Annotated in this window: 269 protein-coding genes and 134 pseudogenes (2 of these 403 only partly in view); 206 read left to right on the top strand and 197 right to left on the bottom strand. The window is 59.3% G+C overall.

Features of this window, described 5'->3' with window-relative positions; genetic code table 11:
* Positions 1-1,027 (bottom strand): annotated as a pseudogene (locus tag G5S42_RS39920) (IS110 family RNA-guided transposase); it reaches 181 nt to the left of the window's first position.
* 227 nt (positions 1,028-1,254) lie between these two features.
* Here G5S42_RS39920 and G5S42_RS39925 point away from each other — a divergent pair.
* Positions 1,255-1,704, top strand: a pseudogene (locus G5S42_RS39925) (IS5 family transposase); the annotation flags it as partial.
* A gap of 520 nt (positions 1,705-2,224) precedes the next feature.
* Here G5S42_RS39925 and G5S42_RS39930 read toward each other — a convergent pair.
* Positions 2,225-3,556, bottom strand: a complete 1,332-nt coding sequence (locus tag G5S42_RS39930) for an MATE family efflux transporter (RefSeq protein ID WP_176112219.1) — start codon at positions 3,554-3,556, stop codon at positions 2,225-2,227.
* A 35-nt stretch (positions 3,557-3,591) separates the two neighbouring features.
* Positions 3,592-10,104, bottom strand: coding sequence for a non-ribosomal peptide synthetase (locus G5S42_RS39935; protein ID WP_176112220.1), 6,513 nt, complete (start codon positions 10,102-10,104; stop codon positions 3,592-3,594).
* Between the two features lie 324 nt (positions 10,105-10,428).
* On the opposite strand from G5S42_RS39935, the gene G5S42_RS43900 reads away from it, so the two are divergent.
* On the top strand, positions 10,429-10,740 hold the full coding sequence (locus G5S42_RS43900) for a hypothetical protein (protein WP_217710328.1): 312 nt from the start codon (positions 10,429-10,431) through the stop codon (positions 10,738-10,740).
* 121 nt (positions 10,741-10,861) lie between these two features.
* Here G5S42_RS43900 and G5S42_RS39940 read toward each other — a convergent pair whose 3' ends face one another.
* Positions 10,862-11,209 carry a hypothetical protein gene (locus tag G5S42_RS39940; RefSeq protein WP_176112221.1) on the bottom strand — a complete coding sequence of 116 codons (348 nt, stop codon included), beginning with the start codon at positions 11,207-11,209 and terminating at the stop codon, positions 10,862-10,864.
* Positions 11,210-11,877: 668 nt separating this feature from the next.
* A pseudogene (locus tag G5S42_RS39945) lies at positions 11,878-12,198 on the bottom strand (transposase); the annotation flags it as partial.
* Positions 12,199-12,276: 78 nt separating this feature from the next.
* On the opposite strand from G5S42_RS39945, the pseudogene G5S42_RS39950 reads away from it, so the two are divergent.
* Both G5S42_RS39950 and G5S42_RS39955 read left to right on the top strand, forming a co-directional pair.
* Positions 12,277-13,622: pseudogene (locus G5S42_RS39950) on the top strand (IS1182 family transposase); the annotation flags it as partial.
* Positions 13,623-13,656: 34 nt separating this feature from the next.
* A pseudogene (locus G5S42_RS39955) lies at positions 13,657-14,838 on the top strand (IS3 family transposase).
* A gap of 208 nt (positions 14,839-15,046) precedes the next feature.
* On the opposite strand, the gene G5S42_RS39960 reads toward G5S42_RS39955, so the two are convergent.
* Positions 15,047-15,859, bottom strand: coding sequence for an IS5 family transposase (locus G5S42_RS39960; protein WP_176107577.1), 813 nt, complete (start codon positions 15,857-15,859; stop codon positions 15,047-15,049).
* 245 nt (positions 15,860-16,104) lie between these two features.
* Between G5S42_RS39960 and G5S42_RS39965 the strand changes: the two genes are divergently transcribed.
* On the top strand, positions 16,105-16,398 hold the full coding sequence (locus G5S42_RS39965; RefSeq protein ID WP_176112222.1) for a hypothetical protein: 294 nt from the start codon (positions 16,105-16,107) through the stop codon (positions 16,396-16,398).
* A gap of 437 nt (positions 16,399-16,835) precedes the next feature.
* Here the strand turns inward: G5S42_RS39965 and phaP are convergent, their stop codons facing one another.
* The 7 genes and pseudogenes from phaP to G5S42_RS40000 form a co-directional block, all read right to left on the bottom strand.
* Positions 16,836-17,369 (bottom strand): TIGR01841 family phasin, encoded by a 534-nt coding sequence (gene phaP, locus G5S42_RS39970; protein ID WP_176112223.1) that lies wholly within the window; start codon positions 17,367-17,369, stop codon positions 16,836-16,838.
* 346 nt (positions 17,370-17,715) lie between these two features.
* Complete coding sequence (locus tag G5S42_RS39975; protein ID WP_176112224.1) at positions 17,716-18,702, bottom strand: aromatic/alkene monooxygenase hydroxylase subunit beta; 987 nt, start codon at positions 18,700-18,702, stop codon at positions 17,716-17,718.
* Between the two features lie 415 nt (positions 18,703-19,117).
* A pseudogene (locus G5S42_RS45925) lies at positions 19,118-19,341 on the bottom strand (transposase); the annotation flags it as partial.
* Positions 19,342-19,420: 79 nt separating this feature from the next.
* The gene (locus tag G5S42_RS39985) at positions 19,421-19,735 is read right to left on the bottom strand and encodes an MmoB/DmpM family protein (RefSeq protein WP_013094443.1); all 315 of its coding nucleotides are present in this window, start codon (positions 19,733-19,735) and stop codon (positions 19,421-19,423) included.
* 19 nt (positions 19,736-19,754) lie between these two features.
* The gene (locus G5S42_RS39990; RefSeq protein ID WP_176112225.1) at positions 19,755-20,090 is read right to left on the bottom strand and encodes a monooxygenase system ferredoxin subunit; all 336 of its coding nucleotides are present in this window, start codon (positions 20,088-20,090) and stop codon (positions 19,755-19,757) included.
* A 7-nt stretch (positions 20,091-20,097) separates the two neighbouring features.
* Entirely contained in the window at positions 20,098-20,358 is a 261-nt protein-coding gene (locus G5S42_RS39995) for a toluene-4-monooxygenase system B family protein (RefSeq protein ID WP_176112499.1), read from the bottom strand.
* A 23-nt stretch (positions 20,359-20,381) separates the two neighbouring features.
* A complete protein-coding gene (locus G5S42_RS40000) occupies positions 20,382-21,887 on the bottom strand; it encodes a ferritin family protein (protein WP_176112226.1) in 1,506 nt (501 codons plus the stop codon).
* Between the two features lie 647 nt (positions 21,888-22,534).
* On the opposite strand from G5S42_RS40000, the pseudogene G5S42_RS40005 reads away from it, so the two are divergent.
* The 23 genes and pseudogenes from G5S42_RS40005 (at position 22,535) to G5S42_RS40115 (ending at position 43,177) form a co-directional block, all read left to right on the top strand.
* Positions 22,535-23,457 (top strand): annotated as a pseudogene (locus G5S42_RS40005) (IS5 family transposase).
* Between the two features lie 543 nt (positions 23,458-24,000).
* Complete coding sequence (locus tag G5S42_RS40010) at positions 24,001-25,086, top strand: hydrogenase small subunit (protein WP_176112500.1); 1,086 nt, start codon at positions 24,001-24,003, stop codon at positions 25,084-25,086.
* A 59-nt stretch (positions 25,087-25,145) separates the two neighbouring features.
* Positions 25,146-27,002 (top strand): nickel-dependent hydrogenase large subunit, encoded by a 1,857-nt coding sequence (locus tag G5S42_RS40015; protein WP_176112227.1) that lies wholly within the window; start codon positions 25,146-25,148, stop codon positions 27,000-27,002.
* A gap of 57 nt (positions 27,003-27,059) precedes the next feature.
* A complete protein-coding gene (gene cybH, locus G5S42_RS40020; protein WP_217710330.1) occupies positions 27,060-27,770 on the top strand; it encodes a Ni/Fe-hydrogenase, b-type cytochrome subunit in 711 nt (236 codons plus the stop codon).
* 7 nt (positions 27,771-27,777) lie between these two features.
* Positions 27,778-28,440 (top strand): HyaD/HybD family hydrogenase maturation endopeptidase, encoded by a 663-nt coding sequence (locus G5S42_RS40025; protein ID WP_176112229.1) that lies wholly within the window; start codon positions 27,778-27,780, stop codon positions 28,438-28,440.
* Positions 28,431-28,784, top strand: a complete 354-nt coding sequence (locus tag G5S42_RS40030) for a HypC/HybG/HupF family hydrogenase formation chaperone (protein WP_312883713.1) — start codon at positions 28,431-28,433, stop codon at positions 28,782-28,784. The genes G5S42_RS40025 and G5S42_RS40030 overlap by 10 nt, the downstream gene beginning before the upstream one ends.
* Positions 28,781-29,203 (top strand): thioredoxin domain-containing protein, encoded by a 423-nt coding sequence (locus tag G5S42_RS40035; RefSeq protein ID WP_176112230.1) that lies wholly within the window; start codon positions 28,781-28,783, stop codon positions 29,201-29,203. The genes G5S42_RS40030 and G5S42_RS40035 overlap by 4 nt, the downstream gene beginning before the upstream one ends.
* Positions 29,204-29,316: 113 nt before the next feature.
* A complete protein-coding gene (locus tag G5S42_RS40040; protein ID WP_312883714.1) occupies positions 29,317-30,066 on the top strand; it encodes a hydrogenase expression/formation protein in 750 nt (249 codons plus the stop codon).
* A 2-nt stretch (positions 30,067-30,068) separates the two neighbouring features.
* On the top strand, positions 30,069-30,776 hold the full coding sequence (gene hybE, locus G5S42_RS40045) for a [NiFe]-hydrogenase assembly chaperone HybE (protein ID WP_176112232.1): 708 nt from the start codon (positions 30,069-30,071) through the stop codon (positions 30,774-30,776).
* Positions 30,773-31,840 (top strand): nickel-dependent hydrogenase large subunit, encoded by a 1,068-nt coding sequence (locus G5S42_RS40050; protein ID WP_176112233.1) that lies wholly within the window; start codon positions 30,773-30,775, stop codon positions 31,838-31,840. The genes hybE and G5S42_RS40050 overlap by 4 nt, the downstream gene beginning before the upstream one ends.
* Positions 31,841-31,893: 53 nt before the next feature.
* On the top strand, positions 31,894-32,241 hold the full coding sequence (locus G5S42_RS40055; protein WP_176112234.1) for a hydrogenase maturation nickel metallochaperone HypA/HybF: 348 nt from the start codon (positions 31,894-31,896) through the stop codon (positions 32,239-32,241).
* A 31-nt stretch (positions 32,242-32,272) separates the two neighbouring features.
* A complete protein-coding gene (hypB, locus tag G5S42_RS40060; protein WP_176112235.1) occupies positions 32,273-33,253 on the top strand; it encodes a hydrogenase nickel incorporation protein HypB in 981 nt (326 codons plus the stop codon).
* On the top strand, positions 33,250-34,425 hold the full coding sequence (locus G5S42_RS40065) for a Kae1-like domain-containing protein (protein ID WP_176112236.1): 1,176 nt from the start codon (positions 33,250-33,252) through the stop codon (positions 34,423-34,425). The genes hypB and G5S42_RS40065 overlap by 4 nt, the downstream gene beginning before the upstream one ends.
* Positions 34,416-34,673 carry a HypC/HybG/HupF family hydrogenase formation chaperone gene (locus tag G5S42_RS40070; protein ID WP_176112237.1) on the top strand — a complete coding sequence of 86 codons (258 nt, stop codon included), beginning with the start codon at positions 34,416-34,418 and terminating at the stop codon, positions 34,671-34,673. Before G5S42_RS40065 ends, G5S42_RS40070 begins: the two co-directional genes overlap by 10 nt.
* A complete protein-coding gene (gene hypD, locus G5S42_RS40075) occupies positions 34,670-35,806 on the top strand; it encodes a hydrogenase formation protein HypD (RefSeq protein WP_176112238.1) in 1,137 nt (378 codons plus the stop codon). The genes G5S42_RS40070 and hypD overlap by 4 nt, the downstream gene beginning before the upstream one ends.
* Positions 35,803-36,879, top strand: coding sequence for a hydrogenase expression/formation protein HypE (gene hypE / locus G5S42_RS40080; RefSeq protein WP_176112239.1), 1,077 nt, complete (start codon positions 35,803-35,805; stop codon positions 36,877-36,879). Before hypD ends, hypE begins: the two co-directional genes overlap by 4 nt.
* Positions 36,880-37,757: 878 nt before the next feature.
* Entirely contained in the window at positions 37,758-38,603 is an 846-nt protein-coding gene (locus G5S42_RS40085; protein WP_176112240.1) for a sterol desaturase family protein, read from the top strand.
* Between the two features lie 477 nt (positions 38,604-39,080).
* Complete coding sequence (locus tag G5S42_RS40090; protein ID WP_176112241.1) at positions 39,081-39,284, top strand: hypothetical protein; 204 nt, start codon at positions 39,081-39,083, stop codon at positions 39,282-39,284.
* 42 nt (positions 39,285-39,326) lie between these two features.
* Positions 39,327-40,112 (top strand): annotated as a pseudogene (locus G5S42_RS40095) (IS5 family transposase); the annotation flags it as partial.
* A gap of 85 nt (positions 40,113-40,197) precedes the next feature.
* Complete coding sequence (gene tnpA / locus G5S42_RS46085) at positions 40,198-40,629, top strand: IS66-like element accessory protein TnpA (RefSeq protein ID WP_217709861.1); 432 nt, start codon at positions 40,198-40,200, stop codon at positions 40,627-40,629.
* Positions 40,626-40,973: an IS66 family insertion sequence element accessory protein TnpB gene (gene tnpB, locus G5S42_RS40105; RefSeq protein ID WP_074295443.1), complete on the top strand. Its 348-nt coding sequence runs from the start codon at positions 40,626-40,628 to the stop codon at positions 40,971-40,973. The genes tnpA (G5S42_RS46085) and tnpB (G5S42_RS40105) overlap by 4 nt, the downstream gene beginning before the upstream one ends.
* A gap of 51 nt (positions 40,974-41,024) precedes the next feature.
* On the top strand, positions 41,025-42,569 hold the full coding sequence (gene tnpC, locus G5S42_RS40110) for an IS66 family transposase (RefSeq protein ID WP_176112242.1): 1,545 nt from the start codon (positions 41,025-41,027) through the stop codon (positions 42,567-42,569).
* 11 nt (positions 42,570-42,580) lie between these two features.
* On the top strand, positions 42,581-43,177 hold the full coding sequence (locus tag G5S42_RS40115) for a plasmid pRiA4b ORF-3 family protein (RefSeq protein WP_018435911.1): 597 nt from the start codon (positions 42,581-42,583) through the stop codon (positions 43,175-43,177).
* Positions 43,178-43,769: 592 nt separating this feature from the next.
* On the opposite strand, the gene G5S42_RS40120 is transcribed toward G5S42_RS40115, so the two are convergent.
* From G5S42_RS40120 to G5S42_RS40140, 5 genes and pseudogenes are all read right to left on the bottom strand, one after another.
* The gene (locus G5S42_RS40120; protein ID WP_176112243.1) at positions 43,770-44,735 is read right to left on the bottom strand and encodes a M64 family metallopeptidase; all 966 of its coding nucleotides are present in this window, start codon (positions 44,733-44,735) and stop codon (positions 43,770-43,772) included.
* Positions 44,732-45,430: a hypothetical protein gene (locus tag G5S42_RS44780; protein WP_246392492.1), complete on the bottom strand. Its 699-nt coding sequence runs from the start codon at positions 45,428-45,430 to the stop codon at positions 44,732-44,734. The genes G5S42_RS40120 and G5S42_RS44780 overlap by 4 nt, the downstream gene beginning before the upstream one ends.
* Positions 45,431-46,251: 821 nt before the next feature.
* Entirely contained in the window at positions 46,252-47,055 is an 804-nt protein-coding gene (locus G5S42_RS40130) for a GH12 family glycosyl hydrolase domain-containing protein (protein ID WP_176112503.1), read from the bottom strand.
* 390 nt (positions 47,056-47,445) lie between these two features.
* Positions 47,446-48,300, bottom strand: coding sequence for a sterol desaturase family protein (locus G5S42_RS40135; protein ID WP_176112244.1), 855 nt, complete (start codon positions 48,298-48,300; stop codon positions 47,446-47,448).
* An 819-nt stretch (positions 48,301-49,119) separates the two neighbouring features.
* Positions 49,120-49,784: pseudogene (locus G5S42_RS40140) on the bottom strand (transposase); the annotation flags it as partial.
* Positions 49,785-49,852: 68 nt separating this feature from the next.
* Here G5S42_RS40140 and tnpA (G5S42_RS40145) point away from each other — a divergent pair.
* From tnpA (G5S42_RS40145) to G5S42_RS40175, 7 genes and pseudogenes are all read left to right on the top strand, one after another.
* Positions 49,853-50,245: an IS66-like element accessory protein TnpA gene (gene tnpA / locus G5S42_RS40145; protein ID WP_312883715.1), complete on the top strand. Its 393-nt coding sequence runs from the start codon at positions 49,853-49,855 to the stop codon at positions 50,243-50,245.
* Positions 50,242-50,580, top strand: coding sequence for an IS66 family insertion sequence element accessory protein TnpB (gene tnpB / locus G5S42_RS40150; RefSeq protein ID WP_176112245.1), 339 nt, complete (start codon positions 50,242-50,244; stop codon positions 50,578-50,580). Before tnpA (G5S42_RS40145) ends, tnpB (G5S42_RS40150) begins: the two co-directional genes overlap by 4 nt.
* 63 nt (positions 50,581-50,643) lie before the next feature.
* A pseudogene (gene tnpC / locus G5S42_RS40155) lies at positions 50,644-51,992 on the top strand (IS66 family transposase); the annotation flags it as partial.
* A gap of 154 nt (positions 51,993-52,146) precedes the next feature.
* Positions 52,147-53,538, top strand: a complete 1,392-nt coding sequence (locus G5S42_RS40160) for a site-specific integrase (RefSeq protein ID WP_246392496.1) — start codon at positions 52,147-52,149, stop codon at positions 53,536-53,538.
* Between the two features lie 68 nt (positions 53,539-53,606).
* Entirely contained in the window at positions 53,607-54,419 is an 813-nt protein-coding gene (locus G5S42_RS40165; RefSeq protein WP_246392498.1) for a tyrosine-type recombinase/integrase, read from the top strand.
* Positions 54,319-55,314, top strand: coding sequence for a tyrosine-type recombinase/integrase (locus G5S42_RS40170; RefSeq protein WP_176112246.1), 996 nt, complete (start codon positions 54,319-54,321; stop codon positions 55,312-55,314). Before G5S42_RS40165 ends, G5S42_RS40170 begins: the two co-directional genes overlap by 101 nt.
* Positions 55,315-55,402: 88 nt before the next feature.
* Positions 55,403-55,648, top strand: a pseudogene (locus G5S42_RS40175) (transposase domain-containing protein); the annotation flags it as partial.
* A gap of 15 nt (positions 55,649-55,663) precedes the next feature.
* Here G5S42_RS40175 and G5S42_RS40180 read toward each other — a convergent pair.
* The 3 genes and pseudogenes from G5S42_RS40180 to G5S42_RS40190 form a co-directional block, all read right to left on the bottom strand.
* Positions 55,664-56,203: pseudogene (locus G5S42_RS40180) on the bottom strand (IS110 family transposase); the annotation flags it as partial.
* 390 nt (positions 56,204-56,593) lie between these two features.
* On the bottom strand, positions 56,594-57,886 hold the full coding sequence (locus tag G5S42_RS40185) for a cytochrome P450 (protein WP_176112247.1): 1,293 nt from the start codon (positions 57,884-57,886) through the stop codon (positions 56,594-56,596).
* Between the two features lie 2,155 nt (positions 57,887-60,041).
* The gene (locus G5S42_RS40190; RefSeq protein ID WP_176112248.1) at positions 60,042-60,416 is read right to left on the bottom strand and encodes a DUF3564 family protein; all 375 of its coding nucleotides are present in this window, start codon (positions 60,414-60,416) and stop codon (positions 60,042-60,044) included.
* 356 nt (positions 60,417-60,772) lie between these two features.
* Between G5S42_RS40190 and G5S42_RS40195 the strand changes: the two genes are divergently transcribed.
* Positions 60,773-61,584, top strand: a protein-coding gene (locus G5S42_RS40195; protein WP_176105867.1) for an IS5 family transposase whose coding sequence is annotated in 2 segments (ribosomal slippage) — positions 60,773-61,121 and positions 61,121-61,584 — 813 coding nt in all. Because the reading frame shifts where the segments join, the coding sequence is not laid out codon by codon here.
* A gap of 102 nt (positions 61,585-61,686) precedes the next feature.
* Here G5S42_RS40195 and G5S42_RS40200 read toward each other — a convergent pair.
* Positions 61,687-62,703 carry a 1-aminocyclopropane-1-carboxylate deaminase gene (locus tag G5S42_RS40200; RefSeq protein ID WP_176112249.1) on the bottom strand — a complete coding sequence of 339 codons (1,017 nt, stop codon included), beginning with the start codon at positions 62,701-62,703 and terminating at the stop codon, positions 61,687-61,689.
* Between the two features lie 782 nt (positions 62,704-63,485).
* Here G5S42_RS40200 and G5S42_RS40205 point away from each other — a divergent pair.
* Positions 63,486-64,097: an H-NS family nucleoid-associated regulatory protein gene (locus G5S42_RS40205; protein ID WP_176112250.1), complete on the top strand. Its 612-nt coding sequence runs from the start codon at positions 63,486-63,488 to the stop codon at positions 64,095-64,097.
* 554 nt (positions 64,098-64,651) lie between these two features.
* On the opposite strand, the gene G5S42_RS40210 is transcribed toward G5S42_RS40205, so the two are convergent.
* The gene (locus G5S42_RS40210) at positions 64,652-65,749 is read right to left on the bottom strand and encodes an IS5 family transposase (protein WP_176112251.1); all 1,098 of its coding nucleotides are present in this window, start codon (positions 65,747-65,749) and stop codon (positions 64,652-64,654) included.
* Between the two features lie 242 nt (positions 65,750-65,991).
* On the opposite strand from G5S42_RS40210, the gene G5S42_RS40215 reads away from it, so the two are divergent.
* The 3 genes and pseudogenes from G5S42_RS40215 (at position 65,992) to G5S42_RS40225 (ending at position 69,437) form a co-directional block, all read left to right on the top strand.
* Positions 65,992-67,017: an IS110 family RNA-guided transposase gene (locus G5S42_RS40215; RefSeq protein WP_176112039.1), complete on the top strand. Its 1,026-nt coding sequence runs from the start codon at positions 65,992-65,994 to the stop codon at positions 67,015-67,017.
* Positions 67,018-68,049: 1,032 nt separating this feature from the next.
* The gene (locus G5S42_RS44795; protein ID WP_312883737.1) at positions 68,050-68,205 is read left to right on the top strand and encodes a cytochrome c peroxidase; all 156 of its coding nucleotides are present in this window, start codon (positions 68,050-68,052) and stop codon (positions 68,203-68,205) included.
* Between the two features lie 115 nt (positions 68,206-68,320).
* Positions 68,321-69,437: pseudogene (locus G5S42_RS40225) on the top strand (IS110 family RNA-guided transposase).
* 315 nt (positions 69,438-69,752) lie between these two features.
* Here the strand turns inward: G5S42_RS40225 and G5S42_RS40230 are convergent.
* From G5S42_RS40230 to G5S42_RS40255, 6 genes and pseudogenes are all read right to left on the bottom strand, one after another.
* Positions 69,753-70,595, bottom strand: coding sequence for an IS5 family transposase (locus G5S42_RS40230; protein ID WP_176112252.1), 843 nt, complete (start codon positions 70,593-70,595; stop codon positions 69,753-69,755).
* A 167-nt stretch (positions 70,596-70,762) separates the two neighbouring features.
* Positions 70,763-71,716, bottom strand: a pseudogene (locus tag G5S42_RS40235) (IS5 family transposase).
* Between the two features lie 409 nt (positions 71,717-72,125).
* Complete coding sequence (locus G5S42_RS40240; RefSeq protein ID WP_176112253.1) at positions 72,126-73,532, bottom strand: GGDEF domain-containing protein; 1,407 nt, start codon at positions 73,530-73,532, stop codon at positions 72,126-72,128.
* Between the two features lie 383 nt (positions 73,533-73,915).
* Positions 73,916-74,662, bottom strand: coding sequence for a beta-ketoacyl-ACP reductase (locus G5S42_RS40245; protein WP_176112506.1), 747 nt, complete (start codon positions 74,660-74,662; stop codon positions 73,916-73,918).
* Positions 74,663-76,583: 1,921 nt separating this feature from the next.
* Positions 76,584-77,537, bottom strand: coding sequence for an IS5 family transposase (locus G5S42_RS40250; protein ID WP_176112254.1), 954 nt, complete (start codon positions 77,535-77,537; stop codon positions 76,584-76,586).
* A 194-nt stretch (positions 77,538-77,731) separates the two neighbouring features.
* Complete coding sequence (locus G5S42_RS40255; protein ID WP_246392502.1) at positions 77,732-78,208, bottom strand: hypothetical protein; 477 nt, start codon at positions 78,206-78,208, stop codon at positions 77,732-77,734.
* A 1,298-nt stretch (positions 78,209-79,506) separates the two neighbouring features.
* Here G5S42_RS40255 and G5S42_RS45930 point away from each other — a divergent pair.
* From G5S42_RS45930 to G5S42_RS40275, 4 genes and pseudogenes are all read left to right on the top strand, one after another.
* Positions 79,507-79,614, top strand: a pseudogene (locus tag G5S42_RS45930) (hypothetical protein); the annotation flags it as partial.
* A 44-nt stretch (positions 79,615-79,658) separates the two neighbouring features.
* Positions 79,659-79,961 (top strand): annotated as a pseudogene (locus G5S42_RS40265) (IS3 family transposase); the annotation flags it as partial.
* Between the two features lie 946 nt (positions 79,962-80,907).
* A complete protein-coding gene (locus G5S42_RS40270; protein WP_217710333.1) occupies positions 80,908-81,762 on the top strand; it encodes a DUF2325 domain-containing protein in 855 nt (284 codons plus the stop codon).
* A gap of 727 nt (positions 81,763-82,489) precedes the next feature.
* Positions 82,490-83,354, top strand: a pseudogene (locus tag G5S42_RS40275) (IS256 family transposase); the annotation flags it as partial.
* Between the two features lie 119 nt (positions 83,355-83,473).
* On the opposite strand, the pseudogene G5S42_RS46090 reads toward G5S42_RS40275, so the two are convergent.
* Positions 83,474-83,880, bottom strand: a pseudogene (locus G5S42_RS46090) (transposase); the annotation flags it as partial.
* 21 nt (positions 83,881-83,901) lie between these two features.
* Positions 83,902-84,762 (bottom strand): annotated as a pseudogene (locus tag G5S42_RS40290) (IS91 family transposase).
* A gap of 223 nt (positions 84,763-84,985) precedes the next feature.
* Between G5S42_RS40290 and G5S42_RS40295 the strand changes: the two are divergent.
* Both G5S42_RS40295 and G5S42_RS40300 read left to right on the top strand, forming a co-directional pair.
* Positions 84,986-86,239: pseudogene (locus G5S42_RS40295) on the top strand (IS110 family RNA-guided transposase).
* 420 nt (positions 86,240-86,659) lie between these two features.
* On the top strand, positions 86,660-87,934 hold the full coding sequence (locus G5S42_RS40300) for an RNA-guided endonuclease InsQ/TnpB family protein (protein ID WP_176112258.1): 1,275 nt from the start codon (positions 86,660-86,662) through the stop codon (positions 87,932-87,934).
* 256 nt (positions 87,935-88,190) lie between these two features.
* Here G5S42_RS40300 and G5S42_RS40305 read toward each other — a convergent pair whose 3' ends face one another.
* On the bottom strand, positions 88,191-89,096 hold the full coding sequence (locus tag G5S42_RS40305) for a trypsin-like serine protease (protein ID WP_176112259.1): 906 nt from the start codon (positions 89,094-89,096) through the stop codon (positions 88,191-88,193).
* A gap of 352 nt (positions 89,097-89,448) precedes the next feature.
* On the opposite strand from G5S42_RS40305, the pseudogene G5S42_RS40310 reads away from it, so the two are divergent.
* Positions 89,449-89,763 (top strand): annotated as a pseudogene (locus G5S42_RS40310) (transposase); the annotation flags it as partial.
* A gap of 1,875 nt (positions 89,764-91,638) precedes the next feature.
* Positions 91,639-92,733 (top strand): porin, encoded by a 1,095-nt coding sequence (locus G5S42_RS40315; RefSeq protein ID WP_176112260.1) that lies wholly within the window; start codon positions 91,639-91,641, stop codon positions 92,731-92,733.
* A gap of 344 nt (positions 92,734-93,077) precedes the next feature.
* On the opposite strand, the gene G5S42_RS40320 is transcribed toward G5S42_RS40315, so the two are convergent.
* Positions 93,078-93,296 (bottom strand): hypothetical protein, encoded by a 219-nt coding sequence (locus G5S42_RS40320; RefSeq protein ID WP_176112261.1) that lies wholly within the window; start codon positions 93,294-93,296, stop codon positions 93,078-93,080.
* Positions 93,297-93,676: 380 nt separating this feature from the next.
* Here G5S42_RS40320 and rpoD (G5S42_RS40325) point away from each other — a divergent pair, with 380 nt between their 5' ends.
* A complete protein-coding gene (gene rpoD / locus G5S42_RS40325; RefSeq protein WP_176112262.1) occupies positions 93,677-95,671 on the top strand; it encodes an RNA polymerase sigma factor RpoD in 1,995 nt (664 codons plus the stop codon).
* A 159-nt stretch (positions 95,672-95,830) separates the two neighbouring features.
* Here the strand turns inward: rpoD (G5S42_RS40325) and G5S42_RS40330 are convergent, their stop codons facing one another.
* From G5S42_RS40330 to G5S42_RS44805, 4 genes and pseudogenes are all read right to left on the bottom strand, one after another.
* Positions 95,831-97,111 carry a hypothetical protein gene (locus G5S42_RS40330; protein ID WP_312883716.1) on the bottom strand — a complete coding sequence of 427 codons (1,281 nt, stop codon included), beginning with the start codon at positions 97,109-97,111 and terminating at the stop codon, positions 95,831-95,833.
* Between the two features lie 1,126 nt (positions 97,112-98,237).
* Complete coding sequence (locus G5S42_RS40335) at positions 98,238-101,381, bottom strand: acetoacetate--CoA ligase (RefSeq protein WP_176112264.1); 3,144 nt, start codon at positions 101,379-101,381, stop codon at positions 98,238-98,240.
* A 93-nt stretch (positions 101,382-101,474) separates the two neighbouring features.
* Positions 101,475-101,735, bottom strand: a complete 261-nt coding sequence (locus tag G5S42_RS40340) for a hypothetical protein (RefSeq protein WP_176112265.1) — start codon at positions 101,733-101,735, stop codon at positions 101,475-101,477.
* Positions 101,736-102,339: 604 nt separating this feature from the next.
* Positions 102,340-103,593: pseudogene (locus tag G5S42_RS44805) on the bottom strand (EAL domain-containing protein).
* Between the two features lie 220 nt (positions 103,594-103,813).
* Between G5S42_RS44805 and G5S42_RS40355 the strand changes: the two are divergent.
* On the top strand, positions 103,814-104,161 hold the full coding sequence (locus G5S42_RS40355; protein WP_176112268.1) for a hypothetical protein: 348 nt from the start codon (positions 103,814-103,816) through the stop codon (positions 104,159-104,161).
* A gap of 51 nt (positions 104,162-104,212) precedes the next feature.
* Here the strand turns inward: G5S42_RS40355 and G5S42_RS44810 are convergent.
* Both G5S42_RS44810 and G5S42_RS43905 read right to left on the bottom strand, forming a co-directional pair.
* A pseudogene (locus G5S42_RS44810) lies at positions 104,213-104,329 on the bottom strand (SET domain-containing protein-lysine N-methyltransferase); the annotation flags it as partial.
* 394 nt (positions 104,330-104,723) lie between these two features.
* Positions 104,724-104,873 carry a hypothetical protein gene (locus tag G5S42_RS43905; RefSeq protein WP_217710334.1) on the bottom strand — a complete coding sequence of 50 codons (150 nt, stop codon included), beginning with the start codon at positions 104,871-104,873 and terminating at the stop codon, positions 104,724-104,726.
* A 263-nt stretch (positions 104,874-105,136) separates the two neighbouring features.
* Here G5S42_RS43905 and G5S42_RS40365 point away from each other — a divergent pair.
* A pseudogene (locus G5S42_RS40365) lies at positions 105,137-106,157 on the top strand (IS110 family RNA-guided transposase).
* A gap of 284 nt (positions 106,158-106,441) precedes the next feature.
* Here the strand turns inward: G5S42_RS40365 and G5S42_RS40370 are convergent.
* A pseudogene (locus tag G5S42_RS40370) lies at positions 106,442-106,977 on the bottom strand (IS110 family RNA-guided transposase); the annotation flags it as partial.
* A gap of 70 nt (positions 106,978-107,047) precedes the next feature.
* On the opposite strand from G5S42_RS40370, the gene G5S42_RS40375 reads away from it, so the two are divergent.
* The 4 genes from G5S42_RS40375 (at position 107,048) to G5S42_RS40390 (ending at position 112,448) form a co-directional block, all read left to right on the top strand.
* A complete protein-coding gene (locus tag G5S42_RS40375; protein ID WP_176112155.1) occupies positions 107,048-108,073 on the top strand; it encodes an IS110 family RNA-guided transposase in 1,026 nt (341 codons plus the stop codon).
* Positions 108,074-108,437: 364 nt separating this feature from the next.
* On the top strand, positions 108,438-109,391 hold the full coding sequence (locus G5S42_RS40380) for an IS5 family transposase (protein WP_176112269.1): 954 nt from the start codon (positions 108,438-108,440) through the stop codon (positions 109,389-109,391).
* Positions 109,392-110,343: 952 nt separating this feature from the next.
* Positions 110,344-110,706, top strand: coding sequence for a DUF3892 domain-containing protein (locus tag G5S42_RS40385; protein ID WP_176112270.1), 363 nt, complete (start codon positions 110,344-110,346; stop codon positions 110,704-110,706).
* Between the two features lie 1,454 nt (positions 110,707-112,160).
* Complete coding sequence (locus G5S42_RS40390; protein WP_176112508.1) at positions 112,161-112,448, top strand: DUF3892 domain-containing protein; 288 nt, start codon at positions 112,161-112,163, stop codon at positions 112,446-112,448.
* Positions 112,449-112,789: 341 nt separating this feature from the next.
* Here the strand turns inward: G5S42_RS40390 and G5S42_RS40395 are convergent, their stop codons facing one another.
* The gene (locus G5S42_RS40395) at positions 112,790-113,050 is read right to left on the bottom strand and encodes a hypothetical protein (RefSeq protein WP_013094604.1); all 261 of its coding nucleotides are present in this window, start codon (positions 113,048-113,050) and stop codon (positions 112,790-112,792) included.
* A gap of 346 nt (positions 113,051-113,396) precedes the next feature.
* Entirely contained in the window at positions 113,397-114,494 is a 1,098-nt protein-coding gene (locus tag G5S42_RS40400; protein WP_176112271.1) for an IS5 family transposase, read from the bottom strand.
* Positions 114,495-114,677: 183 nt separating this feature from the next.
* On the opposite strand from G5S42_RS40400, the pseudogene G5S42_RS40405 reads away from it, so the two are divergent.
* Positions 114,678-115,999: pseudogene (locus G5S42_RS40405) on the top strand (IS5 family transposase).
* 565 nt (positions 116,000-116,564) lie between these two features.
* Here G5S42_RS40405 and G5S42_RS40410 read toward each other — a convergent pair.
* The 4 genes and pseudogenes from G5S42_RS40410 to G5S42_RS40420 form a co-directional block, all read right to left on the bottom strand.
* Positions 116,565-118,796 (bottom strand): S9 family peptidase, encoded by a 2,232-nt coding sequence (locus G5S42_RS40410; protein ID WP_246392504.1) that lies wholly within the window; start codon positions 118,794-118,796, stop codon positions 116,565-116,567.
* A gap of 352 nt (positions 118,797-119,148) precedes the next feature.
* On the bottom strand, positions 119,149-119,334 hold the full coding sequence (locus tag G5S42_RS44815; protein ID WP_312883717.1) for an integrase core domain-containing protein: 186 nt from the start codon (positions 119,332-119,334) through the stop codon (positions 119,149-119,151).
* 45 nt (positions 119,335-119,379) lie between these two features.
* A pseudogene (locus tag G5S42_RS44820) lies at positions 119,380-119,727 on the bottom strand (transposase); the annotation flags it as partial.
* A 335-nt stretch (positions 119,728-120,062) separates the two neighbouring features.
* Positions 120,063-120,377, bottom strand: a pseudogene (locus G5S42_RS40420) (IS21 family transposase); the annotation flags it as partial.
* On the opposite strand from G5S42_RS40420, the gene G5S42_RS40425 reads away from it, so the two are divergent.
* Positions 120,324-120,485 carry a hypothetical protein gene (locus tag G5S42_RS40425; protein ID WP_176112028.1) on the top strand — a complete coding sequence of 54 codons (162 nt, stop codon included), beginning with the start codon at positions 120,324-120,326 and terminating at the stop codon, positions 120,483-120,485. The pseudogene G5S42_RS40420 and the gene G5S42_RS40425 sit on opposite strands and share 54 nt — an antisense overlap.
* A gap of 646 nt (positions 120,486-121,131) precedes the next feature.
* The gene (locus tag G5S42_RS40430) at positions 121,132-121,491 is read left to right on the top strand and encodes a hypothetical protein (protein WP_176112272.1); all 360 of its coding nucleotides are present in this window, start codon (positions 121,132-121,134) and stop codon (positions 121,489-121,491) included.
* Positions 121,492-121,892: 401 nt separating this feature from the next.
* On the opposite strand, the pseudogene G5S42_RS40435 reads toward G5S42_RS40430, so the two are convergent.
* Positions 121,893-122,108, bottom strand: a pseudogene (locus tag G5S42_RS40435) (transposase); the annotation flags it as partial.
* A 329-nt stretch (positions 122,109-122,437) separates the two neighbouring features.
* Between G5S42_RS40435 and G5S42_RS40440 the strand changes: the two are divergent.
* The gene (locus tag G5S42_RS40440) at positions 122,438-122,683 is read left to right on the top strand and encodes a hypothetical protein (protein WP_176112273.1); all 246 of its coding nucleotides are present in this window, start codon (positions 122,438-122,440) and stop codon (positions 122,681-122,683) included.
* Positions 122,684-122,754: 71 nt separating this feature from the next.
* Here G5S42_RS40440 and G5S42_RS40445 read toward each other — a convergent pair.
* Positions 122,755-122,974, bottom strand: a pseudogene (locus tag G5S42_RS40445) (transposase domain-containing protein); the annotation flags it as partial.
* 344 nt (positions 122,975-123,318) lie between these two features.
* Here G5S42_RS40445 and G5S42_RS40450 point away from each other — a divergent pair.
* Positions 123,319-124,350, top strand: a complete 1,032-nt coding sequence (locus G5S42_RS40450) for a site-specific integrase (RefSeq protein WP_246392506.1) — start codon at positions 123,319-123,321, stop codon at positions 124,348-124,350.
* Between the two features lie 175 nt (positions 124,351-124,525).
* Positions 124,526-124,813, top strand: coding sequence for a hypothetical protein (locus G5S42_RS44825; protein ID WP_246392508.1), 288 nt, complete (start codon positions 124,526-124,528; stop codon positions 124,811-124,813).
* An 86-nt stretch (positions 124,814-124,899) separates the two neighbouring features.
* On the opposite strand, the gene G5S42_RS40460 is transcribed toward G5S42_RS44825, so the two are convergent.
* A complete protein-coding gene (locus G5S42_RS40460) occupies positions 124,900-125,853 on the bottom strand; it encodes an IS5 family transposase (RefSeq protein WP_176112274.1) in 954 nt (317 codons plus the stop codon).
* Positions 125,854-125,950: 97 nt separating this feature from the next.
* Between G5S42_RS40460 and G5S42_RS40465 the strand changes: the two genes are divergently transcribed.
* Positions 125,951-126,826, top strand: coding sequence for a SidA/IucD/PvdA family monooxygenase (locus tag G5S42_RS40465; protein ID WP_312883718.1), 876 nt, complete (start codon positions 125,951-125,953; stop codon positions 126,824-126,826).
* A 68-nt stretch (positions 126,827-126,894) separates the two neighbouring features.
* Here the strand turns inward: G5S42_RS40465 and istB are convergent, their stop codons facing one another.
* Positions 126,895-127,716: an IS21-like element helper ATPase IstB gene (gene istB / locus G5S42_RS40470; RefSeq protein ID WP_176112276.1), complete on the bottom strand. Its 822-nt coding sequence runs from the start codon at positions 127,714-127,716 to the stop codon at positions 126,895-126,897.
* Positions 127,713-129,212: an IS21 family transposase gene (gene istA, locus G5S42_RS40475; RefSeq protein WP_176112277.1), complete on the bottom strand. Its 1,500-nt coding sequence runs from the start codon at positions 129,210-129,212 to the stop codon at positions 127,713-127,715. Before istA (G5S42_RS40475) ends, istB begins: the two co-directional genes overlap by 4 nt.
* A gap of 237 nt (positions 129,213-129,449) precedes the next feature.
* Here istA (G5S42_RS40475) and G5S42_RS40480 point away from each other — a divergent pair, with 237 nt between their 5' ends.
* Together G5S42_RS40480 and G5S42_RS40485 are read left to right on the top strand one after the other, a co-directional pair.
* Positions 129,450-130,670, top strand: coding sequence for a PhzF family phenazine biosynthesis isomerase (locus tag G5S42_RS40480; RefSeq protein ID WP_176112278.1), 1,221 nt, complete (start codon positions 129,450-129,452; stop codon positions 130,668-130,670).
* Between the two features lie 104 nt (positions 130,671-130,774).
* Positions 130,775-131,128, top strand: a pseudogene (locus G5S42_RS40485) (IS110 family transposase); the annotation flags it as partial.
* Between the two features lie 55 nt (positions 131,129-131,183).
* On the opposite strand, the pseudogene G5S42_RS40490 reads toward G5S42_RS40485, so the two are convergent.
* Positions 131,184-131,511: pseudogene (locus G5S42_RS40490) on the bottom strand (DDE-type integrase/transposase/recombinase); the annotation flags it as partial.
* 10 nt (positions 131,512-131,521) lie between these two features.
* Between G5S42_RS40490 and G5S42_RS40495 the strand changes: the two are divergent.
* Positions 131,522-132,442 (top strand): annotated as a pseudogene (locus G5S42_RS40495) (IS5 family transposase); the annotation flags it as partial.
* Between the two features lie 2 nt (positions 132,443-132,444).
* Positions 132,445-132,862, top strand: a pseudogene (locus G5S42_RS40500) (IS5 family transposase); the annotation flags it as partial.
* An 11-nt stretch (positions 132,863-132,873) separates the two neighbouring features.
* On the opposite strand, the pseudogene G5S42_RS40505 reads toward G5S42_RS40500, so the two are convergent.
* The 5 genes and pseudogenes from G5S42_RS40505 to G5S42_RS40525 all read right to left on the bottom strand — a co-directional run.
* A pseudogene (locus G5S42_RS40505) lies at positions 132,874-133,185 on the bottom strand (family 1 encapsulin nanocompartment shell protein); the annotation flags it as partial.
* Positions 133,178-134,266 (bottom strand): Dyp-type peroxidase, encoded by a 1,089-nt coding sequence (locus G5S42_RS40510; protein ID WP_176112280.1) that lies wholly within the window; start codon positions 134,264-134,266, stop codon positions 133,178-133,180. The gene G5S42_RS40510 and the pseudogene G5S42_RS40505, both read right to left, overlap by 8 nt.
* A 1,119-nt stretch (positions 134,267-135,385) precedes the next feature.
* The gene (locus G5S42_RS40515) at positions 135,386-135,592 is read right to left on the bottom strand and encodes a transposase (protein ID WP_246392513.1); all 207 of its coding nucleotides are present in this window, start codon (positions 135,590-135,592) and stop codon (positions 135,386-135,388) included.
* A gap of 31 nt (positions 135,593-135,623) precedes the next feature.
* A pseudogene (locus G5S42_RS40520) lies at positions 135,624-136,010 on the bottom strand (transposase); the annotation flags it as partial.
* Positions 136,011-136,597: 587 nt separating this feature from the next.
* Positions 136,598-137,595: pseudogene (locus G5S42_RS40525) on the bottom strand (IS3 family transposase); the annotation flags it as partial.
* A gap of 1,510 nt (positions 137,596-139,105) precedes the next feature.
* Here G5S42_RS40525 and G5S42_RS44830 point away from each other — a divergent pair.
* Positions 139,106-140,086, top strand: coding sequence for an alpha/beta fold hydrolase (locus tag G5S42_RS44830; RefSeq protein ID WP_246392588.1), 981 nt, complete (start codon positions 139,106-139,108; stop codon positions 140,084-140,086).
* Positions 140,007-140,333 (top strand): alpha/beta hydrolase, encoded by a 327-nt coding sequence (locus tag G5S42_RS44835; RefSeq protein WP_246392519.1) that lies wholly within the window; start codon positions 140,007-140,009, stop codon positions 140,331-140,333. The genes G5S42_RS44830 and G5S42_RS44835 overlap by 80 nt, the downstream gene beginning before the upstream one ends.
* Before the next feature lie 871 nt (positions 140,334-141,204).
* Here G5S42_RS44835 and G5S42_RS40535 read toward each other — a convergent pair.
* Both G5S42_RS40535 and G5S42_RS40540 read right to left on the bottom strand, forming a co-directional pair.
* Positions 141,205-142,248, bottom strand: a pseudogene (locus G5S42_RS40535) (IS110 family RNA-guided transposase); the annotation flags it as partial.
* Positions 142,249-142,572: 324 nt separating this feature from the next.
* On the bottom strand, positions 142,573-143,865 hold the full coding sequence (locus tag G5S42_RS40540) for a cytochrome P450 (RefSeq protein ID WP_176112282.1): 1,293 nt from the start codon (positions 143,863-143,865) through the stop codon (positions 142,573-142,575).
* 909 nt (positions 143,866-144,774) lie between these two features.
* Here G5S42_RS40540 and G5S42_RS40545 point away from each other — a divergent pair.
* Positions 144,775-145,927 (top strand): annotated as a pseudogene (locus G5S42_RS40545) (IS110 family RNA-guided transposase).
* Positions 145,928-146,359: 432 nt separating this feature from the next.
* Here G5S42_RS40545 and G5S42_RS40550 read toward each other — a convergent pair.
* The 6 genes and pseudogenes from G5S42_RS40550 to G5S42_RS40575 form a co-directional block, all read right to left on the bottom strand.
* Positions 146,360-147,166 (bottom strand): IS5 family transposase, encoded by an 807-nt coding sequence (locus G5S42_RS40550; RefSeq protein ID WP_176112283.1) that lies wholly within the window; start codon positions 147,164-147,166, stop codon positions 146,360-146,362.
* A 370-nt stretch (positions 147,167-147,536) separates the two neighbouring features.
* Positions 147,537-148,562: an IS110 family RNA-guided transposase gene (locus G5S42_RS40555; protein WP_176112039.1), complete on the bottom strand. Its 1,026-nt coding sequence runs from the start codon at positions 148,560-148,562 to the stop codon at positions 147,537-147,539.
* A 1,432-nt stretch (positions 148,563-149,994) separates the two neighbouring features.
* The gene (locus G5S42_RS40560; RefSeq protein WP_176112284.1) at positions 149,995-150,957 is read right to left on the bottom strand and encodes a nucleotidyl transferase AbiEii/AbiGii toxin family protein; all 963 of its coding nucleotides are present in this window, start codon (positions 150,955-150,957) and stop codon (positions 149,995-149,997) included.
* Positions 150,954-151,691: a type IV toxin-antitoxin system AbiEi family antitoxin domain-containing protein gene (locus G5S42_RS40565; protein WP_176112285.1), complete on the bottom strand. Its 738-nt coding sequence runs from the start codon at positions 151,689-151,691 to the stop codon at positions 150,954-150,956. The genes G5S42_RS40560 and G5S42_RS40565 overlap by 4 nt, the downstream gene beginning before the upstream one ends.
* A gap of 289 nt (positions 151,692-151,980) precedes the next feature.
* Positions 151,981-152,466 carry a DEAD/DEAH box helicase gene (locus G5S42_RS40570; protein ID WP_312883719.1) on the bottom strand — a complete coding sequence of 162 codons (486 nt, stop codon included), beginning with the start codon at positions 152,464-152,466 and terminating at the stop codon, positions 151,981-151,983.
* A 67-nt stretch (positions 152,467-152,533) separates the two neighbouring features.
* Positions 152,534-153,268, bottom strand: a pseudogene (locus G5S42_RS40575) (IS6 family transposase).
* A gap of 419 nt (positions 153,269-153,687) precedes the next feature.
* Here G5S42_RS40575 and G5S42_RS40580 point away from each other — a divergent pair.
* From G5S42_RS40580 to G5S42_RS40610, 7 genes are all read left to right on the top strand, one after another.
* On the top strand, positions 153,688-154,110 hold the full coding sequence (locus tag G5S42_RS40580; RefSeq protein WP_176112286.1) for a hypothetical protein: 423 nt from the start codon (positions 153,688-153,690) through the stop codon (positions 154,108-154,110).
* Between the two features lie 263 nt (positions 154,111-154,373).
* The gene (locus G5S42_RS40585) at positions 154,374-155,657 is read left to right on the top strand and encodes a TULIP family P47-like protein (RefSeq protein WP_176112287.1); all 1,284 of its coding nucleotides are present in this window, start codon (positions 154,374-154,376) and stop codon (positions 155,655-155,657) included.
* A 90-nt stretch (positions 155,658-155,747) separates the two neighbouring features.
* Entirely contained in the window at positions 155,748-157,472 is a 1,725-nt protein-coding gene (locus G5S42_RS40590; protein WP_176112288.1) for a TULIP family P47-like protein, read from the top strand.
* 13 nt (positions 157,473-157,485) lie between these two features.
* The gene (locus tag G5S42_RS40595; RefSeq protein ID WP_176112289.1) at positions 157,486-159,075 is read left to right on the top strand and encodes a TULIP family P47-like protein; all 1,590 of its coding nucleotides are present in this window, start codon (positions 157,486-157,488) and stop codon (positions 159,073-159,075) included.
* A gap of 187 nt (positions 159,076-159,262) precedes the next feature.
* On the top strand, positions 159,263-159,493 hold the full coding sequence (locus G5S42_RS40600) for a hypothetical protein (protein ID WP_176112290.1): 231 nt from the start codon (positions 159,263-159,265) through the stop codon (positions 159,491-159,493).
* A complete protein-coding gene (locus tag G5S42_RS40605) occupies positions 159,484-159,882 on the top strand; it encodes a TULIP family P47-like protein (protein ID WP_176112291.1) in 399 nt (132 codons plus the stop codon). Before G5S42_RS40600 ends, G5S42_RS40605 begins: the two co-directional genes overlap by 10 nt.
* A complete protein-coding gene (locus tag G5S42_RS40610) occupies positions 159,879-161,342 on the top strand; it encodes a TULIP family P47-like protein (protein ID WP_176112292.1) in 1,464 nt (487 codons plus the stop codon). Before G5S42_RS40605 ends, G5S42_RS40610 begins: the two co-directional genes overlap by 4 nt.
* 216 nt (positions 161,343-161,558) lie before the next feature.
* Here the strand turns inward: G5S42_RS40610 and G5S42_RS40615 are convergent.
* A pseudogene (locus tag G5S42_RS40615) lies at positions 161,559-161,861 on the bottom strand (integrase core domain-containing protein); the annotation flags it as partial.
* Here G5S42_RS40615 and G5S42_RS40620 point away from each other — a divergent pair.
* From G5S42_RS40620 to G5S42_RS40630, 3 genes are all read left to right on the top strand, one after another.
* Positions 161,794-162,726 (top strand): aminotransferase class III-fold pyridoxal phosphate-dependent enzyme, encoded by a 933-nt coding sequence (locus G5S42_RS40620; protein WP_312883720.1) that lies wholly within the window; start codon positions 161,794-161,796, stop codon positions 162,724-162,726. The pseudogene G5S42_RS40615 and the gene G5S42_RS40620 overlap by 68 nt on opposite strands.
* 37 nt (positions 162,727-162,763) lie before the next feature.
* Complete coding sequence (locus tag G5S42_RS40625) at positions 162,764-163,432, top strand: HAD-IA family hydrolase (RefSeq protein WP_246392531.1); 669 nt, start codon at positions 162,764-162,766, stop codon at positions 163,430-163,432.
* Between the two features lie 171 nt (positions 163,433-163,603).
* Positions 163,604-164,911 carry a glycosyltransferase gene (locus tag G5S42_RS40630; protein WP_217710336.1) on the top strand — a complete coding sequence of 436 codons (1,308 nt, stop codon included), beginning with the start codon at positions 163,604-163,606 and terminating at the stop codon, positions 164,909-164,911.
* 544 nt (positions 164,912-165,455) lie between these two features.
* Here G5S42_RS40630 and G5S42_RS40635 read toward each other — a convergent pair.
* Positions 165,456-166,190: pseudogene (locus G5S42_RS40635) on the bottom strand (IS6 family transposase).
* A gap of 700 nt (positions 166,191-166,890) precedes the next feature.
* Here G5S42_RS40635 and G5S42_RS40640 point away from each other — a divergent pair.
* The 4 genes and pseudogenes from G5S42_RS40640 (at position 166,891) to G5S42_RS40655 (ending at position 172,656) form a co-directional block, all read left to right on the top strand.
* Entirely contained in the window at positions 166,891-167,928 is a 1,038-nt protein-coding gene (locus G5S42_RS40640) for an IS110 family RNA-guided transposase (protein ID WP_176112293.1), read from the top strand.
* A 346-nt stretch (positions 167,929-168,274) separates the two neighbouring features.
* A pseudogene (locus tag G5S42_RS40645) lies at positions 168,275-170,507 on the top strand (LamG-like jellyroll fold domain-containing protein).
* 41 nt (positions 170,508-170,548) lie between these two features.
* Positions 170,549-171,739: a glycosyl hydrolase family 28 protein gene (locus G5S42_RS40650; protein WP_246392532.1), complete on the top strand. Its 1,191-nt coding sequence runs from the start codon at positions 170,549-170,551 to the stop codon at positions 171,737-171,739.
* A gap of 125 nt (positions 171,740-171,864) precedes the next feature.
* On the top strand, positions 171,865-172,656 hold the full coding sequence (locus tag G5S42_RS40655) for a hypothetical protein (protein ID WP_246392533.1): 792 nt from the start codon (positions 171,865-171,867) through the stop codon (positions 172,654-172,656).
* Between the two features lie 276 nt (positions 172,657-172,932).
* Here the strand turns inward: G5S42_RS40655 and G5S42_RS40660 are convergent, their stop codons facing one another.
* Positions 172,933-173,106 carry a PDDEXK nuclease domain-containing protein gene (locus G5S42_RS40660; protein ID WP_311733567.1) on the bottom strand — a complete coding sequence of 58 codons (174 nt, stop codon included), beginning with the start codon at positions 173,104-173,106 and terminating at the stop codon, positions 172,933-172,935.
* A 1,052-nt stretch (positions 173,107-174,158) separates the two neighbouring features.
* On the opposite strand from G5S42_RS40660, the gene G5S42_RS40665 reads away from it, so the two are divergent.
* Positions 174,159-174,875, top strand: coding sequence for a hypothetical protein (locus G5S42_RS40665; RefSeq protein ID WP_176112294.1), 717 nt, complete (start codon positions 174,159-174,161; stop codon positions 174,873-174,875).
* A complete protein-coding gene (locus G5S42_RS40670; protein WP_312883721.1) occupies positions 174,845-176,524 on the top strand; it encodes a hypothetical protein in 1,680 nt (559 codons plus the stop codon). Before G5S42_RS40665 ends, G5S42_RS40670 begins: the two co-directional genes overlap by 31 nt.
* Before the next feature lie 51 nt (positions 176,525-176,575).
* Here G5S42_RS40670 and G5S42_RS40675 read toward each other — a convergent pair whose 3' ends face one another.
* From G5S42_RS40675 to G5S42_RS40690, 4 genes are read right to left on the bottom strand one after another with little or no spacing between them, the layout of a single operon-like run.
* A complete protein-coding gene (locus G5S42_RS40675; protein ID WP_026229093.1) occupies positions 176,576-177,658 on the bottom strand; it encodes an amino acid--[acyl-carrier-protein] ligase in 1,083 nt (360 codons plus the stop codon).
* A 1-nt stretch (position 177,659) separates the two neighbouring features.
* Entirely contained in the window at positions 177,660-178,850 is a 1,191-nt protein-coding gene (locus tag G5S42_RS40680) for an acyl-CoA dehydrogenase family protein (RefSeq protein WP_176112295.1), read from the bottom strand.
* On the bottom strand, positions 178,847-179,098 hold the full coding sequence (locus G5S42_RS40685) for an acyl carrier protein (protein ID WP_018437551.1): 252 nt from the start codon (positions 179,096-179,098) through the stop codon (positions 178,847-178,849). Before G5S42_RS40685 ends, G5S42_RS40680 begins: the two co-directional genes overlap by 4 nt.
* Before the next feature lie 52 nt (positions 179,099-179,150).
* Positions 179,151-180,980 carry a serine aminopeptidase domain-containing protein gene (locus tag G5S42_RS40690; protein ID WP_217710337.1) on the bottom strand — a complete coding sequence of 610 codons (1,830 nt, stop codon included), beginning with the start codon at positions 180,978-180,980 and terminating at the stop codon, positions 179,151-179,153.
* A 1,111-nt stretch (positions 180,981-182,091) separates the two neighbouring features.
* Between G5S42_RS40690 and G5S42_RS45940 the strand changes: the two are divergent.
* Positions 182,092-182,214: pseudogene (locus G5S42_RS45940) on the top strand (IS6 family transposase); the annotation flags it as partial.
* Between the two features lie 79 nt (positions 182,215-182,293).
* Here the strand turns inward: G5S42_RS45940 and G5S42_RS40700 are convergent.
* Positions 182,294-182,811, bottom strand: a pseudogene (locus G5S42_RS40700) (IS6 family transposase); the annotation flags it as partial.
* Between the two features lie 603 nt (positions 182,812-183,414).
* On the opposite strand from G5S42_RS40700, the pseudogene G5S42_RS40705 reads away from it, so the two are divergent.
* The 5 genes and pseudogenes from G5S42_RS40705 to G5S42_RS40725 all read left to right on the top strand — a co-directional run bounded on the left by G5S42_RS40705 (position 183,415) and on the right by G5S42_RS40725 (position 187,585).
* Positions 183,415-184,430, top strand: a pseudogene (locus tag G5S42_RS40705) (IS110 family RNA-guided transposase).
* 298 nt (positions 184,431-184,728) lie between these two features.
* Positions 184,729-185,746 (top strand): annotated as a pseudogene (locus G5S42_RS40710) (IS110 family RNA-guided transposase).
* A gap of 346 nt (positions 185,747-186,092) precedes the next feature.
* On the top strand, positions 186,093-186,428 hold the full coding sequence (locus tag G5S42_RS40715; RefSeq protein ID WP_026228899.1) for an FkbM family methyltransferase: 336 nt from the start codon (positions 186,093-186,095) through the stop codon (positions 186,426-186,428).
* A 188-nt stretch (positions 186,429-186,616) separates the two neighbouring features.
* Positions 186,617-186,790, top strand: coding sequence for a hypothetical protein (locus tag G5S42_RS40720; protein ID WP_176112298.1), 174 nt, complete (start codon positions 186,617-186,619; stop codon positions 186,788-186,790).
* A 414-nt stretch (positions 186,791-187,204) separates the two neighbouring features.
* Positions 187,205-187,585 (top strand): hypothetical protein, encoded by a 381-nt coding sequence (locus tag G5S42_RS40725; protein WP_176112299.1) that lies wholly within the window; start codon positions 187,205-187,207, stop codon positions 187,583-187,585.
* Between the two features lie 434 nt (positions 187,586-188,019).
* On the opposite strand, the gene treS is transcribed toward G5S42_RS40725, so the two are convergent.
* The 4 genes and pseudogenes from treS to G5S42_RS44845 form a co-directional block, all read right to left on the bottom strand.
* Entirely contained in the window at positions 188,020-190,083 is a 2,064-nt protein-coding gene (treS, locus tag G5S42_RS40730; RefSeq protein ID WP_018436526.1) for a maltose alpha-D-glucosyltransferase, read from the bottom strand.
* A 34-nt stretch (positions 190,084-190,117) separates the two neighbouring features.
* Positions 190,118-191,644: an aldehyde dehydrogenase family protein gene (locus G5S42_RS40735; protein WP_176112300.1), complete on the bottom strand. Its 1,527-nt coding sequence runs from the start codon at positions 191,642-191,644 to the stop codon at positions 190,118-190,120.
* 7 nt (positions 191,645-191,651) lie between these two features.
* Positions 191,652-192,044 carry a hypothetical protein gene (locus G5S42_RS40740; RefSeq protein ID WP_176112301.1) on the bottom strand — a complete coding sequence of 131 codons (393 nt, stop codon included), beginning with the start codon at positions 192,042-192,044 and terminating at the stop codon, positions 191,652-191,654.
* Between the two features lie 525 nt (positions 192,045-192,569).
* Positions 192,570-192,973 (bottom strand): annotated as a pseudogene (locus G5S42_RS44845) (transposase); the annotation flags it as partial.
* 231 nt (positions 192,974-193,204) lie between these two features.
* Between G5S42_RS44845 and G5S42_RS40745 the strand changes: the two are divergent.
* The 8 genes and pseudogenes from G5S42_RS40745 to G5S42_RS40770 form a co-directional block, all read left to right on the top strand.
* Positions 193,205-194,224 (top strand): annotated as a pseudogene (locus tag G5S42_RS40745) (IS110 family RNA-guided transposase).
* An 850-nt stretch (positions 194,225-195,074) separates the two neighbouring features.
* Positions 195,075-196,466, top strand: a complete 1,392-nt coding sequence (locus G5S42_RS40750) for a glycosyltransferase family protein (RefSeq protein WP_246392534.1) — start codon at positions 195,075-195,077, stop codon at positions 196,464-196,466.
* Positions 196,467-196,473: 7 nt separating this feature from the next.
* Complete coding sequence (locus G5S42_RS44850; protein ID WP_246392535.1) at positions 196,474-196,794, top strand: glycosyltransferase family 2 protein; 321 nt, start codon at positions 196,474-196,476, stop codon at positions 196,792-196,794.
* A gap of 76 nt (positions 196,795-196,870) precedes the next feature.
* Positions 196,871-197,968, top strand: coding sequence for an IS5 family transposase (locus G5S42_RS40755; RefSeq protein ID WP_176112271.1), 1,098 nt, complete (start codon positions 196,871-196,873; stop codon positions 197,966-197,968).
* Between the two features lie 354 nt (positions 197,969-198,322).
* Positions 198,323-199,093 carry a hypothetical protein gene (locus G5S42_RS40760; RefSeq protein ID WP_246392536.1) on the top strand — a complete coding sequence of 257 codons (771 nt, stop codon included), beginning with the start codon at positions 198,323-198,325 and terminating at the stop codon, positions 199,091-199,093.
* Positions 199,093-199,980, top strand: a complete 888-nt coding sequence (locus tag G5S42_RS40765; protein WP_246392537.1) for a radical SAM protein — start codon at positions 199,093-199,095, stop codon at positions 199,978-199,980. The genes G5S42_RS40760 and G5S42_RS40765 overlap by 1 nt, the downstream gene beginning before the upstream one ends.
* Before the next feature lie 145 nt (positions 199,981-200,125).
* Complete coding sequence (locus G5S42_RS44855) at positions 200,126-200,347, top strand: hypothetical protein (protein WP_246392538.1); 222 nt, start codon at positions 200,126-200,128, stop codon at positions 200,345-200,347.
* A gap of 74 nt (positions 200,348-200,421) precedes the next feature.
* A pseudogene (locus G5S42_RS40770) lies at positions 200,422-201,249 on the top strand (IS5 family transposase); the annotation flags it as partial.
* Positions 201,250-201,707: 458 nt separating this feature from the next.
* On the opposite strand, the gene G5S42_RS40775 reads toward G5S42_RS40770, so the two are convergent.
* Together G5S42_RS40775 and G5S42_RS40780 are read right to left on the bottom strand one after the other, a co-directional pair.
* On the bottom strand, positions 201,708-204,464 hold the full coding sequence (locus G5S42_RS40775) for a M16 family metallopeptidase (protein ID WP_176112302.1): 2,757 nt from the start codon (positions 204,462-204,464) through the stop codon (positions 201,708-201,710).
* A gap of 225 nt (positions 204,465-204,689) precedes the next feature.
* Positions 204,690-205,961: pseudogene (locus G5S42_RS40780) on the bottom strand (IS701 family transposase).
* A 500-nt stretch (positions 205,962-206,461) separates the two neighbouring features.
* On the opposite strand from G5S42_RS40780, the pseudogene G5S42_RS43910 reads away from it, so the two are divergent.
* The 3 pseudogenes from G5S42_RS43910 to istA (G5S42_RS40800) all read left to right on the top strand — a co-directional run.
* Positions 206,462-207,017: pseudogene (locus G5S42_RS43910) on the top strand (transposase); the annotation flags it as partial.
* Positions 207,015-207,565 (top strand): annotated as a pseudogene (locus G5S42_RS40795) (IS110 family RNA-guided transposase); the annotation flags it as partial. The pseudogenes G5S42_RS43910 and G5S42_RS40795, both read left to right, overlap by 3 nt.
* A 328-nt stretch (positions 207,566-207,893) precedes the next feature.
* Positions 207,894-209,083 (top strand): annotated as a pseudogene (istA, locus tag G5S42_RS40800) (IS21 family transposase); the annotation flags it as partial.
* On the opposite strand, the pseudogene G5S42_RS45945 reads toward istA (G5S42_RS40800), so the two are convergent.
* The 3 genes and pseudogenes from G5S42_RS45945 to G5S42_RS45950 form a co-directional block, all read right to left on the bottom strand.
* Positions 209,064-209,305: pseudogene (locus G5S42_RS45945) on the bottom strand (IS6 family transposase); the annotation flags it as partial. The pseudogenes istA (G5S42_RS40800) and G5S42_RS45945 overlap by 20 nt on opposite strands.
* 246 nt (positions 209,306-209,551) lie before the next feature.
* Positions 209,552-209,838: pseudogene (locus tag G5S42_RS40805) on the bottom strand (IS21 family transposase); the annotation flags it as partial.
* On the bottom strand, positions 209,742-209,957 hold the full coding sequence (locus G5S42_RS45950) for a hypothetical protein (protein WP_246392613.1): 216 nt from the start codon (positions 209,955-209,957) through the stop codon (positions 209,742-209,744). The gene G5S42_RS45950 and the pseudogene G5S42_RS40805, both read right to left, overlap by 97 nt.
* A 451-nt stretch (positions 209,958-210,408) precedes the next feature.
* Between G5S42_RS45950 and G5S42_RS40810 the strand changes: the two genes are divergently transcribed.
* From G5S42_RS40810 to G5S42_RS40825, 4 genes and pseudogenes are all read left to right on the top strand, one after another.
* Positions 210,409-210,996 (top strand): hypothetical protein, encoded by a 588-nt coding sequence (locus G5S42_RS40810; protein ID WP_176112304.1) that lies wholly within the window; start codon positions 210,409-210,411, stop codon positions 210,994-210,996.
* A gap of 108 nt (positions 210,997-211,104) precedes the next feature.
* A pseudogene (locus G5S42_RS40815) lies at positions 211,105-211,415 on the top strand (DDE-type integrase/transposase/recombinase); the annotation flags it as partial.
* A gap of 159 nt (positions 211,416-211,574) precedes the next feature.
* Positions 211,575-212,396 carry a DsbC family protein gene (locus tag G5S42_RS40820; protein ID WP_176112305.1) on the top strand — a complete coding sequence of 274 codons (822 nt, stop codon included), beginning with the start codon at positions 211,575-211,577 and terminating at the stop codon, positions 212,394-212,396.
* Positions 212,393-212,617, top strand: coding sequence for a hypothetical protein (locus tag G5S42_RS40825; protein ID WP_176112306.1), 225 nt, complete (start codon positions 212,393-212,395; stop codon positions 212,615-212,617). The genes G5S42_RS40820 and G5S42_RS40825 overlap by 4 nt, the downstream gene beginning before the upstream one ends.
* Positions 212,618-212,650: 33 nt before the next feature.
* Here G5S42_RS40825 and G5S42_RS40830 read toward each other — a convergent pair.
* From G5S42_RS40830 to G5S42_RS45955, 3 genes and pseudogenes are all read right to left on the bottom strand, one after another.
* Positions 212,651-213,114, bottom strand: a pseudogene (locus G5S42_RS40830) (IS6 family transposase); the annotation flags it as partial.
* Between the two features lie 158 nt (positions 213,115-213,272).
* Positions 213,273-214,439: a group II intron reverse transcriptase/maturase gene (ltrA, locus tag G5S42_RS40835; protein ID WP_246392539.1), complete on the bottom strand. Its 1,167-nt coding sequence runs from the start codon at positions 214,437-214,439 to the stop codon at positions 213,273-213,275.
* A gap of 509 nt (positions 214,440-214,948) precedes the next feature.
* Positions 214,949-215,221 (bottom strand): annotated as a pseudogene (locus G5S42_RS45955) (IS6 family transposase); the annotation flags it as partial.
* Between the two features lie 445 nt (positions 215,222-215,666).
* Between G5S42_RS45955 and G5S42_RS40845 the strand changes: the two are divergent.
* On the top strand, positions 215,667-216,212 hold the full coding sequence (locus G5S42_RS40845) for a hypothetical protein (protein ID WP_217710340.1): 546 nt from the start codon (positions 215,667-215,669) through the stop codon (positions 216,210-216,212).
* 53 nt (positions 216,213-216,265) lie between these two features.
* Here the strand turns inward: G5S42_RS40845 and G5S42_RS40850 are convergent.
* Together G5S42_RS40850 and G5S42_RS40855 are read right to left on the bottom strand one after the other, a co-directional pair.
* A pseudogene (locus G5S42_RS40850) lies at positions 216,266-216,768 on the bottom strand (IS5 family transposase); the annotation flags it as partial.
* Positions 216,769-216,962: 194 nt separating this feature from the next.
* Positions 216,963-218,190: pseudogene (locus G5S42_RS40855) on the bottom strand (IS3 family transposase).
* A 236-nt stretch (positions 218,191-218,426) separates the two neighbouring features.
* Between G5S42_RS40855 and G5S42_RS45960 the strand changes: the two are divergent.
* From G5S42_RS45960 to G5S42_RS40870, 4 genes and pseudogenes are all read left to right on the top strand, one after another.
* Positions 218,427-218,533: pseudogene (locus G5S42_RS45960) on the top strand (IS6 family transposase); the annotation flags it as partial.
* A gap of 615 nt (positions 218,534-219,148) precedes the next feature.
* A complete protein-coding gene (locus tag G5S42_RS40860; protein WP_176112307.1) occupies positions 219,149-219,859 on the top strand; it encodes a hypothetical protein in 711 nt (236 codons plus the stop codon).
* Between the two features lie 555 nt (positions 219,860-220,414).
* A pseudogene (locus tag G5S42_RS40865) lies at positions 220,415-220,657 on the top strand (IS30 family transposase); the annotation flags it as partial.
* A 66-nt stretch (positions 220,658-220,723) separates the two neighbouring features.
* The gene (locus G5S42_RS40870) at positions 220,724-221,533 is read left to right on the top strand and encodes an IS5 family transposase (protein WP_176112309.1); all 810 of its coding nucleotides are present in this window, start codon (positions 220,724-220,726) and stop codon (positions 221,531-221,533) included.
* Between the two features lie 282 nt (positions 221,534-221,815).
* On the opposite strand, the pseudogene G5S42_RS40875 reads toward G5S42_RS40870, so the two are convergent.
* The 4 genes and pseudogenes from G5S42_RS40875 to G5S42_RS40890 all read right to left on the bottom strand — a co-directional run.
* Positions 221,816-222,414, bottom strand: a pseudogene (locus G5S42_RS40875) (Tn3 family transposase).
* A 159-nt stretch (positions 222,415-222,573) separates the two neighbouring features.
* A pseudogene (locus G5S42_RS40880) lies at positions 222,574-223,020 on the bottom strand (IS6 family transposase); the annotation flags it as partial.
* A 983-nt stretch (positions 223,021-224,003) separates the two neighbouring features.
* The gene (gene ltrA, locus G5S42_RS40885; RefSeq protein ID WP_246392539.1) at positions 224,004-225,170 is read right to left on the bottom strand and encodes a group II intron reverse transcriptase/maturase; all 1,167 of its coding nucleotides are present in this window, start codon (positions 225,168-225,170) and stop codon (positions 224,004-224,006) included.
* Between the two features lie 530 nt (positions 225,171-225,700).
* Positions 225,701-225,985, bottom strand: a pseudogene (locus G5S42_RS40890) (IS6 family transposase); the annotation flags it as partial.
* A gap of 180 nt (positions 225,986-226,165) precedes the next feature.
* Between G5S42_RS40890 and G5S42_RS40895 the strand changes: the two are divergent.
* Complete coding sequence (locus G5S42_RS40895; protein ID WP_176112311.1) at positions 226,166-228,481, top strand: S9 family peptidase; 2,316 nt, start codon at positions 226,166-226,168, stop codon at positions 228,479-228,481.
* 566 nt (positions 228,482-229,047) lie between these two features.
* Here the strand turns inward: G5S42_RS40895 and G5S42_RS40900 are convergent.
* The 6 genes and pseudogenes from G5S42_RS40900 to G5S42_RS40925 all read right to left on the bottom strand — a co-directional run.
* Positions 229,048-229,746 (bottom strand): annotated as a pseudogene (locus G5S42_RS40900) (transposase); the annotation flags it as partial.
* Between the two features lie 71 nt (positions 229,747-229,817).
* The gene (tnpC, locus tag G5S42_RS40905) at positions 229,818-231,398 is read right to left on the bottom strand and encodes an IS66 family transposase (RefSeq protein WP_176112312.1); all 1,581 of its coding nucleotides are present in this window, start codon (positions 231,396-231,398) and stop codon (positions 229,818-229,820) included.
* 32 nt (positions 231,399-231,430) lie between these two features.
* A complete protein-coding gene (gene tnpB / locus G5S42_RS40910; protein ID WP_176112313.1) occupies positions 231,431-231,784 on the bottom strand; it encodes an IS66 family insertion sequence element accessory protein TnpB in 354 nt (117 codons plus the stop codon).
* Positions 231,760-232,254, bottom strand: coding sequence for a transposase (locus G5S42_RS40915; RefSeq protein WP_176112314.1), 495 nt, complete (start codon positions 232,252-232,254; stop codon positions 231,760-231,762). Before G5S42_RS40915 ends, tnpB (G5S42_RS40910) begins: the two co-directional genes overlap by 25 nt.
* 87 nt (positions 232,255-232,341) lie before the next feature.
* Positions 232,342-232,974: pseudogene (locus G5S42_RS40920) on the bottom strand (IS5 family transposase); the annotation flags it as partial.
* Positions 232,975-233,088: 114 nt separating this feature from the next.
* Positions 233,089-234,501: pseudogene (locus G5S42_RS40925) on the bottom strand (site-specific integrase); the annotation flags it as partial.
* Between the two features lie 174 nt (positions 234,502-234,675).
* Between G5S42_RS40925 and G5S42_RS45345 the strand changes: the two are divergent.
* Positions 234,676-237,633, top strand: a pseudogene (locus tag G5S42_RS45345) (Tn3 family transposase).
* A gap of 85 nt (positions 237,634-237,718) precedes the next feature.
* Here G5S42_RS45345 and G5S42_RS40935 read toward each other — a convergent pair.
* From G5S42_RS40935 to G5S42_RS40955, 5 genes and pseudogenes are all read right to left on the bottom strand, one after another.
* Positions 237,719-239,452 carry a carbamoyltransferase family protein gene (locus tag G5S42_RS40935; protein ID WP_176112315.1) on the bottom strand — a complete coding sequence of 578 codons (1,734 nt, stop codon included), beginning with the start codon at positions 239,450-239,452 and terminating at the stop codon, positions 237,719-237,721.
* Between the two features lie 81 nt (positions 239,453-239,533).
* Positions 239,534-239,821, bottom strand: coding sequence for a hypothetical protein (locus G5S42_RS40940; RefSeq protein ID WP_176112316.1), 288 nt, complete (start codon positions 239,819-239,821; stop codon positions 239,534-239,536).
* Between the two features lie 12 nt (positions 239,822-239,833).
* Positions 239,834-240,742, bottom strand: a pseudogene (locus G5S42_RS40945) (IS3 family transposase); the annotation flags it as partial.
* Between the two features lie 78 nt (positions 240,743-240,820).
* Complete coding sequence (gene ltrA, locus G5S42_RS40950; protein ID WP_176112317.1) at positions 240,821-242,071, bottom strand: group II intron reverse transcriptase/maturase; 1,251 nt, start codon at positions 242,069-242,071, stop codon at positions 240,821-240,823.
* 519 nt (positions 242,072-242,590) lie between these two features.
* A pseudogene (locus G5S42_RS40955) lies at positions 242,591-242,854 on the bottom strand (transposase); the annotation flags it as partial.
* A gap of 150 nt (positions 242,855-243,004) precedes the next feature.
* Here G5S42_RS40955 and G5S42_RS40960 point away from each other — a divergent pair.
* Positions 243,005-243,198 (top strand): annotated as a pseudogene (locus G5S42_RS40960) (IS110 family transposase); the annotation flags it as partial.
* Positions 243,199-243,213: 15 nt separating this feature from the next.
* Here G5S42_RS40960 and G5S42_RS40965 read toward each other — a convergent pair.
* Positions 243,214-243,360 (bottom strand): annotated as a pseudogene (locus tag G5S42_RS40965) (IS6 family transposase); the annotation flags it as partial.
* An 891-nt stretch (positions 243,361-244,251) separates the two neighbouring features.
* Here G5S42_RS40965 and G5S42_RS40970 point away from each other — a divergent pair.
* The 7 genes and pseudogenes from G5S42_RS40970 to G5S42_RS41000 form a co-directional block, all read left to right on the top strand.
* A pseudogene (locus G5S42_RS40970) lies at positions 244,252-244,435 on the top strand (DDE-type integrase/transposase/recombinase); the annotation flags it as partial.
* Positions 244,436-244,607: 172 nt separating this feature from the next.
* A complete protein-coding gene (locus tag G5S42_RS40975; protein WP_176112318.1) occupies positions 244,608-245,186 on the top strand; it encodes a hypothetical protein in 579 nt (192 codons plus the stop codon).
* Between the two features lie 132 nt (positions 245,187-245,318).
* Entirely contained in the window at positions 245,319-246,302 is a 984-nt protein-coding gene (locus tag G5S42_RS40980; RefSeq protein WP_176112319.1) for a hypothetical protein, read from the top strand.
* A gap of 520 nt (positions 246,303-246,822) precedes the next feature.
* On the top strand, positions 246,823-247,002 hold the full coding sequence (locus G5S42_RS40985) for a hypothetical protein (protein ID WP_176112320.1): 180 nt from the start codon (positions 246,823-246,825) through the stop codon (positions 247,000-247,002).
* 63 nt (positions 247,003-247,065) lie between these two features.
* A complete protein-coding gene (locus G5S42_RS40990) occupies positions 247,066-247,233 on the top strand; it encodes a hypothetical protein (protein WP_176112321.1) in 168 nt (55 codons plus the stop codon).
* 885 nt (positions 247,234-248,118) lie between these two features.
* On the top strand, positions 248,119-248,862 hold the full coding sequence (locus G5S42_RS40995) for a zinc metalloprotease (protein WP_176112322.1): 744 nt from the start codon (positions 248,119-248,121) through the stop codon (positions 248,860-248,862).
* 13 nt (positions 248,863-248,875) lie between these two features.
* Positions 248,876-249,469, top strand: a complete 594-nt coding sequence (locus tag G5S42_RS41000; protein WP_176112323.1) for a hypothetical protein — start codon at positions 248,876-248,878, stop codon at positions 249,467-249,469.
* A gap of 268 nt (positions 249,470-249,737) precedes the next feature.
* Here the strand turns inward: G5S42_RS41000 and G5S42_RS41005 are convergent.
* From G5S42_RS41005 to G5S42_RS44885, 4 genes and pseudogenes are all read right to left on the bottom strand, one after another.
* A pseudogene (locus G5S42_RS41005) lies at positions 249,738-249,905 on the bottom strand (transposase); the annotation flags it as partial.
* 7 nt (positions 249,906-249,912) lie between these two features.
* Positions 249,913-250,029, bottom strand: a pseudogene (locus G5S42_RS41010) (DNA-binding protein); the annotation flags it as partial.
* Positions 250,030-250,213: 184 nt separating this feature from the next.
* Positions 250,214-252,652 (bottom strand): TOTE conflict system archaeo-eukaryotic primase domain-containing protein, encoded by a 2,439-nt coding sequence (locus G5S42_RS41015; RefSeq protein WP_176112324.1) that lies wholly within the window; start codon positions 252,650-252,652, stop codon positions 250,214-250,216.
* 68 nt (positions 252,653-252,720) lie between these two features.
* A complete protein-coding gene (locus G5S42_RS44885) occupies positions 252,721-253,239 on the bottom strand; it encodes a hypothetical protein (RefSeq protein ID WP_246392540.1) in 519 nt (172 codons plus the stop codon).
* Between the two features lie 212 nt (positions 253,240-253,451).
* On the opposite strand from G5S42_RS44885, the gene G5S42_RS44890 reads away from it, so the two are divergent.
* Complete coding sequence (locus G5S42_RS44890; protein WP_246392541.1) at positions 253,452-253,595, top strand: tyrosine-type recombinase/integrase; 144 nt, start codon at positions 253,452-253,454, stop codon at positions 253,593-253,595.
* A 198-nt stretch (positions 253,596-253,793) separates the two neighbouring features.
* Here the strand turns inward: G5S42_RS44890 and tnpC (G5S42_RS41025) are convergent, their stop codons facing one another.
* Both tnpC (G5S42_RS41025) and G5S42_RS41030 read right to left on the bottom strand, forming a co-directional pair.
* Complete coding sequence (gene tnpC, locus G5S42_RS41025) at positions 253,794-254,165, bottom strand: Tn3 family transposase post-transcriptional regulator TnpC (RefSeq protein ID WP_176112325.1); 372 nt, start codon at positions 254,163-254,165, stop codon at positions 253,794-253,796.
* Positions 254,166-254,171: 6 nt separating this feature from the next.
* Positions 254,172-256,830, bottom strand: a pseudogene (locus tag G5S42_RS41030) (Tn3 family transposase); the annotation flags it as partial.
* 45 nt (positions 256,831-256,875) lie between these two features.
* On the opposite strand from G5S42_RS41030, the pseudogene G5S42_RS41035 reads away from it, so the two are divergent.
* Positions 256,876-257,959 (top strand): annotated as a pseudogene (locus G5S42_RS41035) (IS3 family transposase); the annotation flags it as partial.
* A gap of 117 nt (positions 257,960-258,076) precedes the next feature.
* On the opposite strand, the gene G5S42_RS41040 reads toward G5S42_RS41035, so the two are convergent.
* Both G5S42_RS41040 and G5S42_RS41045 read right to left on the bottom strand, forming a co-directional pair.
* The gene (locus G5S42_RS41040; protein WP_176112029.1) at positions 258,077-258,232 is read right to left on the bottom strand and encodes a hypothetical protein; all 156 of its coding nucleotides are present in this window, start codon (positions 258,230-258,232) and stop codon (positions 258,077-258,079) included.
* A 256-nt stretch (positions 258,233-258,488) separates the two neighbouring features.
* Positions 258,489-258,788, bottom strand: coding sequence for a hypothetical protein (locus G5S42_RS41045; RefSeq protein ID WP_176112326.1), 300 nt, complete (start codon positions 258,786-258,788; stop codon positions 258,489-258,491).
* Positions 258,789-259,204: 416 nt separating this feature from the next.
* On the opposite strand from G5S42_RS41045, the pseudogene G5S42_RS41050 reads away from it, so the two are divergent.
* Positions 259,205-259,630: pseudogene (locus G5S42_RS41050) on the top strand (Lrp/AsnC family transcriptional regulator); the annotation flags it as partial.
* Between the two features lie 5 nt (positions 259,631-259,635).
* Here the strand turns inward: G5S42_RS41050 and G5S42_RS41055 are convergent.
* Together G5S42_RS41055 and G5S42_RS41060 are read right to left on the bottom strand one after the other, a co-directional pair.
* Positions 259,636-260,770 (bottom strand): annotated as a pseudogene (locus tag G5S42_RS41055) (branched-chain amino acid ABC transporter substrate-binding protein).
* Positions 260,771-261,053: 283 nt separating this feature from the next.
* Positions 261,054-261,394, bottom strand: a pseudogene (locus G5S42_RS41060) (SDR family oxidoreductase); the annotation flags it as partial.
* Between the two features lie 911 nt (positions 261,395-262,305).
* On the opposite strand from G5S42_RS41060, the pseudogene G5S42_RS41065 reads away from it, so the two are divergent.
* The 3 genes and pseudogenes from G5S42_RS41065 (at position 262,306) to G5S42_RS41075 (ending at position 264,351) form a co-directional block, all read left to right on the top strand.
* Positions 262,306-263,637 (top strand): annotated as a pseudogene (locus G5S42_RS41065) (tetratricopeptide repeat protein).
* Between the two features lie 133 nt (positions 263,638-263,770).
* Positions 263,771-264,118 (top strand): hypothetical protein, encoded by a 348-nt coding sequence (locus tag G5S42_RS41070; RefSeq protein WP_176112327.1) that lies wholly within the window; start codon positions 263,771-263,773, stop codon positions 264,116-264,118.
* Complete coding sequence (locus tag G5S42_RS41075; protein WP_176112328.1) at positions 264,118-264,351, top strand: hypothetical protein; 234 nt, start codon at positions 264,118-264,120, stop codon at positions 264,349-264,351. The genes G5S42_RS41070 and G5S42_RS41075 overlap by 1 nt, the downstream gene beginning before the upstream one ends.
* Before the next feature lie 981 nt (positions 264,352-265,332).
* Here G5S42_RS41075 and G5S42_RS41080 read toward each other — a convergent pair.
* Positions 265,333-266,799, bottom strand: coding sequence for an extracellular catalytic domain type 1 short-chain-length polyhydroxyalkanoate depolymerase (locus tag G5S42_RS41080; RefSeq protein ID WP_217710342.1), 1,467 nt, complete (start codon positions 266,797-266,799; stop codon positions 265,333-265,335).
* A 459-nt stretch (positions 266,800-267,258) separates the two neighbouring features.
* Between G5S42_RS41080 and G5S42_RS41085 the strand changes: the two genes are divergently transcribed.
* Positions 267,259-268,707, top strand: a complete 1,449-nt coding sequence (locus tag G5S42_RS41085; RefSeq protein WP_176112329.1) for a sigma-54 interaction domain-containing protein — start codon at positions 267,259-267,261, stop codon at positions 268,705-268,707.
* Between the two features lie 674 nt (positions 268,708-269,381).
* On the opposite strand, the pseudogene G5S42_RS41090 reads toward G5S42_RS41085, so the two are convergent.
* The 3 genes and pseudogenes from G5S42_RS41090 to G5S42_RS44895 all read right to left on the bottom strand — a co-directional run bounded on the left by G5S42_RS41090 (position 269,382) and on the right by G5S42_RS44895 (position 271,320).
* Positions 269,382-270,407, bottom strand: a pseudogene (locus tag G5S42_RS41090) (IS110 family RNA-guided transposase).
* Positions 270,408-270,711: 304 nt separating this feature from the next.
* Positions 270,712-271,137, bottom strand: coding sequence for a DUF6398 domain-containing protein (locus G5S42_RS41095; protein ID WP_217710343.1), 426 nt, complete (start codon positions 271,135-271,137; stop codon positions 270,712-270,714).
* Between the two features lie 21 nt (positions 271,138-271,158).
* Positions 271,159-271,320 (bottom strand): hypothetical protein, encoded by a 162-nt coding sequence (locus G5S42_RS44895; protein ID WP_246392542.1) that lies wholly within the window; start codon positions 271,318-271,320, stop codon positions 271,159-271,161.
* Between G5S42_RS44895 and G5S42_RS44900 the strand changes: the two genes are divergently transcribed.
* Positions 271,319-271,507: a hypothetical protein gene (locus G5S42_RS44900; protein WP_246392543.1), complete on the top strand. Its 189-nt coding sequence runs from the start codon at positions 271,319-271,321 to the stop codon at positions 271,505-271,507. The two genes, G5S42_RS44895 and G5S42_RS44900, sit on opposite strands and share 2 nt — an antisense overlap.
* Here G5S42_RS44900 and G5S42_RS41105 read toward each other — a convergent pair.
* Positions 271,488-272,198: a YecA/YgfB family protein gene (locus G5S42_RS41105; RefSeq protein WP_176112330.1), complete on the bottom strand. Its 711-nt coding sequence runs from the start codon at positions 272,196-272,198 to the stop codon at positions 271,488-271,490. The genes G5S42_RS44900 and G5S42_RS41105 overlap by 20 nt on opposite strands.
* A 101-nt stretch (positions 272,199-272,299) precedes the next feature.
* Positions 272,300-275,289 (bottom strand): annotated as a pseudogene (locus tag G5S42_RS41110) (Tn3 family transposase).
* 503 nt (positions 275,290-275,792) lie between these two features.
* Here G5S42_RS41110 and G5S42_RS41115 point away from each other — a divergent pair.
* Complete coding sequence (locus tag G5S42_RS41115; protein ID WP_176112331.1) at positions 275,793-276,329, top strand: hypothetical protein; 537 nt, start codon at positions 275,793-275,795, stop codon at positions 276,327-276,329.
* A gap of 179 nt (positions 276,330-276,508) precedes the next feature.
* Positions 276,509-276,859, top strand: a complete 351-nt coding sequence (locus G5S42_RS41120; protein WP_176112332.1) for a VOC family protein — start codon at positions 276,509-276,511, stop codon at positions 276,857-276,859.
* Positions 276,860-277,137: 278 nt separating this feature from the next.
* Here G5S42_RS41120 and G5S42_RS41125 read toward each other — a convergent pair.
* Positions 277,138-277,998 (bottom strand): annotated as a pseudogene (locus tag G5S42_RS41125) (helix-turn-helix transcriptional regulator).
* A gap of 92 nt (positions 277,999-278,090) precedes the next feature.
* Between G5S42_RS41125 and G5S42_RS41130 the strand changes: the two are divergent.
* Complete coding sequence (locus G5S42_RS41130; protein ID WP_176112333.1) at positions 278,091-278,975, top strand: SDR family oxidoreductase; 885 nt, start codon at positions 278,091-278,093, stop codon at positions 278,973-278,975.
* Between the two features lie 326 nt (positions 278,976-279,301).
* On the opposite strand, the gene G5S42_RS41135 is transcribed toward G5S42_RS41130, so the two are convergent.
* Positions 279,302-279,718 carry a VOC family protein gene (locus G5S42_RS41135; RefSeq protein ID WP_176112334.1) on the bottom strand — a complete coding sequence of 139 codons (417 nt, stop codon included), beginning with the start codon at positions 279,716-279,718 and terminating at the stop codon, positions 279,302-279,304.
* A 558-nt stretch (positions 279,719-280,276) separates the two neighbouring features.
* Here G5S42_RS41135 and G5S42_RS41140 point away from each other — a divergent pair.
* Positions 280,277-280,903: pseudogene (locus G5S42_RS41140) on the top strand (ISNCY family transposase); the annotation flags it as partial.
* Positions 280,904-281,020: 117 nt separating this feature from the next.
* A pseudogene (locus G5S42_RS41145) lies at positions 281,021-282,723 on the top strand (site-specific integrase).
* A 30-nt stretch (positions 282,724-282,753) separates the two neighbouring features.
* On the opposite strand, the gene G5S42_RS41150 reads toward G5S42_RS41145, so the two are convergent.
* Complete coding sequence (locus G5S42_RS41150; RefSeq protein WP_488168791.1) at positions 282,754-283,437, bottom strand: DUF8534 domain-containing protein; 684 nt, start codon at positions 283,435-283,437, stop codon at positions 282,754-282,756.
* 241 nt (positions 283,438-283,678) lie between these two features.
* On the opposite strand from G5S42_RS41150, the gene G5S42_RS41155 reads away from it, so the two are divergent.
* Positions 283,679-284,167: a hypothetical protein gene (locus G5S42_RS41155; RefSeq protein ID WP_312883723.1), complete on the top strand. Its 489-nt coding sequence runs from the start codon at positions 283,679-283,681 to the stop codon at positions 284,165-284,167.
* Positions 284,168-284,298: 131 nt separating this feature from the next.
* A pseudogene (locus tag G5S42_RS41160) lies at positions 284,299-285,078 on the top strand (DDE-type integrase/transposase/recombinase); the annotation flags it as partial.
* A 946-nt stretch (positions 285,079-286,024) separates the two neighbouring features.
* Here G5S42_RS41160 and G5S42_RS43915 read toward each other — a convergent pair.
* From G5S42_RS43915 to G5S42_RS45965, 4 genes are all read right to left on the bottom strand, one after another.
* Positions 286,025-287,176: a recombinase family protein gene (locus G5S42_RS43915; RefSeq protein WP_217710344.1), complete on the bottom strand. Its 1,152-nt coding sequence runs from the start codon at positions 287,174-287,176 to the stop codon at positions 286,025-286,027.
* The gene (locus tag G5S42_RS43920; protein ID WP_217709843.1) at positions 287,173-287,316 is read right to left on the bottom strand and encodes a hypothetical protein; all 144 of its coding nucleotides are present in this window, start codon (positions 287,314-287,316) and stop codon (positions 287,173-287,175) included. The genes G5S42_RS43915 and G5S42_RS43920 overlap by 4 nt, the downstream gene beginning before the upstream one ends.
* Positions 287,317-287,459: 143 nt before the next feature.
* Positions 287,460-287,870 carry a helix-turn-helix domain-containing protein gene (locus G5S42_RS41175; protein WP_312883527.1) on the bottom strand — a complete coding sequence of 137 codons (411 nt, stop codon included), beginning with the start codon at positions 287,868-287,870 and terminating at the stop codon, positions 287,460-287,462.
* Between the two features lie 215 nt (positions 287,871-288,085).
* Positions 288,086-288,538, bottom strand: coding sequence for a DUF5372 family protein (locus tag G5S42_RS45965; RefSeq protein ID WP_176112335.1), 453 nt, complete (start codon positions 288,536-288,538; stop codon positions 288,086-288,088).
* Here G5S42_RS45965 and G5S42_RS41185 point away from each other — a divergent pair.
* From G5S42_RS41185 to G5S42_RS41195, 3 genes and pseudogenes are all read left to right on the top strand, one after another.
* A pseudogene (locus G5S42_RS41185) lies at positions 288,427-288,975 on the top strand (integrase core domain-containing protein); the annotation flags it as partial. The gene G5S42_RS45965 and the pseudogene G5S42_RS41185 sit on opposite strands and share 112 nt — an antisense overlap.
* Before the next feature lie 2 nt (positions 288,976-288,977).
* The gene (locus G5S42_RS41190) at positions 288,978-289,772 is read left to right on the top strand and encodes an ExeA family protein (protein ID WP_176112336.1); all 795 of its coding nucleotides are present in this window, start codon (positions 288,978-288,980) and stop codon (positions 289,770-289,772) included.
* Positions 289,773-289,819: 47 nt separating this feature from the next.
* Positions 289,820-290,005 carry a hypothetical protein gene (locus G5S42_RS41195; RefSeq protein ID WP_217710345.1) on the top strand — a complete coding sequence of 62 codons (186 nt, stop codon included), beginning with the start codon at positions 289,820-289,822 and terminating at the stop codon, positions 290,003-290,005.
* Positions 290,006-290,158: 153 nt separating this feature from the next.
* Here the strand turns inward: G5S42_RS41195 and G5S42_RS46095 are convergent.
* Positions 290,159-290,278: pseudogene (locus G5S42_RS46095) on the bottom strand (IS6 family transposase); the annotation flags it as partial.
* 448 nt (positions 290,279-290,726) lie between these two features.
* Here G5S42_RS46095 and G5S42_RS41200 point away from each other — a divergent pair.
* Both G5S42_RS41200 and G5S42_RS41205 read left to right on the top strand, forming a co-directional pair.
* Positions 290,727-291,077, top strand: a pseudogene (locus G5S42_RS41200) (integrase); the annotation flags it as partial.
* Complete coding sequence (locus G5S42_RS41205) at positions 291,023-291,838, top strand: class I SAM-dependent methyltransferase (RefSeq protein WP_176112338.1); 816 nt, start codon at positions 291,023-291,025, stop codon at positions 291,836-291,838. The pseudogene G5S42_RS41200 and the gene G5S42_RS41205, both read left to right, overlap by 55 nt.
* Before the next feature lie 274 nt (positions 291,839-292,112).
* On the opposite strand, the pseudogene G5S42_RS46100 reads toward G5S42_RS41205, so the two are convergent.
* Positions 292,113-292,313 (bottom strand): annotated as a pseudogene (locus tag G5S42_RS46100) (IS701 family transposase); the annotation flags it as partial.
* A 217-nt stretch (positions 292,314-292,530) separates the two neighbouring features.
* Here G5S42_RS46100 and G5S42_RS41210 point away from each other — a divergent pair.
* Entirely contained in the window at positions 292,531-293,484 is a 954-nt protein-coding gene (locus tag G5S42_RS41210; RefSeq protein WP_176112339.1) for an IS5 family transposase, read from the top strand.
* Positions 293,485-293,698: 214 nt separating this feature from the next.
* Here the strand turns inward: G5S42_RS41210 and G5S42_RS41215 are convergent, their stop codons facing one another.
* Together G5S42_RS41215 and panC are read right to left on the bottom strand one after the other, a co-directional pair.
* Positions 293,699-294,049, bottom strand: a complete 351-nt coding sequence (locus G5S42_RS41215) for an SDR family NAD(P)-dependent oxidoreductase (protein ID WP_176112340.1) — start codon at positions 294,047-294,049, stop codon at positions 293,699-293,701.
* A gap of 89 nt (positions 294,050-294,138) precedes the next feature.
* Positions 294,139-294,975 carry a pantoate--beta-alanine ligase gene (gene panC / locus G5S42_RS41220; protein WP_176112341.1) on the bottom strand — a complete coding sequence of 279 codons (837 nt, stop codon included), beginning with the start codon at positions 294,973-294,975 and terminating at the stop codon, positions 294,139-294,141.
* Positions 294,976-295,022: 47 nt separating this feature from the next.
* Between panC and G5S42_RS41225 the strand changes: the two genes are divergently transcribed.
* Positions 295,023-295,835 carry an IS5 family transposase gene (locus G5S42_RS41225; RefSeq protein ID WP_176112342.1) on the top strand — a complete coding sequence of 271 codons (813 nt, stop codon included), beginning with the start codon at positions 295,023-295,025 and terminating at the stop codon, positions 295,833-295,835.
* Between the two features lie 81 nt (positions 295,836-295,916).
* On the opposite strand, the gene G5S42_RS41230 is transcribed toward G5S42_RS41225, so the two are convergent.
* Together G5S42_RS41230 and G5S42_RS41235 are read right to left on the bottom strand one after the other, a co-directional pair.
* Complete coding sequence (locus tag G5S42_RS41230) at positions 295,917-296,348, bottom strand: 4Fe-4S dicluster domain-containing protein (RefSeq protein WP_368594046.1); 432 nt, start codon at positions 296,346-296,348, stop codon at positions 295,917-295,919.
* Positions 296,345-297,525 (bottom strand): IS3 family transposase gene (locus tag G5S42_RS41235; RefSeq protein WP_376777265.1). Its coding sequence is split into 2 segments (ribosomal slippage): positions 296,345-297,270 and positions 297,270-297,525, totalling 1,182 coding nucleotides; the frame shifts between segments, so codons are not numbered across the junction. The genes G5S42_RS41230 and G5S42_RS41235 overlap by 4 nt, the downstream gene beginning before the upstream one ends.
* Positions 297,526-298,773: 1,248 nt before the next feature.
* Between G5S42_RS41235 and G5S42_RS41245 the strand changes: the two genes are divergently transcribed.
* Complete coding sequence (locus G5S42_RS41245; RefSeq protein WP_176112516.1) at positions 298,774-299,874, top strand: IS110 family RNA-guided transposase; 1,101 nt, start codon at positions 298,774-298,776, stop codon at positions 299,872-299,874.
* Positions 299,875-299,904: 30 nt separating this feature from the next.
* Here the strand turns inward: G5S42_RS41245 and G5S42_RS45540 are convergent, their stop codons facing one another.
* The 3 genes and pseudogenes from G5S42_RS45540 to G5S42_RS41260 form a co-directional block, all read right to left on the bottom strand.
* On the bottom strand, positions 299,905-300,246 hold the full coding sequence (locus G5S42_RS45540) for a reverse transcriptase N-terminal domain-containing protein (protein ID WP_312883725.1): 342 nt from the start codon (positions 300,244-300,246) through the stop codon (positions 299,905-299,907).
* A 504-nt stretch (positions 300,247-300,750) separates the two neighbouring features.
* Positions 300,751-301,329: pseudogene (locus G5S42_RS41255) on the bottom strand (IS6 family transposase); the annotation flags it as partial.
* A 359-nt stretch (positions 301,330-301,688) separates the two neighbouring features.
* Complete coding sequence (locus tag G5S42_RS41260) at positions 301,689-301,952, bottom strand: transposase (RefSeq protein ID WP_176112344.1); 264 nt, start codon at positions 301,950-301,952, stop codon at positions 301,689-301,691.
* A 327-nt stretch (positions 301,953-302,279) separates the two neighbouring features.
* Between G5S42_RS41260 and G5S42_RS41265 the strand changes: the two genes are divergently transcribed.
* Both G5S42_RS41265 and G5S42_RS41270 read left to right on the top strand, forming a co-directional pair.
* Positions 302,280-302,573, top strand: a complete 294-nt coding sequence (locus G5S42_RS41265; protein ID WP_376777268.1) for a hypothetical protein — start codon at positions 302,280-302,282, stop codon at positions 302,571-302,573.
* Positions 302,570-302,782, top strand: a complete 213-nt coding sequence (locus G5S42_RS41270) for a hypothetical protein (protein ID WP_176112345.1) — start codon at positions 302,570-302,572, stop codon at positions 302,780-302,782. The genes G5S42_RS41265 and G5S42_RS41270 overlap by 4 nt, the downstream gene beginning before the upstream one ends.
* A gap of 110 nt (positions 302,783-302,892) precedes the next feature.
* Here the strand turns inward: G5S42_RS41270 and G5S42_RS41275 are convergent.
* A pseudogene (locus G5S42_RS41275) lies at positions 302,893-304,153 on the bottom strand (IS4 family transposase); the annotation flags it as partial.
* A gap of 374 nt (positions 304,154-304,527) precedes the next feature.
* Positions 304,528-305,889 (bottom strand): annotated as a pseudogene (locus G5S42_RS41280) (IS1182 family transposase); the annotation flags it as partial.
* Between the two features lie 201 nt (positions 305,890-306,090).
* Here G5S42_RS41280 and G5S42_RS46105 point away from each other — a divergent pair.
* From G5S42_RS46105 to G5S42_RS41320, 8 genes and pseudogenes are all read left to right on the top strand, one after another.
* A complete protein-coding gene (locus G5S42_RS46105) occupies positions 306,091-306,321 on the top strand; it encodes a hypothetical protein (protein ID WP_429481723.1) in 231 nt (76 codons plus the stop codon).
* A 371-nt stretch (positions 306,322-306,692) separates the two neighbouring features.
* A complete protein-coding gene (locus G5S42_RS41290; protein WP_246392548.1) occupies positions 306,693-307,634 on the top strand; it encodes an EamA family transporter in 942 nt (313 codons plus the stop codon).
* A 158-nt stretch (positions 307,635-307,792) separates the two neighbouring features.
* Complete coding sequence (locus G5S42_RS41295; protein ID WP_176112346.1) at positions 307,793-308,488, top strand: iron-containing redox enzyme family protein; 696 nt, start codon at positions 307,793-307,795, stop codon at positions 308,486-308,488.
* A gap of 10 nt (positions 308,489-308,498) precedes the next feature.
* On the top strand, positions 308,499-309,731 hold the full coding sequence (locus G5S42_RS41300) for an ATP-grasp domain-containing protein (protein ID WP_312883726.1): 1,233 nt from the start codon (positions 308,499-308,501) through the stop codon (positions 309,729-309,731).
* 220 nt (positions 309,732-309,951) lie between these two features.
* On the top strand, positions 309,952-311,064 hold the full coding sequence (locus tag G5S42_RS41305) for an ATP-grasp domain-containing protein (protein ID WP_312883727.1): 1,113 nt from the start codon (positions 309,952-309,954) through the stop codon (positions 311,062-311,064).
* Positions 311,065-312,689: 1,625 nt separating this feature from the next.
* Positions 312,690-318,140, top strand: coding sequence for an AAA family ATPase (locus tag G5S42_RS41310; RefSeq protein ID WP_176112348.1), 5,451 nt, complete (start codon positions 312,690-312,692; stop codon positions 318,138-318,140).
* A gap of 151 nt (positions 318,141-318,291) precedes the next feature.
* A pseudogene (locus G5S42_RS41315) lies at positions 318,292-318,724 on the top strand (DDE-type integrase/transposase/recombinase); the annotation flags it as partial.
* A gap of 30 nt (positions 318,725-318,754) precedes the next feature.
* Positions 318,755-318,881: pseudogene (locus G5S42_RS41320) on the top strand (IS3 family transposase); the annotation flags it as partial.
* A 676-nt stretch (positions 318,882-319,557) separates the two neighbouring features.
* On the opposite strand, the gene G5S42_RS41325 reads toward G5S42_RS41320, so the two are convergent.
* The gene (locus tag G5S42_RS41325; RefSeq protein ID WP_176112349.1) at positions 319,558-320,511 is read right to left on the bottom strand and encodes an IS5 family transposase; all 954 of its coding nucleotides are present in this window, start codon (positions 320,509-320,511) and stop codon (positions 319,558-319,560) included.
* A gap of 734 nt (positions 320,512-321,245) precedes the next feature.
* Here G5S42_RS41325 and G5S42_RS41330 point away from each other — a divergent pair.
* The 4 genes and pseudogenes from G5S42_RS41330 to G5S42_RS44915 form a co-directional block, all read left to right on the top strand.
* Positions 321,246-321,734 carry a DUF3757 domain-containing protein gene (locus tag G5S42_RS41330; protein ID WP_176112350.1) on the top strand — a complete coding sequence of 163 codons (489 nt, stop codon included), beginning with the start codon at positions 321,246-321,248 and terminating at the stop codon, positions 321,732-321,734.
* A 668-nt stretch (positions 321,735-322,402) separates the two neighbouring features.
* On the top strand, positions 322,403-322,972 hold the full coding sequence (locus G5S42_RS41335) for a chorismate mutase (RefSeq protein WP_176112520.1): 570 nt from the start codon (positions 322,403-322,405) through the stop codon (positions 322,970-322,972).
* A gap of 761 nt (positions 322,973-323,733) precedes the next feature.
* Positions 323,734-325,056: pseudogene (locus G5S42_RS41340) on the top strand (IS5 family transposase).
* Between the two features lie 227 nt (positions 325,057-325,283).
* Positions 325,284-325,401: pseudogene (locus tag G5S42_RS44915) on the top strand (transposase); the annotation flags it as partial.
* A gap of 119 nt (positions 325,402-325,520) precedes the next feature.
* On the opposite strand, the gene G5S42_RS41350 reads toward G5S42_RS44915, so the two are convergent.
* The gene (locus G5S42_RS41350) at positions 325,521-326,183 is read right to left on the bottom strand and encodes an HD-GYP domain-containing protein (protein ID WP_176112351.1); all 663 of its coding nucleotides are present in this window, start codon (positions 326,181-326,183) and stop codon (positions 325,521-325,523) included.
* A 605-nt stretch (positions 326,184-326,788) separates the two neighbouring features.
* On the opposite strand from G5S42_RS41350, the gene G5S42_RS41355 reads away from it, so the two are divergent.
* Positions 326,789-326,971, top strand: a complete 183-nt coding sequence (locus tag G5S42_RS41355) for a hypothetical protein (protein ID WP_176112352.1) — start codon at positions 326,789-326,791, stop codon at positions 326,969-326,971.
* Positions 326,972-327,791: 820 nt separating this feature from the next.
* On the opposite strand, the gene rpoD (G5S42_RS41360) is transcribed toward G5S42_RS41355, so the two are convergent.
* The gene (gene rpoD / locus G5S42_RS41360) at positions 327,792-329,792 is read right to left on the bottom strand and encodes an RNA polymerase sigma factor RpoD (RefSeq protein WP_176112353.1); all 2,001 of its coding nucleotides are present in this window, start codon (positions 329,790-329,792) and stop codon (positions 327,792-327,794) included.
* A 304-nt stretch (positions 329,793-330,096) separates the two neighbouring features.
* Between rpoD (G5S42_RS41360) and G5S42_RS41365 the strand changes: the two genes are divergently transcribed.
* Positions 330,097-330,285 carry a hypothetical protein gene (locus G5S42_RS41365; RefSeq protein WP_176112354.1) on the top strand — a complete coding sequence of 63 codons (189 nt, stop codon included), beginning with the start codon at positions 330,097-330,099 and terminating at the stop codon, positions 330,283-330,285.
* Between the two features lie 473 nt (positions 330,286-330,758).
* Complete coding sequence (locus G5S42_RS41370; protein ID WP_176112355.1) at positions 330,759-331,961, top strand: pectate lyase family protein; 1,203 nt, start codon at positions 330,759-330,761, stop codon at positions 331,959-331,961.
* 590 nt (positions 331,962-332,551) lie between these two features.
* Here the strand turns inward: G5S42_RS41370 and G5S42_RS41375 are convergent.
* From G5S42_RS41375 to tnpB (G5S42_RS41395), 5 genes and pseudogenes are all read right to left on the bottom strand, one after another.
* Positions 332,552-332,908 (bottom strand): annotated as a pseudogene (locus G5S42_RS41375) (transposase); the annotation flags it as partial.
* Between the two features lie 27 nt (positions 332,909-332,935).
* A complete protein-coding gene (locus G5S42_RS41380; protein WP_246392549.1) occupies positions 332,936-333,775 on the bottom strand; it encodes a group II intron maturase-specific domain-containing protein in 840 nt (279 codons plus the stop codon).
* Between the two features lie 19 nt (positions 333,776-333,794).
* Positions 333,795-334,391 (bottom strand): plasmid pRiA4b ORF-3 family protein, encoded by a 597-nt coding sequence (locus tag G5S42_RS41385; protein ID WP_018435911.1) that lies wholly within the window; start codon positions 334,389-334,391, stop codon positions 333,795-333,797.
* Positions 334,392-334,402: 11 nt separating this feature from the next.
* Complete coding sequence (gene tnpC / locus G5S42_RS41390; RefSeq protein ID WP_176112356.1) at positions 334,403-335,947, bottom strand: IS66 family transposase; 1,545 nt, start codon at positions 335,945-335,947, stop codon at positions 334,403-334,405.
* Positions 335,948-335,998: 51 nt separating this feature from the next.
* Positions 335,999-336,244, bottom strand: coding sequence for an IS66 family insertion sequence element accessory protein TnpB (tnpB, locus tag G5S42_RS41395; protein ID WP_176112357.1), 246 nt, complete (start codon positions 336,242-336,244; stop codon positions 335,999-336,001).
* 273 nt (positions 336,245-336,517) lie between these two features.
* Here tnpB (G5S42_RS41395) and G5S42_RS41400 point away from each other — a divergent pair, with 273 nt between their 5' ends.
* Positions 336,518-336,715 (top strand): hypothetical protein, encoded by a 198-nt coding sequence (locus G5S42_RS41400; RefSeq protein ID WP_176112358.1) that lies wholly within the window; start codon positions 336,518-336,520, stop codon positions 336,713-336,715.
* Positions 336,693-338,786, top strand: coding sequence for a recombinase family protein (locus G5S42_RS41405; RefSeq protein WP_176112359.1), 2,094 nt, complete (start codon positions 336,693-336,695; stop codon positions 338,784-338,786). Before G5S42_RS41400 ends, G5S42_RS41405 begins: the two co-directional genes overlap by 23 nt.
* A gap of 12 nt (positions 338,787-338,798) precedes the next feature.
* Here G5S42_RS41405 and tnpB (G5S42_RS45970) read toward each other — a convergent pair whose 3' ends face one another.
* The 3 genes and pseudogenes from tnpB (G5S42_RS45970) to G5S42_RS41420 all read right to left on the bottom strand — a co-directional run.
* Positions 338,799-338,966 (bottom strand): IS66 family insertion sequence element accessory protein TnpB, encoded by a 168-nt coding sequence (tnpB, locus tag G5S42_RS45970; protein ID WP_176112360.1) that lies wholly within the window; start codon positions 338,964-338,966, stop codon positions 338,799-338,801.
* Positions 338,963-339,394 carry an IS66-like element accessory protein TnpA gene (gene tnpA / locus G5S42_RS41415; protein ID WP_217709861.1) on the bottom strand — a complete coding sequence of 144 codons (432 nt, stop codon included), beginning with the start codon at positions 339,392-339,394 and terminating at the stop codon, positions 338,963-338,965. Before tnpA (G5S42_RS41415) ends, tnpB (G5S42_RS45970) begins: the two co-directional genes overlap by 4 nt.
* A gap of 91 nt (positions 339,395-339,485) precedes the next feature.
* Positions 339,486-340,202 (bottom strand): annotated as a pseudogene (locus G5S42_RS41420) (reverse transcriptase N-terminal domain-containing protein); the annotation flags it as partial.
* 438 nt (positions 340,203-340,640) lie between these two features.
* Here G5S42_RS41420 and G5S42_RS41425 point away from each other — a divergent pair.
* Positions 340,641-341,626 (top strand): IS630 family transposase gene (locus G5S42_RS41425; RefSeq protein ID WP_176112361.1). Its coding sequence is split into 2 segments (ribosomal slippage): positions 340,641-341,085 and positions 341,085-341,626, totalling 987 coding nucleotides; the frame shifts between segments, so codons are not numbered across the junction.
* A gap of 272 nt (positions 341,627-341,898) precedes the next feature.
* Here the strand turns inward: G5S42_RS41425 and G5S42_RS41430 are convergent.
* The 3 genes and pseudogenes from G5S42_RS41430 to G5S42_RS41440 form a co-directional block, all read right to left on the bottom strand.
* Positions 341,899-342,431 (bottom strand): annotated as a pseudogene (locus tag G5S42_RS41430) (IS5 family transposase); the annotation flags it as partial.
* On the bottom strand, positions 342,428-342,847 hold the full coding sequence (locus G5S42_RS41435; RefSeq protein ID WP_176112362.1) for a VOC family protein: 420 nt from the start codon (positions 342,845-342,847) through the stop codon (positions 342,428-342,430). The gene G5S42_RS41435 and the pseudogene G5S42_RS41430, both read right to left, overlap by 4 nt.
* Positions 342,848-343,129: 282 nt before the next feature.
* Positions 343,130-343,534: a VOC family protein gene (locus G5S42_RS41440; RefSeq protein WP_176112363.1), complete on the bottom strand. Its 405-nt coding sequence runs from the start codon at positions 343,532-343,534 to the stop codon at positions 343,130-343,132.
* A 226-nt stretch (positions 343,535-343,760) separates the two neighbouring features.
* Here G5S42_RS41440 and G5S42_RS41445 point away from each other — a divergent pair, with 226 nt between their 5' ends.
* Entirely contained in the window at positions 343,761-344,786 is a 1,026-nt protein-coding gene (locus G5S42_RS41445) for an IS110 family RNA-guided transposase (RefSeq protein WP_176112039.1), read from the top strand.
* A 334-nt stretch (positions 344,787-345,120) separates the two neighbouring features.
* Here the strand turns inward: G5S42_RS41445 and G5S42_RS41450 are convergent, their stop codons facing one another.
* The 5 genes and pseudogenes from G5S42_RS41450 to G5S42_RS41475 all read right to left on the bottom strand — a co-directional run bounded on the left by G5S42_RS41450 (position 345,121) and on the right by G5S42_RS41475 (position 349,856).
* Positions 345,121-345,933, bottom strand: coding sequence for an IS5 family transposase (locus G5S42_RS41450; RefSeq protein WP_176107577.1), 813 nt, complete (start codon positions 345,931-345,933; stop codon positions 345,121-345,123).
* 532 nt (positions 345,934-346,465) lie between these two features.
* Positions 346,466-347,374: pseudogene (locus G5S42_RS41460) on the bottom strand (IS630 family transposase); the annotation flags it as partial.
* 90 nt (positions 347,375-347,464) lie between these two features.
* Positions 347,465-348,355, bottom strand: a complete 891-nt coding sequence (locus G5S42_RS41465; RefSeq protein WP_176112365.1) for a LytR/AlgR family response regulator transcription factor — start codon at positions 348,353-348,355, stop codon at positions 347,465-347,467.
* Positions 348,352-349,491, bottom strand: coding sequence for a sensor histidine kinase (locus tag G5S42_RS41470; RefSeq protein WP_176112366.1), 1,140 nt, complete (start codon positions 349,489-349,491; stop codon positions 348,352-348,354). The genes G5S42_RS41465 and G5S42_RS41470 overlap by 4 nt, the downstream gene beginning before the upstream one ends.
* Positions 349,479-349,856, bottom strand: a complete 378-nt coding sequence (locus G5S42_RS41475) for a DUF2306 domain-containing protein (protein ID WP_176112367.1) — start codon at positions 349,854-349,856, stop codon at positions 349,479-349,481. Before G5S42_RS41475 ends, G5S42_RS41470 begins: the two co-directional genes overlap by 13 nt.
* 544 nt (positions 349,857-350,400) lie before the next feature.
* Between G5S42_RS41475 and G5S42_RS41480 the strand changes: the two genes are divergently transcribed.
* Positions 350,401-351,159: a transposase gene (locus tag G5S42_RS41480; RefSeq protein ID WP_176112368.1), complete on the top strand. Its 759-nt coding sequence runs from the start codon at positions 350,401-350,403 to the stop codon at positions 351,157-351,159.
* Between the two features lie 401 nt (positions 351,160-351,560).
* Here the strand turns inward: G5S42_RS41480 and G5S42_RS41485 are convergent.
* Positions 351,561-352,575, bottom strand: a pseudogene (locus tag G5S42_RS41485) (IS110 family RNA-guided transposase).
* Positions 352,576-353,028: 453 nt separating this feature from the next.
* Positions 353,029-353,268, bottom strand: a pseudogene (locus G5S42_RS41490) (transposase domain-containing protein); the annotation flags it as partial.
* Positions 353,269-353,392: 124 nt separating this feature from the next.
* Here G5S42_RS41490 and G5S42_RS41495 point away from each other — a divergent pair.
* The 6 genes and pseudogenes from G5S42_RS41495 to G5S42_RS41520 form a co-directional block, all read left to right on the top strand.
* On the top strand, positions 353,393-354,130 hold the full coding sequence (locus tag G5S42_RS41495; protein ID WP_246392552.1) for a site-specific integrase: 738 nt from the start codon (positions 353,393-353,395) through the stop codon (positions 354,128-354,130).
* Positions 354,127-355,149, top strand: coding sequence for an IS110 family RNA-guided transposase (locus G5S42_RS41500; RefSeq protein WP_176112369.1), 1,023 nt, complete (start codon positions 354,127-354,129; stop codon positions 355,147-355,149). The genes G5S42_RS41495 and G5S42_RS41500 overlap by 4 nt, the downstream gene beginning before the upstream one ends.
* Positions 355,150-355,464: 315 nt before the next feature.
* Complete coding sequence (locus G5S42_RS41505) at positions 355,465-356,046, top strand: site-specific integrase (protein ID WP_312883728.1); 582 nt, start codon at positions 355,465-355,467, stop codon at positions 356,044-356,046.
* Complete coding sequence (locus G5S42_RS41510) at positions 356,043-356,990, top strand: tyrosine-type recombinase/integrase (RefSeq protein WP_176112370.1); 948 nt, start codon at positions 356,043-356,045, stop codon at positions 356,988-356,990. Before G5S42_RS41505 ends, G5S42_RS41510 begins: the two co-directional genes overlap by 4 nt.
* Positions 356,987-357,982 carry a tyrosine-type recombinase/integrase gene (locus tag G5S42_RS41515; RefSeq protein WP_176112371.1) on the top strand — a complete coding sequence of 332 codons (996 nt, stop codon included), beginning with the start codon at positions 356,987-356,989 and terminating at the stop codon, positions 357,980-357,982. The genes G5S42_RS41510 and G5S42_RS41515 overlap by 4 nt, the downstream gene beginning before the upstream one ends.
* An 87-nt stretch (positions 357,983-358,069) precedes the next feature.
* Positions 358,070-358,312: pseudogene (locus tag G5S42_RS41520) on the top strand (transposase domain-containing protein); the annotation flags it as partial.
* Positions 358,313-358,756: 444 nt separating this feature from the next.
* On the opposite strand, the gene G5S42_RS41525 reads toward G5S42_RS41520, so the two are convergent.
* The 3 genes and pseudogenes from G5S42_RS41525 to G5S42_RS41535 all read right to left on the bottom strand — a co-directional run.
* Entirely contained in the window at positions 358,757-368,743 is a 9,987-nt protein-coding gene (locus G5S42_RS41525) for a non-ribosomal peptide synthetase (RefSeq protein WP_176112372.1), read from the bottom strand.
* Positions 368,744-369,655: 912 nt separating this feature from the next.
* Entirely contained in the window at positions 369,656-370,204 is a 549-nt protein-coding gene (locus tag G5S42_RS41530; protein ID WP_176112373.1) for a VOC family protein, read from the bottom strand.
* 665 nt (positions 370,205-370,869) lie between these two features.
* Positions 370,870-371,034 (bottom strand): annotated as a pseudogene (locus G5S42_RS41535) (IS6 family transposase); the annotation flags it as partial.
* On the opposite strand from G5S42_RS41535, the pseudogene G5S42_RS41540 reads away from it, so the two are divergent.
* The 3 genes and pseudogenes from G5S42_RS41540 to G5S42_RS41550 all read left to right on the top strand — a co-directional run.
* Positions 371,026-371,568 (top strand): annotated as a pseudogene (locus tag G5S42_RS41540) (IS6 family transposase); the annotation flags it as partial. The pseudogenes G5S42_RS41535 and G5S42_RS41540 sit on opposite strands and share 9 nt — an antisense overlap.
* Positions 371,569-371,869: 301 nt before the next feature.
* Complete coding sequence (locus tag G5S42_RS41545) at positions 371,870-372,562, top strand: IS6 family transposase (RefSeq protein WP_176112374.1); 693 nt, start codon at positions 371,870-371,872, stop codon at positions 372,560-372,562.
* Positions 372,563-372,945: 383 nt separating this feature from the next.
* A complete protein-coding gene (locus G5S42_RS41550; RefSeq protein WP_176112375.1) occupies positions 372,946-375,816 on the top strand; it encodes an insulinase family protein in 2,871 nt (956 codons plus the stop codon).
* A gap of 138 nt (positions 375,817-375,954) precedes the next feature.
* Here G5S42_RS41550 and G5S42_RS41555 read toward each other — a convergent pair whose 3' ends face one another.
* Positions 375,955-376,167: a hypothetical protein gene (locus G5S42_RS41555; protein ID WP_176112376.1), complete on the bottom strand. Its 213-nt coding sequence runs from the start codon at positions 376,165-376,167 to the stop codon at positions 375,955-375,957.
* 279 nt (positions 376,168-376,446) lie between these two features.
* Between G5S42_RS41555 and G5S42_RS41560 the strand changes: the two genes are divergently transcribed.
* The 4 genes from G5S42_RS41560 to G5S42_RS41580 all read left to right on the top strand — a co-directional run bounded on the left by G5S42_RS41560 (position 376,447) and on the right by G5S42_RS41580 (position 378,732).
* Positions 376,447-377,184, top strand: coding sequence for an IS6 family transposase (locus tag G5S42_RS41560; RefSeq protein WP_176112377.1), 738 nt, complete (start codon positions 376,447-376,449; stop codon positions 377,182-377,184).
* A 495-nt stretch (positions 377,185-377,679) separates the two neighbouring features.
* On the top strand, positions 377,680-377,979 hold the full coding sequence (locus tag G5S42_RS41570; RefSeq protein ID WP_176112379.1) for a DUF7673 family protein: 300 nt from the start codon (positions 377,680-377,682) through the stop codon (positions 377,977-377,979).
* 7 nt (positions 377,980-377,986) lie between these two features.
* Complete coding sequence (locus G5S42_RS41575) at positions 377,987-378,442, top strand: ParC-related protein (protein WP_176112380.1); 456 nt, start codon at positions 377,987-377,989, stop codon at positions 378,440-378,442.
* Complete coding sequence (locus G5S42_RS41580) at positions 378,439-378,732, top strand: type II toxin-antitoxin system RelE/ParE family toxin (protein WP_176112381.1); 294 nt, start codon at positions 378,439-378,441, stop codon at positions 378,730-378,732. The genes G5S42_RS41575 and G5S42_RS41580 overlap by 4 nt, the downstream gene beginning before the upstream one ends.
* 85 nt (positions 378,733-378,817) lie before the next feature.
* Here the strand turns inward: G5S42_RS41580 and G5S42_RS41585 are convergent.
* A pseudogene (locus G5S42_RS41585) lies at positions 378,818-379,501 on the bottom strand (IS6 family transposase); the annotation flags it as partial.
* An 80-nt stretch (positions 379,502-379,581) separates the two neighbouring features.
* Here G5S42_RS41585 and G5S42_RS41590 point away from each other — a divergent pair.
* The 3 genes and pseudogenes from G5S42_RS41590 to G5S42_RS41600 all read left to right on the top strand — a co-directional run bounded on the left by G5S42_RS41590 (position 379,582) and on the right by G5S42_RS41600 (position 382,598).
* A protein-coding gene (locus tag G5S42_RS41590) for an IS630 family transposase (RefSeq protein ID WP_176112382.1) occupies positions 379,582-380,567 on the top strand; the annotation gives its coding sequence in 2 pieces (ribosomal slippage) (positions 379,582-380,041 and positions 380,041-380,567; 987 coding nt in all).
* Positions 380,568-380,838: 271 nt separating this feature from the next.
* Positions 380,839-381,471: pseudogene (locus G5S42_RS41595) on the top strand (IS110 family transposase); the annotation flags it as partial.
* Positions 381,472-382,205: 734 nt separating this feature from the next.
* Positions 382,206-382,598 carry a bactofilin family protein gene (locus G5S42_RS41600; protein ID WP_176112383.1) on the top strand — a complete coding sequence of 131 codons (393 nt, stop codon included), beginning with the start codon at positions 382,206-382,208 and terminating at the stop codon, positions 382,596-382,598.
* 210 nt (positions 382,599-382,808) lie between these two features.
* Here G5S42_RS41600 and G5S42_RS41605 read toward each other — a convergent pair.
* From G5S42_RS41605 to G5S42_RS41630, 6 genes and pseudogenes are all read right to left on the bottom strand, one after another.
* Positions 382,809-384,124 (bottom strand): annotated as a pseudogene (locus G5S42_RS41605) (IS701 family transposase).
* Positions 384,125-384,458: 334 nt separating this feature from the next.
* Positions 384,459-385,163 carry an ABC transporter ATP-binding protein gene (locus G5S42_RS41610; protein ID WP_375792148.1) on the bottom strand — a complete coding sequence of 235 codons (705 nt, stop codon included), beginning with the start codon at positions 385,161-385,163 and terminating at the stop codon, positions 384,459-384,461.
* A gap of 17 nt (positions 385,164-385,180) precedes the next feature.
* A complete protein-coding gene (locus G5S42_RS41615; protein WP_027198609.1) occupies positions 385,181-385,972 on the bottom strand; it encodes an ABC transporter ATP-binding protein in 792 nt (263 codons plus the stop codon).
* A gap of 20 nt (positions 385,973-385,992) precedes the next feature.
* On the bottom strand, positions 385,993-387,162 hold the full coding sequence (locus G5S42_RS41620) for an ABC transporter permease subunit (RefSeq protein ID WP_176105254.1): 1,170 nt from the start codon (positions 387,160-387,162) through the stop codon (positions 385,993-385,995).
* A 26-nt stretch (positions 387,163-387,188) separates the two neighbouring features.
* The gene (locus G5S42_RS41625; RefSeq protein WP_176112384.1) at positions 387,189-388,139 is read right to left on the bottom strand and encodes a branched-chain amino acid ABC transporter permease; all 951 of its coding nucleotides are present in this window, start codon (positions 388,137-388,139) and stop codon (positions 387,189-387,191) included.
* 208 nt (positions 388,140-388,347) lie between these two features.
* Positions 388,348-388,680: a type 1 periplasmic-binding domain-containing protein gene (locus G5S42_RS41630; protein ID WP_176112385.1), complete on the bottom strand. Its 333-nt coding sequence runs from the start codon at positions 388,678-388,680 to the stop codon at positions 388,348-388,350.
* 1,262 nt (positions 388,681-389,942) lie between these two features.
* Here G5S42_RS41630 and G5S42_RS41635 point away from each other — a divergent pair.
* From G5S42_RS41635 to G5S42_RS41675, 9 genes and pseudogenes are all read left to right on the top strand, one after another.
* Positions 389,943-390,170, top strand: a pseudogene (locus tag G5S42_RS41635) (IS6 family transposase); the annotation flags it as partial.
* 155 nt (positions 390,171-390,325) lie between these two features.
* Positions 390,326-390,657, top strand: a pseudogene (locus G5S42_RS41640) (IS5/IS1182 family transposase); the annotation flags it as partial.
* Positions 390,658-390,964: 307 nt separating this feature from the next.
* Positions 390,965-391,421, top strand: a pseudogene (locus G5S42_RS41645) (transposase); the annotation flags it as partial.
* A gap of 152 nt (positions 391,422-391,573) precedes the next feature.
* Positions 391,574-392,701, top strand: a complete 1,128-nt coding sequence (locus tag G5S42_RS41650; protein ID WP_176112386.1) for a phosphoribosyltransferase domain-containing protein — start codon at positions 391,574-391,576, stop codon at positions 392,699-392,701.
* Entirely contained in the window at positions 392,691-393,449 is a 759-nt protein-coding gene (locus G5S42_RS41655) for an HAD family hydrolase (protein ID WP_176112387.1), read from the top strand. Before G5S42_RS41650 ends, G5S42_RS41655 begins: the two co-directional genes overlap by 11 nt.
* Positions 393,442-394,536, top strand: a complete 1,095-nt coding sequence (locus G5S42_RS41660; protein ID WP_176112388.1) for a cysteine protease StiP domain-containing protein — start codon at positions 393,442-393,444, stop codon at positions 394,534-394,536. The genes G5S42_RS41655 and G5S42_RS41660 overlap by 8 nt, the downstream gene beginning before the upstream one ends.
* An 8-nt stretch (positions 394,537-394,544) precedes the next feature.
* Positions 394,545-394,889 (top strand): HpcH/HpaI aldolase/citrate lyase family protein, encoded by a 345-nt coding sequence (locus G5S42_RS41665; RefSeq protein WP_312883738.1) that lies wholly within the window; start codon positions 394,545-394,547, stop codon positions 394,887-394,889.
* Between the two features lie 15 nt (positions 394,890-394,904).
* Positions 394,905-395,605 (top strand): IS6 family transposase gene (locus tag G5S42_RS41670; protein WP_176112389.1). Its coding sequence is split into 2 segments (ribosomal slippage): positions 394,905-394,980 and positions 394,980-395,605, totalling 702 coding nucleotides; the frame shifts between segments, so codons are not numbered across the junction.
* Between the two features lie 72 nt (positions 395,606-395,677).
* Entirely contained in the window at positions 395,678-396,490 is an 813-nt protein-coding gene (locus G5S42_RS41675; RefSeq protein ID WP_176112390.1) for an IS5 family transposase, read from the top strand.
* A 37-nt stretch (positions 396,491-396,527) separates the two neighbouring features.
* Here G5S42_RS41675 and G5S42_RS41680 read toward each other — a convergent pair.
* Positions 396,528-396,692: pseudogene (locus G5S42_RS41680) on the bottom strand (IS6 family transposase); the annotation flags it as partial.
* A 687-nt stretch (positions 396,693-397,379) separates the two neighbouring features.
* On the opposite strand from G5S42_RS41680, the gene gspD reads away from it, so the two are divergent.
* The 3 genes and pseudogenes from gspD to G5S42_RS41695 form a co-directional block, all read left to right on the top strand.
* Positions 397,380-399,608, top strand: coding sequence for a type II secretion system secretin GspD (gene gspD, locus G5S42_RS41685; RefSeq protein ID WP_176112391.1), 2,229 nt, complete (start codon positions 397,380-397,382; stop codon positions 399,606-399,608).
* A 15-nt stretch (positions 399,609-399,623) separates the two neighbouring features.
* Entirely contained in the window at positions 399,624-400,031 is a 408-nt protein-coding gene (locus tag G5S42_RS41690; protein WP_176112392.1) for a hypothetical protein, read from the top strand.
* A gap of 8 nt (positions 400,032-400,039) precedes the next feature.
* Positions 400,040-400,189: pseudogene (locus G5S42_RS41695) on the top strand (IS256 family transposase); the annotation flags it as partial.
* 201 nt (positions 400,190-400,390) lie between these two features.
* Here G5S42_RS41695 and G5S42_RS41700 read toward each other — a convergent pair.
* Positions 400,391-401,713 (bottom strand): annotated as a pseudogene (locus G5S42_RS41700) (IS5 family transposase).
* 122 nt (positions 401,714-401,835) lie between these two features.
* Between G5S42_RS41700 and G5S42_RS44920 the strand changes: the two are divergent.
* Positions 401,836-401,952, top strand: a pseudogene (locus G5S42_RS44920) (type II secretion system minor pseudopilin GspK); the annotation flags it as partial.
* A gap of 28 nt (positions 401,953-401,980) precedes the next feature.
* Positions 401,981-402,145 (top strand): annotated as a pseudogene (locus G5S42_RS41705) (type II secretion system protein GspL); the annotation flags it as partial.
* Between the two features lie 142 nt (positions 402,146-402,287).
* On the opposite strand, the gene G5S42_RS41710 reads toward G5S42_RS41705, so the two are convergent.
* The 4 genes and pseudogenes from G5S42_RS41710 to G5S42_RS41725 all read right to left on the bottom strand — a co-directional run bounded on the left by G5S42_RS41710 (position 402,288) and on the right by G5S42_RS41725 (position 406,070).
* Positions 402,288-402,719: a GIY-YIG nuclease family protein gene (locus G5S42_RS41710; protein ID WP_176112393.1), complete on the bottom strand. Its 432-nt coding sequence runs from the start codon at positions 402,717-402,719 to the stop codon at positions 402,288-402,290.
* A 486-nt stretch (positions 402,720-403,205) separates the two neighbouring features.
* A pseudogene (locus G5S42_RS45975) lies at positions 403,206-403,313 on the bottom strand (IS110 family transposase); the annotation flags it as partial.
* Between the two features lie 143 nt (positions 403,314-403,456).
* On the bottom strand, positions 403,457-405,265 hold the full coding sequence (locus tag G5S42_RS41720) for an ABC transporter ATP-binding protein (protein WP_246392603.1): 1,809 nt from the start codon (positions 405,263-405,265) through the stop codon (positions 403,457-403,459).
* A gap of 55 nt (positions 405,266-405,320) precedes the next feature.
* Positions 405,321-406,070, bottom strand: coding sequence for a hypothetical protein (locus G5S42_RS41725; protein ID WP_217710347.1), 750 nt, complete (start codon positions 406,068-406,070; stop codon positions 405,321-405,323).
* A 159-nt stretch (positions 406,071-406,229) separates the two neighbouring features.
* On the opposite strand from G5S42_RS41725, the gene G5S42_RS41730 reads away from it, so the two are divergent.
* On the top strand, positions 406,230-406,808 hold the full coding sequence (locus G5S42_RS41730) for a transposase (RefSeq protein ID WP_176112523.1): 579 nt from the start codon (positions 406,230-406,232) through the stop codon (positions 406,806-406,808).
* Between the two features lie 453 nt (positions 406,809-407,261).
* Here the strand turns inward: G5S42_RS41730 and G5S42_RS41735 are convergent, their stop codons facing one another.
* From G5S42_RS41735 to G5S42_RS43940, 4 genes and pseudogenes are all read right to left on the bottom strand, one after another.
* Positions 407,262-408,713, bottom strand: coding sequence for a hypothetical protein (locus tag G5S42_RS41735; protein ID WP_217710348.1), 1,452 nt, complete (start codon positions 408,711-408,713; stop codon positions 407,262-407,264).
* A 103-nt stretch (positions 408,714-408,816) separates the two neighbouring features.
* Positions 408,817-409,680: a thioesterase domain-containing protein gene (locus tag G5S42_RS45980; protein WP_376777311.1), complete on the bottom strand. Its 864-nt coding sequence runs from the start codon at positions 409,678-409,680 to the stop codon at positions 408,817-408,819.
* Positions 409,681-414,625, bottom strand: a pseudogene (locus tag G5S42_RS44930) (amino acid adenylation domain-containing protein); the annotation flags it as partial.
* Positions 414,626-414,811: 186 nt separating this feature from the next.
* Positions 414,812-415,513: pseudogene (locus G5S42_RS43940) on the bottom strand (condensation domain-containing protein); the annotation flags it as partial.
* Between G5S42_RS43940 and G5S42_RS45350 the strand changes: the two are divergent.
* Positions 415,512-415,634, top strand: coding sequence for a hypothetical protein (locus G5S42_RS45350; RefSeq protein ID WP_281375208.1), 123 nt, complete (start codon positions 415,512-415,514; stop codon positions 415,632-415,634). The pseudogene G5S42_RS43940 and the gene G5S42_RS45350 sit on opposite strands and share 2 nt — an antisense overlap.
* On the opposite strand, the pseudogene G5S42_RS44935 reads toward G5S42_RS45350, so the two are convergent.
* The 11 genes and pseudogenes from G5S42_RS44935 to G5S42_RS45990 all read right to left on the bottom strand — a co-directional run.
* Positions 415,617-416,078 (bottom strand): annotated as a pseudogene (locus tag G5S42_RS44935) (condensation domain-containing protein); the annotation flags it as partial. The gene G5S42_RS45350 and the pseudogene G5S42_RS44935 overlap by 18 nt on opposite strands.
* Positions 416,079-416,278: 200 nt before the next feature.
* Positions 416,279-417,661: pseudogene (locus G5S42_RS43945) on the bottom strand (non-ribosomal peptide synthetase); the annotation flags it as partial.
* Between the two features lie 133 nt (positions 417,662-417,794).
* Positions 417,795-432,503, bottom strand: a pseudogene (locus tag G5S42_RS45985) (amino acid adenylation domain-containing protein); the annotation flags it as partial.
* Positions 432,483-433,181 (bottom strand): annotated as a pseudogene (locus G5S42_RS46110) (acyl carrier protein); the annotation flags it as partial. The pseudogenes G5S42_RS46110 and G5S42_RS45985, both read right to left, overlap by 21 nt.
* A pseudogene (locus tag G5S42_RS45570) lies at positions 433,171-433,707 on the bottom strand (AMP-binding protein); the annotation flags it as partial. The pseudogenes G5S42_RS45570 and G5S42_RS46110, both read right to left, overlap by 11 nt.
* On the bottom strand, positions 433,658-434,137 hold the full coding sequence (locus tag G5S42_RS45575; protein WP_312883740.1) for an AMP-binding protein: 480 nt from the start codon (positions 434,135-434,137) through the stop codon (positions 433,658-433,660). The pseudogene G5S42_RS45570 and the gene G5S42_RS45575, both read right to left, overlap by 50 nt.
* Positions 434,100-435,803 (bottom strand): condensation domain-containing protein, encoded by a 1,704-nt coding sequence (locus G5S42_RS45580; RefSeq protein ID WP_176112401.1) that lies wholly within the window; start codon positions 435,801-435,803, stop codon positions 434,100-434,102. Before G5S42_RS45580 ends, G5S42_RS45575 begins: the two co-directional genes overlap by 38 nt.
* Positions 435,748-436,089 (bottom strand): AMP-binding enzyme, encoded by a 342-nt coding sequence (locus G5S42_RS46115; protein WP_446686559.1) that lies wholly within the window; start codon positions 436,087-436,089, stop codon positions 435,748-435,750. The genes G5S42_RS45580 and G5S42_RS46115 overlap by 56 nt, the downstream gene beginning before the upstream one ends.
* Positions 435,985-439,397 (bottom strand): annotated as a pseudogene (locus G5S42_RS46120) (AMP-binding protein); the annotation flags it as partial. The pseudogene G5S42_RS46120 and the gene G5S42_RS46115, both read right to left, overlap by 105 nt.
* Before the next feature lie 232 nt (positions 439,398-439,629).
* Positions 439,630-442,431 (bottom strand): annotated as a pseudogene (locus G5S42_RS45610) (AMP-binding protein); the annotation flags it as partial.
* 1,884 nt (positions 442,432-444,315) lie between these two features.
* Entirely contained in the window at positions 444,316-444,552 is a 237-nt protein-coding gene (locus tag G5S42_RS45990) for a transposase (RefSeq protein ID WP_376777284.1), read from the bottom strand.
* On the opposite strand from G5S42_RS45990, the gene G5S42_RS41785 reads away from it, so the two are divergent.
* Positions 444,508-445,326, top strand: coding sequence for a 4'-phosphopantetheinyl transferase family protein (locus G5S42_RS41785; protein WP_176112403.1), 819 nt, complete (start codon positions 444,508-444,510; stop codon positions 445,324-445,326). The genes G5S42_RS45990 and G5S42_RS41785 overlap by 45 nt on opposite strands.
* A gap of 613 nt (positions 445,327-445,939) precedes the next feature.
* Here the strand turns inward: G5S42_RS41785 and pycTIR are convergent.
* Positions 445,940-446,839, bottom strand: a pseudogene (gene pycTIR, locus G5S42_RS45615) (Pycsar phage resistance system effector protein PycTIR).
* 53 nt (positions 446,840-446,892) lie between these two features.
* Between pycTIR and G5S42_RS41795 the strand changes: the two are divergent.
* The gene (locus G5S42_RS41795) at positions 446,893-447,297 is read left to right on the top strand and encodes a hypothetical protein (protein ID WP_176112404.1); all 405 of its coding nucleotides are present in this window, start codon (positions 446,893-446,895) and stop codon (positions 447,295-447,297) included.
* 456 nt (positions 447,298-447,753) lie between these two features.
* Positions 447,754-448,596, top strand: a pseudogene (locus G5S42_RS41800) (IS5 family transposase); the annotation flags it as partial.
* 291 nt (positions 448,597-448,887) lie between these two features.
* Here G5S42_RS41800 and G5S42_RS41805 read toward each other — a convergent pair.
* From G5S42_RS41805 to G5S42_RS41815, 3 genes and pseudogenes are all read right to left on the bottom strand, one after another.
* Complete coding sequence (locus tag G5S42_RS41805) at positions 448,888-449,154, bottom strand: hypothetical protein (RefSeq protein ID WP_176112405.1); 267 nt, start codon at positions 449,152-449,154, stop codon at positions 448,888-448,890.
* A gap of 10 nt (positions 449,155-449,164) precedes the next feature.
* Positions 449,165-449,818: a ribosome-inactivating family protein gene (locus tag G5S42_RS41810; RefSeq protein WP_246392561.1), complete on the bottom strand. Its 654-nt coding sequence runs from the start codon at positions 449,816-449,818 to the stop codon at positions 449,165-449,167.
* Between the two features lie 1,062 nt (positions 449,819-450,880).
* Positions 450,881-452,157 (bottom strand): annotated as a pseudogene (locus G5S42_RS41815) (IS701 family transposase).
* Here G5S42_RS41815 and G5S42_RS41820 point away from each other — a divergent pair.
* A pseudogene (locus tag G5S42_RS41820) lies at positions 452,041-452,390 on the top strand (transposase); the annotation flags it as partial. The pseudogenes G5S42_RS41815 and G5S42_RS41820 sit on opposite strands and share 117 nt — an antisense overlap.
* 496 nt (positions 452,391-452,886) lie before the next feature.
* Here G5S42_RS41820 and G5S42_RS41825 read toward each other — a convergent pair.
* Together G5S42_RS41825 and G5S42_RS41830 are read right to left on the bottom strand one after the other, a co-directional pair.
* Positions 452,887-453,627, bottom strand: coding sequence for an SDR family NAD(P)-dependent oxidoreductase (locus G5S42_RS41825; RefSeq protein ID WP_176112406.1), 741 nt, complete (start codon positions 453,625-453,627; stop codon positions 452,887-452,889).
* Positions 453,628-454,851: 1,224 nt separating this feature from the next.
* Positions 454,852-456,032 (bottom strand): IS3 family transposase gene (locus G5S42_RS41830; protein WP_376777287.1). Its coding sequence is split into 2 segments (ribosomal slippage): positions 454,852-455,768 and positions 455,768-456,032, totalling 1,182 coding nucleotides; the frame shifts between segments, so codons are not numbered across the junction.
* Between the two features lie 743 nt (positions 456,033-456,775).
* Between G5S42_RS41830 and G5S42_RS41835 the strand changes: the two genes are divergently transcribed.
* The 3 genes from G5S42_RS41835 to G5S42_RS45620 all read left to right on the top strand — a co-directional run bounded on the left by G5S42_RS41835 (position 456,776) and on the right by G5S42_RS45620 (position 459,510).
* Positions 456,776-457,288, top strand: coding sequence for a hypothetical protein (locus G5S42_RS41835; protein WP_176112408.1), 513 nt, complete (start codon positions 456,776-456,778; stop codon positions 457,286-457,288).
* A 241-nt stretch (positions 457,289-457,529) separates the two neighbouring features.
* Positions 457,530-458,710, top strand: a protein-coding gene (locus G5S42_RS41840) for an IS3 family transposase (protein ID WP_376777289.1) whose coding sequence is annotated in 2 segments (ribosomal slippage) — positions 457,530-457,794 and positions 457,794-458,710 — 1,182 coding nt in all. Because the reading frame shifts where the segments join, the coding sequence is not laid out codon by codon here.
* A 335-nt stretch (positions 458,711-459,045) separates the two neighbouring features.
* Positions 459,046-459,510: a DUF2165 family protein gene (locus G5S42_RS45620; RefSeq protein ID WP_312883733.1), complete on the top strand. Its 465-nt coding sequence runs from the start codon at positions 459,046-459,048 to the stop codon at positions 459,508-459,510.
* A 51-nt stretch (positions 459,511-459,561) separates the two neighbouring features.
* Here the strand turns inward: G5S42_RS45620 and G5S42_RS41850 are convergent, their stop codons facing one another.
* Complete coding sequence (locus G5S42_RS41850) at positions 459,562-460,515, bottom strand: IS5 family transposase (RefSeq protein ID WP_176112274.1); 954 nt, start codon at positions 460,513-460,515, stop codon at positions 459,562-459,564.
* Between the two features lie 309 nt (positions 460,516-460,824).
* On the opposite strand from G5S42_RS41850, the gene G5S42_RS41855 reads away from it, so the two are divergent.
* Positions 460,825-461,373, top strand: partial view of an IS110 family RNA-guided transposase gene (locus G5S42_RS41855; RefSeq protein ID WP_176112039.1) — the 5' portion only. Its footprint extends 477 nt past the window's final position; 549 of the gene's 1,026 nt are visible here — the first part of the coding sequence; it begins with the start codon at positions 460,825-460,827; its stop codon lies off the right edge, out of view.

A 461,373-nucleotide genomic window follows, 5' to 3' on the forward strand; every position in this document is an offset into this window, starting at 1 on the left:
GAACAAGGCTCGCTTGAGTACCTTGTTGCCGCGCTTGGACGGATGCTCGCCACGGATAGATGAGCCTGAGCGCCGGGTAACTGGTGCGAGGCCAGCGTAGGCCGCCAGGTGACCTGCCGAAGCGAAGGCTTTGTGCGCGACCTCGGTGAGGAGTCTGGCGGCGGTCCTGACGCCGACTCCCCGGCATGCTGGTCAGGACCGGCCAAAGAGGGTGAGCAAGCCCAGCCGCTCTACTTCGGCGGCGATTTCGTCGCGCTGCTTGCGTAAGGCGGCGAGCTGCCGAGCCAGGCGCGGCATGGCGATGGTGGCGGCTTGCGTGCCGGGCACCGTCACGGCGCTGCTCGCCCAGCGCTTGAACGATTCCGGCTGCCAATCCCTTGCCCATGCGTGGCGCGAGCTTGGTCAGGCGGTTGGCAAGCGTCTTCTCGCTGGTTGCTGCAAGCGCGGCTGGAGACGGGTAGCGCTCGAGTAGATCGAGCACGGCGGGATGGTCGAGGCGCGGTCCGAGAACGCGCTCAAGTGCGGGATGGATCTGGGTGAGCAGGCCGCGAATGCGGTTACTGGTTTGGGTAATCTGAGCGGCGAGATCGTCGTCGAAGCCGCACAGCATGGTCAGCTCGGCGAGCGGTTCATCAGCCAACCGAAGCGAGCGCAGTGTATGCGGCATCGAACGGGCGGCCTCGGCGATGATTGCGGCGTCGCGGGCGTCGGTCTTGGCTTCACCAGCATGCAGGTCGGCAATGCGGCGCATCGCCAGTCCGGGCAGATAGGCAACCAGAACGCCTTCATCGCGTGCGACAGCCACCGGCAAGGCGCCGATGGTGGCGGGCTGGTCGACAACGAAAAGAAGGCGGCCATGGATCTTGAGTTCGGCGATGAGGGCGCGCAGTTTGGCCTCGTCGTTGGGGAGCGCCTTGTTGTACAGGCGCTTGCCATTCCGAGCTAGTGCTACGGCGTGATGCTGGCCTTTACCGACGTCGACACCGATGAAGACATCGACGGCGTCATGTTGTTGGAATTCTTGCATCGAAGTTTGTGCAGATTGAACGAGTTGGCCTGCGACAACGGTGGCAAGTCTCGGCATCCACGTTACGGACGGCCTTGGAATATCCCAGCCGAGCCCCTATTAGCGATCACCAGCCACCCACCAGGCCCGGTGACAACCCCCCCCGGATCATGACTGCGACTGGGGGCGGGAATCATGCCGGGCCTGGCTGGCCAAAGCCTCAATTATCGAGGCGGGAAGATAGTAACGGGGGCCAGGAAACCGGCCCCAACCCGACAGACCGGGGAAAGCTCGGGTCGAAACGGCACATCGTTGTGGACGCGCGCGGCATTCCACTGGCCATCACGGTCACGGGCGCCAACCGACACGACTCGATGGCATTCGAGCCCACGCTCGATGCCATTCCGGCAGTCTCGGGTCTGAATGGCCAGCCCCGCAAACGCCCGGGCAAGTTGCATGCGGACAAGGGCAATGACTTTGCCCGCTGTCGGCGTTACCTGAAGCAGCGCGGAATCACGGCCCGTATTGCCCGTCGCGGCGTGGAAAGCAAGGAGCGGCTCGGGCGGCATCGCTGGGTGGTCGAGCGCACGCATGTATGGTTTGCCGGTTTCGGCAAACTGCGCATTCGTTTCGAACGGCGTCTCGACATTCATAGTGCTTTGCTTTCCCTGGCTGCTGCCGTTATCTGCTCGCGCTTCGAGAGGGTAGCCGCGTTCCCTCTCAGAAACGCGGCCCCCGAAGAACCGTACGTGCGAGTTTCCCCGCATACGGCTCGCGCACGGCGTTAAGCATCGTGCTGATGCCGGCTGCGTCTGTGCATACGCAACCTTCGCTAGCGTCGCATCGTCGATTCGTCCCGAAACCGAGACAAGGGCGCTGAGCCGTAGACCAACCGGCCTCTCACAAGCTTCCCTTCGGTGAACCCCAGATGCGGACTCACGACAGCCGCACCACACGCACGTCAGCACCCTTCAGGTCGAGGCAAATCTTGAACCCCTATATTGCCCGTTACAGGCAACCCTTCGCTTCTTGCGCGTTCTCACTCCCGCTTTCCCAACAGTATTCCTCGCGGTTTACCTGCCGCCGTTTCCTTGACGCGAAACGATGGCGGGAAATCGGGGTTCCCGCGTTCCCATCTCCACCGACCCGAGCACTTCTGGGCCTGTCCGGTTAGCACCTGCCTCTTCCCCGATGGCGTTTTGACGACGTGCGCCCACATCAAAAAGGCGCAACCCGGGAGGCCTTGTCGATCTGTCGCATTTCACTGTATAGAATAACCATAGCGATAAGACCCGCTGCCATATCGGCAGCCGCTACGGAGAACAACAGGCCGTCTTGCCCATAAGCGTGCTGCAGCAAGGCCATCAGGGGCATCAGAAACAAGCCATGCCGCAGTACCGCTACAAGCGTTGCCCAGATTGCGTTGCCCTTGGCCTGCATGAAAAGCAGGCACACCTGTTGCATCCCTAACACCGGCAACGCACAATGGAATAGCAAGATCGCGCGGCTACCAATATCTATCATCGCCGACTCGTGCGCAAACCAGCCGATGATGGTTCTAGCTTGCCACGCGACCCAGCCGGCATAGACTCCGGCGAACGTTAGCGCGACGGCAACCATAGCCCGAACCGCTTGCGCCACCCGTGTCCAGTTACCTGCGCCGACATTAAACCCAACAACCGACTGCGCCCCGCTGCACAGTCCATACAGCGGAAGTGCTGCCAGCATCGCCAAGCGGCTGGCCAAACCTATCGCCGCCACCGATGCCTCACCGTAGCGAGCAGCGAACCCATTGAGCATGGACATGGCCGCTACCGCGAGCAGCGTATTGAGCGCTGGCGGAATGCCGATGCGGGCGATGCTCGCCAGCCGGCACCCGCAGCGTCCCACCGATGGCCACGATAAGACGATGGCTCCGTGCCTGCCCGCGAAATGTCGCCAATACAAGGTTAAGCCGCACAACTGGGCCAGAAATGTTGCGATGCCAGCCCCTTCGATGCCCAGCCCGAACCAGAAAATCATCACCGGGTCGAGTGCCGCGTTCATTGCGAAGGATGAAACTTGGGTCGTCATGCTGAGCACGGTATTGCCATCCGCTCTCACGATGAAACCACAGATCATATTGAATACCACTGCCACATAGCCCAACAGCAGCCAATGAAGATAAGCCACCGCCAGTGGCAAAATCGATGGTCCAGCGCCTAGCCATGTCAGCAAAGTTGGAGCCAACTGCCAGCCCGCGATAGCCGTTATGCCAGCAATTACCATCGCAGACCATAACGCGTGCGATGCATAATCGTTCGCAGAGTCATCGTCGGCACGTCCCAGGCTTCGAGCAATCAACGAGGCGGCCCCTGCACCGAAGATCTCGCCTATTGCCGTGATGCACATTGCAAATGGGAACGACAATGCCATCGCCGCGAGTGCTGCTGTTCCGAGCCGCCCCACGAAATAGGCGTTGAGCAACTGATAAGCGGCACTGACAGTGACGCCAATGACGGACGGAAGAGCCAGCCGCAGGATCAGTGGCAACAGTCGATCGTGGGCCATTGACTGCATCCGTGATGCCGCAACAGCTGGCGTGTTCATACTGTGGCCCCGTCCTTCACCCTTGTTGCGTCCACATCTTCCTGATTGTCCCTGAGCCATCCGGCATAAGCCGCGAGACAATGCAGCAACTGACGTCCCAGCATATTCGCCTCCTCTGCGGAAAAGTAAGGCAACGCACAATGCATCTGGATACGAAGTTTACCGTCCACACTATCGATATCTAACCACAACGTGTGATGACGGCTGGGCCCCATCTCATCACCCGTCCAGATCGTCGGTTGAGCAAGGCCGAGCAGCATGCGCGTACGAAGATTATCTAACACAGCGCGATAGTTGACGACAACACGCGGCCAGTCGAAATCCACCAGTGCCTTCGCCTGATCATCCGGCAGCAGATACGCAGCCGCCCGTAGCCCAATGCCATGGATCCGTGCCGAATTGCGCTGACGACGCACCGCTTTCAGACGTTCCGCCACACTGAGTCGCCCCTCACAAATGATGGCCAGCGGGACAAGTTCCGCGGTAAAGCCCATAACCGTCGACAGATCCTGACCGGGCAGGATAGGCGTGCGCAGCATGTCCATGCTGTCCAGAAACAGCCCTCGTCGCTGGTTGCCCCGTCCTGCCACCTCCGCCAAGGCGCACAGGATGACGTCGAACGCGTCAAAGCCGTGCCGGTCCGGATGCAGATCGAGCAGAATCTTTGTCGATTCCGCATCCAGATCCAGATAGCGAATCCCCTTGTGCGCGCACAAGGCCTCGAAAGCAGCATCACTGTGCATCTGCCCAGTGTGGAGCATCTCGAACAAGCGCCGGCTGGAATCAGCGCCACTATCGACTGGCTCAACCTCGAGGACTGTTGCACCATCCTCACGCAGCAGTTCCCATGGCCGGCTTCGCCAATAAGCAATGTTGCTGTCCAACGAACCGCTCACATGTTCGCGCAGCGCCTTCACCCATCGATTCAACTGCGCGCGGCCACTGAATGCGGGAGCCGGTGCTTGGCCATGCTCTATCGCCAGATAGTAGCGTTCTACTTCGTCCAGCAGCAGCCGGAACCCATAGCCGTCGACCAGGAAATGATGAATTATGATAAAAATCCAACCGTGCGGCCGCCCACCGACCTCCGCCTCGATCAATTGGAAACGCGACATCCAGGTACGACCATCGAACCGGAATGCATATTGCGCTTGCTCAGCGATACCAGAGACCTCTCGCGTGCAATCCCCGAGCTCTGAGTACGAGCCCAATGCAACTCGCTCCAGATGCAACGCTCCGACTCCGGTATGGAAGCGTAGATCAGCGTCATCTCGAGAGATCCTGGTGCGCAACAGTGGGTAGTCTTTCGCCAACCTAACGATAGCGGACTCCAATATCGCCGGATCCAAACGGCAGCTATCGTCCTGCCAGATCGCGCACATGTTGAAATGCTCGTCTAAACCCATGCGCCGATTCATGAAGCGTATCGTAGGCGTTACTTCCACTCCACCGTCGATTTCGCCATCGTGGTGCACCAGTTCGCCGGAGCGGCCATCGATCAGCCCAGCCAGTTCGCGTAACACTGGATAATCGTACAACTCGCTGACAGAAAAGCGGATGTCCATCCTGGCCGCCCGCGCCACACAGCGCACGCTCAGCATAGAGGTACCACCCAGTGAGAAGAAATGCGCGTCCGCACCAATCGTCGACATACCAAGCACTTCCTGCCAAACCGCGGCCAGTGCATGCTCGGTCGTGGTGACCAGCGGCGCGAATACGCCCACCGCGGTTTGCCGTGGAAACGGCAAGCGGGAACGGTCCAGTTTACCGCCCGGCAGCTTAGGCAAAGCCCGCAAGCGAACAAATGAACGGGGAATAGTATGGGGCAACAGCGAATGACGGAGCATTTGTCTGAACCCATCCTCTGTTGACGGCAGCTTCGCCTCCGTGCCCACCACGTAGGCAGTCAACAGCGGCTCGCCATCCGCAGCGCGGTGCAAATGCACCGCGGCCTCCTCGACCCCAGGACATTTTCCCAAGACGTGAGAAATCTCATCCAGTTCAACGCGCAAGCCATGGATCTTGATTTGGTTGTCACGCCTTCCGAGGAACTCCAGGCGGCCGTCGTCGCGGTGACGCCCCAAATCGCCAGTGCGATAAGCCACAGTTCCGAAAGGCTGTAGCTCTGGCACCGAATTAGCAACAAATCGCTCGGCTGTCAACTCCCTGCTGTCGTGATAGCCATTCGCCAGGCAGTCACCCGTCACCAGGATCTCCCCCACCGCACCTTGAACCACCGGCCGCAACTTGTCATCTACGACGGCTATGCCGACATTCGCCACCGGCTTACCGATCGGGACAGTCCGTTCATCAGCGCCCACTTCGCACACCTCTCCCCAAGCGGCGTTCGAGCTACACTCGGAGGAGCCGTAAAAGTTGAACAAACGGGCCTGTGGGAAAGCCTCGAGAAAGCGCCGAGCCAACTCCGGTGGCAACGCCTCAGCGCTTGAGGTGACCAGCCGCAAATCTGAAACCGACCGTCCGTCTCTCAATTGTGCCGTCAAAATGCCGGTGATCACCGGTGGAGAGCACAGCAGATGCGTTACCCGGTAACGATCTAGCTGCAATAGCAGCAGGGATGGATCTTGCAGTTCTTGCTGACTCAGCAGCAAACTAGGAACGCCTTGTAAGAGTGGCCCGAAGATTTCCCATTGACTGGCAACCAGCGCCGCCGACTTCTGCACTACGCAGGCATCGCCTGCCTGGAAGGGGAATTGCCCCCACATCCAGTGCAAACGATTTAGGCATGCTGTAGCGGGAACCACAACGCCCTTCGGTTTTCCCGTAGAACCAGATGTGTAGACGATCTGCAGCACTTCATGCGAACAAGATGGGGAAGGGGCGGCATCTGTTTCCTCATTGCCGCATGCAACTTCCTCCGACGGCAGTAAAACTAGCCCTCTGTCACGAAATGCTTCCCGCTGCAACGGCGTGGCAACGAAGGCCTTGGGAGCGACATCTTTAGCAATCTCAAGTATGCGACTTATCGGATAATTTGCCCCGATCACCGAGTAGGTTGCGTGCAGCTTGATCGCAGCTAGAATAACGATCAACGCGTTAATGCCGCGGTCAATGCCAAGCAGCACCCTGTCGCCGGCACCAACACCGGAGGCTGCGAGTCTGTTAGCAAAACGGTTGGCCGCAGTATCCAACTCCGCGTACGAAATGCGACCGCGCTCCCAGAAATAAGCAATATCCTCTGGCGACATTTTGGCACGCGCTTCGAACATTTCGCGTAGTGTACTAGCGCCTGTATAAGCCAGCCGTCCCCCGTTGTAACGCTTAAGAAAAGCCTTTTCAGCTGGGTGCCGCAGATCCAGCTCTGCAAGCGGCGCCGCCGGCGCCGCAATGATCACCTGAATAATTTGCTGCAGGTTGAGCAGCATTCTGGAAACGAGCTCGTCGGAGAATAGCTCAGTGCAATAGGACATCTGCAGATAGATGCCGTCCCCCTCTTCCTGACAGTAAAGAGTGAGATCGTACTTGGTATAACCGTTTTCCAATTCGCGTGCGACAATTGACACATCGTGCTGCCCCTCAGAAACCAGCTCGGCCTTTTCCGAATACATGTTGAACATCGCCTGGAATACGGGGGAAAAATTGCTTCCACGTACCACGTCAACTGTTTCCAACATCCGACTGAATGGATATGCCGCGTTGAAGGCAGCACCGATGACAGTTTGCTGCGTCGTGGCCAAATGTTCGATGAATGACTTATCAGGATCCATCTTCGCCCTTAGCGGCAACATGTTTAGGAAGAACCCCAGCAGGTGTTCCGTACCTGACTGTTCGCGCACTACATTCGGAGTGCCAACGATGATATCGTCCTGTCCGCTGTACTCTCTCAATAAAGCGTAAAAAGTCGTCAGTAACACGCTGAAAAGCGTGGTGCGATTGTCCGCAGCGAGTTCGCGAAGTCTGGACGCCGCGAGAGCCGGAATTTGTATGGCGTGTGACTTACCGGTGTAACGCATCCGCCTCGGACGAGGCTTATCGGAAGGCAGGGTCAGCACCGGCAACTCACCCGACAGCTGTTGTGCCCAGTACGAGCGCTGTCGCGCCCAGCAGTCCGATCGAAACTGCTCGGACTCCCATTTCGCGAAATCTGCGAACGAAATTTCGGCTTTGAGACCGTCCTCTGAACCGATTCCCGCCTGGTAAAATTCACGCAGTTTGCGCACCATTACCGAAAGCGACCACGCGTCCATAATGATTTCATGCGTGGTAAAGATGACAACATGCCGGTCGGAGCTCTCTCGTACTAGTAGTGCGCGATACAGTGTGCCTGCGGCGAGATCAAAGGCCGGTTGAAACTCGCTCGCCTTCAGTTCAGCCAACCTGGGGGCAGGATGGTCGCCGCAAAGGTCTATAAAGCGCAAACGACCCTTCGGCGGTGAATCGAAGGTCAAATATGGATTGCCGCTCTTTTCGACGAATCGGATGCGCAGTGTGTCGAAGTACTGCACCACCGCATCCCAAGCCCGACTAAAGCGATCTCGATCAAGCTCTCCGCAGCATTCGAGCGCCGTTTGCAAGGTATAGTTGGATGCTGTTGGATCAAGCTTCCACAAAAACCATAAGTGTTTTTGAATGTGGCTGGCCGGAGCCTCTCCGCCCTCATCACGGCGACTGACGACAATGGCGGGGAGCGACTCATGCCCATCCTCTTTCTCGGCCAGCAGTTCGGTCAACTCATCTATTGTGCAATGGTACAGGTCAACCACTGAAACTTCGCAGGCGAATTCGCTCCGAATACGGTTGATCGCAAGCATGGCGCGCAGCGAGTCACCGCCCATCAGCAAAAAGTTGTCGTTTCGCCCCAACCGGTCTAGATGCAGTATCTCGGCTAAGAGCCTGCACAACCGAACCTGAAGACCGTCAGCAGGCTCCAGATATTTCACATCGGACAAAGGACGCAAATTTTCTGGGGAAGGCAATTGCTTGTAATCAAGTTTGCCATTGGCGTTTAATGGTAATTTCGCCAGCTCGAAGAAAAGATCGGGCAGCATGTAGTCAGGCAACTGACACGACATGTGTTCGCGTAAAGCGCTCCGTGTAACCTCCTCTCGAAGCTTGACGAAAGCCACGAGGCGCGGAAGTCGTTCCGCTTCCCCTGGACTAGTCAGCGTTTCCCTTGCCGTCAGTTTCACCCGATTGTCAGCGGGATAATGCACCACTACGGCCGCGGCCTCGACGGCAGCATGTAACCCCAACAAACCTTCCACTTCGTTAAGCTCAATACGGTGGCCACGCAGCTTGACCTGGCGATCTGCTCTTCCGAGACACTCCAGCAAGCCATCCTCACGCAGCCTCACGAGATCACCAGTCTTGTATAATCGATCATATCCGCGCTTATCGCTGAAAGGGTTAGCCACAAAAGCCTGCTCGGTACGCGCGTCGTCGTTAATGTAACCACGTGCAACGCCAACGCCGGCTACACAAAGTTCGCCTACGTCACCTGACGCAACAAGCGTCAGCGCCGCAGCATCTGGCCTGACCACATAGATTTCCAGATTGTCTATCGGTTTCCCGATTGGCATAAATACCTGACCTTCCGCCGGAGAGTTAGAGATCAGTGCATGCGTGACACCGTCGGCACATTCAGTTGGTCCATAGTGGTTGAGGATGGGAATAGACGGGTACATCGCCAGCCAGCGTCGGCATACGTCGGGCGGCAATGCCTCTCCGACAGTGGAAATCCTGCGCAGCGCCGGCAGCGCGCGTGCATCGATCAATTCGACTTCGGCCACAAACGAGCGTAGTAGCGACGGCACAAATTGAATGACTGATACTTGGCATTTGCGCAACTCAAGCAGCAGCCTCGACGGATCGCATACGACGTCTCTATTAATGATCCGCGTGCACGCCCCCACTTGCAGCGCCGCCATAAACTGCCACAGAGAAATGTCAAAACAGTGCGATGCGGTCTGCGCCACTTGGTCAGTTTTACTGATATCCAGATCGTGTACTTTAGCGTGCAAGTGATTGATCAAGCTCCGCTGTTCAATCATTACGCCCTTTGGGTGACCGGTGGTACCCGAAGTAAAAATGACGTAGGCAAGATCACTACCTTTGCCTCTGGGCCCGGCAAAGGCTGCGCTCGATTCTTGCGCTTCGTCAATATCAAGAAGCACTAGTTCCGGTCTGGTTGTCTGCAAATATGCCGCCTGTTCGAAGGAGTTACGGGCGGTCAGCAGCAGGCAGCATTTACTCTTCTCCAGCATGTAATCCAAACGTTCCGCTGGATACTGGCGATCAAGCGGCATATAGGTACCGCGAATCTTAAAAACGGCAAGCATCGCAGCCAATAGATCAATTCCTCGCTCCATCAACACGCCGATGACGGGCGCCTCGCGGCCACAGCGCTCGGTCAGCGCCATTGCGATGCGGTTGGACTGCTCATCAAGCTCCCGATACGTTACCGACTCGCTACCATGCCTCGCTGCTATATGTTGCGGATAACGCCGTGCCGCATCACAGAAGTAGTCCACTGCCAATAGTGTTTTCATTTAAACCTCATTCACTCGCCTAAGTGCTTGAATTAACCGACCCTATACTAAAAACAGCTCTCTTGGCGGGCGACCGCGCAAGTATCCGTGGAATGATCGCCGAAAGGTTCATTGCGTTTGGGTTGGATAACAGGCTAACTCGCTATCTTAAGATATCGAAAATCACATCTTCTTCGCATTCTGTACATATTCAATATTTGGTATCTATTCACTTGAGCGTGTCACTTGCTCTGCTAAATTGAACCGCATTTTCATGCGGCCACCAATGCAACGGCCAAGAGCACTGGTTACCACCATTAGAATCCGTACCTATAGCCGCGAAAGATGCGGCTGGCGCAGGCACGTCACTACTCGCTTGCGTCGCGTAACGGCGCTATATCGCGCCAGCCCCGCAGTTCTTCCCGATCCTCTGAGAGCGAGTTCCTGGCACGCTTCCGAAACGGCCGCGCAGCGCTCACTGGCAAAAAAAAGCAGTATCGCGCTCGTGATGAAGGCTTTCGGATCATCGGAAACAAGCGAGCAATCGTGGGAGACCCGGTGCGTGATCTGTTCATCGTTAAAGTAACCGTCCTCAATCACAATGACGACCTGAGTTCGAGCAAGCGATGTCAGGTGAAGAAGGGAAATATGCAATAAGTCGTAGCAAGAAATTCACTTGATACAGGTTTTCGAACGGTATGCTGCAATATTAAAACCACGGTAAAGCGCCCGAAGAATTGAAGTATGCTTCGGCACTCGACGCTCCTGTAGCATAAGTTCAGAAGTATTCAACAGTCACATCATGGGTTAGGAGGTGCGACGAACTCTGCTGGTCGTCCTGACCGTCGCGTTGATGTCGGTCCTCCATGCTGCTCACTTCGCCGCACAGCTTCATTCTGTGCAGAGCGCTTGACATCTTTCTTTGTGAGATACATCGTTCGTCGGATTGCACAGCAACGCAGGAAAAAACTTCCTGCTCAGGGAACGGAATGGAACTGATGATCCAGAGCGCCGGTTCGTTAATAACGCGTAGCGCGGCACCTTGAGTGGACGCCGCAATAGAATGTCGACTATCATTTTTTGCAGATCTTGTCTGTGGTTCGTGCGGCTTTGGTGTGGTGTTCACGCTTCGTTACCTCCAGCTTCAATTTCCCCGCGACAGCAGATGCAATAGTTGAGCCAACGCCACGACACACCTGAGAGATATCTCCCAACACATTGCTGATCGGGATGACTGATGGGCACTTACCCTCCAAAACGCTTGCGGGAACTTCCGGCAAGTATCGTTTGTGGGATTTACTGTGTTGCATATCCGACAATGTTGGATGTGCAACACCACGGATTGCCGCGACGAGGGCCGACCAAAGCGGCGAATTTACTGACGAGTGCATCAAATAGTGCATAGTTGGCTACGCGGCATACCGAACGTGCTTTTCTTGAACAGTTTCCGGATCACGTGAGGCTCTCTTTTGCCGACGATGCAAATGAGCGTTAATGGAATGGCCGCCCCCCACCCAGCGGCATGGATGTGCCAAATCTGGGTCCACCCATCTTTGCAACCCTGATTTTCGATGGCGAGTTGGCTTGCCCAAATCTATTCGGCGTCGTTTTGGGGATCGCTCCCCGCGCCACGATGAGATTCGCGCCTGACGATCCTTAACAGTGGGTCGGCTTCGAAAGCCTGTTTGGCACGGAGGTTCTTCGTCAGGCAGGTATGCCGTTCACGTCATCAATTTTCAGTCGTCGCAAAACCAGTTGGGTGAGTGTGATCAATAAAGACGAGGCCGTGCTCGTTCAGGCCGGACGGGTGAAGCCGGCGTCGAATGTGGTTTGGCGCGCAACAACTGCCCTAGGCGGTTCGGGCCAGCTTGTTGGCCAGTGCACATGCCACCACGTTTGAATGCCGTTGCGCGAGCATTGCGCGAACTCAGTCCGCTAGGCGGCCGGTTCGTTTCTCCAGGCCTCGCATGTAAGCTCGGGCGGGCAGGACGCGCAGGCGCCTGACATTTTGTTGCCCCGCCGGCTGATCCTGAGAAAATTGGTCTTGCCGCCCGTACTGTATTGCCGCGGAACGAGCCCAACCGATGCCGCAAAATCGCGACTGCATCCGTACTGAGCCTGTGTGAAAACGCCATGGTCGCCTAAACTGGATTAACTCATTCCGCCTGGGTGACCAAATGAAGCGATTGATTCATAGAAGGTGAAGATCGCAAGCAGGTGACGCTGCTTCCGGAGTGCCTTGATGATTTTGTCGCCGAGGACAATCCGGTCAGGATCATAGAGGCGTTCGTTGAAGAGCTAGACCTTGAATCACTGGGCTTCGATGGCGCGATGCGGTCGACTACGGGTCGCCCGTCCTATCATCCGGCCATGCTGCTGAAGATCTATATCTACGGCTACCTGAACCGGGTCCAGTCGAGCCGCCGCCTGGAACGTGAATGCCAACGCAATGTTGAATTGATGTGGCTCACCGGTCGGTTGGCGCCGGACTTCAAGACCATAGCTGACTTCCGCCGTAACAACGGTATCGGCATCCGCAACGTATGTCGCCGCTTCGTCGTCTTATGCCGTGAACTGAAGCAGTTCTCGCAAGCGCTCGTTGCCATCGACGGTAGCAAGTTCAAGGCAGTCAACACTCGCGATCGCAACTTCACAGAGGGTAAGGTCGACAAGCGCCAGAAGCAGATCGAGGAGAGCATCCAGCGGTATCTGAACGCGCTGGAGACCGCTGATCGTACGCAACCTGCCGAGTTGGAAGCGAAGACGACCCGATTGCAGGACAAGATCGCATGCTTGCGCGAGCAGATGCGAAACCTCGATCAGATCAAGGAGCAGCTCAAGACGCAGCCTGATGGCCAGCTCTCGATGACCGATCCCGACGCACGTTCCGTGGCGACGAGCGGAAAAGGATCAGGTATGGTGGGCTACGACGTACAAGTAGCAGTTGACGCCAAACATCACCTCATCGTGGCTCACGAGGTCACAAACTCCGGCAGTGACCGGGCGCAGCTCAGTCCTATTGCGAAGGCTGCGCGCGATGCGATGGGCAAGACCAGACTGCGGGCAGTCGCCGATCGTGGCTACTATAGCGGGCCTCAGATCAGAGAGTGCGTGGAGGCCGGGATCGCGGTAATGCTGCCGAAACCACGACATCAAGTGCAAAATGCCATGGTCGATTTGATAGGGCCGACTTCATCTACATTGCGCGGGACGACGAATACCAGTGTCCAGCCGGTGAACGGGCAATCTACCGTTTCGCCCGGGAGGAACATGGTATGCAATTGCGCCGATACAGGTGCAGCGCCTGCCCTCAGTGCTCAATAAGATCGCAATGCACGCTAAGTCCGTATCGGCGAATCACCCGATGGGAGCACGAGTCGGTGTTGGAAGGCGTTCAACGTCACCTCGACAAAACGCCAGATGTAGTGACGATACGCAGACGCACCGTCGAACATGTCTTCGGGACGTTCAAGCACTGGATGCGTTACACGCACTTCCTGACACGCAGACTGAGCTTGCCTCTGAAAAACGTATCCCTTGCTGAGGTTTAAACTGCAGCAAGGAGAAACGAAGATGAGCCAATTGAAGCGTGCGCGGTACACCCTGGAATTCAAGCTGGAGGCGGTGCGGCTGGTGAAGGCCGGCCAGAGCCTGGCAGCGGTGTCGGCGATTCTGGGGGTGTCGAGCCAGACGATCTCGAACTGGGTGCAGGCGGACCGGTAAGGAACGCTGGTCGGCCCGGGTACGAAGCCGGTAACCGAGGAGCAGATGGAGCTGGCTCGACTGCGTGCGGAGAATGCGCGACTGAAGATGGAGCGCGACATTCTAAAAAAGGCGGCAGCGTACTTTGCGAAAGAATCGCCGTGAAGTACGCCTTTATCGAACGGGAGCACAAGCGCTGGCCGGCGTCGCTGCTGTGCGAGTTGCTGGAGGTCAGCCCGAGCGGGTATCACCAGCGGCGTCAGCGGGCTGCAGCGGGCCGGGAGAGGCACGGCCCGGTACGAATCAGCGACGATGCCGTGCTGGCCAACATCCGCGCGATCCATGCGCAGGTCAAGGGTGAGTACGGCTGGCCGCGCATGACGAAAGAACTGGTTGCACGTGGTGTGCGCGTGGGTAAGGAGCGGGTTCGCCATCTGATGGCGCGGCACGGCATTCGTGCTCGGCACAAGCGCAAGTTCATCGCGACGACGAATTCGAACCATAACCTGCCGGTCGCGCCGAACTTGCTGAAGCGTAACTTCACGACGAGTGCGCCGAATCAGGTCTGGACGAGCGACATCACGTACTGCGCGACTGCAGAAGGCTGGGTTTATCTGGCGGTCATCATCGACCTGTTCAGCCGGCAGGTGGTGGGCTGGTCGATGCAGCCTCACATGAAGGCCGAGCTGGTCACTGACGCGCTGCGCATGGCATGGTTCAGACGGCGTCCGCCGCCGGGCCTGATCATGCACAGCGACCGGGGCAGCCAGTATTGCAGCGGGCTGTTTCAGGACACGCTGAAAAGCATATGGCATGCGTTCGTCGATGAGCCGCCGTGGCGATTGCTGGGACAACGCGCCGACCGAAAGCTTGTGGGCTTCGCTGAAAGTCGGTCGCCTGCATGGTCGGCACTTCGCCACACGGCGCGCGGTGATGGACGAAAACGTTGATTGGCTGGGTTTCTACAATGCCCATCGGCTACACTCGACGCTCGATTACGTCAGCCCTATGACGTTCGAGAAGAACTGGCTCGCTGCCCACCGAGCCGCCTGAATTCCCTCGGCTATGGGATACGTCAAACAGGGGCAAGGTCAGACTGTCCAACGTGGGGACCGAGATGAGTCTGAACGTGCTTGCCTACAACCTCATGAGAGTGCTGAGAATCCTAGGATTCAAAGAGACAATGAAAGCGATGCGGCTGGTGGGTGCCTGAGTACCCATCGACCTTAAAAACAAGCTCACAATCGCTGACTAGAGCGTGTTAGGAACTTTGAAGTACTGACACGGCGTGGACAAGCATGAGCATTGCGAAGACGACGAAATGAAGCCCAGCGAGAGTTTCGGGGAGCCGTTCATAGTCACGTGCGAGACGCCGGAAACGGTTGAGCCAGCCAAAGCTGCGCTCGACCACCCACCGGCGGGGGAGCAGAACGAAACCCTTTTTCGTTTCTTCGAGTTTGATCACCTGAAGGTCAATGCCCTCGTCGAACGCAGCCTGCGCTGGCTCTTTGCCCGTGTATCCCTGATCGGCAAATGCCACCTTGACCGTTCGTCCCGTTACCTGCTGGACCTGCCGCGCAAGCTCCGCTACCTGTGCGCGCTCCTGTTCATTGGCTGGGGTCACGTGCACCGCCAGCAACTGTCCCAACGTGTCTACTGCAATATGTACCTTACTACCGCGCTTGCGCTTATAACCGTCATAACCCGCACGCGGGCCGCTCTCGCAGGTCGACTGTATCGTGCGGCCATCGAGGATGACCGCGCTGGGCTGTCCCCGACGGCCCTGTGCCACGCGTATCACCGAGCGCAGGTCACTCACCATGCTCTCAAAGCAGCCAGCCTGCAACCAGCGTTGAGTCTGCTGATACACCAACTCCCACGGCGGGAAATCATTGGGCAGCATCCTCCACGGCGCGCCGGCACGAGCCATCCAGCGCAATGCATCAAACATGTCGCGCAGTTCGTATTTGCGCTGGGGCGCGTCAACGTCCATCAGCGTCAGATACGGCGCCGCGAAACTCCATTCCTCATCCGACACATCAGTCGGATACCCTTTGCGGTCAGTTGTTTTCATCCCGCCAGGATACCAGGTCTCAATCGAAGTTCCTAACACGCTCTAAGCACCTTGAGCTTGAACAGGCGTCCCCTAGCTGCTTCACAGTGCGGCATTGTCTCGAGGCGCCAACGGTATCTCGCCCCCCGATTGACACATGTTAAGCGCGCTTTTGACGGATACGGCTATATTAAATGCACCGTCGTGGCAAACGTTCGCTCAAGACCCATAGGCGTCTCCCGCGTCTTCACATCTAAGAATCCGCCATGACAGTACAACCCATTACATCGCTCAATCTGTGCGCTGCAACTCTCACGCTCGCCCTGCAAATGCAGGCGAGCTACCACGAAACCCTGAAACGAAATTGCGATCTGGGGTTACAGCGTATTAGGCGCGACATTGCAGCAGTGCAAGCCATTTGCGATGTTGCTGTGGCTGCGCGTGACTGCACCGAACTAGCAGCGTCATATCTGATCATGTCACACGACTATGTAGCAACCACCAGGGATCTTTGGCAGCAAGGGCTGTGGAGTCTGGCCCCCGACACCAAAACGACCTGACTCGTCGGCGCGGACCATTCACGTCAGGGCGCTCTGTCGAGTGGCCGTGCATATAACGCATCCGGAGTGCTCACAATCATTCAGCAATTCAGTCTTCGCCCTTGAGCCGCCCTCTTTACGGTGCAAACTAGCCGTCGACGCGTCGCATGTGAAACGCACCGACCACGTCGCCACGAGTTGACTCATGAAGAGGAGGCGCGGCGCCCACTCCGTTGCGTGTGCGCAGCCGATAGTCCAAATTCGTGTGTAGTGATTGCGCGTTGCGGGCGTTTGCCGAACTTGACGCAGTAGATGTTCTGGCAAATGGCGCCGACATAACTCCGCACTGGATCCACACGAAGATGGCACGCGAGAATTAGGACAAGGAGGACAAGGTACTACGCACGAATCTCGACTCCTTGTCAATATAACCGAGCGTTCTTGCGGACGCAATCCCGTTAATTGCTAGTTTTATTTGTAGCTACAGGTTTGGTGCTCTTCGACGCCTCCGCGCCGACCTCAAGGTTACTTTTTGCGACTTCAACTTCTTGCCGACCAGTACTCCGTAGGCTTTCGCATAGAGAATCGGCAGCCGAAATCGCGGAATTCAAAGCGCTCGTGACTGGAACATTCTTGGCGACGTCCTCCACCATCGTCTGCACCTGACGGCGGCAGGCGCTACCTTGCACCTGCACAATTCGTGCGAACTCGGCCTGTGTTACCAACACGATGTCGACCGCCTGACGGCTATACGTCAGCACCCTCTCGGTCATCCGCTCAGCGAAGTTGTCTTGAAGCGCGAGCCAGTCCCGGTGCTCCTTCGACGATAGCGACTTTTGCACCAGTTCGAACATATCGACAAGCGTCGTGCAGGTCCATTGATTGTTCAATGCAGCCAGTTTCCCGACGCTCTCCACTGTCTTGTCGCCGAGATCAAAGAGGTAACCTAGCGTTACGTTTTGGATTGCGGCAATCTGTTCCCGGTTCAGCATGATGAAGCTCCAGTGTGCGCGATCCGGACACGAAGGCGGCGCCTCCACGATCTTGCGACAGAGATCGCATAGTGGGTCAAAAACGCGCGCCGGATGTGGTGCGCGTCAGAACGCTCCCGGTCCGGCAACCCGTTGCTCCGGCGAGATCGGCTCAGTTGCCTACAGAATATCAGGCTCTTCTCGATTGATTTTCATCTGCTTGAATGTGTCTTGACCGCCATCAAGGACTGAATCTGCGGTAGAGACTTCTCGGCGCCCACATTCGTCGGTACAGACGACGAAGCAATCGTCGATGGGGACAACTCAAGCACGTCGCTTTCGATGCTCCGCCGGCTCGTGCCGACACTCATATACCGACGGCGCGCCTGAACTCGCGCGTGGCGTCTTTCGCGCGCGCGCTGGCGTCCGGTGCGTCGGGGAGAGCAATGCACCACGCCGCGATAGCTTTGTCGGCGAGCGGCTCCCACTTGCTCACCCAAGCCGTCAGCACCGCGCGGTTCTTTTGCTCCTCGAGCGCCATGCGAACGAGTTCGGCGGCCCAACGCCGATGGCGCTGGGCGTCGATCAACTGCGCATCGGTGATGAGGCCGAGCAGCGTATCGCCGTTGTGCCGTGCAGCCACTCCGAGGCTTCGCAAAACGGTTTCTTCCACCGCCGGGCGCGCGACGAGGTTCAGCGCGGCGAAGCTCTCCGCCCAGTCCCATGCTGTGAGTGCGTGCTCGACGAGATTGCGCCAGCCCTGCCATGCCGGATCGTCCTCCCAGTAGTGCCGCTCATCAGTGCCGAAGCCGAGGTCGCCGAACGTCTGCGACAGCTCTTTGGTGCGATACGCCGTGTGAGTGAGCCAGCGCAGCGTGTCCGCTGTCTGGTAAGCGGCGCAGTTTGAGATCGTGGAAGCGGGCGCCATCTGGGTCAGATACGCCGAGCCCATTTGCAGTGCATGGAACAGGAAGCGGGCGGGCGTGTAGTGTCGCGCGAGCGTACCCGCCCAAGTGTGTGCGAGCATGCTGTCGTGACCGCGTGCGGAGAACTGGTCTAGCAGCCCGAAGACATACGTTTCCTGCCCGTCCTGGAGCATGTTGTAGGTGCGGTAGACGAGCTCGTCAGGATCGCGGAACGCATTCCAGTCGGGCCGAGTCAGCGGGGATGCATTGCGGTTTCGCTTGAACCATTGCGCCATTTCGAAGTTCGGATCGAGCTCGAACGGCGCATCGGGATTGTCGGTCGTGTAGTGCAGATTGGTCGTGACGATCTCGTACTCGCTTGGCTTGCGCCGCCGGGCCGCCAGATGGCTCCATGTTTTCAGTGGCTTGAGGACTTCTGGATGCGTCATGATTGTCTCCAGTTAAGAAAAGGTCTGCAGAGGTCGTTTTTGCAGCGGTGACTCCACACTCATCGCAGTCTGAACGGCCACGACATTCTTGTGTGGAGATTTCCCAGCAGAGTCACCCATCAGGTGCCGTGCCGCTGAAACACATGACCGCACCGGCCAGATCTTCAGCGTTTCGCAAAGCTCTGCGCAACATCCATAAATCGCTCAGAGCAGACCGCGTCGTCTGGACGGCATTTTTTCACCAAACCCATATATCGGGCCCTCGCATAGCCGAACTGTCGCTTGATGATGGGAAAGGGATGCTTAACCTTGGCACGGGTCTCTGCCTTGAGCCGGTCGATGTGATCGTGTATAGCGTCCAGATGATCGCTCCGGTCCAGTGCACGATGCCGCCGTCGAGACCCCGGGACTCGCGATACAGCGCCTCTTCCATTGCAGGGTCCGACAGAGCGAACCCGTGCTGCATAAACCGAATTTGCGGCATCGTCGCGATCGGGAAAGGTGGTCGTCCGTTTTTGCCTGGCGGATAAATGCGGCTCGATCAGCACAAATCAGCTCCGACCAAGGCACAACACGCCGCATCGCCTCGAGAAGATTCGGATTTCCACGTGGTTGAAAGATCCAGGGAACTGCGACAATACACTTCTACCCAATTAATTCGCGATGCTATCCAAGATAGCTGAACGGGCGTCAATGCCAGGACTTCGGCAGACCTTCCTTAAAGCGTCTTTTCGTAGTAGAAACGCACATACTCGTCGGTCGTCTCGATGCGGCCCGCGAACGAGCTGAGATTGACTTCGAGTTCGGACATCCTGAACGGCCGACCCAGCGCTTCCTCCAACGTCGCGCGGCATAGGATCAGTTCGCCGTCCGCGTCGATGCGCACATATGCGAGCTTGTCGTCCACGCGGATCACCTTGCCGGGGTTGTCCTCGTGCGCGGCTTCGATGACGCCGGCCGTGATGCTGCTCGCGCGAAGCACGGGACCCACGCGGTTGTTACGGTAAGCTTCAGCGGTCTTGTCAACGATCATGCTGTGTTCCCCTGCGGACTCAGGAATGGGCAAAGAGCGCATGAACGCCTTCTACGGCAATCAGAAGATCGTCGCCTTGGAGCTTCACGGCATATTCGGCGAGACGACAGTCACCCGGATTGATTCCTTTGCCCGTATTTGCGTCGAAGGTCCACTGATGAGCCCGGCACGTCAGCACGCGGCCATCGAATTTTCCTTCAACGAGCCGAATGTCGTGGTGCGGACAAATGCCCTGAAAGCCGCGCGGCTCGCCGCCTTCGGGACGTACCAACACGATCACGTGGCCATCCACTTCCACCTCGGTCATCTCCGCTTCCCACAGGTCATCGAGAGTGCAAACTTTCCGAAATTTCATGTCGCCCTCAATCATCGCAAAAGATGAATTCCAGCGTTTCCATCGGCTTGATGTCGGTCTCGGCGAGTTTCGCGTTGCGCGGATAGAACTGCTTGCTACCTTGGCGACGCACGCGGATCACCTTGTCGGGTTGAGGCGCTACTCGCCGGCCCACCGAATGTTGAGATGCTGCGGCGGCGATCTCGTCCATGGAATTGTCGGTATCCACGGTTACGAGTTGCAATACGAAGTCGTACTGAAAATTGGAAATCACAGGGACAAGAGCCATATCGCCCTCCATTGAATCGCCGCTCATGCAGCCTTTTCTTCGTAAAGCTTGTCGCAGTACGCCTTGACCCACGCGTAATGGTGCGCGTCATCGCCAATTTCGCCCGGTGCGAGTTCCATGTACTTCAACGCACCCCTCAGGTCGGGTGGCTGGATCTGCCCAGCCAGTAAGCGATCAACGAGCGCGAGGTGATTGCGGTAGCGAACGGGATCCTGCTGGAACACCCAGCGATCAATTTCCGAGTTGAAGTGATACGTGCGGCCGTTGTAGTCGAGCGGATAGTCCTTTACATTCCAGCCATTGCCAGGGATCGCGCAGATGGGCAACTGGCTCATGTTGCAGACGATCGGCAGCGTCTCGGGAACGGTGAGCTCAGGCTTGCCGGCAAGCAGGTTATCGATTATGACATCCCACACTTTGCCGAACGTGTCGTTCCAGCCGGGATATTTTTCTTCGAGCCAGTCTCGGCACTCAGGTGTAATGCCGGCAGCAGGATTCCACCACACGGTAGGCCGCCAGAACCAGATAGCCAATTGGTACGCATGGTGCTGGTAGTCGAACTCGCTAACGATCTGTTCCCAGTACCATGGCAGGTCGAGTCCCAGGTCGATCAGGGTGCGTTCGAACTGACCTACGATCCATTCCCGCATGAATTCCTTGAACGACTGCTTGCGATGCACGAGTGGCGTGGCGTAATCCATCGAGGAGCCCGTGAGCAGGCAGAACAGACGCCACGCGCGCGCGATGGCGACATCAACGAGCTTTTGAGCATGCTCTTTACGGCCGTTGGCGATCAGGATCTGCAACGCGGGACCCCCGATTTGCGCATGGCGCGACTCATCTGTCTGAATGCTGGAAATCAGGCTTGCAAAAGTGAAGTCGCCCGCTTCGGCGGCATTGGCCGCGAGGCCGAGAAACTGCATGTTGGTAAAACCCGTCTCGAACGCGAAGGTTAGCATGACTGCGATTTCGATCGCACTGCGCGACATGAACAGGTCATCGAACGCGCTGCGCGCGGCAATCGCACCCCACGCGTTGGTGTGATACGCCTTGTGGGCCCAATCGAACTGGCGATCCTTGGGACAGTAGTCGTGAGGGAAGTAAAGCTGCAACTGACCATGACGATTCTCGTCGAGCATGCCGAAGGTGGCCATATTGCGCATGCCGGGCGCACGGCCGAAACGTACCATTCGGGCCTCGGCGCTCATCGCCGCATATTCGCCGAGCGCAATTGCACCGTAGTGCGCCTTCAGAATGGAGAGCCACCCCGGATCGGCGTCCTCGAACATGCGGCTACGCTCAAGTGCCTCCTTGACTGAATATGCGCCAGCATCCTTCTCACGCTGGATGCGCACATACTCGGGATACGACGTCTTGTAGGGCTCGTCGTAGGTTTCCCAACTCGCCATGGAAATGCCTTGCGCCCCAGACATGAGATCGGGAAAGAGCTCCGACTCCGTCACATATCTTGGGGTCCAGTTGGTGGCACGTGCAATGTCATACCATGCGGCTCGTTCCAGTAACGCCATCGTGATGCCTCCTTTTGGAATGGGCGATGCGTCTTCCCGGCACGATGCGCATCCACCGGGCCCCTTGGGAACGCAAGATCAATGCCAATCCGCGGCGTTGCTTTCTTGGCGATCGAGGCGACAAATCTGAGAGCCGCGGCGGAGCGAAAGGGGAACCAAAATTGCGGAGGTATAGCGAGTAGGACATGTATCACCGCATGCACAGCATGGCCGCATCCACTGGGTGACGACAGCGTTTGGGCACCGTGGCGGCGCTATCAAGATGCGGGGGTGAATCTTACCGCAACGCAGCGCCCTACCGCTACACTGCATTGAGATGGTAAGCCGGCAGTTGTCGAGGTCCAGGACGATGAGTGACTTCCGCCGTAAAGGCCCATTGATCGTTTAGTCCAGCACGGCCCCACTCTGCACACAAGCGCACAACGAGCATCGAGTTGATAAGCGTCGGGCGAAGTTAAGCGGTCGTTGCGACATAACCGCCGCCTTAATTCTCCGTTGTCGCGGCAACCGCAGTGTTGCATCTCCGACGTTGTCGGACATGCAACATCTCCCAGCGCACGAATGATACTTCACGCAACGCTGATCAAGTCGGCCGCAGAGCTACTACGAGCGTTATAGATCGGGGTGGATCCGGAGGACAGAACAGGATGAAGCCGCCGCCGCTGTCGACGGCCGCTGAAGGTGCTGCTTTCGAGACACACCACAAACGGACGCGACGCGATGAGTTTCTCGTGATGAATGCAGTTTCGTCGTGTGGGCTGAACTTTGCGCGGTGGTCGAGCCGTATTATCCGAGGTGCGGCAATGGCCGCCCGCCTATTGACCAGAAGCGCATGCTGCGCCTTCATTTTATCCAGCACTGCTTCAACCTAGCCGATTTCGCTTGTGACGACGCTCTTTACGTTAGTGCTAGGCTGCGTCGCTTTGCGAGAGTCTGGATTGGAAGGCAGTACCGGACTGCCACCGCACTGCTGAAATTTCGTCGTCTTCTTGAAACCCTCAAGCTGGGTGAGAAATTGATTGCCGAAGTCGGCCACGTGGCGAGCGGCATGAAACTCCAGAGCGTCACGGTCGTGGATGCGACCATCATCGGTGCGCCAAAATTTGACGAAGAATGAACAGAATTCGCGCTCCCCCAAATGCACCAGGCGCGCAAGACTAGCAATGCTACTTCGGCGCGAAGCTATACATCGACGAGGATAGCGAGAGTGGCCTGGTGCACAGCGTAGTACCGGCCAACGTGCATGAAAAGCTTCCACTGCCGCAATTGCTACACGGCCAGGAGCGGAAGGTCTACGCTAACAGCGCTTACGCCAGCCAGAAGGCTAATCCACAGCAAAGCAGCACACCCACCGCGCGTGTGAAGTCAATACGGTGCAGCGCGGCGAGAACTGCCACAAGTCGAGGATCCGCGCACGCGTGGAGCATGTCTTCGCAGTGGCCAATCGATGTGGGGGTTCACGAAGGTGCCTACCAGGGTTAGCGCAGAGTACGAACCAGGCTTCATAGCTTTGGCGCGCGCCAATCTCTACCTGTCGGGCACGCGATTGATGGCACAAGTGCGTCCGTAGTGGACGAAAGGCGCCCCAAAAGCCGAGGTGTATCTGGAGTATGGTCGGCGTCACGACCTGAACAGCTCCACAATGCCGAGACGTCGCAAATTCGGCGACTTTTTCAGCCTAGCCTTAACGTGACAACGCCGACATATGTCGTCGAGAATTGGACAAACAAGACAGGCACTCGAAGAATTTATCGAGCTTTCTCGGCAATTTTTCCAGTTTTACGCCGTGCGAAAAGGTGGCGCATAGGTTGATTCGTGAACCTCCTCCCAGATATTTTGCTTCGTTCTCTGAAGATGCCGTACTGGCTGACCTCTGTCAGACGAACGGCCCGTCGCCACTATGAGAAGGTTTTGTCGGCGTAGCACGTAGTCCTTCCCGCTTCCGCCTCAATTATGGGAAGCGGCGCGGAACATTTTTTTCGTTAGGGACCCGCGACGCAAGGTCGGCACGAATCTTGTTATTTTCAAAACGCTTCACCGACAGTGAGACGCCCGAAGACGCGGTCGTATGCCAGCTTCGCGGGGCCGAACGCCATCAAGGGACCACAAAGTGATCGAAACGTTTTATGAAGTCATGCGACGCCAAGGGATCTCGCGCCGTAGCTTCCTCAAATTCTGCTCGCTGACGACAACGTCGCTCGGCCTCGGGCCTGCGTTCATGCCGAAGATTGTCCACGCAATGGAGACCAAACTGCGCACGCCGGTGCTCTGGCTACATGGACTCGAATGCACCTGCTGCTCAGAGTCGTTCATCCGCTCGGCGCACCCGCTGGCGAAGGACGTCGTGCTTTCAATGATCTCGCTCGACTACGACGACCTCTTGATGGCTGCCGCGGGACACCAGGCCGAGGCGATCCTCGAAAACGTGATGACAAAGTACCGTGGCAACTACATCCTCGCCGTCGAAGGCAATCCGCCGCTGAATCAAGACGGTATGAGCTGCATTATCGGCGGCAAGCCATTCGTCGATCAGTTGCGCCGTGTGTCGAAGGACGCGAAGGCTGTGATCTCGTGGGGGTCGTGTGCATCGTGGGGCTGCGTGCAGACGGCAAAGCCGAACCCGACGCAGGCGGTGCCAATCCACAAGGTGATCACCGACAAGGCGATCATCAAGGTGCCCGGCTGCCCCCCGATCGCCGAAGTGATGACGGGCGTCGTCACCTACATGCTCACGTTCGACCGGATACCGGAGTTGGATCGCCAAGGCCGTCCGAAAATGTTTTACAGCCAGCGCATTCACGACAAGTGCTACCGCCGTCCGCATTTCGACGCGGGCCAGTTCGTCGAGTCGTGGGACGACGAAGCGGCACGGCGCGGCTACTGCCTCTACAAGGTCGGCTGCAAGGGCCCGACGACCTACAACGCCTGCTCGACCGTGCGTTGGAACGGCGGCACAAGCTTCCCCATTCAGGCGGGCCACGGCTGCATCGGCTGCTCTGAGGAAGGATTCTGGGACAAGGGCTCCTTCTACGATCGGCTCACCCGGATCGATCAGTTCGGAGTCGAAGCGAACGCCGACAAGATCGGCGCTACCGCGGCCGTCGTGGTGGGCGCCGCCACTGCTGCGCATGCAGCCGCTTCGGCAATTCAGCACGCCAGGTCGAAGCAGGACTCTATGGACGACCGCGACGGCCAATAGCTACACCTCGCGTCGGGGTGCAGCCGACAAGCACAGGAAGCCGCAAAAGAAAAGCAACCATGACAGCCATTTCGAACCCAGGATTTCAGCTCGGTAGGAACGGACGCCGGATCGTCGTCGATCCAGTCACACGCATCGAAGGCCATATGCGCGTCGAGGTCAATGTTGATTCGAACAACGTGATCCGCAACGCCGTTTCCAGCGGCACCATGTGGCGTGGCCTTGAAGTCATTCTCAAGGGGCGCGACCCGCGCGACGCATGGGCGTTCGTCGAGCGTATCTGCGGCGTATGCACGGGATGTCACGCGCTCGCCTCCGTGCGCGCCGTCGAGGACGCGCTCGACATCCGCATTCCGCCCAACGCGCACCTGATCCGCGAGATCATGTCGAAGACATTGCAAGTGCACGATCACGTGGTGCACTTCTATCACCTGCACGCGCTCGACTGGGTCGACGTGTTGTCGGCGCTCAAGGCCGACCCCAAGTTAACGTCCGAGTTGCAACAGCGCATCTCGCCCGCGCATCCGATGTCATCACAGGGCTATTTCCGCAATGTGCAGACGCGTCTACGCAAGTTCATCGAAAGCGGCGAGCTCGGTCCGTTCATGAACGGCTACTGGGGCAACTCCGCGTACGCGCTGCCACCGGAAGCGAATCTGATGGCCGTGACGCACTACCTCGAAGCGCTCGACATGCAAAAGGAGTGGGTCAAGATCCACGCGATCTTCGGCGGCAAGAATCCGCACCCGAACTACCTCGTAGGGGGCGTGCCTTGCGCGATCAATATCGGCAGCGACCTAGCGGCCGGCGCACCCATCAACATCGAGCGCCTAAACTTCGTCAAGTCGCTCATCGACGATGCGATCACCTTCTGCCGCAACGTCTATGTGCCCGATCTGCTTGCAATCGGCACGATCTACAAAGCACGCGGCTGGTTGCATGGCGGCGGCCTAGCCGCAACCAACGTGATGGACTACGGCGCGTATCCGCTCGTCAACTACAACCCATCCACCAACCAGATGCCGGGCGGAGCCATCATCAACGGCGACTGGAACACGCTCCTGCCGGTTGATCCGCGCGACCCCGAGCAAGTGCAGGAATTTGTCGCCCACTCCTGGTATCAATACCCTGACAACTACCGCGGGCTGCATCCTTGGGACGGCATTACCGAACCGCACTACGAGCTCGGACCCAACACGAAGGGCACGCGCACCGCAATCGAGTCGATCGACGAGAGCGCAAAGTACTCGTGGATCAAGTCGCCGCGCTGGCGGGGGCACGCGATGGAAGTCGGACCGCTCGCGCGCTACATCCTCGGCTACGCACACGCGGAGCAGAGCAATCCGCATTGCGGCCGTATGAAGGAACAGATTGAGGCCTCCCTCCTTGCCGTGAACCAGGGCATGCCAAAGCTGCTCGGCTTGCCGGAAAGCTCGCTTGGCGTGAAGCAACTGCTGCCGACCACCATCGGCCGCACGCTCGCCCGCGCGCTTGAAGCGGAGTATTGCTCCGAGATGATGGCGGACGACTGGCAAAGCCTCTTACAAAACATCCGCAACGGCGATACCTCGACCGCGAACCTGGACAAGTGGGACCCTTCGACGTGGCCAGCCGAGGCGAAGGGCGTGGGCGCGGTCGCCGCGCCGCGCGGCGCGCTCGGCCACTGGATCAGGATCAGGGACGGTCGCATTGAGAACTACCAGTGCGTCGTTCCGAGCACGTGGAACGGCAGCCCGCGCGACGCGAAAGGGCAGATCGGCGCGTTCGAAGCGAGCCTCATGGACATGCCCGTGGCGAACGTCGAGCAGCCCGTCGAGATCCTGCGGTCGCTGCACTCGTTCGACCCTTGCATGGCTTGCTCGACGCACGTGATGAACGCGGACGGTGCGGAAATGACCGCCGTGACTGTGCGATAACCCCACCAGGCCGCCACAGCGCCTGCGCTCGCCGGCGCCGCGCGGCAGGAAAGGATGATGACGATGCAATCGTATTCTCGATGCGAAAAGGCGGCTGACTTTGTTTCGTCCACCGAGGCAATTTACGTGTACGAAGCGCCGGTACGCGTCTGGCACTGGATCAACGCAGTGTCGATCGTAGTGCTGGCGTTGACCGGCTATCTTATCGGCGCCCCGCTTCTCACACAGCCCGGCGAGGCGAGCGCGAATTTTCTGATGGGCTATATCCGCTTTGTGCATTTCACCGCGGCCTACCTGTTCGCAATCGGGCTTGCGGGCCGCGCGTATTGGGCGATTGTCGGCAATCGCCATGCGCGCGAAATGTTCTGGGTGCCGGTATTCTCGCGCGAGTACTGGATGGACATGCTCACCATGCTGCGTTACTACTCGTTCCTCGGGCCCACGCCGCGCCAGTTCAGCGGGCACAATCCGTTATCGCGATTTGCGATGTTTTTCGTGTTCTTGCTGATCTCACTCTTCATGATCGTGACCGGTTTCGCACTGTATGGCGAAGGCGCGCAGGCCGGCTCTTGGCAGCAGATTGCGTTTGGCCAGGTATCCACGCTGATCGGCCAGTCGCAGACCGTGCACACGTGGCATCGCCTCGGCATGTGGGCGATCATGATGTTCGTTATCGTGCATGTCTATATGGCGATCCGCGAAGACATCATGGCCCGCCAGAACATGGTCGGCACGATGATATCGGGCTACCGTACGTTCAGGAAGTGAGGTTGCAATGCTGACTTGCCCAAAAACCGGCGTGCCTGCCATCGTCGTACTCGGCATCGGCAACTTGCTGTGGGCCGACGAGGGTTTTGGCGTGCGCTGTATCGAGGCGCTTGAGCAGCACTTCGAGTTTGCCCAGCACGTCAGCCTCATAGACGGCGGCACGCAAGGGCTGTGTCTGGTCCAGTACGTCCAGGCGGCCGACAGTCTGCTCATTTTCGACGCGGTCGATTACGGTCTCGCGCCGGGCACGCTGAAGATCGTTGAGGATGACGACGTACCGGCGTTCCTCGGCGTGCGCAAGATGAGCCTGCACCAGACCGGCTTCCAGGAGGTACTAATGCTCGCGCGCCTGACAGGCCGGTATCCACGCCGCGTGCTGCTGATCGGCTGCCAGCCGGACGAAGTGGCCGATTTCGGTGGCAGCCTGCGACCCACCATTAAAGCATCGCTCGAGCGCGCGCTCGAACTTGGCCTCGAGCGCCTTGCCGCATGGGGCGGAGAGCCCACGCGGCGTCACACCCCGTTACATGCCGACGATGCGGTCACGCTGCCGCATCTCGCGCTTTCGCGCTACGAAGGCGAGCGGCCCAGCGAGGCCAATGCGTGCCGCACCGGCGACGAGCGCGTGCTGCTGCGCATGCGCCGCAAGGAGTCGCCGTCGTGTGCATAGGCGTGCCGATGCGGGTAGTCGAGGTGCAGGGCTTGCGGGCGCTGTGCCACGGACGCGGCGGCCACCGCCGGATCGACACTTCGCTAGTTGGTCCATGCAGCGCCGGTGAATGGCTGCTGGTTTTTCTCGACACGGCGCGCGAGAAGCTCGACGGGACACGCGCGGCAGAAATCGACGCGACGCTCTCGCTCGTGGAACTGGCGCTGAAGGGAGATGCCGCCATGGCCCGAGCGAGCCCGAATTTTGAATTGCCGTCCGCGCTCGGCGTGGACGATTTGACCCAGTTGACCTCCAGCGCGCAACCGGCGTATGGCCGTCACGGGTCCTCCGAGGAATCGCCATGACAAATACGAACGGTACCGCGCTTGACGCGACGTCCGTGGTGCAGCGGCTAACTGATGGCAGACACGCCGTGTCCGTGGACGAACGAAAGGTAGGCGATTGGGTTGTGGACGGCGGCGAATGCGTAGCGTTGCTCACGGCCGACGGGACGCGCTTTCCCGACTTCCTCGACGTGGCCGTGGTGCTGCCCGAGCTCGCGCGCCGCGTGTGGCGGTGGCCGTGGTCCACGTTGCTGTGGCTGCACGCCGGCGCTTATGTCACGAGGCTCTCCAGTATGACGGACTGGAATGACTACGTGGCAAACCTCGCACATGCGCTCGGGCAGCCGACTACGCGGACGCCATGGGTCGGCATTCCCGGCCGCACCGTCGGCGCTTCGCCCGGCTGTCACGAATTGTCGATCAATCTTTGGGGTCGTTGATCGTGTCCATGAGTCCATTTCCCATTCCCGTCGCGCCTTTCCGCCCGGGAAACCAAGCCGAGAGCGATGCGGTGCTCGACTATCTGCCGATGCCGCAAGGCATGCGCATCTATGTGGCGCCGACGCTGCCTGAGCGCTGCGATGCGCGGGCACTCGACGGCGCGCGCGGCGTGCTTCGCAACGTATTAGGCGTACTGGCGGCATACAAACCTGGTACGCCGTCCGAAGCCATCGATCTGACGCCGTACGATCGAGCAACGCTGCGCGTTCTCAACGACGTGCTGGGCGAGGGCGAGGTCAGCGCGCGCGTCGACGGCGCGCAGCGGAGCGGCGGGCTGATCCAGGAGACTGTGTTTGCCGGCCTGTGGCGCGTAGTCGAGCGGAATGGCGCGCGCCCGGTCGACCGGCTCGAGATCGGCGCGGCCCCCGCGATGCTTGCCCAGCCCAAGGACCCGGCGCAGCCGATGATGCCGTTGCCGGACATGCTGCCGCTCGACGTGATGAACGCGCCGTCGATCCTGAGCGAAGTACGCGATTCCGCCGCGCGCTGGCGCGCCGGGCATGCGCCCCACATCGTCAACCTAACGCTCCTGCCATTGTCGCCGGGGGATCAGCAACTGATCGACGCCGTGCTGGGCGAAGGCGCGGTGCAGATCTTGTCGCGCGGCTACGGAAATTGCCGGGTGGGCAGCACGGCGATCGCGAACTGCTGGCGTGTTGCATATTTCAACTCGCAGGACATGCTGATCCTGAACACGATCGAGATCACCGATCTGCCAGAGGTCGTGCGCGCCGCGCCGGAAGACCTCGCGGATTCGCGCGAGCGCTTGACCCAGTTGATCGACTGGATGGGTGAGGCGTGACGATGGACGAGCGAACGAAGCAATTCGAGGGCTGCCATCTCGGCGCCAGCAGCCCAATCGCGACGCACACGTGCCTCGAATGCAAGTTCTGCTGGTGGATCCACCATCCCGAACAAGGCGATCCGGTCTTGCAGATTCCTCCGCACGCGAGGTTCGCGGCGCTTCAGGCGCACTGGCGCTGCCGCGTTTATGGCCGCGCGCCGGATCAGGTCATTTTTCTTGTGGGACGCGGATTGACCGTGCGTGCAATCCAGCGAAAGGTCATACACGGCGATCCAAGGGTGGCTAGGCTTGTAGCGCACTTCGAAACGGCCGCAACCAGTGCGATGCCTGACATGCCGGTCGTGAAACTCGCCTTGCGTATCGAGGGGACCGGCTTTGACCCGGTGCCCGGCGAGACCGGGGCCCGATGCGGTTGGTTCGGGATGCCGATCACGCCATGGTCCATGAGGCCCCTCTCGTTACCCGGCGCGGTGCGGGACTCGGTGGAATGTCCGCGGCCGGCCGGTAAAGCGCACTTGCGCGTTGGCGACGTCGATTTCAAATGGCTCGGCGCGCACGCGCAAGACGTCGGAACCTATGCGTGCTGCTCGCTCTTTTTGCCGATGCTCGAATTCCCCAGACAGAAGAGCGCCACATCGGGCGGTGTCCCGCGCGTGTCGCGTCATGCGCTCCTGCGGCGGCCGGCCGCGTTCGGGAGCGCTCCATGACCGCGGCGATGCTGGCAGCATTGGCCGCACAGTACCGGGTGCGCCCCGGCCGGCACGACAGCATTGCGGGCGGGCGCCCACCACTGGCCGCCGCGCTGCTGCGCGGGCAACCGGTAGCAACCGCTGCGGCGCGGCTGTCGGCGCTGTTCTCGTTGTGCGGACTCGCACATAGGCTCTGCGCAGAACTTGCCGTCGGCGCAGCGGGCGCTTCAGTGGAGCACAAACGCGACGATGTGACCAACGCCGCTCATGCCGCAATGCTCATGCGTGAGACGCTTGCCGTGCATCTTCGCTGCATGTGGACCGACTGGCCGGTGCGGCTGGCCGCCGCCGCGCCGCATACGCTGCCCGACGTCGAGTCGGTTGACTCCTCCGACTGGCTGGAGCGGCACGTTCTGGGCATGCCTGCGCAAAAGTGGCTCGCGCACTGGACGGACGATCCGCGTGGCTGCTTAGCGGCGTGGTGCGCACGAGCCGCGACGTTCCCGGCCCGGTTGCTGGCAGCCTGCCGCGCGCACGCCGATACGATGCGCGCTACGCCGCGGCCGCTCATCATCGACGAAACGCGGTTAAGCGAACTGGCCGCGGCGATTGCCGAGAGTCCGGTGTTCGCGCACGCGCCCGTACAACGCGGCCTGCCCGCGGAGACCGGCGTGTGGACACGTAGCGACGATCCGCGCGCGTTGGAATACGACACGCCTTGGCTGCGGATTGGCGCGCGCGTCGCGGAGGTGGCGCGGCTGGCAGCGGGCGACGACGGGCCAAGTGCGCTTCGCTTTGGCGCGCGAACGTGCGCGCCCGGCGAGGCGCTCGGCTGGTGCGAGATGTCGCGCGGCGTGCTGCTCCATTGGGTGCGCCTCGCGCCAGGCGATGCGGCGCGCATCGAGGACTATCGCGTGGTCGCGCCGACTGAGTGGAATTTCCACGGCCAAGGCACGCTCGCGCAAGCCTTGTCGCGACTGGATCCGGCGTGCGGCGATGGAACGTTCGCCGCGCGCGTAGGCGCGTGGATGGGCGCGTTCGATCCCTGTGTCGCCTATGTGGTCGACACGGACGGCGCGTGAGCACAAGGATCGAGACAAGGCCCCGAATACTTGAGCTGAATGGAAGCCAAGGTATGCATGAAGTAAGTCTGGCCGGCGGCGTGCTTGCGTTGGTCGAAGCGGCAGCCGAGCGTGAGAACTTTGTCCGCGTGAAGGTGCTGAGGCTTGAAGTCGGACGCCTCGCTGGCGTCGATGTCGAGACGCTGCGCTTCGCCCTCGAAGCGATCGCGCCCGGCACCTGCCTTTGCGGCGCACGCGTCGAGATCGACGAACCTTCGGGAAGCGCGTGGTGCATGAACTGCAACGCGACCGTGGCGCTGGCCACGCGGGGCGCCCCCTGCGCGCACTGCGGCGGTTACTGGCTTCAGCCGAACGGCGGCACAGAGTTGCGCATCGTCGATCTGATCGTCGACGATGCCTGACAATCATCGGATTAGCGCAAGGAGAAGCAACATGTGCATAGGATGCGGGTGCACCACCACAGGCGATCGGCAAAACACCGCGCAGGGGCACGAGTGCGCGCATGCGCAGGGCCAGTCCGACACTCATTCCCACTCCCACCGGACGCCACCGGGCAAAGACCTGCACTACGGCCTCGGGCCCGCGGGCCTCACGGTGCCCGGCCTAGACCAGGGCCGCACCATCAAGCTCGAGCACGACGTGCTAGGCGAAAACAATCGCCATGCCGCCGTCAACCGGCGGCACTTCGCGCAGCATGGCGTGCGTGCGCTCAATCTAGTGTCGAGTCCGGGCTCGGGGAAAACGACCCTGCTGTGTGCGTCGATCGCCGCGCTGCGCGAGCGCATACCCAGCTTGCCCATCGGTGTGATTGAGGGCGACCAGCAGACGGCAAACGACGCCGAGCGCATCCGCGCGGCCGGTGCGCCCGCGATCCAGGTGAACACGGGAAAGGGCTGCCATCTCGACGCCGCGATGATCGACGCGGCCTTCGGACGGCTTCCGTTGCACGATCATCGCCTTTACCATGACCAAAAGCACGAGCGTGAATACGTACCGCTCACGCACGACGCCCCATGCAGCGTGCTCTTCATCGAGAACGTAGGCAATCTCGTCTGCCCCGCGCTGTGGGACCTCGGCGAGGAGGCGAAGGTCGTGATCGTCTCGGTAACGGAGGGCGAGGATAAGCCGCTCAAGTATCCCGACATGTTCGCCGCCGCGCGCCTCATGATCGTCAACAAGATCGACTTGCTGCCTTATGTACAGTTCGACGTCGAGCAGTGCATCGCGTATGCGCGCCGCGTGAATCCGTTCCTCGAAGTGATCTGGCTCTCGGCCACGACGGGCGAAGGCCTCGATGCGTGGCTCGACTGGATCACGAGTGCGCGCGACTCGATTGCCGAGCGCATTGGCGTGCTGGAGAGCAACCTTGCGGCGCAGCGTGCGCGAAAGCATCGCGCCGGAGGCGAGGCATGACGGCGCGTGTGCAGAACCTACCCCATACCCTCGGCGAACAGACGGTGCTCGCCACCGGCGCATGGCTGAAGAACGCTGCGTGCCTGTGCATCGGCGGCGACGTTCACTGGTCGATGCTACACGGCGATCTCGACGATCCGGAGCACTGTGTGGCGCTCGACACATCGGTGGCGGCGCTTGTTGAGAGCGCCGAGCGCGCGGGGCAGCCCGTGCGCATGATCGCGCACGATCTGCATCCCGACTTCTACAGCACGCGCGTCGCGCTCGAATTGGGTGAGCGGCTTGGCGTGCCGACCGTCGGCGTCCAGCATCATCACGCGCATATTGGCGCGGTTGCGGCCGAGCATGGGCTGCGCGAGCCCGTGATCGGCCTCGCGCTCGACGGCGTGGGCTTCGGCACGGACGGCGCCGCATGGGGCGGTGAGCTGCTGGAGGTGGCGCCCGCCTGCTGGCGGCGCCTCGGCAGTCTCACGCCACTCGCGCTACCCGGCGGCGACGTCGCGGCGCGCGAGCCTTGGCGAATGGCCGCCGCCGCCCTGCACGCGCTCGGGCGCAGCGGCGAAATCGGGCCGCGACTCTCGGCCGCCGTGGGGGCGACCGCGGCGCGCACGGTCGGCGTCATGCTCGCGCGCAGCCTCAATTGCCCGCCTAGCACCGGTGCGGGTCGCTGGTTCGATGCGGCGGCGGGACTGCTCGGCGTGTGCCTGCGCCAGCGCGCCGAATCCGAGGCGGCCATCGCGCTCGAAAGGCTCGCGAGCGGCTACCTCGTCGCGCACGAGGCCCCCGATGTGGCGGGCCTGTGGCGCATCGCGGACAACGGCGAGCTCGACCTTCGTCCGCTCCTCGTCAAGTTGCTCATGCTCGCGGACTCCGGCGAAGCCGCGTGCGGCGCGGCCGTCTTTCATGTTGCGCTAGCCAAGGCGCTCGCCCAATGGGCCGCGCTTGCCGCGCAGGGGCGCGCCGTTCTGTTTGGCGGCGGCTGCTTTGCTAACCGGCTGCTCACTGCGCATATACGGGAGTCGCTCGCCGCGCACGGCGTGCGCACCCTCATGCCCGACACGGTGCCCTGCGGCGACGCCGGGCTAGCGCTTGGCCAGGCTTGGGTTGCCGCATATGGTCCGCAGATGTTGTCCATGCCTACGACCGCAAGAGGAGTCAGTCCATGTGTCTAGCCATGCCGGCACAGCTCATCGACCGGTCCGACGCCGAAACGGGCGTCGTCGAGCTCGGGGGCGTTCGAAAGACGGTCTCACTCGCGCTCGTACCCGACGTGCGCCTAGGGGACTTCGTGATCGTGCATGTCGGCTTCGCGCTTGGCATGATCGATCCCGAAGAGGCCGAGCGCACGCTCGCGCTGTTCAGCGAGGTCGCTCGGTCGCTTGGCGACACACCCATCGTCCAGTCGGGAACGGCGCAATGAAGTACGTCGACGAATTCCGCGACGACGAACTCGCCGCGCGCATTGCTGGGCGCATTCAGGCGGAGACGCTGACCGAACGCCGCTATCACTTCATGGAGTTCTGCGGCGGTCACACGCACGCCATTTCCCGCTTCGGCGTGGCCGATCTTCTACCCGGTAACGTGTTGATGATCCACGGTCCCGGCTGCCCAGTTTGCGTGTTGCCGATCGGGCGCATCGATCTCGCGATTCGCCTCGCGCTCGAACACGACGTGATCCTCTGCACGTATGGCGACACGATACGCGTGCCTGCCTCGTGCGGTCTATCGCTCCAGCGGGCCAAGGCGCGCGGGGCGGACATCCGCCTTGTGTATTCTCCGCACGACGCGCTGCGCATCGCGCGCGAGCATCCGGAACGCGAGGTCGTCTTTTTTGCAATCGGCTTCGAGACCACTGCGCCGCCTACCGCGCTCGTCGTGAGTGAAGCCGCAGACTGCGGCGCGGAGAACTTTAGCGTGCTGTGCTGCCATGTACTCACGCCCGCGGCGATGACACATCTGCTCGCCGAGCCGTCCGCCGACGCGAACCCGGTGCTGCTCGACGGCTTTGTCGGTCCCGCGCACGTGAGTGTTGTGATCGGCTCGGCGTCTTACGAGGCGTTCGCGCAGAGGTATCGCAAGCCGGTCGTGATTGCCGGGTTCGAGCCGCTCGACGTGCTGCAGGCGATCCTCATGCTGGTGCGTCAAGTCAACGATGGTCGCGCGGAGGTCGAGAACGAGTTCACGCGCGCTGTCACACGCGCGGGCAACGCCGCCGCGCAGGCGCTCATACAGGAGGTGTTCGAAACGCGGGAGTCGTTCGAGTGGCGCGGCCTAGGCGAGGTCCCATTGAGCGGGCTGCGCATTCGCCCGAAGTACGCGCGCTACGACGCCGAGGTCCGCTATGAACTCGTCTACCGGCCGGTCGCCGATCACCTCAAATGCGAGTGCGGGGCGATCCTGCGAGGTCTAAAACACCCGCGCGACTGCACAATGTTCGGCACGGTCTGCACGCCCGAGAATCCCATGGGCTCGTGCATGGTGTCCAGCGAAGGCTCTTGCGCCGCGCACTATTCCTATGGTCGCTCGAAGGACATTCGAGTCGTCGAAGCATGAGCCCAGTCCACACATCCCCGGTGAAGCCCGCCTACGTGCGGCCCCTAGACTTTCGCGACGGCCGCATCGACATGGGCCACGGAGCGGGTGGCCGCGCATCGGCACAATTGACCCGCGAGCTGTTCGTCGCGAGCTTCGATAACGAATGGCTGCGCCAAGGCAACGACCAGGCCACCTTCGCGCATCTCGCGCCCGGGCCCGGCGAGCGCATCGTGATGACCACCGACGCGCACGTCGTCTCGCCGCTTTTCTTTCCCGGCGGCGACATCGGCAGCCTCGCCGTGCACGGCACCGTCAACGACATCGCGATGGCGGGCGCACGGCCTTCGTATCTCAGCGCGAGCTTCATCCTGGAGGAGGGCCTCCCGATGGCGGATCTGCTCCGCATCGTCGAGTCAATGGCTGCTGCGTCGCGCGCTTGCAGCGCTCCGATCGTGACGGGCGACACTAAGGTCGTCGAGCGCGGCAAGGGCGATGCCGTGTTCATCACCACGACCGGGATCGGCGTCGTGCCCTCGGGCATTCACATTGATGGCGCGCAGGCGCGGCCCGGCGACGTTGTGCTGCTCTCGGGCACTATCGGCGAGCACGGCGTGGCGATCATGTCGCAACGCGAGGGCCTGGGCTTCGACACGGAGATCCGCTCGGACAGCGCCGCACTACACACGCTCGTGGCGGACATGGTTGCCGTCGCGCCCGGTGTGCGCGTTCTGCGCGACCCGACTCGCGGCGGACTGGCCACGACCCTCAACGAGATCGCCAGCCAGTCGGGTGTCGGGATGCACATTCAGGAGCGCGCAATTCCCGTGCTGCCGCAAGTCGATGCGGCGTGTGAGCTGCTCGGCCTCGATCCGCTTTATGTCGCCAACGAAGGCAAGCTAGTTGCAATCTGCGCAAGCGCCGACGCGCCGCAACTGCTCGCCGCGATGCGCGCACATCCGTTGGGCGCGGCGGCGGTTTGCATTGGTGAGGTGGTCGAGGACGCCCACAGCTTCGTGCAGATCGAAACGAAATTCGGCGGACGGCGCATCGTCGACTGGCTTTCGGGCGAGCAACTGCCGCGGATCTGCTGATCCGTTTGCGGCGATAGGTATCGGGAGACTGAGAATGCTTTTTGATCGTCAGGTCGCTAGTCGCGTTGCCTTCGCGGGAGCTTTGAATGATCCATCCCCTTACCGCATCGATCAAGCAATGAGGTCTCCAGTCCCGCCCTCGCTGCAGCAGCCGTCGACCGCGCTCGTGGTCGAGCCTACGCTACATTCACCCTCTATTACGAGGAATGCTTTCCAATTCATTGTTGCCTGAGCGCTTTATCAGCAGCGGACTGTACCCGCCTCTCCTGGCCGGACAATCTCGCCTAACGTCAATGCCCCGCCCAACGGAAAGCTTCTTCATCGGCTCGACGAACGAACATTCACGCCGCCCGAGGGGACCCATCAGGACGCGAAGGCGGACTGTTCGAATACTTGGATGACCGCAGTCATCGCCATTCCTCAATTTGTTTTGTCTCCCGAAAGAAGTTTTCTCGGGATGGTTTCAAAGCTCAGCAGGCCACGGATGCGGTTGCATAACTCAGATCGGCGAGAACGAAAATTCGCACACGCGCGGCGTGACAAGTTGGCCGCTGGCAAAATCGCGCGAATGAATCTTATTGCACCTATGACGACAATATTTTCAGAAAATCCTTACCATCCAGCCCGTGTTGTCAACGAGTAGACTGTACCAACCGAACGCTGCGAGTCGTCACGGTTAATTTAGCTTGGGAGAGACACCTATCTGGGTTGTCGGATAGAGATGCACTATCTTCCCGAATGATTGACCTGATTTATCGTACCGTGCTGCCAATAGATAGCCTTTCGCCCTGTAACCGCCTAACGAAGCCGACACAGGGTTTATATCTTGCGTGCCGAGAAAAGGGCAGCGTATTTGGCCTGTTCGACGGAGCAAATCAATGCATGTTCTCGATGTCAATCAAATGACCGACTTTCTTTTGAATTCGTTTAAGTTGGTTTCGATCTTCGCGACCGTGTGCAGCGCGCTCGAGCTATTCTTTCCGGCTTATCGATACAGCTTCGCATCGTACCTTCGCGGCGCAAGGAACTGGACGATTCGGATTGGATGCGGCGCGCTAATCTGGCACTTGTACGCTGTGGGCTTGCAATGGTTAGGCGTCAAGCCGCTCCTGACGGTCAATCTTTCAACAGTGTTTCACTCTGACAACGCAGTTATCAAGACGGCTTTCGCCATCCTTTCAGGCGTTTTGGTCGCAATTGCCGGTGACTTCTTTTACTACTGGATGCACCGAGCACAGCACACCGTGCCATTCCTGTGGCGCTTGCACGCTACACATCACTCGATCCGCGAACTGACAGCGTGGAATTGCAATCATCACATTTCCGAGCCGGTTATCTATGCCTTGTTTGTAGCATTACCGCTCGCGCTGATCCACTTCGAGTCTGGCGTGGTGCCGGCTGCTGCCATGACACTCATTACCTTTCAGGCGCACCTCTCACACTCCAGCACGCGCATCAACCTTGGGCCTCTGCGATATATCATCGGAGACGGTCAGTTTCACCGAATTCATCACTCAACTCAGCCCCATCACCGGCACCGGAACTATGGGTTCTTTACGACCATCTGGGACACGACCTTCAGCACGGCATACTGGCCGAAACGGGACGAATGGCCTGAAGTGGGCCTTCGCAATCAGCCCGAGCCCCTCACCGTGCGCGACTACTTTATGTTTCCGTTTGATCGACGTCGCTGGTCTGCGGCTAAGATCGCAAACGATGTATAAGAATGTCGACATTAGAGATCGAGCGCAGTGGGAAGGTCATGCTGGAACTCGGTTTGACGAGGTCAGGAACCAGAAAAACACCAAATCATCTCGAAGAACAACCCAAATATCGGTGAAGCCGCTGAATCCGCTCGTGCCTACCTCACTTTACGTAGTCCCTATAAATATGTGCGGTAAAGACACGCTTCGGTTTCGATGAGTAGAAGAACCTCCGAACCTCATTGTCTGCGTGTACATCGTCTTCCGGACAAGCAGTTTCTGATGGATGATATCGGCATAGCCGGGAGCCTCATAGAGACGATGAATAACGACTGTGCAGCGTTCATGTGCAAGGCAGATGCAGCGACCATTGTTTGAAATCTGACCGTCGCACTTGAGTGTTGCTTCGATAAATACCCACGTAACGCACTAAAATTACAATTTATCAACCTTAGTGTGAGGTGGCGTTTGGACGTAAAAGGGAGCACGAATAGGTCGTTGCTCATTGCGATCTTTCTCATGTTTGAGCAACCAGCGAAGATAGAGCTCCATGTGGCTTTTCTATTCTGCCTTGAAAGCATCAATCTTTACGCAACCGCCACGAAGCGTTTAAGCGTCCGGTTACTGAACAGCAAGTCGAGATCCATCATCATCGATCTGGAGTCGCTTCTGCCGGGCGAAGAAGGTAAAGCCATCTCTTAGAGCGTGTTAGGAACTTCGATTGAGACCTGGTATCCTGGCGGGATGAAAACAACTGACCGCAAAGGGTATCCGACTGATGTGTCGGATGAGGAATGGAGTTTCGCGGCGCCGTATCTGACGCTGATGGACGTTGACGCGCCCCAGCGCAAATACGAACTGCGCGACATGTTTGATGCATTGCGCTGGATGGCTCGTGCCGGCGCGCCGTGGAGGATGCTGCCCAATGATTTCCCGCCGTGGGAGCTGGTGTATCAGCAGACTCAACGCTGGTTGCAGGCTGGCTGCTTTGAGAGCATGGTGAGTGACCTGCGCTCGGTGATACGCGTGGCACAGGGCCGTCGGGGACAGCCCAGCGCGGTCATCCTCGATGGCCGCACGATACAGTCGACCTGCGAGAGCGGCCCGCGTGCGGGTTATGACGGTTATAAGCGCAAGCGCGGTAGTAAGGTACATATTGCAGCAGACACGCTGGGACAGTTGCTGGCGGTGCACGTGACCCCAGCCAATGAACAGGAGCGCGCACAGGTAGCGGAGCTTGCGCGGCAGGTCCAGCAGGTAACGGGACGAACGGTCAAGGTGGCATTTGCCGATCAGGGATACACGGGCAAAGAGCCAGCGCAGGCTGCGTTCGACGAGGGCATTGACCTTCAGGTGATCAAACTCGAAGAAACGAAAAAGGGTTTCGTTCTGCTCCCCCGCCGGTGGGTGGTCGAGCGCAGCTTTGGCTGGCTCAACCGTTTCCGGCGTCTCGCACGTGACTATGAACGGCTCCCCGAAACTCTCGCTGGGCTTCATTTCGTCTTCGCAATGCTCATGCTTGTCCACGCCGTGTCAGTACTTCGTAAGCGTCATTCCGTGGCCGCATGGACAGAGCTGATGCCGGTGTCCAAAGTGATGCCCGTTACTTCAAGTGATGGGGACTACTTTGGACACACGGAATGCGCGATCATCGAACCGCAAGGGCCGACCGAATTACACACCAGAGTACCGACGGCAAGTTGCCGTCGCGGCGTGCGAGCCGGGTATTTCGGTGGCCAAGCTCGCGCAGGCGCACGGACTGAATCCGAATATGGTGTTCAAGTGGCGCCGGCAACTGCGGGCGGGCCTGTTTGAAGGGGTGGCGCCCAGCACAGCGGTGTTGCTGCCCGTAGCGTTACCCGATGCACCGACCGGCGAGACCGCAGAACCGGCGTCGCTCGCTCTAGAGCCTGTCGAGCCACATCGCGAGAGCGTACCGGCGGCGTCGGGCATCGAGATCGAACTGAACGGTGCCCGTGTACGCGTCACGGGCATGGTCGACCCCGTGCAGTTGCGCCTCGTGCTGCGCTGCCTGATGCCAGCATGATTGCGCCGCCAGGCGGTACCCGCGTATGGCTGGCAGCGGGCGTTACCGATATGCGCCGTGGCATGGATGGACTTGCCGCGCTGGTGCAGTCAGCACTCGGTCGTGATCCGTTCTCGGGGCACATCTTCCTGTTTCGCGGGCGTCGTGGTGACCTCATCAAGATTTTATGGTGGAGCGGCGACGGCATGAACCTGTACGCGAAACGACTCGAGCGTGGACGCTTCGTGTGGCCGCAGGCGGACTCGGGAACAGTCCATCTGTCAGCCGCCCAACTGTCGATGCTGCTCGAAGGGATTGACTGGCGGCATCCCGAGCGGACGTGGCAGCCGACGCACGCGGCATAAGGCAGGGTGCGGGAGCCCACAGGCGCGTGGCCTTCATTTACACTGTCATGCATGCCAGCCAGCCATCTGCCCGATGACATCGCCGCTCTGAAGCGCATCGTTGCCTCGCGCGACGAGACCATCGCGCAGTTGCTGGCCGAGATCTCGCGACTGAAGCGATGGCAGTATGGCCGCTCATCTGAGCGCATGACAGAACTGATGGACCAGCTGCAGCTCGCGCTCGGTGAGCTGCCTGTTCATGAACCAGATATGGCCGCACCGGCGAAGGCGCCTGATGCCGACGCGACTGCGGATACGTCGGCCACTACGAACCTTGTCCCACTGCGCCGCAAGTCACGGCACTTCCCTGCCCATCTTCCTCGCGAAACAGTTGTGCATGCGCCGTCAAACTGCGGATGCCCGGAATGCGGCAAACAGATGCGTGCGCTGGGCGAAGACGTCTCGGAGGTGCTCGACTATGTGCCCGGCTACTTCAAGGTACTGCGTCACGTACGTCCGAAGCTGAGCTGCCCGCGCTGTGCCGCAGTAGTACAGGAGCCGGCACCTTCGCGGCCGATAGCACGCTCGATGGCGGGTGCGGGGCTGCTCGCACAGGTCGTCGTCGCGAAGTACGCTGACCATATGCCGCTATATCGGCAGGCCGGCATCTATCGCCGTGCGGGCATCGAACTGGACCGGGCAACACTGGCTTCGTGGGTGCGTGAAGCGGCTGCCCTGCTGCAACCCCTGTCCGACGCACTCGGTGGTTACGTGCGCGCCGCAGACAAGATCCATACCGACGACACGCCCGTGCCGGTGCTGGAGCCGGGGCGTGGCAAGACACGCACGGCGCGCCTGTGGACCTATGTGCGCGATGACCGCCCGGCAGGAAGCCACGCGCCACCAGCCGTCTGGTACAGGTACTCACCCGACCGCAAAGGTGAGCGACCTCGGGAACATCTGGCGGGCTACACGGGAATCCTGCAGGCAGATGCCTTCAGCGGGTACGACGCGCTGTATCGTGACGGCACGGTCATCGAGGCCGGGTGCTGGGCGCATGCGCGGCGCAAGTTCTATGACCTGTACAAGCTGGACAGCTCACCAATTGCCGAGGAAGCACTGCGCCGAATTGGGGCGCTGTATGCCGTTGAACGCGAGGTTCGAGGCCAGACGCCGGACGTGCGCCTGTCTGCGCGTCAGCTGCGCTCGGCCCCATTGCTCGCTGATCTGAAGGCCTGGTACGAACACACGCTGTCACAGGTATCGGCGAAGTCGGGGCTGGCGAAGGCGATTAAGTACTCGCTGGGGCACTGGCATGCGCTCACACGCTATTGCGAAGACGGGCGCGTCGAGGTGGACAACAATACGGCGGAGCGCGCGATCAGGCCGCTGGTTCTCGGCAGGCGCAACTATCTGTTCGCTGGCTCCGACGGCGGTGGCCAAAGCGCGGCGGTGATCTATAGCCTGATCGGTACGGCACGCCTGAACGGCATCGAGCCGTTTGCCTACCTGCGCACGGTGTTTGAGCGCATCGCCGATCATCCCATCAACCGCATCGACGAGTTGCTGCCGTGGCGCCTGAAGCCGGCTGCATACATCGAGCAGCAAGCCGCCTGACAATCAATCCGATGGTCCAACCCCGCAAACCTGCCGTGCGCCTGGTCAAGGCGCCAGTGCCCGACTACGTACTGCGCGTTGAGCTGAAGTACATCAAGCCGGCGATCTGGCGACGAATCATCGTTCCCGGCTCGATCCGGCTGGGCAAGCTGCATGTCGTGCTGCAACTAGCCATGGGCTGGGAGGGCGGGCACCTGCACGAGTTCGTCTTCGGCGAAACCAACTATGGTGAACCTGATGACTTCGGATTCCAGAGCGATCCACCGATGCTCAATGAAGCACGGGTCACGCTGGCGAAGGCGCTGGGCGGGCTGAAGTCATTCACCTACATCTACGACTACGGTGACAACTGGCAGCATCGGATCAAGGTCGAGAAGGCGCTGATGCCTGATCCAGACATGCGCCGGCCGCTGTGCCTGGACGGGCAGAATGCGTGTCCACCGGAAGATGTCGGTGGAGTGCCAGGATATGCCGACTTCCTCGAAGCGATCACCGATCCGACGCACGAGGAGCACGACCACTTCCTCGAGTGGTGTGGCGGCAACTTCGATCCCGCCGCCTTCGATCTCGTGCTCACGAATCAGCGGCTCTCAGAGGTCAAGTTCTGATCGTCAAGACGGCCTCAGATTGACGCTTACAGTACTTCAAAGTTCCTAACACGCTCTAATCCGTCAAGGCGGCTTGGCTAGCCGCTTACGAATGCTCGCATCCGACCTGGTGATTCCCTGATGGCATCGGATCGACGGACGACCAGCGCCTTATGCACGTAACCATTGCTGGCGAAGTGGCGGTCCAGACTGGGTGAATTTTAGCTCGATCAACAATAGGCGAAGATGCCGCTCTATTGGCCACCGACGTGCCCGATGGCGTAGTATTTGTAGCGACGATGCTTATCGACTGTCCGGGGCCTGTCGAGGTTGCCTGCGCGACCGAGTCGAGGCCATAGCGTGGGATTGCTGCCAAAGCTGGCGTCACTCGCATGAGTGACGCCGATTCCTCTGATGGTCAGCATTGCCGGCCGCGCTCCAACCGGTGTTGGGGCTGACGTTCATGATCGACGGCAGTCTCGCTATGATGTAGCTGAACTAGGCCGCAATCGCGCCCGCTTTGCTGCCTGCGCCCGAAAGGCTAAGCGTGCTGATCCGCGGGCCGGACTCGATAACGAAGTTCGCTACTACCGACGCCGCACGCGGACCGCAGTCAGGCCGATGAATCCGCTGTGGTTCCATCAACGTTCGCGCCACCGGGGTTGCCAGAAGTTGGGGTGAAGTGGCTCGTGACAGGCGGCAGCGGCAGGAATGGCTTAAGCGTGTTCCTGATGACTTCTAGGCAGACCGCGCAGAACGGTTTCCCGAGCGTACGCATTTGGCAGTTGTATTGTGGACGATACAATCCGCAATGGAAATACCCTGCGCCTGTGAATGCACCAACCGTAGCGGCCGGGGCAGGCGATGCTTGGGTATCGCATTGCGTACAATTAGCGTTGACGGTGGTCGGTAGCGCAGTGGCCGCAGCGATCAGTGCCCCCCATTTGATCGTCGCGCGGTCGGTGTTGGCGGTTATGTTGGGTTGTGCCGGCTCGGTTCCCGTATAGGTGTCGTGGCCAGTTTCACCGCTTGAACAACCGGCGTACGTCGAATATTCGTCGGCGAGGCCGAATGCCGTGTGCCCCATTTCGTGGATACCAATTTGCTCTGCGCCGTCTGCTTTCGAAAACACCGCGACCGGCCCGCCGGAACCGCCGTAGATGATGCTGTTGACGATCACTACCGTCATGTTCGTCTGTGGCACCTGCGTGCGCGCGACGTTCAACGCTGTAGCGGCGTCGACGCTGAGCAGCCGCCGTATTTGCCCACCTTCGCAAAACGTCGCGTCGAAATAGGTGCGCGCCGTCGCGCCGGTACCGTTGCACACGCCCGCGGGGTCGTCAGCGCCGCTGTCGGTCGAGGAAACCTCGACGCGGTGTACGTTGACGGCCGACCACATCTCGTTGAACGGCGCGGTACCGGCGACAGCGTTTGCGAAGTTCCGCGCGTCGGTCGCATAGGTCGCCAGTTCGGCCCTCTGGTAGCCGTCGCCAAGGATCACAAGATTCCAACGCGATACATCAGGACCGTGGTCGATGATCTTGCTGACGCCGATGACGGCGCCATCTGCGGTAGTCATTTCAGGATGTCATCCAAACTGAATCGGGCGATTTCGCGCGCCGCACCCGTGCCAACCCGCGGGCCACCGCTGCGCGCTCGTTCGGCGCGGATCGTGCCGAATGGTGCGACTGGCGGGTGCTCTGTCGCCAACAGAACCAGTGTCGCCGCTTCCCAATAGGCCGGCACGAGAATTTCGAAAACGCCGCGCCGCAGAGCTGTAACGTGCGTTGGGGTCGCGCCGGGCGCATGCGCTTCGCGATACCGCGGCATTGGATCATGCTGGATCCGGCGGTATAACGGCCGGCCGTGGGGGTCGCGCAATTCGAACCAGAACCCCGCCTTGCCTTCGGAGCTGCACAGCTCATGCGAGGGTGGCAGGGTCATTTCGACCAGATGCTTTGAGGCGAGCGATAGCGCGTCGCCGTCGTAGGCAAAGATCAGGCGCAGGATGCGGCGGTACGGTGGACTAGGCATCGGCGAACATCGCGATCCGGCAGTGGTGCCACTATTTTCGAGAATGCGTCGAGCTGATCGACCAGCTCGGACGTTGCGGTTGTGCCCGGCGACCTCAATCTGCTGCTGCTCGCTTGCGCCGGCGGGTCGACTGTACACCAAGGCCGACGTCCTCAGACGTCCATCGCTCCAATATTCCCACCCGTAGCTTGGCCGCATGTACTGCTCACCGATGACTGCCGCTGGCAGCGGTAGCATCATTTGGTTCTCGCATCTTGTTGCATAACGGGGATGTCGACAGCGAAGCCTCGTCGGGCTCATTGCGGCCAGCAAAACTAAGCCACCGTTTGGCCATAACTACCTTCAGTAACGCGTGTCTGCATCCTTTACATCCACTATTCCAACGGAAAATAGCTGACTGGTCGCCGGTGCAGGAACAGCAATCGCAAGGTCGTTGTTCAGCTCAATGGCAATAGAGTGTGTGACCTTTCGTGCATGTCGCCAAAAGGCCAACATGAGAACGATCCAGTTCGTCTGCGCATCCCTCTGCTATCGGGGAGATGATAACGGCATTCGTACGCGCGATATCACTCGATATTGTTTAAGTGCGCATAAGGAAAGTTGATGGAACCTTTGCGAGTATCGGCGTTTTTATTGCTGCAAGTATTGATTTCTGATCAATGTCAATCTGATTCAAATTCCTAAATGACACCGTCAAGCACATTCGACTGATAGTAGAACGTACTGCGCGCCAGCTCCGCCGCCTTGAGCAGCGCGGGTAGCCGGTGATGCTGCCGCAGTTGCAGCACTATTTGCGTTTTTCTCTTGCGCCGCCTGCCTCTTCGCCTGAAGAGGGGGCGAGATTGTTTTTTAGGTACACCACGCCCGCGCGCAGATGCTCCTTTTCCCTGAGCAACCGATCACGGGTACGCTCATGCGGCGCATTTTCTTCGGCTGGTCTTTCGTGATCTGGGCGGAGCATTTAAGGGGCCCACTCGTGGACGGGAGGCGACAGTTCTTTCTTCCTAATGTAGTCTGGACAGACATCCTGGACGTCTCCCTGCCCAACGCGATGAAAGGGATCACTCGGCAGTCACCGTGAACTTCTTGGAGGCAAAGCTCAGGTTGCCACGCGAAGAGGTGATTTCGAACCCGTACTGCAGGTCACCGATTTCAAGATCATCATCAAAATAGTTGAGCGAGCGCAGAAATTTCATAAACGCCAGCACATCGATCGCGGCGTTGTCAGTCGTCGTCGTGCGGACGAACGTGTAGACGATGTTGCTGCGGTTGGTGCCCACGTATACGTTCCAACTTCCGTTGGACAGCGATACATTTCGATAAAGTGGAATTGCGCATCCGGCTTGCGTCCAGTTGTAGGAGATTGGCTTGACATTCCCGCAACCTTCCGCAGTTCCGGTGTAGTTCAGCCATATCATGATTTCATGCGCCTTACCACCGGCCCAGATATCAAACGTTGATTCCCAAGCCCCGCCAGAAGGCGTAGTAGCCGAGACGATGGCGGAAAGCGAGTTCAGTGAGCCGATGGTCTTGTTGACTTGGTATCCGATGTGCGGATAGGACTTGATGCCACTGGTGTTGGGTTGATCTGAAGTAACGCCCCAGTCGGGCTCGCTGTCACCCCCGAGCTTGCTGTTAGCCCATATTGTCTGGGGACCCGCGGTGACATTACTGCAGGGTGACCACACGTCGTTGTTGATCGTGTACCTACCGTAGATCCGAGAAGCGAAGAGGTTTTCCGCAGAGCAGGATGAGGTTTCGGGGGAAGTAGCAGACCACGTCTGGGCCTGCGCACTGGCAGTCCAAAGCATCAGCGCGGCGGTGGCAGTGGCAGCACGGGTCGCGCGGATCAAGATTCGAGGCATGGTCTTCTGATCTCCTGTCAGGTGGTAGGGTTGGTCGGCATCGGTGAAGGTCAGCGGCTTAGGCAACCTCCGATCGAGAGAGAAGCCGTGCGTGGGGCGACGTACTCTTAGACTGGGGCGGGTTCATCTCGTCTGTGGGTGCTCATGTCAGGTGTCTCCATAGCACTGCCGAGAGAGCGCATGTACACCGAACGTCCTTGAACACGAGCATAAAATCTTGCGCCGTTAGGCCGCACGAGACGGCCAAGTGATACCGATCTCAGCGTTACCGCTATAGTTCGACGACCCGCGATTCGCCTTGACTGTCGATGGTTTCAGGCGACGTTGTATTGGCAAATGTTTTGTCTACCAGTGCCGCTCAATTCAAGCGAATGCCCCGCCCAATCCTCGTCAACTCTCCTGCGTTATGCTGCCAGAGTTGGCTTTGGACCAGCGAGTTTGTTCAAACGGAAACATAAAGTAGTCGCGCACGGTGAGGGGCTCGGGCTGATTGCGAAGGCCCACTTCAGGCCATTCGTCCCGTTTCGGCCAGTATGCCGTGCTGAAGATCGTGTCCCAGATGGTCGTAAAGAACCCATAGTTCCGGTGCCGGTGATGGGGCTGAGTTGAGTGATGAATTCGGTGAAACTGACCGTCTCCGATGATATATCGCAGAGGCCCAAGGTTGATGCGCGTGCTGGAGTGTGAGAGGTGCGCCTGAAAGGTAATGAGTGTCATGGCAGCAGCCGGCACCACGCCAGACTCGAAGTGGATCAGCGCGAGCGGTAATGCTACAAACAAGGCATAGATAACCGGCTCGGAAATGTGATGATTGCAATTCCACGCTGTCAGTTCGCGGATCGAGTGATGTGTAGCGTGCAAGCGCCACAGGAATGGCACGGCGTGCTGTGCTCGGTGCATCCAGTAGTAAAAGAAGTCACCGGCAATTGCGACCAAAACGCCTGAAAGGATGGCGAAAGCCGTCTTGATAACTGCGTTGTCAGAGTGAAACACTGTTGAAAGATTGACCGTCAGGAGCGGCTTGACGCCTAACCATTGCAAGCCCACAGCGTACAAGTGCCAGATTAGCGCGCCGCATCCAATCCGAATCGTCCAGTTCCTTGCGCCGCGAAGGTACGATGCAACGCTGTATCGATAAGCCGGAAAGGCGATCTCAAGAGATGCACATAACGTGGCAAAAATCGCAAGCAGTTTGAACGATTGGACGGCGAACTGGACCATCTGGTGGATATCGACAGCATTCATTGTTTGCTCCGATGAGCCGATCGAAGTCGGAGATCTCGGGTCGAAAAGCTGCTTGTCAAAATGGCCGGCTTCTTCATGGGTATCATGCAGTTACGTGACTTAAGAAGGACGCCAATGTAGTACCTCGGGTGCCAATCGATATCCGTGGCGATGGGCATTGCACCCCACAAGATCGTGCAAAGTGTCTATTGAGGGCGCCCTAACACGGTGACTGTGCCGCGGCAGCGTCATCACTATCCGCCATTTTGTGAAATCGCAAAAATCAATTGTTTGGATAAGACGCATTCGCGTCACAAATGACTTTCTCAATACAGACTCAAGAGGTGGTCGAAGGCATAGCATTCACTGCACTCAAAGTGCACTGCCGTCGCGACGTGACAGTAACCGAAGGCCGGTGCCGTCGGCACGGCGCCCTAAGATAAATGAAGCCACGACATGATGACGTGCGCCGTGTGGAGCGGCCAGCGCAACTATTGTCGTTGCCACTCCGGCTGCAAGCTCGATAAGACAACGAATGCGGGGGGGCATGCATCGGTGAAATGGGTCGCGCATGGCTATGCGAGACCGCAACTGAGATGCTTGTAGCGGCTGCGGATCGCTGCCAGAAGGGCTATCGAAGGTAGATTGAAAGTTCTAAAGTGATCATGGGGACGCCCACAATGCACGGGCATGCGAAGACCAAATCGGCGTTGACCTGCGGTCCACACACCTGGTACTGCTTTTTTTTCGGGCTCACCCTGAAACGTGAGCCCAATTCGAGAGTTCCTCGGCCGGTTCCGGCACGCCATCATATGGGGGTGGGTGCCCGTGTGTAATTCGTCAAGCCTTAGGGGCTGACTTGGGTTCGTAAAAGGTGCCATCGCGCAGCATGGCGAACAGGACATCACAGCGTCGCCGTGCCAGCGCGATGAGTGCCTGGTTATGTCGCTTGCCGTGCTGGACCTTCCGTGCGTAATACGCTCGCGAATCGGGGGGTCTCGCAAGGCCGCGAAGGCGATAGGAACAAGGCTCGCTTGAGTACCTTGTTGCCGCGCTTGGACGGATGCTCGCCACGGATAGATGAGCCTGAGCGCCGGGTAACTGGTGCGAGGCCAGCGTAGGCCGCCAGGTGACCTGCCGAAGCGAAGGCTTTGTGCGCGACCTCGGTGAGGAGTCTGGCGGCGGTCCTGACGCCGACTCCCCGGCATGCTGGTCAGGACCGGCCAAAGAGGGTGAGCAAGCCCAGCCGCTCTACTTCGGCGGCGATTTCGTCGCGCTGCTTGCGTAAGGCGGCGAGCTGCCGAGCCAGGCGCGGCATGGCGATGGTGGCGGCTTGCGTGCCGGGCACCGTCACGGCGCTGCTCGCCCAGCGCTTGAACGATTCCGGCTGCCAATCCCTTGCCCATGCGTGGCGCGAGCTTGGTCAGGCGGTTGGCAAGCGTCTTCTCGCTGGTTGCTGCAAGCGCGGCTGGAGACGGGTAGCGCTCGAGTAGATCGGTAAGCGCCCGGTTATCCCATCTTGAGTTGCGTTGAGAGTCTTGGGAGCATCGTGTCCACTTAAATAGGTGGACACGTGAACACTATTGACGAAGCAGCGGCAGCAGGCCGTCGTCGCCGCCGGCGCTACAGCGTCGAGTTCAAGGCTCAGGTTGTGGCAACTTGCCAGGGGCCCGGGGTGTCGCTCGCGGCGATCGCGTTGCACCACAAGCTGAACGCCAATCTGCTTCGACGTTGGGTCGAGCAGGCCGAAACGAACGATTGCGTGCTCGTGGCGCGTAGCGACCTGGCAGCGCCATTGGCAGCGGCGCCAGCACCGGAATTTGTACCAGTGCCACTTGAGACGCGAAACACGCGTACAACTGAGATTCGCGTCGAGGTTCGTCGCGCGGAGCAGTCGATCACGGTTAGCTGGCCAACCTCGGAGGCAGCGCAATGCGCCGCCTGGTTGCGCGAGTGGCTCGCATGATCCGCATTGACCAGGTGTGGCTGGCAGTTGACCCGCTGGACATGCGGGCCGGCTTCGATACGGCACTGGGTCGGGTGATAACCGTGTTCGGCGCCGCGCATCCGCACCATGCGTACCTGTTCGCCAACCGGCGGGCCAACCGTCTGAAGGTGCTGGTACACGATGGGATTGACATCTGGCTGGCAGCGCGACGGCTGAATCAGGGGCAGTTCACCTGGCCGCACGCTGGTAGCGAGCCAAAGCAACGCGCGCTCACACAGGAACAACTGGCCGCTCTGGTGGTGGGTTTGCCATGGCAGCGCATCGGCGCGGACGGTGTAATCCGTGTCGTTTGAAGATGCCAGGGACGTAAACGGTCGCGCTTTCGCGCTCTCCGGGGTTCTGGCAGACTCGTCTGCATGAACTTGCCAGCCGACCTCAACGCTCTTAGCCCGGAACAGCTGCGTGCGCTCGCCACACAACTGATTGCGCGCGTCGAGGACCGGGACAGGGAGATTGAGGAGAAGACCCGGGAGGTCGGCGAAGGATCGGGAGCTGCGCTACCGGCAGGCAGACCCGCATCGACCAGTTGACCCACGAGATATCGATTCTCAGGCGCCATCAGTTTGGTAGGCGCAGCGAGCAGCTCAGCAGCGATCAGATGAATCTGCTGGATGAGGCGATTGACGCGGATCTCGCCGCCATTGAAGTTGAACTCGAGCAACTTCAGCCGCAAGCCACAGCCGAGCCGCTACCCCAGCAACCGAAGCGTGCAGCGCTGCCGGCGCAATTGCCGCGCACAGAGATTCGCCACGAGCCGCAGAGCACCGTATGCCAGTGTGGCTGCGAGCGCACGCGCATCGGCGAGGACATCAGCGAGAAGCTCGACTACACACCGGGCGTGTTCACCGTGGAGCGGCATGTCCGTGGCAAGTGGGTGTGCAGAAACTGCGAAACACGGATTCAGGCCGCGGTGCCTGCGCACGTCATCGACAAGGGCATTCCGACTGCGGGACTGCTGGCCTCAGTGCTCGTTGCCAAATACGCTGACCACCTTCCCCTGTATCGTCAGGAGCAGATCTTTGCGCGGGCGGACGTCGCGATACCGCGCTCGACATTGGGCGCATGGGTCGGTACGTGCGGCGTGCAACTACAACCGCTGCTCGACGCGCTGCATGAGGAAATCCTGCAGCAGGGTGTGCTGCACGCGGATGAGACGCCGGTACAGATGCTCAGTCCCGGCAAAGGCAAGACACATCGCGCGTATCTATGGGCGTATACGCCGACGCACTACTGCGAGCTGCGCGCCGTGGTCTACGACTTCGCCGACAGCCGTGCAGGCGAACATGCCCGCGCGTTCCTCGCTGGCTGGCAGGGCAAACTGGTATGCGACGACTACAGTGGATACAAGGCTGGATTCCAGCAGGGCATCACTGAAATTGGATGTGCTGCGCACGCGAGACGCAAGTTCTTCGATCTGCACGCCAATCACAGCAGTCAGATCGCTGCGCAGGCGCTGCCGTTCTTCGCTGCGCTTTACGACATCGAGCGCGACGCTGCAGTGCTACAAGCCGAGGAACGCCACAAGCTTCGACAGAGTCGGGCCAAGCCGGTCTGCGACGCACTTCACGAATGGATGAAGGCGCAGCGCAAGCTGGTGTCGGAAGGTTCGGCGATTGCCAAAGCGCTGGATTACAGTCTTAAACGATGGGATGCGCTGACCCGCTATCTCGATGACGGTCACGTGCCTATACACAACAACTGGGTTCATGCCGCTAGCGGCATGAACCCAGTTATGCCGACTTCCCGATTATGCCGCGTCGTGCACCTGTATGACGGCGGGTATGGTCTTTCATGAATGCTGTGTCGGCATAAACGTATGATTTCTCAGGCTGGCTATCGCGCCGGCCAGGAGAGATCAGATGAATGCGAAACGCACAGTCAGTGAATCCGGCGGGCTGCCGGTCCATCACATCGATGCATTTCTTGATCGTCTGCGGACGGCACACTACTCCGAGGTATCGCTTCGCAAGAAACGAAGAGTCCTGTGTGCGTTCTCTGGGTGGATGGAGAACAGGGGCATCGACCTGATTGATCTTGATGAGTCTGTCACGGCTCGTTTTATGAAGCGCATGATCGGCGCATCACGAGACCGTGTCCAGCGTGCACGTCCCACATTACGGCAGTTTCTCGCCTATCTGCGCGCTGAAGCTATTGTGTGCCCGCCGACGTTGGGCCGCCAATCCGCGATCGCGCACATTTACGACCGATACGTGGACTATCTGAGGCAGGATCGTGGACTCGCGAGGAACTCTCTGCTCGTCTATGGCCCGTTCATTCGCGATTTTCTCGACAGCCACGCGGCCGGCGACGGAAGTTTATTGCCAGATGCATTTGACGCGGTAACGATCCGGAATCATCTTCTTGCCCGCAGCAAAGGCCGATCGGCAGAGTACACGCGGCTGATGGCAGTTGCGCTTCGCTCGTTCTGCCATTTCCTCTTTCTGCGCGGCGATACGGCACGAGACCTGTATGAGTCAGTGCCTTCGGTTCGTAAATGGCGACAGTCAACTGTGCCAACGTTCCTCACGCCTGAGCAGCAAGAAGCTCTCATTGCATCGGCAGACCAGTCGACCACGACTGGGCTTCGTGACTACGCAATCCTGCTGTTGTTGGCGCGGCTTGGCTTACGTGCCGGAGAAATCGTCGCAATCGAGCTCGACGACATTCACTGGCGTTCGGGGGAACTCGTCGTTCATGGAAAGGGGCAGATGGTCGAGCACGTCCCGCTGCCATCGGAGGTCGGAGAAGCAATCGCAACATATCTCCGCGATGGTCGCGAAGCGAGTGCATCGCGGCGCGTCTTCCTTCGCAGATTGGCACCTCGGGTTGGTTTGGCGGGGCCGGGGGCGATTGGCAAGATTGTTGGTCAGGCCTTCGCACGTGCCGGTTTCCGCCCCGCGTGCCGTGGCGCCGCACATCTGTTCCGTCACGGTCTGGCGACGACGATGATTCGTCATGGGGCCTCGATGGCAGAAATAGCCGAGGTCTTGCGACACCGCTCACCGGACAGTACCGCGATCTATGCAACGGTGGCGTTTGAGGACCTGCGCGAGGTCGCGCGCTCGTGGCCCACGGCTGGAGGTTCAATACGACTGCGATCCGCGATTCTCTCGCTCGGTACGTGGCGGTCCGCCGGGCTCTCGGGGCGTCATTCTACGAACCTGCATTGGCACTCGGCCATTTCGTTGATCTTCTCGAACATGAAGATGCTGAGTTCATTACTACCGATCTGGCTCTGCGCTGGGCAATGACGCCCACACTCGTCGAACGTGCCACCTGGGGGCGACGCCTCTCTCAAGTAAGAGGATTCGCCAGATGGATGAACCTCATTGACGGTCGAAACCAGATTCCCCCCGCGGGGCTCCTGAGTGCCCGCAGACGGCGCAATGCCCCGCATATTTACACTGAGCACGAAATTGATCTGCTTATGGCCCGAGCCGCTCAACTGCGATCCCGAACCGGCTTGCGAGCACTGACCTATTCGACGCTCATTGGGCTTCTTGTGGCGACGGGTCTCAGGCCAGGCGAAGCGTTTCGGCTCGACCGGTCCGACGTTGACCTCGTCAGCGGAATACTCTCCATCCGGGAATCGAAGTTCGGCAAATCGCGCTGTGTTCCTGTAGCAGAGTCGACCCGGTTGGCACTCGAACACTACGTCCAGAAACGCGATCAAATCTGTCCTTTACGGTTGAGCGAGGCGTTCCTGGTTAGTGAGCGCGGCAAGCGACTGAAGCCCGGCACTGCACGCAGCATGTTCGTCAGAATGTCGCGCGCTGTCGGTCTGCGACCGGCGACAGAGGATGGGCGCGATGGTTACGGTCCACGCCTCCAGGACTTCCGGCATAGCTTCGCGACTGGACGGCTGGTCGAGTGGTATCGTGCCGGTCTCGACGTAAGTAGGGAATTGCCGAAACTTACCGCCTACCTCGGGCATGTCAACGTCGGTCTTACGTACTGGTACATCGAAGCGGTTCCTGAATTGCTTGAACTTGCGGCAGCCTATCTCGACAAGAACTGTCCAGAGAACAGTCGTGAGCGCCGCCGATCTTCCATCACTCGTTCAGCGCTTCTTTACCCAGCGCCTGCTCGAGCAGCAAGGTCTAAGTTCGCATACGGTGGCAAGTTACCGTGATACGTTCCGGCTGCTGCTAGCGTTTGCCACGAACCATATCGGACGCGCGCCGTCAAAGCTGCGCATCGAGGACTTCGATGTGTCGTTGATCGAGGAATTCCTGCGGCACCTCGAACACAGCAGAGGGAATTCGGTGCGGACACGCAACACGCGGCTTGCTGCCGTGCATGCCTTCTTCCGGTTCGTCGCGGTCAGCGAGCCTGCGCTGTTTCTGCAGTGTCAGCGCGTTCTTGCAATTCCATCTAAACGCTGCGAGCACGGCCCTGTTGAGTTTCTGACAGAGAGCGAGGCCGCCGCTCTGGTAGGGGCGCCTGACGTACGAACGTGGACCGGCACCCGAGACCGAGCGCTGCTTCTTGTAGCGGTTCAAACGGGTCTGCGCAACAGCGAATTGACCACTCTCCGGCGCCAGGATGTGATGCTCGGTACAGGCGCCCACGTCCGTTGCCTCGGCAAAGGCAGAAAGACGAGATGCACTCCTCTGCGACCGGATGTTGTTGCAGTCCTGAAGGAATGGCTGCTCTATCAACCAGGCGAACCAGGTGATCCGGTCTTCCCCAGTTCGCGTGGTGGTCATCTCAGTGCCGACGCTCTTCAGCAACTCGTGTCGCGCAACGCCGAAATCGCGCGTCTCTCGTGCCCCTCGCTGAAGAAAAAATCGATAACGCCTCACACGCTTCGGCACACGGCCGCGATGAGCCTGATGCATCACGGCGTCGACCTGACTGTGATCGCGCTCTGGCTCGGTCACGAATCCTCGGAAACGACTCAGATCTACTTGCACGCCGACATGCAACTCAAGGAACGCGCGCTCGCGCACGCCACGGCGAGCGGTGTCGCGCTGACCCGCTACAAACCACCAGATCCGTTACTCGCCTTCCTGGAGGCTCTCTGATAATGCCGACACTCCAAGCGACAGGGAATAGAGATCCGCCCAACCGTTGTGCGCGTGGACTCATGACGCGGCATAATCGGGAAGTCGGCATAACTGGGTCGAAAACCAGATACGACCTTGGGCCATCGGCAGGTCGAACTGGCTGTTTGCCGGTTCGCTTCGAGCCGGGCAGCGAGCCGCGGCCATCATGAGTCTGCTACGTTCAGCGCAACTGAATGGGCACGAACCACATGCCTATCTGAAGGACGTCCTGACGCGACTGCCAACCCACAAGGCCAGCGATATCTCAACATTGCTGCCTCATCGCTGGCAGCCGACGGATCCTATCCGCTAGTTCAATTCGTCAAGACGGGTTTGCCGGCCGCTTACGTAGATCGAGCACGGCGGGATGCTCGAGGCGCGGTCCGAGAACGCGCTCAAGCGCGGGATGGATCTGGGTGAGCAGGCCGCGAATCCCGTTACTGGTTTGGGTAATTTGAGCGGCGAGATCGTCGTCGAAGCCGCACAGCATGGTCAGCTCGGCGAGCGGTTCATCAGCTAACCGAAGCGAGCGCAGCGTATGCGGCATCGAACCGGCGGCCTCGGCGATGATTGCGGCGTCGCGGGCGTCTGTCTTGGCCTCACCGGCGTGCAGGTCGGCAATGCGGCGCATCGCCAGTCCGGGCAGATCGGCAAGCAGAACGCCTTCATCGCGTGCGACGGCCAGCGGCAATGCGCCGATGGTGGCGGGCTGATCGACAACGAAGAGAAGACGGCCATGGGTCTTGAATTCGGCGATGAGGGCGCGCAGTTTGGCCTCGTCGTTGGAGAGCGCCTTGATCTACAGGCGCTTGCCATTCCGAGCTAGTGCCACGGCGTGATGCTGGCCTTTACCGACGTCGACACCGATGAAGACTCGACGACGTCATGTTGTTGGAATTCTTGCATCGAAGTTTGTGTAGATCGAACGAGTGGGCCTGCGACAACGGTGGCAAATCTCGGCATCCACGTTACGGACGGCCTTGGAATATCCCAGCTGAGTCCCTATTAGCGATCACCAGCCACCCACCAGGCCCGGTGACAACACCCCCCGGACCAGAAACTGCGACTGGGGGCGAGAATCATGCCGGGCCTGGCTGGCCAAAGCCTCAATTGTCGAGGCGGGAAGATAGTAACTGGGGGCTGCAACCGGGGAAATGTTTGGCAGTCACATGTTACATGTTACATGTGTGAGTTTGTAGACGAAAGCACGGTCCCGATCAAGGTCATTTTGTGGCGTGCAAATTTTACATAGATGCGATCATTGCAACACGCAACGTATTGCGAGGTGCTTTGGCCCACTTACGAAATTAGACGTCGTGAATTCGACATCTCCCACCGGTTCGACGAACTGCAACTTCGGGATCAGTTCCTCGAACAGGATGCGCATCTCCATGTTTGCGAGATGCTGACCAAGACATACGTGAGCACCTGCCCCAAACGCAATGTGCCGATTCGACCTTCGGTCGATATCGAATACGAAAGGGTCGGGGAAAACTTCCTCATCGCGATTGGCCGACCCGTAGCAGAGCATCAGCCAATCGCCCTTGCGGATAGTCCTGCCTCGCAAATTCGTGTCGGCTGCCGCCGTACGCATGAAATGACGCACTGGCGATGCGTAGCGGAGGCTCTCGTCGATGAATTGCGGAATGAGCGACGGGTCAGCCTTAAGCCGCGGCAGCAAATGGGGGAATTGACACAATGCCCACATCGCAACCGATATGGAAGACGAGACAGTGTCATGCCCGGCGGCGGCGATAATCACGTAGTAGCCGAGTCGGGTTGCCTCATCAATAGGCTGTCCATCGACAACCGCGTTGGCGAGCAAGGTGGCGATGTCGTTACGCGGTTTTTTCCGGCGATCTTCGGTCAGGCGATCAAAGTAACCCTTGAAGTCTGCTACAACTGACAGCAGCGCCTTGCCGATCGCACTTCCGGCGTCGCCCTGGCGACCGATCTCGCGCTTGTATTCGGCATCCTCGCTTCCAAACATCTCCTGTGTGAGTCTCAACATACGGGGAGATTCTTCCTGCGGAACTCCGAGAATATCCATGATCACGTTCAGCGGATAGTGCGAGGCGAAATCGTTCGCAAAGTCAATTACCGAGCCGCTCTTTTGCAGAACTTCCCCGATCATCAAATGTGCCAATGATCGGATGCGAGCCTCAAGCTTAACGACACTGTTCGGCATAAACCACGACTGTGTCAGTGCGCGCAAACTCTTGTGTTCGTCGCCGTCGACGTGGACGAGCGAACGGACGATGTTTGGACTACCGGTGGCCCCTATAACATGCGCGATAGATGCTTGCGGACGGCAGACGACGGAATAATCGCCGTTGCGAAACAGGGCATTGTTCCGGGAAATCATTGAGACGTCGGCGTGTTTTGTTACCACCCAGAATGGGTCATGCGCGTCCGCCATTGCTCGTCCAATTGGGTTGTTTGCACGCGCCCACGCGTATATCTCATGGAGCCCGTCGAGGTTTGTATACGACTGCGGATCAACCAGACGGTTTGCTACATCTCTCGGTAGGTCGTAATTTGTCATGCTCACGATCTTGCAGAAAAATTAACATGTGAAATCGAGGCAAGCAACGTGTATCGAAGTATCCACTCATGGCTGGGATTGGGGTCGACCGGCGTTTGCGGATCGCTCGCCAGTTGGTGCGCATCGAAGCCATCGCGTCGGCAAAAGAGGCGAACGGGCCGGGTGCATGCGTGCGCTCGTCGGATATTGTCCTTTCATACTATTCACGACTTTCGTCTTTCGCCTTAATGCATGTCAACCTTTCTTGATCACGTGACCATGCATTTGAGCCTCGAAGGTATCCCTTGTCAGACACAGCGCATGACAATGGCATTCGCGCACGAGGAGCAAGCTCCCCGCTTGTCGATGTCTTCGTGGCCAAGTGACAGAACCGGAAGGCAGTCGAACCGGCGCCCCTTTGCCCGGTGCGGTGCGGCGCCTCTCACGCTGCAATGATTCTCCAGCCCATTCTATTGAGGCCGTCGTTCATATCTATCAACTTTGACGCTATGACAAAAGTGGCTCATGACAGGAGGCAACTCTAAGTAAAAATCCTTTTCCGTATCCTTCAAACCGCCCGGATAACAGTCAGAGACGAAATCTTTCAAGGGCGTCAGCGCCGGTTGGCAATTTGCGCGGGGCGCCCTCACTGAATTCGTTCCATCGCGTAGCCTATGCTGCCAGCAATTGATGACCATGTTGGCTACTTACCTGATGTAAGAAAAGTCTGACCTTGATCAAGGGTTGCCGTGCGTTTGTCTCGTACACTTGGGTTGCAGCGGGTCGAACCGTCTCGCTCGACCTACTGTGGGGACTTTAGACGACCCGTCAGAGTATAGACGACTCCGATGGGTCACTTTTTTTTCTGTGTCCCGGCTGTCCTTGCCAGTCGCCCACCCGTTCGTTGGGCGGTCATTAGTTCCGAAATAGAACGCGCGGGGAACAATGACCCGATTCCCGACAGTGGTCAGGTAGCATATCCCCTGATATTCGTTCCAAGCAGCGATTCGGACCGTCTCTTTGACGGCTACCATTAGGCGGATTCCTCGCGGACTGGTGCAACACCCTTCGTCGCTGCTTTCTGCATGGCAAAGATTGGCGGCTGCTGGCCAAGGTGAAATGCCGCTAGCACATGGAAGCGGACCAGTGAAGGGCCAGATTTGAGATCTCCCGTAGCCCAATCACCGTGGGCAACGAGGTGTGCGAGGCGGGTTCCTGGCCGATATGAGTCATCCAATGAATTAAGGCATTGATGCGGTTAGGTCCCGCAGTTGGCGCAATATGATGCGCTTTGGGTAGCCGTTCGCGCGTCGGAGCCTGCCTGCGTCGAATAGAGTTCGACATGCGTAGGCTGGTCGGTCATTGAGGGCCAGCGGCATCAGTCGGACGATTGAGATAATCGAGCCTTTGTTTCTTCCCGAGCTACGACGCTACAGGATCAACGAACGCGGCCCATCCCACCGCATCTGCGTTGTCGAAAGCGCAACCACGAGGCGTGGAGCGACAAATTATCTCTGTCTGAGATTGATGCGCATCTTCTTCGCTGCACTATGATCCGCAATCTGTCTTGGCAAGCGTGAAACGCGTGGGGTCTCGCGTTATTCGCAACGTCGGTTGTAGGGGGCCGCGACCCTGACGTCCATTGCGCGCGGGCTGGCGACATATTGCTCGAGCGCCGAAGGTTGCCGCGGCGTGAGGATAGGCAATTGGATTGCAAGATGCCGATGCGAGACGGGCTATTCGACAACGCGCGAATTAGCGACAAAGCTCGGTGTATCAAGTTAGGGAAAGGGGCCCTGTCCTCCTGCGTGAGCAATTTGGCCGGGCGCAACGAGCAGCTCAACGGCGAAGGGGTAAGTCCGACAGACGGGGCTATCGACGCCGGCCGGTGCAGTTGCGGATGGGCGAATATTTGGAAAGACATCAACGAGAAGCTGGCGTACGCACCGGGAGTCGTCACGGTGCAGCGGCATGGGAAGTAAAAAAGATCTGTCGCAAATGCGAGACGTTCAACTGGTACGGCAAGCTGACGGGTGGTGATCGTTGCTCATGGAGCATCGATCGGTCAAGCCGCAAACTTAGGAGGGCTCAACCTCCATTCGAGATGTATGCCGATCACAGTGGTCAGATTCCTGAGCAGGTGCTGTCGTTCGATTGCTTCATTTGTTTAACGCAGATGGTGTCAGGAATCCTTGGCGGTGGTGAACAGTTCATGTTCAAGCTGTCCCCGTTGGTTATCTATACACTGAATATGCCAGTGGCCGTTTGATGGAGCCCAACGTCCTTCTGTATACCGCAGCGCATATCCGGAGTCGCCTTCGAAAAGTCTGTAACGACAGTCGAGATTCAATCCTTCGAGAACATACGCGAGTGTGTTTTCGCTGGGCCCGCACACTAACGTGTTGCCGCAATCCACATGCAACGAGCCCCATTCGGGTAAGTCCAGTCCGGAATGAGCCTCGCGCGACCATTGCCGCTTTTCTGTGTCGAGCCAGAGGATTGCGAATGCCATCGGACGGGTAGTATTAAACATGTCGAGCTGGACGGTAAGACGCATGAAAATTCTCCTAACACATATTCTCCACGCCTAGTTGACGTAGGAAACGGCGAACCTCGCCGCGGCTCACTCGCTGATTTCTCATCTCCCAGCGTATGCGCATCGTTCGTCGATGTGCTGCTATCAAAACGATCGCGACAAGGACCGTCACTCTGCCTGAGATATCTCACGGGGAAGAGCGCTGTTCCTGTACTAACTGTGTGTCGCGATTCATGAAGATCAGAGATGGGGAACTGACTACCAGTGGCGGCCTCGGGCCATGCATCCCCTAAGAAACCTTAACAAAATGAACAAAGGGGCTGTTTACTCTCGATGAATCCTGTTAACCTTTTCATTGTTTCGACGACGAAAAGGACATGGCTAAACCCATACTCGACGACGAACTTTGGGCACTCATTGAACCGTTACTGCCCCCTCCCAAACCAAGGCGAAGCCGTTATCCTGGGCGCAGGCCGCTCGATGATCGTGCGCTGCTCACTGGCATCCTATTCATCCTTCAGACAGGCCTGCGCTGGGACCTGCTGCCACGCGAGATGGGCTGCGGCAGCGGCATGAGTTGCTGGCGCCGTCTGCGGGACTGGCAGGCTGCTGGCGTCTGGGACCGACTGCATGAAGTCCTGCTCGCCAGGCTGCGCGCGGCTGACCAGATTGACTGGTCGCGTGTCGTCGTCGATTCCTCCTCGATCCGCGCCGTGGGCGCAGGTCAAAAACGGGACCGAATCCCACGGACCGCGCGCGACCCGGTTCAAAGCACCACCTCATCACCGAAGCGCAGGGCATCCCGCTCGCGGTAATTCTCACGGGCGCCAACCGTAACGATGTTACCCAGCTTCACCCACTGGTTGACGCCATCCCACCCATTGCTGGCAAGCGTGGCCGGCCGCTTTCGAAGCCCCGCATTGTTCAAGGCGATCGGGGCTACGATCACGACAAATACCGCCGTCCGCTACACGCAGCCGGCATCGCGACTGAAATCGCCCGACGCGGCGAGCCCCACGGCAGCGGACTGGGCAAAACACGCTGGGTGGTCGAGCGCACCATTTCGTGGCTTCATAACTTTCGACGACTGCGCATCCGCTTCGAACGTCTTGCATTCATCCATGAAGCCTTCATGAAAATTGCCTGCTGCATCATCTGCTGGCGAAAGCTGAAGAACTCATTTTGTTAACGCCTCTAACTCGACGTCGCAATGAACGCGGCAAGCATATCTGATGAAGTCGGGCCTGAACCCCGGACCGCCGACGCCCGTCGCCTAAGGCCCTTAAACCCGTCAACCGTCGCGGAAGATGAAGCTGTACGCGCTCAACGCCGGCACGCCGCCCAGGTGCGCATACAGCACGCGCGAGCCGGCCGGAAATTCGCCGTTACACACCTTGTCGATCATGCCGTGCATCGATTTTCCCTCGTACACCGGATCGGTCAGCATGCCTTCGAGCCGCGCGCACAAACGGATCGCCTCGAGCGTGCCGTCGTTGGGCAGACCGTATTCCGGACCGCCGTAGCGCTCGTCGAGCACGATGTCCTTCGCGGTGATGTCGCGGCCCAGCTCGACGCTCTCGGCGGTCCGCTTCGCGATGCGCGTGATCTGCTCGCGCGTCTGCGCCGGTTTCGCCGAGGCGTCGATGCCGATCACCCGATCGGCGCGGCCGTCGGCGGCGAAACCGACGACCATGCCCGCTTGGGTGCTGCCCGTCACCGAGCACACGACGATGTAGTCGAATTTGAAGCCCAGTTCGGCTTCCTGCTGGCGCACCTCTTCGGCGAAGCCGACGAAGCCGAGCCCGCCCAGCGGATGATCTGAGCAGCCGGCCGGAATCGCGTACGGCTTGCGGCCGGCAGCGCGCACGCTGTCGAGCGCGTCTTCCCAGCTCTTGCGAAAGCCGATGTCGAAGCCGTCCGGCACGAGCCGCACGTCGGCGCCCATCATGCGCGACATCAGGATGTTGCCGACACGGTCGTACACCGCATCTGGGTAGTTGACCCAGCTCTCCTGCACGAGCACGCACTTCAGGCCCAGATGCGCGGCAACCGCCGCGACCTGGCGCGTCTGGTTCGACTGGATGCCGCCGATCGACACGAGCGTGTCGCAGCCCTGCGCAAGCGCGTCGGGGATCAGATATTCGAGCTTGCGGGTCTTGTTGCCGCCGAACGCGAGGCCGCTGTTGCAGTCCTCGCGCTTGGCATAAAGCTTGACCTTGCCGCCGAGATGCTCGCTCAGACGGTTGAGCGGCTGGATCGGCGTCGGCCCGAAGGTGAGCGAGTAGCGGGGGAAACGTTGCAGGTTCATCGGGGCTCCGTGGCGAGTGATTTCCGTGAGTTCATGGTAAGAGGCCAGTTCAAAGATGTGACTCCTCTCCTTTGAAAATGTTCCAGCAGATGAGCGAGCAAGCAAAAACTGACGAATGCTTGCTTGATAATATGGCCGCGACGGTCGATGTCGATACGACGACGTCGGACGTTGCAGAGCCACGCGTGAGTCCGTGCTGCCAACCAGCGGAATTTGCTGAGACCGCTACCATCTTCGGTTCTTCGTTGTCCAATCACTGGCTTTATGCCGCGATCATGCAAGTGTTGGCGATTTGTCGGTGTGGTAGTCGCGATCGCCGCAAATGACCGCGGGCCTACGAAATGTTCTGCCGCACGCGATGCGTCGGTTTTGGCCCGGATTTTCGCTGCCTTCGTCCGCAGTCCCTGCATTTTCGTCGTCATGTGTTCTGTACGTTTCGAATCCAGCGAGGCGGGCACCAGAAATAGTGCTACAGCCTTTTGACAGGTTTTTCTTGCTATCGCTCTCGGCGTCGACGGGCATCTTACGTGTTAAGGCGACGATGGGGCGCGGATGACATGCGCATCGGGAGTTACACTGTTTCCCATTTCGAACGATTGATCGTTTCGCTATGTGCGAATTGTCGCCTTATCCACGGGCGCGGACCGAGAAGTCCGTGTTTTTGAATAGCCAGGGTATTCGTTTCAAGGTGTATTAACTCGGCAAGCCGCGCAATGCTGTTTGTGTTCGCTGGGCGATATGGCATAGTGCGGCTTACTCATCCTATCCAAAGGAAAACAAGCATGGCTACGCTGGAAGCCGTCCAGGCAAAAATCGCAAAGCTCCAAGCACGGGTGGCAGTGTTAGAGAAGAGATATTCGGCAACAGCGATCGGGAAAATCCTCCGTATGCTGGAACAGCACTCTCTATCTATTGCTGATATTGAGGCGTCTTTGGGCAGGCGACCCGGCCGCGGACCCGGCGCGACCGCACCGGCCAAGCGGGAGGCATCGGCAACGAAGTACGCCGACCCAAAGACGGGGGCGAACTGGTCCGGTCGTGGCCGGGCACCGGCTTGGATCGCTAAGATAAAAGACCGCACCAAGTTCCTGGTGACGAACACTACGACGAACTCAACAGCGACTGCTCAGAAAACGCTTAAGTCTGAGAAGAAAGTAAAGGAGCCGCAGCCTCACATCTATCAGAACCCTAGGACAGGAGCGACTTGGAGCGGGCGTGGTCGTACGCCGTCGTGGATCGCAGGTGCCAGAGACCGCACGAAGTTCCTGATCTCCGCGGCCGAGACACCCGAAAATTCTCGAAAGGTGGCAAAAGCAGTCCATTCCAGCAAGACAGCTGCTCCGAAGAAAGCCGCAGGCAGGAAGGCAGCAACAAAAAAGCCGGCGGAGCAATAAGGCGTCGGAATACCTCAGCACCGGTGCGGGAAGAGCACCTCGGAGACTGGTAGTGGCGCTTTGTCGGCTATCCTCTGGCGGAGGCGTGCATCGAATGGCTCGGCGAAGTCGACAGCTGCTGATGCAAACGTTGCGCCGCAAACGGCAGCAATCGTGAGTGCGCCTCTCAGATATATGTAGGAGACCCACGGGGCTGCGCGATATACCTCCGCAGCCCAGCGTTGTTCTTGCACTCGGCCGCAGTCCCTCCAATCGGGCGTCGTGCCAGTCTCCGACCCTATCCTTTGCAATTGCTCCGCGATGAGCGATTTGGCACATTCGCAATGGCGAATGCTGTCGTAGAACTGACCACCCGGTGGGTAGGGGTGGAAATGTGCTGGGCATCACTGATCAAAGGTCTAGCAGGATGCGGAAATACCCCCGCCCGGAATCGGCCTTCCACGATTTGAGCGCCCACCGTCTAAATCTTTCGCATTGTGCAATTTCAACGCGCATCAACCTTTTTAAAGCACTGTGAGGCCGGCTTCTGGCCTCATTGCCGCCTTTTCCAGCCACTATGGGCGGATTTGTGCCAGGGATCGCATGCGCACGAGGTTATAGGCCGTCATGTTCAACACGAACATCTGGTCCACCTTCTTCAAGCCGCGCACCATCACCTGGCGCATGCGCCCTACGGTCTTGGCCCAGCCGAAACCTTGTTCGATCAACTTCCGCTTTTGCTGCGAAATGGCGTAGCCCGCGCTCGAGGCAATCGTATCGGGCACTGCCGAACGTCGCCCCGAGGCGTTTTGCGCAACGTGCGGTGTGACCTTCATCTGTTGGCACGCCTCGATGAATTCCTGAGCGTTGTAACCCTTGTCTGCACCCAACGTAATTTCTACGTTCGGATCCTCTGCCGCTTGCCGCGCGTCGTGGATCATGATCTTGGCGGCTTCACGCTCTGCATGCCCGTCGGCGCGTGTCACGCGCGCATTGACCACCAGGCCGTGCCGGTTATCGGTCAGCGTATGGCCCCTGTACCGCAATTCGCTGGCCGTTTTGCCTTTGCGATAGAGCTGCGCATCTGGATCGGTCCTCGACTGATGTGTCTCGTTGCTGCGTTTCTCGCCCTTGAAGTCGCCCGCGCCGCTACCATCGTTGTCCTGATCGTCACCGTTCTTGCGTACGAAGCTCTTGTGTCCGGCCCACGCCTGGATCAACGTGCCGTCCACGCTGAAATGCTCCCCCGAGAGCAGGCACTTCTTCTCGGCGATGGCCACTACGGCGTTGAAGAATTCGATCACGGCATCGTGCTTGATCAGACGCTCCCGGTTCTTCGTGAAGACCGTGGGCACCCACACCTCGTCATCCATGGCCAGGCCGATGAACCAGCGAAACAGCAGGTTGTACTGCACCTGCTCCATGAGTTGGCGCTCCGAGCGGATGCTGTAAAGGAACTGGATCAGCATGGCTCGCAGCAACTTCTCTGGCGCGATGCTCGGCCGTCCACCCTTTATGTCAGCTTCGTACATCCCCGCGAACAGTCGATCCATCTTCGCCAGCGCTTCGTTCGCCATCACGCGGATCGAACGCAACGGATGCGACTTGGGCACGAAGTCGTCGAGCTTGCGTACGGAAAACAAACTCTCGGTGAACGTGTCGGCGCCGCGCATGATCTCCAGTGGGCAAGTGGTGGTTCATCTATCAACGCTTCACGAACTCTGCGCGATGACGTGTTTCAGCGGTACTTCAGCAACCTGCTAGTGATGCCGCGGAGTGAAGGACGTAATGGCAGTTGCTTTAGAGAATGAAAGGGACTTCCCCGTCCCGAGGCTGCGGCGGAAGCCGCGAGTCGGCATCAATGTGCCAGGATGAAGTTGCGAACGTTCATCGACACCAGCGAGAGGGGAAGTCCATGGCTATTATCACTGTCGGAATCGATCTTGCCAAGAATGTATTTGCCGTTCACGGTGTGGACGAGACCGGTAAGGCGATGCTGATCAAGCCGCGTGTTCCGCGCGATCAGCTGGCGACGTTGATCGCACAGTTGCCTGCGTGCCTCATTGGCATGGAAGCGTGCTCCGGCGCGCATCACTGGGCCCGCATGTTCCAGCGGCACGGCCATACGGTCAAGCTCATGGCGCCCAATCTTGTCGCGCCTTATCGCATGTCGGGCAAGCGCGGCAAGAACGACGCGGCGGATGCTGCTGCAATCTGCGAAGCGGTGACGCGCCCGAGCATGCGTTTTGTGCCGCTGAAGGACGAACATCAGCAGGCAACGCTTTGCCTGCATCGGACACGACAAGGTTTCGTCGAAGAGAGGACAGCGACCTACAACCGGTTGCGAGGCCTGCTCTGGGAATTCGGCGTGGTGCTGCCACAGAGCCCGGACAAATTGCGCAGGTACATCACGGAACATCTGGACACATTGCCTGGCTGGGCAAAGCGCAGTATCAGCGATCTGCTTGAGCATGCCGGCCATATCGAGGATCGCCTGCTCGAATACGACCGTGCGATCGCTGAGATCGCGCGTGAGGACGCGCGTAGCAAGAGGCTGATGCAGTTGCGCGGCATCGGCCCAACCACGGCAAGTGCGCTGCTCGCCAGTATTGGTGCCGGGCACGACTTCAGAAACGGCCGACAGGTGGCAGCCTGGATCGGACTTACGCCCGGTCAATATAGCAGCGGCGGTAAGGCGCGGCTGGGCAGCATTACGAAAGCAGGTGACGCCTATCTGCGCGGCCTGCTGGTCAACGGTGCCCGCGCTGTCATTGCTAACCTCGGCGAGAAACAGGATCGCTTCAGCCGATGGGCCCGAACCCTAGTCGAGCGCCGGGGCTACTGGCGGGCAGCCATCGCGATAGCCGCAAAGAACGCGAGATTGGCGTGGGCTGTGCTGAAATATGGTGATGACTTCAAGCTCGAACCAGTGGCAGACTGACTCCGATTCGAGGCTGTCGGCCAACCTGCAACGGGAAACGGGCGCAGACATCATGAGCACATAGAAACGATCACTTTGCACTGCCAGCGGTGATGTGAAGCGGGTTGGACCCGCGCGGAGCGTACCTGAATAACACGGCGGGGATATCCATTCCCGGCTAGAGAATGAGGCCTCTGCGCGCGTCTTTCATCAGGGTCCGGACCATTGGTCCAACATGACCGGTTGTAGAACCGCAGTCCTTCACCTTCTCACACGCACCAGCGCGGCATTGCAGCATGTATCAACAGCGAACCTCGATTGAGCTTGTGCTCAACGGGGAAGCCCTTGTAGCGTGTTATGCACTTTTGTTAAGGGCTGAAATTGGATGAGCATAGTACGGGGAATACGACGAAACGCAAGTCAGCGAGGGTCTCGGCCGATCGCCCGTAGTGTTTGGCCAGCCTGTGGAAGCCGGTGAGCCAGCCGAAGATGCGGTCGACTACCCCCGCGCGTGGCAACAAGACAAAGCCTGCTTCGCCTCCGGCAGCATGATGACCTGTAGCCCGATTCTTCGAGTGCAGTCTGCGCAGGTCCTTCGCCGATGTATCCTTGGTCGGGGCCATCTTGTCAGTTTGGCCCTGTGGCCTGCTGAAGGGCGATCGCGTTGGACGAGGCGGCGCTTGAGCGCTTTTTTCCGCCGCAGTCGTTGAGTCCACCGGATGCCCAATCGACCGCGCCGTGAGCTCGGTAGGAGAGGCGTGCGTCGTCTAGGAGCCCGTAGACTGTAGCTGGTTTGCATACAGTAGATGCGATGGGCAACGGACTGTCAGTCGCGCAGCGCCAGCCCCCCGGGGCGAGAAGCTGTTGATCGATTGCTCGGGCCAGAGGCTCGGCATCGTCGATCCACACCGGCGAGATCTGCGGACGGAGCTATTCGTCGCGACGCTCGCCGCATCAATCGACACTTATGCGAAATCACCTAGCCCAACCAGCTCAGAGCGTCACCGGGCGTATGCGACGTCCGGCGTCGCGCTGGGCTTTACAAACGAGCCGGTGCAACAGTTGCCTCGGTCCTTGTCGACAGCTGCGGGCGAGGCCGGGCGCGGAAAGCGGCTCTTTCACGATTTCCGATTATCGTCGGATCACACGATAGCCTGTGCCAGGTGCCACACGCTGCCAACCGGTGGAGTAGATGGAAAAAGGGCTTAGTCGGGCGTCGGCGCTCAGCGGGGGCGATTAGAGGGTGTTAGATCCTATGCAGCAGGAAGGCCGGCGAGCTGATCCGTAAAATCAGCTTGTCAACGCTTGCTCAAAGGAGAGCATCATGCACACACAACAGGTCTCCACACCGTGCGCCGAGGAAATTGTACTGGCGGTGTCGCTTGAGCTCGCAATGGCGAAGTGGAAAGTTGCGCTGCATGATGGCCGCCGCGATCGGCCAGCCGTGCATACGGTCACGCAGCCACAGGCCACATCACGTCTGCAGGCGGTGCTGTCCCTGATTGAACAGCACCGGCAGAAATGGGCGTTGCCGGCTGAACTACGGATTGTCGTAAGCTATGAGGCCGGCCAAGACGCGTTCTGGATCTATCGTGCCTTGCAAGCTCGCGGGATCGAATATTATGTCGTCGATCCCGCGAGCATCCCTGTTGAGCGCCAGAAGCGGCGCGCCAAGACGGACCGGCTGGATGTAATCAGGCTGGTCATCAACCTGCGTGCGTGGCTGCATGGTGAACGCGATCGCATGCGCGCGATCCGTGTGCCGTCACTGCAGGATGAGGCGTCGCGCCACGTGATACGCGATCGTGGGCAACTGCAGAAGGAAGTCCTGCAACACCGGGATCGCATGCGCAAGCTACTGGTCACGCTCGGTTGCTGGGGTGAAGTCGACAGCCGGAAGTTCGCCGCACGTCTGGCACGCGGTGACGTACGGCGCCACGACGGTATGCCACTGCCACTGGAACTGCAGCAACGGCTGCTGCGCGAATGCGAACGACTGGCGCTCGTCGAGCAGCAACTGGCGACACTGGAGAAGGAGCGGCTCGAGAGTCTCCCCGAGTCCGCGCGCGAGCGAATCGATCGCCTCACACGCCTGAGCGGCATTGGGGCCGTTGGTGGCTCGCGACTGGCACTGGAGCTGTTCTGGCGGCAGTTTAGCAACCGTCGCCAGGTCGGCGCTTGCGTGGGCCTCGCGCCTCAGCCTTACGACAGTGGTGAGAGCCAGGTCGACCAGGGCATCAGCAAGCAAGGCAATCGGCGAGTGCGGGCACTACTGATCGAGATGGCATGGTCGTGGATCCGTTACCAGCCAGACAGCGTCCTGACGCATTGGTTCTCGCAGCGAACAGCAGGCACGGGTCCCAATCGTCGCGGTCGCACGACGTCTCGCGATTGCACTATGGCGGTACTTAAAGGACGGCGTAGTTCCCGAAGGAGCATGATTGAAGCACCGTAGATCAGTAGCGCGAACGATAAATCTGTAACGCGGGAGCAAGCGAATACAGTCTGAAGTGAACATGCCCGTAAAAGTGTCGGGTTGCTCCACGCAACCGACTCGTTAGATGGGGCATGTTCCCGATGCTGAATACGGCGTAACGCGCATGCAGGATGAGGCTGGTATCAAGCCAGCGGATAGAAGGTGGTGAGACGTCAAGTCTCACGAGCGCAAGAACCGGCTTCAGACCATCGCGGCTGACTGGCAATACAAACCGTTCGTTCTGTGATGCAGCGGAAGGACTTACACATCAGTCGAGAAGTTAGCTCGATAAGGGCTTGACAAACGACTGCTCATAGAAGGCACTTTTGCTAAGGGTTGCAAAGTGAACGAGCATAAGCACGGAGAACACGACGAAGTGCAAGCCGGCCAGAGTTTCGGGCAATCGCTCGTAGTCTCTTGCCAGTCGGCGGAAGCGGTTGAGCCAGCCGAAGCTGCGCTCGACCACCCAGCGGCGCGGCAACAGCACGAACCCCTTTTTCGCCTCCGGCAGCTTGATGACCTGAAGTTCAATCCCCTCGTCAAGCGCCGCCTGTGCGGGCTCTTCGCCGGTATATCCCTGATCCGCGAACGCCACCTTGACCGTCTGGCCCGTGGCCTGCTGAACCTGACGCGCCAGTTCTCCAACCTGCGCGCGCTCCTGCTCGTTGGCCGGCGTCACATGCACCGCGAGAAGTTGTCCCAACGTGTCCACCGCCATATGTACCTTGCTGCCTTTCTTGCGCTTGTACCCGTCGTAGCCTGCGCGTGCGCCGCTTTCGCACGTCGACAGCAGCGTACGGCCATCGAGGATGACCGCGCTGGGTTGACCACGGCGATCCTGGGCGACCCGGATGATCGAGCGCAAATCGCTCACCATGGCCTCGAAGCAGCCCGCCTGAATCCAGCGTTGCGTCTGCTGGTAGATCAACTCCCATGGCGGAAAGTCATTGGGCAACAAACGCCATGGGGCACCCGCACGTACGATCCAGCGCAGCGCGTTGAACATCTCGCGCAGTTCGTAGCGGCGCTGCAGTGCGTCCTTGTTCATCAAGGTCAGATACGGAGCGGCGAAGTACCACTCTTCATCCGATACATCCGTTGGGTACGGCCTGCGTTTTTTCATTCCGCCAGGATACTAGGGAAGGTCTGCACAACTCGTTTTCAGAGAGTTGGCCGTTTGCCACTTGCGTCGTATCAGCCATGAGAGTCTGCTGGCAGGTTGGTCGCCTGGCTTTTTGAAGCGTGACGACCACTGTTTGCCGAGATTCGCGGCCTGAATCTGCGAGCGTTTCAAGCGTTCCACAAAGCCTTGCGTGCCATCCACAGGTTGCCCAGAGCAAATAGTGTCGTGATCTGGGCGGTGTTCTTCATCAACCCCCGGTACCGGGTCTTCGTATAGCCAAACTGCTGTTTGAGGACGCGGAACGGATGTTCAACCTTGGCGCGGATGCCGGCCTTCAGGCGTTCAATCTGATCGAATATCGCGTCCAGCCGATCGGTTAGGTCCAGTTGTCTGCGCCTGCCTGGTCGCATCGCGACATGCCAGCGAACCGCGCTTACCTGGCAGCGCTTTTCGATACCCTGATATCCGGCGTCAGCGTACACATCCATTTCCTGGCCGTGCAACAGCGCTTCGGCCGCATTGATGTCATGAACGTTGGCGGCTGTGCCGATGACCGTGTGGACCAGGCCCGACTCTGCGTCCACGCCGACGTGCGCTTTCATCCCGAAGTATCATTGATTTCCCTTCTTCGTCTGGTGCATTTCCGGGTCCCGTGTACCAGAGCCGTTCTTCGTCGAAGTGGGTGCGGAAATCAAGGTAGCGTCGACCGCCGACCCCACCTTCAGCATCAAGCCTTTCTCGCTCAGGATCTCATTGACCAGCGTTAGCATCTGCGCAGCCAGGCCGTGCGTTTCGAGAAGGTGACGGAACCGGAGAATCGTGCTCTCGTCCGGCAAACGCGTCATACCCTCGTCCAGCCCAGCAAATTCACGATACAGCGGCACGTCATAAAGCGCCTCTTCCATCGCCGGGTCTGACAGACCAAACCACTGCTGCATGAAGTAGATCTGCAGCATCGTCGCAATAGGAAACGGCGGCCTTCCAGTCTTACCCCTTGGATAGTGCGGTTCGATCAACGCAATCAACCTCGACCATGGCACAACGCGCCTCATCTCATCGAGAAATTCCCGCTTGCGCGTGCGTTTCGTTGAAAGATCCAGACCAAGACCAAGCTGTGTCATCGAGGTACCCCTTAAACCTGCCTTCTCCCAGGATAGTCCACCGAGACGTCAACGCCAGGACTTTTGCAGACCTTCCCTAGGTCTAGCTCAAAGTTCCTAACACCCTCTAGTGCCCCGACGGTGTTCAACGCGGCGCTCGACGACAAGCTGTTTTGAGATCGTCGAGCGGCCACGCTAGCTCCGTTCGACTTCCGACAGAAGCGACTGTGCGCCCCCGGGGTTGCGAAAACCTTGCATCCGACGTTGGCGGCTGTGCGTGGGCTGGTGACTGTTTTAGGCCCGGTTCTTTATCTCTGACGATCATGTGCACCAATTCAATGCCATTGAGCGGAATATGGGCACAACGAAGTATCCTTCAAGTGCGGCGTCAGTCGCGTTGCGCTTGCGTGCATCGGCGGGGTTCGGTCCGCTAAACAATCGCCACTCGGTTGCGACCTTGACTTTTCGCGTGGTAAAGCCGCTCGTCTGCTGACCGAAGTAGTGCGTCAATCGTGCGACCATCCCTGTCGAACTGCGAGATGCCGATACTGACAGTTATCGATACTTTGCGCCCAACTTCACCGGCGAAGGTTGTGCTGGCAGTTGCCGCGCGAATGCGCTCGCCGATTGCGAGTGCTGCATCCAGCGACGTGCGAGTCAGCAGCACCATGAACTCTTCGCCGCCCACGCGTGCTACGCCGTCGTAGGGCCGAATCGCGTCGCGGCATACTCGTACGAATCCCTGGAGCACTGTATCGCCGACCTGATGCCCGTAAGCGTCGTTGACCCATTTAAAATTGTCGAGATCGAGCGCGAGAAGTGAGAATGGAGTGCCGTCTCTCTGTGCGCGAACGACCTCCGTTTCTACACACGCAATGAAATGGCGCCGATTCGCAGCTCCGGTCAACGGATCGGTCGCCGCGAGGTGCGCCAGCTTTTCGTTCTCGCGGTGAACTTCTTTCAGAGCGTTTTTGGCGCGATCCATCTCTTGGGCGAGTCGCGCGTTCAACTCCTCGCGACTATGGATCGTCGCAAATGAACGTGTCGTCAAAAAGGCCTGCGCCACGCCATAGCTGAGAAGGAAGAAGCCGCTGGCGAAAATGACGTGAGCAAGCCACCACATGTGACTCCATGGGCTGCCCAGAAGAAAAGCCACCGACGACAGCGCGAACGACATGCTGGAGATGCCACAGACCAGCATTAGCGGGGACCTAGGCCGACGCAGCATCAGGATAACGACGCTGAGCGTCGAAAACCCGAGCGCCGCAGTCTCCATGACCCGCAGTAGGATAATGCCAGCAACTGTAGAATGGGCAAGAAGCGCAACCAGAACGTCCACTACGAGGAATATTGCGGCCCAGCTTAGCAAGTACTTGGCTCCTGCGCGGCGGTCAGCGGGATCAGACGGCCTGTGATACGACAGAAGCCCAATCAACAACAGAATCGACATCGTTAGACGCGACGCCGGACCATACAACAGGAATAGCCAAATGTTTTGATGAGCGGATCTGGTGAATGCGCCATGGAGCGCATAGATCAATAGAGATCCGAGGAAGCCCAGCGTCATCCATCGCAGCAACGGCTCGCCGGAGGACCGATAGCATTGCCACGACAAGTAGGTGACAAAAAGACCCTCAAACGTCGCCCCTGTGATCGCAATTTCATGAAACGGGTAGTTTTGGAACTTCAGACCCGGGTTTTGAAAGAAATGCAGGTAGCCAATCAGATAGGCGGGAACAAGAGCGAAGGCGACGAGAACCAACTGCGCGTAGCTCCTCGTGATAAACCGCACGAAGGAACGTTGCTTATCAGTCTGCACCGCAGTCGTCGCGCTCATGAATTCACTCCGGTGTGGTCCTTTCAGCCCGTCGTTGCCCACATCGATACAATTGCCTTGCCAGATACGGATTTTGACAGACGAGCCGAATCGATGCGCCATAAAGTTTGCAACCGTCTTTGTATGTTTCCCAATTTTCTATCAAAACGACGGGTTTAAATTCCTACGTTGAATGCGCCCCCGCATGCCGGATGGGGACTGTATAGTCGTCCTTTTTTGGATGGTGTCAGAAAACGCTCCAAAAATGCAAGAACAATAACGTGTACGACTCGTTTTTTGTTGGTGTGCCCGTTGGCGAGAAAACCGGCCTGCTGACGATAATGCCCCGCGCAGACTGCGCCAGACAAAACCGAAAGTTGTCTGATACGCCAGACTGTCGCTTTTCATCGCATGTGCATACCACCGTTGACGGAGAAATCGGTGCCCGTGACAAAGCCAGCTTCATCGGAACAGAGAAATGCCACCAAAGCCGCGACTTCGTCCGGTTGACCGAGTCTGCCGACCGGAATCTGAGGAAGAATTCGTGTTTCCATTACGTCCTTGGGGATCGCCGCAGTCATGGTCGTGGCGAGATAACCGGGCGACACCGTGTTGACGGTAACGCCGTATCGCGCCGTCTCCAGTGCGAGCGACATAGTGAAACCGTGAATGCCCGCTTTTGCTGCGGCGTAGTTGGTTTGCCCGAATGCACCGCGCGCGCCGTTCACGGAGCCGATATTCACGATCCGCCCGAATCCCTGCTTGACCATTCCACCGAGAAATGGCTTCGTCATGTTGAACATGGAATCGAGATTGGTGCGTAAGACCTTATCCCAATCTTCCTTGGTCATTCTTGCAAAGCTTGAATCGCGCGTAATGCCCGCGTTATTCACAAGAATGTCCACCATACCGAATTCGGTGAGCACGCGCTCTGCGCAATGCGCACACGAATCGAAGCTGGAGACGTCGACCTCGAACGCAACGAAACGGCGACCTACATCCAGTTCATGGACGAGCCACGTGGCAACGTGATCGTTGCGCTCCGAATGCGAGAGGGCGACCACCGTGCCTGCATCGTGGAGACGTCGGCTAATGGCGGCTCCGAGACCGCCCATGCCGCCAGTAACGAAAGCAACGCGTTTGGCTGACATGATGTTCCCCTTGTGAGCGAGGCCGTCGGCGGCCGGTGATTGAGTCGATTTACTGAATTGTCCGGAGATTTTCGGCTCCCGACACTCCCCTCGATGAACCATGCCGACCGCCGGTTTTATGCTACGGTACGGCAAGGCCGCGACATTGGCATGCTCTGATTGAAACGAACCTGCGCCGGCCATTGTGTAGGCTCGGGGGCCGATTGCGGCAGTCGCGAGGTAGCTGCGCACCATGGACTGGCATGAAGCCTCGATTTTGTTGCTATCGTGAGCGGCCGAGGCCGCACTACAAATCTCCTAAATCGAAGCGATGTCGCGCCGGACACTCTGCAGTCAACAAGGCTCGTTGCAGGACTTCGCAGAAGAACGCATGCGTTCGCAGCGCAAACGTAAATTTCGCGCCGTACGGATTGAATGGTGTCACGGATTTTCCTCTCATGACGGATTTCCTGACGCGATAAGGCGATCCGCAATTATCCGGTTGGAAGCAGCTGCAAACGCGCACGCCACGATTGCGTGTTCAATATAGGCGTTTCGGTCAACAGCGGGCTTAACATGGATCAATCATCGAAGAGATACCGTTGCCGCACTTGGCAGTGTAGTGTTCCGACCTTCCTCGCACGCTATTCGTCGGGTTCTCTCGGGGGTTCATCTGCCCAGCACGGCTGGTAAATAGGGAGGGGCGCGGCTAGGTTGTGTTATGCCCCTTTGTCAAAGCCTGCAATGTGGATGAGCACAAGCACGGAGAATCCGACGAAACGCAACCAGCGAGGGCCTCGCGCCATCGCTCGTAGCGTCTGCCGCTTCCTGCGGAAGCGGTTGAGCCAGCCAAAGCTGCGTTTGACCAGCGGCGCCAAAAATACACGGAGCGCCTTTTCGCCTCCGGCGGCTTGACGACTTAGTGGTCAATGCCTTCGTCGAGTGGAGAGTGCGCAGGTTCTTCGTCTGTGCACCTCCGGTCGTCGAAAGCCAGTCCGACCGGTGGCCTGCAGAACCCGATGCGCCAGCTTCCCGACCGGCGCGCGCTCCGCTAGTTCGCCAGCCTCACGTGCACGGCAAGCGACTGCCCACGGTATCAACCGCCGTGCGGTGCGCGTCGAGAATGACCGCGCTGTGTTGAAGGCGGTGTTCCTGCGCAACCCGGATGATCGAACGCAGGTCATTGACATAGCCCCGAAGCAGCTTGCCTGGATTCAGCGCCGCGCTGCGTCTGCTGGTAGACCACCTCCCTCAGCTATTGGGTAACAAACGCGACGCTCACCCGCTCTCATAATCCAGCGCAATGCGTTGAGCCCCTCGCGCAGGATGTAGCAGCGCCGTGGTGGGCCCTTACTCATCAAGGTCAGCGTACGGAGCGGCGACGTACCACTGTTCATCTGATACATCCGTTGGGGGCTGGGTTTCTTCTTCTTGCCATGGGTACCAAGCCTGGCGGAAAGGTCATAACGGATTGTAAAGAATATTGAGTTTGAGAGTGTCCCCTATTACTGATGAGGACTGCATGATAATCAACATGGCGGTCTACTCAAGTAGAAAGCTGCGCCGAACGTTGTGATCGCATCGCAAACGAGCTTTCAGGGCAACCTCATCAATGAGTTAATCTCGGGACCAAACAAGGGAGGTGTTAGCAATCGACGCACGTTTCCATGATTTATCGATCCACGAGGTTCTTGTAACAGTGCCTTCATGGTAGCTTGGGTGTGTATTTTGCCGAAGGCAGTCTAACGCGCCATGTCTGTAAGAAAGTTACTAACGATTGACGATATCTAGGGAAGGTCTGCACAACTCGTTTTCAGAGAGTTGGCCGTTTGCCACTTGCGTCGTATCAGCCATGAGAGTCTGCTGGCAGGTTGGTCGCCTGGCTTTTTGAAGCGTGACGACCACTGTTTGCCGAGATTCGCGGCCTGAATCTGCGAGCGTTTCAAGCGTTCCACAAAGCCTTGCGTGCCATCCACAGGTTGCCCAGAGCAAATAGTGTCGTGATCTGGGCGGTGTTCTTCATCAACCCCCGGTACCGGGTCTTCGTATAGCCAAACTGCTGTTTGAGGACGCGGAACGGATGTTCAACCTTGGCGCGGATGCCGGCCTTCAGGCGTTCAATCTGATCGAATATCGCGTCCAGCCGATCGGTTAGGTCCAGTTGTCTGCGCCTGCCTGGTCGCATCGCGACATGCCAGCGAACCGCGCTTACCTGGCAGCGCTTTTCGATACCCTGATATCCGGCGTCAGCGGACACATCCATTTCCTGGCCGTGCAACAGCGCTTCGGCCGCATTGATGTCATGAACGTTGGCGGCTGTGCCGATGACCGTGTGGACCAGGCCCGACTCTGCGTCCACGCCGACGTGCGCTTTCATCCCGAAGTACCATTGATTTCCCTTCTTCGTCTGGTGCATTTCCGGGTCCCGTGTACCAGAGCCGTTCTTCGTCGAAGTGGGTGCGGAAATCAAGGTAGCGTCGACCGCCGACCCCACCTTCAGCATCAAGCCTTTCTCGCTCAGGATCTCATTGACCAGCGTGAGCATCTGCGCAGCCAGGCCGTGCGTTTCGAGAAGGTGACGGAACCGGAGAATCGTGCTCTCGTCCGGCAAACGCGTCATACCCTCGTCCAGCCCAGCAAATTCACGATACAGCGGCACGTCATAAAGCGCCTCTTCCATCGCCGGGTCTGACAGACCAAACCACTGCTGCATGAAGTAGATCTGCAGCATCGTCGCAATAGGAAACGGCGGCCTTCCAGTCTTACCCCTTGGATAGTGCGGTTCGATCAACGCAATCAACCTCGACCATGGCACAACGCGCCTCATCTCATCGAGAAATTCCCGCTTGCGCGTGCGTTTCGTTGAAAGATCCAGACCAAGACCAAGCTGTGTCATCGAGGTACCCCTTAAACCTGCCTTCTCCCAGGATAGTCCACCGAGACGTCAACGCCAGGACTTTTGCAGACCTTCCCTAGGTATTTGTGCGCTCCCGCTCATCGCCAGCGGTGAAGTCTGGCTATCGCCAGTGTCATCCGCGTGGGTATTCGACTAATTCCGCGACTCATCATTTGCGATAGACGTGCGATTGATTACCGTACGGCCTGACGGCCACCCCCGCGGAGTGGGCGTAGATCACTGTCCGAACAAAGCTTGTCCAGGTAGTTACTCGCGCGCACTATGATCTCCATGCGGGTGACGCAGATCTGGCGGTCGTACTCGTTGATCACAGCAGTGAGGTCACCGATTAACTCTCGGGGAACGCTCCACCTTCCGCTGTTGTCGGCCTCGACGATGATATCTTCGAGGTCACGCTTAACGTTTTCAAGGAATTCGATGTCAAGCTTCCCATGTCCTGCCCGAGTGATAAAGCTCGTGATAATTGTGACCTGCAAGGCTACGTTGATCAGAGGATGGTCCCGCTCGCCATTGCGTAGACGCTCAAGTGCGATGCGTGCTCGCAGCACCAGATCAGACGCCTGTTTTCGTGGCATAGGGAGTAAGAGTGCTTTGCAATGCGCTGCAGCCGTTGGTGTCAGCAATGACTGGTGATTTTTGTTGTTGGGCATGTTTGGAAAATCCACAGATTCAATTCGAGACGAATGTTGGGATGAATCGCCGGTAATCAAGATTGATTGTCGGACTTGCCCCTGCGTCATTGTATTGCCTCGTGAAGTCCGCGCGCCCTGCAGCGTTAGCTCGCAGCAACATTCATGTGTGAGAGAGACGGGCTTTTTTGATACCAATGCGAACCGCGGAATGAATCAGGACTCGTACGGTGCTTACCTCTACCGGAAATAGAGTCGCTCGATAATCGCGAGCCATCCTCTTTCCCTTCCTTGACAATGTCGCCGGAATCGGGGTAGGCTTGGGCGTTCTCTCGTGCGATCGGCTAGGAGTTCATATTTTCGCAGATCGGCGCAACGGGCCGGGCCTGACGATCTGGTGGTGGCCTGTCGGCGGACGCGGTTAGACACGTGCTCGTCAGCAACATCACAAAATCCCTCGTTTCGGATGCAGCTGAGATTGACCTCTCGCGCACGGTGCCGACGGCGCCTGCCAAATGCGCGATTCTGCCTAAACGCGTGATCCTGCACTCATCGAAGCACATCGACTGAAGACGATGTGCGACAGATGGTGATTCCGCCAAATTCCTCCGGTTTGAGCGACAACGACAACGGTTTTTATGGTCCCCCCAATCGATCTTATATTTGTTTATGTCGGAGAGTTCTCAATGGATCAAACTTGGCTAAAAGGCAATAATTTTCGTCCCATCTCGGGGACTATTTATTGCGAAATGTCAAACTGACGAAGGATCCTGATCTTGACGCCCACGTCAATTTGACCTTCGAGAACTATAATTTCAACGCTGTGACGTGCACGGAACCATTCGGATCCTTGAGGATGCCGATCGGCTTTGGAAATCGCCCGATCCAGAGCCAATAGGTCGGCGATCTGGGTCTATTCCGACATGACTTGGCGCAGTGCATCCAGTCTTAAATGCTGGCTCGCAAATGGCGGAATGACTTATTCAAGCCTGAAATCTGCATGCCGCGAACTGGCTGGGATCATAGCGGAGTGGGAATACGAGGTTGGTCAGGCAGATTGCGAGGTGTTGGAAGTCTCGAAGGCGACTACAAGATCGATACGATTGGCGTCGGCAATCTCGATGAGCCTCCACAAACCTGATGGCCGTCCGTGTCTGCGACGACCCTTCGGGTGCCGGCGTGTCTGAGGACGCAAGGACTCTTTAAATAGGGATTGTCTTGTTCTCATCAGTAAAACCTAGTCATTACGTGGAAAGCATTGAAATTTTGACCGAGCGCAGAGCGCCGCAATCAGCGCGCGGCGCAGGAAAAAACGCCATGTGCGGGAAACGCTGGAGCTGGGAGCTTCGGTGTCGGCCGTGGTTCATCGGCACGGCGTCAACGCCAATCATTTGTTCGGCTGCCGAAAGCAATGCCAGGAAGGAAGTCTGGCGGCGGAGAGTGTGGGTGAAGCTTTGTGCCCGCATCAGAGTTGGCCGCCGTCGAGCAGCGCCTCGGCACAACACAGGCTACGCAGCCGTCGAATGGCTCTCGGTCAATGGCTTGGCCAATATCGACCACCGCACGCGCAGCCTCGCTCGCCAACTGGGTCTTGAGCCGTCGTCCACCCTTGTGAGGTCGCCGCAGAGCAAATGGCATGACCGAATCGTTCGTGAAGGTTATGAAGCACGACTACGTCGCTTCGTTGGACAAGCCTGACGCACAACCGGCGCTCTCGCGTCTGGCTATCGCGTTTGAACGCTACAAAGAGGCGCCGCACAAAGCCCTGAAATAGCCCTCGCGTCGCGAGTTCAGGCATGCTGCGGCCGTCATCAACCTAACGGTGCCCACGTATGCTGAATTACAGGAGCCACTCCAAGAATTACCCCCGGAGAAATTAGGCTCCGGGAGGGAGCAAGGCGAACGGTGAATGATAATCGACACGGTCTTGCGATGACCGCAAAACGCTGCCGGCGGAACAACCGAGTGAGATGTTGTGACAGTCCGGTGGCTAGTTGCTGCAACTACAGCGCGGCTGGCATCGTGGCCAGTGCCGCGCACAAGGCGTGGCACCGCGCGCGGGCGCGAACGACCGTGGTCGTGGTGGTTATGCCCTTAACGGCATCCAATTTGCTGACCCTACTGCGTCGTCAGTCAGCGAAACTACAAAGGCATTGAGCAAGTTTTGGCCGAAGCAACGCGATGCAAACTACTGATGCTTTGAGACTGATCAAACCGGCACGATAGGGCGTTCGCTATATTCAATTGCATTCGCGACGAGGCGTTCGCGCGTCCAGCGGTCGGTTCAATGTTCCGGATTCGCCTTCGTATGGCGGGTGCGCCGAATCGACGGAAAAAATAGCTGTATCGGACCGAGCGGCGATCCGAGAAGTGATGTGACCGAGCAGCACTGTGCAGTGCGCTGTGGACGAGTGATCGCGTTGTTGAAAACATAGCTGACAGAATGGTAAAGGCGAACCAACCTGGCTAAACCAGATGTGCATTTTCACACTCCGAATATCGGAAATCTGCCGGGGCACGCGTCAAAAGTGCGACATATTGCAGGAATTCACGCAAGCGTATCACCAGCGTGCGATGGGCTTTAGAGTCCATCGCACAGGTGTCGATCTCATAGCGGAGCGCTGGGTCGGTGCCAACACACGGCAAGATTCAATAGAAAGTGCTGCGCTAATGCAAGCCGCCTGTTATGCACCAATAGAATTTCGAGTGGGGTTCTCGCTTTGTCAAAAAAAAATGCCGACACCGCTGCCGATAATCCGCTGATCCCCGTCGCAATGGACCATCACGAAACAGCGATGCATATGAACCGGTCCGCATTCGCCTGTTTACAGGCAGCGCCGGATTCCGTTCGTGGACGAATTCCTACGGACACCGCACACCCGGTCGCTAGTTCAGAGCGCGATGCAGTAATAGAGAAACAACGGTTCGCTGCGTGCCGGAACGAGCAACTGGCGACTCAGGTGGAATTGCGTAGGGAAATCCTCATGCTGCGCGAAGCACTTGCTGAAAGTGACGATCTGAGCGCCCTTCATAAGATTTATCGAGAGAGCGCGGAGAAGCGCGCTGCGGCCGAACGTGAAAGCACACGTGCAATGCGAGTACAACTGAACAAAATGGATGTACTGAATAGAGCGTTGCAAGCGGAAGCAAGTGCGATGGAGCGGGTTTTGAATAATCCTTCATCCTACTTATCGGGTCGGGAGGTCCATCCGCTCGCGGCATTGCAGGGCAAGCGTGTTCTGTATGTCGGAGGGCAGCCCGGATCTCTTTCTGCGATCCAGTGGCTCGTGGAAGCCTCAGGTGGAACGATGGCGCGCGGCAGCGACACGGTGGACTGTGCCGGTTTGCTGGCCGCCGCGTTGCCGGATGTGGACATGCTCATGTTCCCTGCCGACTGTATAGACGACGATACGGTGAAGATGTTCGAGTGGATCTGTGAGCGCAATCGTATCGCGTGCTATCAACTTCGCACGGCAAGCTTGGCAAGTTTTGTGGAACTCATCGAGCGGCTCAGCGCGTTTGCGAAAACGGGTGCTGCTGTGCGCTCCGCGCGCTTTTGCCAGAGGCACGGCTAGGAAGCCCAATGGCAGGCTGCCGAGTTCAACATGCAGCGAAAGGAACGGCGCTGAGGACTGTACGTAAACTCCTGCTATGGGCCAGCCCTGTCTGGCAGGATCTTTTGCTACCCACACACTAAACGAAAATCGAAGGTCACTGCGCGATCACAAAAGGAGAATTGCTATCACGTGACATCGGCGGGCTGCATTATCCTCCGTCGCAACGCCACTTTGGACCGTATGGTGAATGCGATGTTCGTAGCGACCCAACGTACGATAGGAGTTTTGTTTTTGGCGGTTCACGTTTTTGGGGGCTCAGGAAAGACCAATCTCTCTATTCCCGAGAAGAGAGGATGGAAGTTGAGAACGTACACCACTTGGGAACGTCGACGTCCGGTGCAATGTGAAAGCTCTTACTTCAGTTCGATACCGGACAACTTTTGTTCAAAGACGACACGCATCGATCTCCGCGATCACCAGTTAAGAGGTCATCTTATGCAGACAGTGCTTATCGTATTGGCAATTGCTGTATTAGCGTGGGCGGCCGACCAGCACCGTTTTGTTAAGGGCTGGAAAGTGGACGAGCATAAGCACGGGAGAATACGGAGAAATGCTAACCAGCCAGGGTTGCAGGCAACCGCTGGTAGTCGCTTGCCAGACGACGGAAACGGTTGAGCCAGCCGAAGCGAGCCTGTCAGATTTTTAGTGTGCCGAGGTCATGAGACGATAACGGAAATTACGTCCTATGACCGAAGCAACTGTGACCAAGAAGAGCAAGAACCCGAAGGCGCCGAAGCTGTTCCCCGACGAGCTGATCGATCAACTGCTGGCGCAGATTAAGAACAAGGATGCCGAGTCGGTTCTCGGCGAATCGGGCACTGGCCGGGCAACTGAAGAAGCAACTGGCTGAGCGCATGCTGTCAGCGGAGCTCACGCATCACCTGGAGAACGAGGCTGAGCAAGGCAAGGCCGGCAACCACCGCAACGGCACGAGCCGCAAGACGGTCATCACGCCCAGCGGCGAACTGAATCTGGACATTCCGCGCGATCGGCAGGCGACGTTCGAGCCGCAGCTGGTGGACAAATATCAGCGCCGGCTGCCCGGCTTTGATGACCACGTCGTCAGCATGTACGCGCGCGGCATGAGCGTGCGTGAGATCTAGGGCCACTTGCTGGAGTTGTACGGGCTCGAAGTTTCGCCCGACCTTATTTCGACCGTCACCGACGAGGTGCTGGCCGAAGTCGAACAGTGGCAACAGCGTCCGCTCGAGGCGATGTACCCGATCGTGTATTTCGACGCACTTCGGCTGAAGATCCGCGACGAGGGGACGGTCAGGAACAAGGCGGTGTACCTCGCGCTGGGCATTCGGGCCGATGGCCGCAAGGAAGTGCTTGGTTTGTGGATCGAGCAAACCGAAGGCGCCAAGTTCTGGCTGAAGGTCTTCAACGAACTGAAGAACCGCGGCTTGCACGACATCCTGATCGCGGTGGTCGACGGTCTGCGCGGGTTTCCCGAAGCGATCGAGGCGGTCTATCCGGCCGCGCAGATCCAGACGTGCATCGTGCACCTGATCCGCAATTCGCTGAATGTGGCGAGCTGGAACACTAAACTCCTGACACCTGACACCTGACACCTGACACCTGACACCTGACACCTGACACCTGACACCTGACACCTGACACCTGACACCTGACACCTGACACCTGACACCTGACACCTGACACCTCCGCCGAAGCTGCGCTCGACCACCCAGCAGCGCGCAACAGCACAAAGCCCGTCTTGCCTCCGGCAGCTTGATGACTTAAGCTCAATGCCTTCGTCCAGTGCCGCTTGCGCGGGCTCTTCGCCAGTGTATCCGTGGTCGGCAAACGCCACCTTGAGCGTCTGGCACGTTGCCTGCTGAACCTGCCGCGCCAACTCTCTGACCTGCGCGCGCTCCTGTTCCTTGCCCAGCGTCACACGTACCGCGAGTAATCGCCTCGACCTGTCCACCGCCATATGCACGCGCTTGGTTGACCTCGACGGTCCTGAGCAACCTGGATGATGGTGGAACGCAGGTCGCTCAGCATGGCCCCGAAACAGCTTGCCTGAATCCAACGCTGCGTCTGCTGATTGACCAACTCCCACGGTGGAAAGCCGTCGTAATGCTTCAGCCTCTACTGCGACAGCGGCGGGCGTTTGATATACCGGCCAAGGTAGTTCACGTTGCGGATATGGCTGTCCGACGATGGCGCAAAATGGACGATCCATGGCTTGCCGTAGTGACTATCCAGCCAGCGGCTCCACGCCACTTTTGTCGGGCACTACGTTTTCAGTTCCTGCGGCAGAACCAGCGCACCGTACGACTGCCGCAACAGATCGACGATTGCGTAGCGCCACATCGGCATGACCCGTGCCTTCACAAAATACATCGACTTCCACTGCTCGCCGTCGGGCGTTAAGCCCCCGCAGGTCACGCTCAGATGGACATGCACGTTCCATTGCAGGTCGCGCCCGAACGTGTGCTGCGTCGTGAAGATGCCCGGCAGGATGCCTTTGCGGGCCGCCGTTTTTTTGATGATGCCCGCAGCCAGCTGGCTGGGCGCCTTCAACAGCGTGCGGTTCAGCCTGAATACCTCCCACAGCGCCGAGGGCATCGTCAGGGTGATGTGCTGCCAGCGCGTTTGTGGTAGCCTCGCCGATTGCGTGGCGGTCCATTGGTCCGTCGCCTTTTTGCCGCACGTGGGGCAGAACCGGCTCTTGCAGCTGAAGCACACCTTCTTGCGATGCGGGCAGGCTCCGTTCGAGCAGCAGTGGCTCGAGTAGCCCATTACTTTCAGTCCGCAAGCCAGCAGGCGCACCACGTTGTCCACCACCGGCGAGCGGATCTCATGCTCATGCTTTTTGAAATACCGCCGCCAAGCCTCGCCGGTCTGCAGCAGCTGTTTGATCGGACTGACGGATCTGATGATCAGTACCTCCCGTGCGCGACACCTCCGATATAGGTAGCCTGTCCTGCGTTCCGTGATACTGGTCACAGCTGGCAGGTAGCTGTCGGCGAAGGTGGGACACGCACCCCGTGGGCTACGAATAATATCTCGCAACGTTTCGCGACGTTTCTAGAGTCAGTTTCGAGTCCTCGGGTGCGCCTGCGTTCAAACGAATACTCAGGGTTTGCCGTTGCATCGGCTCGCTATATCGCCTTCGGCGGACGCAGGCATGGATGTTCCTTTGCGTAATCTACTACTGGCAGAGGTCCACATGTCACTTCTACAAGAGCAACCATTCACAGCCTATGTCGGAATCGACTGGGCCGACACGAAGCACGATATCTGCGTTCAGGCGGCAGGCGATTCTCGTCGCGAGTCGAGCTGCATTGCGCACCGGGTCGCGGCCATCGACGAGTGGGCACACGCTGCACCGGCGCTTCGGCGGACCAATTGCAGTGGCCCTTGAACTGGCCAAGGGGCCAATCGTCGCTGCGCTGCAGAAGTATGGTTTCCTCGTGCTGTTTCCGATCAATCCGGCAACCCTGGCGAAGTATCGTGAGGCATTCCAGCCCAGTGGCGTCAAGAATGATCCGAAAGATGCGGAACTCGCGCTTGACCTGCTGCTGCACCATCCGGAGCGGTTCGGCCCCTTGAGGCCGCAGAGCGTCGCGATGCGGACACTGGTGAGCCTGGTGGAACGGCGCCGGCAGCTGGTTGGCGACCAGACCCGGCTGACCAACCGGCTGTGCGACACGCTCAAGCAACATTACCCCCAGGCGCTCGAATGGTTCAGTGATCGTGGCACGGTGCTGTTCTGCGACTTTCTCGGCCGTTGGCCGACGCTGCGTTCGGTCAGGCAGGCCCGCACGGCGACCCTTGAAGCATTCTTCCATGCGCACCACTGTCGCAGTGCGAGGCGGATCAGCGCCCGTATCGCATCGATCCGCGAGGCGGCACCGCTGACTGAAGATCCGGCGATCATCGGTCCGTGCCGGCTGCACGTGCTGGCACTCGTTGCACAGCTACGCGCGGTGCTGGCTGCAATCGTGCAGTTCGAGCACGAGATCGCCGCGGTAGCGCCAACGCTGCCGGACTATATGCTGTTCAAGAACCTGCCGGGTGCCGGCGCGCACTCGCCCCCCGCCTGCTGGCTGCCTTCGGCGAGCAGCGGGAACGGTTCCGGAGTGCTGATGAACTGGAGAAGTATGTGGGTATTGCCCCAGTGACCGAGAGCAGCGGGAAACAGAGATGGGTCCGCTGGCGCCTGCAGTGTCCGAAATTCCTGCGCCAGACCTTCGTGGAATGGGCTGCCCAGACCATCCCGCGCTCATTCTGGGCGGGCGCCTACTACCGGCAGCAGCGCGCGAAGGGCAGCTCGCATCACATCGCCGTGAGGGCCCTCGCATTCAAGTGGATCCGCATTCTGTATCGCTGCTGGCAGACGCGCACGCCGTACCACGAGACCATATACCTCAACGTGCTCAGGAAACGCGGGTCACGCCTTCTGGGCAAGCTGGACGCTTAGGTTAAGACCGTGGCCTGCTCATCTATCTGATTAGGGCAAGCCGCGCAGTGGCGCGTCAGGCCGAAGGCGAAGATCGCGGGGAGCCGGTGGGCAACGAGGGAACCGCCGTCAGGCGGCTGTCCACAGCCTCGTGCTGTGGGCAGCGTCGTTGTCCACGGGCGGACGCGGGATGATCGTCATAGCGACGTGTAGACATTGAACAAAAACCTTGACCGCCCTTCTCAGGGCATGACTCTACCATCCCCCGCTCGCGGCCAACGGCGGGCTTGCCTGCGGCGTTGGCCTTCGCATACCGACGGTTCCAGTCGCCGCGCAGCGACTTACCAAAAGCGCGGAAAGCCCCGTCGTTCACGGCGGGGATGGAAAGCGCGGACGCCGCAGGCGTCCTTGACAACGTCAGCATGCTGATATCCTGTGCATATGCAACGACTTCAAGCCTTCAAATTCGAACTGATGCCGACCGGTGAACAGGTGCGCAAGATGTGCCAGTTCGCGGGCGCGTGCCGGTTCGTCTTCAACAGGGCGCTGGCGTTGCAGGTTGAGCGCTACAAAGGCGGCGAGAAGAAGCTCGGATACGCCGGGCTGTGCAAACAGCTCACCGAATGGCGCAACAGCACAGATACGCCGTGGCTGGCCGACCTGCATTCGCAAGTCGGCCAGCAGGCGCTCAAGGATCTGGAGCGCGCCTACACCAACTTCTTCGATGGTCGCGCCAGTTTTCCGCGCTTCAGGCGCAAGGGAGAACGCGATAGCTTCCGGTTTCCGCAGCGTGTCGAGGTCGATTGTGCGAACGGCCGCGTCAGGCTTCCGAAACTCGGCTGGCTGCGCTATCGCAATAGCCGTGCGGTGCCTGGCGAGGTCCGCAGCGCAACCGTGTCGCTGCACGCCGGCAAGTGGTACGTCTCTATCCTCACGACGCGTGAAGTCGAGGCGTCTGTGCCTCACGGTCCGGCCGTCGGGATTGATGTCGGCATCACGCGCTTCGCCACGCTGAGCGACAGCACGTTCATCGCACCGCTCAACAGTTTCAGAAAGCACGAACAGCGTCTCGCAAAGTACCAGCGCCGCATGGGGCGCAAGGTCAAGGGTTCGGCGAACTGGAAGAAAGCGAAGGCCCGTATCCAGCGCATCCACGCGCGTATCGCCAATGTCCGTTCGGACTTCCTGCACAAGGCCTCGGCCACGATCAGCAAAAACCACGCGATGATCGCCGTCGAAGACCTGAAAGTGCGCAACATGTCGAAGTCCGCGTCGGGAACGCTTGAAGCACCGGGACGCAACGTGCGTGCAAAGTCGGGACTCAACAAGGCGATTCTCGATCAGGGTTGGGGAGAGTTTCGTCGGCAACTGGAGTACAAGACGGCGTGGTGCGGCGGATTCTTTGTTGTGGTACACCCGCGCAACACGAGCAGAACCTGCCCGTGCTGCGGCCACGTCTCGGCTGAGAACCGCACGTCTCAGGCGAAGTTTCTGTGCGCCGCGTGCGGATACGAAAATCATGCCGACGTGGTCGGTGCAATCAACATTCTTTCCCGCGGATCGGCTGCATTGCGGGACGAAGGGCAGGACACGGGCGACGCTTCGCCCGGGTGCGCATGCACAGCCCGGATCGCCTGTGGAGAGCCGGTGCAGTCGGGCCGCTCTGTGAAGCAGGAACCCGCCGAAGTGACTATGCATACAGTTTCTCATGCGTAGCGCCGTAGGAATCCTCCCCCTTCCCGCGAAAGCGGCGACCGAAGGTCGAGGGGGAGGAGGATGTCGACTTGTTCTGTAAGGGACTGCCGGGCTTTTCAGGAGCGACTCAACCACATGGCAAAGCGCCGCACGGAGGCGGCGCTTTGCTGACTGAAAAGCTACTTCCACTACCCACACGGAATGCTGACGACACAGTCCGACGTCATGAACGCCGACCCGCTCGCCTTCATCCGGCAGTGGGTCGCGACGGGGCACCTCACTCGTCGTCGGTCGGCGCCAGTTCCCAACCGGCGTTTTCACCGTTGCGGGATAGCGGATTGTCCTCGCCGACATCGGTGGGTAGGTCGGCCGGGGCGAGACTGTAGCTGTAAAGCTCGTACAGCACCTGTTGCATTGGCGTGTAGTAGACGATGGAGCGGCCGACAGGCTCGCCGGAGGAGATGATCCCGATCAGTTGCCGTTCGTACGTGACGACCGGTCCGCCGGAGTCGCCGTTTTCAATGCTCTCGAGCTCGGACGAGTGCGCGGCATTGATGTGCTCATAATTCGGTGTATAAACTCCCGCCTCGACAGACATGCCTCGCCACACGCAGCGGACGCCGGTGCGCCAACCGCTTGTGCAGAACTGTTCATACGGCGCGTCCGCCCACCCGGTAACAGCAAGGCGCGCTTCCTGCCCGGCGCGCGGCATGAAGACCTGGTTATTCGCAAGGGGCGTATAAGTCTGGATCGGACTGCAGAAGGCTGCGCTGTGGTGAGAGGAGGCGCATTGCAAGGACATCGGATTCGGCTTGGGCGATACCCGCACAAGCTCGATGTCCGAGGCAGCCGACTGCCACACGACGTTGCCGATGGCAACGGTACCCACCTGGATGGTCGCGTACATCGGCGCGCAGTGCTTGGCAAGCACGAGCCATCGTGTGGCACGTTGGTAAGGCGTCAGTCTGTGGAGGATGCTCTTGGGCACCAACACCGCCCCTACGCTGCATGATCCAGAGGGAACGCTGACCTTCGAGCCAGAGATGACCGGCAGGACGGCGCGGTCGGGATTGCGAGGCTGCACGACGTCCGGGGTTTGCGCTGTGGCGACCGAGGATGCGAGGTTGGTGGCGATGGCCATTGCGAGGGGTGCCACACGCTTTTTCAGTGGTAGGGTTTTCATCAGGGATCGAGTCCTCTCAGGGATGTCGGGATCGGGGAAAGTGGCGGTTCGCGAGGCCCATTTCAGGCCTCCGGCTCGCCTTCGTCGGCACCATGTCGGCCGGGGCCGCGTCCGGGCCCATCTCGCGGGCTTGGGTTCAGCAGGTTCGTCTGCACGTCTCGCTCCTCAGGGGCATGGATTTTTTGCCACCTTTATCGGCGTTGTTGCATTTAGTCCCCACGCAGCGGCTTACCTTGACGACGAAGGTAGGCACAGCGCTCCAGCACCCGTTCGGGGGAAACGTACCTTTGGTGCAAAAAATGGCGGTTGCGTCCGAAAAGATTCAAAAAATCAAAGGTCCTGAGGCCCGGCGCTGTTATGCGTCTACGCGCTGGGCGACGAACTGAAACGGCTGTGCTTCTGCCGCAAACCCGCCTCGGCACAAAAGGCCTACGAGCAGTGGTTCAAGCAAGCCCGGCAAAGCGGGATTGCCGCTCTGACATTGTTCGCCCAGCGTCTGCAAGGCTATTAGCCGGGCTTGGCGGCCCGTTGCCGGCGTCCGTTCAATACCAGCGTCGTCGAGGACATCAACAACACCATCAAGGTCATTAAACGTCGCGCTTACGGGTACCGCGACGAGAAATATCTCTTCCTCAAAATCCGCGCTGCGTTCCCCGGTAATCCTCGAGGAACCAGAAACTTGCCAGTAAGTCCCTGCAATTCCTACACCCCGATTTCCACCGGAAGCCTGAATGTTCAACATTCCGCGAATTGTTATGAGCCAACTTGATAGAAGCACTGCGTAGATGCGCGGGTCGTGCAGAACACGTCCGCCGAGGACTGCTTGCTCCAGCCTCAGTAATCTCGCTAAGATAAACATCGACTTGGTGAGTCAGTTTGGCCAGCGCACCTTCGCCTCGGACATCGGCCAATGTCACATTTCACCTCGCGCCGCTGATGAATGTGGGATTTCATTTTGTCATTGCCTAGTTTCTCGTAGGCATTATGCGAAGCTCAATGACCAGTCGCTTTGCTCCGCCGCGTGACTCCCATGCCCATCTTCCCCGCCGGGCCCGCAGTAGTAGGTAGAAGTATCGAAAGGGTCCGCAGGACTTGGAATTGAGTACATTTGGATCGGAACCTCGGTAGCCTGCGCCGCCACCCCCATTAGAGCAACGGACAGCAGGCCACCACATAGCACTCGCTTCATATTTTTCATAGACACTCCATATCGGAACACGTTAATACACCGTAATTTATTTGCCCTCGCCGCACTGGCCGCCGCAGGTTACGTATCGTACGAAATTCTCTACGCAATCACTAGAAGGAATGGGTATCAAATATATTGATGCCGATGCTGCTCATCATGGAGGTCGGTGCTGAGGGGTCGCGGCGGGAGCTTGTCGTTCGAGGCATGAGGAAAACCAAAGGTATCCGTACGTCCCCTATCCACGTCTTTGCAGTCTTGGCGGTCCTTTTTCATGATCTTCGAGGTTCCTTTGCCTGCACTAATGCTGGCTTAGGCCTCCTGCCGCTCCCAGTATCCGGCTGTCTGAATTGCTCAGGCACCTCTTCGCGATGCTTCCGGGGTGGCGGAACACGGCCCCTACTACAGGGCTCCCGCATACCATTCATAACGCTTGTGAAGTCGGGGGACTTGAGATTCCCATCAAAGATTTTCCTGTGGGCATAAATTGTCTTTATTTGATATCGCCCCTGCTATTGAGGTATAACGTACGACAGCGGTTTATTGGGGATCAGAAAATGCAGCCTATTCAAAAAATAGGACATTGTTATCACCTAAGCAGTGGTCACTTTCCGCAGAAAAACGTAGCATTGAATGTCTTACTGCGCGTTTTTGTGATGTATATCGACATGGCATTTTGCAACATAGAGGAATGCAGGCAATGACGAAGAGCCGGCCAGTTGCTGTCCAGCATTAACCGTGAAAAAGGGAGTTTCCACACGATCTCACCCCTCAACTGCCGATCGAGTAGCCTGCGTTGCAAAGGTAGGGATATTCGAGTGGAATAGTGGTTCTCAACTGCTGCCGCGGCACATCACAGCGGCTCATCGGCCGTTCCGTTGGAGCGCAGGGAATCCTCGCTAGTCAGTGCCTGATTGTCATATCCAGCGGCAGGCCCTACGATCAACGAAACTTGGGATCCCGCGATTCTTCTGTTGTTCCGTCGACAGTGTGCATCGCCGTTAGTGACCAAATGATAACTACATTTTTCCATCGAACGAAAAGGGAGGCAGCGCGGTCGCGCCACTGTGTCTGTCCTGGCATTCTCCTGCCTGTGGCAGGAGTCAGATCTCTTTTCGTTCCTGTATCGGACAAACCGGGGTGCGAAACCCCATGGAGCCGCACATGAACGTCACAGTCACCTCCTGGCGCCAGCCTTTGCGGCTGGCAACATCATCCGGATCCCGCCGTCAATCGATCTGCCGATCTGACTAGCTTCGATCCGTCGGCATTTTACCGGCAATCTCGCGTGGCACCCGTGTGCCTTCGCATTGGTGCGTTCGGCATTTTCCGCCCCAATACCCCTTCTTTTTGATCATGAACCAACTTCACTACTGCTCGGTGGCCGGCGCATTGCTAGCGCCCCTCAGTTCTACCTGCTCAGCCCAAAGCGTCACGTTATACGGTGCACTCGATGCGGGCCTCGCCTACGTCAGCAACGTGGATGGACATGCGCAATATCGCGCGACGTCGGGATTGATAGATGGCAGTTTCTGGGGCTTGCAAGGTACCGAAGATCTGGGCGGCGGAGCCCGAGCACTTTTTCGCATGGAGCGTGGCTACTCGGTGACCTCGGGCGAAGGATTCAACGATCGTCCGATGTACGTGGGACTTCAATCCGAGACCCTCGGTACGCTGACCCTCGGCCACCAATACGACCTGATTCACGACTATTTCGCGCCGTTCACGCTGACAGGGGGAACCGGCGGTACCGCGTTCGCGCATCCGTTTGACAACGACAATGCCAACAACTCCTACCTCGCCGCGAACTCCGTCAAATATGCAAGCGCCTCTCTGAACGGGTTCAGCTTCGGCGGCATGTATGCATTCTCCAACACTGCAGGCCGGTTCGCGCAGAACCGCGCATACAGCATTGCTGCGAACTACGGCAATGGCCCATTCAATGCCGGTGTCGCATGGATGCACAACAACGGACGCGGCCTCAACGAGGTCGGTGCCTACTCGCCATCGGCATTGCCCGGCAGCGGTCAGGCAGTGATCGACGCCAGTGTGCAAAAGCAGGATGCGGTCGCCGCCGGCGCGAGTTATGCGCTCGGCGATGTGACTCTGGCAGGGGCGTGGTCGCGTTCGATCTACACAGGCGTTGCCGATGCGGACAGCGGCAGCGTTTTGCCGTCGATCGGGTTCAGTAACTACGAGATCAGCGCGGTCTGGCAAGCTTCGCCCGCCCTCTCGCTAGCGGGTATGTACGTGTTCTCCGACGCTTCTTCGGCGCATTGGCACCAGGGCGCGCTGCAGGCCGTCTATCAGCTGTCGAAGCGTACGGACGTGTACGCGGAGACGATCTATCAGCACGCGTCATCGGGCGCGCCTGCCGTGATCAACATCAACGATCCGTCAAGCAGTCAAAACCAGTTGCTCGTTGGCACGGGCATCCGGCACCGCTTCTAGGGCTGGATGATGTCGGCTTACGACGCCGCGAAGCGCGCAGCACACGACGCTACTCCGCAACCAGTTGTTCGTTTTGAGCTGAACCGGTCGCTTGCCGGATAGAACGGACGCTGCATATGCGGTCAACGACTCGGCGCGCCGCGCTGAATTCGCCCGTCAAGGCATCGACTTCCGTGTTGAACGGCCGGCCGCTGCCGATATCGAAGCGCGGCGCAAACGCCGCTGCGGTGTTCCCCCTTTTGCTGGCCGCTCTCGTCAAATGAATTGAAAAAATTGCGACTGACACGCAGTTGTCTCTAAATCTTTGGGCGTTGTCGCCGGTTTTGCATAGCCGGGGTGGCCGGTTACTGCTCGATGAACATGCGCCACTCCGGGAACTGCTCGAAAAAGCTCTCGCCCACATAGACATGATAGACAACGGGCGAATTCGTGCTCGACAAGGTAGGGGGCGTACTGAAGGTGGAAAGCCCTGGGTCAATGCCGCTGGTGCTCGCCCATGCAGTCAAATCGTCCAGCAGGTTGCCCGCTTCGTCGCGCGATACTCGCAATTTGATCGGCTTCATCGCCAGTTCCGCAGATGCTCAAGATCGTCGGATGGATATCATAATCGAAGCGCCGGGTAAGTCATACGCGGGGCAACCGGGAGATGCCCGTGGTGCTCGATCGCGCGCTTTCCGGCATTCGCCTACCTCAGGCAGGTCCGCCGGCTCCTCATTTGATCGCGGTCCGTGTCAGCCGAACAATTCGCGGGATTGGTGCAGTGCAGCAAATGGTGTTACATTGCTAGCCTTTCCTCCTCGCGCGCCACGTTTTGCGCTTCCCTATCGCACGCTGGTTCTGCGGGCCGTGTTCATTGCCCGTTGCGATCCTTCATCTCGTGCCTGCCCCGCAGCCGGCAACCGCTGGTTTCGCGATCGCCGGGCAAACCCATTCAGGAGAATGTATGGCAAAGGTTGATCCGTGCAATTCAGGTCCAGATACAGCTGCATCAGCGCCGAAAGCGTCGGCCCGGCGCGCATCGAAGAGCAAGGCAACCGCAGGCCTGCTGCCGGTGGATACAGTGTCGCCGGACGAAGAGCAGCAGCGTCAGATGCGCGCACTCATTCAGCTCGGCAAGAAGCGCGGCTACCTGACTCATGCCGAAATCAACGATCACCTGCCGGACAACTTCGCGCAGACCGCTGCCATTGAAACCATTGTCAGCACCTTCAATGACATGGGCGTCGCGGTCTACGAACAGGCGCCTTCAGCGGAGGTGCTGCTTATGAACGATGCGGCGCCGGCAACCATGTTGGATGACCAGGCCGACGAGGAGGCGGAAGTGGCGCTTTCCACCGTCGATTCGGAATTCGGGCGTACGACCGATCCCTTCCGCATGTATATGCGTGAAATGGGCGCGACCGGATTGTTGACTCGCGCGGGTGAGATCGAGATTGCGAAGCGAATCGAAGGCGGCCTCCAGGAAATGATCCGGACGATTGCTGCGTGCCCGGTTACCGTCTCCGCGATCCTTCTGAGCGCGAAGCAGATTGAAGCCGGTGAACTGCGCATCGACGAACTGGTTGACGGTATCAATGAGGAAACCGAATCGGTCGAACAGTCGTCGACGGATTTCGCTGAAGCGCCGCACACCGAGCAGGCCACAGCTGACGATGACGACGACGACGGCGATGAGCACAGCGAGATTGAAGACCGGGACACGGCGAGGGCGAACGAAGCGCGCCTGAAACAGCTCACGAGCGACAGCCTCGTTATTTTTGCCCGGGTGCGCGAGCTGTTCGAGCAGATTTCTGGTTCCCATGCTGTGCAGGGTATGGGGCGGGTAGCTGGCGCGGACCTGCGTGAAGCGATCCAGCGCGAGTTGGCACCCATTCGCTTCACGGCGCGGACCATCGATCGGCTATGTAACGATGTGCAACAACAGGTCGCACAGGTGCGCGCAGTCGAGCGCCATATTCTGCAAATTGCTGTTGACCGATGCGGCATGCCGCGCGAGAAGTTCGTCAAGTCGTTTCCGGGACGCGAAACTGATCTCGCGTGGACTGAAAGGACGGCGGCGGCGTCGCGCGAGTACGGCGCCGCCCTCGAACGTAGTCTGCCGGCGATTCAGGCTGAACAGCGGAAGCTTCTCGATATCGAAACGAAGGTCGGACTGCCGTTGCAGCAGCTGAAGAAAATCAACCGGCAGATGATGGCGGCGGAGTCGAAGATGCGGCAGGCAAAGCGCGAGATGATCGAGGCCAACCTGCGCCTCGTGATCTCCATTGCGAAAAAATATGTGAACCGCGGCATGCACCTCCTGGATCTCATCCAGGAAGGAAATATCGGCCTGATGAAAGCCGTCGACAAATTCGAATACCGACGCGGCTGGAAATTTTCAACTTATGCGACCTGGTGGGTGCGGCAGGCAGTCACGCGTTCGCTTGCGGATCAGGCTCGCACGATCCGGATTCCTGTTCACATGATGGAGTCGATCAACAAGCTGAACCGGATTTCCCGCGAGATCCTGCAACAAACCGGACGCGAGGCTCATCCTGCGGTGTTGGCGCAGCGCATGGAATTACCGGAAGAGAAGGTTCGCGCCATGTTGAAGATTGGAAGGCAGCCCTTATCGCTTGAGACGCCAGTGGGTGACGATGCTGATGCGACACTTGGCGATATGATCGAAGATCCGACGGCGACGTCGCCCGCCGATGCGGCCGTGCAGGCGAATCTGCGCGCCGCGATCAATACGGCGCTCGACGCATTGTCGCCGCGTGAAGCGAAGGTCTTGCGGATGCGTTTCGGGATCGATACCGCATTTGACTGTACGCTTGAGGAACTGGGCAAACAGTTTGACTTGACACGCGAACGGATCCGGCAGATCGAAAGCAAGGCGATGCGAAAACTGACGCATCCGAACCGCACCGCCAAGCTACGACCATTTCTCGACCATTAAGGCGCTGACGCGTGTATTGGAGGCTTGTGCCGTTTCGAAGGGGGGGCGTGAGCAGTCAGTTGTCGACCGGATAGTTGCGGTCCGATACCTCTGGGTCAGGGCGGGCCCGATGCGCGTCGGGCTCCGCGGGACAGTGTGTCATCGTCCGCTAGCGCCGACTCACAACAGGACTGCCTGCTGCAAAAGTTCCAGAGCCTCCAATTCGTCCAGCCGTCCTGTGCGCGCCTTTCCTGCCAACGTCTTGATCAATGCTTCCGCGATTGGCGCGATGCCGTGGAGATTTTCCAGACTGGTGACCGAAGCGGGGAGTGGGACGAGGTTTTGCTGGGAGATTGCGGCGGGCTCAAGTGCCTCAGGGGTTGCCGATATGACTGTAGGCAGCTCGCCGTCATTTCCTTCAGAAGAGCGACCGGCGGCCTCGGCATGCGCATTGCTTATATGATCAGGCGGGCCGACGACCATTGCCGTATTCTCATCTGCGACGTCCGCTGAAGCTGGCGAGACATTTTCCGGCTCGACCGGGACGCCCGTCCGCGCGCGCCGCGTGTGCGCCTTTGGATATGCGGGTTTGCCTGGCGCACCTTTCTTCGTCGCCGGCTCGACCGACTCCTGTTGTGCAACGGATCCCCGACTACGCGAAGCAGGGGTCAGCAAACGTAACACCGACTCGGGAATTTCCATTTCCGAGCGCGGTGTGTCCAGCCAGCCAGTCGGCAAACCAAGACGCTCCGTGAAACGGTTCGCCTCGGCATCGTCCATGCGCTTCTTGCCATATAGCCGATGGACGGTATTGGACTTAGTCATCGACATGACGACACCAAGGCGCGCCTTGGAGCCGTTGCGACCCGTGAGGACGTGGAGGTTCTGCCGTCGAATGTTTTCAAGCGTGGCGCTGTCGTCTAACGCCAGCGGTTGCTGCCGGGTCGCTTGAGAAGAGGCTCTGGGTTTCGATGATGAACGTTTTCCTGCCGCATGGGCGCCTGTCGGTCTGGTCAACTGGCCTCGACTCTTTTTGACGGTCGCCGGCGACCCGCCCGTTGCTTTCTTTGGCATTTTCGTTTCCTCGGACAGGTTGTCTGCAAGAATGGATTGTTGGCCGCCGTTCGGGGCGGAAGCCGGTATGCGCGTTTGAGACGCAACCTCGGGCTCGCTGTCTGTTTTGATAAAGTCGAGCGGTGACTTCAGACGGGCGATGGTTTCGGGCGCGAGGGCAGGATGGGGCTGGTCAAAGAAACCATGCGGCAGTCCAAGCGTGGTTTCCATATGAAAAGCGGTCTCGGGCGTGAATCTTTCACCCTTCATCAATTCAGCAACTCGCGTCATGTTCGAGTCGAGTCCGAGCGCGATATTCTCTGCACCCACCGCATCGACGAGAAACTGGAACGACCGTGTTTTGAAGATCGACGCAGTCTGAGTGGGGTCTCGAGGAGGCGCCTTCACGTATGGTTGTCCCGGCCGGTTGGATGGAGACTTTTTCGCGTGGCGAGGTTGGCGTTGTCCGCTGTCCCGAGGTCCCGCAAATCGTCCGCGGGGTTGATCCATAAAATGTGGCTCCGTGCGATCGTTGATGTTTTGGCTCGTGAATTATAGACGAGAGGCAATGTTCGCATCGGATGCGCCAGCCTGCCGATATAGGGACGGTATACGAGCCGGAAGCGAGCTTCGGGACCGCAACGATGAGCATGGGTGGGTTCAACGAATCTACCTTGGCCGTGGCCGCCCATCGATCTGCAATGCGAAAACGATCGCAATCGGGCACCCATCTATGCCGCCAAGGCGCGATGTTCAGATATCGGCGCGCACTGTGTCTGTATCAGACGCCGGAGAATTCGCGCATCGGACTGTCTGCGTTGCAGCAGGACATGCCGACGCAGCATTGCTGCCCAGCATAGTTCGACGGCATCCCGACGCGCCGCAATGACATTGCGTACAGCATCTGGGTGTCGTCGGCCGCCGCCTCGTCGACTGATAGAGCGTAGTCGATAAGAAGCTCGCCGCCGGTTCGATATGGACGCGAGCGTGAATGAACACCCGGTCGCCCGTTTCGATGGCTTCGCTGCTGCAAAGACGGGCTCCGGTCTCGAACCTTGGTGGGTGGGTATTTTCAGGGATTTCGGAAATATTCCGGGGTTTCCATCCAACACCCGATCCAACAGTCGGCCCGGAAGCGCGAGATTACTTACCCCCAACCGCCGTCCGAACTCGTGTCACCACGATGGCTACTTTCGCATGAGGGGTGGTCATCCGTCCGCCGAGCTGTCCTCAAGCGCCTGGCGATAAACAGGCTAACCTGAAATCGAAAGCGAACTCGGGATACAGACGCTGAAACTCGTCCCGTGCCCGGTTGATTTAACACCTATTGTTCCGGGATGGGCCTTGGCAATGCAGCGGCAGTGTAGAGGCCAAGGCCCATGCCTGCCGCAGTCCCCGCCAGATTGTGAGGGATCGCTCGTGTCATCGGATCAAACAGCGTAGGCAGCGCTCTTTCCGGTATCTGGTTAACGCGGATGAAAACGGTTGGTGCTGGTCGCGCTCTGCCACGCGGCGGAGGGCGACCAGCGATCGCCTAGGCGCACGCGACGCCTCCGAACGCAGGAAACCCGGATCGCGATTTGTCGCTGCTGGTCAGGCGCCGATCCAACGCCGCAGCCACGACCTGCACATTCGGCTCGGCGATCATCTCGAAGTGGTCGCAAGACACATCGACGACATCCAGCCCGCCGCGAGCGACGTGCTGCCACAGCGTCAACTGATTATTACGGTAAGACAGCGTGGACGTCGCGTGCACATAGACGATCGGTCCAGCGTGATAGGGCCTTGGCCGATACGTCGTCATCGCTACCCGTAACGTCTCGCGCACCGTCCGTAGTGCCGGCGGCATCATCGCGTTGTGGCTGTTTGGGCGGTGTGCCATGCGTCCATTGCGCATGCGCAAATAATCTACGACATTCGCGAGTCTGTCCTTCACGTAGTGCGTAAGTTGCGCCTTGGGGACGGCGCGCAGCCTGCGCCAGTGCCAGCCCAGGAAGTCACGGTTGTGCCGCAGCCAGGCCCGCCACGGGAGGCAACGCTCGTGCGCATAGGTATCGATCAGGCACAGCAATTCCATTTGCTCGCCGGCGCGGCTTAGCTGTTGCGCAATCTCGACCGCAATCAATCCGCCGAACGAGTAGCCCGCCACCGCGTAGGGTCCCGTCGGTTGCACGCTGCGCATCTGTCCGATGTAGCTGGCCGCGATGTCGTGAACGCGCCGTTGTGCCGGCTGCTCGCCGTCGAGGCCTCGTGCCTGCAGCCCGAACATCGGGCGCGGCGTCTGCATCGCCGCGATGAGCGCCGAGCATTCCATGACGGTGCCGCTCACCCCGTGTACCAGGAAGAGCGGTGTACCCGTGCCAGCTCGTATCGGTACGACCGTCGGCGAAGATTGCGGCACTCCGGGCTCGTCGATTGCCGCGGCGAGGCGCGCAATGGTCGGTGCGATGAATAGTGTCGCGAGCGGCAGCGTGCGCCCCGTCGACTCATTCACACTGGCAAGTAATCTCGCCGCCAGCAACGAATTGCCACCTAGTTGGAAGAAGTTGTCGTCGCGACCGATCGGAGCTATGTCGAACAGTCTTTCCCACTGCGACTGCAAGTGCCGTTCGAGATCCTCCCGGGACTGGCCCACCGGCGCCAGTTCGCGCGTTGCCGAGTTCAGCGCCGGGTGACGCCGAATCGCGTCCAGACACTCGGGATTGCGCAGCGCCGCCGTGTTGCGCACCGGCAGGCCGCTGATCGCGTTGCGTGCGGCCGCTTCCGACGGCTTGCCATTGTGCGTAACCGGCAACGCATCGACGGCGATGATGCGGTCGGGCACGTGCGCCGGAGATGTGCGACGTGCAAGGTCGCGGCGCACACGGGCGGCCAGCGCTGCGTTCAGCTCGAAGCCTTCGCGCAGCACGAGCATCAACACCGTACGCTGATCCGTTGGGGCTGCGTTCGAAGAGCCAGCCGTCATATTGCGCAACGACTGCTGAACGACCATCGCGTCGCGGATTTCCTCGATGTCATCCAGTACGCGATAGATCTCGACCGGCCCGACGTTGACGCCGCGCACGTTCAGGACGCCATCGGTGCGGCCATGCAGTCTCGCAGTGCCTTGCGGCGAAAACTCGATCAGATCGCCGTGAGTCCAGACGCCCGGATTGCTCGCGAAATAGGCGGCGTGAAAGAGGGTGCCGTCCGTGTCGCCGAAGAAGCCGAGTGGACGTGACGGAAACGGGTTTGCGCACACCAGTTCGCCGATCCCGTCGACGGACTCGCCCTGCGAGCGGGCCTGAACGTCAAGCGCAAGACTCTTGCATTGGGCTTCGCCTGCGTAGACCGGCAGGTTGGGATTGCCTAGCACAAAGCAGCCGATGATGTCCGTGCCGCCCGAAATCGACTGCAAAGGCAGCGGCTTCACGTGATCACGCACCCAAGTGAACTGTGGGTCGAACAGTACTGCGGCCGTCGACATCATCGCGCGCAGGGCGCTTAGATTGAACTGCCGCCCTGGCATCAGCCCAGCGTCTTCGCTCATCTTCAGATAAGCGGGGCTTGTGCCGAACACCGTGGCGCGCTCGTCGGCAACAAGGCGCCATAGCGTATCGACCGTCGAGATCGGGCCATCATAGGTGACGATTTCGACGCCGGACGCAAGCGCCGACAACTGCCAGTTCCACATCATCCATGCGCAGGTGGTATGGAAGTACATCCGGTCGCCGGCCCGCAGATCGCTATGCAGCCGATGCTCCTTCAGGTGTTCCAGCAAAGTGCCGCCCGCACCGTGCACGATGCACTTGGGCTTGCCGGTGGTGCCCGACGAGAACATGACAAAAAGCGGGTGGTTAAACGGGAAGCGCCGCCATTCGAACGATGCGGCGTCGCTGTGCTCGACCAGTTCATCGAGCGAATAGATTCGTTGCTTGACCGCATCTGGTAGGGCGCCGTCGTCGAGACGGACAATACATTCCAGCGACGGCAAAGCAGCCGCCAGCTCGCCGATCTTGGTCGCGACCGGTACGCCCGTGTCGAAAGTCTGCGCCGCTGCGTGCGCGAACAGCAGGCGCGGCGAGAGCGGTGTGAAACGATCGAGGAGCGTCTCGACACCCATCTCCGGTGCAGCCGTCGACAGCGTTGCACCGAGCGCGGTGACCGCCAGCGCAGTGACGACCGCTTCAGCGTCGTTGCGCATCACACACACTACGCGATCCCCCTGGCGCAGTCCCAATTCCGTGAGTGCATGCGCGAGACGCGATACGCGATCGCGCAGCTCACCGCGAGTCAGATGTACTCGCCGGCCATCGGCGTGACAGGCTGTCAGCGCAGGTGCCTCGGCCCTTGCTACCGACAAGCTCAAGAGGTTGTCGGCGTAATTCAGTTCGAGTTCCGGGAAGAACTGTGCGTGCTCGCATTCGTCGCCGACGCACACGGGTTTGAGACTGCCGGACCAGTCAAGACCTTCAGACCATTGCACGAAGACTTGCCAGAACGTTCGATATGCCCGTACCGAGAAATCGTGCAGCGTTTCGTAGCTGTCGAAGATCTGGCCCGTGTGCGCCTGCAAGGCCGCGGTGAACGCGGTCATTTGAGAAGTGGCGGCGCACTCGGGGGTATTGGTGAAAATGGGGGCGCGTTCCGGGATTGCACCGGGGTAAGGCGACGCACAGGGCAATTGCAGGCGATCCATATTTCCTCCCATGCAAATGGATTTAAGATGCCCGTTTATAGTCAAATTAATGCTATTGAGCCGCCTTCTTTTTCTATTTGCGAAAACGTACTTTTAGAAGCGTTTATTGGGCACCTGAACCTTGATAAAAGCACTGTAACCTGGCACGCCGGAGAACGGTGCTAAAAGGTAAATTTGCCAACGCTTTTCGCGTACGTGTTGCTTCAGATCAATCTTCCCGTACGCTCTCAAACGGGCAAGCACGCGGGAAAATGCGCCGACCATCTGAACCCAATTGATCCCTTTAGCATGGAGGCCCGGATGCCGCGGCTCATAGAAGGTGACGATCACCGGGAGGCGGCGAGGCCAATCCAAAGGCGTCTCAATTGCCCAAAGATAGCGCTGTATGACCATCCTCCCGATTGGGACGCGGTGTAAGCGGGTGTCAACGGGAGATGAAGCGGTGACACAACTGGCTCAAGCACGCGACGAGTCTTGTCCAATTCAATTTTCGGCGCTTGCGCCGCTTCCAGTACGCGAGGTCGAGCGTGCTCGCCAAATCTGTCAGCAAACGAATCTGTATTATCCACCGACGAGATCCTTGGATTAACCTAAACTACCGCAGGTAAAAATTCGTTATCCATCACCTTGCATTTTACCGGACGGTACGGGTCTAAACTTTGACTTAATGAAACAATGGATGCATCCAATGCGTCGTTGCAGTGAGGAAGACCGATTATGGTCGCGTTGGAATAATATTTGAACTGTTGCTAATATATTAGGTCGTTACGTTATTGACTTTGGCCTGACCCACGAAGAGTTCCTGAGGTGTTAGTGACATCAAAGTCAACTACATGTTCGCGCAGACATCGACAGGGTGGAGCTTGCCAGAGTGACGAAGAGCGCGGGCTTTCACCAAGGCCAAGGAGGAATTTAGCCAGCTACCTCAAGGACTAAATTAACTGCCGCTGTGCCCGATTCACGACTGAATGCGAGACGCCAGTGCTCTGAAGCGAGCAATGAGGGCCGCTGCGGGCATGGCTTTGCCATAGAGGTAGCCCTGCAAGTAGTCGATGCCCATGTCCTTCAAAGCGTGCGCCACCGAGGCGGTCTCAACGCCTTCAGCAACCAGACGAAGGTTGAGTGTCTTGGCCGCTCCGACCAACGCTTTGACCACGACTCGCGAAGTCTGGTCGACCTCAATTGCCTGGACGAACGAACGGTCCAGCTTGACCGTCGATATTGGGAAGGACGTCAGGTAGGTCATGTTCGCAAAGCCGGTGCCGCAGTCATCCAACGAGATGCGAACCCCCGTGGCCACAATCCGGTGCAGAATCGCCGGGTCTCCTCGACATCTAGCACCATCGCGCCTTCAGTCAATTCCAGTGAGAGCCGCCCGGGATGCACACCCGTTTCGGCGAGCGCGCGCGAGGATGTCTTCGAAATCATCGTGCTCGAGCTGGCGTGGGCTGACGTTCACGCTCATGAAGAGTTTGTCCAGCCCTGCCTTTTTGAATTGCTGCAACTGCGCGAGTGCTTCGCGTAACGTGAACGCACCCAGCTCAATGAAAAAGCCACTGCGCTCAGCCACTGGAACGAAGTCTACCGGCGAAACAAAGGTGCCGCTGGGCTGCCGCCACTGCATTAGCGCCTCGCAACCCTTAAGCTCGCCGTCGGGGCTCACCAAGGGTTGGTAGTACACCATGAACTCGCCGTTCCGGTACGCCGCCGTCAAGACTTCCTGCTCGGCCACCGCGCCCTGCGGCTCGTACTTAGCCAGCTTGTCCGTTTTCGAGAGGTCAAGCCCGACTATCCAAAGTTTGTGCGAGTCGACGGCCCGAAACACCTTCGCCTGAAACGGCACCCTGCCGCCATTTTTCGCGCGGAACACCACCATCATTTCCGCCAGTTGGCCCGTGCGGGCGCGGCGAATCGCGTCCCGGAAGCGGGGCGCGCTGCTGACCTCGACGAGCGACACGACGTCGCGCCCCCGTGCGAGGGCGCCGGGCGCCATCATTGCAAATGCTCCTGCGCTGGCGTACTCAATTGCACCTTTTTCGGAGACGAGAAAGGCCGCGTCCGCCGCACACTCCGCGAAGTGAAAGTGAACGTTCAGTGCGCCGACCCAGGAGCGCTCCACCGAAAGCCGGCCCGCAGCGGGGCACGACCAGACATGAGTACGGTTCACGGGTGGCTTCCGACCGTTGATTTGTCTGACTATAACCCATTTCATCACTGTACCGCACAGAGCGGGGGCAACTCGCTGTCCGCCGGCCTGAGTACAACCAACGGCAACGTGGCATCACTGTCGACGTTGAAGTTGACGTTCGCTAAAGTCAGTTCTCTGGCCACAAGGCCAGCATCAACCACCAAATGGGGTCATTGTTCCCGTCAACCCCTGTTTTGCCGCTATTCGGGTGAGGCCCACGTTTGAAGCGTAAGGTTGCAGGCGGGTGCGCTATGTCGGTGTACCCGCCGATCATGTTCTCTACGGCGTCGATCGTCTCGATCTGGTGCCGTTCGCCGACTCATGGCGCGATGGTCACGTCGTCCCCGACGAACAGGGCATCGTGAATTTCTTCCTCTCGATGTTCAGCGACGCCGGGAACGAGATACCCGAGTCGCACGCACCGCTCGCGATGCTCCTTACTGCGCATGGTGGCCTGAGCTTCGCGGGTAGGCTCACGTCATGGCCCGCCCTGTGGTTCTTCGGCTTCGACTGCGGCCATGCCAGTGACTATTCGCTGGGGCTGCACGAGGTCCACTGCAACACAGGGTACTGGCGTCCGTCAGGTTGTTGATCTTGCGCATCGTGCAGCCTTGTTCTTGGAAGGGTCGTTTTCCATCCAACAACTGGTCAATTCCCCCTTGTACTCGATGACCCTGTAGCTCGCGGCGATCGGTTGCAGCGCGAACAGTCCTCTGCCATGCATGGGAGAACGTCGCGTGGGGATGCGGCGCAATCGCATGATGTCGCCTCCATCGGGTGCGTCGGTCAGTCAGGGCGATTGGTGGCGCGCGGAAGCACATCGCTTTCCCCATTTTCATTCATTGTCTTTCCTGGCAATAGTGCAACTAACGGTCAAGACCGCCATACCACCATGTTCGGGCTTCGCCGCAAGACCCAGCTGACAAAAAGATCACCAAGCCGGGTTGCAGTCGCGCCGGGATGCACGTGGTTAGCACCAGTTAGCGAGGCCTGATTGCTCAGGTCGGGCGGCCGAAGCAACGAGAAGGTCGCACGCCACTGCGCGCACGCCTAGCGGTTCATCGACCGTAAGCCGTAGATCTTCTCGACCGCCAGGAGAAACACGATTGCTATCAGCATCTGCACGTACTGATCGCGGCGATGGAAGGATCGAACTAGTTTTGCAAATACGACAGCATGACGACAGGCTGCGTCGTTGTGTTGGCGCTGCCGAGAAAGTAGGGCACGCCGAGGTTGTCGAGCGAAATCAGCACCGAGAACAGCGCGCCGGCGAAGACACCCGGCGAAATCAGCGGCAAGGTCACGTGCCAGAAGCGTCGCCAGATGCTTGCGCGCTGGCCTCCGCGCCGGAATGAACAGTTGAGCGGCGGTTCCGTCCACGCTCAATGCGGCTCTGGCAGCAATGCTAACCCGCGCTTACAACCGCGCGGCGGCCAGCCTTGCCAAACGGAAATGGAATGGACGCCTCCCGCACGCGAGCGGTGACCCCGCTCGTACACGAGGAGCTTCAACGTGTTCGAAACCGAGGATTATTAAGGTCTTCAGAGCGAACCGGAGGTGAACAGCCATGAACCCCATCCCCGTAGGTGTCGACATTGCCAAAAGCGTCATTCAGGTCCACTGGGTAGACCCGAAGAGTGGTGAAGTCATCAACAAAGCAATCAGGCGGGACCGGTTTCTCGAATACTTCGCAAACCGCCCCACTTGCCTGATCGGAATGGAAGCATGTGGCGGTGCGCACCATTGGGCGCGGCAACTGATGAAGTTGGGGCATCAGGTGAAGTTGATGCCCCCGAAGTTCGTCAAGGCCTTCAACATCGGCAACAAGAGTGATCCGGCCGATGCGCGCGCCATCTGGATGGCCACGCAGATTCCCAGCAAGGCAGTGGCCATCAAATCGGATGGCACAACAGGCAGTCCTCGCACTCCACCGCATGCGGCAGCAGTTGGTCAAGTTCCGCACGATGCAGATTAACAGCCTGCGTGGTCTGCTTGCCGAGTACGGTGAAGTCATGGGCCGCAGTCGGGAAGTGCTTGACAAGGCGATACCCGGCGTTCTTGCGAAACTATCGGAGCGTCTGCCTGCCATGCTGATCGATACATTGCGTGCGCAGTGGAACAGCCTGACGGTGCTCGACAGGCAGATTGCTGAGATCGAGCAACGCCTGCGCATCTGGATGAGAGAGGATCAGGCCTGCAAGACGATCGCCGCCGTGCCTGGCGTTGGCTTGTGGACCGCTACCGCGGCGGTCGCCACGATGGGCGATGCGACAGCCTTTCGCTCCAGCCAAGAATTTGCAGCCTGGATCGGCTTGGTACCGAAACAGACCGGTTCCGGCGGAAAGGTGCAGTTGCTGGGGATCAGCCGGCGAGGTGATACCGATTTACGCACGCTACTCATCCACGGCGCGCGCAGTGTTCTGCGACATCCAGAAAAGGCTGGCGCATGGATAGAGCAGCTCGCCAAACGCCGCCCGTTCAACGTGGTAATCGTGGCTCTCGCCAACAAACTGGCCAGGACCATCTGGGCGCTTCTCGCCCACAACAGGCAATATCAGAGGGAACACGTCAGTTCCAAACCCGCGTAAGGGAGCACAAATCAGAGGAAACGATTCACAAGGACGGTAGGTCAAAAGGTTGCGCTGGCAATCGCGTGTGATGACGAGATAGGTTGGACCGGGACCCACCAAACCTGAGTATGACGGAGAGCCTCGAGCTCGACACGGAAATGAGGTGTGGGTCAGCGGATTTCATCGGGGCCTGCAGCATCGAAGCTGCATCAAGGGCCGGATATAAAGGCGCAGCCGTCTCATCCGTCACAGCGTGCGAAAGCCTTCGCAAAATGGGAGGCGTCCATATAGAGTCATACTGACTTGCTGATGCCTAACAGGTTCACCTTGCCGCCCGAGCCCGACTGCTTCGGTACCAAACCGATATACGCGGCAAACTCTCGGCCTGATCGGAATACCCTGGCGTCTCCCATCGTGGCGACTGCTGCCGTGGCGGTTAGTAGCCCAACGCCCGGTATTTCCGCAATGGCCTGGCATCCCTTGTCTCGCCTCATCCACACCTTGAGTCGTTGCTCGATCTTGTCGATCTGTTGATCCAGCTTTGTTAGATCGCTGTACCGTTCGCGCAACGTCTCAATCAGCATCGCGGGCAATCGGTCGGCCAGTTTCTCCAGCACGTCAGGCATCCCTTTATCCAAAGCCGCACGACTCGCGCCCATAACCTCGCCGTACTCGGTCAGCAAGCCACGCAGCGCGTTGATCTGCATGGTGCGGATCTTGACCAACTGCTGCCGCACTCGGTGCATGGCCAGCACTGCCTACTGGTCTTCCGTCTGACCGCGACTGCCTTGCAAGGTTGCTGCACCGCCAGCCAGATTGCTTTGGCATCCGCTGCATCGTAATGGGATGGTCCTCCCCACCTGACAGTGGGTTACGCTGTATCGGCTCGTTCAACCGGAGGCAATGCCATGCAAGACGTAACAGTCATTGGAATCGATCTCGGCAAACGTTCGTTTCACCTACACGGCCAGGACAAGTCTGGTAAGGCTGTGTTCCGCAAGAAGGTATCGCGACAGCAGCTGATCGAATTTCTAAGTAACTTTCACGCTTGCACGGTAGTTATGGAAGCCTGCGCCGGCGCCCACTTCATGGCACGCAAACTTGCAACCTTCGGGCACCAGATCAAGCTCATCTCACCGCAGTTCGTTCGCCCATTCGTAAAATCAAACAAGAACGATTTTGTTGACGCCGAGGCAATCTGCGAAGCTGCCTCACGGCCGGCCATGCGATTTGTTACTCCGAGGACGGAATCGCAGCAGACGCTGTCCGCACTACACCGGGTACGCGATTCACTGATTCGCGATCGCGTATGCACAACGAACCAGTTACATGCCTTCCTGCTTGAGTTCGGCATCAGCCTGCCGATTGGCAACGCGGTCGTCAGGCGACTCCCGGCCCTGCTCGCTGAACACTCATTGCCACCGCGTCTGGTTACCATTCTCGAACGCTTACATACCCACTACAAGTATCTTGCGCAACAGATCGCGGAGCTCGACAGGGAAATTGCACAGCAACTCGCCGACGACGACCTCGGCCGGCGTCTGTTGACGATCCCTGGGGTCGGCCCGATCACCGCTAGCGTCCTTACAGCAGAGATGGGCGATGGCAAACAATACGCCCGCAGCCGTGATTTCGCGGCCTCGATAGGTCTGGTTCCGCGTCAATACAGTACAGGAGGCCGAGCGAACCTTCTGGGCATCAGTAAAAGAGGCGACAAGAATCTCCGCCGGCTGCTGGTTCAATGCGCGAGAGTGTTCATGCAGAGAATTGACAAGAATTCAGGCCCATTGGTCACGTGGACGCGGCAAATGCTCGCGCGACGACACTCCAATGTTGTGGCCTGCGCATTGGCCAACAAATTCGCGCGAATCGCATGGGCGATCGCAGCGCGCAAGACGAGTTTTAACGCTGGGGCTGCAGCCATGCCCGCATAGCGAGTTTCACACAGCACCAAACAAGTTACCCAACTGGTTTTGCGACCGCTGACACCTGATGACGTGAACGGCACAGTGGCCCGACGAGGAACCCGAAACAAGAATGGGCTCATATGAAGCCGCCATCGTTCTGAGGTTCGTCGGGCGCGACTCTCATCGTGGCGCGGGGAGTGATCCCCTTCAAGACGCCGAATAGATTCACGCAAGCCAACCACAAAATCGGAATCAGCGTTGCAAAAACGGGGAGGACCATAGATTCTTGTTGCCGATGTTGAATGCCTTGACTAGGGAAGGTCTGCAAAAGTCCTGGCGTTGACGTCTCGGTGGACTAACCTGGGAGAAGGCAGGTTTAAGGGGTACCTCGATGACACAGCTTGGTCTTGGTCTGGATCTTTCAACGAAACGCACGCGCAAGCGGGAATTTCTCGATGAGATGAGGCGCGTTGTGCCATGGTCGAGGTTGATTGCGTTGATCGAACCGCACTATCCAAGGGGTAAGACTGGAAGGCCGCCGTTTCCTATTGCGACGATGCTGCAGATCCACTTCATGCAGCAGTGGTTTGGTCTGTCAGACCCGGCGATGGAAGAGGCGCTTTATGACGTGCCGCTGTATCGTGAATTTGCTGGGCTGGACGAGGGTATGACGCGTTTGCCGGACGAGAGCACGATTCTCCGGTTCCGTCACCTTCTCGAAACGCACGGCCTGGCTGCGCAGATGCTAACGCTGGTCAATGAGATCCTGAGCGAGAAAGGCTTGATGCTGAAGGTGGGGTCGGCGGTCGACGCTACCTTGATTTCCGCACCCACTTCGACGAAGAACGGCTCTGGTACACGGGACCCGGAAATGCACCAGACGAAGAAGGGAAATCAATGGTACTTCGGGATGAAAGCGCACGTCGGCGTGGACGCAGAGTCGGGCCTGGTCCACACGGTCATCGGCACAGCCGCCAACGTTCATGACATCAATGCGGCCGAAGCGCTGTTGCACGGCCAGGAAATGGATGTGTACGCTGACGCCGGATATCAGGGTATCGAAAAGCGCTGCCAGGTAAGCGCGGTTCGCTGGCATGTCGCGATGCGACCAGGCAGGCGCAGACAACTGGACCTAACCGATCGGCTGGACGCGATATTCGATCAGATTGAACGCCTGAAGGCCGGCATCCGCGCCAAGGTTGAACATCCGTTCCGCGTCCTCAAACAGCAGTTTGGCTATACGAAGACCCGGTACCGGGGGTTGATGAAGAACACCGCCCAGATCACGACACTATTTGCTCTGGGCAACCTGTGGATGGCACGCAAGGCTTTGTGGAACGCTTGAAACGCTCGCAGATTCAGGCCGCGAATCTCGGCAAACAGTGGTCGTCACGCTTCAAAAAGCCAGGCGACCAACCTGCCAGCAGACTCTCATGGCTGATACGACGCAAGTGGCAAACGGCCAACTCTCTGAACACGAGTTGTGCAGACCTTCCCTAGATATCGATGTCGCGACTTCTTCTATTGTTGTGGATCGCATGAGTCTAGGCCGTGTATGCGTCACTTCTTTTTGCTTATTACGGCCTTCCTTTTGAAATCTTAACCGCAGCGCGCGTCCGGCTCGATCCCCCCAGCGCCCATCCATTGGAGAATCTGCATGAAAAGCCTGGCGGGTCAGGCCAGGGGTCATAGGATGCCGTTCTTGTCACTTCCTTTTCGATGGTGCTGGGCTAGGCTTTTTTTGGCCTGACTCAGATCCGAACCGGCAACGGATTTCTGTGCCGGCGTGCTCTACTTGTTCGACAGCTGCTTGCTTGCCAGTGACGCGTCTTTCTTACCCGGAGCCATAACCAACTCCCGTAGATGGTTGTCTGTGCACTGCTCAGGTAATGTAGGATGATTTAAACGGCTTCCGCGACTAGCGTTCATCCGCCACCTCCACGCCGCGCTCAGCGAAGCTTTTTCGGCGCACACGAATATGCGCGAAATCTGGAAGGGTGCAACGGACAGAACGGTCGGCGAGGTCCCGGGCGGGCAAGTCATCGACAGCTGATCGCGACCGAGTTTCGATGCCGCACGGTGCAACAGTTCCCGGTGTACCAGCCTCGTCAGCATCGTGCTGACTATTCCGTATTTAAAATCTGATTTTGCAGAAAGCATTGAAAATCATTTTTCTTTTCGTTCATGCGGCTATGTTTGATGCACGCTAACGCATATCAAGTAAACCTCGGTTGCACCTGCAGTTCCATATCATTGATCATACAATATCAAACTCCATCATAAAGATTGGAGGTTTTATGGCAATGCGTATTGAGGTTTTCTGCATCAGCAAGACAAATAAGGAGAGTAGGCACGAGGCCATTTCGCATATCGGCGGAAAGAATGCCGACGGGAGTCGGTGGAAGATCAGCGAAAAAGACGCGGTTAAGGGGATTGAGACGGGTAAGTGGAATTTCTATGTTGGCGGAGATGGCCAGACTGCTGATGTGCTCGTCTGGCAAACCCCGCAAGGCCACAAATTCCTCAGGACCGGGCGCGACTTGACCACTGCGGACGATCTTCTCAGCCTGCCCGAGTGCCCAATAAATGCCTCTCCTTGTTTCCAATTACGGGAGTTTCCCGTATCGGTCAGCGCCGCGCCGTCTAGTCTGCGGCGCTAAATACCGCGGACGTAAAGGAGTCAGGCCGATAAAGCCGCGATCGCGGTGCACAGGCCAGAAATGGCGTCTGCACCGGCGGCTTCGGTTCGCGGCGGATCGGCTATCAGCGTGCACGTGACGCTGTCTCGCAACACCGCAAAGGAGGCGTGAAACGCCGCATCCCCACCTCGACGGTTTCCGCCAGTCACCCTCCGCGACCCTTTCTTTTCCCTCTCCGGTTACCCTGTTTTTTTCGGTTACCCTCCTTATCTGGCGAGGGTTTGCCGGTGACCGAAGGCTTTTCTGGCGGGTTACGTAACTGATCATCAGTTACCTCGAAACCCGATGCAGGGGGTATGCCTAAATTGGGCACACCCCCAAGGTTTCCGCCACGGGCCAATCAGCGCAATTTTGCGCGCATCCGCTCGACGAAGGCTGCGCCGCCGTACCACTCCTGCGACTCGGGATCGAGCTCATCGAATAGCGCCAGCGCCAGCGCGAATTCCTCGCGGGTCGGCGGGCTCCAATACCTAGGAAAATGGGCGCGGTCAGTGGCTTAAATCGACTTCCGCGCAGGTTGGGCGGCAACGGGTTGATATTAACTTCGCGCATTTTTCACTCCTTTGGATAGCGTCGGCGCGCTTTTCCCAATCTGACTCTGCTGCATGCTTTTCCTGTAGTCGAGGAAACCGCAAACTACCATGGAATTGCGGCGAGACGATGCGACGCCTTGACGCCGACGAAAACGTGTGAATTGAACTCACCCCTGGGGGCTCTAACTCGAGCGGCTCCTCGATGGCCGGCGCCAACCGTGTCGGAGGCGTTGCTCTTGCCGACGCATAACCGACGGATCGTCGGTTTTGGACGGCGCGGCCAGGCCGTTTCGGGCTGCGTTTTTCTCTGCACGCACCCCCGCGGCACTGACAAAACTGACAGAAGCCCGTTCGATGCGGGTCCGCTTTAGCCATCTGGAAACTGCGCAAATCCCTCCAGATAGGTTTCCTTCACGTTCGTAGAAAACATAGTCGCTCGTTACTCCCATGCAGTGCGACCAGGTGGTCATACCGCATCAAAGGGTGCATCACTTTGACAATCCCTTTTTGCAATGCGGCATCAACCGAATAGGCCGGGGCGTCGCGAGCATCCGATCCGATAGTGCGCGCGGTCGACGACGGCGCTGTTCGAAATAATCTTTCATCAGCCCTGCAATTGGGGCGCGTTTCACGACCCCCGGTGAAAATGACCCGAATCGTCGACACCACCGATTCGGTGGCTCCGGAGAAATCGGTTGGCGAGCCTCGCGGGTCGGCTTTCAAGTCTTATTTCTCGGAAGGATTGAAATAACTTGTGTTTTAGTAAATCTAGATCCGTTTGATCTGCGCCAATACATATCGCATAAATCACGGGTAAACGTGAAATTCCTTAATATGATGGATTGTGCAATATCAAGCTCCATCATAAAGAGCGAGGGTTTTATGGCGCAGCGTATTCAGGTTCTCTGCATCAGGAAGACAAAAAAGCAGAGTAGGCACGAGGCCATTTCGCATATCGGCGGAAAGAACCCCGACGGGAGCCGGTGGAAGATCAGCGAGAAAGACGCTATTAACGGGATTGAGACGGGTAGGTGGAGCTTCTATGTTGTCCGAGGTGGCCAGACTGCTGATGTGCTCGTCTGGCAAACCCCGCAAGGCCAAAAATTCCTCAGGACGGGGCACGACGTGACCACTGCGGACAACCTTCTCAGCCTGCCCCAGTGCCGGTAAATGCTTTTCTTTGAGCATGGCGAATTCGACGGGCCGGCCACCGCCTTGAGGCGTCTTGGCCAACTCGCGTTTCAAACGCGAGTGGATTAAGCGGGGAAATCTCATTTATTGTCGAGACCCTCACTTTGGGGCCCTCGTTTCGTTCAACATGGCGATTTCCGTCGACGAAGACGGAGCGGGACGGAAATCGTTGCCGTAGGGGTGTCCGCCGTGGTTTCACGCCTCGCAGCGATCGATTTTGTCCGGCTTGCCGAAAGGGCGAGCCAGTCGTTTGGCTTGGTCAGATTTAAAATCCGGGCAAGGCGCGCTGCAGACCTGGCTGGAGAGTTGCGAATTGAAAATTACTCGCCTTCCAGCGGATCGCGTTCACCGAGTGCCTCGTCAATTAGCCGTCTGACTCGTCGCATGGCTTCGCCGACGGCCGCAGTTGCGGGGTGCACCGAGTGGTAATGCTCCGGTTTTGCGAGCGGCGCGCCGGTGCGCACGTCGTCCCGGTGGGAAAAGATGCGCTCGACAAGCAGGGTGACATTGGAGCCGCCGCGTACGTCGTCGCGCGCTGTCACCGTGATGCTGAAGCCTCGGTGCGTCTGTCTATCGAACATGTCATGTCTCGGCGGTACAAGCGATAGGTCAAGTCTAGCTCAGTGGGTATCTGGTTCTTCGCGCGACCCGGGCTCCCAAAGTGTGTGCCTAGGTCTCGGCCGCACTGAGTCGTGCAGCATCCGTCAGCCCCTGACAAGCCGAACTGCCGGCAGACCGTCTCGGATATTTTGCGCAAGCGGGATGACGACTAGCAGGATGCGGAAATACCCCCGCCCGGAATCGGCCTTCCACGATTTGAGCGCCCACCGTCGCTAAATCTTTCGCATTGTGCAATTTCAACGCGCATCAACCTTTTTAAAGCACTGTGAGGCCGGCTTCTGGCCTCATTGCCGCCTTTTCCAGCCACTATGGGCGGATTTGTGCCAGGGATCGCATGCGCACGAGGTTATAGGCCGTCATGTTCAACACGAACATCTGGTCCACCTTCTTCAAGCCGCGCACCATCACCTGGCGCATGCGCCCTACGGTCTTGGCCCAGCCGAAACCTTGTTCGATCAACTTCCGCTTTTGCTGCGAAATGGCGTAGCCCGCGCTCGAGGCAATCGTATCGGGCACTGCCGAACGTCGCCCCGAGGCGTTTTGCGCAACGTGCGGTGTGACCTTCATCTGTTGGCACGCCTCGATGAATTCCTGAGCGTTGTAACCCTTGTCTGCACCCAACGTAATTTCTACGTTCGGATCCTCTGCCGCTTGCCGCGCGTCGTGGATCATGATCTTGGCGGCTTCACGCTCTGCATGCCCGTCGGCGCGTGTCACGCGCGCATTGACCACCAGGCCGTGCCGGTTATCGGTCAGCGTATGGCCCCTGTACCGCAATTCGCTGGCCGTTTTGCCTTTGCGATAGAGCTGCGCATCTGGATCGGTCCTCGACTGATGTGTCTCGTTGCTGCGTTTCTCGCCCTTGAAGTCGCCCGCGCCGCTACCATCGTTGTCCTGATCGTCACCGTTCTTGCGTACGAAGCTCTTGTGTCCGGCCCACGCCTGGATCAACGTGCCGTCCACGCTGAAATGCTCCCCCGAGAGCAGGCACTTCTTCTCGGCGATGGCCACTACGGCGTTGAAGAATTCGATCACGGCATCGTGCTTGATCAGACGCTCCCGGTTCTTCGTGAAGACCGTGGGCACCCACACCTCGTCATCCATGGCCAGGCCGATGAACCAGCGAAACAGCAGGTTGTACTGCACCTGCTCCATGAGTTGGCGCTCCGAGCGGATGCTGTAAAGGATCTGGATCAGCATGGCTCGCAGCAACTTCTCTGGCGCGATGCTCGGCCGTCCACCCTTTATGTCAGCTTCGTACATCCCCGCGAACAGTCGATCCATCTTCGCCAGCGCTTCGTTCGCCATCACGCGGATCGAACGCAACGGATGCGACTTGGGCACGAAGTCGTCGAGCTTGCGTACGGAAAACAAACTCTCGGTGAACGTGTCGGCGCCGCGCATGATCTCCAGTGGGCAAGTGGTGGTTCATCTATCAACGCTTCACGAACTCTGCGCGATGACGTGTTTCAGCGGTACTTCAGCAACCTGTTAAGCGTTGGGGGTTTCCGGCGGAAATCGTGTTGTTGGAATTGCAGAGACCTGGCATATTGCTGGGTATAGCCTGCAAATTCTGACGAGGTTTAGATGGGTCCGAAGGCGCCTGTAACGGAGAAGGATTTGTTCCGGCATCCACTGCGCGAACAGATCAATCTCAAGCATCCACTGGTACGGCTGGCCGAGCTGATCAATTGGGAGCGGCTCAGTGCATCGATGAGCGCGAGTTTCGTTTCGGGTAAAGGCAGACCTGCGAGTTCGCCTCGACTGATCGCTGGTCTGCTGTATCTGCAGCACGCCTTCGACCTCTCGGACGAGGATGTTGTGTGGCAATGGGTTTAGAACCCGTACTGGCAGGTTTTTACGGGCGAGACGTACTTGCAGGCCGAACCGCCGATCGATCCGTCCAGCCTCACGCGATGGCGCAAACGGTTGGGAGAAGCCGGTGTCGAGGAGTTGCTCGCCGAGACGATCGACGCGGCGAAGCGTGCCGGAGTGATCAAGGCGTCGAGCGCGAAACGCGTAATCGTTGATACGACCGTGATGCCCAAGGCGATCGCACATCCGACTGACTCGCGACTGCTGGAGCGCTGTCGTGAACACCTCGTGAAGGCAGCTGCGCGGCACGGCCTGAAACTGCGTCAGAACTACAACCGCGAAGCACCACGCCCGCCACCCAGATCAGCCGCTACGCGCACGCGAAGCAGTACCGGCGGATGAGCAAGGCAGTGCGCACCCTGCGCTCGCGTGTCGGCCGCGTCATGCGCGATGTCCAACGGCAACTCGACACGGTGGTTGATAACAGGCGAGCTGAGCTGCAGGAACTGATTGCCCGCACGAAGCGAATCCTGACGCAGAAGACGAAGGACAAAAATAAGCTGTATGCGCTGCACGCGCCGGAAGTCGAGTGCCTGGCCAAGGGTAAGGCGCGCACGCCATACGAGTTTGGCGTCAAGGTGTCGATCACGACGACACACCGGGAAGGGCTGTTGGTGGGTGCCCGCTCGATGCCGGGCAATCCGTACGATGGACATACGCTGGAAGAAGCGCTGGAGCAGGCAGCGATTCTCAGCGATGTCAAACCTGAAATCGCGATCGTCGACCGTGGTTACCGGGGCGCTGAGCCAGACGGGGTGAAGGTCTACCATCCCGGCCTGCGACGCGGCATCACGCGCACGTTGCGCGCCATGATCCGGCGGCGCAGCGCGATTGAACCAGCGATCGGTCATATGAAGGCCGACGGCAAACTCGACCGGAACTGGCTCAAGGGCGCGCTCGGGGATGCGATCAACGCAGTGCTATGTGGTGCCGGCCACAACCTGCGCATGATCCTCAGAAAGCTGCGGCGTTTTTACGTCCTTGTACTTGTCGCATTGCTCAACCGCTCCGCGGCTTCCGCTTCGACACCATGAACGGCGTCGTCGCCGAAAACGAATTATTCAGGCCCGACTCGCTAGCGGGGCCAAACTGACCAGCGTGCGCGACAACCTGCGCCATGCATCGATCGCGACGACATCGATGTACCTGCACGGCGACGAAATCCAGCGTGCGAGGGATATGGATCAGGCCTTTGCCGCCCGAAAATAGCCGCTAACCTATTGAATCGAAGGATTTCGGAAAAATCGGCGGTTCCAGCTTATAACCCCTACAAGCGAATGATCTCGTTGGCATCCCAATGGCCGTGCCACTTTCAATCCTCAGGTCCAAGACCGCTGAGGCGAGAAATTTTTCAAGCGCCAGAGCGAGTACGATCGCCAACGCGCAACGGCATTGACCCCACTGCTTTCGGCGTAGCGCCTGAACGACGGCGACGCTCAGCGACCGGCGATGACACTGCGCCGGTCTCCCACACGAATCTTGCGGGCTTGCATTCAACGAAGGCAAACAATAGCAGTCCTGAGCCCAACGTAAACGATTGAATGTGACTATAGAAAAATCCTACGAACTCAATGTCACGGCGATCAGTATAAAGGATCATCAACTCGACGGAAAATGCGTCGATGTGGCATTCCAATTAGGCGGGTCTTGCCCGAAAACATTGCGAACGAAGAAATCCATGAGCTTACGCTCGGTGAAGATACCGGGGGCTCCATGATCAGCACCAGGCACATAGACCATTTCGAATTCCTTTCCCGCCTTAATGAGACTGTCGGCGAGCGCAAAGGTGGAGGCCGGATCGACATTGTGGTCCATTTCGCCCACGACAAGCATAAGTTTGCCGCGCAGATTGTCGGCATTGTCGATGGCGGAGGACTGTGAGTATTCGATGCCGACGGGCCAGCCCATCCACTGTTCGTTCCACCATATCTTGTCCATACGGTTGTCATAGCAGCCGCTGTTGGCTACCGCAACCTTATAGAAGTCCGAATGGAATAGCAGTGCATTAATGGCGTTCTGGCCGCCAGCTGATGTACCGAAGATTCCCAAATTCGAGATGTCGTACCAGGGATATACAGAGGCAGCCGCCTTATGCCACAGAATGCGATCGGGATGGCCTGCATCTTTCAGATTCTTCCACGCGACGTCATGGAAAAGGCGTGAACGGTTGTTAGTGCCCATTCCGTCGATTTGCACAACGATAAAACCTAACTGGGTAAGGGGCTCTGTTGTGGTTGTGAATGACTTTGGGACGTGAGAGCCTTGCGGGCCGGCATATATATGCTCCACCACAGGATACTTCAGATGTGGATCGAATCTATCTGGTAGATGAATGATTCCCCAAATATCGGTCTTACCATCGCGCCCTTTGGCAACAAAATTGATTGGTGCTCTCCATCCATTAGATTCGAGTTGGGAGATGTCGGTGCTCTCGATCTGCATCAGTTTAGCGTTGTCGCTAGACCGGAAAAGCGCCATGCGTGGGGGAAGGTCGATACGCGACCAGAGGTCGACGTAGAATCTACCGTCCGGAGAAAACTCGATGTGATGATTGGCCGGTTCTGGCGTAAGTGATGTCAGCCCCTTTCCGTCGAAGCCAATTCGGTAGGCATGAACGAAATATGGGTCCTCACCGAAATTCATTCCGCTTGCTTCAAACCAGATTTCCCTTCTGACTGGATCGATGTGGGCCACCCCGCGGACAATCCAGTCACCTTTGGTGATTTGGTTTTCTAAAACACCGGTACGGCCATTAAAGAGGTACAGATGTTCAAATCCATCGCGCTCGGATGCCCAGATAATTTCCTCTCCATCATTAACATTGTAACGAAAGTGTTTTCCGGCACTTCTTTGGTTATTTCTTAAATCTCTATAATCGACGAACGTGGAGCTGACCTCATCGATCAAAGAGCGCGTACGGCCGGTGGCTGCCTCCACCTCGATTACTCGGTAGAGCTGATGGCCGCGTTGGTTGTACTCAAATGTAAAGCCTCTCCCATCCTTCCACCAATTAATTTGGGAAAGCACAAAAGGATTCGGGAACAAGGCATTGTCGATATTGACCGTGCGCTTGTTGACTATGTCGAATAGTACCGGTTGCGGTCGCGGAAGAATATCTCCCGCTTTGGGATACGCTAATGGCTCATACCTGGCTTGATGGTTTGTTGCTGAGGAATTGACAAGCATGATTTGACGCGGTTGGCCGACGGCTGCACGGTAACCTGCGAGGTGATGCGAGTCAGGGGACCACTTTAGGGATGAGAAGACGTAATTGTTCGCTTCTGTCCCGTCCGAACTTAGCGGTACATTTACTGACCCGTCCTTACTCATTAGAAAGACGTTGTAGTTTTTGATATATGCTTTCCACTTGCCGTCCGGTGAATCGCTTGTTATTCGACTATCGCTTTCAGCCGTTGGCGTGAAGTCGTTATGAAATGACAAGATTTCGCCCTGAGAGATCCTAGTGCAGATGTAGCTTGAAAGATCACAACTCCACTGAACGGAATCAATGGAGAACAGCAACTGGTTGCCGTCTTGTCCGATTTCGAAGCGGCCAAAGGGCAGCGAAGTGCCTCGGAAATTGGAGGAGGCCGCCTTACTTAATGCTTCGGCAAGGCGACTATGATCGAAAGCCTGTTGCTTCTTCCCAGTTTTGACATTGAATTTAATGAACTGGCGCTCGCCATGTGTCGTCCGTCGGTAGGCAAAGGTCTCGGGCGAAAGCCAGAAAGGGGGGGTATCGACGAAATTGACAATTTTATCCGAGTATTGATAACGAACTGTGAGAGCCCGCTGAAAGTCTGAGGGGGTAAGAGCAAAGGGGGGGGGCATGGTTCCGTTCCCTTGGTTGTCAGCAGCCGATAGCAACGTGCAGTAGGAAACTAGAATCAGAAAGATGGTGACAATTTTGTTGCATGAATGTTTGGCCTTGAGTATGTAGGTTACGTCGTCGGCCTACCTTGGAGCAATTTTTATGCCATCAGTGAATGCGAGTGGGTATGATCAGTGTCCGCTGATCGCAAGCGAGGCGACCGGTGAGGTTCTGTCGCGATAACGGGAAGTAGAGTGGCCGGTCTTGGAAACTGCAAGTCGGCAGATGAATAAGCCAGCGAAGACGCCGCGACAGGTGGCCTCGTTCGTTCAGACAGGATCCGCGAGTTTTTAAGTGGAATCGCTGAGGCAATCAGGCTGCCGATTTTATCGCTGGCAGCGTGGCGAAGTATGCTTCATCCAGTGTCTGGCCGGCCAGCCTGGCATCAGGCCGGTTCTGGTTATACCCGTTCAAGTAATCGCCGATTGAGCTGCGGGCGTGGCTGACCGAGTCATAGGCTTTCAGATAGACCTCTTCATATTTGACGCTGCGCCACACGCGATTGGTAATAGGCGCTCGCCCGGCTGATGCCTACCAGCCGCCACGATCAATCCTCGCCTTACGCCCAGCAATCCCGGCCTTGCTGAGCGCGCTTTCTAAAAAATCATTCTCCAGCGTTAACTGCCCGATCTTCGCGTGCAGTACCTTCACGTCGACTGGCGGTGCCGCTGGCGCCGAGTTGCCCGCTTCGAACACATCGGCAACCCGCTCCTGCAGTTGCTTCTTCCAGTCCGTGATCTGATTCGGATGGACATCAAACTGCTGGGCCAGCTCTGCCAGCGTCTTGTCGCCCTTGAGCGCCGCGAGTGCCACCTTTGCCTTGAACGCTGCTGAGTGTGTCCGTCGGTATCGTTTCGTTGCGTCATCTTCTGGTTCCTTGTTGCCGCCCATTATGACCGACTCACGCCCCTGCTTTTCCACTCAACGAACTGTCCGAATTCTCGGCGCCACCTCTGTTTGTCCGCAACCCAACATTTCCTACAACCGTCGGCCCGATTGGCGGAAATGCGTCACTGCACACGGAGATGGCCAGCCCCCGTTGACTAAGTCGTGCTCGTATGCAGCGCCAGCGACCTTGAGCCGTACGTCTACCTCGTGCACAGGCTCACTGAATGGCCACCGCGCAACCTGCTGCGATTTGTCCGAACGCGTACCGCTCCGCATCTCAAAACTCGCACCATCGCGGGCATTGAATTCGACTGCGGCCCAACGGGGTAGTTGTCGTTCGCATGAAGCTTCCCTGCCAGTACGGCCCCACGCCGTGCAGGCCCGCGAGCTCAAGCAGGCTGACCATCGTCTTGCATGCGTCGCGTTGTGACAGGCGGGCATCGCGTTGCTCCCACGTTCTGCGGTAAGCCTCACGCGGGAACAGTGCGTCACGAAACGCGAGCCCCTTGAATGCCTGGGATTTGCGCTTCAGGGCGTCAATGAAGTGGCGGTAATCGAGCGCGTGGCGGTTCGTGCGCACGTGAGTCCCGAGCGGTGCTGTGGACCAGCACGCCGGACAGGTAACAGTCGAGCCGATCGCCGTAGATGCGCACGCTTACCTGAACGGGTATAACCAGAACCGGCCTGATGCCAGGCTGGCCGACCAGACACTGGATGAAGCATACTTCGCCACGCTGCCAGCGATAAAATCGGCAGCCTGATTGCCTCAGCGATTCCACTTAAAAACTCGCGGATCCTGTCTGAACGAACGAGGCCACCTGTGATGAACTCGGGCAGCTGTTCCAAGCGGTCGAAGCGCTTAACGGTTACCTGCTTGACGGACGGCCGTCCCGATTGGACATGATGCTCCAGGATGCCGCGGGATTTATTCATGGCTGGTTCCTAGATCGGAAAGGGCGCCCTGATGTACAGATGGGCTCGTGTCCGGAAGTCGTTGCGGATCTCGTGGGGCGCTGCTAAAGCTCGCTCAATACGACGAGGGTTGGAAAGCGACATTAGAGCGGCGCGCAGGAAGTCTGTCTTGCCTCCCTTGTCCGACTGGCAAGGGAGAAGACAGAAGTTCATCCGAGGGGGAAAATTGCGTCGCGGGGTTGGCTGAAGAAGAAGCTCACATCCCTGGCCAATGTGGAACGCGAACTCCTGTCACTTGGATTCCGCTAGATCTCCGATCGCACACAGTGGGTCGACGCGCAGGCAGTCGAGCGGCTTCTCGTCCGTGCTGGCCAACTCGAACTGCGAGCAAGCCTGGCTGATTGGACACCAGATCCTCGAACGCCTACAACTTCACGTAGACATCGCGAGTCTGGAGGGAACCATGAACGAGGACCCCGGACCGTTATCGGGGTGGTGAACTGGCTGATTATTTTCGCGATGGCAGTGACCGCCTCTAACATTGGCGCAAAGATCGTGTCACCGGCGCCGCAGGACTCTCCTGCCAAACTCGCGGAAGCGTTAGAAAATGTCCGGATCGCCCAAGAGCAACTTGAGCAATCACGGCAGCAGATCGGAACAACGGTCGTCCAGTTGCAGCAGACTGTCGACGCTCATAAGAGCAAACATATTTACGAATGGTCAGCACTGCAACAGCCCATTCAACAGGTCACAAAGCACGCGGATGCATTGAACGCGACGCAACAGGATCTGAACCGGGTTGCTGAGGCCTTGTCCAGCGTGAGCCCCCGCCAAGGGTTTTTTAGGCATTGGTAGCCTGAACGCCGACTGTGGGAGCGTTCATGGAGGCTTCGCAATCAGATTCCGAGGTCGCGATGAGTAGCTGTTGAAGTCCGTAGATGCTGCTATCGCGTCCATTAAGGCGCTAATCGCATCCACTAACGAAGGGTTGGGCGTCGTTGACAGTGACAAGTCACCTCAAATACACAGGACTTCCAACCCGTGCAACTCTCCGATTAATGGAAAGCTCGTATCACGGCATCAGGACCAACGAATATAGGGCGGATTCAACCGGTCGTCGCAACACTCGATTATTGAGCAGACCTCAGGTGTGCAATTCATAGACATCGTTTCAACTAAGATGAAGCGATGGACCGAGAGATCGCCGCGCGATTACGGTGGGTGCGCATGTATCACGAGACCGGCAATGCCGGCCTGCGCACCGAGTAGAACACCTGCAACAGCAGCGCCCGCATCAGCTTCTCAGGCGCAATCGAGGCACGACCGGTGTCCGCGTAGATGACGCTGAACAGCCCGTTGAGCCGGTTCAACGCATCATTCACCAGCAACCGGACCGGTCGCAACGGGTGATCTGCCGGGACGAAGTCCTCGAGCTTGACCGTCGTGAACAGGGGTTCCTGCATCTCATCCATTCCGCGCATCGCATCCGCTGCCAAAGATCATGAACACGATATCCATAACGCCCGTCCCTCAAACCCCGTTTACACGGGACCCAAATTCAACAGCCTGCTAGGTAACTAAGGCTCAGTATCGAAGGGAAAGGCGATGTGGAAGAAATTTTTCGACCGGAATCATAGCTGATAGGGTCATCAGATTGGAGTCGGACGACAACGGAGACAACTTTTACGAAGACGCGGACAGCTGGGTGGTGCGCATAGAAACGTGGCCTTGGGCTGACCGCCGCCACAACGCGGAGCTAGCGATTGGGAAGACCGACCCGGACGGAGCCGACGACGCGACCGTGAAGTTCGAAACCGGCACGGCAGAAGAGATAGAACGCCTGCTGATTGAACGGGCGAGCTTCACTCCGTCTGACGCAAAAGAGATCGCGCGTGTTGCTGGCCTGACAGACGAGGATTCCTATGGCGATGAGCCGCAGTACCTGCGCAGCCGTCTCGTTACCGGAGTTGCCGTTGCGTCGTTCGATGCCGACCTGGTACGTGGACTCCGGCTCAACACTGTTGACAAGTGGCTGGAATATCCGTAAGCGATCCATTATCGACGTCCCTCTGCGAGTGGAGTTGAGGGCCATGAATCGCAGAGAGGCGTGGCGTGTGCTCAGCGCAGGGAAGCAGGCATTTTCCTGGGCAGAAGCGCGTCGTAGTCGTCTACACATGGTCGCCATGTGCCTGAACAGCCAGTGGAGGTAGCGGTACGGGTCGATTCGACAGGCTTTGCAGGTTTCGAGCAGAGAGTAAAGATTGGCGCTCGCAGTCGCGCCATCAACCGTGTCCGAGAACAGCCAGCCGCGGCGCCCCATTACAAACGGGCGGATCGAATTCTCACAGTCGTTATGCCGACTCCCCGATTATGCCGCGTCATGTATGCGCGTGGCGGTGGGTATGGCCTTTCATGATCCCTGTGTCGGCATAAACGTATGATTTCTCAGGCTGGCTATCGGGCTGGCCAGGAGAGATCAGATGAATGCGACACGCACAGTCAGCGAGTCCGGCGGGCTGCCGGCCCATCACATCGATGCATTTCTTGATCGTCTTCGGACGGCACACTACTCCGAGATATCGCTTCGCAAGAAACGAAGAGTCCTGTGTGCGCTCTCTGGGTGGATGAAGAACAGAAACATCGACCTGATTGATCTCGATGAGTCTGTCACGGCTCGTTTTTATGAAGCGCATGATCGACGCATCACGAGACCGCGTCCAGCGTGCGCGTCCCACACTACGGCAGTTTCTCGCCTATCTGCGTGCCGAAGCCATTGTGTGCCCGCCGACGTCGGGCCGCCAATCCGCAATCGCGCACATCTATGGTCGATACCTGGACTATCTGAGGCAGGATCGTGGACTCGCGAAGAACTCTCTGCTCGTCTATGGCCCGTTCATTCGCGACTTTCTCGACAGCCACTCGGCCGGCGACGGAAGTTTATTGCCAGATGCATTCGACGCGGTAACGATCCGGAATCATCTTCTTGCCCGCAGCAAAGGCCGATCGGCGGAGTACACGCGGCTGATGGCAGTTGCGCTTCGCTCGTTCTGCCATTTCCTCTTTCTGCGTGGCGATACGGCCCGTGACCTGTATGAGTCAGTGCCCTCGGTTCGTAAGTGGCGACGGTCGACTGTGCCAACGTTCCTCACGCCTGAGCAGCAAGAAGCTCTCATTGCATCGGCAGACCAGTCGACCACGACTGGGCTTCGTGACTACGCAATCCTGCTGTTGTTGGCGCGGCTTGGCTTACGTGCCGGAGAAATCGTCGCAATCGAGCTCGACGACATTCACTGGCGTTCGGGGGAACTCGTCGTTCATGGCAAGGGGCAGATGGTCGAGCACGTCCCGCTGCCATCGGAGGTCGGAGAAGCAATCGCAACATATCTCCGCGATGGTCGCGGAGCGAGTGCATCGCGGCGCATCTTCCTTCGCAGATTGCCACCTCGGGTTGGTTTGGCGCGGCCGGCGGCGATTGGCAAGATTGTTTGTCAGGCCTTCGCACGTGCCGGTTTCCGCCCCGCGTGCCGGGGCGCCGCACATCTGTTCCGTCACGGTCTGACGACGACGATGATTCGCCACGGGGCCTCGATGGCAGAAATAGCCGAGGTCTTGCAGCACCGCTCACCGGACAGTACCGCGATCTATGCAAAGGTCGCGTTTGAGGACCTGCGCGAGGTCGCGCGCCCGTGGCCCACGGCTGGAGGTCCAATATGACTGCGATCCGCGAAAACCGCTGACGCGGTAGTGGGAGGGAAGCGGAGGTCTGTGGCTGGCGTTCGGCCAGGACGGTTGTCGGATGCCGGGCCACGACGAGCGGACGTGCAGGCGGCCAGGAGCAGCATGGGGATGCCCGACCGGGCAGCCATCCACCGTTTCCTGGAGGTCCACCATGGCACCGCTCCGCGAACGCATGCAGCACGACATGCTGATCCGCAATCTCGCAGACAACACCCAGAAGTCCTACCTGCTGCAGGTTTCCTGTTTCGCCCGGCACTTCGGCCGCTCGCCTGAACTGCTCGGCCCCGAAGAGTACGACGATGCGGCGCGTGAACCGGGGCCCAGCGGCGCGTTCGACTGCCTTCGCAGCCATCACGACGCCGACGAGAAGCTAAGGAAGGTCTGCACAACTCGTTTTCAGAGAGTTGGCCGTTTGCCACTTGCGTCGTATCAGCCATGAGAGTCTGCTGGCAGGTTGGTCGCCTGGCTTTTTGAAGCGTGACGACCACTGTTTGCCGAGATTCGCGGCCTGAATCTGCGAGCGTTTCAAGCGTTCCACAAAGCCTTGCGTGCCATCCACAGGTTGCCCAGAGCAAATAGTGTCGTGATCTGGGCGGTGTTCTTCATCAACCCCCGGTACCGGGTCTTCGTATAGCCAAACTGCTGTTTGAGGACGCGGAACGGATGTTCAACCTTGGCGCGGATGCCGGCCTTCAGGCGTTCAATCTGATCGAATATCGCGTCCAGCCGATCGGTTAGGTCCAGTTGTCTGCGCCTGCCTGGTCGCATCGCGACATGCCAGCGAACCGCGCTTACCTGGCAGCGCTTTTCGATACCCTGATATCCGGCGTCAGCGTACACATCCATTTCCTGGCCGTGCAACAGCGCTTCGGCCGCATTGATGTCATGAACGTTGGCGGCTGTGCCGATGACCGTGTGGACCAGGCCCGACTCTGCGTCCACGCCGACGTGCGCTTTCATCCCGAAGTACCATTGATTTCCCTTCTTCGTCTGGTGCATTTCCGGGTCCCGTGTACCAGAGCCGTTCTTCGTCGAAGTGGGTGCGGAAATCAAGGTAGCGTCGACCGCCGACCCCACCTTCAGCATCAAGCCTTTCTCGCTCAGGATCTCATTGACCAGCGTTAGCATCTGCGCAGCCAGGCCGTGCGTTTCGAGAAGGTGACGGAACCGGAGAATCGTGCTCTCGTCCGGCAAACGCGTCATACCCTCGTCCAGCCCAGCAAACTCACGATACAGCGGCACGTCATAAAGCGCCTCTTCCATCGCCGGGTCTGACAGACCAAACCACTGCTGCATGAAGTGGATCTGCGGCATCGTCGCAATAGGAAACGGCGGCCTTCCAGTCTTACCCCTTGGATAGTGCGGTTCGATCAACGCAATCAACCTCGACCATGGCACAACGCGCCTCATCTCATCGAGAAATTCCCGCTTGCGCGTGCGTTTAGTTGAAAGATCCAGACCAAGACCAAGCTGTGTCATCGAGGTACCCCTTAAACCTGCCTTCTCCCAGGTTAGTCCACCGAGACGTCAACGCCAGGACTTTTGCAGACCTTCCCTAGATCGCGATTCATTTTGCGTGCGTGCCAAGGAAGAAACGGTGCGCACGAAGACGGTCGTCATCGGTGTGGGCCGGGAACCGTTCGTTCCTGACTTCGCACGCCTGATTGGCGGAAAGAACGTTTTTCATAGCGGCGCATTCCTGAGTGAAAAGCGGAATTTTTCAGGTTGGAGCGTGGCGGTGGTGGGCGGCGGCCAAAGCAGCGCCGAAGTCGTCAGCGCGCTACTGCGCGGGTCACATGGAGAACCGGCATCGATTACGTGGGTGTCGCGTCGGCCAAATCTGTTTGCCCTCGAAGACAGCCCATTCGTCAATGAATGGTTCTTTCCCCAACACAGCACGTGGTTCCAACGGTGTTCACGCGAGGCGCGTGAACGATTTCTGATGGGGCAGGAACTGGCGGGCGATGGCGTCAGCGCCTCGACGCTTCGGGAAATCTATCAGCTCTTGTACGAGCGCGAAGTGGCGCATAAGGCAAGGCCGGGCGCCTGCGAGATACGGATCGATTCGTCGGTCGAGGCAATGAGTCTCGACGGGCCTGGTTATCTGTTGACAGTGCGTGACCGCGTGAACGGCAATGTGATGCACGCATATGCGGATGTCGTCATTCTCTGCACAGGGTACAGATCCTTGCTGCCGCGGTTACTCGAGCCTTTACGAAGCCGGCTGTCGTTTGTGCAAAACACATTAGGAGATACGGAGCTTGAGATACGCGATGATTTTTCCGTAGTCCTGGATGGGCCGCCCGGCTGTCGGCTCTATCTGCAAAACGGCGCACGCTCGCAGTATGGGGTCGCAGATCCCTACCTCAGTCTGCTCTCATGGCGCAGTGCGCGAATCTTGAACGCCATTCTCCGTATGGAGCGCTTCGATTGCGGTGTAATGAGCGTGTAGAGCGTCAAGCATGAAGTCCGGCCGAACGACAATTATCTTGTCCGGTCAGCGGGGGTAATTGTCGCTGTTCAAGAGGTCATAGTTGTCGCTCCTTGTGACTCGGGATCCGGTAGTTGACGCCGCCGTGCAGCCTTGTTGTCGGTGGCGTTCCGACGCCGGTAGCTCTCGACGTTCAGTTCGAAGATCGTCGAGTGATGGACCAGGCGATCGATGGCGGCCACGGTCATGGCCGGGTCGGGGAAGACGTCATTCCAGCCGGAGAACGGCTGGTTGGCTGTGATCAGAAGGCTGCGCCGCTCATATCTCTCGGCGATCAGCTCGAACAGCACGCTGGTTTCGGCCTGATCCTTACGGACGTATGAGAGGTCGTCGAGGATGATCAGATCGAAGTGATCGAGCTTCGCGAGCATCGACGGCAACTGCAGGCTCTGGCGTGCAACCTGTAGCTTCTGCACGAATTCGCTGGTGCGCGTGAACAGCACCCGGTAACCGGCGTCGATCAGAGCGTGGCCGATGGCGGAACCGAGATGTGTCTTGCCGCCGCCGGGCGGCCCGAACAACAGGATCGTGGCACCTTTCTCCAGCCACGAATCGCCGCTGGCCAGCGCCATGACGTGCGCCTTCGAGACCATTGGCACCATGCTGAAGTTGAAGGTATCGAGCGTCTTGGTCGGATCCAGATGCGATTCGACGCGGTGCCGCTCAATACGCCGTTTCACACGCTCGGCGAGTTCGTGTTCGAGCAGCGCACCAAGTAGCCGCGTGGCCTGCCAGCCTTCCTTGTCGGAACGCTGGGCAAATTCAGGCCACAGCCGGCCGATGGTCGGCAGCCGCAGTTCATTGAGCATCAACCCCAGACGGGCGGCATCGTAGGTAGCAGCGGTGTTCATACCGGCACCTCGTCATCGAGCAGCGTGTCGTAGAGTGCCGCCGATGGCGTCGCAACCACCACTTCAGGACACTGGGGCTGACGCGGTGCAAATTCGTGACGCAACTGCTCCAGGTCGGGTAACTTGCCGGCAGCGAGCAACGCATCGAGCCGTTCGGCAAGGATTGCCTCGACGCCGTGATACGCGGCCAGCTCGAGTAGCCCGACCATGAGCTTGCAGGCTTCGCGTTGTGCCAGTCTCGCCTCAAGCTGCTCCCAGGTGCGGCGATACGCTTCGCGAGGAAACAGGTCGTCGCGAAACGCCAGGCCCCTGAAGGCCTGCGGCTTACGTCTGAGTGCATCGATGAAGTGTCGGTAGTCGAGGGCGCGACCGCGGCCGTAGGGCACACGCGAGCCCCGCTGGGTGCTGTGCACCAGTGCGCCGGACAGATAGCAGTCGAGTCGGTCGTTATAGAGCCGTACCCGCAGGCGGTGGCCGATCAGGCGCGATGGTGCGCTGTAGAGGATCCCGCGCACGGTAAAGGTGCCACAGCGGGTCACGCGCGCTTCTTCCTCGACGAAGTCGGTCGTGCGACGCTCGGGCAGATCGTGCAGATGCTCGCGCTCAACGTTGAACCCAGCAGCATTGCGCCGGTTACGGCGCATGACGACTTCGCGAACGAACCCGTCATAGGCAGCACGTTCTGCAAAGTCGCGATGACCCCGCAGCATCAACGCCTGATCGATTGCCTCCTTCAGGTGACGATGCGATGACTCCACGCTGCCGTTCTCGTGGCCCCGGCCGCGGTTGTTGCGCGTGCCGACCATGCCGTAATGCTCGAGCAGCGCGGTATAGCGGACCGTGAAGTCGTCCTGTTCCTGCAGATTCCTGAACCCCGCCGACAGACTGTCGGTGCGGTGTTCCCGTGGGCATCCGCCGGCCTGCCACAATGCATTCTGCAAGCCTTGGGAGAGCGCTTCAAAGCTCTCGCCCCCATCGACGACACAGGCGTATTCCCAGTGCGAGAACGCGAGCACAAAGTGGTACAGCCGGTGGGCGAACGGCACGCCGGTGATCGTGATACCAAGGCCGCCCATATCGGTGAAGTCCGACAGCCCCTGTGCGCCAGGCAGATGCTCCTGGGGAAAGAAGACTTCCTTGCCTGGTCCCTCAAGGGCACGCCACTGGCTAACGCGTCGCTCCAGCGTACGCCGCATGCTGTCAGGAAACTCGCCCGGATGCGTCTCCTGCAGTTTGCCCAGCAGCGTGATGGCCTTCAGCCCGGGGACGCTGCGCAGCAGAGGCAGCACTTCACTCTCCCAGACCTCGGCAAATGGATCGGGGCGAGTGCGCCAATCGCGATGCGGCTTCTGCGACGGTAACCGGCCATCGCGTTCGATTCGCCGTGCCGTGCGCGAACTCATGCCCGACTTGGCAGCAGCGACTTCCTGAGTGTGATGTTTGCGCTTGCTCATATAGAGGCGGACCTGCTGGTCCGTGATTCGGGTTCCGGACATGGCTGTTCGCTTCTTCTTGAACGCGACCAGCCATCCTATGACCCCATCATCCCGGCGCCGCCGGTGGTGCGTCGTCTCCGGCGGCTACGCCGCCTTCGACTCCGCACCACCGGCCAACACAATCGTCAATCGACCGGACAAGATAATTGTCGGCGCCCAGAGCGGTGCTATCACGTGGTCAGGCGAAACCTTGGCGGCGTCGCGGAAGCCATCGCAAGAGATGACGGAGAAAATTTCATGACTCGAAAGCACGGTTTCACCACGATAGATCTCGCCGGAATGTCTCATGCGTCGTTGCCGCCGGAGCTGCAGAAGGCGCCTAACGTCGTCAATGCATTTGCTGATGACCGCTTTAGTGGCAATCCCGCGGGTGTTGTTATCTTGCGTGAATTTCCTCCGGCCGAGCAATTGCAAGCGGCTGCTCACTATGCGAAGCTGCCGACCACTGCCTTTGTGGCACCATCATCGGACCACGACGAATTCGCGTGCTTCGACATACGATGGTTTACGCCTAGTGCCGAGCTTGAGCTGTGTGGTCATGCGACGCTCGCGGCGGCGCATTGGCTCTTTACTCGAGGGAAAGTGCCGGGCCACGCGCTGACATTCAGATCAAGGAGCGGCGTGCTTGCTATTACGCGCGCTGGCGATGCGATCACCATGAGCTTCCCTCGCATTCTCAGCGTCGCCGCTGACAAGACCACGGCGCGCACCGTGTCGGACGCGCTTGGTGTGCCGCTGGTCGAATGCCGGCGTGCTTATGATGATCTGATTGCCGTGGTCGCGGAAGAGTCTATCGTCACGCGTTTTGTGCCGGATCTCGCTGCAATTCACGGCCTTGAATGTCGTGGCGTCGTGCTGACCGCACGTACCGATCCAAACGGTTCGCTCGCGGAATATGACATCGTGTCGCGGTTTTTCGCGCCAGCGATTTCCATCGACGAGGATCAGGTGTGTGTGTCCGCGCATTGCAAGCTTCAGCCGTACTGGTCCGAGCGCTTGGGCCGCTCGAATCTGCGTGCGTTGCAAGCCTCAGCTAGCGGTGGGCGGCTAGGACTGGACGCAAGGGGCGATCGTGTCTTAATCGAAGGTAGCGCGCGCTTCGGAGACATTGACGGCATTCGACATGGAACGGTTGCGTGCGGCCCAGTTACCACCTGTGCTATCGGTGTGACCATGCGTGAGTTCGATGGCTTGGCGAGTGAACATTCCAAGGCGCCTTTCCGGCTTGCGTCATTTCGCGTCGCTCCTGGTTGCGCCACCGTTGCGGAAGCGCATGACGTGGCAGAACTTTGGCATCTCTCCAGGGGACATGGTCGTGCGGTAGTCGACGGCCGGAGCATCGAGTTGAAGGCAGGCGACTCGGTTCAATTCGCCCCTCGAGAGCGTCACCAGTTGCACAACGTCGGAGATGAGGCTATAGAGGCCGTTTCGATTTGGTGGGGGGTGCCCCGGTCATGACCATGTGCTTCTGGCTCTGATGTGATGGACGACTCCCGCTAACCAGCGAGCGGTTTATGCCAAAGTGGAAAAGTCGTGACGTCCACGGCAAAGGAGCGTTCATCATGAATATAGCGACTGTTGGACTGGATCTGGCCAAGAGCGTGATGCAGGTTCACGCAGTGAATTCGCAAGGCGAAATCGTTGTGCGCAAACAGCTCAGACGCGCGAATGTACTTCGGTATTTTGCTACGCTCGAACCGTGTGTAATCGGCATGGAAGCGTGCGCCTCGTCGCACTACCGGGGCCGTGAGCTCACCAAGCTCGGACACACCGTTCGACTGATCGCCCCGCAGTTCGTCCGGCCTTACGTAAAGAGCAACAAGACCGACGCGGCCGACGCCGAAGCAATCTGCGAGGCGATAACGCGACCGAACATGCGCTTTGTACCGCTCAAGACGCAGGCGCAACAGACAGTGCGGTTCTGTCGCGATAACGATGGCAGATCAAATGAGTGGATGTACATAGGATTGCTTACATAGCCAGCAAGTAGAACTGCCCGGCAACCGTTCGGGCGACGCGATCGTCTTGCATCTGTCCCTTGCGGATCATATGCATCACTTCGATGCCAGACAGAATGATGCGGGCACAGCGAAAGTCCTTGAATCCCATCATCGGTTTGATGATGCGTTTGATCGCTCGGTGGTCCTGCTCGATGATGTTGTTCAGATACTTGTTCTGGCGGATTGATCGGCGTGTCGCGCCCGGCGTTGAGAGCCTCGAGCGCAGCCAGATTCGCACCGCTCTTGTCCACGGTAATCGTCTCGGGCTCGCCGTTCTGGTCAGTCGCCTTCTCAAAATGCAGGAACCCCCTGTTCACGACGGTCAAGCTCGAGGACTTCGTCCGGGCAGATCACCCGTTGCGACCGATCCGGTTGCTGGTGAATGACGCGTTGAAACGGCTCAACGGGCTGTTCAGCGTCATCTACGCGGACACCGGCCGTGCCTCGATTGCGCCTGAGAAGCTGATGCGGGCGCTGCTGTTGCAGGTGTTCTACTCGGTGCGCAGCGAGCGCATGCTGATGGAGCAGATGCGCTACAACCAGCTGTTCCGCTGGTTTGTAGGGCTGGCGATTGAGGACGCGGTGTGGGACCACTCGGTGTTCTCGAAGAACCGCGACCGGCTTCTGGAGCATGAAGTCGTGGAAGCGTTCTTCACCGAAGTCATGAGCCTGGCGGACAAGCGGGGCTTGCTCTCGAGAGAGCATTTCTCGGTGGACGGCACGCTGATTCAGGTGTGGGCCAGTCACAAGAGCTCCCGCCGCAAGAACGGCCCGGACGATGGTCCGCCAGCCGGCGGTGGCCGCAACGCCGACACTGACTGGAAAGGCGAGCGACGTAGCAATGCCACGCACGAGTCGACTACTGATGCGGAGGCGCGATTGTTCAAGAAGAGCCGCAAGAGCCCGGCCATCCTGTGCTACCACGGGCACATCCTGATGGAGAATCGCTCGGGGCTGGTGGTCGGCGCCGTGGTCAGTCATGCAGATGGTTTCGCCGAGCGGGCCAGCGCATTGCAATTGCTCGATTGCGTGCCAGGCGCTCATGCGAAGACAGTTGGTGCCGACAAGGCGTATGACACCCGCGACTTCGTGAACGATTGCCGCGCTCGCAACGTGACACCGCATGTCGCGCGCAACGATGAGCGTTGGGGCGGCGGCGCAATCGACGGTCGCACTTCGCGGCACGCGGGCTACCGGATTAGCCAGATCATCCGCAAACGAATGGAAGAGACGTCCTTGTAGATGCCAACGGGGTCCCGGTCAGCGTGATTCTGACCGGCTCAAACCGTAACGACGTCGCCCAGTTGCTGCCGTTGGGTCGATGCCATCCCGCCGATCCGGGGCACGCGTGGCCGACCACTGCGCAAGCCAAAAGTCATCTACGGCGATCGCGGCTACGACTCCGACGCACATCGCCAGCGCTTGCGAGATCGTGGCATCAGGCCAGTAATCGCGCGGCGTCGAACTGAAAATGGCAGTGGTCTGGGGAAATTCCGCTGGGTGGTAGAACGAACTCAATCGTGGCTCGACAATTTCCGTCGGCTTCGCATTCGCTTCGATCGCCGTAGCGACATTCCCGAAGCATTCCTCAAATTCGCTTGCTCGCTCGTGTGCTGGAATATATTCAAACGAGCGCAGTCGGCTTTTTGAACTGGCCTCTAAGCGGGCTGCCAGTCGGAGTCTTCAGCGCCGCGTTCGACGTCGTCGACAGCGTGGCGTGACAGCGCGAAAGGCACCCGCAGCTCGACGAGCGGTTTGACTTCGCGTTGGCTCGCGCGAATTCCTTCGAGCGGCGCCTCGATGCCGTTCTGATGCCCCGTGCCGACGCCTGCCAGATCGGCGCCGCCCAATCCCGTAACGTCTACGACTCGGCGGCCTGCGACTAGGCGCTTGAACGTGCGCGCGACTTCATCTTCGATCTGCGACCAGGCCGCGCTGGAAATGGGCGCCAGCTCGCGGTGGAGATTATTCATACCTTGGTGCTCCTTTAAGTGATCTGATGGCAAGCGAGCCGTCGCCGGACGGCATGTTCTGGGTTGTCTGCGCGTCCGCAGTGTCCCGGGAGGATGCGGACGCAACGGTAATGGTGTGAGCGATTCCTGGTTCGCGCTCGGCAAGCGCCTTGAGCAGAGGCTCGGACGGCACGAAGAACAGTCCGCCCGTCACGGCGCGGCTGAAGTCGAGCAGGCGGTCGTAGTTGCCAGCCGGTCGGCCGACGAACATGTTTTCCAGCATCTGTTCGATGGGCTGCGGCGAGCGTGCATAGCCGATGAAATACGTGCCAAATTCGCCAAAGCCGGGCCTGCCGAACGGCATGTTGTCACGGAGAATCTTGATCTCGTCCCCGTTGGCATCTTCGAGCGTCGTCAGGGAACTATGCGACCAGCTCGGCTTCACCGAATCGTTCAGCTCGATGTCCCGGAGCTTCGTGCGGCCGATGATGTGCTCCTGCGCTTCTACTGACAGCGCACCCCAGCGTCTCATGTCGTGGAGGTACTTCTGCACGAGCACGTAGCTGCCGCCCGCGAAGTTCGGGTCTGTGTCGCCGATCACCGTGAAATGGACGGCCTCTTCACCGACCGGATTTTCCGTGCCGTCGACGAAGCCGATCATTGCGCGCATATCGAAGTTGCGAAAGCCATGGACTTCATCCACGGTCGTCGCCGCTCCTTCGAGGCGGGCCATCAATTCTGTGGCGAGTTCGAAGCAGAGGTCCATGTGGTTGGCACGAATGTGCAGGAGCAGGTCCCCCGGTGTCGCCATCGCTACACGCCCACCGGCGCCGAATTTGCGGAACGGGTGCAGTTCAGCCGGACGAGGCGCACCGAAAAGCGCGTCCCACGCGTGCGAGCCGAACCCAACGACGCATGTGAGATTGCCTGATGGCACACGCTTGCCGATGGCGCGCGTGAGATTCGCGACATCGGCGCACCAGGCGCGCACGTTGGCCCGGCTCGCGGCGTCATCGTTGATGGTCACGACGATGAAAATTGCGTTGTGCGTGACCGGCGAGAAGACGGCTTGCGGAGACGGCGGTACTGAGGATTGGGTCATTTTCTGATGTACTGTTCAGTGGACGAAGACACCGGACGACCGGTGCGCCTGTGACTGGTTTCAGCAATTTTGCAAGAGCCCGTTAGGGTCGGCCGAAATCGCCGATGCGGACGACGGATCCCGCTTTCAACGATTTGGCTGCCTGATAGGCCTTTTGGAGATCGACGATCACATCATTGGTCATTTTTCAATCCCTCACGGTTTAGCCTGCGCTTTACCGGTTCGCGTTCGCAGGCGACGAACTTTTTGCGTACCGATGGAAAGACACTACGCGTAAGATCAGAACGCGGTGTCGGCTTTTACTCAGAAATCCATATGAAGGAGCAGGGCGTGCCGCAGCTTGCCCCCTCAAAACACTCTGCTACGAAAGAGTCCAGCGACTTTGTCGGTGATCTGGACGCCGTGCTGAGCCACAAAGGCTTTCGTTTGTCCTGCGTGCGATAACTCAGACGGGGAATCGTTGCCTTCCATTCCATCTGTGCTAACAGCCATATCATTACTCAATTCTGATAGAAGCCACGTGCTGTCCTGTCATCGAGTGAATCTGTGGGACTTGATCTTCATTGATGGGCAATACCACACCCTGTTCACTCATTCGTCTGCTCCTGGAAGTCAAAGAAAACATTGAAACATCACGACGAGCCGGAACACCCGCAGCTCCTTACATTGGCACGCGCAAAACTTCCCCCACGTCCGTCTTATGGCGCTGGAACTTGAGAGCAGAGCAACATTTCTCAAATCGAAAAACTGCATACTCGCATCCTCAACTGCCAGTGAGTTGGGCGTCTGCAACTGACGAGCAATAGTCGCGCCAGACGGAAAGCGAGGTAACACGACTAGTCGGTGGAATCGGCTGTCGCAAATGTCCCGACATTACATTGTCGTACATCGAACAATATCAAGCGACATCGAGCTGCTGTTCACCGCCTGGTGGCGAAATGAGGTTCCGTCGAGCATCTGAACCGCCCCGTATTTTGAGGAGATACCGTCTTGTCGGTCAAGCGCTCGCGAGGTACTTCGCGCAATAAGGCGGTCGTGTTTCCAAGATGCTGATACGCACTTGTACGAGCTTACGCATGGCTACGCCGCGCACCGACATGGCGGACTTCCCACGCGCCGTTAAGCGCTCGCACAAAGCCTTGATGTAAGAAGGTTATATCGCTTGGCGAGAACGGTCGCCATATAGAGTGTTGCCCGAGCCCTGGCGGGTCCGGCCTTCGACAAAGGTGATGGGCCTTGCACAGACGATAGCGACTGCCTCTGCACCGTCACGAAGCCCAAGTATGCCGCCAGTTGTTCGGCTGAATCGAAGCGTCGCACGTACATGCTGGCTAGGGAACGTCTGCACAACTCGTTTTCAGAGCGCTGTTTTTTGCCAGTGAGTCGTAACAGCCGTAAGACCCTGCTGGCAGATTGTCGTCCGGCTTTTGAAGCGTGGCTGCTTGAGCACGCGGAACGGATGTTCAACCTTGGCGCGGATGCCCGCTTTCAGGCGTTCAATCTGGTCGAATATCGCGTCCAGGCGATCGTTCAGGTCCAGTTGTCGACGCCTGCCTGGTCGCATCGCGACATGCCAGCGGACCGGGTTCGCCTGGCGTCGCTTTTCGATACCCTGATAGCCGGCGTCGGCGTACACATCCGTTTCGTGGCCGTGTAACAACGCTTCGGCCTCGTTGATGTCATGAACGTTGGCCGTTGTGCCGATGACGGTGTGCACTAGGCCTGACTCTGCATCCACGCCAACGTCGGATAGCGGTGGCGCATTGCTGCGCCGCCGCCCCCTGAGAACCGGACGTGCGAGTCGCCCCGCATCCGGCTCAAGCCATTCGCCAGCACCGACGTTGGTACCGGGCAATCAATCATCAGTCGCAGCTCGACGACGGGCAAAGTAGGACGACCACGTAGAGTCAAACGGATGGGCCTGGCCACGTATAGGCAAGGTAGTTTTCGGCGCGCGTCCTAAGTCTTCTTCCGAGTCGTAACGGTTGTTGGACAGCGACTGCGACAGAAACTTCCGCACTACGTAGGGCGTATGCTTGTCGACTCTGTAAAAGGTGCCAGCTACTGTGGCCGTACTGAAGCTGGGAACCAAACGCATCCGTCCGATGCCGTTGGTGTCAACTGTCGAGCTGCACGGAGACATTTCTTCAGAAATAGCCGTCTCCGGAGCGTGCGATATCGCGAGGTCCGGTGTCTCGCATTCCGATGTGAAAACAGGATTCTGGGTGATGCGAGGCGATACGGGATCGTAATGACTTCCGTAACGGAAAAGCACGAATACACACGTTGCAGGGTGGAGTTGCCTCTGTAACCTAGGACACGCGGACACCGTTAGATTGATGACTCCGCTGCCTGCCTGAACTCGCGCGGCGAGCGATATTTCAGTGCTTTGTGCGGGTGGCGTTCATTGTAGTGTTCAAACGCAGCGGCCAGATGCGAGAGTGCCGTCGGCGCGTCACGCTTATCCATATAGGCGACGTAATTGTGCTTCATCGTCTTCACGAACGATTCAGCCATACCATTGCTCTGCGGCGAGCGTACCGGCGTGGTCAGCGGCCGCAGGCCCAGTTCGCGCGCAAAGCTGCGCGTGCGATGGTCGATGTAGGCCGAGCCGTTGTCCGTCAACCATTCGATGGGCTGTGCGGCCTGCGTAGTGCCGAAGCGCTGTTCAACGGCAGCCAGCATCACGTCGCGCACCACGTCGCCGCTATGGCCTCCAGTTGTCGCAGCCCAGCTGATCGCCTCCCGGTCGCAGCAGTCCAGCGCGAACGTTACGCGCAGCGGCGTGCCATCGTCGCACCGGAACTCGAAGCCATCGGAGCACCAACGGGTATTGCTGCAGTCCACGGCAACGCGACCGTCATGCCGCCGCGTGTCTCGCCGTACGCCGGGACGACGCAGCAGCAACCGGTGCTCACGCATAACCCGATACACGCGCTTGTGGTTGATGCACGGCGCGCTGGTCTCTTCGCGACTGCGGCGCAGCAGTGCCCAGATGCGTCGGTAACCGTAGGTCGGCAGATGTGCTACGTGGGCCCGGATTTCTTCGACCAATTCCGCGTCATCGCTCGGCCTGGCGCTACGGCCATCTTGCCAATCGGACGAGCGAGCCTGTTTCGCTGCTACGCCAGAGCGCGCCACGCCGAGAACTTCACAGACCGTTTTCAATGGTCGTCCCCCGGCAGCAAGGGCGAGCGCGCAATCAGGTTTTTTGAGCGCCCCCAATCCACGGCTTCCTTCAGGATTTCGACTTCCATCGTCTTCTTCCCGAGTAGTCGTTGCAGCTCCTTGATTTCCTTGATGGCTGCGGCGAGCTCTGATGCCGGCACGGGTGCTCTGTCGCCAACAGAACCAGTGTCGCCGCTTCCCAATAGGCCGGCACGAGAATTTCGAAAACGCCGCGCCGCAGAGCTGTAACGTGCGTTGGGGTCGCGCCGGGCGCATGCGCTTCGCGATACCGCGGCATTGGATCATGCTGGATACCGTCGGTATAACGGCCGGCCGTGGGGGTCGCGCAATTCGAACCAGAACCCCGCCTTGCCTTCGGAGCTGCACAGCTCATGCGAGGGTGGCAGGGTCATTTCGACCAGATGCTTTGAGGCGAGCGATAGCGCGTCGCCGTCGTAGGCAAAGATCAGGCGTAGGATGCGGCGGTACGGTGGACTAGGCATCGGCGAACATTGCGATCCGGCAGTGGTGCCACTATTTTCGAGAATGCGTCGAGCTGGTCGACCAGCTCGGACGTTGCGGTGGTGCCCGGCGACCTCAATCTGCTGCTGCTCGCTTGTGCCGGCGGGTCGACTGTACACCAAGGCCGACGTCCTCAAACGTCCATCGCTGCAATATTCCCAACACGTAGCTTGGCCGCATGTACTGCTCACCGATGACTGTCGCTGGCAGCGGTAGAATCATTTCCTTCTCGCATCTTGTTGCATAACGGGGATGTCGACAGCGAAGCCTCGTCGGGCTCATTGCGGCCAGCAAAACTAAGCCACCGTTATGGCCACAACTACCCTCAGTAACGCGTGTCTGCACCCTTTACATCGACTATTTCAACGGAAAATAGCTGACTGGTCGCCGGTGCAGGAACAGCAATCGCAAGGTCGTTGTTCAGCTCAATTGCAATAGAGTGTGTGACCTTTCGAGCATGTCGCCAAAAGGCCAACATGAGAACGATCCAGCTCGTCTGCGCATCCCTCTGCTGTCGGGGAGATGATAACGGCATTCGTACGCGCGATATGACTCGATATTGTTTAAGTGCGCATAAGGAAAGTTGATGGAACCTTTGCGAGTATCTGCGCTTTTATTGCTGCGAGTATTGATTCCTGATCAATGTCAATCTGATTCAAATTCCTAAATGACAGCCGCACCATTCTGCTAGCCGGACGATAAAGAATCGATACATTTGTTGAACATAGACATGATGACGAAAACATTAAAAAAGATTCGCGTTTTAGGGGCTCTTTTGATTGCGGTCGCGCTGAATGGTTGCGGTGGCTCGGACGGCGGTTCAGTCACCGACCCGACTCACGCGTCGGTTGGTTCCAGCGCGGATGATGAACTAACGCCATACTACGTCCAGTCAATAACTTGGCATGCCTGCGGATCTGACAATTTTCAAATTGTCAACAAAGACCTGCTGGGTCCGCTATCGACTAGGGCTAGTTGTACTACGGGAAAGGTGCCGTTGGATTACGATGATGCTTCCAAAGGTAGCGTCGGCATTGGCGTACTGCGAGTGATTGCCGGTAAGCCTGCAAACCGGCTTGGTGGCATATGGATGAATCCTGGTGGGCCCGGTCGGAGAGGGCTGGCGATGCCTTTGCGCTTGTCGACGCTATGGCTGCTTGTGAATTCGGCAAATCCTGTAGGTCAAAGCTCTTGCAATTGTCGGATGCCTACGATCTGATCGGATTCGATCCACGCGGCGTCGGTTCAAGCGCCCAGTTGGTATGCAGTTCTAGCGCCCCGGCGAGAGCAATTTCTTTCACCGACAGGTCCCCCGCTGGAGTCAGGGCACAGATGATCCAAAGCCGCGACCTCGCATCAGCTTGTGGTGGCACGCCCATGACGCCCTACATTAACACCGAATACACAGCTCGTGACATGGAGGTGATACGTGCGGCGCTTGGATACGACAAATTGAACTACTATGGTACGGCTCTTGGGGCTCGCTATGCCAGCCTGTTTCCCGGTCGCACAGGTCGTCTGGTTCTCGATAGCGTCGTAGATATCACCCTTCCGTTTGCCGAGGTCGGCCCTCAGGCTCCAGCATTTCAGCGCACATTTGATGGCATCATTGCTCCTTATGTCGCCGCACAAAACGAGCTTTTCGGCCTCGGTTCGAACGCGGACGATGTCAAAGAGATTACTAGGAACGGTCCCCTTGGCTCACAAGTTGGCTTGGCCGAACCATTTGATTCACTGTATGCTCAATGGCAAATTGATGCTGTGGTAGAAAAGTTGGCAGTGGCCAAAAGAATAGAGAGGGTTTTGGCAGAAAACCCGCAGATTTCCCCTAATGACCTTCATCGCGAGGTAGTCTCGCTGCCTTTCTTTCCGAGTTGGAACAGAGCCGTGGAAAATGCCACGCAAAAGATTGCCGGAGAGGCGGTCGCAAGATATGCTGAAGTAGTTTCCGGTAGCACAAGGTCCCTGGAGGACCCAGAGGAGGCCCAAGTGTCCGTGATCTGCAATGATGGAGCCTTGATCCACTCAAGCGAGGAGTACTGGGCAGATCATGGAAATTCGCTCGCCATGTCTGCGCCGCTTGGTGGGGGGGTTATCTTCCGGTCAGCCCTGTCTTTACCGGCCGTTTAGCACGCGCAGGCTGCCGTCGGTCGACAGTGCCGCGACGCTACCTATTCTCATGCTGCAGGGTGAGGACGATGGTCCAACCCCTCTGCCTGGAGCGCGCGCCACTGCAGCCACATTGAAAAATTCAAGACTTGTAGTTCAGGAGACGACGTACGACCATGGTGCATTCTTTTCTGGCAGCGAATGCATTGGCGGCTATTTCGCAGACTATCTGCTTGAGGGCGCCTTGCCGGAGAAGGGCGCCACGTGAGCAGGAAACGCTGTAACAGAAGAGTACCGGACTGACATGTACACCGATCGCCTCGAAGCAGAAAAGGTTCTGCAGGACCTCCGAGAAATCATGAGATAGTTCGTCAATGCAGTCTTGGATGTAGAGGATTTCATCGCCATGGAGAATTAAAGACAGCTATTGGCAGCGGTTGCATGCGGCCGACTGTTATTCGGTGCGTGATGCTTTTCGCCAAATCCCTCGCACCAGCACGGAAAGTCTAAGTATCAACGGGCACTCGAAGCTGAATTGGAGACTAGGCTGCCTCGGCCGAACCCTAACATAAAAGTGCGCCGCGCAATTGATGGCGCCCCCCAGAGAATGATCGATGTGACGCGATTTGAAATGCGATCGGTGGCGCAGGCGCGCTGCCACGAAAGTCGAGTTGGACCGCGTAATGAAGTCCGCACTGTCTCGATCCGCACAATAAGATCCCCGTAGCTTTCGACTGATAGTAGAACGTACTGCGCGCCAACTTCGCCGCCTCGAGCGGCGCGGGTAGCCGGTGATGCCGCCGCAGTTGCGGCACTATTTGCGTTTTTCTCTTGCGCCGCCCGTTTCTTCGCCTGAAGACGGGTCGAGATTTTTTTAGGTACCCCACGCCCGCGCGCAGATGCTCATTTTCCTTGAGCAACTGATCACGCGTACCCTCATGCGGCGCATTTTCTTCGGTTGGCCTTTCGTGATGTGGGCGGAGCATTTAAGGGCACCCTCATGGACGGCTCCCTACCCGACGCGATGAAAGGGATCACTCGGCAGTCACAGTGAAATTTTTGGACGCAAAGCTCAGGTTCCGGCACGCCATCATATGGGGGCCCCTATCTAATTCGTCAAGCGTTAGGGGCTGACTTGGGTTTGGAGCTGACTTAGGTTCGTAAAAGGTGCCATCGCGCAGGATGGCGAACAGGACATCACAGCGTCGCCGTGCCAGCGCGATGAGTGCCTGGTTATGTCGCTTGCCGTGCTGGACCTTGCGTGCGTAATACGCTCGCGAATCGGGGGGTCTCGCGAGGCCGCGAAGGCGATAGGAACAAGGCGCGCTTGAGTACCTTGTTGCCGCGCTTGGACGGATGCTCGCCACGGATAGATGAGCCTGAGCGCCGGGTAACTGGTGCGAGGCCAGCGTAGGCCGCCAGGTGACCTGCCGAAGCGAAGGCTTGGTGCGCGACCTCGGTGAGGAGTCTGGCTGCGGTCCTGACGCCGACTCCCCGCCATGCTGGTCAGGACCGGCCAAAGAGGGTGAGCAAGCCCAGCCGCTCTACTTCGGCGGCGATTTCGTCGCGCTGCCTGCGTAAGGCAGCGAGCTGCTGAGCCAGGCCCGGCATGACGATGGTGGCGGTTTGCGTGCCGGGCACCCTCACGGCCTGTTCGCCCAGCGCTTGAACGATTTCGGCCCCAATCCCGTGCCGATGCGTGGCGCGAGCTTGGTCAGGCGGTTCGCAAGCGTCTTCTCGTCGGTCGCTGCAAGCGCGGCTGGAGACGGGTAGCGCTCGAGTAGATCGAGCACGGCGGGATGCTCGAGGCGCGGTCCGAGAACGCGCTCAAGCGCGGGATGGATCTGGGTGAGCAGGCCGCGAATCCCGTTACTGGTTTGGGTAATTTGAGCGGCGAGATCGTCGTCGAAGCCGCACAGCATGGGCAGCTCGGCGAGCGGTTCATCAGCCAACCGAAGCGAGCGCAGCGTATGCGGCATCGAACCGGCGGCCTCGGCGATGATTGCGGCGTCGCGGGCGTCTGTCTTGGCCTCACCGGCATGCAGGTCGGCAATGCGGCGCATCGCCAGTCCGGGCAGATCGGCAAGCAGAACGCCTTCATCGCGTGCGACGGCCAGCGGCAATGCGCCGATGGTGGCGGGCTGGTCGACAACGAAGAGAAGACGGCCATGGGTCTTGAATTCGAGTGGGCCTGCGACAACGGTGGCAAATCTCGGCATCCACGTTACGGACGGCCTTGGAATATCCCAGCCGAGTCCCTATTAGCGATCACCTGCCACCCACCAGGCCCGGTGACAACACCCCCCGGATCAGAAACTGCGACTGGGGGCGAGAATCATGCCGGGCCTGGCTGGCCAAAGCTTCAATTATCGAGGCGGGAAGATAGTAACTGGGGGCTGCAACCGGGGAAATGTTTGGCAGTCACATGTTACATGTGTGAGTTTGTAGACGAAAGCACGGTCCCGATCAAGGTCATTTTGTGGCGTTCGAATTTTACATAGATGCGATCATTGCAACACGCAACGTATTGGGAGGTGCTTTGGCCCACTTACGAAATTAGACGTCGTGAATTCGATATCTCCCACCGGTTCGACGAACTGCAACTTCGGGACCAGTTCCTCGAACAGGACCCGCATCTCCATGTTTGCGAGATGCTGACCAAGACATACGTGAGCACCTGCCCCAAACGCAATGTGCCGATTCGGCCTTCGGTCGATATCGAATATGAAAGGGTCGGGGAAAACTTCCTCATCGCGATTGGCCGACCCGTAGCAGAGCATCAGCCAATCGCCCTTGCGGATAGTCCTGCCTCGCAAATTCGTGTCGGCTGCCGCCGTACGCATGAAATGACGCACTGGCGATGCGTAGCGGAGGCTCTCATCGATGAATTGCGGAATGAGCGACGGGTCAGCCTTAAGCCGCGGCAGCAATTGGGGGAATTGACACAATGCCCACATCGCAACCGATATGGAAGACGAGACGGTGTCATGTCCGGCGGCGGCGATAATCACGTAGTAGCCGAGTCGGGTTGCCTCATCAATAGGCTGTCCATCGACAACCGCGTTGGCGAGCAAGGTGGCGATGTCGTTACGCGGTTTTTTGCGGCGATCTTCGGTCAGGCGATCAAAGTAACCCTTGAAGTCTACTACAACTGACAGCAGCGCCTTGCCGATCGCACTTCCGGCGTCGCCCTGGCGACCGATCTCGCGCTTGTATTCGGCATCCTCGCTTCCAAACATCTCCTGTGTGAGTCTCAACATACGGGGAGATTCTTCCTGCGGAACTCCGAGAATATCCATGATCACGTTCAGCGGATAGTGCGAGGCGAAATCGTTCGCAAAGTCAATTACGGAGCCGCTCTTTTGCAGAAGTTCCCCGATCATCAAATGTGCCAATGATCGGATGCGAGCCTCAAGCTTAACGACACTGTTCGGCATAAACCACGACTGTGTCAGTGCGCGCAAACTCTTGTGTTCGTCGCCGTCGACGTGGACGAGCGAACGGACGATGTTTGGACTACCGGTGGCCCCTATAACATGCGCGATAGATGCTTGCGGACGGCAGACGACGGAATACTCGCCGTTGCGAAACAGGGCATTGTTCCGGGAAATCATTGAGACGTCGGCGTGTTTTGTTACCACCCAGAATGGGTCATGCGCGTCCGCCATTGCTCGTCCAACTGGGTTGTTTGCACGCGCCCACGCGTATATCTCATGGAGCCCGTCGAGGTTTGTATACGACTGCGGATCAACCAGACGGTTTGCTATGTCTTTCGGTAGGTCGTAATTTGTCATGCTCACGATATTGCAGAAAAATTGACATGTGAAATCGAGGCAAGCAACGTGTATCGACGTATCCACTCATGGCTGGGATTGGGGTCGACCGACGTTTGCGGATCGCTCGCCAGTTGATGCGCACCGAAGCCGTCGCGTCGGCAAAAGAGGCGAACGGGCCGGGCGCATGCGTGCGCTCGTCGGATATTGTCCTTTCATACTATTCACGACTTTCGTCTTTCGCCTTAATGCATGTCAACTTTTCTTGATCACGTGATCATGTATTTGAGCCTCGAAGGTACCCCCAACACAGGTTTGCGAAGCTTCTCAAAGCGATGACGAAATAGGTTGAACCAGCATCCTGAAGCCTGTTTTTCGTGCCGGCTGCCACTTGTAGCAAGCCGCGATTTTGCTAAGGACGGGGTGCGCGGATCTCATCGAGGCTGCGGGCGTGCTTCGGCAACCGCCCATCTGGCAAGCCGGATACATGCATGCAGACCGTTTCGACATCAGGAAAAAGAGGCTTGCAAAAGGCGTCGGGTCCATACATACGATTCGAACGATTACCCCACAAAGGAGGAGGACGTTTATGGCGATTTCAGGAATGTCGTTGAGAAGCATGGTTCAGGACTGGCTGGCGCCCGACCCGAAGCGAGGATTCCGGGTCAGCCATTACGAAAGATCCAGTGCGGGACGTTACGTTTGGTTGTCTCAGACAACGGAGGTGGGTCAAAGGCGATGTTCTTTTTTCGTCATCCAGACGGCAAATGGTGCATTTATCCTCCCGGTCCAGAGAGGCCTGCAATGCACGGTGAAGTCTCGTGCACGCAGACGAGTGGTGCAAGCGTCTAGATGCTATGTGGGAGGGCAGTGGCAGTAAGCCCGACTGGAGTAAAACGGGATTTGCACACTCGTTTTCTCCGAAGGAGCACGCAAATGGACGCGCCTGACACAGCCCTCCGTGGGCAGAATACGACGACGGTTAGCCGCCTGTACATGGCTTTTGAACTGGGCGATAAGAGCTGGAAGCTCTCACTGGCTGATGGACGGCGCGCGCCCAGCCGCTGTGCGGTCGCTGCGGGCGATACCACAGCCGTCCTCACCGCCGTCGCGAACGCAAAGGCGCGCTGCCATCTCAGCGCCGACGCGCCAGTCTATAGCTGCTATGAGGCGGGGCGCGATGGCTTCTGGATTCATCGCTGGCTGACTGGACAGGGCATTGCCAATCTCGTGGTGGATTCGGCCAGTATCGAGGTGAACCGCCGTGCGCGTCGTGCCAAGACGGACCGGCTCGACAGCGACAAGCTGCTGTCCATGCTCATCCGCTATCACACCGGCGAGCGGCGCGTATGGGCTGTGGCACGTATCCCTACTCCCGAGCAGGAAGACGACCGGCGGTTGCACCGCGAACTTGAACGCCTGCGGCATGAACGTACCGCGCACACCAACCGGATCCGTTCCCTGCTTGTACTGCATAACCTTCGGGTCAGGTACGTCGGCGGCCGCGTCTGGACGCACTGGTGGACCCGGCAGCGCGATCTGCTCGCGCCCGGTCTGCGCGGCGAGATTGACCGTGAATGTGAGCGGCTCGCGCTGGTGCGCCAGCAGATCCGCTCGCTCGAAGTGCAACAGGAGCGGCAGGTGTGCAGCGGAGCGCACCCCGGCATGGCGTTGCTGGCACAGCTTGCGGGTATCGGTAGCGGCAGCGCGTGGACCCTGGTCAGGGAGCTGTTTGGCTGGCGACAGTTTCACAACCGCCGGGAACTGGCTGGTTGTCTGGGCCTGACGCCCACGCCGTACGCCAGCGGTACCAGCGAGGTTGAACTCGGTATCAGCAAGGCGGGTAACCGGCGATGCCGGTGGCTGATGGTGGAGCTCGCCTGGAGCTGCCTGCGCCTGCAGGCCCGACAGCAAGCTCAGCCACTGGTTCAACGAGCGCTTTGCCGGTGCCGGCAAGCGGCTGCGGCGCATCGGTATCGTGGCGCTCGCGCGGCGTCTGGCGATCGCCCTGTGGCGTTTTATCGAGCATGGCGAAATCCCCGAGGGTGCGATACTCAAGCCGGGAAAGGTGAACACCGTGAAGGCATGAACGACATGAAGTACAGCAACAACATGAAGTACAGCAACAGCATGTAAAGGTCAACGCGCCCGGAACACCTTCGGGTCACCCCTTGCGGGTGACCGAGTACCTAGATGGCGCGTCGGTAACAGGGTGGCGCCAGCGCTTCGCGCATGCGGCATGAGGTGACCGGCCCGCCGGGCCGGCACGGATAGAAGGTCGAACCCGGCACTGGCCGGGCACCAGCCCCCTGACCTGAATGACATCGACATGCCAGACTGCATACGGTATAGGTCGTAAGTGTCGCACCTCCGAATCACAGGTTGTCCGCGCCAGTCTGCGTCTGGTCGTAGCAGGCGACCACGCAAACTGGCACGGACAACGGGCAAGGAGATTTCCTTCGCATAACAGAATATTTACCTCGGGACGGACTTGACTTCTGGTTCCCCATAGAAGAGGGTGTTAGGCGCTTTTGTTAAGGGTTGCAAAGTGAACAAGCATAAGCACGGAGAAGACAACGAAGTGCAAGCCAGCCAGAGTTTCGGGCAATCGCTCGTAGTCTCTTGCGAGTCGGCGGAAGCGGTTGAGCCAGCCGAAGCTGCGCTCAACCACCCAGCGGCGCAGCGACAGCACGAAGCCTTTTTTCGCCTCCGGCAGCTTGATGACCTGAAGTCCAATCCCCTCGTCAAGCGCCGCCTGTGCGGGCCCTTCGCGGGTATATCCCTGATCCGCGAACGCCACCTTGACCGTCTGGCCCGTGGCCTGCTGAACCTGACGCGCCAGTTCTCCAACTTGCGCGCGCTCCTGCTCGTTGGCCGGCGTCACATGCACCGCGAGCAGTTGTCCCAACGTGTCCACCGCCATATGTACCTTGCTGCCTTTCTTGCGTTTGTATCCGTCGTAGCCTGCGCGTGCGCCGCTTTCGCACGTCGATTGGAGGGTACGGCCATCGAGGATGACCGCGCTGGGTTGACCGCGGCGGTCTTGCGCGACCCGGATGATCGAACGCAAATCGCTCACCATAGCCTCGAAGCAGCCCGCCTGAATCCAGCGTTGCGTCTGCTGGTAGACCAGTTCCCACGGCGGAAAGTCATTGGGCAACAAACGCCACGGGGCGCCCGCACGTACGATCCAGCGCAGCGCGTTGAACATCTCACGCAGTTCGTAGCGGCGCTGCGGAGCGTCCTTGTTCATCAAGGTCAGATACGGAGCCGCAAAGTACCACTCTTCATCCGACACATCCGTTGGGTAGGGCCTGCGTTTTTTCATTCCGCCAGGATACCAGGTCTCAATCGAAGTTCCTAACACGCTACAAGGGCTTCCCCGTTGAGCACAAGCTCAATCGAGGTTCGCTGTTGATACATGCTGCAATGCCGCGCTGGTGCGTGTGAGAAGGTGAAGGACTGCGGTTCTACAACCGGTCATGTTGGACCAATGGTCCGGACCCTGATGAAAGACGCGCGCAGAGGCCTCATTCTCTAGCCGGGAATGGATATCCCCGCCGTGTTATTCAGGTACGCTCCGCGCGGGTCCAACCCGCTTCACATCACCGCTGGCAGTGCAAAGTGATCGTTTCTATGTGCTCATGATGTCTGCGCCCGTTTCCCGTTGCAGGTTGGCCGACAGCCTCGAATCGGAGTCAGTCTGCCACTGGTTCGAGCTTGAAGTCATCACCATATTTCAGCACAGCCCACGCCAATCTCGCGTTCTTTGCGGCTATCGCGATGGCTGCCCGCCAGTAGCCCCGGCGCTCGACTAGGGTTCGGGCCCATCGGCTGAAGCGATCCTGTTTCTCGCCGAGGTTAGCAATGACAGCGCGGGCACCGTTGACCAGCAGGCCGCGCAGATAGGCGTCACCTGCTTTCGTAATGCTGCCCAGCCGCGCCTTACCGCCGCTGCTATATTGACCGGGCGTAAGTCCGATCCAGGCTGCCACCTGTCGGCCGTTTCTGAAGTCGTGCCCGGCACCAATACTGGCGAGCAGCGCACTTGCCGTGGTTGGGCCGATGCCGCGCAACTGCATCAGCCTCTTGCTACGCGCGTCCTCACGCGCGATCTCAGCGATCGCACGGTCGTATTCGAGCAGGCGATCCTCGATATGGCCGGCATGCTCAAGCAGATCGCTGATACTGCGCTTTGCCCAGCCAGGCAATGTGTCCAGATGTTCCGTGATGTACCTGCGCAATTTGTCCGGGCTCTGTGGCAGCACCACGCCGAATTCCCAGAGCAGGCCTCGCAACCGGTTGTAGGTCGCTGTCCTCTCTTCGACGAAACCTTGTCGTGTCCGATGCAGGCAAAGCGTTGCCTGCTGATGTTCGTCCTTCAGCGGCACAAAACGCATGCTCGGGCGCGTCACCGCTTCGCAGATTGCAGCAGCATCCGCCGCGTCGTTCTTGCCGCGCTTGCCCGACATGCGATAAGGCGCGACAAGATTGGGCGCCATGAGCTTGACCGTATGGCCGTGCCGCTGGAACATGCGGGCCCAGTGATGCGCGCCGGAGCACGCTTCCATGCCAATGAGGCACGCAGGCAACTGTGCGATCAACGTCGCCAGCTGATCGCGCGGAACACGCGGCTTGATCAGCATCGCCTTACCGGTCTCGTCCACACCGTGAACGGCAAATACATTCTTGGCAAGATCGATTCCGACAGTGATAATAGCCATGGACTTCCCCTCTCGCTGGTGTCGATGAACGTTCGCAACTTCATCCTGGCACATTGATGCCGACTCGCGGCTTCCGCCGCAGCCTCGGGACGGGGAAGTCCCTTTCATTCTCTAGGTCGGGAAAAGTACCGGCCGACCTGCGAAACGGCAATTGGCCTGTGGCTGTTCCAATCTGCAAGATACCGGTTACGGTTTTCGGTCATGGTTAGTTATGCAACGGATTACCCGCTGGTCTTGCCCACCAGGCGCCTGCACGGGAGGAACATCGACACCGCGCCAATACCGCACGCTGTGTCGCGTTGGCGTCCCCGTGTCAGATGCGCTATCGAAGAGCGAGGGCTAAAGTTGGATGCTCGAATGGTAGGCGACGAAGCTGTGTCGAAGCGCATATCCAACATCGCGAAGGGTCGACGCATTGTGGCGATAGGGCTAGGCGACGGAGGGATTTGGACGCACGGGGTGGACGCTCACTCCCCGATCGATGCATTTGCGTCGCGGCTAATGCTACTCTTGTTTAGGTATATAGGTGGGATTGACTGATGCTTGATAAGTCAGAGCCAATTGCGCTCGAATATCTTCGGGAACTGGAACTGTGGACGTGCGCTTGGTACGATGAAGCCGTCGCAGCGAATCACGTGCGTCCGCCGTATCATCCTGATGCAACAGTCATAGAGCGTATCAGGAGATATTTTCACGCAGGCCTGTCGCCGGCGGAAGCCGCAGATGCATGTTTTGGAATGATCCATTAATAGGTGCTGAGGCCGGTCTCGATAAGAATGGCGAACCCATTCGGCAGTGCCAAGAACGCGAGCGTCGACTCATCGATGCTTGCGATGCTTTACCGAAGATGAGGGCGGCACCTGCAGACCCAACGCCGGCTGCAGGCAAAGGCTGTTTTGAACATATGGCCCGCGGACCTGCAGTCGGTTCTAGGCGTAGCAGCGGAAAGACGGGGCAACCCAGAGTTCTCAGGCTGGATGGTCGCACTATGCAGTCAACTTGCGAACTAGGTTCGCGCGGGCTATGACGGGCATAAGCTCAAACTCGGCACGGGGGGCCATATCGCAGACGACGCGTTGGGACGTTTGTCCGACATCGCGATTGAACTGAAAGTGGTCGTCGGAGCGCGCCAACCCAGCGGATGAACTGGCTCGGGGTGTATTTAGGACATCTATGCTATTTGACATAAAAAGAATGATCGAATTTTTTTGGTGGACATGGACATGGCCATGGACATGACATGTCATGACACGACAGGCGCGACATGGCATGGCCACGTCGTTTGAACGTAGCTAGGATATTAGGGTGCATACATGATTTGTATTCCTTAATGATCAGGGAAGAATATGCTTCGAAATCTCGCGCGCGGTGCGAGTTGAGAAAGACTGTTGGCCGTCGTTTCAGATGCAAGGTGGCGGCGCAGACGTGACCTTTATCGCGGCATCCGGCCGCCGTCGATCTTTCCGAATCCCTGACGCAGAAGCGCCTCCTGTTCAGCAAATCTGTCCGCGCTCTTTTTCTTGAGCTTTTCGAGGTTTTGTAGTTTCCAGCGAATCGCAGGCAACTCGCTTAGGTAACCGTATGGCATCAGTGACCAGTCTGGCTCCAGACTAACCAGTGAGAAGAGAAACTCGCGATGTTCTGGAGTAAGCGCCGCAGGCAACTCACGGTGTAGCTTATCCTGAGTGGCCTCAAGCGTTGTCAGGTCGACGGCTTCGATGGTCAACCCGACAAATTCCTTTTCGTAGGCACCCGCCATGGAGTGCTTGGGGGCGAACAGGAGCTCGTGAATCGGTCTGTTATGCCCTGCGAGGTAGCAGACGAACGCGTCGACGATATCGCGGCGCAGCCCGAGCGTTGGCGTGGAATACATGTGCAACACGTCGAACAGGTCGCGCGGGTGCTGACGGTCGAGTGCCGCCACCATCTTGCTACCGTAAAGCTCCGCTTCATGCAGAGTCGGTACCGTAATGCTCGTGTTGAACATCTCTTCTGCCGCTTGCACGAGGGGGCGCTCCACCGGGTCGAGCAAGGTTCCCCGGAACACATAGTTCACCTCTACCTTGACCGAGGTTTGGCCCGAGATAACAGTCAGCTTCACTTCGTCGCCCTTGGCCTTGCCTGACGTGGTCGCTGTCGAAAACTTGACGGCATGGCCCTCCGCTTCGATCTGCGCGCGGGCGCGGTCGAGTTCACCACTGATCGCTGCGATGGCGTCGTCGCGGCCCAGATCCCTGCGAACCATGACCACATCGATGTCGACCGAGAGCCGAGGCATCGCCTGCAAGAACAGGTTCAACGCCGTTCCGCCTTTCATGGCGAACAGAGGGGTATCAAAGATGATGGGTGTAATACCGAGCATCAGCCGCACCGTGTCTACGTAAATGTCGTTCATCTTGGTTTGAGAGTGAGTCGCTCGCCGCTTTTGGTTTTATGCGTCCATCGTTTGCCCTGACTCAGGCGATCGATGTGCTTTTGAAGGTCCCTGGCCCAGGAGAACCCGGCATCGGCACCGAAATCGCGAACAAGAACGGCGACCTTCACGCGAGTACAGTGGTTCAGGAAGTTGTCGAGCACATGGGGCCGGATATTACGCAGGCCGACCATAAGGTTGGTCGCTTCCTCCATGGTCTGACCTTTTCCGACATCACTCGCGAGTTCAAGTAGGGCTCTCTCCGGGATCGACACCAGCACGGCGGGGTCGCCTGCCGGCAGGGGTTTAAGGCCCTCCTCGTAACGGAACTCCTCGTCAAATAGCGTGGTTGTCTGGTACGAGTAAAGCAGGTGTTCGCCTATCCAGTCAGGAAAGGCATAGGGCTTCTGTCCCCACAGAACAACGCGCTCGCGGAACGCAATGTTGTGGCGGACACCCTGCCAGGAGAGAGCGGTCTTTCCGGCGACGTGCATCCCGGGGACGCGACGACTCAGAAACGCGATCGTGCCGTCTCGCGTAGGGACATCACCGGTCACGAGGTATGCGCCTCTTGAAAGGCGTTGAAGCCAGCCCGCTTTGACGAGGTCGTGCGCAAGCGCCGCGCTGACACCCATGTCTCGCAGCATTTCGGAATCCAGTGGGTGGCCACGTTGGGACTCCTGTAGCAAGCGCTGGACGCTGGTTCGGTTACTCATTGTTAGCGCATAATTTGTTCGGAGAAAATCCGGGACCTACTTGATTATTATCTAATATTCCATGCGAGTGCAAGCAGGTACCGCGTGATACGTCCCCAAATGTCGTAAGCGCACCAGCGCATAGCTTTTTTGCTTTAAATCAAGTCGGATAACCACTTGCGCCGATGAAACTATGCGGCCGGTGTGGCCTTCGCATTTGGCCCTCCCTCAGAGGGGCGGAAAGTGGGACACCTCTCGTGCCGTAACGCCCGCTGGCCAGCCTGACACAATGCGGCCTGGCGCGCCGGTTTCAGGCAAGCTCCAACTGCTGTCCGTCTCCATCCGCGCGCACCTGATAGCCCATCGCGCGGTACCCCCGCTGGCGCTTCTCCCACATACAGAGCAGTGCCGGGTGACCTCCGTCGACATAGTCAATCACCCGTACACCGGTTTTACCCGAATGCGCGCGATGTAGCCGGCCAGCGTACTGCTGCAGCGTGCCTTTCCATGCCACGGGCATGGCGAGCACCAGCGTATCGAGCGCCGGATGGTCAAATCCCTCGCCAACGAGTCTGCCAGTGGCCAGGACGACGCGAGGGACGTCATCGGCCAGCGCGTCAAGGGCGGCAAGCTGCGCCGCACGCGCTTTTTTCGTGAGACGCCCGTGCAGCACGAAAAGCGGCCCGATTGCTTCACCCAAAGTCTTCTGCAGGCTTTCGAGATGATCCGTCCGTTCGGTGAGAACCAGCACCTTGCGTCCTTGTCCGAACTGCTCGCGAATCGCCGCAGCAATCATGTCCGTCCGAGGGGCGTTGTCACGTTAAGGTATATGAGACGCAAGAGCGCACAGGAGGTAGACTTGCTCAGAAATTGGGCGGATCTTGGGTGAGCCCAGTGAAGCGATGCCACCCGGCAAAGCGTGCGGCGAGCTGTTTGCGATAGAGTGGGGCACGCAGTAAATGTCGCTTGAGCGCGAAGTGCTGGCGAATCGGTCCGAAGCTCGATAAGAATGCTTGTGTGCGACCAGGATCGCGGAAACCACGCATCCGGCGTTCGCGCTCACGCGTAGGCTGATGGCTGTTTTCGGCACGGTTGTTCACCCGGGCACTGGCTTTGACGAAGACGTGTTTGATGTTTGCCAGTTCGGGAATTTCGGCCTTCGCGGCCGGATAGCTGCGCAATTGATCGGTGACAATCCTTCGTGGCGCGTCGGCACAGGCGGCCAGCACGCGGTTGAAGAAGCGCTTTGCTGCGGCCTTGTCGCGATGTTTCTGCAGCAGGATGTCGAGTTCGGCGCCGTGCTGGTCGACTGCCCGCCAGAGCAGATAAGGCTCACCGCGCAACGTCACGAAGACTTCGTCAAGATGCCATGTGCGCCCAGGCTTGCGGCGAGCAGCTTTGACGCGATGTGCGAAGCCCGCGCCGAATTTGTCGCACCAGCGGCGGATCGTCTCGTAACTGACAACGACACCGCGCTCGAACAGCAGTTCTTAAATATCACGCAGGCTAAGTTGGAACCGGAAATACCACCGAACCGCGAGACTAATGATTGCCGCCGGGAACCGGTGGCCATGATAAAGCGATTTTCTTTTCTTCATCGTGACATCTTACGTGACTACCTCGCCAACGTGACAGTGCCCAAGCAAGTAAATCATCATCGTATCTTTATGTTAGGAGTATCAATAAATATTGATTTATATCAATTTTTAATTCAAATTAACGTATTCTTTTTATATATATTTTTATATGATTTATTCATGTTTCAACTGGACCCTGCACGAACCTGTCTTCCAGCAGATTTATTGACTGCGGTCAATGCGCGAGAGCGGGCTTCTCAGTAGCATTTGTTCCGTGTGAGAAGATAATTATTTGCTCGCAAAGTTTTAGCGAATTTCAACCTGTCAGGGACTGCGAATCAGAAAATCCTGGCCATATCCACCACTTCCTGTCCCGTGGTCGACGTTCGGCCTGTGAGGCAGCTCAACGGCCGAATGCTGAATCAGCAGAGGAGGAGATAATGAAGCTCGTGACACTTATGTTGGCTGGTGCGGTTCTGACATGCACGTCAACGGCCTGGGCGCAGAACCAGTCGGCAGCGTCGGCACCCGTGCCTGCGAATGAAGTCGTCAGCAATGACGCGATCGCCCGGATGCGCGAGAACGAGGCGACCGAGGATCATGTTGACAGAAGGAAAGCGGAAGCGAAGAAGGAACGGGATGTGGCGATCGCTGCAGCGCGATCTGGAGCGACAGTGGAACCAATAGTCAGGAAAATAGATCGAGCTCCGCCTCTTGCGGTCAATCGTTCGAAAGCGGTGAGCCGGATGCTGTCAAAATTCAGCGCATGCAACGTCGCGACCAGATGTGTGCTGACGTCTGGTGCGAACGGTACTTTCCAAGGTACGGGAGCTCGCCAAGATGAAGGCAGACGCAGATCGTAAGCGATCCATCTTCGACGTCTGGCAGTTAGCGACCGTTGCGAGGAGTATAGGTGTCCAATTCGAGGTGGACACCTATGACTGGCAAAGACTCAGAGTTGGCAGTAGTGCGTCGTAGCAGCGATGGCCGCCGGCGCTATGACGAAAAAAGTAAGTGCGTTTTAATTGAGGCAACCTCTGGGCGCAGATGACCGGTTCGGGCGTCCCCATCCGCTGCTTTGCGGCGTGTCGCCCAGCCCTACTAATGGAATTAATGAGGTTCGGACGTGAACACTAATGGCTGGGACACCATTTCGGTTCTCGACATCAAGCAAGTCAACGCTCAATTGCAGAAACGGCTTGCCGAATTGGTGATGAAGTTCGATACGAGTTGGACGGACGCATTCGCCGGCCAGTTTGAGGCAAAGGGCAATTTCGGCCCATGGTCAATAACCGGTGGGTCCGGCGCGGACATCTACCTGACGCTTCCAATCAGGTCCGGAACGCTCAGTCAAAAAAACGTCACGGGGAAGATTATCGATATATCCGGAATGACCGTCGAGGTCGAAGTCAATCTTGAGTGGATCCCTTCGAGCGTTACGGCTGGCGTCACTAATTTGCAATTCGATCTTGGTGCAATCACGCCGGAAGGCGGCCAGCGCAAGCCGGGCGACATTTTTGTCAAAAACGTTTCCGATCCGAAGAAGACAGGCTTCGGCCTGGACGTCGGCAACGGGATCGCGAACGCGCTCCTCAGCAATCAGGACAAGATCTCCTTTATCTTCGCCCAGACCGGCATTGTGAATGCGCAAACGGCCACCTGGCTCTTGCCGAAGCGGTCGACCTACAGCTACCACACGCCACAAGGCGGCAGCGAAAGCTATCTGGCGATCCTGAGCGTCACGACGGACCGAGACATTTCGCAGCTCAACTCGAACATCGATTCGGGAATCGTAAGCAGCCAGTATCCCTTGGCTTTCGTCATTTCCGGCGACCTGTTTCTTCAGAATGCGATCTTGCCGGTGCTGCCCGGCACTTTCCCACACTCGAATGCGGGCAACTTCTCCTACGCGAACGGAAAGATCAGTCTCGTGAGGTCCTTCGACCTCGATTCGATCCGGGAAGGGGCGATCGACTATACGCCGACGATCGAATCACTCACCATCGAGATCGACGCCAACGCGCTGAACAGCTCCGCCTCGGGTAGCTGCGGGCTGCACCTGCCCCACGCTTACCTTAGCTTCTCCGCCGTCACCAACAACGTACTGGTGTACAACACGACGAACCAGACGTTCTCGTTCCAGAAGGACCCGAACCCCGTCAGCCATTCCCACAACAATGTACCGTGGTACGACTATCTGATCGGCCTCGGCCCGCTGGGCGCCGCGATCATCGCCATCGTGCTCGCGGCCGTCGAATCCGGCCTTGGCGACAGCCTCTCGGGCTCGAAGCTCGCGGGCAGTCTGTCCGCCGCGCCGGCGTCCACCGTGAAATGGGTGGGGCTGGACCAGGTCCGCATCCAGAATGGCGAACTCAACGACTGCTTGCTTTTCCACTCGGACGTCGCTTGACCGCGGCGAGCCGCGCGCCGCAGGAAAGGGCGCGACCAATCGCACACCACGCCTATCTGTGGGACGATCGACCAAAAAGAGGCCCTCACCATGGCACCGCTTTGCAAGGACAACACTACGCCGCCTTCGGCCGGCAGGGCATCCACCAACAACTGGGACACGGTTTTTGCCCTCAATTTTCTCAACGCGAACAAGGCGATCAAGAACCAGAAGTCCTCGCCGCCGGCCTTCGACGGCACCAAGCCGGGTGGCGGATTCAGCGGTCCGGCAATCAAGGTCGACGGCAAGTTCGGCGACTGGCAACTGAGCGGCGGCAGCGGTTCTATCGCGGAGTTGGGCCTGCCGGTTTCAGGCACCGCTACCGCCGAATCCACACCGCCTCAGAGCATTCAGTTCAACGGGACCGCCGTCATTCAGGTCTCGCTCGACTACTTGCCTCAGCCGGGCCAGGACGGCTCGTCCAAGTTCTCGGGCGGCAAGTCGAACGCACTGAAGGTCAAGACGACGACCCCGGACCCCAACACGCAGCCGATCGTGTCGATCATCAGCCTCACGCTGAACAAGGAGGCGAGCGATGCGCACGACGCCATCAGCGACGTGCTCGAGCAATGGCTGATCGCTAACCTCGGCAGCTTCAACCACACCTTTGCCGCGATCGACCTCGGCGCGGTGGCTGACCAGGGGCAGTTCCAGTGGCTCGTGCCTACGCATGTGGGATACGGGATAAACAATCCGGAGAATGCACCCGTCGACAACTATGTGTTCGCCGTCATGGCGATGACGGCGAACCGTCAGGGCGTCAATCTGGGCCACGAAGTCTCGCCCAACGTTATTCCCCAAGGTTGCAATGCCGGCTTCCTGATCTCCCAGGAACGCTTCATGACGAAGATCATGCTGCCTGGCATCGAGAAGATGTTCAAGAACGCCTCGGACAAGGACTTCCAGGTGACAGGCGATGGATCGACGATCAGCAACGTCAATGCGATTACGTTCCAGAACTTCGAGACATCGAACAAGGACGGCTCCGAAACGGTTGAGATCACTGGCGCGACACTCGATCCCGAGAAGTTCTCCCTGATCGCAGACGTCACGACGCTCAAGCTGAATTTCACGGATCTGCACCTTCCCTGGAAGGGCGGCCGCTACACCGTGCACATGCTGTACGACTCGGAGTGCGAACTCTACATGGATGCGAATAAGCACTTCCAGGCCTGCGTGGTCGGAACGCCATCGCTCTCCGTGGCGGTCACGGAATCCTCCGCGGAAAAGTGGACCAACATCATCGTCGGAATCGTCGAGGGAATCGGGTTTGCCGTTGCCGGTGCGGCAATCGGCGGCGCGCTCGGCCCGGCAGCCGAGGTGACGGGGGAGGGTATCGAGGGGGAGGCGACTGGTGCGGCAGAGGCTGTGGAGGGGACGACCGACACGCTCGAGTTCTCCTCGGATCTGGTGTCCGACACCGACATCGTAAATCTCGACGACGTGAATGCAGAGGACGACGCCGACGCAAGCGACGATATTGAAAACACCGAAGAGGAATCGTACTCGTCCAAGTTCAAGGGCTTCCTAAGGCGTAACTGGCGAAAGATTCTCGGCATGGCGATCGGCGGCGCCGTGGGTGCGGTCACGGCCAAGCTCCCAGACATCCTGGAAGCCTATTCCGAGCAGGATCTCGCGAAGATGCCCACGCTCGACGAATTCGCGGATTACTCCGTCTCCCCCATCGCATGGCCCGGACAGACCGGCTATACGCTCGTGAGCATCGCGCTCAACGAGTCGCTGCAGATGGGGCTTAACGTCAACATCGCGGATTGAGGAGGCGCCAATCATGAGCACCTTGTCAACGGAAAACTGGGACACCGCCTTCGGCATCAAGTACAAGGATGCCAATGCCGCCATTGCGAGCGGGGGAAGCTCCCCACCAAACTTCTCGGGCTCGCACCAGGTCGTCGGCAACACGTACAACGTGAGCGCCAGCTTCGGGACGTGGAAGATGACCGGAGGCTCGGGGTCCCTGCTTATCATGGCCCTGCCGCTGAGCAATGGGCGCGTCTCGGGCGGCGGGCAGGCCGAGGAGTCGTTCGAAGGCACGGCGCAGATCCAGGTGAGCCTCGGCTTCATACCCCAGCCGGGCTCTACCTCGTCGCGGGAACTGCGCCTCGACAATCAGCAGGCCGTCAGCGTGTTGCAGGTGACGCTTTCGTCGGGGCCGCCGTCCGCGCGGGATACGATCAAGGGCGCCTTGCAGGACTGGCTGAATACAAATGTCAGCGAGTTCAACCATGTCTTCGCCGTGGTCGATCTTAACGAGTTCGTCGACAAGAGCGACGCGTTTGCCTGGGTCAAGCCAACGCATGTTGGCTATGCGATCTATACCGAGAACATAGCGTCGGCCGATGACTATCTATTCGGGATTCTCGCCATGACGGAGAACCGGCCCGGGAGGAACCTCTCGCCTGTGATGGATCCAGGCATCGTTCCCGACGGGGCCGACGCGGGTTTCCTGATCGCCGCGTCACGGGCGGTCGACAAGATGTTCGCGCCCAGGATCGAGACGCTCTTCGCCAATGCCACCGCCGACGACTTTGGTCGCAGTGCCGATGGCATGACGATCGTCAACGTGAACACGCTGAAATTCACGAATTTCACGCTGCAGGACGGAACGGTCATCAACGACGCCCAGATTGACGCGGCGGCCTTCAACGTGTCGATTGACCCGGGGTTCGTCGAGATCGATTTCACCGGGTTAAGGTTTACGTGGAAGGGAAAATACAACGTCACCGTCAACTACCGCTCGATAAACGACCTGTCGACAGACGAGAACGGTCATCTCCGGCTCAAGCAAACCGCCGCCCCGACCGTTTCGGTGAGCGCTTCGGAAACTGAGTCGCAGAAATGGAAGGAGATCTGGGAAAGCATCGGTATTTCCGTGGCGGTGGCGGTGGCGGGGGCCGCGCTCGGCGCGGGAGCGGAGGCGGGCGTCGCCCGCCTCGCCGTGGCGCGCGCCGCGACGGCCGGGGCGGAAGCCTCGGCGGACGGCGTGGTCAATATCGAAATGGAACTCGTCCTGAATGCGATGACACCGCAGGAGCAACTCGCCAATGAGCTGGGGGCGGTGCGCGCGGCTGTGAGGGCATTGCAGCAGCCAGAAGCCCCGCAAAGCTTCGCGGGGTTCTTCCAGGCGTCCGCATGGAAACTACTCGGCATCGTGATTGGCGCGGTGATAGGTGCGGGCATCGCGGGGATTGTCACTGCGCTCCAGGCCTACGCCGAAGAGAACACCGAGAAGCTCCCGACGCTTGACGGCTTTACCGACCGCTCGACAGGGAACGTCAACTGGGCGGGAGGCACCAGCTATACGCTGAAATCCGCGCAATTGCGCGGCCCGATGCAACTGGGTCTCGTCAAGTCAAGCTGAGCCATGGCCAACTCGGATACGGGTGGCCGGGACATGGTCCTCGCCACCCGTGCGAGCGTGCTCAACAAGGCGCTCGCCGGGCGAGAGGAAAGCCTGGGCGAGACGATCCCCCAACCGCAACGGGGCGGTAACCGTAAAGGGCAGCCTGAGCATCTGCCAGATTGCGATCGGAGGATCGGGAGCGCTGGTGAAATTCCTCATCCCCTGCAGTACGCTTACGCGCAGTCAGAAAGAGCAGTCGTTCACGTTGACCGACGGTTCGTTCCTCGTGAAGGCGACACCCGCGCTTGCGCCGCCGCCGGACCCGGCTGACTCCGATGCGCGTGCACGAACCATCAAGGCAGGAAAAGCGACGCTCACCGTGCAGTCATCGAGCTTCGACGATCCGCAATTCGGGGCTTCGAGGTCATGGCCGTGACCGTGTTGCAATCTTGGCTCGATGCGCAAGCGTCTTTTCCCTACACATTGGTCGCCATCAAGCTGACCATCGTGAGCGATCGCGGCCCGGTCGCGGCGCTCGTGCCCGTGAGCGCAAGCTACGCCTATGCCGACGCGGCCGACGGCGACGGCGTGCTGGCACTGCTTTGCCGCGTTGCCGCCGGCGCCGACAACGCAGGGCAGCTTCTGCCGGAAGTGAACCCTTCTGCCCTTGGCGGCGGCGCAAGCGCGATGTTGCTGGGCAAGGGTGTCGTGCTCAGGTTGGCGGATCTGGCTTTGTCGAGAGCGAGCTGGCCGGGTGCGGGCGCGGCCAGGGGCCAGTTCACCAGTGCACTCCTGATCCCGGTCGAACTGACGGAGGGCGTATGATCGCGCAAAACGACGAAGGCCTGAAGGCCGATACCTATGGCTGGGACACGGTATTTGCCATTCGCGTCGACGACGTCAACGCGACCATCAAGCGCAAGGGAACCTCTCCGAACACTTTCGCCGCGTCCACGCAGGATCCTCACACCGCTATCGCGGTGGACGTATCCGGCACGTTCTCCGATTGGCAGATCACGCTTGGCGGCAGCGGCAAACTCATTCACATGCAGACGCCCGTGACCGCGCTGAAGGCGAGCGGCACCATTCCTGGCGCGGGACCTGTAGCGTTCACGTTCGGCGCCGGATCGTTCGAGATCGAGATCCAGCTGCAATACGTGCCCCATACCGAAACGCCCGCCACGGGCTCTGGAACGTTCCACGACCTCAAGGTCCGCCACACCGGCGCGAGCCCGCAAGAGCAGGTGGTCACGGTTCTTGACGCCTATGGCTTCGGCACGAGCACCGATCCCTCGGCCACTCCGTTCGAGAGCGTAGTGGACGACGTCAAGGCTGCCATGCAAAACTGGTTCAACGCCAACCTGATCGATTTCGAGCACGTCTTCGCCACGGTGAATCTCAACCGTACCGCGGACCAGGGGCTGTTCGCGTGGCTGTTGCCGACCTATTCCAGCTACGCGTATGTGGACGGTCCGACGCTCGACTCAAGTGTGCTCGGCATTCTCTGCATGACGGAGAACCGTTCGGCTGACGGGCTCGACCAGGAGATATCTCCCAATGCGATTCCACAAGGGGCGCGGGCCGGCTTCCTGATCGCGCCCGAGCGTTTCGTGACCGAGATATTGTGGCCGTCTATGGCGATCGTCTACAAGGGCACTCAGCCCGGCAACTTCGCGCTCAACAGCGACAAGACGGGTCTCGACCTCGCCAACGGCGAAGTCACGATCGACTCGCTGAAAGACAGCGACGGCAACAGTCACGAGACTGTGCTGCAGAATTTCGAGCTGACCACCTCCGACCAACTCCTGACGGTCGATGCGACGACACGCGTGCAAGTGTCACCCGGCATCCACGCCTTTACCCATACCGTGTCGTCCTACGGTCTCGCCCTGCACAATAACACCAGCTCGGGCAAGCAAAGCATCTACTACGTGGACAAGAGCAGCATTCCACCGGCGCACTGGACGGAGGAGAGCGAGGGCGTAGAGATCACGAAGATTCTGGAGGGCGTAGCCGCGGCGCTGTGCACCCTTGCCATCGGAGTGGCGACTGACGGGGCGGCCTTCGCCGCAGCCGCAATCGTGATGGGCATCCTGTCGGGCGTGGGATCGAAGATACCGGACCTCATCGCCGCAGCGAATACGGATGACTCGCCTTCGATCGATCTTCTCGTGTTCAATTCGGTCGGCCCGCTGCAATGGACGGATCAGGCGGACTTCAACCTTGTGAACGTATCGCTGAATTACTCGGTCCAGATGGGCGGGATCCCGAACTTCAACGGATAAGGCTACGGGTGAACCGAAGATCCCTGAAAGGCCGCGTTAGCTAGTCCATTGAACCGGATGAATTGCACCGGATGCGTCGAGTTGGATCGGAATACTTCCATTTCAATGCGACAGCCTGCTTGTAGTGGGTAGCCCCACCGTCTTGCGGCAGCAGGGCCCCCGAAGAACGCAGCATGCTGAATCGCCCCCGGTTTCCGGGAGACCGTTTTGTTTGAGTCAAGCCGCCTTGGCGACGTTCTCAAACTGCCGATAGTAAGCTTGCCCGGCTTCCGCCGGCGGGATATCGCCGATCGGGCCGAACAGCCTACGATTGTTGAACCAGTCGACCCATTCGAGCGTGGCCAGCTCGAGGGCTTGCTGGCTACGCCACGGGCCGCGCCGATGAATCAGTTCGGATTTATACAGCCCGTTGATCGTCTCAGCCAGCGCGTTGTCGTACGAATCATCCACCGTGCCGACCGACGACTCGACGCCGGCTTCGGCCAGCCGCTCCGTGTACCGGATCGAAACGTATTGGGCGGATTCAACCGGTCGTCGCAACACCCCCGAAATCGAAGGGGGTGGAATGGGGAAGAAACACGTGCGGTGCCGCCGGGGAATCCGGCCGTTGGTAGGCTCTATCGGGTGCCCTGGCGTCAATCAGAAGCAGAACCTGCAAAGGTTCTGGAAAGCAATTGCACAGGGTCTGTCAAGCGAGGAATTGCTTCATGAAATCTCCAGACTGGCAAAGCTGCATGGAGCACTGCTGATCGTCGATGAAGTCCTTTGCGGGCTCCGTTATGCTTCGGGTGGCTACTGCCAAAAACACGGTGTAAAAGCCGACCTCATTACCTTGACCAAGGGAATCGCGCAAGGCATCGGCCTTTCCGCAGTTGTCGGCACCGACGAGGCCATGACGGGGGCCGACACCGCATATCTTGGCCATACCTATCTGCGCGAGAACCGGGCCTTCGTGGCCGGCAACCTGACACAGGAAATATTTGAAGAAGCGGGCATTGTGGCCCGTCTCGCCGAAAGTGGTTCCGCACTCAAGAGGTTATTCCTGACCGCATTCGAGCGTAGCAAAATACCTGCTCGCGTTCTGGGAAGCGACAGCATGTTCGATATCGTTCTGCCGTCTGAAAAACATGGAAAAGCGTTCGCACAAAAGTGTCTGCAGCATGGCATCTATGTCGGATACCCGGCAACATACATGAGCAATGCTTCTATGAATGAGGTTTTTTTCGAGGCGTTGGAACCAGCACTGGATCTAGCACTCGCAGACTATTGCAGGTCCGAAGATATGACGACACCGTTCACCGATGCTTCGATGGTCGAATACTGCATGGAGGCATTCCGCACGACAGAAAAGGCATGTCTGTCGAACAAGCACTATTGGGCGTGATACTAGAGGGCGAAGTCCAGGAAAGACGCGACAAAAATTGCAATCACCAACTTTTTCTATTGTTTCGATTCCTACTCATATTGCCATGAACGAAATCGATCTCAACGATTACGATCACGTTGCCTTCGACCTGGACGGTGTCCTTGTGGATTCAGCGGCTGTAGTTGAAAACGCTCTCCGTCGATGGGCAGGGGAGGAACGGCTCTCTCCGGAGTGTGTGTTGCGGATGTCTGCCGCGCGCCGGGATATAGAACTAGTTGCGTCAATCTCTCCCGGCCTCTCGCCGGAACGAGAAGCGGCCCGCATCGCAGACTATGAGGTCCAGGTGATGGATCTGCTCCGACCAATCGCAGGCGCCGCCGAGTTCTATAGCTCGCTCACCGCTGGGAGGCGATCTGTCGTCACCTCTTCGTCACGGGTCTCGGCTCTTGCCCGCCTCAAGGTGGCCGGAATCTCCTGCCCAAGAATCATGATTGCCGCTGAGGACGTGAGGCAGGGAAAGCCGAATCCGGAACCCTATCAAGTGCTGTTGCGGACGTTGCAGATTGCCCCGGAACGGTGCTTGGTTTTTGAGGACTCCAGAGCCGGAATTGAAGCGGCAACCACTGCTGGTTGCGACTGCGTAGGCGTCGGACCTAATGCCAGCGGCCACCCCGACATCAGGGGCTGGATTGAGGATTTTCGCGAGATGACCTTTCTAATCTGACGCCGGCCTCCGCTTTCCGGGCCGAAAGGACGACAAGATGAAAATATCAACGGAATACCGCACACCACTGTTTGATGAGGTGTTGATACGCGGCTCTGTCCTTGAGCACTAGTTGCACAGCAGGCAGACTACGAGGGACTTGTCAATGAACTGTTGCGTTCGTCGGGCACAATGCGCGACAGGGTCGGTGATCGTTGCATCTGGCAAGTCAATTCCACTGCGTTTGGCGGTGGCGTCGCCGAAATGCTTCCACACCATATATGCCTCCTCCGGGAACTTGGTTTCGATGTTCGCTGGCTCATCTTTAAACCGAACAAGGAGCAGTTTTTCGAGTTCACCAAAGGCGTTCACAATTCTCTTCATAATACCGCAGTAGCCAGTCTCGATGACCTGTTGCCGCACTATCTCGATGTTTCGAGACAGGGTGCAGCGGAACTGGAAGCAATCATCGGACCTAATGACCTACTGGTCATCCATGACCCACAGCCACTTTGTGCTGCTTCGCAATTCCTGGATTCTCATCCGCACCCAGCCATCTGGCGATGCCACATCGGCTATCCAGAACGCACCCCGACGGTCGACAGGATATGGGCACTTCTCGGCGAATACCTCGGCCCATTCCAGCGTATTGTCCTGAGCGACAGCGAATACGTCTTCGATACACCTCAACCGATTGATATCATCCAGCCATCGATCAGTCCGTTCTCCGCCAAGAATCGCAACTATGAAGGGCCGGCAGACCAGAAGCTGGAAAATTCAGTTTCGTTTAATGGCCGCAAATCGGGACCTACGCCATCGCTTCAGGAAATCCTCGGTTGGCGGTATTTTCTGCACGTTTCCAGATGGGATAGCCTCAAAGGCATCGACCGGATCATCACCGCTTTTATCCGTTTTGTGCGTGCGGCATCCGACGAGAAAAATACGATACGCCTCGTGATAGCAGCACCCGACCCTCTGAATGTCGCTGACGATCCGGAAGGACGGACGTATTTCGAGAAGTGCCTGGCACTACGTGACCAGTTGCCAACGGAAGTACAGCAACATTTGTATCTGGCCTGCATCTCGATGAAGGACAACGACGCAAATGCAGAGATTGTCGGCCGACTTCAACAGAATGCTCATGGCATATTTCAATTGTCTCGCGAAGAGGGTTTCGGGCTGACGACGACGGAGGCTCTGTTCCGGGGTAGACCCGTCGTAGTGTCGTCCGCTTTTGGTCTGAAAAGGCAAGTCGTAAATGGGCTGAATGGAATTGTCCTAGAGGAACCGGACATCGAGGCCAAAGCCGCAGAGGTGATGCGTCGGCTTGCGACCAACTATAGTGATTACGAGGGGATGGCGAGAAGAGCGCGCGAGAACTGCCTGCACTTCGGCACGCAAATCTCGCAAATTCCAAAGTGGTATGACTCGATTCGTTCGGCCCTATCTAGTTTTGAAGAGCACACGGGGCCTCAGCGCGCAAATGCAACTGAGGCGTGAGTTGATGCCCACACGCTTACGACAACCTCACAGGGATAGAGAAAAATGCATGGCTCCCTGATGACGCAGACAGCGAACACCTCATGCTGATTGAGACCTTCATCTGTTTTGTCTCTGCCCAAGAGCATGAAAGCCACGACCGTTCCGCAGGCGAGGCGAAACGGTTCGAGCGCTTGACGAACTCGGGGTATCCGTCCTTTTCGTGCTTGTATGGCGGTTTCTCCACAGAGCCTTTATTTATATGGCTGCCGTCGGCTCTGGCTCTTGTCAGGAGGTCCCAACAGTATCTGCGATAGCATATCTGCGCACGATTACGGATCGCGCGCCGTAGTCGGGAGGCGCAGATGCCAGATCTTGGAGTTTGCTATGTGGGACAAGATCGCTTGCCCGCCCGACTGTCGGAATTCGACGTGGAGCGCTACTTCGCGTTGACTGACAGCGACGTTGCCGCGGTCAAAGAGCGTTTTCGGCGCGGTCAACGTGCCGGCGGGCGTTGTCACGTTAAGGTATATGAGACGCAAGAGCGCACAGGAGGTAGACTTGCTCAGAAATTGGGCGGATCTTGGGTGAGCCCAGTGAAGCGATGCCACCCGGCAAAGCGTGCGGCGAGCTGTTTGCGATAGAGTGGGGCACGCAGTAAATGTCGCTTGAGCGCGAAGTGCTGGCGAATCGGTCCGAAGCTCGATAAGAATGCTTGTGTGCGACCAGGATCGCGGAAACCACGCATCCGGCGTTCGCGCTCACGCGTAGGCTGATGGCTGTTTTCGGCACGGTTGTTTACCCGGGCACTGGCTTTGACGAAGACGTGTTTGATGTTTGCCAGTTCGGGAATTTCGGCCTTCGCGGCCGGATAGCTGCGCAATTGATCGGTGACAATCCTTCGTGGCGCGTCGGCACAGGCGGCCAGCACGCGGTTGAAGAAGCGCTTTGCTGCGGCCTTGTCGCGATGTTTCTGCAGCAGGATGTCGAGTTCGGCGCCGTGCTGGTCGACTGCCCGCCAGAGCAGATAAGGCTCACCGCGCAACGTCACGAAGACTTCGTCAAGATGCCATGTGCGCCCAGGCTTGCGGCGAGCAGCTTTGACGCGATGTGCGAAGCCCGCGCCGAATTTGTCGCACCAGCGGCGGATCGTCTCGTAACTGACAACGACACCGCGCTCGAACAGCAGTTCTTAAATATCACGCAGGCTAAGTTGGAACCGGAAATACCACCGAACCGCGAGACTAATGATTGCCGCCGGGAACCGGTGGCCATGATAAAGCGATTTTCTTTTCTTCATCGTGACATCTTACGTGACTACCTCGCCAAACGTGACAGTGCCGCAGGGTGACAGGAGGGCAATCGGACGCACACCGAATGGCGAAACCGGACATGACATCTCCTCTGCAGGGGTGAATTATTGAATAGATTCGGCACACGAACACGTTGAGGCTTGACACGAAACACAGAGGCGCATGCCGCTGTAAACAATTAACATTCGGTTTGCTGCGTAGATTCTCGAATCCGATTCCATCGGAAGTACTTCGACGGCAGCAGAATTCATCCCTACCGCCCTGCTCCAGCCAAACTACCGCTGAAGTATTTACATTTACTCCGGCCGGCGGCGTGACAACGCCAGCGCGATTACTTTGACAAACCTGGACAAAGTGCCTGATCCTCCAGGGAAGATCCTTCCAACTAGTTTTCAGAGCGCTGATCTTTTGCCCCTTACCTAATCCCGAAAACCCACTGTGCGCACACAAGCAAGATCCAAGCTGCAGACTCTATGGATTGCGACCATCATGCCACCGATCGCCCATCAAATTGATATAAAATGTTTTTTTGATGTCCGCGTGATTCTCTAATACCGCCGATTTTTTGAGGTTTTGAACCGGACCGGATTTGGTGGGCTCTGATGTGATGGACGACTCCCGCTACCGAGCGAGGGGTTTATGCCAAAGTGGAAAAGTCGTGACGTCCACGGCAAAGGAGCGTTCATCATGAATATAGCGACTGTTGGACTGGATCTGGCCAAGAGCGTGATGCAGGTTCACGCAGTGAATTCGCAAGGCGAAATCGTTGTGCGCAAACAGCTCAGACGCGCGAATGTACTTCGGTATTTTGCTACGCTCGAACCGTGTGTAATCGGCATGGAAGCGTGCGCCTCGTCGCACTACCGGGGCCGTGAGCTCACCAAGCTCGGACACACCGTTCGACTGATCGCCCCGCAGTTCGTCCGGCCTTACGTAAAGAGCAACAAGACCGACGCGGCCGACGCCGAAGCAATCTGCGAGGCGATAACGCGACCGAACATGCGCTTTGTACCGCTCAAGACGCAGGCGCAACAGACAGTGCTGTCGCTGCATCGCGCACGCGCCGGCCGGGTCAAATCACGCATAGCACTTGCCAACCAAATCCGCGGGCTTCTTGGCGAATTCGGCATCGTGCTGCCACAGGGTATCCAACTGCTTGGCCAACGGGCCATGGCCGCTCTTTCCACTCGTGACGATGGGCATTCTGAGCCGTTCCGGGCGTTAATCCAGATGCTCGTCGAGCACTTGCGCGAACTTGGCAGCAAGGTGGCTGAGCTCGAAGGTCGTATCCGCGCGATCCGTCGCACGGATGCGCCCGGTCGGCTTCTCGAAACAATACCCGGGATCGGGCCACTTACCGCGTCGGCCCTTGCAGCCTCGATCGGCAACGCCGGATCTTTTCGCAGCGGCCGCGAACTTGCTGCATGGCTGGGTTTGGTGCCGCGTCAGCATTCTTCGGGCGGCACGCCGCGTCTGCTGGGCATCAGCAAGCGCGGCGATACGGCATTACGAACACTTCTGATTCACGGCGCCGGCGCGGTTATTCGTATGGCAGCGAGCAAACCCGAAATGGCCGATTCCTGGGTGTTGAAACTGTTTCGTCGCCGGCACAAAAATATCGCTGCTGGCGCTCGCGGCAAAGAATGCACGGCGTGGGCCATACTGATACGAAATCAGCCCTTTCAGGCGGACCATGTGCCTACGCGATCCAGCGTGACGGATTGACAGGTCCCGCCATTAGCAGTGAAACAGCGTTCACTTCCAGAGGTTGCTTGAGCAGACTTCAATTCGATGGCAGAACGGTCGGGCCGTGGTGGGCCAAACCCGCTTTGCACCAAGGGCAACCGAGCCCGAGGCTCTGATGGGGTACCCATTCGCGGATATTCATCGTGGGCCCGCAGCGAGTGCTGCCAACTGAGCCCGGATACATGGCTGCAACCTCGACCTGATGCCAGAAAACCAAGACTGCTTGACAACAGGGAGTCGTCCATACATGGTGCAAATAGCGCGGGGGTGATCTGATCGACATGATGACGGGACGGGGTCTCGGCCATATGAACGGAATCGCGATATGGATCGAACCAGAACAAACAGTTTTACCTTGGCAGTGTCGCGCCGCACCTTTTTGCACAGCCTCGGCGCGTTGCCGCTGAGCGCATGCGGCGGGGGGCGGCAGCGTCGGCGAAGCGGCCGTGAGCCGCTCGGCCGTTGCGAGGGCGGCGAGCATCAACGCGGCGAGCCTGGTGTTCGCACGAGCGGCAACCGGCGAGGCCGCCGTTGCGACGAGCGGCGCGTTCGTGCATCCGGGGCTCCTGCACACGCAGACCGACTTCGACCGCATGGCGCAGAAGGTCACCGCGCAGGCGCAGCCCTGGTACGCCGGCTTTCAGATGCTGACCGCCAACGGCCACACGCGGCTGTCCTGGTCGCCGCGGCCGGCCGCGGTGGTCAATCGCGGGGGCACCGGGCCGCAGAACTATCCGCAGCTCTATGGCGACGTTGCCGCCGCCTACGCTTGCGCGCTGTACTGGAAGGTCACCGGCGACACGGCATACGCCGACAAGGCGGTGCAGATCATGAACGCGTGGTCCTCGACGCTGCAAAGTCTCGCCGGCGACACCAACGTCGACCTGGCCGCGGGCATCTATGGCTACGAGTTCGCGATCGTCGGCGAGATCATGCGCGGCTACTCAGGCCTGACCTCCGCCAATCTCGCGGCGTTCCAGTCGATGATGGCCAACATCTTCTACCCCATCAACATCGACTTCCTGAACCGCCACAACAACACCGACTACACGCATTACTGGGCCAACTGGGACCTGTGCAGCATGGCGTCGATCATGGCGATCGGCGTGCTTTGTGACGACCACGCGATGTTCGACGAAGCGGTCAACTACTACCTGAGCGGGCTCGGCAACGGTGCGATCGCGCAGGCGGTCTACTACCTGCACCCGGGCTACCTCGGGCAGTGGCAGGAGAGCGGGCGCGACCAGGGGCATAACAACCTCGGCATCGGGCTCTGCGGCGCCATCTGCGAGATGGCCTGGAACCAGGGCATCGATCTCTACGGCTACGACAACAACCGCTTCCTCGCCGGCGCGGAGTACGTGGCGAAGGCCAACCTCGTGCAATCCAACGGGACTTACCTCACGGTGCCGTACGAGAGCTACGCGAATGTCGACGTGGTGCAGCCCGGGTTTTCGACTGCCTCGCGAGGCGATATCCGTCCGATCTGGGCGCTCGTCTACAACCACTATGTCAATCGCAAGGGGCTGGCCGCGCCGTGGTCCGAGAAGTTCGCGCTCGCGATCCAGCCGGAAGGCGGCGGCAACTACGGGACGACGAGCGGCGGCTACGACCAGCTCGGCTACGGCACGCTCGCCTACACGCGCGATCCGGTGACGCCGGCCGCCGCGCCGAGCGGCGTGACCGCCTGGCCGGCGGCGGGACAGGTGGTGCTGTCGTGGTGGGGCGTTGTGAACGGCACGAGCTACAACGTCAAGCGAGCCGCGACATCGGGCGGCCCGTACACGACCGTCGCGAGCGGCATCACCGACGTGCTGACCTATACCGACAGCGCGCAGGCCGGCGTGTGGTACTACGTCGTCAGCGCGACGACGGCATCGGGCGAGAGCGCGAACTCGAACGAGGCCGTCGCGGTGACGGCCGTGCAGTTGCACACCTGGCTGAGCTTCGACGAGTCGAGCGGCACGACTGCGGCCGACGCGACCGGCAACGGTCATGCGGGCACGCTCGTCGGCGGCGCGTCGCGCACCGCGGGCAAATCCGGCAACGCGGTGCTGCTCGACGGCTCGAGCGGCTACGTCAGCCTGCCCAGCGACATCGTCGAAGACGTCTCGGACTTCACGATCGCGGCGTGGGTGTTCCGCAATTCAAGCAGCACGAAGCAATGGGAGCGCGTGTTCGATTTCGGCACGGGCACCGGCCGTTACATGATGCTCACCCCCGACAGCAGTGGTGGCACGGTGCGCTTTTCGATCACGCTCAACGGGTCTCACAACGAGCGTCAGGTCAATGGCAACGCGCCGCTGCCGAGCGGCCAATGGACACATGTGGCCGTGACGCTCTCGGGCACGACGCTCACGCTGTACGTCAACGGCAGCCAGACCGGCCAGACGACGGGCGTGGCGTTCGCGCCGTGGCGTCTCGGCCCGAGCGCGCAGAACTGGATCGGACGTTCGCAGTTCGCTGCGGACCCGTACTTCAACGGAGCGATCGACGAGTTCCGCATCTATCGCGGCGCGTTACCGCCGGATCAGATCGCGACGCTCGCGCGGGGTTGATCGTCAGCGTGAACTTTTTCGTTAAAAGGATGACCGTTTCAATGAAAATAAAACACAAAGCCAGCCTATTCATCGCCGCTATCTTCCTGAGCGCGGGTTCCGCCGGCGCGCAATCGCTGGCGACCGGCGATAGCCGGTCGGTCGGCGAACCGACCTATCCTGGCGTCTGCCAGACGCTGTATGCGAATTTCTCCAGCTCGCAACGCTCGTCGCCTCCGACTACCGACGACACGAGCCGCCTTCAGGATGCACTGAATCAGTGTGCGGGAACCGGCCAAAGCGTGGTGCTTGCGCCATCGGGTTCCAATGATGCGTTCTACACGGGCAGCCTGACGATCAATGGAGCGGGCCTCGCGATCAGCGCGGGCGCGACGCTGCTCGGCAACAACTACGCGAGCAATGCCAACTTGCTGCAATTCTCGGGCGCCAATGCGTCGCTGATGGGACCGGGAACCGTCGACGGGCGCGGCGACATCATCTCCGGGACGCCGAGGCTGGTGCAGGCCAGCAAGATTTCGAACTTCATCGTCTACAACGTCACGCTGGCGCAGGCCGCGCATCCGAATCTGTACGTGGAAGGCGGCAACGGTTTCACCGCTTGGGGCGTGTCCATCCGTACGCCCGCGACGCGCAAGAACGCCGACGGCATCGATATCGATAGCCTCACCAACGCATCGGTGATCAACTCCGACATCGAGGCCGGCGACGACGGCATCGCGATCAAGACCAACTCCGGCAACATCTCGAACGTCACTGTTGCCAATACCCGGCTGCATGGCACGCACGGACTTTCGGTGGGCGGTATCGACAAGAACACCGTGTCGAACATCCTGTTCCAGAACAACTACGTGTACGGGAACGATCTGAACGGCACGCCGTCGACCGACGCCAACGGCATCAACGTGAAGACCGGCCCGTGCGCGCTGACGGTGAGCCAGGTGAGCTACGTCAATACCTGCATGATCGACGTGAAGCACCTGATCGTCATGGACACCAACTACAACACCTGCACGGCAGGCGGCAGCCCGTCGCTGTCGAACATCGTCGTGAACGGCGCGTATGCGACCCAATCGCTGTCGGGCGCCTACACGAAGATCGACGGGCGCAATTCGAGCTACCCGGTCAACGCCTGGCTGGCCAACGTCAGCCTGGATGCGACCGCGCAAGCGGCGACCAGTATGCGAATGTCGGCTTGTATAACTCGAACGTCACGCCGTCCGGAACCGGCGTGACCACATCGAGCTTCACGGCGACGGGAAGCGTGCCGAACTGCGCTTTCTGAAACCGCCAATCCGCTGCGCGCCCCATGCGACGGAACCCGTGAGCGGTCCGTGCAAATGGGGGAAACGGGATATCCATGCAGATTGATAGCCACATCGAACAACGCCGTTACATGCGGCACCTGTGCATCATTGCGGTCGCGGTGGTCTGCATGAGGGTGGGCGTGCTGCGGATTCTGCAGGCCGATCCGGAGCCTGCTGTCGTGAGTCCGGCGAGCGAGGCGCGCCCGGCTGCCGCCGCATTTGGGCCGGCCGGCTCGCCCGGCTCCTCACCGAGCGTCGGGCATGACGATGCGGGGCTCGCGGTCGCGGAAAACCACGAGCTGATCGTGAATGCCGCGCTGCTCGACCTGATCAATTCCTTCCTGCTGCGGAAGACGGACGACGATCGGGCCGATCAGTTGCGGACCTATCTGAAAAGCGAACTGCCGTCGCCGGCGTACGGCGAAGCGGAGCGGATCGTCGAACGTTACCAGGCGTACATGAGAGCGCACGACGAGTTGCTCGCCGCTCAACATCTCGCCGGCGCGACGGATGCATCGGCGCTCGACATAGAACTCGTTGCGGTCTGGTGTCAGCAGCGCGACCGCTTGCGGCGAAGCATACTGGGCGATACCGTCGTGCAGGCGTGGTACCAGAACGATGACGCGCAACTCGATCAGGTACTTCAGGAGTGGAGGCAGCGCGTCGAGGATGATCAGGCGCCGGAATTGTCCGCACAGCAGCCGCGATATCCGGTTCCTCACTGGCCCAACAAGAGCGACGAAGAGCGCCATCGCCAGTACATGCTGCGTGTACTTGATCACGCAATGACGAGCTTCGAGAGTTGCAACTCGAGGCTTCGACGCTTGGCACTGGTATGCGAGTGATGCTTCCCGGGCGCGTCATTCGATGGTCGATCCGCGCGTCGTTACTCCGCGTGAGCGTGCCTGCTTCCTCGCCCCGTTTGCGATCGTATGCATGAATCGCGCCGTCGCCGAAGGTGCCGATCGCAGCTCGTTGCTGGGGTAAGCGTGTACTTTTCCGCGGGAAAAATGGTGATAAGTTCCGAAGCGATCACAAATATCAATAACTCGCCATCAGGCGGGTCGCGAGAAATCTGATGCTTATACCGCACCGTCTGGTAGGTCGGGACGCAGTTCGGCCTAAATCTGGTCGAAGCTCCGCAGGCCAGTCTCTAGCGACTCCGGCACCTCGCGCATGAACTTGTACTCGGCCACGCCCATCGGTTTGGCGATGCCGCGAACCGAGTATTCCGCCACAAGCCGGTTTTTCTCCTTGCACAACAGCAGGCCAATGGTCGGCTGATCTTCCGCCACCTTGGCCTGTGCGTCGACCGCAGACAGTAGAAGTTCAGCTGGCCTGCATACGCAGGCTTGAATGATGTCGTTTTCAATTCGACGACGCTCAGCTAGGCATCACCGGCGATGCATCGGATATCGCCAGCGCTGCGTTTTCCTCGTCAGCGACGAATCCACGTTCCGTCACTCGTGCCCCTCTCAGTGGATGGCGGGGTAACAAAGATCATGCAGCTTACAGTGCATACCTTGGTCGTTTCGGCAGATGATTAAATGATTGTCCGTCAAGTGCAATTGGCGAAACCAGTGTTATCTTGATAGCAATGGCAAGTGGCGCATGTTTACGAAAAATTGGAGCTTCTTCGACGTCCCGTCAGCCGGCGCGCGTTCAAGGCGGCATGGCGGACGGGTGACGAGATATCTAGCCGCCCGTCGTTAGCAAATTTCGCGTTTTTTGCGGGAAGAACAGCCGGCACGAAAAAACAGGCTTTCGGATGCTGATTTGATTATTTCGTAATCGCGCTGAGACGTGTCACGAACCCGTCTGGGGGTCCAATTCCAGTCTCGGATAGGTTCCCTCAACAAACGATCTGGTCGTGCGCGACCTTTGCCAGTTCCGCAGCAATGGCCGCGTGCGTGTTTAGGGATGTCCTCAATAAACGGCTTTTACGTACGCTAAGCTAGGTAAGTCGCTTCTTTCGTCGGATGGGAGAAACCCGATGCACGACGGACCATGAACTACCCCTTTGATACATCTCTGATGCAAATGTTGTCCGCATTCTCGTTCATCGGTATCGACTCTTGATATTTGCGCTGCCCTTTCTCGGTCCGATGTCGATAAGCTCGATACCGTGTTTATGTGAGCTCCACTATTGAAGGTCAAGATTTTCCTGCTATAACACTTCCAAGAATCGCAGGATATTCTTTTCGCTGATCGCATAAACCCGTATGCATTTTGAATTCTCTCGATGCTGTCCATGTTTTTTTGAAAATTTGAATCTTAATGAATTGGAAGGCAGATTGTTTTTTGAATTTGCCCTGATGAAGTGCAGTTGGTTAAGAAATCGAAATGCTTGGCTGAAGTATTTTGCTGGAGCGGCAGCGCTTTAGCGATTCGAGTGAGAGCCAGCCAACATTGGTATCCGTTCTGCCGATGCAAATTCGATCTGGAGATGTCTGATGAGGGCTTGTCCGTTCTGTCCGCACACCCGGCATTGGCGGTCGCGGTGCTTGCCAGTGTGACGAGCATGGCAGCCGGTTCCGCGCAGGCGCAAGTCACGGCGGTGAATAACTACTGGAACGGTACCTCGTCTTCCGACTGGTTCAATGCGAGTAACTGGATCGACAACGGCGGCAACCATCTGGTGCCCGATTTTCGCACCAACACTACCTTTATCAACACGCTCACGAGCAATCGAACGGTCATTGACGGGCTCGCCGCGCCGTCGCGGATCGTCCGTATCGGCGACGGCGCCAGCAGCGGGAGCAATGGTTCACTGAACATCCAGAACGGCGGCACACTCGATGTGTTGACCAACAGCGGCGGTGGCTATGTCGCGGTCGGCTATGGCACGCCGAATCCATCCATTGCGGCGCTGACAGTGACCGGAGCGGGATCGCGGTTGTCCGCAGCGGGTTACATGTACGTTGCGCTGTTCGATGCAAACCAGGGGACGATGAACGTTCAGAACGGTGCGCTGGTCGAGGCCGGCGTGAGCCTTGATGTCGCAGGGGGGCGGGCAGCACCGGGATCGTCAACGTGGTGGGGCAGAACTCGGTACTGCGGGTAGGCAACAGCTTTTTCGTCGGTGACGTCGGCGGGGGAAGGTTGACCATTTCCAATGGTGGCGCGATGAGTTCCGGAACCGGATTTCCGCCGCTCATATCGGGGGTAGTTGCGCCGACCGACTCCATCGGCTCAGCAACAGGCGCTGTCGGCGAAGTTACCGTCATTGGCTCCGGTTCATCGTTGAGCAGCAGCAACCCGCTCATCGTGGGCGGTGCGAACCCCGCGCTGATCCCCTTCTACCTTGAGAGCCTTGGTCTTGATGCCACGGTGCTCTTCATGGGCGATGGTTCACTGACCAGTGCCAACGGCGGAGCCGTTAGCTCCGGGGTTGGGCCGCATACGGTCCAAGGATTCGTCAACAACACGTTTATTGGCGGCACGCCGGGCAGTACGGGTAGGGTCACCGTCACTGATCCGGGCTCGAACTGGACCGTGGGTGGCAACCTGATGATCGGTGGCGATGGCAACGGGACGCTGACCATCGCCAATAGCGGCCGCGTCTCCGCGGTGTCCGTCGTGCTAGCGCAGACTGCGAATTCCACCGGAATGCTGAACATCATCGGCGCCGCCGCCGGCGCAGCGGCCGTCGCGCCAGGCGTACTCAACACCGGCAGAGTGGCGTTCGGTGGCGGTACGGGCGATATCGTGTTCACCCACACGGACGCCAGTGGCAATTACCTGTTCCCTGCGGCCATGGTCGGCTCGGGCGCCGTCAATGTTTATAGCGGTAAAACCGTCATGACGGGGGCCAGCACGTATGTCGGTCCGACCACGGTGCATGGGGGCACCATCGCTGCTGGCGAAAACAATGTCTTCAGCCCGAATTTGGACTATGCGGTCCAGCCTGCTGGCACATTGGATTTACGCGGCTTCGACCAGCGCGCTGCCGGCGTCGTCAATGCGGGTCTCGTGCGCATCGCTAGCGATCCGGGGACTGTGCTGACCACGACCCACTATGTCGGTCACAACGGCACGATCGCCCTGAACACCTACCTCGGTGGCGACAATTCGCCTTCGGACCGGCTTGCCATCGACGGCGGGTCGGCCACGGGCACCTCGGCGCTCGCGATCACCAACGCCGGCGCCCCCGGTGCGCTGACGACGGCCAGCAGCATCTCGCTCGTGGTTACGACTAACGGTGGCACTACCGACGCCGGCGATTTCGCGCTCGGCACCGAAGTGCGCGGTGGCGCCTTCGACTACCGTCTGTATCAGGGCGCCGTCGGCGGCGCATTTCCGCACGACTGGTTCCTACGTTCGGATTTCGTCGTCGGACCAGGGGCGGAGGAGCCGGGCATCCCGCCCGGTGACGAGCTGCCCGAAGAACCGCCGCCGCCCGAGCTGCCCCCGGGCGAGTACCCGATCATAGGCCCCGAACTTGCCACTTACTCGGTGATGCAGCCGCTCGCAAGACAGCTGGGCCTGACCATGCTCGGCACGATGCACGAGCGTATCGGCGACACGCTCACACAGGACCCGGGCCGTGCCGGCAGCGAAGGCCTGGCCCGTTCTGCGTGGGCGCGGGTGTTCGGGCAGCAGATCGACAACCGCTACGAGACCTACACCGATGCGCGCGCGAAGGGGCAACAGATTGGCGTGCAGGCCGGTGTCGACCTCTGGCGCGGCAGCTTCATGCCAGGCCATCACTAGACAGTGCTCGAGCAACGCTTACGGATGAGTGCCTCTGCACCATCAATAAAATTATTGTTTTTCGTCGTTATTGACATCATTTTCGGGTGCGTCAGCAGGCTGTCGCCAGCATTCTAGTTCAGCGGCAATGCGCTCGCGACTATTGCCCCAAAGTAGTTCACGCACGTCGTCGGGCCATGCTTCGACGTGGCACCCGTGATGATGCAGCAGCGCAAGCGCGAGCCGCTCCATTCCGAATGCGATGCAGGCCGAGTGCGCGACGGCGCCATTCGCGCAACGCAGTTTCCATATCCGACCGAAGTGGTCCATGTGATAGTTGAACGATAGGCAGGCGGTTTTGCGGTGCCGATCCGTTACCGGGATCAGCAGTTCGAATTTCAACTGCTGCGCGCGCTGACTGTCCGCGACGATCTTGCCGCCGCGGCCGAAAAATGGGTCGTTCGCGACGTCGAGTTCAGCGGGCAGGCGTAACATTTCTGTAAGTGCATGGCCGCGTTCGATCCATGTCGCACGAAAAGCCTGAACATCTTCTGGCGAGCCAATCCGCACGTACTCGCGCATTCTGAACATTTGCATGCGCGTCGGATCCAGGGAAGGCTCGTGACGGAAGCAGTACGACAGCACGTCAATTGTGAGCCCATTTTCTGGTAGCGGGCCGCGTCGCGCGATGACCGGGTAGACCGGATAGCACGCAGCGGGTGTGAGCACAGCGCGCGTTGGCTTTTGCTGGGCCAGCCACGCGTCGCTTCGCTCGTCGCCGGGATCGGATACCACGTCGTCGAGCGCCCGCAGCAGGCGCCGGTGGTCGCGCTCGTCGCCGCAGAACGCGTGAATCGTGCCGGCGAGGTGCGGAAAGTTGTTCAGGTATTCGCTGTCCTCGAAGTCCTTGCGTGGCACCGCCGGGGGGAAGCGCAGAACTTCCGGATGCTGGTCCGCAGCCATGCACGATATCAGCCAGGTCAGGCGTTCAACGATGCCTTCGTAGATATGGTTGTGCCCATACAGGCCGTTTTCGCCGGTGTCGACGAGCAGGCCGGCTGCGATCAACCGGTCGCGCAACGGCCGCTGCGCATCGGATATGGGGGCATCACCGTGTGCATAGTTAGGGAGGGAAGATGTGACACGTACGCTCATTTCATGCCTCTTCTATTAATAGTGACGGGCGCTGCGCAAGTAGCAGACTGGCCGTGTTCTGGTCAATCCGGTCGTTGTTAATCATTAGGGGGGCAGAGTAAAGGTCGCGCAGATGCCGGCCGATGCTATAGCGGCCGCCATTCCGGTACCCGCTGATCCCGCAGATCATCATCGCCTCGTGCGCGACCTTCAGTGCGGCCGACGAGATGCTGGTTTTCAGGCTATTCATATCCGCCATGAAGCGGAGTTGAACGGTCAGCGGCAATTCTGTTGCGCATTTGCCGTACTCGGCCGCATGCACAGTCTGCGCTGCGGCAAGTGCCGTACTCAAGCGTGCTTTCATCATCTGCAACTGCTCGGTCGCACGAACAAGCCGCCCTCTGGCAAGCAACATGCCATCCGGCAACCCGCGCGATTGAGCGCGACAGTACGCGTTTGCGCGCCGCAGCGCATCCGCCGCGATGCCGGTCCATACGGCTGCCCACAGCGCATGCGACACCGGTTGCATTGTACGGTTGGCGATGTCGCTGAACGGTGGGATCAGAATCTGCGCATCATCCACGTTCGCGACGAGACGAAATCCCGAGCTACAGGTACCTCGCATACCAAGCGCGTCCCAGTTGCCTTGCGGTTCTAGTGCGATCTGGGTGCGCAACGCCACAATTAGCACCTGATCGGAGGGCGGCGCGTCATCCGCACGGCGCGCAGTAATGAGAATGGCGTCAGCGTAAGCGCCATACGAGATAGTGGGCGCGTCTTTCTCGATGCGGAACCGCTGGCCGTCATGCTGTACTGCGCACATGCTGGCGCGCAGACTTCCGCTGGTAGTTGCCTCGGAGGTCGCAGATCCGAGCAGCAACTGCTCACGGGCCATCCGCTCGACGAAAGCGAGCTGCCAAGGCCGGCCGCAGCAATGGGAGATCACGCACGCCGCCTGGGTCAAATGCATTGCGTAGATCATCGCAGTGGACGCGCAGCCTTGCGCGATGACTTCGCAGAACGACGCGACGTCGGTCAGCGTTAGACCGGCGCCGCCGAAACTGGCCGGAACCAATGCGGGCAGGAGATGCTCTTTTCGCAGTGCGTCGATAGCTTCGGCCGGGAAGCGCGCATCGCGATCGACTGAGTACGCATGCTTGGCGGCTACCCGAGCGACCCGCAGTGCCGCCTCGTGCGCAAGCTGTGCGTTCATGACGTCACCTTTTGTTTTTGGAGTCGTGAGATCGCGTCGGCCATCGAATTGATACTCGAGAACAACTGTCGGCCGAGCATCTCATCCGGAATCGCGACTTCAAAGGTTTCCTCGATAGCCAGCATCAGATGGACGGTCGCTATGGATTCGAGTCCGGCGGCGTACAAGTCGGTTTCATCGTTAAGCGTGTCAGGTGATCCGCGCAGGTGAACCGATTCGCAAATAATGCGACGCAGAATTTCTTTCATTTGGATACCTTATTATGCGAAGAAAAGAGGCGGGCGAAACGCATGGAACGGGCTACGGCTCGACAGTCGGCGTGGGTGGCGTCTTCACGTGCGGCGGGTAGGGCGTGTCCGATGAGGTATCTGGCAGGCTGCAGAACCGTTCCAGCAACCACCGCTGCGCATCGCTCATGGCCGCCTCGCGCGCGGCGCGCATAAACAGCGAGTGATCGACTATTGGCAACATCGCGACCCGTACGTGCGGAAATCGCCTCAGGCCACGTAGATTCGCGCCGAACTGCAGCTTTAATTCGTCGATACCGTGATCGAACTCACCGTATAACAACCGCACTTCGGCATGTTTTTCGTGGAGAAGTTCGAGGAGTCGGCGAGCCTTGTTCGGAGAGAACGACCAACCGATGGTGGCGTCCATCAAATCGGCGACGCGACGCTCGAAACGGCGTGTCGCCCGCGCCACGAGTCCACGTACCATGCCAGCGAGCGACGCCTTGTCGCTCCATACGCGCTTCCATTTGTCTGTGCTAAGCGCGGCTCGCCGCAGCGTCCGGTTCGACGCGATAGCGCTGCTGTTTCGCACCCGCTCCTCGTCTTGCCACACGAACTGCTGAAGATTCACGCCGAACGCGCCGACGATTTGCGGGTGTGCCGCGCACGCATGCAGACCAACGAAAGCACCGCTACAGATACCGAATGTAACGACTGCCGTGTAGCCCTGTTCGAGCAGCCAGTTCGCGCCGGCGATCACATCGGCGCATGCCTCTTGCGAATGGAGCGACTCGGCTGTAATAGTGCATTCTTCGGGGGCGCTGTCGCCGAGACCGGCCAGATCCATTCGCAGCGACGCGATGCCTATCGCGGCGAGACGGCGGGCGAATAGCACGAAGCAGCGGCCGTCGCCGATGTTGTGGTTTGCGGCCGTGTTTGGGAACAGCACCGTAGGGGCATTCTCGAGTGCGTCGCGCGGGCGGCAGTACACGCCGAAGCATGCGCCGACAGAAACCGGCTGCTCCATGAAATTGGGTCCGGCCAATGTGGGAGCGACCGGTATGGCGCGTGATGCGGAGTGATTCAGTGTGCGCAGAGAAGCGGGCGAAGCGTCGATATTGCCATTTCCGTCGGCGTCGCCTGCGAGCCATGCCGATACTGTCGCGAACGCACGAGCCGGAAGCTTGCTGAAGCGTGCCTCGACGAGAAAGTGATCAAGTTCATCGAACGGCGCACGCTCGACGGCGGCACCATATGCTTCATATCGCGCGCCCAATGCGTTCCCGCTGTTGCGGTCGTTCGCCTCGAGCAAGAGCACGCGTCGCGCGGGTGCTGTCGTGTCGTTGCGCAGATCGATCCCCCCGATCCTGTCGATGTCGTCGCCATGAAGCCCGAAGCCGAACGCGCCGACCGTGCGCATGCTCTCTGGCGCCTTGCACATGCTCATATGGGCGCGCGCGCTGAGCCAGCGGTGATGATGCGCATGCAGTTCACGCAGATATTTTTTCCCGGACAGCACCGGGGCGAGCAGCACGAGTCCATCAATGCCCGACAACCGCTCAGCGGCAAGCGCGGCGAGCATCGCACCGAGCCTGAACCCGCATAGCGAGACGCGTTGTACGCCGGATACAGTGCGCAGGTATGCTAGCGCATCGGCGATGCTGCCGATCCATGCGTCGACGCGGTCCGGATCCTCCTCAACATGTAGCGAATTGCCGGTTCCAGGATAATCGAAACGCAGCGTGGGCATTTGCTGCACAGCCAGTCGTTCGGCCAATTGCAACCATGCACGATGCGTGCATAGTTCGTCGTAGCCGAAAGCATTGCACAACACGACACCGTGCTGTCCTGGTGCGGGATGCAGCCACCCAGCACAGTCACCGAAGACGACAGCTTGCATAAGAGGCCAGTTCAAAAAACCCATGTCTGGGATGTTTAATTTCGGAGTGCGGTATTAACTCGGCTTTCCGAAAGACGGAAACCGAGAAGATGCACGCACGATCGCAACGAATCTCGGGCTTTGATAGAGCCCGATACTGCGCAAGGCCTGCGCGTCTAAACAACGAACTTAGCGCCCAACTTTTCGTGTGCCAAACCTCTCTCAGCGCTCAAGGCGCTTCGGTGTAATCCCCCAAGACGGGATGAAAACATCCACCCACCGCACGGAATGGAACTCAGGCGAGACCGCGTTTGAAGGAGCGCATTCTCGTAGACGCCAACAAAGTGCTTGTCAATGTCACACGGACCTTGATCGCCGTTTAAGAACCACTCACACGTCGACAGCTGCGAATGACGAACGGCCACCGGCGTATGACCCATGCTCCGCTCGACGGCAAGATAGATCTGAGTCGGTAGGTAAGCTAACTAATTTTCGGTCCGCAATAATTCGCGAAAAATAAAAAAATAAAATGTTGTACCTGAAAATGTTTTCGAATAGTCTCGGAAGAAAAATCGGGCCGCCGGAACCACAGCAAAAAAACAGATGGTGCTACCAATTGTCACTCTCTGCACGCGATTGCCAAGCGTTGATCTCAGGAAATTTCGCAGAAAATCTCAAAGAAATGCATCAGGAACTGCTGACAACGATCGATCTGGGTGGGTGGGCGGTGTAAACCGTCTTTCAGGTTGGATGATGGGGGTTAGCGCGCCCATTGTCATCAAGGGGATCACGGCTCCGATGGTAAAAGGGGTAATCCGAAAGCGATATTTGAGCGGACAACGCCAGTTGCGTTCAGGCGGTTCATGCAAATTTGCGTTCATGGAATGGATAGTGGGTGGCTGTACTGTGCATTGCGGGACGCACTATGCGGCATTTCCGTGTCGACTACAAAATCGATTGTTTGGATAACACTGATCCACGTAACGGATGCATGCGAGAAATATGCGCAATGATGGTTTTGCCAAATCGGCTTTCCGACACTAGCTTCAGCAATGTCACGTTGCTGACGGGGCCTGGGGGCATCCCGCGATGCAAACTTCCGGATCGCTTTTATCACGGCCATCGCTTTCCCGTGATCGTCATCAGTTGTGCCGTGCGCTAATGCTATCAGTTTCAGTTGAGGTTGCGCGACATCGACGAGCGGTTGTTCGAACGCGGCGTTGTCGTTAGTCACGAGACAATTCGACGCTGGGGCGAATCGAGTGCCAAGGCCTTGCGGGATTCTGTCGCGATAAGGAAGACAGCCGAGCATGTTCCAAGAAATATTGGATTGCTTATAGCATCAGCGAATAGAAGGAGTGGCTGCCGTTCGGTCATCGCCGTCGTTTTTCATTTTTCCCTTGTGAATCGTATGCATCACCTCGATACCAGAGAGAATTACGCGTGCACACCGAAAATCCTTGAAGCACATCATCGATTTGATGATACGTTCGATCGGTCGATGGTTCTGCTCCACGACGTTGTTCCGGTGTTTGTTCTTCCGGCTTCTGATCGGGGTTTCCCGTTCTGCGTTGATGGCTTCAAGTGCGGCCAGCTTCGCGCCGCTCTTATCTACGGTGAACGTCTCGGGGCTCGCCGTTCCGGTCAATGGCCTTCTGAAAGTAACGGCGCGCCGCAGCTTTGTCACGACGAGCGCGCAGAAGAAAATCAACCGTGTTGTTTTGCTTGTCGACGGCGCGATACAGATATTTCCATTGTCCTTTGACCTTGAGGGAGGTTCGTCCATCCTTCAACTCCTGCCCACCGGTTGCTTGTGCTGACGAAGCGCCTTCTCAAAGGGCGGCACCCAGCGTCACCAAAAGCGGCGATCCTCGTGCGCTGCTGCACATGTCTCTCGTCACTGCCCCTCGCAGAGAAAAGAGCCTTCGTCGAGTTTTTCTGCCGGCTGCAGGGCATCGTGTCTCAGGAGGACACATGCATGGCGCTTCGTGAGGCACGATGAGCGGATTTTTGGGCATTGCCAAATCGGTTGCGTGGATCCCTGCCGTTCTTCTAGCGTTGCTGCGCGAGCACCTCTTATAACGCTACTATCCGCTTACGCACGTTCCCGGAAAACAACCAGAGAGACCTCGTCGACTACTTGCACGCCCCAGAGGCGCGGCCGGGCACCGTTCCAGTTCGCGACTTCATGCTGCGATGGCGTTCTCGATCCTGTCGTTCAAGTATTTTAATGCGGCCGACCGTTTCAGACTGCTCTACGTGTCGCGCCTGCGCCAGCAGATTCCTTGTTGCAGTGCGACGATTTCTAGTGAACTATAGGAGATGGTATGGACGCCTCCCTCCCGAGTCGAGTTGGAGAGGCCGCAGAAACGGCGGAGCCCTTGCTATACCCGACGGCATCGGAGTGCCAAAGTGGAAGTGTCGCAACGACCACTGAGGGTAAGGAGGGCTCGAAATGAAGACTAGAACATTTGGACTGGACCTGGCAAAACGGGTTTTTCAGGTGCATTCGGTGGACATGGAGACGGGTGAAATCGAGCAGCGACAGCTGAAACGGGAATCACTGGCGAGGTTCTTCGCAAAGCAGGCGCCAGCCGTGATTGGCATGGAAGCATGCGGCCGCGCCCATTACTGGGCGCGCCGTTTCACGAACCTGGGCCATCAGGTGATGGCTGATTGCGCCGTCATTTGTCCAACCGTTTGTGAAGAGCAACAAGACGGACGCGGCCGATGCCCAGGCGATCTGGGAAGCCGTGCAACGGCCCGGGATGCGGTTTGTCGCCGTCAAGAGCGAAGCGCAACAGGCGGTACTGACTGCACCGCGTGCGTGAGCAACTGGTCAGGATGCGCCGGATGCAGATCAACCAGATGCATGGGCTGCTGTTCGAATTTGGTGCGGCGCTACAGGGCGGAGCCCACAGCATGGACGATGCCGCGCGCGTATTGAGCGAACTGGCCGAAGCATTGCCAGCCATGGTCATCGATACGCTGTGCGAGCAGTTGGGGCGCATCGAGGCGCTCTCGCACGACATTGCGGAGATCGAGCATCGGCTCGCCGCACGGCGACGCGAGGACGAGGCGGCCAGGCGGCTGATGGCGATCCCCGGTGTCGGGCCGCTGAGCGTCACAGCGGCGATCGCGACGATCGGCGATGCCCATACGTTCCGCTCGGGCCGTGAGTTTGCCGCGTTCCTGGGACTGGTGCCCCGGCAAAGCGGTACAGGCGGACGCATCCGGCTACTGGGCATCAGTAAAAGGGGCGATGTGTATTTGCGCACCCTGCTGATTCACGGCGCGCGTGCGGTGCTCGCGCACCACAAGCCGCTGGCTGAGCCGTTGCAACGCCTGCTGCCGCGACGACCATTCAATGTCGTGGTGGTCGCGCTGGCCAACAAGATGGCACGCACGATCTGGGCGTTGCTGGCCCATGGTCGAACGTATCAAACCGGTTACGCGGGGCACCCCGCGTAGAACATCAACTTACCAAGGAGACTGGTCGTCGATAGGTTGCGCAGGATGACGTGCGCGTGATGGCAAAGCGGTCGGACCGCGGGGAAGCAAACCTGAATCGTGTCTTGTCCTTCGAGGACTCGTTGGAGCTGAGGCCTTCCCCAGGCGAATTCCATCAGGGCCAGCGGACCGTGTCCGTCACAAGGCCGGATATAGTGGAATGGCCTCGTCCCACCTCCGGCGGATGTATGCAAACGATCGGCGCTAGAGGACATGGCAGTATGGGCAATCCCTGGTCCACGACTGAACGGAGGCCGTCATGAATGTCGCTTTGCTGAGCATCGATCTCGCCAAAAACACCTTCCAGCTGTACGGCGTCGACGAACGCGGCCATCCGGTGTTGAGCCGGCGAGTCAGCCGCAGCAAGCTCCTCGAGACGGTCGTCTGTCTGCCCTGCTGCCGCATCGTGATGGAAGCCTGTGGCGGAGCGCATTACTGGGCTCGTCGGTTCTCGGCGATGGGCCATCATGTGCAGATCATTGCGCCGCGATTCGTCAAACCGTTCGTCAAATCCCAGAAGAATGATCGCAACGATGCGGAGGCGATCGTCGAAGCGGCGTCCCGTCCGACGATGCGCTACGTCGCCGTCAACAGCGTTGAACAGCAGGACATCCAGTCCATGCATCGCATCCGCAGCCTGCTGATGCGGGACCGCATCGCACAGATCAATCAGATTCGAGGCCTGCTGGCTGAATACGGTGTGGTTATTGCCCAAACACGTCTGAATGTAAGGACGCACTCCCCGCGATAATCGATGACGAGCGCAATGAGCTGACAGGACTTATCCGAGCAATGATGCGCGACATGTACGACCGACTTGCACTGCTCGACAAGCAGATCGCCCGATATGACGGTCTTATCAAGCAAGTGCACAAGGCATCGCCCACAAGCCAGCGCCTGGAGAAGATCCGTGGGGTCGGACCGATGATCGCAACCGGCGTCATCGCGGCGGCCGCAAGCGCCTCGGAGTTCTCAAACGGTCGGCAATTTGCGGCGTGGCTTGGCTTGACGCCACGTCAGCACTCCTCAGGCGGCAAAGATCGTCTCTGTTCGGTATTACGAAGCGCGGTAACGGGTATCTGCGAATGCTGCTGGTGCACGGCGCCCGATCGGTCGTCCAGCAAGCCGTAAGGCATACGGACAACCTATCCCGATGGATACTCGAGGTTCAGGCGCGACGCGGAACAACCGTGGCCGTCGTAGCACTTGCGAATAAGATAGCCAGAACGATATGGGTGTTGCTCGCACGCGGTCAAGAGTATGCGCCGCTGGTATGAACGGACGCCCGGCCGCATCATGGGCGCAGCTTCACCTCTTCTTTGGTTGCACAAGTGATCTGATTCAATGGCAAAACAGGTTGGACCGTCGACGACAAAACCTGCGCAGACTTAGGGCTCTCGAAGCCGTGGATATATGAAGGAGTCGTCGGGCGAAATCCATTGGGGCCAGGCACAGCGGTGCCATCAACAGGCCGAATCTATATATGCAATCCAGCACCTGCTCGCTGTAGATCGGATCATTTGGCAAACGGTACGAGGCCATGTATAAGTCTGTAGCCCGATCAGTTACGCTGACCACGCAAACATCACCTGGCAAACCGGGAGGCGTCCATATAAGAACACGATGGATCGTATCAGCGGGCATACCTTTTTCAAGCGGTTTTTGCAGCGAGATAGTACTGTTATCGATCTAGGCGCGAACAGCGGTACGTTTTGCCGGCTGATGTCGCAGAAATGCGAATGCATCTGTTACGAGGTCGAGCGGAATCCCGACCGTTTTGCGCGGCTCGACGGCATGGCGCGCGTGAAGCCCTCCAATCTCGCGATTGCCGATCGTGCAGGGACGATGAGCTTCTTCGTGGCGGCGAATCGGGAGGCATCGTCGTTCGTTCGTACCAGCGAGAGCAATCACGAGATCCAGGTGGCCGCTGTGCGGCTCGACGTGTTCACGCAGCAGTAGGGAATCCCGCAAATCGACTTGGTGAAGGTCGACATCCAAGGCGCCGAGGTGCCGCTGCTTGATTGACTGCCGGACACGTTTCTCCCTAACATTGGCCAGATCGCGATCGAATTCCATGATTTTTGCGGCCTGTGGAAAAGAGGGATGTCGTCCGGCTTGAGCAGCGGCTTGAATCGCAGCGATGCCGGTTGATCAATTTTTCGAAGGAATCGCACGGGCACGAAGATCATCTGTTCCTCAACCGGAGGAGGTGTCCGCTCGGCTACGTCGAGTATGCGACCACGAAGTATGTGACGAAGTACCTGTTGGGCGTGGGCCGCATCATCGACCGCTGGAGGCGCGGTGGCAGTAAGCGCCAGTGATTTGCACAGCTCTGATGTGATGGACGACTTCCGCAGTTCGGGGCCCGGTATATTCCAAAATGGAGAATTGTCAAAGCGAGATCCGAATGTCGGGGTGCGGGCCATTTACCAGATGTCGGGGGTGAGGTTGGTTTTGTTAGGCTGGGGTAGGTGGTGAGGGCGGTTTTGGCTCGCTCATTTGTCTCTCTGAGGGAGGTTTTTAGCACCGAGCCTGTCCGCGCTCCGGTGTGTCCCCGTCAACACTGCGTTCACGTCATCCTGCGTGAATTCCCGTGCTTCCTGGTGCTCAGCAGCCGACTCCTTGGCGTGTACCGCAGTACCCTGAATGGTGCGTGACGGCGAGCTCGACGCCCGTCGGTCATCGCGTTGCGCCTGCAAGGCCTGAGCGACCTGCAGCGCGTGACCGAGCCGCTTATGCTCGACGACGACGCCCTGGTCGATTTGAGCGAACCGGTCAGAGGGAACATAGAGCAGCGACGTGCCGTGCGCCCGGATTTCAATGCGTCCGGCCGGAGCGCGCTGGCATCAACTAGCCACATTCGGCTCGGCACGGGGGGGCCGAGAGGGACGTTGTCCGTCGGACACCCCCCCACCTTCATGGCGGCCGTCGACGACATAGTCAAGGACGCCATCAAGGTGTTCAACAGCACCGGACACAAGACGGTGGAAGGGGCGCTTTTTTGTTATCCGCTGAAGTGGCTGGATGAGTTGCTCGCAGGTTTTTTAACGCATCAAAAGCAAGAGCTTGACGTGGGGGTCGTCGGGGATGACGCGATCTCGCGCGCCGCCGACTAGGCAAGAAAGGTGATCCGGCTGCATGAGCGACCGTGTTATGCTCATTCGGAATGCTTGGCGCATGAAACGCAGCGCGACTGGGAATTTGCTCAGGCTGCCGCGCGAGAAGCAGCGACTCAGCTGCGGCCCGCTTCGCGGGCTGGTCCGGCTGGGCAGTTGGAGTGAGCAGCCACAGGCGTTCGTGAAGTAGATCCGGCCACGGCTGGGTAGAAATTATTGGGCGCTCCATTAGTGCGGTGGCACGTTAACTCCCTTCCAGCGGTCCTGTCCACGCGATAAGATACCCATTCCTGAATGAAACTGCTCAAGCCCCTTACCTATTTGCATCAGAGCCGTCGAGAGAAACTTCAGGAACGCCACGGACATTTAATTTCTGAAGCGCAGTGTCTGATTCAACTGCCTGGATATCGTCGGGTGTGCCCCCTTAATGCACGTCAACTAGAAAGAGAACTCCCAATTCTCAGTGATACACCTCGGTGACCCTCAAGCACTATTCGCAGCTTACCTAGTTCGTCGAGGTGACCGATAACCGAATCGGCGAGCATGTCGATGACGGGTCCTGGCGCGGTGCAGCGTAGAGTAATAGTCTCATCGACGGTGCTTGCACCAAAGTTCAGAGCTGTAATCTGAGTCTCTTTCCCTGCGGAAAGTTCGTGAATCATTACTAGGAGGCCTGGCGCGACAACGTCGGGAATCCCTATTTGCCTACTTAAGGCAAGGCCATACGAGTCTCGCACAGCGAGGAGACGCTTGAGTTGTGAGGCGAAAGAGGTGGGGTCGGCGAGCTGCTCCGGCAACGTACCGTACAAGGCCACTGCGCGCGGTATGCCTTCTTCGGATGCATATGCATGCCCGTTTTCGCCTGTGAGATCATAAGCACCGCGTTGTACCCAGCGCGTGTCTCCGTCAGTCGTTCTCTCCTCGACGGCCTCAACGGGTAAGGGTAGTGCACCCACAAGGTCCCATCCCGATATCGCAAAAATGCCGGGCTGAAAAGCATTGAACATCGCAAGAAGAAGATGAATTTGTCGGATATTGTCCCTGTCCCTAGGCGTTATGGCGTCCAAGTCCCGAATATTGAGTGCCGCAGTGATGACGCTGACTGTCGTGCAAGACACACCGTTTGTCACAAAAGGAACATTGTAGCGCGCATGCTCGCCGCACAAGCGCTCGTACATCTTCTCCCGGATATGCTCTCGAAGGGAGTTGCCGTTCCATGTCTGCCCTTGGAAGGTAAAGGTTGCGTTAGCGTGTAGCGACCAGAAATGTACGAGCTCCAGCGTCAGTTCATCGTGGTTCTGAAGCGCGTGAATGAGAGACGCCGGGTCGATGCCGTACTGATGGGCCTTGCGTAGCATCAGCCGCAAGAACTCTGTGTCTCCCGTCAGAAGTGCATGCTGATACGCTGGACGTGTGACAAAGTCGTAAGACAGGTCCGCGCCATTTTTGGACATCGCCGCCATGTCGTCGAGCGTGAGATTGAGTTCCTGAAAGCTGAACCCACCGGCCTTACGAATCGCCCCGGCAAGAAGCTGGTTGGCCGCGACCGCGAGTGGATGGCTCTGCGACCACGCATTGCCGTGTGGTCTTCGCTCGATGCCGAGAAAGCCGTTGGCATCCAGGCGAAGTCCGCGTGCGCCGAGGACATCTAGGGAGTGCAGAGCATCACCGATACTGATTTGTTGGGCTGCAAATGTTGGGTCGAGCCAGTTCAGTGACGGTTGACCTTCCTTAAAGTAGTGAAGGTATACCCACCGGCGCATTATGCCGTCTACGCCGAGTACAGGAGCGGTTGCACTCCAGTCTGTTTCCTTGACGCCCGGCGCAAAAAACATTACCCGCTGAAGTTGGCCAACGATGTAGCGCCTACCTTTTAGGGTGTCGACGACGTCAGCCGGCAGATTGATGGAATCTTTGCCTTCAGGTACGTCTGGTAAAAGGTTCCAGTCGCTAGGCATGATCTCGATCATGTGGTAGAGGCCCGGATAGTCCCCGTAATTCATCTCAGCGAGCCGGAAGTCGGGGCCTTTGCCAGTATGCAAAGGAATGATATCGTCAATGACAACAGCGTTGTGCGCTGCCGCCATGCGACTCATTGCTATGAAGTCTTCTTTACTGCCGAATCTGGAATCGATCTCTAGGCCGATGCGATCAAAGTTGCCGTCCACCGAATGGGTAAAGCGCTTGCCATTGAGACCACCGGCGACTTTGGTTGGACCCGGGTGCATGGCCCTAATGCCCAACGAGGACAGCGAACGCCACAGTGTCTCGCTTCCCAATGCCTGGAGTACCGATTGTCCCGGCGCGGCTATAACCGCGCCCGGGTACGCGGTGAACCAGACAGACGACTTTGCGCAGACCTCACGCGGGCGTGCCTCGGCATAGGGGTGAAGCCAAAGCTTGGCTTGGCCCGCATAACTGCGGGCCCGTGCCCGAACCTGGTGGAGCATTGATTGACTCACGAGCCACTGGATATGCTCTGAAGCCGGAAAATTCATGTCGGAGCTCCTGGAGATATTTCTTGAGGCGATATCAGGGCTTGGGCGCGTTCAACCAGCGCCTCGGATACTCCGAGGCCAATGAGTCTTCACTTGAGTACGCGTGCACGTCACCGCCCGTGCCGGGTCCCGCCTGATCGTCATAGCCGACGATAGCCTTTACTTCGAGAAACGCCTCCAGACCCCACTCGCCATATTCACGGCCGTTGCCGGATTGCTTATATCCGCCGAACGGCGATCCCGCGTCCCACGCTGGATAGTTCAAATACACGCTGCCCGCGCGCAGCCGAAGCGCCACCCGCTGGGCGCGCGCCCGATCTGCGGATTGAACGTATGCAGCAAGTCCGAACGGTGTATCGTTGGCAATCGCGATCGCGTCTTCCTCGTCGCGGTACGGCATGATGGCGAGCACTGGGCCAAAAATCTCTTCTCGTGCGATCGTCATCGACTGGTCGACGTTTGCGAAGACCGTGGGCCGCGCGTAGTAACCGCGCAACAGGCCGTCGGGACGTCCCGGCCCGCCGGCTGCGAGCAGTGCGCCTTCCTCGATGCCCTTTTTAATTAGCCGTTGCACGCGAGTGTATTGCACGTCGCTCACCAGAGGGCCCATCGTGGTGCGGTCGTCGTTCGCGGGACCCACACAGTGAGAGGCCGCCGCATGCTGTGCAATGCGCACGGCCTCGTCGTGCAGCGCTGCGGGCACCAGCATACGTGTCGGCGCGTTGCACGACTGGCCGCTGTTGCCAAAGCACTCGTAGACACCCGAAGTGACGGCAGATTCCAGGTCCACATCGTCGAGAAGAATGTTTGCGGACTTACCGCCGAGTTCCTGGTGCACACGCTTGACGGTCGGCGCCGCGAGCTTCGCGATTTCCACGCCCGCTCGTGTCGATCCGGTGAACGACACCATGTCGACATCTGGATGACTGCAGAGCGCCGCGCCCACCGTCGGGCCGTCGCCGTTCACAAGATTGAACACACCCGGCGGCACGCCTGCTGCATCGAGAATCTCGGCGAACAGCACGGCGTTCAGCGGCGAGATCTCGCTTGGCTTGAGCACCATCGTGCAGCCGGCGGCAATCGCGGGGGCGACCTTGCAGACAATCTGGTTGATCGGCCAGTTCCACGGCGTGATGAGCGCGGCCACGCCGACGGGCTCGTAATTGACAAGGGTCGTGCCCTTCTTGCGCTGCCAGGCGAAGCGTTCGCAGGTACGTAAGAGTTCTTCGAGGTGACGTCTGCCGAGCGCGGCCTGCCATGTATGCGAAAGCGTTTTCGGCGCGCCGATCTCGCGCGAAATCACATCGGCCATCTCGTCGTAACGCGCCGCATAAGCGTCGAGTATGCGGCGAATCAGTGCGACGCGCTCAGTCAGCGGCGTCAGCGAAAACGACGCGAATGCGCGCTTTGCAGCGGTCACAGCGCGCTCCACGTCGTCGGCATTGCCGAGCGCGATCTGCGCGAACGCCTCTTCTGTGCACGGATCGACAACGGCGAGGCGCGCGTCGCCCGACGGCGCGACCCAGACGCCGTCGATGTAAAACTTTTGTGCATTCGACATCCGCTTCCTACTCAGAGGGTGTTCCAAGAAGAACTGCCTGGATTGTTAATCCCGAGCCAAACCCGTTAGCTTCGACGGCAACCTCTCCAGCGCAAGCTGGATAGCTGGGCGTACTGACGCATGGTTCCCCGCCGGTCGTCGTCTGCGCATAAGCTTTAAAAGACACGTCGACATTTACAAGCAGCAGCTGACGACTGGATGCCACCGAGTTTGCAGGTGAAAATCTCCAATGTTCCGAACAGTCTCTTGAAACGTCCTCCATCGCATGCAAGATATTCGGAAGGAGGCGTGTAACAATCAAACCAAACAGCGGCCCCGCGTTGCCTAGTGCAATATAGCGAAAACATTTCTTTGTGCCTTTGATCGCCATCAATGCATGAATGTCTTCTACTGAATACATCGTCGGCGCTTGTCCTCCCGGTGCGGCTCCGGTGCAAATAGGCGGTCTATACGAGATTGTTGTTAGATAGAGGGTAACTCATGACGCAGACAGGACGCCCTTTCAAGCTGCGGGCGCAGTGACCTCTTTGCGGCCGAGCTTCGCGAGATTGAACGGCCTTGGCGGATATGGCTTCCAGAGCCTTCATGTGCTGCCGCATCGTCTCCAGATCGTGACGCAACTAGATACTGAGGATGCCTTGGGGCGAGACGAACAGGGTATGCCATTTGAGGACTTCGTTGGCAATACGAATCTGACCGTAGGCGGGTAATTCGAGGGCCAATTCGACAACGGCAGCATCGACATGGGGATCTACGCGGTTCGTGAGCAGGGGCCGATGGCGAGAATCTGCTGCAGCGGCGCTTCACTGCCCCGATCGTAAGTTCCTTAAATCGGTAGAAGCCGCGCGAGTAAAGGTTTGGCGAGTCTAGGTTCCACCTGGCTCGTCATCTCACTCGATTGCTGTGCAACTTTTCTACGTGCCGGCAAAAACGACTTCAGTCGCTGAGGGCTTGCCGCAAAATCCTCCTTGACTGCAGTCCACACCCGCGCCAGATCCGGGAAGGCTTCGTCTTCAACACCGGGCAAATACACGGCAGTCAGGTCGCCTGCGCGAGCCGGGTTTTCTGGGAATCAGCGATGGCGCAAAGACCATCCTCTCAAAGCCGCGCTGCGTCAGTTGCCGATGTAGTCAATAGCAGCCTGGATCCGCCTCTTGCACACACGCGTGAAGCCTTCGACTGCAGCCGCTTGCACAGCCGATCAATCTCCGTTTGAATTGTGCCGATCTTGCCACGCGATATGACCTCGCATGCGTCGATCGCGTAGGCCACCCTGATCGACTCCTTATGCACGTCCAACCCAACGTACACCGTGCTTTCGTTCTTCATGCTGGCTTCCGTGGTGGAAATCGCCGGGTGTGGTCCTGTCCACACCGTGCGGCTCTGGCAGCGATGCTAACCCGGTTTTGATTCGCGGCGCTAGGCCAGGCGCCTGCCTCACGGAAATGGAATGGACGCCTCCCGCACGCGAGCGGTGACCCCGCTCGTACACGAGGAGCTTCAACGTGTTCGAAACCGAGGATTATTAAGGTCTTCAGAACGAACCGGAGGTGAACAGCCATGAACCCCATCCCCGTAGGTGTCGACATTGCCAAAAGCGTCATTCAGGTCCACTGGGTAGACCCGAAGAGTGGTGAAGTCATCAACAAAGCAATCAGGCGGGACCGGTTTCTCGAATACTTCGCAAACCGCCCCACTTGCCTGATCGGAATGGGAGCATGTGGCGGTGCGCACCATTGGGCGCGGCAACTGATGAAGTTGGGGCATCAGGTGAAGTTGATGCCCCCGAAGTTCGTCAAGGCCTTCAACATCGGCAACAAGAGTGATCCGGCCGATGCGCGCGCCATCTGGATGGCCACGCAGATTCCCAGCAAGGCGGTGGCCATCAAATCGGAGGCACAACAGGCAGTCCTCGCACTCCACCGCATGCGGCAGCAGTTGGTCAAGTTCCGCACGATGCAGATTAACAGCCTGCGTGGTCTGCTTGCCGAGTACGGTGAAGTCATGGGCCGCAGTCGGGAAGTGCTTGACAAGGCGATACCCGGCGTTCTTGCGAAACTATCGGCACGTCTGCCTGCCATGCTGATCGATACATTGCGTGCGCAGTGGAACAGCCTGACGGTGCTCGACAGGCAGATTGCTGAGATCGAGCAACGCCTGCGCATCTGGATAAGAGAGGATCAGGCCTGCAAGACGATCGCCGCCGTGCCTGGCGTTGGCTTGTTGACCGCTACCGCGGCGGTCGCCACGATGGGCGATGCGACAGCCTTTCGCTCCGGCCGAGAATTTGCAGCCTGAATCGGCGTGGTACCGAAACAGACCGGTTCCGGCGGAAAGGTGCAGTTGCTCGGGATCAGCCGGCGAGGTGATACCTATTTACGCACGCTACTCATCCACGGCGCGCGCAGTGTTCTGCGACATCCAGAAAAGGCTGGCGCATGGATAGAGCAGCTCGCTAAACGCCGCCCGTTCAACGTGGTAATCGTGGCTCTCGCCAACAAACTGGCCAGGACCATCTGGGCGCTTCTCGCCCACAACAGGCAATATCAGAGGGAACACGTCAGTTCCAAACCCGCGTAAGGGAGCACAAATCAGAGGAAACGATTCACAAGGCCGGTAGGTCAAAAGGTTGCGCTGGCAATCGCATGTGATGACGAGATAGGTTGGACCGGGACCCACCAAACCTGAGTATGACGGAGAGCCTCGAGCTCGACACGGAAATGAGGTGTGGGTCAGCGGATTTCATCGGGGCCTGCAGCATCGAAGCTGCATCAAGGGCCGGATATAAAGGCGCAGCCGCCTCATCCGTCACAGCGGCGAAAGCCTTCGCAAAATGGGAGGCGTCCATATAAAGTCATACTGCGTTATCCCGCTGTCCGATTTTGCGCGGCCATCTCTGCCAGACCATCCAGACAGAGCGACTCGGACGGCCGCTAGAATCATGACGTTTGTCTGCGCAAATTGATCACAAAGCGAACGATTTGTCGGAAAACTAACGTCCAGACAGCCGGCGTGATATCCGCACGTAGAGGGGTCCCGTCTACGGCTTTCACATGCAGTCCTCGAGATGGTGCGTAGAAACCTTTCCGCGGCTCATGCTGGCACGCCGCATGCCTCTTCTGGAATTGGATCTGGACAGATTCGTCGCTGCTTTGCAGCCACTCATCAAACCTTTGTTCTGCTCCGATGTGCTCAACGCCATCGGCAATGCGGTTGCAGGAAGGCTTTCCTGCCTTTGTTTACGCAGGTCAAAAAAAGGGGGGGTGCCAACGCTGTTTTCCAACCCAAATATCATTGTTCGAAGGCCCACTACGCCATGAAGCACTGTCGGAAATCGCGCTCGCAGCCACGGCGACGCTGTGTCGAAAGTGGGTGGTTTTCTGGTCGCGATCATGATTCGTATTCGCAAATTGTTTTAGGGTGATTCGGAATGTATCGTAAAGATATGCATCCGGCGGCGGCGGCCATATTTATATCATTTGATGCCGTCGCCGTGTCAGGCATCACAGTTGAAGCGTCAAAAATGGCGAAAATTCTTGCGCGCAATCAGATTAAATCCTATCTTGACCTCGGCTACGATATAAAGATCGATAAAGGAAAATTCGGCAAACCCTACGATAAGGAACATGAGATTTACAGCGATATATTCGACTTGGTTCGTATTGACGATATCGACTCTATTCCCCACTACAATGTCGATTTCCTGGCGCATTCGCACAATGTTCTGATGGGTCGAGTTCCGCCGGTCTCTTCCAAAGGGCAGGAAGAACTCTTGCTCGCAATCAGCGAATCTTCTCTGCGACTAGCACATCGAATCGTTCAGCTATGGGATAAGCTAAGTATCAGTTATGTGATTGTTGAGAATGGTACGCTGCCGGAAAATATTATATATACCAAAGCGCTTTACACGGCGATCAAAATTTACGGCGAATGTCATTGCCTAGGGAATTTCGTCGTCTGGCGCGACCACGATCTAATGTGGAGCAGTGAAAAAAACGTGATGAAATATGGCCCAGCGCCTTATCCTCATGCCATCAAGCCCGTTAGATCCAAGCATATAACATACGTTACACTCAATAATCACCTGAAAAAAAAGCTGGAAGAGTGGTGCGATTACGGTGTGGAAGTAATGGTTAAAAAAAATACCTACGATTTCACTGAGCATGGTGGATTTAATAGTATCAGGCCAAAATTCTTTATCCGTGATAGCGACATCGTGATCGCCCGCACCACTCGCATTATTCCGCAAAAGCGTTTGGATCGGGATATTTATTTGCTTAATCGGCTAAATCAACTTTTCAGTCAAAATGATATCGATCGAAAAGTTTTTTTGTTTGTGGCGGGCGATCCTGATGAAAATCATCTTTACTCTCAAGAGCTGAATACACTGGCCAAAAAGTTAAACGTTGAGTCATTTATAAAGTTTGTCGGTCCACTTTCGCACAAAACCATACTTTCAGTGGGCGATTCGACTACAATTGAGGATTTATATTACTCCTGCGATCTTGTTTCTTTTCTTACTTCGTGGGATTACGACAGCTATGGGAATCCAGTTGGCGAGGCGATCAGCAACAAACGGTGCTACATTACTACCAGCTACGAATATTATTGGGAGGTTTATGGTCAGTACGGCTTTGAAGCGCCTGTTCTGAAGATATCGGAAGAGAATGATTGCTTGCCTGATGAAGCATTTATTAAAGACTTGTATCTGCTCATCAATAATAGGCAATTGATGAATGACATTGCTCGGAGGAATTTTCTTATTGGCAGGCGGCTGCTTTCTGATAATTTAGCCAATATTCCTGGACTTGACTTGCCATGAAGAAAGAATGCGCGATACAGTTGTTGTATCAGTTGTGGTGCCAGTTTACAACGAAACCGATCGTATCCGAGAGGTGTTGCTCTCCCTATTGAACCAAAAAACGCATGACGGCCTGATTACTCATGATGGCTACGAGCTGATTTTTGTGGATAATAATTCCACGGACGACTCCGTTGACAAAATTAACACTTTCAAATTTCAAAACCCATCCCTGGATATTTTTCTTACTCACGAGTCCGTTAAAGGCGTCTCGTCTGCAAGAAAACGCGGTATGGATTACGCGTCGATGCGTTCAAAAGCCCGTGACAGCCGCCTAGCAGGTTGCTGAAGTACCGCTGAAACACGTCATCGCGCAGAGTTCGTGAAGCGTTGATAGATGAACCACCACTTGCCCACTGGAGATCATGCGCGGCGCCGACACGTTCACCGAGAGTTTGTTTTCCGTACGCAAGCTCGACGACTTCGTGCCCAAGTCGCATCCGTTGCGTTCGATCCGCGTGATGGCGAACGAAGCGCTGGCGAAGATGGATCGACTGTTCGCGGGGATGTACGAAGCTGACATAAAGGGTGGACGGCCGAGCATCGCGCCAGAGAAGTTGCTGCGAGCCATGCTGATCCAGATCCTTTACAGCATCCGCTCGGAGCGCCAACTCATGGAGCAGGTGCAGTACAACCTGCTGTTTCGCTGGTTCATCGGCCTGGCCATGGATGACGAGGTGTGGGTGCCCACGGTCTTCACGAAGAACCGGGAGCGTCTGATCAAGCACGATGCCGTGATCGAATTCTTCAACGCCGTAGTGGCCATCGCCGAGAAGAAGTGCCTGCTCTCGGGGGAGCATTTCAGCGTGGACGGCACGTTGATCCAGGCGTGGGCCGGACACAAGAGCTTCGTACGCAAGAACGGTGACGATCAGGACAACGATGGTAGCGGCGCGGGCGACTTCAAGGGCGAGAAACGCAGCAACGAGACACATCAGTCGAGGACCGATCCAGATGCGCAGCTCTATCGCAAAGGCAAAACGGCCAGCGAATTGCGGTACAGGGGCCATACGCTGACCGATAACCGGCACGGCCTGGTGGTCAATGCGCGCGTGACACGCGCCGACGGGCATGCAGAGCGTGAAGCCGCCAAGATCATGATCCACGACGCGCGGCAAGCGGCAGAGGATCCGAACGTAGAAATTACGTTGGGTGCAGACAAGGGTTACAACGCTCAGGAATTCATCGAGGCGTGCCAACAGATGAAGGTCACACCGCACGTTGCGCAAAACGCCTCGGGGCGACGTTCGGCAGTGCCCGATACGATTGCCTCGAGCGCGGGCTACGCCATTTCGCAGCAAAAGCGGAAGTTGATCGAACAAGGTTTCGGCTGGGCCAAGACCGTAGGGCGCATGCGCCAGGTGATGGTGCGCGGCTTGAAGAAGGTGGACCAGATGTTCGTGTTGAACATGACGGCCTATAACCTCGTGCGCATGCGATCCCTGGCACAAATCCGCCCATAGTGGCTAGAAAAGGCGGCAATGAGGCCAGAAGCCGGCCTCACAGTGCTTTAAAAAGGTTGATGCGCGTTGAAATTGCACAATGCGAAAGATTTAGCGACGGTGGGCGCTCAAATCGTGGAAGGCCGATTCCGGGCGGGGGTATTTCCGCATCCTGCTAGGGACTCGGAAAAAACACTACATTGTTTCCGCCGATGCTGACTGCACCGTAGACCCTTACTGGCTGCATGCGCTGATTGAAAAGATGGTAGAGGAAAACGGGATATTGGCACCTGCAACTACTACTACAACGAAGAAGCATTCCGCAATCGTCCCAACCTTTTCCGGGAAATCCAAAAAACCCTGCGCTGCCGGGAGGTGTCGTTTTCGCTCTTCGGCGGTTTTCCCGACGGGAAGGGTTTTGCCGTTGAGCGGACTCTGTACGACAAAGTGGGAGGTATCGAAATTTTCTATCAGCTGAGCAACGGCCGCTTTGTAGAACACCTCTCCGACGACTGGGACTTTGGAATCCGGGTAATCGCCGAGGGCGGCAAGCCGGTTTACGCACGGGATTCCCGTGTGGAAATTAACAGTCGTCGCGTCGATACGATGCTAGACGAAGTAATCAGCGGTACTGCCTATGGGCAGGATGGCATCATCATCATGAAAGATGTACGTCCCGGAGAGGAAAAGCAATGGTCAACGCTGTACGACACTACTCCCGCACAGTCGCAGCAGGTCTGGTGCTACTCCATTAAAGACTACGTTCCCAAAAACATTGTGTTACCGGCGCTGCTCAATCCACAGATTTTGCTGGATGACATCACCGTGCGTCATTTTTTTACGGGGCCAGTGGCTGACCGTCTGTATCAGCGTATCCATGAAATTATGCGCGATTCAGGAATCGTCGACTTCAAACCGATCCACGCCTACAAAACCCCAGCCTATCGGCTCTATCTCGAGTTCCGTGATGAAATTTTCAGTGCCATGCGCCGCGCCGTTGGTGACGATATCGGTTTCCCGCCGCCGTTGCCGGAGTGTTTTGATGTGGTCAAACCCGAAAATTTCGAGCGCTTTGTCTACTATTTTTGTGAAGACCGTGAGTCCGGCGAAGCGCACAACTACTTCGCTAACGGCGGGGTATTCTGATGACTAACGAAATTCTGAACTCACTAAATGCTATCGATACGAATTATCCTGTGCCGCAAGTACACGATTTTCTCTCCCGTCCAGAAAACACCACATTTCTGGAGTATGTTTTTAAAGATCCGTTCGGCTGCCACGTTTTCCCTGGTGATATCTGTAGTTATCCACTCGGCGCTTTTTTTGATGACATGGACCGCGATATCAAACAGGCAAAACAGATTCATCTTTGGGCATATATCCCAACTTGTCGCTACCGCTGCCATTTCTGTCAGTACCCGACGATCACTCTAAGTCCACAGGCCATTTCGTCACAGGCAGTGTTCCGGGATTTGGTGGCTTACAACATCAAAGAGGCCACTATGTGGCTTCAGAACGTTCCGTGTCTCGCACATGCAGAAGTCGGCGAATTCAACATCTTCGGCGGCACGCCATCGCTGCTTCCTGAACCCGAGTTGCGGTGCCTGATGGATTTTTATCAAGGCCATTTTAACTTTTCTGTTGCTACCATGCGCTTTGAAGGCGAGCCGGGTACCCTGACCAAGCAATACCTCCAACTGTTAAAAGAATTGGGCTTTACCAAAATCAGTTTTGGTGCGCAAGCCTTCGACGACCGTATTATCTCGGCGTGCGGGCGCATGCATTCCGCCAAACAGTGCTTGGATGCAATTTTTAACGCGCGCGAAATCGGCTTCGACTGGATCAGCGTCGACCTTATCTACGGTATGCTCGGCCAGAGCGTTGACGATGTGAAATACGACATCGAGAAAATTCTCGAGCTGGATCTTTCCCACGTGGTATGCACCAAGCTACACATGGAAACGCTTCTGAAAAAGCGTACCGGTGTTTCCGGGGAGCGAGAAAGTCTGTGGCAAAAAAAGGGGGCTTATTAACATTCGTAAGATGAACTTCCCCGGGCTGGGTAAGCAATATCAGATGCGCGAGCTAATCGAGAAGCACCTCTCGTCCGGATATCTCGAACATCCGACTACATACTTTCACCGGAACCATCAGCATCCGGAGAAGTGGAAAGGGCTAGTGACCGACCTCGATAAGCAGTACCCCGAAGTGGCGATCGGTCTTGGGGGCAGCTCGAAATGTGCCCGGGCCGAGGCCATCAACATCACCAGCTACAGAAAATACAAGGAAGCTCTGGATGAAAACTATCAGCCCATTGAGGAAAGCCGGGGAGTCTCACCATATCAGCGCGAGGTGAACGCTTTTAAAAATGGCCCTCTCCACACTGGTTCCGGTAGTTGACAATGTGTTCAGACAGCGTTTTGAAGGCAAAAGCTTCTTCGACAACCCTATTATTCGCCCCACGCTCAGAACGGGAGCGCTGTCGTGAACACCTCGTGAAGGCAGCTGCGCGGCACGGCCTGAAACTGCGTCAGAACTACAACCGCGAAGCACCACGCCTGGCCACCCAGATCAGCCGCTACGCGCACGCGAAGCAGTACCGGCGGATGAGCAAGGCAGTGCGCACCCTGCGCTCGCGTGTCGGCCGCGTCATGCGCGATGTCCAACGGCAACTCGACACGGTGGTTGATAACAGGCGAGCTGAGCTGCAGGAACTGATTGCCCGCACGAAGCGAATCCTGACGCAGAAGACGAAGGACAAAAATAAGCTGTATGCGCTGCACGCGCCGGAAGTCGAGTGCCTGGCCAAGGGTAAGGCGCGCACGCCATACGAGTTTGGCGTCAAGGTGTCGATCACGACGACACACCGGGAAGGGCTGGTGGTGGGTGCCCGCTCGATGCCGGGCAATCCGTACGATGGACATACGCTGGAAGAAGCGCTGGAGCAGGCAGCGATTCTCAGCGATGTCAAACCTGAAATCGCGATCGTCGACCGTGGTTACCGGGGCGCTGAGCCAGACGGGGTGAAGGTCTACCATCCCGGCCTGCGACGCGGCATCACGCGCACGTTGCGCGCCATGATCCGGCGGCGCAGCGCGATTGAACCAGCGATCGGTCATATGAAGGCCGACGGCAAACTCGACCGGAACTGGCTCAAGGGCGCGCTCGGGGATGCGATCAACGCAGTGCTATGTGGTGCCGGCCACAACCTGCGCATGATCCTCAGAAAGCTGCGGCGTTTTTACGTCCTTGTACTTGTCGCATTGCTCAACCGCTCCGCGGCTTCCGCTTCGACACCATGAACGGCGTCGTCGCCGAAAACGAATTATTCAGACCCGACTCATTAGTAAGCAGGCGTAAAGCGCTTTTGTTGCGATACGGATAGAAATCGTCGAAATTGTCTGCTTTGTGTGTTGGTTCCATCGTTGAAGTTCTTTAAGCGCCTTTCAAGGTTTGGTGTTGACTTGTTGGTATAGATTTCGCGTAAAGGTAGCCGACCGAATTACTCCCATCGGAGTGGCGGTCGTGAAACTTGACATTTGCCACACAACTCAGCGCCCGCGATCCCGCCTGAACACGGCGGTGCCGCCGTCGTCTACATGGTCTCTTCGCCGAATTTGCCGGCGTGGGCAATCGTGAATATCTGAACCTTCAGATATTCACGAATCTAGGCCGCCAGCCCCCTCGGGGGTCTTTTTGAACTGAACTCTTATTGTGAATTCAAGGCAGGGTCAAAATCGCAGAGACTCCGAACCAGCCTCTAACGAACGAGCCGGCCTTCGGCATCGAGCACGTGCACCTTACCTAGACCGAGCTCGCGCACCGGCTGCTCGATCTTTTTCAGATCGCCCACGATCACCCAGGTCAGTGCTCGTGGTTTGACAATTTCGTCGATCGCCGCCTGCGCGCTTGATACACTCACCGCCTTGATGCGCTGCTCGAGCGTCTGTACGTAGTCGTCCGGACGGCCGTACTTCACGATATTGTCGACGGCGCCGATCACCGACCCGGTGGTCTCGAAACTGCCCGGCAGACCGCGCAATATGGACGACCTAACCTTGTCCACTTCCTGTGCAGTCAGCGGCTTGGCACCGACGATGGCCACCGCCTCCTTTTCCATCTCGAGCGCGGATTCGGTAGTCTTGTCGGCCTGAACGGACGCGTACATCTGAAACGGCCGCTGGCCCAGCGCGCCAACAAGGCCGCTGCCGGCACCGTAGCTCCAGCGCTTTTCCTCGCGCAGGTTCATGTTCAGGCGCGACGTAAAGGTGCCGCCGAACGCGCGGTTGGCGATATCGATGTCTATGGCGTTGATCGCCTTGCTCGACGGCGCGAGCAGACCGGCGAGGATCAGCGACTGTGGCGCTTTGGGCCGGTCGATCAGAAACACCCGTGGCTTGGCTTGGTCGGCGACCTTGGCGATGTTCTTTTTCGGCAACGGCGCGGACGGCGCCCTCCAGTCGCCGAACACGGCGTCGAGTTGTGGAGTGATCTCCTTCAGCGTGGTGTCGCCGGCGACCAGGATCTTCACGTTGTCGGGCCGCAGCCAGTCGCGCCGGAACGCCTCTAGGTCGTCTGCCGTAAGTGATTTGATCGACGCCTCGGAGCCGGTGCCAGTGAACGGAATCCTGTAAGCATGGTCGTGGCCGTACAGCAGAGGCGGCAACATGCGCTCGGCGAGGGACGCCGGGTCGACCTTTTCTTGTGCGATGTGGGCTAGTCGCTGAGCACGCACACGTTCGATGTCGTCGGCCGTGAAGGCCGGGTTGCGCACGATGTCCGCGAACAGCGCGAGCGAAGGCTTGAGTTGGTCATTGAGTGTGTTAAGCAACGCGCTACAGGTATCCAGCCCGCAGCTAACACCCATGATGGCGCCCAAGCGCTGCGTGCGCTTGGCTACCTCCAGCGCGTCAAGCGACTTGGTGCTCTCGCCCATCAGGGAGGCGGCGAAGCTGGCGGTACCAAGCTTGCGTCCTTCGTCGGCGGCGTAGCCGCCATCGAACTGCAGGTAGATCTGGGTGACTGGGACAGTGTAGTGTTGCGCCAGCACCACCTCGATGCCGTTCTTCAGTTTGCCGCGCTCGAGCTTCGGAAAACGTAGTTCGGGGAAGTGAGTGACCTGCGGCACGCCTTTGGCACGGTCGACCTCGCTCTCGCTCACGACGTATTGCTGTGCAGCCGGCAGTTTGGGCTCGGGTCGACCCTGCGCGTCGGGCAGCGGCACGACCTTCGCGTCCTCCGCCTGCGGGTCAAAGTCGTTGCTGCCCGGCAGCACGGTGAGCAGGTAGTCTCCCTTGGTGAGCCACCTGTCCGCCGAGGCTTTTACACTGCCAACGGTGGCGGCGTCGACGCGCTGTTGGTCCTTCTTGTAGGCACCTGGATCGCCGAGATACAGTTGCCCCGAGGCCAGCATCTGGGCCTTGTCGCCGACTTTCTCCAGGCGACGCACGAGAGAAGCGCGATAAACGACCTTGGCACGATCCAGCTCATCCTGAGTTGGGCCTTCGATGAGGAATTTATTCAGTTCGTCGGCGATGACCGACTCGACCTTGGCCGCATCCACGCCCTTGCGCACGTTAGCATTAATCTGGAACTGACCGGTCAAAGCGAGCGGTGACACGCCCGCGGACACATTGTCGGCTAACTTGTCCTGATAGACTAGGCGCTGGTAGAGCCGCGAGGTCCTGCCCCCACCGAGCACGGTAGCGGCAAGGCGCAGCGAAATCAGGTCATCCGTGCCCAACTGCGGCACAACCCAGGTGCGGTAGATGCGTGTCTGCGACACGTGGTCGTGCTGTACGCCGCGCGTGGACTTCGCCAGCGGGGTGATCCACGGCTGCTGGCGCGGCACCGGCGGACCGGCCGGGATGTCACCGAAGTACTTGACGACTTTCTCCTTGGCTTGCGCGGTTGTGATATCGCCGGCCAGCACGATCACCGCGTTGGCAGCACCATAGCGATCGCGGAACCACTGCTTCACGTCAGCCAGCGAGGCGCCGTTTAGATCTTGCATGGAGCCGATGATGTCATGCTGGTATGGATGGTTTGCCGGATAGATGTTGGACAGGATGTTCTGGTATACGCGGCCGTAGGGAGCGTTCTCTCCTTGGCGCTTCTCGTTTTGAACCACGCCGCGCTGCGTATCGAGCTCTTTCTGGCCGATTGCACCGAGCAGGTGGCCCATGCGGTCCGACTCCATCCATAAAGCCATGTCGAGCGCGGTGGTCGGCACCGTCTCGAAATAGTTGGTTCTGTCAAACCCAGTGGTGCCATTCATGCCGGTCGCGCCGGCCAGTTCGAACGGAGCAAAAAAGGAGCCCTTATGGTGCTCCGAGCCGGAGAACATCAAGTGCTCGAACAGGTGCGCCAAGCCGCTCTTGCCCTTGGGCTCGTCGCCAGAGCCGACGTGATACCAAACGCTCACCGCCACCACTGGGGCCTTGTGGTCCTCGTGCACCACGAGGGTGAGGCCGTTGGGGAGCATCGTTCGAGTGTAGGCGATCTCCGGCACTACCATGGTGGTTTCGGTAGATGCGGCTCTAACTCCGCTCGCCGCGATGATCCCGAGCGCGCATATCACCAATCGTTTTTTTAGATTTCGAGCCATAAAACACCTTATTGATTAGACTGAGCTTTAGACACTCGAACGCTGTCGCCGTCCGTTGGCGATCAGACGGCGAACGAGACTGAGATTGCGATGAAGCGAGCAGTCGAGGCCGCAGAAGCGGCATCGACTGGTAACTCAAGGGGCGTGACCCGCTTCGGGCCTCTGGGGTTTTCCAGACTTCCGCTGCATGGGAGTGTGGGAGGCAAGTCCGGTAAATTCCCGACGCAGCCATTGGGCGACCAAGCCAGCGGTGACGGGCTGACCGATTCTCAACGGCGCAATTTCGTGCATGGGGAAGTCCTCGGCAATCGCCCGGCTGAGCGACAGCGTGAGAGTCCATGCGCACGAACGAATCTGCATCCAGAGTTCGAGTAGGGTGCGCGTCTGCTGCCAGAGATTGTTGAATCCCCACCAACGCCTGAGATTGTGAAACAGCGGTTCTATGCCCCCAGCGGCGCGCGTAAAGCTGAACGATGGTTTGTGCCTCCAGATCCACTTCGGAGGCCAGTATCAGACGTCGCTTTGTCCATTCCTGCCGCTTGTCGTTGTAGAACTGGCACCAGACAGCGCGCACGGGCGTACCCTTCAGGAAGCGGGCCACGGCGACGGTCGAACGCAGGCGCTGTTCCTTGCCATAGAGCTTCATCGTCAATCCGGTTGCGCACAGCGCTTCGATGGCATCGGCACTCAGGCGCTTGCCATAGATGCGCGGCCGTCCAGGCCGGGGCCCACCGGACCGAACGGCCGGCCGAAACAGCACGGTATCGATACCCGCGTGGCCGATGACATGCATGTTCCGACGCAGCAATGGCAGGACCAGACGCGCGCGCATGAACCACGAGTCGAACAGCACACGTATGGGCCGCTCGATCACACCCGAGACTGCACGCACAAGCGCCAGCGCAATCCAGAGCTTGTTGATGTTGCCCGTTTCCGGAACCAGTCGCGAGAGGATCGGCAACACCATGCCGATGCCCTCGTTGCCCAGCACCCTCACACCCAGAGTCACGATGCATTGCGCCCAGACGTGTTTGGGCCCGGCTGGTCTTGCCGCTGTGCTCGCGTCGCCACCCGACGCCCGGTGCCTTCTTCGAACACCGCATGATCAGCGTATCGTCCAGGACCATGGTGAGCCTGCCGATGGGCAAGACAGCAAGCACCAGTCTGAGCAGCGCTCGCGCGAGTGGCCCCGTATGCTAGGTGCCACGCTCCAGAAGCTTGCAATACGCCGTCCAGTGGCGCGTACACCCAATGGCCGAAATTGCGCGGCTCACCCATCCTTCGGGCGAAACCATGCACCCGCTGAGCAGCTCGAGGAAGCTGGTTTGCGAGCGAAGCGGCACGGTGATAAACGGAACATTGATCCATTCACGCAGGCAAAAAATCAGTGCGTTTCGACAAGGACATGGGCCATCGCAAGAGAACCGAAAACGATTCCCATTGGCCGCCGCGTTGCTTGAGCTAAAACCTCGCAGGCTGTGCGGCGGCCTCACGATTGACTTTCCATATCAAGTTTTTCGAATTGCGAACCATTTTTCAGGACCCTTCATCGGGGGGCTCAATTTCTAAAATCGAAACATGATTCTTTCCTTTTAAATTCGGCTGCTGATAAGCTGTTGAAGATGATCGCAGACGAAGCTAGAGAAAATCGTGCCAACAGCCAAGGTATCGGTCGAATCGAAATCCTTTGTCGAACAACAACGGACGGGACTTACAATGCAAACACTGATTGTCGCGAATGCAACAGTCTTGGCGCAAAAAGCACTGGGCAATGCGCTTTGGGTGTCTAGCTAGAGCAGCATCGGTGTTGCTCTGTCGGGCCTTGATCGGCGTGGGCCCCCGGCGTCAGAATAGTTGTCGTGTCGTTTGATTCTTAGAGAGGTCCGGGGGCGGTAGGATCGGCATGAATGAAAGCCTGCTCAGCAGAACGAAAAGAAGCCGTGGTGCGTCGTATGATGCCGCCGGAAGATGTGCCGGTGTCGGCGCTGGCGAGAGAAACACGAATCACGGAACAGACGTTGTACGTGTGGCGCCGCGAGGCGAAAGGAAAGGGATTGGCCGTTCCGGGCGACGGGAAGAACGCCGAAGGATGGTCTTCGGAAGACAAGTTTGCCGTTGTATTGCAAACTGCCCGCTCAACGCAGCGGAGTTGGCCGAGTATTGCCGGCGCAAAGGGCTGTATCTCGAGCAAGTCGCGGCGTGGCGGGCCTCATGTGTGGCCGCCAACGCGAATGCTGCCGAACAGGCGCGCGAGCAACGTCAGCAGGCCAAAGAAGACAAGCAGCGCATCAAGCAACTGGAAAAGGAGTTGCAGCGCAAAGAGAAGACACTGGCGGAAGCTGCGGCGCTGCTCGTACTTCGAAAAAAAGCCCAGGCGACCTGGGGAGAACAAGAGGACGACTGACCAACGTCCCTGATCGCCTGTTATGGATATCGTTGATCCGAGAGGCGGTGGGCTCGGGCTACCTGCCGTTCACGAAGGAGATCGTGCCTGCATTCGCCAGAATCTCCGAGCGTCTGCCAGCCATTCTCGTCGACAGCTTGCGTGAACAGTGGGCCCGTGTACAGGCGATCAGCGAAGAAATTGGGGTCTGGAGCGGCGCCTCTCGAACGAGCTCAGACTTAGCGTCGAATGCCGATGCATTGCGGGGATTCCCGGCCTGGGATTGCTGACTGCAACCGCTACAGTAGCCGCGATCGGCGACCCCGCCACGTTCCGCTCTGACCGGGAATTTGCCGCATGGCTCGGCCTAGTTCCACGACAAACCGGAACGGGCGGTCGCATCCGACAGCTTAGCCTGAGTAAAAGAGGTAACACCTACCTCCGAACGCTACTGATGCATGGTGCAAGATCGGCGGTACTCCGCGGCGCCAGAACGCCGTGGCTCGACGACTTGCTGGCACGACGCCCCTTCACTGTCGTTGTTGCCGCAGTGGCAAACAAACTCGCCCGGACCATCTGGGCGGTCCAATCACGACAAACACGATACGAGGCACCCTTCCAAGCGTAGCAACTAATCCGCGGCTGCAATCGCCAGTTGTAGTTTCCACCACCAAGGAGCGCAAGCAACGAATTGCATGATGGCTTACAGGTTGGACCGGGACGAGGCAAGTCTGGTAAGAGTCGTGAACCTTCGAGTTCGAGTGTTAGCTGAGACCCTCGTCAGCGAATTCCATATGGGCCAGCAGGCCGACCAGCCTGCATCAACGGGCCGGACATAAGCGTGCTGCCTGGACCTGTAGATCAAAGTGCAAACCCTGCTTGCTATCCGGGAGGCGTCCACATAAGCCGCTCTAAGAACACCAACAGGCTGATCGAATAAGAAAGCGATCAGCTACATGTCTGGAACCCGCATTACCGACCAACAGGTTCGCCTCTACATGTCCAAACCAAACATCACTCGCAGGAGATCGCCGCCGCCAAGGCCGGCACGAGTGTCCGCAGCGCCAGGTGCATAGAACGGGACACCGTACTGCCATGACAGAAACCGCGTCGTTACTGGCGTTCCCGTCCCGATCCCTTCGCCGACGTCTGGGATACTGAAGTCGTTCCGATGCTCGCGAATGCGCCGCAACTTCAGGCGGTCACGATCCTGCCCAAGCTGCAGGACGATCATCCCGGGGAGTATCGCGACAGCACACGCCGCACACTCGAGCGACGCGTGCGGCACTGGCGGGCGACGTCCGGCTCACCCAAGGAAGTCTTCTTCCCGCAGTTGCATGAGCCCGGCGCACGCGGCCTGTCCGACTTCACCGACATGGCTGAACTGCGAGTGACGATCGCTGGCGTGCCATTCGAACACCGGCTGTACCACTTCGTGCTCGCGTTCTCGCGCTGGGAATACGCAATGTTGTTGAAGGTGGCGAGAGCTTCGAAGCATGTCCAAGGGACTGCAAAACGCACTCTGGCAGGCTGGGGGATGTCTGCGCGAGCATCGACCGACAGTCTGTCGGCGGCGTTCAGAAACCTCGCGGACGAAGACGACTTCACGGTGCGCTATGCGGCGCTGCTCGAGCACTATGGCATGACCGGGACCCGCAACAATCGCGGCCTGGGTCACGAGAACGGTAGCGTTGAGTCATCGCATCGCTATCTGAAGGAAGCCATCGACCAGGCGTTGATGTTGCGCGGTCACCGGGACTTCGTCGATCGTGCTGCCTATGATGAATTTCTGCGCGAGGTCGTCATGCGTCGCAACCGGCGTAACGCAGCCGCGTTCCGCCTTGAGCGGGAACAACTCATGGATCTGCCGTTAAGGCGCACCAGAGACTTCGTCGAGGAAGAAGCCCGCGTCACACGCTGCAGCACCTTCACGGTACGCGGCATTCTTTACAGCGCACCATCGCGCCTGATCGGTCATCGCCTGAAGGTGCGCGTGTACGGTGACCGGCTCGACTGGTATCTGTCGGGTGCGCTGGTGCATATCACCTCGCGAGGCTCGCGTGGCGGCGACAACCGCCACGCACTGAATTACCGACACTTCATTGAGAGTCTCAAACGCAAGCTGCAAAGTCATCGTTGGATTTCGGCTCACGAAAGCCGCGCGTGCGCCGCTCGCGTTCACGCGTCGGTTGATGGCTGTACTCGGCGCGGTTGTTTACCCGGTCCGTCGCTTTAACGAACACGTGCTCTAGGCTCGCCAGCTCCGGGATTTCACGCAAATGGTCGGTAACGATCTGCGGGGTATCGGCTTTGAGCGCAGCACCCGCTTGAAAAGCGCCCACCGTTTGTCCGCAACCCAACATTTCCTACAACCGTCGGCCCGATTGGAGGAAATGCGTCACTGAACACGGAGATGGCCAGCCCCCGTTGACTAAGTCGTGCTCGTATGCAGCGCCAGCGACCTTGAGCCGTACGTCTACCTCGTGCACAGGCTCACTGAATGGCCACCGCGCAACCTGCTGCGATTTGTCCGAACGCGTACCGCTCCGCATCTCAAAACTCGCACCATCGCGGGCATTGAATTCGACTGCGGCCCAACGGGGTAGTTGTCGTTCGCATGAAGCTTCCCTGCCAGTACGGCCCCACGCCGTGCAGGCCCGCGAGCTCAAGCAGGCTGACCATCGTCTTGCATGCGTCGCGTTGTGACAGACGGGCATCGCGTTGCTCCCACGTTCTGCGGTAAGCCTCACGCGGGAACAGTGCGTCACGAAACGCGAGCCCCTTGAATGCCTGGGATTTGCGCTTCAGGGCGTCAATGAAGTGGCGGTAATCGAGCGCGTGCCGGTTGTCGTGCGCACGTGAGCCCCGAGCGGTGCTGTGGACCAGCACGCCGGACAGGTACGATCGCCGTAGATGCGCACGCCTATTCCTGTCGTCTCGGCCGCGAGTTCCTGCGGATGGTGCTTGCGCTTGTTTATGTAGAGGCGAACCTGTTGGTCGGTGATGCGGGTTCCAGACATGTGCTGACCGCTTCTTCTTTAAGAATCGATCAGCCATCCTATTGCCCCACCGACGCGGCGCCGCCGGTGGGCCGTCTTTTCTGGCGGCTACGCCGCCTCCGACTCCTCACCACCGGCCGAAACAAACGTCAACGACCGGCCAAAGTGGCGCCCCCCAGTGGTGCTGGCTCGACTTTTGCTCTTTGCTTCTCGTGAGTCATTAGGAGTGGATTGAATGAGGATTGAACACAAAATCAGATCTCACGGTGCTGCAGTCACAACCAGCGTTTTTGCGCACGCCCTACACGGTCAGGAAGGCGCGCGTCACGGGGGCGGCGCCCGCCGGCGGGACGTCATGGAACCGCGAGGCAGTTCTGGGCGGCAATGGGCGTACTTGCATGGATTCGACCACGGCTGAGCCGTGCGAGGGCGTGCGCGTCGCGTTCTATCGGGCAACACCTACGGAGGCAGCATGACCTGCATTGTGGCGCTGACAGATGGCAAGAAGGTTTACATGGGTGCGGATTCGGCAGGAGCGGGGGGGGGGGCCATCACCGTGCGCGCCGACCCCAAGATTTATCGGGTGGGACCGTTCCTGATCGGCTTCACCACATCCTTCAGGATGGGGCAGCTTCTGGGCCATAGTCTGACCGTCGCGCCGCGCCCTGAGGGCACCGATGTGTTCGCCTTCATGTGCACGACGTTCATTGAGGCGGTACGCGCGTGCTTTACCCGCGGTGGGTTCGCGCGCAAGGACGGCGAACGCGAATGGGCTGGCACTTTTCTGGTTGGGTACATGGGGCGCATCTTCCAGATTGGCGACGATTATCAGGTTGGTGAATGCGCCGTGAACTTCGATGCCTGTGGTAGCGGCGAACAGGCGGCGCTGGGCTCACTGCATACCACCGTCGGTATGCCGATGCGGCCAGACGTCAGACTCGAATGCGCCTTGGCCGCGGCGGCCGAATTTTCAATGGGAGTCCGTGGCCCGTTCCGGATAGAAGTGCTGGACGGCCAGATCGCTCAACGATCGAACGAAGAAGAGGTAAGCGACGTTTGATCTACCAGTCGCCCACTTACCACGAAATGGGTGATGGTTGAGCCGCTCTTCGTGCAATGCCAGTTCCAACAGCTCGCACTGGGCGAGTCGGTCTTCAAACGCGCGCCGACCATCACGCTCGACGGCTATGCCGCCTCGCACCGCGCGGTGCGCGAAATGAAGACCGATGGTCTGCTGCCTGAAGACACGAAGGTGCGGTCCTCAAAATATCTGAACAACGTGATCGGGCAAGACCATCGCCACATCAAGTCCAGAACGAACGTGATGCCTGGGTCAAGCGATTCTGGAGCGCTGCGACCACGATTTCAGGAATCGAGTTGACGCATCGCATTCGCAAGGGGCAGTTCGATCTCGCAAAGCTCGGCCTCAAGCAGGCCGCTGCGCCCGCCGTATGGAATGCGGTCCTGTTTGATCGATAAGCCTTCCCACCTATATGAACTTTCTCAACCCGCTTACCTATTTGCACCAGAACCCGGGCCACCGTTCGACACCATACCGGGGATGGAATTTCGTCTCAAAAACCGAACCGTCCAAAAGTTCAATCGCCACTTACGGCACCCTCCGGAGCAACCAGATCCATGCGAAGCATTTCCAAACACACCGCCGCGCTCCTTATCGCGGGCTACGCGACACTCGCTCACGCCGGTTTCCCGGAGGAGCCGGTCAAGCGTTTCGCAGCCGCTCAGGGTGCCAAGATCCAGCCGCCGATCCCTGGGTTCTTGTCCGTCGTCAAGGGCAGTGAAGTCTTTTTTGTGCGTGACGACTTCTCTGTCCTGAACACTGGCAACGTCATCAATCTGTGGACGAAGCAGAATCTGACGCAGGCGCTCGAGCGGGCGAACCGCCCCACGATCGATGTTGCACAACTCAACCTGAAGGATGCAATCCGGTTCGGTAACGGTTCGCGAAAGCTCTACGTCTTCTCGGACCCCGACTGTCCTTATTGCCGACGCCTCGATGGCGAACTCACCGAGCTGAAGGACGTCACGATCTATATCTTCCCGTTCCCGCTCGCCCAGTTGCGTCCGAACGCGCACGGCGTGTCGGAGGCAGTCTGGTGCCAGTCGGATCGGGCGGCAGCATGGACCAAATATCAAGACCTTGCACGTGATGGTTTTTCGGGCCCGCCGCTCGATGCGGACCCGGAAGCGGACTATAAAAAGCGCTCAGCGCGCCTGATCTCTTCATGGCACGACTACCTCCACTCACGCCATCAGCCGGATCAGCCCACCTGCGATAACCCGATCGCCCACAACCTCAGTTTCGGCGAGAAGTGGAATATCAGCGGCGTTCCGGCCCTGGTCTTCGAGGACGGAACCCTTGTCCCTGGTCTGATGCCCACTGCCCGCATCGAGGCGCAGCTGACCCAGTCCCACGCAAACCTGGCAGCATCCAAATGAGCACGCTCAAATTTCGCCTTCTTAGCGCCGTTGCGGCGCCCGGTCGCCATACGGCGCTGCACGCTAGCCTCGTCACGCTGGTCGCCACGGCTGTCTTCATGATGCTAACAGCTGGTGACCTCGGTCCCTTGGCGCCGCTGATCATCGCCGCATCGTTCTATGTGATTTTCGCGGCGGTAGTAATCGAACTGGTTCTCGGGGGTTCCGGTGCAAATAGGTAAGCGGGTTGAGAAAGGCCATATTGGTGGGAAGGCTTATCGATCAAACAGGACCGCATTCCATACGGCGGGCGCAGCGGCCTGCTTGAGGCCGAGCTTTGCGAGATCGAACTGCCCCTTGCGAATGCGATGCGTCAACTCGATTCCTGAAATCGTGGTCGCGGCGCTCCAGAATCGCTTGACCCAGGCATCACGTTCGTTCTGGACTTGATGTGGCGATGGTCTTGCCCGATCACGTTGTTCAGATATTTTGAGGACCGCACCTTCGTGTCTTCAGGCAGCAGACCATCGGTCTTCATTTCGCGCACCGCGCGGTGCGAGGCGGCATAGCCGTCGAGCGTGATGGTCTCCGGCGGCTGGCCCTGACGCTTGATGGCCTTGCTGAAAAAAGCTTTGGCCGCAGCCACGTCGCGTCGGGCTCTGAGCACGAAGTCCACCGTCTGGCCAGCCCGATCCACTGCCCGGTACAGGTAGACCCACCTGCCGCGAATCTTCAGGTAGGGGTGAGTAGACCCGGGGAATTGCGCCCCGAGTCTCTCGCAGAACCGTGCGTAAACCTCTCGATTTACACGGCTCCCGTTATCCAACCTGTTTCCCCTGATACTGCCAGTGCGCGAACTCTCGCGGGTACGCCTGCCTCATCTTGCGTAGCCACTCCTCACTGCACCGTTTGTGCCGTCGCAGTGTTTTGTACTTGCTGCTGAACCCAGCGCACGAGCTTTCGGTCGAGATACCGACTCAACTCATGCATGGCTGTCCGATGGAAAGCCCCGTAGTAGTTCCACCAGCCACATATCGTGGGATTACATCGCTCAGCGAGTTCGAACAGTGATTTCGACGTTTGGCGCTGCAACCGCCACCCCCGCACCGTCTGTCTCATCCGTTTCAGGGCGTCAGGACTGACTCCAGGTACAAAGCTGGTCGAGACCTGCCCGTGCCTGGTCAACACCCTTCGCGGACGAAACTGAAAGCCCAGAAATGTGAAGGTCACATTCGGGTAGGTTTGGGTGCGACTTCTGTCCTTGCAATACACGATCTTTGACTTTTCAGGATGCATCGTCAACCCACATTCCGCCAGCCGCGAGGCAATGGCGTGCATAACCTCTTGTGCCTGCTCCTGGCTACGGCAATGGACCACCGCATCATCGGCATAGCGCGCAAAGGGACACTGCGGGAAGTGACGCTGTATCCAGACGTCAAACGCATAGTGCATGAACAGATTCATCAGGATCGGACTGACCACTCCCCCCTGCGGGGTACCGCGGTCCCGCGGCAAGCGGGTACCCTGTGCAGTTTCGAATGGCGCAGTCAGCCACCTCTCGATGTACATCAGGATCCAGTCCTCTTTGATGTGTTTGCGTACCGCTTTTAGCAAGAGGCCATGATCGATTTGATCAAAGGCCGCCTTGATATCAAACTCCACCAGCCAGTCGAACTTCCAGCACCTTTGTCGGGTGATGGCGACCGCCTGCCTGGCCGATTTCCCGGGCCGGTAACCATACGAATCCGCATGGAATAGTGGATCGAGAATCGGCTCAATGAGGAGCTTGACCGCAGTCTGCGCCACACGGTCACTCACCGTGGGCACGCCCAACTTGCGAATACCGCCCGTTGCCTTTGGAATCTCAACTTGCTTGACCGGTGGCGGGAAGTACGACCCCGACGACATCCGATTCCACAGCTTGAACAGATTCTTCGGCAGGTCCTGCTCGAACATCTCGATAGTTTCATCATCGATGCCGGCAGCACCCCGGTTGGCCTTCACTCGCTGGTACGCCTCCCAGATCGTTCGCTTGGCAATGTCATAAGTTTTCGTTGATGTCATGTCACTCCTCCCCGACAAGCAGGTTGGTGACCTTCGTCAACCGGATAACGCTGCCCCTTCGCTCCACCCTCATTACAAGGGCTTCAACACTACTACGGGCAGCTCCGCCCCTCGTTGCGGCATCGGTATTCTTCCTCATGGTGTTAGCCATTTGTCATTTCCCTTTCCATCCGCAACAAGGTTCTCACGTTCCATACCGAAGCCTGTATTGAGCTCATGCCGCCTCTACGCCGGCTGCCGCCAGGTCCGTAAACAGGTCTCGTCCTGACTGATCCTGGAGCGACGAAATGACCCCAGTTTTGACAGCACCTTAACGAATTAACGACGCATCATCGAACGGTTTGCTTTCGCTCATCTTCTCAACACATACCTGCCATCCTTATGGATGACTTTTCCACGGTCGCTCACCACCACGCCTTTTGAGCGCAGCAGCACCGGGCGGTTTGAAGCCTGCTCCTGCAAGCCGGCTTCGGGAGGCCTACTCCCATCTTCAGTACAGCACCACAAGCTTTCGCTTGTGTTCGTGACACACTCTCATCGACTCGCCACGAGCGACCCGCAGGTGTAGCAAAGCGGTTCCAGCGTTTGACGAAATCGGATGTATAACGCCTCACTCAGCGCAGAATCGTCGTGTGAGCCAGCGACAATCGCCGTTCGGCCATCATCCCGACCAGATCGCGAAAGCAGAGCTTGTAGCGCAGGTACCAGCGAACGCACAGGATGATCTGCCGAACAAAATGGCGTCCGCCGAACAACCTCTCCGGACTCTTCAGCTTGCTCATCGCGGCTCGTCGGTTCGTTTTGTTCCGACAACTCGGACCCATTCGCCGGCCATATTTGCACCAGAGCTCAAATAGGTAGCGTGGTCGAAATAATCTTTATAGATCTGAATACCGTCACCTTTTCTCATTGGACAGAAAACGATAGACGCGGAGTGTCGCACCTACGACCTTCCGCGTCTTCATTGTCGACTTTGTTCGTCGCTTACAAACGAGGAATATCGATCCGCGCGCTTATCTGGCTGTTGGCACGATCATCGCTGTTCGATCCCGGGATCTTAGAGGCCCAGTTCCACACCTTCTGCATTCCAGAAGATGGGAGAACAGCACCGTCACGATCCGTGCATGACCAGCACACACTGCATTCACCTATGGCGTGGATAACACACGTACAGGTAATAGTGCATTTTCTTTTACATGTTTGGACAGTCCGAAAGGAAGGCACATGATGAGCGTTAGACGTGCGGCATCCCATTTTCTAACGACAGCCATCTTCGCGACCGCACTAACGATGGCGGGGCCAGTTCATGCGGCTGGAAAAAGTGGCGAAGCATTCGTCGTACTGAAATACATCAGTAGCGTGCTCCGAAATGGTTCTCCAGATCCCAGCATGGAACACAGGGCGTTCTGCGCCAAGAAACTGAGCGAACCGGCCACTCACTATCACGACATGAAGGTCGCGACCAAGTACGACGTAGTCGGCGACGAGCAATCGGCGAAGTCGAACTTCCCTTCGCCTGTGAGCACCCAGCCGCTGGAGCTGACTGTCGATTTACATCCACTTGGGATTGAAGGGAAATATGCATTCGGAGCCTTCAGACCTTCGCCTGTTCCGGATGACTACGTCCTCTTTTCCATGTCGCTGGAGTTCAAGGACCCAACGAGCACCTTCCTGATCATCAATGAGAACAAGCCCTTTAATTGCGTGATCTCAAGCGCCTCAGACCCCTTCACGCGGATCGAAAGCGGCAAGTTCGCTGTCGACTCGAAGTGAGAGGTATTCTCGGCTCTGGTTTAGAGCGTTTGCGGGGCTGGCAATTCAGACCCGACTGCCGGAATGGCATCGAGCGTGGGCTCGAATGCCATCGCGTCGTGTCGGTTGGCGCCCGTGACCGTGATGGCCAGTGGAATGCCGCGCGCGTCCACAACGATGTGCCGTTTGGACCCGAGCTTTCCCCGGTCTGTCGGGTTGGGGCCGGTTTCCTGGCCCCCGGGGGCTGGCAACACTGGCAGCATCGAGGCTCGCCCGTTCCCGATCAATCTGGTCGTGCTCACGCAACCGGCGAAGCATTGCCAGATGCAGTTGCTCCCACACGCCTGCGGCCTGCCAGTCTCGTAGCCGTCGCCAGCATGTCATGCCGCTGCCGAAACCCAGTTCCTGCGGCAGGTCTTCCCATGGGATGCCCGTTTGCAGGACATACAGGATGCCGTTCAGTGCTGCGCGGTCGTCAACTGTGCGCCGACGGTCGCCTTTGCGGTGACGGCGTAAATGCCGGAATCGACAGTTCCAGGGCCGCCCACAGTTCGTTCCTGATTTTTCTTCTGGACATGCGCCCAGGATACGAAACCTATGGCTTGATGTCCAGGTTGTGTTAGCCGCTATAAACGATGCCGGCGTGTCGGCGCCGCGCTGGAAGAGGAGGGAATGGCTTGATCCAACAGCTGACTATTGAGAGGCACATCACACTCCGCTCGAGACGATCCCAGTGGACTTGCCCCTGCATGACCGGACACACGGTCACGCTTAGGTTGGAGAATTTGCTTGCTGGCGAAACTCGCGTGGCGAGCGGTATTTCAGGGCGCTGTGCGGATGTGACTCGTTGTAGTGGTCGAACGCAATGGCCAAGTTCTGCAACGCCGTTCTGGCGTCGGGCTTGGGCATCCACGAAACGTAGTCACGCTTCATCGTTTTGACGAAACTCTCGGCCATTCCGTTGCTCTGCGGCCTTCGCACAGGTGTCGTGACGGGCTTCAAACCGATTTTCTGCGAGAACGTCAGCGTCTCGTCGGCAATGTAGCAGGAACCGTTGTCGCTCAGCCACTCGATTTCGCTCTCAGCCTTCAACGCACCGGCGAAACGGTTCTCGACAGCCTGAAGCATCACGTCGCGCACCATGTCGCCGGTGTAGCCGCCCGTCGTCGCAGCCCAGCTCATGGTTTCCCGGTCGCAGCAGTCCAGTGCAAACATGACGCGTAAGGGGGCACCGTCGTCGCAGCGGAATTCGAAACCGTCCGAACACCAGCGGGCGTTGCTGCTGTCTACCGCGACCTTGCCGTCGTGCCGACGCGTAGACGGGGCATGACGCGGTCGGCGTTCGAGCAGCAGGCCGTGGCTACGCATGACGCGATACACCCGCTTTACATTGACACGCGGTTGGCCCAGCGCATTCCGGTTTCGCCTCAGCAGCGCCCATGCGCGCCGGTAGCCATAGGTGGGCAGGTCGGCGACCAGCTCTTGAAGTTCGGTGACGAGCGGCACGTCATCCAGAACGGGCGTCTTGCGCCGGTCGACCCATTCAGCGGGGCGCTTCGATTTGACCGCGAGATTCGAGCGCGACACACCCAGGACTTCACAGACCGTCTTCATCGGTCGTCCCCCCGCGGCAATGGTGAGCGCGCAATCAATTTTTTTGCTCGACCGTACTCCACTGCTTCACGGAGAATTTCCACTTCCATTGTTTTCTTGCCCAGCAGCCGCTGAAGTTCGCGAATCTGCTTCATCGCCTCGGCCAGGTCCGAGGCCGGCACCACCTGTTCACCGGCGCTGACAGCCGACAGGCTTCCGTCCTGATAGAGCTTGCGCCAGGCAAAGACCTGATTGGCATTCACTTGGTGGCGACGGACAACTCCCGAAACCGTGGCTCCGGGCTCAAAAGTCTCGCGCACTATCGCGAGCTTCTCTTCGACAGAACGCCGGCGGCGCTGCTCCGGCTGGGTTCGACAGGTTCCACGTTGTGACTGGGCTTAAACATAGGCAGAAGACTACCTCATAATTTAAGCGTTACCTCGTGTCCGGTTTTCGCAGGGGGCGGCCCACCCAGGATCTGCTTTACGCAATGCGGGCAACTTCGCTACCGATCTTCGATCGAAAAATCGTTGTTGCGAGGACTGCAGGTATCGTTATTCCCTCAAGACGCGCTAGCCGAATTAGGTGTGCACATTAGCGCATCTGTAAGCAACTTTAGCGGGAACATGTGAGCTGCAACATATTCTTGGTGGAATCGAGACCATGCATATGATCCGCAAAGCTCAGGTGAACGATGGAGATATGGCACACTTTCTCCCGTCCAGCAACTCTACTCGCTCTTTGCATAAATAGTCCTATTTTGTTCGTCTACCCATGGCGCGAGAAGATGGTGACCAAGGCGTCAAGCCGACGTTGTGTTAGCGACTCCTCGCGGAAATGAAGCGATTTTGTTGCGGTAACGACAAATATTGTCCGGTTTGTCTGCCTTGTCTGTTGGCGCCATCGGTGAATGGCTTTAAGCGTGTTTGATGGTCTCTGGTTTTCTACTGGCACTGGCTTATTGGTATGGATTTCGCGTACAAGCAAAGGACTTAAAGTACTTTTTCAGAAATATGTTAATTGCGTGAAAATCAGACGGTAAATTCGGCTGCACGCGGAGTGCTCAATGATACCTAGCAGCACGGCCCAGCGGAATTTACCGAAACCACCGCCATGTCCAGTTCGACGCCAGGCAATCACCGGGCTAATTAGGATCCCGCAAGCGCTAGTGATGTGTGTCGGAGTCTAGTCGTGATCGCAGTAATAATGACCTCGGGCTAGGGCATATTAATGTTCAGCGGGGACGTCGCCAACCCGTACGCCATGCGCCTGTCCTTGATAACCATGACGAAAATCTGGCGATTTCTGTGTCACCGCCTCGTTTTTGCGAAAAAGCACGAGGCTCAACCACTCAGGAGATTACCGTGTCATCTATCAACTGGAAAAATGGGCAACTCATTACCCTTGATCCTGGCGATACCGCGACGTGCCAGACCCTCACCGGCGGTCAACTCTACGGGCTCATCTTTTACAACGCAGCGGCAAATGACGCTGGCGCGAACATCTCCGTCGTGTGGAGCCAGTCGCAACCTCCCGTAACCGTAAGCGTGCCAGGCACGACGGCAAATCAGGGCCTTGCTTCAGTGCTGTTCGTAAATGGCTCTGACACCACTACCGTGTCGGCTGCGATGCTTGAGGGTCAATTGGGCGCACGGGTCGAGGCCTATATCGCCAGCGTCTCAATGCCCGAGGACACGACCGGCATCATTAACAAGCCTCTGCCGGCAGATGGCAAGAACCATTTTTTCGAGAAGTTCAGCCGTTACTACACGGTTCCGGCCTCGCACTGGTATCAGGCGCAGATTCATAGCAATATCAACCAGTTCATTTCGATTCAGTTCGCCGAGGAGTCTGCCGTGGTGAACGTCGTGAATTCGGAGGCCGATCCGGCTGCGCGAATCCTGGCGGTGGGCCGCGCCAAGAGCCAGTACAATACGAACGTCAGTCAATATCAGACAATCTCGTGGTCTCTCCAGGGCAACGGGCAGCAGCTGGTCTTCGTCAATGCTGATAGCGTGCAGGACTCGCAAGGCACAAGTATCTCTCTCCAATCGCTGAGCGCTCAATACGCCTGATTCTAGGCATGCGGACTGCGTGAACGCTGGCATACGCAGTCCGAAATCATGTGGTTGTGCCATCACTGAGCGCAATGGACTTCCACTTGTTTAAAATCCCAAGGTACTGTCGCAATATGGAAGCTGGCCCGCGAGAGCACGAAAAATAGAAGACTACTTATGCAACGAGCGAATAGAGTTGCTGGAGGGGGCCATATGCATTGGTCTCGATTCCCCCAGAATGATGCGCGCGGCGAAAATTCTCGATTCCCATCATTGGGCGGAGTCGACGTTTGACGGTCCGGCGATCTTGTTCGGCATTGGTTCAGATACTTCTTCTGGCGGATCCGGATTGGCACATCCGCTTGGCGTTGATCGCTTGTCAGGCAGCCAGATTCGATCCGTTCTGATCGATCGTCGACGGCCGGTCCCCAGCGCGGTGCGGGTAATTATGGGCAGCTCATGTAGGCACGTCACTCAGCAACGGTGTGCCCCGAGGGCATCGTGACGAAGCCTACGGATTTAACCGGTGGGTGCAACACAATGAGCGCTGCATGAGCGGTGGGAGTGTTGCAAATGAAAGAGCGACGCCGGATTTACTATAGCGAGAAGCAGAAAACGCTGACATGGGAACGCTGGCGGGAGGGTGAGTCCCTCCAGCGTGTCGCCCAGCTTTTCGATCCGCCCGCACTCGTCTGTGCAGGGATTATCGGCGAAACCGGTGGAGTCCGGCCGGTACAGCGTCATTGTTCGCTGCTGGCGGTACCATTCCCCGAGCGGGAGGAGATATCGAGAGCGCTTGTTGCGGGCGATTCGCTTCCCTTGAAATCGGTGGGCCACTAGAGCGTGTTAGGAACTTCGATTGAGACCTGGTATCCTGGCGGGATGAAAACAACTGACCGCAAAGGGTATCCGACTGATGTGTCGGATGAGGAATGGAGTTTCGCGGCGCCGTATCTGACGCTGATGGACGTTGACGCGCCCCAGCGCAAATACGAACTGCGCGACATGTTTGATGCATTGCGCTGGATGGCTCGTGCCGGCGCGCCGTGGAGGATGCTGCCCAATGATTTCCCGCCGTGGGAGCTGGTGTATCAGCAGACTCAACGCTGGTTGCAGGCTGGCTGCTTTGAGAGCATGGTGAGTGACCTGCGCTCGGTGATACGCGTGGCACAGGGCCGTCGGGGACAGCCCAGCGCGGTCATCCTCGATGGCCGCACGATACAGTCGACCTGCGAGAGCGGCCCGCGTGCGGGTTATGACGGTTATAAGCGCAAGCGCGGTAGTAAGGTACATATTGCAGCAGACACGCTGGGACAGTTGCTGGCGGTGCACGTGACCCCAGCCAATGAACAGGAGCGCGCACAGGTAGCGGAGCTTGCGCGGCAGGTCCAGCAGGTAACGGGACGAACGGTCAAGGTGGCATTTGCCGATCAGGGATACACGGGCAAAGAGCCAGCGCAGGCTGCGTTCGACGAGGGCATTGACCTTCAGGTGATCAAACTCGAAGAAACGAAAAAGGGTTTCGTTCTGCTCCCCCGCCGGTGGGTGGTCGCGCGCAGCTTTGGCTGGCTCAACCGTTTCCGGCGTCTCGCACGTGACTATGAACGGCTCCCCGAAACTCTCGCTGGGCTTCATTTCGTCTTCGCAATGCTCATGCTTGTCCACGCCGTGTCAGTACTTCAAAGTTCCTAACACGCTCTAGCCACACCGGCCAGTTGCATCCTGCAGATCACCCGCACGATTTGACATAAACTAATTTATCAACACAGCTAGTAGTTGTAGTGTGGTTGTAGGTCCCAAATAGGGGTTGTAAGTCGGAACCGCAGAAATTTTGGAATGGAAGTCCTTTGATTTCAGGTGGTTAGAGAAGGTCGAGACCCGCAAGCATGGCCGCGATGTCGATCGGATTCTCGTTGCGAAACGTCTAATGCCCGAGGAAGTGGATGTGCCGCCACGCCACCGGAGAAATCTTCTTCAGCATCGCGAGCGCCTTCTCATTTCCCTCCCGTTGGTAGCGTTCAGTTGTGAGAGCAGTACCGAGTTGAAGGCGGTCATGGCCGCGAAATTCATCTTGTTGATGCTGTGCATGTCTCCGGTGATAATCGTCGACGCGATATCGGTCGTGTTGTGATAACAGAGGTCGAAGACGTAATGGCTTTCGTGCTCGTGCGCACCGATGAGGTTGGTGAGTGTGGCAACGTGATTGGTGAGGGAGGTAAAGGCGACGACTCCCCGTTCGCGACCGAAATATTTGCGCGAGTGCCTCGCCTTTGCGGTCGGAGTGGCGGCAGCGAACTTCTGTCCGTCGATGGCACCGAAAAGTGCGCCAAGATCGGACGAGTAGTACTCGAAGATCGGTAATTGTGCGATGAAGTTGGCAACCCGGTCGTTGGCAGCCCGCAGTGTGGCCAGACGGCAGTACTGGCGATATGTTTCGTCGAGTGTGTGATACGGGATATCGCAGGTCTGGACATGGCGAGATTGCCGAGATTGGTGGCCTGCGCAATAATCACCGCCATCAAGCTGTCCGCGTCGGCGATCTTCTTCGCGTAACGGGGTTGCAGGGGCGTCATCGTCAACAAGAAGCCGCAACGCTCATTCACAAACCGGATGATGTCGGCAATGTCGCGTAGCGCGCAGCTTCGCGTAGAAGCTTTCCTGCTGTGTGGCGTTTTTGTCGGTTCTGTCGCGATAAGGAATTAAGGGCGATGAGGGTGGCGAGAGCGCCGCGGTCATATGGCCAAGGAATAGAACTGCTCGGCGGCCGACGGACTGCTCCCCTTGGGGATAACCATCTGCCCTTTGCGGATCATCCGCATGGTCTCGATGCCACCGAGGACGATGCGAGCGCAGCGAAAATTCTGGAACCCCTACATCGGCCTGACCCGGCGTTTGATGCCACGGTGGTCCTGCTCAACGAGGTTATTCAGATACTTGTTCTGCCTGATCTTGATCGGCGTTTCCCGCTCAGCATTGATCGCCTGCATGGCCGCGAGGTTCGCGCCACTCTTGTCCACCGTGACGGTCTTTGGCGCACCGTTCTGGGCGATGGCCTTTTCGAAGAAGCGCCGGGCAGCGGCAGTGTCTCGGCGCGCGCGCAACAGGAAGTCAATGGTCTTGCCGGGCTTGTCCACGGCCCGGTAGAGATACTTCCACTGGCCCTTGACGAGGAGCGGAGTAAGAGACAGGGCGTAGTCGAACTATTTCCCTGCCTCTCCTCCCCGAACCGGACGTGCGCCTCTCAGCGCATCCGGCTCTCCGCTGAAGTGTCGTTTCGAAAAGTCGACACCGTTCCACCGTGCCGCCAGTTTGCTTTGTATTTCACTGATTATCGAAGGTCTTCACCTCGCTACAGTCAGTTAATTCAACCAGGCAAACCACTTCAACTTCCCCCTTCGCCATGTAGCCGGCTTTCCCGGCCTCGGACTACTACGGAGACTCCGCCAGCTTGCACATCATTGGGAGGCACACTCCCTTAACATCTGTGCAAGCCTTCCCCAGTTCACATGCTGGACTCAAGCGCACGGGCGAGACTGCCTGTCGCAGTCTTTATCCTTGCTTGCCGCAAGTCGTCGCGAATACCACGGCCTAGCTGCGCGCTCTCCATGGCTCCGTGCTGATGGGCCTACATGGCCAGTCAGCATTCGCGTTGCCGGGCCGTACATATGATCGGCAACAATTCGCGTCCTGCCTATTAAGCGGTGTAGGCAGGGGTGACGATTCAACCCTCAGATGCGTTCAAACAGGTTCGTGTTCCTCAACCGTCCCATGCTCAGCCTAGAGGCTCATCTTGGCGTAACCGCTTCGCCGCAAGCCCCGTTTCCCACGGACTTCGTCACCGTGCCAGTGTCGGCAAGTCACCGCCGCTTCGGCTCACTTCCTCTCGCAGCAGAAGAAGGGCATACCCGGTACTACAACAGCAACTTCTCCGGGTTTTGCATTCCAACTATGCTCAAGCAACTTCACCCCCATACAGGCGGGCTACGTTGGCTGGGCGTACTGTAGGGGTGAGTAGACCCGGGGAATTGCGCCCCGAGTCTCTCGCAGAACCGTGCGTAAACCTCTCGATTTACACGGCTCCCGTTATCCAACCTGTTTCCCCTGATACTGCCAGTGCGCGAACTCTCGCGGGTACGCCTGCCTCATCTTGCGTAGCCACTCCTCACTGCACCGTTTGTGCCGTCGCAGTGTTTTGTACTTGCTGCTGAACCCAGCGCACGAGCTTTCGGTCGAGATACCGACTCAACTCATGCATGGCTGTCCGATGGAAAGCCCCGTAGTAGTTCCACCAGCCACATATCGTGGGATTACATCGCTCAGCGAGTTCGAACAGTGATTTCGACGTTTGGCGCTGCAACCGCCACCCCCGCACCGTCTGTCTCATCCGTTTCAGGGCGTCAGGACTGACTCCAGGTACAAAGCTGGTCGAGACCTGCCCGTGCCTGGTCAACACCCTTCGCGGACGAAACTGAAAGCCCAGAAATGTGAAGGTCACATTCGGGTAGGTTTGGGTGCGACTTCTGTCCTTGCAATACACGATCTTTGACTTTTCAGGATGCATCGTCAACCCACATTCCGCCAGCCGCGAGGCAATGGCGTGCATAACCTCTTGTGCCTGCTCCTGGCTACGGCAATGGACCACCGCATCATCGGCATAGCGCGCAAAGGGACACTGCGGGAAGTGACGCTGTATCCAGACGTCAAACGCATAGTGCATGAACAGATTCATCAGGATCGGACTGACCACTCCCCCCTGCGGGGTACCGCGGTCCCGCGGCAAGCGGGTACCCTGTGCAGTTTCGAATGGCGCAGTCAGCCACCTCTCGATGTACATCAGGATCCAGTCCTCTTTGATGTGTTTGCGTACCGCTTTTAGCAAGAGGCCATGATCGATTTGATCAAAGGCCGCCTTGATATCAAACTCCACCAGCCAGTCGAACTTCCAGCACCTTTGTCGGGTGATGGCGACCGCCTGCCTGGCCGATTTCCCGGGCCGGTAACCATACGAATCCGCATGGAATAGTGGATCGAGAATCGGCTCAATGAGGAGCTTGACCGCAGTCTGCGCCACACGGTCACTCACCGTGGGCACGCCCAACTTGCGAATACCGCCCGTTGCCTTTGGAATCTCAACTTGCTTGACCGGTGGCGGGAAGTACGACCCCGACGACATCCGATTCCACAGCTTGAACAGATTCTTCGGCAGGTCCTGCTCGAACATCTCGATAGTTTCATCATCGATGCCGGCAGCACCCCGGTTGGCCTTCACTCGCTGGTACGCCTCCCAGATCGTTCGCTTGGCAATGTCATAAGTTTTCGTTGATGTCATGTCACTCCTCCCCGACAAGCAGGTTGGTGACCTTCGTCAACCGGATAACGCTGCCCCTTCGCTCCACCCTCATTACAAGGGCTTCAACACTACTACGGGCAGCTCCGCCCCTCGTTGCGGCATCGGTATTCTTCCTCATGGTGTTAGCCATTTGTCATTTCCCTTTCCATCCGCAACAAGGTTCTCACGTTCCATACCGAAGCCTGTATTGAGCTCATGCCGCCTCTACGCCGGCTGCCGCCAGGTCCGTAAACAGGTCTCGTCCTGACTGATCCTGGAGCGACGAAATGACCCCAGTTTTGACAGCACCTTAACGAATTAACGACGCATCATCGAACGGTTTGCTTTCGCTCATCTTCTCAACACATACCTGCCATCCTTATGGATGACTTTTCCACGGTCGCTCACCACCACGCCTTTTGAGCGCAGCAGCACCGGGCGGTTTGAAGCCTGCTCCTGCAAGCCGGCTTCGGGAGGCCTACTCCCATCTTCAGTACAGCACCACAAGCTTTCGCTTGTGTTCGTGACACACTCTCGTCCATGCGCCAGCTGTTGCCTACCGGGCGCTGGAGCCGAGGAAAGGCCTTCTCGAGCACCGGCAGCAGCTTGATCACCCAGCGATGCACCGTGGAATGATCCACCTCGATGCCGCGCTCGGCCATCATCTCTTCCAGATCCCGCAAGCTCAGCGAGTACGCCGCGTACCAGCGCACGCACAGCAGAATCACGTCCACCGGATGGTACAGGCGCTTGAGGACATTGGCAGCAATGCCGTCTGGCAGGCTCCTGCGCGGCGTCTTCGCTGGCTTATTCATCTGCCGACTTGCAGTTTCCAAAACCGGCCATTCTACTTCCCGTTATCGCGACAGAACCTCACCGGTCGCCTCGCTTGCGCTCAGCGGACACTGATCATACCCACTCGCATTCACTGATGGCATAAAAATTGCTCCAAGGTAGGCCGACGACGTAACCTACATACTCAAGGCCAAACATCCATGCAAAAAATTGTCACCATCTTTCTGCTTCTAATTTCCTACTGCACGTTGCTATCGGCTGCTGACAACCAAGGGAACGGAACCATACACCCCCCCTTTGCTCTTACCCCCTCAGACTTTCAGCGGGCTCTCACAGTTCGCTATCAATACTCGGATAAAATTGTCAATTTTGTCGATACCCCCCCTTTCTGGCTTTCGCCCGAGACCCTTGCCTACCGACGGACGACACATGGTGAGCGCCAGTTCATTAAATTCAATATCAAAACCGGGAAGAAGCAACAGGCTTTCGATCATAGCCGCCTTGCCGAAGCATTAAATAAGGCGGCCTCCTCGAATTTCCGAGGCAATTCGCTGCCCTTTGACCGCTTCGAAATCGGACAAGACGGCCACCAGTTGCTGTTCTCCATTGATTCCGTTCAGTGGAGTTGCGATCTTTCAAGCTACATCTGCACTAGGATCTCTGAGGGCGAAATCTCGTCATTTCATAACGACTTCACGCCAACGGCTGAAAGCGATAATCGAATAATAAGCGATTCACCGGACGGCAAGTGGAAAGCATATATCAAAAACTACAACGTCTTTCTAATGAGTAAGGACGGGTCAGTAAATGTACCGTTAAGTTCGGACGGGACAGAAGCGAACAATTACGTCTTCTCATCCCTAAAGTGGTCCCCTGACTCGAATCACCTCGCAGGTTACCGTGTCGCCGTCGGCCAACCGCGTCAAATTATGCTTGTCAATTCCTCAGCAACAAACCATCAAGCCAGGTATGAGCAATTAGCGTATCCCAAAGCGGGAGATATTCTTCCGCGACCGCAACCGGTACTATTCGACATAGTCAACAAGCGCATGGTCAATATCGACAATACTTTGTTCCCGAATCCTTTTGACCTTTCCGAAATTAATTGGTGGAAGAATGGGGAAGCCTTTACATTTGAGTACAACCAACGCGGCCATCAGCTCTACCGAGTAATCGAGGTGGAGGCAGCCACCGGCCGTACGCGCTCTTTGATCGATGAGGTCAGCTCCACGTTCGTCGATTATACAGATTTAAGAAATAACCAAAGAAGTGCCGGAAAACACTTTCGCTACAATGTTAATGATGGAGAGGAAATTATCTGGGCATCCGAGCGCGATGGATTTGAACATCTGTACCTCTTTAATGGCCGTACCGGTGTTTTAGAAAACCAAATCACCAAAGGTGACTGGGTTGTCCGCGCGGTGGACCACATCGATCCGGTCAGAAGGGAAATCTGGTTTGAAGCAAGCGGAATGAATTTCGGTGAGGACCCTTATTTCGTTCATGCCTACCGAATTGGCTTCGACGGAAAGGGGCTGACATCACTTACGCCAGAACCGGCCAATCATCACATCGAGTTTTCTCCGGACGGTAGATTCTACGTCGACCTCTGGTCGCGTATCGACCTTCCCCCACGCATGGCGCTTTTCCGGTCTAGAGACAACGCTAAACTGATGCAGATCGAGAGCACCGACATCTCCCAACTCGAATCTAATGGATGGAGAGCACCAATCAATTTTGTTGCCAAAGGGCGCGATGGTAAGACCGATATTTGGGGAATCATTCATCTACCAGATAGATTCGATCCACATCTGAAGTATCCTGTGGTGGAGGATATATATGCCGGCCCGCAAGGCTCTCACGTCCCAAAGTCATTCACAACCACAACAGAGCCCCTTACCCAGTTGGGTTTTATCGTTGTGCAAATCGACGGAATGGGCACTAACAACCGTTCACGCCTTTTCCATGACGTCGCGTGGAAGAATCTGAAAGATGCAGGCCTTCCCGATCGCATTCTGTGGCATAAGGCGGCTGCCTCTCTATATCCCTGGTACGACATCTCGAATTTGGGAATCTTCGGTACATCAGCTGGCGGCCAGAACGCCGTTGATGCACTGCTATTCCATTCGGACTTCTATAAGGTTGCGGTAGCCAACAGTGGTTGCTATGACAACCGTATGGACAAGATATGGTGGAACGAACAGTGGATGGGCTGGCCCGTCGGCATTGAATACTCACAGTCCTCCGCCATCGACAATGCCGACAATCTGCACGGCAAACTTATGCTTGTTGTGGGCGAAATGGACCACAATGTCGATCCGGCCTCCACCTTTGCGCTCGCCGACAGTCTCATTAAGGCGGGAAAGGAATTCGAAATGGTCTATGTGCCTGGTGCTGATCATGGAGCCCCCGGTATCTTCACCGAGCGTAAGCTCATGGATTTCTTCGTTCGCAATGTTTTCGGGCAAGATCCGCCTAATTGGAATGCCACATCGACGCATTTTCCGTCGAGTTGATGACCCTTTATACTGATCGCTGTGACATTGAGTTCGTAGGATTTTTCTATAGTCACATTCAATCGTTTACGTTGGGCTCAGGACTGCTATTGTTTGCCTTCGTTGAATGCAAGCCCGCAAGATTCGTGTGGGAGACCGGCGCAGTGTCATCGCCGGTCGCTGAGCGTCGCCGTCGTTCAGGCGCTACGCCGAAAGCAGTGGGGTCAATGCCTTTGCGCGTTGGCGATCGTACTCGCTCTGGCGCTTGAAAAATTTCTCGCCTCAGCGGTCTTGGACCTGAGGATTGAAAGTGGCACGGCCATTGGGATGCCAACGAGATCATTCGCTTGTAGGGGTTATAAGCTGGAACCGCCGATTTTTCCGAAATCCTTCGAATTCAATAGGTTAGCGGCTATTTTCGGGCGGCAAAGGCCTGATCCATATCCCTCGCACGCTGGATTTCGTCGCCGTGCAGGTACATCGATGTCGTCGCGATCGATGCATGGCGCAGGTTGTCGCGCACGCTGGTCAGTTTGGCCCCGCTAGCGAGTCGGGTCTGAATAATTCGTTTTCGGCGACGACGCCGTTCATGGTGTCGAAGCGGAAGCCGCGGAGCGGTTGAGCAATGCGACAAGTACAAGGACGTAAAAACGCCGCAGCTTTCTGAGGATCATGCACAGGTTGTGGCCGGCACCACATAGCACTGCGTTGATCGCATCCCCGAGCGCGCCCTTGAGCCAGTTCCGGTCGAGTTTGCCGTCGGCCTTCATATGACCGATCGCTGGTTCAATCGCGCTGCGCCGCCGGATCATGGCGCGCAACGTGCGCGTGATGCCGCGTCGCAGGCCGGGATGGTAGACCTTCACCCCGTCTGGCTCAGCGCCCCGGTAACCACGGTCGACGATCGCGATTTCAGGTTTGACATCGCTGAGAATCGCTGCCTGCTCCAGCGCTTCTTCCAGCGTATGTCCATCGTACGGATTGCCCGGCATCGAGCGGGCACCCACCAACAGCCCTTCCCGGTGTGTCGTCGTGATCGACACCTTGACGCCAAACTCGTATGGCGTGCGCGCCTTACCCTTGGCCAGGCACTCGACTTCCGGCGCGTGCAGCGCATACAGCTTATTTTTGTCCTTCGTCTTCTGCGTCAGGATTCGCTTCGTGCGGGCAATCAGTTCCTGCAGCTCAGCTCGCCTGTTATCAACCACCGTGTCGAGTTGCCGTTCGACATCGCGCATGACGCGGCCGACACGCGAGCGCAGGGTGCGCACTGCCTTTCTCATCCGTATGCGGTCCGTGAACGACGCCCCTCAGAGTGATGCAGTTGACGGCGCGGGGTACTGGGAATTGGTACGGATCAGCGGAGATCGACGGGCATGCGCCAAGGCAGCAACGCTTCGTAGTCATCTGCCGTCTTCGCTAGAGGCAGACGCTGGAACAGCCACGTGAGGTAGCGGTAGGGATCGATACCGTTGGCCTTTGCCGTTTCGACCAAGGTATAAAGATTGGCACTTGCGTTCGCGCCATCAACAGTGTCGCTGAACAGCCAAGAGCGGCGTCCCACGCAGAATGGGCGAATCGCATTTTCACAAGCATTGTTGCTAACGGGCCAATCGCCGTTCTCGATGTAACGGATCAGCTTTGGCCACTGCGCACGTAGGTAAGTCAGTCCTTTGCCAAGAAGGCTTTTCGGTACGACACCGTGCGACTGCTCGAGCATCAGCGCGTGGATCGCGTCGAGCACACGTGCGCTGTATCGCCGTCGCAACCGCTGCCGTCGCTGTGCAGACCACGTCTCGCTACGCACTTCGGCGGCAAACAGCCTGCCGATCAATTTGATGAAGCGCGTCGCAAGAAGGTCGTGGGTTCGTGCCGCCTTGGGCACGCTGTCTTCTGCCTTGACGAAGTACCGTCTCACGTGAACCCAACACCCAAGGTGCACGAGCTCGTAGCGCCTGGCGATATCGTTGTAGGGTTCGTAGCCGTCGGTCATCATGACCGCGCCTGACCGGATTCCAGTGAACAGCCTGTCGGCCAGTTTTGTACCGCGCCCGGGTGTATAAGTGAAGCAACGGATCGGCACACCCGAACCCGTCATTTGCGCCCACAGGTAGCTCGTCGTTTTTGGCCGGCGGCCTTCTTCTTTCAGCACCTGCAGCGTCGTCTCGTCGCAATAGATCAGCCCGGCGTCAAGCAGCGCGTCGCGCAGCAGGTTGATCACGGGCTGCGACGCGAGACCGACGCGGACCATGCTGGCCGCGATCGTGTTCGACGAGATGTCGCCGCCGAATCGACGCAGCAAGCCAGCCTGGCGATACAGAGGCATGCCGAACTGATACTTGCCGGTGGCGATCCACGCGAGCGCCGATTCGCCCAACAGCCCACGAGGGATGATGCGTGCCGGCGCCGGCGTGACCTTGATACCGAGATCGCAGCACGGGCAGGCATACTTGACGCGCTGGTGCTGGATCACGCGAAGCTGCTCCGGAATGACGTCGAGCTGTTCGCTGATCTCCACGCCGAACTCGACGAGCGCATGTCCGTCGTTCATGCAGAAGCGCTCGGCTTCGGGCAATTCGTGCCGCACAACGTCGCGCGGCAGGTTGGGATCGAGCGGCTTGCGATGGCCGCGTTTCTTGCGCGTGTGTGCTGAGACCGTCGACTCCGGCGAGTCTTCCTGGGCGGGCATGCGCCCGGCACCGAGCACTTCTGCTTCATTGAACAAGCCGAGCTGATCGGAACCTCGGGCTTCGCTCTTTACGCCGAACAACTCCTGACGGTAAGCCCGCAGGCGCTCTTCGGCAAGGTCGCGTTCCGCTGTCACGAGTCGTAGGGCACCGCGTAACGCTTCCTGCTCCTCCCGCAATGCCCGAGCCGCATCGCGCTCGGCGAGTAGCGCTATCAGTTCCTCGGCGGTGATCGTGACGTTGACCGGCATGCTGGATTAGACCATGTATGCCGGCGGGTTGTTCAGCTCACACGCCGATATTGCTGCCTCGGATGTCGACGGACCGTCGTGATGTCATCGCCGTCGAGCAGGGCATGCAACACGCTGGTCGTCATCGTCACGACCTCGGCCTTGTTGTCGGGCCAGATAAAATGGCTTGCCTCAAGGCGTTTCGTCATAAGCCAGAAGCCGCTACCATCCCAGCAAAGAATCTTGATTCTGTCTCGACGCCGGTTCCCGAAGATGTAAAGCGAGGAGTCCATTGGATTCAGGTGCATCGCCTGTTCAACGAGAATCGACAGGCTGTTCATGCCGTACCGGAAGTCAACCGGATCGCGATGTAAATATACGCTCAGTTTTTCGTCGAACCGGAACACGGCATCCTCCCCAGGATCTGAATCAGCGTCGTCAGCTCGTCGATCGTCGCGATGGCCTTTCCGAACTGGAGCTCGACACCGTTGGACAGGCGCACATGCACTGCGAGTGTCATTGACCCGGCTGACGCTGAGGCCGGTGGCGCCGTCGCCGCATGGACAACCGGGACGAAGGCGGCAGCATTCGCCACATGTGGCAGCACTTCATTGCCAGCGGCTGGAACATCAATCAGCACGCCCTCCAGGCTCGGTGAAGGCTGTTTGGTGTCGGCGTGCCTCTGCTGATATTGGGTCACCCAGGTACGCAGCAGATTCGGGTTGATGTCGTATTCGATTGCCGTGCGAGCTATCGATACGCCTGGCATCAAGCATAGACGGACAAGCTCATCGCGTGCCTCATTATCGTATTCGCGTCGGCCATCGCGTTTCTGGCCAATCACCAGACGGCTTCTCAAGTCTTTTTTCTCTGTCATCGGTGCAAGTGTCTACGTGTCCACGTGGACACGTAGCATCAGAGTGCAGCGATTTTCAGACAAGGGCGTCCTTGGTGGACCGCATACTCTCATCCGCCGGTACTGCTTCGCGTGCGCGTAGCGGCTGATCTGGGTGGCCAGGCGTGGTGCTTCGCGGTTGTAGTTCTGACGCAGTTTCAGGCCGTGCCGCGCAGCTGCCTTCACGAGGTGTTCACGACAGCGCTCCAGCAGTCGCGAGTCAGTCGGATGTGCGATCGCCTTGGGCATCACGGTCGTATCAACGATTACGCGTTTCGCGCTCGACGCCTTGATCACTCCGGCACGCTTCGCCGCGTCGATCGTCTCGGCGAGCAACTCCTCGACACCGGCTTCTCCCAACCGTTTGCGCCATCGCGTGAGGCTGGACGGATCGATCGGCGGTTCGGCCTGCAAGTACGTCTCGCCCGTAAAAACCTGCCAGTACGGGTTCTAAACCCATTGCCACACAACATCCTCGTCCGAGAGGTCGAAGGCGTGCTGCAGATACAGCAGACCAGCGATCAGTCGAGGCGAACTCGCAGGTCTGCCTTTACCCGAAACGAAACTCGCGCTCATCGATGCACTGAGCCGCTCCCAATTGATCAGCTCGGCCAGCCGTACCAGTGGATGCTTGAGATTGATCTGTTCGCGCAGTGGATGCCGGAACAAATCCTTCTCCGTTACAGGCGCCTTCGGACCCATCTAAACCTCGTCAGAATTTGCAGGCTATACCCAGCAATATGCCAGGTCTCTGCAATTCCAACAACACGATTTCCGCCGGAAACCCCCAACGCTTAAGGCTCTACGGTTTGTTCAGGCTGGACTAGCGAGGGCGTGGCTCGCGTGACTGTGGCGCATCCAGTGCGGACTCGCGATACCCGCGTCGCCGTCTTCGCCCAGACTCGCGACCAGTGATGTCTTCGGGTTCCAGCGTTGTGGCGTGACAGGCAGGCGTCGCTGTGCAAGGTACTGATCGAGCGCAGTACGCGCGACCGGCGGCAGTGCCACCTTGCCGGGCTTGCTGCCCTTGCCGACCAGATGCAGCCAGTGATCACCGTGCCCGTCCACGCGGATGCTGCCGACCCCGGCGCCGACCAGTTCGCTCGCGCGCAGACCCGTCGCGTAGCCGAAGTCAAGCAGGAAGCGCAGCCGCTGCGCCGCTGGCTCCGACCAGCCATAGGACCCTCCGAGGCCGTCGGCAATCGCGCGGACCAGCAGCCACTCACCCTCGGTGAAACCGCGCGTCGTGTCCAGCGCTGGCTGCGAGGCGTGGCCTCGGACCTTGACGCCGGAAAACGGATTGGCGAGCACGTAACGCTGCTCGATCAGCCAGCGAAACAGCGCCGAGAGCACCGTCAGTGCGTAGGCTGCTGAGCGCGCTGACAGGCCGCTCGTAAAGGGGCGCCATTTGACGGAATCGCGCGGCCGCGGTGGCCCGACCCAGCGCTCGCGCGGCGCCGGACGTCTCACGAACGCCCGGTAGGCGATCGCGTCGTCGGTTGTCAGTGACGACAGCGCCCGCCCGCGTTCGACGATCGCCCACAGGATCAGCCGCTTGGCCTCCTTGCGATAGGCGCGCTGCGTCGTCGCTGTTTCGTGCAGCGCAAGCCACGCCTGTACCGCCTCGTAATCGTTCGTCGCGTTCAGCGTGCAGGCATTACGCGGCGCCCGGAAACTGCCCTGCAAGCCATCGACCTCGTGCGGCAGGCGCAACTCTTCCCACGGCACGATGCTGCGTGGCTGGGTGACCGCGACCAGTGCGCGGGCGCGCTCGGTCAACAGCGGATGCCCGGCGAAGAAGGCTTCGACTTGCCGAGCCCCCATCGCGCCGAGCCCCTCGATCGTTCGCCACCATCCGCGCCGTCGCGGGATGCGTACGGTCAGTTCCGAGAGCGTATGGATGCCGTGTGCACGCAGGGCATTCGCGGTCCGGGGTGCGAGCCACCGTTCAATGTCGTCGCTGATCTGGGGCTGTGGCGCATTCACCGAGGGCAACGTCCTGAGCGCGTGTTCAACTGCCTTGGCTCGCCCCTGCCGCTCTTGGGGCGTGTGCTGGAATACCGCCGCCAGATCCAGTCGATGGCGGCTTTCGGCGAACGCGATGAGCTGCCGGCGGATGCGGCCGAGCATGCCACGTGCGGACTGGCCCGACGCCTTGAGGCCAGGCAGGTAGCGCAGGACGGTTGCACGTGAACTGAGGCCTGCATACCAGCCACGCAGCGCGGCCAGCGCATCGGCATCCGGGAACCCGGGTTCGGCAGGCGTCGCGGCCGGGGGCGCCGGGGCAGACGCGTCTTCATCGGTTGAGGTTACGTACGTAAAATTAAGATGGTAGCCCGATAATATCAATTATTGGTCTGTCACGCTTTAAACTGGCGCCCTTTCAGTTTCTTCCGCCTCTGGATGCGCGCCCACAACGACCATCTCGCCCTGCTGCCCGAAGCAGAACGGCAAGCGCTCTATGACCGCCCCGAATTCGATGATTTCCAGCGCGCGGGGTACTTTGCCTTCACCGCCGACGAACTGGCGCTAGCGGAACGGCGCCGCGGCCTGAACGAACAAATACTCTGTCTGCTGCAAACCGGCTATTTCAAGGCCACGCGGGCGTTTTTTACGTTTACGGAACCTTCCGCTGGAGGATGCGGGATACCTGCGCGAACGCTATTTCCCTCAACAGGCGCTTTCGCCAAGACTCATCCGGTCTGCGGAAATCTACGCGCAGCGACGCGAAATCCTTTCACTGTTCCGCTTTCGCCTCTGGTCGAAGCACGACAGCCCGTCACTCACGCAACGCACCGCACAACTGGTACGGCGCGATGTGACACCCGCATACGTGGTCACCGAACTCATCATCTGGCTGAACCAGCAACATATCGTACGGCCGGGTCATACCACCTTCCAGACGATCATCAGTACCGCGCTGCGTGAAGAACGGCAACGACTGGCCGCGCTGATCGAGGCGCAAATCACCGATGACGTCAAGGCCTCGCTACAAGGCCTGCTCGTACGCGACGAGTCGCTGTCCGAACTCGCTGCTATCAAGCAGGATGCGAAATATTTCGGACCTCACATGATGGGACGCGAGCGCCGCAAGCGCGCCACGCTCGAACCCGTCTACAACGCCGCCCGACCCATCCTGCCCCAACTCGGTATCTCACAGCAGAATATCGCGTATTACGCGAGCTTGGCACATTTCTATACCATCTATGACCTACGTCAGCCGCAACCCGGGCAGTCATTCCTGTACCTGCTGTGCTACGCCTGGCAGCGCTACCGGCAGCTGAACGACAATCTCGTCGATGCCCTGCGCCATCACACGAAGAAGTTCGAAGACGACAGCAAGGCCAGTGCCGATCACGCTTTCATTCACGCCAAGCTTCAGCGGCAGAAAGATACACCTCAGGTCGGCAGGCTCCTGCAGCTCTACGTCGATGACTCGCTCGACAATGTCACGCCGTTCGGAATCGTGCGGCACCAGGCATTCAGCATCCTGCCCAAGGCTGACCTACAGCAGGTCGCCAGCCTGTTGAGCACTAAGCCCCTCAGCCAGATGGAGCTGCGCTGGCAGGCCGTCGACGAGGTCGCCGGGCAGATTCGCACGCGGCTCCGGCCGCGGGCGACGACACTCCAGTTTTCGAGCGCACGCAACGACGATCCATGGCTTGCGGCCCTGCACTGGATGCGAGGGGTGTTCGCTCGCCGGCAGCGCCTTGACCGACAACCGATCGACGACATTCCTCCCAATACAATCCCGGAGCGACTGCGCCCGTATCTGCTCACCTTTGGCGACCGGGGCCAGCCCACAGCCCTTCGCGGCGATCGCTATGAATTCTGGGTCTACCGGCAACTGCGCAAACGCATCGATAGCGGCGATCTGCCTCTGAATGACAGTACCCAGCATCGACAGTTCAGCGACCATCTTGTTCCTGCCGATCGTACGGCAGCCGTGCTCGACAAACTGGATCTCGCCTAGTTGCACCAACCGGTACAAGTCACCGTTGCCGCCTTGTGCGACGAGCTTCGCAAACTCTGGCAGTGCTTTGACCATGAACTGCGACAGGGCAAGCTCAAACACCTTGACTACGACGCGCAACACAGCACCCTGACGTGGCGCAAACCCAAGGCCGACAAAAACGCCACACAGCAGGAAAGCTTCTACGCGAAGCTGCGCGCGCTACGCGACATTGCCGACATCATCCGGTTTGTGAATGAGCGTTGCGGCTTCCTGTTGACGATGACGCCCCTGCAACCCCGTTACGCGAAGAAGATCGCCGACGCGGACAGCTTGATGGCGGTGATTATTGCGCAGGCCACCAATCTCGGCAATCTCGCCATGTCCAGACCTGCGATATCCCGTATCACACACTCGACGAAACATATCGCCAGTACTGCCGTCTGGCCACACTGCGGGCTGCCAACGACCGGGTTGCCAACTTCATCGCACAATTACCGATCTTCGAGTACTACTCGTCCGATCTTGGCGCACTTTTCGGTGCCATCGACGGACAGAAGTTCGCTGCCGCCACTCCGACCGCAAAGGCGAGGCACTCGCGCAAATATTTCGGTCGCGAACGGGGAGTCGTCGCCTTTACCTCCCTCACCAATCAGTTACCACAACACGACCGATATCGCGCCGACGATTATCACCGGAGACATGCACAGCATCAACAAGATGAATTTCGCGGCCATGTACTGGTTCGAGATGGACTTTGCGCCGCGCTTCACCAACCTGCAAGCACAGCTAAAACATCTGTTTTGCGGCGACGACATTGAGCAGGACGACAATTTCCTGATCAAACCCGCTGGACAGATCGACTTGCCCGCCATCTGCGACGATCCGTGTGTCTTCGAACAGATCATCGCGTCACTCAGCATGAAGGAAATGAGCCAGCAGGCACTGGTTCGCAAGCTTTGCGCATTGTCTCCACATCACCGCACGCGCCGTGCCGTCTTCGAGTTCGGTAAACTCGTGCGCAGCATCTACACGCTGCGCTACATGCGCGACCCACAACTGCAGCGCAACGTCCATCGTCCGCAGAACCGGATCGAAGCGTATCACGCGCTGCGCGGCTTCATCGCCGAGGTCAGTGGCAGAAAGCACCTGATCGGCAAGACCGATCACGACATTGCGATCAATAACGAGTGCGGCCGGCTGCTGGCCAATGTCGTGACCGCCTTCAACTCGGTACTGCTCTCACAACTGAACGCTACCAACGGGAGGGAAATGAGAAGGCGCTCGCGATGCTGAAGAAGATTTCTCCGGTGGCGTGGCCGCGCATCCACTTCCTCGGGCATTACACGTTTCGCAACGAGAACCCGATCGACATCGCGGCCATGCTTGCGGGTCTCGACCTTCTCTAACCACCTGAAATCAAGGGACTTCCATTCCAAAATTTCTGCGGTTCCGGCTTACAACCCCATGTACGGCCAGGTCTCAGGGCTGATGTCAGGTGTAACCTGGGTTTTTCTCAACGAGGTAGTTGCCAAGCACGAGGTAGTCGATGTCAGTCTTCAAGAATGTATTAATGGCGTCCTGAGGGCTGCACACAATCGGCTCGGAGTCGTTGAAGGAAGTGTTTAGCAGCAGCGGAACGCCTGTGAGTGCCTCGAACTCAGAAATCAAGCGGTAGTACTCAGGGTGATCCTCCCGATAAACCGTCTGCGCACGTACAGTTTGGTCAAAATGAACGACTGCCGGGATCGCACCCGCCTTTTCGGGGTGGACCACTGACGTCGTAAGCATGTACTTTCCTGCATTCACGTCGGTACTTCCGATGAACCATTCCTCTGCACGTTCTCCGAGAATGCTTGGACAGAACGGACGGTAAAGTTCGCGATGCTTCACCTTGACGTTCATCAATTCGCGGATGTCTTTGTTGCGTGGATCTGCTAGCAAGCTACGCGCACCAAGCGCACGCGGCCCCCACTCCATCCCACCACTGAACCAACCGACAATGTTGCCATCAGCGATAAGCTGCGCGGCTTTCCCCGCAACTTCCACCTTGTTGTAGTTCAGGTTCGTGCGAGAAAGCACCGCCTCGATTTCATCGTCAGTGTAGCTCGGGCCGAGGTAGGCGTTCGTAAACACATAGTCCCGCGGCCGACCAAGCATTTGATTCCAAATCAGGAATGCAGCCCCCATCGCGGTGCCAGCATCGTTGGAGGCCGGCTGAATAAAGATATTGTCGAACAGCTTCTCACGCACAATCGCGCCATTAGCTGCACAATTTAGCGCGACGCCCCCGGCCATGCACAACTTGCGATGGGTTTGATAATCGAAACGACGCAGGATTTCTACGAGCACCTGTTCGGTCAGCAACTGCAGGCCAGCTGCGACATTCACGTAGGCCTGCCAGTTCTCGACGTTGAAGTCCACAGGCTCATAGCGCCTTGGCAGGCCGAAAAGCGTCTCCAACGGAGAGAAGTCTGGCGATTCATGACGCAGCACGGCCAGATCGACGCTCATGTTTTGCTTGTTAGTCACAATCTTCGCAAATAGGTCAATGGTTTTGGTAGCGTCGCCATAGGCGGCGAGACCCATGACCTTGGACGCATCGTACTGGCTAAAGCCAAGATATTTGGACAGCTTCTCCCACACAAACCCGAGTGAATTCGGAAAAATAAAATCGTGCACTTTGCGCAGTTGCGTGCCCTCTCCGTAGTACAGCGAAGTACTCGCCCATTCCCCGATTCCGTCAATCACGAGCACCGCGGCCTTATCGAACTGCGACACGTGGAAGGCGCTTGCGGCGTGGCAATCGTGGTGCGGCAGAAAGTGGAAGGTCCCCCTGAATCCGGCGTTCTCAATCAGTTGCCTGCGCGCGGACAGCACCCCATCAATGAAGTCCAGCCTCCCTTCGATTGTCTGGTAGCTCTCCTTCTCCAGCGGCCACACGTGAGGCGTGTCGTTCGTATCTCGCCATTGTGCCACGCCCTCTTGAAGAATTTCAGGGCTGAAGGAGTAACCGAGGTGCTCACAGTCGGCAAGCGTGATGCCCGCAGCCTCGAGACACTTATTGATCGCGAGCCATGGCAACTCGCCCGTCGTCTCGGGACTGGCGAGTTTCCCATGCTTGATGCGATTTAGACGCTCCTCTTCGATCGCCATTACGACTTGCCCATCCTTGATAAGACAAGCGGCAGATTCGTGGTAAGCGGCGTTAATACCAAGTACATACATCTTGGAGTCCTTTAAGGTTGAGGCTACTTCAATACTTCACTGACCAGTATCTCGACGATGCATTGATTACCGGAACAATGCCTAGCAACACATCCAGCGTTCGTTTAGAGGAAATCGCTCGTCAAAATCTCTACTTTCCACCAGGAAATCTATGAAATCCGAGGCTGTTGCTTCCTCGCTGGTGCCAGAGAAAAATTCCCTGGTCATGGATGACGAGTGGTCAACTGAAATTTTCTTGTAAAAATGCAATTTCGAAAAAACTGGAAAAAATCCAGTGCATTTTGCCGGCTGACCAGTTTTTTCATCGATTTCCTCATAAGTAAGCTCGCTGCGGCTTATCATTGTCGGCGTGGATTTGACGTATCCCATAGCCGAGGGAATTCAGGCGGCTCGGTGGGCAGCGAGCCAGTTCTTCTCGAACGTCATAGGGCTGACGTAATCGAGCGTCGAGTGTAGCCGATGGGCATTGTAGAAACCCAGCCAATCAACGATTTCGTCCATCACCGCGCGCCGTGTGGCGAAGTGCCGACCATGCAGGCGACCGACTTTCAGCGAAGCCCACAAGCTTTCGGTCGGCGCGTTGTCCCTGCAATCGCCACGGCGGCTCATCGACGAACGCATCCCATATGCTTTCAGCGTGTCCTGAAACAGCCCGCTGCAATACTGGCTGCCCCGGTCGCTGTGCATGATCAGGCCCGGCGGCGGACGCCGTCTGAACCATGCCATGCGCAGCGCGTCAGTGACCAGCTCGGCCTTCATGTGAGGCTGCATCGACCAGCCCACCACCTGCCGGCTGAACAGGTCGATGATGACCGCCAGATAAACCCAGCCTTCTGCAGTCGCGCCGTACGTGATGTCGCTCGTCCAGACCTGATTCGGCGCACTCGTCGTGAAGTTACGCTTCAGCAAGTTCGGCGCGACCGGCAGGTTATGGTTCGAATTCGTCGTCGCGATGAACTTGCGCTTGTGCCGAGCACGAATGCCGTGCCGCGCCATCAGATGGCGAACCCGCTCCTTACCCACGCGCACACCACGTGCAACCAGTTCTTTCGTCATGCGCGGCCAGCCGTACTCACCCTTGACCTGCGCATGGATCGCGCGGATGTTGGCCAGCACGGCATCGTCGCTGATTCGTACCGGGCTGTGCCTCTCCCGGCCCGCTGCAGCCCGCTGACGCCGCTGGTGATACCCGCTCGGGCTGACCTCCAGCAACTCGCACAGCAGCGACGCCGGCCAGCGCTTGTGCTCCCGTTCGATAAAGGCGTACTTCACGGCGATTCTTTCGCAAAGTGTCGAGTAGCCCGGCGGAACTTCCCCGCCAGGCCCTCACAGATCCGTACGTGAATCTCTCGATTCATACGGCTCTTGTCATCCAGCCGGAGGCAAGACCCCCACCTTCCAGTGATACAGCAGATCCGGTGCGCGCGCCGCCAGCAGCCTGAGCCACGTCCGAGCCTTGGCACGACTTCGTTTGAACCGACGGTACTTGCGCGCCGCCCATTTCGCCAGAATGTCGTTGAGGTGGCCGATCACGCGTTTGAATACGCTCATATAGAACGCCGCGTAATAGTTCCACCATCCGCGCAGGGCTGGATTGACCCGCTCGGCAATGTCTTCAATCCCAGCATCTGTCCAGCGGCCGATGTCCCACATCCGCATTTTCTCGCGAATGCGCTTCGCGGCCTTGCTGCTGAGCGCAGGACTGAAGCTGTTGAAGTAGATGCCGCGCTTGCTTTTGGCCAGCCGGCCACGGAAGGTGTATCCCAGAAAGTCGAAGCTCGTGTAGGGATAGTCTTTCTTGCGATTCCCATCCCGGCAGTACACGATCCTCGTCTTCTCAGGATGCAGTTCCAGGCCACAGGCCTTGAGACGCGCACCGATTGCCTCCAGCAACCGTCTGGCTTCGGCTTCACTTTTACAGTGGACCAATCCATCGTCGGCGTACCGCACGAAGGACGTTTCCGGAAAGTGCCTCGCCATCCAGCTATCAAAGGCATAATGCATGTAGAGATTAAACAGCACCGGGCTGACGACACCGCCCTGCGGCGTGCCCTGCGTCCGCGACACCATTTCCTGCCCCCTCATCATTGGCGCCGTCAACCAGCGTTCGACATACAGCTCCACCCATGTGCAACGGGCATGCTGCCGCACCGCTTTCATCATGAGTTCGTGATCAACGTGGTCAAACGCACCTTTGATGTCAAATTCCAGTACCCAATCGTATTTCCAGCAACGGCTCCGGACAGCAGCAATCGCATCCAGCGCCGACCTGGAAGGACGGTAAGCATAGGAATCCGTATGGAAACAGGGCTCTACCTGCGCTTCAAGATAATTGCGCACAACCGCCTGGGCAACGCGGTCAGCCACTGTTGGAATTCCCAGTAACCGCTTGCGATTCTTGTCATTGCCCTTCGGAATTTCCACGCCGCGCACCGGCGGGGGGAAGTAGCTCCCTGAAGACATCCGGTTCCACAGCTTGTACAGACTGCGTCCAAGCCGCTCTTCAAATGCCTCGATGGTTTGCCCGTCCACACCATGCGCGCCATGGTTCGCTTTCACCTGAAGCCATGCTGCCCACACAGACTGCTTCGTTATTGCAAACGGCCGGGCTCGACTCATCGGCTCATCCCATTCTCTGGTTGGCCGACGGGTCTTGCCGGATGAAGCATTCCCTTCGCTCCGCCCCCATTACGAGGCTTCACCGCCACTACGGAATGCTCCGTCCCTGTACCCCGCATCGGTACTCTCGCTTTCTTCGAGTCCTTCAAATCAAGCTTCTCCCTTCGCATCGAGATGACAGGTTCCTATGTTCCGTTCAATCGCCTGGAGTAACGTCACGCCGTCTATATGCCGGTCGCCACCAAGCCAGTCATCAGGCTCCCGCTTGGTTTGTCCCAGGGTGCAGCGTGGACCCTGGTTTTGACGACGGGTGGAAAAAGCTATCGACACCTCATCGACGGTTCGCTTGCGCTCGTCTCGTTATTCCATACCTGACGCATTCACTGCGCCTTTTCTTCAACGCTCACCACCACGTCTCTTAAACGCAGCAGCTTGAAGTGGTTTGATGCCTTCTCCTGAAAGACGGCATCGAGGGGCCCACCCTCATCGATCAAACAGCTTTCATAGCACACACGCTGCCGCCTTTTTTAGAATGTCGCGCTCCATCTTCAGTCGCGCATTCTCCGCACGCAGTCGAGCCGGCTCCATCTGCTCCTCGGTTACCGGCTTCGTACCCGGGCCGACCAGCGTTCCTTTTCGGTCCGCCTGCACCCAGTTCGAGATCGTCTGGCTCGACACCCCCAGAATCGCCGACACCGCTGCCAGGCTCTGGCCGCCCTTCACCAGCCGCACCGCCTCCAGCTTGAATTCCAGGGTGTACCGCGCACGCTTCAATTGGCTCATCTTCGTTTCTCCTTGCTGCAGTTTAAACCTCAGCAAGGGATACGTTTTTCAGGGGCAAGCTCAAAGCAAGATGGATCCTCACGGGTCAACGGCATCGATGTGTCCAAGTGGCAAATAGGAAGCTTTCCAAGGCGACCGGAGGATCCAGTGATGAATCGTACAGCAGTCGGTGTGGATATCGCGAAAACGTGTTCCAGTTGCATTACATCGATCAGGAAACCGGCGAGATCGTGAACAAGCCGATCAAGCGAGCAAAGTTCCTCGAACACTTCGCGAACCTTACGCCGTGCCTGATCGGGATGGAAGCGTCCGGCGGTGCGCACCACTGGGCTCGGCAACTGACGACCGCGTTCATTTCATTCTTCGAGGTTACGGAGGCTCAATGAGTACGCCACGTACCACCGGACGCACAGCAGGATCACGTCCAGCGGGTAGCGCAACCGCTTCAATACCTTGCCAATGCCGGCGGGCAGCATCTTGCTCGGCGTCTTCGTCTTTGCCATCATGCGTGTCATACGTCGTGGTCGACGGATTTTACTTGACCGCGCTAATGCGACAAAACCCCGCCAACTCCGGTGTTGTTAAGAACCTTAGAAACTGGGCGATATTAGAAACTCGTTTGGATATCGGAAAAATAATTGATATCCATTCGATTCGCGATTGGTGGTATGTTGGTAACAAATTTCGTGCGGCCCGTAGTAGTTTGATTTTTGGTTGTGCGCGCACAAGGTCTTTCTTGATCGGTAGTTTGGCTGGGGTGAGGCGGCAGGGACGCATCTGCGGGCGGCAATCGTGATCTGAAGCGGCGCGCTCAGCTTATTGTCACAGATGGCGTGGACTTGACGTGCATGCGAACGCTTGCCGCTCTGGCGGGTATGGGGGGATCGCGACATCAGCAACAAGGGGTCTATGTTCGTGAGTCGCCGGGAACTCGTCAACGCACTAGCCTTTCGATAGTGTTCGCGAACCCGCATTTCAGTGGTCGGCATTGACTTCGATGCTTATCGTGACTGGTGTCGTCGTAACGGCGGCGCGCTTGGCCAGATGCCCCCCCCCCGGTCTTGGCTGGGAGGTTGAGATGTCGCATTGTATTCCTTTGGCGCGCCCGGATCATGGGGCGAATAAGCGTTCGTTAACTTGACAAAGCTAGGAACTGGGACTGTTTAATGGTTACCGGGTTCGTCGTACCGCTGCGCCGAAAGCGCGCCCAGCATGATAGGTCCCATAAACCTTGACATGAAGCAGACAGGAAAGCCGTGTGCGGGAAAACCGCATGCACGGTTTGACGTGACGGGAGTTGGAAACGTGACTATGGCAGCCGGACTGAGGACCACCGCGAAAGCGGTGGAGAGACCACCGGAGCGTACCGTGTGCGCGCCAGTTCTCGACCCTACCCTCTCGAACAGGATCATCGGGCGATCAAGCGCCGAACTCGACCGATGCTTGGGTTCAAAAGGTTTCGTTGTACCCGCATCCTGTTGGGCGGCATCGAAGTTATGCACATGATCGTCAAGGGGCAGATGGACGATGGCGGCGTTGGTGCAAACTCCCGCACAGCAATTCTATTCACTGGCTGGATAAGGAATCCATACCATATTGGACTTGGCCGACCTCTCGGTCTTACTGCGACAGAACCCGCTTTTTGGGCGGTTATTCGCGATCTCGAGAATTTATGCATGCCTTGGTCACAACAAGTCGCATTTACGCGGCTTGATCAGCGTAGCCTTAACCGAAACCAAGAGAGGAATCTTCCGTGGCATCAAAGAAGATATTAATTCTGCTCATAGCTGCTTGGCTGGACGTTTATAACGGCCCCGTCAGCGCGCAGACGCTTAACACCCAGTTCTTGGGTTGGATCGGCAAAAGCCAGCACGGCTACTCCTTGGACGGATCGGACTGGCACTATTGTTTCGGTGGCTCTGGAGGAAGCTGTGGAACCGTGGCGTTAACGACAGGCCATTCGTCATGCCACACCACCAGCTTTAACATCGGTGCGCAGTGGGGAATCCCGATAAAAATCGTCAGCATGGCGATCGATGTCGGGATCAATAAGTCATGGACTGCATGCAATATTCGTAGCGAAACGGTCACTTGTGGCCCTAACCCGGGCTGGAAGGGCCGCGCAGTCATCAACTTCAGCGAACGATGGGGGAAAGTCCACGTGATCGGAGCGGATAACTACCTCACCTTGCAGTCAAGCTGCCCAGCGGGATGGCGTTCCGATTGGATGGGGGGGTGGAGTTGGCGTTGCACATACGTCGGTGGCGCATATGATCGTGAAGGATATTTGCCAGAGTGGCGTGGCAGTAGCTGCAACTATCAGCGCATTTAGTTACTCAGATCGCCATTCGCCTTGTTCATTGGCTTGAGACAGCGGAGTGTCTTTGGTATCGCCACGATACCGCCAAGAGCGAGGCGTGCACTGTGTCAGACGGCTGACGTTCCTTATCTACAAAGAAAGCTTATGTCCTTCAACATAAATTTATCTTCACGGCGTCGAGTCCATCTAGCCATCGTTGGATGCTTGCTGATGGTGGTGGCAGGGTACCTCTTATTTCTCGCCGCGCCCACGGTAAGTTCGGAGCAAGCGAAGCGCGCATACAAGCCCACAGACTTGAGGTCTTCCGAAGCTACCGCGACAAGCAGCAAAGAGGGAATTGCGTGGCCCGATGGCATTAATGCCGGCGGGAGTTTGGCCACCGATGACAAGCCCTCCGGAGCGGCATCCAATGATACACCTGTACAAATTGACGCGAGCCTTCGTGCGATCTTTCAGAAGATCGTGAATCGCGGCAACATGTCTCAGAATGAGCTGGATGAGTTTCGGGCTCGGCTGCAGATTGCTTTGGAAAATGACCCCGAGGTCGCAAAGCTTTTGACTCAGTTCTATCACGACATGCCTGCCGAACAGGGCATGGAGCGAGACATTCTTCGATCCATTCTAGTTGATTCTGCAATTGGCAGAGACATAGTCTTGCAAGAAGCAAATGCCATTTGGGAGGGCAGAAACGAATCCAAATATGCCGAGATGTATGAGACTTACTTCAACATGCCAAGTCAAACGCCTCGAGAGGTCTTCAGTAAGGCGCTGAGCGATTTGAGGAGCGATGCCACGACCGATGAGAGGACCGCTGTCGCGCGACTGAATCTCATCGGCACTCTTGAGGAACCAAGCATTCCCAATGCCGCGAACTTAAGAAGTGAGGCCGTGCAGACATTGAACCAGATAGCGGACGGCCACGATAGTGAGTTGATACGTGCACTCGCTGTACAAAAACTCTTTCGGCTGAATTCCCCGGGGGAAGCTGCGAATATCGCTATCGGCCAGTTTTCCAAAGGTGCCTATCCGGACTTGGTTCGTGAAACGCTGAATTCCGTCAGCAGCGGTGATGTCGAGCTTACGCCGAACTTGCGCACAGCTTTGACCATGGCTGTTAAACGTCCGTAGACGGCGTCTGTCAAACGAAGAAAAGTTGGTACGAAATTGCACAAATGTTGAGACTTCCCCGGTTCGACGACCGACTCCGACGAAGTGAGCCTTGCGTGGCGCCGGTTTCCCGTCGGCGCGAGTCAAGCAAGTTGTCGCCTCGATCATGCGGCCAGTCGAGTGCGTATGTGTTTTAACGATGCAGTCGCGCTCGGGATTCAGTGTTACTGCGCCGACAGGCGTCCAGTTCCGGGTGGCGCGGACCAGCGCCCTTGTCTCGGTTTCGGGACGATGCGACGGTAGCGAAGGTTGCGTATGCACAGACGCAGCCGGCATCAGCGCGATGCTTAACGCCGTGCGCGAGCCGTATGCGGGGAAACTCGCACGTACGGTTCTTCGGGGGCCGCGTTTCTGAGAGGGAACGCGGCTACCCTCTCGAAGCGTGAGTTCATTCATCCGCTGGACTTGCTTCTTTTAAAAAATGGGCGCGGCTAGCAGGCAGGGCCGCTCGACTCGCCAATAACCTGACCGAGGGATAACCATGCGTCACGTCTGCCACCGCCATACCCGGCAATCCGTTCTCTGGAAACTTTCCCCACCACTGTGCATCGCGCTGCTCCTCACCGCCAGCGGCGGTGCCGCGTCCGCTTTCGCCGCAGACGCACCCGCCGGGCTGTACATCAGCGAAGTGGCCGGCAATTTCCGTCAGGACAAGGACTAGGACGCGGCAACCACGTCCAACAGCGTCGCGTGGGTTGAGCTATACAACAAACAGAATGTCGCGGTGAACCTGAAGAACTACGTGCTGCGCACCGGCGGCATCAAACAAAGCGATCCGTCGTCGGTCAGCGCGTCGGTCAACTATGCACTGCCCGACGTGACGATTCCGGCCAACGGCTACCTCGTGATCGCCGGCCAGAAATCCCCCTATCTGACGAACTCTCGACGGTGAACGACGCCAGCAAGGTCGTCTATCTCCTCGACGCAACCGGGACCTATCTGCCGTACTGGAGCAACAGTTCGGGCTTCATCGAACTGCAGGCGGCCAGGACGGCGCAGGCCGCGGCCAGGACGGTGGACTTCGTCCGCTTCGGCGAGAGCACCACCGAGCCGCTCACCAGAAACTACTGGGTCGGCGCGAACGTGCCGGCGTTCGCCACGCCCGCGGCCACGTACGTCGGCAGCCAGTCGCTCGATCCGCTGGATACGCATGACCAGTCCATCGCTCGCCTCAACAGTCGATTCACCGCCACCGGCACCAGCACCGACTGGACGCTCGTCGACTTTCCCACACCGGGCGGACCGAACGACGTGGCGGCGGGCGTCACCGACAGCGATCACGACGGCATTCCCGATACGGCCAAGGCCGCGGGCGGCACCTACGCCGGCTTGGACCTGTACGCGATGGGCGCGCGGCCGGGGCAGAAGGACATGTTCATCCAGCTCGACTACATGGGCAGCGACGCGAGCGCGACCACCCAGGATTCGGCCCGGCAACTGCAGGAGGCAACGCTGACCAAGATGGCCGCCACGTTCGCGCCGCATCACATCGTCGTGCACTTCGATGCGGGCACGCGCTTCTCCGCCAAAGTCGACACCGCGCACTACAACCTCGACGGCGCCAGCCACGAGCGCACGTTCGGCAAGTGCACGCAGATGAGCGCGAGCGCCACCGAGAGCCGCACGGCGCTCGAGAACGGCTGCACGTTATTACAGCCAGCACGTCGATCCGCGCCGCCGGGCCTTCTTCCGCTACGGCCTGCTCGCTTCGTCGCAGAACAGCGACGGCAGCAGCGGATCGTCCGGCATCTCCGAGCTGCCCGGCAACAAGGTACTCGTGACCTTGAAGGGCTTCCTCGCGAACAACCTGAGCGCGGCGGGCGAAACGATGCGCGTGAACTTCCAGGCCGCGACGCTCATGCACGAGTTCGGCCACAGCCTGGGCCTGCGGCACGGCGGCGACGAGCTTGCGGTCAACTACAAGCCGAACTACCTCAGCATCATGAACTACCTGTACCAGCTGTCGGGCGTGCCCACCGACAGCACCGGCACCGACGCGGTCGAGCGCTACTACTATCACCAGAACGACTGGAACGGCGTCGCGGTACCCAATACGCGCCTGCCGAGCGCACCCTATGCGGCCTATACGTATCCCGCCGACGCGGTGCCGCACGGCCCGACCTCCGACACCTTCAAGATCGACTACTCCGACGGCAGCAGCCTCAATCTGGACGAGAATGCGCTTAAGGAATCGGACTATGTCGGACGCGGCGCCGGCATCAGCGCCACCGCATTCGGCGACTGGAACCTGAACGGCGTGAAGCAGGCCGCCCCTTACCAGTTGTCGTTGACCGGCCAGTTGGATACCTTCGGCCGGACCGTCTATGTGTCGCTGCACGATTTCAACGACTGGAACCATCTTGCGCTGGTCACGGGCAAGAACTACAACCTGGTCGGGATCGCACAGAGCTACGGGATCGGCACCGATCATCCACCGCTGATCAAGACGAGCCGGATCCAGACGGAAGAAGCGGTGCCGGCGGCCGTGCTCGCGCATCTGAAACAAGTCAGCGCTAGATAAGAGGAGGTTGTGAATGGCGGCTTTCGATTGGCAGGGCGCGGTTCTCGCCGTCCTTCTGGGACTGGCGACGCCGGTTCTCGCGGAACCCCTGCAGATCGCCGGCCTCTCCCCGCCGGGCGCCGCGAGCCTGGCGGCGGAGGTGCTGGTGCCGCGCTTCCAGCTGAACGCGAAGGCGGTGCTGGCGTTCAGCCTGGACGACCAGCGCGTGCACATCTCGCCGTGGCCGGCGCAGCTTCCCGCCAACCTGGGCGCGCAGTACGTCGCGGCGCGGACCGTCGTGCATCCGGCGGGACCGATGCGGATCGTGACCTTCCGCCGCGCGCAGGACGCCGACGCGTGGCTGCGGATGGCGGCCGGCGGTGGTCAGCGCAGCCTGTTGCTACCCGACCGGATCGTCGGCAGGATCAACGACGGGTTCGTTTATCTGCTCGATCACAACGAGCCCCGGCGCGTCGACGTCAACCAGCCGGTCACGCTGACCGACGACGCGCATCGCGAGTGCTGGCAGTTTGTCCTGCTCAACACCTCGATACCCCAAAAATCGCAGGTCGACGCGGAGCCGCGCGCGGACTGGTACATGCGACGGATCGCCTGCCCACAGGAGTGAGGTCGCGGGATCAGCGTCGGCGCACAGAAGGCTGGGTGAAAGAATGGCTTAGTAAGATGATGCCCGGTTTTCTTTGCTCCATCGTATTCCTGACGCACAAAGGCCGACGCGCTTAACAGGATGCGGAAATACCCCCGCCCGGAATCGGCCTTCCACGATTTGAGCGCCCACCGTCTAAATCTTTCGCATTGTGCAATTTCAACGCGCATCAACCTTTTTAAAGCACTGTGAGGCCAGCTTCTGGCCTCATTGCCGCCTTTTCCAGCCACTATGGGCGGATTTGTGCCAGGGATCGCATGCGCACGAGGTTATAGGCCGTCATGTTCAACACGAACATCTGGTCCACCTTCTTCAAGCCGCGCACCATCACCTGGCGCATGCGCCCTACGGTCTTGGCCCAGCCGAAACCTTGTTCGATCAACTTCCGCTTTTGCTGTGGTTTTCGAGCCCGTGTTGCCGAGCGCGATACGTATCGCCTCGATCGATGTGTGCTGCCCCCGCGCGAGCAATGGGTCGTGGGCGCGCTTAACGTCCATGCGCGTAAGACCGGTGCGGGCCATCTGCTTCCTCACTCGAATAGTGTACTGTATTACGTACCATGTATATACGTATCACTGCACGCGATCAAGAGCGGCCTGATGTGAGCATTACTGGTATGTGATAAAGGCGGGTTATCGGATGTGAGGTCCAAAAAAATTGCCGCCGCCTGCAAATGGTACGGAACGTGGATCGGCAGCCCCGATTTCAGGCCAACGGCAGCTGGACACCCTCTCCGGGCGTGAGGATCTGGTAGCCCATTGCCCGGTAGCCGCGCTGGCGCTTCTCCCACATGCGCTGCAGGGCCGGATGGCCGCCGTCAACGTAGTCGATCACCCGTACGCCGGTTTTGCCCGCATGTTCGCGATGCAGTCGGCCGGCGTACTGCTGCAGCGTGCCCTTCCAGGCCACCGGCATGGCCAACACCAGCGTGTCCAGTGCCGGGTGGTCGAAACCTTCGCCTACCAGCCGGCCGGTCGCCAGCACGACGCGGGGCGTGTCACCGGCCAGCGCGTCAAGGGCCGCGAGCTGTGCCGCACGCGCCTTTTTCGCGAGGCGCCCGTGCAGCACGAACAGCGGCTGCACCGCGTCTTCGAGGGCCTGCTGCAGGCTTTCGAGATGGTCTGTCCGCTCGGTGAGCACCAGCACGTTGCGTCCCCGTGCGTATTGCTCATGAATGGACGTGACGATCATGTGCGTGCGCGATGCGTCCTGCGCGAGACGCGCGAACACCTCTTGGATCGGCGCCTCGGTCGTAACGTCCACTACGGAGGTGAGCCTCTGCGGGAACACCTCGAGCACCTGCGGGGCGCTGGCCGGAGATTTCGCCGCATGCCGGATCGGCCCGCACAGCATGAACATCACGGGCTGCTGGCTGTCGCGCCGCACCGGCGTGGCAGTCAGGCCCAGCACGTAGCGCGCATGAACTGCCTTGAGCACCGCCTCGAAGGAATCCGCCGAGACGTGGTGACATTCGTCGACAATGACATGGCCGTAGTGCCGCAACAGCTCGCCGCGAGCACCATCGGGTGCCACCGACTGCAGCATCGCGACATCGATCCGGCCGGTCGCTTTCGACTTGCCGCCGCCGATCGTGCCGATCGCGCGCGCGTCGAGTGCCAGAAACGATTGCAAGCGTTCGTGCCACTGGTCAAGCAGCTCGCGGCGGTGCACGAGTACGAGCGTCCTGACGCCACGCCGGGCAATCATTGCCGCCGCCGTCACGGTCTTGCCGAACGCCGTCGGCGCATGCAGGATGCCGTTGTCATACTGCAGAAGGTCGGCGACGGCCGCCTGCTGGTCGTCGCGCAGCGTACCCGCGAATGACACCGCAACGGGCTCGCCCGTGCAGCGCTCGTCGCGGATGTCGCAGGCGATGTCGTTATCGCGCAGCAGCGTCATGACGTCGTCAAGGCATCCGCGCGGCAACGCTATGTGGCGCGGGCAATTCTCGGCGCGCCCAATGATGCGTGGCTTGTCCCATACGCTGAAGCCGCGCGCCTGGGCCCGGTAGAACTCCGGATTCTGGAAGGCGGCCAGCCGGATGAGCCGGTTGAGCAGTGCCTGCGGAAGCTGCGCCTTTTCAAGATAGAGCTGGTTCGCGAGCGTCAGTGTGAGCGACGCCGGCATCGTTCCGGCCAGCCGCTTCGGCTGCGCCGGCGCTGGCTTCCACGGTTCGGCCTGGTCCTCCTCGGCGATGAACGCGACGTCGAGCGGGTGCGCACCGCCCGTGGCGCGAAAGATCACCCCCTCGATGTCGCGGCTGTCCATGGTTTGCACGGACGCGAGATACGACCACTGATCAGCGTACGGCTGAAAGCCGTCATCGACAAACACGCTCCAACCATGCTCGCGTGGCTGCTTCTGCAGCGGCAGGGCAATGAGGTTGCCGAAACCGCCTTTGGGCAGCACATCCTGGTTTGGAAAGAGCCGGTCGTAGGACGTCAGTTCGAGCTGACGGGTCCGGGCACAGGTGTGGCTGATGATGGCAGAGCCCATCCGTCGCGCCTCGCGGGCAGCAACGGCCGACGAGAAAAAGATCCACGCGTGCGCGCCATTGCCTGAACGCGAGATTTCGAGCGATACCGGCACGTCCATCTCGAGGCAGGATTGCCGGAACGCCTGCGCATCTTCACGCCAGCCTTCCTCGTCGAAATCGACAGCCAGCAGGTAGCAAGTGCAGTCCGGCATCAGCGGATAGAGGCCCACCGTGCGATCGCCGGCCAGGTGCGCATAGACGACCTGGTCATCCAGCGTCAGCAGGACACGATGCCCGCAGTCGGCGCACCGGATGCGGGGCTTTTCGCAGATCCCGGCGCGCCACTCGTTGGCGCACGCCGGCGCGTAGCCCGACTTCCCGGAATTGCGGCTTTCCCAGCGTAGCGGATAGACATCCGTGCGACCGCGAAAGAGCCGCCGGAAGAGTTGTACCTTCTGCTCGGGCGAAAGTACGGGCGCGCCCGTGTTTCGCACTGCTGGCGATGGTTTGTTCCGGGTCACCCGCACGGGCTTTGCCTGCGCCTGCAGCGTTGCCGGCAACAAGGCGGTGAGCCGCACGATTTCGGCCTGCAGGCGGGTGAGCTCCGCGAGCAGCTCCTCGCGTGTGAAATTTTCCCAGTCTGCTTGTAGCAGCTTGCCTTCGTTCATCGCTTCACCGACCGAAACCCTGGCTCCGATCGAGCACGCCGGCTGGCGCACACGTTCGTTGTTGCATATCATCGTCTCCGATACAGATCACCTGATTTTACCCACGAGCCATGTCTGCCATCGATCGCTACGTCCAAGCCGCGACGCGCGAAAACACGCGGCGCAGTTACCAGTCCGCACTCCGGCATTTCGAGGTTGAGTGGGGCAGCTTTCTGCCCGCGAGCGCTGACATGATCGCGCGGTACCTTGCCGATCACGCAGAAACCCAGTCTATCAATACCCTGCGCTCGCGGCTTGGAGCGCTTGCGCAATGGCACCAGACGCAAGGTTTTCCGGATCCGACGAAAGCCCCGCGTGTGCGCAAGGTCCTCAGAGGCATCGTCGCGCTGCATCCCGCAACCGAGAAGCGGGCGAAGCCCATGCAGCTCGCGCAGCTCGAAAAGCTCACAGCCTGGCTCGATGAGCAGATCGTCGGACAAGCAGACGAGCGCGAGCGCCTCGCGTGCATTCGCAACCGGGCCCTGGTGCTGCTGGGCTTCTGGCGCGGCTTTCGTTCCGACGAACTCAGTCGGCTGCGGATCGAGCACGTAGCCGTTGAGGCTGGCCGTGGCATGACGCTGTACCTGCCGCGCACGAAAGGCGACCGCGCGCAGCTGGGCACGACCTTCAAGGCCCCGGCGCTTTCACGCCTGTGTCCGGTGACAGCTTACGAGGCGTGGATTGCGGCGTCCGGCCTGACGGAAGGGCCCGTGTTCCGGAGCATTGACCGCTGGGGAAACATCAGCATGGGGGCAGCTTCATGCCGCTGTTGCGTGCGCTTTTTTACGCGGCAGGCCTGGCCGCCCCGGATAGCTACAGCAGCCACTCACTACGGCGGGGCTTCGCAACGTGGGTCAACTCGAACGGCTGGGATCTGAAAATGCTGATGCAGTACGTTGGCTAGAAAGACGTGCGTTCCGCGATGCGCTACATCGACTCGGCCGATCCGTTCGCGCAGCACCGCATCGAATCGGCACTCGCGACGCCAGGCGCGGACAAGCAGGAACTACCGGTCAACGCATTGCCTGCGCCATAACCGCTGGCTCGAGGCACACTCCACGTCCCCGTGACGGATACGTACCGGGAGAGATTCGCTGCAAGCTCAATCGCGATCCGGGCCAGCCAGATCTTCATGGCGTAGAGCTTCGAGCGGGCACAGCACATCCCGGATCGATAAAAGCCCGGCGACATAGTGATCGATCTGGTCGAGCACGACCTCGATCTGTTCGACAATCGACGCGTCCCGGGTTATTGCCGCGAAGTTCGCACCATTGACGAGTGCATGCGCCATGCCATGCAGGTGAAGCAGATCGTCCCGCAGGCCTTCCGGATCGTTAAGGCCTGTGCGCAGTTCGTCGAGTGTATCCACCGCATCGAGCACCCGCGTCGTGTCATAGGGCGCCTGCAGCGCGTCCAGTGCGGCGGCATCGACCTCACCGTACGGCGTGGTGGCTACCGCTGCTCTTGCACTCATCCTGTGTTACCTCATTTCGTCGTCAGGCCGGGACCCCCTACCAAACAGGGCATCATTAATCCAGCTTCGGACGGGCGTTCCAGATGCAGCCGGTAGCGCCCGAAGCGGCGAATGTTGTGGGTCGCATACGGGCTCACGAATTCAATGTCCTCGGCGCGGACCTTCTCGCCCGCGGTCACCATGTCGCGCAGGGCCCGCATCATGTCCACCGTGTTTTGCAGGATCACGGCCGATGCAATGAGGTCATTGTAGCGTAGCCGTTTTTGCTGCTCTTCCGGTTCATTCTCCGCGATCACATCACCGCCGAACGATAGCCACTTCGCGAAGCCCTTGTAGGACTCTATCTTGTTGGTGTTTGCCGTCACGTCCTGGCGCAGTTCCCGGCTGCCGATCCATTCAAGCAGAAAGACCGTACGTACGACTGCCGAGTTCGCGTGCAGCGAGATACAGACAGTTCTTGCGGCTCTCGGACCCAAGGCGGCGCAGCAGCAGCGGCGAAGAGATCGTTCCAGCCTGGATCGACCGCGCCACCTGCCTGAGTTCCTGCCAGTGCCGCTCGATCAGCACCCAGTCGATGGTCGCCGTGAAAAACTTGTCGATGTGCCCGTACTTAGCGTCGCTGTCAGGACGGTACAATACGAGGTCCTTCCAGTTGCGGATTCTGGGCATCAGCTTGATGCCGAGCAGATGGGTGAACGCGAACACGGCGGCTGATTGTCCCTGCGTATCCGCATGCACAGTGTCGGCCTTGACGGACAGGCCCGCCTTGAAGAGTCCTTCGATTACATAGATCGCTTCCCAGACGCCCGGTGGGATGAAATGCCGGAACACCGCGATGTAGTTGTCGGCGACATGCCGGTACGCGACTGCGCCCATTTTCCGGTAGCGGAAGTGATAGCCGGCCAGCAGGTTGTTGTCGTAGAAGTCGTACTGCGTGCCGCCGGCAGCGACCGTTTTGCCGTCGCCCCAGTGTTTCGGCAGATCGAGCCGCAGGCACAGTTCAATCAACTCGCGCTGCGCGGCCTCGAGCTTGTCCAGACTCATGTGCCGACGGTTCACGAATGACAGCATGTGCGCCGTCACGTCGGTATCGAGATGGCGTGCCGCCTGGGTCGGGCCCAGATTGCAGCCTATCCCGAAAATCGTCAGCAAATACCTCGGCCGGCTTGCGCATCTGCGGATCGATTCCGGACAACGGTCCAAAGCGCCGGGTAAAATGCGTCCAGTGCTCAATGTTCGCGAGAACGTCGAGCACGTTGCGGGTCGGCAGCCGTGCATTGATCCGCTCCTGCAGGGCGATCGCGCTGGCCGGAATTTCCCGTGACATGTTCGCGCTTGCGCGGATACTCGTCGTCGAGCTTGCGCGCCGCGTCGGTCAACCACTGACGCAGTTGAGCGACGAATTCGCTGCCCGTTTCCGGCAGGCCGACTTTCGCGCAGTAGTCAGGCAACTGCTGCTCACACTGCCGCCACGGCAGCAGATAATCGGCGTAGGTATCGGACCCGGACACGCACAGGTCACCGACGCGCAGCTCCTCCGCCATATACGAGAATACGCACAGCTCAAGATAGCGCCGGTTGGTCGGCGCCCCTTCACCGTGTGCGCGGCGCACAAGCTTGCGCCAGCGTGCCGCTGCGAAACTCAGGTCGACACTGGCGTCGATCCATTCGCGATGCAATGTTTCACTCTCCAGCACCACATCGAGTGCATCGAGCAGCGTGCGCACCTGACTCGTGGAGTCCCATTGAAGCGCGCGGGCGAGACGCATGAGGACCGAACGGTGCGCCCGGAAATGCTTCCAGAGCAGCGGCAGGTCATTGCGGCCGCTGAATGCGCGGATCTCGGCATAGCTTTCGCGCAGCGGTTCGAGGTCGCCTTTCGGTGCAAGCCATTGTCGTATGGACTGGGCGATCGTCTTTTCGTCGGCCTCGTCAGCAAGGATGTCGACGACACCGTCGAGCAGGACCACGAGATCCTCGACCTTCTCACGCTGCCTGCGCTGAACGATCTCCAGTTCGTCGTTCGCGCGCTTTTGGATCGCACCCATACGTCGCACGAACATGTCGGCGAGATCGTCGCGGGTGCGCACACGCATGCGACTTAGCAGCGCCACGATCAGTGTGTAGCGTTTGTCGGGAAGGGTGTCTTTCCTGAGCGGACGCGTCGAGCGCCATCGCTTGCATGGCCAGTGAGCGCAGCTTTGATGCTGGAACGCCGGCGAGTGCGACGGTGAAGCCGTCGATTCCATCGAGCCAGGTGATCTGGTCCATCAACAGGTCCAAGTGCTGCCGGGATGGGCGCCTGGCGTGGCGCTTGATGCGGTTGTAGGCGCTCTGCCGGCTCGACAGGTCGCGGGCCAGCAAGCGATCGAGATCACGCTTCTGTTCATCGGTCAGGCGTCCTGCGACCCGCCCGAAAAGCCGTGCCTGGGCCTTCGCATGGATCTGCTCGGCAATCCGGTCCAGCGTCGAGAACGCCGGCAGTTCGACGTCCTGCGCCATCAGGTCGTCGATCGTGGCGTTGATGATGTCAACCGGCTGGTCCATGGGACAGTGACGCAGTATGTGCGGCGCGCGTCGCAATCGTGCCCGCGTCGGTGCCGTAGTACGGCTTGACACCGAGGTACTCGCGCACCGCAGCGTAATGCCGGAACAGCGTCGGCGATGCCTGCGTGTCGTAACCGAAGCGTAAGGAATTTGCCGCTACCCCCAGCACGGCGTGAATCCGAACCAGCTGTTTCATTGGCGCAAGCTCTATCGAGACGGTAGCCTCTCTGCGGTCAGCGCTGGCGAAGAAGTCGTGCCGGCTTCGGAGCAAATCAGGGAATTGCAACGGCTACTGGGCAAGAACACCGTCGAAGTCGAAATCCTTCGCGAAGCCGTGGAGTATGGCCGGGCAAAAAAATGGATTGCGCGCTCGCCATCATTGCCGGGGGACGACCAGTGAAGCAGATTTGCGACGTTCTCGGTGTGGCGCGCTCAAACGTGGCGGCAAAGCTTGCTCGACCCGCTGATTGGCGGGACGGCCGCACGGCTCGACAAACCGACGACGCTGAACTGGTGGAGGAAATCCGGCGGGTAATCGCTGGCTTGCCGAGCTGGGGTTACCGACACGCGTGTGGGGCACAATGCGCAGCGAGCGGGAGCGCCAGTGCGCGACTTCTGTCAATGCCAAGCAGGTCTATCGCGTGATGCGCGAACATGGCTTGCTGCTTGAGCGCAGGCCCAAGCCGCCGCGCCCACAGCCTCGGTATGATGGCAAGGTCGCCGTGCCTAGAAGCAACCAACGCTGGTGCTCCGATGGTTTCGAGTCTAGTTGCGACAACGGCGAGTCCCTGCGCGTGACCTTTGCGCTCGACTGCTGTGACCGCGAAGCCATGAGCTGGGCGGCAACGACCGGTGGCCATAGCGGCGACGTTGTACGTGGTGTCATGCTGGCGGCCATTGAGCATCGCTTCGGCAACGTTTCGAAAGCGCCAGAGCAAATTGAATGGCTCAGCGATAACGGCTCGGGTTACATCGCCGAGAAGACCCGGACCTTCGCCTCGGGCATTGGACTCAAACCGCTCACGACGCCTGTGTGCAGTCCGCAGAGCAACGGCATGGCCGAGAGCTTCGTGAAGACGATGAAGCGCGACTACGCGGCCTTCATGCCCAAGCCAGATGCAGCGATCGCTGTTCGCAATCTGGCCGTCGCGTTCGAGCATTACAACGAGAAGCACCCGCATAGCGCGCTGAAATATCGCTCGCCACGCGAGTTCCGACGTAGGACCGATTCATCAACCTTAGTGTGAGGCGGTGTCCGGACGTATGGGGCAAATCCACTCGCTTTCTTCATCACCTTCGTTCTGCCGCCGCTTACCGTCAACCTGACAAATCCGTCAGGGCTGCAGCGCCTACGCCCGTCAGCGTTACAAACAAATCTTCCAATCACCCTTTCCGATTTCAAGGAACAAACAGTCGTCGGACCACCCATCCATTTCCGCTGCGACTGCAGGCATAGCTCCAACAAGCACAGTCGCCGCCATTAAACCAACGAATACCACTTTTTTAAGCTTCTTGCGCATGTCAATCCCCATGAATTGAAACAAAACTTTATGACACTTCGATACTGGCCTACAAAATCAGAAGATCTTCAATTAATGCGGGTGTATGAATGCATACAGCAATCAATCCTAGTACGGCACTCGATTCTCTAGCTAATGTCTCCCGGAAAGGTAGACGCTAGTTGAGCCAGTTTATATACCAAGGCATAGGACCACCGACTTCAACTCGTCATCGCTTGATCAAAATCAAGCCCTATCGATAGGAGGGCGATTTCACTCAGGCCGATAATGCCTCGAGCGGCAGCCGCTTTCCGATGTCAAGATCGAACCGGCCGTATGGATTGGTATGGGTGTAGATCGACGGCAACAGCGCGCGGAAGTCGGCGGCCTGCACCATTGGCCACCAGCGTGGCTCTGCCAGTACACACTGGATCATCAGCGTGTTGACGTACAACTGGTTGCGGGTTTCGGCGGTATTCGAGCGGTTGTCCGTTGAAGATGCCAATGATGCATGAAGAGCCCTGCGTGGCAAGATCGCCTGGCGAAGTGATGGCCCGAGCGGCGACGTGATTGACATGGTATCGAAGCGCGTGGCCGCGGCGCAATGCGCCGGCGAGGTGAGAACAGGGCCGCCCTTAGGCGTAGAGCAAAGTAATTATGTCACTGGCCAGTGTCCAACAGGACAGCGCGTGCGCCCTTGAATTGACGACTTTGCTTCGTTGCGCTGCGAAGGAAAGTTGTCAACTCACATCAGTGCGCAGTAATTCTGTCAATTGGCCTTCGCCTGAGACCATCGCATCTGCTCCCGCGAGGTGGACTTCTTGGTCTGCTTTCCATGAGCGTCTAGCCGCTCACTTTGCCGCGTCCACGCGACGCCTGTTGCCACGATGGGTTCTCAGGCGACGGTCGACGCTTTACAGGCGCAGGACACTCACTGCACGAGCAGCAATCGATTCGGTTTAGAAGCGAAAGGGGCAGAGACAGGCTTGCCTTGATGGCGATCTTCCTCAGAACGAACTGGGCGCACGCGTCAACCTGTCTACGGCCGCCGTCAATCGCAGGTTGCGACGGATGTCGGACGAAGGCCTCATTCGCAACTACGCTGCTATCGTCGCGCCCGAAAAGGTCGGCTATCCGCTGACGATCGTTGCGACGGTTGAGGTCGACAGCGAGCAGATCCATCTGCTCGATTCGATGAAGCGCACTTTCGCACAATGCCCCGAAATCCAGCAGTGCTACTACGTCGCGGGAGAATGGGACTTCGTGCTGCTTCTGACGGTCCACAACATGGATAAGTACAAGGCCCTCACGCGGCAACTGTTCTTCTCAAACAACAACGTCAAACGCTTCAAGACGCTGGTGAGCATGAACAACGTGAAGGTGGGGCTCGGTGTACCCGTGGCTCCCGAGGGAGGCTAAGACCGTCAACGTATGACTGACTTGTCGGTCCAGTCGCCCTGATCAAATTGGCGCACGGTAATTGCGCCGTTACGGATATCCCCTTTCTCATCAAACTGGATGGGGCCTGTCACACCGTCCAGCTTCGAAGCCCGCAGCTTCGGGAGATACAATTTAGGATCTGTCGATCCAGCGTCCTGCATTGCCTCCGCCATCGCGAGCACGCGTCGTAGGCGTAAGGGGCGTATAGCTGCACGGGAACACCAAACCGCTGCTGATAGCGTTTGAAGAATTCAGGTCCTTGCGGCATCTTTGCAGGCGGCACGCCCGCCAGTGCGCAGTAGACGTCCTTATCCATCGAGGGCCCGGCCAGTTTGATGAACTGAGGCGTGCACGCTTCGTCACCGGCAATGAACTTCACCCTCAAGCCAAGCCGTTGCGCCTGCTGCACGAATACCGCAGCTTGGGTGTCGCCACCCGTGAAAGCAATGCCGTCTGGCTGACGGCTCTTGATGGTGGTGAGAATCGCCATCCAGTTCGTTGTCTTGTCGGTACCGCATTCACGGCCGACCACGTTGTCTCCGGCACCCTTGACTGACTTTTCGATCTCATCGGCAAGACCTTGACCGTACGCCGTGCGACCATCGACGATGGCGATATTGCGCGCACCCAGATCGTGGACCAGATAGCCTTCGATGACAGAGCCCTGTCTCACGTCATTCGCAACCATACGGAACACGTTGGTGAATCCTTGCTGCGTGAGCTTCGGATTGGTTGCCGATTCGGTGATCATCAGAACGCCTGCATTCGAGTAGATCCTGGAGGCGGGTATCGATGTCCCAGAGTTCGCGTGACCAACGACACCTGCTACGCCATCATCCACCAGCTTCTGGGCGACGGTTACCGCCGTTTTGGGATCCGCGGCATCGTCTTGGGAGTCGAGCACGAACCTAACGTTTTGCCCGCCAATCCGGATCTTTCTGCTGTTCAATCTTCGATTGCCATTCGCACACCGTTTTCATCATCCTTTCCGATGTGGGACAGTTCACCGGTAAGCGGGGAAACCTGCCCGATCTTTACCGTCAAATCCGCGTGGGCCGCGAGAGGTTGCAGGACAAGCGTCAGAGACGTGAGACATATCGGTGTCCAGGGTGATTGCATGGTCGTACTCTCGATAGTTTGGCTGGGAATCGGATCGACAGAACCTAGGACCCGTTGGGCAAGCAACATTGCGCTGGCCTGTAACTATCCTAATGACGAGAGCCGGTAGCCGAAATCGGTCACGGTGACACTTCTGCAAGTTACTATCGAAATAAGGGCACGTTTCGATATCTTTTCCCGTCGCCCACTTCCTGGGCAGCGCCACTTTCCGGCAGCCTGAGCTTTCGCGCCGCTATCAAGCTGAGATGCACCTGGCCCCTTTCCCGTGGGGCCGGACATCTTGCTACGACGTGCACGATTCAAATGGAGCAGGTAAGCCCCCATCGACCCAGATGGCCTGTCCCGTGTTGTACGCCGCGCCGTCCGACGCGAGAAACGCGACCGTTGCCGCGATCTCTGCGCTTGTGCCCTACCGGTGCATCGGAACGCTTTAACGACGCTCTTCGGTAGCGGGAAGACTGTCAATCTGTTGATAATGGCGCCCGCGCGCTGTTTCTTCATGTGCGGCACGACGAGGCGGGTCGGTCGAGCCACGTTCTGGAAGTATGTGTCGATTCCCTGATGCCACTGCTCATCGGAGAGCTCGAGGAGCGCAGCCCTTGGACCGTACTCTGCGCTGTTGACGCTGCTGCCCATCTTGAGACGAAACGCATACACGAACCCCGAGGTCGAGCCGTAGCCCCATCGCGGTACGAGTCACGCCCATCCCGCCGCCGAGCAGTTCGATCGCCCTCAACAGCCTGATCCGCCGGCACTACGGCCGCAAGCTCATGCCGGTCTCGCTGACGAACCGCCGTGCCAGCGCACAGGCCGACATGCCCAGCACGCGCCCCCAATCTTCCGGGCCGCGCGGGTCTGCCGGGTCCGCTTAAAGCGTCTCGCAAAGCGTCGCGAGCGCGCAATCTCTAGGCCATGGCAATGCCGTCGGGTGTGGCCGGGAACGCCGAAGGTGCTAGAGAATCAGAGCAGTGATCCGACCGGCGTAGCCATCGTCTTGGCGTCACTTCGATGCCTGCCGCTTCAACGATCAGTGCCTTCAGCAACGGCGAAACCGCGAACACCATCGGTGTCGTGCCTGCGAGCGCGCCGCCGGTCTCCTCCGTGATCCAGAGACTGCGAAACTGGACGCCGAGCCGTCAACCGATCTTGGCCGAAGGCCCGTCGGCAACCATACGGCTTGCTCCGGAGAAATCCCGGGCGAGCCGCCCTCCGATATCACAGTCAACGCGCCGGATATCGCATAGACCATCTAATGCCAGCGATGAGAGAGCTCGGGGAAAAAGTGACGCGCCGGATGAACTGCGCGCGGACCCTGAGCCGCGCAGGCGGCCTGGCGTCGACCGGAGCCTCGATTATTTTCCAGTTCATACCGCGTGCCCGAGATGTTGGCAGATAATCGACACATGGTGACAAGTAGTCGAAATACGGCCACGCAGAAACCGTGTTTAATGAATGTCCCACGTACTGAACCGCTACGCGGCCGGCCGCAGACGATAGCCGAGCCATTGCCAACGAATTTCTGGAGTATCCGATTTATGGGCCGCCTTGACCGCTACGACCTGCCGCTTTCAACGACTTCCGACCTCGCTGCAGAGCGATACCGAACCGGTGTCGATCTGCTGCTGTCGTTGTGGCCGGGCGCCGGGGAAGCACTGGACGAGGCGATCGCCGCCGACCCGGATTTCGCCCTCGCGCATGCCGCACGAGCACGCCTGCATGCGATCAGCGCACAGCCGTCCGAAGCTCGCGCAAAGATTGTCAAGGCGCTCGATCTCGTCGCTAGAAACGGGGCCGAGCGCGAGCGCACCCACGTTGACGCGCTGTCGCTCGCCATTCATGGACAGTCGGCCAAGGCGCTCGCGGCAGTGCTGGTGCACACGGACCGCTGGCCGCGCGACATCCTCATCCTGTCGATGCCGCTCGGCGCGTTCGGCCTTTTCGCCTTCTCCGAAATGGCCGACCACGATCAGCGCGCGTCGACCTGTGCGAGCGTCATGCCAAACACTTCGATGCCGACGACTGGTGGTTCCTCACCTATCGCGGCCGGGCACACGGCGAAAACGGCAACCTTCGGCTCGGACGCACGCTGACGCAACGCGCGCTGCAATTGCGGCGACACAATGTGAATGCGGCGCACGCGGTCGCACACGTGTTGTACGAGTCCGGTGCAAACGAAGAGGCGCAGGAGTTCATCACCGGCCGGCTCCCCGAGTACGACAAAACGGGCGTGCTGCACGGCCACATCGCATGGCATAGCGCGCTCATCGCGCTCGAGCACGGGGACATCGAGCGCGCCCTCGCGGTCTATAACGACCATGTCGCGCCGGCCTCGTCGCAGGGCACACCGATCAATATTGTTAGCGACACTTCGTCGTTTCTATGGCGCCTGCCTGCGTACGGCCACACAGTTCCGGCGGGAATGTGGGACGACGCGGCGAAATACGCGTCGAATTACTTCCAGGACGTGGGCTTGCCGTTCGTTGACTTCCATATGGCGCTGGTAGCCGCGGCGAGCGGCAACGGCGAGGCTGTCGAGCAACGGGTTGCTGTCCTCCACAAGCTCATCGAGGACGGAAAGCTTCCGGCTGGCCCGGTGGTACCGGCGATCTGCCGCGCGTCGTTGGCCTTTGCTGAAGAACAGTACGCGCTTGCCGCGGAGATCCTGGCGCCGGTTGCGCGAGAGGTTGTGCGGATCGGCGGAAGCGGCGCGCAGCGCGAAATCGTCGAAGACATGCTGCTGGTTGCATTGATGCGAAGCCGCGAAGGCTCACGCGATCCTCAACGAACGGCTGCAGCGTCGCCCTTCTCCGCGCGACACGCGCTGGCTCGATCAGCTGCTCAGTCCCCAGACGTCGCTGACGAATTGATGAGATGACGGCTGGAATGCGAAAGCTGGTCGTCGACGGGATAGGTCCGGTCGCCGAGATCTCGATCGCGCCACTGTTCGGCACGGCACTGTGGTTCAGCGCGAATAGTACTGCCGGAAACCTGGTGAACATCTTGCACATCAGCGCGGCCGACATCGGCCGGCTGACGAGCGCGATGCAACTTGGGTTTCATCCTTGGCACCTGCGTCGTTTCGCTGAGCGGCGCCGTCGATCGGATCGCGCGAGCCGAATTTTCGTTTGCAGCGCGCTCGCCGGAGCATTGTTCAACCTGGGCTTCGCGTGGCTGGCGATGGATCTCGTGAGTGCTGCGCTGTTACGCTTTGGCGTCGGAATCTGCCTCGCCTGCATCTACCCGATGGGGACGAAGCTGATCATCGGCTGGGCAACCGATCGCACCGGGCAGGCGCTCGCCCAGCTAGTCGGAATTGCTGATTCTCGGCAGTGCGCTGCGAGCATGTGATGCGCGTGCTTGGCACGGTCTTCCCACGGCAACTGATCATTTCCGCTTCCTCGCTGCTTGCTGTCGGTGGGGCCGCCATTGTCGGCGTGCTTGACGATGGACCGCACTCGGTCGTGTCGAGCGGCTCGGCAGGCAAGATGGATACACCGGCGGCATCGCCGCCCTCTGTGCTCGGCGCGTTTCGCATCGGTGGGTTCTGGGCCGCGACGCTGGGCTATTTCGGGCATATGTGAGAGCTCTACGCGTTCTGGACTGAGGTGCCGCTGCTCATTTCCCACACGTCGTTGGCAACCGGCTTTCCGGGGATCAGTGTTTCGGCGATGCGACTCGCCGTGACCGGCATTGGCGCATTGAGCTCCATGCGGAGCGGTGTAGCGTCGCGTTACCTTTGCAGTGCAAAAGTGGCGACATGTGCACTAGTGGTATCTGGACATGCAACGAGGTTTTGTGACCGCTGGGAACCCGATCCGACGCCGCAGCGACCGGACGAAAAGCCGACAAGTCGGACAGCTCGCCGTAGCTGCGGACATTTTTGAGGATCGACCGGTTCGGTTTCTATCGAGGAACAGCGATTCCGGATAGATTTTGTGCAACCCACGGGGAGTCAAAAGCAGAGGTAGCAAAATTCGGGCAGGCCATAGATTTCAGAATTGCTTTGACATCTCATCTGGCCCTCACCTACCGGTGAGACAGATTGCAGGTCCATTTTCAGGCGAAGCAAATCTTTCATTTTGCGAATGGTCATCCGGTGCGCCGGCGTCGTCGGTGTCCCCAAAAAGTAGCCACCATAACCGACGGCCGATGGAGCCGTCCACAGTACCGCTGAACGAAACCGCGCCTTTCGTATCGAACATGCATTTCGGTGAGGTGAACGGCGGTCTCGGAGCGCCTTTCACTGATCGTGGAATCCCTCGAAACCGTTCGACTTCAAGCGAAACGGCTATTCACTTTCCTCCGGAAATCCAGTTTGACTTTGACCGAAATCCGTGTTTGGCTTCGCCGAAATACGCACTCTCCCCGCTTAGCAAAGGTAGACGGGACTTGTGTACCGTCCTCGGTTGTTTGGAGTCGATATCGGCAAGCGTGATCGCGGCTCACGGCGACGTCTGTATCGGTCGAACGAAAAACGCGGCCACCATGTCGGAGACAACCATCGTTAGGTTTGCCTGAACGGACAGGATGTCCGTTCAGGCGTTCATCAAACGCGTCCCGTATTACGGACAATTGCCGATGACATAGTATCCGGCAGACGTCTGCGCCAGCGTGTTCGAATAAAAGACGTTGTCCAGCCCCATACTCTGGTTCGACCCGTTCGCATAGGCCGTGCCGCCGGAATCATGCGCACGGCTCGCTTGTACATGTGCATAGTTAGTGGCCGTCGTCTCGGTGCACACGAAGCTCGATTGCGTCGTCGCCGAGACTGACGACGATTGGGCGCTCTCACCCGCATTTGGATCGATTTCGGTCACGGTGTAGGAATAGGTCGTCCCAGCGATCAACCCTGAATCGGTATAGCTGGCAGATGCGGACGAGCCCACCTTGCTTCCGTTGCGATAGACGTTGTAGCTGGTGGCATTTGCAACGGCATTCCACGAGAGAGAAACGGTCGTCTGTGTTGTCCCCGACACTGCGAGGCCGCTCGGTGCAGAGCCTGACGGTGCAGGCCCCGACACCGCGCGGAGGTTATTCCTGGCCCAATAGTCCATCAGGAATGCCGGATAGTTGATGTGGGTTGCATCCACGTAGTTCGCGTTGTTGCCGCCGGTTCCGGCCGGCCATGCGTGCGACATGCCGGAAACTGAGATCTCGTGCGTCCGAACCTTTCCGCTGCTGTCGGAATACGGCGTGTTCGTTCCGCCGCCCGGAATCGTCACCTTCGCCCCTTGGGTAAAGGTGCCGCCGTAGAGGATTCGAAAAGTGGCAGTGTCGAGTGGGCCGTACGCCTGCGCGACCGTGTAATCCGATGTCCCCCAGACCGCGCCGGCGATCTGCGTTGAGAATTTGCCGACGTTCGATCCTGCCCATGCCCTGCACTGGTTCGCCGCGGTCGTAGCCGTATAGCCGCTTGGCACATCACCGATCTGCGCCGTGGTCGTTCCAGGCGGCGGCCCGGCATTGATACCGATTCCGGCGAAGATGTCGGGGGCAATGCAACCCAGCACCATCGTCATGCCACCGCCCGAGGAGAGGCCCGCGACGTACACCTGATTGGGGTCGATCGCGTACTGCGAATTGGAAACAAAGCGGTTCACTAGATCCAGCAGCACGCCGACATGCCCGGTACTGCGGCTCGGGGACGTGTTCGCATAATCCCAGCAGTGGTTGCTATAAACGTTGCCGGTTGCGTTCGGCGCCAGAATGATCGCGCCGTACTGATCTGCAATTGCTTTCCAGTTGAAACCGGCCGCACTGCTGCTGTTGATCACGTCGCCGGACGCGGTCTGCAGGCAACCGTGCAGCACCAGTATCAGCGCCCGCTGGCCATTGGGAGTGGTGGGCTGGCTCGCCGGCCAATAGTAATAGCCGGTCAGGTTGCCGCCATTCACCGAATCTGTGGCCCAGATCTGCTGCCCACTCCAGGTTCCGGGTCCGGGCGTGACCGCGGCCAACGCTGGAGTCGTCGCCAGCGCGACGAAGAAGCCAACAATCCATCGTCTTTGGGGTCGTGAGAGCGGTTGCATAACGTCTCCTTTAGTTGTATTGATACTGCTGTCGAGAGGCAAGCCCCCCGGGACGTGTTGGTCTATTTAGACTCGATGGGATGATTGGTTCGCGATGCGAAGTGACAATTCGCCATCTTCGTCGAGAAGCAAACGGACAGAACCGCCGTCCCTGGCACCGCCGCGAACCACAAGCAGCATCCATGCCCATTGTGGATACGGCATCGCGCCAGCGCAGCCACTAACCGTCGGGCACGGCGCGTCCCTTCCTTTTCCGCCACCCCTATTCAGTCCGACATTGAGGAATCCACACTTCATTTCCGGAAATGCGCTAGCACCAGCCACGGAACTGCATTGGTAGGGGAAATCCCACTCCCGCACGGATCCACAACTTGAGACACTGCTCGCCTTCGTCTCTGGTCCGAGACGGTTCATAGCAAACTGGACCAGGCGGCGCTGTCACACGAGGAGAAGATCCGAATGGCAACCGAGGTCGGCACAATCCTGAGCGACTACAGCTATGTCTGGGGGCGCGCAGTGAGTTCGCTCTTCGACACCCTCATAAATTCAAGCGAGGGCACCCTGATCGTCGACCGACAGGCCAAAGTCGTCTGGATCAGTGAGAAATATGCTGCTCACTTCGGCTTTGCCGATCCCAAGATTGCAATTGGTCTCGATTGCGAGACCGTTGTCCCAAACAGCCTCATGCGAGAAGTCGTCAAAACAGGAAAGCCCATTCTGCTCGACATACTTGAAACCGAGCGCGAACCTTTCATTGTGACGAGATTGCCACTGAAGGATGACAACGGCGCCACCATAGGCGCCATCGGCTTTGCCCTCTTTGGAAAATTGAAAGCACTCACACCGCTCTTTAGCCGGTACTCGCGCTTGCAAGCAGAGCTCATCGCGACGCGACACGCGTTAGCACACACACGACGGGCCCGATATAGCCTGTCGAATTTCGTCGGCACGAGCCCTGCCAGCATGGAAGTGAAGCGCCTCGCGCTACGCGCAGCCCAGGTCGATTTTCCCGTCCTTTTACTCGGTGAAACGGGTACCGGTAAGGAATTGATCGCGCACGCGATACATGGGGAATCGGCACGCGCCGACAAGCCATTTGTCGCCGTGAATGTCGCGGCAATTCCCGATTCGCTGCTCGAAGTCGAGCTGTTCGGCGCCGCCGCAGGCGCGTACACCGGCGCCGATCGCAAGGGCCGCTTGGGTAAGTTCGAACTGGCTAGCGACGGCTCGCTTTTCCTGGATGAGATCGGAGACATGCCGCTTTCGCTCCAGAGCAAGCTCCTACGCGTGCTGCAGGAAAAGGAATTCGAGCCACTTGGCTCGAATCGCGTGGTAGCGACCAATGCGAGAATCATTGCAGCGACTTCCGTCGCGCTTCCCGAGCTCGTCGCCGCCCGCCGCTTCCGCGCCGACCTCTACTATCGGCTTAACGTGCTCGTCATCCGAACACCGCCGTTGAGAAAGCGTGCGCACGATATCGCCGCACTTTCGGACATGATCCTCGATGAGTTGGTGGCACACCACCATATCGGCCGCCCAGAACTCAGTGAAGATGCACTACAATTGCTTCGTGAGCACGCGTGGCCGGGCAATGTGCGTGAATTGCGCAATACGCTCGAGCGGGCCGTGATATTTTCTGATCAACAGTGCATCGACGCCAACTTGCTGGTTGCGTTCGTCAACGACATCGACGCGACGCTCTCCGATCCAGAATTTGCCCGCGAACACGGTGAGGCCCGTGACGCGGATATCAATGAAGCAAGTTACGAGAACGCGATGCGGATGTTCGAGAAACGGTTTCTCGGTGCCGCACTGCGATCCGAGGGCGGATGCGTATCAAAGGCGGCCGCACGGATCGGGATCGGACGCGCGACCTTCTACAAGAAAATGGCCGCGCTCGGGATCTGACGTCGATCGACGCTAGCCGCTCCGTGCGTGCCTGCCGAGCCATTCCAGTGAAGCTCCCAACGCACGTCGCGATGTCATGCATCGGCGATTTCCCGAGCCATGTGCGTCCATTCGTGGAGAGGGCGTCTCCTGCCGGAGACGCCCGGGTTCCGCTTTACGAGACTTGCGCTCGCAGAGCGGTCTGCCGCCATAAACGCCGACCGGCGTTGCATCATGGTTCGGACAATGGGAAATCGCTCGCCAACGAAGTCCAACACAAACAATGCGGCGAACGGAGACGCGCATGATCCACGGTCCGGCGACCGCCCTGCAACGCCATCCTTGGGGTCGCTTCAGGAAACGGAAAATAAAGCACTACAAGGGCTTCCCCGCTCATCGCAAGTATCAAGCGTGGTTTTTGTCTTTCTGACTGCAAGGCCGTCGGTGCGCGTGAGAAGGTGAAGGACTGCGGCACTACAACCGGTCATGTTAGGCCAATGGCCTAGACCCTGATGAAAGACGCGCGCGGGGGCCTCGCTCGTTTATCGGGAAAGAAAATCCCCCGTGCTTTGTCAGGCATGCCCCGCGCGGGTCCAACCCGCTTCACATCACCGCTGGCAGTGCAAAGTGATCTTTATCCAATCATTGCTAGCATCCGTGGTGGCGAGGGGGTATCAGTTTGGGCGCTACACCCTTTACGCAGCAACCGGCTCGTGCTGGAAATCATCGCCGTATTTCAGCATCGCCCACGCCATCCTCGCGTTCTTCGCGGCAATCGCGACGGCAGCACGCCAATATCCGCGGCGCTCAACAAGGGTTCGCACCCACCGGCTGATGCGGTCCTGCTTCTCACCGAGATTCGCGATAACTGCGCGCGCACCGTTCACCAGCAGATAGCGAAGGTAAGCGTCGCCCGCCTTGGTGATGCCGCCAAGCCGCGCTTTGCCGCCACTGCTGTATTGACCCGGCGTGAGTCCGAGCCAGGCTGCAACCTGGCGGCCATTCCTGAAATCACGCCCGGCACCGATGCTTGCGAGCAGTGCGCTCGCGGTGGTCGGACCAATGCCGCGTAGTTGCATGAGTCGCTAGCTGCGATCGTCGTTGCGTGCGATTTCGCCGATCGCGCGGTCGTATTCCACGAGCCGGTCCTCAACGTTGCCGGCGTGCTCGAGCAAATCGCTGATGCAACGTCGTGCCCAGCCCGGCAACGCATCCAGATGGGGCGTGATCTCTCGTCGCAAGCGCTCCGGGCTCTGCGGCAGTACGACGCCGAATTCGGCAAGCAGCCCGCGCATCCGGTTGTAGATCGCAGTCCGCTCTTCGACGAACCCCTGCCGGGTTCGGTGCAGGCAAAGCGTCGCCTGTTGATGTTCGTCTTTCAGCGGCACGAAACGCATGCTCGGTCGCGTCACCGCTTCGTAGATCGCAGCAGCATCCGCTGCGTCATTCTTGCCGCGCTTGCCCGACATGCGATAAGGCGCAACGAGTTTGGGTGCCATCAGTTTGACAGTATGGCCGTGCTGCTGGAACGCGCGGGCCCAATGATGTGCACCGGAACACGCTTCCATGCCGATCAGACACGGCGGTAATTGCGCGATCAAGGTCACCAGCTGATCCCGTGAGACCCGCGGCTTGACCAGCGTTGGTTTGCCGGCTTCGTTCACGCCGTGTACGGCGAAGACATTCTTGGCAAGGTCGATTCCGATGGTCACAATAGACATGGACTTCCCCTCTTGTTGGTGTTGGTGAAGGTCGAGAACTTCATCATGGCACGTTGATGCCGATTCGCGGCTTCCGCCGCAGCCTCGGGACGGGGAAGTCCCTTTCATTCGTTTAGTCTGAGCCAGGGGCGGCGAACCCGACCAAGCGCAAAGGGAAATTGCTGCGTCGCAGCGTCGCAAGTGAAGTACAAACGGGGCTCGGGATTTCGCGCGAACTAGCGTTCTTCGCCTGTAACGAACGGGATGACACCCAGCCGGAAGGCTTCTTCCTGCAAATTGCGCGGGATGCGGCGCGCGTCGACGATCATGCCATTTCGATAAGCCAGACGAGCGGATTTCTGTCGAGCTGACTGGGAAGTGACCAGCGAGGATCGAGCTGGCCGACCTTCAGAAGGTTCAGAATTGCTCCTGAGCGGGCCGAACCGGTCTGGGCGCTTAGCCCGAAATGCTGGCACAGTGCATCGGCGCGCATGTGGGGTTTCTGGGACTTGTCGAAAAGGAAGTTGACTCTCCCGATCGCGTAGGCCACGCCGCAGGCCCAGGAGCGCGCAGGACCGGTAACCAGTGGCGATGGCCGCTTGCGGCACAGGGTGGCAACGAGACGTCGGCAGAGGTCGCGGTATTCATCCGTCAGGTGTTGCGCACAAAAGGCGTCGGTAAGCGCAATGATCTCGTCATACCGGTCTTGCATGGCGGCTGGCACCCGCTCGCCGCGAAAGGTTGGCTTCATGGGATTCGCGATCCGTATGCGTCAGTTGCCCAGTTCGGCGAGCCCAAGAACATCGCCCTCCCGCTCGATCAGGCGCAGCCACGTGTCCAGTTTCTCGCTGCTGCCGTAGTCCCAGGTATGCCACGAGAAGGTGATACATGGTGCAGCGCAAATCATCACGTTCCCCCTGACAGCGTCGGGCATGGCGATGCAGATCCTCGATGGCAAGCCCAAGTTTCTCGCCGACATACGACAGCGGTATGCCGTCACGATCCTGTCGCGACGTGTACGCTGGGCCGTTGGCGTTCAGGGGAAGATCTGCATCATCTGGAATCTGGGGCATTGCGTGTCTCCGTTGCTGTGCTGCCTGATCAGTGAAACGGCGAACTAGCCATGCAGCAATGCTTGTACTTGTGGCCACTACCGCACGGGCACGGCTCGTTGCGCCCGATCTTCGGTTCTTCTCGGCGCATGGGCATACGCGCCGGGATGTGCGCCAGTGCCCGCCGATGCGGCTCGAAGTAACGGTAGATATGGGTCAGTCCGGCGATCATCGTTTCCAGCAGTTCCTCGCGCTTTTCTGCCGGGATCTGTGGTGGCCGCATCTGCGGGTCGGGATTGTGCTCATGATGCAGCATCATGATCGGGATCATCGGTCCACCGTGGTCCTCGTCATGGATCAGCTCACCCCAGCTCGCGGGACGCATCTGTACGCCGCGCATGAAGCCGTGTGCCCAGTCGTTGGCCGGGGCAACACCATCCTCTCGCTCGAGCAACACAGGCAGGTACACGTTCGGCTCATGCAGCGTTTGCTGCAATTCCGTGCTGATCGTGTTCCAGTGACGCATGAGCAGCTCGACGATTTCTGTGGCCTGTCCGTCACTTTCAAACGAAAAATCTTCCCCCCAGATCTGCGGCAGATACTCGCTGGGAAACACGATGTCTGGCCCGCAAATCAACGCGACGAAATAGCCGTCGAGCGTTTCGATGTTCATCGCTGCATCGCCGATGGAGTCGAGAAACCCGGCGAGACGGGCGAAATCGTCGTCGGCAAGCGGTTGTTGGGACGTCAGGTTATTCACGGCAGATTTTCTCTTCGCGAGGTCGAGGCGGCTATAGCCGATGATTATACGATGTTGAGCTCGTCGGGTATGGCGGCAGGATCGATCGCCCCTGTGGCAGTTCACGAGGGGCGCCGAATGCGCGGCTCTGTCCCCGGCAGCGGCCGCAGCGCCCTGAACTTGCCGGCCTGAAGCTTGCGATCTTGTTGCCAGACATAGTCGCCCATCAGGTTGATGTGTTCCCAGCCAAGCGGTGACAGATACGGCAGCAGCGTAGCGTCGGCCGGTACACCACGGGCGTGCATGGTCTGTACAGCCCGCTCGAGGTAGACGGTGTTCCACAGCACGATCGCGGCGGTGACCAGATTCAGACCGCTGGCGCGATAACGCTGCGCCTCAAAGCTACGATCGCGGATTTCACCGAGGCGGTAGAAGAACACCGAGCGCGCAAGCGCATTGCGGGCCTCGCCCTTGTTCAAGCCGGCATGAACGCGTCGGCGCAGTTCGACGTTCTGAAGCCAGTCGAGAATAAAGAGCGTGCGCTCGGTGCGGCCGATTTCCCGCAGTGCGACAGCGAGTCCGTTCTGTCGCGGATAGCTGCCAAGCTTGCGCAGCATCAGCGAAGCCGTGACGGTGCCCTGCCGGATCGACGTCGCCAGACGGAGAACCTCGTCCCAGTTCCTCCGGATGTGCTTTTCGTTGTACGTGTCGCCGATCATTGAGGCAAGCGCAGGATAATCCTTAGGATTGCCTGGCACATACAGCTTCATATCGCTGAGATCACGGATCCGTGGCGCAAACCGGAAACCAAGCAGATGCATCAGCGCAAAGACGTGATCGGTAAATCCGTTGGTGTCAGTGTAATGTTCCTGGATGCGCAGATCTGACTCGTGATACAGCAGTCCGTCGAGTACATAGGTCGAATCGCGCACACCGACGTTCACGAGGTTCGGATAGAACAGCGCGTACTGGTCGGAGATGTGCGTGTAGAACATGCGTCCGGGCTCGGCGCCGTATTTCGGATTCGCGTGTCCCGTGCTCTCGGCCTTGCTGCCCGCACGGAAGCGCTGCCCATCGGATGACGAGGTGCTTCCGTCGCCCCGGTGGGCGGCGAACGGATGGGCGAACTATGCGTTGACGAGTTCAGCCAGCGCCTGTGAGTAGGTTTCGTCCGGATGTGCCACGCCTGCAGCCACGACAGTTTCGCGTAGGTGGTACCGGGGCAGGCCTCCGCCATCTTCGTCAGTCCGAGGTTGATCGCGTCGGCCAGGAGCGTCGTGAGCAGCAGAGTCTTGTCTTTCGCTGTCTCACCGGTCTTCAGGTGCGTAAAGTGGCGGGTGAAATCGGTCCACGCATCAACCTCCATCAGCAACTCGGTGATTTTCACGCGCGGCAGCATGACCGATGTCTGGTCAATGAGTGCCTGGGCCGCCTCGGGTACCGCGGCATCGAGCGGCGTCATTTTCAGGCCCGATTCCGTGATGATCGCATCGGGCAGCCCGTTATCGGCGGCGAGGCGGTTGACGGTTGCCAGTCGCTGCTCTAGCAACTGCCGCCGCTCCTTCAGGTAACGGTCGCAATCAGCGATGATCGGCAGCGGCAAGACATTGCCCTGCATGATCGCTTGGAAATTCACTGTCGGCAGGAGGTAGTCGTCAAAGTCCCGGAACTGGCGTGAGCCCTGCACCCAGATGTCGCCTGAGCGTAGCGCGTTCCTCAGCGCGGCGAGCGCGCACAGTTCGTAGTAACGGCGATCGATACCGCTGCCGGGCATCACGAGTGGTTTCCAGCGTGGCTTGACGAAGGCGGTGGGCGCGTCAGCAGGCATTTTTCGCACTCCGTCGTTGTCCATGGCGCGGATCGTATCGACGGCGTCAAGCACATCCGTCGCCGCAGGAGCAGCACGTAATTTCAGGATGTCCAGGAAGGCCGGGGCGTACCGGCGCAGTGTCGCATAATGATCCCCGATCTGATGCAGAAAATCGAACGCTTCGGGCTGGGCAAGCTGCTCGGCTTCGCTGACGCTTTTCGTGAACGCCTCCCACGACATGACGGATTCGATCGCCTTGAACGCGTCGCCGCCGTTTTCCTTGGCTTCCAGCAGAGCCCGGCCCAGCTTCCCGTACAGTCTCACCTTGTCGTTGATGGCTTTTCCCGAACGATGAAACTGCTCCTGATGCTTCTTTTTCGCGGCATTGAAGAGCCGTCCGATGATGCGGTCGTGCAGATCAACGATCTCGTCAGTGACCGTCGCCGTAGCTTCGATCACGATGGCCACCAGGGTGGCATGACGGCGTTGCTTTTCGAATCTGGCCAGGTCGGCCGGCGTCATCTGCGCGCCTTCGCGGGCGATCTTGAGCAGACGGTTCCGGTGCACCATCCGGTCGAGGCCCGCGGGCAGGTCAATGGCGTGGAGGATTTTGAGGCGGTCGATATGCTTGAGCATCTGGCGTGAACTCGCCTTCCCCGGCGGCAGCCGCAGCCATGCGAGCCATGTCATGCGGCCGTCATCACGGCGCGTCAATAGCTGGTCGAGTCTTGTCCGGTGCTCATCCGACAGTGATAACGTAAGAACATCGTAGATGCGGCGGGTCGCGCGGGTGACGGCCTCCGCGCAGATCCGCTCAATCACGTTCGCGCCGGGCAGCAGGATTGCCTGTTGGCGCAGGTATCCGACCAGCGCCTGCGCGAGCACCAGGCCTTTGTCGGTCTGCATCGCCAGATCAACAATGGCCTGCACGGCCGGACGGTAGTCACGCACTGTGAGCAATCGCAACTGCAGCGCGGCCTGCAGTTCGAGCAGATGTTCGCGACGCGTCTGGTCCCGCCTTGCATACTCTTTCCAGAGCATCGGTTCTATGCTGAGCTGCCCGGCAACGTACTCCAGCAGCGCAGGCGGCGGTTCGACGCCTGCGCCTAGGATAATCCCCGGATAGCGCATGCAGCAGAGTTGGACGGCGAAACCCAGACGGTTGGCCGGGCCCCGGTGCTGGCCGATCAGCGAGAGTTCCGCTTCGTTGAATGTGTAGTGGCGGATGATCTCATCATGGCTCTCCGGAAACGAGAAGAGACTGTCGCGCTCGGCAGGCGAGAGAATGGAACGTCGTGGCATGGTTGGCTCGGCAAGGGGCGGGGATGGTGCCGACAGGGTTTGCGGCACTGATTCCACCGGATTGACGGTTCAGGAAAGCGCAGTGTAATTCGTTCTATCGTCATAATCCTTCTTATGGCGATAGCAAGTTGTGGTGAAATTGTTTGGTATCGCGTGGCCAACCCATAGCGCATCACCACTGTCGTTCACTGAACGTCAGCAAAGTCGACATGCTGTCGATGGATGCGCCCAGCGTATGACAGATCCACTCGTAATGCGTTGAAAAACTCCCTTTCCTGCGCAACCGGACCGGCAGCCGAAAAGTCGGCCTCTCAGATCGCACTATGCGCCGCTCGTGAGCATCGGTGAAGGTTGAGAGGACACGCCCGTGACGATCGTCGCGCTTGGTCGGCGGGCAAGTCTCATCCGCTTCCAGCCGATCGTCGGCACTCAAGAACCAGCAGGTCTTCAAAGATGTGCTATCTTGAATCATTGCCCCTGTCACTGCTCTCGGGGAGAAGGATATGAGCTTCAAAACAGCAATAGAACTAACCAAAAAATATTATGGCAACTATCCAGGTCCCACAGAAGAAACCTACGCACTAGCCGAAAAAGTTGCGGATTTTTTCAAAGAAAACGCGATCTCAGCGGCGGGCGTGATTGCCGTTGCGATCGGCTCGGATAAGTATCATTATCTCGGGCTATCCCCCGCCTTGCAAAAGGCTGTCATGACGCAGATGCTTGACGAAGCAGGCGGGTCGGCGTTGGACGGGCACTTTCGACTTGGTAGAGGCCTCGAGGCGTACACTGGCGTGAAATTCGATCTTTCTCGAAAAGTGTCCACTGATATCGTCGGGAAAGCGAGCTTCAATAAAGGCTGCGCCGAGAAGAAGATTGTCTCGAACATGTATTTGAGAAAGGTCACTCTCAAAGAGATAAGCGTCATTCCCTTTCCGGAAACGATTTTCGCCGAAAGCATACCGGCCCATATTGTGGTCGCGAGTGCGGACGGGGCGTATATTGCGCCATGCGCCACCTGTCTTCAGATTTACCCCGGATAAGAAGTGATCAGTGGCAATTCGAAGGGCCGCTCCAGGACCAATATGCCTTTTGCATGCTCGTTGGTGGTGTTGTGCGGAGTCGTCGAGCTCATGAGGCAGAATTCGGCCATGAGCGGCCCCTCGATTCCACCGCCCGGTTGGGGCGCAGCAGCCCCGTCCCAAGTTGGAAGGAGCCAAACGTGCAAGTCAAACGGGTAGTTGCCAACTTCAAGGCGCTCGATCTTGATCGGGCCCGGGCGTTCTATCGAGATATCCTCGGCCTCGAGCTTTTGATGGACCACGGGTGGATCCAGACCTATGGTTCTCAGACCGAGATGACCATTCAGGTGAGCTTCGCCGCAGAGGGAGGTTCCGGCACGCCAGTACCGGACCTATCGATTGAAGTAGACGATGTGGACGCAGCACTTGAACGCATGAAGGCTGCGGGCTTTGCCATCGAATATGGTCCGGTCGACGAACCTTGGGGCGTCCGTCGGTTCTTCGTTCGCGACCCATTCGAGAAACTGGTCAATATCCTTGCGCACACCTGAGCGCCGTCCACGGGTTGTGCGGAATCGAAGAGGAATTGACCGTCCGCTTCGGAGCGCCGCGAATTTCCGCTTCCGGTCGCTCTATGCCGCTTGCATGAAAAGCCGCGCCCGCGGCGATCGCCAGGCTTGGTCGTCGGGCGCTAGCCGGCCCCGAACGGCCGTTCGCAAGCCGAGCGTTGGTGTCCACAGCCGCTTGCCATATTCGGTGCCTGCAGGGTCCTGAGAGACTCTCGGGAATCGAGCTTCGAATGCCTGAACCTGCGTTATTGCGAGCGCCACTACGGCCCTCGCATGTCGGCCGACGGTAGTCGGTTTGACAGCAAGCTGATCTGGGACGCGATCGTCTTCGCATCCTCCGGCGTCGCGGGATACATGCTGAGATCAGTCCGGCCGTCGACGGAGAAGGTCGAATATTCGAAGGCGAGCGGGCCGAGCACCGGATGGCGGATGCGCTTGATGACCTCGCCGTGGACCTCTCGAACCTCGTTGTCGCGCCACATCACCTTGAACTCGGGACTGAGCCGGCACAGCTCATCAACAAGAGGCGCCACCTCCGTTGCCGCTCCCGCACGCGCGGCATCGACCCGGAATGCACCGATGATGTGGCGCGCGACGCTCTCCCAGTCATACTGCACGGCGCGCGCACGCGGATCAAGGAAAATAGTGCGCAGCACATTGCGTTGGTTTGGCGGCAGGGAGCCATAGTCGCCCAACATGACAGTGGCCGCCCGATTCCAGGCAAGGACGTTTCAGGTGGCAGTGCGAATGAGGGCGGGGCTGGGGTCCAAGGCGTCGAGGACACGCTGCAGCCGAGGCGTGACACCTTCCTTCTCTTGGTAGCGGGCTTCGGGCGGCCGCCCGAGGCCAACTAGAAAAAGGTGCTCGCGCTCGACATCCGTCAGCATCAGGGCCCGCGATATTCGATCGAGCACATCGGCCGAGGGGGCACCGCCGCGACCTTGTGCGAGCCACGTGTACCAGGTGGGGCTGATATTGGCGCGCTGCGCCACTTCCTCACGGCGCAGCCCAGGCGTCCGCCGGCGCTCTGCGGGAAAGCCGAGTACTGCGGGATCAAGCTTCATCCGCCGGTCCCGCAAATAGGCGGCGAGGAGGTTTTCGTTGTCCTGGCGCGACTTCATGCTGTTTGTAGTCTTACCATGATAATGTCACTACTTTACCGGAACACTCGCAAAGCTGAGACTTGTCTCCAGCGAAAGTTGGAGACAGGTTCATGCGCGTTTTCATCACCGGCGCCACCGGATTTATCGGCATTCCCACCGTTAAGGAACTGATTGCTGCGGGAGATAAGGTTCTCGGCATGGCTCGTTCAGACGAGGGAGAAAAAGCCCTGGCAGCTATTGGAGCAGACGTACATCGCGGTTCGCTTGAAGACCTCGAAAGCCTTCGGAGGGGCGCAGCGGCGGCCGATGCCGTCATTCACTTGGGCTTTATTCACGACTGGTCCAACTTTGCAAGGTCTTGCGAGGTCGATCGCCGCGCGATCGAAGCTTTGGGCTCAGTCCTCGCTGGCTCAGATCGGCTTCTGATTGCCACGTCGGGGACGGCAGGATTAGCCGGGCCGGGCCAGGTCGCGACCGAGTACGATGACGTGCCGCCAGATTTCCCCTTTCCCCGCGTCTCCGAGCAGACGGCGCTATCACTGGGAGGCGTGCGCGCCTCGGTGGTGCGGCTTCCCCAAGTTCACAACACAATGCGGCAAGGGCTTCTGGCTTACGCTGTTGCTGTGGCGCGCGAGAAAGGCGTGTCAGCCTATGTCGGGGAAGGACGCAACCGCTGGGCAGCGGCACACATCTCGGATGTCGCCCGTCTTTACCGGTTGGCGCTGGAAAAGAACGAAGCGGGCGCGAAATATCATGCGGTGGCTGAAGAAGGCGTGCTGATGCTGAATATTGCCGAAGCCATCGGCCGCGGGCTGAAAGTGCCCACAAGATCCATATCCGCGGGAGAAGCTTCGACGCACTTTGGTTGGCTGGCAATGTTCGCTAGCCGCGACCTTGTGGCATCAAGCGAAAAGACGCGGAGGACGCTCGGCTGGACTCCGACCGGGCCCGGGCTGATTGCCGATCTAGAACGGCTTGGCGCCTCGAATAGCTGAAGCATGCAGGCTGTATTTGAGAAAGGTCACTCTCAAAGAGATAAGCGTCATTCCCTTTCCGGAAACGATTTTCGCCGAAAGCATACCGGCCCATATTGTGGTCGCGAGTGCGGAGGGGGCGTATATTGCGCCATGCGCCACCTGTCTTCAGATTTACCCCGGATAAGAAGTGATCAGTGGCAATTCGAAGGGCCGCTCCAGGACCAATATGCCTTTTGCATGCTCGTTGGTGGTGTTGTGCGGAGTCGTCGGGCTCATGAGGCAGAATTCGGCCAGCAGCGGTCCTCTATACCTTGCAGTCGAATGACTGCTTTGTGGTTGCTGGGCTATCGCCCGCTTGCTTTGTCAGCGGCCATCAGTTCTAGAAGATTGCCGTCGATATCGCGAAAGAACACTGATTGACCTGGCTGTCTATCGGCCGTCATCCGTGCAACCGGACCTTCAAGGATGTTGACGTTTTTTCCTTCGAGCAGGTCGAGCATTTCACTCACCGAGCCATTCCAGCGGAGGCATATGTCGGCCGCCCCTACCGTTGGGCGCTCGGCGACCAAATCGACCCCGTTGCCTTTTTGATGAATGCTCAGGACCGCGCCGCCGATTGCAAGTTGGCGCACGAGCACCCGGCCGTCTATGACATGCTCGGCGACGACTTCTGTCCCGAAAAGGTCATCGTAAAATGCACAGCTTCCCGCGAGGTCAGCTACGGTGATAGCAACATGATCGATTGCAAGGATTCGTGACATACGGACCTCCAAGAAAGGAACTCCAAGAAAGGAACCATCCTATGCGCGAATAGTGAGCTGTGAATTAGAGGGCTACCATTTTGGCCAGCGTGATTCCGATTTGGAAAAGCTGCCGCTCATTATCTAGTTGCGACTGACCGAAGAGGGTCGGCATGAGGCATTGGCCAGACGCGTTCCGCACGCAGTACGCGAGAGTCGTCCATCGCAGTAAAGCCGCGATCGTTAGGCGCCAGCGGCACCGCTTCGAGGAGATTGTCCAGCAGTTCAACGGGTTTCTGATAGCACATGGCGTCCTCCCACCAGGGTTCGCACAGTGGTCGAGCACGACGGGTTCCCGACGAGATCGGGCTGTGCGCTGTTGAGAGTATAGGCGCGCGACGGCGCGCAGCGGTGATTGGGTTGTAAGCTTGGAAGGTCGACAGTGAGCGACCGAAAGAGCGCGTTTTGACGTCACTAGCTGCCGGATGGACTAGAATGGCATCGCGCCAGATCGCACAAAGCCTTGTGGAACGGGGCTTTGGCTGACTTCAGCCAAAATTGCACAATGAAACCGCTTGCTTCATGGCCGCCTACAACGCGCGATTCGCGAAGCCGCCGCGCAGCGCGTTCGATGCACACTGGCCGTTACGGGCTGACGAGAGTCTGGATCTGGTACTCACGTGGCGCGAGCCGCGCAAGGTCACGAAGGCGCTCACGGTGCAGTACGACCGCGTGCTGTACCTGCTGGATGACACGCCTGAGCACCGCAGGCTGATCGACCGGTACATTGAGGTCTGGGAGTATCCGGATGGCCGTATCGAGCTGAGGGCCGATGGACGCCTACTGACCTGCCGGCAATATGACCGGCTTGCTGAAATCGATCAGGGCGCGATCGTTGAACACAAGCGTCTGGCTCACGTCCTTCAGGTGTCGCAGGCGATCCAGGCGCAGCGCGATAACCGGCGCATTGGCAAGGCGCCCTCACGGACTCACCGGGGTGCCGAAACCCGGGCTCAAGGCACTTCGCCAGGCAAACAGAAGCAACGTGAATTTACGCAGGCCGATGTTGAACAGGTGATCGTAGATCTGGCGCAACAAAGAAAGGGGCCAGTTCAGTCACGCAAACCTGGCCGTCGGTCTGCAAGGGATCTCGCAGCAGACGTCAGGGCCCTGCCCGTTCAGGCCCCATCCTTCGACACTACGTGAGGACAAACCCATCAGATACGGACCCTAATCCCTCCAAACGAGGACATTTGAATCTGGCTGGAAAGCGGGCATTTGAATCTGGCAATGACACAAGTTTTAGACGATAAACTGTCAAACATGAAAACGCGTCAGTCCCTGCACACCTCGCATTCCATCCCGGCCGAACCGTCAGCGTTTCCGGATGCTGACCGACTTGCGGCGCTGCGCGGCTGGTATGCTGGCCTGTCCTCGCGGGCCGCCGTGGACCGCTACCTGCCCCACGTCCGGGCGCCGGGTGAATCGGCGCGCGGCATCATCGGCGCCATCCGCCGTGAGTTTGTTAGCATTGCCCTAGAACGCCAGCGCACCGATCTGGCCGATCTGTTCCAGCACCCTGTCGGTGAACGGATCGAGCGGGCAGGTGCAATCGCGCACGCGATTGACATCCTGCGTACGCTGCCCGCACCGCAACCGAAAATCGCCGATGACATCGGCCTTTGGCTCGCACCCCGCGCTGTGCGCGCGCTGCGTGCGTATGGCATTGCGACTCTCGCTGACCTGACGGTTCGCGTGCCCCGCCGCCGCTGGTGGAGCGTAGTGCCGGGGCTGGGCCAGACAAGCGCCCGTCAGATCGAGGCGTTTTTTGAGGCCCACCCCAGCTAACGGAGCGCGCCCGGGCGCTGGTTGCGGTAAGCATCCCCAGCGTTGTTGTTCCCTGGGAACGGTTACGGATACCCCATGAGGTCGATGGTTCGCACGGCAGCTTCCGCGCGCCCCGGCAGGCCTGCGCGCTCGACGCAAACAACGATTACGAAGCGGTACAGGCATGGCTTGCCCTGCACGAAACCATCGCCACGCAAAGTGCATACCGCAAGGAAGCCGAGCGCCTGATCCTGTGGGCCATCGTCGAGCGCGGGCGGGCGCTGTCCTCACTCACGACCGAGGACGCCATTGCATACCGCAGTTTCCTTCGGCACCCGCAGCCGCGCGAGCGCTGGATCGGACCGCCACGACCGCGTAGCGCTCCCGAGTGGCGTCCGTTCGCCGGCAACCTGTCGGCGCGCTCGACCGCCTACGCGCTTTCCGTTCTCGGCGCGCTGTTTCGCTGGCTCATCGAACAGCGCTATGTGCTCACCAACCCGTTTGCCGGCATCAACGTCCGAGGCAAGACACGCGTGAAACCGCTCGACACGTCACGCGGCTTCACCGAAGGCGAATGGGGGCTGGTTCGCACGATCGCCAACGGACTGGAGTGGTCCTATGGTTGGGGAACACTGGCCGCACAGCGATTGCGCTTCCTGCTCGACTTCTCGTCCGCGACAGCCCTGCGGGCAAGCGAATTCATTGGCGCGAGACTTGGGGACATTCGTACGGGTGCAGACGGCGCCCATTGGCTCAACCTCGTCGGTAAAGGCGGCAAGGCTGGCAAGGTAGCGTTGCCGTCACTCGCCCGAACCGCACTCGAGCAGTATCTTGTCCAGAGGCACCTGCCGGTGACGCCGCAGCGCTGGGATCCAAAGACCCCGTTACTGGCAAGCGTTGACGAGGAAGGCGCAACAGCCATCACCCGTTCCCGACTGTGGTATGTGTTGCGTCGATTTTTTCATCTGGCCGCCGATGTCATCGGCACCGATCATCCCGTGCTGGCCGAAAAGTTGCGACGCGCCAGTCCCCACTGGACACGGCATACGCACGCCACGCATGCACTCGCCCGCGGCGCGGAGTTGACGGCGGTACGCGACAACCTTCGGCACGCCTCGATTGCGACAACCTCGATCTATCTCCAGGGCGACGAAATCAAACGCTACCGGCAGATGGACGAGGCGTTCGCCGCACCATAGGCGGGAACCCAAGCTGCGGGTTTCATCCGCTTAGCGTGCTCTATTTTCTGTTTCCTGAAGCGAGCCCAAATAGAGTATCTGCGAGAGTGATAGCTGCGGGCTCAGCGCCTGATCTGCTGCATATGCCTCGAGCCGCTCCCACGATCTGGACTTGTCATTTAACGCGTCGACGTGCAGCCGAGGGAAGTCGGCGTCCTCAAGAAGCGTGTGCAGGATGCGTCCGAGCCGCGGCAGGCGGCGGCCCCTTTCGCCAACGCCGCCCCCTGATCCCGTCGAGCCGCCCGGCCGTGCCGCACCTTCATGCAGGTCCAGATAGTCAAGCGCGTCGGCCACCGGTCTGAGCGGATTGTGCTGGCCTGGCCGCGCGCAATCACCGGCCGGCCCAACGTTTTCCGGCTCCGGTGTCTGCCGGAACGACGCCAGTGCGCAGTGGTGCTCGCCGTACTGGTGCATGCGCACGAAATGACGCGGGCCGTCTTCACGCACCCGGGCGGTCAACCGCGGCCGGCCACAGGGTGCTCTGACGCAGTCGCACTCGAGCCACAGACGCACATGTCGTCCGTCGTGCATCTCTTCGAGCACGGCTTCCACGAGTCTGACGTCCTCAGGCCGCACTTGCTGTCCGTCGCCGCAGAACCGCCGCACAGCTGCAGCTTCGTCAGCACTAAGATGTCGCCTCACCGTCCCGGGGTGATCCCGCTCGACAAGTTCCATGTTGCGCTCAGTGTGAAGGTCGGACGAGCATCGCGAGGATGTGCACGCTCAGGATCGACACCTCGTAGTCACGCAACCAGCCATTCATCTGGCGGGCGAACGGTGGGGTGCATACAGCTGCGCGTGTAGCCGTGTCTGATACAAGTGGTGTCGGTGGCTGGGACGCGAACGACAGCCGTTCAAGGCGGACGATGCGTGATGAATGGCTGTCGCGCAGGCCAAGAACTGGGGCGAGTTGCAAGTGAAGGGCACCGACGAATTCCGCCGGCAGGCGTGGATTGCGGCCGAACTCGCGGGCATCCCGACACGTGGATTCCGGCCGGATGCGCAGGATCGTGCCACGCCGCAGTCGGCGCCCGAAGCGATGCGTATTGCCGCGGGCGAGCGCGACAGAATGACGATGCCGCGCGTACCAACACGGTCGAGGCGGCGTCGGGCGAGAAGAAGCCCGACCAGCCGGAGGCTGCCCGCGCAAATGCGGCACCGGAAAGGGCTGCGGGGGTCGCTGCGCCGCACGGCCGCGATCTTCGCGCTCGGCTATCACACGGTGCGTCGCTGGTGGCGTTGGCTGGCCACGCAGAACGAGAACTTCTCTTTCCATCTGCGCAGCCGGTTCGCATCGCTCGGACGCAGTGCCGATCGCACCGGTTTCTGGCTTGCCTGTTTCCAGCTGATGCCCTTGTGCGAGGCAATGGGATGGCTCGATGACGACGGCGTTGCTGTCCCGTGATCGACTGATGCCCGTGCGTTGCGCGACGGCGCTGTTCGTGCTGTAACGGGCACCCCACACAGTCTGCTCACTGCCCGGCGTCGCGCATTGGCGGTTTCATACGGGTTCCCTCAACTCTCGAAGGAGAACGTATGATCGAAGTCGATCCGAAGGCGCTGTTTCGCCTGTCGGTGCTCGGTCCGCTCGTCAGCCGCGAACGGTTGGGCCGCGGCGAGCTGCTGCAGATCGTGCAACAGCTCGCGCAGCAGGAATACGCCATCCCAGGCTCGCGCCGACGGCATATCAGCGAGAAGACGCTGCTCAAGTGGTACTACGCATGGCGACGTGAGGGGCTGACGGGACTTGCCGATCGCGCCCGCACGGACATCGGCCGCTCGAAGCTGCCCGAGCCTGTACAGACCGCCGTGCTCGCGGCCAAACGCGAGAACCCGCGACGCTCGATCCGCCAGATCCGGCTGTTGCTGGAGGCGGCCGGCATCGTGCCGCACGACACGCTCTCGCGCTGCGCGGTACACCGTCTGCTCAAGGCGCACGGCATCTCGCGCATTGCTGGCCCCGATGTCGTGCCCGAGGAGAAGCGCAGCTTTGAGGCCGAGTATGCCGGTTCGATCTGGTACGGCGATGTGCTGCACGGCCCGACACTGTCCTTCGGCGGCCAGCGCACGAAGACGTACATTGTGTCGTTGATGGACGACGCCTCACGGCTCATCGCCCACAGCGCGTTCTGTACCTCGGAGACGGCGCTGGACATCGAGGGCGTGCTCAAACAGGCGCTGCTCAGGCGTCGTGTGCCGAAGACGCTCGTCGTCGATAACGGCGCCGCCTATCGCGCCTCAACGCTGCAGGGCATCTGCGCGCAGCTGGCGATCCGGCTCGTGCATTGCCGGCCCTATGCACCCGAAGGCAAGGGCTGCGCTGCATAGTGCACCTCATAGGTCGGTTGAGTTGGTGTTTATGCGGCCGAGCGTCGGCCACGGGTCTTTCCCTGGTGCTGGAATTTCACCGGCGCTTCGGCGCCGGGCGGTTCGAAGAGATAGCCGCCCTTGTCGTCGTAGCGATGCGCTATAAGCAGGCCTGCACGACGCCATGTCTTGATTGTCGTCGGCATCACGTTCAACCGCTCTGCGATCTCGTCCAGGGTGAGCATTCCGCGTGCGCGCAGCCTGTCATGATGACTGGGTAGCTTGTGGGATAGTCGAAGCCGCGTGATCATTCTGGAAGTAAACCGCTTGCCCCAGCCGGAGGCGAGCCCCTGACGGTTAAGCTGCTCTGCCGTTTCACTCTCGGTGTACTCGTTGAGAAGCCGGTCCATTTCGGCAATGACTGCGCGAGGGGTTTGCCGCAATATCCACGCCGGCTTGGACAGCGGCACATGTAGCGTATGCGTGGCGCCGCCATTAAAGCGTATCTGAACGCAGATGTCTGCACCCTTGAGCAAAGTCGCGTCGGCGATGAGCAGTCGCGCCATGCGCTTTCGCTCGCGATCCGGTGTGCGCGGATCGTTCCATAGACGAGGGAAGTCTCTGGCGAGTGTCATGATGTTCGCACGCTGTTTATCGTTAAGTCCTGCGCGATCAGCTTCGCGCTGCTTTTCGTAGTGATCCTGAGCTTCGGTAAGAGCGCGTAGCGCCTGATTCCATTCCGATTCAAGCGAGTCCGCGACCAATCGATTCGCTGGATCCACTTGCATATAGCGGCGCCGCGCCAGATCGGCCTCGTAGCGTGCTCGTNCGAACTCCCCGGCGGTGCAGTCGGTCGCGCTCGTCAGAACGGCTCTCGAGTTCTTCCTGTACCGCAGGCGCGACTTCAAGCGTGACCGGCGTGACTGTCTCCCCGAGCAGCCTGCCGATGGCCTTGTCAAGCTCGCCACCGTGAACATGCTGGCACACCGGCCGCCCATGTTTGACGCCGTGGCGCTGGCACATGTAGTCCGGCACCCTGTGTGTGCCCCTTGACGTGATAGCGCACTGTCATCCGCTCACCGCATCTGGCACATATCGCCAGGCCCTGCAACAGCGCCGGGCCCTCACGTGGTGCCCCTCTTTCCCGATCGATGCCCAGTGCGTGAGCATTCTCGCGCAACACCTGAACATTCTGTTCAAACTCTTCCCAGCTCACATAAGCCTCGTGGGCGTCGGGAATCAGCGACAGCCATTCCGCAGAGGGCAGCCGGGCGGAGACTTTCTGCCCATCGGGATGGTTTCGATAGCGCGTGCGCCCGAAGCAGTACGCACCTGCGTACCGCGGATGATGCAGAACCCACAGTACGCGTGAGTGCTCGAGCTCGCTCCACAGCACATCATCTTTGCGAACTCCGTGATGGACCCGATGCGGGAACAGAAGGCCCTGCTCACGAAAGGCCTTGACGGTTGCAGTGGCCGAACCGGTGCGCCGAAACGTGCGGAAGAGATGACGGATGCTTTCCTGGATACGTGCGTCGGGATCCAGACGAACGCGCGATTCGGTGTCGTAGACAAAGCCGATGGGCAAGCGCGTCTCCAGCTCGCCGCGACGTGCCTTATTGAGGATGCCGCCGCGCAGTCGTGCCCGCATGACGTGCAATTCAGCCTCGCTCATCGTGCCCTTCAGGCCAAGCAGCAATCGGTCATTGAAGTGCGCGGGATCGTAGACGCCATCCTCGTCAAGGATCAGACAGTCGGCCAGTGCGCAAATTTCTAGTAGCCGATGCCAGTCGGTGGAGTTGCGCGCCATGCGCGACACTTCGAGCCCCATCACAATTCCGGCGCGGCCCAGGCTCACCTCAGCGACCAGGCGCTGGAACCCCTGGCGATCAACCGAGGACGCGCCAGACAGTCCGAGGTCCGAGTCGATGACGACCACCTGATCAGTGCGCCATCCGAGCGCAATCGCGCGTTGTCGCAGGTTGTATTGGCGCTCGGTGCTCTCGGTATTCTCAAACAGCTGTCGCAACGTAGACTGCCTGACATACAGGTAGGCGTTTCTCTTCAGATGCCGGGCCTGAACTTTCGCGTGCGTCTGATCGGTCATGCCATCACCTCCGCTGTCGCAATTGCCATCGTCGCCACGACGGCGACCAGATTCTGTTCGAGACCGGCAGGCAGGTTCAGCCCACTCGGGCGCGCAACCGGTAATGGACTAAACGGAAACGCTTCGGTCACAGACTTCATCCAGATCGCCATGCCTTTGAACATGAACAGCGCACGGCCACGCATCAGAGTGGGACCACCTCCGCCGGGCTCGAGAGCCTCCTGCCGCAAGATCTCGTAGCTTTGGCTCAGGGACTGGGTATCGCGCGCCGTTACGGGAGGATTTACCGTAGTTTTTTTTTCAAACGCGCCAGGGCGCGTTCCACGGTGCGTCGATGCACCGCCAGGCCAAACTGTTCCGCAATCAGATCAACCAGCTCCTGCACTTCCGGCTCAGCGTGAGTCACGCGCGCTTCTTCGATGAAGCGCATCACCTCATCGGTGATCTTGTGAGGTCCGTGTGGGCCGCGCTTGACCGGCAGCAGACCGGCCAGGCCATCGCGCTCGAAGTCGGCCTGCGCCTTGTAGAAGGTCGGCCGGCTGACTCCGAAGTGTGCGGCGGCATCCGCGACGGTTTGCCCTTCGACGCGTACGCGTCGCAGCATTTCGTATCGGACTTGAACCAGATCCCGGGGATCGAAGAAGTCGCTGTCAATGAAGGCAGGATCATCGATGTCATGAGGGCGCGGATTCACCGTGCCACTCTCTTCGAGAGCAGTGAGTTTGGGATCGGGCTTTCGTGTACGAGTCATATGTAATGTAAATTATGCCCATATATAGCCGATGTCAAGGTGATTTTCGAGAACTCCGTCAGGCACTCCCCGTAGAAGAACGGATAGACACTTATTCTGGTCCGAGACGAAGCACATCGGTTTCTGAAAATGGCATAATTTATTTTACACATATGGCATTATTTGCTTGACAGCTTGCGCCTGCCTGCCCGCCTTTTGGCTTGTCTGCTTGTTTCTCTGTACCGCGCAATTAGCATGGTCAACTGCAACAGATCTTCGATGCGGAAATGCGATCGCCCCGCCGAAACCGTCTCGAATGCATTGGGCGCCGCGGCGCTCGTCCAGGCTGCCGGCATACGTTTCAGGTCACCGCGGTCGTCGTGGAAGTAGACGCGGTCTTCTCCCCAAGTGTTGCGCCGATCCGCAAGCGCGAACTCTCGCCCATACAACGGATGGAAGGGATGCGTGACCCGGAATAACTGTGCTTCATCGGTCAGATCGCGTGCAGTTGACTGCTTTTGCCAAGGGCAAGCTCGAGCGCTGGCACCGCACGTTACGCGAGCGGTTCCTCGCCGAACTCGACGCGACACATATCCGTGACATGGCGGACCTGAACGCGCGGTTGTGGGCATGGGTTGAGCAGGTCTACCATCGCCGCAAACACAGCGCACTTGGCGAACACACGCCGCTCTCGCGCTACCAGCAGGACCTGCCGCGCATCCGGCAGCTCGGTATGCTGGCCGCACGACTGGACGAACAGTTCCTGCATCGCATCGCGCGTCATGTCCGTCGCGATGGCACCGTCTCGTTCAATGGCAAACGCTTCGAGGTCCCGTACGAGCTCACCGGACAGACGGTATTGCTCGTGGTAGATCCGCACGCCGGCACCGTCCTTCGCGTCGAGAGCCAGACCGGCCAGGCGCTGGGCGCCGCCACCGCGCTGGACGCCGTCGCCAACAATACGCGCCGGCGGCAGCGGCCGCGGGCCGTGCCCATCACGAATGTCGTCACGCCGGGGCCGAACCTGCTCGAACTGGTGCATCAGCGTCACTACCGGCAGGAGGCCTGAGCATGTACCGGCAACACTTCGGCCTGCGCGCAGCGCCGCTGGACAAGGATTCGACGGACCTCTGGGATGACGGCGCACTCGCCCAGCTCACCGAGCGCTTCCAGTGGCTCCTCGGCAGCCCCGGTATTGGCCTGCTGGCTGGCGAGCCCGGCGTGGGCAAGACCGCAGCGCTACGGCATCTCACGCGCAGCCTCAATCCGCATCGCTATCACGTCATCTATCTGGCCGAAACGGAGTTCGGCCGCATCGACCTATACCGCTCGCTCGCCCGGTCGCTCGGACTGGAGCCCAGCTACCGGCGTGCTGACCTCTGGCGTGATCTCAAGCAGCGCATTACCGAGCTCGTCGAAGGCAAGCAGTTGCTCGTGGTATGGATCATCGACGAGGCGCAGAACCTGCCCATCGAGTTCTTCCGTGACTTCCCGTCGTTCCTCAACTTCGCGTTCGATTCACGCAACCTGCTCACAGTATGGCTGGCCGCGCATCCGTGCCTGGCCACCACGCTCGAGCGCGCGCCGTATGCCGCCCTGTACGGTCGTATCCAGGCGCGTGTGCAACTCAAGCCCGTAATCGAGCGCGAGCGCTTCGCGCAACTGATTGCGCACGCCCTGAAGAGCGCCGGCTGCACGCATACGCTGCTGGCCGACTCCGGGCTCGAACTGTTGCGGCAGGCCTCACGCGGTTTGCCGCGACAGGCCGGGCGCATCCTGCGCACCGCCATGCAACTGGCCGTGCCCCGCGGCCTGAACCATCTGCCCGACGAACTGCTGCAACAGGCTATCGAGGAGTTCCGGTGAGCAGGCGCCGCAAACACCCGAAGGCGTCTCGCACGGCGCCGAAGATCATGTCCCGACCGCCTGCACTACCCGAACTGACGGATAAAGCCGCCGCGCAGATCCAGCGACTGCTGGGCGACTGGCTCCTGTGGTTCAGCGCGGCATACGGCGAACAGATCCGTCGCTGCAACGAACCGTGGACGGCACCGCCACGCGAACCACCTCCCTCTCATCGCATCGACGATCCCTTCTGACGACACAGCAGCCCCGAGCTTAACAGCCGGGGCTGCGTTCGTTGTGCCGTGCGTCAAACGCGCGATGCCACGCACGTATCGTCTTCTTGCATCTCGCGTTCAATTAGCAAGGACTTCTACTCGACTGGCCCGCGACAATCAGCGTCGTCTCGCCTCGAATATCTCGCGATACCGAACCCCGAATACCGCGAGACGTAACAACCAGCGAACCGCGCAGCTGATGACGATGGCAAGGAAGCGGTGACCGTGATAAAGCGACTTTCTTTTCTTCATCGTTTCATTCTACCCCCGCTACTGCGTCAACTTGACAGAGCCCTTCACCGGGCTCACCCTGGATCCGTCCAATTCCTGAGCAAATGTACGTCCTGTGCGCTCTTGCGTCGTGAATACCTCAACGTGACAACGCCCTATTTCGCGATCAGCTGGCGCAAGCAGGATCACGCAGTCTTTGAGATTGATCAACCGGCAACAAGTTTGAAGCGTGTCTATCTTGTGCCGTGCCTATCGAGTCGGGCAAAATGATCTTGCCTGTTCTGGCTCCGGATGGATGTGATCTTTCTTTGAATGTCGACTATTGCAATTCACTCAATCATCTGAAAATCGGGGTGACAGGATTTTATCTCTCCAGAGGCCGTAATTGATTCAAAAGCTACCGATCAACGATCAAGGAACCCATCATACAGACTCGTAAAATGAAGGTGCGCCGGGAACCGTGGAGGCTGGTTGGTTTAAGCTAATAGCGTACGCCGGACTCAGCTCTCGCGCGCCTGTTGAGCACTATCTGGCGGCTCGCAAGGCTGCCGGACAATCGGCGCGCGGTATGCTCGGGAACATCCGGCGAGATCTCATGCTGTTTGCCAACAGCCGTCACAGGCCGGATCTCGCCGCGGTGTTTCAGCACACGCCAGAAGAGCTGCAAGCACGCGCCAGCGCCGTCGAACGAGCAATCAAGCTGTTGCCCACGCTGCCGGTGCCGCAACCCCAGATCAGCGACGCGGTCGACGCAAGGAGGATGAGATGGATTATGCATCGATGCTCCAACCCCACAATGCCGAGGCCGCAGGCACGTGGGGAAGTGCAGGGCGGCAATATGAACGAGTTAGTCAATCAATCTCCGATGCGATTGAGCATTGCGTTATTCGCGTCGCTCCGCAGCCCGGCGAGCGCGTTCTGGACGTGGCCACGGGTACAGGGTGGGCCGCACGGCGCATCGCTGCCCGTGGCGCAAGCGGTATAGGAATTGACTTGGCAGCAAATCTCATCGAGACCGCCAAAGCGTATGCGGCTGATGCGCAATTATCCTTCGAGTTCCAAGTGGGCGATGCGGAGGCGCTGCAATTCGAGGATCAAAGCTTCGACGCCGTCATTTCGACATTCGGCGTTATGTTTGCCAGCGATCCGGACGCAGCGGCCTCGGAGTTGGCGCGGGTCTGCAAACCGGGGGGCAGGCTGGGAATTGCATCCTGGCCTTCCGACGGTACGGTCGCTGGGTTGTTCAAAATCATGCAGCCATATGTGACGCGAGCTCCCGTGCCACTACCAACGTCGCCATTTGCCTGGGGGAACACAGATTACGTTAAGAAGCTGCTTGGAGCGGCCTTCGACTTGCGCTTTGAGAGCGGCACTACCGTCTTGCGCGAACTGAACGGGTCTATCGTGTGGGAGTTGTCCGTGGAGAGCTACGGCCCCATTAAAACCTTGGCCGCGAGCTTGGATCCGGACAGCCGCGAGCGCCTAAGGCAGGATTTCATAACATATCACGAAGGGTTTCAGTCCGAGTTGGGGATTGCGATGCCGCGGGAGTACCTCGTGGCTATCGGCATCCGAAAGTAGCCTTCGGGTATTGGCCAGACACACACACTGAACCGCGCCGGGTTTTCCGGAGGCTCCACTTCTTGAGAAAATGGAGCTATGGAAAATACCAAGAAGAAGTCCCCACGGTACTCGCCGGAAGTTCGTGAGCGGGCTGTGCGAATGGTGCTGGAACATCAAGGCGACCGTGACTCGCAATGGAAGGTAATCGGGTTGTGTCGCGTTAAGGACGATGGCGTCGCCTCGACTGCAGCCGAACAATTCTATTCTCTCGTGATGTAAGCAATCCTCTTCACCTTAGGCGCCTGATCGTCGCATCGTCCTTAACGCGACACAACCTGAAATGCGCCGTCCAGTGGCGCGTACACCCAATGGCCGAGATCGCACGGCTCACCCATCCTTCGGGCGAAACCATGCACCCGCTCAGCAACTCGAGGAAGCTGGCTTGCGAGCGAAGCGGCACGGCGGTAAGCAGAACGTTGATCCATTCACTCAGGTAAAACTCAGAAACTCAGTGCGTTTCGACAAGGACATGGGCAATCGCAAGAGAACCGAAAACGATTCCCATTGGCCCGCCGCGCTGCTTGCGCTAAAACCTCGCGCAAGCAGCGCGGCGGACTCACGATTGCCCTTCTATGGAAGGTCTGCAAAAGTCCTGGCGTTGACGTCTCGGTGGACTATCCTGGGAGAAGGCAGGTTTAAGGGGTACCTCGATGACACAGCTTGGTCTTGGTCTGGATCTTTCAACGAAACGCACGCGCAAGCGGGAATTTCTCGATGAGATGAGGCGCGTTGTGCCATGGTCGAGGTTGATTGCGTTGATCGAACCGCACTATCCAAGGGGTAAGACTGGAAGGCCGCCGTTTCCTATTGCGACGATGCTGCAGATCTACTTCATGCAGCAGTGGTTTGGTCTGTCAGACCCGGCGATGGAAGAGGCGCTTTATGACGTGCCGCTGTATCGTGAATTTGCTGGGCTGGACGAGGGTATGACGCGTTTGCCGGACGAGAGCACGATTCTCCGGTTCCGTCACCTTCTCGAAACGCACGGCCTGGCTGCGCAGATGCTAACGCTGGTCAATGAGATCCTGAGCGAGAAAGGCTTGATGCTGAAGGTGGGGTCGGCGGTCGACGCTACCTTGATTTCCGCACCCACTTCGACGAAGAACGGCTCTGGTACACGGGACCCGGAAATGCACCAGACGAAGAAGGGAAATCAATGGTACTTCGGGATGAAAGCGCACGTCGGCGTGGACGCAGAGTCGGGCCTGGTCCACACGGTCATCGGCACAGCCGCCAACGTTCATGACATCAATGCGGCCGAAGCGCTGTTGCACGGCCAGGAAATGGATGTGTCCGCTGACGCCGGATATCAGGGTATCGAAAAGCGCTGCCAGGTAAGCGCGGTTCGCTGGCATGTCGCGATGCGACCAGGCAGGCGCAGACAACTGGACCTAACCGATCGGCTGGACACGATATTCGATCAGATTGAACGCCTGAAGGCCGGCATCCGCGCCAAGGTTGAACATCCGTTCCGCGTCCTCAAACAGCAGTTTGGCTATACGAAGACCCGGTACCGGGGGTTGATGAAGAACACCGCCCAGATCACGACACTATTTGCTCTGGGCAACCTGTGGATGGCACGCAAGGCTTTGTGGAAAGCTTGAAACGCTCGCAGATTCAGGCCGCGAATCTCGGCAAACAGTGGTCGTCACGCTTCAAAAAGCCAGGCGACCAACCTGCCAGCAGACTCTCATGGCTGATACGACGCAAGTGGCAAACGGCCAACTCTCTGAACACGAGTTGTGCAGACCTTCCCTATGTCAAGTTTTTCCGAATTGCGAATCATTTGTCAGGGCCCTTCATCGGGGTGCTGAATGTCTAAACTCGAGGATTGTAAGTAAAGGTCTGTGCTGTATCTTCCTCGAACCGCGACGCGCAATTCAGGACACAATCGAGTCGTCCGAACGCCTTCACACATGCGAGCACAAGTTGCCTCACCTGTTCTTCGTTCGAAAGGTCTGCGCAAAGGGAAATCGCGCGTCCCCCTCGCGTTGCTATCTGATCAACAACCTCCTGCGCTTCGCGCTTCGATTCGTGATGGTGCACGGCAACGTCCCATCCTCGGGCGGCAAACCCCAAGGCCACCGCCCGACCGATTCGTCGGGCGCCTCCCGTCACAAGCACCGATTGCCTACGAGAGCGGTCGTGATGAATCGCTGGTTCAGTCATAACACAAGTTCAATTTCAGGCAGGCTCAGGCTCGGCTTGCGTTTTCGCCCCACCCCTCGATCACTGTGACAAGGCATAGCGTCGGAACTTCAAATCTCGAGGTTATCAATAAGGCGTGTGCTGCCGAGACGCGCTGCTGCTAGCACAACGAGCTTTTGCCCGACGACTTCCGGCTCCGTTGGAGAGCGTAAGTCGGCCTGTTTTCGGACCGAGATGTAATCGGGCTTCCAGCCTCGATCGACGAGCGTTGAGAATGCGCGCCGCTCGATTCGCCGAATATCTTGTCGCCCGGCCAAGATATCCTCGCGCACGCTGTTGAGGAGCCGATGCAGCGTGGGCGCCTCCACCCGTTGCTCGGGCGTCAGAAAGCGATTGCGCGATGACAGCGCCAGTCCATCGATGTCGCGGATGGTTTCGCCGGCTATGACATCCGTGGGCATGGCGAACTGCTTACACATTTCTCGAACTATCATCAGTTGTTGGTAGTCCTTTTTTCCAAACACCGTCACGCGCGGCTGCGCGCATAACAGCAGCTTCATTACGACCGTGCAAACGCCTTGAAAGAAACCAGGCCGGAATTCACCCTCCAGCATGTCGCCAAGGCCGCCAGGAGGCTGGACACGATACTCTTGCACCTGCGGAAAGAGGTCCCGCTCCGTCGGGGCAAAGACAACGTACACATTCTCCTTCTGAAGTTTCTCCAGGTCCGCCTCGAGGGTTCTCGGATAACGCTCGAAATCTTCGCCTAGTCCAAACTGCAGCGGATTCACGAAAATGCTGGTGACGACCGGATCGCCATGCTGCCGTGCGAGCCTGATAAGCGAAAGATGCCCTGCATGCAGATTGCCCATGGTCGGCACGAAGGCCGTGCGGTTTTGTCCGCGCAACTGAGCTCTCAACTCCTCGATAGACCGAATCAGTTTCATACTAGAGCGTGTTAGGAACTTCGATTGAGACCTGGTATCCTGGCGGGATGAAAACAACCGACCGCAAAGGGTATCCGACTGATGTGTCGGATGAGGAATGGAGTTTCGCGGCGCCGTATCTGACGCTGATGGACGTTGACGCGCCCCAGCGCAAATACGAACTGCGCGACATGTTTGATGCATTGCGCTGGATGGCTCGTGCCGGCGCGCCGTGGAGGATGCTGCCCAATGATTTCCCGCCGTGGGAGCTGGTGTATCAGCAGACTCAACGCTGGTTGCAGGCTGGCTGCTTTGAGAGCATGGTGAGTGACCTGCGCTCGGTGATACGCGTGGCACAGGGCCGTCGGGGACAGCCCAGCGCGGTCATCCTCGATGGCCGCACGATACAGTCGACCTGCGAGAGCGGCCCGCGTGCGGGTTATGACGGTTATAAGCGCAAGCGCGGTAGTAAGGCACATATTGCAGTAGACACGCTGGGACAGTTGCTGGCGGTGCACGTGACCCCAGCCAATGAACAGGAGCGCGCACAGGTAGCGGAGCTTGCGCGGCAGGTCCAGCAGGTAACGGGACGAACGGTCAAGGTGGCATTTGCCGATCAGGGATACACGGGCAAAGAGCCAGCGCAGGCTGCGTTCGACGAGGGCATTGACCTTCAGGTGATCAAACTCGAAGAAACGAAAAAGGGTTTCGTTCTGCTCCCCCGCCGGTGGGTGGTCGAGCGCAGCTTTGGCTGGCTCAACCGTTTCCGGCGTCTCGCACGTGACTATGAACGGCTCCCCGAAACTCTCGCTGGGCTTCATTTCGTCGTCTTCGCAATGCTCATGCTTGTCCACGCCGTGTCAGTACTTCAAAGTTCCTAACACGCTCTAGAACTTGCCCCTGAGATTCACCTGGCACTGCTCACATGTTCGGATAATTCGGACCGCCACCGCCTTCGGGCGTCACCCACACGATGTTCTGCGTCGGGTCTTGATGTCACAGGTCTTGCAGTGCACGCAGTTCTGCGCGTTGATCTGCAGACGGTCGCTGTCATCGTCGTTCTTGACGAACTCGTACACCGCGGCCGGGCAGAAGCGCGCTTCCGGGCCCGCGTAGGTGCGCAGGTTCACGATCACGGGTACGCTCGCATCCTTGAGCGTCAAGTGCGCGGGCTGGTTCTCTTCGTGGTTCGTGTTCGAAATGAACACCGACGAGAGCCGGTCGAACGTGAGCTTGCCGTCGGGTTTCGGGTACTCGATCGGCTTGCACTGCGACGCAGGCTTGAGCATTTCATGGTCGCGATGCTGGTGATGCAGCGTCCACGGCACGTTGCCGCCCAGCAGCTTCTGCTCGATGCCCACCATCAGCGTGCCCAGGTACAGGCCCTTGCTCATCCACTGCTTGAAGTTGCGCGCCTTGTACAGCTCCGTGTAGAGCCACGACTGCCTGAACGCTTCCGGTTCAACGTCGAGTGCAGACGACCATGATTGTAGAAGCTCAGCCAATCAAGTACCTCGTCCATCGCCTTGCGACGCGTCGCAAAGCGCCGGCCGTGAATGCGCGCCTGCTTGAGCGATCCCCACAGGCTCTCGGTCGGCGAATTGTCCCTGCAATTGGCCTTTCTGCTCATCGAGCAACGCATGCCGTAGCCCTTGAGCAGCGCCTGGAATTCGTCGCTGCAATATTGGCTCCCACGGTCGCTGTGCAGGATCAGGCCGGCTTCGGGGCGACGGCGGAACCACGCCATACGCAATGCGTCAGAAACCAGCTCCGTACGCATGTGCGGTTTGAGCGACCAGCCCACGACCTGTCGGCTGAACAGGTCCAGGATGACGGTGAGGTACAGCCAGCCCTCTTCGGTCCAGAGGTACGTGATGTCTGTCGTCCAGACCTGATCGGGCTTCGCCGGCGAGAAGTCACGTTGCAGCAGGTTCGGCGCAACCGGCAAGTTGTGCTGGCTATCAGTTGTGGCCTTGAACCGTCGCCTGGTGCGTGCCCTGATGCCATGCAGCTTCATCAGCCGCTGAATCCGGTCCTTGCTCACGCGAATGCCCTGCGCCAGCAGCTTTTTCCACACGCGCGGCCAGCCGTACTCGCCTTTGGATTCGGCATGGACTGCGCGAATGTGGATCAGCAGCGCATCGTTGCTGATACGGCGGCGCGGCCGATCAGGATCAACGTCGCGCGCCTTCCGGTTGTGATAACCGCTGGGGCTGACACCCAGCGCCTCGCAGGCCACGGAAACCGGCCATTGTGGGCTGTGCCGCTCAATCCAGGCGTACTTCATGCCGACACCTTTGCAAAGTACGCCGTGGCTTTTTCCAATATGTCGCGCTCCATCTTCACACGGGCCAACTCGGCACGCAGCCGGGCAATCTCCATCTGTCCGGCCGATACCTGTTTGCCTGCGCCATTGAGCTTGCCAGCATCGTCGGCCTTGATCAAGGTGTTCAGCGTCTGCGTGCTGATCCCCAGAATCTTCGCCGTGGCCGACTGGCTCTGGCCGTTACGCACCATGCGCACCGCTTCAACCTTGAACTCCAGCGTGTACCGCGCCCTCGGGTTACCCATTGCTCAATCCCCCGTCACTGAAGTTTTACACACTCTCAGTAACGGATACGTTTTTCGAGGGCAAGGTCAAACGTGTCCGCACGTTCGCAATGGTCAATGCAGTTTACGTACCAGCTACGAAAAACCCGACACAACATATTAAATCGTTGAGTGACTGTCCTGAATGTGCGGTTCACGACATCGCGTGTTGGCAAACGGACGGGTGCACGCGCATGGCCGAAAGCGAAACACTTCGCCGGGGGGCTGTTCTCAGCATTGACGCATATCAACGTCGAAGGCGAAACATATGCGTATCTTTGCGAATGTGGGTGCGAGAGCAGGCGGCAGGCTTTCTAAGCATGGCGCACCATGGTTAGGAGCGGAAAGCAGTCGACCTCGCACGGTGGCCCTGGAAACGCCTGAGAGGTTACGTACGATGGCACACGAACGGTTACCCAGAGCGAATGCGCCGATGAAGAATGTCATCAATGCCGACACGTTGGTGTGGCGCGAGGATATCCGGAGGACGGCGTTCGAATACGCCGAAAGCGGTTCTTTTACCGACTGGCAAGCAATTGAGGTGGCGCTCCACTCGCTTTTTCCTGCTAGCCGCGTTGGCGATATCCTCGCGAGCCCGTTCTGTCGTTTGGACCTGAGTCAACGCCCGACTGGTCGATTCCCAACCGCTGGAGCCTGGCGATCCACGACCACCCGCTCCAGCTCGACGGGATCTACTATCGCTCGCGCTTTGCGAATGCCGAGTCGGTCGCGATCTTCAGCGACCGCGCAACGCTTGTTCAACGCGACCAATCCACCCCGCTCCTGCAGCACCCGCAGCTTGCGAGTTTTCTGGACCGATACGACATCGGTATCGCGATTTCGGGTGGCGCGCACTGGATGGCATAGGAAAGCGGATACAGAAATTGCCATGCACTCGCCAACGCCTGTCAGCCACGAATACGATTATACGACGCGCATACTGATTATTTTCACGCATGCGCTTGCCTCACGCTGGCAAGCGTTGTCGCCAGTTCGGCGGTGTTTCTCGATCGCGATGTTTATTGGAATTTCCAATTTGCGACAATGACGACAGCGGTTGACGGCCTAAGGTATGCGACCGCAGTAAAGTATCCGGGGCGTCAAGCCGAACCGCGAAACGCTCCGCCAGGTTGCCCGGTGCCACCCATGGTGCTGAAGCAATGGCTTGAGCCGGATGCGGGGTGACCCGCACGTCCGGTTCTCAGGGGGCGGCGGCGCAGTGATGCGCCGCTGCTACCCGACAAGGAATCGATTACGGTGGCCTACGCGATTGACGCAGGCGAGGTCGAATCGCTTGGCAAGATCGGCACAACCCAAACGGAGATCGATCGGCTTTGCAAGCGACTGCAGTCGAAGGCTTCACACGTGCGCGTGGTTTACGAGGCGGGTCCGTGCGGCTACGGGCTGCATCGGCAACTGACGCAGCGCGGCTTCGAGAGCATGGTCTGTGCGCCGTCGCTGATTCCCAGGAAACCCGGCGAGCGCGTCAAGACGGACCGGCGCGACGCCGCGAAGCTCGTTCGTTCTCTTCGCGCAGGCGACCTGACTGCCGTGTATGTGCCCGGTGTCGAAGACGAAGCCTTCCGGGATCTGGCGCGGGCGTGGGCAGCCGTCAAGGAGGATTTGCGGCAAGCCCGTCAGCGACTGAAGTCGTTTCTTCTCGCACATGGCGTGGGCTATACGGGGCGCGCGAACTGGGGTGAATCGCACCGACGCTGGCTCTCCGAGTACTCGTTCGCTAACGCCTGGCAACAACTGGCATTTGAAGAGCATCGGCGCACAATTGAGGATCGTCTTGTGCAATGTGGACGATTGGAGTTGGCGTTGCGAGATGCAGTTGTCAACTGGCGCTTTTATCCTGTGGTGCTGGCTCTGCAGGCGATGCGCGGAGTGCAGTTTGTTACGGCTGTCGGTATGGTTTCAGAACTGGGAGACCTGTCGCGTTTCACGCATCCACGTCAGCTCATGGCATGGCTCGGTGTAACGCCCTCGGAGCATTCGTCGGACGGCAAGCGACGTCAGGGCAGCATCACCAAGACCGGTAACAGCTATGCCCGCAAGCTACTTGTGGAAGCTGCCTGGAGCTATCGGCACATGGCACGCGTTGCGCCCGAGATTCAGCAGCGACACGAAGGGCTGCCCAAAGCGATTATCGATCGGGCGTGGGATGCTCAGTTGCGACTGTGCCGGCGATATCGCAAGCTCGTGGCCCGCGGTAAGAACGCCAACATTGCGGTCGTTGCCGTTGCGCGCGAATTGGCCGGTTTCATCTGGGACATTGCCCGACTCGCGATGGCGCTTGCATTGCCGCGTAGCGGGCAGTCGATATGAGACTGATGACAAGTCGGTAACCCCGCCTCTTCAACGACGCAATCGCGTTGGCCTTTGCCGCCGGTGTTTTCCATGTGATCTTGTCCACACCGGGGGTGTTCCTGCCTTTGTTTCAGTCACCCGCTTTACGGCTAATGCACGGCCGCTAAACGAGTGGGTCAGCAGCCATTGCAGGGCTTTCACCCTGTTATGGCGGCCGGCCTGTACCGCCTTTACCATACGCGACCTGAGCCTTCTTACCTGACGTTGAACATCGGCCCAGTTGATGCCGTCCCACGTCACGTCAGAAGGTGCACGCGCCCGTGTTGCTGCGCCCATTTGCTTTCCTTCCATGTAGATGGTTCTGCAAACTCTCTGGTGAGAAGAGACCATGAGGAAGTCTGCCCGCTTTCGCGTCGGGTGATGTTGCAACCCGTATCCCGTCCATTACAGCCGGGCATTCGCTTTTTCCCCCTTCCTGTGCCCGCACCGCCATGGGCAGACCTCGCAGCCTGCTGTCCCCGAAGGGAGCGATACGGGGTTTCCACGTTCCGCCTATGGAAGTACGTCGGGTTAGGTGCCTGCTCTGGGCCGGGAGGAATATGGGTCACGAAAAGCGCAATCGAAAAACGCTGTTCCCACCTCCGGTACCGTTTTGGTTCGAGCGCAATAGCCATTTCCGCTCGTTCAACATAACGACCCTATCGCAGATTCAAATGTTTTCACCATACCGACTATCTTGCACTCATCCGGCGTATGGCTGCCAGAAGGGTACGCCTCTCGCGATTGATACCCCGCACCTTGCGGCGCTTCGTTACGTTGTCAGAGCCGCTCTTGATTCAGGTTCCTAGATTCACCGGGTGACACCGGTGGTTCACTCCTTCCATGCAGCGAAAAGGGCGAACAACTTCTGTAAGCGACCTCGTGTCGCACTTCGACAATGTTGTTCAGGTACTTGATCTGGCGGACCTTGATCGGCGTCTCGCGATCGGCATTCACTGCATCAAGTGCGGCCAGATTGGAACCGCTTTTGTCGATGGTCACGGTCTCTGGCGTGCCATTATGGGCGATCGCCTTTTCAAAGAACCGCCGGGCAGCGACCTTGTCCCGCCGGGTCCTGAGCAGGAAGTCGACCGTGTCGCCCGCCTTGTCCACTGCCCGGTAAAGATATTTCCACTCGCCTTTGATCTTGATATAGCTCTCGTCCATGCGCCAGCTTTTCCCAACCGCACGCTTGTGCCTGCGGAACCTCCTTTCGAAGAGCGGCAGCAGTTTGATGACCCAGCGGTACACCGTCAAATGATCCACCGCGATACCACGCTCGTCCATCATTTCCGCAAGATTGCGCAAACTCAGCGAATAGGCCACGTACCATCGCACGCACAGCAAAATCACTTCAAGCGGGTAGTGAAGGCGCTTCAGGACCTTGGCCAGGCCCGGCGCGAGTGTGGTTCGCGGTGTCTTCGTCTTCTTCATCGCACAGCTCAAAAATTCGCTACCCAATTTTAACTCCTCGCCCCGGCGCGAAATCGCCGGAGCAAGGTAGGTCCTATAACCGGCGAACCCGGGAAGTGGACCGAAGGCGAGAGGGTGGCGGATGGGTCCGTACTAGCTGTGAAGCCGGGTAACGCTGGTGGAGCGAAGGGGCCCTGCTGTTTGTAACTTCCTCGACAACATGGGAGGCAAGGACGAGATGACAAAGGCGTCCAGCAGTTTGCAGGACCTGAGGCTGGGAATATGGGTGGCGCCCGGCCAGCTTCTGGCGGCTTCTTCCTACATCACCTTCAGCGCCGCTTCGTTCGATTTGACGGATGCATCCCACATGTCATAAGTGTTCACGAAAAATCGATTTGAAAATCGGGGCCGTACTTGTTTAGCAGTGCGTTAAGTTCGGTGTCGATGATCTCGCGTGTCCATGTCAGGGCGCTTCGCCATCGGTATTTCAGGTGCCGCCATACGATCTCGATCATGTTCAGTTCAGGACTGTAGGCCGGCAGGTAGAACAGGACCGTCTTATGTTCAAGAAGCCAACGTTGCCGTGTTTCCTCGCTGATACCGTGATGGATGCTCGCGTTGTCCAGCACGATTACAGTGGGCACTTAACCACGAGGCTTATGATAGAAATTCGACCGGATCTTGGCCGGACCTCAATACCTCGCGACGCCGATTCTCTTTTAGCGCGAGACGTAATAATATTCGCCGCATGCATTCGTTACGTGAATCAGTGTTATCCAAACAATCGATTTTTAGTCGACGTGAAAATGCCGCATAGTACGCTCCGCGATGTACAGTACTCCACGTCACGAATGCAGATTTTCATGAGCTGCCTGAACGCAATTGGGCGCTGTCGGCGCGAATATGGCTGTGTCGCATTAGGTCGCTCTCGATGCCACGTCCGGAGGCATGCTCAACGATTTGGTGACGACATGGACATGAAGGGTGTGATGACGGAAGAGGACGGCGGTGCGGCGCCTTCGCCAGGGGAAGCGGCCATCCTTGAGGAAGCATGCTGGCTGGCCGACTCGGGGCGCTACGCCGACTTCACGGACATCGAGCACGTGCTACGTTTTGGTTACGGGCTGACGAATGCGCGGGCTCTGCTTGACCGGTATCCGGTTCGCATGATGCTGAACCGCCACTGCGCGGATGCCCGCGAGGAGCGGCTGGTAGGGCGGAGCAGCATGAGGTTCGGTGCTCATCCGATGGCAGAGGACGCATGACATCACGGGAAGCGCAGGACATTCTCCACGCGGCGTTCGTGGCCGCGGCTCTGATCGTGCAGGCCCAGCCGTACCGGAACGATGCGCACGCGCAGCGCCGGTTCGAGCACATTGTCAACCAGATCCTGTCGGAGCATGTGCCCCGTGGTATGAGCGTGGCGGAGTTTATTCAGTATGCCGGACGACCGGCCTCGGTCTTGTCGCAATAAGGGTTGACGTTGCCCGCGACTTTCGTATCCGCTAACCGAGCACTTATTATGCCGCTTCCTTTCGCTGTGCGGCGTGCCAGTCTTGTTCAAATTGCATCGGACTGACGTAATTCAACGCCGGGTTCGCCCTCGCCCTTGCGCCCGAGGAATCCACCCAGTGACGCGATCATCCGAATCATCTGGTTAAGCGTCGGTGGCTTTTTCGGGCGGGTTTCTTTGATAGCACGTGGGCGCCGTGTATCTCGTCAGCATCAAAGAACAGCGAAGCATCCAGGTCCGGGCAGGTCCTGCCCAGCCGCATGAGCCGTGCGATACGCCAGGATACCACCATATACAGTACAAGCGCCTTCTCCACGCGCTCCAGTTGCGAGAGCTGCAACGTTTCAACCCGGCAGGCGTTCTTCAACACATTGAAGAACATCTCGATCTCCCACCTCGCGCGGTACCAGTCGATCAGTTCGGTGAGGGCATGTGCATCGGGCACTTCGCGGTTGCTCAGCAGGCGCCAGACGACGGGCTTCACGCCAGTGGGCGCATCCACTTCACATGCCTCAATGCAGCTCAGTTCGACGCCGCCGCGCCCGGGTAACTTCACGCGCTGTGCACGCAGTTCCTGCTTCACTTCACGCGCCTTCTGGCCATCCCGCCCGGGCAGCACGAAGCTGATCTGACCGAGCACCTCGCTCGCGTGCACCGTCTCCCACAGTTTTGCTTCGCCCTTGAGTGCGCGGTTGTGCTGGGAGCGGATCAGCCAGTCAGCCGGCTCGCCCAACTCCTGCGCACGCCGCATGAGCGCGGCGAATCACCCTCGCGATCGGCCACATATACCAGCCGCGTGCCCGACATGGATGCCGCCTGCTGTGCCACGATCTCATAGCTTTCGATCCATCGTACGCTTTCGCATACGCCGCCACGCTGGCCGTTTTCGTCGCGCGGCTCGCGTGCCCACATCCACGCGTTCATGACACCCAGCGGCTCCCGATCGAGTGTGAGCGCGTAAGTAGCGTGAAGATACATGCCCACCTGCGCTTCGTAACTGAGCGGGCCGGCTCCCTCGATGTCCTGGCCGTTGAAGTTCAGCTCGGTCGTGTCAGCCACGCACAGGACTACCGGTAACTCGCCCGTGCGCGCTGCGGTGCGTTCCCAGTGCGGCTGCATCATGTCGCGCCAGTCAATGTGTTCATTGCCCAGAAAGCGGTATGCTGCAATCGTCTCGGCCCAGCCCTCACAGGCACCCGGAATACTCTCCGTGGGACGCGCGGCAAACCGCTTTAGCAATTCCTTCTCGCGACGATCGCGCCTCGGGTCACCCAGATCCAGTGTTTCAAATTCCTCGTCCACCCACGCTCCCGGCTCATTACGAATCTGCATTCGAAAAGTCGAGAGTAAACGCGAAATTCTGGCCGTTAACAACCCCCATCACGCCGGTGCATCGCTCAATACGCTTTCGGACGAACAGCTGCTACTGCACCACTTCTGTATAACGAGATGGGTTGGACCCGCGCGGGGCATGCCTGACAAAGCACGGGGGATTTTCTTTCCCGATAAACGAGCGAGGCCCCTGCGCGCGTCTTTCATCAGGGGCCAGGCCATTGGCCTAACATGACCGGTTGTAGTGCCGCAGTCCTTCACCTTCTCACGCGCACCGACGGCCTTGCAGTCAGAAAGACAAAAACCACGCTTGATGCTTGCGATGAGCGGGGAAGCCCTTGTCGTGCTTTATTTTCCGTTTCCTGAAGCGTCCCCTGAAGGCTCATCTCGGTGCTCACTCGTGCGAGGGTTCTGGTCTGGAAGTGCGTGGCACCCATCCAATGTTTGAGCGTACCGAACACATGCTCAACGGTGCTGCGCCGGATCGTCATTGCGTCTGGATTCCGGTCGAGCCGTCGCTGCATGGCTTCCAGTATCTGTTCATGTTCCCAGCGTCGAATGCGTCGGTAGTCGCTTGGAGAACATCGCTCCTTCAGATGGCAACGCGGGCATGCGCTGGGCCAGTACACCTTCAGATTCATGCCATGTTCGACAGTCGTGAACCGATGAATGGCGCGCTCGCCGGCCGGGCAACGATAGACATCGTCTTTAGCGATGTAGATGAAGTCGCGCTTGGTAAAAAGGCCTTTCTTTCGGGATGCAGACGTCAACGGCTTCGGTACATATGCCTTGATACCCGAGAGTCCGCAGGTACGAATATCCGGGCCACTGAAGTAGCCCCGATCGGCTAGCACCCTGAGTCCGGATTTGCCCATCGCGTCTCTTGCTGCGAGCGCGACCTTGCTGAGCTGCCCGTGATCTCCTCCGACATTGGTCACCTCGTGTTCAACGATCAGGTGATGTTTCGTGTCTACGGCGGCCTGTACGTTGTAGCCGACTGTTCCGGTCTTTTTGCCGCTGCTGGTCATCGAACGCGAGTCGGGATCTGTCAGTGACAGCTGTCTGTCCGGTTGCGTCTTCAGTTGTTTCCGGATCTGCTCGAGTTCGCGCATCCGTTGCCGCAGCAAAGCGACCTTCTCATGCAGCCGTACGGTCTTCACATCGAAACCGGTCGGACTGACGCGATCCGCGGTCTCAATCGCGTCGAGGTACCGCTGGATACTCTCCTCGATCTGCTGCTGACGCTTATCGATCTTGCCAGCGGTGTAGTTCCGGTCGCGGCTGTTTAGGACTTTGAACTTGCTGCCGTCGATGGCCACCATGTCGCTGGAAAGAAGCTTCAGGCCGCGGCACAGTTCGACGAAGCGCCGGCACACGTTGCGAATGGCGGCACCATTGTCGCGGCGGAAGTCTGCGATCGTTTTGAAGTCCGGTGCCAAGCGTCCCTTCAGCCACATCATCTCGAGATTTCGCTGGCATTCCTGTTCAAGACGCCTGCTGGAAGGCAAGCGATTCAGATACCCGTAGGTGTAGACCTTGAGCATCACTGCAGGATGATAAGACGGCCGACCGGTGAGAGCGGGCGAAGCCCCGTCGAAGCCGAGTTCCGCAAGCTCGAGTTCGTCGACGAACACGTCTATGATCCTCACCGGATTGTCCTGCCCGATGTAGTCATCGATGCATTCGGGAAGCAGTGCGACCTGCTTGCGGTCATCGCCTTCAACGAATCGCTTCATGAGTCACCCGATCTCAATGCGTTGATTCAGTTTAGGCGATGAGTGCGTTTTCACACACCCTCGGCCAGTCGACTTCACACTCACAAATGAGATGTTTTGTTTGTCGTTGAAAGAAAATCTTTCTGTGCATGGCCGGTTCCCCCGGACGCGCTGCGAGCCTTGGAGTCGAGCGCGCGCCACCCGGGCTTCTCGGCTGCTGCAATGGAACTGAATGTTACGCCCACCGAGGTTGGTCAATTCGTTCTCAGTCTCGAAGAATGCCTCGACGTACCGCTGTTCCACCGCGCTACCGGCGGGCGACCGCCTCTTGTACTAACGGCCGTCGCCCTTCGGGCGCTGCCTAACATCCGCGAGGGGTTCGATCGGTTGAATCTGGAATTTGCGCGACTAAAGAAGGGGCTCGGCTGTGGGCGTGTTGACGGTGACCGTTAGGCCGGCGTTCGTCGCGAAATGGCTTCTGCCGGGCATTGATCGCTTCCAGAACCGCTGCGTGTCGACGCCAGCCATCAAGTTGATGGATTTCAGAGCAAAGGAAGACCGCCCATCATCCCGCCATACTCATAGCACGCTGTGGCACATCGCATGACTGGACTGTCCGGCGCGCAATCGAGACGATCATCCGATAAGAACCAGTACTCTCTTTTCCACGCGGAGTGAGCCTACCGCCGGTAATTTTACCTGCAAAAACAGGCTTTTCTCCATCGCGAATCATCAATATGATTGATGCACTCAAAAAAATTAACGGCTTATACAGAGCGGATATGCGCTGTTAGGATTCTCCCGTCGTCACCGCGGAGCCGAGTATGAGCGAAGATTTAGATGTCGTCCAAGCAAATCGTGTCGACACCGGGGTTGAGCCAGTTAAAGGCGATGCGTTTGATGCTAACCCCCCTGGTTCCAAGCCGTCTTCGCGACCTGTTGCCAGCGTGCTCGCGGCTGCCATGGCTATCGCGTCGATGTGCAGCGTGCAGCTTGGTGCTGCATTGTCGCGACCCGTGACAATGCAATACGGTACGCTCAGCACGACTTGGCTGCGTCTTTGTTTCGCGGGCTTGGTGCTCGCGATCGTGGTGCGACCGCCGCTCCATACCTACTCCCGACAGCGCTGGAGCGCCGCTTTCGTCCTCGGTAGCGCCATGGCCGGCATGACACTGTGCTACTTTGAAGCCGTGCAGCGCGTGCCCCTTGGTCTCGCAGTCGGCATCAGCTTCATTGGTCCCCTCATCGTCGCGACGGCCGGCATTCGCAGATTCCGGATGCTAGTGTGGCCCATGGTGGCGATGGTCGGCGTCGTCCTGATTGCGCGGCAGGACGGCTTGTGGACCACCTCGTTAACCGCGCTGGTCTTTCCGGCTGGGGCTGCGCTCGGATGGGCAGCCTACATCGTGATGATGAAACGAGTCGGCACGCTGTTTGATGGCCTGCAGGGGCTCTCAATGTCGCTGATCGTCGCGGCCCTGGTCACCACGCCGTTTGGTCTTGCGCAAAGCGGTGGCCATCTGCCCGCCGCGCAATTGATTGACGCCGCATATCTCGCGGTACTCGTGCCGCTCCTGCCCTACGTCCTCGAGATGCTCGCGCTGCGGCGCATGACGGCGTCCGCGTTCGGCATTCTGATGAGCATCGAACCCGCCATTGCTGCCGCAATCGGTTTTGTCGTCCTCGGTCAGCCTATGCTGGGCTTGCAAAACATCGGCACGTTGCTCGTGATCAGCGCCAGCATAGCCTGCTGCCGCCAAGAATAGGCCGGCGTTGCCGGCAGGTGGATCGTCGTCTCGCACTGCATTTTCTTCCGCGTATTCGAATGTTGCCGAGACACTAACTGCGGATGATTCGCGTCGTCGTTGTATGTGTCGCGCTTGCGATGCTGTTTCCCTTCATGTGGTTTTACTGGAGACTGAAAATGGCCCACCAAGATCGTGCCCGTTTCGAACTGGTTGCAGACTGTGAAATGCAGGCGCTCTTTTCCGCCTCGCCCGACACCGCCGCGTTTCACCGTGGCGAATGGATCGACCGCGAATACTATCGGCGGCATCTCGTCGAGACAGTGCTGCGCATCCGCCTGAACAATGAAGTCGATGCATTCGCGCTCTACAAGATCGGCTTCAAGGACAATCAACTCGCGCAGATCCTCGCGCAATACCTCGCCGAGGAATACGGCCACGAAGGACTCTTTCTGCGCGACATCGAAAAATTCGGCCTCACCGCCGAACAGATTGACACCATTGAGCCGCTCCACTCGACCAGGAAGCTGATCAATTATCTGTATCTCAGCATCGAACGCGATGGCCCATTGCCGACGATGGCATGGAACTGGTTCGTCGAATGGTATTCGGACCGCTACAATAAGACAATCACCGAGGCTGCGGGTCGAGCCTTCGGGCACCACACCGTTAAGGGTTCGCTTGGCCATATCCAATACGACGAATCGCACGACCACGACGATCTGATGTGGGGCGCCGTCCAGCGCACGATCGACGGATGGGGTGGCATCGACAAGGCAGAAATGCATCTTCGCAACTTCATCGGCTTGGTCGGCGATTACTTCGACGAACTGAAGGCAGAAACCGGGCGCCAGTCGGACGTGGTCGTTGCATGAGGAGCGCATCGTGGCTATTGTAGTAGTGGAGCCTGTCTCATCGGGCACCGCGCTGATCGCTGCAGCGCAGCGGCTCGGGCACCCGGTACACGTGTTCTGCGCAGATACCCGCATCGTGCCGCCAACGCACCTACGGACCGTGGCGTCGCTGACGAGTGTCGACACTGGCTCGGCTGATGACGTCGCTGCAGCAGTGCGGACAGTCGGGGGCATCGACGCGCTCGTTCCCGGCTTTGAGTACGCGGTCGACGTCGTCGCGCAGACGGCCGCGCAATTGGGGTTACCGCATCTAGCGCCCGAAGCGGCCGCGCTCACACGTGACAAATACCGTAGTCGTCAGCGACTCAGCATGGCCGGGCTCGCTGTACCTCGTTTCGCGCCGATCGCAAAGCGTGGCGACGTCGCCCGCGCGGCGGCGCACGTCGGATTTCCGGCCGTCGTGAAGCCGGTCGATGGTTGCGGCAGCCTACTGGTGCGCCGCGTCGATTCGCTCGCGCAGTTGCACGCGACGATCGACAGCGTTGCGCATCGATCTGTCCCGGACATGGGCCGCGAAGTTGGTCAAGCGATGATGCTTGAACAGTATCTCGACGGCCCGGAGTACAGCGTAGAAGGTTACGTCGGTCCGCTCGGTCCGCGCATGCTTGCCATTACCGAAAAGATCCTCGGGCCCGAGCCCTACTTCGTCGAGATGGGACATGTGGTCGACGCTACGCTCGACGACCGCGACCGAGCTCGGCTGAGCGCGTATGTCGAAACGGTGGCGAGAGAGATCGGCCTGACGCTGGGCGTGTTTCATGCGGAAGTGCGCATGACGCGCGACGGTCCCACGCTGATTGAAATCGCCGCGCGGCTCGGCGGCGACCGGATCTACCGGCTCGTTGAGCTAGCTAAGTCAATCTCGCTACCGGAAGTCATGCTCCGTAGCTATCTCGGGGAATGGGACCCGGCCCCGGGATACCGCCACGGGCGGAGCACCCGGGTAAGCGGCGTCCGGTTTCTCGCACCCGAGGCAGCCGGGCCGTTCGTCGGTGTCAGCGGGCTTGACAATGTGCGTGCGCAGCCTGGCTTCCAAGAAGCGGAAATCTATCCGCGCATCGGCGACTGGGTATCGCCGCCGACCGACTTCCGCGGCCGGGTCGGCCACGTGCTATTTACAGCGCCCGATCGCCCCACGCTCGAACGCCGACTGAACGACGCGCAATGCGCGCTCGAAATGGGGTTGACATGCAAGGTCCATTGAAGGACGAGTCGCGATGACGTATACCCCCTTCCCCCGCCGTACCCGAAGTGTCGTAATGAATCGCTGGTCCGACGATTTTGCCGCCTATCACCGATACATCGATCACGACGCGCACGACGTTGCCTATCTGTGCACACCGGAAGGCGCGAAAGCTCTCGAAGCGACGCGCATCTCGCACATCGAGATCCTCCCGGACTTCAACGATATACACAGGCTGCGCGTGGCATTCGACGCATGCCGTACTAGGCTGAACGGTGTCGACCGACTGATCGCGCTGTCCGAATTCGACCTGCTCGCCGCGGCACAGCTGCGGGAAACCTTCGACGTCCCGGGCGACCGGCCCGCCACCGCAGCACGCTTTCGCGACAAGACGGTGATGAAGCGCGTCGTCAGTGCGGCCGGTCTGCGCGTGCCGCAGTTCGTCGAATTGAACGATCGGGAGGACGCGCTCGCCACTGTCGCCGGACTGCGGCATCCGCTTATCGTCAAGCCGCGAACCGGCGCGGCAAGCATCGGTGTCCACCGGGTCGATTCGGTGGAACAGTTCGGTGCGCTCCTGCCCCGACTTACGGGCACTTCGTACGAATGCGAGGAGTTCATCGAAGGGCCGATCTATCACGTTGACGGTATCGTCTTGAGCGGCAAGCCGTTGCTCATCCGGGCGTCGCGCTACCTTAACTCATGCCTTGACTTCGCCAATGGCAAACCGCTGGGGTCGATAATGTTGCAGCCTGGACCGTCGAACGACGAACTACTCGCGTTCGCGCAAACGAGTCTCCGCGCCCTATCGCTGGTGGACGGCGCCTTTCATCTCGAAGTGATTCGCGGCTCCGACGGCCTGTATTTCCTTGAGATCGGCGCGCGCGTAGGCGGCGGCGAAATTCCGTTCCTGTTCCGCGATCTCTACGGCATTGACATCTTCAGCCTGTGGGTCCGTCAGCAGCTCAACTACGGGACGTCGCTTGCATCCGAGGCAGGCGTGGGTGCAGCGGGCCGCTCCACCGAGCTAGGAGGGTTTCTGCTGCTCCCCGAGGCGACCGGCAGCCGCCTCTTGCGAGCCGTTGTCCCGGACGGTATCGCACCGCTGTATGCGGCCATTACGCCGAAGGCAAATCATGTCTTCGACGGCAAGGGCGGCTACGACGAGATCCTCGGCCGGTTTCGCTACCGCGGTCGATCGGAAGATGAGATTGATGCAGCGATCGCCGCGACCTTGGAGCGCTTCCAGTACGAGCTCGGCGATATCGATGCCCCTAGCCGCCCCGCTTGGCCGCGCGGGCATTGGCATGATGGCTATCCGTTGCCCGAAAATGCGCCATCACGCTGCCGATGAGGCGCTCGTTGGAAGGAGAGAATGAACGCGACGAAATCGCTTTACCACGGCCAGCGGTTCCCTGCTGTTATGATCAGCTGCGCTGTTGACGGACACTTCTCGTTCGGAGCGAGGCGGCGTACTCAGGTACGGAACCAACGATTCGTTGCTGGCATGTCAAGTCCGGCTATCGATTGGCTCGGTGCGCTAGGGCGGTTCGGTAGAAACCTCGCAGCACTAGGCATTTAGAAGTGGTGTTTGTGACGCCGCGCGACGAGACGTATGTGGTGGGGAAACTGCTCGATGAGCAGGACATGCAAACCCGGCGTGCTGGAGCAAAGCGTCGCCGACCAATCGCGCAGCTATCCCGCGGCAAGTGGGAATTCCTGGACTCCCTAGGGCTAAGCACATTTTTATCAAAGCGGCTGCACGCGTGATCTGCCGACCCGTAACCGCGAACGTCAGATGTTCCCTTTCGAGATACGCGTCGCACACAATCGCTAAGCCCCTTTCGTCAGCGCTTGGTGCTGCACACACGGAGGAACGCGGCCTGTTATTTCGCCATAGTCAAACAGCGCATCGGCACATGGTACGGCTGTACGTTCCGGGAGCAATCAAAACAATTATATAATAAGCATTACTACTGTTCACAAGAGAGTGCAGATGGGCACCAACCTGACAGCGCCAGGTTTGTCGCAGCGCTCGATAAGAACGCGCGTCGCCTTAAATTGGTGGAACGTCGATTCCTCCTGAGTGAATTGCAGGTGCATGACGGAACTGGTTGCGTCATCGACATACACACCAACAGCGTGCACGCTGGACCGCGGTCCTCGAGCTAGCGGTGATCCCGCCATCCAATCTGGATGAACTCGTCCAAGCGCTCCTATCGTGTGCGTGACTGGTAGACCGTCGGCTGATGCAGTCGACGCAGGATCCACAGGCCTTCGCCCGTCATTCGATATGACGCCTTTTGTCGCCCTGCGGACTCTGAGATTCCCGTGGCTTCTCCAACGCTAGGGGCCGGCCCAAAATCCGCGTATCAACCGCGGATAATCGTGAGCACGATCGGAACAAGGCATCTCGACAGCGTCTCGCTGCGCGAGATTTGTGTCCGGAAACCAGTCCACGGCCCAAATTCCGAGCCGCACAACAAGCCGGCGAATCTGCCGCGCCGTCAGTTCCAGCCGTTGCGCGGAACGTTAGCGGTTTCAGCTTGCTATCCACCACGACGTTCAAAATGGTATGGATTTGTCCAGCGGGCGCATCGCGACCGTTCGCTCTGTTGCTGCAGCCATTAAAGCTCCCTGGAACTGGACCTCCGACGGGCTACACGCTTGCGATGAACGCGGGTTTTCCATTGGCAAAACCCAGACGTTCCGGTGTAGTCAAGACCTCACTGAGCCTTCTCGGCGGTTTCATCATATGTTAGAACCCTTGCCCGGACAGCCAGTGGTTCAGATACTTTTGCTAGGATTTCCATAAACCACACAAAGGTTCGATGCAAGTGGCCATTGCGGCGTCGCGGCGCTCTTGTGCGGCAATTACCCTATGGTTCTAACGCGTAGCCATAGGCACTTTAGACAGACGAATTGGGCTGCGTCCTTTGATACGATCGGGGACTGAACTTGACTAGTGAATGACGGCAGATGAACGATCCACATGGCTCTGACACAGGCTTCAGTGTCCACATCCTTTGGGAGGATGCAGAGCGGACTTTCTGTCGCGTCCGGTCCCCGACCGGCAGCGATAGCGTCCTGACTCTCCGGACCACCGAGGAACATCCCTCGATCGCCGTTCTCGAGCGCCTTGCTCACGAATTCGCGCTGAAAGAACAACTGAATGGTACGTGGGCGGTGCATCCGATAAGGCTGGTACGCGAAGATGAACGGATGGCACTGGTTTTCGAGGATCCGGGCGGCGAACCACTTGAGCGACTGGTGGGCGCGCCTCTCGGGGTGGAACGTGTTTTGTGCCTCGCCGTCGGCATTGCCGGGGCGCTTGAGAAGCTCCACCGGAGTGGGTTCGTTCACAAGGATTTCAAGCCTGCTCATGTGCTAGTTGACTGCACGGACAGCCGGCCGCGGCTCACAGGATTTGGGATCGCTTCACGACTGCCGCGCGAGCGGCAATTTCCACAGCCACCCGAAACGATCGCCGGCACCCTACCCTTCATGGCGCCCGAACAGACTGGGCGGACGAACCGCTCGATCGACTCGCGCAGCGACCTCTACGCGTTCGGAGTTACGCTTTATCAAATGCTCACGGGGTCCCTACCGTTCACTGCTGCGGATCCGATGGAATGGGTACATTGCCATGTTGCGCGTAAGCCGGTGCCTCCGATAGCACGGGTAGACACGGTCCCCCTTCCCGTCTCAGAGCTTGTCATGAAGCTGCTCGCCAAGACGCCCGAGGAACGGTATCAGACGGCGGCTGGCGTCGAGCGGGATCTGAGGCATTGCCTGACCGAATGGCAGCGTCAACGCCACATCGATCCCTTTGTGCTGGGCGAATACGACATGACCGACCGCCTCCTGATCCCGGAGAAACTCTACGGGAGGCAGAGGGAGGTGGATGCATTGACCACTGCGTTCGATCGCGTAGTCAGGACTGGCATCCCTGAACTCGTGCTCGTCTCCGGGTATTCGGGTATCGGCAAATCCGCAATCGTCCATGAACTGCATAAGGCACTCGTACCATCGCGCGGGCTGTTCGCGTCGGGCAAGTTCGACCAATACAAGCGCGACATACCCTATGCGACGCTCGTTCAAGCTTTTCAGGGCCTGATCAGGCCGCTACTCGGCGAGCCTGACGCGGAACTCGCAACCTGGCGCGAGACGTTGATCGGGGCACTCGGTCCTAACGCGCGACTCGTGACCGATCTGATTCCTGCGCTCAGGCTGATCATCGGCGATCCCCCGCCCGTCCCAGAGCTCGAGCCAAATCAGGCGCGCCGCCGTTTTGAAGTCGTCTTCCAGCGCTTTATCGGCGTCTTTGCGCGACGTGAACATCCGTTGGCACTATTTCTTGACGATCTGCAATGGCTCGACGCCGCGACGCTCGACTTGCTCGACGGGCTCCTTGCGCGCTCGGATCTGCAGCATCTGATGGTAATCGGCGCCTATCGCAGCAATGAGGTAACTCCCGGACATCCGCTGCTGCACAAGCTTCAGACGTTAAGGGCTGCCGGCGCAAGGCTCGACGAAATTGTTCTCGCGCCTCTTGCTTGTGAACACGTGGAGCAACTGATTGTCGAAGCGCTTCACTGTGAGCCGGGACGTGCGGCACCGCTTGCGCACCTCGTGCATGAGAAGACGGCGGGCAATCCGTTTTTCGTCATCCAGTTTTTGCGCGAGCTTGCCGATAGCGATCTGCTGAGCTTTGCCCATGACACGGCCTGTTGGAGCTGGGACCTGCCCCGCATCCACCGCAAAGAGTACACCGACAATGTAGTCGACCTAATGGTGGTAAAGCTAGTGCGCCTACCGGCGTCAACGCAACGCGCCGTGCAACAGCTTGCCTGTCTCGGCAACACCGCCTCCTATATGATGCTGCCTAAAGTTCTGGGCGTATCGGAGCAGGAAATTCGGGCGCTGCTGAAGCCGGCACTCGCGCAGGAGTTGGTGGAACAACTAGAAGACGCCTACGGGTTCGTGCACGACCGGGTGCAGGAAGCCGCCTATTCGCTGATTCCCAAAGAGTTACGTGCTCACACGCATCTGCGTATTGGACGGCTACTCGCGGCGCAAACTCCCGCTAGCAAACGGCAAGAGGCGATCTTCGATATCGTCAGTCAGTTCAACCGAGGCGCGGCGCTGGTGAGATCCAGGCAGGAACGCCAACAACTGGCTGCCTTTAACCTGATCGCCGGCAAGAGAGCCAAGGCGTCGACAGCCTATGCGTCGGCGCTCACCTATCTCACTGCCGGCGCTGAACTCCTCCAGGACGATTGCTGGGGACGTAGGCACGAACTGGTCTTTCCGCTCCAGTTGAACCTGGCAGAATGCGAGTTCCTCACCGGGCGGCTAACCGATGCCGAAGAGCGGCTGGCGATGCTGTCAAACCGCGCGACGAACACGGTCGATCAGGCGAGCGTCGCGTGTCTGCGAATGGATGTTTACCTGACTCTCGATCGAAGCGATCTGGCGGTCGAGGTTTGCCTCGATCACCTCCGTCAACTCGGCATCGACTGGCCGGCACACCCACATGAAAGCAACGTACGGGGGGAGTACGAAAACATACGGTTGCGGCTTGCGGGCCGGACTATCGAGGCACTCATCGATATGCCGTTGATGTCCGACCCAGCGTCGCTCGCAATCACTGACCTGCTTAGCAAGCTCCTGAGACCAGCCTGGTTTTTTGACGCGAATCTGGCTTCTCTCGCTATATGCAAAGTGATCAGCTTGAGTCTGGAGTGCGGGAACTGCGACGCCTCGTGCTTCGCGTATGTCATGTTCCCGCGGATCGCTGGGCCACGCTTTGGCGATTACCACGCTGGAGTCCAGTTCGGTCAGCTCGGCTTCGATCTGGTCGAGCGACGCGGACTCAAACGCTTCGAGGCAGTCACCTATCTTTGCTACGCGCTGTATGTTGTGCGCTGGACGAAACACGTGCGCTTCAGCACCGAAGTGCTGCGCCGTGCGTTCGAAGCAGCGGGCCGGACCGGGGACCTTCCGTCTGGCGCCTATACCTGCTGCCATATCGTTTCGGACCGACTTTTCGGCGGTGACCCTCTAAGCGATGTCGAACTCGAAACTGAACAGGGCCTCGCGTTTTCGAGGAAGGCACGTTTCGGCATGGTCGTCGATAACCTCACCACGCAACTCGCATTGATCCGGATGCTCCGCGGCGTCACACTGAAATTCGGCCACTTCGACTATGACGAGTTCAACGAGGTTCGTACAGAGGAGCACCTGTCCGGCAACCCCGCGCTCGCGACGGCCGCGTGCTGGTACTGGATCCGGAAACTGCAGGGACGATTCCTTTCAGGCGACTATGTGGCCGCCATGAACGCGGCATCGATCGCGCAAGAGCAACTTTGGAGCTCGTCGCCGCACCTGGAGGAATGCGAGTACCATTTTTACGCCGCTCTCACAAGGGCCGCGCATTTCGACCGGGTGCCGGCCGAGGAGCGACAGGAGCACCTCCACAGCATCGCCGCGCATTGTCGGCAATTGGAGATCTGGGCGAACAACTGTCCGGCGAATTTCGGCAATCGGGTTTCACTGGTAAGCGCCGAGATGGCGCGCCTGGAAGGCCGTGATGTCGAGGCGATGCGACTCTACGAAGCGGCCATTCATCTTGCGCGCGCAAACGACCTCATACACAATGAAGCGCTTGCCAATGAACTCGCATCCGCGTTCTACGCGGCGCGGGGGTATGAGAAGATTGCCCGTGTCTATTTGCAGGACGCACGACGGGCTTATCGACGCTGGGGGGCAGAAGGGAAGGTGCGTCAACTCGACGAACTGTACCCAGGTCTCAGGGCCGACGAGCGAGCGTCTGACTCAGGCAGCACTATCGGGGCGCCTCTCGAACACCTTGACCTTGCTACCGTCATAAGGGTGTCGCAGGCTGTTTCCGGAGAGGTTTTCCTCGACAGATTGATTGAGACGATCATGCGTACCGCTATCGAACAGGCGGGAGCCGAGCGTGGATTACTGATCCTTTCGCATACAGGAGAACAGCGGCTCGCAGCGGAAGCATGGACGGACAGCGACAAGGCATGCGTCCAATTGCGTGATGCACCCGTGAGCGCGACCATGATTCCCGAGCCTGTTCTCTACGATGTATTGCGCACAGGCGAAAGTGTCATTCTCGATGATGCTGCGGCCGATCCCAGGTTCGCGACAGATCCTCATATCCGGCAGTATCTGACTCGTTCCGTCTTATGCCTGCCATTAATGAATCAAGCGAAGCTGATCGGGGCCCTGTACCTCGAAAACAATCTGATCACCCGCGCCTTCGCATCGACCCGGATTGCACTGCTGCGGCTGCTCGCGTCGCAGGCGGCGACTGCGCTCGAGAACACCCGCCTGTACCGCGACCTGCAGGAACGGGAGGCCAGGATTCGCCGCCTCGTCGACGCCAATATCATTGGCATCATCGTCTGGAATGCCGCCGGCGACATTCTCGAAGCCAACGACGCTTTTCTTCGCATGGTGGGATATGAGCGAGAGGATCTTGCGTCAGGATTCCTCCGCTGGAGGGATCTCACGCCAACTGACTGGCAGGAAAGCAGCGAACGGGCTTTGGCCCAAATCAGAAACCACGGTGACGTTCAACCCGAGGAAAAAGAATACATGCGGAAGGATGGCAGTCGTATACCGGTCATGGTCGGCCGCGCTGCTTTTGACTGTAGCGGGAAGGAAGGCGTTGCTTTTGTAGTTGATCTCACGGAGCGCAAGGAAGCTGAGCACCGCTTGCGTGAGTCCTACGAGATGCTGCGTGAACTTGCCTCACATCGCGAGACGGCTCGCGAGGATGAACGCAAGCACATTGCGCGGGAAATGCACGACGAACTCGGGCAACACCTTACCGCGCTTCGCCTGAGGGCGTCGATATTGCGCATGAGGCTTGGCGCGGATCACCCGGATCTGGTCGAGCATACGCAGGCGCTCGTTTCCCTTGTGGATGTAACGATGCAGGTGGTCAGAGGCGTTATCGCGTCGCTGCGCCCCGCAGCGCTTGATGCCGGTATTGCAGCAGCGCTCGAGTGGCTCGTGGCCGATTTCAACCGCAACGGCCGGACGGTCTGTCATCTCAACTTGCAGGACGAGAATATCGCCGTAAGCGAGGATCGCGCTATCGTGCTGTTTCGCATCGTTCAAGAGGCACTTACCAATGTCACCCGACACGCTGCGGCCAGAAGAGTAATCATCGCATTAGAGCGAACCCCCGATGCTTGCCTTCTCGAAGTGCACGACGACGGTTGCGGATTCGATGTTCTGGCAACGAGAAAGAGGTCATTCGGACTGGCAGGGATGGAAGAGCGTGTTCTGATGCTGGGCGGTGCGATCGACGTTATCAGCTCGCCGGGAGCCGGCACCATGATCAAGGTGCGACTTCCTGACAAGTGGGCGATCGAGAATAGCCATTAAAGTCACACACGTAACACCTGCGCTCGCTCGGCGTGCTGAACCGAAGGTCCGGAATCCGTGCGCGCCACAGATCCGGAACCCGCCGTTCCGAGGTCGGTCGGAAAAAGTGGAAGCCAACGTTTCGTCATACCGAGAAGCGGGGGGCATGACTGTATTTGCCGGCCTGAAGGAACTGTACAGTGGTGAAATTGTCGGCTAGGCGGTAAGGGAACGGATGACGACAAAATTTGGTCATGTCGGCGCTGTTTCGCGCTGTCGTGACCCGCCGGCCTGGTTCACCATAGCGATCGAGGATGGCACTAGCGCCCGCTCGCCTATCAAGCACTCATCGGCCACCTTGACATACACGCGTTGCTGAGCCGCCGTGGCAACCGCTACAACAACGCCCCGATCGAATCCGTCGGGGCAACGCCGAAGAATGAACTGGTCTAGCATTAATGTGTTGCCACGTGCGAGCAGGCACGTTTGGCGATCACCGAATACATCGAAATCATCTACAACCGGCAACGCCCGCAGGCGCTGCTGACTACCAATCGCCTGTCGCGTTCACGCGACGCTTTTATCTGAATCAAATCACTGCTTAACTTCTTGGCCTTCGCCAATTCCGGCCGATCCAGTATCGCACGCATCGCGAAGCCATGGCCGACTTGTTCAAATACCTTGATATGTTCTATAACCGCAAGTCGTCGTCATTCATGGCGTGGCTTGTCACCAACTCAGTTCATGCAAGACTGGCCTGCGCGGCTAAGCGGACTAACTCGGGGCCTCTGGAAGGCGAAAACCCGGGCGCATGAAATGGGTCAACGGCTCCCTAATTTCGATAGAAGCACTTCAAAATTGCGGCGGGCGCGCGGAACACTTCCGCCGCGGGTTCCTTGCCCGCAATCAGTGATCTGGCCAAGACAAACAGCGGAATGGGAAGCCAGTTCCACCAGTGCACCTTCCCCTCGGACATCGGCCAATGCTACGTTTCATACTACGCCGCTGATGATTGCGCGAGTTCCTTTTGTCATCGCCTAGGTTTTCGCCGACATTGCGCCAAGCTCAAAGACCGGCCACATTACTCCGTCGCCTGACTCCTCGGACCATCTATCGGGCCGGTCCCACAGTAGTAGGGATAACTGTCGGTAGGGTCTTTCTGGTTTGTGTATATGCATACATCGCTCGCTGCGACCGCATAGGCCTGCGCCGCCACACCCATTAGAACCGCGGACAGAAGGCCACCAGAAAGCACTCTCTTCATCTTTTCCATATACATTCCTTTGTTAAGGAAGGTCTGCATAACCCGCATTTCGAGCGCTGACCTTCTATATTTTTCGCAGTGGCAGTGATGAGAATTTGTTGAGTCGTTAAGGCGCCTGCGATTTACGCCGCTCCGTGCAGCGCTACTGAGGCGCAAGACACGGCGCCTCGGTTATCAAGCCTTGCGCAAAGCTCTACGCGCCATCCATAGATTGCTCAGAGCAAACAACGTCGTGATCTGGGCTGTGTTCTTCATCAAACCTCGATATCGGGTCTTCGTGTAGGCAAACTGCCGCTTGAGGACGCGGAACGGATGTTCGACCTTGGCGCGGACGCCGGCCTTCAGCCGCTCGATCTGATCGTATATCGCGTCCAAACGATCACTCAGATCCAGCTTTTTGCGCTTGCCTGGTCTCATCGCGATGTGCCAGCGCACCCCGCCAGTCTCGCGACGCTTTTCGATCCCCTGATATCCCGCATCAACGTACACGTCCGTTTCCCGGCCGTGCAATAGCGCATGAGCCTCCGTAATGTCGTGGACGTTGGCCGCCGTGCCGATGACGGTGTGGACCAGGCCCGACTCTGCGTCCACGCCGATGTGCGCCTTCATTCCGAAGTACCAGTTACCGCTTTTCTGCGTCTGACGCATCTCGGGATCGCGCGTTCCGGAGTTGTTTTTCGTCGAACTGGGCGCCGGAATCAACGTGGCATCGACGACCGACCCGGTCTTGAGCATCAGGCCTTTGTCCACCAGGATTTCATTGACCATCGCGAGCATCTGCGCAGCCAGTCCATGCGCTTCGAGAAGGTGACGAAACCGTAGAATCGTGCTCTCGTCCGGCAAACGCGTCATGCCGCCGTCAAGTCCTGCGAAGTCACGATACAGCGGCACGTCATATAACGCTTCTTCCATCGCTGGATCGGACAGACCAAACCACTGTTGCATAACATGAATGCGCAGCATCGTCGCGATCGGGAACGGCGGCCGTCCAGTCTTGCCAGTCGGATAGTGCGGTTCGATCAGCGCAATGAGCTTCAACCAAGGCACAACGCGTCGCATCTCATCGAGAAATTCTCGCTTACGCGTGCGCTTCGTTGTCAGATCCAGGTCAAGTCCAAGTTGCGTCATCTGGGCTCTCCTCAACTCACTCCCTTCATCCCAGGATAGTTCACCGAAATCTCAATGCCAGGACTTTTGCAGACCTTCCTTAACATGCCGTAAATTATGTGACTCGTCCACTGGGCGCCGAAATCGCGTACCTTACGAAATTATCTGAGCAACTGCCAGAAGAAAAGCATCAAATATATTGATGCCACCGCACGATCGTCGTTGGGGACCGTGCTGCTAGGTCGAGAGGCGGCCTCGGGCACGACGCGGGCAAAGAGCCCACGACTTTCCGGTTACTTTTTGATGCCATTTTCATTTCTTCGCATTCCTGCCAACAGACTGTTGCCGTTCATCGACGGGCAAGTGCCGCGTGCCAGCACGGTCCTGGTTCATGCACCTGTCGCGATCCCGCCGCCCTGGTAAGTGTTCATACTGTCCGCAGACTATTGCGGTGGCCTGTTTCGCGCCGAATGCCATTGAGTGTGCGCGTCGGATTATCTTCGTCATTTCCTCGTGTCCTCTGGATGCGTTATCGCCGCCCTCCTTGTTGCTACGAGAAACATGGGCTCGACATACTATCAACGATATTTGATCTGGCATAAGTTGCTTTTACTTTTCATCATCCGCGACATTAATGTATAAATATGATTTTGGTTTCGATGGTCATCGTGGAATATAGGTCATCAAAAGGCGAAATTGGCTGCCGCCTATAGTTTGCATAATAGAATGTGTTGAGTGCTCAGCCAGACGATCAGATGCTTGAACTTACCGTTTTGCAAAGTGGAGAAACGAAACCGATGATGAGAAATTTACTTATTGTTGCCCTTGCGCTCGGCGCATCGTATTGCGCTGCTGCTGAAACGTACGAAAGCTGCCCGATGCCTGCCAACATCAAGATTGCGCGGGGTGTGTACACGGCAACAACCAACGATAACGAGGGTGAATGGATTGGCACTTCGAGAGGGCCGGGCGACGGTAATATCAAGGAATTTACCTCTGCCATGTTTTTCCCGCCGCAGCTTGATAATGACGGTTCTGTGCGATCGCCGTTAGTCCGGTGCTCCTACGAACTTGCCCAAGGCGGCCATTTGGATCTACGGTTCGACCCTAGGCCGCCGCCACCTGGTCTAAGGGTCGATGTAGGTTTATGGCGCCGGAAATCCGGCCCTTACGATCTCGACTACTATGAATGCACTGAGCGGGCCGCTTGGCGTTGTAGGTTCGAGGTCGTTCCGCGGCCCTGACCTGAGCAATCGTAAGCGTACGATTTGTCTCGCCTCGCTTTTGCGTTCAGCAAGATCCGCGATTTCGTCCGCAACACCGACTTGCGGGCGCAATGAGGCCCGGTCGAAAAGAATTGAAGCCAACGTTTCGCAATACCGAGAAGCGGAGGTATGGATGAATCGAATTTCAAAAGCGGTCTATACGAAGGAGCTCCGCGACAAGCGGTCAAGCTGACCTTGATTGAAGGTGTTGGGATATCGGAAGCTTCCTGACGATTGTCGGCTCCAATGAAAACGGAGGCAAACTGGGGGCGCGCGGGGAAGCCCGTAAGCTCAAGGACGTCGGACGACAAACTCCCGGAGCTTGCCGGCTTAAGTTCGAGAATCGGGGGGCGCGGAATCTGAGGTTTTGCTTGCTGGTCATGTTGACAACTGTCTGGACCGTGAGAGTTTTGAAGATTACGTTAAATTCTCCGGCGCTCTGGAAAATGGAAAATTCTTGTCGAGTGGGCGTCGGAAATTATCGTTGACCAATGTCTTGGCTCAGACCATGTCCTAACTATCCGGATTTGAGGTCCAATGAAGTGCGAACTGCAGAGCGACTGTAGCGATGGACGTCGTATCGGAGCGCTTCGCCGCAGGCGAGAATGAACCAATAGGGAGTAGTAGTATTGAAACTGAAGAAGAACATGAGGCGTGTTTGCACTCGGCATGCCGTGACACTCGCACTAGCCGTATGGCTCGTGACAGGCTGCTCTGCCGGGGCACAGCAGGATGCGTTCGTGCCGCTCGTGCGCAGCATGGCAGATCGCCTCAACACCGCGGACCAGGTCGCTCTGAACAAGTGGGACACGGGCCAACCCGTCTATGACCCTCATCGAGAAGCGCAAGTCATTGCAAATGCGGTGGCGATGGCGTCTGAGTACGGACTAACCACGGAGGATGTGACAAACATTTTCTCGGACCAAATTGAAGCCAACAAAGAAATTCAGTACGAGCTGCTCAGCAACTGGATGCGTCACGGCAACGCTCCCGCAACGCCTCGCCAGAGCTTGCCGGGCGTTATTCGACCCATTCTGGATAAGCTGCAGGCCAATATCATGCTGAATTTGAAGGGCGTGGCGCCTCTTCGCAGCAATACAGATTGCCAGACACAGGTTGCAACAGCAGTGGGGCGCGTCGCCCAACAAACGTCGCTTGATGCCCTACATCTCGCGGCCCTCGACCGTGCGGTCGCGCGGATATGTGTCAAGTTTTGACTTTCCGGGGGGCTAAAGACATGCAAGGAAGCTTCCTGAAGGCGGACATATCGGAACTCCGTTGCGCAAATGGGCGGCGTCGCGCATTTGAGATGGAGAGGATCCCCTGCGCTGGGGCACCAGCATGGTTTCAATGTCGAAGCGTGCCCTGACGACGTGCGCAACGTTCTTTGGGGGCTATCCGTGAGTAGAGTGGCGACGAAACCATTGCCGATGCGATGCTTTACCGTCTCATGTGGCGTCATCACTGGATCACGCACAGGTGGACCACTTAGAAAACATCCCCAAAACCCCAACGTCCTGGAGCCCGAACTCGATCTCAACTGCGGAAAAACCTACAATCGACATCGCGCAATGCCAGACCCGCCGAGTCGGTCACGATTCCAAATCGGCGATCAAGTTCGCTGAAGTACGCATCATCCTTTAATACGCCGTATTTGGCTCATCAACCTTCTACGCTGAGATAGGAAGCATGGACGACCAAACAGCGCGAAATGTACTCAGACAGGCTGATGGCTGGATCGACTGGAATGACGTCCGGAACGCGCCGGACTGGCGGCAAGGAAAGATCGTGCTGGACGGTAGATTTAGTGCAGACGAGCTTCGTGCGATCATCGAGCTTCGGCGAAACACTCGCTAGTCCAGCCTGAACAAACCGTAGAGCCTTAAGCGTTGGGGGTTTCCGGCGGAAATCGTGTTGTTGGAATTGCAGAGACCTGGCATATTGCTGGGTATAGCCTGCAAATTCTGACGAGGTTTAGATGGGTCCGAAGGCGCCTGTAACGGAGAAGGATTTGTTCCGGCATCCGCTGCGCGAACAGATCAATCTCAAGCATCCACTGGTACGGCTGGCCGAGCTGATCAATTGGGAGCGGCTCAGTGCATCGATGAGCGCGAGTTTCGTTTCGGGTAAAGGCAGACCTGCGAGTTCGCCTCGACTGATCGCTGGTCTGCTGTATCTGCAGCACGCCTTCGACCTCTCGGACGAGGATGTTGTGTGGCAATGGGTTTAGAACCCGTACTGGCAGGTTTTTACGGGCGAGACGTACTTGCAGACCGAACCGCCGATCGATCCGTCCAGCCTCACGCGATGGCGCAAACGGTTGGGAGAAGCCGGTGTCGAGGAGTTGCTCGCCGAGACGATCGACGCGGCGAAGCGTGCCGGAGTGATCAAGGCGTCGAGCGCGAAACGCGTAATCGTTGATACGACCGTGATGCCCAAGGCGATCGCACATCCGACTGACTCGCGACTGCTGGAGCGCTGTCGTGAACACCTCGTGAAGGCAGCTGCGCGGCACGGCCTGAAACTGCGTCAGAACTACAACCGCGAAGCACCACGCCTGGCCACCCAGATCAGCCGCTACGCGCACGCGAAGCAGTACCGGCGGATGAGCAAGGCAGTGCGCACCCTGCGCTCGCGTGTCGGCCGCGTCATGCGCGATGTCGAACGGCAACTCGACACGGTGGTTGATAACAGGCGAGCTGAGCTGCAGGAACTGATTGCCCGCACGAAGCGAATCCTGACGCAGAAGACGAAGGACAAAAATAAGCTGTATGCGCTGCACGCGCCGGAAGTCGAGTGCCTGGCCAAGGGTAAGGCGCGCACGCCATACGAGTTTGGCGTCAAGGTGTCGATCACGACGACACACCGGGAAGGGCTGTTGGTGGGTGCCCGCTCGATGCCGGGCAATCCGTACGATGGACATACGCTGGAAGAAGCGCTGGAGCAGGCAGCGATTCTCGGCGATGTCAAACCTGAAATCGCGATCGTCGACCGTGGTTACCGGGGCGCTGAGCCAGACGGGGTGAAGGTCTACCATCCCGGCCTGCGACGCGGCATCACGCGCACGTTGCGCGCCATGATCCGGCGGCGCAGCGCGATTGAACCAGCGATCGGTCATATGAAGGCCGACGGCAAACTCGACCGGAACTGGCTCAAGGGCGCGCTCGGGGATGCGATCAACGCAGTGCTATGTGGTGCCGGCCACAACCTGCGCATGATCCTCAGAAAGCTGCGGCGTTTTTACGTCCTTGTACTTGTCGCATTGCTCAACCGCTCCGCGGTTTCCGCTTCGACACCATGAACGGCGTCCTCGCCGAAAACGAATTATTCAGACCCGACTCGCTAGCAATAGTCGAGATCCCTGACCTCGCCCTTCTATCCCGGCCGTGATCCCCGTTACTGTCTTCCCGCCTCGATATTTGTGGCTTTGGCCTGCTAGGCCCCGCATGATTCGCCCCCAGTGACCTGCTCCCAACGAGTAGAGCTAACCGGAACCTAGTAAAGTTCGTTTCGGAGAAGAAGACGAACATGAAGAAGCGCTTTACGGAAGGGACAACTCATCGGTTTTCTGAAGGAAGCCGATGCCGGTATGCCAGTCAAAGAGCTAAGCGGGAAGCAGGGGTTCAGTCATGCATCGTTCTACACTTAGCGTGCGAGAGGAGAGGAACTCATTTGGTGAAGGATCAGTTGCCGTTGGCGAGTTCGAGTGAATCGGAAAGGGTGCGCTTCGGTTCCGTGGCCCCCTCCCTCCTCTTCTAGATCCATCTATTTCTGACGAACGGCAGAAACGACCGAAAGGAAGAGGTGCACCATACGAGGGTCGAACTGCGAGCCTGCACCATCAACAATCGCCTGTATCGCCTGACTTCTGGGGATAGCGCGCTTGTAGACTCGCGCATACCGGATGGCGTCGTAGGCATCAGCGACTGAGACGAGACGCGCTGCCATCGGAATCGATTCGCCTCGAAGGCCGCTAGGATAGCCAGTTCCGTCCCATCTTTCGTGATGACACAGGGCTACCTCCCTGAGGAGACCAGCCAAATCGGATTGCGGAAAGCCGGAAGCTACTTGGTCAATCAGCTTCGCACCTAGTGCCGCGTGAGCCTTCGCCGCTGAGTATTCCGCTTTGTCAAGCGCACTCGGTTTGCCAAGGATTCGTGCCGATACAGCGGCTTTGCCTATGTCGTGAAAAAGCGCAGCAACTGATAGGCGCTTCGCCCTAATTTCGCAGGCGGTGTCCGTGTTCCAGCCCATCCCGCTCATCTTGCTCGTCATCCTACCCGCGAGTGCCGCGACGCGCTTGCTGTGATTGACTGTCTGCCGGATGACCATAGAATTGAGTTTGTAATCTAGGGATCCGTTTACTTCGATAAAGCGCTGCAACGCGGCCACGCGCAACCGCCGGGTAAGAGACGATCCGGGTTCCATCGGTCCATCTCGCTTAAGCGGTCGATGCTCAAACGTATTCGCGGGGCATCTTGGTCGCTCCCATTCCTCATTGGTTAGCTCATGAAAATGCATTCACATCTCCAAACGGTTGGATCGAACCATTAGACTTACGACGATCGTTTCGTGCGCGATATGTTCCTTTCCCCAATACATGCAACTTCCCTCCAATTCGACAAACCGCTCCCTTTCAGAGGAGCCCCTGAGAACTCGTCGCCAACTTGTTGCCAGTTCCATCGCGAGCCGAGGCCATGAACTGATTCGACGCGGCGGATGATAAAGGTAAGTCCCGCAAACACAAATCGACAAGAGGGCAAAGTGTGCGATGCGTCAAGGTATTCTTGCATTGACAATGGCGAGTCTTTTTCGATTTCCGGAGATCACGTCTCACAAGACACCTCTTGAGGGCCGAATCTCAGGATTCCGATGCTGCACCGGAGATGACCATGTTGTTGCACTTATGACGGTCGCATGTCCGGAACGCGACAAAGTGATGGGGCCCAGTCGGTCGGAACCTGCACTGACCGTCTCTTTCTTGTGGCCCACAAATTGCTGGGTATGGCTGCACACCTCACAAGGAGTCTTCCATGCTCAGGAAAAGGATCGATCCGCAAACGCTTGAGGCCATGCTTGTCGAAGCGACGGAAAATGCATTATCTGACTATGACTCATCGCTCGCGTTGGATGATGATTTAGAGGCAGTCGCCCAGTTCGGCGCCGCTTTCGCCGCCCTTCGTGCACATGGTGCGGACACCGAATCGGATACGTAACCTGTGGAGGATGCTGAGGCTGACGGCGATATTCACAGCTGGCGTGATGACGTTTTTTCGCGACTCAGGGATTCGACGCTGCGCGATTGGGTCGCTCGCAGTGCGTACCTAAGCGAGCGGCTCGAATCCATCTCAGTAGCCGAAAAGCCGTGGGGACGATCAAGCCGCCGCATTCGCTTGCTGGCAGCGATTGTGAGCAAATGAGCACCAGACGTTGGAATAAGGTTCAGCAAAAGGTGGATTGGCGGCGGTCCAAGGTGGTCGACTCCGAAAGACGTCAAAGTGACCGTCCACATGCGCGGGAACTGTTGGTGAAGCGGCTTCCCATGACGTAGATGCTCATGCTGGGAAGCTGGACACGACCCTATCATCGAATCCGCCCTTATCGTCAAGTCGGTTCCTTTTCGTGGTTTCACGCGGGGCGACTATGATGCATAGACCGCATCCTGACGAAGCAAGCCGCCTTGGCGTCGGACAAGCGCAATCGGCATTGGTCTGAACGGTATCACGCTGCCACGAAAGACGCCAAAGATTCTCGACAACACCGATCCGAAGGTTCTGCGGTTCCAGCATTGACTATCTCAATGTACAGGTCTACGTATTGGTGCGAAACCATCGCACCGGGCTTCATGAGTTCGTCCAAGCCGTGAGCCGTCGTCTGCGAGCGTTCAAGGATGCGGCCACGCTCGTAGACAAGCGGGCCCATCACATTTCGATGATAACGGATGTGCTCCTTGTTGGCGAACACACAGATCGGGATGGGATGCTGCAGCTCGATGTTGCTCTGACCACGAGTCCCGCCGATGCGTGGACGTGGGACTTAATCGTCGACAAATCGCCGTAACTTGTCGGCGCGATTTGGCTGCATCAGTTTTCGCATCGCCTTGCTTTCGATGTACCGGATTCGTTCGCGCGTCAGGTCGAATTGTTTGCCAAGTTCCTGGAGCGTGTAGCCGCACGCTACATCAATCCCGAACCGCATTCGCAGTACTTTCGCTTCACGCGGCGACAATGAATCCAGCGCTTCGTCGATTGCGGCTCGCAGATTCGAGCGCGCGGCCGCATCCGCCGGGGATCCAGCCATTGGATCTTCGATCATATCGCCAAGCGTGGCGTCGGCATCTTCGTCCACTGGCGTCTCGAGCGATAAGGGTTGCCTCATGACCTTCAGTATGTCACGAATCTTGTCTTCTGATAATTCCATGCGCTGAGCCAACGCAGCAGGATTAGCCTTTTGCCCAGTCTCCTGCAAAATCTCCCGCGAAATCCGGTTTAGCTTGTTGATTGACTCCATCATATGCGAGGGGACTCGGATTGTGCGCGCCTGATCCGCAAGACAACGCGTGACTGACTGCCTGACCCACCATGTTGCGTAAGTTGAAAACTTCCAGCCGCGTCGATATTGAAATTTGTCGACGGCTTTCATCAGGCCGATGTTGCCTTCCTGGATCAGATCCAGAAGGGGCACGCCTCGGTTCGCGTACTTTCTCGCGATAGAGACCACGAGACGCAGATTCGCCTCGATCATCTTGCGCTTCGCCTGCCGCATCTTCGACTCGGCTGCCATCATCTGCCGGTTGATCTTCTTCAAGTGTTGCAAGGGCAGGCCGGCCTTAGCCTCAATATCGATAAGCTTCTGCTGTTCAGTCTGGATCTCCGGTAGACTGCGTGAAAGTGCCACACCGTACTTGCGGGACGTCGCCGAGTTTTCAGTCCACGCGAGATCAGTTTCGTATCCCAAAAACGACTCGACGAATCGCGCGCTTGGCATGCCGCACCGGTCAACGGCAATCTGCAGAATACGTCGCTCGACCGCACGTACCTGTGCGACTTGCTGCTGCACATCAGCGCATAGCGCATCGATAGTCCGTGCCGTGAAGCGAACAGCCGCAAGCTCCCGCTGGATCGCTTCAAAAAGGCGCTCGCGGGCGACCTGTCCGTTTTCTTGCGCGGCGTCGGCTTCTGAAATCTGTTCGTACAGGTCACGAACTCGCGCAAAGATAGCGAGGCCGTCTCTCGTGAGCTGTTTCATTCGCGGTTCGCTCCCCTTCACCATGTCCCGGTCTTCGACGACGCTGCCCTCACCGCCGTCGCTCCTCGCGTCGTCGCCCTTAGCGCTGTTGTGTTCAATGTCCGGGGTTTTAGCCGGCTCTGGCAACGACCGAAGGACCGCTTCAGAGTCTTCATTTAGGCCGTCGACCAGTTCATCGATGCGCAGTTCACCAGATTGAATCTGCTTTACCATTCGAAGGATCGTGAAGACAGTCGGCGGGCAGCGTGCGATCGCCAAGCCCATTTCGTGGAGTCCCTCTTCGATGCGTTTCGCAATCTCAGTCTCGCCCGCGCGAGTCAATAATTCGGTCGCACCCATTTCACGCATATACATCCGAACGGGATCCGTTGTGCACCCGAATTCAGGATCGACGGTTGAAAGCGCGCCTTCGGCCTCCAGATCTGCCTTGTCGTCCGACGTGGCTGCCGGCGCCGCGTCGTCCAAGAACGGCTTCTCCGTGTCAGGCGCCTGCTCGTAGACTGCAATGCCGATGTCGTTGAAAGTGCTGGCAATGATTTCAATGGCCGCGGTATGCACAAAATTGTCGGGGAGATGATCGTTGATTTCCGCATGAGTCAGGTAGCCGCGCTGGTTGCCGAGTCGGATGAGAGTGCGCATCCAGCGCTCCTGTTGCTCTTCGTCCTGCGATATCCCGTCGATCGACTGCAGGGGTGTTACGGGATCGACCTTCGACGCGCGCGGGACCGACGCGTTCAGAGCGGACGAAACTGTGCCTGGACGTGAATAGGGCCAATCGACCTTTGACATAGATTCTCCTGGACGTGATTGCCCGGCAATCGCGACCAGCGACTGTCCACACTCGGCCGACGAGCCGCGCACGTTTCGCTGTTACAGACGGACACAGGCTGTGGAATCGCAACGGGCAGTGAATGCGCGGCCCCTAGATACGGGCGGACGCAAGGGAACCGCAAGACTTGGCGAAAAGCATCAATGCGTTAGCAACGTAACACAAACTACCGCATTTCACCAGTTGGCGAATCTGGACCGTCCGCAACGTTAACGTGCTACGCCGCGGGCCACACTAAGAATTCGACATCTGGATGGATAGAATATGACGAAGCTTATCGAGATCTTTGCGTGGAACTGGAGCATCTATGAATACGGCTCGGAGTCGGAAGCGCATCAGGGCCGTTCCGGCCAAATGTCGTTGGGTTCGGTCGAGCTCCGACTTGGAGTCGTGCATCTTTCCATCGTTCAGTCGTCGGTTCTACGCCGAAAATGGCGGTTCATTGGCGAGTAGGCCTCGCATCGAGGTCCGTACGAGAACATCTCGGCTGGACCGCTAGCTTTCGCTGTTTGACGGATATCACGTCTACGGCGTGCAACTGCCCTAGAGTGTCGGCCGCCTTCAGTACCTTCTCCCGCTTGGGCTCTGGATTGACCCTCATTAGCAAAGCCGATATTCTCGCTCTTTTTGACAGAAATCCGGCATCCACCGGGTTTCGGTGAATGGCTGGGCGTTATGGCGCCTTGGGCGCGCGCATCGGCGCATTGGCGCAATCTCGAACGCTCCTGTGGGCATGGATTTCACATCCGCCCGCGGGCGGCGGTCCTACCGGGCGCGGCACGAACTAGCAGCCACGCCACAAGATGCACATTGGCGCCGGCGTACTCCAAAGCTGAACGAGAAGCTGACAGTGCGGAAGCACCTTCGTGCCGAAATCTGCCTATGCCGGCTCTTGACCATGTGCGGGCCTGAAAGGAGGAAATGAAATGAAGCCGCGGCTGATCCTGACAATATTGATCGCATATCTGCTGTGCGCTTGTGTTGGGGGGCACGGGTCGTCTTCTGCGCCAGCCCCCTCAGCAGAGACAGGCTTGCGGTCCAATTTCAATCAGACCGCAATTACCGCGCGTCTGCCGACGGACACCGGCGGTTTCGCAACGGCGACCGGATCAGACGATCCAGCCGTCACGGTCGACAGCCTCGCTGATCTGCTGGCTGCGTTCAGCGCGCGACAGCACCACATCCTAGTCAAGGGCGAAATCTACGGCGGACCGCGACTGACGACCATCACCTTCGCCAGCACGGACTGGAACAACACCACGATCGAAGGCGCCAGCGGTGGCAATGCGGTGCTGAAAAACGTCCAGCTTAAATTCGACGGCGAAATGCTGCCGGCAGACCAGAACATCCAGAATGTCGTGATCAGAAACATCACTTTTCATGGCGTCATCGGAGATCTACAGGCCCTACCCGCCCAAGTCTACGGCACATCCAACAACGCCGGCATCAACTATGAAGGCGTGTCGCTGCGACGGGTCACCAATGCATGGGTCGATCATTGTTCCTTCTACGATACGAGCGACAATCTGATGAGTGTGACGCTGTCATCGGATAATGTGACGGTCTCGTATAGCCGGTTTTATTTCACCAATGAATGGCTGGCGATGCGCCCCGATCCCCTGTGGGACTGGACGGGCAAGAACCAAGATCTGGCCAATGAACGCCTGGCGATGGTAGTGGGCGCATCTCGGCAGGATTCGTATGCATATGGTGGGCACAGGCTGCATGTCACCTTGCACCATAACCAGTTCGGCCCCAACCTAAAGGGGCGTCCGCTGCTGCGGGGCTGGGTCCACGTCTACGACGATTATTTCGATAACGACGCCACACCGACTGGCCTCAATGCCGTCGGGTCAGACGAGACCCAGTACAACGCGCTGCAGATCGGAAGCGGCAGCGTCGTCTATGTTGAAAGCAACTATTTTCTTAGAACTAACCAGAGCATTCAGGTCGGTCTGGATTTGCCGGACGATGTCTACTCTTTTCATGAAAACGCAAACCAGTACGTTCAGTCCACCGGCAGATCGGCAAAGGGCGAGGCTTTTTCAATCGCGCCGGTCGGTTACGCGTATCGAGTTGGGACGGCCTCGTCCGTTCTCAACGCCGCGTCGGCCTACGGTCCTCGCTAGTGCCAGCGATCAATCAGGACGACTTCCCGCTAGGTGTGGGGGTCGTCTCGCTGGCATTGACGCCAGTGCCCAGGGGCGGCCCTTTCACGATCCAACGACGCATCGCAGGCACTGCAATACCGCAGATCGGGAATCGCCCGCCGCGCAGCACGCATCGGTGATCGCATTAGTATGTGCTACCGGGAGCGAGTTTCACATGCTGCGCGACGGCGCCTTCTATCAAGCGAAATCCGCCCGTCACACTTGACGAGTGACATAGGGCGCCCCGCCCTTGTTGTGTCCGTAATCGGTAAGGATTCGATATCGGGTACCCTCAGTTCTTTGGAATGACCTAGTGATTCTACAAACTTACCCGATGGGTCGTATGTTGCGGATCGTCGGCTGCACAACGTCGCTGTCGGAATGGAGGTGTACGGCACGTCGAAAGTACGAGACGCATACTTAGGAAAGGTCTGGATAACCGGCATTTTGCGCGCTGACCTTCTATATTTTCGCAATGGCGGTGATGAGAATTTGTTGAGTCGTTACGGCGTCTGCGATTTGCGCCGCTCCGTGCAGCGCTACTGAGGCGCAAAACACGGCGTAGGTTATCAAGCCTTGCGCAAAGCTCTACGCGCCATCCATAGATTGCTCAGAGCAAACAACGTCGTGATCTGGCCTGTGTTCTTCATCAAACCGCGATATAGGGTCTTCAGCCGCTCGATCTGATCGTATATCGCGTCCAAACGATCACTCAGATTCAGCTTTTTGTGCTTGCCTGGTCTCATCGCGATGTGCCAACGCACCGCGCCAGTCTCGCGACGCTTTTCGATCCCCTGATATCCCGAGTCAGCGTACACTTCCGTTTCTTGACCGTGCAACAGCGCATGAGCCTCCGTAATGTCGTGGACGTTGCCCGCCGTGCCTACAACGGTATGAAGCAGACCGGACTTAGCGTCCACGCCGATGTCGGGTAGCAGTGACGCATTGCTGCGTCACCGCCCCCTAAGAACCGGACGTGCGAGTCGCCCCGCATCCGGCTCAAGCCATTCACCAGCACCAGCGTTGGTACCGGGCAATCGATCGTCAGTCGTGGTTCGACGGCGGGCAAAGTAAGACGACCACGCAGGGTCAAACGGATTGGCTTGGCCACGTATCTTCACGTGACGGACAATCGGAACCGCCGCAGCCCGAAACAGCCGGGTTACCTCGTGGGCTTGTGACCGGGCGGTAAACGCCCAGGTACGGTTCCCCTCTACGCGGAAGTATTTGTTTTTCACCCAACCCGCGCCTTTCGTGGGGTGCCGACGCGTCGCCCATTTCCACAAGAGGCGCCAGATGTGAGCATCTACCGACGTAAAATGAGATTTTGAGACCACACGACGGTGATACATGGCCCAGCCCCGGATCACCGGGTTGAGCTGTACGATCAAATTCCGCTGTGTGGCGCTCATTTGCAGTCTCACGATTTTCCTTACCTTTTCCAGAAGTGCCTTCACACTTTTGTTGGCCGGTTTGATAAGCAGCTTGCCCGCGTACTTGCGGACATTCTGCCCAAGGAAATCGAACCCATCGGCGATCTGGGTGACTCTGGTTTTCTCTTCCGAGAGTTCCAGACCTCGAACAGCCAGGAACTGCTTGACCGCAGGAAGTACGTTCTGCTCCAGAATGTCTTTAGACACCCCGGTCACAACGAAGTCGTCCGCATACCGATTGACGTTGACCTTGAACTTTCGGTGTGCGCGTTCCGTCGGTCCCACGCTTGCATCTACTGCCGCCTCCAGTCCGTCCAGCGTCATATTCGCGATGACGGGTGAGATAATGGTAAGCGTCAATCTGAGGCCGTCTTGACGATCAGAACTTGACCTCTGAGAGCCGCTGATTCGTGAGCACGAGATCGAAGGCGGCGGGATCGAAGTTGCCGCCACACCACTCGAGGAAGTGGTCGTGCTCCTCGTGCGTCGGATCGGTGATCGCTTCGAGGAAGTCGGCATATCCTGGCACTCCACCGACATCTTCCGGTGGACACGCATTCTGCCCGTCCAGGCACAGCGGCCGGCGCATGTCTGGATCAGGCATCAGCGCCTTCTCGACCTTGATCCGATGCTGCCAGTTGTCACCGTAGTCGTAGATGTAGGTGAATGACTTCAGCCCGCCCAGCGCCTTCGCCAGCGTGACCCGTGCTTCATTGAGCATCGGTGGATCGCTCTGGAATCCGAAGTCATCAGGTTCACCATAGTTGGTTTCGCCGAAGACGAACTCGTGCAGGTGCCCGCCCTCCCAGCCCATGGCTAGTTGCAGCACGACATGCAGCTTGCCCAGCCGGATCGAGCCGGGAACGATGATTCGTCGCCAGATCGCCGGCTTGATGTACTTCAGCTCAACGCGCAGTACGTAGTCGGGCACTGGCGCCTTGACCAGGCGCACGGCAGGTTTGCGGGGTTGGACCATCGGATTGATTGTCAGGCGGCTTGCTGCTCGATGTATGCAGCCGGCTTCAGGCGCCACGGCAGCAACTCGTCGATGCGGTTGATGGGATGATCGGCGATGCGCTCAAACACCGTGCGCAGGTAGGCAAACGGCTCGATGCCGTTCAGGCGTGCCGTACCGATCAGGCTATAGATCACCGCCGCGCTTTGGCCACCGCCGTCGGAGCCAGCGAACAGATAGTTGCGCCTGCCGAGAACCAGCGGCCTGATCGCGCGCTCCGCCGTATTGTTGTCCACCTCGACGCGCCCGTCTTCGCAATAGCGTGTGAGCGCATGCCAGTGCCCCAGCGAGTACTTAATCGCCTTCGCCAGCCCCGACTTCGCCGATACCTGTGACAGCGTGTGTTCGTACCGAGCCNTCAGATCAGCGAGCAATGGGGCCGAGCGCAGCTGACGCGCAGACAGGCGCACGTCCGGCGTCTGGCCTCGAACCTCGCGTTCAACGGCATACAGCGCCCCAATTCGGCGCAGTGCTTCCTCGGCAATTGGTGAGCTGTCCAGCTTGTACAGGTCATAGAACTTGCGCCGCGCATGCGCCCAGCACCCGGCCTCGATGACCGTGCCGTCACGATACAGCGCGTCGTACCCGCTGAAGGCATCTGCCTGCAGGATTCCCGTGTAGCCCGCCAGATGTTCCCGAGGTCGCTCACCTTTGCGGTCGGGTGAGTACCTGTACCAGACGGCTGGTGGCGCGTGGCTTCCTGCCGGGCGGTCATCGCGCACATAGGTCCACAGGCGCGCCGTGCGTGTCTTGCCACGCCCCGGCTCCAGCACCGGCACGGGCGTGTCGTCGGTATGGATCTTGTCTGCGGCGCGCACGTAACCACCGAGTGCGTCGGACAGGGGTTGCAGCAGGGCAGCCGCTTCACGCACCCACGAAGCCAGTGTTGCCCGGTCCAGTTCGATGCCCGCACGGCGATAGATGCCGGCCTGCCGATATAGCGGCATATGGTCAGCGTACTTCGCGACGACGACCTGTGCGAGCAGCCCCGCACCCGCCATCGAGCGTGCTATCGGCCGCGAAGGTGCCGGCTCCTGTACTACTGCGGCACAGCGCGGGCAGCTCAGCTTCGGACGTACGTGACGCAGTACCTTGAAGTAGCCGGGCACATAGTCGAGCACCTCCGAGACGTCTTCGCCCAGCGCACGCATCTGTTTGCCGCATTCCGGGCATCCGCAGTTTGACGGCGCATGCACAACTGTTTCGCGAGGAAGATGGGCAGGGAAGTGCCGTGACTTGCGGCGCAGTGGGACAAGGTTCGTAGTGGCCGACGTATCCGCAGTCGCGTCGGCATCAGGCGCCTTCGCCGGTGCGGCCATATCTGGTTCATGAACAGGCAGCTCACCGAGCGCGAGCTGCAGCTGGTCCATCAGTTCTGTCATGCGCTCAGATGAGCGGCCATACTGCCATCGCTTCAGTCGCGAGATCTCGGCCAGCAACTGCGCGATGGTCTCGTCGCGCGAGGCAACGATGCGCTTCAGAGCGGCGATGTCATCGGGCAGATGGCTGGCTGGCATGCATGACAGTGTAAATGAAGGCCACGCGCCTGTGGGCTCCCGCACCCTGCCTTATGCCGCGTGCGTCGGCTGCCACGTCCGCTCGGGATGCCGCCAGTCAATCCCTTCGAGCAGCATCGACAGTTGGGCGACTGACAGATGGACTGTTCCCGAGTCCGCCTGCGGCCACACGAAGCGTCCACGCTCGAGTCGTTTCGCGTACAGGTTCATGCCGTCGCCGCTCCACCATAAAATCTTGATGAGGTCACCACGCCACACGACATTCAACATACCGATCGCAAATTGTGGTGATCGCATACCGCTGGCACCCCGCCTACGGCCAGGAATACAGGCTGGTCCGCCGCACTGGGCGCCGCGGGAATCAGATGGTTCACCTCGACGTCCCGCAACAGATCTCCCGCGAACTGCCAGCCTGGATGCTCGATGCGTCGATATGCTCGGCAATGTCGCTTGGCGAACCGCAAGTGAGCGCCGAAGCGCTGGCCTTCTTGTGCCGCGTCCTGTCTGATCGGAAGCGCCACTCCGCCGCAGGAGGATCATCGAAGCCTCTGTCAACGGAAGGCCATTCCGATGAGACGACTGCAAAGAGAACCCGGCGTACAGCTTCCGCTGGAACTGCACCTGGATCCCACCTTCGACGCAGCCATAGTGGGGAATCGACGGGAGGAAGTGATCGACGCGCTCGCGGCACTTCTGCTGGAAGCGCTGGGAAAGCCGGCGAACATAACCGACCGAGGAGATCGCGATGAGCCAGAAGATCTCTGCTGATCATCTCTGCCGAGGCGCAGTGGTCTACGTCCGGCAGTCAACCATGAGCCAGGTGGTGGAGCACACGGAGAGCCAGAATCGTCAGTACGCGCTCGCCGAATCTGCACGAGCCATGGGCTTTGCTTCAGTGACGACGATCGACGATGACCTTGGACGTTCGGGTTCCGGCAGTATCGAACGTCCCGGGTTCCAGAAGCTGGTCGCGTCAGTGTGTGCAGGATCCGTTGGCGCCGTGTTCTGTCTCGAGGCTTCACGACTTGCGCGCAACGGCCGCGATTGGCACCATCTCATTGATCTTTGCGCACTGGTCGGCACGGTCGTCGTTGATCACGACGGTATTTATGACCCCGTGCTGGTCAACGATCGGCTCCTGCTCGGACTCAAAGGCACGATGTCGGAGTACGAACTCAGTCTGCTGCGGCAGCGTGGCATTGCCGCGCGTGATTCGAAGGCACGGCGAGGCGAATTGCGCTTTGCACTACCTCCGGGCTACTGCTGGAATGAGCTTGGGCAGATCGAGATGGATCCAGACGAACGGGTTGCCGAGTCCATCCGGGTGCTCTTCCGTAAGTTCCGCGAACTCGGCAGTGCCCGTCAGGTGCTGCTATGGGCCATACAATCCAATGTCAAGCTGCCTGTAACGCGGCACGGCCCCGCTGGCATCCGGATCGAATGGAGCCGGCCTGCATATCACACGGTCGTCCAGATGCTGGAACATCCGGTTTATGCTGGGGCGTATGTGTTTGGAAGGACGACGCAACGCACTGCCGTCGTCGACGGACGGGCTCGTAAGACTGAAGGCCACTCCAAGCCGATGAAGGAATGGAGCGTACTGTTGCATGACCATCACCCAGGCTATATCACGTGGGATCAGTTCGAGGAGCATCAAAGGATGATTGCCGAGAACACACATATGAAGAAGCGAGCTTCCCGCCGATCTGCTCGTGGCGGGCGGGCGTTGCTGACTGGTCTGGCGCGATGTGGCCGATGCGGTCGAATGATGCGAGTGAACTACGGAATGAGAGCCGGTCACGCGCATCGCTATTACTGCCGCGGCGACGAGGCACATGTCGGAGCGATTCTCTGTATCGGAATCGGTGGAGTACGTGTCGACAAAGCGGTGGCGGCGGCAATTCTCGAAGCGGTTTCGGAACATGCTGTGGAAGCGGCCATCCGCGCTGCAGAGCAAACATCGCGCGCAGATGACGATGTGCGTCGCGCGTTGTCCTGTGAACTCGAGGAAGCACGCTACGATGCATCTCTTGCGGCGCGCCGGTATGAGGTCGTCGATCCGACGAAGCGGTTGGTTGCACGCGAGCTTGAAACACGCTGGAATGCGGCGCTTGAACGTGTCGCTCACCTCGAAGAGCGGGCAGCGCTTCTGGACCGCGAGGTCGCAAGCCGGCCGGCGATCGACCAGGCACAGCTGATGACGCTCGCGTACGACCTCCCAGCGGCGTGGAATGCGCCGGGCACCGACATGCGGACAAAGCAGCGGCTGACCCGTATTCTCATTCAGGAAGTCGTGATTGATCTGGACGACAGCACGAATGAAGCGATCGCCACAGTCCATTGGACCGGTGGTCGGCATACGGAGCTACGCGTCGCACGCGTAAATGTTGGACGGTATCCATCCAGCCAACACTTCAGTGCTGTTGAGGTCATGCGCAAGCTTGGTGGGCAGTGGCCGGACAGGGAGCTTGCGGTGACCATGAACCGCATGCGATGCAAATCGCCAGACGGAAAGACCTGGACCACGGTTCGTGTTACCGAACTGCGTGAACGGCTGGGCATTGCGCCATTCGATCCGATGCCATCACATGCGGAGACAATCTGCGTGGAAGAGGCCTCACGGCGACTGGGAATTTACGGGAGCTCGATTCACCGTCTGATACGTGAGGGAATACTGCCTGCGACCCAACTCATGCCCTCCGCGCCCTGGCAGGTCCCTGTTGCTGCGCTCGATTCCGAAGCCGTCAGGGAAGGTGTACGGGCTATCAAGGAACGGCGGCCGCCTCACTTCAAGGCTCAGCAGGAAGCAGAGAAGTCACTCAAGCTGCCGGGCTTCTAACCAAAGGATGCACTATGTCACGAGACTCCCACGACGCCCGCGAAACAGGAAGATGTGCCCCGAGAACGGATCACGACCGAGTGCTGACTGCACCAGCGCGGCAAGTCCATCCATGCCACGGCGCATATCGGTAACGCCCGCTGCCAGCCATACGCGGGTACCGCCTGGCGGCGCAATCATGCTGGCATCAGGCAGCGCAGCACGAGGCGCAACTGCACGGGGTCGACCATGCCCGTGACGCGTACACGGGCACCGTTCAGTTCGATCTCGATGCCCGACGCCGCCGGTACGCTCTCGCGATGTGGCTCGACAGGCTCTAGAGCGAGCGACGCCGGTTCTGCGGTCTCGCCGGTCGGTGCATCGGGTAACGCTACGGGCAGCAACACCGCTGTGCTGGGCGCCACCCCTTCAAACAGGCCCGCCCGCAGTTGCCGGCGCCACTTGAACACCATATTCGGATTCAGTCCGTGCGCCTGCGCGAGCTTGGCCACCGAAATACCCGGCTCGCACGCCGCGACGGCAACTTGCCGTCGGTACTCTGGTGTGTAATTCGGTCGGCCCTTGCGGTTCGATGATCGCGCATTCCGTGTGTCCAAAGTAGTCCCCATCACTTGAAGTAACGGGCATCACTTTGGACACCGGCATCAGCTCTGTCCATGCGGCCACGGAATGACGCTTACAGATAATGTTCCCTTGCGGTGTCCCCGCCTCGGTCGCGAATAGGGTTCCTTCGTCAATGAATCCGGCCTTCAGCCATCGTCGCAGGACAACCTTGTCCATCGGAATGTGTTGAAGAATCCAGTCGTGGCTAAAATTATCGAAGCAACCACGAATGTCTCCTTCCAGAATCCACTCCGACGACTTACGCTTGGCTAGAGTGGTAAAGCAGCATTCGATAGCATCGGCAGTCGAACGTTCGGGCCGAAACCCGTCCGAGTTTGGATCCGCCAAGGTCTCCGCAATGGGCTCCAACGCGAACTTCCATAGTGCTTGCATTGCTCTGCATAGCATGCGGGGAATTCCGAGCGGACGCTTCTTGCCATTGCTCTTGGGGATGTAGATGCGTCGAAGCGGCAACGCACGGTAACCGTGATGTTGTATTGCTTCCATCCCTTTCCATCTGGCCGCCGGATTCGACCAGAGCTTGCCATCGATACCCGGCGTTCTCTTGCCACGATTCTCAGACACTCGTTTCACGGCTAGCATTTTGCCGCTGTACGAGCGGGTCAGCAGACGCCGCAAGGCACTGACCTTGCCCCCTCTGCCTTCCTTGGTTGCCTTGGCGATACGCGCCTGGAGTCGCTTCACCTCATCCTTGATGCGAGGCCAATCGGCCTGAAGCCACATGCGGGTGGGGCGCGAGGGCGCACCAGCCCCGACGGCCTCTGGTTGCGCAATGCCTCCGGTTGCCGTCATCTGCTTTCCCTCGTGTAACGAATAATCAAGTGCCGTGAATGACCACGCGGAAGTCTGCCCGCTTTCGCGTCGGACGATGTTTCAGTCCGTATCTCGACCATTACAGCCGGGCGTTCGCTTTTTCCGCAATCCTCTATCCGCAGCACTAACAGCGTTTCTTGCGGTTCGCCTGCCGTTGCCGGCAGCGCTACGGACTTACCCTGTTCCGCATGAATTTCAGAGTGGGGCGGACCCCTCCTATCCGCCGGCGGCGTTCTGTCCACGATGGCCCAGCACACAGAGGCCATACCTTGCCGCGCGCCATTTTGGCTCAAGCCTGTCAGCACATTTGGCTTGTACAATGATGACGACGTTTATTATTGAGTTTTACTTAATTCATGACAACCGATTCTCTGCTGGTGCGTTATACGGTCATCGCGTTGAAGGGAGACTCGGTTGATGGCCAAAATGGACGATGCTACGCGCAAGCGGGTGCGTGCCGGTCGCTTGATGTTGGCGGGAAAGACGCCCGCCGAAGCGGCAAAGATGGTCGGAGTGGCGCGGCAGACCGCATACACGTGGAAGGCCCGACTCGAAGAAGGTGGCATCGATGCGCTTCGCGTGATGGCCACGGGGCGACCGGCCCAACTGGATGCGGCCCAACTCGAAGGTTTGCGCGCAGCGCTGCTGCAGAGCCCGTTGATACACGGATTCGGTACCGAACTGTGGACGCTCAAGCGCGTACGGGTGCTCATCGAGCGACTGTACGGCGTTACCTTCAGCGAGGTACATGTCTGGCGGTTGCTGGGCGCCTTGGGGTTCAGCTCGCAAAAGCCGGAGCGCCGGGCGATCGAGCGCAACGAGGACGCGGTACTGACCTGGAAGCGCAAGACCTGGCCCACGCCCAAAAAAAGTGTCCCGCCGAAGGACGACTGATCGTCTTCATTGACGAATCCGGCCTCTCGGAGCGCCCCACACGAGTGCGCACCTGGGCGCCCAAGGGCTGCACGCCGATCATTCAGTACCACTTCAACTGGAAGCACGTTTCGGCCATCGCCGGTCTTAACCGTACCAACTTCGTGTTCCGCCTGCACGACGGCGCGATCAAAAGCGCGCAAATCATCGAATTCCTCAAAGCGCTGCGCGCGCAACTCAGACGCAAGCTGATGATCGTGTGGGACGGCGCAGCGCAGCACAAGAGCCGTGTCGTGCGCGAATACCTTGACAGCACGGATGGCGCAATCCAGATGGCGCTGCTGCCCGGCTACGCCCCGGACCTGAATCCAGTCGAATACCTTTGGGCCTGGCTCAAGCGGCACGCATTGGCGAACTTCTGCCCTGATAACCTGGCCGAGCTGAAGCACACCGCTCGAAGCAAGCTCAAGAGCGGCCAGAAGCGCAAATCGATTATCGTTGCCTGCTGGAAGCAAGCCGAGCTTTGGTGATGTCATGATTCACGTAACTCTCAATAGAGGTTCACATATGTTGGTCGTTGCCACTCGTCCCTAGTCCCTCACCACCTTTGTGCTGGCAGATTCCGCTTCTCCTCGCGGGTCGGCGTACCGAAAACTGTCGGCGGTTACATTGTCCCCAGAGCTTCATACCACGCCGTTACCGGCGTCGCATGTCTGGGTAGGGAACGGTTGATGGAACAACCGGTTTAATCACGACGATCAGATCGTTGAGTTAGACAGAAATTCAAGCGACTTTCAGGTCGCACGTGCGCTTTCATCCCGAAGTACCATTGATTCCCTTTCTTCGTCTGATGCATCTCCGGATCCCGTTTGCCAGAGCCGTTCTTTGTCGAACTTGGTGCGCTAATCAAGGTCGCATCGACCGCTGACCCTGCCTTCAACATCAAGCCTTTTTCACTCAGGATCTCATTGACCACCGTGAGCATCTGCGCGACCAGTCCGTGCGTTTCGAGAAGGTGCGGAACCGAAGAATCGTGCTTTCGTCCGGCAAACGCGTCATACCTTCGTCCAGCCCCGCGAACTCACGGTACAGCGGCACGTCGTAAAGCGCCTCTTCCATCGCCGGGTCCGAAAGCCCAAACCACTGCTGCATGAAGTGAATCTGCAGCATCGTCGCAACCGGAAACGGCGACCTTCCAGTCTTACCTTTCGGATAGTGCGGTTCGATCAGCGCAATCAACCTCGACCATGGCACAACGCGCCTCATCTCATCGAGGAATTCCCGCTTGCACGTGCGTTTCGTTGAAAGATCCAGGCCAAGACCGAGCTGTGTCATCGAGGAACTCCTTTAGTTCGCGTTTTTCTAGGATAGGACAACCAGACTTCAACGCCAGGACTTTTGCAGACCTTCCCTAGCTGTCTATCGGCCGTCATCCGTGCAACCGGACCTTCAAGGATGTTGACGTTTTTTCCTTCGAGCAGGTCGAGCATTTCACTCACCGAGCCATTCCAGCGGAGGCATATGTCGGCCGCCCCTACAGTTGGGCGCTCGGCGACCAGATCGACCCCGTTGCCTTTTTGATGAATGCTCAGGACCGCGCCGCCGATTGCAAGTTGGCGCACGAGCACCCGGCCGCCTATGACATGCTCGGCGACGACTTCTGTCCCGAAAAGGTCATCGTAAAATGCACAGCTTCCCGCGAGGTCAGCTACGGTGATAGCAACATGATCGATTGCAAGGATTCGGGACATACGGACCTCCAAGAAAGGAACCATCCTATGCGCGAATAGTGAGCTGTGAATTAGAAGGCTACCATTTTGGCCAGCGTGATTCCGATTTGGAAAAGCTGCCGCTCATTATCTAGTTGCGACTGACCGAAGAGGGTCGTGTGCAGCCGACTGCTGGCGGGGTGGGTGTGGGCTCGGCGCCCGAATCCCATGAGTCAGGTGCCGGCCACAAGCTGACCGTCCGGTCGTCACACGCATACGCTCGGCGTCCTGAGACGGGACATGGGAGCATGTGTCCGCTAGCTGTCATTGCCCCAACCTTGAGCGGATCTCGGCGACGGACAGATCATGTTTATGTGTGGCAATTTGCCAGGTATTACCCCATTCATCTATCACCATGGCTCGCCGGTCGCCGTACGGCATGTCGGTTGGTTCCTCAATTGCGACCGCATTCGCCGCGATCGCGCGCCTGTAGGTTGAATCAGCGTCCTCGACATAGACGTAGAGAAATGCCGTGGCTGGGTCACGCAGGCCATCCCCACCGCTGACCATCAGCACGGAGTCGCCAATTCTGATCTCGGCAGGTAATCCGGCTCGAAATTCACCCCGTGCCTGAAAGACCTGCTTAAGGAACGCTACTAGGTTTTCGGGATCCCGTACGATGATTCGGGGTGTGACGGTATGCCAGCCGTCAGGCTGGAAGTTAGTCATAGCGTGCGCCTCGTAACAGATATCACCGAGAATTCTCCTTTGTGTGCCCCATGTCCGCAAAGGGGTCGCCTTCGGCACACGGCATCTGGCGCCAGCCGGCCATAAAAGCCACTAGAGAATGAAAGGGACTTCCCCGTCCCGAGGCTGCGGCGGAAGCCGCGAGTCGGCATCAATGTGCCAGGATGAAGTTGCGAACGTTCATCGACACCAGCGAGAGGGGAAGTCCATGGCTATTATCACTGTCGGAATCGATCTTGCCAAGAATGTATTTGCCGTTCACGGTGTGGACGAGACCGGTAAGGCGATGCTGATCAAGCCGCGTGTTCCGCGCGATCAGCTGGCGACGTTGATCGCACAGTTGCCTGCGTGCCTCATTGGCATGGAAGCGTGCTCCGGCGCGCATCACTGGGCCCGCATGTTCCAGCGGCACGGCCATACGGTCAAGCTCATGGCGCCCAATCTTGTCGCGCCTTATCGCATGTCGGGCAAGCGCGGCAAGAACGACGCGGCGGATGCTGCTGCAATCTGCGAAGCGGTGACGCGCCCGAGCATGCGTTTTGTGCCGCTGAAGGACGAACATCAGCAGGCAACGCTTTGCCTGCATCGGACACGACAAGGTTTCGTCGAAGAGAGGACAGCGACCTACAACCGGTTGCGAGGCCTGCTCTGGGAATTCGGCGTGGTGCTGCCACAGAGCCCGGACAAATTGCGCAGGTACATCACGGAACATCTGGACACATTGCCTGGCTGGGCAAAGCGCAGTATCAGCGATCTGCTTGAGCATGCCGGCCATATCGAGGATCGCCTGCTCGAATACGACCGTGCGATCGCTGAGATCGCGCGTGAGGACGCGCGTAGCAAGAGGCTGATGCAGTTGCGCGGCATCGGCCCAACCACGGCAAGTGCGCTGCTCGCCAGTATTGGTGCCGGGCACGACTTCAGAAACGGCCGACAGGTGGCAGCCTGGATCGGACTTACGCCCGGTCAATATAGCAGCGGCGGTAAGGCGCGGCTGGGCAGCATTACGAAAGCAGGTGACGCCTATCTGCGCGGCCTGCTGGTCAACGGTGCCCGCGCTGTCATTGCTAACCTCGGCGAGAAACAGGATCGCTTCAGCCGATGGGCCCGAACCCTAGTCGAGCGCCGGGGCTACTGGCGGGCAGCCATCGCGATAGCCGCAAAGAACGCGAGATTGGCGTGGGCTGTGCTGAAATATGGTGATGACTTCAAGCTCGAACCAGTGGCAGACTGACTCCGATTCGAGGCTGTCGGCCAACCTGCAACGGGAAACGGGCGCAGACATCATGAGCACATAGAAACGATCACTTTGCACTGCCAGCGGTGATGTGAAGCGGGTTGGACCCGCGCGGAGCGTACCTGAATAACACGGCGGGGATATCCATTCCCGGCTAGAGAATGAGGCCTCTGCGCGCGTCTTTCATCAGGGTCCGGACCATTGGTCCAACATGACCGGTTGTAGAACCGCAGTCCTTCACCTTCTCACACGCACCAGCGCGGCATTGCAGCATGTATCAACAGCGAACCTCGATTGAGCTTGTGCTCAACGGGGAAGCCCTTGTAGCGTGTTAGGAACTTTGAAGTACTGACACGGCGTGGACAAGCATGAGCATTGCGAAGACGACGAAATGAAGCCCAGCGAGAGTTTCGGGGAGCCGTTCATAGTCACGTGCGAGACGCCGGAAACGGTTGAGCCAGCCAAAGCTGCGCTCGACCACCCACCGGCGGGGGAGCAGAACGAAACCCTTTTTCGTTTCTTCGAGTTTGATCACCTGAAGGTCAATGCCCTCGTCGAACGCAGCCTGCGCTGGCTCTTTGCCCGTGTATCCCTGATCGGCAAATGCCACCTTGACCGTTCGTCCCGTTACCTGCTGGACCTGCCGCGCAAGCTCCGCTACCTGTGCGCGCTCCTGTTCATTGGCTGGGGTCACGTGCACCGCCAGCAACTGTCCCAACGTGTCTACTGCAATATGTACCTTACTACCGCGCTTGCGCTTATAACCGTCATAACCCGCACGCGGGCCGCTCTCGCAGGTCGACTGTATCGTGCGGCCATCGAGGATGACCGCGCTGGGCTGTCCCCGACGGCCCTGTGCCACGCGTATCACCGAGCGCAGGTCACTCACCATGCTCTCAAAGCAGCCAGCCTGCAACCAGCGTTGAGTCTGCTGATACACCAACTCCCACGGCGGGAAATCATTGGGCAGCATCCTCCACGGCGCGCCGGCACGAGCCATCCAGCGCAATGCATCAAACATGTCGCGCAGTTCGTATTTGCGCTGGGGCGCGTCAACGTCCATCAGCGTCAGATACGGCGCCGCGAAACTCCATTCCTCATCCGACACATCAGTCGGATACCCTTTGCGGTCGGTTGTTTTCATCCCGCCAGGATACCAGGTCTCAATCGAAGTTCCTAACACGCTCTAACGTGGCGCTGTTCGCGCCATCCAGATGAGGGCTCAACACAACAGAACGGTCATAGAAGGACGTGGGCCGCAATTGAGAAGCGACCTTTCGCACTAGTACAACATCCCGTAAATAGCTTTAATAATTATCGGGCTGCAAATAAGGCTGTAGGAGCGTGACGACGACCTCGGCCATCTCGTCGAGTGAGCCTGTGCCCGGCAGAGGTTCCCATCGGCCGGTGCGGCTCCGAAAGGCGGCACTATAACGATTGCGGGCGAGCTCGGTAAGGCGCGCCACAACAGTCGGTTCCTCATCATCGAGACGTTTGATCAGCAGGTGCCGCCCATAGGCTTGTGTGACGATCTGCTCATGGCCGAGCAAGCTGCGCAGTTGACGCTGGAGTTCGGTCGCGTAATGTTTAGTGGGTATGGCTGGCATGTCTGTCTCTTGATTACGATGTGCCCGTTTGCAACGGGTAGCCCCGGAAAGTCCATTTGAAGGGGCGCGCTGCCTGATTATGCTCGCGTGCAGCGGGGTGAAGTGGAAGTGAAACCGCTGATCATGCCGCTCGTTGAACGCTTGCCAGACGGCCTGGGCGCGATGCGTATTGAGGTTCTCCCAAATCACGTGCACCTGTTTGCCCGGGTGCGCAGCCGCCACGCGCTCCATGAAGGCGACCAGGTCGTCCTGGGTGCGCCGCTCGCGGCAGTGCCAGCACCTGACCGGATGCACATCAAGCGCGGCAATCAGCGCCTGAGTGCCGTGCCGGATATATTCAAACTCCCGACGACGCAGCCGTCCCGGTGCCGGCGCGTGCCCCGGGTGCTTGCGCTCGATGGCTTGAATGCCCGTCTTCTCGTCGATGCTGAGCACCACCGCGTTTTTGGGCGCCTTGCGGTACAGCTTGCAAATCACATTGACCTTCTCGCGAAAGGCCGGGTCGGGACTGTGTAGCCATTGCTGGACCCGGTGCGGTCGAACGTCGCCAGCCTGCAGAATGCGCTGCACATGGCTGCAGCTGATCTGTTCGACAATGCCACGCTCGATCGCGCGCGCCACTATCTCGTCCAGTGTCGGCGTAGCCCGTCCCTCGGGTTCGTGTGCTTCACATGCCAACGCAATCAACTGCAGTCGCGTTTCTTGCGTGATGCGTGGCGGACGGCCGCTACGCTCACCCTCGCGCAGGCCCTGCGCACCGTTCTGTGCGATGCGCTTGCGCCACGTGCAGACCGTCTGCGCCGATACGCGCAGCTCTCGAGCAATCACCGTATTCGAGTGTCCTTCGTGCGCCCACAGCGCGATGCGTGCCCGCATCACATCTCGCTGAGTCGCGGTCTTCCGCTCGATCAGCGACAGGAGTTCTTCTCGTTCTTTCTTCGCCAACTTCACTGGCGTTGCATGACGACCTTGGCTCATCCCGAAATGATAGCCAAGACAATTATTTAATCAAGCTATTTAGGGGATGTTGTACTAGTCGCGACGAAGCCATCGCTCCTTTTTGCCGGTTTACATCTGCCGGAACATGTGTGCGTATTGTTTGCTGACGGCGATCGCGCCATCGTGGCCGCGCAGCTTGATTGACGTTTTCCCTAGCGCGCTGACCGATGCACTCTCTACCTTATCGACGTTCACCACGGTGCTTCGGTGCACCTGCCAGAAGCGAGCCGGGTCCAGTTGCGCAACTAACTCCTTCAGGCTCATCCGGATCAGCAGTTCGCCCGTTCGCGTCGCGACGACGACATACTTGTCGGCAGCCTCGAAGTACAGCACATCTTCCACCGGCACTATCCTGATGTCGCTGCCGCTGGATGCGCGCAGATAGCGAAGCGGCGGCCTCTGGTCGCTGGCCTGCGCGCGATTCTCCGGCGCGGTGCTGCGCGTGATCTGCTCCAGCTGGCAGAGCAGTCGTTGCAAATGAGCTTGCATCTGGGCGCCGGGCATCGCATCTGTTGGCGCGCGCGAAAGCCGAACGCACAACCTGTCGATCGTGCGCGCGAGCCGCGTGGCATCGACGGGCTTCAGAAGATAGTCGATCGCGGCGGCATCGAACGCGTCCAACGCGTATTGATCGTAGGCGGTCACGAACACGATCTGTGGCGGCGCCGCGAGCTTCGTGCACGCGCGCGCAACGTCGAGCCCGGTCGATCCCGGCATTGAAATGTCGAGGAAGGCAACGTCCGGCTGCAAGGCGACGATGCGCTCGATGGCATGCTGGCCGTTACCGACCGTCGCGAGAATCTGCAAATCCGGCCAGGCCGCCGTCAGCTCCCGCTGAAGCGCGGCTGCGATGAGCGGTTCGTCCTCGGCGATCAGCGCGGTCGGCGCGCGAGACACCTCCGGCGAAAAGGCCTTGCCGCTATCGTTCTGTGCCGCAGGGCGGGGCTGGCGGATCTTCATGGCCTCACACTCTCTTGCGGATGACGGGCATTGTCCACCGGAAGCAGGATTTTCGCGATGGTACCTTGCGGCACGTTCTCGACGAGCGTCAGTGAAGCGCGCTCGCCATAGAGTGCTGCAAGGCGCTCCCGCACGTTCGCCAGTCCGATGCCCGTGCCCTGCGTCGCCGGCGTCGCACCGAAGCCTGACCCCGTGTCGGCGACAATGAGCTCGACGTGCTGTTCGCCGCGCTTTGCTCTCACCTCGATCCGCCCACCTGTCACCGTAACCTGAACACCATGCTTCAGTGCGTTTTCGACGAGCGGCTGAAGCAGCATCGGCGGCACCGCGAGGTTCCCGCAATCGGCAGGGAGATCGAGCGCATAGGCGAGTCTCGGGCCGAGGCGCATTGCGTGCACGGCAAGTATCGAATCCAGCACCGCAAACTGATCCGCGAGCGTCTCGCTTTCGGCCCGCGACGCTTCAAGCGTTGCCCGCAAAAAGCGGTTGAGGCTCCCGAGCAGTTCGCGTGCGCGCGGCGGATCGGACACGATCAGGCTATCCAGGGTCGCCAGCGTGTTGAAGAGAAAGTGTGGTTCGATCTGCGCCTGCAATGCCTGCAAGCGAGCGCGCAACGCGGTTTTTTCGGCGGCCTCCTGCAGCCATGCAGTTCGGGCCACCTGTTCGCGCAGCCCGGCGATCCGGGCTCGCGACCAGCCATACCAGGTGACCAGCAGCGTCGCGACCAGCGCGATCCAGCCCGTCGTGGCGAGGTCTTTGGAGGCGAACGTCTTGCCGATGTCGAGGCCCAGCAGCGCGCTCGCGATCACCCGTCCGATCGCGGCGCCAGCGATGATTGCGCCAACCATCACGATGGCAAGCCTTGGCGCAGTGAGTGCGTTCTTCCGCTGAAGACGAAAGCGGCCGACGTGGAGCAGCAGCATGATCGACAGCCCTATCGCCTCGCTGAAGACGAGGTTTTCGCCAAGGCCTTTCCCCATGCCGACCACGGTCAGGCCCGCCGCAATCAATGCGTTGCCGATGACGACGAGTACGGCCTCGCGCGCATATTCGTCCAGCAGTTGTTTTCCCGGGACGGGTAACCCGGCGGACGCATCGGAGAGTTTGGCGTTACTGCCACGAATCATGCGATCCATCCCGTCACAATGAGATTCAGCAGGCGGTGCGGTGTAGCCACTGCTGCGATACCGGCCATGACGAGACCGATGAGCGACCCGCGCATCGCAAGCTGGTGACCGCGGATGTTGCCTTGCCGAATCGCCCAGGTCGCCCGCCCTAAGCTGACGATTGTGAGCAACGACAGCCCGTGCACCCAGGAAAAATGTCCCGGGCTCAGTTCCCGAATGTCGAACGAACTGAGGGCAGTAGCGAGCATAGCCACGGCCCAGAATCGACCGAGCCACTTGTGGCGCGGCGTTCCCTTTTTGGCCAGGAGAACAGCGGTTCCGAGTATGACAGAAAAGATGGCAGTGGCGATATGCGCGGCGATAATGGCAGGCATGCTAGCTCTCCCGGCAGGATGCGCGGACTGGATGCCTGCAGTTTGTGCGGCACATCGACCGTCTTCCAGGAGCATGCGACGAACTGTACGGATTGCGTCGCGAGCGGCACTTTTTGAAGCGCGAGACGAAGATCGGCCGGGCAACGCTTGCTGGGTGTTCGGGTGCGCTTGCGATAGATTGAGGGCGGGAGTGGCGAAGCAGTGTGGATAGGGCCGTCTTCCACATTAGATGTTCGAGGTGGATTGGGCAGCGCCCGTCCATAAGTCAGTCGGGGGTGGCGTGCGGATCGTCAACAATCGCGCGCTGTAGAACGGCAATACAGTGCTGGGACACCACGGCTCATCTAAAATCATTTTCAGTTTTAAACCACCCAACTGACGGTACAGTGACTGAAGAATGTCGGCATCTGCGCTCTGCGCTGTTCGAATACAACTGGTTGCGGGTTTTCTGATGTGCGTAAATTTGTCTGCATGCCGCATGGGGACTGACTTTTAAGGTCCGCATGGTCAGATCGGTTAAAGTCCGGATTTGCGGATGTAGCGGATGACCGGAAGTCAATACAGGCAAGCGATTCCCACGAATTTGAGTCTTGAGCAATTTGTCTTGCCGTATCTGAGCCGGGGCCGACGTGGGCCGGCTCCAACGTTGGCGTTGCATACAATCTTCAATTACGTCCTGCAACTGCTTTACACCGGGTGCCAGTGGAAAGCGCTGCCGATCAGGATGAACGGCAAAGGCCGCCCCGAGATTCATTACACGCGTATTTATTGGGCACTGCGGCGCTGGGAGGCCGATGGCTGCATCGACCGGATTTTTGCCGGCTCGGTGCACAAGCTTCTTCAGGACGGGCGGCTGGATCTCACGGTCATTCACGGCGACGGCACCACCACGGCGGCGAAGAAAGGCGGCGACAACCTCGGGTATAGCGGCCACAAGCATCTCAAGGGCTGCAAGATCGTCGCCTTCTGCGATCGCGAGTGCAACATCATCGCGCCGTTCGTGACGGCCCCGGGCAACCGCAATGAATCGCCGCTGTTGCGCGAGGCGCTGCTCGGACTCACCGCAATGGCCCGCGCCATTGGCATGGACCTGCACGGCTCAACCGTCAGTCTGGACGGCGTCTACGACTGCCGGGCCAACCGCAAGGCGATCTTCAATCGCGGCATGATCCCGAACATCCCGGAGAACCCGCGTGGGCGCAAAACACCGAAGCGCGGCCGCAAGCAGCGCTTTGATCCGGCCGTCTTCGAGGAGCGCTTCCGGACCATCGAGCGGCTCTTCGCGTGGGAAGACACCCATTAGCGGGCCGGTGTCAAGCGAGTAAGCAACGCCGTGGCCGCATAAGCGGCCGGTTTGGATTTCCTATGTGTTGTGCCCGCTCGCAGTGGCTGAGCGCGCCCGGTTCTTCAAGTTGTGGCTGCGACGGATCGCGCCAGACACCCATGTGGATCAGGCGAGCGGCGAGAAGCAGCCGGTCGCCCTGGCGGCCATGCCGCCCCGGAAGAACGTTGGTACCGCAATGCGTCCAAGGGGCTTGTGCAAATTCGAGGGCTGCCTGTATTCTGGCGCCAATCCATCGGTGGCTCGCATGGCGAGCGGTCCGCTTTAACTGCGCATCGGCGACGACGGCACGGCATCCCATTCAAATTTGCAAGGCTGGAGCCCAATCTTCCCACGGGGCTTGCCGGTCGCCGTCGAAAGCTTCACATGAAGCAGCGTGTCACATCAAACGGTTTGTGCTCCTTCAGAATATGAAAGCACCGCTCGCGCCAGTTTGTGCGCGAGCGCCTTACGTGCGACGATCGGGTTCGTCCGGGCTTTCTTGCGTTCATAGAAACGCCTGGCTTCCGCGCAATAGCGCTGGGCGAAGTTGGCGGCTTCGATGAAGGCCCACGACAGATACTTGTTGCCGTTGCGGGCGTTGCCTTCGCCCTTTTTCTTTCCGTTGCTGATGCGCTGGCTGTCGACACAGCGCGCATAGGAGGCAAAGTTCCCGGCACTGGCGAAACGCTCGATCGGCCCGGTCTCAAGCAGAATGGTTGTCGCGAGTATCCGGCCGATTCCAGGCACACTGGTGAGGAGGGCATACTCCGCTTGTGCAGTCACCTTTTCCTGAAGACGCTTTTCAAGAATTTCGATCTGTGCAGAAAGGGTGGCAATGACCGCCGCGTTCGCCCTGATCGCCAGCGCCACGCCCTCTTGCAGCCGCATCTGGTCGATGGTTTCGGCGCTCAGGCCCATGGCCTGATTGCTGGTGATGCGAGTGCCATGCTGACGGGCCGTGATGTTTTCGACCGCGAGGATATGCTGGCAGCGACTTCGCACCAGTTGCATCCGCTTCCTCGCCAGATCCCGGACGGCACGTTGTTCCGGCGGCAGGATGGCTCCCGTAGGCAGGATCCCGAGCCGCATCAGGTGTGCAAGGTAGCGAACATCAGTTTCGTCGCCCCTGTGCTTGAGCCCCTCGTATTTTTTAATCGCAGCGGTATGCGCCAGATCCACGGTGAAACCGGCAGCCTGAAGGCCATCAACAAGCCAGTACCAGTTGAACGTTGATTCGACGACGACTCCCGCCAGCTCGTCGCGCCATGGCGTGAGTATTCCGAGAATCTTCGCCAGATCGTTGGGGAGGCGCTTTTCGGCCACCACCCGATCATTTTCATCGGTCACCGTTACGACGCTGTTGTTCGAATGCAGGTCGATTCCGCTATATTTCATCTCAGCCTCCCTCTGGTTAAAGCTGTTCGCAAACTCACTTTAACCCCGCCGCCTCCACGACGACGGTGGGAGGCCCGCTGATATGACTCCCGGTGTCAATCGGGATCGGTTTTTCAGTTTGTCGAATTCATATTGTCGGAATTTCCTGAGGGCGACGTAGCAGTACATCTCGACGGTGGATCATGCTGATATCCGCGGGTTGGCTACCGCATTACAGAAGTCCGTCCGATGAGCCTGCCGCTATCTAGAGCCGCAAGTCGGATGCAATCCGTTGCATAGCGGGCTCGCGGGTTACTCATGTGCCGGGCTACGCCGCCTTCAGGAAACTCATTTTCCAATCATGGGGTGAGTATGGCTTGCCGCTCGTGAGTTGTGTCAAGCCGTATGGTATTCGCGCCGTAAGCACCCGGGGAAGGCATCTTGACTGGGGCGATCGCTCAAACGATCAAACGATCAAGCAGCGGTCGGCGTCCAGCGATGAGGAAGCAGTTGCGCTATGTCGGCGGCACGGTGTGTCGGCAAGCGCGTCAACACGTCCTTCAGGTAAGCCAACGGATCGTGTCCGTTCAGTTGTGCAGAGCGGATCAATGTCATGATCGCGGCCGCGCGTTTTCCAGCACGCAGAGATCCTGCGAACAACCAGTTCGACCTCCCCAGGGCCCACGGCCGTATTTGATTCTCGACCCAGTTATGCCGACTCCCCGATTATGCCGCGTCATGCACCTGTATGACGGCGGGTATGGTCTTTCATGAATGCTGTGTCGGCATAAACGTATGATTTCTCAGGCTGGCTATCGCGCCGGCCAGGAGAGATCAGATGAATGCGAAACGCACAGTCAGTGAATCCGGCGGGCTGCCGGTCCATCACATCGATGCATTTCTTGATCGTCTGCGGACGGCACACTACTCCGAGGTATCGCTTCGCAAGAAACGAAGAGTCCTGTGTGCGTTCTCTGGGTGGATGGAGAACAGGGGCATCGACCTGATTGATCTTGATGAGTCTGTCACGGCTCGTTTTATGAAGCGCATGATCGGCGCATCACGAGACCGTGTCCAGCGTGCACGTCCCACATTACGGCAGTTTCTCGCCTATCTGCGCGCTGAAGCTATTGTGTGCCCGCCGACGTTGGGCCGCCAATCCGCGATCGCGCACATTTACGACCGATACGTGGACTATCTGAGGCAGGATCGTGGACTCGCGAGGAACTCTCTGCTCGTCTATGGCCCGTTCATTCGCGATTTTCTCGACAGCCACGCGGCCGGCGACGGAAGTTTATTGCCAGATGCATTTGACGCGGTAACGATCCGGAATCATCTTCTTGCCCGCAGCAAAGGCCGATCGGCAGAGTACACGCGGCTGATGGCAGTTGCGCTTCGCTCGTTCTGCCATTTCCTCTTTCTGCGCGGCGATACGGCACGAGATGGAATGGACACCGCCCTCCCTTCGGGGACGCAGGGTCCGGCAGAAACGCGGGGGCCCTCCAGAACCGGACGGCATCCATGTGCCAGAGTGGAGTTTCGACACGTCCACTTAAGGAACGGAGGGCCCAAATGAATGCTACGACATACGGTCTGGATGTTGCGAAGCGGATTTTCCAGATGTACTGGGTCGACTCGCAAACCGGCGAGATAGCCAATCGGCGCTTCCGACGCGACGAGCTCATCGCGTTTCTGGCGCGGCGGCCTGCTGGCCGTGTGGCGATTGAAGCATGCGGCAGTGCGCACTGGTGGGCTCGCAAGATCAAGGCACTCGGGCACGAGGTGGTGTTGTTGCATGCGAAGTTCATCCGACCGTTTGTGCAAACGAACAAGACCGACGCGGCCGATGCGCGGGCGATCTGGACGGCAGTCCAGCAGCCCGGAATGCGAACGGTCGCGGCAAAGACAGAAGACCAGCAGGCCATGCTCGGTCTTCACCGTATGCGCTCACTGCTGATCAAGTTTCGCACCATGCAGGTGAACCAGTTGCGAGGCCTTCTCTATGAGTTCGGCGTGTCATTTCGAGCAGGACGCGCTGCTGGTCTCGCTGAGATCCGGGCACGCATGGCGGAACTCGAGGAGGTCCTGCCTGGATCGATAATCCGCGCCCTGCAGGACCAGTTGAGACGCATTGATGGAATTGAGCAGGATATCAATCAGCTTGAGAAGCAAATAGGGGGCTGCCACAAGCAGGAAGCGGCATGTCGGGCAATTGCGGAAGTACCCGGTATTGGCAGGCTTACCGCCACTGCGCTGGTCGCTGCGATCGGAGATGCAAGAACGTTCAGGTCCGGGCGCGAGTTTGCCTCGTTCCTCGGGTTGGTGCCCCGGCAATCCGGCACCGGCGGAAAGATCCGGTTGGGAGCGATCTCCCGCCGAGGTGATCCGTACCTGCGCACGCTATTGATCCACGGCGCACGCTCGGTGATGTGCCACACGAAGGTGCCAACTCCATGGCAGAAGGCGATCCAGGACCGACGACCGGCAAATGTCGCGACCGTCGCCCTTGCCAACAAGATGGCACGCACCGCATGGGCCATTCTGGCCCACGGCAGCACGTATGAGAGGAATCACGTCAGCGTAAGACCCGCTTAGCAGGTGAGCAACGAAGGACGAGGCGAAGTACCGGTAGGTTGCTGAGGTTGATTAACATGTGATGGCGAAACAGGTCGGACCGCTGGAACATAAACCTGAACACAGGCTTGCGCTTCAAAGTGCGTGGCCGAGATGAGGATGTTCCCGGCGAATTCCATCAGGGCCCGCGGGCTTCGGCTTGCACAGGCCGGATATAAGACCGCAGCCGATACCTCGCTTCAACATCACACGAAGGTCAATCTGGCAAACCGGGCGGTGTCCATATAAGACCTGTATGAGTCAGTGCCTTCGGTTCGTAAATGGCGACAGTCAACTGTGCCAACGTTCCTCACGCCTGAGCAGCAAGAAGCTCTCATTGCATCGGCAGACCAGTCGACCACGACTGGGCTTCGTGACTACGCAATCCTGCTGTTGTTGGCGCGGCTTGGCTTACGTGCCGGAGAAATCGTCGCAATCGAGCTCGACGACATTCACTGGCGTTCGGGGGAACTCGTCGTTCATGGAAAGGGGCAGATGGTCGAGCACGTCCCGCTGCCATCGGAGGTCGGAGAAGCAATCGCAACATATCTCCGCGATGGTCGCGAAGCGAGTGCATCGCGGCGCGTCTTCCTTCGCAGATTGGCACCTCGGGTTGGTTTGGCGGGGCCGGGGGCGATTGGCAAGATTGTTGGTCAGGCCTTCGCACGTGCCGGTTTCCGCCCCGCGTGCCGTGGCGCCGCACATCTGTTCCGTCACGGTCTGGCGACGACGATGATTCGTCATGGGGCCTCGATGGCAGAAATAGCCGAGGTCTTGCGACACCGCTCACCGGACAGTACCGCGATCTATGCAACGGTGGCGTTTGAGGACCTGCGCGAGGTCGCGCGCTCGTGGCCCACGGCTGGAGGTTCAATATGACTGCGATCCGCGATTCTCTCGCTCGGTACGTGGCGGTCCGCCGGGCTCTCGGGGCGTCATTCTACGAACCTGCATTGGCACTCGGCCATTTCGTTGATCTTCTCGAACATGAAGATGCTGAGTTCATTACTACCGATCTGGCTCTGCGCTGGGCAATGACGCCCACACTCGTCGAACGTGCCACCTGGGGGCGACGCCTCTCTCAAGTAAGAGGATTCGCCAGATGGATGAACCTCATTGACGGTCGAAACCAGATTCCCCCCGCGGGGCTCCTGAGTGCCCGCAGACGGCGCAATGCCCCGCATATTTACACTGAGCACGAAATTGATCTGCTTATGGCCCGAGCCGCTCAACTGCGATCCCGAACCGGCTTGCGAGCACTGACCTATTCGACGCTCATTGGGCTTCTTGTGGCGACGGGTCTCAGGCCAGGCGAAGCGTTTCGGCTCGACCGGTCCGACGTTGACCTCGTCAGCGGAATACTCTCCATCCGGGAATCGAAGTTCGGCAAATCGCGCTGTGTTCCTGTAACAGAGTCGACCCGGTTGGCACTCGAACACTACGTCCAGAAACGCGATCAAATCTGTCCTTTACGGTTGAGCGAGGCGTTCCTGGTTAGTGAGCGCGGCAAGCGACTGAAGCCCGGCACTGCACGCAGCATGTTCGTCAGAATGTCGCGCGCTGTCGGTCTGCGACCGGCGACAGAGGATGGGCGCGATGGTTACGGTCCACGCCTCCAGGACTTCCGGCATAGCTTCGCGACTGGACGGCTGGTCGAGTGGTATCGTGCCGGTCTCGACGTAAGTAGGGAATTGCCGAAACTTACCGCCTACCTCGGGCATGTCAACGTCGGTCTTACGTACTGGTACATCGAAGCGGTTCCTGAATTGCTTGAACTTGCGGCAGCCTATCTCGACAAGAACTGTCCAGGAGAACAGTCGTGAGCGCCGCCGATCTTCCATCACTCGTTCAGCGCTTCTTTACCCAGCGCCTGCTCGAGCAGCAAGGTCTAAGTTCGCATACGGTGGCAAGTTACCGTGATACGTTCCGGCTGCTGCTAGCGTTTGCCACGAACCATATCGGACGCGCGCCGTCAAAGCTGCGCATCGAGGACTTCGATGTGTCGTTGATCGAGGAATTCCTGCGGCACCTCGAACACAGCAGAGGGAATTCGGTGCGGACACGCAACACGCGGCTTGCTGCCGTGCATGCCTTCTTCCGGTTCGTCGCGGTCAGCGAGCCTGCGCTGTTTCTGCAGTGTCAGCGCGTTCTTGCAATTCCATCTAAACGCTGCGAGCACGGCCCTGTTGAGTTTCTGACAGAGAGCGAGGCCGCCGCTCTGGTAGGGGCGCCTGACGTACGAACGTGGACCGGCACCCGAGACCGAGCGCTGCTTCTTGTAGCGGTTCAAACGGGTCTGCGCAACAGCGAATTGACCACTCTCCGGCGCCAGGATGTGATGCTCGGTACAGGCGCCCACGTCCGTTGCCTCGGCAAAGGCAGAAAGACGAGATGCACTCCTCTGCGACCGGATGTTGTTGCAGTCCTGAAGCAGTGGCTGCTGTATCAACCAGGCGAACCAGGCGATCCGGTCTTCCCCAGTTCGCGCGGTGGTCATCTCAGTGCCGATGCTCTTCAGCAACTCGTGTCGCGTAACGCCGAAATCGCGCGCCTCTCGTGCCCCTCGCTGAAGAAGAAATCAATAACGCCTCATACGCTTCGGCACACGGCCGCGATGAGCCTGATGCATCACGGCGTCGACCTGACCGTGATCGCGCTCTGGCTCGGTCACGAGTCCTCCGAGACTACTCAGATCTATTTGCACGCCGACATGCCACTCAAGGAACGCGCGCTCGCGCACGCGACGGCGAGTGGTGTTGCACCGACACGCTACAAACCTCCAGATCCGTTGCTCGCCTTCCTGGAGGCTCTCTGATAATGCCGACAACCGGAGCGACCGGGAATAGAGATCCGCCAACCGTTGTGTCCGTGGATTCATGACGCGGCATAATCGGGAAGTCGGCATAACGACTGTGAGAATTCGATCCGCCCGTTTGTAATTGGGCGCCGCGGCTGGCTGTTCTCGGACACGGTTGATGGCGCGACTGCGAGCGCCAATCTTTACTCTCTGGTCGAAACCTGCAAAGCCTGTCGAATCGATCCGTACCGCTACCTCCACTGGCTGTTCAGGCACATCCCTCTGGCGACCAGTGTCGACGACTACGACGCGCTTCTGCCCTGGAAAATGCCTGCTTCCCTGCGCTGAGCACACGCCACGCCGCTCTGCGATTCAGGGCCTCCAACTCCACTCGCAGAGGGACGTCGATAATGGATCGCTTACTGCCAACCCACAAGGCCAGCGATATCTCAACATTGCTGCCTCATCGCTGGCAGCCGGCGGATCCTATCCGCTAGTTCAATTCGTCAAGACGGGTTTGCCGGCCGCTTACAATTTTGGGAGCTTACCTGTTCTGCAATCGAAGACTGTCCGGTTGCGGGACCCGCGGCACCTGCGGTACCATCCCTTGTCAGCCCGCAACCGCTCGGCCTCAGTGATCGCGGATTCTCCAAGTCTGCCAGCTGCGCGGCGGCTTCCTCCGAGAAGGCCCCTGAGAGTTTTACCACGTCGCCAACTCACTGGTGTTCAAAGCGTGGGCCTGCTCCACATCCCAGATCATGGCCGCCGCTCCCAATCGATGCCCGAACAAGGTTAGCTCGGCGGCACCTGCGATTGCCGCCGACGGTCTGGTGAATTGTTCAAGGCTATCAAAAGGCATCGAGCCAGAACTCGGCGGTTTTCTGGGGTGTTCATCATCGTCGTGTGGTCACCCGGAACGGACACGGCGTGAATGGCTTCAGCACGCAAAACCCTGTCCCACCCCCGCAACGGCGAACTTGCTTCCTGACCTATTGAACCTCGTGCACGACGGCTGCGGACAGGTCCGTTGACATAAAACTGGTTGATCTCGATTCCAAGAGATGGAGCTTCATACAAGTCCAGTGCCCTTTGGAACTGCGCGGCCTTTTCATACGTCAGAAGAAGGCTTTCTAGATCACGGTCCTGGGGTATCGCCCCAATTTGCTGTGCCTTTTGAATCAGTTGGCCAATCGAGCTGTTTGCAGCAAATCGTTCTAAGACCTGGAAGCTGTCATCTTCCAAGAATTCCATAGAATCCAGCAGCACTTCCCGTGCCATTTGGGTCGGCGATAAGCTTCGTCGATTTGCAGGTAACGCAGCATCCATGAAGGCCATGAATGACACAGCTTCATTCAGATTCACTAAGTGCTGCGCAATCGCGTAAGCCAAGATTGCCCCTGATGAGTATCCAGCAAAGCGATACGGTCCATGTGGCTGGATCTCTCTAACTGCTAGCATTACTTCCGCCGCTATTGCCTCAAGAGTTAGTGGACGTTCGTCGTCGAAATGCGGCCATGGCAAAGCATAGACCGGACAGTCGACGTCCATTTCCTTCACAAGGGCGGGGACATAGGAACAATCGCCCAATCCTGTGGGAACAAAGAAGAGAGGTGGCTGTGATCCCGTTTCCAGAACGGAAATCACTTGCGGACTGCTGGGCTGTCGCTTCAAATGAATCTTCGATGCGAGCTCCCTCAGAACAGGGGCTTGGAAGAGGTCGGCAGCGCTAAACGTCAGCCCTGCTTTTTGTGCTCGACTGATCAGCTGCACCGCCAAGAGCGAGTGCCCGCCGAGCGCAAAGAAGTGGTCGTGGCGTCCGACCCGCTCCACACCGAGAAGCTCGGCCCAGATCTGTGCCAGCGTGATCTCGACCTCGCCTTGCGGCGCCTCATAGGCGCGATGCGCATACGCCTCATCGTCCGGCGCCGGCAGCGCCTTGCGATCGAGCTTGCCATTCACCGTCAGCGGCAGCGCCGCCAGCCGCACAAACGCCGCCGGCACCATGTAGTCCGGCAGGTGCGCACTTATCTGGGCGCGCAAGGCGCCGGCAAGTTCGCTTCCATCCAGCCCGTTCGAAGCTGCTTCAGGCGCACATACCACATAGGCCACCAGTCGCTTCTCGCCGGCACCGTCCTGCTGCGCCACCACCACCGCATCGCGCACCCAGGCATGCTCGATGAGCCGCGCCGCAATCTCCCCCGGCTCGATGCGGAAGCCGCGGATCTTCACCTGGTCATCGTTGCGGCCCAAAAACTCAAGATTGCCGTCCGGCAGATACCGCGCCAGATCGCCAGTGCGGTACAGCCGGTCGCCCTCGACAAAGGGACTGCCGATGAACCGCTCCGCGGTCAGCTCGGGCCGGTTCAGATAACCGCGCGCCACCCCCGCCCCGCCGACGTAGAGCTCCCCGACCGCGCCAAACGGAACCGGCGCACCGTGTCCGTCAAGCAGATACACCCGCGTGTTCGCAATCGGATGGCCGATCGGGACAATGGCGCCATCAAACTCATCCGGACAACTCCACGCTGTCACGTCGATCGCAGCTTCGGTCGGACCGTACAGATTGTGCAGGCCTGTCCAAGGCAAGAGGCGCCGAACCTTATGCACACTGGCGGCAGGAAGCGCCTCGCCGCTGCATAAAACACGCCGCAGCGACGTGCAGCGGTCAACACTCTTCGCATCCATAAAACTGACCAGCATGGATGGCACGAAGTGAACCGTCGTGATGCGCTGGCTAACGATCAAGTCAACCAATGCAGCGGGATCTCTGTGCGCATCCGGAGGCGCCAGCACCAGGGTCGCCCCTTCAAGCAACGTCCAGAAGAACTCCCAGGCCGAGACATCGAAGCCAAATGGCGTCTTCTGCAACACGACATCAGTTGCCTTGAGACCATAGGCGTTTTGCATCCAGATCAGGCGATTAACGATAGCCCGATGCTCATTCTGTGCCCCCTTGGGGGTGCCGGTGGATCCGGAGGTGTAGATCACATAGGCGAGATGGCGCGAGGTCAGGCCGAGCGCACGCGGGTCCGGATCGGAGACCGGCAGGTTCGCCCACTCCGGCGTCGCCGTCTCTAGATCGACCACCGTCAGATCGAGCAGCGCATCGGCCCCCAGCGCCGATCGGCCCGCCGCATCGGCCAGCAGCAGCGGCGGCGCCGCATCCTCGAGCACCTGGTGCAACCGCGCCGACGGATAGACCGGATCCAGCGGCAGATAGGCGCCACCCGCCTTGAGGATCGCCAACAGCCCGACCACCATCGCCACGCTGCGCGCAACGCAGATCGCCACCGGCTGGTCCGGCGTCACCCCAAGCCCGATCAGATGATGCGCCAGCTGGTTGGCCCGCGCATTGAGCTCGCCATAGCTTACGCGCTGGTCCTGATAGACCACCGCCACCGCATCCGGCGCCTGGCGCACCTGGGCCTCAAACAGCTCATGGATGCACTGCTGCTCAGGATACGTCACCGCCGTCCGGTTCAGCTCCTCCAGCAGATACGTGCGCTCGTCGGCCGCCAGCAGCTCAATCCGCCCGACCGCTTGCCGCGCATCGGCAGCCATCGCCTGCAGCAGCGCCAGCAGATAGCCTCGTTGCCGCTCGATGGTCGCCTGATCAAACAGCGCCGTGGCATAACCCAACGTTCCGGCGATCTCCTCACCATGCTCGCCAAGGTTCAGCTCCAGATCGAACTTGACCTGATCGAAGCCGTCTGCCGCCGCCTCCACACGCAGCCCAGGAAGGTCGAACGTCCCAGCGGCGTTGTTCTGCCAGGCCAGCATCACCTGGAACAGCGGCGTGTGATCAAGACGCCGGGGCGGCTGCACGATCTCCACCACCTGCTCAAACGGCAGGTCCTGATGCTCCTGCGCTCCCAAGGCCGAGCGCCGCGTCCGCGTCAACAGCTCCGCCACGCTCGGCTCGCCCGACAGGTCAAGCCGCAGCGCCAGGGTGTTGACGAAGCAGCCGATCAGCTCTTCAACCTCGCGGCGACTGCGATTGGCGCTCGGCACGCCGATCACTAGGTCGTCCTGCCCTGACAGACGCGACAGCAGCGCCGCCCAGGCCGCCAGCACCGTCATGAACAAGGTCGTGTCATGCTGCCGGCTCAGCCGCTTCAGATCCCGCGTCAGATCCGCATCGATCACGACCGTCACACTGGCCCCGGCAAACGACTGCTCTGCCGGCCGAGGCCGATCTGTCGGCAAGGCCAGACGGGCCGGTGCGCCAGATAGATTGTTGCGCCAATAGTGCGCCTGGCTCTGCAGCCGCTCGCCCGACAGCCACTGCCGTTGCCAGGCGGCATAGTCCGGATACTGGATTGCAAGCGGCGGCAGCGGATCGCCTTCACCGGCCACGAAGGCCCGGTACAGCTGACTGAGTTCACGCACCAACACGCCCAGCGACCAGCCATCCGAGACAATGTGGTGCTGCGTTAGCAGCAAGACGTGCTCCTCATCCGAGATCCGGATCAGCCGGCCGCGGATCAGCGGGCCACGCGCCAGATCGAACGGCGTGCGCGCCTCTTCCCTGCACAGACCCAATAGCGCCTCGTCCGCATCCGGCCTGTCCCGCACATCGTGCTCCACAACCGGCAGCCCCGCATCCTCCGGCAGCAGCTCCACCCAGGGCTTGCCCTCCGGCGCGACAAACACGCTGCGCAGCGCCTCATGACGCGCCAACACACGGTCAAGGCTGCGCTGCCAGGCGCTGCGGTCGAGCCCGCCCTTGAGCCGCCACCCGAGCGGAATGTGATAGTTCGTACTGCTCTGATCCAGCTGCGCCAAAAACCACAGCCGCTGCTGCGCAAACGACAGCACAAGCGGCGCTTCACGCGATACCGCCACAATGGCTGGCAGGTCTTGCGCGCCGGAGCGGCTCAACTCATCCATGATACTCGCGGCCAGATCGGCCAGCACCGGTTTGGCAAACAGCGTGGTCAGCGGCAGTGTGAAGCCAATGGCCAGCGAGACCCGGCTCAACAGCTGCACCGCCAAGAGCGAGTGCCCGCCGAGCGCAAAGAAGTGGTCGTGGCGTCCGACCCGCTCCACACCGAGAAGCTCGGCCCAGATCTGTGCCAGCGTGATCTCGACCTCGCCTTGCGGCGCCTCATAGGCGCGATGCGCATACGCCTCATCGTCCGGCGCCGGCAGCGCCTTGCGATCGAGCTTGCCATTCACCGTCAGCGGCAGCGCCGCCAGCCGCACAAACGCCGCCGGCACCATGTAGTCCGGCAGGTGCGCACTTATCTGGGCGCGCAAGGCGCCGGCAAGTTCGCTTCCATCCAGCCCGTTCGAAGCTGCTTCAGGCGCACATACCACATAGGCCACCAGCCGCTTCTCGCCGGCACCGTCCTGCTGCGCCACCACCACCGCATCGCGCACCCAGGCATGCTCGATGAGCCGCGCCGCAATCTCCCCCGGCTCGATGCGGAAGCCGCGGATCTTCACCTGGTCATCGTTGCGGCCCAAAAACTCAAGATTGCCGTCCGGCAGATACCGCGCCAGATCGCCAGTGCGGTACAGCCGGTCGCCCTCGACAAAGGGACTGCCGATGAACCGCTCCGCGGTCAGCTCGGGCCGGTTCAGATAACCGCGCGCCACCCCCGCCCCGCCGACGTAGAGCTCCCCGACCGCGCCAAACGGAACCGGCGCACCGTGTCCGTCAAGCAGATACACCCGCGTGTTCGCAATCGGATGGCCGATCGGGACAATGGCGCCATCAAACTCATCCGGACAACTCCACGCTGTCACGTCGATCGCAGCTTCGGTCGGACCGTACAGATTGTGCAGGCCTGTCCAAGGCAAGAGGCGCCGAACCTTATGCACACTGGCGGCAGGAAGCGCCTCGCCGCTGCATAAAACACGCCGCAGCGACGTGCAGCGGTCAACACTCTTCGCATCCATAAAACTGACCAGCATGGATGGCACGAAGTGAGCCGTCGTGATGCGCTGGCTAACGATCAAGTCAACCAATGCAGCGGGATCTCTGTGCGCATCCGGAGGCGCCAGCACCAGGGTCGCCCCTTCAAGCAACGTCCAGAAGAACTCCCAGGCCGAGACATCGAAGCCAAATGGCGTCTTCTGCAACACGACATCAGTTGCCTTGAGACCATAGGCGTTTTGCATCCAGATCAGGCGATTAACGATAGCCCGATGCTCATTCTGTGCCCCCTTGGGGGTGCCGGTGGATCCGGAGGTGTAGATCACATAGGCGAGATGGCGCGAGGTCAGGCCGAGCGCACGCGGGTCCGGATCGGAGACCGGCAGGTTCGCCCACTCCGGCGTCGCCGTCTCTAGATCGACCACCGTCAGATCGAGCAGCGCATCGGCCCCCAGCGCCGATCGGCCCGCCGCATCGGCCAGCAGCAGCGGCGGCGCCGCATCCTCGAGCACCTGGTGCAGCCGCGCCGACGGATAGGCCGGATCCAGCGGCAGATACGCGCCCCCCGCCTTGAGGATCGCCAACAGCCCGACCACCATCGCCACGCTGCGCGCAACGCAGATCGCCACCGGCTGGTCCGGCGTCACCCCGAGCCCGATCAGATGATGCGCCAGCTGGTTGGCCCGCGCATTGAGCTCGCCATAGCTTACGCGCTGGTCCTGATAGACCACCGCCACCGCATCCGGCGCCTGGCGCACCTGGGCCTCAAACAGCTCATGGATGCACTGCTGCTCAGGATACGTCACCGCCGTCCGGTTCAGCTCCTCCAGCAGATACGCCCGCTCGTCAGGTGGCAGGATGTCCAGCTCCCGCACCGGCGTGTTCGGCGCCCGCTCCAGCGCCTCCGCCAGCTGCGCGAGCGTGTGCTGCATGTAGCCGCAGACCCGATCCGCTGAGACGCCCTCCGCCACCTGCGCCGTCAGCCCGAGCGCCTCGCCAAAATCCTCCACCGACAGGGTCAGCGGATAGTTGGTGCGCTCCTCCCCGCCCAGCCATTCCATGCCGGGCAGCACATCATCGGCTGCAGAGGCGGAGACCGCCGCCGGCGTATTGTGGCGGTAGTTCAACAGCGCGCTGAACAGTGGCGCCGGCGCCGCAACGCCGCTGCAGCGTTGCGCCAGCGCCAGCGAGGCATGCTCATGTACGAGCAGCTCGGCCAGCCGCGCGTGGGTGGTCCGCACGCTCGCCTCGACCCCGGTCCCGTCCAGGTCAAGCCGCAGCGGCAGCGTGTTGATGAACAGACCCATCGCGCGGTCGCCACCCGCCCCGCCATGCATGCGGCCGAACAGCACCGTGCCGAACACCACCTGCTCGCGGTCGCTGCTGCGCGCCACCACCTGGCCCCAGGCCAGATGGCACAGGCTCGCCAGGCTCACCCCCAGCCGCCGCGCCTGCACCCGCAGCCGCACGCTGAGCGCCTGCGGCAGCATCCGCTGCGCCTCACGGGTCCCGCGGCCGTCGCCCTGGACCTCGCACAAGCCAAAGGGCGTGCACGGCTCATCGATGTTCCCCAGCAGTCCCCGGAAGAACTCTTCATGCGCGTCTGCACCCACGCCAAGCCGTGCCGCCGCCACCAGGTTGCGGAACGGCTGCGGGGCTGCCAGCTCATGCTCGCGTCCCTCCAGCACGGCCCGGACCTCGGCATGCATCAGCTCCAGCGTGGTGTGATCCCCGATCAGATGATGCTGCAGCTCCAGCAGCAGCCAGCGCGCGCTGCCGGGCTCGCGCGCAATCACAAACCGCAACAAGGGCGCCCGGCCAAGCTCGATGCGGTGCTGGCGCGGATCAAACCGATGCTTCAGCTGCGCGTCGCCCGGACCACAAGCCCCGTCCAGCTCGACCTCGCTCACCTCCAGCAGCGTGTTCCGCCACACCACCTGGGCCGGGCGCGACAGCCCTTCCCAGACAAACGACGTCCGCAGGATATCGTGCCGATCCACCACCCGCTGAACCGCGGCAAGATAGCGCTCGAGCAGGTCACGGTCCGCAAACGCCATCTGCGAGACCAGCAGGTACGGATCGCCCTTTGTCGCCAACAGATGATGGAACAGGATGCCGTCCTGCAGTGGCGACAAGCCATAAATGTCCTGGATGTTGCCGACGCCCCCGGGCACTGTGGCGACGATCCGGTCGATCTCGCCCTGCGTCAGCTCAATCAGCGGCAGCATCTCTGGCGTGATCGCCGGACTCTGTTCGCCGATCAGGTTGGCCGGGACCGCCATCTCGTGATGGCTACTGAGGCTTGCAGCCAGGTCCGCCAGCACCGGCTTGACGAACAAGGTGCGCACCTCGATGCGCAGTGACCGCCGCCGCAGCCGCTCCATCAGTTGCACCGCCAAGAGCGAGTGCCCGCCGAGCGCAAAGAAGTGGTCGTGGCGTCCGACCCGCTCCACACCGAGAAGCTCGGCCCAGATCTGTGCCAGCGTGATCTCGACCTCGCCTTGCGGCGCCTCATAGGCGCGATGCGCATACGCCTCATCGTCCGGCGCCGGCAGCGCCTTGCGATCGAGCTTGCCATTCACCGTCAGCGGCAGCGCCGCCAGCCGCACAAACGCCGCCGGCACCATGTAGTCCGGCAGGTGCGCACTTATCTGGGCGCGCAAGGCGCCGGCAAGTTCGCTTCCATCCAGCCCGTTCGAAGCTGCTTCAGGCGCACATACCACATAGGCCACCAGCCGCTTCTCGCCGGCACCGTCCTGCTGCGCCACCACCACCGCATCGCGCACCCAGGCATGCTCGATGAGCCGCGCCGCAATCTCCCCCGGCTCGATGCGGAAGCCGCGGATCTTCACCTGGTCATCGTTGCGGCCCAAAAACTCAAGATTGCCGTCCGGCAGATACCGCGCCAGATCGCCAGTGCGGTACAGCCGGTCGCCCTCGACAAAGGGACTGCCGATGAACCGCTCCGCGGTCAGCTCGGGCCGGTTCAGATAACCGCGCGCCACCCCCGCCCCGCCGACGTAGAGCTCCCCGACCGCGCCAAACGGAACCGGCGCACCGTGTCCGTCAAGCAGATACACCCGCGTGTTCGCAATCGGACGGCCGATGGGGAGTCGTCGGACTGTCTGATCAATGGCGGTGATCTCGCAGACCGTCGCAAAGGTCGACGTCTCAGTTGAACCGTAGCAGTGCAAGAGATGTTGCGGTCGGCTTTGGCTCAAAACCCGGGCCACCGCCGCCGCATCAACCGCGCCACCACCAACTAGTAGAAATCGCAAACTCGTCAGCACCGGGCCTAACTCATCAACGCTCCGGCTGAACAACCCGGCAGTCAAATGCAGCACGGTGATGCGGTGCCGCCGAACCAGAATGCGCAGCACCTCGGGCTGCAGTACAGCTGTGTGTGGAATCACAATTAGGCTGGAACCGTGCAGCAGTGGTGCCCAAACTTCCAGCGTACTGATGCTAAAGGCGGGATTGCCTACCCAGGCCACGCGATCACTCGAGGTGAACTCCGCATAGCCGTTGTTGATGACGAGACGGTTGACAGCACGATGAGGAACAACCACGGCCTTCGGAAGGCCGGTCGACCCGGAGGTGTACATCACGTAGGCCGGAGCCTCGGCGGTCAATGCTAGGCCAGGATCGGTACTACACCCTGTTCCAGCCATGATCGGATCAATGGCCAGAATAGGAATCGGAATCTCAAGCCCGCCCTCATTCTCGTCACCTACAAGGATGAGGCGCACAGCACAGTCGGTCATAATCCAGCTTCGTCGCCCAACTGGACCGCCCCGATCAATCGGTACATAGACCCCGCCCGCCTTCAGAACTGCCAGTTGTGCGACAACAAGAGCAATGCCTCGATCAAGCACTATCGCAACGCGCTCGCCCGGCTTCACCCCAAGCGCGATGAGATGATATGCGAGCCGGTTCGCCCGAGTATTGAGCTCGCCATATTTTAAGCGCGCGTCAGCATGGACCACGGCTACCGCATCCGGCGTCTTACGCACCTGCGCCTCGAACAGCTCATGGATACACCGGTCCGAAGGATAAGGCGTCGCCGTCCGGTTCAGATCCTCCAAGAGGCAAGTGCGCTCATCGGACGACAGCAGCCCGATGCACCCCAACGACTGCTGCGCATCGGTCATCACAGCACACAACAAATTCTGCAAATGCTGTGTCATACGCTCGATCTGATTGGGCTCGAGGCGACTTGCATCAAAGTGCCATCGGAAGCTCCCATCCAGAGCGCAAATCTCGAGCGTTACCAACTCACCGGAGCGAGCTATCTCAGAACTGGAGCTCGAAACCGACTCTTCAGCAGCAGAACAGCTCTCTCCCGTAACCGTAACGCCAACCGGCCAGGGACGGCGCAATCGTAGCGCCTCCACACCGCTCAACGTCGGGCATCGCGCAATAAGATCCCGCGCAAAGGTATCCTGCGCGTTCAGCTGAGCGAATTCGGCCGCGACCGCCGTGCGCGCCTCTGCGAAATTGTTATCGAGGTCGATGGTAATTGCCATCGGCACGACAGACGCGACAAGCACCTCGAGCGCATTCACGCCGGCTCGCGATCCATTCGGCACGGGAGTCCATCCCAGTTGAAGCTCTGCTTCCCCGGTGATGCGGGCGAGATAGACCACCCAAGCAGTTAGCAAGAATTCCGCGCGATCACTGGGAGATAGCTCAGCCAACGCACCCGGCATGAGCCAAGCGGTCGATTGCCATGTCGCCAGAGCGTTGCCTTCTAACGACGAAAACGGAAGCTGAACTATCTTGAACTGCTCTAGTCGCTGTCGCCAGAACTCTTCACGAGATGCCAACAATTCATGGGCAACTGTTGTGCCCCGCGCCCCAGCTTCGCTTAAGATCGGTAAGCGGTTGCCTATATCCATGCCGGAATTCCTCGCCAGTGGCCGCGCATCCACTGGCCGACCATCTTAGCCGTCGAACCAAGCATCAACATCCTCGTACCTGTCGCCACATGCCAATTGCCGGGTGATTTTAAGGAGAGAGAGCCCGCCGATAAGTCCGAGCGGTTAGACGACACCTCCAAGCACCTGATTGCGACAACAGCCTTCACACATAGAACGATTGGAATGATACGACCTAAAGTCCAGGCGGTCGTTGTCCCCGAGAGATCTGGCGCGGGTCGATCCCATCGCAGTGCAGGCCGCCACATCCGGACGTCGACGTTCGGGAAACTCGCGTCGGCGTATCTAGCGCCTACGGACAGGCACTGAGCTCCTCTCCACTCGCCAAAACGGTCAGACGTTCGCGGAATACCTTGACTCCAGCCTCGCAGCATTTGAGGTCAAGAGTTGACGCCGTATCGGTTGGCGTGATCAACACGTGGGATTGAACAACCCGGTGACCGGTGTCCGCACCACCATAGATGCGATGCCACCTGACGGCACATTCGGCATCTTGGACCAACAGCACCGAAGAAGTTGCCGCAGTTCCCGCACACCGCGCTAACGGACCTTCGCGACACTTGGAAGCGCCTTGACGAACTCGCCCCAACACATCCGCTGCCAATGCGAATGGATTACAACCCGAAAATATCCAGTCCACCACTTGAGCATTCAGCAAGGTCGATAGCTCTTCAACACTTGCGACACGCCGGATCTTACCGCGACGAGCCCAATCCCCCAAAATGGGATCTGCACACAAGGCCGCGCGAATAACGTCGCCCATATCGCTCGCTACCTGGGCGCACCTTGCGGCTAGCCTCCCACCGGCAACAAGCGCGGCTGGGCGATGAAGATGTTGGAGCACGCGCACAACTGGAGGTCCCACCTCTTCCGTCAATATTTGCCCGACTGTTCAAGCTGACCAAAGAGCTGCTGAACGTTCGATTCGAGGAGGCCACTCTCTCCATCTCGGTGAATGAATTCGAAGCTAAGGCCCGTTTCAATGGAGCGACTCGAGAAGGCCTGCGCTAGTCCAGGACAACGAACGACGGTCGTATCAAATCCCAGACCACGAGACTTTAGGGTCTGCACGGCAGCATCTACATTGTCGACCTCAAGAGCAATGTGAGCAACTCCGACACCATTACGCCCCACCAGCTCTGAGACCTGAGAGGTTGGCTCAGTACCCTGACACAGAACAAACCTGATGCCGCCGCTCTCGAGGTTAGCATAAAGCATCCCTGTCGACCGTCCCTTAACGTGAGAACGGCCCTTCAATTCAAAGCCCAGCACGTCCTGAAAGAACAGAATTGACGCCTCAAGATCGAGTACTGCAATGGCAATATGATCTATCCCGCGGAACTTCAAAAACGAACTCTCGGCTTTCCGATTGTCGCCCGAAGTAGCATCTAGTCCGATCTTGCTGTCGACGGCCTCCTGCATAGCACCCTCTTCACAATGGATAACCAGACCAAATCAACGTCGCCCCGCGAGCGGCAGATACACCTTCAGCAGTTTAGTCCGTAGCAGCGACCAGGTTCTTCGGAATCATCTACTCCAACAAGTCAGCGTTATTCCTGGGCCACATCCGCTTAAGCACGGAAGAGCTCTGTTTTGCGCTCTTCGCATTTTTTCTGAAATCGCCAACGGTGGTGGATCGGCTATTTTCCCATCGCGATGCAAACATAGGCCCCTCAAGTTCTGATGGCGTTCGCTCCGCATCCGATGCTACATTTGGACCGGTGGAGAACGTCTAATCCGAACTCTTTGGCAGCGCCTCGCGAAGCGAGATGATCATCACAGAGTTCTACGCATCTTAAGCAACCGACGTGCCAACGATATTGCGCGAGAGTTCCTCAAAGAACAACGCGCCTATAGCCGCCATTGATGAGTTTTACTGTTCGACTTGAGACATCGATGTCCTGAACCAGACACAGCTCAAACAATAACACCCCGGACAAGGCGACGAATCTGCGTTCCTTCAGCAATCGCGTCAATTAGCTGGTTCTTTGTCATTTTGACCATAATAGATTCTTTTGAGAGGCGCAGAACAGGGCATTGTCAACTTGTCGGCAGTGGCACGGACTACTGCGAAGAGTGTCAATCGCTCAGGAGACAGTCGACGGATTTTGAGCGATGCCGGTGAATTCGCGCCACGCAGCGAATCGGGATGCGAGTTGTTTGCGATAGCGTGAAGCCCGTAGCAGGTGTCGCTTGAGCGCGAAGTGCTGCCGGATCAGGCCGAAGCTGGAGAGAAAAGCCTGCGTGCGCTTCCCGAGTTCGTCAAACGCTGGAACCGCTTTGCTACACCTGCGGGTCGCTCGTGGCGAGTCGATGAGACCTGCCTGAAGATTCGCGGCAGGTGGGTCTACCTGTACCGGGCAGTGGATCGGGCTGGCCAGACGGTGGACTTCATGCTCAGAGCCCGACGCGACATGGTTGCGGCCAAAGCTTTTTTCAGCAAGACCATCAAGCGTCAAGGCCAGCCGCCGGAGACCATCACGCTCGACGGCTATGCCGCCTCGCACCGCGCGGTGCGCGAAATGAAGACCGATGGTCTGCTGCCTGAAGAGACGAAGGTCCGGTCCTCAAATTATCTGAACAACGTGATCGAGCAAGACCATCGCCACATCAAGTCCAGAACGAACGTGATGCCTGGGTTCAAGCGATTCGGGAGCGCCGCGACCACGATTTCAGCAGTCGAGTTGACGCATCGCATTCACAAGGGACCGTTCGATCTCGCAAATCTCGGCCTCAAGGAGGCCGCTGCACCCGCCGTATGGAATGCGGTCCTGTTTGATCGATAAGCTTTCCTACCTATATAAACTTTCTCAACCCGCTTACCTATTTGCACCAGAACCCTCAGGATCTGGAGGATTGAACGCTTCAGCGGAATCGGCCTTGCCTTCCTTGTCGAGAGGAAGAGTGTGTCCTGTTTGGGACGTGCGCGACGTCAGCTTTCCGACAAATTTTGGGAATTTTGTTGCAACAGCACCGCAGCCGCGCTGGCCCGCACGACTTATTTGTAACCTCAGTTAGCCAAGAGTTTAAGTAAAGTACTTCATCGCTAGCATAGTCATTGCTTATAGAACACATCAGGTGAATGCAATGGAAAATAGTCTCGCGGTTCGGTGGTATTTCCGGTTCCAACTTGGCCTGCGTGATATTGAAGAACTGCTGTTCGAGCGCGGTGTCGTTGTCAGTTACGAGACGATCCGCCGCTGGTGCGACAAATTCGGCGCGGGCTTCGCACATCGCGTCAAAGCTGCTCGCCGCAAGCCTGGGCGCACATGGCATCTGGACGAAGTCTTCGTTATGTTGCGCGGTGAGCCTTATCTGCTCTGGCGGGCAGTCGACCAGCACGGCGCCGAACTCGACATCCTGCTGCAGAAACATCGCGATAAGGCCGCAGCAAAGCGCTTCTTCAACCGCGTGCTGGCCGCCTGTGCCGACGCGCCACGAAGGGTTGTCACCGATCAGCTTCGCAGCTACCCGGCAGCCAAGGCCGACATCCCCGAACTGGCAAACATCAAACACGTCTTCGTCAAGGCTGTGGCCCGGGTGAACAACCGGGCAGAGAACAGTCATCAGCCTACGCGTGAACGTGAGCGGCGCATGCGCGGATTTCGTGACCCGAAGCGCACGCAGGCTTTTCTCTCCAGCTTCGGCCTGATCCGGCAGCACTTCGCGCTCAAGCGACACCTGCTACGGGCTTCACGCTATCGCAAACAACTCGCATCCCGATTCGCTGCGTGGCGCGAATTCACCGGCATCGCTCAAAATCCGTCGACTGTCTCCTGAGCGATTGACTCTTCGCAGTAGTCCGTGCCACTGCCGACAAGTTGACAATGCCCCGATAACTATCCTTCTCAGGCGTGGCCGCTTGCTCGCGGGTTCGCGCCGCACCTGCAAAGCCATCCGGAAGTGCATCGACGGCCGCCGGTACTGTCGCAATAAGGAGGCTGACCGGCGAGTACACCGAAATATATAGGACTGCGAGTAGAATTGCTGGAAGGGAGAGAGTATCCTACCGCCATCGTTCATCTGGGCTTTGCAAATCAAAACCCGTTGGCCTCCACCAATTCCGTCCGACCTCAGAGTCCTTAGGGCCTCGAATCGGACAGGCCACGCGCGCCGCTGCGCTTGCCGTACCTCGTCGACCAACCAACCCGACACTGAACACGATGACCTCCTTCGAACACATCTCCAGTCACCCCATCCTGGATCTGCGCGCGCAGCTCGAGCAATACGTAGACCCCGCGTCCGGAGCACGTCATGTGCACTTGGCCAGCGACCAGGACGAATTCGCTTTCCTGGTTGGCTTTCCGACGGTTCCGCGAGCTAGCGACGGGCGTGCCCATATCCTCGAGCATCTTGCACTGTGCGGCTCCGAGCGTTTCCCGGTGGCGGCCCCGTTCTTCGCAATGCTGCGGCGCTCAACGGCGACTTTCATGAATGCGATGACGTACCCCGACCGCACGGTCTATCCGTTCGCGAGTACCGATCGCACCGACTTCTTCAATCTGCTCGACGTCTATCTTGACGCGACCTTTTTCCCCAAGCTGGATTACCTTAGCTTCCGTCAGGAGGGCTGGCGCCATTCCTTCAAGGACAATCGCCTAGTCCGTCAAGGCGTAGTGCTCAACGAGATGAAGGGCGCGTTTGGCAATCCACTGCGCGTCCTGTACTCCGCCCTCAACAAGGCTCTGTTCCCCGGAACGACCTACGCCGAGAACTCCGGCGGCGACCCGCTAGTCATCCCGGAGCTTTCGCACGAAATGCTGCTGGAGTTCCACGCCAGCCACTACCACCCTTCGCAGGCGATGTTCATGAGCGCTGGTCGAATCGAGGCAAAGGAGATTCAGGCCAAGCTCGTTGAGCGCGTGCTCTCGCGCCGCACGGCACGGTGCCCAGCGCGCCGGCCAGAGCTGGCTGATGACTGGATAGCACCGCGCCGCGCTCAGGTCAGAGTACCGTCGGCTCAAGGGCGCCCTGACGAACATGGCCTGCAGCTCAGTTGGCGCTTCGGTGAATCCAGCGACCCGCTAGCCACTGCACGACTTCGGCTACTGACCCACGGCTTGCTTGGCGACGCCTCCGCGCCGGTGATGAAGGCCATGCAGTCGGCCGGCTTCGGTCGACCAAGCCAGATGAATTTCGTCGACAGCGGCCTCCGCCAGCTTGTGCTGCATATTGGCATGGAAGGATTGACCGAGGCACAGGTGGAGCGAGCTAACAGCTGTATCGAGCAAGCCCTCGAGGACGCCGCAACTGTCGGTGTTCCGGTGGATGTCCTCAAGACCGCACTGCGCGACATGCGCTTTGCACAGCGCGAGATTCGGGGCGGCACCATCCCGGACGCACTACGCCGGTTGCTTGACGCAGTACCCTTGCTGATGAACGGAGGCGACGTCGCAGCGGCATTCGATATCGAACCCGTGCTTCAGCACCTCGAGAAAGAGATTGCGGACCCAGCCTTCTTCAAGCGTGCCGTCCGTGAGCTGATCAATCACCCGAATCTTCTGGCCACACACGTGATTGCAGATGCCGACTTCGCGACTCTGCGCGAGGTGCAGGAAGCCAAGGCGCTAGCGCTGAGGGATCGCGAGTTGAGCGACGACGAGCGTCGCCAGATCGGCGCCGAGGAGGCCGCTCTGGCCGAACACCGCAAGGCTCGAAGCAACACCGATGTACTGCCTTGCTTCCAGGCGAGCGAACTCAGGCGTGAGCCCATCGCGTTCCCAGAGATTCAACATCAGCACAGCTCGATTAGCGTCGTCGGTGCCGCCACCAACGGCATCACCTATGCGACCACGCTTTTCGATCTGAGCACGGCCCAGAATGACGATTGGCCCTGGCTATCCCTGTACGCCGACATCGTGCCGAAGCTCGGGACTGGTAGTTTGGGATTTGAAGAAGCGGGCCGTTGGCGCCAGCGTCAGGTGTCCTCGTTATCAATGACGCTGGACACCGTGGTGGAGGCCGGTCGCACGAGCCTGACGCCGCAACTGAACGTTCATGCCTCCGCGCTGACTGAGGACGAAGCCGGAATCCCCTCCGCCATCGCGGCGTGGACCTTGGTGCCGCGATTCGATGAACTCGACCGCATCTCGTTTTTGACCAAAGCGCGCGTCGCCCGTAAAGTCAATGGCTTGGCAGCGGCGGCCGACCGGTACGCTTCGCTGGCCGCGGCCGCGCCCTACTCGATTCGTCGGCAATTTGCCCACAGCGTGCACGGCTTAGCCTCTCTGCCATTCGTCGCCGCGCTAGGCAAGATGCTGGAGTCGCCGGAGGGCGTTCAAGCTATCGCCGACCACCTGAAGCGCATTCACCAACTGTTGCTGGAGGTGCCTAATCGCGTCATTTGGGTTGGCCTAAACGGATCGCCGCTCGAGGCCTCGAAGGCATTGGACCTGCGCCCCTCTCGGGCGGGAAGGCTCGGTGCATCTGACGCGATCTCACGTTCTCATGAAGTCGCCAACGTGGCCTTGCGTGTGGCAAGCCAGGTGAACCATTGCCACATTGCATGGGCCGCGCCTAGTTTCGAGCATCCCGATACTGCGCCTCTCGCCGTGGCCGCCAAGCTCCTGACCCATCTTGCGCTGCACCGCAAGCTACGCGAAGAGGGTGGAGCCTACGGCGGCTGGGCCAGATATAGCGCGGCGGATGGCCTTTTTACGATGAGTTCGTTTCGCGATCCCCGGCTGGCGGGCACCTACGCGGATTTCACGGGCTCGGTGCGTGAAATCCAAGACGCAAGCTTGAGCCAACAGACCCTCGACGAGGCCATCGTCTCAGTCATCAAGCAACTCGACAAACCCCGGGCACCATATGCCCTCGCCAGTGCAGCCGATCGTTCGGAGCGTCGCGGTGTGACGCAGGAGATGCGCCGAGCCTTCCGCCAACAAGTGCTCGCTTGCACTGTGATGCAAGTCAAGGAGGCGCTCGCTCGCTGGCTATCCCCGCAAGCGGCTAGCCGTGCCGCCGCTGTGGGAAATGCAAACCAGGATCTCTGCGGAATGGCTGTGATCGAGGTAGCTGACCTTGTGAATTGATTCAAGTGATTGCGGGTTTTCCGAAGGGGCGGAATTTGTGCGTGCACGGAAATCTCTTATAGTTATCCATGAACCGCAGCTGCCTGAACCGGCCGCAAAGCCTTGCCCGGCAAGGCTTTGCATTATCAATGAATGGGTTCAGAAAACGAACTGCTCATGCCCGTTGTGCAGCCGGTCCAGCAGTGCGAGGTTCAGCAGCCGCAAAGCACTGAGCATGCGCTGGCAGTCGGCCGGCTCGATGCGGTCCTTCAGGTCCAGCCAGAACGACATCGACTCGGCCATCTCCATCACGTCGAACATCCAGTCCTCCAGTGCGCCCGGATCTACCGGCAAGGTTGTCGGCTTATCCATGGCGGACCTCCCCGCGGGCTTCTTCGGGCGCGGTGCCCAGCTGGATGCGCAGGTAGGCATGCAGCACGTGCAACGTTCACAAGATGCCCCGGATGGCCTTGCTGTGCGCAGACCTGATGGGCCACGAAGCCCAGCGCATCGCACACGGTTTCGAGTTCCGTCAGCCAGTAGTCGCCCACGGGGTGGGCGGCCTGTAAAATTGCTTTCGGCCATGATTTCACCTGTCGGATAGGTGGGTTGCGGTCAGGCTCGCCTTGGTGTCTCACCGGCACTGTCACGATGAAGAAAAGAAAATCGCTTTATCACGGCCACCGGTTCCCGGCGGCAATCATTAGTCTCGCGGTTCGGTGGTATTTCCGGTTCCAACTTGGCCTGCGTGATATTGAAGAACTGCTGTTCGAGCGCGGTGTCGTTGTCAGTTACGAGACGATCCGCCGCTGGTGCGACAAATTCGGCGCGGGCTTCGCACATCGCGTCAAAGCTGCTCGCCGCAAGCCTGGGCGCACATGGCATCTGGACGAAGTCTTCGTTATGTTGCGCGGTGAGCCTTATCTGCTCTGGCGGGCAGTCGACCAGCACGGCGCCGAACTCGACATCCTGCTGCAGAAACATCGCGATAAGGCCGCAGCAAAGCGCTTCTTCAACCGCGTGCTGGCCGCCTGTGCCGACGCGCCACGAAGGGTTGTCACCGATCAGCTTCGCAGCTACCCGGCAGCCAAGGCCGACATCCCCGAACTGGCAAACATCAAACACGTCTTCGTCAAGGCTGTGGCCCGGGTGAACAACCGGGCAGAGAACAGTCATCAGCCTACGCGTGAACGTGAGCGGCGCATGCGCGGATTTCGTGACCCGAAGCGCACGCAGGCTTTTCTCTCCAGCTTCGGCCTGATCCGGCAGCACTTCGCGCTCAAGCGACACCTGCTACGGGCTTCACGCTATCGCAAACAACTCGCATCCCGATTCGCTGCGTGGCGCGAATTCACCGGCATCGCTCAAAATCCGTCGACTGTCTCCTGAGCGATTGACTCTTCGCAGTAGTCCGTGCCACTGCCGACAAGTTGACAATGCCCCGATCTGGCCTTCGACCCTGAGAAAGGCAAGCCGGACGAGCGTCCTGCGGCTATTTTTCTCTTCGACGACGTGCTCACGCGTGGCGCCCACTTCGCTGCAGCAGCCCGAAAACTTCGCGAAGTATTCGGCGACGTGCCGGTGATTGGCTGCTTCATCGCGCGCACCGTCATTCCGAACCCGTTTGACGATATCGACATCGACGACCTTCTTTTACGTCTTCCCGGCCCTTCGGGAGGCGCGCAATCTCATGAAAAAGGGCACCGAGGTGCCCTTTTTTGCTGATGCGGTTGATTGCCGCTCTCACGTAGACAGGTGTTATGTCCAACCGCCGCGACGCTCAAAAATACCCCGACCCCCACTTTACAGTAAAATGGGTTGGCGTACAATAATTGTAGGTGCCCCAATACCGTTGCCGGCGCAAGCCGGCCCTATGGAGTGACGATGCAACCCGTACAGATGACCCCAGCCGAACGCGCGGCGCTCGAGCGCCTGGTCGAGCACGCACGCGGCGACACCGGCCAGAGCCGGCGCGTGGCCGACTTCCTGCTGGCCTGGTGGAACGCCGGCCAGTGCGGCAGCTACGACCTCACGACCGCATGGGGCGTGGACGACACCATTATGGACGATATGTGCGTGGTGTTCCGCCTCGCCTCGCGGGCGAACAGCTATCCCGAGACGCTGGGCTGCGGCCCGCAGTTCGAGGCCATCGTGCGCGCATGGCGTCCCAAACTCGTTGAGTGAGATCCACATGGCAACCGAAACCATCGACCAGAAGACCCTTACGCAGCTCGTGGAAGCCGGCGCCGTGCGCGCGGCGCATGTCGTCGGCCACGGCAACGGCTGGACGCTTGCGGCCAAGTACGGCCTGACCGAGCGTTTCCTGTCGGCCAAGCGCGGCGACGTGCGCGTGTTCCGCAAGCTCGAAACGCTCGTGAGTTTCCTGCGCGACATGGGTATCAGCCGCTTCGACGTGGACGCGGCCGGCTTCGATCCTGACTCGATCGAGCGCACCACGCGGCCCGACCGATCGGCCGCGCTGAAGGAGGCGCACGCCGCACGCGCCTATGACAAGTGGTTCCGCGAGCAGGTGCAGGAGTCGATGGACGACCCGCGCCCGAACGTGCCGCACGCGCAGGTGCAGCAGGAGATGGCAGAGAAGAAGGCGGCATTGCGCAGGCGGCTCGCACGCGGGGCTAAATCTTGATCGTGGAGTGGCGCGCGAAGGCGCGCGAGAAACGGCACAGAATCTTTGATTACATTGCGGCCGACAACCCGGTTGCCGCGCTTGAGCTGGACGATGAAATCGAGCGGAAAACCGACGTCTTGCCCGAGCATCCCGAACTGTACCGTGCCGGCCGTGTGCGCGGCACGCGCGAAATGGTGCTGGGGCCGAACTACATTCTGGTCTACCGGGTATTGAAGCAGGCCGGCATCATCGAAATCGTGCAGATCGTCGGCGCACGGCAGGACTACCAAAAGGGGAAGCGAAAATGATGCTGATTGGCGGGTTGCTGTATGTTTTCGGGCGGCATTGTCAACTTGTCGGCAGTGGCACGGACTACCGCGAAGAGTCAATCGCTCAGGAGACAGTCGACGGATTTTGAGCGATGCCGGTGAATTCGCGCCACGCAGCGAATCGGGATGCGAGTTGTTTGCGATAGCGTGAAGCCCGTAGCAGGTGTCGCTTGAGCGCGAAGTGCTGCCGGATCAGGCCGAAGCTGGAGAGAAAAGCCTGCGTGCGCTTCGGGTCATGAAATCCGCGCATGCGCCGCTCACGTTCACGCGTAGGCTGATGACTGTTCTCTGCCCGGTTGTTCACCCGGGCCACAGCCTTGACGAAGACGTGTTTGATGTTTGCCAGTTCGGGGATGTCGGCCTTGGCTGCCGGGTAGCTGCGAAGCTGATCGGTGACAACCCTTCGTGGCGCGTCGGCACAGGCGGCCAGCACGCGGTTGAAGAAGCGCTTTGCTGCGGCCTTATCGCGATGTTTCTGCAGCAGGATGTCGAGTTCGGCGCCGTGCTGGTCGACTGCCCGCCAGAGCAGATAAGGCTCACCGCGCAACATAACGAAGACTTCGTCCAGATGCCATGTGCGCCCAGGCTTGCGGCGAGCAGCTTTGACGCGATGTGCGAAGCCCGCGCCGAATTTGTCGCACCAGCGGCGGATCGTCTCGTAACTGACAACGACACCGCGCTCGAACAGCAGTTCTTCAATATCACGCAGGCCAAGTTGGAACCGGAAATACCACCGAACCGCGAGACTATTGAGTTTTACTTAATTCATGACAACCGATTCTCTGCTGGTGCGTTATACGGTCATCGCGTTGAAGGGAGACTCGGTTGATGGCCAAAATGGACGATGCTACGCGCAAGCGGGTGCGTGCCGGTCGCTTGATGTTGGCGGGAAAGACGCCCGCCGAAGCGGCAAAGATGGTCGGAGTGGCGCGGCAGACCGCATACACGTGGAAGGCCCGACTCGAAGAAGGTGGCATCGATGCGCTTCGCGTGATGGCCACGGGGCGACCGGCCCAACTGGATGCGGCCCAACTCGAAGGTTTGCGCGCAGCGCTGCTGCAGAGCCCGTTGATACACGGATTCGGTACCGAACTGTGGACGCTCAAGCGCGTACGGGTGCTCATCGAGCGACTGTACGGCGTTACCTTCAGCGAGGTACATGTCTGGCGGTTGCTGGGCGCCTTGGGGTTCAGCTCGCAAAAGCCGGAGCGCCGGGCGATCGAGCGCAACGAGGACGCGGTACTGACCTGGAAGCGCAAGACCTGGCCCACGCTCAAAAAAAGTGTCCCGCCGAAGGACGACTGATCGTCTTCATTGACGAATCCGGCCTCTCGGAGCGCCCCACACGAGTGCGCACCTGGGCGCCCAAGGGCTGCACGCCGATCATTCAGTACCACTTCAACTGGAAGCACGTTTCGGCCATCGCCGGTCTTAACCGTACCAACTTCGTGTTCCGCCTGCACGACGGCGCGATCAAAAGCGCGCAAATCATCGAATTCCTCAAAGCGCTGCGCGCGCAACTCAGACGCAAGCTGATGATCGTGTGGGACGGCGCAGCGCAGCACAAGAGCCGTGTCGTGCGCGAATACCTTGACAGCACGGATGGCGCAATCCAGATGGCGCTGCTGCCCGGCTACGCCCCGGACCTGAATCCAGTCGAATACCTTTGGGCCTGGCTCAAGCGGCACGCATTGGCGAACTTCTGCCCTGATAACCTGGCCGAGCTGAAGCACACCGCTCGAAGCAAGCTCAAGAGCGGCCAGAAGCGCAAATCGATTATCATTGCCTGCTGGAAGCAAGCCGAGCTTTGGTGATGTCATGATTTACGTAACTCTCAATAGATAGCGGCAGGCTCATCGGACGGACTTCTGTAATGCGGTAGCCAACCCGCGGATATCAGCATGATCCACCGTCGAGATGTACTGCTACGTCGCCCTCAGGAAATTCCGACAATATGAATTCGACAAACTGAAAAACCGATCCCGATTGACACCGGGAGTCATATCAGCGGGCCTCCCACCGTCGTCGTGGAGGCGGCGGGGTTAAAGTGAGTTTGCGAACAGCTTTAACCAGAGGGAGGCTGAGATGAAATATAGCGGAATCGACCTGCATTCGAACAACAGCGTCGTAACGGTGACCGATGAAAATGATCGGGTGGTGGCCGAAAAGCGCCTCCCCAACGATCTGGCGAAGATTCTCGGAATACTCACGCCATGGCGCGACGAGCTGGCGGGAGTCGTCGTCGAATCAACGTTCAACTGGTACTGGCTTGTTGATGGCCTTCAGGCTGCCGGTTTCACCGTGGATCTGGCGCATACCGCTGCGATTAAAAAATACGAGGGGCTCAAGCACAGGGGCGACGAAACTGATGTTCGCTACCTTGCACACCTGATGCGGCTCGGGATCCTGCCTACGGGAGCCATCCTGCCGCCGGAACAACGTGCCGTCCGGGATCTGGCGAGGAAGCGGATGCAACTGGTGCGAAGTCGCTGCCAGCATATCCTCGCGGTCGAAAACATCACGGCCCGTCAGCATGGCACTCGCATCACCAGCAATCAGGCCATGGGCCTGAGCGCCGAAACCATCGACCAGATGCGGCTGCAAGAGGACGTGGCGCTGGCGATCAGGGCGAACGCGGCGGTCATTGCCACCCTTTCTGCACAGATCGAAATTCTTGAAAAGCGTCTTCAGGAAAAGGTGACTGCACAAGCGGAGTATTGGGGCTGTGCTACGCAAGGCCGGCAAGCCTGCAGTCCTCGCGCTTGCGATTGCCGCTTTAGCTGCAGGCGGTGGAGTAAGCGCCGCGCGTATCTGGCGCGCGATGCATGATACGGTCGTGGCGCCGAAAGTGCCGGTCGCACCCAACCCGGCGAAGCCGTCTCCGGTTCCTGCTGGCAGCTCCGACGGTACGATGCCGATCAACGCCGCGCCCGCACGTCCGCTTGTGTCGAGTGACCTCGACACGCACAGACCGGTGGCTCAGTCCGCACTCGCGGACGTCGATGCCCGCACTCTCGCTTCTCAGTCGGTTCTACCGGCTGCTCCAGTCGCCCAGGCTCCGCATGCTTCTGCCGTAAATGCAGCAGCAGCATCCCCCATTCGGATGCAGCGATCTTCGCCGTCCGCTACTTCTGTCAGTGGGATTTCGTCGCCGTCGCCTGCAACAGAGCCCTCCAAACTTGCGCCGAAGGTGACCGATGCCCCGAATAACAACCAGCCCGCGGCACGCCCCCAGTTGTGCCCGCCACAACCCAGGCGAAAGCGGTTCCCGGCGGGTCGGCGCAGGATGCTCCTAGGCTCGAGTCGCGCCCTGCCTTGCGTCCTCTGCATCGCCTTACCCACCACGCGGCGGCCACTGCAAACAGCGATATCGCCGAGCCGGCCGCTCCAGCGCAACCCAAAGCACAGCCCTCAAAGTCGGGCGATGTGCAGCTATTCTGATGAGGCGACCGATGAAGCAACAGCCGCTTAATGTCACGCTCCTGTCCGCGGGGCTATCGATCCACGGTGACGTCATCCTCGATCACGGTATGAGTAACTTCGGCATCGTGGACGGGAATGTCGTTTCAAGTTCCGGCCTCGTCCACATCGGCCCGGGAGGCATGGTGAAGGGTCAGGTCGAAGGCGAGCATGTCAGGGTGGACGGAACCGTCGAAGGCGACGTCCATGCCCGCGGCGCTCTGGAGATCAATGGCCGCGTGATAGGCAACGTCTACTACTACGGGACGATCCGTCTCGGCCCGCGTGCGTCACTTGAAGGGCAGGTCAAGCGCAGGAGCGATCTGACGATAGAGAACGCTGCAAGCAACGTTCAGCAGTTGTCACGCGCCGCATCGGACTCCTGATGATGGGGCCAGCCGACTGTCGTTCCGAGGTCGTGAATACGAAGGGTTTGGTCGAAAAACGCAACGTGGTGGTCGCAGACGGCCAGACAATCAACGAGCCCCTAGTCTTACTGTGTCACATAATCAGTTATGCAGCCTATTACCATACAGGAAGAATGTCATCGTTGCATGAGCCGTAGTCCAAGCAGGATACGCAACGTGGTAATGGAATCAGGAACGTGGCGTTGAGCGCGCTGGACTGCCCCGGGGGATGTAATCGGAGGGAAGGGCAGGCAGCGCGCGTTCGGGGAAGTTTTTTTTATCGCGCTCATCCGAGCGCATCCTGAGTCGCTGAGCCATCAGAAACCCATATGCAGCGATACTCAGCGTGGCGTGGTGGTGGAAGCCACGCCAGCCTCGCCCTTCGTAATGGCCGAGCCCGAACTCCTGTTTCGGGTCCTGATAGTCGCGCTCGATGCGCCAGCGCATCTTGGTCACGAACACGAGCTGCTCGAGGGTCGCCTCTTCGGGGGCGGTAGTGAGAAAGTATTTGAGCGGCTCCGTATCGCCATCAGGCCATTCAATGAGCAGCCATTCTTCGTCGCGAACGGTACTTCGCCAATAGTCGCGATGTGCGGGACGAACCCGCACGGCGGCAAAGCGAGAGGAAAGTGCTGCGTTGCTGCCTTCCCGCCAGGTGACGGTTTGCCAGGCGTTCACGGGCAATTGGATGGCCAGTTCCTTTACCGCGATCGGTTCGTGGCCGGGCCCACGGCGCAACAATGTCGGTGGCTTGCCGCGCCCGCTCCATTGCCTGGGTGGAAGTGGCGCCGTACCGTGCGCCCACACAGAGGTGCCAGGCCGTATCCCTACCGCGTACAACAAACCCAGTTCAGTTACCCCATCCCGGAAAGCGGTTTCGTCGCCGTACCCGGCATCGGCCAGCACGATGCCCGGGGCAACGCCGGATGCTATAGCCTCACGAAGTTAGGTCAACGCAATCTGGGGCTTGGTCTCGAAAGCCAGATCGTCGGGAATGCCCGCACGACGGGCACGTTCCCGGTCTTCAATCCATTCCTTGGGGACATACAGCTGCCAGGCAATCGGCAGGCTGCCACGTTGCGTCGCGATCGACAGGCTCACGGCGACCTGACAGTTGTCCTGTTGCCAAGTTGCCCACAGTACTGACGTGCCACCCCGACCGAATGACGCCCCTTCTTTGGAAAACCGGTGTCGTCAATAATCCAGAAGTAACCGGTTTCTTCAGCTGCGTGCGCGTCTAACGCGGGCATCACCCATTCGCGTACCCGCTGCAGGACCGCCCGGTCAGACCATTCTGCCTTGGCCACAAAATGGCGGAGTGACTGGTGCTTCGCACTCGCGTGAAGTGGGTCAATATGCGCGGCCATCGGCTCGACGCTCTTGCGTGACAACGGCAATACCAGGCCCGAACAGTAACCCTTAAGGCCGGCATGGCGATCGGCGTGCCCTAACGCCTGCGCCAGATGGTTCAGATACGCGTCAAATTCGTCGATATCTTCTCTCATCGCGATCGCCCGAAGTCTGTATTATTCAATACTACCAGGTATCGCTTCGCTGCAAATAAGTTTTTGTGACACAGTAAGACTAGACGTCCGCTGATTTGTAATATCCAGATTGAACGCGTCTGGATCGAACCTACCCCGCAACACCGCTGCGGAAAGTGATCCCGCTTAGGCACTGTCGACCTTAAAGCGATGGTGCGAGTTATAGCCGTAGTCGTAGATGCCTGTAAATGATCTAACGTGCAAAGCGCGCTTTTTGATCAGCGTGACCTCGGCATCGGCGGATCCTTCGGGAAGCCGGGACCCGACTTACCGTAGCCAGTATCACACAACAGCATTATTCTCCCAGGTAAGCGGCCCGAACCTTCGGATCGTCGAGCATCTGTTTCGCGTCGCCCGACATCGTGATCAGACCGGAGTCCATCACATAGCCGCGATTGGCCGCCTGCAGCGCGAGACGCGCGTTCTGCTCGACGAGCAGCACCGTCATACCTTCAGCGGAAATCGAGCGCACCACTTCGAAGATCTTCTCGACCATGATCGGCGACAGACCCATCGACGGTTCGTCGAGCAGCAGCAGTTTCGGGCGCGAGATGATCGCGCGCGCCATCGCGAGCATCTGCTGCTCACCGCCCGACAGCGTGCCCGCGTATTGCGAGGCGCGCTCCTTCAGACGCGGGAAGAAGCCGAACATGCGCTCGACGTCCGACTTGATACCGTCGGCATCGTTGCGCAGATACGCGCCCATCTGCATGTTCTCGACGATCGACATACGCGCGAAGATGCCGCGACCTTCCGGCACCATCGCGAGACCGCGCTTGAGCAACTCGTGCGCGGGCAGGCCTTTGATCGACTGGCCCATGTACTCGATGTCGCCGGCCGCGTACGCCTTCAGGCCGGTGATCGCCTTCATCGTCGTGGTCTTGCCCGCGCCGTTCGCGCCGATCAGCGTGACGAGTTCGCCCTGCCCGACTTCGAGGTCAACACCCTTTACCGCCTGGATGCCGCCGTAGTTGACCTGCAGGCCCTTGATTTTCAACATTGCTTGCGTCGTGGACATCAGTGGACCCCCGCACCCAGATAAGCTTCGATCACCTTCGCATCCTTCTGCACGTCCTGCGGCAGACCCTGTGCGATCACCTTGCCATAGTCGAGCACCGTCATCTGGTTGCACAGGCCCATCACGAGCTTCACGTCGTGTTCGATCAGCAGAATCGTCTTGCCGTCCGCGCGGATCTTGTCGAGCAGCTTGGTCAGCTCGACTTTCTCGGTGGCGTTCATGCCGGCCGCCGGTTCGTCGAGCGCGAGCAGCTTCGGATCCGTCGCCAGCGCACGCGCGATCTCCAGACGACGCTGGTGGCCATACGACAGGTTGCGCGACGTGTAGTCCGCGTATTGCGTGATGCCGACGTAGTCGAGCAGTTCGAGCGCGCGCTCCTTGATCTCGCGCTCTTCCTGGCGTTCGGCCGGGGTCTGGAACACCGCGCCGAGCAGACCGTGTTTGGTGCGCACATGACGGCCGACCATCACGTTTTCGAGCGCGGTCATGCCGCCGAACAGGCGAATGTTCTGGAACGTGCGCGCAATGCCCGCCTTCGCGACCTGATAGACCGCGGTCGGCGTGTAGTTCTCGCCGTCGAGCTTGAACTCGCCCGAATCCGGCGTGTACAGACCCGTGATCACGTTGAAGAAGGTCGTCTTGCCGGCGCCGTTCGGGCCGATCAGACCGTAGATTTCGCCCGCGCGGATCTGCAGGCCGACCTCGGAAAGCGCCTGCAAACCGCCGAAGCGCTTGTTGACGCCCTTCACCGACAGACGGATCGCCGCGTTGTTGCTTACGTTATCGCTCATGTCTTTTTCTCCACCGGACCTTATGCGCGCACCGGCTTCTTGCCGCTACGCTTCGCCAGCTTCGCAATCTTGTCTTCGTGCTTCGGCGCGGGCCACAGGCCTTCCGAGCGATACAGCATGATCACGACCATCGCCAGACCGTACAGCAGCTGACGGATCACTTCGGTATCGACGACTTCATGGCCGAAGATCATGTTCTGCAGCGGACCCATCGTGGAGCGCAGGAACTCGGGGAACACCGCGAGCAGCACCGCGCCGAGAATCACGCCGGGGATGTGGCCCATGCCGCCGAGCACCACACAGGCGAGCACCACGACCGATTCCCAGAACGTGAACGATTCCGGCGACACGAAGCCCTGGAACGCACCGAACATCGCGCCCGACAAGCCGCCGAACGACGCGCCCATCGCGAACGCGAGCAGCTTCACGTTGCGGGTGTTGATGCCCATCGCCTTGGCGGCAATTTCATCTTCGCGGATCGCGGCCCACGCGCGGCCGATACGCGAATGCTGCAGACGCGTACACGTCCAGATCACGAACAGCGCGCACAGCACGAACAGGTAGTAGTACAGGTACACCGCCGGGAACTGCATGCCGAACAGCGAGTGCGACTGCGCGAAGCTGAAGCCGCCGATCTGCACCGGCGCGATCCCGGTGATCCCCTTCGGACCATTGGTGATGTTCACCGGACGGTCGAGGTTGTTCATGAAGATCCGCACGATTTCCCCGAAGCCGAGGGTCACGATCGCCAGGTAGTCGCCGCGCAGACGCAGCGTCGGCGCGCCGAGCAGGATCCCGAACATCGCGGCCAGCGACATCGCGATCGGCACGATGATCCAGATCGGCACGTTCAAACCGTGCGGCGCGAGCGCCGCGATCCATTCGAATTGCGTCGACAGGTGCGGCGAACTCAGCAGCGCAGCCGTGTAGGCACCGATCGCGTAGAACGCGATGTAGCCCAAGTCGAGCAGGCCGGCAAAGCCCACCACCACGTTCAGGCCCAACGCGAGCATCACGTACAGCATCGCGAAGTCGAGCACGCGGACCCAGTAGTTGCCGCCCGCCGCGCCGATGATCATCGGCGCGGCGATCACGAAGATCGTCGTAAGGATGCCGATGGTCAGCGTCTTCGTGCGGTTCTTTTCGGGGATGAGCGTTGTGGACGGCTCGATCGGTTGAATTGAGGTCATGATTGTTGACTCCTTGTGGCCCGGGATCAGGCGCGATCCGCGACACGTTCGCCGAGCAGACCCGACGGACGGAACACGAGCACGACGATCAGCACGATGAACGCGAACACGTCCTGGTAGTTGCTACCGAACACGCCGCCCGTGAGGTTACCGATATAGCCGGCGCCCAACTGCTCGATCAGGCCAAGCAGCACGCCGCCGACCATCGCGCCGCCGAGATTGCCGATACCGCCGAGCACCGCCGCGGTGAAGGCCTTCAGGCCAGGGATGAAGCCCATGTAGAAGTGCGCGTTGCCGTATTCGGACGCGATCATCACGCCGGCGAGCGCCGCGAGCGCCGAGCCGATCATGAAGGTCGCCGAAATCACGAAGTTCGGGCTCACACCCATCAGGCTCGCGACGTTCGGATTCTCGGCGATCGCGCGCATCGCACGGCCGAGCCTGGTCTTATGCACGAGCAGCAGCAGGCCGCCCATCACGATGAACGCCACCACGATGATCACGATTTCGGTCATCGAGATCACGGCGCCGGGCGTCGTGTCGGTGGCCTTGATCACGTTGATCGGGTCAGTGGGCAACAGTTGCGGGAACGGCAGCGGATTGCGCGACCAGATCATCATCGCGAGCGTCTGCAGCAGAATCGACACACCGATCGCGGTGATCAGCGGCGCGAGACGCGGTGCGCGGCGCAACGGCCGGTAGGCCACGCGTTCGATCGTGTAGCCGACCACCGCGCAGACCGCCGCCGCGATGAGCAGCGCGATGACCAGCGTCAGCACGTTGCCGAGGCCGGGGAAGTGGTTCTGCAGCACACCTATGGCGGAGAGCGCAACCATCGCGCCCACCATCAACACATCGCCGTGAGCGAAGTTGATGATGCCCAGAATGCCGTAAACCATCGTGTAGCCCAGTGCGATGATGGCGTAGACACTGCCAAGCACCAGTCCATTCATGATTTGTTGGACCAGAATGTCCATTCCTCTCTTACTCCAGTTGACCGCCTACGGGTTGATACGGGGTAACGGACAGTCCGATGATGTCCGTTACCTGTCAAAAAATAATCGAGTGCGATCGCGGCTATCGCCGCAAATCGCACAGACCGTCACATGCGCGTCGATCCAGTCGCCTGTCCGATCGAATGCGACTTCCCGATCATGGTTGAGAATTGCATCTGCTTGTACACTGTCACGAAATCACGCCAGAAATACTGCGACCGATCGCCGTCGTGTCTCCCGAATAGACGAGTTTCTGAACGGAGTACGCGCCCGGTTCCCGACCCACTGCGTCATCCTCCGATAGCACTTCGACCGCAACCGAGCGACGATTTGCCGCTGCTGATGCTTTGTTCACATCTTCAACCGCGATTCGAACACCGCTTTCGTCGTTCTTTCCAAAGGTCAACTGCCCGCCTGTCAGCGGTTCAGCAACTATCTCCGTTGCGAATTTAGGCTGTCCAGCCACGCGGACACCGGACGGCAGTGCCGCGACCGAAGTGGACGACTGATTGATGCCATTCATGGATGTCCCTCTCTTTGTATTGCTCAACTGATAACGGGCTCCCATCCGTTTTGCCCGATATGCACGCAAGCTTCAGCCAAATCCACATATTCCAAAAGTCCGCGCGTTCTTTTTTTCGCCGAGTGTCGACGCGACATTTGACAGCATTCATCGTGTTCTCGACCAAGCGTTACTGACGGATCAATACATTTTCTCGGAGCCGCACGGATCACGTCAGCAGCCGCATCGCATCCCGCTAAGGCTAGCGTCAAAAGCGATCACACAGAACCAGAAATTTCTGTTGCGTGGCCCCGGAATAGCACTATTCGACTGGGACTCTTGAATTGCAAGCGTCGCATACTTACCCTTTTCGACTCATGTGCATGATCTCTATGTGCCCGACAGAATGACGCATCAGATCCAAAAATTCCTGAAGCGAACATCAGCTTGATGATGCCTTTGATGGCGCAGCGATCTCACGTGACGCTATGTTGTTCAGGTACCTCTCCTGGACAATTTTTGAGCGGTGTCGCCTACCCGTCGTTGCGCGCGTCAAGCGGCGATCAGATCGCCACCCTTTTGTCAACGGCCGCCTTTTTGTGGACCGCCAATGCTGATCAATCGCCATCCCGAAATAACGATGTGCATTAGCCATTGCAGGAGGGGGCGCAGCAGCGCATCGACCGTCTACGCCTCGTCACGCCAACCGCCGGCTTGTCTACAAAACCGCGCTTTCAAATAGCACCAACAGCCTGATGGCCTAATGATCAGCTTCGGGGCTCGGGCGGCCAACACCCTTTCGACGCTACGTTGCCTCCTTCAGAAGGACCAAGGTACCCCGGCACCGGCACAATACTGCGGTGGACCGAGGCAGGGCCCTATTCTATTTTGCGCGACTAGGAATATGAAATAAATTCGGCTTATATCCAAGCAGCTCACTTTTCCTTGCCACATAAATTCTACTTATGCCGACTTAAGCGAGTTATGCTTGTATCAGGGATGAACTGCCGTTAGGATTGCCCGATCACACCTTCAACGATCCGAGTGGACGCCGTTTCGGTGAGTGTTTTCAGGGCTACGAAGCTCATCCAGTGATGAAGTTCGATCCGATCGATGAGCCATCAGAATGAAGTGATCAAGCAGTTAAAGTGGTTGGTAGTTGGGGTCGTCGCGGAGCATGGTGAACGTGCATGGGCATCGGCGTCCGACTAAAGAAATGACCAAGGCTTTCTCCCAATAAGGGACCTGCCATGTTGAGGCCCCGAAGACGGACGATCTGGCCGATGAAGCAGAACCTGAATCGCGCGGTGGCGAAGGTGCTCAAGAGCCTACATTATCCGCTTGACGTAATCCTTCTCTGCGTGTGCCGGTACGCTGCGTATCCGCTGAGTCTACGTCACCTCGAGCAGTCGAATGGCGAACGAGGAATTTCGGTTCGCCATTCGACTGTGCATCGCTGGACACTCAAACTGTTGCCGGTTTTAGAGAAGCCGTTTCGGCGCTACAAGCGCTCACCGCCGAACGCGAGACGCCGATCAAGGTCTGCCAGAACACATACCCGAACAATTCAACGATCTGCTACTTAGCAAGTCTACTCGCTGGCGAAATAAGCAATCCTATGATATCGCGCTTTGCTATGACTGTTTCCTTTTCGCGACCAAATCCTGTTGGGACCGACAAGGCTTACGACATGTGCGACTCTGTTCGTGATTGCCGGACGCGCAACGTGACTCCCCATGTGGCGCGCAACGTTGCTCATCAAGACGGAAGCGCGATTGATGGGCGCGCTTCGCGGCACGCCGGTTATGGCATCAACCAGGTGAAACTTAAACGCATCGAAGAGTACTCCGGTTGGGGCAAGACCATTGGCAGAATTCGGCAGACCAACTATCGAGGCATCAAGCGGGTCACCAGCACTTCAGACTGACGATGCTGGCGAGCAACCTGACCGGAATGGCCCGAATACTGATGGCCGTGCCGCGAGGAGCAGCGCAATGAGTCGCCGGGACGCGGCCACCGGGCGAAAACGCGCCGGCTGGCTCACTCGCCTGTGGTGTGCCCCGGACGATCCATGTGCAACTCAGCGACGAATTGCATACGAAATCCCTTTAAACATTGCCGCGGTTGTCAAAACGAGGCGATTTTCGACAGCCTGTTAGGTCCTCGACCTCGCATCAAACTTGGGAAAGTCTGATCAATCGGCTACGCGGTCGTCGGTGATGAGGACGAAGACGTTGTAGCAGGAGGCTCACGAATCGGTCCCACGATCATGAAGCGGTAGCTCGGTCTTGCAGAAGTAGGAAGTCTGGACAAGAAGCAAGTGATCAGGCGTCAGCGTTTCCTTGCAGAGATGGAGAAAGTGGTACCGTGGGAGCGCTTGCTGTTGGCGAACTGGCCGTACTACCCGAAAGGCGAAGGGGGCCGCCCGCCGATAGGACCTGAGCGGATGCTGCGGATCTACTTTCTTGAACAGTGGTACGGCCTGACGGATGAAGGCCTTGAAGACGCGCTGAACGACAGTTTCGCGATGCGCGCGTTCCCGGACATCGGCTTGGCGCGCGAGAACCTACCGAATGCCGCCACGCTGTGAAGTTTCAGCGCCTGTTGGTCGCAGCATGAGTTGACGCGAAAGCTGTTCGATGAGATCGGCATCGCGCTATGCGAGCGCGGGGATGAAAGAAGGCACGCCGGTGGATGCCACGATCTTCGCGACACCGCCGTCGACGAAGAATGCCGAAAAGAGCCGTGCCCCGGAAATACACCCGCGCGGATGCTTAGCATCAGCCGTCGACGACCGTCCTTTTTTTAAAAGCCGCGAGTCGCACCGCCAAGCCATCGGCAATCGGCAATCGGCAATCGGCAATCGGCAATCGGCAATCGGCTCATTGATCAGCGTTTCGCAAGGAAGCAGTTCATGGACAGCAATGTAGTACCGACGTTCCTACGCGCTCAACTTAAGCGGGGACTGCTCGAGGTCAAAGTCGACGCCGCCGCCTTGCCCGCAGCTACCCTGTTCGGTTTCGCAGAGCGCCGGAATCCAAAGCGGGCATTCCTCTTCGTGTCAAAAGTTCTGGGACGACTCGTGCCGACGCGGCCATCGATCATGGCTGCCAGTTTCGAGAGCCTCGTCAGCGAGATCCCAGCGGACCTGCCCGGCCCAGTGCTGGTAATAGGCGTGGCCGAAGCCGCAGTTGGCCTCGGTGCCGGCGTGCACCGTGCTTACAGTGCCACGCGTTCCGACAGCGTGTACCTCACCAGTACCCGTCATCCTTTGGGTACCGACCTCTTTTCTCGATTCGAGGAAGAGCACAGTCATGCCAGCACCCATTTAATCCACCTGCCAGTCGATCCCGAGGTTCGTGATTTGATGCTCCAGGCCCGATCTTTAATCTTGGTGGATGATGAGGCTTCGACCGGCAAGACCTTTCTCAACCTGCACCGCGCACTAATCGAAGCCGGCCTGAACAAGATCGAGCGAGTGGTCACGTGCGTCCTGACGGACTGGTCTGGGGGTGCTGTGCGTAAGGCCATCGGAGAGTCGACCACCGCCGTATCCTTGCTGAGCGGCTCGTATCAGTTCCACGAAGATCAGTCCGCGCCCCCGCCGGATATGCTAGGTGTCGGCGCCGTTTCTATAGGCGGATGGCCTCTCTCACCCCGCAATGACTGGGGGCGCTTGGGCGTTCGCCACGTGGACGACACGCTCGCACCGAACATTCAGATCCAGCCCGGCGAGAAAGTCGTCGTAGTGGGTACCGGTGAGTTCGTCTGGCGTCCCTTCCTGCTGGCGGAGCGCGCGGAGCGAGCCGGGGCAGACGTCTACTTCAGCGCTACCACCAGGTCCCCTATAGCCATAGGCCACGCCATCGAGCACGCGCTGTCGTTTCCTGACAACTATGGCCTCGGTATTCCGAACTTCCTCTACAACGTGAAGCCCGGTCAATTCGACCGAGTTCTTGTCTGCACCGAAACCCCGGCGCAAGCGCTCCCTGCAGAACTGGTTGATGTCCTGAATGCGGAGATAATTCTCGATGAGCAGTAATCGCCCGCTGATATTCGTCGACCTCGACGACACCCTGTTCCAGACCGCAAGTAAGATGGCGGACGCCACCCCACGAATCATCGCCACCCTGGACGTGCATGGGCAGCCCAACGGGTACATGAACCCGGTCCAGAACTTCTTCCTGAACTGGCTGCTGGCCTCGGCCGACGTCGTTCCGGTTACCGCACGTAGCGTGGAGGCCTACAACCGCGTCAAGCTTCCTTTCACCGAAGGTGCAATCTGCTCCCATGGTGGCGTGATGCTCCGCCCTGACGGATCGCTTGACCAGCCCTGGCACGCACAGATGGCCGAGTCGCTCCGGACCTTTCAAGACCGGCTGTCGACACTGAGGGAGGCCACCCTGCAAATCGGCAAAGAACTGGGCTACTCCCTGCGCAGTTGGGTAGTTGAAGAGAAAGGTCTGCGCCACTACGTGCTGACCAAACACAACGAGTCCGACGACTCGGTGCTCACCGAGTTGCTGACCGAAGTTCAATCTCGAAGCATGTTGGAATGCATGCACACCCACGTTAATGGAAACAACCTCGCCCTCCTGCCTGCGGGTTTGGAAAAACGCTTCGCCGTTCAAGAATGGTTGCGCCGCGATCGTGAAGTCCACGGCGAGCGGCCGGTCCTGGGCTTCGGTGACAGCATCTCCGACCTGGGGTTCATGGACCTCTGTCACATGTGGTCAACGCCGGCGCGCAGTCAACTGGCAACAGTAGTGAAGGAGCTCATCAATGAGTAATCCTCTCGCCACCCTGCGCACCGTCGGCAGCGGCAGCTACGCCCCTGAAGATGTGCATTTCCTTTTGCAACGCGTGCAGATGAGCTTCACTACCGTTGAGGAAAAGGAGCTTCTGATTCAGACGAACCGGAAGCACTACTCCGAGATGATAAGCTTCGAGCAGGCTCCTACCGACGTGCACAAGGGTCTCTACACCCATGCCCTGGCGCGGAACGGCACTCGTATGGCTTCCAATGTTCAGGCATTGGCATTGGCATTGAGTGCCGCTTACACCGGGCCGAGCATCGCCCTGGTTTCATTTGTTCGCGCAGGCGTCCCCCTCGGTGTCCTGCTGCGCCGGGCACTCGTCGAAATGGGCCGCGATACTCACCACTACGGTGTCAGCATCATTCGCGATCGCGGGATCGACATGGTGGCTCTGGAAGCCATCATCCAGCTGCATGGGGCCGAAAAGATCGCCTTCGTGGATGGTTGGACCGGCAAAGGCGCAATCTCCGATGAGCTCAAGCGGACCTTGGACGACGACAAGCGCTTCCCAGCGGAGCCTCGCCTCGTTGTTCTAGCAGACCCCTGCGGCCGCGCTTGGCTGGCTGGCTCTGCAGAGGACTGGGTAATTCCGTCCGGCATCCTCGGTGCAACCGTGTCGGGCCTCATATCCCGCACCATCTGGCCGACTCAAGGTGGGCTTCATGGTTGCGTGACATACGACCACCTGCCTAAGCATGACGTAACCCGAGAGTTCATCGATAAGATCGAGGCCGAACGTGGGGCGCTGGGCGAAGTTTATCCCGCAATTCCATGGACCAACGAACAGCGATTGGACCTCCAAGCGTCCGCTGATCACGTGGTGTCCTCACTGGCAGCGCGTTTTGGCACCTTCAACTTGAATCGCGTGAAGCCGGGTATCGCTGAAGCAACCAGAGCGGTTCTGCGTCGTGTGCCTGATCACGTTCTGGTACGTGATAGCAACGACAGCGACGTGCAATTGTTAATGCATCTCACTGACCGCGCGGGCGTGACCGTAGAGGAAGCTGGCGCGGACCTGGGTCCGTATCGTGCCGCGACAATCACACGAAGTCCCAGCTGAGGGGCGACATTTCCGCGTTCGCCCTCGGGGCGACTCTGTACATGCCGGCTACCCGCGGTGACATGCTGGACGTGGTTTTCGGCACCAAGATCTCGGAATTGCGCTCACTTGTGGTGTGCCTGGAAGACGCGGTGGCGGCGATCGACGTCGAAAGCGCGCTCGCGAACCTGCGGGCGCTCCTCATGGATGTTGAGGCTTGGGGCGGCCGCCCTGAACATGGTCTCCTGCTGTTCCTCCGGCCGCGCGATGCTGCGATGGCAGCAGTGCTGAGTGACTGGCCGCTGATGAAGCACGTCGACAGGTTCGTCGGGATCTGTCGCAATAAGGCAGTCTGGTATGCTGACGGGCCTTAATGGGTGACTTGATCGATGACCGAGAAGCTGAGTCCGGGTGTGGGAAAAGTACTCAAACGCTTGCATTACCCGCTGGACGTGATGTTGCTGTCGTTCGGTGGTACGTGGCCTATCCGCTGAGCCTGCGTCATCTCGAACAGATGATGGCCGAGCGCGGGATTGCGGTCGATCATTCGACCGTTCATCGTTGGGCACTCAAACTGTTGCCGGTCCTGGGGAAGGCGTTTCGACGGCGCAAACGGACGGTCGGCAAGAGCTGGAGGATGGACGAGACCTACATTCGAATCAGGGGTGAGTGGCGGTATCTCTATCGGGCTGTCGACAAGGCAGGCAACACCGTTGATTTTCTGTTGCGAGCCCGACGGGACAAGGCTGCAGCCCGGGCCTATTTCGAAAAGGCAATCGACCAGAATGGCGAACCCGAGACCGTGACGATCGACAGGAGCGGATCGAATCTGGCTGCCTTGCAAGCGATCAACGCCCCGCGGGATGTGCCGATCAAGGTCCGCCAGAAAATGTATCTGAATAACACCATCGAACAGGATCATCGGGCGATCAAGCGCCGGACCCGACCGATGCTTGGATTCAAGAAATTTCGTTGTGCCCGCATCCTGTTGGGCGGCATCGAAGTTATGCACATGATCGTCAAGGGGCAGATGGACGATGGTGGTGTCGATCAGAATCCCGCACAGCAATTCTATTCACTGGCTGGATAAGTAGTCCGTATCGTATCGGGTCTTTACTAGAGCGTGTTAGGAACTTCGATTGAGACCTGGTATCCTGGCGGGATGAAAACAACCGACCGCAAAGGGTATCCGACTGATGTGTCGGATGAGGAATGGAGTTTCGCGGCGCCGTATCTGACGCTGATGGACGTTGACGCGCCCCAGCGCAAATACGAACTGCGCGACATGTTTGATGCATTGCGCTGGATGGCTCGTGCCGGCGCGCCGTGGAGGATGCTGCCCAATGATTTCCCGCCGTGGGAGCTGGTGTATCAGCAGACTCAACGCTGGTTGCAGGCTGGCTGCTTTGAGAGCATGGTGAGTGACCTGCGCTCGGTGATACGCGTGGCACAGGGCCGTCGGGGACAGCCCAGCGCGGTCATCCTCGATGGCCGCACGAGACAGTCGACCTGCGAGAGCGGCCCGCGTGCGGGTTATGACGGTTATAAGCGCAAGCGCGGTAGTAAGGTACATATTGCAGTAGACACGTTGGGACAGTTGCTGGTGGTACACGTGACCCCAGCCAATGAACAGGAGCGCGCACAGGTAGCGGAGCTTGCGCGGCAGGTCCAGCAGGTAACGGGACGAACGGTCAAGGTGGCATTTGCCGATCAGGGATACACGGGCAAAGAGCCAGCGCAGGCTGCGTTCGACGAGGGCATTGACCTTCAGGTGATCAAACTCGAAGAAACGAAAAAGGGTTTCGTTCTGCTCCCCCGCCGGTGGGTGGTCGAGCGCAGCTTTGGCTGGCTCAACCGTTTCCGGCGTCTCGCACGTGACTATGAACGGCTCCCCGAAACTCTCGCTGGGCTTCATTTCGTCGTCTTCGCAATGCTCATGCTTGTCCACGCCGTGTCAGTACTTCAAAGTTCCTAACACGCTCTAAACTCTCATTCTTACCGCGACAGAACCTATAGCGGCGCACCCAACGCAGAATCGTCGTGTGAGCCAGCGACAACCCTCGCTCAGCCATCATCTCGACGAGATCGCGCAGACTGAGTTTGTAGCGCAGATACCAGCGCACACAAAGAATGATCACCTCACGGTCAAAATGACGGCCAGCGAATAGCCCGTCCAGACTCTTCAGCGCTTGTTCATCGCGGCTTCTCAAATCGGTCAGGGCGACACTCTAACCGATCCTTGAGCGCTATTTGCACCACAACCAACCGACAAGTGTTCACTGCAAATGAACCATCCCCGAATCCTCTTTCCGTCGACCAATTTGATCCGCAGGTTCACTCTCTCGATGGCGTGAAAGCTCTCTTCACGGGTCACACGGCCAACGGATTGGAGCGCATCCTGATCGATCTGTTTTGAGAGCAGGCGCCTTATCGCCTTTTCATGAAATCTCCTATGTGCATAATCGCACTCGGCTTTCTATCAAAGAAACTTCCAAAACGTATCAAAACAATTTGATTCCACAAAGTTACGTTTTTTGCATAAGATCGCGTCAAATTTAAGGCGCGCACGCTCTTTCGCTGGTCTGTCGTGGCCACAGGTCAGATCCATCTTCGATGTTTGACCTAGGACAAAGCGCGTCCGTGATTGGCGTACAGTTGCTCACGGCGATGCCAACCTTTATGCGATCCGGAGCGGGATGGCACTGTAAGGGCGACGACGTTTGCGTTCTATTAACAAATGACATTCCCTCACTCAGGCAGTAATCGAGGTGCTCGTGTCATCTCCCCTAGGCATAATCCATCACCCTTGCCGAACGGCGGCAGCCAGTCTGGGCAACTCAATCGGTGGGAACACATCACATTCCATGAGAAGAGATCGTAAGGTTTTGGGAGTTGTCGCGATGGCACTTCTAGCGGTTGGGTTGATCACCACGCACATCGTGTATGCGCAGGTAACGCTAAATTTCGTCAATGCAGACATCGATCAGGTGGCGAAGGCTATCGGAGCTGCGACCGGCAAAACTATCGTTGTTGACCCCCGTGTGAACGGACAACTGAATCTTGTGTCGGAAAATCCGGTGCCCGAGGACTTGGCTCTCAAGACGCTACAGTCATCGTTGCGTATGCAAGGGTTCTCTCTGGTTCAAGACCATGGTCTTCTGAAGGTGGTGCCCGAAGCCGATGCAAAGCTGCAGGGTGTCCCGACATATGTGGGCAACGTTGCACCTGCACGCGGCGATCAAGTTGTCACGCAGATATTTCATCTAAGAAACGCGTCGGCCAACAACGTTTTGCCTGTTGTGCGCTCGTTGATTTCACCAAACAACACGGTATCCGCCTATCCGTCGAATAACACAATCGTTGTCACCGATTACGCGGATAATGTACAGCGAATTGGACAAATCATCGCAGGCATTGACACACCGGGTCAGCACTCAGCAGTCGTCTTAATGAAAAACGCGAATGCGCTTGATGCGGCACCGCAACTCGCAAAGATGCTTGATCCTGGAGCAATTGGGAACACCGATGCCACGATGAAGGTTTTGGTTACCGCGGACGCACGCACCAATTCGATATTGGTGCGTGCGTCGAACGACGCAAGGCTATTAGAAGCGAAAAAACTGGCACAGCAGCTGGATGCGCCGACTGCGCAACTTGGTAATATGCACGTTGTGCCGCTGCGTAACGCTAATGCGGTGAAGCTTGCAGAGACTCTGCGGGGAATGCTCGGCAAAGGCGGTGATACCGGTTCGAGCTCAAGCGAGGGCACAAATACAGGCAATCAGAATGCCGGTTCATCCTCGTCCTTCGGCAGCAATTCAACTGGCACATCAGGGATGCCGCCGTTACCCTCTGGCTCATCTTCATCGCCTCCCTTTGGTAGTTCACAGTCTGGTTCAAGTGGGACGAACAGTGCGGTTGGTCTACTTGGAAACAATAAAGATAAAAGCGATGATAATCAGCAAGGCGGGATGATCCAAGCGGATGCTGCGTCTAATTCATTAATTATCACGGCATCCGAGCCGGTATACCGTAATCTGCGTGCAGTTATCGACGAACTGGACTCCCGGCGCGCGCAGGTCTATATCGAAGCGCTTATTGTCGAACTGAATTCGGATACCAGCGCAAATCTTGGAATCCAGTGGCAGATCGGAAACAACACTGTCGTAGGCGGTACGAATCTATCGACCGGAAGCGGAAACAGCATCGTAAATTTGAGCGGTGCACTTGCGAATGGCGCAACTGGTCTCGCGACTGCAGGGCTATCGCAAGGGCTCAATATAGGTCTAGTACGCAATTTCCTCGGTGTGCAAGGTCTTGGCGCTCTGCTGCAAGCTTTTGCAAATTCCTCCGATGCAAACGTTCTTTCGACACCAAACATCATCTCGCTTGACAATGAGGAAGCAAAAATTGTCGTCGGTACAAACGTGCCGGTTATAAGGGAATCCTATGCCAGTCTCACAAGTACCAGCGGCAGCAACCCGTCGACCCTTAACACTGTTGATCGGGTCGATGTCGGCTTGACGCTGGATATTAAACCGCAGATCACCGAGGGTGGCATCCTAAAATTACAGCTCGCTACGGAGACTTCCTCGATCGTAGGCTCCACGACCGACGTATCGACCAATCCAAACGGCCCACAATTCACTAAGCGCTCGATTCAATCTACTGTACTTGCAGACGATGGTGAGATTATTGTGTTAGGCGGCTTGATGCAGGACAATTATGTTGTTAGCAACAGCAAGGTACCGCTGCTTGGCGATATCCCGTGGCTCGGCCCGTTGTTCCGCTCCGAAAATAAAACCCGATCCAAAACCAATCTACTTGTATTCCTGCGCCCTGTCATTATCAGAGACCGGGCTACTGCTCTTGCGGTGACACAAAATCGCTACGATCACATTCAAGGTGTGCAGGGTGCATATAGATCGGATAACAATCTCATCAAGGATAAGGACGATCCGGTAGTTCCGCCGAGGCCGACAGGTCCAACTGAAGGGGGGGCAACGCTGAACCTTTTCGATCTTGACAGGATGCGCCGTCAGCAGGCAGCGCCTCAACAAACTCCAGCCCCGACCGGCGTGGAACAACCGTAAAACGAGAGGTCAAAATTGAGTGATATAGATCCTGACGCTGATTCATCGTGCTTTGTTGTAACATTTGAGTTGGATTCAAAGGGAGACAGCCGCGCAACATTGGCGTTTCCTGAGTCCGTTGTACGGATGAATGCGAATAATTTAAGTAAATTAATCGAGACATTAGGGCGCGTACGTCTGAATATGGTGCCGCAGATCGATACTGCGCCCCCCGACCTTAATCAGAAACTGGAGTCCGTTGCCTTTCCGCCGTGGCAGATTAGCCTAGAAACGATGACTGACGGTATCTTGCTCCATTTGCGGCACCCTGGGTTTGGCTGGCAGGGGTTCGTCATTAACGGAGACGACCTAATCGCCATGCGGGACACTATTTCAGACGCGATCGCCGAAATACAGGATCAGCCTGCCCGCCCCGCCAATTAGTGCAGATAGTGGCGTTCAAGCTGATTGAAGCGGCCGAGCAGACCTGGAGAAAGATCCGCGGCGTCGACAAGTTCGAACCGCTTCTGAAGGGCATTCCCTTCAAGGACGGCACTCCGGTGATTGAAAGCACACCGGCTCCTCAAGCGCTGGCCGCCTGATCATGCCGCCCGACCCGTGTACACCATGCATGGACGCCCCCGGCTTGCCAAGGCTCTCATTTGCAACGAAGGTCAGGTAATGATTGCGGCCATGCTTCCGGACTTCACTGTCCGGCGCGAGGCCGGCGGTCCCCGATGGAATACGCTGACCGGACTCTCATCAGTCGGGTCTGAATAATTCGTTTTCGGCGACGACGCCGTTCATGGTGTCGAAGCGGAAGCCGCGGAGCGGTTGAGCAATGCGACAAGTACAAGGACGTAAAAACGCCGCAGCTTTCTGAGGATCATGCGCAGGTTGTGGCCGGCACCACATAGCACTGCGTTGATCGCATCCCCGAGCGCGCCCTTGAGCCAGTTCCGGTCGAGTTTGCCGTCGGCCTTCATATGACCGATCGCTGGTTCAATCGCGCTGCGCCGCCGGATCATGGCGCGCAACGTGCGCGTGATGCCGCGTCGCAGGCCGGGATGGTAGACCTTCACCCCGTCTGGCTCAGCGCCCCGGTAACCACGGTCGACGATCGCGATTTCAGGTTTGACATCGCTGAGAATCGCTGCCTGCTCCAGCGCTTCTTCCAGCGTATGTCCATCGTACGGATTGCCCGGCATCGAGCGGGCACCCACCACCAGCCCTTCCCGGTGTGTCGTCGTGATCGACACCTTGACGCCAAACTCGTATGGCGTGCGCGCCTTACCCTTGGCCAGGCACTCGACTTCCGGCGCGTGCAGCGCATACAGCTTATTTTTGTCCTTCGTCTTCTGCGTCAGGATTCGCTTCGTGCGGGCAATCAGTTCCTGCAGCTCAGCTCGCCTGTTATCAACCACCGTGTCGAGTTGCCGTTCGACATCGCGCATGACGCGGCCGACACGCGAGCGCAGGGTGCGCACTGCCTTGCTCATCCGCCGGTACTGCTTCGCGTGCGCGTAGCGGCTGATCTGGGTGGCCAGGCGTGGTGCTTCGCGGTTGTAGTTCTGACGCAGTTTCAGGCCGTGCCGCGCAGCTGCCTTCACGAGGTGTTCACGACAGCGCTCCAGCAGTCGCGAGTCAGTCGGATGTGCGATCGCCTTGGGCATCACGGTCGTATCAACGATTACGCGTTTCGCGCTCGACGCCTTGATCACTCCGGCACGCTTCGCCGCGTCGATCGTCTCGGCGAGCAACTCCTCGACACCGGCTTCTCCCAACCGTTTGCGCCATCGCGTGAGGCTGGACGGATCGATCGGCGGTTCGGTCTGCAAGTACGTCTCGCCCGTAAAAACCTGCCAGTACGGGTTCTAAACCCATTGCCACACAACATCCTCGTCCGAGAGGTCGAAGGCGTGCTGCAGATACAGCAGACCAGCGATCAGTCGAGGCGAACTCGCAGGTCTGCCTTTACCCGAAACGAAACTCGCGCTCATCGATGCACTGAGCCGCTCCCAATTGATCAGCTCGGCCAGCCGTACCAGTGGATGCTTGAGATTGATCTGTTCGCGCAGTGGATGCCGGAACAAATCCTTCTCCGTTACAGGCGCCTTCGGACCCATCTAAACCTCGTCAGAATTTGCAGGCTATACCCAGCAATATGCCAGGTCTCTGCAATTCCAACAACACGATTTCCACCGGAAACCCCCAACGCTTAAGGCTCTACGGTTTGTTCAGGCTGGACTTTTTAGTCCACGGCAGTGTGCAGCATGAGCGCGCCGAAGTGGATCGCACGACCCTCGTCTATCGCGATCCGCTGACTCACACTACGCGTATCGTGCGGGTACAAGACCAACTCTGAATAACGCAATCCACAGAGAGAGTGGCCTTTGAGCACGCCGATCGTCCTGTTGCCGCCGCGTGATCCGGCGGTGCCCTCGCGGGAGTGGCAACTGCGCGAGCTACCGTTCGTGCTGCTCGACAACGCCGGGCGCACGCAGCGCGCCGGCCGCACGGCGCTCGCGCTGCTGCCGCGCGCGAACACGACGGTGCTGACCCGGTGGTCGTCCGCAAACTGACCGCGATGAAGGTCGGACGCCACCAAAGTCAACGACTCTACAACCAACTTTAGCAAATCCGCCACGTTTGGGCTGAAAATTGTCGTCACCGTCGAGCACAATCGGCACGGCGGAAGAATCAGGTCGCGAACGGCCGGCGAACGACGCTTGGTTCGACGCATGAATTGAACAGAATCAACTCGAACGCCGCCCCACCATCAGCATTGCCGCTGTGCCCCCGATCGCCCGTCCGCTCGGGTCCAGACGCGCGCAACCCGGACGCATAGGTGTGTGCGAAGAGAATCGTGAAGCCCAGCAACGCTCCCGACACGGAATAGACCGAGAAGTCCACCGTATCCGTGATGTCAATTGCGAATACCGCTAGCAATAGAGGCATGACGGATATGACGGTGGTCGCGCTAACCTTCCATTCGAGCAGCGCCGCGATCGGCGACGGAAACAGCGTGACGATACCGTACAGCACCAGAACACACGTCCAGCTTTGGCCGTGATGGAGGCCGCGCGCCACACAGATACGCTGATAGAAGCTGAAGGTATCTCCCTTTGTCATGGCCTCACCGCGATCGCTGCCCGGACGCGAAAAAAAGGTATGCGCCACCAGCGTCCCGACCCAGAGGCAATGCGATCGGGACCAGCATGGCCGCATAGTGCGCCATCATCAAACTCAGCCATGCCGCGCACGCTCTCGATCCTGGGGTGTACGTCCTTTTCGGGCGGCGTCAAACTCGCCTCATAGCGCTTTGTCACCTTGGCGCCGTGACCTGTCTTTGATTTCAGTTTGAATGACGGTTGGAAGAAGTTGATATACAGCCGCGACACTTGATAAAGCGAGGCAAGAGTTTTCTGTGGCTTCGAGACCTTGTAGCCTGCCGTCCCCCACCAGATGACGTACAGACGGCGCCATTCTTTTGCGCGACCCGCGCCTGATCGTTTTTCTTGCAGCCACGCCAGCGCACCATCTCGATACCCGTTGCCTTGAAGAAATCAAAGACGGCCGGGTTCATGAACGCGCAATCGTTATCGCAGTCCAGACCAAGGCCATCCAGATCGCGCGAGCGTCAGCGGGATTCTTGTTGCCGATATTGCATGGCTGGACGAGCTTCGCCGGCATTAGCTTGACCTGATCTCTCATCTCAATCAATCGGCCCTAAAGGAAGATCATTGAGAACCTCACAGGCAAACCGGAGGGGAACCAAACGAACTATACGACAGTCGGGTGGCGCCGCGAAACGCTTCCGACTTGTCGCCGTTTGATCCGCTCGTCAGCAACGGCAGCACACAACGTCGTCAAATCTCGCGAGCTAACCCGAATCCCTGCTGATCAAACAACCGACGGTAAGTACTATCATCGAGCTGAACGAGCCGGTCGTGGCTTCCTTCCTCGACGAGGCGGCCGTGATCAAACACCAGCAGCCGATCGAGCGCACGAACCGTGGACAGGCGGTGCGCAGCCACGAGTGTCGTACGCCCAACCATCAACCGCTCCATCGCCTGCTGAATCAGCACTTCACTTTCGCCGTCAAGGTTCGAGGTCGCTTCATCGAGAATAAGGATTGGCGCGTCTGCCAAGAAAGCACGAGCGATAGCCACTCGCTGACGTTCACCGCCCGAAAGCTTCACGCCGCGATCGCCCACCAGCGTGGCATATCCGTTCGGTAACGCGGCAATGAACTCGTGCGCGTTCGCTAGCGCGGAAGCTTGCTCGATCTCGGCCTGCGTCGCGTCCGGCTTACCATATGCGATGTTCTCCGCGAGCGAACGGTGAAACAACAACGGCTCTTGTTGCACGATAGCGATTTGCCGTCGCAGCGAAGTCTGCTCAACTTGGGAAATGTCTTGCCCGTCAATCCTTATGCGACCATCGCTGAGATCGTAGAGCCGCTGGATTAGTTTTATGAACGTAGTCTTTCCCGCCCCTGAACGGCCCACCAGCCCAACGCGCTCACCGGGCGCAATGGTTACTGAGAAATCCTTGTACAAAGGCTCCCGGACTTTGTCGTATTGGAAAGTCACTCGCTCGAAGCAAATCTCCCCTCGTCGAATCTCGATAGGACGCGCACCTGGCCGGTCCTCGATGCCAGATCTCTCTCGCTCAAGAAAAACTAGTTGCTGCATATCATTCACAGAGCGTTGCAGGTTGCGTACGTGCATCCCAACTTCGCGTAGATAACCTTGCAAGACATAGAACATTGTTAGCGCAAACGCGATGTCACCGACACTTGCTTCATCGCGCACGCGGAACCATAGTGCGGCACTGAGCATCGCGGTTTGCATCAACACGAGCATGCCGCTCTGGACTCCACCATTGGTCGTACTGCGCGCCCACATGCGAGCCGCATGCTTACGCCACTTGCTGACTATGCGGGCAAACCTAGCTTCTTCTCGGCTCTCCGCGCCAAACGCTTTCACGAGCGAGTTACAGGCTATCGCGTCGGCAAGCCTACCTCCCATGCGGGTGTCCCACAGATTGCTGATGTGCGCGGCGGGCGCTACATAGCCGAGCGATAGCGACACTGCGACCGCAATGTACAGCAGCGAGCCTGCGCCAACCAAGACACCCATCAGCGGCCAGCGGACACCAAGCAGTATCGTCGCGCCACCCAGCATCAGCAGCGAAGGCAGCAACGCGAGAAGCAGCGTGTCGTTCATCAGTTCTAGCGCCCACATACCGCGCGTGATCCTATGTACTGTCGAACCGGCGAAACTATTCGTATGCCAATCGGTGGAGAGACGTTGCACCCGGCAAAATGCGTTCGACGCGACATCGCTTATCATGTTCAACGTCAGCACCATGATGTTGTGAAGCGTGAAATGTCTCGCCAAGGTCGTGCCAACTCCCAATGCAATCAGCAAACCAAAAGTACTTGCTGCATGGTGCCACGCAGCGGACTTCAAGCCCATATCACCGCCACTAGCTGTCAGCGCATCCACCAGTCGCCCAGAAAAGAATGGCGTCACCACCTCGGCAAGGGTGGCCAGTAATGCGAGCGTCGCGATCGCGGAAATTCTCACAGGCTGTTTGCGCCAGTATCGTACAGTAAAGACTAGTACGTACTTAAACGCCCGCATGTCAAACCAAGGTTTCTTTTTCGCCATCATTTATATATCGACGTATCTCACTTCGTGAAATGAAAGAATTAAGCTTCATCAATCATAGGTCGTATTGAAACCAAACATTTGGCTCGACATAAACGATGCAATTTTGCTCCATTGAAACGAGCACCGGCACCAATGCCCCATCGACCTCAGCAGTTCCGGAATGTTCGAATATTTGCCCTGTCCATCGTGACCATTCCGAAATCGTTCCAACGATGGTCATGGAATAAGGGGCAATTTTCATGAGCCTTCCTCCAGCACCGAGGTGGGTTCGCAACCAAGAATCCATCGGCAAACCGTCGGGGCGTTGTAGTCGGGTATACTCGAGCATCGGCATCCCGGGCACATGGTGTTTCTGGCTTGGCCGAACGGGGACCGAAAGTTTTGAGAATCCCGCCATTTTGCCACATTGCTTCAACGCATTCAGCAGTGCCAGCGCATTACCGAAACCTCTCGCCTTTGGCAGTAGGGTAATTTCGAGTGCGCTTATCGTCGTTGGTTCACGGCCTAGCAGACTGTCTTCGTGAGCCCAGCGGATAAGCTCATCCCACCCGCCGTCCGGCAATTCCATGCGGCCCTCGATGTTTGAGGCAAATGGAACGCCGAAAGCGCGCCCAACGACCTCCTCGTCGACAAGCCCAGCATACGCGAAGTCTAAGTATCTTGAGAAGACTCCCGCGCCAAAATAGAGCTTTGCGGTTCGATCATGGCGCATAAAGTCCGGCCACATGTTATCTAACTCGCTCGAAAAAACAAGAGGAATAAGTTCCGGCCTCTCTCGCAAAGAAAATATTTTCAAATTCATCTCCGAACTCCGACGGGAATCATTAAATTGCATCGCTCATATTCTTTCTTACAGCCCCCCGAATGGATAGGGTCATCAATGATCTAGAGAACGTTAGGCACTTTGTTCCGGGCTTTGTATCCTGACGGGACAAAAGAACACAGGCCATAGCCAACCGATATATCGGATGAAGATTGGTACTTCGCCACTGCGTATCTGACGTTGATGAACAAAGACACGCCGCGTCGCTGCAATGAATTGCGCGAGATGTTCAATGCACTGCGCTGGATCGTGCGCGCGGCTATGCCGTGGCGTTTGTTGCCCAATGACTTTCCGCCGTGCGGCAGTAATGTCGATATGGCGGTCGACATCTTCGAGCAGTTGCTTGCCGCGCATGTGATGCCGGCCAACGAACAGGAGCATGCTCTGTTCGGAGAATTGGCGCGCCAGATTCAGCACGCCAAAGGCCAGACGGTCAAGGTAGCGTTCGCCTATCAGGGATATACCTGCGAAGAGCCTGCACAGGCCGCACTCGACGAAGAGATCGAGCTTCAGATAATCAAGCGGACTGAGGCGAAAAATGGCTTCGTGCCGTTGCCGCGCCGCTGGGCGGTCGATCGCGGCTTCGGCTGGCTCAACCGCTTCCACCGACTGGCAGGAGACCAAGGGCAACTCCCCGAAACCCTGGCCGGTCTTTCTGTCGTACCCCCCGTGTTTATGCCTATCCACTTTGTATTCCTTAACAAAATTTCCTTCTAACACCACAAGCGCTTCCCCGTTGAGCACAAGCTCAATCCAATTCCCTGTTGATATATGCAATGCACGCGCGGCGTGAGATAGTGGAGAACTGCGGCTCGACAACCGGTCATGTTGGATCAAATGCCCCCATTGATGAAAGACGCGTCCAGAGGCCTCATTCTCTGACCGAGAATGGATATCCACGCCGTACTATTGAGTTGCGCTCCCCACGGGTCGACCCGCTTCACATCACTGCTAGCACTGCAAAGTGATCGTTTCTATTTGCTCATGATGTCAGTGCCATTTTCTCGCTGCAGGTTGGCTGACAGCCTTGAATCGGAGTCAGTGTGCCACTGGTTCGAGTTTGAAAATCATTACCATATTCGAGCAACGCCAATGCAAATCTCGCGCTCTCTCGACTATTGCGATCGCCGCCCACCAGTAGGCCCGGCGCTCGACCAAGATTGTTTTAAGTCAGGATACAAGCACCCTGTTCTTAGCGAGAAGAGATACCTTTTCCAACACAGAAATGGCACGTTCTACTAGATATTCAGCGCTGTTATCTTTCTCGCAAACGGCCTCCACAATTAAGCGCGCGCTAAGACTCATCCGCAGCGCAGAAACAGGAACCCCATCGATCTCGCCACATAAAACGGGTTGACCCAATTCGCAACGCGCGGACAATATTTTCCGTTTTACTCCGCGCGCCCTCCCACCAAGGTCTGCTTTCATTCGATTGAAGATTTTGGTGGTCTCCTCCGCGCGCAGCGGCCTTCTTCGGTTATTAAACTCGAACAAGATGAAAGGAAAAATCGTTGGAATCTGATCCCACGTCGACTGATTTTCCGTTGGACGGCGCTGCAAGGCGGGTTGTTCCAGGAGACTAAGCTGTTGCGAGTTACTCATCCATGATGTAATAGCGTTATAGAAGTTCTCCACGACCTTTCTGATACCTTCCGCGGGGATGCTGTGAAAATCCCGCAGTTCAGCGAGGGCAGCCTCCCACCGCAAAAGCAATCCAAAGTTGCTTGCATTGTGAAGCGACATGATGCCATTCCAATGTGGCGGCCACTCTGCGCGCGCGCTATTGACGCGAAGTGCCGGATCGACCGGCCGCTTCATCAATCTGCATGCTGCGTCTGCCGGAACCAGCAACATTGCGGAAAATGGAGGGCCGCTAAAAAACTTTGATCCAGTAATGATGACAATACTATCCGCACGGAGGTAACTAACTAACGTGCTCGATGCCAGCCTGAATTGAGAGGCATCGATGACAGTCTCGATGATGTTTGGCCAGCGCCGCTTGAGTTCGAGGACACGATCCGGACTGGGGCCCAACACGCCGGTCTTGGAGACGTCGGTTAATACGATCAAAATGCGCTCATACTGCTTTACAGCACTCAATACCGTTGCTTCAAGTTCGTCATCAACCTCAGCAATGGATCGGAGACTGCCGTCCTCTGAGCGAATTGCTATCGACTCGACGTGATTGACATCGCCGAAATCTCCCACATTCTCATGGTTCATCGCGGGGGGATAGCGATGATATAAGGCGCCCGCCAAAGCACGCGCGACACCGCTCCCCGTCTCTTCCGGTTGAACCATGATCGCCAACGTTGTGCGAGAGCTGGTCCCGGCCACCAGTCTTGCGATAAGCATGTGAGCATCTGTGCCGGAAGCGGATACAATAGCCTCCAACCCAGATAGTTCTCCTAAGCCACACAGGTCGATAAATTCACTACGCAGCCTCGATATCTCCTCCAAATAAACGTCCGCCGGATTTCTCTCCCGTAAGCTACTCAAGAGATGGGAGCGTAGTTGTTGCGCAGCAGAGTGGCCAGATAGGGAGATAGTAGATGCCGTGGCGGAGCCAAATGCTAACAGTCCTGTATCTGGTATCGGTCGCCCCCCATATTTGTTGATCATTGCGGCGGTGTCGAGTTCGATCCGCGGGTCCCCTCCTTGCGTTAGGGCTTCGAAAGTCGACGGGAGGTAACTGTCGAGATTGTGCGAGCGCGTTGTCATAGCGTCAGGGCCCTATTGTTCGCGGGTGTGGTGTGCTGCTTAAGCATAAGGAAAGCGCACGTGCAAGAATCCGACGGTTTTCCGGCACGGCCATCATTGTCACGTGATCGCCGGGAATCGGTATGGCGTGAATGGCCTCGGGATTTAGAACTCGGTCCCAGCCATGCATGGGTGCAATCTTCTTGGCCTCCGTTGCATCCGGAGTGCACCCAGCCCGGAAATTCTCGGGAAGCTCCGATGCATAGAACTGGTGGATTTCGACTTGCAGGGATGGAACCTGATAGTTCAGTAACGCGTGCTGAAAATGGATATACGTTTCGACGGTTTCGTAGAAATCCGCTTCTGCAACTATCGCCCCAATTTCCTGTGCCTTTTGGAGTAGTTGCGGAACAGAACTGTTCCTAGCGCAGCGCTGTAGCAGTTCGAATCGTTCATCGTCCAAAGACTCCAGAGGTTCAAATACCATTTCGAGTATTATTTCGGCATCAGATCTTTTCGGAGAATTTGCTGGCAGCGGGGCATCGATAAGCCCCAGAAAAGATACCGTTTCATCGAAGCGCAGCAACTGCTGAGTAATCGCGTAAGCGAGGATCGCACCGGACGAATATCCGGCAATCCGGTAGGGAGCTCGTTGCTGAATCTTCTTCATCGTCAAGAGTGTATGCGTTGCGATCTCCTCAAGAGTCAGTGAACGATCTTTGAAGGAGGGCCATGGTAGAGCGTAGATGGGACTATCCACTTCCATTTCTTTTGCTAAAGTGGAGACATACGAAAAATCTCCATAGCCTGTCGGAACAAAGAAAACGGGAGGCTGAGTTCCCGCCAAACGGACCGGCAACACTCCAGACACATGAGGATCCATGTCCATCTCGACCCTGGAGGCAAGATCCTTCAGGACGGGGGCTTCGAATAGATCGATAGCGCTTAATTTCATTCCCCCATCCAGTGCTCGGCTGAGCAGCCGCACGGCCAGCAGCGAATGGCCGCCCAGCTCGAAGAAGTGGTCATGCCGACCGACCCGCTCCAGACCCAGCAGCTCCGCCCACAGCTGCGCCAGCACCGTCTCGAGCTCCCCGCGCGGCGCCTCGTAGCCCCGCCGCGCATACGCATCGTCCTGCGGCGCAGGCAGCGCCCGCCGGTCCAGCTTGCCGTTGACCGTCAGCGGCAGCGCCCCCAGCGGCACGAACGCCGCCGGCACCATGTAGTCCGGCAGCTGCCCCGCCAGATGCGCGCGCAGCGTCGCCGCAAGCTGCGCTTCCTGCGCCTCCTGTGCGGCCACCACATAAGCCACCAGTTGCGGCTCGCCGGCCCGCTCCTCGCGCGCCACCACCACCGCCTCGCGCACCCATGCATGTGCGCACAGGTGCGCGGCCACCTCGCCCGGCTCGATGCGAAAGCCCCGGATCTTGACCTGCTCGTCGATGCGCCCCAGAAACTCCAGATTGCCATCCGGCAGGTACCGCGCCAGGTCCCCCGTGCGATACATCCGCGCGCCCGGCTGCGCACTGAACGGATCGGCCATGAACCGCTGCGCGCTCAGTTCCGGACGCTTCAGGTAGCCACGCGCAACCCCCGCCCCGCCAATGTAGAGCTCACCCACCGCCCCGAACGGCACCGGCTCGCCATGACCGTCCAGCACATACACCCGCGTGTTCGCAATCGGACGGCCGATCGGTACACCTTGATGTGGCACGCCGAATGGCGTGTCAATAGGAAAAAAGGATGACCAGATGGTTGTTTCGGTTGGCCCGTAGAAATTCTTTACAGAGTTCACCGCTTCATTTAGGCGAAGTGACAGAGTTGCAGGTAACGCTTCTCCGCCACATACCGCATTCAGCGCTGGTGTTCCTTGCCAGCCTCCATCTAAGAGCAGGCGCCACATTGCCGGAGTCGCCTGCATGAAAGAAATGTTGTGATGTGCTATGTAATGGCGTAAGGCGATGGCGTCGATTGCATCCTTACTGCTTGCAAGGGCGACTGCGGCCCCAGTGCTCAAAGGCAGGAACAGTTCGAGCCCCGCAATATCGAACGAGATGGTGGTCAAAGCCAAAAAAGTATCGCGGTCAGAAATTGAAGATATCTCTGAAAACCCAAATAGAAAGTTCACCAGCCCCCGGTGCTCGACCATCACGCCCTTGGGCGTGCCGGTGGAGCCCGACGTGTAGATCACATAGGCCAGATGGTGCGGGCCCAGGCCCAGCGCGCGCGCACCCGGATCCGATGACGGCTGCCCGGCCCACGCCGGCGACTGCGCCTCCAGCTCCACCAGCCCCACGCCAGCGAGCGCCTCCTCGCCCAGCGCCGCACGCCCCGCCCCATCGGCCAGCACCAGCCGCGGCGCCGCCTCCCCCACAATCTGCCGCAGCCGCGCCCCCGGATACGCCGCATCCAGCGGCACATACGCGCCCCCGCCTTCAGGATCGCCAGCAGCCCCACCACCATCGCCGCGCTGCGCTCCACGCAGATCCCCACCGGCTGATCCGGCCTGACTCCGAGTGCGATCAGATGGTGCGCCAGCCGGTTGGCCCGCGCATTGAGCTCGCCATAGCTCAGTCTCTCGTTCTCATGCACCAGCGCCACCGCCTCCGGTGCCCGCCGCACCTGCGCCTCGAACAGCTCATGGATGCACCGCTCCGACGGATACGCCGCCTCCGTGCGGTTCAGCTCCTCCAGCAGATACCCGCGCTCCTGCCCCGGCAGGATCTCCAGCTCCCGCACCGGCGTGTGCGGCGAGCGCTCCAGCAGCTCCGCCAGATGCTCCAGCGCATGTTGCATGTAACCGCACACCCGCTCCGCAGAAACCGGCCCGCTCACCTGCGCCGTCAGGCCCAGTGCTTCTTCCCAGTCCTCCACCGACAGGGTCAGGGGATAGTTGGTGCGCTCCTGCACACCCAGCCACTCCATGCCGTCCAGGACATCGTCCCCCACGACGCCCGGGAGCGCCGCCAGCGTATTGTGGCGATAGTTCAGCAGCGCGCCAAACAGCGGCGCAGGCGCCGCAACGCCGCTGCAGCGCTGCGCCAGCGCCAGCGGGGCATGCTCGTGGGTTAGCAGCTCCGCCAGCCGCGCGTGTGTGCGACGCACACTCTCCTCGACCCCGGTTCCATCCACGTCGAGCCGCACCGGCAGCGTGTTCATGAACAGGCCCATCGCCCGGTCCGCGCCCGTGCCACCATGCATGCGCCCGAACAGCACCGTGCCGAACACCACCTGCTCGCGGCCGCTGCTGCGCGCCACCACCTGCGCCCACGCCAGATGGCACAGGCTGGCCACGCTCACCCCCAGCCGCCGCGCCTGCTGCCGCAGCCGGTCGTTAAGCGCCTGCGGCAACTGCCGCAGCGCCTCGTCCACCCCGCTGCCCTCGCCGCGCACCTCGCCCAGCCCGAACGGCAGCGTCGGCCCGTCAATCTCCGAGAGCATCTCCCGGAAGAACTGCTCATGCGCCTGCTCTCCCACACCCAGCCGCGCCTGCGCTATCAGGTTACGGAATGGCTGCGGCTCGGCCAGCTCGTGCCCGCGTCCTCCCAGCACGCTCCGGACCTCCGCATGCATTACCTCTGAGGTGGTGTGATCGCCGATCAGATGATGCTGCAGCTCCAGCAGCAGCCAGCGCCCGCTGTCCGGCTCCCGGGCCGTCACACACCGTATCAGTGGCGCCCGCCCCAGATCGATGCGCTGCCCGCGCGGATCGAACCGGCGCCGCAGCTGCTCGGGAGCCGGCCCCTCCGCCTCGTCCAGTTCAACCTCCACCACCTCCAGCCGCGCCTGGCGCCACACCACCTGCGCCGGAGCGGACAGCCCCTCCCACACAAACGACGTGCGCAGGATATCGTGCCGGTCCACCACCCGCTGCACTGCCGCCAGATAGCGCTCCAGCTGGCCACGACCGGCAAATGCCATCTGCGAGACCAGCAGGTATGGATCGCCCTGGCTGGCCAGCAGGTGATGGAACAGGATGCCCTCCTGCAGCGGCGAGAGAGCATAGATGTCCTGGATGTTGGCCAGTCCCCCGGGCACCGTGGCCACCACCCGGTCGATCTCCGCCTGGCTCAGCCCGATGAGCGGCAGCATCCCGGGGGTGATCGCCGTACTGTGCGCGGTAATCAGGTTGGCGGGGACCGCGACCTCCTGATGGCTGCCCAGGCTGGCCGCCAGATCGGCCAGCACCGGCCGCGCGAACAGCGCGCGCACCTCTACTCCCAGCGAGCGCTGCCGCAGCCGCTCCATCAGTTGCACGGCCAGCAGCGAATGGCCGCCCAGCTCGAAGAAGTGGTCATGCCGACCGACCCGCTCCAGACCCAGCAGCTCCGCCCACAGCTGCGCCAGCACCGTCTCGAGCTCCCCGCGCGGCGCCTCGTAGCCCCGCCGCGCATACGCATCGTCCTGCGGCGCAGGCAGCGCCCGCCGGTCCAGCTTGCCGTTGACCGTCAGCGGCAGCGCCCCCAGCGGCACGAACGCCGCCGGCACCATGTAGTCCGGCAGCTGCCCCGCCAGATGCGCGCGCAGCGTCGCCGCAAGCTGCGCTTCCTGCGCCTCCTGTGCGGCCACCACATAGGCCACCAGCTGCGGCTCGCCGGCCCGCTCCTCGCGCGCCACCACCACCGCCTCGCGCACCCATGCATGTGCGCACAGGTGCGCGGCCACCTCGCCCGGCTCGATGCGAAAGCCCCGGATCTTGACCTGCTCGTCGATGCGCCCCAGAAACTCCAGATTGCCATCCGGCAGGTACCGCGCCAGATCCCCCGTGCGATACAGCCGATCGCCCTCCACAAAGGGACTGGCGATGAACCGCTCGGCTGTCAGCTCGGGGCGGTTCAGATAGCCCCGCGCGACCCCCGCCCCGCCAATGTAGAGCTCACCCACCGCCCCGAACGGCACCGGCTCGCCATGACCGTCCAGCACATACACCCGCGTGTTCGCAATCGGACGGCCGATCGGAACGCGGTGCCGGCCATCGAAACCAGCAGGTACCGGATAGCAGAGGGTGAAGGTGGTGTTCTCGGTTGGCCCGTAGCCATTTGATATCCGCAGCGTCGGATGCCGGCTCTTGCATGCCTTAATGGAAGCGGCTGAAACCTCTTCGCCTCCGACCAGCAGCTGCTGCAGCGAACCGGTATTTCGCCCCTCCCCTACATACAGATCAAATAACCGTGCGGTCATCCAGGCAATGGTGACGCCCTGGTCGCGGATGATCCGGCCCAACGTTGATGTCGAGATATAACGTCCGGGATAGAGCATCACCCTGGCGCCATTCGCCAAGGCGCCCCAAACCTCGAACGTCGTCGCGTCGAACGTCGGCGAGGAGGCGTTGAGAAAGACGTCCTGCGGGGAGATTGCGACGAAATCGCTCCCTGCCACCAGCCGGACCACCCCCCGATGTTCAACCATCACGCCCTTGGGCGTGCCGGTGGAGCCCGACGTGTAGATCACATTGGCCAGATGGTGCGGGCCCAGGCCCAGCGCGCGCGCATCCGGATCCGATGACGGCTGCCCGGCCCACGCCGGTGACCCCGCCTCCAGCTCCACCAGCCCCACGCCAGCGAGCGCCTCCTCGCCCAGCGCCGCACGCCCCGCCCCATCGGCCAGCACCAGCCGCGGCGCCGCCTCCCCACAATCTGCCGCAGCCGCGCCCCCGGATACGCCGCATCCAGCGGCACATATGCGCCCCCCGCCTTCAGGATCGCCAGCAGCCCCACCACCATCGCCGCGCTGCGCTCCACGCAGATCCCCACCGGCTGATCCGGCCTGACTCCGAGTGCGATCAGATGGTGCGCCAGCCGGTTGGCCCGCGCATTGAGCTCGCCATAGCTCAGTCTCTCGTTCTCATGCACCAGCGCCACCGCCTCCGGTGCCCGCCGCACCTGCGCCTCGAACAGCTCATGGATGCACCGCTCCGACGGATACGCCGCCTCCGTGCGGTTCAGCTCCTCCAGCAGATACCCGCGCTCCTGCCCCGGCAGGATCTCCAGCTCCCGCACCGGCGTGTGCGGCGAGCGCTCCAGCAGCTCCGCCAGATGCTCCAGCGCATGTTGCATGTAACCGCACACCCGCTCCGCAGAAACCGGCTCGACCGCTTCCGCCGTCAGGCCCAGTGCTTCTTCGCAGTCCTCCACCGACAGGGTCAGGGGATAGTTGGTGCGCTCCTGCGCACCCAGCCACTCCATGCCGTCCAGGACATCGTCCCCCACGACGCCCGGGAGCGCCGCCAGCGTATTGTGGCGATAGTTCAGCAGCGCGCCAAACAGCGGCGCAGGCGCCGCAACGCCGCTGCAGCGCTGCGCCAGCGCCAGCGGGGCATGCTCGTGGGTTAGCAGCTCCGCCAGCCGCGCGTGTGTGCGACGCACACTCTCCTCGACCCCGGTTCCATCCACGTCGAGCCGCACCGGCAGCGTGTTCATGAACAGGCCCATCGCCCGGTCCGCGCCCGTGCCACCATGCATGCGCCCGAACAGCACCGTGCCGAACACCACCTGCTCGCGGCCGCTGCTGCGCGCCACCACCTGCGCCCACGCCAGATGGCACAGGCTGGCCACGCTCACCCCCAGCCGCCGCGCCTCGCTGCCGCAGCCGGTCGTTAAGCGCCTGCGGCAACCGCCGCCGCGCCTCGTCCACCCCGCTGCCCTCGCCGCGCACCTCGCCCAGCCCGAACGGCAGCGTCGGCCCGCCAATCTCCGAGAGCATCTCCCGGAAGAACTGCTCATGCGCCTGCTCTCCCACACCCAGCCGCGCCTGCGCTATCAGGTTACGGAATGGCTGCGGCTCGGCCAGCTCGTGCCCGCGTCCTCCCAGCACGCTCCGGACCTCCGCATGCATTACCTCTGAGGTGGTGTGATCGCCGATCAGATGATGCTGCAGCTCCAGCAGCAGCCAGCGCCCGCTGTCCGGCTCCCGGGCCGTCACACACCGTATCAGTGGCGCCCGCCCCAGATCGATGCGCTGCCCGCGCGGATCGAACCGGCGCCGCAGCTGCTCGGGAGCCGGCCCCTCCGCCTCGTCCAGTTCAACCTCCACCACCTCCAGCCGCGCCTGGCGCCACACCACCTGCGCCGGAGCGGACAGCCCCTCCCACACAAACGACGTGCGCAGGATATCGTGCCGGTCCACCACCCGCTGCACTGCCGCCAGATAGCGCTCCAGCTGGCCACGACCGGCAAATGCCATCTGCGAGACCAGCAGGTATGGATCGCCCCGGCTGGCCAGCAGGTGATGGAACAGGATGCCCTCCTGCAGCGGCGAGAGAGCATAGATGTCCCGGATGTTGGCCAGTCCCCGGGCACCGTGGCCACCACCCGGTCGATCTCCGCCCGGCTCAGCCCGATGAGCGGCAGCATCCCGGGGGTGATCGCCGTACTGTGCGCGGTAATCAGGTTGGCGGGGACCGCGACCTCCTGATGGCTGCCCAGGCTGGCCGCCAGATCGGCCAGCACCGGCCGCGCGAACAGCGCGCGCACCTCTACTCCCAGCGAGCGCTGCCGCAGCCGCTCCATCAGTTGCACGGCCAGCAGCGAATGGCCGCCCAGCTCGAAGAAGTGGTCATGCCGACCGACCCGCTCCAGACCCAGCAGCTCCGCCCACAGCTGCGCCAGCACCGTCTCGAGCTCCCCGCGCGGCGCCTCGTAACCCCGCCGCGCATACGCATCGTCCTGCGGCGCAGGCAGCGCCCGCCGGTCCAGCTTGCCGTTGACCGTCAGCGGCAGCGCCCCCAGCGGCACGAACGCCGCCGGCACCATGTAGTCCGGCAGCTGCCCCGCCAGATGCGCGCGCAGCGTCGCCGCAAGCTGCGCTTCCTGCGCCTCCTGTGCGGCCACCACATAGGCCACCAGCTGCGGCTCGCCGGCCCGCTCCTCGCGCGCCACCACCACCGCCTCGCGCACCCATGCATGTGCGCACAGGTGCGCGGCCACCTCGCCCGGCTCGATGCGAAAGCCCCGGATCTTGACCTGCTCGTCGATGCGCCCCAGAAACTCCAGATTGCCATCCGGCAGGTACCGCGCCAGATCCCCCGTGCGATACAGCCGATCGCCCTCCACAAAGGGACTGGCGATGAACCGCTCGGCTGTCAGCTCGGGGCGGTTCAGATAGCCCCGCGCGACCCCCGCCCCGCCAATGTAGAGCTCGCCCACCGCCCCGAACGGCACCGGCTCGCCATGACCGTCCAGCACATACACCCGCGTGTTCGCAATCGGACGGCCGATCGGAACGTGCGTCGATACAGCGCATTCGCTCGGAATTTCGTAAAAGGTGCAACCCACAACCGTTTCGGTCGGCCCGTATTCATTCACCATCCTGGCGCCAGGCTGAACCCTGCGCCACAACTCGACTGTTGAATGCGACAGCGCTTCACCACCGATAACAAGCAGGTCAACCTGGCTGGTCATCGGGCCCGCCAGCATCTGTTGTCCAAGCGCGTCCAGATGGCTCGGGGTAACGTTGACCAGCCCGCATGCCGATCTGGCCTGTACCTTTAGTCCCGCGACCTCATCGCGTTCCCGTACCAGCCGTGCATGACCACCGCAGATCAGCGGTGCAAACAGGCTGTTGATCGTCGCATCGAACGCCAGGGAAGAAGAAACGATCGAGGATGATCGTGGCGCGTAAGCTTCACAGGCCCACGCAAGATAATTGGCCACTCCACGATGTTCAACCATGACGCCCTTGGGCGTGCCGGTGGAGCCCGACGTGTAGATCACATAGGCCAGATGGTGCGGACCCAGGCCCAGCGCGCGCGCATCCGGATCCGATGACGGCTGCCCGGCCCACGCCGGCGACTGCGCCTCCAGCTCCACCAGCCTCACCCCGGCCAGCGCCTCCTCGCCCAACGCCGCACGCCCCGCCCCATCGGCCAGCACCAGCCGCGGCGCCGCCTCCCCACAATCTGCCGCAGCCGCGCCCCCGGATACGCCGCATCCAGCGGCACATATGCGCCCCCGCCTTCAGGATCGCCAGCAGCCCCACCACCATCGCCGCGCTGCGCTCCACGCAGATCCCCACCGGCTGATCCGGCCTGACTCCGAGTGCGATCAGATGGTGCGCCAGCCGGTTGGCCCGCGCATTGAGCTCGCCATAGCTCAGTCTCTCGTTCTCATGCACCAGCGCCACCGCCTCCGGTGCCCGCCGCACCTGCGCCTCGAACAGCTCGTGGATGCACCGCTCCGACGGATACGCCGCCTCCGTGCGGTTCAGCTCCTCCAGCAGATACCCGCGCTCCGCCGCCGGCAGGATATCGATGCGCTCCACCGGCTGTCCCGCGTCCGCAGCCATCGCCCGCAGCAGCGCCAGCAGATAATCCCGCTGCCGCCTGACCGTCGACTCTTCGAACAGCGCCGTGGCATAGCCCAGCGTGCCCACGATCCTCCCGTCACACTCGCCTACATTCAGCTCCAGATCGAACCGGACCTGCCCGGGCGCATTGTCCATCACCTCCTCCACGCCCAGCCCGGGAAGATCGAGCCGCCCCAGCGCGTTATCCTGCCAGGCCAGCCCCACCTGGAACAGCGGCGTGTGATCAAGCGCCCGTGGCGGCTGCACGATCTCCACCACCTGCTCGAACGGCAGGTCCTGATGCTCCTGCGCCCCCAGGGCCGTGCGCCGTGTCCGCTCCAGAAGCGTCGCCACGTCCGGCCCGCCCGACAGGTCCACCCGGAGCGCCAGCGTATTCACAAAAAAGCCGATCAGCTCCTCGATCTCCCGCCGGCCGCGGTTGGCACTCGGCACCCCGATCACAAGGTCGTCCTGCCCCGACAGACGCGAGAGCACCGCCGCCCAGCCCGCCAGCACCGTCATGAACAGCGTCGTGCCATGCTCACGGCCCAGCCGCCTGAGTTCCCGCGTGAGCTCCGCATCGATCTCCACCGGCACCGTGGCGCCGGCAAACGACTGGCGCGCCGGGCGCGGCCGGTCCGTCGGCAACGCGAGCATGGACGGCGCGCCTGACAGGGCCTCGCGCCAGTACTGCGCCTGACGCTGCAGCCGCTCCCCGGAGAGCCATTGCCGCTGCCAGGCCGCATAATCGGGATACTGGATCGCCGGCACCGGCAGGGGATTGGCCTGTCCGGCCACGAACGCCCGGTACAGGCTGCCCAGTTCCCGTACCAGCACCCCCACCGACCAGCCGTCCGAGACGATGTGATGCTGCGTCAGCAGGAAGACATGCTCCTGCTCCGACAGCCGGATCAGGCGCCCGCGGACCAGCGGCCCGCGCGCCAGATCAAAGGGCGTGCACGCCTCTTCGGCGCACAGCGCCACAAGCGCCGCCGCCGCATCCGGCCGCTCCCGCAGGTCGTGCTCCAGCACGGGCAGGCCCGTGCCGGGCGGCAGGATCTCAACCCGGGGGTCCTCCTCCGCATCAACGAAGACGCTGCGCAGCGCCTCGTGGCGCGCATACAGCTGATCGAGGCTGCGTCGCCACGCCGCGCGATCCAGCCTGCCCCGCAACCGCCAGCCCAGCGCAATGTGGTAGCGGGTGCTGTCCTTGTCCAGCTGGGCCAGAAACCACAACCGCTGCTGCGCAAACGACAGCTCAAGCGGCGCCTGGCGCGATACGGCCACAATCGCCGGCAGGTGTTGGGGACCGGAGCGGCTCAACACCTCGACGATACTTGCCGCAAGATCGCCCAGCACCGGCCTGGCGAACAGTGTCGACAGCGGCAGTTCGACCCCAACAGCCTGCGACAGCCGGCTCGACACCTGTACCGCGAGGAGCGAGTGGCCGCCCAGCTCGAAGAAGTGGTCGTGGCGTCCGACCCGCTCCAGGCCTAGAAGCTCGGCCCAGATCTCTGCCAGCGCCGTTTCGACTGCGCCCTGCGGCGCCTCATAGGCCGCCCGCGCATAGGCATCGTCGGCCGGCGCCGGCAGTGCCTTGCGGTCGAGCTTGCCATTCACCGTCAGCGGTAACTCCGCCAGCGGCATGAACGCCGACGGTACCATGTAGTCTGGCAGCCGCGCACTTAGGTACGCGCGCAAGGTGTTGGCAAGCTCAAGGCCATCCAGCCCATCCGATTGAGCTTCGGGTGCACACACCACATAGGCGATAAGATGCCTGTCGCCGGCGCGGTTCTGTCGCGCCACCACCACCGCCTCGCGCACCCATGCATGTGCGCACAGGTGCGCGGCCACCTCGCCCGGCTCGATGCGATAGCCGCGAATCTTCACCTGGTCGTCGTTGCGCCCCAGGAACTCCAGATTGCCGTCCGGCAGATAACGCCCCAGGTCCCCCGTGCGGTACAGCCGATCGCCCTCCACAAAGGGACTGGCGATGAACCGCTCGGCTGTCAGCTCGGGGCGGTTCAGATAGCCCCGCGCGACCCCCGCCCCGCCAATGTAAAGCTCCCCCACCGCCCCGCACGGCACCGGCTCGCCATGACCGTCCAGCAGATAAACCCGCGTGTTCGAAATCGGACGGCCAATCGGGACCACTGACCCATTAAAATCAGCCGGGCAATTCCAGGCCGTTACGTCGATAGCAGCTTCCGTGGGACCATATAGATTGTGCAGACCGGTCCAAGGTAATACGCACCGAACCTTCTGCGTGAGGGAAGCAGAAAGCGCCTCACCACTACACACGAGACGCTGCAGGGATGTGCAGCGATCAACGCCCTTCGTGTCCATGAAGCTGGCCAGCATCGATGGTACAAAGTGTGCGGTGGTGATGCGTTGGCCGATTATCAGGTTTACAAGCGCATCCGGGTCTTTGTGTACACCAGGAACCGCCAGCACCAGGGTTGCCCCTTCAAGCAATGTCCAAAAGAATTCCCAGGCAGAGACATCGAAGCTAAACGGGGTCTTCTGCAAGACGACATCAGCCGTATTGAGTGCATAGGCCTTTTGCATCCAGATCAGGCGATTGATAACCGCTCGATGCTCATTCTGTACTCCCTTGGGAGTTCCGGTTGAGCCTGAGGTGTAGATCACATAGGCGAGATGGCGGGACGTGAGGCCAAGCGTGCGCGGCTCCGGGTCCGAAGGCGGCCGCTCGCCCCAGACCGGCGTGGCCGTTTCCAGATCGACCGCTATCACATCGGTCAGCACCTCGGCGCCAAGTGCGGCGCGGCCGGCCCCATCGGCCAGCAGCAGCTGCGGAGCGGCATCGACCAGCACCTGGCGCAGCCGCTGAGACGGATAGGCCGCATCCAGCGGCACATATGCGCCCCCCGCCTTCAGGATCGCCAGCAGCCCCACCACCATCGCCGCGCTGCGCTCCACGCAGATCCCCACCGGCTGATCCGGCCTGACTCCGAGTGCGATCAGATGGTGCGCCAGCCGGTTGGCCCGCGCGTTGAGCTCGCCATAGCTCAGTCTCTCGTTCTCATGCACCAGCGCCACCGCCTCCGGTGCCCGCCGCACCTGCGCCTCGAACAGCTCGTGGATGCACCGCTCCGACGGATACGCCGCCTCCGTGCGGTTCAGCTCCTCCAGCAGATACCCGCGCTCCGCCGCCGGCAGGATATCGATGCGCTCCACCGGCTGTCCCGCGTCCGCAGCCATCGCCCGCAGCAGCGCCAGCAGATAATCCCGCTGCCGCCTGACCGTCGACTCTTCGAACAGCGCCGTGGCATAGCCCAGCGTGCCCACGATCCTCCCGTCACACTCGCCTACATTCAGCTCCAGATCGAACCGGACCTGTCCGGGCGCATTGTCCATCACCTCCTCCACGCCCAGCCCGGGAAGATCGAGCCGCCCCAGCGCGTTATCCTGCCAGGCCAGCATTACCTGGAACAGCGGCGTGTGATCAAGCGCCCGTGGCGGCTGCACGATCTCCACCACCTGCTCGAACGGCAGGTCCTGATGCTCCTGCGCCCCCAGGGCCGTGCGCCGTGTCCGCTCCAGAAGCGTCGCCACGTCCGGCCCGCCCGACAGGTCCACCCGGAGCGCCAGCGTATTCACAAAAAAGCCGATCAGCTCCTCGATCTCGCGCCGGCCGCGGTTGGCACTCGGCACCCCGATCACAAGGTCGTCCTGCCCCGACAGACGCGAGAGCACCGCCGCCCAGCCCGCCAGCACCGTCATGAACAGCGTCGTGCCATGCTCACGGCCCAGCCGCCTGAGTTCCCGCGTGAGCTCCGCATCGATCTCCACCGGCACCGTGGCGCCGGCAAACGACTGACGCGCCGGGCGCGGCCGGTCCGTCGGCAACGCGAGCATGGACGGCGCGCCTGACAGGGCCTCGCGCCAGTACTGCGCCTGACGCTGCAGCCGCTCCCCGGAGAGCCATTGCCGCTGCCGGGCCGCATAATCGGGATACTGGATCGCCGGCACCGGCGAGGATTGGCCTGTCCGGCCACGAACGCCCGGTACAGGCTGCCCAGTTCCCGTACCAGCACCCCCACCGACCAGCCGTCCGAGACGATGTGATGCTGCGTCAGCAGGAAGACATGCTCCTGCTCCGACAGCCGGATCAGGCGCCCGCGGATCAGCGGCCCGCGCGCCAGATCAAAAGGCATGCACGCCTCTTCGGCGCACAGCGCCACAAGCGCCGCCGCCGCATCCGGCCGCTCCCGCAGGTCGTGCTCCAGCACGGGCAGGCCCGTGCCGGGCGGCAGGATCTCAACCCGGGGGTCCTCCTCCGCATCAACGAAGACGCTGCGCAGCGCCTCGTGGCGCGCATACAGCTGATCGAGGCTGCGTCGCCACGCCGCGCGGTCCAGCCTGCCCCGCAACCGCCAGCCCAGCGCAATGTGGTAGCGGGCGCTGTCCTTGTCCAGCTGGGCCAGAAACCACAGCCGCTGCTGCGCAAACGACAGCTCAAGCGGCGCCTGGCGCGATACGGCTCCAATGGCCGGCAGCGCCTGCGCTGCCGCGCCGCTCACCGCTCCGGCCATGCCTGCGGCCAGATCGGCCAGCACCGGCCGCGCAAACAGCATCGCCAGCGACAGTTCCACACCCGCAATCTGCGACAGCCGGCTGAGCAGCCGCACGGCCAGCAGCGAATGGCCGCCCAGCTCGAAGAAGTGGTCATGCCGACCGACCCGCTCCAGACCCAGCAGCTCCGCCCACAGCTGCGCCAGCACCGTCTCGAGCGCCCCGCGCGGCGCCTCGTAGCCCCGCCGCGCATACGCATCGTCCTGCGGCGCAGGCAGCGCCCGCCGGTCCAGCTTGCCGTTGACCGTCAGCGGCAGCGCCCCCAGCGGCACGAACGCCGCCGGCACCATGTAGTCCGGCAGCTGCCCCACCAGATGCGCGCGCAGCGTCGCCGCAAGCTGCGCTTCCTGCGCCTCCTGTGCGGCCACCACATAAGCCACCAGCTGCGGCTCGCCGGCCCGCTCCTCGCGCGCCACCACCACCGCCTCGCGCACCCATGCATGTGCGCACAGGTGCGCGGCCACCTCGCCCGGCTCGATGCGAAAGCCCCGGATCTTGACCTGCTCGTCGGTGCGCCCCAGAAACTCCAGATTGCCATCCGGCAGGTACCGCGCCAGGTCCCCCGTGCGATACATCCGCGCGCCCGGCTGCGCACTGAACGGATCGGCCATGAACCGCTGCGCGCTCAGTTCCGGACGCTTCAGGTAGCCACGCGCAACCCCCGCCCCGCCAATGTAGAGCTCCCCCACCGCCCCGAACGGCACCGGCTCGCCATGATCGTCCAGCACGTACACCCGCGTGTTCGCAATCGGACGGCCGATCGTTTCAACGACCGCCTCCCCCCTTGCCATGCAGGTCCAGGTCGAATACGTCGTCGTTTCGGACGGAGCGTACAGGTTGCAGATCTTCTCTGCGCCACTGCTGCTGAACACTCTGCCGATCAGGCTGGCGGGCAACCGCTCGCCCGCCAGGTTGATTACGCGCGCCGATGCCGGCACGGCCTGCTGGTCGAGCAGCGCCGCCATCGTCGAGGGAACCGTGTTGATCAGCGAGACATCCGGGGTGTCTGCGTCAGTGCCAGCGCATCCTCGACAAGATAGAGTGTGCCTCCCTGCGACAGCGTAACGAAGCACTCATAGACCGACAGGTCGAAGCCGATCGAGGTAGAGAACAGCATGCGGCTGGTCTCGGATTCCGCAAACACGCGGCGGCTCCAGTGCAGCAGGTTCACGGTGCTGCGGTGCTCGACCATCACGCCCTTGGGCGTGCCGGTGGAGCCCGACGTGTAGATCACATAGGCCAGATGGTGCGGACCCAGGCCCAGCGCGCGCGCATCCGGATCCGATGACGGCTGCCCGGCCCACGCCGGTGACCCCGCCTCCAGCTCCACCAGCCTCACCCCGGCCAGCGCCTCCTCGCCCAACGCCGCACGCCCCGCCCCATCGGCCAGCACCAGCCGCGGCGCCGCCTCCCCCACAATCTGCCGCAGCCGCGCCCCGGATACGCCGCATCCAGCGGCACATATGCGCCCCCGCCTTCAGGATCGCCAGCAGCCCCACCACCATCGCCGCGCTGCGCTCCACGCAGATCCCCACCGGCTGATCCGGCCTGACTCCGAGTGCGATCAGATGGTGCGCCAGCCGGTTGGCCCGCGCGTTGAGCTCGCCATAGCTCAGTCTCTCGCTCTCATGCACCAGCGCCACCGCCTCCGGTGCCCGCCGCACCTGCGCCTCGAACAGCTCGTGGATGCACCGCTCCGACGGATACGCCGCCTCCGTGCGGTTCAGCTCCTCCAGCAGATACCGGCGCTCCGCCGCCGGCAGGATATCGATGCGCTCCACCGGCTGTCCCGCGTCCGCAGCCATCGCCCGCAGCAGCGCCAGCAGATAATCCCGCTGCCGCCTGACCGTCGACTCTTCGAACAGCGCCGTGGCATAGCCCAGCGTGCCCACGATCCTCCCGTCACACTCGCCTACATTCAGCTCCAGATCGAACCGGACCTGCCCGGGCGCATTGTCCATCACCTCCTCCACGCCCAGCCCGGGAAGATCGAGCCGCCCCAGCGCGTTATCCTGCCAGGCCAGCATTACCTGGAACAGCGGCGTGTGATCAAGCGCCCGTGGCGGCTGCACGATCTCCACCACCTGCTCGAACGGCAGGTCCTGATGCTCCTGCGCCCCCAGGGCCGTGCGCCGTGTCCGCTCCAGAAGCGTCGCCACGTCCGGCCCGCCCGACAGGTCCACCCGGAGCGCCAGCGTGTTCACAAAAAAGCCGATCAGCTCCTCGATCTCCCGCCGGCCGCGGTTGGCACTCGGCACCCCGATCACAAGGTCGTCCTGCCCCGACAGACGCGAGAGCACCGCCGCCCAGCCCGCCAGCACCGTCATGAACAGCGTCGTGCCATGCTCACGGCCCAGCCGCCTGAGTTCCCGCGTGAGCTCCGCATCGATCTCCACCGGCACCGTGGCGCCGGCAAACGACTGGCGCGCCGGGCGCGGCCGGTCCGTCGGCAACGCGAGCATGGACGGCGCGCCTGACAGGGCCTCGCGCCAGTACTGCGCCTGACGCTGCAGCCGCTCCCCGGAGAGCCATTGCCGCTGCCAGGCCGCATAATCGGGATACTGGATCGCCGGCACCGGCAGGGGATTGGCCTGTCCGGCCACGAACGCCCGGTACAGGCTGCCCAGTTCCCGTACCAGCACCCCCACCGACCAGCCGTCCGAGACGATGTGATGCTGCGTCAGCAGGAAGACATGCTCCTGCTCCGACAGCCGGATCAGGCGCCCGCGGACCAGCGGCCCGCGCGCCAGATCAAAGGGCGTGCACGCCTCTTCGGCGCACAGCGCCACAAGCGCCGCCGCCGCATCCGGCCGCTCCCGCAGGTCGTGCTCCAGCACGGGCAGGCCCGTGCCGGGCGGCAGGATCTCAACCCGGGGCCCCTCCTCTGCATCAACGAAGACGCTGCGCAGCGCCTCGTGGCGCGCATACAGCTGATCGAGGCTGCGTCGCCACGCCGCGCGATCCAGCCTGCCCCGCAACCGCCAGCCCAGCGCAATGTGGTAGCGGGTGCTGTCCTTGTCCTGCTGGGCCAGAAACCACAGCCGCTGCTGCGCAAACGACAGCAATAGAAGGTCTTCGCGGCCTATGGTTTGTATCAACCTGGGCTTTCGCTTACCGTCATTACAATTTCTGTCTTTGGCAAGCAAGACAAGCTCGGTTAAGTCATCAATATCGAGATCTTCTAACTCGATCCTAGTTAGATCTGTCATGTCCGCATTCCCAAAGAAAGCAGGTTCCGAAGTTCATCAGGATCGAATTCTCGTTCGATCAAAGCGATAGCAGTCATACGGGCCAGATCGGCCAGCACCGGCCGCGCAAACAGCATCGCCAGCGACAGTTCCACACCCGCAATCTGCGACAGCCGGCTGAGCAGCCGCACGGCCAGCAGCGAATGGCCGCCCAGCTCGAAGAAGTGGTCATGCCGACCGACCCGCTCCAGACCCAGCAGCTCCGCCCACAGCTGCGCCAGCACCGTCTCGAGCGCCCCGCGCGGCGCCTCGTAACCCCGCCGCGCATACGCATCGTCCTGCGGCGCAGGCAGCGCCCGCCGGTCCAGCTTGCCATTGGCCGTCAGCGGCAGCGCCCCCAGCGGCACGAACGCCGCCGGCACCATGTAGTCCGGCAGCTGCCCCACCAGATGCGCGCGCAGCGTCGCCGCAAGCTGCGCTTCCTGCGCCTCCTGTGCGGCCACCACATAAGCCACCAGCTGCGGCTCGCCGGCCCGCTCCTCGCGCGCCACCACCACCGCCTCGCGCACCCATGCATGTGCGCACAGGTGCGCGGCCACCTCGCCCGGCTCGATGCGAAAGCCCCGGATCTTGACCTGCTCGTCGATGCGCCCCAGAAACTCCAGATTGCCATCCGGCAGGTACCGCGCCAGATCCCCCGTGCGATACAGCCGATCGCCCTCCACAAAGGGACTGGCGATGAACCGCTCGGCTGTCAGCTCGGGGCGGTTCAGATAGCCCCGCGCGCCCCCCGCCCCGCCAATGTAGAGCTCACCCACCGCCCCGAACGGCACCGGCTCGCCATGACCGTCCAGCAGATAGAGCCGAAGATCGGGAATGCGTCTTCCGATCAGACCACCCGGTCCGGACGAGTCAGACTGGCCAAGAGACCGATAGGTCACATGCACGGTCATTTCCGTGATGCCGTACATGTTGATCAGTTGTGGCGCGTGACCGGAATATCTCCCAGACCATGACCTGAGCATCGACGGGTCGAGCCTCTCACCACCAAAGATCACGTATCGAAGTCGGTTCGGAACACTGGTGTGAGACTCCACATCCATCAGAGCTCTAAAAGCTGAGGGGGTCTGGTTCAGAACTGTGACGCCATATCTGCGGATTAGCTCATCGAATGCTGAAGGCGCGCGAGCAACATGCCCGGGCACGAGCACCACACAGCCGCCATGGCGTAGCGCCCCCCACAACTCCCATACTGAGAAATCGAACGAGAAGGAATGGAACAGACACCATACGTCGCGTTCATTGAAGCCAAACCAGTGCTGCGTCGTCTCGAACAAACGAACAATCTGAGCATGCTCAACCATGACGCCCTTGGGCGTGCCGGTGGAGCCCGACGTGTAGATCACATAGGCCAGATGGTGCGGACCCAGGCCCAGCGCGCGCGCATCCGGATCCGATGACGGCTGCCCGGCCCACGCCGGTGACCCCGCCTCCAGCTCCACCAGCCTCACCCCGGCCAGCGCCTCCTCGCCCAGCGCCGCACGCCCCGCCCCATCGGCCAGCACCAGCCGCGGCGCCGCCTCGCCCACAATCTGCCGCAGCCGCGCCCCCGGATACGCCGCATCCCGCGGCACATATGCGCCCCCCGCCTTCAGGATCGCCAGCAGCCCCACCACCATCGCCGCGCTGCGCTCCACGCAGATCCCCACCGGCTGATCCGGCCTGACTCCGAGTGCGATCAGATGGTGCGCCAGCCGGTTGGCCCGCGCGTTGAGCTCGCCATAGCTCAGTCTCTCGTTCTCATGCACCAGCGCCACCGCCTCCGGTGCCCGCCGCACCTGCGCCTCGAACAGCTCGTGGATGCACCGCTCCGACGGATACGCCGCCTCCGTGCGGTTCAGCTCCTCCAGCAGATACCCGCGCTCCGCCGCCGGCAGGATATCGATGCGCTCCACCGGCTGTCCCGCGTCCGCAGCCATCGCCCGCAGCAGCGCCAGCGAGATAATCCCGCTGCCGCCTGACCGTCGACTCTTCGAACAGCGCCGTGGCATAGCCCAGCGTGCCCACGATCCTCCCGTCACACTCGCCTACATTCAGCTCCAGATCGAACCGGACCTGTCCGGGCGCATTGTCCATCACCTCCTCCACGCCCAGCCCGGGAAGATCGAGCCGCCCCAGCGCGTTATCCTGCCAGGCCAGCATTACCTGGAACAGCGGCGTGTGATCAAGCGCCCGTGGCGGCTGCACGATCTCCACCACCTGCTCGAACGGCAGGTCCTGATGCTCCTGCGCCCCCAGGGCCGTGCGCCGTGTCCGCTCCAGAAGCGTCGCCACGTCCGGCCCGCCCGACAGGTCCACCCGGAGCGCCAGCGTGTTCACAAAAAAGCCGATCAGCTCCTCGATCTCGCGCCGGCCGCGGTTGGCACTCGGCACCCCGATCACAAGGTCGTCCTGCCCCGACAGACGCGAGAGCACCGCCGCCCAGCCCGCCAGCACCGTCATGAACAGCGTCGTGCCATGCTCACGGCCCAGCCGCCTGAGTTCCCGCGTGAGCTCCGCATCGATCTCCACCGGCACCGTGGCGCCGGCAAACGACTGACGCGCCGGGCGCGGCCGGTCCGTCGGCAACGCGAGCATGGACGGCGCGCCTGACAGGGCCTCGCGCCAGTACTGCGCCTGACGCTGCAGCCGCTCCCCGGAGAGCCATTGCCGCTGCCAGGCCGCATAATCGGGATACTGGATCGCCGGCACCGGCAGGGGATTGGCCTGTCCGGCCACGAACGCCCGGTACAGGCTGCCCAGTTCCCGTACCAGCACCCCCACCGACCAGCCGTCCGAGACGATGTGATGCTGCGTCAGCAGGAAGACATGCTCCTGCTCCGACAGCCGGATCAGGCGCCCGCGGATCAGCGGCCCGCGCGCCAGATCAAAAGGCATGCACGCCTCTTCGGCGCACAGCGCCACAAGCGCCGCCGCCGCATCCGGCCGCTCCCGCAGGTCGTGCTCCAGCACGGGCAGGCCCGTGCCGGGCGGCAGGATCTCAACCCGGGGGCCCTCCTCCGCATCAACGAAGACGCTGCGCAGCGCCTCGTGGCGCGCATACAGCTGATCGAGGCTGCGTCGCCACGCCGCGCGGTCCAGCCTGCCCCGCAACCGCCAGCCCAGCGGAATGTGGTAGCGGGCGCTGTCCTTGTCCAGCTGGGCCAGAAACCACAGCCGCTGCTGCGCAAACGACAGCTCAAGCGGCGCCTGGCGCGATACGGCTCCAATGGCCGGCAGCGCCTGCGCTGCCGCGCCGCTCACCGCTCCGGCCATGCCTGCGGCCAGATCGGCCAGCACCGGCCGCGCAAACAGCATCGCCAGCGACAGTTCCACACCCGCAATCTGCGACAGCCGGCTGAGCAGCCGCACGGCCAGCAGCGAATGGCCGCCCAGCTCGAAGAAGTGGTCATGCCGACCGACCCGCTCCAGACCCAGCAGCTCCGCCCACAGCTGCGCCAGCACCGTCTCGAGCTCCCCGCGCGGCGCCTCGTAACCCCGCCGCGCATACGCATCGTCCTGCGGCGCAGGCAGCGCCCGCCGGTCCAGCTTGCCGTTGACCGTCAGCGGCAGCGCCCCCAGCGGCACGAACGCCGCCGGCACCATGTAGTCCGGCAGCTGCCCCACCAGATGCGCGCGCAGCGTCGCCGCAAGCTGCGCTTCCTGCGCCTCCTGTGCGGCCACCACATAAGCCACCAGTTGCGGCTCGCCGGCCCGCTCCTCGCGCGCCACCACCACCGCCTCGCGCACCCATGCATGTGCGCACAGGTGCGCGGCCACCTCGCCCGGCTCGATGCGAAAGCCCCGGATCTTGACCTGCTCGTCGATGCGCCCCAGAAACTCCAGATTGCCATCCGGCAGGTACCGCGCCAGGTCCCCCGTGCGATACATCCGCGCGCCCGGCTGCGCACTGAACGGATCGGCCATGAACCGCTGCGCGCTCAGTTCCGGACGCTTCAGGTAGCCACGCGCAACCCCCGCCCCGCCAATGTAGAGCTCCCCACCGCCCCCGAACGGCACCGGCTCGCCATGATCGTCCAGCACGTACACCCGCGTGTTCGCAATCGGACGGCCGATCGTTTCAACGACCGCCTCCCCCTTGCCATGCAGGTCCAGGTCGAATACGTCGTCGTTTCGGACGGAGCGTACAGGTTGCAGATCTTCTCTGCGCCACTGCTGCTGAACACTCTGCCGATCAGGCTGGCGGGCAACCGCTCGCCCGCCAGGTTGATTACGCGCGCCGATGCCGGCACGGCCTGCTGGTCGAGCAGCGCCGCCATCGTCGAGGGAACCGTGTTGATCAGCGAGACATCCAGGGGTGTCTGCGTCAGTGCCAGCGCATCCTCGACAAGATAGAGTGTGCCTCCCTGCGACAGCGTAACGAAGCACTCATAGACCGACAGGTCGAAGCCGATCGAGGTAGAGAACAGCATGCGGCTGGTCTCGGATTCCGCAAACACGCGGCGGCTCCAGTGCAGCAGGTTCACGGTGCTGCGGTGCTCGACCATCACGCCCTTGGGCGTGCCGGTGGAGCCCGACGTGTAGATCACATAGGCCAGATGGTGCGGACCCAGGCCCAGCGCGCGCGCATCCGGATCCGATGACGGCTGCCCGGCCCACGCCGGCGACTGCGCCTCCAGCTCCACCAGCCCCACGCCAGCGAGCGCCTCCTCGCCCAGCGCCGCACGCCCCGCCCCATCGGCCAGCACCAGCCGCGGCGCCGCCTCCCCCACAATCTGCCGCAGCCGCGCCCCCGGATACGCCGCATCCAGCGGCACATATGCGCCCCCGCCTTCAGGATCGCCAGCAGCCCCACCACCATCGCCGCGCTGCGCTCCACGCAGATCCCCACCGGCTGATCCGGCCTGACTCCGAGTGCGATCAGATGGTGCGCCAGCCGGTTGGCCCGCGCATTGAGCTCGCCATAGCTCAGTCTCTCGTTCTCATGCACCAGCGCCACCGCCTCCGGTGCCCGCCGCACCTGCGCCTCGAACAGCTCATGGATGCACCGCTCCGACGGATACGCCGCCTCCGTGCGGTTCAGCTCCTCCAGCAGATACCCGCGCTCCTGCCCCGGCAGGATCTCCAGCTCCCGCACCGGCGTGTGCGGCGAGCGCTCCAGCAGCTCCGCCAGATGCTCCAGCGCATGTTGCATGTAACCGCACACCCGCTCCGCAGAAACCGGCTCGACCGCTTCCGCCGTCAGGCCCAGCGCCTGCCCGGAGTCGTCCACCGACAGGGTCAGGGGATAGTTGGTGCGCTCCTGCGCACCCAGCCACTCCATGCCGTCCGAGACATCGTCCCCCACGACGCCCGGGAGCGCCGCCAGCGTATTGTGGCGATAGTTCAGCAGCGCGCCAAACAGCGGCGCAGGCGCCGCAACGCCGCTGCAGCGCTGCGCCAGCGCCAGCGGGGCATGCTCGTGGGTTAGCAGCTCCGCCAGCCGCGCGTGTGTGCGACGCACACTCTCCTCGACCCCGGTTCCATCCACGTCGAGCCGCACCGGCAGCGTGTTCATGAACAGGCCCATCGCCCGGTCCGCGCCCGTGCCACCATGCATGCGCCCGAACAGCACCGTGCCGAACACCACCTGCTCGCGGCCGCTGCTGCGCGCCACCACCTGCGCCCACGCCAGATGGCACAGGCTGGCCACGCTCACCCCCAGCCGCCGCGCCTGCTGCCGCAGCCGGTCGTTAAGCGCCTGCGGCAACTGCCGCAGCGCCTCGTCCACCCCGCTGCCCTCGCCGCGCACCTCGCCCAGCCCGAACGGCAGCGTCGGCCCGTCAATCTCCGAGAGCATCTCCCGGAAGAACTGCTCATGCGCCTGCTCTCCCACACCCAGCCGCGCCTGCGCTATCAGGTTACGGAATGGCTGCGGCTCGGCCAGCTCGTGCCCGCGTCCTCCCAGCACGCTCCGGACCTCCGCATGCATTACCTCTGAGGTGGTGTGATCGCCGATCAGATGATGCTGCAGCTCCAGCAGCAGCCAGCGCCCGCTGTCCGGCTCCCGGGCCGTCACACACCGTATCAGTGGCGCCCGCCCCAGATCGATGCGCTGCCCGCGCGGATCGAACCGGCGCCGCAGCTGCTCGGGAGCCGGCCCCTCCGCCTCGTCCAGTTCAACCTCCACCACCTCCAGCCGCGCCTGGCGCCACACCACCTGCGCCGGAGCGGACAGCCCCTCCCACACAAACGACGTGCGCAGGATATCGTGCCGGTCCACCACCCGCTGCACTGCCGCCAGATAGCGCTCCAGCTGGCCACGACCGGCAAATGCCATCTGCGAGACCAGCAGGTATGGATCGCCCTGGCTGGCCAGCAGGTGATGGAACAGGATGCCCTCCTGCAGCGGCGAGAGAGCATAGATGTCCTGGATGTTGGCCAGTCCCCCGGGCACCGTGGCCACCACCCGGTCGATCTCCGCCTGGCTCAGCCCGATGAGCGGCAGCATCCCGGGGGTGATCGCCGTACTGTGCGCGGTAATCAGGTTGGCGGGGACCGCGACCTCCTGATGGCTGCCCAGGCTGGCCGCCAGATCGGCCAGCACCGGCCGCGCGAACAGCGCGCGCACCTCTACTCCCAGCGAGCGCTGCCGCAGCCGCTCCATCAGTTGCACGGCCAGCAGCGAATGGCCGCCCAGCTCGAAGAAGTGGTCATGCCGACCGACCCGCTCCAGACCCAGCAGCTCCGCCCACAGCTGCGCCAGCACCGTCTCGAGCTCCCCGCGCGGCGCCTCGTAACCCCGCCGCGCATACGCATCGTCCTGCGGCGCAGGCAGCGCCCGCCGGTCCAGCTTGCCGTTGACCGTCAGCGGCAGCGCCCCCAGCGGCACGAACGCCGCCGGCACCATGTAGTCCGGCAGCTGCCCCGCCAGATGCGCGCGCAGCGTCGCCGCAAGCTGCGCTTCCTGCGCCTCCTGTGCGGCCACCACATAGGCCACCAGCTGCGGCTCGCCGGCCCGCTCCTCGCGCGCCACCACCACCGCCTCGCGCACCCATGCATGTGCGCACAGGTGCGCGGCCACCTCGCCCGGCTCGATGCGAAAGCCCCGGATCTTGACCTGCTCGTCGATGCGCCCCAGAAACTCCAGATTGCCATCCGGCAGGTACCGCGCCAGATCCCCCGTGCGATACAGCCGATCGCCCTCCACAAAGGGACTGGCGATGAACCGCTCGGCTGTCAGCTCGGGGCGGTTCAGATAGCCCCGCGCGACCCCCCGCCCCGCCAATGTAGAGCTCGCCCACCGCCCCGAACGGCACCGGCTCGCCATGACCGTCCAGCACATACACCCGCGTGTTCGCAATCGGACGGCCGATCGGAACGTGCGTCGATACAGCGCATTCGCTCGGAATTTCGTAAAAGGTGCAACCCACAACCGTTTCGGTCGGCCCGTATTCATTCACCATCCTGGCGCCAGGCTGAACCCTGCGCCACAACTCGACTGTTGAATGCGACAGCGCTTCACCACCGATAACAAGCAGGTCAACCTGGCTGGTCATCGGGCCCGCCAGCATCTGTTGTCCAAGCGCGTCCAGATGGCTCGGGGTAACGTTGACCAGCCCGCATGCCGATCTGGCCTGTACCTTTAGTCCCGCGACCTCATCGCGTTCCCGTACCAGCCGTGCATGACCACCGCAGATCAGCGGTGCAAACAGGCTGTTGATCGTCGCATCGAACGCCAGGGAAGAAGAAACGATCGAGGATGATCGTGGCGCGTAAGCTTCACAGGCCCACGCAAGATAATTGGCCACTCCACGATGTTCAACCATGACGCCCTTGGGCGTGCCGGTGGAGCCCGACGTGTAGATCACATAGGCCAGATGGTGCGGACCCGGGCCCAGCGCGCGCGCATCCGGATCCGATGACGGCTGCCCGGCCCACGCCGGCGACTGCGCCTCCAGCCCCACCAGCCTCACCCCGGCCAGCGCCTCCTCGCCCAACGCCGCACGCCCCGCCCCATCGGCCAGCACCAGCCGCGGCGCCGCCTCCCCACAATCTGCCGCAGCCGCGCCCCCGGATACGCCGCATCCAGCGGCACATATGCGCCCCCGCCTTCAGGATCGCCAGCAGCCCCACCACCATCGCCGCGCTGCGCTCCACGCAGATCCCCACCGGCTGATCCGGCCTGACTCCGAGTGCGATCAGATGGTGCGCCAGCCGGTTGGCCCGCGCATTGAGCTCGCCATAGCTCAGTCTCTCGTTCTCATGCACCAGCGCCACCGCCTCCGGTGCCCGCCGCACCTGCGCCTCGAACAGCTCGTGGATGCACCGCTCCGACGGATACGCCGCCTCCGTGCGGTTCAGCTCCTCCAGCAGATACCCGCGCTCCGCCGCCGGCAGGATATCGATGCGCTCCACCGGCTGTCCCGCGTCCGCAGCCATCGCCCGCAGCAGCGCCAGCGAGATAATCCCGCTGCCGCCTGACCGTCGACTCTTCGAACAGCGCCGTGGCATAGCCCAGCGTGCCCACGATCCTCCCGTCACACTCGCCTACATTCAGCTCCAGATCGAACCGGACCTGCCCGGGCGCATTGTCCATCACCTCCTCCACGCCCAGCCCGGGAAGATCGAGCCGCCCCAGCGCGTTATCCTGCCAGGCCAGCCCCACCTGGAACAGCGGCGTGTGATCAAGCGCCCGTGGCGGCTGCACGATCTCCACCACCTGCTCGAACGGCAGGTCCTGATGCTCCTGCGCCCCCAGGGCCGTGCGCCGTGTCCGCTCCAGAAGCGTCGCCACGTCCGGCCCGCCCGACAGGTCCACCCGGAGCGCCAGCGTATTCACAAAAAAGCCGATCAGCTCCTCGATCTCGCGTCGGCCGCGGTTGGCACTCGGCACCCCGATCACAAGGTCGTCCTGCCCCGACAGACGCGAGAGCACCGCCGCCCAGCCCGCCAGCACCGTCATGAACAGCGTCGTGCCATGCTCACGGCCCAGCCGCCTGAGTTCCCGCGTGAGCTCCGCATCGATCTCCACCGGCACCGTGGCGCCGGCAAACGACTGACGCGCCGGGCGCGGCCGGTCCGTCGGCAACGCGAGCATGGACGGCGCGCCTGACAGGGCCTCGCGCCAGTACTGCGCCTGACGCTGCAGCCGCTCCCCGGAGAGCCATTGCCGCTGCCAGGCCGCATAATCGGGATACTGGATCGCCGGCACCGGCAGGGGATTGGCCTGTCCGGCCACGAACGCCCGGTACAGGCTGCCCAGTTCCCGTACCAGCACCCCCACCGACCAGCCGTCCGAGACGATGTGATGCTGCGTCAGCAGGAAGACATGCTCCTGCTCCGACAGCCGGATCAGGCGCCCGCGGACCAGCGGCCCGCGCGCCAGATCAAAGGGCATGCACGCCTCTTCGGCGCACAGCGCCACAAGCGCCGCCGCCGCATCCGGCCGCTCCCGCAGGTCGTGCTCCAGCACGGGCAGGCCCGTGCCGGGCGGCAGGATCTCAACCCGGGGGCCCTCCTCCGCATCAACGAAGACGCTGCGCAGCGCCTCGTGGCGCGCATACAGCTGATCGAGGCTGCGTCGCCACGCCGCGCGGTCCAGCCTGCCCCGCAACCGCCAGCCCAGCGCAATGTGGTAGCGGGCGCTGTCCTTGTCCAGCTGGGCCAGAAACCACAGCCGCTGCTGCGCAAACGACAGCTCAAGCGGCGCCTGGCGCGATACGGCTCCAATGGCCGGCAGCGCCTGCGCTGCCGCGCCGCTCACCGCTCCGGCCATGCCTGCGGCCAGATCGGCCAGCACCGGCCGCGCAAACAGCATCGCCAGCGACAGTTCCACACCCGCAATCTGCGACAGCCGGCTGAGCAGCCGCACGGCCAGCAGCGAATGGCCGCCCAGCTCGAAGAAGTGGTCATGCCGACCGACCCGCTCCAGACCCAGCAGCTCCGCCCACAGCTGCGCCAGCACCGTCTCGAGCTCCCCGCGCGGCGCCTCGTAGCCCCGCCGCGCATACGCATCGTCCTGCGGCGCAGGCAGCGCCCGCCGGTCCAGCTTGCCGTTGACCGTCAGCGGCAGCGCCCCCCAGCGGCACGAACGCCGCCGGCACCATGTAGTCCGGCAGCTGCCCCGCCAGATGCGCGCGCAGCGTCGCCGCAAGCTGCGCTTCCTGCGCCTCCTGTGCGGCCACCACATAGGCCACCAGCTGCGGCTCGCCGGCCCGCTCCTCGCGCGCCACCACCACCGCCTCGCGCACCCATGCATGTGCGCACAGGTGCGCGGCCACCTCGCCCGGCTCGATGCGAAAGCCCCGGATCTTGACCTGCTCGTCGATGCGCCCCAGAAACTCCAGATTGCCATCCGGCAGGTACCGCGCCAGATCCCCCGTGCGATACAGCCGATCGCCCTCCACAAAGGGACTGGCGATGAACCGCTCGGCTGTCAGCTCGGGGCGGTTCAGATAGCCCCGCGCGACCCCCCGCCCCGCCAATGTAGAGCTCGCCCACCGCCCCGAACGGCACCGGCTCGCCATGACCGTCCAGCACATACACCCGCGTGTTCGCAATCGGACGGCCGATCGGAACGTGCGTCGATACAGCGCATTCGCTCGGAATTTCGTAAAAGGTGCAACCCACAACCGTTTCGGTCGGCCCGTATTCATTCACCATCCCCGGCGCCGGGCTGAACCCTGCGCCACAACTCGACTGTTGAATGCGACAGCGCTTCACCACCGATAACAAGCAGGTCAACCGGCTGGTCATCGGGCCCGCCAGCATCTGTTGTCCAAGCGCGTCCAGATGGCTCGGGGTAACGTTGACCAGCCCGCATGCCGATCTGGCCTGTACCTTTAGTCCCGCGACCTCATCGCGTTCCCGTACCAGCCGTGCATGACCACCGCAGATCAGCGGTGCAAACAGGCTGTTGATCGTCGCATCGAACGCCAGGGAAGAAGAAACGATCGAGGATGATCGTGGCGCGTAAGCTTCACAGGCCCACGCAAGATAATTGGCCACTCCACGATGTTCAACCATGACGCCCTTGGGCGTGCCGGTGGAGCCCGACGTGTAGATCACATAGGCCAGATGGTGCGGACCCAGGCCCAGCGCGCGCGCATCCGGATCCGATGACGGCTGCCCGGCCCACGCCGGCGACTGCGCCTCCAGCTCCACCAGCCCCACGCCAGCGAGCGCCTCCTCGCCCAGCGCCGCACGCCCCGCCCCATCGGCCAGCACCAGCCGCGGCGCCGCCTCCCCACAATCTGCCGCAGCCGCGCCCCCGGATACGCCGCATCCAGCGGCACATATGCGCCCCCGCCTTCAGGATCGCCAGCAGCCCCACCACCATCGCCGCGCTGCGCTCCACGCAGATCCCCACCGGCTGATCCGGCCTGACTCCGAGTGCGATCAGATGGTGCGCCAGCCGGTTGGCCCGCGCATTGAGCTCGCCATAGCTCAGTCTCTCGTTCTCATGCACCAGCGCCACCGCCTCCGGTGCCCGCCGCACCTGCGCCTCGAACAGCTCATGGATGCACCGCTCCGACGGATACGCCGCCTCCGTGCGGTTCAGCTCCTCCAGCAGATACCCGCGCTCCTGCCCCGGCAGGATCTCCAGCTCCCGCACCGGCGTGTGCGGCGAGCGCTCCAGCAGCTCCGCCAGATGCTCCAGCGCATGTTGCATGTAACCGCACACCCGCTCCGCAGAAACCGGCTCGACCGCTTCCGCCGTCAGGCCCAGCGCCTGCCCGGAGTCGTCCACCGACAGGGTCAGGGGATAGTTGGTGCGCTCCTGCGCACCCAGCCACTCCATGCCGTCCAGGACATCGTCCCCCACGACGCCCGGGAGCGCCGCCAGCGTATTGTGGCGATAGTTCAGCAGCGCGCCAAACAGCGGCGCAGGCGCCGCAACGCCGCTGCAGCGCTGCGCCAGCGCCAGCGGGGCATGCTCGTGGGTTAGCAGCTCCGCCAGCCGCGCGTGTGTGCGACGCACACTCTCCTCGACCCCGGTTCCATCCACGTCGAGCCGCACCGGCAGCGTGTTCATGAACAGGCCCATCGCCCGGTCCGCGCCCGTGCCACCATGCATGCGCCCGAACAGCACCGTGCCGAACACCACCTGCTCGCGGCCGCTGCTGCGCGCCACCACCTGCGCCCACGCCAGATGGCACAGGCTGGCCACGCTCACCCCCAGCCGCCGCGCCTGCTGCCGCAGCCGGTCGTTAAGCGCCTGCGGCAACTGCCGCCGCGCCTCGTCCACCCCGCTGCCCTCGCCGCGCACCTCGCCCAGCCCGAACGGCAGCGTCGGCCCGCCAATCTCCGAGAGCATCTCCCGGAAGAACTGCTCATGCGCCTGCTCTCCCACACCCAGCCGCGCCTGCGCTATCAGGTTACGGAATGGCTGCGGCTCGGCCAGCTCGTGCCCGCGTCCTCCCAGCACGCTCCGGACCTCCGCATGCATTACCTCTGAGGTGGTGTGATCGCCGATCAGATGATGCTGCAGCTCCAGCAGCAGCCAGCGCCCGCTGTCCGGCTCCCGGGCCGTCACACACCGTATCAGTGGCGCCCGCCCCAGATCGATGCGCTGCCCGCGCGGATCGAACCGGCGCCGCAGCTGCTCGGGAGCCGGCCCCTCCGCCTCGTCCAGTTCAACCTCCACCACCTCCAGCCGCGCCTGGCGCCACACCACCTGCGCCGGAGCGGACAGCCCCTCCCACACAAACGACGTGCGCAGGATATCGTGCCGGTCCACCACCCGCTGCACTGCCGCCAGATAGCGCTCCAGCTGGCCACGACCGGCAAATGCCATCTGCGAGACCAGCAGGTATGGATCGCCCTGGCTGGCCAGCAGGTGATGGAACAGGATGCCCTCCTGCAGCGGCGAGAGAGCATAGATGTCTCGGATGTTGGCCAGCCCCCGGGCACCGTGGCCACCACCCGGTCGATCTCCGCCCGGCTCAGCCCGATGAGCGGCAGCATCCCGGGGGTGATCGCCGTACTGTGCGCGGTAATCAGGTTGGCGGGGACCGCGACCTCCTGATGGCTGCCCAGGCTGGCCGCCAGATCGGCCAGCACCGGCCGCGCGAACAGCGCGCGCACCTCTACTCCCAGCGAGCGCTGCCGCAGCCGCTCCATCAGTTGCACGGCCAGCAGCGAATGGCCGCCCAGCTCGAAGAAGTGGTCATGCCGACCGACCCGCTCCAGACCCAGCAGCTCCGCCCACAGCTGCGCCAGCACCGTCTCGAGCTCCCCGCGCGGCGCCTCGTAGCCCCCGCCGCGCATACGCATCGTCCTGCGGCGCAGGCAGCGCCCGCCGGTCCAGCTTGCCGTTGACCGTCAGCGGCAGCGCCCCCAGCGGCACGAACGCCGCCGGCACCATGTAGTCCGGCAGCTGCCCCGCCAGATGCGCGCGCAGCGTCGCCGCAAGCTGCGCTTCCTGCGCCTCCTGTGCGGCCACCACATAGGCCACCAGCTGCGGCTCGCCGGCCCGCTCCTCGCGCGCCACCACCACCGCCTCGCGCACCCATGCATGTGCGCACAGGTGCGCGGCCACCTCGCCCGGCTCGATGCGAAAGCCCCGGATCTTGACCTGCTCGTCGATGCGCCCCAGAAACTCCAGATTGCCATCCGGCAGGTACCGCGCCAGATCCCCCGTGCGATACAGCCGATCGCCCTCCACAAAGGGACTGGCGATGAACCGCTCGGCTGTCAGCTCGGGGCGGTTCAGATAGCCCCGCGCGACCCCCCGCCCCGCCAATGTAGAGCTCACCCACCGCCCCGAACGGCACCGGCTCGCCATGACCGTCCAGCACGTACACCCGCGTGTTCGCAATCGGACGGCCGATCGGGATAGAGGCGGATCCATCGATAACTTTGGATATTTCGAATGTGACGCTTCCAACTGTCGCTTCTGTAGGACCGAAGTGATTGATCAGACGCACATGCGGGAAACGCTTTCGCCAAAACTGAATATCCGCAGGTACTAACGGTTCCCCACCAACCATCAGTGCCTTAGTCGGAGCCGGACCTTCGTAACACTCCAGTTGCCTGTTTAACAGGCTCAGGTGCGAAGGCGTCAGCTTGATCAAATCGTAGACCCGACCATCGTTAGCAGCAGAAAGTAAATCAATTTCAAAAGCAGGTTTGGGAAGATACAGCGCTGCACCTGCCAACAGGGGCCCGAATAAGGTTGTAACGATGCCGTCAAAGCTCAACGAATGTAATATCGGCGAACCATTCAACGCTTCTTCGTAATAACTGCGATGTGACCATTGCAAATAATTCAACAGGTTTCTGTGCTCGACCATCACGCCCTTGGGCGTGCCGGTGGAGCCCGACGTGTAGATCACATAGGCCAGATGGTGCGGACCCAGGCCCAGCGCGCGCGCATCCGGATCCGATGACGGCTGCCCGGCCCACGCCGGTGACCCCGCCTCCAGCTCCACCAGCCCCACGCCAGCGAGCGCCTCCTCGCCCAGCGCCGCACGCCCCGCCCCATCGGCCAGCACCAGCCGCGGCGCCGCCTCCCCCACAATCTGCCGCAGCCGCGCCCCCGGATACGCCGCATCCAGCGGCACATATGCGCCCCCCGCCTTCAGGATCGCCAGCAGCCCCACCACCATCGCCGCGCTGCGCTCCACGCAGATCCCCACCGGCTGATCCGGCCTGACTCCGAGTGCGATCAGATGGTGCGCCAGCCGGTTGGCCCGCGCGTTGAGCTCGCCATAGCTCAGTCTCTCGCTCTCATGCACCAGCGCCACCGCCTCCGGTGCCCGCCGCACCTGCGCCTCGAACAGCTCATGGATGCACCGCTCCGACGGATACGCCGCCTCCGTGCGGTTCAGCTCCTCCAGCAGATACCCGCGCTCCGCCGCCGGCAGGATGTCGATGCGGCCCACCGGCTGCCGGGGCTCGGCCATCACAGCACCCAACAATTGTTCCAAATGCTGTGTAATACGTTCGACATTCTCCGGTGCCAAGCGGCTTCTGTCGAAGTGCCATCGAAAGCTACCGTCCAAAGAGCACACTTCAAGCGTCAGCACGTTGCCCGAGCGAGGTATTCCAGAATTCGGCGCTGATCCCAGCTCATGCGAAGAAGCACCTTCCCTTATCGTGATACCAATCGGCCACGGGCACCGCGATCGAAGTGCCTCTATGTTCTTTAACGCCGGGTAGCGTGCAACGAGATCCCCAGCAAAACTTTTGTGTGCTCGAAGCAGAGCGAATTCGGTCTCAACTGTCCTACGCACCTCTGCAAAAGCATCATCGAGATCAACTACAATTTTCATCGGCACGACTGCGGCAATATGCAACCCTGTTGCTTCCGATGCAACTCCCGATACGCTGAGCGTAGGACTCCATCCCAACTGAAGCTCAGATTCACCTGAGATGCGGGCAAGATAGATTAGCCAGCCGACCGCTATGTGTACCATGCGCTCGATCGGCGCCAATTCAGCCAAAACGCTAAAAGCATTCTCCGAACTGGACTGCCATTTCGTCATGGCCAAAGCCGACGACGAAAAAAAGGGAAGCTGCAACGATCTGAACCCGGCAAGCCGCTGGCGCCAAAATGACTCTTGCACGGCTAACATTTCGAGCTCGGAAGTAATGCTCGACGCCTGTTCTACACCGAATATGTGAAGACGGTCTCCTATATCCAGACCGTGATGCTTCGCGAGCGCCGACGCGTCAATAGATTGACCGTCCGGACCAGAAAACCAAACATCGACATCTTGCGTAGCTGTCGCGACACGCCAATGCCAACGGTGGATCCCCAGCAAGGAACCCGGAAGCTCATCCGAGCATCGATCCAGAACCTTTACGCGTTTGACTGCCACAAGATCATCGACCAAGATAACCTTTGGCATTCCCAACGGATTTGGATAATTTGTTCCGAAATCCAAGGCCCGCACCATTGCAGACAAATCTTCCGCAGATCGATCCCAACGTAAACAGCCCCCAACATCGGGCCTTCGATATCTCGGAAAGTAGCTCCTGTCCAGCAGCCTTTGCGGACGTATATCGAGGGCCGCGTCGGTCAATCCAATTAGCAACTCACGGAACCCCTCGATAGCAGCCTCATAACATCTAATGTTTAGGGTGAATGCAGTGTCGGTCGGCGTTATTAAAACCTGACGCCGAACGACCACATCACCAGTATCGACGCCTTGATCCATACAATGCCAGGTAATTGCATATTCGCTTTCACCAGCAAGCAACGCCCAAGAAGTGGCATGAGTTCCCGCATATTGAGGGAGGGGTCCATCATGATAATTGAAAGCGCCTTGACGTGCCTGCCTAAGCACACCCACTGGCAATATGAACGGATTGGCGACAGAAAATATATATTCAACGGGCTCAATATCTATAAATGTCGAGAGCTCGTCGACGCTGCTACAACATAGGATATTGGCACCGGTGGCCCACTCGGAAAACCGGGAGTCCGCACAAAGCACCGCGCGGATCACGTGCCCCATTTCTTGGGCTAGCTGAGCACACCTAATGGCTAGCGTACCGCTACCGACAATAACGCTAGACACCTTTGATAAGGCTAACCGATTATTCGCCCCATGATCCGGGCGCGCCAAGGGAATACGATTTAACATCTTAATCTCCCAGCCAAGACCGAAGTCATTTGGCCAAGCGTGCCGCCGTTATGACGACATCGCCACGGAAAGCATCGAAGGCAATGCTGCCGCTGAATGTGGGTTCGTGAACACGCGCTCGCTATTTGACACAGCCGGCGCGTTGACGAGTTCCCAGCGACTCACGAACAAAGGTCCGGTGCTGCTGATGTCGCGATTTCTCTCGTACACGCCAGAATGGCAAGCGTTCGCATCCGCATCAAGTTGACGCCTATCTGCGAGAAGAAGCTGAGCGCACCGCTTCATCACGATTCCCGCCCGCAGATGTATCTCTGCCCCTTTGCTCCAGCCAAACCACCGCTCATGCATTTGCGCCGATCAGCGACGTAGCCAAGGCAACGCAACTACTTTTGCAAACCCGAATAAAGTACCCGACCTTCTGGAATTCGCCCGCCAACGCACGAATGCGCCCCTATCAGTGAAAACCTTGTGCACGCACAAGCAAATCAGACACTGCGGCCGGTACGGAATGGGTACCATCATGCCACCGATCGTGCACCGCATTGACATCAAATGTTTTTTCGATGTCCTAGCGATTTTCTAATATCGCCCAGTTTCTGAGACTTTGAGCGGCACCGAATTTGGCGGAAGCTCCAGAGCGTGGGGAGTTATTCATCCGGTAGTGCCCGACCCAGAAGCATGAATCGAACGACTTCTGCGGGCGGATCCGAGAAGGAGTACGAATACGAGGCGGCGCTGGTTGAGGTCGGCCGATTATCTAGTGCACCGAGCCCAAGACGCATGGTCGCGGGTATGAAGTCGCGCGATCGTTACCACCTCGCGAGGGTACGCCCGTTCTGCAGGGAGGCGCCATCTGCAGTCGTTGTGGTCGCTTTTCCGACTCCGTTACGCTACGCGGAAGACAGGAAGCCTAGTATGTCTGCGATCAAGCACAAGACGCTCTTGGCGAACCTTGCTGCCAGTCAATTGACGGAGCGCCGATCGGGTGCGCATATTGCAGTCTTAAAGAGTTTATCAAGCAATCGAACGCTGAGATGGGGTGGCCAGCTAGCTAAGATCGGCCAGCCGTGCATACGGTCACGCAGTCACGGGCTGCATCACGTCTGTAGGCGGCGCTGTCCCTGATTGGACAGCAGCGGCAGAAATGGGCGTTGCCAGATGAACTATGGATTGCCCTAAGCTATGAGACCGGCCAGGACGCGTTCTGGATCCGTCATGCCTTGCAAGGTCGAGGGATCGAATGCTGTCTTGTCGATCCCGCGAGCATCTCTGTTGAACACCAGAAGTGGCGCGACAAGACGCACCGAATGGAAGTAATCGTGCTGGCCATCAACCTGCGTGTGTTGGCCGCATGGCAAACGGGATCGCATGCACGCGATCCGTGTGCCGTTGCGGCACGATGAGACGTCGTGCAACGTCATACGCGACCGTGGGCAACTGCAGAGGGAAGTCCCGCAACACCGGCGGCGCACGTGCAAGCTACTGGTCACGCTCGGTTACTGGGGTCGAGTCGACAGCCGGAAATTCACCGCACGTCTGGCACGCGGCGAGGTACGGTGCCACGACGGTACGCCACTACCACTGGAACTTCAGCGACGGCTGTTGCGCGAATGCGAACAACTGGTGCTCCTTAAGCAGTAACTGGCGACACTGGAAAAGGAGACGCTCGGGAGCCTCCCGAAGCCGAGCGGAAGCGAATCGATCGCCTCAAACGCCTGAGTGGCATTGGGGCCGTTGGTGGCTCGCGACTGGCACTGGAACTGTTCTGGCGGCGGTTTAAGCCTCGTGACAGTGGTGAGAGCCAGGTCACCCAGGCATCAGCAATCAAGGCAATCGGAGAGTGCGGGCACTACGGATCGAGATGGCATGGCCGTGGATCCGTTATCATCCAAGGAGCGCCCTTGACGTATTCGGTTCTCGCAGCGAACAGCTGGCACGGCCCCCAATCGCCGCGCGCGACGGATAGCAATCGTCGCACTCGCACATTTCGTACGGCGGGAAGCTGGTCGAGAGCATGCGCCAAGATGCACCGGCCCGCACCATCCAGAGCAGCGCGTTGAAAATATCGCGAAGCACATGTCGGCGCTGCGGCGCGGCTTCGCTCGTCAAGAGTACTGTCACTATCGGAGCGAATTGATGACTGTCCTAGCAAAGTCGGCTTTCGATGTGCGCGAGCTCGCTGTACCACGTGCTTCGGCAGCAGATATTGAGATCTTTTTCATCACCTTCGATTTTCGCGCGACGCTCGACTGTCCCGCATTCGCTCCACTCTCGGACGATGAGCGTGAAAAGGTCGCGCGCTTCCGACGCCGCGACGATGCGCTGCGTTGTGCCATCACGCGCGTCGTGCTGCGTCAGTTGCTGGCCGAACGAACAGATTTGAAGGCAAGTGAATTGCGTTTCGAGCTAGACACCGGTGGTCGACCGCGTCTCGATAAGTGGATACAAGGGGGCCCCGGTCGGCAACTCGACTTCAACGTTTCGCATTCCGAGCAGTATGGTCTGGTCGCAATTGCGCGGCGACGGACGGTTGGTGTCGATATCGAATTTGCTCGCAATGACCTCAACTGGAGGAAGCTCGCGTCAGCGGTGTTTGCGCCGCGCGACGAGGCACACGTGAGCGCTTTGCCGATGCACAGACGAACCGACGCATTTTATGACGTATGGACGGCAAAGGAAGCGGTGTTGAAGGCACGTGGCGTCGGCATCGGAGGAGGCATGACATGGTTTTCTGTACTTGGCGACAGCCAGCACGAGCCAAGCATCGTAGTTTCCGAGGAGAGTGTGTGCAATCGCGACCAGATTGCGAATCTCGACGCAGTTTGGCTTCGTGCCCTGAGCGGTTATGCCGCGTGTGTCGCGTGGTCGCGCGACGCCGCTTGGCGCGATGCGTAGGCACAATGTAGCTTGAGCGTTTCGAGAATTTAACTCCGACCAAAGTTTGCGCTGGCGCGAAGCGAAAACAGCCTGTCGGCGCATCCGAAATGCATAACTTGGGCAAAAATCATCGTGATCTGATCAAAAGCGCCGTTCCAGAGAAAAGGAATTGGTGAGATTCGGCCCGTTTCCTGAGACCAGAAATACCAAAAATTGAGATTGCCCGTACGGCACGTGCCAACCATGAGATGCTAGCAATGGCTGGACTGCCCTTTCCACGTCGATGTGTATGTCCAGACTCCCATGTCCCCCAATACTCTGGAGCCCACATGTCAACGCCATTCGTCTACCTCGACTGGTCAGCCAACATGTTGTAGACATCAGCGGTGACGCGAGTTGTAATGTCGAGGACGGCAGAGGCAATTTTAGCGCACATCGGGCTGCCGACGTATTCTTATACCAGTACTCTCTTGAACTTCCCACTCACCAGTGAACGTTTCACCAACCCATTTCTTCAAATCGTCGGTCAGAGCCATTGATATTCCCCACTTGTTTGCCCCCAAGCTGAAGTCGAATACTACGTTGGCGGTGGCACGACCCACCTTCGGCTTCGAGATCGATTCGGGGATATTTAGGAAATCGTTCCAAGGCTGATGATGTGCTTGCGGAGCGCAGTCGCAGCCGGGCCAAACTTCGCCTCTGATCGTTCTTTTCGCCGTAGACGTAGCGGATTGTCGTCACGCCGCCATGTCGCTTGGAAGCTTGACGCCCTCGCCGCGCGGTTCCATCCGGATTGCGCGCTTGGGGCCGAGGCGTCCCATGAATAGACCAAGCTCGAAAACGACGTTATCGCGCGGGCGCCGACCATTCAGTGACGCGGGCATTGGTGACGTCGTCGCCATGTGCAATCGCCACCGCTAAATCGCACTAAACCAGCTCACGTTCGATATCGTCGCACGTATGGTTTGCGACCTTGAACACCCCCTGGTTCCATGGCACGGTCAGGAACTTGTCGTGTGCGAACATGGATTGCAGCAGGTGCGAGACGTCAAGCGCCTCAGCGCTCGAAATCACGAAAACGCGGATTTTGTCGCACTTCGCGTTTGCGATCTGGTTGCGCCCAGATCAGGCGTTTCCAGAGTTCTTTTGCCATCCGGCGTCGGATGTCTGGATAGCGGCTGCCGAGCTCGCTCAGTTGCTGTTCCGTGATTTTCGCGACAAGGGAATCCTCTGCCTCACGAACCGTCGCAGACCGTTTCTGGATCGGCTCAACGGCTGCCATCTCTCCGACCGAATCGCCGGGGAACCGCCGGCGGATCGGCGTAGGGTTGACGACGATGTCGAACGCGCCGGTGATGATGAAATGCACGTCGTTGTCGGTGGCGTCCTGGTGGATGACAACGTCGCAAGTCTTGACCTGAATCAGTTCGGCCATGTCGGCCAGGTCTTTGTCGCCGCCGACGAGCTTCTGGCCCGTGAAGGCTTCAATACGCAGGCGTTTGCCCGTTTCACCAGAAAATCTCTCAATCATTCTCCTGCTCTCTCCGTGCCGCCTTTGGGAAACAAGCAGCAGCGATGATTCTAATGGACGACAGGCTACAATTCGGTGCCGGCAGCGCCGTCCGCGGTGTGTCGGTGAACGTGAGAAAGCGGAGTCCGACCGCAGGTCATCTACCCGGTTATTTCGAGATCGATTTCGTGCCGCATTGTGGTGGCGGCAAGGTCGACAGCGAGCTCGTGCACACGCTTGTGATGACTGATATCGCGACGGGATGGACCGAATGCCTGGTCATGCCGTTTCGCAGAGGCGCATTCGTTCTGGAGCATATCAGACAGGTCCGCGGTGCATTGCCGTTTGCCCTGCGCGGTCTAGATTGCGACAACGATAGCGCCTTCATGAACGAGACGGTGTGCGACTTCTGCAAACCGACGGGTATCGAGCTTACGCGGTCGCGTGCATACAAGAAGAACGACGAGGCGTGGGTCTAGCAGAAGAATGGCGCTATCGTTCGCCGCTTGGTCGGCTACGGAAGGCGCCAAGGTCTGGACGGCCACGGAAATCCTTGCCCCCTTTAGCAGGTTTCGCCGCTCTACATCAACTTCTTCCAGGCGTCGTTCAAGTCGAAATCCAAGACCCGTCACTGCGCGAAGGTGCCAACGTTCTTTTGGGGCGACATGGGGCTGCCAAGGCGACGGCAGTCTCGCTTGATCCTTATGGGTATGTGGCGCGATCCGTCGCAGCCACCGAATCGAAGAAACGGAGGCACTCGGCTGCTGCGATCGGGATGAAGTTGAGGCTGGCCTCACGCGGCCATGGTAAGTAGTCCAGCCTGAACAAACCGTAGAGCCTTAAGCGTTGGGGGTTTCCGGCGGAAATCGTGTTGTTGGAATTGCAGAGACCTGGCATATTGCTGGGTATAGCCTGCAAATTCTGACGAGGTTTAGATGGGTCCGAAGGCGCCTGTAACGGAGAAGGATTTGTTCCGGCATCCACTGCGCGAACAGATCAATCTCAAGCATCCACTGGTACGGCTGGCCGAGCTGATCAATTGGGAGCGGCTCAGTGCATCGATGAGCGCGAGTTTCGTTTCGGGTAAAGGCAGACCTGCGAGTTCGCCTCGACTGATCGCTGGTCTGCTGTATCTGCAGCACGCCTTCGACCTCTCGGACGAGGATGTTGTGTGGCAATGGGTTGAGAACCCGTACTGGCAGGTTTTTACGGGCGAGACGTACTTGCAGGCCGAACCGCCGATCGATCCGTCCAGCCTCACGCGATGGCGCAAACGGTTGGGAGAAGCCGGTGTCGAGGAGTTGCTCGCCGAGACGATCGACGCGGCGAAGCGTGCCGGAGTGATCAAGGCGTCGAGCGCGAAACGCGTAATCGTTGATACGACCGTGATACCCAAGGCGATCGCACATCCGACTGACTCGCGACTGCTGGAGCGCTGTCGTGAACACCTCGTGAAGGCCGCTGCGCGGCACGGCCTGAAACTGCGTCAGAACTACAACCGCGAAGCACCACGCCTGGCCACCCAGATCAGCCGCTACGCGCACGCGAAGCAGTACCGGCGGATGAGCAAGGCAGTGCGCACCCTGCGCTCGCGTGTCGGCCGCGTCATGCGCGATGTCGAACGGCAACTCGACACGGTGGTTGATAACAGGCGAGCTGAGCTGCAGGAACTGATTGCCCGCACGAAGCGAATCCTGACGCAGAAGACGAAGGACAAAAATAAGCTGTATGCGCTGCACGCGCCGGAAGTCGAGTGCCTGGCCAAGGGTAATTGCAAGGGTGAGGCATTGCTTACAGATACGTAGCACCTCGACCTCGCGCAGGCTCAGATTGAAGCGGTGATACAGCGTACCGCGGAGCCGATCACCGCGGCCGGGAAGCGCAAACCTTGTAAGACGATTGACTCTTCTTCATCCTGCCGATCTAATGGACTCGATCTTCAATTTGACAAAGTCCGCGCCGGGCGATCCAAGGTGCGGCATTACCGGTCTGATGCCGTGCGCTACTATGGTTTTCCAAAATTCGAATCGAATAAATGGGCTTCGAATAGGTCCCACGCCCTTCAAATGTCACTTTGACTCTCGATTCGATTGCGTGAGCGTGCCTGGCGATATCCAGCATAGATTGACGAATGCTTGCGTCGCACGACCATTTCCCCCATTGAAACGAGAGGCCGATTGAGAGCTTGCGAGGCCAATCTCACACTCCCCACCCTGAAGATTTACTTTTGGACTATAAATATACCCCATTTGATAATATCCCCCACCAAATACCAAACCAGATGCCAACATCACACCTACCATCGAAATACAAAGAACATTTTTTTTGGCCGACATTTCGCACATCCTAGTAAAAATTCAAAATTAACTGCCCATTAAAAATCACCACGCAAAAGACTGTTGCGTACGATAGCAAGGCCCTTGCCTCCGCTTCGTTTATCGTACTAGTCGAAGAAACATGATTCATTAGATCCCTATACCCCTTCATCAGTGAATATCTATCGATTGACAAATCTGTTCTATCCGCGCTTACTCCGGCACTCCTTGCCAACGAGAGATAGCTAGAATCTCCTGTCATATCTACCGTGAAATCTACCAAACGCCGTGGCGCATTCACCTGTACTCTTCCGCTGGCCGTGTGCGAAAAATTAGAAAATCGGTAAAATATACCCCCAACGATAAACCCTGTTAGGTACAAATCGGATGGGTTCATCACAAACCTAACATCTGGATTTGAGAATGGGTTATTGGGACCAACTCCAATTATTTCAATTACAATCCCCTCGCCAATATTTGATGCATCGAGTCTTAATTGATACAAGGTTTTATTGCCAGGGATATTCGTGAGCGACATCGCATCGCCCATTGCAGTTCTAATTGCACCCAACGATTGAACGCATTTTTGCGGGGAACCAAAATCGACCCTGAATTCGGCAGCATATAAAAATGAACAGGCCGAAAAACACCACGAAATTAAAATGGCCTTCAGGAATTTTTTCATCAAAGCTCCAACGTTATATCGCGCCATCTCAAAACGAAATTCGCGAATCTTGATGCCTTTTTACTTATTAAGCGAAGTTGCCACATATTAAGCGCCATCAATTGTACCCAAAAATCGCATAAATGCGCTCAAAACTGAAGTGATCTCCTTCACATAGCGGCACCAATTATCAATTTTGCGCAAATACAGGTCACGCCGACATTGGATAAGCCTAGCAGTTGGATTATTTACGCATAACCCCACTCCCACAAGATTAGCCTAACCGCATACTCGTACGCGAAATCTATGCCAACAAGCCAACGCCAATAGCAAGTGGAACCTCGAAAGCCCTTAAAGCCCATTCACCGATAGCATCAACAGACAAACCGGACAATTCCGACAATTTGTGTCGCTACCGATAGGGGGCGCCGGGAATTCAGACAGTGGTCTAAGTGGCGCGACTGATCCTGTCTGCTGCTATCATTCGGCAGCAAAAGCAGACAAACCATTTGAGCGGGGCCACAACGACATGTTCAAAAAATCCATGAAAGAATCAGAGACTCGACATCGGTCACACTCCGGTCGGCGGCTTTTTTATTGGCTTTGACGTGATCGCGGAACTTGCAGCTCTGGCGTTCTATGGAGCTTCATGGATGTCACTCTGACTGCGATTCCTCGCTGCGTCGTAAGGTAGCGTTCCTTGTGTTCGCTGAGTTCCTCTATGGGTACTTTCATAGCGAAGTGAACCGCCCCGGATTTTGTGGAGGCTCCAACTCTTGAGAGTGATTCATCGGGTTTTGCCCGACCCCGAAGGATGAAGCGCACGACTGCTGCGGGCGGATCGGAGAAGGAATACGCTTACGAGGCAGCGGTGGTCGACGTCGGCCCATCATCTGGTGCACTGAGCCCGTTTGAGAGTTGGATCCGCAGCCCTGCGAGCACCCCGAATTGTGACCGAGGGCACATGTTGCCCTGCCTGCGCGCCTAGTTCTTGTCAATGCCGCCCGTAATTTCCCCGCAGAGGAAGAGTGCCATCGTTGCATGAGCCGTAGTTCAAGCAGAATACGCAGCGTGGTAATGGAATCAGGAACGTGGCGTTGAGCGCGCTGGACTGCCCCGAGGGATGTAATCTGGGGGAAGGGCAGGCAGCGCGCGTTCCGGGAAGTTTTTTTATCGCGCTCATCCGAGCGCATCCTGAGTCGCTGAGCCATCAGAAACCCATATGCAGCGATACTCAGCGTGGCGTGGTGGTGGAAGCCACGCCAGCCTCGCCCTTCGTAATGGCCGAGCCCGAACTCCTGTTTCGGGTCCTGATAGTCGCGCTCGATGCGCCAGCGCATCTTGGTCACGAACACGAGCTGCTCGAGGGTCGCCTCTTCGGGGGCGGTAGTGAGAAAGTATTTGAGCGGCTCCGTATCGCCATCAGGCCATTCAATGAGCAGCCATTCTTCGTCGCGAACGGTACTTCGCCAATAGTCGCGATGTGCGGGACGAACCCGCACGGCGGCAAAGCGAGAGGAAAGTGCTGCGTTGCTGCCTTCCCGCCAGGTGACGGTTTGCCAGGCGTTCACGGGCAATTGGATGGCCAGTTCCTTTACCGCGATCGGTTCGTGGCCGGGCCCACGGCGCAACAATGTCGGTGGCTTGCCGCGCCCGCTCCATTGCCTGGGTGGAAGTGGCGCCGTACCGTGCGCCCACACAGAGGTGCCAGGCCGTATCCCTACCGCGTACAACAAACCCAGTTCAGTTACCCCATCCCGGAAAGCGGTTTCGTCGCCGTACCCGGCATCGGCCAGCACGATGCCCGGGGCAACGCCGGATGCTATAGCCTCACGAAGTTAGGTCAACGCAATCTGGGGCTTGGTCTCGAAAGCCAGATCGTCGGGAATGCCCGCATGACGGGCACGTTCCCGGTCTTCAATCCATTCCTTGGGGACATACAGCTGCCAGGCAATCGGCAGGCTGCCACGTTGCGTCGCGATCGACAGGCTCACGGCGACCTGACAGTTGTCCTGTTTGCCAAGTTGCCCACAGTACTGACGTGCCACCCCGACCGAATGACGCCCCTTCTTTGGAAAACCGGTGTCGTCAATAATCCAGTAGTAACCGGTTTCTTCAGCAGCGTGCGCGTCTAACGCGGGCATCACCCATTCCCGTACCCGCTGTAATACCACCCGGTGTGAGCTTGCCCCTAAAAAAGGTATCCCTTGCTGAGGTTTAAACTGCAGCAAGGAGAAACGAAGATGAGCCAATTGAAGCGTGCGCGGTACACCCTGGAATTCAAGCTGGAGGCGGTGCGGCTGGTGAAGGCCGGCCAGAGCCTGGCAGCGGTGTCGGCGATTCTGGGGGTGTCGAGCCAGACGATCTCGAACTGGGTGCAGGCGGACCGAAAAGGAACGCTGGTCGGCCCGGGTACGAAGCCGGTAACCGAGGAGCAGATGGAGCTGGCTCGACTGCGTGCGGAGAATGCGCGACTGAAGATGGAGCGCGACATTCTAAAAAAGGCGGCAGCGTACTTTGCGAAAGAATCGCCGTGAAGTACGCCTTTATCGAACGGGAGCACAAGCGCTGGCCGGCGTCGGAGGCGGCAGAGACGGGAATTCGGACAGTAGAACAAGGAGAACGCTTATTCGTTGGATGTGCGCCCTACCCCAACCCACTAAACGGAAGTTTGCAGAGGTTCTGAGGTGATGGACGATCCTCCGTTACGCGGCGGAAAGTTCATGCTAATGTGGACAAGTCGAGATGCCCCGCGCAGTCTAGTCGGCATGGAAATGTACTTTAGTATTGGAAAGTCGGACGCGTATCAGATACCGAAACTTCTTAATAGTCTCTCACGATAGAACATTCGGTATGTCATATGTCACCGCTCTCACATCATTTGAATGCCAATCGAAACCGCCGCGCAGTAGAAGACGATCACTTAGCAGCGTCGGAGCGCAAGGGACCATCTTCAGGGCGCGCTGCAAACATGGACCATCTCCATCAGACCGACTGGTCGGCACACGACGAGGCCCTCTCTTCCCTTGCTATGGAGCCTTTCCGACGACGGTTCCTAGGCGTCGGTCTTCACGTGCTGTCGCATGACGTCAGACATGCTGTCCTCCATTGACGTGCAACTCTGCTCCGTTGATGTACGATGAGGCCTCAGTACAGAGGAAGTAGATTACTCGTGCGACCTCGGCCGGATCCCCGAGACGACGCATAGGAATTCCGTGATCCACGATCTCCTCTGTGCCGGGCGACAGGATTGAGGTATCAATTTCTCCCGGAGCAATAGCGTTGACGCGTACACCCTTCGGGCCAAACTCGTGCGCCATTTCCCGCGTTAGAGCTGCGAGCGCAGCCTTTGAGGCTGCGTACGCAGTACCTGCGAAAGGATGAACCTTCACCCCGGCGATCGATGTTACGTTGGCAATGGCCCCGTTTCCTCGGACCAACTCTGGGAACAACGATCGCGCCAGTAATGCGTTGGATACCAAATTCACGTTAAGAACAGTCATCCAAGTCCGAAGATCGCTCTTGAGAACTCCGAGGCGCGATCTGTCCTCGCCTTTAGGAGAGACGCCAGCATTGTTGACGAGCGCGTGTAACTGTCCATTAGGTAGCCGTCGCCTGACTTCCAAAGCGATTCGGTCGATACTATCTAGGTCCGCGAGGTCTGCCTGTATGTGCGCTTCGCGCGCAGCAGGCCACTTGCAACTGTCCGAGAACGGCCGCCGGGAGACAGTGAACACTTCCCAGTTGTTCTCCTGAAAAAGCTTAACTGTGGCATGACCGATACCGCGGCTGGCGCCGGTCAGCAGCATATAACGAGTAACTTGGCCCATCTGTGCATGTCCAATTGGATAGATCGTTGCGGCGTGCAGTTGAGCGACTGCCGCCCTGCATGGGTGAGGTGTACCTACTCGCAAGCAGGCGTGCCAAACGCACTTCATGCTTGCGAGTGTCTCGCCGACTCCCTAGCCGCTCGTTGTCTTCAATCAAATGTGCCGCGGATATGCTCAGCAACATTCAAAAGTTCCGGCAGTGCAGCAATTGACCAGTTTCCACGATACGTCACCGCGGTCACGCGACATGGTTAATTGGTGTTGCGAAAACGGAGACGAGCAGTGAGTAAGAAAGCAATTGCGATTGGCGGGCAATGCGCGGCTTGGACAGCAGCCGCCTCCGTTTGCCGCGGATCCGCGGTATCGCTTCGACGAACACTGGCATCAAGCGTCCGAGGTCGGTCGCATTTTGTGATGCATAGCAGATTTCCTTATGGCGAGGTGCCGCGCCACATTCGAGCAATTTGCACGTCATGAGAAAGAGACGCCCAGTCCCCGTTCCCAACGATTTCCGCCGTCGCTTTGTCGCGCTCCCGACATCCGCCCGTCTTAGATGTAACAAAATGGCCATTGCCACCTTGCGATGGACGCCAGGCCGATAGTGAAAATACATTGAAGCAGCGTAAAACTACCGCAGATCAATCGGTAATATCTAAGAATGTTTCTATAACGCCCAATTACCTTTTTTGCGAGAAATCCATTTAGAGCCAAATCGCTACCAAAAGGACCGAATCGACCGATCCGATCCAACAGCACTTCGCCCTTCCCAAGCGTCAGACGAACCCCGCACATCATCGCGTCACACTCAAAAAACGCCTCGCGACAGGGCATGGGAATTCTTTTTGCACGGTCGAAACAGTTAGCTTGTAAAGATAACTACTTTTTGGGGGACACAGCCCAGCCTACAGCGGCCAACATGACAATGCCGTTGATGTCGCTCAGACTCAAGGAGTTAGAGCGCAAGGGGGAATCCGGTCGAAGCCGCGGTGCCCAAGGCACCTTCGCTTCAGATCCACTGCCTCGGCTCGAATTCCAGCGAAAGGTGCCGCTGCTCAACCCGACGACTGACTTGATTTCTTTTCATATCGACGGCCCACAATCATTCTGGCGAAAACTTCCCGAATATGGCCCATCGCGTATCATCGATTGCACGTTTGCGTCGACATGCTACACCCCGCGACATTGACCTTGCCCCTGTTTGACGTATCCCATAGCCGAGGGAATTCAGGCGGCTCGGTGGGCAGCGAGCCAGTTCTTCTCGAACGTCATAGGGCTGACGTAATCGAGCGTCGAGTGTAGCCGATGGGCATTGTAGAAACCCAGCCAATCAACGATTTCGTCCATCACCGCGCGCCGTGTGGCGAAGTGCCGACCATGCAGGCGACCGACTTTCAGCGAACCCCACAAGCTTTCGGTCGGCGCGTTGTCCCAGCAATCGCCACGGCGGCTCATCGACGAACGCATGCCATATGCTTTCAGCGTGTCCTGAAACAGCCCGCTGCAATACTGGCTGCCCCGGTCGCTGTGCATGATCAGGCCCGGCGGCGGACGCCGTCTGAACCATGCCATGCGCAGCGCGTCAGTGACCAGCTCGGCCTTCATGTGAGGCTGCATCGACCAGCCCACCACCTGCCGGCTGAACAGGTCGATGATGACCGCCAGATAAACCCAGCCTTCTGCAGTCGCGCAGTACGTGATGTCGCTCGTCCAGACCTGATTCGGCGCACTCGTCGTGAAGTTACGCTTCAGCAAGTTCGGCGCGACCGGCAGGTTATGGTTCGAATTCGTCGTCGCGATGAACTTGCGCTTGTGCCGAGCACGAATGCCGTGCCGTGCCATCAGATGGCGAACCCGCTCCTTACCCACGCGCACACCACGTGCAACCAGTTCTTTCGTCATGCGCGGCCAGCCGTACTCACCCTTGACCTGCGCATGGATCGCGCGGATGTTGGCCAGCACGGCATCGTCGCTGATTCGTACCGGGCCGTGCCTCTCCCGGCCCGCTGCAGCCCGCTGACGCCGCTGGTGATACCCGCTCGGGCTGACCTCCAGCAACTCGCACAGCAGCGACGCCGGCCAGCGCTTGTGCTCCCGTTCGATAAAGGCGTACTTCACGGCGATTCTTTCGCAAAGTACGCTGCCGCCTTTTTTAGAATGTCGCGCTCCATCTTCAGTCGCGCATTCTCCGCACGCAGTCGAGCCAGCTCCATCTGCTCCTCGGTTACCGGCTTCGTACCCGGGCCGACCAGCGTTCCTTTTCGGTCCGCCTGCACCCAGTTCGAGATCGTCTGGCTCGACACCCCCAGAATCGCCGACACCGCTGCCAGGCTCTGGCCGGCCTTCACCAGCCGCACCGCCTCCAGCTTGAATTCCAGGGTGTACCGCGCACGCTTCAATTGGCTCATCTTCGTTTCTCCTTGCTGCAGTTTAAACCTCAGCAAGGGATACCTTTTTTAGGGGCAAGCTCAACATAGTTGCCGCCGGAACGGCGAACGCGAAGTCATGTAGCGCGTTCACCATCGGCACGAACTCACCCGTTCTTTCGACAGAGTCCGTGGCTGACCGCGCGGATGCAAGTCTCAGTAGCCGCTCAATTTCGGTGACTGGTTCCGGCTATCACCTTTATAAGGACATTAAAGGGAACGATATTTTGTAGCCCAGTGCTGATAAATTCTGTCCAACATCACGGGCAGCGACTCGTATCGAAGGTTGCGTGAGCTGATTGTCTTAGCGCAAGCATATCTCCAATGGAACTACACTGCACTCGGGCCCCCATCTCCGGGCGACTATGCGCGCCGTGGGTCTTGATGCGAATCAAATAACGCCGAAGGGATGTCGTTCGCCGCAGTGTCGCAGTGATCAGTTGAGCGGTAATGACGGTTAGACATCCGTGGACGGCATCCAAGCTCACCGGCCTTCGAGATTGAACACCAACTGGGTTTGTACTTGACGCCTTTGGTAGCCGGCAGTTAAATAACTTTGTAGAGTTGAACGATGCCACACAGGGAAGATCGAAATCGTCGAAGAAAACCGGACCGAAAGCGTACCCCATCGATGTCACATCAAGCTGCAGACAGATCTTTTGATCGCGATTGAGCTGATTGCATACATGGGCACTGTTTCATGGAAGTCGCGAAAGGAGTTGGAAATGAACAAGGAACTGAAAACAGAACCACCGCGTCCAATCTCGCCAGCCGAGATTGCGTCCGATTGGACCGAATGGGGCCGCAGACTTTTGACTCAGAACCAATTGCCGTTTTCCGGTGACGTTTCACAGTGGATAACTGCATGGGGCGAAGCGGTGGGTCAAATCGGACTATTCAATCTGAACATTACGGGCGCGAGAGATCCTGAAAAGGAACGAGCTATTATAAGGCGATACTCATACGGCCATCAGCTCGGAGAAATACTTGCTGTCTTGACACCCATGGCCGATGAATTCTATTCCACTGATCCTCATAAAAGAAGCGCTCTTTCCCCTGCCAGTCGCGATGACTACGAAAGCTTCGTCTCCATGAGAGACGGAATTCAAGAGCTCAAAAATAATAGTCCCTCAACCGTCCAGCAAATTGTAGAGGCGATCAAACGCATGAAAGAAAAGTCACCATTAACTTATCGACGCACAGTTGATGAACTAGTCGACGAACTAAAGAGACTCTAGCAGGGGCATGAAAGCACGTCCGTCCGCCAACTCTCCACGAAATCGAATTACTGACTGAATGTCGTTTTGGGGCGCTGGGACTATTGTTCGCCTCACTACTGCGAATGCCAGAAATAAGAACCCTTGGGGCCGGAGATGAATCCGTGCGCCCTCCTTCTGTCGCCCCGCCATCTTTGTGTGAGCTTGCCCCTAAAAAAGGTATCCCTTGCTGAGGTTTAAACTGCAGCAAGGAGAAACGAAGATGAGCCAATTGAAGCGTGCGCGGTACACCCTGGAATTCAAGCTGGAGGCGGTGCGGCTGGTGAAGGCCGGCCAGAGCCTGGCAGCGGTGTCGGCGATTCTGGGGGTGTCGAGCCAGACGATCTCGAACTGGGTGCAGGCGGACCGAAAAGGAACGCTGGTCGGCCCGGGTACGAAGCCGGTAACCGAGGAGCAGATGGAGCTGGCTCGACTGCGTGCGGAGAATGCGCGACTGAAGATGGAGCGCGACATTCTAAAAAAGGCGGCAGCGTACTTTGCGAAAGAATCGCCGTGAAGTACGCCTTTATCGAACGGGAGCACAAGCGCTGGCCGGCGTCGCTGCTGTGCGAGTTGCTGGAGGTCAGCCCGAGCGGGTATCACCAGCGGCGTCAGCGGGCTGCAGCGGGCCGGGAGAGGCACGGCCCGGTACGAATCAGCGACGATGCCGTGCTGGCCAACATCCGCGCGATCCATGCGCAGGTCAAGGGTGAGTACGGCTGGCCGCGCATGACGAAAGAACTGGTTGCACGTGGTGTGCGCGTGGGTAAGGAGCGGGTTCGCCATCTGATGGCACGGCACGGCATTCGTGCTCGGCACAAGCGCAAGTTCATCGCGACGACGAATTCGAACCATAACCTGCCGGTCGCGCCGAACTTGCTGAAGCGTAACTTCACGACGAGTGCGCCGAATCAGGTCTGGACGAGCGACATCACGTACTGCGCGACTGCAGAAGGCTGGGTTTATCTGGCGGTCATCATCGACCTGTTCAGCCGGCAGGTGGTGGGCTGGTCGATGCAGCCTCACATGAAGGCCGAGCTGGTCACTGACGCGCTGCGCATGGCATGGTTCAGACGGCGTCCGCCGCCGGGCCTGATCATGCACAGCGACCGGGGCAGCCAGTATTGCAGCGGGCTGTTTCAGGACACGCTGAAAGCATATGGCATGCGTTCGTCGATGAGCCGCCGTGGCGATTGCTGGGACAACGCGCCGACCGAAAGCTTGTGGGGTTCGCTGAAAGTCGGTCGCCTGCATGGTCGGCACTTCGCCACACGGCGCGCGGTGATGGACGAAATCGTTGATTGGCTGGGTTTCTACAATGCCCATCGGCTACACTCGACGCTCGATTACGTCAGCTCTATGACGTTCGAGAAGAACTGGCTCGCTGCCCACCGAGCCGCCTGAATTCCCTCGGCTATGGGATACGTCAAACAGGGGCAAGGTCAGTGAGCGCTGTAATGAGAAGACTGACGTGAGCAATTTTCTGGGTTGCCGAACCGCCCTTAACGCGAGGCAGTGCAATCAGAACAATAGGAAAGTCTGACTCAGTCCGCCTTTCCAAAGCCGCAATGGTACTCGCAATGGCCCTGCTTACCTCGGTCGTGGCCATCGACAACATTACCGATTACGCCACAACTTCGCTTTCGTACGTCATGTGTTTTTAATGGATACGACTTTTCCGGAAAACGGAACCCTCTATCGGTCAATCCGCCGGACGCAGGTCCATCATGTATGGCTATATGACCACGATTGCGATGCAGATACGGACGGCTGCCCTGTGCTGGTTGGGCGGGCTAAAGTTGATGCGTGCACGCCATGATGGCGATGCAACGTTCCTATCGGCCAGAGGGTGGGCCATTTCGGGACTTACGCTGGGTTTCCTGACGTGGCAAGTGATTTTCATGATGATCGGTGGCGAATGGTTTGGTATGTGGACGTCAAGCCATGGAACGGCCTCCAAACCGCTTTTTTGCTTTTTCGTGACATTCCTCCTCGTACTCATCTACTTGGTGATGGCAGACGACGAGAACGGTCGACCCGCTACACCGCACCGAAGATCCTCGGAGCCAGGCCTAAATGCAGCCGCTGTTGACCAACCTTCTAGGGAAGGTCTGCACAACTCGTTTTCAGAGAGTTGGCCGTTTGCCACTTGCGTCGTATCAGCCATGAGAGTCTGCTGGCAGGTTGGTCGCCTGGCTTTTTGAAGCGTGACGACCACTGTTTGCCGAGATTCGCGGCCTGAATCTGCGAGCGTTTCAAGCGTTCCACAAAGCCTTGCGTGCCATCCACAGGTTGCCCAGAGCAAATAGTGTCGTGATCTGGGCGGTGTTCTTCATCAACCCCCGGTACCGGGTCTTCGTATAGCCAAACTGCTGTTTGAGGACGCGGAACGGATGTTCAACCTTGGCGCGGATGCCGGCCTTCAGGCGTTCAATCTGATCGAATATCGCGTCCAGCCGATCGGTTAGGTCCAGTTGTCTGCGCCTGCCTGGTCGCATCGCGACATGCCAGCGAACCGCGCTTACCTGGCAGCGCTTTTCGATACCCTGATATCCGGCGTCAGCGTACACATCCATTTCCTGGCCGTGCAACAGCGCTTCGGCCGCATTGATGTCATGAACGTTGGCGGCTGTGCCGATGACCGTGTGGACCAGGCCCGACTCTGCGTCCACGCCGACGTGCGCTTTCATCCCGAAGTACCATTGATTTCCCTTCTTCGTCTGGTGCATTTCCGGGTCCCGTGTACCAGAGCCGTTCTTCGTCGAAGTGGGTGCGGAAATCAAGGTAGCGTCGACCGCCGACCCCACCTTCAGCATCAAGCCTTTCTCGCTCAGGATCTCATTGACCAGCGTTAGCATCTGCGCAGCCAGGCCGTGCGTTTCGAGAAGGTGACGGAACCGGAGAATCGTGCTCTCGTCCGGCAAACGCGTCATACCCTCGTCCAGCCCAGCAAATTCACGATACAGCGGCACGTCATAAAGCGCCTCTTCCATCGCCGGGTCTGACAGACCAAACCACTGCTGCATGAAGTGGATCTGCGGCATCGTCGCAATAGGAAACGGCGGCCTTCCAGTCTTACCCCTTGGATAGTGCGGTTCGATCAACGCAATCAACCTCGACCATGGCACAACGCGCCTCATCTCATCGAGAAATTCCCGCTTGCGCGTGCGTTTCGTTGAAAGATCCAGACCAAGACCAAGCTGTGTCATCGAGGTACCCCTTAAACCTGCCTTCTCCCAGGATAGTCCACCGAGACGTCAACGCCAGGACTTTTGCAGACTTTCCCTAGGCCAGTACGCGCAGCGAACAGGCGGCGGGACGACGGCAGTGGGGCCGGCAATGATACGCAAGCCAAGCATGTGATGGCGCGCACCGTATACGGGTTGCTTCCGGAGCACCGCCCCTAGAGAATGAAAGGGACTTCCCCGTCCCGAGGCTGCGGCGGAAGCCGCGAGTCGGCATCAATGTGCCAGGATGAAGTTGCGAACGTTCATCGACACCAGCGAGAGGGGAAGTCCATGGCTATTATCACTGTCGGAATCGATCTTGCCAAGAATGTATTTGCCGTTCACGGTGTGGACGAGACCGGTAAGGCGATGCTGATCAAGCCGCGTGTTCCGCGCGATCAGCTGGCGACGTTGATCGCACAGTTGCCTGCGTGCCTCATTGGCATGGAAGCGTGCTCCGGCGCGCATCACTGGGCCCGCATGTTCCAGCGGCACGGCCATACGGTCAAGCTCATGGCGCCCAATCTTGTCGCGCCTTATCGCATGTCGGGCAAGCGCGGCAAGAACGACGCGGCGGATGCTGCTGCAATCTGCGAAGCGGTGACGCGCCCGAGCATGCGTTTTGTGCCGCTGAAGGACGAACATCAGCAGGCAACGCTTTGCCTGCATCGGACACGACAAGGTTTCGTCGAAGAGAGGACAGCGACCTACAACCGGTTGCGAGGCCTGCTCTGGGAATTCGGCGTGGTGCTGCCACAGAGCCCGGACAAATTGCGCAGGTACATCACGGAACATCTGGACACATTGCCTGGCTGGGCAAAGCGCAGTATCAGCGATCTG

This window comes from Paraburkholderia youngii (genome assembly GCF_013366925.1).
Lineage (GTDB): Bacteria > Pseudomonadota > Gammaproteobacteria > Burkholderiales > Burkholderiaceae > Paraburkholderia > Paraburkholderia youngii.

What these genes read in the sequence shown, in the direction of transcription:
- G5S42_RS40985 (WP_176112320.1), top strand. Translation starts at nt 246,823, where the DNA reads ATGCGTCACGTCTGCCACCGCCATACCCGGCAATCCGTTCTCTGGAAA.
- G5S42_RS44900 (WP_246392543.1), top strand. Translation starts at nt 271,319, where the DNA reads ATGGCGATGCAGATCCTCGATGGCAAGCCCAAGTTTCTCGCCGACATA.
- G5S42_RS40595 (WP_176112289.1), top strand. Translation starts at nt 157,486, where the DNA reads ATGAGCACCTTGTCAACGGAAAACTGGGACACCGCCTTCGGCATCAAG.
- G5S42_RS40740 (WP_176112301.1), bottom strand. Translation starts at nt 192,044, where the DNA reads ATGTATTCAGTAGAAGACATTCATGCATTGATGGCGATCAAAGGCACA.
- rpoD (WP_176112353.1), bottom strand. Translation starts at nt 329,792, where the DNA reads ATGTCAAAGGTCGATTGGCCCTATTCACGTCCAGGCACAGTTTCGTCC.
- G5S42_RS45620 (WP_312883733.1), top strand. Translation starts at nt 459,046, where the DNA reads ATGACCACGATTGCGATGCAGATACGGACGGCTGCCCTGTGCTGGTTG.
- G5S42_RS40410 (WP_246392504.1), bottom strand. Translation starts at nt 118,796, where the DNA reads ATGCCCCCCCCCTTTGCTCTTACCCCCTCAGACTTTCAGCGGGCTCTC.
- G5S42_RS40980 (WP_176112319.1), top strand. Translation starts at nt 245,319, where the DNA reads ATGTCCTTCAACATAAATTTATCTTCACGGCGTCGAGTCCATCTAGCC.
- G5S42_RS40640 (WP_176112293.1), top strand. Translation starts at nt 166,891, where the DNA reads ATGAATATAGCGACTGTTGGACTGGATCTGGCCAAGAGCGTGATGCAG.
- G5S42_RS40320 (WP_176112261.1), bottom strand. Translation starts at nt 93,296, where the DNA reads ATGAAGCCGATCAAATTGCGAGTATCGCGCGACGAAGCGGGCAACCTG.
- G5S42_RS40590 (WP_176112288.1), top strand. Translation starts at nt 155,748, where the DNA reads ATGGCACCGCTTTGCAAGGACAACACTACGCCGCCTTCGGCCGGCAGG.
- phaP (WP_176112223.1), bottom strand. Translation starts at nt 17,369, where the DNA reads ATGCTGAACCGGGAACAGATTGCCGCAATCCAAAACGTAACGCTAGGT.
- G5S42_RS41805 (WP_176112405.1), bottom strand. Translation starts at nt 449,154, where the DNA reads ATGTCGGCCAAAAAAAATGTTCTTTGTATTTCGATGGTAGGTGTGATG.
- G5S42_RS40725 (WP_176112299.1), top strand. Translation starts at nt 187,205, where the DNA reads ATGCTCGACGACGACGCCCTGGTCGATTTGAGCGAACCGGTCAGAGGG.
- G5S42_RS41610 (WP_375792148.1), bottom strand. Translation starts at nt 385,163, where the DNA reads ATGTTGAAAATCAAGGGCCTGCAGGTCAACTACGGCGGCATCCAGGCG.
- G5S42_RS41510 (WP_176112370.1), top strand. Translation starts at nt 356,043, where the DNA reads ATGACTGCGATCCGCGATTCTCTCGCTCGGTACGTGGCGGTCCGCCGG.
- G5S42_RS40450 (WP_246392506.1), top strand. Translation starts at nt 123,319, where the DNA reads ATGAAGCGCATGATCGACGCATCACGAGACCGCGTCCAGCGTGCGCGT.
- G5S42_RS45965 (WP_176112335.1), bottom strand. Translation starts at nt 288,538, where the DNA reads ATGCCCACAACCGCGCGTTCAGGTCCGCCATGTCACGGATATGTGTCG.
- G5S42_RS40190 (WP_176112248.1), bottom strand. Translation starts at nt 60,416, where the DNA reads ATGCGTCTTACCGTCCAGCTCGACATGTTTAATACTACCCGTCCGATG.
- G5S42_RS40510 (WP_176112280.1), bottom strand. Translation starts at nt 134,266, where the DNA reads ATGACCCAATCCTCAGTACCGCCGTCTCCGCAAGCCGTCTTCTCGCCG.
- G5S42_RS39975 (WP_176112224.1), bottom strand. Translation starts at nt 18,702, where the DNA reads ATGACGCATCCAGAAGTCCTCAAGCCACTGAAAACATGGAGCCATCTG.
- hypD (WP_176112238.1), top strand. Translation starts at nt 34,670, where the DNA reads ATGAAGTACGTCGACGAATTCCGCGACGACGAACTCGCCGCGCGCATT.
- G5S42_RS40750 (WP_246392534.1), top strand. Translation starts at nt 195,075, where the DNA reads ATGTATCGTAAAGATATGCATCCGGCGGCGGCGGCCATATTTATATCA.
- G5S42_RS41825 (WP_176112406.1), bottom strand. Translation starts at nt 453,627, where the DNA reads ATGGGCCAAGTTACTCGTTATATGCTGCTGACCGGCGCCAGCCGCGGT.
- G5S42_RS41095 (WP_217710343.1), bottom strand. Translation starts at nt 271,137, where the DNA reads ATGAAGCCAACCTTTCGCGGCGAGCGGGTGCCAGCCGCCATGCAAGAC.
- G5S42_RS41660 (WP_176112388.1), top strand. Translation starts at nt 393,442, where the DNA reads ATGAGTAATCCTCTCGCCACCCTGCGCACCGTCGGCAGCGGCAGCTAC.
- G5S42_RS41600 (WP_176112383.1), top strand. Translation starts at nt 382,206, where the DNA reads ATGAAGCAACAGCCGCTTAATGTCACGCTCCTGTCCGCGGGGCTATCG.
- G5S42_RS41810 (WP_246392561.1), bottom strand. Translation starts at nt 449,818, where the DNA reads ATGAAAAAATTCCTGAAGGCCATTTTAATTTCGTGGTGTTTTTCGGCC.
- G5S42_RS41370 (WP_176112355.1), top strand. Translation starts at nt 330,759, where the DNA reads ATGAAGCCGCGGCTGATCCTGACAATATTGATCGCATATCTGCTGTGC.
- G5S42_RS40550 (WP_176112283.1), bottom strand. Translation starts at nt 147,166, where the DNA reads ATGAAAAAACGCAGGCCCTACCCAACGGATGTGTCGGATGAAGAGTGG.
- G5S42_RS41075 (WP_176112328.1), top strand. Translation starts at nt 264,118, where the DNA reads ATGCGCGTGCTTGGCACGGTCTTCCCACGGCAACTGATCATTTCCGCT.
- G5S42_RS41325 (WP_176112349.1), bottom strand. Translation starts at nt 320,511, where the DNA reads ATGACGCAACTTGGACTTGACCTGGATCTGACAACGAAGCGCACGCGT.
- G5S42_RS41620 (WP_176105254.1), bottom strand. Translation starts at nt 387,162, where the DNA reads ATGACCTCAATTCAACCGATCGAGCCGTCCACAACGCTCATCCCCGAA.
- G5S42_RS40015 (WP_176112227.1), top strand. Translation starts at nt 25,146, where the DNA reads ATGACAGCCATTTCGAACCCAGGATTTCAGCTCGGTAGGAACGGACGC.
- G5S42_RS40245 (WP_176112506.1), bottom strand. Translation starts at nt 74,662, where the DNA reads ATGTCAGCCAAACGCGTTGCTTTCGTTACTGGCGGCATGGGCGGTCTC.
- G5S42_RS40915 (WP_176112314.1), bottom strand. Translation starts at nt 232,254, where the DNA reads ATGACAGAGAAAAAAGACTTGAGAAGCCGTCTGGTGATTGGCCAGAAA.
- G5S42_RS40480 (WP_176112278.1), top strand. Translation starts at nt 129,450, where the DNA reads ATGACTCGAAAGCACGGTTTCACCACGATAGATCTCGCCGGAATGTCT.
- tnpA (WP_217709861.1), top strand. Translation starts at nt 40,198, where the DNA reads ATGGGGACTACTTTGGACACACGGAATGCGCGATCATCGAACCGCAAG.
- G5S42_RS40610 (WP_176112292.1), top strand. Translation starts at nt 159,879, where the DNA reads ATGATCGCGCAAAACGACGAAGGCCTGAAGGCCGATACCTATGGCTGG.
- G5S42_RS41350 (WP_176112351.1), bottom strand. Translation starts at nt 326,183, where the DNA reads ATGGAACCCGGATCGTCTCTTACCCGGCGGTTGCGCGTGGCCGCGTTG.
- G5S42_RS40300 (WP_176112258.1), top strand. Translation starts at nt 86,660, where the DNA reads ATGCAACGACTTCAAGCCTTCAAATTCGAACTGATGCCGACCGGTGAA.
- G5S42_RS41015 (WP_176112324.1), bottom strand. Translation starts at nt 252,652, where the DNA reads ATGAACGAAGGCAAGCTGCTACAAGCAGACTGGGAAAATTTCACACGC.
- G5S42_RS40205 (WP_176112250.1), top strand. Translation starts at nt 63,486, where the DNA reads ATGGCTACGCTGGAAGCCGTCCAGGCAAAAATCGCAAAGCTCCAAGCA.
- G5S42_RS43900 (WP_217710328.1), top strand. Translation starts at nt 10,429, where the DNA reads ATGCGGCTGGCGCAGGCACGTCACTACTCGCTTGCGTCGCGTAACGGC.
- G5S42_RS41550 (WP_176112375.1), top strand. Translation starts at nt 372,946, where the DNA reads ATGACCTCCTTCGAACACATCTCCAGTCACCCCATCCTGGATCTGCGC.
- G5S42_RS40460 (WP_176112274.1), bottom strand. Translation starts at nt 125,853, where the DNA reads ATGACACAGCTTGGTCTTGGTCTGGATCTTTCAACTAAACGCACGCGC.
- ltrA (WP_246392539.1), bottom strand. Translation starts at nt 214,439, where the DNA reads ATGACATCAACGAAAACTTATGACATTGCCAAGCGAACGATCTGGGAG.
- G5S42_RS41525 (WP_176112372.1), bottom strand. Translation starts at nt 368,743, where the DNA reads ATGGATATAGGCAACCGCTTACCGATCTTAAGCGAAGCTGGGGCGCGG.
- G5S42_RS40650 (WP_246392532.1), top strand. Translation starts at nt 170,549, where the DNA reads ATGAAAATAAAACACAAAGCCAGCCTATTCATCGCCGCTATCTTCCTG.
- G5S42_RS41435 (WP_176112362.1), bottom strand. Translation starts at nt 342,847, where the DNA reads ATGTCCCGAATCCTTGCAATCGATCATGTTGCTATCACCGTAGCTGAC.
- G5S42_RS44780 (WP_246392492.1), bottom strand. Translation starts at nt 45,430, where the DNA reads ATGATGCTACCGCTGCCAGCGGCAGTCATCGGTGAGCAGTACATGCGG.
- tnpA (WP_217709861.1), bottom strand. Translation starts at nt 339,394, where the DNA reads ATGGGGACTACTTTGGACACACGGAATGCGCGATCATCGAACCGCAAG.
- G5S42_RS40200 (WP_176112249.1), bottom strand. Translation starts at nt 62,703, where the DNA reads ATGAACCTGCAACGTTTCCCCCGCTACTCGCTCACCTTCGGGCCGACG.
- G5S42_RS40765 (WP_246392537.1), top strand. Translation starts at nt 199,093, where the DNA reads ATGACTAACGAAATTCTGAACTCACTAAATGCTATCGATACGAATTAT.
- G5S42_RS41130 (WP_176112333.1), top strand. Translation starts at nt 278,091, where the DNA reads ATGCGCGTTTTCATCACCGGCGCCACCGGATTTATCGGCATTCCCACC.
- tnpC (WP_176112325.1), bottom strand. Translation starts at nt 254,165, where the DNA reads ATGAGTGCAAGAGCAGCGGTAGCCACCACGCCGTACGGTGAGGTCGAT.
- G5S42_RS41195 (WP_217710345.1), top strand. Translation starts at nt 289,820, where the DNA reads ATGTCCCGACCGCCTGCACTACCCGAACTGACGGATAAAGCCGCCGCG.
- G5S42_RS40870 (WP_176112309.1), top strand. Translation starts at nt 220,724, where the DNA reads ATGAAAACAACTGACCGCAAAGGGTATCCGACTGATGTGTCGGATGAG.
- G5S42_RS41795 (WP_176112404.1), top strand. Translation starts at nt 446,893, where the DNA reads ATGGACGACAGGCTACAATTCGGTGCCGGCAGCGCCGTCCGCGGTGTG.
- tnpC (WP_176112312.1), bottom strand. Translation starts at nt 231,398, where the DNA reads ATGCCGGTCAACGTCACGATCACCGCCGAGGAACTGATAGCGCTACTC.
- G5S42_RS41210 (WP_176112339.1), top strand. Translation starts at nt 292,531, where the DNA reads ATGACACAGCTTGGTCTTGGTCTGGATCTTTCAACGAAACGCACGCGC.
- G5S42_RS41785 (WP_176112403.1), top strand. Translation starts at nt 444,508, where the DNA reads ATGTCGGCGCTGCGGCGCGGCTTCGCTCGTCAAGAGTACTGTCACTAT.
- G5S42_RS41080 (WP_217710342.1), bottom strand. Translation starts at nt 266,799, where the DNA reads ATGCAACCGCTCTCACGACCCCAAAGACGATGGATTGTTGGCTTCTTC.
- G5S42_RS40000 (WP_176112226.1), bottom strand. Translation starts at nt 21,887, where the DNA reads ATGGCGTTACTGGAACGAGCCGCATGGTATGACATTGCACGTGCCACC.
- G5S42_RS40210 (WP_176112251.1), bottom strand. Translation starts at nt 65,749, where the DNA reads ATGCGCGGCGCCGACACGTTCACCGAGAGTTTGTTTTCCGTACGCAAG.
- G5S42_RS41355 (WP_176112352.1), top strand. Translation starts at nt 326,789, where the DNA reads ATGCTCAGGAAAAGGATCGATCCGCAAACGCTTGAGGCCATGCTTGTC.
- G5S42_RS40395 (WP_013094604.1), bottom strand. Translation starts at nt 113,050, where the DNA reads ATGTTCGATAGACAGACGCACCGAGGCTTCAGCATCACGGTGACAGCG.
- G5S42_RS40735 (WP_176112300.1), bottom strand. Translation starts at nt 191,644, where the DNA reads ATGTCGAATGCACAAAAGTTTTACATCGACGGCGTCTGGGTCGCGCCG.
- tnpB (WP_074295443.1), top strand. Translation starts at nt 40,626, where the DNA reads ATGATTGCGCCGCCAGGCGGTACCCGCGTATGGCTGGCAGCGGGCGTT.
- gspD (WP_176112391.1), top strand. Translation starts at nt 397,380, where the DNA reads ATGAGAAGAGATCGTAAGGTTTTGGGAGTTGTCGCGATGGCACTTCTA.
- G5S42_RS41150 (WP_488168791.1), bottom strand. Translation starts at nt 283,437, where the DNA reads ATGGAACTTGTCGAGCGGGATCACCCCGGGACGGTGAGGCGACATCTT.
- G5S42_RS40570 (WP_312883719.1), bottom strand. Translation starts at nt 152,466, where the DNA reads ATGATTGCTGCGGCGATTCGCGAGCAGTTCGGACAAGGACGCAAGGTG.
- G5S42_RS40215 (WP_176112039.1), top strand. Translation starts at nt 65,992, where the DNA reads ATGGCTATTATCACTGTCGGAATCGATCTTGCCAAGAATGTATTTGCC.
- G5S42_RS41615 (WP_027198609.1), bottom strand. Translation starts at nt 385,972, where the DNA reads ATGAGCGATAACGTAAGCAACAACGCGGCGATCCGTCTGTCGGTGAAG.
- G5S42_RS41475 (WP_176112367.1), bottom strand. Translation starts at nt 349,856, where the DNA reads ATGCCTGCCATTATCGCCGCGCATATCGCCACTGCCATCTTTTCTGTC.
- G5S42_RS40605 (WP_176112291.1), top strand. Translation starts at nt 159,484, where the DNA reads ATGGCCGTGACCGTGTTGCAATCTTGGCTCGATGCGCAAGCGTCTTTT.
- G5S42_RS41575 (WP_176112380.1), top strand. Translation starts at nt 377,987, where the DNA reads ATGGCAACCGAAACCATCGACCAGAAGACCCTTACGCAGCTCGTGGAA.
- G5S42_RS41835 (WP_176112408.1), top strand. Translation starts at nt 456,776, where the DNA reads ATGAACAAGGAACTGAAAACAGAACCACCGCGTCCAATCTCGCCAGCC.
- G5S42_RS40555 (WP_176112039.1), bottom strand. Translation starts at nt 148,562, where the DNA reads ATGGCTATTATCACTGTCGGAATCGATCTTGCCAAGAATGTATTTGCC.
- G5S42_RS40715 (WP_026228899.1), top strand. Translation starts at nt 186,093, where the DNA reads ATGGATCGTATCAGCGGGCATACCTTTTTCAAGCGGTTTTTGCAGCGA.
- G5S42_RS40385 (WP_176112270.1), top strand. Translation starts at nt 110,344, where the DNA reads ATGGCAATGCGTATTGAGGTTTTCTGCATCAGCAAGACAAATAAGGAG.
- G5S42_RS41445 (WP_176112039.1), top strand. Translation starts at nt 343,761, where the DNA reads ATGGCTATTATCACTGTCGGAATCGATCTTGCCAAGAATGTATTTGCC.
- G5S42_RS40580 (WP_176112286.1), top strand. Translation starts at nt 153,688, where the DNA reads ATGAAGCTCGTGACACTTATGTTGGCTGGTGCGGTTCTGACATGCACG.
- G5S42_RS40685 (WP_018437551.1), bottom strand. Translation starts at nt 179,098, where the DNA reads ATGAAAGAAATTCTGCGTCGCATTATTTGCGAATCGGTTCACCTGCGC.
- G5S42_RS41480 (WP_176112368.1), top strand. Translation starts at nt 350,401, where the DNA reads ATGACCGGAAGTCAATACAGGCAAGCGATTCCCACGAATTTGAGTCTT.
- G5S42_RS41570 (WP_176112379.1), top strand. Translation starts at nt 377,680, where the DNA reads ATGCAACCCGTACAGATGACCCCAGCCGAACGCGCGGCGCTCGAGCGC.
- G5S42_RS41215 (WP_176112340.1), bottom strand. Translation starts at nt 294,049, where the DNA reads ATGACTGAACCAGCGATTCATCACGACCGCTCTCGTAGGCAATCGGTG.
- G5S42_RS41470 (WP_176112366.1), bottom strand. Translation starts at nt 349,491, where the DNA reads ATGGATCGCATGATTCGTGGCAGTAACGCCAAACTCTCCGATGCGTCC.
- G5S42_RS40085 (WP_176112240.1), top strand. Translation starts at nt 37,758, where the DNA reads ATGCATGTTCTCGATGTCAATCAAATGACCGACTTTCTTTTGAATTCG.
- G5S42_RS40115 (WP_018435911.1), top strand. Translation starts at nt 42,581, where the DNA reads ATGGTCCAACCCCGCAAACCTGCCGTGCGCCTGGTCAAGGCGCCAGTG.
- panC (WP_176112341.1), bottom strand. Translation starts at nt 294,975, where the DNA reads ATGAAACTGATTCGGTCTATCGAGGAGTTGAGAGCTCAGTTGCGCGGA.
- G5S42_RS41365 (WP_176112354.1), top strand. Translation starts at nt 330,097, where the DNA reads ATGACGAAGCTTATCGAGATCTTTGCGTGGAACTGGAGCATCTATGAA.
- G5S42_RS41330 (WP_176112350.1), top strand. Translation starts at nt 321,246, where the DNA reads ATGCTTGAACTTACCGTTTTGCAAAGTGGAGAAACGAAACCGATGATG.
- G5S42_RS41265 (WP_376777268.1), top strand. Translation starts at nt 302,280, where the DNA reads ATGGACATGAAGGGTGTGATGACGGAAGAGGACGGCGGTGCGGCGCCT.
- G5S42_RS40120 (WP_176112243.1), bottom strand. Translation starts at nt 44,735, where the DNA reads ATGACTACCGCAGATGGCGCCGTCATCGGCGTCAGCAAGATCATCGAC.
- G5S42_RS39960 (WP_176107577.1), bottom strand. Translation starts at nt 15,859, where the DNA reads ATGAAAACAACTGACCGCAAAGGGTATCCGACTGATGTGTCGGATGAG.
- G5S42_RS41650 (WP_176112386.1), top strand. Translation starts at nt 391,574, where the DNA reads ATGGACAGCAATGTAGTACCGACGTTCCTACGCGCTCAACTTAAGCGG.
- G5S42_RS40675 (WP_026229093.1), bottom strand. Translation starts at nt 177,658, where the DNA reads ATGAGCGTACGTGTCACATCTTCCCTCCCTAACTATGCACACGGTGAT.
- G5S42_RS41405 (WP_176112359.1), top strand. Translation starts at nt 336,693, where the DNA reads ATGAGCCAGAAGATCTCTGCTGATCATCTCTGCCGAGGCGCAGTGGTC.
- G5S42_RS39965 (WP_176112222.1), top strand. Translation starts at nt 16,105, where the DNA reads ATGACAGTACAACCCATTACATCGCTCAATCTGTGCGCTGCAACTCTC.
- G5S42_RS41655 (WP_176112387.1), top strand. Translation starts at nt 392,691, where the DNA reads ATGAGCAGTAATCGCCCGCTGATATTCGTCGACCTCGACGACACCCTG.
- tnpB (WP_176112245.1), top strand. Translation starts at nt 50,242, where the DNA reads ATGATCCGCATTGACCAGGTGTGGCTGGCAGTTGACCCGCTGGACATG.
- G5S42_RS40775 (WP_176112302.1), bottom strand. Translation starts at nt 204,464, where the DNA reads ATGGTAGTGCCGGAGATCGCCTACACTCGAACGATGCTCCCCAACGGC.
- G5S42_RS40230 (WP_176112252.1), bottom strand. Translation starts at nt 70,595, where the DNA reads ATGAAAAAACGCAGGCCGTACCCAACGGATGTATCGGATGAAGAGTGG.
- G5S42_RS40035 (WP_176112230.1), top strand. Translation starts at nt 28,781, where the DNA reads ATGACAAATACGAACGGTACCGCGCTTGACGCGACGTCCGTGGTGCAG.
- G5S42_RS40560 (WP_176112284.1), bottom strand. Translation starts at nt 150,957, where the DNA reads ATGAACGACATTTACGTAGACACGGTGCGGCTGATGCTCGGTATTACA.
- G5S42_RS40680 (WP_176112295.1), bottom strand. Translation starts at nt 178,850, where the DNA reads ATGAACGCACAGCTTGCGCACGAGGCGGCACTGCGGGTCGCTCGGGTA.
- G5S42_RS40935 (WP_176112315.1), bottom strand. Translation starts at nt 239,452, where the DNA reads ATGTATGTACTTGGTATTAACGCCGCTTACCACGAATCTGCCGCTTGT.
- G5S42_RS41735 (WP_217710348.1), bottom strand. Translation starts at nt 408,713, where the DNA reads ATGATCAACAAATATGGGGGGCGACCGATACCAGATACAGGACTGTTA.
- G5S42_RS41190 (WP_176112336.1), top strand. Translation starts at nt 288,978, where the DNA reads ATGTACCGGCAACACTTCGGCCTGCGCGCAGCGCCGCTGGACAAGGAT.
- G5S42_RS41230 (WP_368594046.1), bottom strand. Translation starts at nt 296,348, where the DNA reads ATGAGCAAGGGCCTGTACCTGGGCACGCTGATGGTGGGCATCGAGCAG.
- G5S42_RS40375 (WP_176112155.1), top strand. Translation starts at nt 107,048, where the DNA reads ATGCAAGACGTAACAGTCATTGGAATCGATCTCGGCAAACGTTCGTTT.
- G5S42_RS41295 (WP_176112346.1), top strand. Translation starts at nt 307,793, where the DNA reads ATGGCCCACCAAGATCGTGCCCGTTTCGAACTGGTTGCAGACTGTGAA.
- G5S42_RS40025 (WP_176112229.1), top strand. Translation starts at nt 27,778, where the DNA reads ATGCTGACTTGCCCAAAAACCGGCGTGCCTGCCATCGTCGTACTCGGC.
- G5S42_RS40655 (WP_246392533.1), top strand. Translation starts at nt 171,865, where the DNA reads ATGCAGATTGATAGCCACATCGAACAACGCCGTTACATGCGGCACCTG.
- G5S42_RS40690 (WP_217710337.1), bottom strand. Translation starts at nt 180,980, where the DNA reads ATGCAAGCTGTCGTCTTCGGTGACTGTGCTGGGTGGCTGCATCCCGCA.
- cybH (WP_217710330.1), top strand. Translation starts at nt 27,060, where the DNA reads ATGACGATGCAATCGTATTCTCGATGCGAAAAGGCGGCTGACTTTGTT.
- G5S42_RS41625 (WP_176112384.1), bottom strand. Translation starts at nt 388,139, where the DNA reads ATGGACATTCTGGTCCAACAAATCATGAATGGACTGGTGCTTGGCAGT.
- G5S42_RS44890 (WP_246392541.1), top strand. Translation starts at nt 253,452, where the DNA reads ATGCCGCTGTTGCGTGCGCTTTTTTACGCGGCAGGCCTGGCCGCCCCG.
- ltrA (WP_246392539.1), bottom strand. Translation starts at nt 225,170, where the DNA reads ATGACATCAACGAAAACTTATGACATTGCCAAGCGAACGATCTGGGAG.
- G5S42_RS40160 (WP_246392496.1), top strand. Translation starts at nt 52,147, where the DNA reads ATGAATGCGAAACGCACAGTCAGTGAATCCGGCGGGCTGCCGGTCCAT.
- G5S42_RS40810 (WP_176112304.1), top strand. Translation starts at nt 210,409, where the DNA reads ATGACCTGCATTGTGGCGCTGACAGATGGCAAGAAGGTTTACATGGGT.
- G5S42_RS40845 (WP_217710340.1), top strand. Translation starts at nt 215,667, where the DNA reads ATGAGCGTTAGACGTGCGGCATCCCATTTTCTAACGACAGCCATCTTC.
- tnpC (WP_176112242.1), top strand. Translation starts at nt 41,025, where the DNA reads ATGCCAGCCAGCCATCTGCCCGATGACATCGCCGCTCTGAAGCGCATC.
- G5S42_RS40315 (WP_176112260.1), top strand. Translation starts at nt 91,639, where the DNA reads ATGAACCAACTTCACTACTGCTCGGTGGCCGGCGCATTGCTAGCGCCC.
- G5S42_RS40240 (WP_176112253.1), bottom strand. Translation starts at nt 73,532, where the DNA reads ATGAGCGCGACGACTGCGGTGCAGACTGATAAGCAACGTTCCTTCGTG.
- tnpB (WP_176112357.1), bottom strand. Translation starts at nt 336,244, where the DNA reads ATGCGATCACCACAATTTGCGATCGGTATGTTGAATGTCGTGTGGCGT.
- G5S42_RS41440 (WP_176112363.1), bottom strand. Translation starts at nt 343,534, where the DNA reads ATGACTAACTTCCAGCCTGACGGCTGGCATACCGTCACACCCCGAATC.
- G5S42_RS40130 (WP_176112503.1), bottom strand. Translation starts at nt 47,055, where the DNA reads ATGCCTCGAATCTTGATCCGCGCGACCCGTGCTGCCACTGCCACCGCC.
- G5S42_RS45950 (WP_246392613.1), bottom strand. Translation starts at nt 209,957, where the DNA reads ATGTCTGGAACCCGCATCACCGACCAACAGGTTCGCCTCTACATAAAC.
- G5S42_RS41630 (WP_176112385.1), bottom strand. Translation starts at nt 388,680, where the DNA reads ATGAATGGCATCAATCAGTCGTCCACTTCGGTCGCGGCACTGCCGTCC.
- tnpB (WP_176112360.1), bottom strand. Translation starts at nt 338,966, where the DNA reads ATGATTGCGCCGCCAGGCGGTACCCGCGTATGGCTGGCAGCGGGCGTT.
- G5S42_RS39935 (WP_176112220.1), bottom strand. Translation starts at nt 10,104, where the DNA reads ATGAAAACACTATTGGCAGTGGACTACTTCTGTGATGCGGCACGGCGT.
- G5S42_RS44830 (WP_246392588.1), top strand. Translation starts at nt 139,106, where the DNA reads ATGGCTGCTTGTGAATTCGGCAAATCCTGTAGGTCAAAGCTCTTGCAA.
- G5S42_RS40250 (WP_176112254.1), bottom strand. Translation starts at nt 77,537, where the DNA reads ATGACACAGCTTGGTCTTGGTCTGGATCTTTCAACGAAACGCACGCGC.
- G5S42_RS40755 (WP_176112271.1), top strand. Translation starts at nt 196,871, where the DNA reads ATGCGCGGCGCCGACACGTTCACCGAGAGTTTGTTTTCCGTACGCAAG.
- G5S42_RS40630 (WP_217710336.1), top strand. Translation starts at nt 163,604, where the DNA reads ATGCGCGACAGGGTCGGTGATCGTTGCATCTGGCAAGTCAATTCCACT.
- G5S42_RS45540 (WP_312883725.1), bottom strand. Translation starts at nt 300,246, where the DNA reads ATGGTCTCTTCTCACCAGAGAGTTTGCAGAACCATCTACATGGAAGGA.
- G5S42_RS45980 (WP_376777311.1), bottom strand. Translation starts at nt 409,680, where the DNA reads ATGGACATGGATCCTCATGTGTCTGGAGTGTTGCCGGTCCGTTTGGCG.
- G5S42_RS40065 (WP_176112236.1), top strand. Translation starts at nt 33,250, where the DNA reads ATGACGGCGCGTGTGCAGAACCTACCCCATACCCTCGGCGAACAGACG.
- G5S42_RS46105 (WP_429481723.1), top strand. Translation starts at nt 306,091, where the DNA reads ATGGAACTGAATGTTACGCCCACCGAGGTTGGTCAATTCGTTCTCAGT.
- treS (WP_018436526.1), bottom strand. Translation starts at nt 190,083, where the DNA reads ATGAATTTTCCGGCTTCAGAGCATATCCAGTGGCTCGTGAGTCAATCA.
- G5S42_RS41710 (WP_176112393.1), bottom strand. Translation starts at nt 402,719, where the DNA reads ATGACAAAGGGAGATACCTTCAGCTTCTATCAGCGTATCTGTGTGGCG.
- G5S42_RS40820 (WP_176112305.1), top strand. Translation starts at nt 211,575, where the DNA reads ATGCGAAGCATTTCCAAACACACCGCCGCGCTCCTTATCGCGGGCTAC.
- G5S42_RS44835 (WP_246392519.1), top strand. Translation starts at nt 140,007, where the DNA reads ATGGAAATTCGCTCGCCATGTCTGCGCCGCTTGGTGGGGGGGTTATCT.
- G5S42_RS39990 (WP_176112225.1), bottom strand. Translation starts at nt 20,090, where the DNA reads ATGAAATTTCGGAAAGTTTGCACTCTCGATGACCTGTGGGAAGCGGAG.
- G5S42_RS41530 (WP_176112373.1), bottom strand. Translation starts at nt 370,204, where the DNA reads ATGCAGGAGGCCGTCGACAGCAAGATCGGACTAGATGCTACTTCGGGC.
- G5S42_RS41290 (WP_246392548.1), top strand. Translation starts at nt 306,693, where the DNA reads ATGAGCGAAGATTTAGATGTCGTCCAAGCAAATCGTGTCGACACCGGG.
- G5S42_RS40565 (WP_176112285.1), bottom strand. Translation starts at nt 151,691, where the DNA reads ATGAGTAACCGAACCAGCGTCCAGCGCTTGCTACAGGAGTCCCAACGT.
- G5S42_RS41400 (WP_176112358.1), top strand. Translation starts at nt 336,518, where the DNA reads ATGAGACGACTGCAAAGAGAACCCGGCGTACAGCTTCCGCTGGAACTG.
- G5S42_RS41555 (WP_176112376.1), bottom strand. Translation starts at nt 376,167, where the DNA reads ATGGATAAGCCGACAACCTTGCCGGTAGATCCGGGCGCACTGGAGGAC.
- G5S42_RS41045 (WP_176112326.1), bottom strand. Translation starts at nt 258,788, where the DNA reads ATGTCAATCACGTCGCCGCTCGGGCCATCACTTCGCCAGGCGATCTTG.
- G5S42_RS41850 (WP_176112274.1), bottom strand. Translation starts at nt 460,515, where the DNA reads ATGACACAGCTTGGTCTTGGTCTGGATCTTTCAACGAAACGCACGCGC.
- istB (WP_176112276.1), bottom strand. Translation starts at nt 127,716, where the DNA reads ATGAACACCGCTGCTACCTACGATGCCGCCCGTCTGGGGTTGATGCTC.
- G5S42_RS40940 (WP_176112316.1), bottom strand. Translation starts at nt 239,821, where the DNA reads ATGGGATACGTCAAATCCACGCCGACAATGATAAGCCGCAGCGAGCTT.
- rpoD (WP_176112262.1), top strand. Translation starts at nt 93,677, where the DNA reads ATGGCAAAGGTTGATCCGTGCAATTCAGGTCCAGATACAGCTGCATCA.
- G5S42_RS43920 (WP_217709843.1), bottom strand. Translation starts at nt 287,316, where the DNA reads ATGAAGTCTGTGACCGAAGCGTTTCCGTTTAGTCCATTACCGGTTGCG.
- G5S42_RS44895 (WP_246392542.1), bottom strand. Translation starts at nt 271,320, where the DNA reads ATGCCCGACGCTGTCAGGGGGAACGTGATGATTTGCGCTGCACCATGT.
- G5S42_RS41560 (WP_176112377.1), top strand. Translation starts at nt 376,447, where the DNA reads ATGAAGAAAAGAAAATCGCTTTATCACGGCCACCGGTTCCCGGCGGCA.
- G5S42_RS41450 (WP_176107577.1), bottom strand. Translation starts at nt 345,933, where the DNA reads ATGAAAACAACCGACCGCAAAGGGTATCCGACTGATGTGTCGGATGAG.
- hybE (WP_176112232.1), top strand. Translation starts at nt 30,069, where the DNA reads ATGGACGAGCGAACGAAGCAATTCGAGGGCTGCCATCTCGGCGCCAGC.
- G5S42_RS41385 (WP_018435911.1), bottom strand. Translation starts at nt 334,391, where the DNA reads ATGGTCCAACCCCGCAAACCTGCCGTGCGCCTGGTCAAGGCGCCAGTG.
- G5S42_RS41135 (WP_176112334.1), bottom strand. Translation starts at nt 279,718, where the DNA reads ATGTCACGAATCCTTGCAATCGATCATGTTGCTATCACCGTAGCTGAC.
- G5S42_RS39995 (WP_176112499.1), bottom strand. Translation starts at nt 20,358, where the DNA reads ATGGCTCTTGTCCCTGTGATTTCCAATTTTCAGTACGACTTCGTATTG.
- G5S42_RS40515 (WP_246392513.1), bottom strand. Translation starts at nt 135,592, where the DNA reads ATGTACGTGCGACGCTTCGATTCAGCCGAACAACTGGCGGCATACTTG.
- G5S42_RS41495 (WP_246392552.1), top strand. Translation starts at nt 353,393, where the DNA reads ATGAATGCGAAACGCACAGTCAGTGAATCCGGCGGGCTGCCGGTCCAT.
- G5S42_RS40135 (WP_176112244.1), bottom strand. Translation starts at nt 48,300, where the DNA reads ATGAATGCTGTCGATATCCACCAGATGGTCCAGTTCGCCGTCCAATCG.
- G5S42_RS40165 (WP_246392498.1), top strand. Translation starts at nt 53,607, where the DNA reads ATGAACCTCATTGACGGTCGAAACCAGATTCCCCCCGCGGGGCTCCTG.
- G5S42_RS40055 (WP_176112234.1), top strand. Translation starts at nt 31,894, where the DNA reads ATGCATGAAGTAAGTCTGGCCGGCGGCGTGCTTGCGTTGGTCGAAGCG.
- G5S42_RS39985 (WP_013094443.1), bottom strand. Translation starts at nt 19,735, where the DNA reads ATGATCGTTGACAAGACCGCTGAAGCTTACCGTAACAACCGCGTGGGT.
- G5S42_RS40070 (WP_176112237.1), top strand. Translation starts at nt 34,416, where the DNA reads ATGTGTCTAGCCATGCCGGCACAGCTCATCGACCGGTCCGACGCCGAA.
- G5S42_RS41545 (WP_176112374.1), top strand. Translation starts at nt 371,870, where the DNA reads ATGGAAAATAGTCTCGCGGTTCGGTGGTATTTCCGGTTCCAACTTGGC.
- G5S42_RS41720 (WP_246392603.1), bottom strand. Translation starts at nt 405,265, where the DNA reads ATGGCGAAAAAGAAACCTTGGTTTGACATGCGGGCGTTTAAGTACGTA.
- G5S42_RS40335 (WP_176112264.1), bottom strand. Translation starts at nt 101,381, where the DNA reads ATGGATCGCCTGCAATTGCCCTGTGCGTCGCCTTACCCCGGTGCAATC.
- G5S42_RS41205 (WP_176112338.1), top strand. Translation starts at nt 291,023, where the DNA reads ATGGATTATGCATCGATGCTCCAACCCCACAATGCCGAGGCCGCAGGC.
- ltrA (WP_176112317.1), bottom strand. Translation starts at nt 242,071, where the DNA reads ATGAGTCGAGCCCGGCCGTTTGCAATAACGAAGCAGTCTGTGTGGGCA.
- G5S42_RS40305 (WP_176112259.1), bottom strand. Translation starts at nt 89,096, where the DNA reads ATGAAAACCCTACCACTGAAAAAGCGTGTGGCACCCCTCGCAATGGCC.
- G5S42_RS40050 (WP_176112233.1), top strand. Translation starts at nt 30,773, where the DNA reads ATGACCGCGGCGATGCTGGCAGCATTGGCCGCACAGTACCGGGTGCGC.
- G5S42_RS41310 (WP_176112348.1), top strand. Translation starts at nt 312,690, where the DNA reads ATGAACGATCCACATGGCTCTGACACAGGCTTCAGTGTCCACATCCTT.
- G5S42_RS41085 (WP_176112329.1), top strand. Translation starts at nt 267,259, where the DNA reads ATGGCAACCGAGGTCGGCACAATCCTGAGCGACTACAGCTATGTCTGG.
- G5S42_RS41270 (WP_176112345.1), top strand. Translation starts at nt 302,570, where the DNA reads ATGACATCACGGGAAGCGCAGGACATTCTCCACGCGGCGTTCGTGGCC.
- G5S42_RS41040 (WP_176112029.1), bottom strand. Translation starts at nt 258,232, where the DNA reads ATGCGCAAGAAGCTTAAAAAAGTGGTATTCGTTGGTTTAATGGCGGCG.
- G5S42_RS40255 (WP_246392502.1), bottom strand. Translation starts at nt 78,208, where the DNA reads ATGCCCAACAACAAAAATCACCAGTCATTGCTGACACCAACGGCTGCA.
- G5S42_RS41115 (WP_176112331.1), top strand. Translation starts at nt 275,793, where the DNA reads ATGAGCTTCAAAACAGCAATAGAACTAACCAAAAAATATTATGGCAAC.
- G5S42_RS41335 (WP_176112520.1), top strand. Translation starts at nt 322,403, where the DNA reads ATGAGGCGTGTTTGCACTCGGCATGCCGTGACACTCGCACTAGCCGTA.
- G5S42_RS41725 (WP_217710347.1), bottom strand. Translation starts at nt 406,070, where the DNA reads ATGAATTTGAAAATATTTTCTTTGCGAGAGAGGCCGGAACTTATTCCT.
- G5S42_RS41465 (WP_176112365.1), bottom strand. Translation starts at nt 348,355, where the DNA reads ATGAAGATCCGCCAGCCCCGCCCTGCGGCACAGAACGATAGCGGCAAG.
- G5S42_RS40400 (WP_176112271.1), bottom strand. Translation starts at nt 114,494, where the DNA reads ATGCGCGGCGCCGACACGTTCACCGAGAGTTTGTTTTCCGTACGCAAG.
- G5S42_RS44850 (WP_246392535.1), top strand. Translation starts at nt 196,474, where the DNA reads ATGCGCGATACAGTTGTTGTATCAGTTGTGGTGCCAGTTTACAACGAA.
- G5S42_RS40895 (WP_176112311.1), top strand. Translation starts at nt 226,166, where the DNA reads ATGCAAAAAATTGTCACCATCTTTCTGCTTCTAATTTCCTACTGCACG.
- G5S42_RS41225 (WP_176112342.1), top strand. Translation starts at nt 295,023, where the DNA reads ATGAAAACAACCGACCGCAAAGGGTATCCGACTGATGTGTCGGATGAG.
- G5S42_RS40380 (WP_176112269.1), top strand. Translation starts at nt 108,438, where the DNA reads ATGACACAGCTTGGTCTTGGTCTGGATCTTTCAACGAAACGCACGCGC.
- hypB (WP_176112235.1), top strand. Translation starts at nt 32,273, where the DNA reads ATGTGCATAGGATGCGGGTGCACCACCACAGGCGATCGGCAAAACACC.
- istA (WP_176112277.1), bottom strand. Translation starts at nt 129,212, where the DNA reads ATGTCCGGAACCCGAATCACGGACCAGCAGGTCCGCCTCTATATGAGC.
- hypE (WP_176112239.1), top strand. Translation starts at nt 35,803, where the DNA reads ATGAGCCCAGTCCACACATCCCCGGTGAAGCCCGCCTACGTGCGGCCC.
- G5S42_RS40390 (WP_176112508.1), top strand. Translation starts at nt 112,161, where the DNA reads ATGGCGCAGCGTATTCAGGTTCTCTGCATCAGGAAGACAAAAAAGCAG.
- G5S42_RS39930 (WP_176112219.1), bottom strand. Translation starts at nt 3,556, where the DNA reads ATGGCCCACGATCGACTGTTGCCACTGATCCTGCGGCTGGCTCTTCCG.
- G5S42_RS44825 (WP_246392508.1), top strand. Translation starts at nt 124,526, where the DNA reads ATGGCACCGCTCCGCGAACGCATGCAGCACGACATGCTGATCCGCAAT.
- G5S42_RS43915 (WP_217710344.1), bottom strand. Translation starts at nt 287,176, where the DNA reads ATGACCGATCAGACGCACGCGAAAGTTCAGGCCCGGCATCTGAAGAGA.
- G5S42_RS41500 (WP_176112369.1), top strand. Translation starts at nt 354,127, where the DNA reads ATGAATGCTACGACATACGGTCTGGATGTTGCGAAGCGGATTTTCCAG.
- G5S42_RS40825 (WP_176112306.1), top strand. Translation starts at nt 212,393, where the DNA reads ATGAGCACGCTCAAATTTCGCCTTCTTAGCGCCGTTGCGGCGCCCGGT.
- G5S42_RS45350 (WP_281375208.1), top strand. Translation starts at nt 415,512, where the DNA reads ATGCGCCTGCTCTCCCACACCCAGCCGCGCCTGCGCTATCAGGTTACG.
- G5S42_RS41675 (WP_176112390.1), top strand. Translation starts at nt 395,678, where the DNA reads ATGAAAACAACCGACCGCAAAGGGTATCCGACTGATGTGTCGGATGAG.
- G5S42_RS41000 (WP_176112323.1), top strand. Translation starts at nt 248,876, where the DNA reads ATGGCGGCTTTCGATTGGCAGGGCGCGGTTCTCGCCGTCCTTCTGGGA.